This is a genomic window from Hyphobacterium marinum (assembly GCF_036330325.1).
Taxonomy (GTDB): domain Bacteria; phylum Pseudomonadota; class Alphaproteobacteria; order Caulobacterales; family Maricaulaceae; genus Hyphobacterium; species Hyphobacterium marinum.
In genome coordinates, this window is record NZ_JAZDRO010000002.1 from 1 (window position 1) to 451697 (window position 451697).

447 protein-coding genes, 4 tRNA genes, 2 other RNA genes, 1 pseudogene and 1 riboswitch (1 of these 455 running past the window's edge) are annotated in these 451697 nt (G+C 63.8%); of the genes and pseudogenes, 204 read left to right on the plus strand and 250 right to left on the minus strand.

Annotated elements, in window-relative coordinates; translation table 11 throughout:
• Positions 1-114 precede the first annotated feature (114 nt).
• The 5 genes from V0U35_RS05010 to V0U35_RS05030 all read left to right on the plus strand — a co-directional run bounded on the left by V0U35_RS05010 (position 115) and on the right by V0U35_RS05030 (position 5582).
• Positions 115-2415: an ATP-dependent helicase gene (locus V0U35_RS05010; protein ID WP_330195574.1), complete on the plus strand. Its 2301-nt coding sequence runs from the start codon at positions 115-117 to the stop codon at positions 2413-2415.
• A 643-nt stretch (positions 2416-3058) separates the two neighbouring features.
• The gene (locus V0U35_RS05015; protein ID WP_330195575.1) at positions 3059-3697 is read left to right on the plus strand and encodes a hypothetical protein; all 639 of its coding nucleotides are present in this window, start codon (positions 3059-3061) and stop codon (positions 3695-3697) included.
• A gap of 103 nt (positions 3698-3800) precedes the next feature.
• A complete protein-coding gene (locus V0U35_RS05020) occupies positions 3801-4664 on the plus strand; it encodes a 50S ribosomal protein L11 methyltransferase (protein WP_330195576.1) in 864 nt (287 codons plus the stop codon).
• 148 nt (positions 4665-4812) lie between these two features.
• On the plus strand, positions 4813-5139 hold the full coding sequence (locus V0U35_RS05025) for an ArsR/SmtB family transcription factor (RefSeq protein ID WP_330195577.1): 327 nt from the start codon (positions 4813-4815) through the stop codon (positions 5137-5139).
• Positions 5136-5582 (plus strand): ArsI/CadI family heavy metal resistance metalloenzyme, encoded by a 447-nt coding sequence (locus V0U35_RS05030; RefSeq protein WP_330195578.1) that lies wholly within the window; start codon positions 5136-5138, stop codon positions 5580-5582. Before V0U35_RS05025 ends, V0U35_RS05030 begins: the two co-directional genes overlap by 4 nt.
• Here the strand turns inward: V0U35_RS05030 and V0U35_RS05035 are convergent, their stop codons facing one another.
• Positions 5583-5744 carry a hypothetical protein gene (locus V0U35_RS05035; RefSeq protein ID WP_330195579.1) on the minus strand — a complete coding sequence of 54 codons (162 nt, stop codon included), beginning with the start codon at positions 5742-5744 and terminating at the stop codon, positions 5583-5585. It abuts the gene before it with no gap.
• A gap of 156 nt (positions 5745-5900) precedes the next feature.
• Here V0U35_RS05035 and V0U35_RS05040 point away from each other — a divergent pair, with 156 nt between their 5' ends.
• Both V0U35_RS05040 and V0U35_RS05045 read left to right on the plus strand, forming a co-directional pair.
• Entirely contained in the window at positions 5901-7724 is a 1824-nt protein-coding gene (locus tag V0U35_RS05040; RefSeq protein WP_330195580.1) for an aminopeptidase P family protein, read from the plus strand.
• Positions 7694-8266 (plus strand): hypothetical protein, encoded by a 573-nt coding sequence (locus V0U35_RS05045; protein WP_330195581.1) that lies wholly within the window; start codon positions 7694-7696, stop codon positions 8264-8266. The genes V0U35_RS05040 and V0U35_RS05045 overlap by 31 nt, the downstream gene beginning before the upstream one ends.
• Positions 8267-8540: 274 nt before the next feature.
• On the opposite strand, the gene ligA is transcribed toward V0U35_RS05045, so the two are convergent.
• Positions 8541-10643, minus strand: coding sequence for an NAD-dependent DNA ligase LigA (gene ligA, locus V0U35_RS05050; protein WP_330195582.1), 2103 nt, complete (start codon positions 10641-10643; stop codon positions 8541-8543).
• 113 nt (positions 10644-10756) lie between these two features.
• Here ligA and V0U35_RS05055 point away from each other — a divergent pair, with 113 nt between their 5' ends.
• Positions 10757-12301 carry a M20/M25/M40 family metallo-hydrolase gene (locus V0U35_RS05055; RefSeq protein WP_330195583.1) on the plus strand — a complete coding sequence of 515 codons (1545 nt, stop codon included), beginning with the start codon at positions 10757-10759 and terminating at the stop codon, positions 12299-12301.
• Here the strand turns inward: V0U35_RS05055 and recN are convergent.
• The 25 genes from recN to V0U35_RS05180 form a co-directional block, all read right to left on the minus strand.
• Positions 12298-13998, minus strand: coding sequence for a DNA repair protein RecN (gene recN, locus V0U35_RS05060; protein ID WP_330195584.1), 1701 nt, complete (start codon positions 13996-13998; stop codon positions 12298-12300). The genes V0U35_RS05055 and recN overlap by 4 nt on opposite strands.
• Before the next feature lie 23 nt (positions 13999-14021).
• Positions 14022-14861, minus strand: coding sequence for an outer membrane protein assembly factor BamD (locus V0U35_RS05065; RefSeq protein ID WP_330195585.1), 840 nt, complete (start codon positions 14859-14861; stop codon positions 14022-14024).
• A 98-nt stretch (positions 14862-14959) separates the two neighbouring features.
• Positions 14960-15865 carry a UDP-3-O-acyl-N-acetylglucosamine deacetylase gene (gene lpxC / locus V0U35_RS05070; RefSeq protein WP_330195586.1) on the minus strand — a complete coding sequence of 302 codons (906 nt, stop codon included), beginning with the start codon at positions 15863-15865 and terminating at the stop codon, positions 14960-14962.
• Between the two features lie 149 nt (positions 15866-16014).
• On the minus strand, positions 16015-17517 hold the full coding sequence (ftsZ, locus tag V0U35_RS05075; protein ID WP_330195587.1) for a cell division protein FtsZ: 1503 nt from the start codon (positions 17515-17517) through the stop codon (positions 16015-16017).
• A gap of 116 nt (positions 17518-17633) precedes the next feature.
• Positions 17634-18947 carry a cell division protein FtsA gene (ftsA, locus tag V0U35_RS05080; RefSeq protein ID WP_330195588.1) on the minus strand — a complete coding sequence of 438 codons (1314 nt, stop codon included), beginning with the start codon at positions 18945-18947 and terminating at the stop codon, positions 17634-17636.
• Positions 18944-19723, minus strand: a complete 780-nt coding sequence (locus tag V0U35_RS05085; protein ID WP_330195589.1) for a cell division protein FtsQ/DivIB — start codon at positions 19721-19723, stop codon at positions 18944-18946. Before V0U35_RS05085 ends, ftsA begins: the two co-directional genes overlap by 4 nt.
• 104 nt (positions 19724-19827) lie before the next feature.
• Positions 19828-20742: a D-alanine--D-alanine ligase gene (locus V0U35_RS05090; RefSeq protein WP_330195590.1), complete on the minus strand. Its 915-nt coding sequence runs from the start codon at positions 20740-20742 to the stop codon at positions 19828-19830.
• Positions 20739-21074, minus strand: coding sequence for a low molecular weight protein tyrosine phosphatase family protein (locus V0U35_RS05095; RefSeq protein WP_330195591.1), 336 nt, complete (start codon positions 21072-21074; stop codon positions 20739-20741). The genes V0U35_RS05090 and V0U35_RS05095 overlap by 4 nt, the downstream gene beginning before the upstream one ends.
• The gene (gene murB, locus V0U35_RS05100; protein ID WP_330195592.1) at positions 21071-21991 is read right to left on the minus strand and encodes a UDP-N-acetylmuramate dehydrogenase; all 921 of its coding nucleotides are present in this window, start codon (positions 21989-21991) and stop codon (positions 21071-21073) included. The genes V0U35_RS05095 and murB overlap by 4 nt, the downstream gene beginning before the upstream one ends.
• Positions 21992-22148: 157 nt before the next feature.
• Positions 22149-23558 (minus strand): UDP-N-acetylmuramate--L-alanine ligase, encoded by a 1410-nt coding sequence (gene murC, locus V0U35_RS05105; protein WP_330195593.1) that lies wholly within the window; start codon positions 23556-23558, stop codon positions 22149-22151.
• Complete coding sequence (gene murG / locus V0U35_RS05110) at positions 23555-24664, minus strand: undecaprenyldiphospho-muramoylpentapeptide beta-N-acetylglucosaminyltransferase (protein WP_330195594.1); 1110 nt, start codon at positions 24662-24664, stop codon at positions 23555-23557. Before murG ends, murC begins: the two co-directional genes overlap by 4 nt.
• A complete protein-coding gene (ftsW, locus tag V0U35_RS05115; protein WP_330195595.1) occupies positions 24661-25788 on the minus strand; it encodes a putative lipid II flippase FtsW in 1128 nt (375 codons plus the stop codon). Before ftsW ends, murG begins: the two co-directional genes overlap by 4 nt.
• Positions 25785-27200, minus strand: a complete 1416-nt coding sequence (murD, locus tag V0U35_RS05120; RefSeq protein WP_330195596.1) for a UDP-N-acetylmuramoyl-L-alanine--D-glutamate ligase — start codon at positions 27198-27200, stop codon at positions 25785-25787. The genes ftsW and murD overlap by 4 nt, the downstream gene beginning before the upstream one ends.
• A gap of 13 nt (positions 27201-27213) precedes the next feature.
• Entirely contained in the window at positions 27214-28320 is a 1107-nt protein-coding gene (gene mraY / locus V0U35_RS05125) for a phospho-N-acetylmuramoyl-pentapeptide-transferase (RefSeq protein ID WP_330195597.1), read from the minus strand.
• A 1-nt stretch (position 28321) separates the two neighbouring features.
• Positions 28322-29743 (minus strand): UDP-N-acetylmuramoyl-tripeptide--D-alanyl-D-alanine ligase, encoded by a 1422-nt coding sequence (locus tag V0U35_RS05130; RefSeq protein WP_330195598.1) that lies wholly within the window; start codon positions 29741-29743, stop codon positions 28322-28324.
• Complete coding sequence (locus V0U35_RS05135) at positions 29740-31191, minus strand: UDP-N-acetylmuramoyl-L-alanyl-D-glutamate--2,6-diaminopimelate ligase (RefSeq protein WP_330195599.1); 1452 nt, start codon at positions 31189-31191, stop codon at positions 29740-29742. The genes V0U35_RS05130 and V0U35_RS05135 overlap by 4 nt, the downstream gene beginning before the upstream one ends.
• On the minus strand, positions 31188-32957 hold the full coding sequence (locus V0U35_RS05140) for a peptidoglycan D,D-transpeptidase FtsI family protein (protein ID WP_330195600.1): 1770 nt from the start codon (positions 32955-32957) through the stop codon (positions 31188-31190). The genes V0U35_RS05135 and V0U35_RS05140 overlap by 4 nt, the downstream gene beginning before the upstream one ends.
• Positions 32954-33322, minus strand: a complete 369-nt coding sequence (ftsL, locus tag V0U35_RS05145) for a cell division protein FtsL (protein ID WP_330195601.1) — start codon at positions 33320-33322, stop codon at positions 32954-32956. The genes V0U35_RS05140 and ftsL overlap by 4 nt, the downstream gene beginning before the upstream one ends.
• Positions 33319-34317, minus strand: a complete 999-nt coding sequence (gene rsmH / locus V0U35_RS05150) for a 16S rRNA (cytosine(1402)-N(4))-methyltransferase RsmH (RefSeq protein ID WP_330195602.1) — start codon at positions 34315-34317, stop codon at positions 33319-33321. Before rsmH ends, ftsL begins: the two co-directional genes overlap by 4 nt.
• Positions 34314-34775 (minus strand): division/cell wall cluster transcriptional repressor MraZ, encoded by a 462-nt coding sequence (locus V0U35_RS05155; RefSeq protein WP_330195603.1) that lies wholly within the window; start codon positions 34773-34775, stop codon positions 34314-34316. The genes rsmH and V0U35_RS05155 overlap by 4 nt, the downstream gene beginning before the upstream one ends.
• 200 nt (positions 34776-34975) lie before the next feature.
• An RNA gene (gene rnpB, locus V0U35_RS05160) (RNase P RNA component class A) lies at positions 34976-35376 on the minus strand.
• Positions 35377-35394: 18 nt separating this feature from the next.
• On the minus strand, positions 35395-35919 hold the full coding sequence (locus V0U35_RS05165; protein WP_330195604.1) for a DUF2306 domain-containing protein: 525 nt from the start codon (positions 35917-35919) through the stop codon (positions 35395-35397).
• Between the two features lie 513 nt (positions 35920-36432).
• On the minus strand, positions 36433-37128 hold the full coding sequence (locus V0U35_RS05170; protein ID WP_330196105.1) for an N-acetylmuramoyl-L-alanine amidase: 696 nt from the start codon (positions 37126-37128) through the stop codon (positions 36433-36435).
• A gap of 21 nt (positions 37129-37149) precedes the next feature.
• Complete coding sequence (locus V0U35_RS05175; protein WP_330195605.1) at positions 37150-37449, minus strand: hypothetical protein; 300 nt, start codon at positions 37447-37449, stop codon at positions 37150-37152.
• 63 nt (positions 37450-37512) lie between these two features.
• A complete protein-coding gene (locus tag V0U35_RS05180) occupies positions 37513-38211 on the minus strand; it encodes a TerB family tellurite resistance protein (protein ID WP_330195606.1) in 699 nt (232 codons plus the stop codon).
• Between the two features lie 51 nt (positions 38212-38262).
• Here V0U35_RS05180 and V0U35_RS05185 point away from each other — a divergent pair, with 51 nt between their 5' ends.
• The 4 genes from V0U35_RS05185 to V0U35_RS05200 all read left to right on the plus strand — a co-directional run bounded on the left by V0U35_RS05185 (position 38263) and on the right by V0U35_RS05200 (position 44681).
• Complete coding sequence (locus tag V0U35_RS05185) at positions 38263-41853, plus strand: hydantoinase B/oxoprolinase family protein (protein ID WP_330195607.1); 3591 nt, start codon at positions 38263-38265, stop codon at positions 41851-41853.
• 179 nt (positions 41854-42032) lie between these two features.
• Positions 42033-42560 carry a fasciclin domain-containing protein gene (locus V0U35_RS05190; protein ID WP_330195609.1) on the plus strand — a complete coding sequence of 176 codons (528 nt, stop codon included), beginning with the start codon at positions 42033-42035 and terminating at the stop codon, positions 42558-42560.
• Positions 42561-42864: 304 nt separating this feature from the next.
• On the plus strand, positions 42865-43923 hold the full coding sequence (locus V0U35_RS05195; protein WP_330195610.1) for a HipA domain-containing protein: 1059 nt from the start codon (positions 42865-42867) through the stop codon (positions 43921-43923).
• On the plus strand, positions 43920-44681 hold the full coding sequence (locus V0U35_RS05200) for an HIRAN domain-containing protein (RefSeq protein ID WP_330195611.1): 762 nt from the start codon (positions 43920-43922) through the stop codon (positions 44679-44681). Before V0U35_RS05195 ends, V0U35_RS05200 begins: the two co-directional genes overlap by 4 nt.
• Before the next feature lie 29 nt (positions 44682-44710).
• Here V0U35_RS05200 and V0U35_RS05205 read toward each other — a convergent pair whose 3' ends face one another.
• Genes V0U35_RS05205 through V0U35_RS05220 form a run of 4 tightly spaced genes read right to left on the minus strand, consistent with a single transcriptional unit; the run spans position 44711 to position 47795 of the window.
• The gene (locus tag V0U35_RS05205; RefSeq protein ID WP_330195612.1) at positions 44711-45748 is read right to left on the minus strand and encodes a succinylglutamate desuccinylase/aspartoacylase family protein; all 1038 of its coding nucleotides are present in this window, start codon (positions 45746-45748) and stop codon (positions 44711-44713) included.
• A complete protein-coding gene (gene rimK / locus V0U35_RS05210) occupies positions 45745-46650 on the minus strand; it encodes a 30S ribosomal protein S6--L-glutamate ligase (protein WP_330195613.1) in 906 nt (301 codons plus the stop codon). The genes V0U35_RS05205 and rimK overlap by 4 nt, the downstream gene beginning before the upstream one ends.
• A gap of 20 nt (positions 46651-46670) precedes the next feature.
• Positions 46671-47123, minus strand: coding sequence for an ATP-dependent zinc protease family protein (locus V0U35_RS05215; protein WP_330195614.1), 453 nt, complete (start codon positions 47121-47123; stop codon positions 46671-46673).
• Positions 47124-47129: 6 nt separating this feature from the next.
• Complete coding sequence (locus V0U35_RS05220) at positions 47130-47795, minus strand: hypothetical protein (RefSeq protein ID WP_330195615.1); 666 nt, start codon at positions 47793-47795, stop codon at positions 47130-47132.
• Between the two features lie 180 nt (positions 47796-47975).
• Here V0U35_RS05220 and V0U35_RS05225 point away from each other — a divergent pair, with 180 nt between their 5' ends.
• Entirely contained in the window at positions 47976-48833 is an 858-nt protein-coding gene (locus tag V0U35_RS05225; RefSeq protein WP_330195616.1) for a pirin family protein, read from the plus strand.
• Positions 48834-48837: 4 nt separating this feature from the next.
• Here V0U35_RS05225 and metH read toward each other — a convergent pair.
• From metH to V0U35_RS05245, 3 genes and pseudogenes are all read right to left on the minus strand, one after another.
• A pseudogene (gene metH, locus V0U35_RS05230) lies at positions 48838-52553 on the minus strand (methionine synthase).
• 9 nt (positions 52554-52562) lie between these two features.
• Positions 52563-53465 carry a methylenetetrahydrofolate reductase [NAD(P)H] gene (gene metF, locus V0U35_RS05240; RefSeq protein WP_330195619.1) on the minus strand — a complete coding sequence of 301 codons (903 nt, stop codon included), beginning with the start codon at positions 53463-53465 and terminating at the stop codon, positions 52563-52565.
• Positions 53462-54451, minus strand: coding sequence for a metalloregulator ArsR/SmtB family transcription factor (locus tag V0U35_RS05245; protein ID WP_330195620.1), 990 nt, complete (start codon positions 54449-54451; stop codon positions 53462-53464). The genes metF and V0U35_RS05245 overlap by 4 nt, the downstream gene beginning before the upstream one ends.
• 136 nt (positions 54452-54587) lie before the next feature.
• On the opposite strand from V0U35_RS05245, the gene V0U35_RS05250 reads away from it, so the two are divergent.
• The gene (locus V0U35_RS05250; protein WP_330195621.1) at positions 54588-55292 is read left to right on the plus strand and encodes a hypothetical protein; all 705 of its coding nucleotides are present in this window, start codon (positions 54588-54590) and stop codon (positions 55290-55292) included.
• 16 nt (positions 55293-55308) lie between these two features.
• Here V0U35_RS05250 and ettA read toward each other — a convergent pair whose 3' ends face one another.
• Positions 55309-56976: an energy-dependent translational throttle protein EttA gene (gene ettA / locus V0U35_RS05255; protein ID WP_330195622.1), complete on the minus strand. Its 1668-nt coding sequence runs from the start codon at positions 56974-56976 to the stop codon at positions 55309-55311.
• Between the two features lie 96 nt (positions 56977-57072).
• Complete coding sequence (locus V0U35_RS05260; protein ID WP_330195623.1) at positions 57073-57495, minus strand: PH domain-containing protein; 423 nt, start codon at positions 57493-57495, stop codon at positions 57073-57075.
• Between the two features lie 212 nt (positions 57496-57707).
• Here V0U35_RS05260 and V0U35_RS05265 point away from each other — a divergent pair, with 212 nt between their 5' ends.
• A complete protein-coding gene (locus V0U35_RS05265) occupies positions 57708-57920 on the plus strand; it encodes a prolyl oligopeptidase family serine peptidase (protein ID WP_330195624.1) in 213 nt (70 codons plus the stop codon).
• On the opposite strand, the gene V0U35_RS05270 is transcribed toward V0U35_RS05265, so the two are convergent.
• Both V0U35_RS05270 and msrC read right to left on the minus strand, forming a co-directional pair.
• Positions 57917-58687 carry a M48 family metallopeptidase gene (locus tag V0U35_RS05270; RefSeq protein ID WP_330195625.1) on the minus strand — a complete coding sequence of 257 codons (771 nt, stop codon included), beginning with the start codon at positions 58685-58687 and terminating at the stop codon, positions 57917-57919. The genes V0U35_RS05265 and V0U35_RS05270 overlap by 4 nt on opposite strands.
• The gene (gene msrC, locus V0U35_RS05275) at positions 58684-59160 is read right to left on the minus strand and encodes a free L-methionine (R)-S-oxide reductase MsrC (protein ID WP_330195626.1); all 477 of its coding nucleotides are present in this window, start codon (positions 59158-59160) and stop codon (positions 58684-58686) included. Before msrC ends, V0U35_RS05270 begins: the two co-directional genes overlap by 4 nt.
• Before the next feature lie 116 nt (positions 59161-59276).
• Here msrC and V0U35_RS05280 point away from each other — a divergent pair, with 116 nt between their 5' ends.
• Together V0U35_RS05280 and V0U35_RS05285 are read left to right on the plus strand one after the other, a co-directional pair.
• The gene (locus tag V0U35_RS05280) at positions 59277-60341 is read left to right on the plus strand and encodes an AI-2E family transporter (protein WP_330195627.1); all 1065 of its coding nucleotides are present in this window, start codon (positions 59277-59279) and stop codon (positions 60339-60341) included.
• Positions 60342-60353: 12 nt separating this feature from the next.
• The gene (locus V0U35_RS05285) at positions 60354-61310 is read left to right on the plus strand and encodes a calcium/sodium antiporter (RefSeq protein WP_330195628.1); all 957 of its coding nucleotides are present in this window, start codon (positions 60354-60356) and stop codon (positions 61308-61310) included.
• Here the strand turns inward: V0U35_RS05285 and V0U35_RS05290 are convergent.
• Both V0U35_RS05290 and V0U35_RS05295 read right to left on the minus strand, forming a co-directional pair.
• Positions 61307-62623: a M28 family metallopeptidase gene (locus tag V0U35_RS05290; protein WP_373696380.1), complete on the minus strand. Its 1317-nt coding sequence runs from the start codon at positions 62621-62623 to the stop codon at positions 61307-61309. The two genes, V0U35_RS05285 and V0U35_RS05290, sit on opposite strands and share 4 nt — an antisense overlap.
• Before the next feature lie 99 nt (positions 62624-62722).
• Entirely contained in the window at positions 62723-63271 is a 549-nt protein-coding gene (locus V0U35_RS05295; protein ID WP_330195630.1) for a winged helix-turn-helix domain-containing protein, read from the minus strand.
• A 91-nt stretch (positions 63272-63362) separates the two neighbouring features.
• Here V0U35_RS05295 and V0U35_RS05300 point away from each other — a divergent pair, with 91 nt between their 5' ends.
• The 3 genes from V0U35_RS05300 (at position 63363) to V0U35_RS05310 (ending at position 67177) form a co-directional block, all read left to right on the plus strand.
• On the plus strand, positions 63363-64817 hold the full coding sequence (locus V0U35_RS05300) for a serine hydrolase domain-containing protein (RefSeq protein WP_330195631.1): 1455 nt from the start codon (positions 63363-63365) through the stop codon (positions 64815-64817).
• Between the two features lie 115 nt (positions 64818-64932).
• Positions 64933-65949: an acyltransferase family protein gene (locus tag V0U35_RS05305; RefSeq protein ID WP_330195632.1), complete on the plus strand. Its 1017-nt coding sequence runs from the start codon at positions 64933-64935 to the stop codon at positions 65947-65949.
• A 94-nt stretch (positions 65950-66043) separates the two neighbouring features.
• Complete coding sequence (locus V0U35_RS05310; protein WP_330195634.1) at positions 66044-67177, plus strand: pentapeptide repeat-containing protein; 1134 nt, start codon at positions 66044-66046, stop codon at positions 67175-67177.
• 62 nt (positions 67178-67239) lie between these two features.
• On the opposite strand, the gene V0U35_RS05315 is transcribed toward V0U35_RS05310, so the two are convergent.
• The 4 genes from V0U35_RS05315 to V0U35_RS05330 form a co-directional block, all read right to left on the minus strand.
• Complete coding sequence (locus tag V0U35_RS05315; RefSeq protein ID WP_330195635.1) at positions 67240-67539, minus strand: winged helix-turn-helix domain-containing protein; 300 nt, start codon at positions 67537-67539, stop codon at positions 67240-67242.
• 2 nt (positions 67540-67541) lie between these two features.
• Positions 67542-68165: a hypothetical protein gene (locus V0U35_RS05320; protein ID WP_330195636.1), complete on the minus strand. Its 624-nt coding sequence runs from the start codon at positions 68163-68165 to the stop codon at positions 67542-67544.
• A 12-nt stretch (positions 68166-68177) separates the two neighbouring features.
• A complete protein-coding gene (locus V0U35_RS05325) occupies positions 68178-69449 on the minus strand; it encodes an acyltransferase family protein (protein ID WP_330195637.1) in 1272 nt (423 codons plus the stop codon).
• 224 nt (positions 69450-69673) lie between these two features.
• Positions 69674-69750, minus strand: a tRNA-Ile gene (locus V0U35_RS05330).
• A 180-nt stretch (positions 69751-69930) separates the two neighbouring features.
• Between V0U35_RS05330 and V0U35_RS05335 the strand changes: the two genes are divergently transcribed.
• Complete coding sequence (locus tag V0U35_RS05335; RefSeq protein WP_330195638.1) at positions 69931-70656, plus strand: SIMPL domain-containing protein; 726 nt, start codon at positions 69931-69933, stop codon at positions 70654-70656.
• Positions 70657-70660: 4 nt separating this feature from the next.
• Here the strand turns inward: V0U35_RS05335 and panD are convergent, their stop codons facing one another.
• A complete protein-coding gene (gene panD, locus V0U35_RS05340) occupies positions 70661-71026 on the minus strand; it encodes an aspartate 1-decarboxylase (protein ID WP_330196106.1) in 366 nt (121 codons plus the stop codon).
• A 104-nt stretch (positions 71027-71130) separates the two neighbouring features.
• On the opposite strand from panD, the gene V0U35_RS05345 reads away from it, so the two are divergent.
• Positions 71131-71946, plus strand: a complete 816-nt coding sequence (locus V0U35_RS05345) for a carbon-nitrogen hydrolase family protein (protein WP_330195639.1) — start codon at positions 71131-71133, stop codon at positions 71944-71946.
• A 60-nt stretch (positions 71947-72006) separates the two neighbouring features.
• Here the strand turns inward: V0U35_RS05345 and V0U35_RS05350 are convergent, their stop codons facing one another.
• The 3 genes from V0U35_RS05350 to V0U35_RS05360 all read right to left on the minus strand — a co-directional run bounded on the left by V0U35_RS05350 (position 72007) and on the right by V0U35_RS05360 (position 73901).
• Entirely contained in the window at positions 72007-72516 is a 510-nt protein-coding gene (locus V0U35_RS05350; RefSeq protein ID WP_330195640.1) for a hypothetical protein, read from the minus strand.
• 105 nt (positions 72517-72621) lie between these two features.
• Positions 72622-72918 (minus strand): aspartate decarboxylase, encoded by a 297-nt coding sequence (locus tag V0U35_RS05355; protein WP_330195641.1) that lies wholly within the window; start codon positions 72916-72918, stop codon positions 72622-72624.
• Between the two features lie 110 nt (positions 72919-73028).
• Positions 73029-73901: a helix-turn-helix domain-containing protein gene (locus V0U35_RS05360; RefSeq protein ID WP_330195642.1), complete on the minus strand. Its 873-nt coding sequence runs from the start codon at positions 73899-73901 to the stop codon at positions 73029-73031.
• A 180-nt stretch (positions 73902-74081) separates the two neighbouring features.
• Here V0U35_RS05360 and V0U35_RS05365 point away from each other — a divergent pair, with 180 nt between their 5' ends.
• Positions 74082-74501 carry a hypothetical protein gene (locus V0U35_RS05365; protein WP_330195643.1) on the plus strand — a complete coding sequence of 140 codons (420 nt, stop codon included), beginning with the start codon at positions 74082-74084 and terminating at the stop codon, positions 74499-74501.
• A 71-nt stretch (positions 74502-74572) separates the two neighbouring features.
• The gene (locus V0U35_RS05370) at positions 74573-75904 is read left to right on the plus strand and encodes a hypothetical protein (protein WP_330195644.1); all 1332 of its coding nucleotides are present in this window, start codon (positions 74573-74575) and stop codon (positions 75902-75904) included.
• 73 nt (positions 75905-75977) lie between these two features.
• On the opposite strand, the gene V0U35_RS05375 is transcribed toward V0U35_RS05370, so the two are convergent.
• From V0U35_RS05375 to V0U35_RS05400, 6 genes are all read right to left on the minus strand, one after another.
• Positions 75978-76400 carry a secondary thiamine-phosphate synthase enzyme YjbQ gene (locus V0U35_RS05375; protein ID WP_330195645.1) on the minus strand — a complete coding sequence of 141 codons (423 nt, stop codon included), beginning with the start codon at positions 76398-76400 and terminating at the stop codon, positions 75978-75980.
• Positions 76401-76405: 5 nt separating this feature from the next.
• Entirely contained in the window at positions 76406-76855 is a 450-nt protein-coding gene (locus V0U35_RS05380) for a GNAT family N-acetyltransferase (RefSeq protein WP_330195646.1), read from the minus strand.
• A gap of 37 nt (positions 76856-76892) precedes the next feature.
• The gene (locus tag V0U35_RS05385; RefSeq protein ID WP_330195647.1) at positions 76893-78620 is read right to left on the minus strand and encodes a TPR end-of-group domain-containing protein; all 1728 of its coding nucleotides are present in this window, start codon (positions 78618-78620) and stop codon (positions 76893-76895) included.
• A 201-nt stretch (positions 78621-78821) separates the two neighbouring features.
• Positions 78822-80900, minus strand: coding sequence for an RNA polymerase sigma factor RpoD (gene rpoD, locus V0U35_RS05390; RefSeq protein WP_330195648.1), 2079 nt, complete (start codon positions 80898-80900; stop codon positions 78822-78824).
• A gap of 68 nt (positions 80901-80968) precedes the next feature.
• On the minus strand, positions 80969-82786 hold the full coding sequence (gene dnaG, locus V0U35_RS05395; protein WP_330195649.1) for a DNA primase: 1818 nt from the start codon (positions 82784-82786) through the stop codon (positions 80969-80971).
• Between the two features lie 67 nt (positions 82787-82853).
• A complete protein-coding gene (locus V0U35_RS05400) occupies positions 82854-83321 on the minus strand; it encodes a GatB/YqeY domain-containing protein (RefSeq protein ID WP_330195650.1) in 468 nt (155 codons plus the stop codon).
• 177 nt (positions 83322-83498) lie between these two features.
• Here V0U35_RS05400 and carA point away from each other — a divergent pair, with 177 nt between their 5' ends.
• The 5 genes from carA to greA all read left to right on the plus strand — a co-directional run bounded on the left by carA (position 83499) and on the right by greA (position 91790).
• Positions 83499-84686: a glutamine-hydrolyzing carbamoyl-phosphate synthase small subunit gene (carA, locus tag V0U35_RS05405; RefSeq protein WP_330195651.1), complete on the plus strand. Its 1188-nt coding sequence runs from the start codon at positions 83499-83501 to the stop codon at positions 84684-84686.
• Positions 84683-86308 carry a phytanoyl-CoA dioxygenase family protein gene (locus tag V0U35_RS05410; protein ID WP_330195652.1) on the plus strand — a complete coding sequence of 542 codons (1626 nt, stop codon included), beginning with the start codon at positions 84683-84685 and terminating at the stop codon, positions 86306-86308. Before carA ends, V0U35_RS05410 begins: the two co-directional genes overlap by 4 nt.
• A 113-nt stretch (positions 86309-86421) precedes the next feature.
• Positions 86422-87888, plus strand: a complete 1467-nt coding sequence (locus V0U35_RS05415; protein ID WP_330195653.1) for a peptide ABC transporter substrate-binding protein — start codon at positions 86422-86424, stop codon at positions 87886-87888.
• Between the two features lie 122 nt (positions 87889-88010).
• A complete protein-coding gene (gene carB, locus V0U35_RS05420; RefSeq protein ID WP_330195654.1) occupies positions 88011-91271 on the plus strand; it encodes a carbamoyl-phosphate synthase large subunit in 3261 nt (1086 codons plus the stop codon).
• A gap of 45 nt (positions 91272-91316) precedes the next feature.
• The gene (gene greA, locus V0U35_RS05425) at positions 91317-91790 is read left to right on the plus strand and encodes a transcription elongation factor GreA (RefSeq protein WP_330195655.1); all 474 of its coding nucleotides are present in this window, start codon (positions 91317-91319) and stop codon (positions 91788-91790) included.
• 80 nt (positions 91791-91870) lie between these two features.
• On the opposite strand, the gene V0U35_RS05430 is transcribed toward greA, so the two are convergent.
• Entirely contained in the window at positions 91871-93256 is a 1386-nt protein-coding gene (locus tag V0U35_RS05430; protein ID WP_330195656.1) for a peptidoglycan DD-metalloendopeptidase family protein, read from the minus strand.
• Positions 93253-93627 (minus strand): BlaI/MecI/CopY family transcriptional regulator, encoded by a 375-nt coding sequence (locus V0U35_RS05435; RefSeq protein ID WP_330195657.1) that lies wholly within the window; start codon positions 93625-93627, stop codon positions 93253-93255. Before V0U35_RS05435 ends, V0U35_RS05430 begins: the two co-directional genes overlap by 4 nt.
• A gap of 99 nt (positions 93628-93726) precedes the next feature.
• Between V0U35_RS05435 and V0U35_RS05440 the strand changes: the two genes are divergently transcribed.
• The 5 genes from V0U35_RS05440 to V0U35_RS05460 all read left to right on the plus strand — a co-directional run bounded on the left by V0U35_RS05440 (position 93727) and on the right by V0U35_RS05460 (position 98588).
• Positions 93727-94653, plus strand: coding sequence for a mitochondrial fission ELM1 family protein (locus V0U35_RS05440; RefSeq protein WP_330195658.1), 927 nt, complete (start codon positions 93727-93729; stop codon positions 94651-94653).
• Positions 94650-95177 carry a protein tyrosine phosphatase family protein gene (locus V0U35_RS05445; protein ID WP_330195659.1) on the plus strand — a complete coding sequence of 176 codons (528 nt, stop codon included), beginning with the start codon at positions 94650-94652 and terminating at the stop codon, positions 95175-95177. The genes V0U35_RS05440 and V0U35_RS05445 overlap by 4 nt, the downstream gene beginning before the upstream one ends.
• A gap of 85 nt (positions 95178-95262) precedes the next feature.
• Positions 95263-96228, plus strand: a complete 966-nt coding sequence (trxB, locus tag V0U35_RS05450; protein WP_330195660.1) for a thioredoxin-disulfide reductase — start codon at positions 95263-95265, stop codon at positions 96226-96228.
• 150 nt (positions 96229-96378) lie between these two features.
• Positions 96379-97503, plus strand: coding sequence for a DUF547 domain-containing protein (locus V0U35_RS05455; RefSeq protein WP_330195661.1), 1125 nt, complete (start codon positions 96379-96381; stop codon positions 97501-97503).
• Between the two features lie 86 nt (positions 97504-97589).
• Positions 97590-98588 (plus strand): aldo/keto reductase, encoded by a 999-nt coding sequence (locus V0U35_RS05460; protein ID WP_330195662.1) that lies wholly within the window; start codon positions 97590-97592, stop codon positions 98586-98588.
• A 55-nt stretch (positions 98589-98643) separates the two neighbouring features.
• Here the strand turns inward: V0U35_RS05460 and V0U35_RS05465 are convergent, their stop codons facing one another.
• The gene (locus V0U35_RS05465) at positions 98644-98967 is read right to left on the minus strand and encodes a hypothetical protein (RefSeq protein WP_330195663.1); all 324 of its coding nucleotides are present in this window, start codon (positions 98965-98967) and stop codon (positions 98644-98646) included.
• A gap of 218 nt (positions 98968-99185) precedes the next feature.
• Here V0U35_RS05465 and V0U35_RS05470 point away from each other — a divergent pair, with 218 nt between their 5' ends.
• Positions 99186-100079, plus strand: coding sequence for a LysR family transcriptional regulator (locus V0U35_RS05470; RefSeq protein WP_330195664.1), 894 nt, complete (start codon positions 99186-99188; stop codon positions 100077-100079).
• A gap of 299 nt (positions 100080-100378) precedes the next feature.
• Here V0U35_RS05470 and V0U35_RS05475 read toward each other — a convergent pair whose 3' ends face one another.
• On the minus strand, positions 100379-100846 hold the full coding sequence (locus tag V0U35_RS05475; protein ID WP_330195665.1) for a Dps family protein: 468 nt from the start codon (positions 100844-100846) through the stop codon (positions 100379-100381).
• A gap of 119 nt (positions 100847-100965) precedes the next feature.
• The gene (locus tag V0U35_RS05480; protein WP_330195666.1) at positions 100966-102174 is read right to left on the minus strand and encodes a pyridoxal phosphate-dependent aminotransferase; all 1209 of its coding nucleotides are present in this window, start codon (positions 102172-102174) and stop codon (positions 100966-100968) included.
• A gap of 241 nt (positions 102175-102415) precedes the next feature.
• Here V0U35_RS05480 and V0U35_RS05485 point away from each other — a divergent pair, with 241 nt between their 5' ends.
• Entirely contained in the window at positions 102416-104635 is a 2220-nt protein-coding gene (locus tag V0U35_RS05485) for a marine proteobacterial sortase target protein (protein ID WP_330195667.1), read from the plus strand.
• Positions 104632-105216, plus strand: a complete 585-nt coding sequence (locus tag V0U35_RS05490; protein WP_330195668.1) for a class GN sortase — start codon at positions 104632-104634, stop codon at positions 105214-105216. Before V0U35_RS05485 ends, V0U35_RS05490 begins: the two co-directional genes overlap by 4 nt.
• On the opposite strand, the gene V0U35_RS05495 is transcribed toward V0U35_RS05490, so the two are convergent.
• Complete coding sequence (locus V0U35_RS05495) at positions 105213-105641, minus strand: DUF3052 domain-containing protein (RefSeq protein ID WP_330195669.1); 429 nt, start codon at positions 105639-105641, stop codon at positions 105213-105215. The two genes, V0U35_RS05490 and V0U35_RS05495, sit on opposite strands and share 4 nt — an antisense overlap.
• An 88-nt stretch (positions 105642-105729) precedes the next feature.
• Here V0U35_RS05495 and V0U35_RS05500 point away from each other — a divergent pair, with 88 nt between their 5' ends.
• From V0U35_RS05500 to V0U35_RS05525, 6 genes are all read left to right on the plus strand, one after another.
• Entirely contained in the window at positions 105730-106404 is a 675-nt protein-coding gene (locus tag V0U35_RS05500; RefSeq protein ID WP_330195670.1) for a hypothetical protein, read from the plus strand.
• Between the two features lie 33 nt (positions 106405-106437).
• Positions 106438-107460, plus strand: coding sequence for a threonine aldolase family protein (locus tag V0U35_RS05505; RefSeq protein ID WP_330195671.1), 1023 nt, complete (start codon positions 106438-106440; stop codon positions 107458-107460).
• Between the two features lie 160 nt (positions 107461-107620).
• Positions 107621-108289, plus strand: coding sequence for a 50S ribosomal protein L25/general stress protein Ctc (locus V0U35_RS05510; RefSeq protein WP_330195672.1), 669 nt, complete (start codon positions 107621-107623; stop codon positions 108287-108289).
• Between the two features lie 39 nt (positions 108290-108328).
• Entirely contained in the window at positions 108329-108937 is a 609-nt protein-coding gene (pth, locus tag V0U35_RS05515; protein ID WP_330195673.1) for an aminoacyl-tRNA hydrolase, read from the plus strand.
• A 3-nt stretch (positions 108938-108940) separates the two neighbouring features.
• Complete coding sequence (gene ychF, locus V0U35_RS05520) at positions 108941-110038, plus strand: redox-regulated ATPase YchF (RefSeq protein ID WP_330195674.1); 1098 nt, start codon at positions 108941-108943, stop codon at positions 110036-110038.
• Between the two features lie 89 nt (positions 110039-110127).
• A complete protein-coding gene (locus V0U35_RS05525) occupies positions 110128-110877 on the plus strand; it encodes a LolA-like protein (protein ID WP_330195675.1) in 750 nt (249 codons plus the stop codon).
• On the opposite strand, the gene V0U35_RS05530 is transcribed toward V0U35_RS05525, so the two are convergent.
• Positions 110862-111965: an alpha/beta hydrolase family protein gene (locus tag V0U35_RS05530; protein ID WP_330195676.1), complete on the minus strand. Its 1104-nt coding sequence runs from the start codon at positions 111963-111965 to the stop codon at positions 110862-110864. The genes V0U35_RS05525 and V0U35_RS05530 overlap by 16 nt on opposite strands.
• Before the next feature lie 106 nt (positions 111966-112071).
• A complete protein-coding gene (locus tag V0U35_RS05535; protein ID WP_330195677.1) occupies positions 112072-112788 on the minus strand; it encodes a winged helix-turn-helix domain-containing protein in 717 nt (238 codons plus the stop codon).
• A gap of 142 nt (positions 112789-112930) precedes the next feature.
• Here V0U35_RS05535 and V0U35_RS05540 point away from each other — a divergent pair, with 142 nt between their 5' ends.
• Together V0U35_RS05540 and V0U35_RS05545 are read left to right on the plus strand one after the other, a co-directional pair.
• The gene (locus V0U35_RS05540; RefSeq protein ID WP_330195678.1) at positions 112931-114172 is read left to right on the plus strand and encodes a multidrug effflux MFS transporter; all 1242 of its coding nucleotides are present in this window, start codon (positions 112931-112933) and stop codon (positions 114170-114172) included.
• Positions 114173-114200: 28 nt separating this feature from the next.
• A complete protein-coding gene (locus V0U35_RS05545; RefSeq protein ID WP_330195679.1) occupies positions 114201-115073 on the plus strand; it encodes an enoyl-CoA hydratase-related protein in 873 nt (290 codons plus the stop codon).
• Between the two features lie 291 nt (positions 115074-115364).
• Here the strand turns inward: V0U35_RS05545 and V0U35_RS05550 are convergent, their stop codons facing one another.
• Positions 115365-116294, minus strand: coding sequence for a 23S rRNA (adenine(2030)-N(6))-methyltransferase RlmJ (locus tag V0U35_RS05550; protein ID WP_330195680.1), 930 nt, complete (start codon positions 116292-116294; stop codon positions 115365-115367).
• A gap of 95 nt (positions 116295-116389) precedes the next feature.
• Between V0U35_RS05550 and V0U35_RS05555 the strand changes: the two genes are divergently transcribed.
• Both V0U35_RS05555 and V0U35_RS05560 read left to right on the plus strand, forming a co-directional pair.
• On the plus strand, positions 116390-117181 hold the full coding sequence (locus tag V0U35_RS05555) for a hypothetical protein (protein ID WP_330195681.1): 792 nt from the start codon (positions 116390-116392) through the stop codon (positions 117179-117181).
• Between the two features lie 10 nt (positions 117182-117191).
• On the plus strand, positions 117192-118697 hold the full coding sequence (locus tag V0U35_RS05560) for a S10 family peptidase (RefSeq protein ID WP_330195682.1): 1506 nt from the start codon (positions 117192-117194) through the stop codon (positions 118695-118697).
• Here V0U35_RS05560 and V0U35_RS05565 read toward each other — a convergent pair.
• The 11 genes from V0U35_RS05565 to petA all read right to left on the minus strand — a co-directional run bounded on the left by V0U35_RS05565 (position 118694) and on the right by petA (position 126924).
• Complete coding sequence (locus tag V0U35_RS05565; RefSeq protein ID WP_330195683.1) at positions 118694-119353, minus strand: hypothetical protein; 660 nt, start codon at positions 119351-119353, stop codon at positions 118694-118696. The genes V0U35_RS05560 and V0U35_RS05565 overlap by 4 nt on opposite strands.
• 177 nt (positions 119354-119530) lie before the next feature.
• Positions 119531-120061 (minus strand): adenine phosphoribosyltransferase, encoded by a 531-nt coding sequence (locus V0U35_RS05570; RefSeq protein WP_330195684.1) that lies wholly within the window; start codon positions 120059-120061, stop codon positions 119531-119533.
• 24 nt (positions 120062-120085) lie between these two features.
• The gene (locus tag V0U35_RS05575; RefSeq protein ID WP_330195685.1) at positions 120086-120715 is read right to left on the minus strand and encodes a glutathione S-transferase family protein; all 630 of its coding nucleotides are present in this window, start codon (positions 120713-120715) and stop codon (positions 120086-120088) included.
• Positions 120716-120775: 60 nt separating this feature from the next.
• The gene (locus V0U35_RS05580) at positions 120776-121528 is read right to left on the minus strand and encodes a S1 family serine peptidase (RefSeq protein WP_330195686.1); all 753 of its coding nucleotides are present in this window, start codon (positions 121526-121528) and stop codon (positions 120776-120778) included.
• Between the two features lie 114 nt (positions 121529-121642).
• Positions 121643-122044 (minus strand): lysozyme inhibitor LprI family protein, encoded by a 402-nt coding sequence (locus V0U35_RS05585; RefSeq protein ID WP_330195687.1) that lies wholly within the window; start codon positions 122042-122044, stop codon positions 121643-121645.
• A 33-nt stretch (positions 122045-122077) separates the two neighbouring features.
• On the minus strand, positions 122078-122812 hold the full coding sequence (locus tag V0U35_RS05590; protein ID WP_330195688.1) for a trypsin-like peptidase domain-containing protein: 735 nt from the start codon (positions 122810-122812) through the stop codon (positions 122078-122080).
• A gap of 64 nt (positions 122813-122876) precedes the next feature.
• Positions 122877-123752 (minus strand): S-methyl-5'-thioadenosine phosphorylase, encoded by an 876-nt coding sequence (gene mtnP / locus V0U35_RS05595; RefSeq protein ID WP_330195689.1) that lies wholly within the window; start codon positions 123750-123752, stop codon positions 122877-122879.
• Positions 123753-123760: 8 nt separating this feature from the next.
• The gene (locus tag V0U35_RS05600) at positions 123761-124207 is read right to left on the minus strand and encodes a hypothetical protein (protein ID WP_330195690.1); all 447 of its coding nucleotides are present in this window, start codon (positions 124205-124207) and stop codon (positions 123761-123763) included.
• Positions 124207-125022: a cytochrome c1 gene (locus tag V0U35_RS05605; protein WP_330195691.1), complete on the minus strand. Its 816-nt coding sequence runs from the start codon at positions 125020-125022 to the stop codon at positions 124207-124209. The genes V0U35_RS05600 and V0U35_RS05605 overlap by 1 nt, the downstream gene beginning before the upstream one ends.
• Before the next feature lie 11 nt (positions 125023-125033).
• On the minus strand, positions 125034-126344 hold the full coding sequence (locus tag V0U35_RS05610; protein WP_330195692.1) for a cytochrome b: 1311 nt from the start codon (positions 126342-126344) through the stop codon (positions 125034-125036).
• A gap of 10 nt (positions 126345-126354) precedes the next feature.
• The gene (petA, locus tag V0U35_RS05615; RefSeq protein ID WP_373696381.1) at positions 126355-126924 is read right to left on the minus strand and encodes a ubiquinol-cytochrome c reductase iron-sulfur subunit; all 570 of its coding nucleotides are present in this window, start codon (positions 126922-126924) and stop codon (positions 126355-126357) included.
• A 161-nt stretch (positions 126925-127085) separates the two neighbouring features.
• Here petA and V0U35_RS05620 point away from each other — a divergent pair, with 161 nt between their 5' ends.
• A complete protein-coding gene (locus V0U35_RS05620; RefSeq protein ID WP_330195694.1) occupies positions 127086-127526 on the plus strand; it encodes a tRNA (cytidine(34)-2'-O)-methyltransferase in 441 nt (146 codons plus the stop codon).
• Here the strand turns inward: V0U35_RS05620 and V0U35_RS05625 are convergent.
• A complete protein-coding gene (locus tag V0U35_RS05625) occupies positions 127523-129007 on the minus strand; it encodes a tetratricopeptide repeat-containing sulfotransferase family protein (RefSeq protein WP_330195695.1) in 1485 nt (494 codons plus the stop codon). The genes V0U35_RS05620 and V0U35_RS05625 overlap by 4 nt on opposite strands.
• Positions 129008-129224: 217 nt before the next feature.
• On the opposite strand from V0U35_RS05625, the gene hemF reads away from it, so the two are divergent.
• Positions 129225-130097, plus strand: a complete 873-nt coding sequence (hemF, locus tag V0U35_RS05630; RefSeq protein WP_373696382.1) for an oxygen-dependent coproporphyrinogen oxidase — start codon at positions 129225-129227, stop codon at positions 130095-130097.
• A 269-nt stretch (positions 130098-130366) separates the two neighbouring features.
• Here hemF and V0U35_RS05635 read toward each other — a convergent pair whose 3' ends face one another.
• The 4 genes from V0U35_RS05635 to V0U35_RS05650 are packed head-to-tail and all read right to left on the minus strand — an operon-like array spanning position 130367 to position 133072.
• A complete protein-coding gene (locus V0U35_RS05635; RefSeq protein WP_373696383.1) occupies positions 130367-131578 on the minus strand; it encodes a CCA tRNA nucleotidyltransferase in 1212 nt (403 codons plus the stop codon).
• Positions 131547-131924 carry a DUF6111 family protein gene (locus V0U35_RS05640; RefSeq protein ID WP_330195698.1) on the minus strand — a complete coding sequence of 126 codons (378 nt, stop codon included), beginning with the start codon at positions 131922-131924 and terminating at the stop codon, positions 131547-131549. The genes V0U35_RS05635 and V0U35_RS05640 overlap by 32 nt, the downstream gene beginning before the upstream one ends.
• A gap of 3 nt (positions 131925-131927) precedes the next feature.
• Entirely contained in the window at positions 131928-132539 is a 612-nt protein-coding gene (locus V0U35_RS05645) for an NUDIX hydrolase (protein WP_330195699.1), read from the minus strand.
• The gene (locus V0U35_RS05650; protein ID WP_330195700.1) at positions 132536-133072 is read right to left on the minus strand and encodes a DUF1285 domain-containing protein; all 537 of its coding nucleotides are present in this window, start codon (positions 133070-133072) and stop codon (positions 132536-132538) included. The genes V0U35_RS05645 and V0U35_RS05650 overlap by 4 nt, the downstream gene beginning before the upstream one ends.
• 128 nt (positions 133073-133200) lie before the next feature.
• Here V0U35_RS05650 and V0U35_RS05655 point away from each other — a divergent pair, with 128 nt between their 5' ends.
• The 7 genes from V0U35_RS05655 (at position 133201) to V0U35_RS05685 (ending at position 142280) form a co-directional block, all read left to right on the plus strand.
• Entirely contained in the window at positions 133201-134205 is a 1005-nt protein-coding gene (locus V0U35_RS05655) for an AAA family ATPase (RefSeq protein ID WP_330195701.1), read from the plus strand.
• 85 nt (positions 134206-134290) lie between these two features.
• A complete protein-coding gene (locus V0U35_RS05660) occupies positions 134291-135115 on the plus strand; it encodes a DUF58 domain-containing protein (RefSeq protein ID WP_330195702.1) in 825 nt (274 codons plus the stop codon).
• A gap of 1 nt (position 135116) precedes the next feature.
• A complete protein-coding gene (locus V0U35_RS05665; protein ID WP_330195703.1) occupies positions 135117-137837 on the plus strand; it encodes a DUF4159 domain-containing protein in 2721 nt (906 codons plus the stop codon).
• Positions 137838-139892, plus strand: a complete 2055-nt coding sequence (locus tag V0U35_RS05670) for a hypothetical protein (protein WP_330195704.1) — start codon at positions 137838-137840, stop codon at positions 139890-139892. It abuts the gene before it with no gap.
• Between the two features lie 72 nt (positions 139893-139964).
• Complete coding sequence (locus V0U35_RS05675; RefSeq protein ID WP_330195705.1) at positions 139965-141317, plus strand: mechanosensitive ion channel family protein; 1353 nt, start codon at positions 139965-139967, stop codon at positions 141315-141317.
• 76 nt (positions 141318-141393) lie between these two features.
• Positions 141394-141627 carry a hypothetical protein gene (locus tag V0U35_RS05680; protein ID WP_330195706.1) on the plus strand — a complete coding sequence of 78 codons (234 nt, stop codon included), beginning with the start codon at positions 141394-141396 and terminating at the stop codon, positions 141625-141627.
• A 98-nt stretch (positions 141628-141725) separates the two neighbouring features.
• The gene (locus V0U35_RS05685) at positions 141726-142280 is read left to right on the plus strand and encodes a hypothetical protein (RefSeq protein ID WP_330195707.1); all 555 of its coding nucleotides are present in this window, start codon (positions 141726-141728) and stop codon (positions 142278-142280) included.
• A 22-nt stretch (positions 142281-142302) separates the two neighbouring features.
• Here V0U35_RS05685 and queE read toward each other — a convergent pair whose 3' ends face one another.
• Together queE and queC are read right to left on the minus strand one after the other, a co-directional pair.
• Positions 142303-142932, minus strand: a complete 630-nt coding sequence (gene queE, locus V0U35_RS05690) for a 7-carboxy-7-deazaguanine synthase (RefSeq protein ID WP_330195708.1) — start codon at positions 142930-142932, stop codon at positions 142303-142305.
• Positions 142929-143657 (minus strand): 7-cyano-7-deazaguanine synthase QueC, encoded by a 729-nt coding sequence (gene queC / locus V0U35_RS05695; RefSeq protein ID WP_330195709.1) that lies wholly within the window; start codon positions 143655-143657, stop codon positions 142929-142931. The genes queE and queC overlap by 4 nt, the downstream gene beginning before the upstream one ends.
• A 31-nt stretch (positions 143658-143688) precedes the next feature.
• Between queC and cutA the strand changes: the two genes are divergently transcribed.
• Positions 143689-144015, plus strand: a complete 327-nt coding sequence (gene cutA, locus V0U35_RS05700; RefSeq protein ID WP_330195710.1) for a divalent-cation tolerance protein CutA — start codon at positions 143689-143691, stop codon at positions 144013-144015.
• Here the strand turns inward: cutA and V0U35_RS05705 are convergent.
• A complete protein-coding gene (locus V0U35_RS05705; RefSeq protein ID WP_330196107.1) occupies positions 144012-145934 on the minus strand; it encodes a response regulator in 1923 nt (640 codons plus the stop codon). The two genes, cutA and V0U35_RS05705, sit on opposite strands and share 4 nt — an antisense overlap.
• Before the next feature lie 247 nt (positions 145935-146181).
• A tRNA-Met gene (locus V0U35_RS05710) sits at positions 146182-146258 on the minus strand.
• A gap of 127 nt (positions 146259-146385) precedes the next feature.
• On the opposite strand from V0U35_RS05710, the gene V0U35_RS05715 reads away from it, so the two are divergent.
• From V0U35_RS05715 to V0U35_RS05730, 4 genes are all read left to right on the plus strand, one after another.
• Positions 146386-147030: an NAD(P)H-dependent oxidoreductase gene (locus V0U35_RS05715; protein ID WP_330195711.1), complete on the plus strand. Its 645-nt coding sequence runs from the start codon at positions 146386-146388 to the stop codon at positions 147028-147030.
• A 5-nt stretch (positions 147031-147035) separates the two neighbouring features.
• Positions 147036-148994 carry a cation:proton antiporter domain-containing protein gene (locus V0U35_RS05720; protein ID WP_330195712.1) on the plus strand — a complete coding sequence of 653 codons (1959 nt, stop codon included), beginning with the start codon at positions 147036-147038 and terminating at the stop codon, positions 148992-148994.
• A gap of 44 nt (positions 148995-149038) precedes the next feature.
• Positions 149039-150109 carry a malate/lactate/ureidoglycolate dehydrogenase gene (locus tag V0U35_RS05725; protein ID WP_330195713.1) on the plus strand — a complete coding sequence of 357 codons (1071 nt, stop codon included), beginning with the start codon at positions 149039-149041 and terminating at the stop codon, positions 150107-150109.
• A 259-nt stretch (positions 150110-150368) separates the two neighbouring features.
• Positions 150369-151271 (plus strand): alpha/beta fold hydrolase, encoded by a 903-nt coding sequence (locus V0U35_RS05730; RefSeq protein WP_330195714.1) that lies wholly within the window; start codon positions 150369-150371, stop codon positions 151269-151271.
• Positions 151272-151531: 260 nt separating this feature from the next.
• Here V0U35_RS05730 and V0U35_RS05735 read toward each other — a convergent pair whose 3' ends face one another.
• The 6 genes from V0U35_RS05735 to V0U35_RS05760 all read right to left on the minus strand — a co-directional run bounded on the left by V0U35_RS05735 (position 151532) and on the right by V0U35_RS05760 (position 155350).
• Positions 151532-152428: a cation diffusion facilitator family transporter gene (locus tag V0U35_RS05735; protein ID WP_330195715.1), complete on the minus strand. Its 897-nt coding sequence runs from the start codon at positions 152426-152428 to the stop codon at positions 151532-151534.
• 90 nt (positions 152429-152518) lie between these two features.
• On the minus strand, positions 152519-152932 hold the full coding sequence (locus tag V0U35_RS05740) for an acyl-CoA thioesterase (protein WP_330195716.1): 414 nt from the start codon (positions 152930-152932) through the stop codon (positions 152519-152521).
• Positions 152933-152938: 6 nt separating this feature from the next.
• The gene (gene lpdA, locus V0U35_RS05745; protein ID WP_330195717.1) at positions 152939-154357 is read right to left on the minus strand and encodes a dihydrolipoyl dehydrogenase; all 1419 of its coding nucleotides are present in this window, start codon (positions 154355-154357) and stop codon (positions 152939-152941) included.
• A 110-nt stretch (positions 154358-154467) separates the two neighbouring features.
• Positions 154468-154680: a hypothetical protein gene (locus V0U35_RS05750; RefSeq protein ID WP_330195718.1), complete on the minus strand. Its 213-nt coding sequence runs from the start codon at positions 154678-154680 to the stop codon at positions 154468-154470.
• Between the two features lie 70 nt (positions 154681-154750).
• The gene (locus V0U35_RS05755; RefSeq protein ID WP_330195719.1) at positions 154751-154936 is read right to left on the minus strand and encodes a hypothetical protein; all 186 of its coding nucleotides are present in this window, start codon (positions 154934-154936) and stop codon (positions 154751-154753) included.
• A 105-nt stretch (positions 154937-155041) separates the two neighbouring features.
• Complete coding sequence (locus V0U35_RS05760) at positions 155042-155350, minus strand: hypothetical protein (protein ID WP_330195720.1); 309 nt, start codon at positions 155348-155350, stop codon at positions 155042-155044.
• A 200-nt stretch (positions 155351-155550) separates the two neighbouring features.
• On the opposite strand from V0U35_RS05760, the gene V0U35_RS05765 reads away from it, so the two are divergent.
• The gene (locus V0U35_RS05765; RefSeq protein WP_330195721.1) at positions 155551-157095 is read left to right on the plus strand and encodes a hypothetical protein; all 1545 of its coding nucleotides are present in this window, start codon (positions 155551-155553) and stop codon (positions 157093-157095) included.
• On the opposite strand, the gene V0U35_RS05770 is transcribed toward V0U35_RS05765, so the two are convergent.
• The 5 genes from V0U35_RS05770 to V0U35_RS05790 all read right to left on the minus strand — a co-directional run bounded on the left by V0U35_RS05770 (position 157092) and on the right by V0U35_RS05790 (position 164332).
• Positions 157092-158423 carry a dihydrolipoamide acetyltransferase family protein gene (locus V0U35_RS05770; protein WP_330195722.1) on the minus strand — a complete coding sequence of 444 codons (1332 nt, stop codon included), beginning with the start codon at positions 158421-158423 and terminating at the stop codon, positions 157092-157094. The genes V0U35_RS05765 and V0U35_RS05770 overlap by 4 nt on opposite strands.
• Positions 158423-159439, minus strand: coding sequence for an alpha-ketoacid dehydrogenase subunit beta (locus V0U35_RS05775; RefSeq protein ID WP_330195723.1), 1017 nt, complete (start codon positions 159437-159439; stop codon positions 158423-158425). Before V0U35_RS05775 ends, V0U35_RS05770 begins: the two co-directional genes overlap by 1 nt.
• 4 nt (positions 159440-159443) lie before the next feature.
• Positions 159444-160673, minus strand: a complete 1230-nt coding sequence (locus V0U35_RS05780) for a thiamine pyrophosphate-dependent enzyme (RefSeq protein WP_330195724.1) — start codon at positions 160671-160673, stop codon at positions 159444-159446.
• Between the two features lie 140 nt (positions 160674-160813).
• On the minus strand, positions 160814-163006 hold the full coding sequence (locus tag V0U35_RS05785; RefSeq protein WP_330195725.1) for a DUF8200 family protein: 2193 nt from the start codon (positions 163004-163006) through the stop codon (positions 160814-160816).
• A gap of 135 nt (positions 163007-163141) precedes the next feature.
• A complete protein-coding gene (locus tag V0U35_RS05790; protein WP_330195726.1) occupies positions 163142-164332 on the minus strand; it encodes a thiolase family protein in 1191 nt (396 codons plus the stop codon).
• A gap of 56 nt (positions 164333-164388) precedes the next feature.
• Between V0U35_RS05790 and V0U35_RS05795 the strand changes: the two genes are divergently transcribed.
• Positions 164389-164625: a hypothetical protein gene (locus V0U35_RS05795; RefSeq protein WP_330195727.1), complete on the plus strand. Its 237-nt coding sequence runs from the start codon at positions 164389-164391 to the stop codon at positions 164623-164625.
• Here the strand turns inward: V0U35_RS05795 and V0U35_RS05800 are convergent.
• The 5 genes from V0U35_RS05800 to flgK all read right to left on the minus strand — a co-directional run bounded on the left by V0U35_RS05800 (position 164622) and on the right by flgK (position 170178).
• On the minus strand, positions 164622-165059 hold the full coding sequence (locus V0U35_RS05800) for a nuclear transport factor 2 family protein (RefSeq protein ID WP_330195728.1): 438 nt from the start codon (positions 165057-165059) through the stop codon (positions 164622-164624). The two genes, V0U35_RS05795 and V0U35_RS05800, sit on opposite strands and share 4 nt — an antisense overlap.
• Before the next feature lie 139 nt (positions 165060-165198).
• A complete protein-coding gene (mnmA, locus tag V0U35_RS05805; RefSeq protein WP_330195729.1) occupies positions 165199-166383 on the minus strand; it encodes a tRNA 2-thiouridine(34) synthase MnmA in 1185 nt (394 codons plus the stop codon).
• A gap of 87 nt (positions 166384-166470) precedes the next feature.
• Positions 166471-167010 (minus strand): hypothetical protein, encoded by a 540-nt coding sequence (locus V0U35_RS05810; RefSeq protein ID WP_330195730.1) that lies wholly within the window; start codon positions 167008-167010, stop codon positions 166471-166473.
• Between the two features lie 95 nt (positions 167011-167105).
• Positions 167106-168020, minus strand: coding sequence for a flagellin (locus V0U35_RS05815; protein ID WP_330195731.1), 915 nt, complete (start codon positions 168018-168020; stop codon positions 167106-167108).
• A gap of 19 nt (positions 168021-168039) precedes the next feature.
• On the minus strand, positions 168040-170178 hold the full coding sequence (gene flgK, locus V0U35_RS05820; RefSeq protein WP_330195732.1) for a flagellar hook-associated protein FlgK: 2139 nt from the start codon (positions 170176-170178) through the stop codon (positions 168040-168042).
• A 394-nt stretch (positions 170179-170572) separates the two neighbouring features.
• On the opposite strand from flgK, the gene V0U35_RS05825 reads away from it, so the two are divergent.
• From V0U35_RS05825 to V0U35_RS05885, 13 genes are all read left to right on the plus strand, one after another.
• Positions 170573-172234 (plus strand): flagellar hook-length control protein FliK, encoded by a 1662-nt coding sequence (locus V0U35_RS05825; RefSeq protein WP_330195733.1) that lies wholly within the window; start codon positions 170573-170575, stop codon positions 172232-172234.
• Between the two features lie 12 nt (positions 172235-172246).
• Positions 172247-172912, plus strand: coding sequence for a flagellar hook assembly protein FlgD (locus V0U35_RS05830; protein WP_330195734.1), 666 nt, complete (start codon positions 172247-172249; stop codon positions 172910-172912).
• A 99-nt stretch (positions 172913-173011) separates the two neighbouring features.
• Positions 173012-174400 carry a flagellar hook-basal body complex protein gene (locus V0U35_RS05835; RefSeq protein ID WP_330195735.1) on the plus strand — a complete coding sequence of 463 codons (1389 nt, stop codon included), beginning with the start codon at positions 173012-173014 and terminating at the stop codon, positions 174398-174400.
• A gap of 185 nt (positions 174401-174585) precedes the next feature.
• Complete coding sequence (sciP, locus tag V0U35_RS05840; protein ID WP_330195736.1) at positions 174586-174855, plus strand: CtrA inhibitor SciP; 270 nt, start codon at positions 174586-174588, stop codon at positions 174853-174855.
• A 191-nt stretch (positions 174856-175046) separates the two neighbouring features.
• Positions 175047-176687 (plus strand): flagellar basal-body MS-ring/collar protein FliF, encoded by a 1641-nt coding sequence (fliF, locus tag V0U35_RS05845; protein ID WP_330195737.1) that lies wholly within the window; start codon positions 175047-175049, stop codon positions 176685-176687.
• Between the two features lie 2 nt (positions 176688-176689).
• Entirely contained in the window at positions 176690-177718 is a 1029-nt protein-coding gene (gene fliG / locus V0U35_RS05850; protein ID WP_330195738.1) for a flagellar motor switch protein FliG, read from the plus strand.
• A 19-nt stretch (positions 177719-177737) separates the two neighbouring features.
• Positions 177738-178430 (plus strand): FliH/SctL family protein, encoded by a 693-nt coding sequence (locus tag V0U35_RS05855; protein ID WP_330195739.1) that lies wholly within the window; start codon positions 177738-177740, stop codon positions 178428-178430.
• A gap of 9 nt (positions 178431-178439) precedes the next feature.
• Positions 178440-178826, plus strand: coding sequence for a flagellar motor switch protein FliN (gene fliN, locus V0U35_RS05860; protein WP_373696374.1), 387 nt, complete (start codon positions 178440-178442; stop codon positions 178824-178826).
• 38 nt (positions 178827-178864) lie between these two features.
• On the plus strand, positions 178865-180226 hold the full coding sequence (gene flbD / locus V0U35_RS05865; RefSeq protein WP_330195741.1) for a sigma-54-dependent transcriptional regulator FlbD: 1362 nt from the start codon (positions 178865-178867) through the stop codon (positions 180224-180226).
• 15 nt (positions 180227-180241) lie between these two features.
• Entirely contained in the window at positions 180242-182356 is a 2115-nt protein-coding gene (gene flhA, locus V0U35_RS05870; protein ID WP_330195742.1) for a flagellar biosynthesis protein FlhA, read from the plus strand.
• A gap of 3 nt (positions 182357-182359) precedes the next feature.
• Complete coding sequence (locus V0U35_RS05875; protein WP_330195743.1) at positions 182360-183355, plus strand: flagellar biosynthesis protein FlhF; 996 nt, start codon at positions 182360-182362, stop codon at positions 183353-183355.
• The gene (locus tag V0U35_RS05880; RefSeq protein WP_330195744.1) at positions 183352-184143 is read left to right on the plus strand and encodes a nucleotide-binding protein; all 792 of its coding nucleotides are present in this window, start codon (positions 183352-183354) and stop codon (positions 184141-184143) included. Before V0U35_RS05875 ends, V0U35_RS05880 begins: the two co-directional genes overlap by 4 nt.
• Positions 184144-184152: 9 nt before the next feature.
• Positions 184153-184470, plus strand: a complete 318-nt coding sequence (locus V0U35_RS05885; protein WP_330195745.1) for a hypothetical protein — start codon at positions 184153-184155, stop codon at positions 184468-184470.
• 216 nt (positions 184471-184686) lie between these two features.
• Here V0U35_RS05885 and V0U35_RS05890 read toward each other — a convergent pair whose 3' ends face one another.
• Positions 184687-185718 (minus strand): DUF6607 family protein, encoded by a 1032-nt coding sequence (locus V0U35_RS05890; RefSeq protein ID WP_330195746.1) that lies wholly within the window; start codon positions 185716-185718, stop codon positions 184687-184689.
• A gap of 144 nt (positions 185719-185862) precedes the next feature.
• Here V0U35_RS05890 and V0U35_RS05895 point away from each other — a divergent pair, with 144 nt between their 5' ends.
• Positions 185863-187977, plus strand: a complete 2115-nt coding sequence (locus tag V0U35_RS05895) for a TonB-dependent receptor domain-containing protein (RefSeq protein WP_330195747.1) — start codon at positions 185863-185865, stop codon at positions 187975-187977.
• 76 nt (positions 187978-188053) lie between these two features.
• Positions 188054-188530, plus strand: coding sequence for a hypothetical protein (locus V0U35_RS05900; protein WP_330195748.1), 477 nt, complete (start codon positions 188054-188056; stop codon positions 188528-188530).
• 9 nt (positions 188531-188539) lie between these two features.
• Here V0U35_RS05900 and fliJ read toward each other — a convergent pair whose 3' ends face one another.
• From fliJ to V0U35_RS05915, 3 genes are all read right to left on the minus strand, one after another.
• Positions 188540-188956 (minus strand): flagellar export protein FliJ, encoded by a 417-nt coding sequence (fliJ, locus tag V0U35_RS05905; protein WP_330195749.1) that lies wholly within the window; start codon positions 188954-188956, stop codon positions 188540-188542.
• Complete coding sequence (gene fliI / locus V0U35_RS05910; RefSeq protein WP_330195750.1) at positions 188953-190296, minus strand: flagellar protein export ATPase FliI; 1344 nt, start codon at positions 190294-190296, stop codon at positions 188953-188955. Before fliI ends, fliJ begins: the two co-directional genes overlap by 4 nt.
• Positions 190297-190507: 211 nt before the next feature.
• The gene (locus V0U35_RS05915; RefSeq protein ID WP_330195751.1) at positions 190508-192259 is read right to left on the minus strand and encodes a hypothetical protein; all 1752 of its coding nucleotides are present in this window, start codon (positions 192257-192259) and stop codon (positions 190508-190510) included.
• Positions 192260-192496: 237 nt separating this feature from the next.
• On the opposite strand from V0U35_RS05915, the gene ctrA reads away from it, so the two are divergent.
• Positions 192497-193198 (plus strand): response regulator transcription factor CtrA, encoded by a 702-nt coding sequence (ctrA, locus tag V0U35_RS05920; RefSeq protein WP_330195752.1) that lies wholly within the window; start codon positions 192497-192499, stop codon positions 193196-193198.
• A gap of 155 nt (positions 193199-193353) precedes the next feature.
• On the opposite strand, the gene V0U35_RS05925 is transcribed toward ctrA, so the two are convergent.
• Both V0U35_RS05925 and V0U35_RS05930 read right to left on the minus strand, forming a co-directional pair.
• Positions 193354-194190 (minus strand): CheR family methyltransferase, encoded by an 837-nt coding sequence (locus tag V0U35_RS05925; RefSeq protein WP_330195753.1) that lies wholly within the window; start codon positions 194188-194190, stop codon positions 193354-193356.
• Between the two features lie 20 nt (positions 194191-194210).
• Positions 194211-194579, minus strand: coding sequence for a response regulator (locus tag V0U35_RS05930; RefSeq protein ID WP_330195754.1), 369 nt, complete (start codon positions 194577-194579; stop codon positions 194211-194213).
• 135 nt (positions 194580-194714) lie between these two features.
• Between V0U35_RS05930 and V0U35_RS05935 the strand changes: the two genes are divergently transcribed.
• A complete protein-coding gene (locus V0U35_RS05935; RefSeq protein ID WP_373696375.1) occupies positions 194715-195146 on the plus strand; it encodes a DUF1801 domain-containing protein in 432 nt (143 codons plus the stop codon).
• Between the two features lie 19 nt (positions 195147-195165).
• Here the strand turns inward: V0U35_RS05935 and chpT are convergent, their stop codons facing one another.
• Positions 195166-195834, minus strand: a complete 669-nt coding sequence (gene chpT / locus V0U35_RS05940) for a histidine phosphotransferase ChpT (protein WP_330195756.1) — start codon at positions 195832-195834, stop codon at positions 195166-195168.
• 199 nt (positions 195835-196033) lie between these two features.
• On the opposite strand from chpT, the gene V0U35_RS05945 reads away from it, so the two are divergent.
• Positions 196034-197491: a M23 family metallopeptidase gene (locus tag V0U35_RS05945; RefSeq protein ID WP_330195757.1), complete on the plus strand. Its 1458-nt coding sequence runs from the start codon at positions 196034-196036 to the stop codon at positions 197489-197491.
• Positions 197492-197560: 69 nt separating this feature from the next.
• On the opposite strand, the gene V0U35_RS05950 is transcribed toward V0U35_RS05945, so the two are convergent.
• Positions 197561-198007: a hypothetical protein gene (locus tag V0U35_RS05950; protein WP_330195758.1), complete on the minus strand. Its 447-nt coding sequence runs from the start codon at positions 198005-198007 to the stop codon at positions 197561-197563.
• 268 nt (positions 198008-198275) lie between these two features.
• On the opposite strand from V0U35_RS05950, the gene V0U35_RS05955 reads away from it, so the two are divergent.
• The 5 genes from V0U35_RS05955 to V0U35_RS05975 all read left to right on the plus strand — a co-directional run bounded on the left by V0U35_RS05955 (position 198276) and on the right by V0U35_RS05975 (position 201168).
• Positions 198276-198923 carry a TetR/AcrR family transcriptional regulator gene (locus tag V0U35_RS05955; protein WP_330195759.1) on the plus strand — a complete coding sequence of 216 codons (648 nt, stop codon included), beginning with the start codon at positions 198276-198278 and terminating at the stop codon, positions 198921-198923.
• 102 nt (positions 198924-199025) lie between these two features.
• Positions 199026-199457: a VOC family protein gene (locus V0U35_RS05960; RefSeq protein WP_330195760.1), complete on the plus strand. Its 432-nt coding sequence runs from the start codon at positions 199026-199028 to the stop codon at positions 199455-199457.
• Positions 199454-199939: a VOC family protein gene (locus V0U35_RS05965; protein ID WP_330195761.1), complete on the plus strand. Its 486-nt coding sequence runs from the start codon at positions 199454-199456 to the stop codon at positions 199937-199939. The genes V0U35_RS05960 and V0U35_RS05965 overlap by 4 nt, the downstream gene beginning before the upstream one ends.
• A 12-nt stretch (positions 199940-199951) precedes the next feature.
• Positions 199952-200356 carry a DUF1428 domain-containing protein gene (locus V0U35_RS05970; RefSeq protein WP_330195762.1) on the plus strand — a complete coding sequence of 135 codons (405 nt, stop codon included), beginning with the start codon at positions 199952-199954 and terminating at the stop codon, positions 200354-200356.
• 365 nt (positions 200357-200721) lie between these two features.
• On the plus strand, positions 200722-201168 hold the full coding sequence (locus V0U35_RS05975; protein ID WP_330195763.1) for a glyoxalase superfamily protein: 447 nt from the start codon (positions 200722-200724) through the stop codon (positions 201166-201168).
• An 89-nt stretch (positions 201169-201257) separates the two neighbouring features.
• On the opposite strand, the gene clpB is transcribed toward V0U35_RS05975, so the two are convergent.
• The 5 genes from clpB to prfA all read right to left on the minus strand — a co-directional run bounded on the left by clpB (position 201258) and on the right by prfA (position 207571).
• On the minus strand, positions 201258-203870 hold the full coding sequence (gene clpB, locus V0U35_RS05980; RefSeq protein ID WP_330195764.1) for an ATP-dependent chaperone ClpB: 2613 nt from the start codon (positions 203868-203870) through the stop codon (positions 201258-201260).
• Positions 203871-204011: 141 nt separating this feature from the next.
• On the minus strand, positions 204012-204722 hold the full coding sequence (locus V0U35_RS05985; RefSeq protein ID WP_330195765.1) for a DUF4167 domain-containing protein: 711 nt from the start codon (positions 204720-204722) through the stop codon (positions 204012-204014).
• A gap of 220 nt (positions 204723-204942) precedes the next feature.
• A complete protein-coding gene (gene prmC, locus V0U35_RS05990; protein WP_330195766.1) occupies positions 204943-205743 on the minus strand; it encodes a peptide chain release factor N(5)-glutamine methyltransferase in 801 nt (266 codons plus the stop codon).
• Positions 205740-206501, minus strand: a complete 762-nt coding sequence (locus V0U35_RS05995) for an MOSC domain-containing protein (RefSeq protein WP_330195767.1) — start codon at positions 206499-206501, stop codon at positions 205740-205742. The genes prmC and V0U35_RS05995 overlap by 4 nt, the downstream gene beginning before the upstream one ends.
• Positions 206498-207571, minus strand: a complete 1074-nt coding sequence (gene prfA / locus V0U35_RS06000; RefSeq protein WP_330195768.1) for a peptide chain release factor 1 — start codon at positions 207569-207571, stop codon at positions 206498-206500. The genes V0U35_RS05995 and prfA overlap by 4 nt, the downstream gene beginning before the upstream one ends.
• 115 nt (positions 207572-207686) lie before the next feature.
• Here prfA and V0U35_RS06005 point away from each other — a divergent pair, with 115 nt between their 5' ends.
• On the plus strand, positions 207687-208463 hold the full coding sequence (locus V0U35_RS06005; RefSeq protein WP_330195769.1) for a tetratricopeptide repeat protein: 777 nt from the start codon (positions 207687-207689) through the stop codon (positions 208461-208463).
• Here the strand turns inward: V0U35_RS06005 and V0U35_RS06010 are convergent, their stop codons facing one another.
• The 3 genes from V0U35_RS06010 to V0U35_RS06020 form a co-directional block, all read right to left on the minus strand.
• Positions 208464-208886, minus strand: a complete 423-nt coding sequence (locus V0U35_RS06010; RefSeq protein ID WP_330195770.1) for an MAPEG family protein — start codon at positions 208884-208886, stop codon at positions 208464-208466.
• An 84-nt stretch (positions 208887-208970) separates the two neighbouring features.
• Positions 208971-209552 (minus strand): LOG family protein, encoded by a 582-nt coding sequence (locus V0U35_RS06015; protein WP_330195771.1) that lies wholly within the window; start codon positions 209550-209552, stop codon positions 208971-208973.
• Entirely contained in the window at positions 209549-210652 is a 1104-nt protein-coding gene (locus V0U35_RS06020; protein WP_330195772.1) for a threonine aldolase family protein, read from the minus strand. Before V0U35_RS06020 ends, V0U35_RS06015 begins: the two co-directional genes overlap by 4 nt.
• Before the next feature lie 225 nt (positions 210653-210877).
• Here V0U35_RS06020 and V0U35_RS06025 point away from each other — a divergent pair, with 225 nt between their 5' ends.
• Positions 210878-211969, plus strand: coding sequence for a hypothetical protein (locus tag V0U35_RS06025; RefSeq protein WP_330195773.1), 1092 nt, complete (start codon positions 210878-210880; stop codon positions 211967-211969).
• Between the two features lie 281 nt (positions 211970-212250).
• Here V0U35_RS06025 and V0U35_RS06030 read toward each other — a convergent pair whose 3' ends face one another.
• The 6 genes from V0U35_RS06030 to V0U35_RS06055 form a co-directional block, all read right to left on the minus strand.
• Entirely contained in the window at positions 212251-212592 is a 342-nt protein-coding gene (locus V0U35_RS06030) for an ArsC/Spx/MgsR family protein (protein WP_330195774.1), read from the minus strand.
• On the minus strand, positions 212589-213590 hold the full coding sequence (locus V0U35_RS06035; RefSeq protein WP_330195775.1) for a DUF2268 domain-containing putative Zn-dependent protease: 1002 nt from the start codon (positions 213588-213590) through the stop codon (positions 212589-212591). Before V0U35_RS06035 ends, V0U35_RS06030 begins: the two co-directional genes overlap by 4 nt.
• Before the next feature lie 110 nt (positions 213591-213700).
• A complete protein-coding gene (gene ispG / locus V0U35_RS06040; protein ID WP_330195776.1) occupies positions 213701-214828 on the minus strand; it encodes a flavodoxin-dependent (E)-4-hydroxy-3-methylbut-2-enyl-diphosphate synthase in 1128 nt (375 codons plus the stop codon).
• Positions 214829-214931: 103 nt separating this feature from the next.
• Complete coding sequence (locus V0U35_RS06045; protein WP_330195777.1) at positions 214932-215870, minus strand: helix-turn-helix domain-containing protein; 939 nt, start codon at positions 215868-215870, stop codon at positions 214932-214934.
• 28 nt (positions 215871-215898) lie between these two features.
• On the minus strand, positions 215899-218196 hold the full coding sequence (gene ptsP, locus V0U35_RS06050) for a phosphoenolpyruvate--protein phosphotransferase (protein ID WP_330195778.1): 2298 nt from the start codon (positions 218194-218196) through the stop codon (positions 215899-215901).
• 2 nt (positions 218197-218198) lie between these two features.
• Positions 218199-219425: an aspartate kinase gene (locus V0U35_RS06055; protein ID WP_330195779.1), complete on the minus strand. Its 1227-nt coding sequence runs from the start codon at positions 219423-219425 to the stop codon at positions 218199-218201.
• 151 nt (positions 219426-219576) lie between these two features.
• On the opposite strand from V0U35_RS06055, the gene ubiG reads away from it, so the two are divergent.
• Entirely contained in the window at positions 219577-220341 is a 765-nt protein-coding gene (ubiG, locus tag V0U35_RS06060; protein WP_330195780.1) for a bifunctional 2-polyprenyl-6-hydroxyphenol methylase/3-demethylubiquinol 3-O-methyltransferase UbiG, read from the plus strand.
• Here the strand turns inward: ubiG and V0U35_RS06065 are convergent.
• The 4 genes from V0U35_RS06065 to V0U35_RS06080 all read right to left on the minus strand — a co-directional run bounded on the left by V0U35_RS06065 (position 220338) and on the right by V0U35_RS06080 (position 222712).
• Entirely contained in the window at positions 220338-220760 is a 423-nt protein-coding gene (locus V0U35_RS06065) for a DUF1178 family protein (RefSeq protein ID WP_330195781.1), read from the minus strand. The two genes, ubiG and V0U35_RS06065, sit on opposite strands and share 4 nt — an antisense overlap.
• Positions 220757-221581 (minus strand): carbon-nitrogen hydrolase family protein, encoded by an 825-nt coding sequence (locus V0U35_RS06070; protein WP_330195782.1) that lies wholly within the window; start codon positions 221579-221581, stop codon positions 220757-220759. Before V0U35_RS06070 ends, V0U35_RS06065 begins: the two co-directional genes overlap by 4 nt.
• Positions 221582-221680: 99 nt before the next feature.
• Entirely contained in the window at positions 221681-221944 is a 264-nt protein-coding gene (gene grxC, locus V0U35_RS06075; RefSeq protein WP_330195783.1) for a glutaredoxin 3, read from the minus strand.
• Positions 221945-221995: 51 nt separating this feature from the next.
• Positions 221996-222712, minus strand: a complete 717-nt coding sequence (locus tag V0U35_RS06080; RefSeq protein WP_330195784.1) for a ComF family protein — start codon at positions 222710-222712, stop codon at positions 221996-221998.
• Between the two features lie 44 nt (positions 222713-222756).
• Between V0U35_RS06080 and V0U35_RS06085 the strand changes: the two genes are divergently transcribed.
• On the plus strand, positions 222757-223674 hold the full coding sequence (locus V0U35_RS06085; RefSeq protein ID WP_330195785.1) for a methyltransferase domain-containing protein: 918 nt from the start codon (positions 222757-222759) through the stop codon (positions 223672-223674).
• On the opposite strand, the gene V0U35_RS14000 is transcribed toward V0U35_RS06085, so the two are convergent.
• Genes V0U35_RS14000 through V0U35_RS06095 form a run of 3 tightly spaced genes read right to left on the minus strand, consistent with a single transcriptional unit; the run spans position 223671 to position 225192 of the window.
• On the minus strand, positions 223671-223907 hold the full coding sequence (locus V0U35_RS14000) for a Flp family type IVb pilin (RefSeq protein ID WP_373696376.1): 237 nt from the start codon (positions 223905-223907) through the stop codon (positions 223671-223673). The two genes, V0U35_RS06085 and V0U35_RS14000, sit on opposite strands and share 4 nt — an antisense overlap.
• Complete coding sequence (locus V0U35_RS06090; protein WP_330195786.1) at positions 223817-224230, minus strand: (deoxy)nucleoside triphosphate pyrophosphohydrolase; 414 nt, start codon at positions 224228-224230, stop codon at positions 223817-223819. The genes V0U35_RS14000 and V0U35_RS06090 overlap by 91 nt, the downstream gene beginning before the upstream one ends.
• Positions 224231-224280: 50 nt before the next feature.
• Positions 224281-225192, minus strand: a complete 912-nt coding sequence (locus V0U35_RS06095) for a peptidylprolyl isomerase (RefSeq protein ID WP_330195787.1) — start codon at positions 225190-225192, stop codon at positions 224281-224283.
• A gap of 171 nt (positions 225193-225363) precedes the next feature.
• Between V0U35_RS06095 and secA the strand changes: the two genes are divergently transcribed.
• On the plus strand, positions 225364-228123 hold the full coding sequence (gene secA / locus V0U35_RS06100) for a preprotein translocase subunit SecA (RefSeq protein ID WP_330195788.1): 2760 nt from the start codon (positions 225364-225366) through the stop codon (positions 228121-228123).
• Entirely contained in the window at positions 228101-228580 is a 480-nt protein-coding gene (locus V0U35_RS06105; protein WP_330195789.1) for a GNAT family N-acetyltransferase, read from the plus strand. The genes secA and V0U35_RS06105 overlap by 23 nt, the downstream gene beginning before the upstream one ends.
• Before the next feature lie 8 nt (positions 228581-228588).
• Here the strand turns inward: V0U35_RS06105 and V0U35_RS06110 are convergent, their stop codons facing one another.
• From V0U35_RS06110 to V0U35_RS06125, 4 genes are all read right to left on the minus strand, one after another.
• Positions 228589-229572 (minus strand): acetyl-CoA carboxylase carboxyltransferase subunit alpha, encoded by a 984-nt coding sequence (locus V0U35_RS06110; protein ID WP_330195790.1) that lies wholly within the window; start codon positions 229570-229572, stop codon positions 228589-228591.
• 90 nt (positions 229573-229662) lie between these two features.
• Positions 229663-230550, minus strand: coding sequence for a site-specific tyrosine recombinase XerD (locus V0U35_RS06115; protein WP_373696384.1), 888 nt, complete (start codon positions 230548-230550; stop codon positions 229663-229665).
• A 32-nt stretch (positions 230551-230582) separates the two neighbouring features.
• Positions 230583-232190, minus strand: a complete 1608-nt coding sequence (locus tag V0U35_RS06120) for a hypothetical protein (protein WP_330195792.1) — start codon at positions 232188-232190, stop codon at positions 230583-230585.
• Positions 232162-232302: a hypothetical protein gene (locus V0U35_RS06125; RefSeq protein WP_330195793.1), complete on the minus strand. Its 141-nt coding sequence runs from the start codon at positions 232300-232302 to the stop codon at positions 232162-232164. Before V0U35_RS06125 ends, V0U35_RS06120 begins: the two co-directional genes overlap by 29 nt.
• Positions 232303-232442: 140 nt before the next feature.
• On the opposite strand from V0U35_RS06125, the gene V0U35_RS06130 reads away from it, so the two are divergent.
• The 3 genes from V0U35_RS06130 to V0U35_RS06140 are packed head-to-tail and all read left to right on the plus strand — an operon-like array spanning position 232443 to position 235362.
• Positions 232443-233000, plus strand: coding sequence for a shikimate kinase (locus tag V0U35_RS06130; protein WP_330195794.1), 558 nt, complete (start codon positions 232443-232445; stop codon positions 232998-233000).
• On the plus strand, positions 232997-234097 hold the full coding sequence (gene aroB, locus V0U35_RS06135) for a 3-dehydroquinate synthase (protein WP_330195795.1): 1101 nt from the start codon (positions 232997-232999) through the stop codon (positions 234095-234097). Before V0U35_RS06130 ends, aroB begins: the two co-directional genes overlap by 4 nt.
• Positions 234094-235362, plus strand: a complete 1269-nt coding sequence (locus V0U35_RS06140; protein ID WP_330195796.1) for an HlyC/CorC family transporter — start codon at positions 234094-234096, stop codon at positions 235360-235362. The genes aroB and V0U35_RS06140 overlap by 4 nt, the downstream gene beginning before the upstream one ends.
• A 91-nt stretch (positions 235363-235453) precedes the next feature.
• On the opposite strand, the gene fghA is transcribed toward V0U35_RS06140, so the two are convergent.
• The 5 genes from fghA to V0U35_RS06165 all read right to left on the minus strand — a co-directional run bounded on the left by fghA (position 235454) and on the right by V0U35_RS06165 (position 238898).
• The gene (fghA, locus tag V0U35_RS06145) at positions 235454-236317 is read right to left on the minus strand and encodes an S-formylglutathione hydrolase (RefSeq protein WP_330195797.1); all 864 of its coding nucleotides are present in this window, start codon (positions 236315-236317) and stop codon (positions 235454-235456) included.
• 5 nt (positions 236318-236322) lie between these two features.
• The gene (locus tag V0U35_RS06150) at positions 236323-236775 is read right to left on the minus strand and encodes a YaiI/YqxD family protein (protein ID WP_330195798.1); all 453 of its coding nucleotides are present in this window, start codon (positions 236773-236775) and stop codon (positions 236323-236325) included.
• A gap of 179 nt (positions 236776-236954) precedes the next feature.
• On the minus strand, positions 236955-237314 hold the full coding sequence (locus tag V0U35_RS06155; protein WP_330195799.1) for an endonuclease domain-containing protein: 360 nt from the start codon (positions 237312-237314) through the stop codon (positions 236955-236957).
• A 73-nt stretch (positions 237315-237387) separates the two neighbouring features.
• Positions 237388-238494 (minus strand): S-(hydroxymethyl)glutathione dehydrogenase/class III alcohol dehydrogenase, encoded by a 1107-nt coding sequence (locus tag V0U35_RS06160; protein ID WP_330195800.1) that lies wholly within the window; start codon positions 238492-238494, stop codon positions 237388-237390.
• A gap of 140 nt (positions 238495-238634) precedes the next feature.
• Positions 238635-238898, minus strand: a complete 264-nt coding sequence (locus V0U35_RS06165; RefSeq protein WP_330195801.1) for a BolA family protein — start codon at positions 238896-238898, stop codon at positions 238635-238637.
• 53 nt (positions 238899-238951) lie between these two features.
• Here V0U35_RS06165 and V0U35_RS06170 point away from each other — a divergent pair, with 53 nt between their 5' ends.
• Together V0U35_RS06170 and cobS are read left to right on the plus strand one after the other, a co-directional pair.
• Positions 238952-239572 (plus strand): J domain-containing protein, encoded by a 621-nt coding sequence (locus V0U35_RS06170; protein ID WP_330195802.1) that lies wholly within the window; start codon positions 238952-238954, stop codon positions 239570-239572.
• Between the two features lie 130 nt (positions 239573-239702).
• Positions 239703-240704: a cobaltochelatase subunit CobS gene (cobS, locus tag V0U35_RS06175; protein ID WP_330195803.1), complete on the plus strand. Its 1002-nt coding sequence runs from the start codon at positions 239703-239705 to the stop codon at positions 240702-240704.
• Here cobS and V0U35_RS06180 read toward each other — a convergent pair.
• The gene (locus tag V0U35_RS06180) at positions 240701-241285 is read right to left on the minus strand and encodes a M23 family metallopeptidase (RefSeq protein ID WP_330195804.1); all 585 of its coding nucleotides are present in this window, start codon (positions 241283-241285) and stop codon (positions 240701-240703) included. The two genes, cobS and V0U35_RS06180, sit on opposite strands and share 4 nt — an antisense overlap.
• 176 nt (positions 241286-241461) lie before the next feature.
• Here V0U35_RS06180 and V0U35_RS06185 point away from each other — a divergent pair, with 176 nt between their 5' ends.
• Genes V0U35_RS06185 through V0U35_RS06195 form a run of 3 tightly spaced genes read left to right on the plus strand, consistent with a single transcriptional unit; the run spans position 241462 to position 245347 of the window.
• On the plus strand, positions 241462-242472 hold the full coding sequence (locus tag V0U35_RS06185; protein ID WP_330195805.1) for a hypothetical protein: 1011 nt from the start codon (positions 241462-241464) through the stop codon (positions 242470-242472).
• Positions 242469-244382, plus strand: a complete 1914-nt coding sequence (gene cobT / locus V0U35_RS06190; protein WP_330195806.1) for a cobaltochelatase subunit CobT — start codon at positions 242469-242471, stop codon at positions 244380-244382. The genes V0U35_RS06185 and cobT overlap by 4 nt, the downstream gene beginning before the upstream one ends.
• On the plus strand, positions 244379-245347 hold the full coding sequence (locus V0U35_RS06195) for an esterase-like activity of phytase family protein (protein ID WP_330195807.1): 969 nt from the start codon (positions 244379-244381) through the stop codon (positions 245345-245347). The genes cobT and V0U35_RS06195 overlap by 4 nt, the downstream gene beginning before the upstream one ends.
• A 100-nt stretch (positions 245348-245447) precedes the next feature.
• Here V0U35_RS06195 and V0U35_RS06200 read toward each other — a convergent pair whose 3' ends face one another.
• Both V0U35_RS06200 and rpmB read right to left on the minus strand, forming a co-directional pair.
• The gene (locus V0U35_RS06200) at positions 245448-247148 is read right to left on the minus strand and encodes an amidohydrolase (protein WP_330195808.1); all 1701 of its coding nucleotides are present in this window, start codon (positions 247146-247148) and stop codon (positions 245448-245450) included.
• 112 nt (positions 247149-247260) lie between these two features.
• Positions 247261-247554, minus strand: a complete 294-nt coding sequence (gene rpmB / locus V0U35_RS06205; RefSeq protein WP_330195809.1) for a 50S ribosomal protein L28 — start codon at positions 247552-247554, stop codon at positions 247261-247263.
• A 197-nt stretch (positions 247555-247751) separates the two neighbouring features.
• Between rpmB and V0U35_RS06210 the strand changes: the two genes are divergently transcribed.
• The 5 genes from V0U35_RS06210 to fdxA all read left to right on the plus strand — a co-directional run bounded on the left by V0U35_RS06210 (position 247752) and on the right by fdxA (position 252349).
• Entirely contained in the window at positions 247752-248567 is an 816-nt protein-coding gene (locus tag V0U35_RS06210; protein ID WP_330195810.1) for a DUF3108 domain-containing protein, read from the plus strand.
• 76 nt (positions 248568-248643) lie between these two features.
• Complete coding sequence (locus tag V0U35_RS06215) at positions 248644-251193, plus strand: helicase-related protein (RefSeq protein ID WP_330195811.1); 2550 nt, start codon at positions 248644-248646, stop codon at positions 251191-251193.
• The gene (locus tag V0U35_RS06220) at positions 251190-251513 is read left to right on the plus strand and encodes an RNA-binding S4 domain-containing protein (protein WP_330195812.1); all 324 of its coding nucleotides are present in this window, start codon (positions 251190-251192) and stop codon (positions 251511-251513) included. Before V0U35_RS06215 ends, V0U35_RS06220 begins: the two co-directional genes overlap by 4 nt.
• On the plus strand, positions 251486-251935 hold the full coding sequence (locus V0U35_RS06225) for a tellurite resistance TerB family protein (protein WP_330195813.1): 450 nt from the start codon (positions 251486-251488) through the stop codon (positions 251933-251935). Before V0U35_RS06220 ends, V0U35_RS06225 begins: the two co-directional genes overlap by 28 nt.
• A gap of 72 nt (positions 251936-252007) precedes the next feature.
• Entirely contained in the window at positions 252008-252349 is a 342-nt protein-coding gene (gene fdxA / locus V0U35_RS06230; RefSeq protein WP_330195814.1) for a ferredoxin FdxA, read from the plus strand.
• A gap of 3 nt (positions 252350-252352) precedes the next feature.
• Here the strand turns inward: fdxA and V0U35_RS06235 are convergent, their stop codons facing one another.
• From V0U35_RS06235 to V0U35_RS06250, 4 genes are read right to left on the minus strand one after another with little or no spacing between them, the layout of a single operon-like run.
• A complete protein-coding gene (locus V0U35_RS06235; RefSeq protein WP_330195815.1) occupies positions 252353-253531 on the minus strand; it encodes an ABC transporter permease in 1179 nt (392 codons plus the stop codon).
• Positions 253532-253542: 11 nt separating this feature from the next.
• Positions 253543-254700, minus strand: coding sequence for an ABC transporter permease (locus V0U35_RS06240; RefSeq protein ID WP_330195816.1), 1158 nt, complete (start codon positions 254698-254700; stop codon positions 253543-253545).
• The gene (locus V0U35_RS06245) at positions 254693-255394 is read right to left on the minus strand and encodes an ABC transporter ATP-binding protein (protein ID WP_330195817.1); all 702 of its coding nucleotides are present in this window, start codon (positions 255392-255394) and stop codon (positions 254693-254695) included. Before V0U35_RS06245 ends, V0U35_RS06240 begins: the two co-directional genes overlap by 8 nt.
• Positions 255395-255444: 50 nt before the next feature.
• The gene (locus V0U35_RS06250; protein WP_330195818.1) at positions 255445-256476 is read right to left on the minus strand and encodes an efflux RND transporter periplasmic adaptor subunit; all 1032 of its coding nucleotides are present in this window, start codon (positions 256474-256476) and stop codon (positions 255445-255447) included.
• A gap of 290 nt (positions 256477-256766) precedes the next feature.
• Here V0U35_RS06250 and V0U35_RS06255 point away from each other — a divergent pair, with 290 nt between their 5' ends.
• Positions 256767-257285, plus strand: coding sequence for a CarD family transcriptional regulator (locus V0U35_RS06255; RefSeq protein WP_330195819.1), 519 nt, complete (start codon positions 256767-256769; stop codon positions 257283-257285).
• Positions 257286-257389: 104 nt separating this feature from the next.
• A complete protein-coding gene (locus V0U35_RS06260) occupies positions 257390-258286 on the plus strand; it encodes an RNA polymerase factor sigma-32 (protein ID WP_330195820.1) in 897 nt (298 codons plus the stop codon).
• On the opposite strand, the gene V0U35_RS06265 is transcribed toward V0U35_RS06260, so the two are convergent.
• Positions 258283-259059 (minus strand): thermonuclease family protein, encoded by a 777-nt coding sequence (locus V0U35_RS06265; protein ID WP_330195821.1) that lies wholly within the window; start codon positions 259057-259059, stop codon positions 258283-258285. The two genes, V0U35_RS06260 and V0U35_RS06265, sit on opposite strands and share 4 nt — an antisense overlap.
• A gap of 20 nt (positions 259060-259079) precedes the next feature.
• On the opposite strand from V0U35_RS06265, the gene V0U35_RS06270 reads away from it, so the two are divergent.
• Positions 259080-259724, plus strand: coding sequence for a 2-hydroxychromene-2-carboxylate isomerase (locus tag V0U35_RS06270; protein WP_330195822.1), 645 nt, complete (start codon positions 259080-259082; stop codon positions 259722-259724).
• A gap of 30 nt (positions 259725-259754) precedes the next feature.
• On the plus strand, positions 259755-261077 hold the full coding sequence (locus V0U35_RS06275; RefSeq protein ID WP_330195823.1) for a PQQ-dependent sugar dehydrogenase: 1323 nt from the start codon (positions 259755-259757) through the stop codon (positions 261075-261077).
• On the opposite strand, the gene V0U35_RS06280 is transcribed toward V0U35_RS06275, so the two are convergent.
• From V0U35_RS06280 to V0U35_RS06290, 3 genes are all read right to left on the minus strand, one after another.
• Positions 261069-261845, minus strand: a complete 777-nt coding sequence (locus tag V0U35_RS06280; RefSeq protein ID WP_330195824.1) for an isocitrate lyase/PEP mutase family protein — start codon at positions 261843-261845, stop codon at positions 261069-261071. The two genes, V0U35_RS06275 and V0U35_RS06280, sit on opposite strands and share 9 nt — an antisense overlap.
• Positions 261842-262921 carry a bifunctional transcriptional activator/DNA repair enzyme AdaA gene (locus tag V0U35_RS06285; protein ID WP_330195825.1) on the minus strand — a complete coding sequence of 360 codons (1080 nt, stop codon included), beginning with the start codon at positions 262919-262921 and terminating at the stop codon, positions 261842-261844. Before V0U35_RS06285 ends, V0U35_RS06280 begins: the two co-directional genes overlap by 4 nt.
• A 374-nt stretch (positions 262922-263295) precedes the next feature.
• Positions 263296-264780 carry a sensor histidine kinase gene (locus tag V0U35_RS06290; RefSeq protein ID WP_330195826.1) on the minus strand — a complete coding sequence of 495 codons (1485 nt, stop codon included), beginning with the start codon at positions 264778-264780 and terminating at the stop codon, positions 263296-263298.
• A gap of 213 nt (positions 264781-264993) precedes the next feature.
• Here V0U35_RS06290 and V0U35_RS06295 point away from each other — a divergent pair.
• Positions 264994-265070 (plus strand) — tRNA-Arg (locus V0U35_RS06295).
• 17 nt (positions 265071-265087) lie between these two features.
• On the opposite strand, the gene V0U35_RS06300 is transcribed toward V0U35_RS06295, so the two are convergent.
• Complete coding sequence (locus V0U35_RS06300; protein WP_330195827.1) at positions 265088-265477, minus strand: MerR family transcriptional regulator; 390 nt, start codon at positions 265475-265477, stop codon at positions 265088-265090.
• A 112-nt stretch (positions 265478-265589) separates the two neighbouring features.
• On the opposite strand from V0U35_RS06300, the gene V0U35_RS06305 reads away from it, so the two are divergent.
• The 4 genes from V0U35_RS06305 to V0U35_RS06320 all read left to right on the plus strand — a co-directional run bounded on the left by V0U35_RS06305 (position 265590) and on the right by V0U35_RS06320 (position 268539).
• Complete coding sequence (locus tag V0U35_RS06305) at positions 265590-266240, plus strand: cation efflux transmembrane domain-containing protein (RefSeq protein WP_330195828.1); 651 nt, start codon at positions 265590-265592, stop codon at positions 266238-266240.
• Complete coding sequence (locus V0U35_RS06310) at positions 266227-266724, plus strand: methyltransferase family protein (RefSeq protein ID WP_330195829.1); 498 nt, start codon at positions 266227-266229, stop codon at positions 266722-266724. The genes V0U35_RS06305 and V0U35_RS06310 overlap by 14 nt, the downstream gene beginning before the upstream one ends.
• Positions 266725-266776: 52 nt before the next feature.
• Positions 266777-267667, plus strand: coding sequence for a hypothetical protein (locus V0U35_RS06315; protein WP_330195830.1), 891 nt, complete (start codon positions 266777-266779; stop codon positions 267665-267667).
• A 74-nt stretch (positions 267668-267741) separates the two neighbouring features.
• Positions 267742-268539 carry an SDR family NAD(P)-dependent oxidoreductase gene (locus tag V0U35_RS06320; RefSeq protein ID WP_330195831.1) on the plus strand — a complete coding sequence of 266 codons (798 nt, stop codon included), beginning with the start codon at positions 267742-267744 and terminating at the stop codon, positions 268537-268539.
• Here V0U35_RS06320 and pgeF read toward each other — a convergent pair.
• The 10 genes from pgeF to V0U35_RS06370 all read right to left on the minus strand — a co-directional run bounded on the left by pgeF (position 268536) and on the right by V0U35_RS06370 (position 278037).
• The gene (gene pgeF, locus V0U35_RS06325; protein ID WP_330195832.1) at positions 268536-269309 is read right to left on the minus strand and encodes a peptidoglycan editing factor PgeF; all 774 of its coding nucleotides are present in this window, start codon (positions 269307-269309) and stop codon (positions 268536-268538) included. The two genes, V0U35_RS06320 and pgeF, sit on opposite strands and share 4 nt — an antisense overlap.
• On the minus strand, positions 269306-270733 hold the full coding sequence (locus V0U35_RS06330; RefSeq protein WP_373696377.1) for a protein adenylyltransferase SelO family protein: 1428 nt from the start codon (positions 270731-270733) through the stop codon (positions 269306-269308). Before V0U35_RS06330 ends, pgeF begins: the two co-directional genes overlap by 4 nt.
• A 156-nt stretch (positions 270734-270889) precedes the next feature.
• The gene (locus V0U35_RS06335) at positions 270890-271813 is read right to left on the minus strand and encodes an alpha/beta hydrolase (RefSeq protein WP_330195834.1); all 924 of its coding nucleotides are present in this window, start codon (positions 271811-271813) and stop codon (positions 270890-270892) included.
• A 207-nt stretch (positions 271814-272020) separates the two neighbouring features.
• A complete protein-coding gene (locus V0U35_RS06340; RefSeq protein ID WP_330195835.1) occupies positions 272021-272536 on the minus strand; it encodes an O-acetyl-ADP-ribose deacetylase in 516 nt (171 codons plus the stop codon).
• A 12-nt stretch (positions 272537-272548) separates the two neighbouring features.
• Positions 272549-272773, minus strand: a complete 225-nt coding sequence (locus V0U35_RS06345) for a hypothetical protein (RefSeq protein ID WP_330195836.1) — start codon at positions 272771-272773, stop codon at positions 272549-272551.
• 144 nt (positions 272774-272917) lie between these two features.
• Positions 272918-273508, minus strand: coding sequence for a DUF924 family protein (locus V0U35_RS06350; RefSeq protein WP_330195837.1), 591 nt, complete (start codon positions 273506-273508; stop codon positions 272918-272920).
• The gene (locus V0U35_RS06355; protein WP_330195838.1) at positions 273505-275298 is read right to left on the minus strand and encodes a long-chain-acyl-CoA synthetase; all 1794 of its coding nucleotides are present in this window, start codon (positions 275296-275298) and stop codon (positions 273505-273507) included. Before V0U35_RS06355 ends, V0U35_RS06350 begins: the two co-directional genes overlap by 4 nt.
• Positions 275299-275417: 119 nt before the next feature.
• On the minus strand, positions 275418-277298 hold the full coding sequence (locus tag V0U35_RS06360) for a sodium:solute symporter family protein (protein ID WP_373696385.1): 1881 nt from the start codon (positions 277296-277298) through the stop codon (positions 275418-275420).
• Positions 277299-277308: 10 nt separating this feature from the next.
• Positions 277309-277590, minus strand: coding sequence for a DUF4212 domain-containing protein (locus V0U35_RS06365; RefSeq protein WP_330195840.1), 282 nt, complete (start codon positions 277588-277590; stop codon positions 277309-277311).
• Between the two features lie 33 nt (positions 277591-277623).
• Positions 277624-278037 carry a hypothetical protein gene (locus tag V0U35_RS06370; RefSeq protein ID WP_330195841.1) on the minus strand — a complete coding sequence of 138 codons (414 nt, stop codon included), beginning with the start codon at positions 278035-278037 and terminating at the stop codon, positions 277624-277626.
• 156 nt (positions 278038-278193) lie between these two features.
• On the opposite strand from V0U35_RS06370, the gene V0U35_RS06375 reads away from it, so the two are divergent.
• Positions 278194-278706 carry a hypothetical protein gene (locus V0U35_RS06375; protein ID WP_330195842.1) on the plus strand — a complete coding sequence of 171 codons (513 nt, stop codon included), beginning with the start codon at positions 278194-278196 and terminating at the stop codon, positions 278704-278706.
• Between the two features lie 46 nt (positions 278707-278752).
• Here the strand turns inward: V0U35_RS06375 and V0U35_RS06380 are convergent, their stop codons facing one another.
• Positions 278753-279868 (minus strand): Fic family protein, encoded by a 1116-nt coding sequence (locus V0U35_RS06380; RefSeq protein WP_330195843.1) that lies wholly within the window; start codon positions 279866-279868, stop codon positions 278753-278755.
• 123 nt (positions 279869-279991) lie between these two features.
• Positions 279992-280076, minus strand: a tRNA-Leu gene (locus V0U35_RS06385).
• 136 nt (positions 280077-280212) lie between these two features.
• Between V0U35_RS06385 and V0U35_RS06390 the strand changes: the two genes are divergently transcribed.
• The 8 genes from V0U35_RS06390 (at position 280213) to V0U35_RS06425 (ending at position 286254) form a co-directional block, all read left to right on the plus strand.
• Entirely contained in the window at positions 280213-280839 is a 627-nt protein-coding gene (locus V0U35_RS06390) for an exopolysaccharide biosynthesis protein (protein ID WP_330195844.1), read from the plus strand.
• 55 nt (positions 280840-280894) lie between these two features.
• The gene (locus V0U35_RS06395) at positions 280895-281410 is read left to right on the plus strand and encodes a disulfide bond formation protein B (RefSeq protein WP_330195845.1); all 516 of its coding nucleotides are present in this window, start codon (positions 280895-280897) and stop codon (positions 281408-281410) included.
• On the plus strand, positions 281403-281969 hold the full coding sequence (locus V0U35_RS06400; protein WP_330195846.1) for a demethoxyubiquinone hydroxylase family protein: 567 nt from the start codon (positions 281403-281405) through the stop codon (positions 281967-281969). Before V0U35_RS06395 ends, V0U35_RS06400 begins: the two co-directional genes overlap by 8 nt.
• A gap of 122 nt (positions 281970-282091) precedes the next feature.
• The gene (locus V0U35_RS06405) at positions 282092-282286 is read left to right on the plus strand and encodes a hypothetical protein (RefSeq protein ID WP_330195847.1); all 195 of its coding nucleotides are present in this window, start codon (positions 282092-282094) and stop codon (positions 282284-282286) included.
• Positions 282287-282333: 47 nt separating this feature from the next.
• Positions 282334-283044 (plus strand): hypothetical protein, encoded by a 711-nt coding sequence (locus V0U35_RS06410; protein WP_330195848.1) that lies wholly within the window; start codon positions 282334-282336, stop codon positions 283042-283044.
• Between the two features lie 58 nt (positions 283045-283102).
• Positions 283103-284353: an efflux RND transporter periplasmic adaptor subunit gene (locus V0U35_RS06415; RefSeq protein WP_330195849.1), complete on the plus strand. Its 1251-nt coding sequence runs from the start codon at positions 283103-283105 to the stop codon at positions 284351-284353.
• A gap of 15 nt (positions 284354-284368) precedes the next feature.
• Positions 284369-285049 carry an ABC transporter ATP-binding protein gene (locus V0U35_RS06420; RefSeq protein ID WP_330195850.1) on the plus strand — a complete coding sequence of 227 codons (681 nt, stop codon included), beginning with the start codon at positions 284369-284371 and terminating at the stop codon, positions 285047-285049.
• Positions 285046-286254: an ABC transporter permease gene (locus V0U35_RS06425; RefSeq protein ID WP_330195851.1), complete on the plus strand. Its 1209-nt coding sequence runs from the start codon at positions 285046-285048 to the stop codon at positions 286252-286254. Before V0U35_RS06420 ends, V0U35_RS06425 begins: the two co-directional genes overlap by 4 nt.
• Here the strand turns inward: V0U35_RS06425 and V0U35_RS06430 are convergent.
• A complete protein-coding gene (locus tag V0U35_RS06430; RefSeq protein ID WP_330195852.1) occupies positions 286251-286817 on the minus strand; it encodes an HNH endonuclease in 567 nt (188 codons plus the stop codon). The two genes, V0U35_RS06425 and V0U35_RS06430, sit on opposite strands and share 4 nt — an antisense overlap.
• A gap of 178 nt (positions 286818-286995) precedes the next feature.
• Complete coding sequence (locus V0U35_RS06435) at positions 286996-287655, minus strand: alpha/beta hydrolase (RefSeq protein ID WP_330196108.1); 660 nt, start codon at positions 287653-287655, stop codon at positions 286996-286998.
• Between the two features lie 124 nt (positions 287656-287779).
• Between V0U35_RS06435 and gluQRS the strand changes: the two genes are divergently transcribed.
• The 4 genes from gluQRS (at position 287780) to V0U35_RS06455 (ending at position 291037) form a co-directional block, all read left to right on the plus strand.
• Positions 287780-288661: a tRNA glutamyl-Q(34) synthetase GluQRS gene (gene gluQRS, locus V0U35_RS06440; protein WP_330195853.1), complete on the plus strand. Its 882-nt coding sequence runs from the start codon at positions 287780-287782 to the stop codon at positions 288659-288661.
• Positions 288662-288717: 56 nt separating this feature from the next.
• The gene (locus V0U35_RS06445; protein WP_330195854.1) at positions 288718-289650 is read left to right on the plus strand and encodes a DMT family transporter; all 933 of its coding nucleotides are present in this window, start codon (positions 288718-288720) and stop codon (positions 289648-289650) included.
• Between the two features lie 9 nt (positions 289651-289659).
• Positions 289660-290745: a Rieske 2Fe-2S domain-containing protein gene (locus tag V0U35_RS06450; RefSeq protein WP_330195855.1), complete on the plus strand. Its 1086-nt coding sequence runs from the start codon at positions 289660-289662 to the stop codon at positions 290743-290745.
• Positions 290746-290827: 82 nt separating this feature from the next.
• Complete coding sequence (locus V0U35_RS06455) at positions 290828-291037, plus strand: twin transmembrane helix small protein (RefSeq protein ID WP_330195856.1); 210 nt, start codon at positions 290828-290830, stop codon at positions 291035-291037.
• Here the strand turns inward: V0U35_RS06455 and V0U35_RS06460 are convergent, their stop codons facing one another.
• On the minus strand, positions 291038-292120 hold the full coding sequence (locus tag V0U35_RS06460) for a serine hydrolase domain-containing protein (RefSeq protein WP_330195857.1): 1083 nt from the start codon (positions 292118-292120) through the stop codon (positions 291038-291040). It lies immediately after the preceding gene.
• Between the two features lie 95 nt (positions 292121-292215).
• Between V0U35_RS06460 and V0U35_RS06465 the strand changes: the two genes are divergently transcribed.
• Positions 292216-292788: a cob(I)yrinic acid a,c-diamide adenosyltransferase gene (locus V0U35_RS06465; RefSeq protein WP_330195858.1), complete on the plus strand. Its 573-nt coding sequence runs from the start codon at positions 292216-292218 to the stop codon at positions 292786-292788.
• 142 nt (positions 292789-292930) lie between these two features.
• Complete coding sequence (locus tag V0U35_RS06470) at positions 292931-293536, plus strand: YceI family protein (protein ID WP_330195859.1); 606 nt, start codon at positions 292931-292933, stop codon at positions 293534-293536.
• A 71-nt stretch (positions 293537-293607) separates the two neighbouring features.
• Here the strand turns inward: V0U35_RS06470 and V0U35_RS06475 are convergent, their stop codons facing one another.
• Positions 293608-295092 carry a serine hydrolase domain-containing protein gene (locus V0U35_RS06475; RefSeq protein WP_330195860.1) on the minus strand — a complete coding sequence of 495 codons (1485 nt, stop codon included), beginning with the start codon at positions 295090-295092 and terminating at the stop codon, positions 293608-293610.
• Positions 295093-295232: 140 nt separating this feature from the next.
• Here V0U35_RS06475 and V0U35_RS06480 point away from each other — a divergent pair, with 140 nt between their 5' ends.
• The 5 genes from V0U35_RS06480 (at position 295233) to V0U35_RS06500 (ending at position 298548) form a co-directional block, all read left to right on the plus strand.
• Positions 295233-295583 (plus strand): PadR family transcriptional regulator, encoded by a 351-nt coding sequence (locus V0U35_RS06480; RefSeq protein ID WP_330195861.1) that lies wholly within the window; start codon positions 295233-295235, stop codon positions 295581-295583.
• Complete coding sequence (locus tag V0U35_RS06485; RefSeq protein ID WP_330195862.1) at positions 295580-296146, plus strand: hypothetical protein; 567 nt, start codon at positions 295580-295582, stop codon at positions 296144-296146. Before V0U35_RS06480 ends, V0U35_RS06485 begins: the two co-directional genes overlap by 4 nt.
• 104 nt (positions 296147-296250) lie before the next feature.
• Positions 296251-297000: an electron transfer flavoprotein subunit beta/FixA family protein gene (locus V0U35_RS06490; RefSeq protein ID WP_330195863.1), complete on the plus strand. Its 750-nt coding sequence runs from the start codon at positions 296251-296253 to the stop codon at positions 296998-297000.
• Positions 297001-297942 (plus strand): electron transfer flavoprotein subunit alpha/FixB family protein, encoded by a 942-nt coding sequence (locus V0U35_RS06495; protein WP_330195864.1) that lies wholly within the window; start codon positions 297001-297003, stop codon positions 297940-297942.
• 3 nt (positions 297943-297945) lie between these two features.
• Positions 297946-298548: a nucleotidyl cyclase domain-containing protein gene (locus V0U35_RS06500; protein WP_330195865.1), complete on the plus strand. Its 603-nt coding sequence runs from the start codon at positions 297946-297948 to the stop codon at positions 298546-298548.
• Here V0U35_RS06500 and V0U35_RS06505 read toward each other — a convergent pair.
• Complete coding sequence (locus V0U35_RS06505; protein ID WP_330195866.1) at positions 298545-299369, minus strand: 4-helix bundle domain-containing protein; 825 nt, start codon at positions 299367-299369, stop codon at positions 298545-298547. The genes V0U35_RS06500 and V0U35_RS06505 overlap by 4 nt on opposite strands.
• Before the next feature lie 58 nt (positions 299370-299427).
• Between V0U35_RS06505 and V0U35_RS06510 the strand changes: the two genes are divergently transcribed.
• Positions 299428-300024 (plus strand): Fe2+-dependent dioxygenase, encoded by a 597-nt coding sequence (locus V0U35_RS06510; protein WP_330195867.1) that lies wholly within the window; start codon positions 299428-299430, stop codon positions 300022-300024.
• Here V0U35_RS06510 and V0U35_RS06515 read toward each other — a convergent pair.
• Positions 300021-300605: a TlpA family protein disulfide reductase gene (locus tag V0U35_RS06515; RefSeq protein ID WP_330195868.1), complete on the minus strand. Its 585-nt coding sequence runs from the start codon at positions 300603-300605 to the stop codon at positions 300021-300023. The two genes, V0U35_RS06510 and V0U35_RS06515, sit on opposite strands and share 4 nt — an antisense overlap.
• Before the next feature lie 49 nt (positions 300606-300654).
• Here V0U35_RS06515 and argH point away from each other — a divergent pair, with 49 nt between their 5' ends.
• From argH to V0U35_RS06530, 3 genes are all read left to right on the plus strand, one after another.
• The gene (gene argH / locus V0U35_RS06520; protein ID WP_330195869.1) at positions 300655-302082 is read left to right on the plus strand and encodes an argininosuccinate lyase; all 1428 of its coding nucleotides are present in this window, start codon (positions 300655-300657) and stop codon (positions 302080-302082) included.
• Positions 302082-302231, plus strand: coding sequence for an LPS translocon maturation chaperone LptM (gene lptM / locus V0U35_RS06525; RefSeq protein WP_330195870.1), 150 nt, complete (start codon positions 302082-302084; stop codon positions 302229-302231). The genes argH and lptM overlap by 1 nt, the downstream gene beginning before the upstream one ends.
• 64 nt (positions 302232-302295) lie before the next feature.
• Positions 302296-304827, plus strand: a complete 2532-nt coding sequence (locus tag V0U35_RS06530) for a DUF4175 domain-containing protein (protein WP_330195871.1) — start codon at positions 302296-302298, stop codon at positions 304825-304827.
• Positions 304828-304841: 14 nt separating this feature from the next.
• Here the strand turns inward: V0U35_RS06530 and V0U35_RS06535 are convergent, their stop codons facing one another.
• Positions 304842-305579 carry an MJ0042-type zinc finger domain-containing protein gene (locus V0U35_RS06535; RefSeq protein WP_330195872.1) on the minus strand — a complete coding sequence of 246 codons (738 nt, stop codon included), beginning with the start codon at positions 305577-305579 and terminating at the stop codon, positions 304842-304844.
• Between the two features lie 51 nt (positions 305580-305630).
• Here V0U35_RS06535 and ftsE point away from each other — a divergent pair, with 51 nt between their 5' ends.
• The 5 genes from ftsE to V0U35_RS06560 all read left to right on the plus strand — a co-directional run bounded on the left by ftsE (position 305631) and on the right by V0U35_RS06560 (position 309697).
• Positions 305631-306350: a cell division ATP-binding protein FtsE gene (ftsE, locus tag V0U35_RS06540; RefSeq protein WP_330195873.1), complete on the plus strand. Its 720-nt coding sequence runs from the start codon at positions 305631-305633 to the stop codon at positions 306348-306350.
• Positions 306347-307252: a cell division FtsX domain-containing protein gene (locus V0U35_RS06545; RefSeq protein WP_330195874.1), complete on the plus strand. Its 906-nt coding sequence runs from the start codon at positions 306347-306349 to the stop codon at positions 307250-307252. The genes ftsE and V0U35_RS06545 overlap by 4 nt, the downstream gene beginning before the upstream one ends.
• A 72-nt stretch (positions 307253-307324) precedes the next feature.
• A complete protein-coding gene (locus V0U35_RS06550) occupies positions 307325-307927 on the plus strand; it encodes a YdcF family protein (RefSeq protein ID WP_330195875.1) in 603 nt (200 codons plus the stop codon).
• Positions 307928-307937: 10 nt separating this feature from the next.
• Positions 307938-308663 carry a lysophospholipid acyltransferase family protein gene (locus V0U35_RS06555; protein WP_330195876.1) on the plus strand — a complete coding sequence of 242 codons (726 nt, stop codon included), beginning with the start codon at positions 307938-307940 and terminating at the stop codon, positions 308661-308663.
• Positions 308660-309697: a DUF2125 domain-containing protein gene (locus V0U35_RS06560; RefSeq protein ID WP_330195877.1), complete on the plus strand. Its 1038-nt coding sequence runs from the start codon at positions 308660-308662 to the stop codon at positions 309695-309697. Before V0U35_RS06555 ends, V0U35_RS06560 begins: the two co-directional genes overlap by 4 nt.
• Here the strand turns inward: V0U35_RS06560 and hisC are convergent.
• Positions 309694-310782 (minus strand): histidinol-phosphate transaminase, encoded by a 1089-nt coding sequence (hisC, locus tag V0U35_RS06565; RefSeq protein ID WP_330195878.1) that lies wholly within the window; start codon positions 310780-310782, stop codon positions 309694-309696. The genes V0U35_RS06560 and hisC overlap by 4 nt on opposite strands.
• Positions 310779-311558, minus strand: a complete 780-nt coding sequence (locus V0U35_RS06570; protein WP_330195879.1) for a class I SAM-dependent methyltransferase — start codon at positions 311556-311558, stop codon at positions 310779-310781. The genes hisC and V0U35_RS06570 overlap by 4 nt, the downstream gene beginning before the upstream one ends.
• A 93-nt stretch (positions 311559-311651) precedes the next feature.
• Between V0U35_RS06570 and gloB the strand changes: the two genes are divergently transcribed.
• Positions 311652-312380 carry a hydroxyacylglutathione hydrolase gene (gene gloB / locus V0U35_RS06575; RefSeq protein ID WP_330195880.1) on the plus strand — a complete coding sequence of 243 codons (729 nt, stop codon included), beginning with the start codon at positions 311652-311654 and terminating at the stop codon, positions 312378-312380.
• On the plus strand, positions 312380-312802 hold the full coding sequence (locus V0U35_RS06580) for a cupin domain-containing protein (RefSeq protein ID WP_330195881.1): 423 nt from the start codon (positions 312380-312382) through the stop codon (positions 312800-312802). Before gloB ends, V0U35_RS06580 begins: the two co-directional genes overlap by 1 nt.
• A gap of 9 nt (positions 312803-312811) precedes the next feature.
• Here V0U35_RS06580 and V0U35_RS06585 read toward each other — a convergent pair whose 3' ends face one another.
• A complete protein-coding gene (locus V0U35_RS06585; protein ID WP_330195882.1) occupies positions 312812-313558 on the minus strand; it encodes a DUF4908 domain-containing protein in 747 nt (248 codons plus the stop codon).
• Positions 313559-313652: 94 nt separating this feature from the next.
• Positions 313653-314381 (minus strand): acetoacetyl-CoA reductase, encoded by a 729-nt coding sequence (gene phbB / locus V0U35_RS06590; protein ID WP_330195884.1) that lies wholly within the window; start codon positions 314379-314381, stop codon positions 313653-313655.
• A gap of 165 nt (positions 314382-314546) precedes the next feature.
• On the opposite strand from phbB, the gene phaR reads away from it, so the two are divergent.
• On the plus strand, positions 314547-315137 hold the full coding sequence (gene phaR / locus V0U35_RS06595) for a polyhydroxyalkanoate synthesis repressor PhaR (RefSeq protein ID WP_330195885.1): 591 nt from the start codon (positions 314547-314549) through the stop codon (positions 315135-315137).
• Positions 315138-315287: 150 nt separating this feature from the next.
• Positions 315288-315602 carry a hypothetical protein gene (locus V0U35_RS06600; protein WP_330195886.1) on the plus strand — a complete coding sequence of 105 codons (315 nt, stop codon included), beginning with the start codon at positions 315288-315290 and terminating at the stop codon, positions 315600-315602.
• 79 nt (positions 315603-315681) lie between these two features.
• Here V0U35_RS06600 and V0U35_RS06605 read toward each other — a convergent pair whose 3' ends face one another.
• Complete coding sequence (locus V0U35_RS06605; protein ID WP_330195887.1) at positions 315682-316191, minus strand: hypothetical protein; 510 nt, start codon at positions 316189-316191, stop codon at positions 315682-315684.
• A gap of 13 nt (positions 316192-316204) precedes the next feature.
• Positions 316205-316936 (minus strand): glycosyltransferase family 2 protein, encoded by a 732-nt coding sequence (locus V0U35_RS06610; protein WP_330195889.1) that lies wholly within the window; start codon positions 316934-316936, stop codon positions 316205-316207.
• Positions 316937-317053: 117 nt separating this feature from the next.
• On the opposite strand from V0U35_RS06610, the gene V0U35_RS06615 reads away from it, so the two are divergent.
• Both V0U35_RS06615 and V0U35_RS06620 read left to right on the plus strand, forming a co-directional pair.
• Positions 317054-318724: an ArnT family glycosyltransferase gene (locus V0U35_RS06615; RefSeq protein WP_330195890.1), complete on the plus strand. Its 1671-nt coding sequence runs from the start codon at positions 317054-317056 to the stop codon at positions 318722-318724.
• Positions 318721-319626 (plus strand): hydroxymethylglutaryl-CoA lyase, encoded by a 906-nt coding sequence (locus tag V0U35_RS06620; protein ID WP_330195891.1) that lies wholly within the window; start codon positions 318721-318723, stop codon positions 319624-319626. The genes V0U35_RS06615 and V0U35_RS06620 overlap by 4 nt, the downstream gene beginning before the upstream one ends.
• On the opposite strand, the gene V0U35_RS06625 is transcribed toward V0U35_RS06620, so the two are convergent.
• The 6 genes from V0U35_RS06625 to cysS form a co-directional block, all read right to left on the minus strand.
• Positions 319623-320501 (minus strand): glycosyltransferase family 2 protein, encoded by an 879-nt coding sequence (locus V0U35_RS06625; RefSeq protein ID WP_330195892.1) that lies wholly within the window; start codon positions 320499-320501, stop codon positions 319623-319625. The two genes, V0U35_RS06620 and V0U35_RS06625, sit on opposite strands and share 4 nt — an antisense overlap.
• Entirely contained in the window at positions 320498-321730 is a 1233-nt protein-coding gene (locus tag V0U35_RS06630; RefSeq protein ID WP_330195893.1) for an O-antigen ligase family protein, read from the minus strand. Before V0U35_RS06630 ends, V0U35_RS06625 begins: the two co-directional genes overlap by 4 nt.
• A 23-nt stretch (positions 321731-321753) precedes the next feature.
• Entirely contained in the window at positions 321754-323685 is a 1932-nt protein-coding gene (gene thrS / locus V0U35_RS06635) for a threonine--tRNA ligase (RefSeq protein WP_330195894.1), read from the minus strand.
• Complete coding sequence (gene yidD, locus V0U35_RS06640) at positions 323682-324038, minus strand: membrane protein insertion efficiency factor YidD (RefSeq protein WP_330195895.1); 357 nt, start codon at positions 324036-324038, stop codon at positions 323682-323684. Before yidD ends, thrS begins: the two co-directional genes overlap by 4 nt.
• A 156-nt stretch (positions 324039-324194) precedes the next feature.
• Complete coding sequence (locus tag V0U35_RS06645; RefSeq protein WP_330195896.1) at positions 324195-324644, minus strand: iron-sulfur cluster assembly scaffold protein; 450 nt, start codon at positions 324642-324644, stop codon at positions 324195-324197.
• 184 nt (positions 324645-324828) lie between these two features.
• Entirely contained in the window at positions 324829-326205 is a 1377-nt protein-coding gene (gene cysS / locus V0U35_RS06650; RefSeq protein ID WP_330195897.1) for a cysteine--tRNA ligase, read from the minus strand.
• Between the two features lie 267 nt (positions 326206-326472).
• Between cysS and folE the strand changes: the two genes are divergently transcribed.
• Together folE and V0U35_RS06660 are read left to right on the plus strand one after the other, a co-directional pair.
• The gene (gene folE / locus V0U35_RS06655; RefSeq protein WP_330195898.1) at positions 326473-327093 is read left to right on the plus strand and encodes a GTP cyclohydrolase I FolE; all 621 of its coding nucleotides are present in this window, start codon (positions 326473-326475) and stop codon (positions 327091-327093) included.
• A 357-nt stretch (positions 327094-327450) separates the two neighbouring features.
• Positions 327451-328443: an RluA family pseudouridine synthase gene (locus tag V0U35_RS06660; RefSeq protein ID WP_373696386.1), complete on the plus strand. Its 993-nt coding sequence runs from the start codon at positions 327451-327453 to the stop codon at positions 328441-328443.
• 9 nt (positions 328444-328452) lie between these two features.
• Here V0U35_RS06660 and V0U35_RS06665 read toward each other — a convergent pair whose 3' ends face one another.
• From V0U35_RS06665 to V0U35_RS06675, 3 genes are read right to left on the minus strand one after another with little or no spacing between them, the layout of a single operon-like run.
• Positions 328453-329583 (minus strand): 2OG-Fe(II) oxygenase, encoded by a 1131-nt coding sequence (locus V0U35_RS06665; protein WP_330195900.1) that lies wholly within the window; start codon positions 329581-329583, stop codon positions 328453-328455.
• A gap of 47 nt (positions 329584-329630) precedes the next feature.
• Positions 329631-329759 carry a cupin domain-containing protein gene (locus V0U35_RS06670; protein ID WP_330195901.1) on the minus strand — a complete coding sequence of 43 codons (129 nt, stop codon included), beginning with the start codon at positions 329757-329759 and terminating at the stop codon, positions 329631-329633.
• 23 nt (positions 329760-329782) lie between these two features.
• On the minus strand, positions 329783-330685 hold the full coding sequence (locus tag V0U35_RS06675) for a DUF3108 domain-containing protein (protein ID WP_330195902.1): 903 nt from the start codon (positions 330683-330685) through the stop codon (positions 329783-329785).
• A 169-nt stretch (positions 330686-330854) separates the two neighbouring features.
• Here V0U35_RS06675 and V0U35_RS06680 point away from each other — a divergent pair, with 169 nt between their 5' ends.
• The 3 genes from V0U35_RS06680 to V0U35_RS06690 all read left to right on the plus strand — a co-directional run bounded on the left by V0U35_RS06680 (position 330855) and on the right by V0U35_RS06690 (position 334440).
• The gene (locus V0U35_RS06680; protein ID WP_330195903.1) at positions 330855-332243 is read left to right on the plus strand and encodes a winged helix-turn-helix domain-containing protein; all 1389 of its coding nucleotides are present in this window, start codon (positions 330855-330857) and stop codon (positions 332241-332243) included.
• A gap of 213 nt (positions 332244-332456) precedes the next feature.
• On the plus strand, positions 332457-333356 hold the full coding sequence (gene rpoH / locus V0U35_RS06685) for an RNA polymerase sigma factor RpoH (protein ID WP_330195904.1): 900 nt from the start codon (positions 332457-332459) through the stop codon (positions 333354-333356).
• Between the two features lie 73 nt (positions 333357-333429).
• Positions 333430-334440 (plus strand): DUF481 domain-containing protein, encoded by a 1011-nt coding sequence (locus tag V0U35_RS06690; RefSeq protein ID WP_330195905.1) that lies wholly within the window; start codon positions 333430-333432, stop codon positions 334438-334440.
• Here the strand turns inward: V0U35_RS06690 and V0U35_RS06695 are convergent.
• The 3 genes from V0U35_RS06695 to V0U35_RS06705 form a co-directional block, all read right to left on the minus strand.
• Positions 334437-335090: a lysoplasmalogenase gene (locus tag V0U35_RS06695; protein WP_330195906.1), complete on the minus strand. Its 654-nt coding sequence runs from the start codon at positions 335088-335090 to the stop codon at positions 334437-334439. The genes V0U35_RS06690 and V0U35_RS06695 overlap by 4 nt on opposite strands.
• Before the next feature lie 10 nt (positions 335091-335100).
• Positions 335101-336414, minus strand: a complete 1314-nt coding sequence (locus V0U35_RS06700) for a trypsin-like serine peptidase (RefSeq protein WP_330195907.1) — start codon at positions 336412-336414, stop codon at positions 335101-335103.
• Positions 336415-336558: 144 nt separating this feature from the next.
• The gene (locus V0U35_RS06705) at positions 336559-337440 is read right to left on the minus strand and encodes a thioredoxin family protein (protein ID WP_330195908.1); all 882 of its coding nucleotides are present in this window, start codon (positions 337438-337440) and stop codon (positions 336559-336561) included.
• A gap of 191 nt (positions 337441-337631) precedes the next feature.
• Between V0U35_RS06705 and ypfJ the strand changes: the two genes are divergently transcribed.
• Positions 337632-338540 (plus strand): KPN_02809 family neutral zinc metallopeptidase, encoded by a 909-nt coding sequence (ypfJ, locus tag V0U35_RS06710; RefSeq protein WP_444881640.1) that lies wholly within the window; start codon positions 337632-337634, stop codon positions 338538-338540.
• A gap of 69 nt (positions 338541-338609) precedes the next feature.
• Here the strand turns inward: ypfJ and V0U35_RS06715 are convergent, their stop codons facing one another.
• Complete coding sequence (locus tag V0U35_RS06715) at positions 338610-338780, minus strand: CsbD family protein (protein WP_330195910.1); 171 nt, start codon at positions 338778-338780, stop codon at positions 338610-338612.
• 181 nt (positions 338781-338961) lie between these two features.
• On the opposite strand from V0U35_RS06715, the gene V0U35_RS06720 reads away from it, so the two are divergent.
• Both V0U35_RS06720 and V0U35_RS06725 read left to right on the plus strand, forming a co-directional pair.
• Positions 338962-339354 carry a BlaI/MecI/CopY family transcriptional regulator gene (locus V0U35_RS06720; protein WP_330195911.1) on the plus strand — a complete coding sequence of 131 codons (393 nt, stop codon included), beginning with the start codon at positions 338962-338964 and terminating at the stop codon, positions 339352-339354.
• Positions 339347-340948, plus strand: a complete 1602-nt coding sequence (locus V0U35_RS06725; RefSeq protein ID WP_330195912.1) for an ankyrin repeat domain-containing protein — start codon at positions 339347-339349, stop codon at positions 340946-340948. Before V0U35_RS06720 ends, V0U35_RS06725 begins: the two co-directional genes overlap by 8 nt.
• Positions 340949-341013: 65 nt before the next feature.
• Here the strand turns inward: V0U35_RS06725 and V0U35_RS06730 are convergent, their stop codons facing one another.
• Positions 341014-341676, minus strand: a complete 663-nt coding sequence (locus V0U35_RS06730) for a glutathione S-transferase family protein (RefSeq protein WP_330195913.1) — start codon at positions 341674-341676, stop codon at positions 341014-341016.
• A 165-nt stretch (positions 341677-341841) separates the two neighbouring features.
• Between V0U35_RS06730 and V0U35_RS06735 the strand changes: the two genes are divergently transcribed.
• From V0U35_RS06735 to V0U35_RS06745, 3 genes are all read left to right on the plus strand, one after another.
• Positions 341842-341985: a hypothetical protein gene (locus tag V0U35_RS06735; RefSeq protein ID WP_330195914.1), complete on the plus strand. Its 144-nt coding sequence runs from the start codon at positions 341842-341844 to the stop codon at positions 341983-341985.
• A gap of 127 nt (positions 341986-342112) precedes the next feature.
• The gene (locus V0U35_RS06740) at positions 342113-342436 is read left to right on the plus strand and encodes a YkgJ family cysteine cluster protein (RefSeq protein WP_330195915.1); all 324 of its coding nucleotides are present in this window, start codon (positions 342113-342115) and stop codon (positions 342434-342436) included.
• Between the two features lie 165 nt (positions 342437-342601).
• Complete coding sequence (locus tag V0U35_RS06745) at positions 342602-342895, plus strand: GIY-YIG nuclease family protein (protein ID WP_330195916.1); 294 nt, start codon at positions 342602-342604, stop codon at positions 342893-342895.
• Between the two features lie 96 nt (positions 342896-342991).
• On the opposite strand, the gene thiC is transcribed toward V0U35_RS06745, so the two are convergent.
• From thiC to V0U35_RS06765, 4 genes are all read right to left on the minus strand, one after another.
• On the minus strand, positions 342992-344956 hold the full coding sequence (thiC, locus tag V0U35_RS06750; protein WP_330195917.1) for a phosphomethylpyrimidine synthase ThiC: 1965 nt from the start codon (positions 344954-344956) through the stop codon (positions 342992-342994).
• 29 nt (positions 344957-344985) lie between these two features.
• Positions 344986-345438, minus strand: a complete 453-nt coding sequence (locus V0U35_RS06755) for a hypothetical protein (protein ID WP_330195918.1) — start codon at positions 345436-345438, stop codon at positions 344986-344988.
• Positions 345435-345815 (minus strand): MmcQ/YjbR family DNA-binding protein, encoded by a 381-nt coding sequence (locus tag V0U35_RS06760; protein WP_330195919.1) that lies wholly within the window; start codon positions 345813-345815, stop codon positions 345435-345437. The genes V0U35_RS06755 and V0U35_RS06760 overlap by 4 nt, the downstream gene beginning before the upstream one ends.
• Positions 345812-345914: riboswitch (TPP riboswitch) on the minus strand. (Overlaps the previous gene by 4 nt.)
• Positions 345915-345964: 50 nt before the next feature.
• Positions 345965-346822: an SseB family protein gene (locus V0U35_RS06765; RefSeq protein ID WP_330195920.1), complete on the minus strand. Its 858-nt coding sequence runs from the start codon at positions 346820-346822 to the stop codon at positions 345965-345967.
• 137 nt (positions 346823-346959) lie between these two features.
• Here V0U35_RS06765 and V0U35_RS06770 point away from each other — a divergent pair, with 137 nt between their 5' ends.
• Complete coding sequence (locus V0U35_RS06770) at positions 346960-347499, plus strand: hypothetical protein (protein ID WP_330195921.1); 540 nt, start codon at positions 346960-346962, stop codon at positions 347497-347499.
• Between the two features lie 66 nt (positions 347500-347565).
• Positions 347566-348681, plus strand: a complete 1116-nt coding sequence (locus V0U35_RS06775) for an acyltransferase family protein (protein ID WP_330195922.1) — start codon at positions 347566-347568, stop codon at positions 348679-348681.
• Here V0U35_RS06775 and V0U35_RS06780 read toward each other — a convergent pair.
• The 4 genes from V0U35_RS06780 to V0U35_RS06795 all read right to left on the minus strand — a co-directional run bounded on the left by V0U35_RS06780 (position 348660) and on the right by V0U35_RS06795 (position 352950).
• Positions 348660-349058: a hypothetical protein gene (locus V0U35_RS06780; protein ID WP_330195923.1), complete on the minus strand. Its 399-nt coding sequence runs from the start codon at positions 349056-349058 to the stop codon at positions 348660-348662. The genes V0U35_RS06775 and V0U35_RS06780 overlap by 22 nt on opposite strands.
• A 69-nt stretch (positions 349059-349127) precedes the next feature.
• On the minus strand, positions 349128-350708 hold the full coding sequence (locus V0U35_RS06785; RefSeq protein WP_330195924.1) for a serine hydrolase: 1581 nt from the start codon (positions 350706-350708) through the stop codon (positions 349128-349130).
• Between the two features lie 79 nt (positions 350709-350787).
• Positions 350788-351561 (minus strand): AraC family transcriptional regulator, encoded by a 774-nt coding sequence (locus V0U35_RS06790; protein WP_330195925.1) that lies wholly within the window; start codon positions 351559-351561, stop codon positions 350788-350790.
• A 99-nt stretch (positions 351562-351660) separates the two neighbouring features.
• On the minus strand, positions 351661-352950 hold the full coding sequence (locus V0U35_RS06795; RefSeq protein WP_330195926.1) for an adenylosuccinate synthase: 1290 nt from the start codon (positions 352948-352950) through the stop codon (positions 351661-351663).
• A gap of 136 nt (positions 352951-353086) precedes the next feature.
• On the opposite strand from V0U35_RS06795, the gene V0U35_RS06800 reads away from it, so the two are divergent.
• Positions 353087-353650 carry a hypothetical protein gene (locus V0U35_RS06800; RefSeq protein ID WP_330195927.1) on the plus strand — a complete coding sequence of 188 codons (564 nt, stop codon included), beginning with the start codon at positions 353087-353089 and terminating at the stop codon, positions 353648-353650.
• A gap of 95 nt (positions 353651-353745) precedes the next feature.
• On the opposite strand, the gene V0U35_RS06805 is transcribed toward V0U35_RS06800, so the two are convergent.
• Together V0U35_RS06805 and V0U35_RS06810 are read right to left on the minus strand one after the other, a co-directional pair.
• On the minus strand, positions 353746-354321 hold the full coding sequence (locus V0U35_RS06805; protein ID WP_330195928.1) for an acyloxyacyl hydrolase: 576 nt from the start codon (positions 354319-354321) through the stop codon (positions 353746-353748).
• 76 nt (positions 354322-354397) lie between these two features.
• Positions 354398-355558 (minus strand): phosphoserine transaminase, encoded by a 1161-nt coding sequence (locus V0U35_RS06810; RefSeq protein WP_330195929.1) that lies wholly within the window; start codon positions 355556-355558, stop codon positions 354398-354400.
• 115 nt (positions 355559-355673) lie between these two features.
• Between V0U35_RS06810 and V0U35_RS06815 the strand changes: the two genes are divergently transcribed.
• From V0U35_RS06815 to V0U35_RS06825, 3 genes are all read left to right on the plus strand, one after another.
• A complete protein-coding gene (locus V0U35_RS06815) occupies positions 355674-356222 on the plus strand; it encodes a hypothetical protein (RefSeq protein WP_330195930.1) in 549 nt (182 codons plus the stop codon).
• A 126-nt stretch (positions 356223-356348) separates the two neighbouring features.
• Complete coding sequence (locus V0U35_RS06820) at positions 356349-357476, plus strand: aminotransferase class V-fold PLP-dependent enzyme (RefSeq protein ID WP_330195931.1); 1128 nt, start codon at positions 356349-356351, stop codon at positions 357474-357476.
• Positions 357477-358385 carry a DMT family transporter gene (locus V0U35_RS06825; protein ID WP_330195932.1) on the plus strand — a complete coding sequence of 303 codons (909 nt, stop codon included), beginning with the start codon at positions 357477-357479 and terminating at the stop codon, positions 358383-358385.
• Here the strand turns inward: V0U35_RS06825 and V0U35_RS06830 are convergent.
• Positions 358382-359644, minus strand: a complete 1263-nt coding sequence (locus V0U35_RS06830) for a SulP family inorganic anion transporter (protein WP_330195933.1) — start codon at positions 359642-359644, stop codon at positions 358382-358384. The two genes, V0U35_RS06825 and V0U35_RS06830, sit on opposite strands and share 4 nt — an antisense overlap.
• A 93-nt stretch (positions 359645-359737) precedes the next feature.
• A complete protein-coding gene (gene thiD / locus V0U35_RS06835) occupies positions 359738-360541 on the minus strand; it encodes a bifunctional hydroxymethylpyrimidine kinase/phosphomethylpyrimidine kinase (RefSeq protein WP_330195934.1) in 804 nt (267 codons plus the stop codon).
• A gap of 318 nt (positions 360542-360859) precedes the next feature.
• On the opposite strand from thiD, the gene V0U35_RS06840 reads away from it, so the two are divergent.
• From V0U35_RS06840 to V0U35_RS06870, 7 genes are all read left to right on the plus strand, one after another.
• Positions 360860-362629, plus strand: coding sequence for an ABC transporter ATP-binding protein (locus tag V0U35_RS06840; RefSeq protein WP_330195935.1), 1770 nt, complete (start codon positions 360860-360862; stop codon positions 362627-362629).
• A 238-nt stretch (positions 362630-362867) separates the two neighbouring features.
• Complete coding sequence (locus V0U35_RS06845; protein WP_330195936.1) at positions 362868-363614, plus strand: hypothetical protein; 747 nt, start codon at positions 362868-362870, stop codon at positions 363612-363614.
• On the plus strand, positions 363611-364348 hold the full coding sequence (locus tag V0U35_RS06850) for a hypothetical protein (protein WP_330195937.1): 738 nt from the start codon (positions 363611-363613) through the stop codon (positions 364346-364348). Before V0U35_RS06845 ends, V0U35_RS06850 begins: the two co-directional genes overlap by 4 nt.
• On the plus strand, positions 364345-365088 hold the full coding sequence (locus tag V0U35_RS06855; RefSeq protein ID WP_330195938.1) for a hypothetical protein: 744 nt from the start codon (positions 364345-364347) through the stop codon (positions 365086-365088). Before V0U35_RS06850 ends, V0U35_RS06855 begins: the two co-directional genes overlap by 4 nt.
• Positions 365085-365822 (plus strand): hypothetical protein, encoded by a 738-nt coding sequence (locus tag V0U35_RS06860; RefSeq protein WP_330195939.1) that lies wholly within the window; start codon positions 365085-365087, stop codon positions 365820-365822. The genes V0U35_RS06855 and V0U35_RS06860 overlap by 4 nt, the downstream gene beginning before the upstream one ends.
• A 139-nt stretch (positions 365823-365961) precedes the next feature.
• Positions 365962-366900, plus strand: a complete 939-nt coding sequence (locus V0U35_RS06865; protein WP_330195940.1) for a nucleoside hydrolase — start codon at positions 365962-365964, stop codon at positions 366898-366900.
• A complete protein-coding gene (locus V0U35_RS06870; RefSeq protein ID WP_330195941.1) occupies positions 366897-367748 on the plus strand; it encodes a ribokinase in 852 nt (283 codons plus the stop codon). The genes V0U35_RS06865 and V0U35_RS06870 overlap by 4 nt, the downstream gene beginning before the upstream one ends.
• Here the strand turns inward: V0U35_RS06870 and V0U35_RS06875 are convergent.
• The 12 genes from V0U35_RS06875 to V0U35_RS06930 all read right to left on the minus strand — a co-directional run bounded on the left by V0U35_RS06875 (position 367740) and on the right by V0U35_RS06930 (position 381293).
• Entirely contained in the window at positions 367740-368972 is a 1233-nt protein-coding gene (locus V0U35_RS06875; protein ID WP_330195942.1) for a DUF2254 domain-containing protein, read from the minus strand. The two genes, V0U35_RS06870 and V0U35_RS06875, sit on opposite strands and share 9 nt — an antisense overlap.
• Positions 368973-369055: 83 nt before the next feature.
• Entirely contained in the window at positions 369056-369832 is a 777-nt protein-coding gene (gene folP / locus V0U35_RS06880) for a dihydropteroate synthase (RefSeq protein WP_330195943.1), read from the minus strand.
• A gap of 421 nt (positions 369833-370253) precedes the next feature.
• Positions 370254-372194 carry an ATP-dependent zinc metalloprotease FtsH gene (gene ftsH / locus V0U35_RS06885; protein ID WP_330195944.1) on the minus strand — a complete coding sequence of 647 codons (1941 nt, stop codon included), beginning with the start codon at positions 372192-372194 and terminating at the stop codon, positions 370254-370256.
• Positions 372195-372268: 74 nt separating this feature from the next.
• Positions 372269-373624 carry a tRNA lysidine(34) synthetase TilS gene (tilS, locus tag V0U35_RS06890; protein WP_330195945.1) on the minus strand — a complete coding sequence of 452 codons (1356 nt, stop codon included), beginning with the start codon at positions 373622-373624 and terminating at the stop codon, positions 372269-372271.
• The gene (gene ybgF, locus V0U35_RS06895; RefSeq protein ID WP_330195946.1) at positions 373615-374505 is read right to left on the minus strand and encodes a tol-pal system protein YbgF; all 891 of its coding nucleotides are present in this window, start codon (positions 374503-374505) and stop codon (positions 373615-373617) included. The genes tilS and ybgF overlap by 10 nt, the downstream gene beginning before the upstream one ends.
• A gap of 133 nt (positions 374506-374638) precedes the next feature.
• Positions 374639-375160 carry a peptidoglycan-associated lipoprotein Pal gene (pal, locus tag V0U35_RS06900; protein ID WP_330195947.1) on the minus strand — a complete coding sequence of 174 codons (522 nt, stop codon included), beginning with the start codon at positions 375158-375160 and terminating at the stop codon, positions 374639-374641.
• A 145-nt stretch (positions 375161-375305) separates the two neighbouring features.
• Positions 375306-376661 (minus strand): Tol-Pal system beta propeller repeat protein TolB, encoded by a 1356-nt coding sequence (gene tolB / locus V0U35_RS06905; protein WP_330195948.1) that lies wholly within the window; start codon positions 376659-376661, stop codon positions 375306-375308.
• A 37-nt stretch (positions 376662-376698) separates the two neighbouring features.
• Positions 376699-377484: a cell envelope integrity protein TolA gene (gene tolA / locus V0U35_RS06910; RefSeq protein ID WP_330195949.1), complete on the minus strand. Its 786-nt coding sequence runs from the start codon at positions 377482-377484 to the stop codon at positions 376699-376701.
• A gap of 70 nt (positions 377485-377554) precedes the next feature.
• Positions 377555-377980, minus strand: coding sequence for an ExbD/TolR family protein (locus tag V0U35_RS06915; RefSeq protein WP_330195950.1), 426 nt, complete (start codon positions 377978-377980; stop codon positions 377555-377557).
• Positions 377981-377984: 4 nt separating this feature from the next.
• Entirely contained in the window at positions 377985-378656 is a 672-nt protein-coding gene (tolQ, locus tag V0U35_RS06920; protein WP_330195951.1) for a protein TolQ, read from the minus strand.
• A 259-nt stretch (positions 378657-378915) separates the two neighbouring features.
• Positions 378916-379878 (minus strand): hypothetical protein, encoded by a 963-nt coding sequence (locus V0U35_RS06925; RefSeq protein WP_330195952.1) that lies wholly within the window; start codon positions 379876-379878, stop codon positions 378916-378918.
• 101 nt (positions 379879-379979) lie between these two features.
• Positions 379980-381293 (minus strand): S8 family serine peptidase, encoded by a 1314-nt coding sequence (locus tag V0U35_RS06930; protein WP_330195953.1) that lies wholly within the window; start codon positions 381291-381293, stop codon positions 379980-379982.
• A gap of 86 nt (positions 381294-381379) precedes the next feature.
• Here V0U35_RS06930 and V0U35_RS06935 point away from each other — a divergent pair, with 86 nt between their 5' ends.
• Together V0U35_RS06935 and V0U35_RS06940 are read left to right on the plus strand one after the other, a co-directional pair.
• Positions 381380-381889 (plus strand): RNA polymerase sigma factor, encoded by a 510-nt coding sequence (locus tag V0U35_RS06935; RefSeq protein ID WP_373696387.1) that lies wholly within the window; start codon positions 381380-381382, stop codon positions 381887-381889.
• Entirely contained in the window at positions 381889-382629 is a 741-nt protein-coding gene (locus V0U35_RS06940; protein ID WP_330195955.1) for an anti-sigma factor family protein, read from the plus strand. The genes V0U35_RS06935 and V0U35_RS06940 overlap by 1 nt, the downstream gene beginning before the upstream one ends.
• A 72-nt stretch (positions 382630-382701) precedes the next feature.
• Here the strand turns inward: V0U35_RS06940 and V0U35_RS06945 are convergent, their stop codons facing one another.
• Complete coding sequence (locus V0U35_RS06945; RefSeq protein WP_330195956.1) at positions 382702-383574, minus strand: mechanosensitive ion channel family protein; 873 nt, start codon at positions 383572-383574, stop codon at positions 382702-382704.
• A gap of 269 nt (positions 383575-383843) precedes the next feature.
• Between V0U35_RS06945 and V0U35_RS06950 the strand changes: the two genes are divergently transcribed.
• Positions 383844-384851, plus strand: coding sequence for a hypothetical protein (locus tag V0U35_RS06950; RefSeq protein WP_330195957.1), 1008 nt, complete (start codon positions 383844-383846; stop codon positions 384849-384851).
• A 21-nt stretch (positions 384852-384872) separates the two neighbouring features.
• Here the strand turns inward: V0U35_RS06950 and V0U35_RS06955 are convergent, their stop codons facing one another.
• From V0U35_RS06955 to ruvC, 5 genes are all read right to left on the minus strand, one after another.
• Positions 384873-385316, minus strand: a complete 444-nt coding sequence (locus V0U35_RS06955; protein WP_330195958.1) for a YbgC/FadM family acyl-CoA thioesterase — start codon at positions 385314-385316, stop codon at positions 384873-384875.
• Positions 385313-386344, minus strand: coding sequence for a Holliday junction branch migration DNA helicase RuvB (ruvB, locus tag V0U35_RS06960; RefSeq protein ID WP_330195959.1), 1032 nt, complete (start codon positions 386342-386344; stop codon positions 385313-385315). Before ruvB ends, V0U35_RS06955 begins: the two co-directional genes overlap by 4 nt.
• 160 nt (positions 386345-386504) lie before the next feature.
• Entirely contained in the window at positions 386505-387272 is a 768-nt protein-coding gene (locus tag V0U35_RS06965; protein WP_330195960.1) for an MBL fold metallo-hydrolase, read from the minus strand.
• A gap of 167 nt (positions 387273-387439) precedes the next feature.
• The gene (ruvA, locus tag V0U35_RS06970; RefSeq protein ID WP_330195961.1) at positions 387440-388072 is read right to left on the minus strand and encodes a Holliday junction branch migration protein RuvA; all 633 of its coding nucleotides are present in this window, start codon (positions 388070-388072) and stop codon (positions 387440-387442) included.
• 1 nt (position 388073) lies between these two features.
• Positions 388074-388574 carry a crossover junction endodeoxyribonuclease RuvC gene (ruvC, locus tag V0U35_RS06975; RefSeq protein WP_330195962.1) on the minus strand — a complete coding sequence of 167 codons (501 nt, stop codon included), beginning with the start codon at positions 388572-388574 and terminating at the stop codon, positions 388074-388076.
• Between the two features lie 264 nt (positions 388575-388838).
• Between ruvC and V0U35_RS06980 the strand changes: the two genes are divergently transcribed.
• From V0U35_RS06980 to V0U35_RS07000, 5 genes are all read left to right on the plus strand, one after another.
• Positions 388839-389171: a hypothetical protein gene (locus V0U35_RS06980; RefSeq protein WP_330195963.1), complete on the plus strand. Its 333-nt coding sequence runs from the start codon at positions 388839-388841 to the stop codon at positions 389169-389171.
• A 246-nt stretch (positions 389172-389417) separates the two neighbouring features.
• Positions 389418-390053 carry a hypothetical protein gene (locus V0U35_RS06985; protein ID WP_330195964.1) on the plus strand — a complete coding sequence of 212 codons (636 nt, stop codon included), beginning with the start codon at positions 389418-389420 and terminating at the stop codon, positions 390051-390053.
• Between the two features lie 55 nt (positions 390054-390108).
• Entirely contained in the window at positions 390109-390573 is a 465-nt protein-coding gene (locus tag V0U35_RS06990) for a hypothetical protein (RefSeq protein ID WP_330195965.1), read from the plus strand.
• Between the two features lie 134 nt (positions 390574-390707).
• Positions 390708-391892 (plus strand): cupin domain-containing protein, encoded by a 1185-nt coding sequence (locus V0U35_RS06995; RefSeq protein WP_330195966.1) that lies wholly within the window; start codon positions 390708-390710, stop codon positions 391890-391892.
• Between the two features lie 19 nt (positions 391893-391911).
• A complete protein-coding gene (locus V0U35_RS07000) occupies positions 391912-393006 on the plus strand; it encodes an SMP-30/gluconolactonase/LRE family protein (protein ID WP_330195967.1) in 1095 nt (364 codons plus the stop codon).
• Here V0U35_RS07000 and V0U35_RS07005 read toward each other — a convergent pair.
• From V0U35_RS07005 to V0U35_RS07050, 10 genes are all read right to left on the minus strand, one after another.
• Positions 393003-393878: a hypothetical protein gene (locus V0U35_RS07005; protein WP_330195968.1), complete on the minus strand. Its 876-nt coding sequence runs from the start codon at positions 393876-393878 to the stop codon at positions 393003-393005. The genes V0U35_RS07000 and V0U35_RS07005 overlap by 4 nt on opposite strands.
• Positions 393879-393882: 4 nt before the next feature.
• A complete protein-coding gene (locus V0U35_RS07010; protein ID WP_330195969.1) occupies positions 393883-394644 on the minus strand; it encodes a YebC/PmpR family DNA-binding transcriptional regulator in 762 nt (253 codons plus the stop codon).
• A 99-nt stretch (positions 394645-394743) separates the two neighbouring features.
• A complete protein-coding gene (locus V0U35_RS07015; RefSeq protein ID WP_330195970.1) occupies positions 394744-395484 on the minus strand; it encodes a hypothetical protein in 741 nt (246 codons plus the stop codon).
• Between the two features lie 79 nt (positions 395485-395563).
• Positions 395564-396382 (minus strand): TIGR00282 family metallophosphoesterase, encoded by an 819-nt coding sequence (locus tag V0U35_RS07020; protein WP_330195971.1) that lies wholly within the window; start codon positions 396380-396382, stop codon positions 395564-395566.
• A 22-nt stretch (positions 396383-396404) separates the two neighbouring features.
• On the minus strand, positions 396405-396980 hold the full coding sequence (locus V0U35_RS07025) for a 5-formyltetrahydrofolate cyclo-ligase (protein ID WP_330195972.1): 576 nt from the start codon (positions 396978-396980) through the stop codon (positions 396405-396407).
• A 2-nt stretch (positions 396981-396982) separates the two neighbouring features.
• Positions 396983-397142: non-coding RNA, 6S RNA (gene ssrS / locus V0U35_RS07030), on the minus strand.
• A 34-nt stretch (positions 397143-397176) separates the two neighbouring features.
• Entirely contained in the window at positions 397177-397533 is a 357-nt protein-coding gene (locus V0U35_RS07035; RefSeq protein WP_330195973.1) for a cell division protein ZapA, read from the minus strand.
• On the minus strand, positions 397526-397822 hold the full coding sequence (locus tag V0U35_RS07040) for a DUF4164 family protein (RefSeq protein WP_330195974.1): 297 nt from the start codon (positions 397820-397822) through the stop codon (positions 397526-397528). Before V0U35_RS07040 ends, V0U35_RS07035 begins: the two co-directional genes overlap by 8 nt.
• A 67-nt stretch (positions 397823-397889) precedes the next feature.
• Positions 397890-398978 carry a mannose-1-phosphate guanylyltransferase gene (locus V0U35_RS07045; protein WP_330195975.1) on the minus strand — a complete coding sequence of 363 codons (1089 nt, stop codon included), beginning with the start codon at positions 398976-398978 and terminating at the stop codon, positions 397890-397892.
• Complete coding sequence (locus V0U35_RS07050) at positions 398975-400156, minus strand: AGE family epimerase/isomerase (RefSeq protein ID WP_330195976.1); 1182 nt, start codon at positions 400154-400156, stop codon at positions 398975-398977. The genes V0U35_RS07045 and V0U35_RS07050 overlap by 4 nt, the downstream gene beginning before the upstream one ends.
• 143 nt (positions 400157-400299) lie before the next feature.
• Here V0U35_RS07050 and V0U35_RS07055 point away from each other — a divergent pair, with 143 nt between their 5' ends.
• Positions 400300-400521, plus strand: a complete 222-nt coding sequence (locus tag V0U35_RS07055) for a hypothetical protein (RefSeq protein WP_330195977.1) — start codon at positions 400300-400302, stop codon at positions 400519-400521.
• Between the two features lie 5 nt (positions 400522-400526).
• Here V0U35_RS07055 and galU read toward each other — a convergent pair whose 3' ends face one another.
• Complete coding sequence (gene galU, locus V0U35_RS07060) at positions 400527-401396, minus strand: UTP--glucose-1-phosphate uridylyltransferase GalU (protein ID WP_330195978.1); 870 nt, start codon at positions 401394-401396, stop codon at positions 400527-400529.
• Positions 401397-401534: 138 nt separating this feature from the next.
• Between galU and V0U35_RS07065 the strand changes: the two genes are divergently transcribed.
• The gene (locus tag V0U35_RS07065; RefSeq protein WP_330195979.1) at positions 401535-402140 is read left to right on the plus strand and encodes a hypothetical protein; all 606 of its coding nucleotides are present in this window, start codon (positions 401535-401537) and stop codon (positions 402138-402140) included.
• Positions 402141-402152: 12 nt separating this feature from the next.
• Positions 402153-403118 (plus strand): NAD-dependent epimerase/dehydratase family protein, encoded by a 966-nt coding sequence (locus V0U35_RS07070; protein ID WP_330195980.1) that lies wholly within the window; start codon positions 402153-402155, stop codon positions 403116-403118.
• On the opposite strand, the gene V0U35_RS07075 is transcribed toward V0U35_RS07070, so the two are convergent.
• The gene (locus V0U35_RS07075) at positions 403103-404098 is read right to left on the minus strand and encodes a glycosyltransferase family 2 protein (RefSeq protein WP_330195981.1); all 996 of its coding nucleotides are present in this window, start codon (positions 404096-404098) and stop codon (positions 403103-403105) included. The genes V0U35_RS07070 and V0U35_RS07075 overlap by 16 nt on opposite strands.
• Positions 404099-404236: 138 nt before the next feature.
• Here V0U35_RS07075 and cysQ point away from each other — a divergent pair, with 138 nt between their 5' ends.
• Positions 404237-405022, plus strand: a complete 786-nt coding sequence (gene cysQ, locus V0U35_RS07080; protein ID WP_330195982.1) for a 3'(2'),5'-bisphosphate nucleotidase CysQ — start codon at positions 404237-404239, stop codon at positions 405020-405022.
• Here cysQ and cysN read toward each other — a convergent pair.
• The 3 genes from cysN to tkt form a co-directional block, all read right to left on the minus strand.
• Positions 405019-406911 (minus strand): sulfate adenylyltransferase subunit CysN, encoded by a 1893-nt coding sequence (cysN, locus tag V0U35_RS07085; RefSeq protein ID WP_330195983.1) that lies wholly within the window; start codon positions 406909-406911, stop codon positions 405019-405021. The genes cysQ and cysN overlap by 4 nt on opposite strands.
• Positions 406911-407807, minus strand: a complete 897-nt coding sequence (gene cysD / locus V0U35_RS07090; RefSeq protein WP_330196109.1) for a sulfate adenylyltransferase subunit CysD — start codon at positions 407805-407807, stop codon at positions 406911-406913. The genes cysN and cysD overlap by 1 nt, the downstream gene beginning before the upstream one ends.
• Positions 407808-407912: 105 nt before the next feature.
• Positions 407913-409910 carry a transketolase gene (gene tkt, locus V0U35_RS07095; RefSeq protein WP_330195984.1) on the minus strand — a complete coding sequence of 666 codons (1998 nt, stop codon included), beginning with the start codon at positions 409908-409910 and terminating at the stop codon, positions 407913-407915.
• A gap of 181 nt (positions 409911-410091) precedes the next feature.
• Between tkt and fsa the strand changes: the two genes are divergently transcribed.
• Positions 410092-410745: a fructose-6-phosphate aldolase gene (fsa, locus tag V0U35_RS07100; RefSeq protein WP_330195985.1), complete on the plus strand. Its 654-nt coding sequence runs from the start codon at positions 410092-410094 to the stop codon at positions 410743-410745.
• Here the strand turns inward: fsa and V0U35_RS07105 are convergent.
• The 4 genes from V0U35_RS07105 to V0U35_RS07120 form a co-directional block, all read right to left on the minus strand.
• Positions 410742-411863 carry an NAD(P)/FAD-dependent oxidoreductase gene (locus V0U35_RS07105; RefSeq protein WP_330195986.1) on the minus strand — a complete coding sequence of 374 codons (1122 nt, stop codon included), beginning with the start codon at positions 411861-411863 and terminating at the stop codon, positions 410742-410744. The two genes, fsa and V0U35_RS07105, sit on opposite strands and share 4 nt — an antisense overlap.
• 33 nt (positions 411864-411896) lie before the next feature.
• A complete protein-coding gene (locus tag V0U35_RS07110; protein ID WP_330195987.1) occupies positions 411897-412499 on the minus strand; it encodes an acyltransferase in 603 nt (200 codons plus the stop codon).
• 81 nt (positions 412500-412580) lie between these two features.
• On the minus strand, positions 412581-413711 hold the full coding sequence (locus V0U35_RS07115; RefSeq protein WP_330195988.1) for an acyltransferase family protein: 1131 nt from the start codon (positions 413709-413711) through the stop codon (positions 412581-412583).
• A 20-nt stretch (positions 413712-413731) separates the two neighbouring features.
• Positions 413732-414916, minus strand: a complete 1185-nt coding sequence (locus V0U35_RS07120) for a glycosyltransferase family 4 protein (protein WP_330195989.1) — start codon at positions 414914-414916, stop codon at positions 413732-413734.
• A gap of 71 nt (positions 414917-414987) precedes the next feature.
• Between V0U35_RS07120 and asnB (V0U35_RS07125) the strand changes: the two genes are divergently transcribed.
• Positions 414988-416886: an asparagine synthase (glutamine-hydrolyzing) gene (gene asnB, locus V0U35_RS07125; protein WP_330195990.1), complete on the plus strand. Its 1899-nt coding sequence runs from the start codon at positions 414988-414990 to the stop codon at positions 416884-416886.
• Here asnB (V0U35_RS07125) and V0U35_RS07130 read toward each other — a convergent pair.
• Positions 416883-417338, minus strand: a complete 456-nt coding sequence (locus V0U35_RS07130) for a hypothetical protein (RefSeq protein ID WP_330195991.1) — start codon at positions 417336-417338, stop codon at positions 416883-416885. The genes asnB (V0U35_RS07125) and V0U35_RS07130 overlap by 4 nt on opposite strands.
• A gap of 68 nt (positions 417339-417406) precedes the next feature.
• Between V0U35_RS07130 and V0U35_RS07135 the strand changes: the two genes are divergently transcribed.
• Positions 417407-418150: a hypothetical protein gene (locus V0U35_RS07135; protein ID WP_330195992.1), complete on the plus strand. Its 744-nt coding sequence runs from the start codon at positions 417407-417409 to the stop codon at positions 418148-418150.
• Here the strand turns inward: V0U35_RS07135 and wecB are convergent.
• The 6 genes from wecB to asnB (V0U35_RS07165) all read right to left on the minus strand — a co-directional run bounded on the left by wecB (position 418093) and on the right by asnB (V0U35_RS07165) (position 425339).
• Positions 418093-419145 (minus strand): non-hydrolyzing UDP-N-acetylglucosamine 2-epimerase, encoded by a 1053-nt coding sequence (wecB, locus tag V0U35_RS07140; protein ID WP_330195993.1) that lies wholly within the window; start codon positions 419143-419145, stop codon positions 418093-418095. The two genes, V0U35_RS07135 and wecB, sit on opposite strands and share 58 nt — an antisense overlap.
• A gap of 7 nt (positions 419146-419152) precedes the next feature.
• Positions 419153-420223 (minus strand): NAD-dependent epimerase/dehydratase family protein, encoded by a 1071-nt coding sequence (locus tag V0U35_RS07145; protein ID WP_330195994.1) that lies wholly within the window; start codon positions 420221-420223, stop codon positions 419153-419155.
• Between the two features lie 164 nt (positions 420224-420387).
• Positions 420388-421392, minus strand: a complete 1005-nt coding sequence (locus tag V0U35_RS07150; protein ID WP_330195995.1) for a hypothetical protein — start codon at positions 421390-421392, stop codon at positions 420388-420390.
• 78 nt (positions 421393-421470) lie between these two features.
• Positions 421471-422415 (minus strand): NAD-dependent epimerase/dehydratase family protein, encoded by a 945-nt coding sequence (locus tag V0U35_RS07155; protein WP_330195996.1) that lies wholly within the window; start codon positions 422413-422415, stop codon positions 421471-421473.
• Between the two features lie 14 nt (positions 422416-422429).
• On the minus strand, positions 422430-423374 hold the full coding sequence (locus V0U35_RS07160; RefSeq protein WP_330195997.1) for an NAD-dependent epimerase/dehydratase family protein: 945 nt from the start codon (positions 423372-423374) through the stop codon (positions 422430-422432).
• 51 nt (positions 423375-423425) lie between these two features.
• Entirely contained in the window at positions 423426-425339 is a 1914-nt protein-coding gene (gene asnB / locus V0U35_RS07165; RefSeq protein WP_330195998.1) for an asparagine synthase (glutamine-hydrolyzing), read from the minus strand.
• A 189-nt stretch (positions 425340-425528) separates the two neighbouring features.
• Here asnB (V0U35_RS07165) and V0U35_RS07170 point away from each other — a divergent pair, with 189 nt between their 5' ends.
• The 7 genes from V0U35_RS07170 (at position 425529) to V0U35_RS07200 (ending at position 433023) form a co-directional block, all read left to right on the plus strand.
• The gene (locus tag V0U35_RS07170) at positions 425529-426821 is read left to right on the plus strand and encodes a hypothetical protein (RefSeq protein WP_330195999.1); all 1293 of its coding nucleotides are present in this window, start codon (positions 425529-425531) and stop codon (positions 426819-426821) included.
• Between the two features lie 9 nt (positions 426822-426830).
• The gene (locus V0U35_RS07175; RefSeq protein WP_330196000.1) at positions 426831-428282 is read left to right on the plus strand and encodes a glycosyltransferase; all 1452 of its coding nucleotides are present in this window, start codon (positions 426831-426833) and stop codon (positions 428280-428282) included.
• A gap of 53 nt (positions 428283-428335) precedes the next feature.
• Positions 428336-428947 carry a tetratricopeptide repeat protein gene (locus V0U35_RS07180; RefSeq protein ID WP_330196001.1) on the plus strand — a complete coding sequence of 204 codons (612 nt, stop codon included), beginning with the start codon at positions 428336-428338 and terminating at the stop codon, positions 428945-428947.
• Complete coding sequence (locus V0U35_RS07185; RefSeq protein ID WP_330196002.1) at positions 428944-430029, plus strand: transglutaminase-like domain-containing protein; 1086 nt, start codon at positions 428944-428946, stop codon at positions 430027-430029. Before V0U35_RS07180 ends, V0U35_RS07185 begins: the two co-directional genes overlap by 4 nt.
• Before the next feature lie 96 nt (positions 430030-430125).
• Complete coding sequence (locus V0U35_RS07190; RefSeq protein ID WP_330196003.1) at positions 430126-431088, plus strand: methionyl-tRNA formyltransferase; 963 nt, start codon at positions 430126-430128, stop codon at positions 431086-431088.
• The gene (locus V0U35_RS07195) at positions 431085-431804 is read left to right on the plus strand and encodes a polysaccharide deacetylase WbmS family protein (protein ID WP_330196004.1); all 720 of its coding nucleotides are present in this window, start codon (positions 431085-431087) and stop codon (positions 431802-431804) included. The genes V0U35_RS07190 and V0U35_RS07195 overlap by 4 nt, the downstream gene beginning before the upstream one ends.
• A 100-nt stretch (positions 431805-431904) precedes the next feature.
• Positions 431905-433023 (plus strand): class I SAM-dependent methyltransferase, encoded by a 1119-nt coding sequence (locus V0U35_RS07200; RefSeq protein ID WP_330196005.1) that lies wholly within the window; start codon positions 431905-431907, stop codon positions 433021-433023.
• Positions 433024-433037: 14 nt separating this feature from the next.
• Here V0U35_RS07200 and V0U35_RS07205 read toward each other — a convergent pair whose 3' ends face one another.
• Genes V0U35_RS07205 through V0U35_RS07220 form a run of 4 tightly spaced genes read right to left on the minus strand, consistent with a single transcriptional unit; the run spans position 433038 to position 436988 of the window.
• On the minus strand, positions 433038-434456 hold the full coding sequence (locus tag V0U35_RS07205) for a formyltransferase family protein (protein WP_330196006.1): 1419 nt from the start codon (positions 434454-434456) through the stop codon (positions 433038-433040).
• Positions 434453-435151 (minus strand): WbqC family protein, encoded by a 699-nt coding sequence (locus V0U35_RS07210; protein WP_330196007.1) that lies wholly within the window; start codon positions 435149-435151, stop codon positions 434453-434455. Before V0U35_RS07210 ends, V0U35_RS07205 begins: the two co-directional genes overlap by 4 nt.
• 33 nt (positions 435152-435184) lie before the next feature.
• Entirely contained in the window at positions 435185-435946 is a 762-nt protein-coding gene (locus V0U35_RS07215) for an ABC transporter ATP-binding protein (RefSeq protein WP_330196008.1), read from the minus strand.
• 4 nt (positions 435947-435950) lie between these two features.
• A complete protein-coding gene (locus V0U35_RS07220; protein ID WP_330196009.1) occupies positions 435951-436988 on the minus strand; it encodes an ABC transporter permease in 1038 nt (345 codons plus the stop codon).
• A 180-nt stretch (positions 436989-437168) separates the two neighbouring features.
• Here V0U35_RS07220 and V0U35_RS07225 point away from each other — a divergent pair, with 180 nt between their 5' ends.
• Together V0U35_RS07225 and V0U35_RS07230 are read left to right on the plus strand one after the other, a co-directional pair.
• Complete coding sequence (locus V0U35_RS07225; protein ID WP_330196010.1) at positions 437169-438455, plus strand: glycosyltransferase; 1287 nt, start codon at positions 437169-437171, stop codon at positions 438453-438455.
• A gap of 76 nt (positions 438456-438531) precedes the next feature.
• A complete protein-coding gene (locus tag V0U35_RS07230; protein WP_330196011.1) occupies positions 438532-441468 on the plus strand; it encodes a methyltransferase domain-containing protein in 2937 nt (978 codons plus the stop codon).
• Positions 441469-441498: 30 nt separating this feature from the next.
• Here the strand turns inward: V0U35_RS07230 and V0U35_RS07235 are convergent, their stop codons facing one another.
• The gene (locus V0U35_RS07235) at positions 441499-442590 is read right to left on the minus strand and encodes a tetratricopeptide repeat protein (RefSeq protein WP_330196012.1); all 1092 of its coding nucleotides are present in this window, start codon (positions 442588-442590) and stop codon (positions 441499-441501) included.
• A 133-nt stretch (positions 442591-442723) separates the two neighbouring features.
• On the opposite strand from V0U35_RS07235, the gene V0U35_RS07240 reads away from it, so the two are divergent.
• The 3 genes from V0U35_RS07240 to V0U35_RS07250 are packed head-to-tail and all read left to right on the plus strand — an operon-like array spanning position 442724 to position 446867.
• Entirely contained in the window at positions 442724-443752 is a 1029-nt protein-coding gene (locus tag V0U35_RS07240; RefSeq protein WP_330196013.1) for a hypothetical protein, read from the plus strand.
• On the plus strand, positions 443749-445347 hold the full coding sequence (locus V0U35_RS07245; protein WP_330196014.1) for a hypothetical protein: 1599 nt from the start codon (positions 443749-443751) through the stop codon (positions 445345-445347). Before V0U35_RS07240 ends, V0U35_RS07245 begins: the two co-directional genes overlap by 4 nt.
• A complete protein-coding gene (locus tag V0U35_RS07250; RefSeq protein ID WP_330196015.1) occupies positions 445344-446867 on the plus strand; it encodes a glycosyltransferase family protein in 1524 nt (507 codons plus the stop codon). Before V0U35_RS07245 ends, V0U35_RS07250 begins: the two co-directional genes overlap by 4 nt.
• A gap of 18 nt (positions 446868-446885) precedes the next feature.
• Here the strand turns inward: V0U35_RS07250 and V0U35_RS07255 are convergent, their stop codons facing one another.
• Positions 446886-447533, minus strand: coding sequence for a hypothetical protein (locus V0U35_RS07255; RefSeq protein ID WP_330196016.1), 648 nt, complete (start codon positions 447531-447533; stop codon positions 446886-446888).
• 282 nt (positions 447534-447815) lie between these two features.
• On the opposite strand from V0U35_RS07255, the gene V0U35_RS07260 reads away from it, so the two are divergent.
• The 4 genes in view from V0U35_RS07260 to V0U35_RS07275 are tightly spaced (at most 20 nt apart) and all read left to right on the plus strand, a layout consistent with a single transcriptional unit that may run on beyond the window.
• The gene (locus V0U35_RS07260; protein WP_330196017.1) at positions 447816-448811 is read left to right on the plus strand and encodes an NAD-dependent epimerase/dehydratase family protein; all 996 of its coding nucleotides are present in this window, start codon (positions 447816-447818) and stop codon (positions 448809-448811) included.
• Positions 448812-448826: 15 nt separating this feature from the next.
• Entirely contained in the window at positions 448827-450713 is a 1887-nt protein-coding gene (gene asnB / locus V0U35_RS07265) for an asparagine synthase (glutamine-hydrolyzing) (protein ID WP_330196018.1), read from the plus strand.
• Between the two features lie 20 nt (positions 450714-450733).
• Positions 450734-451594 carry an NAD-dependent epimerase/dehydratase family protein gene (locus tag V0U35_RS07270; RefSeq protein WP_330196019.1) on the plus strand — a complete coding sequence of 287 codons (861 nt, stop codon included), beginning with the start codon at positions 450734-450736 and terminating at the stop codon, positions 451592-451594.
• On the plus strand, positions 451594-451697 hold the 5' portion of the coding sequence (locus tag V0U35_RS07275) for a glycosyltransferase (protein WP_330196020.1). The gene runs 1843 nt beyond the window's last position; only the first 104 of its 1947 coding nucleotides appear in the window; its start codon is at positions 451594-451596; its stop codon lies off the right edge, out of view. Before V0U35_RS07270 ends, V0U35_RS07275 begins: the two co-directional genes overlap by 1 nt.

The window sequence follows — 451697 nt, forward strand, 5'->3', positions numbered from 1 at the left end:
GGGGTGGGGTGAAGAGGCCAATGGCATCCCTGTTCTCGACACGAGACACACACCGCCTGTACCCATTATGTTCCGATTTGGATTCCGGGCAGAACGGACTTAAGTCCTAAGACCATGACATCGCTTCCCCTCTCCCAGCAGGCCCGCCCGCAACCGCCCGGCATGCGCGGCGGCGCGACCTATCTCGACGGTCTGAACGCCGAGCAGCGCGCCGCAGTCGAGGCGATGGACGGGCCGGTTCTGGTGCTGGCGGGCGCGGGCACGGGAAAGACGCGGGTGCTGACGACGCGGCTGGGGCACATCCTGGCGACCGGGCGGGCGCGGCCCTGGGAAATCCTGTCGGTGACCTTCACCAACAAGGCTGCCCGCGAGATGAAGACCCGCGTGGGCGCGCTCATCGGGGAAGGCGTCGAGGGCCTGCCCTGGCTGGGGACGTTCCACTCCATCGCCGCGCAGATCTTGCGCCGCCATGCCGAGCTGGTGGAGCTGAAATCGAGCTACACCATTCTCGATACCGACGATCAGATCCGCCTGCTGCGTCAGTTGATCCAGGCCGAGGGCATCGACGAGAAACGCTGGACGCCGCGCTTTCTGGCCGCCCTGATCGATGGCTGGAAAAATCGCGGCCTGACGCCGGACAAGCTGCCGGAAGATGCGAAATGGTCCTTTGCCGACGGGCTGGGCCAGAAGCTGTACGAGGCGTATCAGGCGCGCCTGCAAATCCTCAACGCCTGCGATTTCGGCGATTTGCTGCTGCACAATCTGACGATTTTCCAGAACCATGCCGACGTGCTGGCGGAGTATCACAAGAAATTCCGCTACCTCCTCGTCGACGAGTACCAGGACACCAATGTCGCGCAGTATCTCTGGCTGCGCCTGCTCGCACGTGGCTCGAACAATATCTGCTGCGTAGGTGATGACGACCAGTCCATCTATGGCTGGCGCGGGGCCGAGGTCGACAACATCCTCCGCTTCGAAAAGGACTTCCCCGGCGCGACCGTGATCCGGCTGGAACGCAATTACCGCTCGACGGCGAACATTCTCGGGGCCGCATCCGGCCTCATCGCGGCGAACAAGGCACGGCTCGGCAAGACGCTGTGGACCGAGGACGATCCGGGCGAGCAGGTCCAGGTGCGCGGCATCTGGGACGGCGAGGCCGAAGCCCGTTTTGTCTCCGAGGAAATCGAAAACTGGGTGTCGAAAGGCCGCGCCTATTCCGACATCGCTGTGCTGGTGCGTGCGTCCTGGCAGATGCGGGCGTTTGAAGACCGCTTCCTGATGCTCGGCCTGCCCTACAAGGTGATCGGCGGGCCGCGCTTCTTCGAACGCCAGGAAATTCGCGACGCCCACGCCTATTTCCGCGTCGTGCGCTCGATCGATGACGATCTCGCTTTCGAACGCATCGTCAACACGCCCAAACGCGGCATCGGTCAGACCAGCGTGCAGAAGCTGATCCAGACCGCGCGCGCGGCGAATGTCTCGATGGCCGAAGCCGCGCGGATGATCGTGGAGACCGACGAGATCCGGGGCGGGGCGCGCACGGGGCTGAAAACGCTGCTGCGCGATATCGACCGCTGGGCGCACCAGGCCGAGACGATGCGCCATGACGAGCTCGCCGAGATCGTCCTCGACGAGAGCGGCTATACCGGCATGTGGCGCGAGGACAAGAGCCCGCAGGCCGCCGGCCGGCTCGACAACCTCAAGGAACTCGTGCGCTCGATGGGCGAGTTCGACACGCTCGAAGCCTATCTCGAACACGTCGCCCTCGTCTCCGATCTCGACACGGCAGGCGATGGCGAGGAAGTCTCGCTGATGACGCTGCACGCGGCGAAGGGGCTCGAATTCCCGTTCGTCTTCCTCCCGGGGTGGGAAGAGACGGTCTTCCCCTCCCAGCGTTCGCTCGACGAGGGCGGGACCAGCGCGCTCGAAGAGGAACGCCGCCTTGCTTATGTCGGCCTGACACGGGCGCGCGAGCAGGCCGTCATCACCTTTACCGCCAACCGGATGATTTTCGGCCGCTGGCAGTCGGTCCTGCCCTCGCGCTTCATCGACGAGTTGCCGCCGGCCCATGTCGAGGCGCGCTCGGAAACGGGCTATTACGATGGCGGCCCCGGATTTGAAGGCGTGCGCGAGCGCGCCGACCCGTTCAACTCCTCCTATTCCTCACCGGGCTGGAAACGCTTCCAGGACGCCCATGCGCAGGGCCGCAAGGGCTCGCAGCCGACACTGGAGGGCAAGGCCCGCCTCATCGACAGCGGATCATCGGCCTCGAAATGGAAGCCGGGCGACCGCGTGTTCCATGATAAATTCGGCTATGGCACGGTGAAAACCGCCGACGGCGCGAAACTCTCCGTTGCCTTCGACAAAGCGGGTGAAAAGAAGGTCGTGGATAGCTTTGTGAGAGGCGAGGCTTAGACCCTCCAATTGAAACCCCGGCCAAGCCGCGCCAGCGGCACGGAGCCGGGGCCTCCTCGTTTCAAAAAGGTCCCGGATCGGCTGCGCCGTCCGGGATTTCAGTGTGAAGTTTTTTCTCGTCACTCTCGAGTACCGAAGCGGTCAACAGGCCAGCTTTCCGCCTACGCAGGAAGCGCGTGACCTCTTCCCTCGCCCCTTTTAGAAGGGGAGAGGGTGGCGCGAAGCGCCGGGTGAGGGGTTGGTTCAAGGTCGAGCGCGATCCGGCCCGACCCCCTCACCTCAATCCTCTCCCCCAGAGGGGAGAGGAAGAAATTGCCCTCGAAACGGCCATAAAATTTGCCATCCCGGACGCGAAGCGATCCGGGACCCGAGGGCGCTTGACGTTCATGTTCCCGGGTCTGCGCCCGGGACTAGCCCGGGCTGGACCGGGATGACACCGTTTTCTTGGCTTCAGTTCGAAAGGAAGCCCAGGACTCTCACCGTTCCCCCGGCGGACGCCGGGGTCCAGACCGAAAAACCGGATCCTGACTTCCGTCGGGAAAACGATGTCTGTGATAATCGCGTCGCTGCACACCTCCCCCCAAAGGAACCCGCCCGCGTACTCCCGCGTTGAACCGTCAGAACGAACCGAGGAGACGAAACCATGTCCCGTTCCTTTTTACTGGCCGTATCCGGCTTTGCCCTTCTGGCCGCCTGCGCTGATCCCGACGACAGCGCGATGCGCGATAGCGATGAAGCCGTGCTGGACCAATCCAGCGTCGGGCTTCTGGAGGACAATGAAACCCTCGACGATGGCAGTGCCGAGACCGATGTCACCGACGATCTGGACTCCTACCAGAACGACATGCCCGGTTCAGACGGCGAGCTTGGCGACCCGATGGCCGATAGCGATGCCATGACAGACGACGCCATGACAGACGATGACGGCGAGCCGATCATCGACAATCCCGATGCCGAGGCCGACGTGATGGCCGACAGCCGCATGTCGGATTTCAACACCGATTTCGCCGGCATGTGGGGCACCGAACAGCAATGCGGCGGTTCGGGGTCGACCTGGGCGATCTCGGAATCCCTGATCTCCACCCCGTCGAACGTGGTCTGCACCGTGACCGGGATCGAGGAAGGTGCCGGTCAGGCCGTTGTCACCGCGACCTGCTCCGGTGAAACCGCCGATGGCGAAATAATGGAAGACAGCGAGCAGACCTTCACGCTCGCGGCCCAGGATGACGGCACCATCACGGTCAACCATCGCACCGAAGAAACGGTCGAACGCTGCATGTAACCCCTTCGTGTCAGTGACGACCCTCACAAGGCGGGCACCCGGCTATCCCCGGTGCCCGCTTTTGGTTTGGGACGCCGGCGTTTCGATTTGCTAGGCAAGGCGCATGACACTCTGGAAGCTTGCCTTTACCGGCCCGATCTCGCCGCTCTATGCCGCCGCAGAATGCCTCGACGGGGTCGAGGACAACCATCGCCTGTCCTGGTCCGTCTTCGAGGATGAGGGCGAGGAGACGGGGGCGCTGGAAATCCTCTTTGACGCTCCGCCCGATGAAGACCGCCAGCGCGCTGCGGTGTCCCTGGGAGCGGAGCATGAAGCGCGTATCCTGCCCCTGCCGGAAGAGGACTGGGTCAAGCTTTCACAGGCCGGATTGCCCCCCGTGATCGCCGGGCGGTTTGCGCTGCACGGCAGCCATGACGACGCGCCGGAGGGCAAGATCGCCATCCTGATCGAGGCCGGCCCCGCCTTCGGCACCGGCCATCACGGCACGACCAAGGGCTGCCTTCTTGCCTTTGACGCGATGCTGGAGGACGGGTTCAAACCCGCCACAATTCTCGATATCGGCACCGGCACCGGCGCGCTCGCCATTGCGGCTGCTAAGGTCCTGCCACGTGCGCGTATTGTCGCCAGCGATATTGATCCGGACGCAACCGAGGAAGCGCGCGCCAATTGCCGGACGAATGGCGTGGCCGATGCCGTCGATTGCTTCACGGCGGAAAACTTCAACCACATCAAGCTGATCGGCGCGAAGTTCGATCTTGTCTTCGCCAATATCCTCGCCGAACCGCTGGTCGATCTCGCCCCACAAATCGCTGCCGCCCTCAATCCGGGCGCACCGGCCATCCTCTCCGGCTTGCTGGTCGAGCAGGAGGCCATGGTGCGGTCCGCTTACGAGGCGCAAGGCCTGACCGTCACGGCCTGCGACCCGCTCGACGGCTGGGCGACACTGGTGGCGGTGAAAGGGGGCTGACCCCCTCACCTCAATCCTCTCCCCCAAGGGGGAGAGGACGATATCAGACCGCACATAACTCTGGCACACACTCCCGATCCGCTTCCCTAACAATCGGGCGGCCAAACCATCGCTTGACTCAATTCAATATATCGGGCTTTCTCGATATATGGATAAAATAGCTACGATCGAGGCGCTGGCGGCGCTGTCCCAGGAAACACGGTTCGACGTGTTCCGCCTGCTCGTCCGGGCCGGGCCGGAAGGCCTGCCCGCCGGTGAGATCGCCTTGCGGCTCGACACCCGCCAGAACACGATGTCGACCCATCTTGCCACGCTCGCCCGTGCCGGCCTTGTCACGGCGACCCGCGACGGCCGCTCGGTCCGCTATGCCGCAAATTTTTGCGGCATGCGGGCGGTCATCGACAATCTGATGAATGATTGTTGCTGCGGCGTGCCGGAAATCACCCAGCCCTTCCAGACAGGAGATGCCGCATGAAACGCTTTCACCTGAATTTGACGGTCCGCGATCTCGACCGCTCGGTTGCTTTCTACTCGACGCTGTTCGACCAGGAGCCGACCGTGAAGAAAGACGACTATGCCAAATGGATGCTCGATGACCCGTTCATCAACCTGTCGATTTCAACACGCGGCGACGCAGCCGGCATCAACCATGTCGGTATCCAGGCCCATGACGATGAGGAGCTCGCGCTCCTTCGCGAACGGCTGGTCAAGGCCGATGCTCCTATCCTCGACCAGGATGCCGTGACCTGCTGTTATGCGAATTCGAAGAAGGCGTGGATCAGCGATCCGGACGGCGTGTCCTGGGAGACCTTCGTGACCCACGGACACAGCACGTCCTATGGCGAAGGGACCGACGCGGTCGAGGCCGCCCTCAAGCCTGCGGCGACCAAGGCGAACAAGGCCTGCTGCGGGACCTGATCAGCGCGCTTTTCGTCCACGCAAGCCAGCACCGGCGAGGAAGGCATTGACGTCGGCGCTGGCGGCGCGGCGGCGCACGCCGGCGCGATGGCGCGCCCGGTCGAGCTGATGAGAGAAAGCCTCTCCGCCATTCAGGCGGAAGAATTCGATATGGTGGTTCATGGCGGGGCTCCATCGGTTAACGACCGGTGAAATGCGCCCGCCCGCGCCACTTCGCCAGAGCGGAAAACTCAATCCGGCCATGCGGAAATGCAGACGGCGATCGCATCTGCTGACTCCGCATTGAAAGGGCCGGGCCGCAGGCGTAGCTTGCCCGCCATGACCCAGTTCAAACCGCAATCCTTCGACGTGAAGGGCGGCCCGCAAGTCGGACGCGCCCATCTCCCCCTCCTCCGCGACGCACTGGCCGAGGCCGGTCTCGACGGCTTCGTCATCCCGCACGAGGACGAGTACAACAACGAGTACCTGCCCGACTGTAATGAGCGCCTTTCCTGGGCGACTGGCTTTACCGGCTCGGCCGGGGCCGCCGTCGTGCTGACGGGAAAGGCCGCGGTCTTCGCCGACGGACGCTATACCGTGCAGGTGCGCGAGCAGGTCGACGCGTCGATCTTCGAGATCCAGGACCTGATCGAGACGCCGCCCTATGACTGGGTTGGCAAGAATGCGCCGAAAGGCGCGAAGATCGGCTACGACCCGAAACTGCACAGCCCGGACGCGCTTGATCATTTCCATCGCGCCGCACGCAAGGCCGGTGCAGAAATGGTCGCGGTCGAGACCAATCCCATCGATACGGCGTGGCAGGACCGCCCGGCTCCGCCCGCAGCGCAGGTCCACCCCCATCCGATCGAGTTTGCCGGCGAGGACCACGCCAGCAAGCGTTCGCGCGTTGGTGAAGCCATCGCCGAAGACGGCGCAGACGCTGCGGCGATCACCGCTCCGCCTTCGCTGGCCTGGTTGTTCAATCTGCGCGGCGGCGACGTGGCACGCAGCCCGCTGGCGCTGGGTGCGGCCATTCTCAATGCGGATGGCACGGCGACGCTCTACATGGACCCCGAGAAGCTGACGGACGAAGCCCGGTCGCATCTGGGCAATGAGGTCGCAATCCGGCCCGAGGCCGAATTTGCCGCCGGTCTGGCCGAGCTGAAAGGCAAGGCTGTCAGCGTCGATCCCGCCCAGTCCTCGGCCTGGGTATTCGACCGGCTCCAGGCCGCCGGCGCGACGGTAAAGCGCCGCCGCGACCCGGTTGCGCTGCCCAAGGCGATCAAGAATTCCACCGAGATCGGCGGCGCGCGAAAGGCCCATGTCCGCGATGGTGCGGCGCTGACGCGCTTCCTGCACTGGCTCGACACCGAGGCGCAGTCGGGTGAGGTCAACGAGATTGAGGCCGCGATCAAGCTCGCCGAGTTCCGCGGCGAGCTGACCGATCTCAAAGACCTCTCCTTCGACACGATTTCCGGTTTCGGCAAGAACGGGGCTCTGCCCCATTACCGGGTTTCGGAAGCCTCGAATTTGAAACTGGCGCGCGGCTCGCTCTACCTCGTTGATTCCGGGGGCCAGTATCCGGACGGCACCACTGACGTGACCCGGACCGTGCCCATCGGCGAACCGACGGCGGAAATGCGCCGCCGCTTCACCCTGGTCCTGAAAGGCCATATCGCCCTGTCGACCGCGCGCTTCCCGCGCGGCACCAGCGGCGGTCAGCTCGACACGCTGGCGCGCCTGCCGCTGTGGATGAACGGGCTCGACTATGACCATGGCACCGGCCATGGCGTCGGCAGTTTCCTGGGGGTCCATGAAGGCCCGCAGCGTATCGCCAAGGCCGGATCGTCCGAGCCATTGAAACCCGGCATGATCGTCTCGAACGAGCCGGGCTACTACAAGGAACAGGAATACGGCATCCGGATCGAGAACCTGATTGTCGTGACTGAACTCGCTCCAGCGGGCGATGGCGACCGGGCAATGATGGGGTTTGAGAACCTCACGCTCGCGCCGATCCATCGCGGGCTCATCGATCTGGATATCCTGACCAGGGAGGAACGCGCCTGGGTCGATGCCTATCACGCCGACGTGCTGGCGAAGCTCGGGCCGAAACTCTCGGGCGAAACAGCTGAGTGGCTGAACGCCGCGTGCGCGCCCCTGTGATCCAGCTGCGGGCTGTCATTGTCGGGCTGGCAGCGTCGGTTGTCGCCGGCTGCTTTTATGCCGATGACCCGCTGATCCCGCGCCGTCATGCCCAGGAGCCGTTCGCGGAAGGGCATTACGTCCACGCGCCGGTCGATCCGGAGAATGGCGAGGAGTGGGCGGGGTCAACCTGGGAAGGCGAAATCCGCTACACGCGGGACCGGCGCTATCGCTCGAACGCGGAGAATTTCCCGCACCAGAATGCGCGCTTCCGCTCTCTCGGCGGCAATGTCTATCTCGCCGAAATCCCGGACCGGGATGGTGAGGATATCTATTCCTACGGGCTGGCATGGCTCTATGAGGGCGGTGTGATCACCTACCGCGCACCGCATTGCAGCGACCTCGCCGACGCCATGCGGACCGAACTCGGCATCGCCATGGACCAGGAAGGCCTGTGCCGTCTCGATGATCTGGAAACGGTGATGAATGCGATGACGGCCTGGCTCGAAGCCCATCAGGACGAAACCCTGCGCTTTGACGGGATTTACCGGCTGGTGGAGTAGGAGGAGCCCGGCCCATCCAGCAAATCCCTCATCCTGAGGTGCCCGCGAAGCGGGCCTCGAAGGATGGGAAGGCGCGCTCCTGCGTGCTTCGAGGCTCGCCTTCGGCTCGCACCTCAGCATGAGGAGGGTTCATCCCTCCACGCCCAACCCCTGAAACCCCGGCCAAGCCGCGCCAGCGGCGCGGAGCCGGGGCCTCCTCGTTTTAAAAAGGTCCGGGATCGCTTCGCGTCCGGGATTTCAGTTTTTTTCTCTTTCCCAAGGGGGAGAGGAAGAACTAACCCCCAATCAGGTCGAACCATTCGTCCTCGGTCAGGGTCTGGACGCCCAGTTCGGTGGCTTTCTTCAGCTTTGATCCGGCACCCGGACCGGCCACGAGAATATCCGTCTTGGCCGAGACCGACCCGGCGACCTTGGCCCCAAGGGATTGGGCTTTCGCCTTGGCCTCATCGCGTGTCATGCGCTCCAGTGACCCTGTAAAGACGACGGTCTTGCCCGCGACCGGCGTGTCGGTTGCCACCGCCTCGGCGTCTTCGACCGTGACTTCCGCGAGGAGCCGGTCGAGAACGCCCTGATTGTGCGGTTCGCCGAAGAAATCCGTCAGGGCTTCGACTGCGGCCGGGCCGACCCCATCGATATTGAGCAGTTCGGCGCGCGCGGCCTCGTCCTCAGCCCCGGCCTGGGCCGCCTTGCGCAGATCGGCGAATGCGCCATAGGCACGGGCAAAGACCCGCGAATTGGTCTCGCCGACATGACGGATACCAAGGGCGTTCAAGAAGCGCTCTGCGCCGATGGTCCGGCGCGCATCTATGGCCCCGAAGAGATTGGCGACCGACAACTCGCCGAAGCCTTCGCGCTCCTGCAGCGGCGGCTGGACGTCCCCGGCGTCATTGCGGGCCTTCAGCGTGAAAATGTCCGCCGGTTCGCGAACCAGGCCTTCCTCGTAGAAAGCCTCGATCTGTTTGGTCCCCAACCCTTCGATATCGAACGCCTTGCGCGAGACGAAATGCTTCAGGCGTTCGCGGGCCTGTGCCGCGCAGACGAGCCCGCCGGTACAGCGGCGCACCGCGTCGAGCTTGCCGGAGGCCTCGTCGTGCTCGCGCACCGCGTGACTGCCGCAGACCGGGCATTCGGTCGGGAAGTCGAAGGGCTGTGAGTCTGTCGGACGTTTGTCTTTGAGGACTTCGACGACCTGCGGGATGACATCACCGGCGCGCTGGATCACCACCGTGTCGCCGACGCGGATGTCCTTGCGCTCGATCTCGTCCTGATTGTGCAGGGTGGCGTTGGAAACCACGACGCCGCCGACGGTGACCGGCTCCAGCTTGGCGACCGGCGTGAGCGCGCCGGTTCGCCCGACCTGGATCTCGATGGCATTGAGGACCGTCGTCGCTTTTTCCGGCGAGAATTTGTGCGCGATGGCCCAGCGCGGCGCGCGGGCAACCTGTCCCAGCCGCTCCTGGTAGTCGAGCCGGTCGACCTTGTAGACGACGCCGTCAATGTCATAGCCGAGCCCGGCGCGGGCTTCCTCGATCTTGCGATAGACCGCCATCATCTCGTCGGCACCCGTAACGCGGGCCATGTCGCGATTGACCGGAAAGCCGAGCGTTTTAAGGCGGGCAACGGCTTCAAACTGGGTGTCAGCCAGCGGCTCGCTCACCTCGCCCCAGGCATAGGCAAAGAAGCGCAAGGGGCGCTGCGCGGTGATGGACGGGTCGATCTGGCGCAGCGATCCGGCTGCGGCATTGCGCGGATTCTTGTAGGCAGGCTTGCCGGCCTCGGCCTGCGCATCATTGAGCGCAGCAAAGTCGGCATGGCTCATATAGACCTCGCCGCGAACCTCCAGAACGTCCGGCGCGCCGTTGATCCGGTCGGGGATGTCGGCGAGCGTATTCAGATTGGCGGTGACGTTCTCGCCCGTTTCGCCATCGCCGCGCGTCGCGCCAGTGACGAGCACGCCCTTTTCGTAGCGCAGGCTCGCCGACAGGCCATCGATCTTGGGCTCGGCGGTAAACGCCAGCTCTTCGCCCTCACCCAGTCCCAGAAACCGCCGGACGCGGGCGACAAAGTCGGTGACATCCTCCTCGGTGAACGCATTGCCCAGCGAAAGCATGGGCCTGGCGTGACGCACCTCGCCGAACTTGCCGGACGGGGCGGCACCCAGCGTGCGGGTCGGGCTGTCGGGTGTGGCGAGTTCCGGGAAGCGCGCCTCGATCGCTTCGAGCTTCTGGCGCAGTGCATCATAGGCGGCGTCGGAGATTTTCGGCCGGTCGTCCTGATAGTAGGCCTTGTCGTGCGCGCGGATTTCTCCCGCGAGGCGGGCGTGCTCCGCACCGGCTTCCTCAAGGGTGAGATCGTCAACGTCTTTCAGCGCACTCATGGCCGGCTCGCGAAATTGTCAGAGGTCCGAATCCTATACGATCACGACTTTCTGGGGCAGCATGAACGGCAAGAAATTGCCGTGGAACTGCACCTGAAGGGGGACTTTCGGACATGACCAGACATCGCACCACCGCCGCGCTGGCGGCCGCTCTGCACATCACAGCACCGGCCGTGGGACAGGTCGATGCCGCCCGTGACGCCGCCGCCACTTACCGCGAAGCCAACGAGCGCGCGATCCTGACCGAAGCGATGGATTTGTTGCGCCTGCCGAATGTCGCGCCAAACCGCGAGGATATCCTCGCGAATGCGCACCACATCGTCGGCCTGATGGAAGCGCGCGGTATCGACGCCCGGATCCTTGAAGCCGGTGACGCCATGCCCGCCGTTTACGGTGAACTCTTCGTTCCTGGCGCGACGCGGACCGTGATGCTCTACGTCCATTATGACGGCCAGCCAGTGCAGCCGGAAAACTGGGCCAGTGACCCGTTTGACCCCGTTCTGCGTGCGGGGCGTCTGGAAGATGAAGCCGACATCGTCGACTTTGACGCGGCGGACAACTTCGACCCGGACTGGCGGATCTATGCCCGCTCCGCGAGTGACGACAAGACACCGCTGATCGCCATGCTGACCGCCATCGATGCGCTACGAGCCGCCGGACTGGGTCCGAATGTGAACATCAGATTCTTCCTCGAAGGCGAGGAGGAATACGGCTCGCCGCATCTGCGCGACTTGCTTGAAACGCATCGCGATCTCCTGGATGCCGACATCTGGCTCATTGCCGACGGCCCGATCGACCAGCGCGGCGATCCTCGCCTGATCCTCGGCGTCCGCGGCGTCACATCCATGTCGCTGACCATTCACGGTGCCGAGCGCGTTCTGCACAGCGGACACTACGGCAATGTCGCGCCCAATCCGGCGGCCCGTCTCGCCCATCTGATCACCTCGATGCGCGACGAAAATGGACGTATCCTGATCGAAGATTTCCACGACGGCATCGCGCCCATCCCAGAGGCGGCCGAGCAATTTATCGCCGATGGCGCATTCGACGAGGACAGCATCCTTGCCGAACCCGGCATTGCGCGCACCGAATATGGGCCCGGCGCGCCCTATGGCGAGGCGGTCATGGTGCCTGCACTCAACGTGTTGGGCCTCAGTTCCGGGGCGGTGGGAGACGAGACCCGCAATGCGGTGCCGGACCGGGCCGAGGCGGCCATCGGTTTCCGCATGGTGCCGGGCCAGACACTGGAGCATCTGCGCGCAGTCGTCCGCGACCATATCGAGGCGCAAGGCTATCTCGTGCTCGGCCGGGAACCGACATCCGAAGAACGCCTCGCCCACCCGATGATCGCCGAATTGCACTGGTCGTCGTCCGGGTACGAGGCTGCTGGCACGCCCGCTGACGCGCCGGAGATCACTTATCTGCATGGGCTAATGACCGAGGCGAGCGAGCGCCCGGTCCGGGTCGTCCCGCTGCTCGGGGGCAGCCTGCCGCTTGCCTATATCGCGGGCGTGACACAGACGCCGTTCGCCATCGTGCCGATCGTCAATCCCGACAATTCCCAGCACGCGCCGAACGAGAATATACGGCTGGGGAATTTCTGGGACGGGATCGAACTCTACGCCGTCCTGCTGAACGCGGACTGGGCGTTCGACTAGCCCGCCATCAGCTGACCGGCCTGTTCGCGCGCGGCGGCGGTGACTTCCGCGCCGGACAGCATGCGCGCGATCTCCTCGCGGCGCTCCTCGCCTGAAAGCGCCTTCAGCGAGGTGCGGACATGACCGTCGGTGGCCTCGTCCTTCTCGATCTTCCAGTGATGATCGGCGAGTGCGGCGACCTGCGGGCTGTGGGTGACGACCAGGGTCTGGCCTTTCGCGGCAAGCGTTTTCAACCGCTTGCCGACGGCATCGGCCACCGCCCCGCCCACGCCCTGGTCGACCTCGTCAAAGATCAGGACCAGGCCGTCATCGCCAGCGGCGAGGCAGACCTTGATGGCCAGTGCGAACCGCGACAGCTCGCCGCCTGAAGCAATCTTGTCGAGCGCGCCGAAGGGTGATCCGGGATTGGTCGCGACCTCGAAGGCCACGCGGTCGCGCCCGTTCGGACCGGCCTTCTCAGGATCGCTCGCCACAGTCACTCGGAACTTCGCCTTGTCCAGCTTCAAGGGCGGCAACTCTTTCGCCACGGCGGCCTCCAGCGCCTTGGCGGCCTTTTCGCGGGTCGTGGTCAGGACTTTCGCGGCTCGGTCGAACGCGGACTGCGCTGCCGCGAGCACTTTCTCGGCTTCCTTCAACCGGTCGTCGGCATGCTCGATCGCATCGAGCCGTTCGGCGAGGTCGCCGCGCAGTCCCGGCAATTCATCGACGGTCACGTCGTGTTTCCGGGCCGCGGCGCGCAGCGCGAACAGGCGTTCCTCGACCGCGTTGAGCCGGCCCGGCTCGACTTCGAAACTCGCGGCCGCATCCGCACACGCGTCCTCGGCTTCGGTGAATTCGATCAGGGCCCGGTCGAGTGCGCCGGTCGCCCGTTCAAGCGAGGCGCGCGCCTCGGCTGCCGGCCCTTCACTGGCCTGGCCCAGTCCGTCACGAACCCGTTCAAGGCCGCGCAAGGCTGCGCTCAAACGGTTCGCCATACCGCCATCAGCCTGCAATGCGTCGGTCGCGGTCTGAAGCTCGGCCAGCGCCTGCTCGGCGCTTTGCAGGAATTTGCGTTCCTCGGCGAGCGCCGGCTCTTCGCCCGTACGCGGATTGAGCGCATCAAGCGCTTCAAGGGCATGGCGCAGAAACTCTTCTTCTTCGGCGGCATTCACCTTGGCACGCGTCAGTTCCTCGACACGGGCCATCGCCTTTCCCAGCTCGCCCCACGCCTTGCGGACGGCGTCGCGTTCGGCCTCGTTGCGGGCAAAGGCGTCGAGCAGGCCACGATGGGATTTCGGGTCGAGCAGACCGCGGCCGTCGTGCTGGCCGTGAACCTCGATCAAGAGATCGCCAAGCGATTTCAGGAGGCCGACGCTGGCCGGCTGATCGTTGACATAGGCCTGGCTGCGCCCGTCGGCGGTCAGGCGGCGGCGCAGGATAACCGGTTCGCCCGGCTCGATGGCGAGCCCGGCATCGGTGATCACGGACCGCGCCAGATGGTCGTCGGCAATATCGAAGACCGCCGTTGCGGCCGCTTCGTCGCTGCCGGCGCGAACGAGACCCCGGTCCGCCCGTTCACCGGCGGCCAGGCCAAGAGCCCCGAGAAGTATGGATTTACCCGCCCCGGTCTCACCGGTCAGGGCGCAAAGCCCGCCTGCAAATTCCGCCTGCAAGGCTTCGATCAGAACAACATTGCGAATGGTGAGGGAGGTCAGCATGCGCGGGGCGCCCGCCCTCCGGCCTAGCTGAACAGGCGGTCGAGCGCCCGGCGCCAGTAGGACGGGTCTCTGTCGTTCAACTCGCTGTTGGGGATGGCGATGCCTTCCCGGTTCAGCAGGCGATAGCTGTCCTCATACCAGCGGCTTCCCGGAAAATTGTAGCCGAGAACCGCGGCGACCTGGCTGGCTTCCTCGTCAACGCCAAGACCGACATAGGCCTCGACGAGCCGGTGCAGCGCCTCGGGTGTGTGCGACGTGGTCTGGAAGTCCCGGACGACAGTCCGGAAGCGGTTGATCGCGGCCAGGTGATAGCCCCGGCGCAGATACCAGCGGCCGATTTCCATTTCCTTGCCGGCCAGGTGGTCACGCGTCATGTCGATTTTCAGGCGCGCATCCTGGGCATAGCGGCTTTGCGGGTAGCGGCGGACAACCTGCTGGAGCGCTTCCATCGCCTGGACCGTCATCTGCTGGTCGCGGCCTACATCCATGATGCGCTCGAAATGGCTGATCGCGATCAGGTAATAGGCATAGGGCGCACTGCGATTGCCCGGGTGGAGCGAAATGAAGCGCTCGGCGTCGGAAATCGCCTCGTCGTAATTATTGGCCTGATAGTTGGCGAAAGCCGCCATCAGCATCGACCGCCGCGCCCACTCCGAATAGGGGTGCTGGCGCTCGACCTCGTCAAACAGGTCCGCAGCCGTGGAGTACTGGCGGCGCTCCATCTGCGTCATCGCCTGCGCATAGATGGTTTCGGCCGGGCGTTCGACATAGACGGTCGAGGCTGACACCCGGTTGCGCTGAGAGCAGGAGGCTGCGGCCAGGGCCAGCAACATGACGAGGAAAATACGCGAAACGGGCGGCATGCAGGCTCCTGAAGTCCGGTGCGCCTAGATGTTGGCACGGTCAATCGGAAGAGCGTTGTAACCGATGCCTGCGCCGCGTCCAAGCGCGGCGTCAGCGGTCAGGAACGCGCGGCCGCGGACGGCGAGGACACGGCGTCGGAAAGCGACACCATCTTCCAGGCCGAAGTGTCGGCGAGCAGGGCTTTCAGGGCTGCATTGTTCAGGGCATGGCCCGGCTGGTGTGCCTGGTAGAGGCCGAGGATGGGCGCGCCCGCGAGATAGAGATCGCCCAACGCATCGAGCGCCTTGTGACGGGCGAATTCGTCCGCGAAACGCAGGCCTTCTTCGTTGATGACACCCGAATCGTCGAGCACGACGGCATTGTCCATCGACCCGCCCAGCGCCAAACCGGCGGCCCGCATGGCATCGACGTCGCGCTTGAACCCGAAGGTCCGCGCGGATGCGACATCACCGGCGAAAATCTCCGGCGAGATGTCAAAAGCGCAGTGCTGGCGGCCGACGGCCGGATGCGGGAAGGAAATCTCGACATCGATGACGGGCTTCAGCGATGGCAGGAATGCCGCCGTCCGGCCCTGGAATTCGACAGACACGGACTTGAGCACGCGAATGGCACGGCGCGGAGCGGCGCTGGCTTTCAGGCCCGCGCGGCGGATCAATTCAACAAACGGGGCCGAGGAGCCATCCATGACCGGGACTTCCGGACCGTCGATCTCGACCAGGAGGTCATCGACCCCGAGGCCGGCCAGCGCCGCCATCAGGTGTTCGACCGTCGCGACAGAAGCGCCCGCCTCGTTCGCGATCGTCGTGCCCAGGCGGATGCCGGTCACGTTAGCGGCGCGCGCCTCGATCCGATTGTCGTGACCCGTGATATCGGAGCGCTCGAATACAATACCGGCACCGGGAGCCGCAGGTTTGAGAACCATACGGACATGTTCGCCGCTGTGCAGGCCGATGCCCGCACAGACGGCCGCCGAGGCCAAGGTATGCCGATTGAACGCGCTCACAATACTTTACTCTTTCAGCCCCGCTTGGCTGGCCCGGAACGGGTCCGGCCCAGTTTTCCACAGGCCAACCTAGCGGCGTTGTGCAGCGCCGCAATTAAAGCATTGTTGCGGTTTGTTACGTCGGCGTGGAACTGCCCGGAAGCCCTGCCCTAATTGGCCTGGCGGCGCAGGAAGGCCGGGATTTCCAGATCGCCTTCCTCACCGGCATCGCCGAAGAGGTCTCCGGTTGCCCGTGCGGGTCCCTGCTGGGTTGCTGCACGGGTCTGTTGCGGTGCGGTTTTCTGAACCGGAGCCATCGGGCGCTTCTTCCGGCTGAACAGCGAGAAGGGCGAGCGGCTTTCTTCCTGTTCGGCTTCTTCGGGCGCAGCGGGCGCGGTGGTGAAGCGCGACGCTTCCGCGGCAACGCGTTCCTGGTCGCGCACGACCTGGGGACGGTCATCCACGAAGGGATCGCTGAAATCGGCTTCGGCCTCTCCTGCCACCGGGTCGAAGTCCTCGACCGGCGCGATCTCCTCGCGGGCGGCAGCTTGTTCCTCGACCGGCTCCGGCCGGACGTCCTCAGCAATTTTCGGCTCGGCGCGATCCATCATGCGGCGGACCATCGGCTCGCGCTGCGGCTGGCGATTGTTGATCGCGGCCGGCTCGACGCGGCGGCGGTTCTGGTGACGCGGATCGACGGCCTCGACTTCCGCGTCAATGCCGGTCGCGACGACCGACACGCGCATCTTACCTTCCATCGACTCGTCAAAGGTCGAACCGACGATGATGTTGGCTTCCGGGTCGACCTCGGCGCGAATCTCGTTCGCGGCCTCGTCGAGTTCGTACAGCGTCATGTCGTAGCCGCCGGTGATATTGATGAGGACGCCGGTGGCTCCCTTCATCGACACATCGTCCAGAAGCGGATTGGCAATGGCGGCATGCGCGGCCTCGATGGCGCGCTTCTCGCCGGACGCTTCGCCGGTTCCCATCATCGCCTTGCCCATCTCGTTCATCACCGCGCGAACGTCGGCGAAATCAAGATTGATCAGGCCGGGCATGACCATCAGGTCGGTAATGCCGCGAACGCCGGAATGGAGGACCTGGTCGGCCATGCCAAACGCTTCGGCAAAGGTCGTCTTCTCGGTGGCGATGCGGAAGAGGTTCTGGTTAGGGATGATGATCAACGTGTCGACATGCTGTTGCAGCTGGTCGATACCGGCATCGGCGATCTTCATCCGGCGCGAGCCTTCGAAGTGGAAGGGCTTGGTCACGACGCCGACGGTCAGGATTCCCTGTTCGCGCGCGGCGCGGGCGATGACCGGAGCCGCACCGGTTCCTGTGCCGCCGCCCATGCCGGCGGTGATGAACACCATGTGCGCGCCGGCCAGCTGTTCCATGATTTCAGGCAGGGAGTCCTCGGCCGACTGTTCACCGACTTCGGGGCGCGCCCCGGCTCCGAGGCCTTCGGTGATCTGGCCGCCCATCTGGATGCGGCGCTCGGTCTTGGACCGGGTCAGCGCTTGTGCATCGGTATTGGCGACGACAAAGTCGACCCCTTCGAGCTGTGCCTCGATCATGTTGTTGACGGCGTTTCCGCCAGCGCCCCCGACGCCAAAGACGAGGATGCGGGGACGAAGTTCCGTCGTTTCCGGCACAGATAGATTCAGGGACATGGACCACTCCGAATACGAAGCATAAAGGTTAACAGCGATTCTCTCGCTAATGTTTCCTTCACCGCTTAATCGCGCGTTAAATCCATCAGAAATTCTTCTGCGACTTACACGCTGATTCAGAAGGATTCGGCAAGCCAGCGCCAGATCGAACGGCGCTGTCCCTCTGCAGCAGCGAACTTGCGGCCACCGGGCGCGCCGACCCGCGGCGGACCTGAAATCGCCTCGGCCGCACCTTTTGATTCCCGCAGGATGACGCCTGCCGCGGCCGAGAAGCCTGGTCCGGACACGGCATCGCCCAGCCCCGCCGCGCCTTCCGGCCAGGCGATGCGGGCCTGACGCCCGAAGACACGGGCGGCGACTTCACAGGTGCCCGGCAACTGCGCCGCGCCACCCGTAAGAACCAGCCGCCGCTCCGACGCGCGCCCGGCTCCGCCCGCTTCCAGGCGGTCACGCAGCAGTTCGAACGTCTCTTCCAGCCGCGGCCGGATGATGGCGTTCAGCAGGGATCGCGGCTGCGACATCATCCGGTCGGACTCGCCGGCGACCGGCGGTGTCTCGATCATCTCCCGGTCGTCGTCCGGGCTGTCGAGGGCCGAGCCATAGAGGATCTTGATGCGTTCAGCCGACACCAGCGGTGTGGACAGGCCACGCGCGACATCCTTGGTCACGTGCGCCCCGCCCAGCGGTACCGCGTCGACATGCAATAGTGCGCCGTCGCTGAAGACGGCGGCAGAGGTCGCACCCGCACCCATGTCGATGAGCGTCGCGCCCATCTGCATCTCGTCTTCAGACAATGCGGCCAGTGCAGACGCGTACGGCGTCACCACCACGCCTTTCAGATCGAGATGCGAAGCCTCGATGCAATTGAGCAGATTGCGCAAGGGTCCGGCGGCGGCGGTAACCACGTGGACCACGACGCCCAGCTTGCGCCCGAACATCCCGCGCGGGTCATCGACCCCGGCATGGTCATCGACCGTCCAGCCCATCGGGAAGGCGTGCAGCACGACCCGGTCGGCGGCGTCGGCTTCGGCGAGCGCGGCGTCGAGCGCGCGCTTCAAGTCCCGGTCTGTGACTTCGCGGGCCGAGAGCGGCGCTTCGACCTGGACCCGTACACTCTGGATCTTGCCCGCCGTCAGGGTGACGGTCGCCGCGCTGACGGCAAGGCCGGCCATGCGTTCGGCGCGCTCCACGGCGGTGCGGATGGAGTCGCGCGCCTGGTCCATGTCAACGACCGCGCCGGCGCGGATGCCGCGCGCGGGCTGGTGGCCGACGCCGATAACGCGCGGCCTGGTTCCGGTCGCGGTTTCCTCGTTGCGCGAGATGAAACAGGTGATTTTCGACGAGCCCAGATCGAGCGCGGCGCACACGCCGGGCTTGGCCGGCTGGCCACCGGCCGAGGACTGACCTCCGAAACCGGGAAGACGGATCATGCCTCGCGGTCTCCCCGGTCGGAGCGTTCGCGCAGGATCATCTCGCCGGGCTCGCGCATGTCGATGCTTTCCGCTTCAAGGCGCAGAATGCCGCGCTCGGCGTGCATGGCGGCGAGCAGTGCCAAGGCAGCACCCGCCTCGTCCTCGGGCAATTTCACGTCCATTCCGGAATCCAGCCGGAGATTCCAGCGGCGATCTCCGACCCGGACCGCGGCGACGACCCGTTCGGCGATGGCGGGGTGATGGCCCAGAGTATCGATCAGTTCGGCGGCGGCGGCATTGGCCCCCGCATCCACGACCAGCGGCAGGTCGGGATAGGCGCTGGCATCGGCCTCGGTCAGGACAATGCCATCGCGGTCAATCAGGCTGATCCGGCCTTCATACTGCCAGAGTGCAAAGCCGGTCCGCGGCTCGACGACCACGGCAACGCGATTGGGCCACAGGCGCGCAACCTGGGCCCGGCGGACCCAGGGCAGAGCCTCGACACTGTCCCGCGAACGGGCCGCATCGAACGCGAAGATCGACTCGCCTTCCACAGCGCCTGAAGCAGCAGCGGCTTCGGTGGCGAGTTCAGCCGTAGCGCCGGTCACGTCGACGGCTTCGATGCGGAAACCGAGCGCGGCCATCTGGTCGCGCGTGGACTGGCCGATGGAGTCGGTAACGTCATCGAGCTGTCCGAACAGCGCCAGCGCCCCGATGAAGAGAAGAAGCAGGCCGGCGGCGACGCTCGCGCCCAGGCGTGCGGCATTGGCCGCGCGGTATCGCGCGCTGCGCATCTGGGCCTCTGCCCAGTTACGCAAACGCCGCGGGGTTGAAGCCGCGGCGGAACGGGGTCTGGCAGACGTGCGCCTGGAGCCGGTTCGGCTTCCTCGGGCGCGTCTTACCTGGGACATGACGCATCCTCCGCCATCCATTGAACGAGATCGTCAAACGCAATCCCGCTCCACGCCGCCTGTTCGGGGGCGAGGGAAGTCGGAGTCATGCCCGGTTGGGTGTTAATTTCGAGTAACCATACCTGTCCGCTGCCGTTTTCATCCCAGCGGAAATCAGACCGTGTCAGCCCGCGGCATCCCAGTGCTTCGTGCGCCAGGAGAGCGAGCCGGCGGCACTCTTCGGCGATCGCCTCGGGCACATCGGCCGGGACGACATGGCGCGAGCCGCCAGCGGCGTATTTCGCTTCGTAATCATAGAAGGCTGTCGTCGGGAAGATCTCGGTGACGCCCAAGGCCTTGTCGCCCATGACAGCGGTGGTCAGTTCGCGGCCCGGGATGAATGTCTCGATCAGGACTTCTTCACCCAGCGCCCAGTCCGTGGCACCGAGATCGGCGGGCGGGCGGTTCGCGCCCTCTTGCACGATGAAGACGCCGACCGATGAGCCTTGCGCATTCGGCTTGGCGACATAGGGCGGCTTCATGGCGTGGGCCTTGGCCGCCTCGAAACGGTTGACGAGCCTGCCTTCCGGGCACGGCACGCCGAAGCGCTCGAACACCGCCTTGGCGCGCTGCTTGTCCATCGCCAGCGCCGAAGCCAGCACGCCGGAATGGGTGTAAGGCGCGCCATAGTGTTCCAGAATGCCCTGGACCTTGCCGTCCTCGCCCCACTCGCCATGCAGGCCATTGAACACGACGTCCGGCGACGCCTTGGCCAGCTGCGCGGCGAGCTCGCGCGTCGGATCGATCTCGACCACGTCCCAGCCCTTGCGGCGCAGCGCATCGGCGCAGGCCTTGCCCGAGACCAGCGAGACCGGACGTTCGGCGGACAGACCGCCCAAAAGAACCGCGATGCGCTGGGTCATGTATTGGCTTGCCTCAGATAGGGGCGGACACGGGCCTTCAGGAGTTCCACGAGCTCCATATCCATTAGCGGATAGAAATCGGGAATATCCAGGCAGATCACTTTCTTGCCGTTGAGATACTTGCGGAAGCGTTTCTGCAGACGGGTCCGGTGCACCTTTTCCATGACAAAGATGGTGTCGGCCCACTCGACCTGTTCGGTTGAAAGCTGGACCTCGGCGTCATTGGCGATCCCGGCGGAATCCGTTTCCACGCCCGGCCAGTCGGCGAAAACCTGTTCGGCGGTCGGGCTGCGCTCGCGATTGGCGGTGCAGATGAAGAGCACATTCGTCATCGCGCAGGCTCGCCCAGCCGCTTGACCTCCCAGTGAAGATCGATGCCGGTGGCCTTTTTGATGTCGGCGCGTGCGCCCTCGACCACGGCTTCCAGATCAGCCGCCGTCGCCGTGCCGTCATTGATCAGGAAGTTGGCATGCATCTCGGAGAACCGGGCACCGCCGATGCGCTTGCCACGCCATCCGGCCTCGTCGATCAGCTTCCACGCCTTGCGCTGGTCCGGTGTCCCCGGCGGGTCGGGATTCTTGAAGGTCGAGCCCGAGGTGCGCTCGCGGATCGGCTGGGTGGATTCGCGGCGCTGCGAAATTTCATTCATACGCGAAGTAATATCTTCCGGATTGCCGGCCTCGCCCTCGAAGACGGCCTCGGTGAAGATCCAGTCGTCCGGCGCGTCGCTGTGGCGGTAGGCGTAGCCCAGCTCTTCCGGCTGGACGATGATCCGCCGTCCGGCGCGATCCAGCGCGACGGCCTCGACCAGCACGTCCTTGGTTTCGCGGTCATAGCAGCCGGCATTCATCCGCAGCGCGCCGCCTATCGCGCCGGGTATCCCGACAAAGAATTCCAGGCCCGCAATACCGGCTCGCGCGGCGGCTTGGGCGACTTTCTTGTCGAGCGCCGCGGCTCCGGCGCGAAGGCGCGTTTCGCTAATCGGCTCGACTTTTCCAAAGGCCGCGCTGAGGCGCACGACGACACCCCTCACCCCGCCATCGCGGACCAACACGTTCGAGCCGGCCCCCAGCACGGTCACCGGAATCTCGTCGGGTGTCTCGGCGAGGAAGCGCGCCAGATCGGCCTCGTCGGCGGGCAGGAACATCACGTCTGCCGGACCGCCGACACGCAGCCAGGTCACATCACCGAGGGGGGCGTTCTCGATATATTTCCCGCGAACGGGGGGGAGTTTGGTGAGGAGCGTCATGGGTTTCCTCCCCCGTTTACGGGGTCATTGCGCTCCTTTTTCTCCGCAAATGAGTTCGCAATGGCACCCCACCCTGACCCTCCCCTCAAGGGGAGGGAATAGGTGCGCGGACCTCCCTCCCCCTCGGGGGAGGGTTGGGGTGGGGGGAAGCTTCCCTTCACCCCAGTGCCTTCAGCTCGCCCGGCAGGGCATAGGCCCAGGCGGTGATATCCCCGGCTCCGAGACAGATGACGACATCGCCCTCTCCGGCGCGCGCCGCGACATCGCGGGCGACGCGTTCGCGGGTCGTCGGCGCGGCATCGCGGTGACCGTGCGCCTTCAGACCGGCGACGAGATGGTCGCGGTCCGCGCCCGGGATAGGTGCTTCGCCCGCCTCATAGACATCGGCGACGAGGACGCTGTCGGCCTCGTTGAAACAGGTGCAGAAATCCTCGAAGAGATCGCGCAGGCGCGTATAGCGGTGCGGCTGGACAACGGCGATCACCTTGCCGGCCGAAGCCTGGCGTGCGGCCTTCAGGACCGCGGCGATCTCAACCGGGTGATGACCGTAATCGTCGACAATCGCCGCGCCGTTCCAGTCTCCGGTACGCGTAAAGCGCCGCTTCACGCCGCCGAAACCGGCGAGTGCCGAGCGGGCGGAGTCGGCATCGGCACCAAGCTCGCGAGCCACGGCGATCGCGGCAATCGCGTTCATGACATTGTGCTCGCCCATCATCGGCAGGAAGACATTCTCCCACACCTCGTCCTCGCCCTCGCGCGAGCGGAAGACAACATCGAAACGCGAGCCGTCCGCGGCCATGGTCAGATTGCGGCAGCGCACATCAGCTTGCGCGTTGAAGCCATAGGTCACGACACGCCGGTCCTCGATCCGGCTGGCGAGCGCCTGGACTTCAGCGTGATCGGTACACAACACGGCAAAGCCGTAGAAGGGCAGGCCCTCGACGAATTGCGTGAAGGCATCGCGCAGCGCGTCAAAGTCGCCGTAATGCTCCATGTGTTCGGGGTCGATATTGGTGACGATGCCGACCGTGGCGCGCAGCTTCAGGAAGGAGCCGTCGCTCTCGTCGGCTTCGACCGCCATCCAGTCGCCCTCGCCCATCTTGGCATTCGAGCCATAGGCGGAAATGATGCCGCCATTGATGACGGTCGGGTCGAGGCCCGCCGCGTCCATCAGCGCGGACACCAGCGATGTCGTCGTGGTCTTGCCGTGCGTTCCGGCGACCGCGACGGAGTATTTCAACCGCATCAGCTCGGCGAGCATTTCCGCGCGGCGCACGACCGGGATTTTCCGCTCGCGCGCGGCAACGAGTTCGGGATTGTCCTTGCGGATCGCGGTCGACACGACCAGCGCCCCTGCCCCGTCCACATTCTCGGCCCGGTGGCCGATCATCACGCGCGCGCCTTTACCGGTCAGGCGTTCGACATTGGCATTGGCCTTGATGTCGGATCCCTGCACGTCATAGCCGAGATTGAGCATCACCTCGGCAATACCGCTCATGCCGATCCCGCCAATCCCGACGAAGTGGATAGGCCCCACGCGGACCGGGAGATTACGGCTCTGTTTCACGTCGGGGATCCTTCCTTCGGGCCGGGCATGAGGGCATTGATGGCATCGGCAAACAGGCCCGCCGCATCCGGCCGCCCGATCGCGCGCGCCGTTTCTGCCCGATGGGCAAGGTCGGAGTCATTCATCAACCGCACCTCCAGAAGCGCAGCGAGCGCTTCGGGCGTAAACTCGCGTTCGGAGAGCGCATCAGCGGCTCCAGCCTCAACCAGGCTTTCCGCATTGGCGGTCTGGTGATCATCGGCGGCAATGGCGAGCGGCACGAAGATCGCCGGACGCCCGACACAAGCGACTTCCGACACGCTGGAGGCCCCGGCCCGCGCGATGACGAAATGGGATGCCGCCAACCGTTCCCCGACATCGTCGAAGAAGGGACGGCAATCGGCGTTCACGCCCGTATCGCGGTAAATCTCCTGCGCCATGGCAAGGGATTCTTCGCGGGTCTGTTGGGCGACTTCAAGGCGATTGCGAAGCATTTCCGGGAGCATCGCGACCGCCTGGGGCACCGTCTCGGAGAGAAGCCGGGCACCCAGACTGCCGCCGAGCACAAGTAGGCGGACCGGGCCGTCCGTCGTCAGTGCCGGATATCCCGCATTGCGGGCCGCCAGGATGGGGCTACGCACCGGATTGCCGGTGATCAGGCGCTTCGTGCCCTTCGGTGCGCGATCAAGGCGTTCGAAACCGCTGGCCACAAAAGCGGCTTTGGCCGCGAACAGGCGATTGACGCGCCCCAGCACCGCGTTCTGTTCATGGATGGCGTAAGGGATGCGCGCGATCTGGGCGGCTTTCAGCGCCGGGAAGGCCGGATAGCCGCCAAAACCGGCCACCACGTCAGGCTTCCACTCGCGCACGATCCGGCGGGCCTGCCCCACACCGCGCGTCAACGCGATTGCGGCCTTGGCGAGCTTGATCGGGTTCCTCGTCGACGGGCTGGCTGCATCGACAATGTCGACCGTCTCGGCCGGAAAGTCGGCGGTATGCTTCGCACCCCGGACATCGGTGATCAGGCGGACCGACCAGCCTTGCGTGATCAGGGCATCGGCTGCGGCGCGGGCCGGAAAGACGTGACCGCCCGTTCCGCCCGCCGCGAGCAGGATACGCCGGCTCACGATTTGAAGCTCAGCGCATAGGCCCCCGGCCGCCGCCGCGTCAGGGCCAGCATCAGCCCGGCCCCCAGCGCCAGCGCGATCATCGAGGAGCCGCCATAGGAGACGAAGGGCAGGGTCATGCCCTTCGGCGGAATGAGGTTCAAGTTGACCGAGATATTGACCACGGCCTGCAGCGCAAATTGCAGCGCGAGACCGGCCACGGCCAGCTGCGCGAAGTGATCGGTCAGGCGCATGGCGTTCGTCCAGGCCCGCGCCACGAGAATGGCGAAGAGACCGATGATCGACAGCGAGGCAAGCAGGCCGAACTCCTCGGCCGCGACGGCAAAGATGAAATCGGTATGGGCGTCGGGAAGCAGGCGTTTGACCTCGCCTTCCCCCGGACCCGCCCCGGCCATGCCGCCGCGCGAGATCGCCTCGATCGCGCGGTCGATCTGGTAGGTGTCACCGGAGTCCGGATTGAGGAAGCGCTCGATACGCGAAGCGACGTGCGGCAGGAAGAACCAGGCTGCTGCCACCCCGCTGATTGCCGCTGTGCCCAGGCCCGCTATCCACGGCCAGGAGAGGCCGGCGGCGAAGAAAATCCCGCCGAAACAGAAGGTCAGCAGCACAGACTGGCCAAAGTCTGGCTGGAGCATCAATAGGATCACGCCGGTCATGTAGAGGCCGAAGGCGACAGCCCGGCCCGGAACAGGGGCACCACGGCGCGACTCGGCAAACAGCCATGCGATCACGACGATCAGGGACGGTTTGAGGAATTCGGACGGTTGCAAAGAGAACGGACCCAGGCGGAACCAGCGTGTCGCGCCGTTGACCTCGTGTCCAGCGAACAGGATCACCACCATCATCCCGAAGGACGCGATCAGGACCGCCGCTGACAGACGGCGTGCCCCACGCGGGCTGAGCGCCGACACGCCGAGCAATGTCGCAAGGCCAAGCGCCGCGAAAAAACCGTGCCGGAAGATGAAGTGGAAGGGGTTGTCGAGCCGCAGGCGCTCGGCGGCCGCAGGGCTGGCCGCCAGCGACAGGATCAAACCGACCGCAATGAGGGCGAGAACCACGAAAAGCAGGGTCCGGTCCAGCCCCCGCCACCAGTCATTGAAGGCCCGGGCGCGCGACGCGATCATGCCGCGCCCTCTCGGGCTTCGCCGATGCGTGCCTTGACGTAGATTTTGAACATGTCGCCGCGGTGCTCGTAATTTTTGAACTGGTCGAAACTCGCGCACGCAGGTGAAAGAAGAATGACCGGGTTTTTCCGGCCGCCTGCGGCCGCATCGCGCGAGGCAAGATCGACCGCGGCTTCCAGCGTGCCGGCGGTCTCGTGCGCGACCGCATCGCCCATCGTTTTGGCGAACGCGTCGGCAGCCTCGCCGATCAGATAGGCCTTGGCGATACGCGGGAAGAAGGGCGCGAGCGCACCGATCCCGTCCGATTTAGCTTGTCCGCCGACGATCCAGTAGATGTCGTCATAACAGCCGAGCGCCTGCGCCGCGGCATCGGCATTCGTCGCCTTGGAGTCGTTCACGTAGAGGATATTCCCGCGCTCCCCGGCCCGTTCGAGCCGGTGCGGCAGACCGGGGAAGCTCTTGATGGCGGCAGCAATCTGGCGCGGCTCAAGACCCAAGGCCCGGACCGCCGCATAGGCGGCAGCGGCATTCTGGCTGTTGTGGCGACCGGGCAAGGCCGGAGCCGTCGCCATGTCCATCACCGCCTCGGCGTGGCCGCTGAGGCTGTCATGCAGCTTTCCACCCACGGCATAGACGCCGCGGCTGAGCGTGCGTCCGGACGAGATCGGCACGACGCTGCGGCCATTGGCGGCCATCATCGCCGAACAGATTTTCTGGGCGTGCGGGTCATCGACGCCAACGATGGCCGTGTTGCCCTTTACCTGGTTGGCGAAAATGCGCTTCTTGGCCGCGATATAGCCGTCGAGATCGCCATGCCGGTCGAGATGGTCCGGCGCGATGTTCAGGAGCATCGCCACGTCGCAGCCCAGCGTCTCGGTCAGGTCGAGCTGATAGGACGAAAGCTCCAGCACATAGATCGCGCCGCGCCGGGGCGGCTCAAGCCCGAGTACTGCCTCACCGATATTGCCGCCGACACGGGCATCGCGTCCGCAGCGCTTCAGGATATGGCCGATCAACGCCGTCGTCGTCGACTTGCCATTCGTCCCGGTGATGCCGATGACTTTCGGGCGTTCATCATCGGCCAGCGCATTTAATTCGCGCGCAAAGAGTTCGATATCGCCAATGACCCGTGCACCGACCGCACGAGCCAGCTCGACCATGCGGTGCGGCTTGGGATGGGTCAGCGGAATGCCGGGCGAGAGCACCAGCGCGGCGACGTCGCCCCAGTCGCGGCGTCCCAGATCCTCGGTCTCGATCCCGGCGGCTTCAGCGGACTTGCGCGAGTCTTCATTCTCGTCCCAGGCGGAAACCGTCGCCCCGCCCGCCAGCAGGGCCTTCACCGTCGCGATACCGGTCCGGCCGAGGCCGAAGACCGCGACATGCTGACCGGCAAAACTGCGCACGGGGATCATGAGAAAGTCCTGATTATCTCAGCTTGAGGGTAGAAAGACCGATGAGGGCCAGAATGACGGCAATGATCCAGAAACGGATCACGATGGTCGGTTCCTGCCAGCCCAGTTTCTCGAAATGGTGGTGGATCGGGGCCATGCGGAATATCCGCTTGCCGGTCAGCTTGAAGCTGGCGACCTGAACCATAACAGACACCGCCTCGAGGACGAAAAGACCACCTATAATCGCCAGCACGACTTCATGCTTCACGGCCACCGCAATCGTGCCGAGCGCGCCGCCCAGCGAGAGCGATCCGGTATCGCCCATGAACACCATGGCGGGCGGCGCATTATACCAGAGGAAGCCCAGTGACGCTCCCAGCAGAGCACCGCAGAAGACCGCCAACTCACCGGTTCCCGGCGTGAAATTCAGCTGCAGGTAATTGGCGAACACGAAGTTTCCGACGATGTAGGCAATGAAGCCGAAGCTCGCCGCGGCGATCATCACGGGAACGATGGCGAGGCCGTCCAGCCCGTCAGTGAGGTTGACTGCGTTGGACGCGAAGGCGATCACAAGTGTCCCGAAAATAAGGAAAAACGGCCCCAGCGGGATCAGCAAATCCTTGAAGAAGGGGATGGCAACCGAGGTCGCAAAACCCGCCGGGACGTCGGGCGCATTGGCCAATAACTGCGTCATCCAGAACACGGCACCCGCTGCGATAACCAGCTGCAGCCCAAGCTTCATCCAGCTGGAAATCCCTGCCGAGGAACGCTTCGAGACCTTCTGATAGTCGTCATAAAACCCGATCGCGCCATAGCCGACGGTCACATAGAGCACGACCCAGAGATACGGGTTGGAGAGGTCACCCCAGAGCAGGGTCGCGATGACAATTCCGAGCAGGATCAGGAAGCCGCCCATGGTCGGGGTTCCGGCCTTCTCGATGATGTGGCGTTCCGGGCCGTCCTCGCGAATGGGCTGGCCCTCACGCTGTTTCGAACGCAGCCAGTTGATGAAGGGCTTGCCGAAAATGAACACCACCATCAGCGCGGTGATCAGCGCTCCGCCGGTGCGGAAGGTGATGTAATTGAAGAGGTTAAGGAGGGTAATCTCCTCGCCCAGCGGCGCAAGCAGCATGTAGAGCATGTTAGCGGTCTTCCCCCCGTTGACTGCCAGCCGGCTGAGCGGCCAGCAGGGCTTTGACGACCCGATGGACGCCCGAGGCGTTCGAGCCCTTTACCATCACAACGTCGCCCGGCCGGACGGCCTGGGTCAGGCAGGTCAGGGCCGCGTCGGCATCATTCGCGTAGTGTGTTTCGATCCCGTCCTGCAAGGCGTCCGTCAGCGGTGTCATGCGGGACCCGCTGGCGATGACCAGGTCGGCCTTTGCCCGGACCAGCGGTTCGGCCAGACCGGCATGCAGGTCGGGGCTTTTGGGGCCAAGTTCCAGCATCTCTCCCAGCACCGCGATCCGGCGTCCACCCTTGCCAGGCACGAGCCCACCGAGCGTTTCGATCGCAGCGGCCATGGAAACCGGATTGGCGTTGTAGCTTTCATCGAGCAGGCGGATGAACCCGCCGGTCGGGAGACCGACCTGGTGCACGCGTCCCCGGCCCGGCTCGGCCCCGACATCAGGCAACGCCTCGGCCACCGCTTCGGCATCGATCCCGGCGGCGATGGCGGCTGCGAAAATCGCAGCGGCGTTCCAGGCCCAGTGTGCCCCCGATGCGCCGATCCGGAAGTCGAGTGACTTGCCAAGGACCGACACCCGCCCGCGCGCGCCGTCTGGTGCCGTTTCGAACTGGCTGACATTGACGGCCGCTTCGGGCGACAGGCCGAAATCGAGAATGAAGCCAGCGGCGGACCGGCGCGCATGGTCGAGCAGCAATTCGCCGTGCTCGTCATCGCGCGGATAGATCGCGACACCATCGGTCATCAGGCCTTCGTAGATTTCCGCCTTCGCATGAGCGATGTCGGCCACCGAACGGAAGAATTCGAGGTGGGCGGGCGCGATCCGGGTCACGAGTGCGACGTGAGGCCGGACCAGACCGGTCAGATCGCGCAGTTCACCGGCATGGTTCATGCCCATTTCGAAGACGGCGCGGCGCGTTGCTTTCGGCATGCGCGCCAGCGTGAGCGGTACACCCCAGTGATTGTTGTAGGAGCGCTCCGACCAGTGAGCCGGTCCCGCCGCACGGAATACAGCGGCTAGCGCTTCCTTGACCGATGTCTTGCCGACGCTGCCGGTCACGGCCACGCGGATCGCGTCGCTGCGGTCACGGGCGGCACGCCCGAGCGCGCGCAGGCTCTCCAGTGTATCGCGTCCCACCAGCAAATTGCCGGGCATACCGTCTGAGCGCGCGACCAGGCTGCAAGCAGCACCGCGCGCGGCGGCATCGGGTACGAAGTCGTGCCCGTCACGCTGATCGGTCAGCGCCACGAAGAGATCGCGGGGCTTGAGGCTGCGCGTATCGATGGAGACACCGTCAGCCGTCCAGTCAGTCGACCCGGCCAGCTTGCCCCCCGTAGCGGCCAGGGCTTCGCGTGCTGTCCAGAGCGGTTCACTCATGCCCCGCCCTCCTGTTCCGCAACAGCCTGGCGTGCCGCTTCCCGATCGTCGAAGGGGAGGATTTTGGTGCCGATCTTCTGCCCGGTTTCGTGGCCCTTGCCAGCAAGAAGCAGCGTATCACCACTTTCAAGCTCGGCGACGGCGGCGCGGATCGCTTCCATGCGGTCGCCGATCTCGATCGCGTCCGGGCAGCCTTTCATGATGGCGGCGCGGATATCCTCGCCCCGCTCGGAGCGCGGATTGTCATCTGTGACAAAGACCCGGTCGGCGAGCTGGGCCGCGATTACGCCCATTTTCGGCCGTTTCGTCGGATCTCGGTCCCCGCCACAACCAAAGACGATGATCACCCGTCCGCGCGTGTGCGGACGTGCAGCCCGCAGAAGCTTGTCGAGCCCGTCAGGCGTATGGGCATAGTCAACGAGAACCGGGGAGCCGTCTTTGGTCCGGACCGCCAGTTCGAGCCGTCCGGCTACGCCCTTGAGGTGCCGGAGCGCCTCGATGGCGTCTTCGGTCGATACACCGCTTTTCGCGGCCATGGCCGCCGCCCCGACAGCGTTGGCCGTCTGAAACTCGCCGACCAGCGGAAGCTCGACCGTATGGCGTGCGCCCGCGACCTGCAGTTTGACCGTCTGGCTCGCCGCGCGGGGCGTGATTTCCAGAATCCGCCAGTCGGCCCCCGCCCATCCGACCGTGATGACATCGAGACCGCACTCACGCGCGATGGCCTCGACCTTGCCGCCCCAGTCGGAATCAACATTGACGATGGCCGGCGAGCCCTTGGGTGTCAGCTCCCGAAGCAATTTCATTTTGGACGCGAAATAATCGTCAAAATCCGGATGATAGTCGAGATGGTCCTGGGTCAGATTGGTGAAGGCGGCGAGGGAAATCCGGGCACCGTCCATACGTTTCTGTTTCAGGCCGTGGCTGGAGGCCTCCATCGCAAGGTGCGTCACGCCGTCTGCCGCCAAGGCATTGAGCGCCTGATGCAGCGCGACGGCGTCAGGCGTGGTGTAGCCGGTCTCGACGAGGCTCGATCCCTGCGCCACACCGAGCGTACCGAGGCTCGCTGCCTCAATCCCGCCAGAGCGCCAGATCTGGCGCAGAAAATCGACCGTTGAGCTTTTTCCGTTCGTGCCCGTCACCGCCGCGATAAATTCGGGCTGACGGGGATAGAAGCGCGCCGCCAGCCGGGACAGCGCGCCCGCCGGATCGGCGTCGAGAACGACCGGGACGGACACGTCATCCACGGGACTGTCGGTCAGGATTGCCGCCGCCCCGTTGGCGATCGCCTGCGGGATGAAATTGCGACCGTCGACGGTCAGACCTTTCAGCGCCGCAAAGAGAAAACCGGGCTTTACAGCCCGGCTGTCGAGAGTCAGTCCGGCGATCTCCACGGCCTCGTGCCCGGGCGGCGCTGCGTTGGGGCTGACGAGCTCGGCCAGCTTCATTGGGTAAACTCCGGCAAGGACTCGGCCGACGGCGACAGGGCCGCGCGCAGGAGTTCGGAGTTGGATCCCGCCTCGCCATGACGTTCGACACCCAGCATCGGGGCAATCCGGCTGATGATCTCGCCCGCAGCCGGGGCTGCCGTCCATCCGCCGGTCGCGTAGTTGTAGGTCGCAGCAGTACCGTGTGGCTCGTCCAGCATCACCAGCACCACGTATTGCGGATCGTCATAGGGGAAGACCGCCGAGAAGGACGAGATGAGCCGGTTGCGGTCATACCCGCCCCGCCCCGGTTTCTCCGCCGTCCCGGTCTTGCCCGCAACACGGTAACCTGGGGCCTCGGCGCGGCGACCCGTGCCGTCCTCGACGACCTGGCGCATCATGTCGAGCACGGATTGGGCGACGGCGGCATCCATGACGCGCTCACCGGCAACCGTCTCGCCGGGACGAACGGGCTGGAGTGTGGGCTGCACATAGACGCCGCCATTGGCGATGGCGGCAAAGGCCGAGGCGACCATGATCGGGCTGACTGCGATACCGTGACCGTAGGAGATCGTCGCGATTTCGGCCGGACCCCACTGGCGCGGCAACAGCGGCTCGGCGCTTTCGGCCAGCTCGATCGGTGACCGCTCCATCAAGCGCAGACGGGTCAGCATGTCACGCTGCGCGTCGGCACCGGCTTCAAGCGCGATGAGGGAGGAGCCGATATTCGAGGAGTGTGTGAAGACTTCTTCCAGGGTCAGCCGCCTGTTCTCAGCGTGGAAATCATTGATGGTGTGCCCGCCAACCCGGAGAGATCCCCGGGCATCGAAGGTCTCGCCCGGACTGGCAATGCCGGTTTCCAGCGCCAGCGCCACGGTGAAGGCCTTGAAGGTCGACCCCATCTCGTAAACCGACTGCGTGGCACGATTCAGGCGCTCATCGGGCCGTGCCGAGGCAGGCCTGTTGGCGTCGAAATCGGGCAGCGATACGAGACTGACGATCTCGCCGGTCCGCACATTCATGACGACGCCGACTGCGGCCAGGGCCCGGTATTCTGCCATCGTCAGGCGCAAGACCTCGTCGACGTGGAACTGCACGCCCATGTCAATGGAGAGCGGGACAGGGCGGCCATCTCCGGAATCAAGTGCGGCGTTGAAGGCGCGCTCCGCGCCCGCCAACCCGTCCATGTCCCGGTCGGTATAGCCCACGACATGCGCGGCGAGCCGGCCGCGCGGATAGACCCGGCGCGGCTCGATGCGGAAGTCGAGACCAGGCAGCCCGAGCGCGAACACGGCCTGACGCTGGCGCGGGGTAAGATTGCGCTGGATCCAGACAAAACGCCGGCGCGAGGCGAGGTCGTCGCGCAGGCGCGCCTCGTTCACATCAGGCAGAACGGTGGCCAGTGCGGCGGCCGTTTCCGCAGCGTCCCAGACCTGGGTCGGATCAGCAAAGAGCGAGTAGGTTTCCAGCGTGGTGGCCAGCACCTGACCGGTGCGGTCCACAAGATCGCCGCGCCGCAGATCCTCGGCTTCGGCCACAATCGCCGGCCCGGCATCGCCCGCAATCGCCAAACCGAAAGCCCGGACAGCCAGAGCACTGAATGCAATCACCAGAACCATGCCGATTACGACGAGCCGGCCACGCGCCGCCTCGATGGCGCTGACCTCTTCATCTTCCAGGCGGAGGAGCCGCGTCATGTCGGACGGCGCGGCCTCGGCCATGGGCGGCAGCGAAACGGACTCGGTCCGCGCCGAGACCTTCCGGCGGAAAGGCCAGAACCGCTTCACGGGCGCCCCCCGGTCTGAACCGGGACGGCCAGACGCTCGGACTCCGACGCGTAGAGCTCATTGGCCGACGTGCGGGGCCGGTCCGGCTCGATCAGCAACGGCAGATCAGCCATTTCGACTTCGCGGGCCGGGTCGAGCGGCTCAAAACCAAGGTAACGCCGCGCCAGCACCCGAAGGCGCTCCGGGTCTTCCAGGTGGGCAATCTCGACATTGAGAACGTTGATCTGGCGGCGCTCCTCGGCGAGCTGCGCCTGGATTTCCGCCAGCCTTTCCTGCGACCCCTGCGCTTCGGTCTTGGCGATATAGAGGGCCACGGCCAGCACCGCGGCGACCATCAGGGCGAGAGCATTGAGAGCACGAATCATAGAGCGGCCTCCAGGGCAGCCAGTGACGGAGCGGCAGGGATAAGCGACGCGTCCTCAGGCCAGACCGGGGCCTGGGTACGGATCGCGGCGCGCAGGCGGGCCGATCGCGCGCGCGGGTTGGCATTGAGCTCGGCCTCGCCGGCCTCAACCGCTTTGCGTTGGAGCAGGCTGAAGGACGGCGGCTGCGCGGGTTCGACCTCGGGGGCATGGCGCGACCCGCCACCTCCTGACAGGCCGGACCGGTCACGCAGGAACGCCTTGACGATCCGGTCTTCAAGCGAGTGGAAGGTGACGACGACCAGCCGGCCCATGGGAGCCAGAATGCGCTCGGCCGCGGTCAGGGCGCGTACAAGCTCACCCAACTCGTCATTGATGAAAATACGCAGGGCCTGGAACACGCGCGTGGCCGGATGGATGCGGCCCGGCTTGCCCCCAATGGCCCTTGCGACGATTTCGGCCAGCGCTTCGGTCGTCGTGATCGGCGCTTCGGCGCGGGCGCGGACGATGGCCCCGGCAACGCGGCGCGACTTTCGTTCCTCGCCATAGAGGAAGAAAATGTCGGCGAGGTCCTTTTCCGAGAGCAGCCGGACGGCATCGGCGGCGCTGGCACCCTCGCCCGACATGCGCATATCAAGCGGACCTTCCTTCGCAAACGAAAAACCCCGTTCGGCCTGGTCGATCTGCATGGAAGACACGCCGATATCCAGGACAATACCGTCAACCGTTTCACCACCGTGATCGCGGATGATGGCTTCCATCGCGGAGAACGGTGCCCGGACCAGCTGGAAGCGGCCCGGAAAGGCCCTGACCATGTCAGCGGCCAGCGGTGCAACCGTGGGGTCGCGGTCGATGCCCAGAACCCGGCAATCCGCCGAGCCGAGCAGACCGCGCGTATACCCGCCCGCACCAAAGGTGCCGTCGATGTAGAGCGCGCCGTCCCGCGGCTCCATTGCGTGCAGGACTTCAGCGAGCATGACCGGGGCGTGGTTCGTCATGACGGGCGCACCCCAACAGGCGGAAGCTTCAGAGCGCGCTTGTTTTCACGGGCATAGGCGCGGGCGGCAGCCGCCTTCTCGGCGTAAGTTTCCGGATTCCAGATCTCGAAACGCGCGCCCAAGCCGACAAAGGTCGCCTTGCCGTCAAGTCCGGCATGGTCGGCGAACGCCTTGGGCAGGGTGATGCGGCCGGTAGAGTCGAAGCCCAGCGGCTTGGCCGCCCCGAAAATCGAACGCTCCATCGCGACGCGGGCGTCGTCATATGGGGCCATGCCCTCAATGAGGGAGAGATAGCGGTCCATCAGCGTCTGACCGCCACCCTCGAGATAATCGCCGTCAAAGGACGGCCACACGTAAATCCCGTCGAAAGGTTCGCCGCGTACGACGGTACGGAAATCGGCAGGAACGGAAAGCCGCCCCTTCGCATCGATCCCGTTTGTCGTCGTGGACAAGAACACGAACGCCTCCCCTTCGCCCACAGCCCGCCACCGTGGTTAATAATGGGATAACATGGGAAATCATGGGGAACAACGCCGAAAACGGCTCTGTACCTGCTTTTTCGCGACTTCGGAAAGTATTCAAACAGGCTTCACGCCCGCCCGAAAAAGAACAGACAAAGAACAAACTGGTCCGGAAGTGCGGCGCGGCGGGGAAACAGGCGGTCAGGCGGCCTGTAAGCCGGGTTCTGTGCCATTCTTTCCGGAACGGAAAGAACGCGGCGACCATTCCTCTGCGACGTGCTTCGCAGCACGCCTGGCGCGACCTACCCGAATGGCGCGCGAAAGGCGCGCGTGATGCCGCGAAGGCATCGCCCATTCCTATTCGGTCTTGCTCCAGGTGGGGTTTGCCGTGCCCCCTTCCTTGCGGTCGGGGCGGTGCGCTCTTACCGCACCGTTTCACCCTTGCCGGACGCGAGCGCCCGGCGGTCTGTTCTCTGTGGCACTGTCCCTGGGGTCACCCCCGCCAGGCGTTACCTGGCACCTTGCCTTTCGTGGAGCCCGGACTTTCCTCCCCCGCGTCCTTTCGGAAACATGCGGGAGCGGCCGCCCGGCCGCCTGACCGGCGCGGAATGTCGTGTCAGGATGCGCCCGCGTCAAGCGCGCGGGCATAGCGGCGAATGATGAGCCGGTCGCTGAGGCGAATCCACAGGGCCGCCAGGCCGCAGATCGCCAGCGATGCGGCAACAACCGCCCACCAGAAGGTCGCCATGCCGCCCCAGGCCACCGCGATCCGTGTCGCCAGCTGGGCAGCGCCCGCGGCGACGAGGCCCGCATACGACCAGGCCATGAATTTGTAGTGGCCGAAAACGAGGCCGGCACGTGTCTTCGGATCGCGCTCGAACCGGGCCCGCCAGATCATAACCATCCCGGCCGCGATCGAGATCGCCGTGATGATGGAAAGGTAATGGAACGCCGACAGGCCGTTCTCTGCCATCGGGATCCCCGCTAGCACCAGCAGCACCATCGCGGCGGCGTAGACCCGCCCGACACTCCGGTGCCGGCCATCGCCCTTGGGACGCATCAGCACATAGGCTCCAGTGGCCAGCGCGATGACCGCTGCTGCGGTATGCATCCCGCCCCAGACGCTGTTGATGATATCCATGCCGATACTCCATACCAATTACTTTGCTTTATAAAGTTATAGGAATTGGGCCGGGAGTCAAAGGGCAAGCGTTTGAACTTTTGTGCGTCACAACAGGGCGTCAGTCCCTGTTGTCCATGGATGCCAGGGACGAAGCCCGGGCATGACGAGATGGAGTCCGTCGTAGAAAATTGTCATCCCGGCTGACCCGGAGGGGCAAGCCGGGACCTGGAACGGCGAGTGCCCGGTCTTCAGATCCCGGATCGCTGAGCGTCCGGGATAGTTCGTTCAGCGAAGCGACCTGAACTCTATGAATTCGGCCATTGGACTTGATCCATGGGCCCAGATTTTGCCCTGGAAAGCTTTCTCCGGGTTTCCTGCGGAAGCAGGAACACAGGCGGACATATCTGGATTCGAGCTTTCGCCGGGACCGTGGAAATCCGACTGATGAGAACGACTGGGTCCTTGGATCAAGTCCAAGGACCGAAAGGAAAGAAGAGCGCTTCCCCGGCGAAAGCCGGGGTCCAGGACCGCCTAGCGGGAAAGCACCGCCACGGCGTGGACGAGCCGCGCCGTTTCCTCGTCCACCTGCCCATCGACACGGGACGGGCGGAAGCGGCGCTGGAAAGCGGATACGGCATCTGCCAACGGCAGGCCGGTGTCGTACCCTATCGCGTCGAGATCGGCGGCTGGGTCGGGCGATACGTCGCCGCTGCCCTCGGGCCAGATCGCACAGCCCGCATCGGCAAGCCGTTTCCAGGGAAATTTCTCGCCCGGGTCCTGCTTGCGGTCCGGGGCGAAATCGGAATGACCGATAACGTTCTTCGCCGGAATGGCGTGGCGGGCGAGAATCTCGCGAACGAGCGCGATGACTGCCTCGATCTGGACGTCGGGAAAGTCCGGCAAGCCGAAATCATGGCCGCCATTGACGATCTCGATGCCGATGGAGGCCGAATTCATGTCGGTGATGCCCGCCCAACACCCCTTTCCGGCGTGCCAGGCGCGCTTGTCGTCGGAGACCAACCGGAAGATCCGGCCGTCTTCCTCCACCATGTAATGGGCGCTGACCTTGGCTTCGGCATCGCACAGGCGCGCGAGCGCGGCCGCGCCGGTTTCCATGCCGGTATAGTGCAGCATGATGTGGCTGACCGGGCCAGCCCGGTCGTTGAAATTCGGCGAAGGCGAGTCGATGGCGTCCACGCGCGCAGTCATGCGCACCAGGCGCAGCACACGCAAGTCAAACTCAAGGATTTAGTGTTGCGGTCGGCCTGCCGTCTCGACGGTCCAGCCATCGGGACCCCGGCGTGCGACCAGCAGGGTCGGGTCGCCGGAGCCACCCTTCTTCGGGCCGCGAATCTTACGCCAGAGCCACCACGCCCCGACGGCGAGCAGCGCCACCCCAATGACGGCGACCGCCGCAGCGGTCAGCACGGCAGCGAGGAAGAAGACGAGCCCGGCAAAGGCGATCGCGAATACCGCAGCGATCACGCCGCGCACAATCCGCCCGAAGCGGGCTGTCAGATCGGTCTGGTTTGTCCGGTCATCATCCATGACGGGTTCACTCCATTTCGCCCCTCGCGACCGCATACAATGTCGGGGCCACACAGGCGAACGTCAACGGGACTCGCCGGATCGTGATCCCCTGTCGGCCCGAATTTGGGCGTAAGCGGCATTAATCGCTGCCATTTTGGCATCGGCCAGACGCTGCAGTTGTGCCGGTGCACCGCGCGCAACCAGGGCATCGGGGTGATTCTGTGCCGCGATACGGCGATAGGCGCGCTTCAGCCCATCATCGGAAATGTCGGGATCGATACCGAGGATGACATAAGGGTCGTCATCAGGCGCGCCGATATGAGCCATGCGAATGCGCCGGAATTCACGCTCTGAAAAGCCGAAAATCTCCGAGACGGCTTCGAGATAGGACATCTCGCTGGCTGTCACCGCCCCGTCGGCCTTAGCAATGTGAAAGAGGCCGTCGAGCACGTCTTCCAGCACCGCCGGGTTGGCCCGGAAGCGGCGCGCGAGCCGGCGCGCATAACCGTCAAACCCGAGCGTCGTCTGCTGGGCGAGATCAAAGGCCTGAGCGATGGCGATCTTGCCGTCAGGCGGCGCGCGAAACACTTGCTGGAAGGCCGAGACCTCGCTGTCGGTCACGATACCGTCAGCCTTCGCCATTTTGGCACCGAGCCCGATCAGCGCCATGGCGAAATCCGCGTCATCGACGCGGTGTCCCGGTCCGCAATCCTCGCCTTCGCAATCGAAGGGGTCGGACGGGCCGGAAATGAAGTCGGTCAGCTTGCGCCAGATGGACATGAGGCTAGTCTCCGCGGCCCATGTAGCGCCTGAAAGGGGCAAGCGCGAGTCGTGAGCGGAGATTGGGAATTCTGGATCGATCGGGGAGGCACGTTTACCGACGTGATCGCCCGTGCGCCGGACGGCCGTGTCACGGCGAAAAAGCTGCTGTCGGAAAGCCCGGACTATGCCGACGCAGCCTCGGAAGGCATCCGCCGCTTCCTGGACCTGAAGCCCGGCGAGCCGATCCCGGCAGAGCGGATTGCGGCGGTGAAGATGGGCACAACAGTCGCGACCAACGCGCTGCTGGAGCGCAAGGGCGAAAAGACCCTCTTCGCGGTTACAGAAGGCTTTGCAGACCTGCTGGTCATCGGGGATCAGACCCGGCCCGATATCTTCGCGATGAAGATCGACCGGCCCGCGCCGCTGCACCACCGCGTGCTGGAGATCGACGAACGGCTCGACGCGTCGGGCAGCGTTGTCCGTCCACTCGATGAGAACGCCGCGCGTGCGGGGTTTGCAGACGCCCGCAAGGACGGCTGCGCCACCATCGCTATCGCTCTGATGCATGCCTATGCCAACCCGGCGCATGAACAGCGCCTCGCCGCACTGGCACGCGACGCCGGGTTTGAGACGATCATCCTCTCCAGTGTCGCCAGCCCGCTGGTGAAGATCGTGCCACGTGCCTCCACAACGGTCCTCGACGCCTATTTGACGCCGGTTCTGAAGGACTATGCCGGGCGTGTGGCGGCGCGACTCGATGGCGCGCCGCTCTACTTCATGCAGTCGTCCGGAGGCCTCGCCTCGGCCGATCAGTTCGCTGCGCGCGACGCCGTCCTGTCCGGCCCGGCGGGCGGCGTGGTCGGCATGGCCCGCACCGCTGCCACCGCGGGCCACCCGAAAGTCATCGGCTTTGACATGGGCGGCACGTCCACCGACGTCTCGCGCTTTGATGGCGAACAGTATGAACGGGTCAGTGAAGCGCGGATCGCAGGCCAGCGCCTGCGCGCCCCGATGATGGCGGTCCATACGGTTGCTGCGGGCGGTGGGTCGATCCTCAGCTTTGATGGTGAACGCGCCCGCGTCGGCCCGGACAGTGCCGGCGCGATGCCCGGCCCGGCGGGCTATGGCCGGGGCGGCCCGGCCGCGGTGACCGACGCCAACATCGTGCTCGGGCGGATTCAACCGGACGGCTTCCCCAAGGTCTTCGGCACGGACGGACAATCGCCCCTCGATGCGGACGCCAGCCGGAAGGCACTCGCGTCGCTAGCCGGAGACATGGGGCTTGATAGCGCGGAAGCGGCAGCCGAAGGGTTCCTCGCTGTCGCCATCGAGAACATGGCCCAGGCCATCAAGCACATCTCGACCAGCCAAGGCGTGGATCCGGGACAATATGCCTTGTCTGCCTTCGGAGGAGCCGGTGGACAACATGGCTGCCGGGTTGCCGAGGCGCTCGGCTTGAAGACCGTGCTGCTGCACCCGATGGCGGGGCTCTTGTCCGCGCTCGGGATCGGCCTCGCTGAACTGCGCGAAACGCGGGAGGCCGCGGTCGAACTGGCCTTTGGTGAGGACAACGCGGACGCTGTGCGGACGCTTGACCGACTGGAACGTGAAGCGCGCACTTCACTCACGGCGCAGGGCATTGCGGACACCGATATCCGCGTGCGGCGCGAATACCGGCTGAAGGTTGACGGTTCGGATACCGCCTTGCCCGTCGCCGAACAGGAACCGTCAGCGATGCGTGAGGCTTTCCAGGCCGCGCATGAACAACTCTTCGGCTTTCGCCCCGAGAGTGCGCGGATCATCGTTGAATCCGTCGCGGCCGAAGCGGTAGCCGACCCGCCGGGCGCGGGGAACTGGCATCTCGATCTGCCAACCCGCGAAGGTGATCCGCAGCCGGTGTCTCAGGCGCGCGTGTTCGATAAAGGTCAGTGGCGCGAGACGCCGGTCTACCGGCTCGAGGATTTCGGAACTGGCGCGAGTACGGTCGGTCCGGCGATCATTCTCGAACCGAATTCCACCATAGTCGTGGAACACGGGTGGCATGCGAAACGCCTGCCCTGCGGGACGCTGGAACTGACCCGGCAAAGCACCGGGCCTACTGAGGCGACGACGACCGAGGCCGACCCGATCCGGCTGGAGCTTTTCAACAAGCGTTTCATGGCGGTGGCCGAACAGATGGGCGCGGCGCTGGAACGCACCGCGCATTCGGTCAATATCAAGGAGCGGCTCGATTTTTCCTGCGCGGTTTTTGACGCCGAGGGCGGACTGGTCGCCAATGCGCCGCACATGCCGGTCCACCTGGGCTCGATGTCGGCAAGCGTGCGCTCGGCGGCGGCGGCCAACCCCGATCTGGGCCCCGGTGACGCGGTGGCGGTCAATGCCCCCTATGACGGCGGGACCCACCTGCCGGACATCACCATCGTAACGCCCGTCCATGACAGCGCGGGCGAGCGCCTCTTCTATGTCGCCGCGCGCGGTCACCATGCGGATGTTGGCGGCATTGCGCCCGGCTCGATGCCGCCGTTTTCGAAAACCATCGACGAGGAAGGCGTCCTCTTCCGCAACATCAAGGTGCTGGAGAACGGCCGCTTTCTCGATACCGAGGTTCGTGCGGTCTTGAATTCGGGACGCTGGCCGGCCCGCAACCCGGACCAGAATGTCGCCGACATGAAGGCCCAGCTCGCTGCCTGCGCGCGCGGGGCGGCGGAGCTGAAACGCATGGTCGCCGATCACGGGCTGGATGTCGTGCGCGCTTATATGGGCCATGTCCAGGACAATGCCGAACGCGCCGTGCGCCGGGTAATCGACGCGCTGGAGGATGGTGAGGCCGAGGTCCGGATCGATGATGGCGCCGCGGTGAAGGTCGCAATCCGCGTGGATCGGGACACAAGGTCCGCGACCGTCGATTTCACCGGGACCAATGCCCAGCGGGACAGCAATTTCAACGCACCGTCGAGCGTGGCCCGCGCCGCCGTCCTCTATGTTTTCCGCTGCCTCGTCGGCGGGGACATCCCACTCAATGAAGGTTGCCTCAAACCCATCGACCTCGTGATCCCGGAGGGATGTTTCCTCAATCCGGTGCCGCCCGCAGCCGTAGTCGCGGGCAATGTGGAAACCAGCCAGCTGGTTGTCGATGCGCTGTTCGCCGCGACCGGCCGGATGGCCCCGGCACAGGGCACGATGAATAATCTGACCTTCGGCAATGCGCGTCACCAGTATTACGAGACGATCTGCGGCGGATCGGGCGCGGGCGTCGATGCGGAGGGCCACGGTTTTGCCGGCCTCTCGGCAATCCACACCCATATGACGAATTCGCGCATGACCGACCCGGAAGTGCTCGAGCGCCGCTTCCCGGTCCGGCTGGACCATCACCGTGTGCGGCAGGAATCCGGCGGTGCGGGACGATGGCCGGGAGGGGATGGGGCAACGCGGCGGATGACTTTCCTCGAACCCATGACGGTCTCGCTCCTGTCCTCGCGCAGGCAGGAAGTCCCGTTTGGCCTTGATGGCGGCGGTGACGCCCAGTCCGGCCAGCAGCGGCGGATCGGTGCTGACGGGATGGTTGAAGACCTCCCCGGCCTGTTCTCGATTGAAGTCGAGGCGGGCGACGCCATCGAAATCGAGACTCCCGGGGGTGGCGGGTTCGGGCGCGCCTCTTAGGGCGAATTGGGTGGACGTCCAGCACCTAACCCCCAGAATTAATGATGTTTAATTCTCAAATCCGGTTTGCGGGCAGGTCCGTACTGGCCCGGTGAGATCCCATGAGGGGGTCTCGCCCTCCCCCTGTCCGGTCCACCCTCCGGTGGCCCGGGCGACAGAAACGAAACAGGAGCGTACACATGCCCCGCCTTCTTGCCACCGCCGCTATCGCCGCTGCCCTCTCCGCCCCCGCCTTCGCCGGCGATTACGTCAAGGACCATCATGGTTCATCGTCTCATGAGGCACCGATGCAGGCCGATATCGTGGATACCGCGGTTAATGCCGGATCGTTCAACACCCTGGTCGCAGCCGTTCAGGCCGCCGGTCTGGTCGAGACGCTGCGCGGCGATGGCCCCTTCACCGTCTTCGCCCCGACTGACGAAGCATTTGCCGCGCTCGGCGAAGACGCGATCAATGATCTGCTGCTGGAAGAAAACCGCGACCAGCTGATTGCGATCCTGACCTATCACGTTGTTCCGGGTGAGTATTTCGCGGCGGATCTGGCCGGTCAGTCGCTCTCCGTTGCCACGGTCAATGGCAACACGGTGGACATCGACGCGACCATGGGCGGTGTCATGGTTGATGGCGCTTCGGTCATTTCTGCGGACGTCGATGCATCCAATGGCGTCATTCACGTCATCGATAGCGTGATCATGCCGGCGATGTAGAACCGGCCAGATCAAGTTCCGGGCCCCTTCCCCAGTCCCAGGCCCGGACCTCCGAACGGGCCGCCCGCGATCCCCAATCCGCGGGCGGCCTTTATTGGAGTATATGTAATTAGCTGAACGGACGCGCCCGATTCGGTAAAACTCGAGAAGCTATTGAGAAGTTGTTCGACGGCGTTGGTGTTCTATATGCCACGCATCAGGTCAATAGGATCGAAAAACACACGCCGAAGACTACCCCGCACTCGTCGAACTCGCCGCCATCTAAATGTGGCTTCGGTTTTATGAATCGGTGTCCTACTGTTTGGTGATGAAGCAAGTCATAGCTCCCCCCGCGCTATTCGATGTCTCTGAATGGTCCGCTGATGACGAGTTTGCGGTTTATCCTGAGGGGTCTCGTGCAAAGTCTGCGCTAATCAGCCCGCCAAACCCACTTTCCGAATTGATTATTCCCGAGCACCGATATCTTTTCAAAAAATCCCGCTCATCATTTCCCGTTCAGTTCTGGGGGGAGGTGGTTGCCTTTGAAATTGGTAAGCTTATGGGCGTTGACGTGCCACCAGCCTACCCGGCTATAAACCACAAAACTGGGTCTGAAGGTGCACTTATACAATGGTTTTATGGGCCAAATCTGCGTCATGATTTTCCGACCAGCGATCGGTCGGGTGAGAGCGACAATTTGTGGAAAAGGCTCTACAGATCAGTGTTTGGCAACCCCCCAAAGGAAGTTTACGAAGAAATTCGCTACATTTCTGGCGACCAGTATATGATTAAAATCAATAAGGATTATGACCTTGATAAAGGAAAAGACCACAACATTAGAGATATATTTTTATTGACCCAATTGCTGGAGCGAAGTTTTAATTTGGTGGATGGGTACTGCCACTGGATGAAAGTCTTAGTGTTTGACGCTCTGATTGGGAATGTTGACCGTCATCAATCGAATTGGGGGGTATTATGGAAAGGGATGGACCCCGAAGTAGCTACGGCGAAGTTTTCCCCGGCCTTCGATAATGGAACGGCGCTCGTGTATGAGTATGGTGACGAGCGTTTAGGAAAATTCGACGATGCAACTTTTCGGGCACGTTATATTGATCGGGGCCGTCACCAAATGAAGCTCAACCGTCAAGATAACGAGCGAGCTGGGCACATCCAGATGATTGAGCACCTTCTCAGAAGCGATCCCAAGCTTGCGGAATGTGTACGGGGTGTCATTAACTTTTCCATGAGCGAATTAGCCACAAATCTATCACTTTTATGCTCGATAGAGACACCGACGCCGTTCTCTGAAAAGCGGTGTGCCGTCATCCTTTCGTTGGTTGGCGAAAGGCGTGACAGGATACAGAAATTGGTGACGTCGATATGAATGACATCAAAAACGTCATTGACTGGGATTCGCTGAAGCTGGTTTGGCAGTCTGCGGACCCGAAACACCGAAGCCACTATCACGTTGCGACGATTACGAGAGAAGCGGCTGGTGTAAAGCTGAAATATGAAGCTGAAAGCGACGATTTTCGTGAGGCTTCTAAACATGGGTTTATTGGATACCCCGCCTTTGATTTCAAAAAAAGCCAAGTGTATACTACAGGCGTAGTTAATACTTTTGCTCGACGGTTACCACCAAAGGAACGCGATGATTACTGGAAATATCTAGAGTCTTTCAAGCTGCCCGCTACGCGACAATACTCTACAATGACGTTACTGGGGTATTCGTCTGGACGCTTGCCAAGCGACGGGTTTTCCTTTGTGCCCGTGATACGCGCCCAAGATGCGCCATTCGAACTGATGCTCGAAGTAGTCGGCTACCGTCATTCGGCGGCAACTAATATGAGTGCTGAGCGGTTCATCGGAGCGCATATCGAATTTCGAAAAGACGACAAAAACAGATACGATCCAAATGCGGTTCGCGTTCAGGCAGCGGGTACGCATATCGGATATGTCAACCGAACAATGGCGATGATGATACGGGAGCTGATGGACAATGATCGTATACAGCTGAATGGATCAATCGTGCGAGTAAACGGCACTTCGGCGCGACCGAGGCCCTATATTTTCCTTTCCGCTAAGCGAACAATTACAGACCAAAAATTTAAAACTAATGGTGTCGATTCGAATGCAGCTTAGTTTGGCGGAGGATTTGTGAATTTCTCTCGCTACAGAATCTCGTCCTCGTCGAAGAGCGGGTCGCCTTCGGTTTCCTCACCGATACGGACCAGCGGATCGGTCTTCGGCGTCCGGCTGATTTCCGCGATATGGAAGAGCGCATCGCCCTCGTTGACGACGGGCAGGACCGTCCGGCCGATCACGAGTCCGGACATGGAGGCGCGGACCTCTTCTTCCTTCTCGCCCAGCGGGTCGGCGATGGCGGCGATGACCTCGCCCTTCTCCACGAGCCCGCCGGCAGCTTTCCAGGCGCGCAAGAGCCCGCCCATGGGCGCGCGTTCCCAACCCGAACGTTTGGACAAAAGTGGCCGGATTGTCGTGGTCAGCCCCTTGGCGCTGCCGACCATGCCGACATGGTGCAGGACACGCAGCGTCCCCTTCACGCCGAGGCGGATGGCGGCCTCGTCGAAGCGCAGTGCTTCGCCCGCCTCGTAGACGAGCACGTCCTTGCCCATTTCCCGCGCTGCGAGACGCAGCGACCCGTCGCGCAACTTCGACTGGACGATGACCGGCGGCGCGAAGGCTTCGGCCAATTCACGGACCCGCTTCGAGCCGGCGTCGATGCGCAATTGCGGGAGGTTGGTCCGGTGCTCGGCCGCCGAGTGAAGGTCGATGCCGATATCACTGCGCGAGACGATTTCCTTCATGAACAGCCGCGCCAGCCGCGCGGCCAGCGAGCCGGTCGAGGCCCCGGGGAAGCTGCGGTTCAGATCGCGGCGGTCAGGCAGATAGCGGGTGTGGTTGATGAAGCCGAACGTATTCACGATCGGAACGCAGATCAGCGTCCCGCGCACCGACTTCATCTGCGGCGTGTTGATCAGCCGCCGGATGATCTCCACGCCGATGATCTCGTCACCATGGACGGCGGCGGAGATGAAAGCGGTCGGCCCGTCCTTGCGCCCGTGGATGACGTGAGCGGACAGGGCCATCGGCGTGTGGTCAGACAGGACCGAGACCGGGATGTCGACGATACGCCGTTCACCCGGCGCGACGGCCTTGCGGGCGATAAGGAAGTCAGGCCGCGTCATCCGCGCCCTTTGGTTTTGGTCTTGCTGGTCGCGTAGTTCTTCTCGATGAAGTCGATGATCTGGCCGGCGACGTCGATGCCGGTGGTTTCTTCGATGCCTTCGAGGCCCGGCGAGGAGTTGACCTCCATCACCACCGGGCCGTGATTGGCGCGCAGCAAATCGACACCAGCGACATTGAGCCCCATCACCTTGGCCGCGCGGATCGCTGTGGAGCGTTCCTCCGGGGTGATCTTGATCTTTGTTGCCGCGCCGCCGCGATGCAGGTTGGAGCGGAATTCGCCCTCACCGCCCTGGCGCTTCATCGCAGCGATCACCTTGCCGCCCACGACGATGGTGCGGATGTCGGCTCCGCCGGCTTCCTTGATGAATTCCTGGACCAGGATATCGACCTTGGCACCCCGGAAGGCCTCGATCACGGATTTCGCTGACCGGCGGGTTTCCGACAACACCACGCCGACGCCTTGGGTGCCTTCCAGCAGCTTGATCACCACAGGCTCGCCACCGACGATGTCGAGCACGTCGTCGGTCATGCGCGTGTCGTGAGCGAAGGCCGTGACCGGCAAGCCGATCCCGGCGCGGGCCAGGAGCTGCAGCGAGCGCAGCTTGTCGCGTGACCGGCCGATGGCGACGGACTCGTTGACCGACCAGACCCCCATCATCTCGAACTGGCGCACCACCGCCATGCCATAACCGGTGATCGACGCCCCGATACGCGGGATAATCGCGTCATATCCGTCGAGGACCCGCCCCTGATAGCGAACTTCCGGCCGGTGGGAGGTGATGTTCATATACATGCGCAGCGTGTCGTAGACATCAATCTCGTGGCCGCGCTGTTCGGCGGCCTCCACCAGGCGCTGGTGCGAGTAGAGACCGGCATTGCGGGCGAGCATCAGAAGACGCATCGGGTCAGTCCTTCCGGATTTCAGTTTCGGTCAGCCCGGCCGCACAAGAAGGATTTCGCAGGATCGATCAGCACGCGGCGCTTCAGCGCGGTGCGCCCGATCAGCATGCGAAATCCCATCTGGTCGCGTCGGGCCAGTGTCAATTCGATCGGCCAGGAGCGGCCACCGAGTTTCAGGCGTGTACGTATCACGATCCGGGTCTGTGTCGCACCGTCGGAACTGCGGACCTCGCGGACATCGTGGATCGGTGCCGTACAGGCAATACGGGTGCGGTTGTCTTTCTGGACAGGATGCAGTTCGAACGACACCCAAGGCGCGCCGTCCTTCTCAAACCGGTTGATGTTCCAGGCGTGAATGGCCGAAGTCCGCGCGCCGGTATCGATCTTGGCCTTGACCGGGACATCGCAGAGCTCGGGCAAGCCGGCCCATTCCCGCCATCCGATCAGGAAGGGTTCGCGCGGTTTCCCGGCCACGGCGCGTCAATCGCCCAGCCAGCCCTGGAAGCTGACATTCTCGAATGTCTGCTCGCCGATCATGAACGTACCCGTCAGAGCACTCCGGGCATTTTCCGGATAGCCATTCTGCATTTCGGCGACCTGGGCCGCGTCGAACTCGCCCTCAAAGGAAATCTGGCCCAGCACGTCATGCTGGCCCCAAAAGGCGAGCGTCTGGTCGGTGACAGCATAGTGGCTGGGCTCGAAGACGTGGGTGACCTCGTAGTAGGTATTGCCCAATTCGCCGACGCCGGTCGGGCTCGACCGGTCCTCGAAGACCAGGATCAGCGGCGAAAACGCCCCCTCCACGCCGGCGAAATACTCCGCGAACTCGAATTCCATGCCCACAAAGACGTGGTCGAGCATGACCGGCCCCAGCCCGACTTCAGTCGCCGGGATATAATACCCCGCGAGTTCGTTCTCCGCCGCATAGGTTCGGTCTTCAAGTTCTTCGGGTTGCTCCGCAGCCGCGTCGATCGCGGGCTCGCCGCCTCCTGATTCCGTCCCGGCACTGGTCTCTTCTGTCCCGGCACTGGTCTCTGACTCGGTGGCCGTGTCCGGCGCGGACGTGTCGCCGCTGACGCCCGCATCGCATGCGGCAAGAAGGAGACCGGCCGCCAGGCCCGTCATCGTCAGATAAAACGCTTTCATGGCCCCGGCCCTTTCCCATTTCCAGAATCGGGGGTGATCTTAGCGCGGGATGCCCGTGCCGTCAGCCGGACTTCGGCCCGTCAACTCGATTATCGCCCGGGCGGAAAGACGCTTTATCGTGCCGAGTATCTGATACCGGGCGAGTCCGATCCCATATTGGCGGCAACAAAGGAGGTTCCCATGCCCAAGATCAGACCCTTGGTCCACACCACGACCGGCACCGCCGCGACCGACGGTGCGGGCGTCCGGATGCGCCGGATGATCGGCACGCACCAGCTGCCGATGATCGACCCCTTCCTGATGCTCGACCATTTCCATTCCGATAATCCGGGCGACTACATCGCCGGGTTCCCGGCCCACCCTCACCGCGGGTTCGAGACCGTGACCTACATGGTCGCGGGCCGGATGCGCCATAAGGACAACAAGGGCCATGAAGGCGTGATCGAGCCGGGTGGTGTGCAATGGATGACCGCTGCCGGCGGGATCATCCATTCGGAAATGCCTGAGCAGGAAGAAGGCCTGATGTCCGGCTTCCAGCTGTGGATCAACCTGCCGCGCGCCGAGAAGATGAAGCCTGCCGGTTACCAGGAATTCGACCCGGACGAGATCCCGGTCGATGACCGTCCGGACAGCGGCGCGAAGGCCCGCATCGTCGCGGGCAAGACGTCTCGCGGTGTGGAAGGCCCCGTGCGGAGAATCACCGTCCAGCCCTTCTTCGCCGAAGTGGCGCTGGAGCCCGGCGGTGTGTTCGAGGAGGCACTTCCGGCCGGCCACTCGGCCATTCTGGCCGTTTTCGCCGGCTCGGTTATCCTGCCCCGGACCGGTTCGGAAGAGCCCGGCACGGTCTCAAAAGGCATGCTCGGCATTCTTGGCGAGGGTGAGACCACGCGAATCGAGGCCGGTCCTGACGGCGCCTCGCTGTTGCTGATCGCCGGCAAGCAATTGCGCGAGCCGGTCGCCAAGGGCGGGCCCTTCGTCATGAATACCGAAGGCGAAGTCCGCCAGGCGATGATGGACTACCAGTCGGGCCGCTTCTGACCCGTCAGGCCGCGTCCTGCGTGCCGGTCCCCGGATCATATCCGAGGATCGGCGCGAGCGCCTTTTCTGCTTCCGCCAGCGTCCACCCCTTGCGGGCCGCATAGTCCTCGACCTGGTCGCGCGCGATGCGGCCGACCGCGAAATAGACGCTGTCCGGATGCGAGAGATAGAGGCCCGACACCGAAGACGCGGGCGTCATCGCCAGGCTCTCGGTCAGGCTGACGCCGGTATGCTTTTCGGCGTCAAGCAAAGCAAAGAGCGTGCGTTTCTCGGTATGGTCGGGCTGGGCCGGATAGCCCGGTGCCGGGCGAATGCCGCGATATTTCTCCGCGATGCGCGCTTCCTGGTCGAGCGCCTCGTCTGGCGCATAACCCCAGAATTCCCGGCGCACTTTCTCGTGCAGATACTCCGCAAAGGCTTCGGCCAGGCGGTCGGACAGCGCGGAGAACAGAATGCCCGAATAATCGTCATGAGCCGCCTTGAACCGCGCCATGAGATCGGGGTTTTCGCCCGCTGTCACACAGAAGCCGCCAATCCAGTCCGGTGCATCCGGCGCAACGAAATCAGCGAGCGCAAACTGGGCCTTGTCGTTCGTCTTCTCCATCTGCTGGCGCAGGGTGAAGAAGGTCGCAGCCTGTTCAGAGCGGTTGTCATTCTGCCAGATCGCGATGTCGTCACCGACGGCGTTGGCGGGCCAGAAACCGGCGACGCCCCTGGGGTGCAGCCAGTCCTCGGCGACGATGCGTTCCAGCATGTCCTGTGCGTCCTTGAAGAGGGCGCGTGCGGCTTCCCCGCGTGCCTCGTCCTCGAGGATCTGCGGATAGCGGCCCTTCAGCTCCCAGCTCGCAAAGAAGGGCGTCCAGTCGATATAGGGGACGAGGTCGGCGACGTTGGCCTCAACCGCCTTCGCCCCAGTGAAGGACGGGCGCGGCGGGACATAGCCGTTCCAGTCGGGCCGGAAGGCCATCTCGCGCGCGGCACTGAGGGGCACACGGGACTTGGCGGCCTGGTTGCGCGCCCGGATCTCGCGGATTTTTGTGTAGTCGTCGCGATAGCCCTGCAGGAAATCGTCGCGGCCGGTATCAGAGAGAAGTTTTGAGACAACCCCGACGGCGCGGCTGGCATCGTTCACATGCAGAACGGGGCCTTTCGAATACGCGGGCTCGATTTTCACCGCGGTATGCACCGCGCTCGTCGTTGCCCCGCCGATCAGCAGCGGGCGGTCAAAGCCGAGCCTTTCCATTTCGCTGGCGACATAGACCATCTCGTCGAGCGAGGGGGTGATCAGGCCGGAGAGGCCGATGATGTCTGCCTTTTCGTCGATGGCGGTCTTCAGGATCGTCTCGCAGGGCACCATGACGCCGAGATCGACGATTTCGTAGCCGTTACACTGCAGCACCACGCCAACGATGTTCTTGCCGATGTCGTGGACATCGCCCTTCACGGTGGCCATCACGACCTTGCCGTTGGACTTCCCGGCGATCCCCTTCTGGCGCTTCTGCTCTTCAAGGTGCGGCAGCAGCCAGGCCACGGCCTTCTTCATCACGCGGGCGGATTTTACCACCTGGGGCAGGAACATGCGGCCTGATCCGAAGAGATCGCCGACGACATTCATGCCGTCCATCAGCGGGCCTTCGATCACGCCGAGCGGATCGTCGAGTTTGGCAAGTGCGGCTTCGGTATCGGCGTCGATATGATCGGTGATGCCGTGAACCAGCGCGTGTTCGAGACGTTTCTCCACCGGCCAGCTGCGCCATTCGGCGGCGGCCTTTTCCTCGCGTTCGCCAGAGTCACGATAGCTCTCGGCGATCTCCAGCAGGCGTTCGGACGCGCCGGGCTTGCGGTTGAGGATGACGTCTTCGACCGCCTCGCGCAGCACCGGTTCGATATCGTCATAGATGTCGAGCTGGCCGGCATTGACGATGGCCATGTCCATGCCCGCCTCGATGGCGTGGTAGAGGAAGACCGAGTGCATGGCCCGGCGCACGGTCTCATTACCCCGGAAGGAGAAGGACAGGTTCGAAATGCCGCCCGAGACATGGGCACCGGGCAGTTCGGTCTTGATCCGCCGCGTTGCCTCGATAAAGGCGCGGCCATAGTCGTCGTGTTCCGCAATCCCGGTCGCGACCGCGAACACGTTCGGATCGAAGATGATGTCTTCGGGCGCGATGCCGGCCTTGGTTGTCAAAAGCTCGTAGGCGCGCTTGCAGATGGCGAATTTGCGGTCCGCCGTCTCGGCCTGGCCTTCGGTGTCGAACGCCATGACCACGACCGCCGCGCCATAACGGGCGATGCGCCGTGCCTGTTCGAGGAAGGCTTCCTCGCCTTCCTTCATGCTGATCGAATTGACGATGGCCTTGCCCTGCACGCACTTCAGCCCGGCCTCGATTACCTCCCATTTCGAGGAGTCGATCATGATCGGCACGCGCGCGATGTCCGGCTCGGTAGCGATCAGGTTAAGGAAATGGGTCATCGCCTCCACGGAATCGAGCAGGCCCTCGTCCATGTTGACGTCGATGATCTGCGCGCCGTTCTCGACCTGCTGGCGCGCAACCGAGAGCGCCTCGGCATAATCGCCAGCCATGATCAGCTTCTTGAAGCGCGCCGAACCGGTGACGTTAGTGCGCTCGCCGATATTGACGAAGGCGGAACTCGACCCGTTCATGACGCCAGCTCGAACGGTTCGAGGCCCGACAGACGCATGGAGCGCGGGCGCTGCGGGATTGTGCGTACCCGTTGCCCCTTCACAGCCGCGGCAATCGCGGCGATGTGGTTCGGCGTCGTACCGCAACAGCCGCCGACAATGTTGAACAGGCCCGATTTCGCCCATTCGCCGAGATGGCCCGACGTGGTTTCAGGCGTTTCATCATAGCCGCCGAGATCATTGGGCAGGCCGGCATTGGGATAGACATGGACCAGCGTGTCGGCGACCCGCGACAGCGCGGCGGCATAGGGCCGCATCTGTTCGGCCCCCAGCGCACAATTCAGCCCCACGCTGAGCGGATTGGCATGGCGGACCGAATTCCAGAATGCCTCGACGGTCTGCCCCGACAAATTCCGTCCCGACATGTCCACGACCGTCATCGACAGCGCCATCGGAATGGTCTCACCGGTTTCGGCCTCAAGGTCGCGGACGGCCGCAATGGCGGCCTTGGCATTGAGCGTGTCGAACACGGTCTCGATCAGCAGATAATCTGCTCCGCCATCGACGAGGCCGCGCGCGGTTTCGGTGTACATCGCCACCATCTCGTCGAATGTCGCAGCGCGGAATTCGGGCCGGTTCACATCCGGCGATAGAGATAGGGTTCGGCTGGTCGGGCCCATCGCACCGGCAACCCAGCGCGGCTTGCCTGGCTCGGAGAATTCATCGGCCACTTGCCGAGCGATTTCTGCCCCCGCCCGATTGATATCGTAAGCGTGCGCGGACAGGCCGTAGTCTTCCTGGCTGATCGCATTGGCGTTGAACGTGTTGGTGGACATGATTTCGGCACCGGCGCGCGCATAGTCGCGATGGATGTCCGCAACCGCGTCCGGCCGGGTCAGATTGAGGATGTCGTTGTCACCCTTCACGTCCTGATTGTGGGTCGCGAACCGGTCTCCCCGGAAATCGGCTTCTGACAGGTTGAGGCCCTGGATTTCAGTTCCCTTGGGACCATCGAGAATGACGATGCGGTCCCGGGCCGCCGCCCGAAGCGCCCCTATGCGTTCACTGCGTGTCATGAATGTCCCTCAGGCCGCGATAGCCGCGGCTTTGACGCCGAGCAGGCGGCAGGTCGAAATGGCCAGTCCGGCCCGATTCAGCGTGTAGAAATGAAAGTGCTCCACGCCGCCTTGCGCGAGCTTGCGGGCGAGCTTGGCCGCCACGTTTGCGGTCACGAGATCGCGGGCCTCGGCGTCGTTTTCCAGGCCGTCATAGAGATCATGCAATTCAGCCGGTATCGATGCCTTGCACAGGCCGGACATGCGCTTCAGCCCCTCGAAATTGGACTGCAGCATCAGGCCGGGAATTATCGGGATGGTAATGCCCGCCGCGACGGCCCGGTCGCGAAACCGGAAGAATACGTCGGGGTCGAAGAAGAATTGCGTGATGGCGCGCGTTGCCCCGGCATCGGCCTTGGCTTTCAGTACATCGATATCGTGGCCAAGGTCCGGGCTGTCGGGATGGCATTCGGGATAACAGCCGACCGAGACGTCGAAATCGCCCCGGCGGCGAATGGCGGCGACCAGCTCCGGTGTCGACTCATAGCCGCCCGGATGGCTGGCGTAAGGCGCGCCCGCCCCATCAGGCGAGTCGCCGCGCAGGGCGACGATATGCTTCACGCCGACGGCAGCGTACTCATCGATGACCGCGTCGAGTTCGGCCTTGGTTGCCCCGACGCAGGTCAGGTGCGCGGCGGCATTGAGCCGCGTCTCGCTTGCGATCCGGCGCACGGTCCTGTGCGTACGTTCTCGCGTCGAGCCGCCCGCGCCATAGGTCACTGACACGAAGGCCGGGCCATAGGGCTCCAGCCGCGTCACGGCATCCCACAGCCTTTCCTCCATGGCGTCGCTTTTGGGCGGGAAGAATTCGAAAGAGACGGAGGGCGAACCGTTGGCCTTCAAGGCCTCGGTTGCGGATGCATAGCGTTTCATGATGCCGCACGTGCGCCAAAGCGCCGCCCTTCTGATTTGATCGGGCGCTTGTCCTTGCGCGCCGCCCAGATTTTCACGGTAAGTTTTTCAGTCTTCTCTTCCGGGTGAAGCGCCGTACGGCGGGCAAGGCCCAGCCCGGCCTCTTCCACCCAATCGGTGATCTCGTTGTCGGAAAATCCCAGCCGCAAATGGGCATGCTCGGTCTTCAGGAATTCCAGCTGGTGCGGCGCGAAATCGACAATCAGCAGAACGCCGCCGGGCTTCAGCACGCGCGCGCACTCGGTAATGGCGGCAGCCGGGTCGTCGAGATAGTGCAGCACCTGGTGCACGGTCACGAGATCGGCCGCCCCGTCCTCGAACGGCAAAGCCGTGACGTCGGCCTGGCGGACCGAGCCATGGGACATGCCCGCGCGTTCCAGGTTAAGCCGGGCGAGATTGAGCATGGCGTGGTTGATATCAACGCCCACTCCTCGCTTCACGCGATCAGCAAAGACTTCGAGGATGCGGCCTGTGCCAACCCCGACATCGATCATCAGTTCGAACGGCCCCTCGCCCGTGGCGGCGCGCATCGCGGCCTCGACCTCGGCTTCGGAGAATTGCAGGGAGCGGATTTTTTCCCAGTCGGCCGAGGCGCGATCGAAATAGGCCTGGGCAGCGACGGCACGTGCTTCCTTGACACTCTCGAGCCGATCGACATCGCGGCGCAGGACAGGGTCTTCTGGGGGTGCCAGTTCGCCGATAACGCGCGCGAGGCGCTTGCCCGGACCGGAATCGGCCAGCCTGTAATAGACGAACGAGCCCTGCGGCAACCGCACCGCCAGTCCGGCGTCCGACAGCAGCTTCAAATGCCGGCTCACGCGCGGCTGGCTTTGTCCCAGGATCTGGACCAGTTCGGACACCGTCAGCTCGCCGCGCGACAACAGCACCGCGATGCGCAGGCGCGTCGGTTCGGCGAGGGCTTTCAGTTGGGCAACAAGCGGTTCCACGGCGGCATCCGGCGCAATCATCAGATATAAAGATATTGTTATATGATTATTTGCCTGAAAGGCAAGGCAGGCGCATGCGCAATGGGCGATCAGCCGCAGATTTGCTATCCTGCCCCTCAGAAGGGGAGGACATGCCATGCGCACCATGCTTCTGGCCGGAACGGCCATCTTTCTGCTCACCGGGCCGGCATCGGCCCAGGACGGCGAACGCCGCTGCTGTCACGTCACCGAAGGAGCCTGGATCGACGGCACCTATACACCGGCGGAATGCCGGGCACTGGGGTCAGACTATGCGCCGCAGGGCGATGCGCGGGCGGCGATGTGCCGGGGGGCAACTCATGAGGAGACCCCGCCCATGACACCCGGCGCGCCGGGCAGTCCGGGCGGTGGTCCCGGGGGTGGTGACGGCAATGGCGGTAGTGGTGCCGGCGGCGGCGATGGCGATGGTGATGGCGGCCCCCGCGTACAGCGCAGCGCCGGTGAGGGTAGCCCCCAGGCCGAAACCGCCGATCTGGCCGCGATGCGCTTCGACTACGAGATCGTGGGGCGGGCGAGCCTTTCTGAACTCGGCACGCTGAACCACCAGACGCTGGAACAGCGCGATTTCTGCGACAGCCTGCTCCAAACCGGTCTCGACAGCCGCGCGGCGGAACCGGTGAACGCGCAATGCTTCACCAATCTGCGCGGCAATGCCCACCTGGTCACCCAGAATGCCGGACGGATGCGTAATGACCGCTCACTGAGAGAAGACGAGCGTCACGAAGCCGCCCACATCATGCAACAGGCGAGCGATACCCGCGCTCATGCCGACGCGCAGCTGGACGCCGCGAACGGGAACTAGGCGCAGTGCGTGCCGACTACCGCTTGAACTTCTGGAACTTGATCCGGTGCGGGATGTCCGCGTCGTCGCCGAGACGGCGTTTCTTGTCTTCCAGATAGTCCGAGAACGAGCCCTCGAACCATTCCACATGGCTGTCGCCTTCAAAGGCGAGAATGTGGGTGGCGATCCGGTCGAGGAAGAAGCGGTCGTGCGAGATGACCACGGCGCAGCCCGGGAAATCTTCCAGCGCGGCTTCGAGCGCGGACAGGGTTTCCACGTCGAGATCGTTGGTCGGTTCGTCGAGGAGGAGGAGGTTGCCGCCCTCCTTGAGCATCTTGGCGAGGTGGACGCGGTTGCGTTCACCGCCGGAGAGGAGGCCGACCTTCTTTTGCTGGTCGCCGCCCTTGAAGTTGAACGCGCCGGTATAGGCCCGGCTCGGGACTTCCTTGCCGCCGAGATCGATCATGTCGTGACCGCCGGAGATTTCCTCCCAGACGGTTTTCTTCGGATCGAGCGCGTTGCGCGACTGGTCGACATAACCCAGCTTGACCGTCTCGCCGAGGCGCAGCGTGCCCTCGTCGGGCGTGTCCTGACCGATGATCATGCGGAACAGGGTCGACTTACCCGCCCCGTTCGGACCGATCACGCCGACAATGCCGCCCGGCGGCAATTTGAACGACAGGTCCTCGATCAGGAGCTTGTCGCCGAAGCCCTTCCTCAGGTTTTCGACTTCGAGCACCACACCGCCCAGGCGCGGGCCCGGCGGGATGCGGATCGTCGCGCCGGACACTTCACGCAGCTCGGCGGCGTCGCGCATTTCCTCGTAGGACTTGATCCGCGCTTTCGACTTGGCCTGGCGCGCCTTGGGCGAGGAGCGGATCCATTCGAGTTCGCGGGCGAGCGCGCGGTCCTTGGCGCTCTTTTCCCGGCTCTCCTGGAGCATGCGCTTCTGCTTTTGCTCCAGCCAGGACGAGTAATTGCCCTCGTAGGGGACGCCACGGCCGCGATCGAGTTCAAGCGTCCAGGTCGTGATGGTGTCGAGGAAGTAACGGTCGTGGGTCACGACCAGGATGGCACCGGGGAAATTCTCCAGATGGTGCTGGAGCCAGGCGACCGATTCCGCGTCGAGGTGGTTGGTCGGTTCGTCGAGCAGCAGCATGTGTGGCTCGGACAGGAGCAGGCGGCACAGCGCCACGCGGCGCACTTCACCGCCCGACAGCTTGGTCACGTCCCAGTCGCCCGGCGGGCAGCGTAGCGCGTCCATCGCCATCTCGATCTTGGAATCGATGTCCCAGGCGTTGGCCGCGTCGATCTCTTCCTGAAGCGTGTTCATTTTCTCCATCAGCTCGTCGGAATAATCCTCGGCGAGCTGCATGGAGACAGCGGTGTACTCGTCCATCTTCTGTTTGAGGGCCGAGCCTTCAATGACATTTTCCCAGACCGTCTTTTCGGGGTCGAGCTGGGGCTCCTGCGGCAGGTAACCGACGCGCACGCCCTTCTCCGCCCAGGCCTCGCCGGCGAAATCCTTGTCATAGCCGGCCATGATCTTCAGCAGCGTGGACTTGCCCGCGCCGTTGACACCGACGACACCGATCTTGGCGTCGGGCAGGAAGTGCAGCGAGATGTTCTCGAAGACCGGCTTGGACGCACCGGGATGCGTCTTCGAGAGCTTGTCCATGTGATAGACGTATTGATAGGCGGCCATGGCGCTAAAAATTCCGTTCGTTTTAAGGAGCGAGTGCGTTGGCGCGGCGTATAACGGAGCCAAGGCCAGTCCGGCAAGCGGTGTGTGCGGGTAAGGCTAGTCGTCGTCCCGCTCGGCGCGCTCGATGGCCTTCTTCACGTCATAGGGGTCGGGCACCATTTTCAGGTCGAGATTGGATACGCCCCGGCCCGTCACCTTGATCGTCGCATAGCCAAGGATCTGCCCCAGGAAGGATTGCTCGAACTCGACTGTTTCAACGGCGGCAAGCTGCATCTCGTCGGACGAGATGTTGAAAAAGCCCTTCTTGAACACGATGCGGTGGGTCGTGACGGCGCGCTCGATTGTGAGGATGGGTATCCACACGAAGAGCAGGAAGACGAGCGAGATGCCGAGCGTGAACGGTGCCGCCGCGACCAGCAGCACCGTCCAGAACAGGCCGCCCGCATAGTGTAGCCAGTGCAGCGGAATGTTGCGGACGACGGTTTCGTCGTCGGCACTGGAGCGTGTCACATAACCCATTGCCTGACCCTTCAAAATTATCGGCGCGCCAAACCGCCGCCCTCCCGTTAACCGGTAGTCGGCCGCAGCGTTCCACGGATGACCTGCCGCGAAATTACAGGCCAGAATTCCGGTCAGAAAATGGCGAACCGGTCACGTCCTTGATCCCGGGGTTTGACCGGCCCGGCGGCGCGGCTATCGTCACGCCAATCTGTCCCAGCGGAGCCCGACCCATGAGTCCGACCCTGATCCTGCACGGCATGGCCGACGACAATGTCGTCTTCGCTCATTCCACCCGTCTTTTCCATGAACTGCAGGGGCGCGGCGAGATGTTCGAGATGATGACCTATCCGGGCCAGCGTCACGGTATTCGCGGCGAGGAACGCCAGCGCCACCGCACGCAGACAATCATGGACTTCTTCGACCGCCATCTGAAGGACGGCTAGAAGACCGGCAGGCTGCGTCCCGCCTCGTTGAGCGCCTTGCGGCGGGCCTTCCAGTCCGGCACGAGGCGCTCGACCACGGCCCAGTACGCCGGGGAATGGTTGGCTTCGACCAGGTGCGCCGCCTCGTGGGCGCAGACATAGTCGGACAGGGCGTCGTCCATCATGATCAGCCGCCAGTTGAGACGGATGACACCCTCGCTGTCGCAACTGCCCCAGCGGCGCTTCTGGTCGCGCACCATGACCTTGCGCACGCGCTTTCCCAGCGTCTCGGCATGGACGTGAACGCGCGGAGACAGATGTGTTTCGGCCGCGCGCCGGTACCAGCGCGTGACTGCGCCTCGTACGGCCGCGGTTCGCAGGCTGCCTTCGGCCTCAGGGTCGACCGAAACGATCAGCCTGTCTGCGTCGTGGGCAATTTTGGTCCGCACCCCCTTGGTCAGATCCTGGACCTTGAGCGCCAGCTCCTGTCCGCGAAACATCAATCGGTCGCCGGTCTCGAACCGGACCACCGGCGCGCGCGGGCGATCCGCCCATTCATCCAGTTTCGCGAGTATCCAGTCCTGACGCCCCGTTATCGCCCGCTCGATACGGTCGAGGCTGGCTCGGATCGGGGCGAAGACGGTCAATCCCGTCTCGCTGACCTGGAAAGCAATGGTGCGCCGCCGCGCGCTGCGCTTCAGCGTGAAGGAAACAGGGCGGCCACAGAGGTCGATCCTGCGGGTTTCGACAGCGGGAGATACCGGGCGGGATCGGGCCGTCCAGATCACGCCGTCAGCAGGATTTCGCAGATCGCTTCGAGCCCGGCCTGGTCGTCAGTGTCGAAGGCTGCAGGCTGTTCGGAATCGACATCGAGAACCGCGACAATCGCGCCATTGGCGTCGCGGACCGGCACGACGATTTCCGAATTCGTGCGGCTGTCGCAGGCGATGTGGCCGGGAAAGGCATGGACATCGGCGACGAGCTGGGTTTCGCCGCTGGCCGCCGCCGCGCCGCATACACCCTTGCCGAACGGAATGCGCAAACACCCCAGCGTGCCCTGGTAGGGGCCGACGACCAGCTCATCGGGCTTGTTCGGATCAACTTCGTAAAATCCGGTCCAGAAAAACCGTGGCTCGAACGCCTGTGCCAGCAGGCAGGAGGCGGTCGCGAATCGGGCCGTGCGGCTGGTTTCGCCCTCGATCACCGAGGCGATCTCCTTGGCAAGCTCGGCATAGCGGGCAGTTTTTTCGGAACGGGTCATCACGAAAAGGCTTTCACGAGGAACAGGTGAAACGTGTATCGTGTCCCGCAGGACATGATTCAAGGGGCGACCGCCGGAATTGGTAGCCCCGCCATGACAATAACGGGGCCCATTCGGTGAAACTCACGCTCGATATCCGGTTTGTGCTGATCGTGCTGGTCCTGCTGGCGCTGTTCTGGCTCTTGCGGACCGCCGGAACGGTCCTCCTGCCCTTTCTGGTCGGGGCATTTCTCGCCGTGCTGCTCGAACCCCTGGTGCGCAAGACGTGTGAGTGGAACTGGCCGCGCTGGCTGGGGGCAATCCTGGCCACTGTCCTGGCCATTATCTTTATCGCCGGGCCAATCGCGGCCATTACGCCTATCCTCGTCCTGGAAGGTGCCGACCTGATCGAGCGCCTGCCGACCCTGCTCGACAATGCCGCGGCGTCAGTTGGGACGATGGCGGAAGGCTTCGGCCTGCAGCCGCCCGACATGACGCCTTCGGCGCTCCTCGGCGGCGAGGACGGCAATCTCATGGCGTCACTGACGGGCCGCATCGCGGGTTCGATTTCGGGCGTGCTTTCAGCGCTGATGTTCGCCATCCTGACACCAGTCGCGCTGTTCTTCCTGCTCAAGGACTGGCCGGGTGTCACCGAGGCTCTGAAGAAGCTGCCGCCGCGCCGCTACGCCGACCAGATCAAGGACATCGCCAGCGAGACCAATCTCCAGCTCGCCCGCTGGATGCGGGGACAGGCCGCTGTCATCGTCATCATGGCCGTCTATCACGCGGCCGGCCTGTTCCTGATCGGGCTCAACTATTCGGTTGCCATCGGCATCCTGACCGGGCTGTCAGCGATCATTCCGGTCGTCGGCAATCTGATCTTCTTCTCGCTCGCGCTGATCGTCGCGGCCAACCAGTTCGACACGATCTGGCCGATCCTCGCCGTCATCGCCATCTATGGGACGGCGCAAGTGCTGGAAACGGCCATCCTCGCGCCGCGCCTGATCGGGGACCAGTTGCGCTTGCATCCGCTGTGGATCATGGCCGGCTTGCTGGTCGGTGGCACGCTGTTTGGTATTCTGGGCGCATTGCTGGCCTTGCCTGCTGTAGCCGCAATCAGCGTGCTGGCCAAGCACGGGCTGAAAGCCTGGCGCGACAGCGAAATCTACAAGGACCCCGGCGACGCCGCGGAAACGAACTGACGGGCTGAACCCATGGATTATCTCCTTCTCGTTGGTGGTTTGATCCTGCTTGCGGTGGGCGGCGATGTCCTTGTGCGCGGTGCCTCGGGTGCGGCCTCGCGCTTGGGTGTTTCGCCGCTGCTGATCGGGCTGGTCCTGGTCGGTTTCGGAACGTCCATGCCCGAGCTGACCACCAGCGTTCAGGCCGCCCTCGCCGGGTCTCCGGGCATCGCCGCGGGCAATGTCGTCGGTTCGAATATCGCCAACATTCTCCTGATCCTGGGTGTCGCCGCCCTGATCCGGTCCATCCCGGTTTCGGCCTCAGCGCTGCGACGCGACGGCGGATTCCTCGCCGCGTCCCAGATCCTCGCCGCCGTGCTGATCCTGATGACGCCGGTCGGACGGATGTCGGGCTGTATTCTGGTCGCGGCCGTGCTGGTCTATGTGGGCCTGAGCTATTGGCTCGATCGCCGCCGCACCAGCGCCGCGGCCAAGCTTCACGCGGCTGAAGCTGAAAGCGTGCCGGATGTCCCCGGCGGGCTCGTCGCGGCACTCTTGCTGTTTGGCCTCGGCCTGGCCGGGATCATTTTCGGCGCGCGCCTGCTGGTCGACGGGGCGGTCAGCATTGCGCGGGATCTCGGCGTCTCGGAGACCGTGATCGGGCTCAGCATCGTCGCGGTCGGAACCTCCCTGCCCGAACTTGCCGCATCGGTCTCGGCGGCGCTGAAACGTCAGGGCGATATCGCGCTGGGGAATATCATCGGCTCGAACATCTTCAACGTCACCGCCATTCTCGGCGTGACCGCACTGGTCCGCCCCGTCGCCGTGCCGGACATGATCCTGCAAGTCGATCTGTGGGTGATGCTGGGGGCCGCCGCCGCGCTGCTGGCCTTCGCGTGGACGGGACGCCGCATCCAGCGGTGGGAGGGCGGCGTCTTGCTCGCCTTCTATCTCGCCTACACGGCCTGGCTTGCGACGTCGGCGCTCTAGTCACCGAAACTGCCCGCAGGTCCGGGAAAGACGACCGGACTTTCCGCGCCGTTCTCCGCCACCGACGCCACGCCAAAATAGAAATTGTCGATGACGATGTTCTCCAGCGTGTATTCGGTGACATTCCCGACCCAGCGGCTGTTCGTCCATTGCGGCGCGTCGGTCGGACGCCAATAGACCCGGTAACCGGCGAGATTTGCCGCCTGCCCGGCATCCGGGGCCGACCAGCGCAATGTCGTGCTGGGCTGGACTGCGCCCTCGATTTCAACATTCGCCGGGAAGGGCGGCGCGGAGGCGAGCAGCGCCAGCGTTGCAACATTGAGGCTGGTCAGTTTCGCCGCGTGGTCGAAATCGACGCCGTCGAGCACGTCGCCGTATTCGCGACCGTCCTCGGTGCGCAAATCCTGGTGCTGGCGGTCATAATGCTCGTGCGTCTCCATGATCCGCACGCCGGGGAAGCCGGCATCGTTGAACGGGCGGTGGTGGCCGCCACGCCCGAACCGGTCGAGCCGATAGACCATCATCACATCCAGATTGGTTAGGTACTGGTCGGCGACCCGGTCGATATAGCGCGCCAGATTGCGTGACGGGCTGTCGACTTCGCCGCCGGTGAAGCGGCGAATGCGGGCTTCTTCCGGCGTTTCCACCGCGCGGGTGCCCTCGGAAAAGACCCGTGCCGTGGTGTTGCTGATGACGCCGTCAATGCCCTCGATATTGCTGATCATGTCGTTATTGAGCACGGCCTTGATACGCCAGCTCTGCTCAAGTGCGTGGGCGGCAACGATCTGTCCGCCGAACAGGCCCTGTTCTTCGCCCGACAGCCCGGCATAGATGATCGAGCCGGCGAATTCGCGCTGCGAAAGGACGCGCGCGGCCTCGATGACACCAGCCATGCCCGACGCATTGTCATTGGCCCCGGGGGAGTCCGAAGTGCCATCCAGCGGATCGGTGACGCGGCTGTCGATATCGCCCGACATCATCACATAGCGGTCCGGGTCGAGCGTGCCGCGCTGGATCGCCAGCACGGAAACGACTTCGGTCGGTTCAGGAATACGCGTCTCGCCCGAAATCGTGTCAGAGACATAGATAACCTCCAGACAGCCGCCACAGTCGGCCGAAATCCGCTCGAATTCCTCGAAGATCCAGCGCCGAGCCGCGCCGATGCCCCGTGTGTCGCTTTCGGTTTCGGACAGGGTATGGCGTGTCCCGAATTCGGCAAGCGTACGGATGTCGGACTCAATCCGGTCAGCCGAGACCGCCGCCACCGTCTCGTAAACGAAGGGCACTTCGGTCGATGGAACAGCCTGCGCCATCACTGGCGCGGACAGGATGGCGGCAAGCGCCGTGGCGGTAGTGAAGCGGGTCATGGCAAGTTTCTCCGGTCATCTGAGCGGAGAGACTCTAGAGAGTTTTCATCTCTCCTGCGACACCTGTACCAATTCACCGCCCGGCACGGTCTCAAACGTCTCGATATTGACTTCACGCTTGATGAAAACGGCGAACAGCAGGGTCGCGACGAAAGCCATTGACGCGGCTCCTGCAGCAAAGCTGTAGACGTGGCTGGCCCGGACATGGCGGAAGGGACCACTGCGGAGTCGAGTCACATTGCGCCTCGGCAGACTGCCCGCCGGGACAGGCACGGTGGCAAGCTGATACCCGACGCGCGGCACTGTCACGATCAGGTCGGCAGGCCCCGCGATCCGGCGCAGGCGAGAAACCGCCTGGGTCAGGGCCTCGTCCGATCCTTCCTCTCCCCAGACCCGGTCGAGCAGTTCGTCGCGGGTCACAGGTGTCGTGCCATGGTCGATGAGGATCGAAAGCACGCCGGCGACTTTCGGCTCCAGGCGGATCGAGTCACCATTGGCCGCGAGCAGGCTGCGGTCGCGGTCGAAGATGACTTCGCCGATGGACACACAGCGCGAACCGCGGACGGTAGCGGAAATCGGAGCTTGGGTATTCATACCGTCACCTTTCGAAGACGTTTCGGTCAGGACTGTAACCGCGTAGTAGCGTAGCCGACGGGTCTTCTTTCACAACTGACGAGCCTGGAACATGACCATCTTTTCATCCCTTGTCCTTGCCACCGCCCTGCAGGCCGCCGCGCCACCCGCCGTGTTGGAAGCCGGCACTCCCGCAGAGGTCGCCGCGCGCCTGTCCGCTGCCTACGAACCCATCGCCGAGGCCGGATTTTCAGGCATCGTTGTGGTCACACATGATGGAGAAATCATTCACGAAGCCGCTTTTGGCGCGGCCAATTATGAAACGGACGAACCGTTTACCACCTCCACGACCGTCGACATGGCCTCCATTGTCAAGACGTATACCGGCATGATGGCGGCCCAGCTGATTGCGGATGGCCGCCTGTCGCCGGACGATACGCTGGCCGACTTCTTTCCCACGGCTCCTGCCGACAAGGCGGGAATTACCCTCCACCAATTGCTGACCCATTCGTCCGGCCTGCCCGGTGCAGTGGCCGATGACGCAGCCCAGATCGATACTGCCGAGTTGCTGGATCTGGCCTTCGGTGCCGATCTCCTGTTCGAGCCTGGCACGCGTTATCACTACTCGAACACGGCATTCTCCCTGGTCGCGGCGATCATCGAACAGATCACTGGGTCGTCGTATGAAGACTATCTGCTGGACGAATACCTGCACCCCGCCGGGATCCGCCGCACTGGCTATGGCCGGGCATATGACGCCGGCAACCCGCCTGACGACATGGCATGGACGATGGCCGGTGACCCAATCCATGACTGGACCTGGGGTGGCCCTGAAGCCGGTTGGGCTCTGATCGGCAATGGCGGCATGATGACGACAATCGACGATCTGATCGCCTGGCGGAATGCCTACAATTCCGGCGCGCTGATCAGTGAGGAGGCCCGGGGTCTCCAACAGTCGCCTCATGTTCAGGAGGGCGATGGCGCGCCGAGCCAGTACGGCTATGGCGTGGTTGTCGAAGATCACCCGCAGTTTGGCCGCATCTTCTGGCACAATGGTGGGTCCGGTGCCTTCTCCGCCCACTGGCGCGAATATGCCGATACGGGCTACGCCGTCTTTGCCGCCACCAATACGCTCCGTGTCGATGCCGATGCCGCCATGCTCGCCGCAACAGGCGGCATATTCGGTGTTGAAATCCAGATCGATAGCCGTGCCGAAACGGTAGACTGGGACGACGTTGATTTTGACCGAAACGCCGCGACCCGGCTCGCCGGTGACTTCCTTGATCTCGCACAGGGTGGCATCGAAGCCGATCGCCGAGCCTTTGTCGAAAACCGCATGATCCAGGGCCTGCAGGACGTCGCGCCAATGGAAGGCCATTTCGGAATGATGGACCAGATCGGTGAAACAGCAAGAAGCATGGCCCTGACCGGCATGACGGAAGACCCGGATGAAGGCCTCGTCCTGATCCGGCTCGAAGCCGAAGATGGCCGGGTCATGATCCTGGAGGTCAACTATGAACTGGTTGACGGAATGCCGCGGATGAGCGGCATCGGCGTTACCGACTAGGCTGACAGCCGGAACTCCGAATGGGCGGCGGCAGAAGGCGCTGCCGCCCTTTTCCGTAGCCAATCCCGCCGGATGCCCCCTATCCTGCCCGCCTGGTCAGGACGTCGGGGGAAAGATGGGATCCGCGCGGCACAATATCGACGCGCTCGACGGGCTCAGGGGACTCGCCGCCTTGATGGTGATGGTCAGCCACATGAGCGGATTCGGGCATTTCTTCGAAGCTCGCGGCACCGGCCAGAACGGCGTCATGCTGTTCTTTGTCCTCTCCGGCTTTCTCATGGCCTACCTCTATTGCGGGGACAAACGCACCGACAATGAGTGGACCGATTATGCCTTCCGCCGCGTCTTTCGCGTCTATCCGCTCTATTTTGCGGTCGTCACTGGCGTCATTCTGTTTTCATTGGCCGGATCGAGCCATTTCTTCGGGCAGATCACCCTGGCCGACTACTGGCATCTCGTGACCTTGCGGTCCGGATTTTCGGTCTTCTGGACGATCCCGGTCGAGATGAAATTCTACCTCGTCCTGCCGGTCGTCATTGTCCTCGCGCGCCTGTTCCGTCCCGGGCCGGACCGCCTATTGCTGTTCATGGCGTTCCTGGTCTTTGCTTTCGCGATTTACCGGGTGCCGGAGAACACGTCGCTACTTAGGGGCATCCCCTTCTTTGCCGCCGGCATGCTGGCCGGTGTTCTGCATCGTCACCTCGGGACCATCGCCGGGGACGCGCGTTGGCTGCGAATTCTAGCGACTGTTTTGACGCCCCTTCTGTTGCTCGCCGGCTTTTTCACCCTGCCGCCCCTCTCGGCGGTCACGGGGTGGGTCAATCCGATCTGGTACGCGCCGGTCCTGTTCGCCGGCCTCTATGCGGCGCTGACGCTTGGCGTCGCCAACGCCGCCGGGCCCGTCGCCTGGATATTTTCCAATCCGATCTCCCGGTATGTCGGGCAAATCAGCTTCGCGGTGTATCTGCTTCACATGCCGGTCCTGGCGGCTGTTTCACGACTTGACGTCGCCCCGCCCGCCGCGTTCGCACTGGACGTCGTTCTGGTGATCGGTCTGGCCAGCGCAGCCCATTTCGTCATCGAACGGCCAATGCGGAATGTCGGCTATGCACTGTCGGCAAGGTTCCGCTAGCCACCATCCGATCCAGCGGCGTTAATGCCCGTTTAGCGAGTGGTCTGGCAATCTTCCCGCCTGCACGTGGTGCTGCCTTGGATGGAGTTGCGGGTTGAACACCGAAGACACTGGACCGACCGTCAATCAGGCTGCCTACAACACGATGGCAGCCCTGCTCACAGCCCATGAAAAATATCTCCGTGGAGATGGCGGTGGACGCCGGCTGGCCATGAAATTTGCAGACCTGTCCGGTTTTACCTTCCAGAACCGGAATTTTTCACAGGCCGAACTGTCAGGCAGCACGATGACCGGTGCCAAACTCGCGGCCTCGAAATTCGTCGGCACCTCGCTGTTCTGCTGCAATCTCACGGAAGCCGATCTGCGGGCCGTTGATTTCCGCCGGGCCGACCTGCGTGGCGTGATCCTGAAAGGGGCCAATCTTTACGGTGCCAATCTCGACGAAGCGGACTTTCGGGAAGCCATGCTGGTCCGGGCCGACCAGAAAAACGCTTTCCGGGAGGCCCGGTCCTTCGGTCGCGACGCCGAACAGGGCCTGCGCAAGGTGGATTTCCGGCATTGCTCGCTGAAGCGCGCCCGCCTGGGCGATGCCAAGCTGCAAGGAGCCGACTTCTCCGGGGTCAATCTCAGCGGGGCCAATCTCAAGGGTGCGGACCTTCGCAGTGCGAAGTTCAACGGAGCCATCCTGTCGGATGTGGACCTCAAGGGCGTTCGTATCGACACAGACGCCATCAAGGACTGTATCCTGTCGCCCAATGAGGACGCGATCGCGCGGGTTCCCGAATTGATGAAGGCACTTGCGGAAGCCGAGGCCTGGGCCATCGGGAGCACGCAGCCAGGCGGCGCAGCCCATATCCGCCTTGCTGACATGCGCCCGCTCGGGTCCGCGCTGCAGAACCGGAAACTGCCCAAGAGCCGGTTTGAAGACTGCCGCTTCATTGAAAGCGATTTCAGCGGCTCGACGCTGGCGGGCAGCCAGTTTATCCGCTGCGACCTTCGGGGGGCGCAATTTGCCGGATGTGATTTGCGCGGTGCCCGATTCGAGAATTGTGTCCTGTCCTTCGCCGACTTCCGAAGCGCTCAGCTAGGCGCGATAGCGTCGGGCAGCGGTGAACGGCTGGATGTCGATTTCACCGGCTCATCAACGGTTGCCGCCCAGTTTTCAGCTGCCGACCGAGAACGGCTGAACCTGGCCGAAACACCGGGCACGAACCGCGCGGTGGGATAATCGTCTCGTTCTGGCGGTGTCGCAAAATCTGCCCCGACCAGCAAAGCCGTAATCGCCATGGATTACTGATTGCCCAGTAGATCGCCAATCGCCTTGACGTAATTGGCGAAAGCGATCTTGCCTGTCTTGGTGATCCGCGCCTGGGTGAGCGACTTGCGATCAACAAAGCTCTTCTCGATCTGGATGTAACCGGCATCTTCGAGCTTGCGCAGCTGCACGGACAGATTGCCGCGCGTGGCGTCAAGCGCCTTCGCAAGCTCGGAAAAGTCGGCCACTTCGGTATTCGACAAATAGGTCATCACACCCAGCCGCAATCGGCCATGGATGATTTCGTCAAGTTTGCCGATGCCTTGCGTGGGCATTGCTAGTCGGCGTCCTCGTCGGCGGCGGTCTTCATCATTTTCCAGCCTGGCAGGGCGAGCAGGAGGAACATCGCAAGGGAGGCGATCAAGACATAGGTCGCGGTCGAATTGGTCACCGCCAGCCCGATGGCAGCCACAAACCAGCCTGCCGCGACACTGCCCAGCCACAGCTTCCGGCTCAGACGATAGGCAATCGTCCAGGCCCCGCCCTGGAAGATGAACAATATGGGCGTGTAGTAATCCCATATCGCCACATTCGAATCCCTGATCGAGAACACGATAAACACCGTGACAAGACTCAGATTGATGAGCCCTGCGGCCATGAAGGCGGCTTCATACGCCCGGCCTATGGCCGTCCGGGTTCCCTTGTTCCGGTGGCTCCAGATTATCCAGGCCAGAACCGCGAGGAACAGGACCGTACACCCAATCACAAAGACCAGGTAGAACGGCGAAGGCAGTGGGATGAGGCCGACAGCCGCACCCCACTGCACCAGCGTTTGAAATCCATAGATCAAACCCGCAGCCAGGAAAGACTGGCCCATGGCTCTGTTCGGAGTCGTCGGGCTGTCGGCCAGCGCCCGCATGAAGGCGAGGTTTTCTCGGGCTTGATCGATGTCATTGGTCATGGCGTTCTCATTCTATTCGGGCGCAGCAATCGGCGACGGCGTCTGAGCACTTTTCGCCTGCTTTGCCGTGTTTGGCGAGTGCGCGTCCGGGGTTTTGGCCCCGTACCGGCGGCCATTCAGCCATCCGCCGAGCCAGCTGCGGCGGACCAGCAACTGATAAGAGCCGGTCGCCAGGACCATCGTGATCGACAGTATGAACGCGTATTTCGCGATCGCCGGCAGCTCGACGTCAGAGACAGCGACCTGCAAGGCCATCACAATCGGCAGGTGGACAATATAGATCCAGTAGGACGCATCAGCCGTGTACCGAGCCGTCGCACTTTCCCTGGCAAACAGCTTCATGGACAGGCCGATCAGACCGAAGGACCAGGCCCAGCCCGCTGCGCTGTAGGCCAGGGCATAGCCCAGGACCGGCAGTGTCTGCTCTCCCGCCTGAAAGCTGGGCGGGATGCCGATGTACGTCACACAGCCTGCAGTCAGGGCGATTGCAATGGCCGTGTTGAGCATCCAGAACGCCCGTAATCGCACCAGCAGATCGATCCGGCGGTGCAAGAGCCAACCGAACAGGAATGCCGCGCCATAGCCCGTCAGAGCAGCGAGGTTTGGGAAGAGGCCGGTATCGGGCGTCGGAATTCCGAACCACATCATCCAGTTCTCGGCATTCATGAACGCCGCGGTCAGCGGAAGGGCGACCAGCACCAGCCCGAGCGGGCTGAACGTGACGAGCCCGGTCAGCCGGTCGAGGAGCGAACCCAGGCGATCCTTGCGATCCACCACACGGATCATCCCGCGCCCCAGTATGGCGACCGGATAGAACAGGCAGAGCAGGTAGAGAAACCACAAATGGGTCAGCGGAAAGTTCTGGGCCGACAGCGGGGGCTGTTCCGGTGCTTCCGGCGCTTCGCCGCCATTGGCCTTGATTGCGCCCCAGATGATGACCGCAACAATCGCTGCGAACACAGGCATCCAGAAGGCGACGAGTGGAAGCGCAACCCGTTTGAACCGGTCGACAGCCAGACCGATGGCTCCGCGCTTCTGATAGGCCAGCCGCGCAAAGAACCCGGCGAGCAGGAAAAACAGTACCATGCGGAAAATGTGCGGCACATAGAAGGTGAGGCCGAACAGGCCCGTCGCCTGGCTGTCCTGGGCAATCCACACGGGAATTCCGTATGGCCCGGGCAGGAAGGACATGCCGGCATGAAGTACGACGCCGAGCAACAAGGCAAAGGCCCGCAGGGCGTCGAGACCGTGCAGGCGGGCGGTGGGGGAGGATGTGTTGGACATGACCGTCTCCGTTATTGACACGAAGCACATACCATAGACGTGTTTATGTTGTTAACGTGTCTATCCTATTTTCCTTGATACGCCCATGGGGTCAGCCGGATTCGCAGTGACGACAGGCGCAGGCGAACGCGCGAGGATCATTGACCGGCTCGTCTGGAACGCCGGATATCCGGTTCACACGACTGAACCCGCCGAGCGGAAATTGAGAGCAATCTGGTGGAGAATGGTGGGCCCGGAGGGACTCGAACCCCCAACCAAGCGGTTATGAGCCGCCGGCTCTAACCAATTGAGCTACAGGCCCCACCCCCTTGCCCCGCTTGGCAGCGGGAAGGACGCTCTTGTTACTTGAGCCTGCTGGCCGCGCCAAGCGCGGATGACGGCAAGCTGAACGACGCCGTCATTCTTTGGCCGCGCGGGGAACCGAGACTGTTGGCTGACGTTGGCGAACCAGAACGCCAGCAAACCCGCGAAAGGATTACCCATGCTGCGTACCCTTCTTCTGTCCACTGCCCTGCTCATCCCCGCCGCCCCTGCGCTGGCGCAAATGCAGGACCACTCTGCCATGCACGGCGAGCATCATCCGGGCCGCATCACCCTGTCTGCGACGGGCGAGGTCCGCGCCGCGCCGGACATGGCCACCGTGTCCGCCGGCGTCGTCGCCGAAGCCCCGACAGCGGCCGAGGCGCTGCGCGCCAACAACCGCCAGATGAATGGCGTGTTTGATGCGCTGGCGCGCGCCGGGATCGAGCGGGCCGACATCCAGACCTCGAACCTGTCGATCAACCCGGTCTGGTCAAATTTCGAGGGAAACCGCGAGCGCCGCATCACCGGTTACCAGGCAACCAACACCGTCACGGCCCGCGTCGATGATCTCGATACGCTCGGCCAGACGATCGACGCGCTGGTCGGATCCGGCGCGAACCAGATCCAGGGTGTGAACTTCATGCTGGAGGACCGCGACGCGGCAATGCGGGAAGCCCGCCTTGAAGCCGTGGCGGAGCTGCGCGAACTGGCGGACCTCTATGCCGGAGCGCTCGGCGTGGAGCTGGGCCGGATCATCGAGTTTTCCGAGAGCTCGGGCGGCGGCTATCAGCCCCCGGTCATGTATGCTGCGCGCAACATGGCGATGGACGAGTCCACGCCGATTGCCGGCGGCGAAGTCGGCATCAGCGTGAGCGTGACGGCGAGCTTCGCCATCGTGGACTAGCGCGTCAGGCTGCTTTCGGGTTGGTGACCGGCGCGTTGTGCTCGTCAAAGACCAGCACGTCGGGTGTCCAGTTTTCCGCCTCGGCGGCGTCCATTTCGGCGTAGGACACCACGATGATGCGGTCGCCAACCTGAGCCAGTCGGGCAGCGGCCCCATTGATGCCGAAGGTGCGCGAGCCGCGCGGCGCTTCAATCGCGTAGGTGGTGAAACGCGCGCCGGTAGTGATGTTCAGTACATCGACCTGCTCGAAGGGCAGGATGCCAACCGCGTCCAGCAGATCCCGGTCGATCGAGATCGAGCCTTCATAATGAAGATCGGCCTGGGTCACCGCGGCGCGGTGCAGTTTGGCTTTCATCATGGTCAGGCGCATGGCACGCTCCAGACTGCAGTGTCTCATGTTGCGCTGCGGTATAACCCGGAACGCCGGCAGGATATAGGGGCTGCGCGCACTCCGGCCAACCAGGGAAGGTACTGATGGCGCGGATAGCGGTATTGCAACACGCCATGGCCCCGGACATCGCGGTCAATCTCGAAACCGCGCAACGCATGATGGATGGGGCCGCCGCTGGCGGCGCGAGTCTCGTCGTATTTCCGGAAGTCCAGCTTTCGCCCTTCTTTCCCGTCCGGAAGGGCGGCGACGCCAGCGCCTACGCCATGCGCCGGGACGACGCCGCGATGGACGCGCTGTCCAGCCTCGCCCGTGAATCCGGTCTCGTCACGGTCGCCAACATCTATTTCGAGGACGATGACGGCACCCGCTATGACGCCTCGCCGGTGTTTGATGCCGATGGCCGCCTCCTGGGCATCTCGAAAATGGTCCACATCGCCCAGTTCGAGAAGTTCTGGGAGCAGGACTATTACGCGCCGGGGTCAGGATTTGACGTTTACGACACGGCGGCTGGACGGTTGGGTATCGTGATCTGCTATGACCGGCATTTCCCGGAGAGCTATCGCGCCTGCGCCCTGCAGGGGGCCGAGATCATCGCCACGCCGACCTGCAATCTCGCCGGAGAGCCGCTCGACCTTTTCGCCTGGGAAATCCGCACCCTCGCCTTCCAGAACTCGGTCTATGCCGCGCTCGCCAATCGCTGCGGCGTGGAGGGCGATACCGCCTATGGCGGGCATTCCGTCATCGCCGGACCGGATGGCGCACTGCTGGCTCAGGCCGGGCCACAGCCGGAAATCCTGCTGGCGGATTATGATCTCGACCACCGTCGGCAAGTTGCCGACACCTATGGCTGGACGCGCAATCTCAATCCGTGGCTGAAGCCGGGATTTTCCAGGCCCTGATCCATACGAAACCGCCCCGGCCACGAAGGCCGGGGCGGATCCTGCCCGCAGCTGGCCCGGTCAGTTGAGCCGGATGCTGAAGCTGACGCCATTGCGGTGCCCCCGATAGGGGCGATAGTGGCGGCCGCCGATGATCTGGACGGGAACCGCCCCCCAGCGGGTTTCGGCCAGATAGGTGCCGGTGCGGCGATCGAGATAGGCCCGGGTCGGGCGCAGACGGTCGCCATGGCGGCCCATGCGGGCTTCGCGCCGGCTGGGAACGTAGTCCCAAGCCCGGGCCGGGCAGTTCAGGACCTGACGGTCGCGGCGGTCTTCGCGGCGATCGGCGCGGCCGCGGTTGAAGCGGCGGTCGCGGCGGTCCTCAATCAGGTCGGGACACAGGTCTCGCCGGACGGTGAAGTAGCCTTCCGGGCCATTCCAGCCGCCACGGCGATTGTCGTAGTTCCGTTCACGGTCATACCCGTAGGCACCGCCGCGTTGCCCGTACTGGGCTTCAGCCATTGCGGGAAGTGCGGTCATGCCGACAGCGGCCAGAGCAGCTGCGGCGGTCAGCTTCGAAAACAGTTTCATGGCAAACTCCTTCGCCTTTGCTCCCGGCGGCGCTCTTCGCCGTCGTTGCAGGAGTTATGACAAAGTCTGCCTGAACGTGTTTTGGACAGCGTGTTTAGGTCGGGTTCACCTAGCTGAACGGCTATCCCGCCACTGCTCCATCGACGAGGAAATGGCAAAGGTTTCCCGGTATTTGGGGCTACCCGACGGACGCGGCGGCCGGTCGGCGGTCAGGGCCATGATCTCGGCAAGCTTGTTGTGCGCCGCGCCCGATTGCCCTGCACCGATATAGGCGTGCAGCTCGACAAGCGCATTGGAGAGCGGGTCATCGGCGCGAATGACGAAATAAGGCTCGTCCTCTGCCAGATCGGGATAGCAGTCAAACTTCGACGGGTTGGCTTTCGAGCCGACGGGCGCGGTCATGGCAGGCCTCCTGATGCCGATGGGCGAGCGGTCGCTTCCGGAGAATCAGAAACGGGATTTGGCTCCACACTAGGCACGGCGACGCAAATGCCTAGTCCGCGGCGCGGTCGTCAGCCCGCTTCGCCCGGTTCCAGCAGCGGACCACGCGCCATGGAGTGAGCGAACAACATCCGCATCAATCCGGGTGACTCCGAGGCAACCGCGCGCGACAGGTGTTCGCGCACCGTGTCGGGTACCGACCCTTCGGGAGCCAATGGAGCCTGGGCCGCGACCGCGGTTTCGAACCGCTGGACATCCTCGTCGAGGTCACCGGTGATATCGCCAATCCTGTCCAGAATCATGGCCGAACAGGCGGGCGAACCTCCGGCATCCTGCAAGGTTCCAATCGACAAACCGTCAAGGACATCCGCGCGGTTACGCGCCACACCATTGAAAATGCCGAACATGACAGCGCCGTGCTCGGTATCACAGGCCATGGAAAAGAGCTGGTGCTGGAGGAGCAGCGCCCTTCCCTCATAGCGAACGCCCTCAATACCGGAGCGGAATTCGAGAAATCCGTCCTCGCCGCACCGGACCATGGTGACATCGTGGAGGTAGCGCCCTGGAAGATCGCTCGACGCGCGGGTTGAACACCACAAGCCCTCATATGCCTTGCCACGCCGCTGCGTGCGGCGGCGGGCCTCCTCGAGAATGTGTGGGGGGAACCAGGTGCCACCAGCTTCAGAAACCGCTTCGGGGACGCCGAGCAATCGAGCGAAAGCGGCATCTTTCCTGTCCCAGTCAAGCATGGTGAATCCGTCGATGCGGGTGGCGACGAAGCGCGTCAGGTTGGCGAGATTGTGCTCGGACGGCATGACCGACCCCGACGCCCAACGGCCCACCAGCGACTTGTCGACATTCAGCGCGGCGGCGAGCCCCGTCCGGCTCATCGTCAGGGCCTTCAAAACCAGTTTGAGTTTTTCGGCAAAGGTAACCTGCGCCATGACGCGATGATCGCACGCGTTGATAAAGCGTGCAACCAAATGCAACCCGCGTGCAACTCCTGACGCGCGATGGCGGACGTCACTGCACCTATGCGCATTCACCTTCTGCCGTCAGAAGGCGGCCCGTCATCGCCGCGCCACTTTGAGGGACAGCGCGGTCCATCATCGTGGAGAACCAACATGGCAACCAACACCTCGCTTGCTTTCGCCGCCAGTGCCGCCGCGCTGGTCCTGTCCGCCCCCGCGTTCAGCCAATCGACCGAGACGCCTTCGCTCAACTATGAACGGGTTGCGTCGGCCCAGGCCGGAGTAGAACCCGACGAGGTCGATGCGCGCAACACGGCCGCCAATTCCGGCTTGGAGCCTGATGAGATCGACGTCCGCGCCACCGATGGCGGCAACCGGGCCGGACTGCTCCTGCCCGCCGTACAGGCCGTACGCGCAGCCGACACGCGCCAATCGCTCACGCCGGTTTTCATTGAGATCGACGATATCGAGGGCGAGTCCGCCAACACGACCAGTGACGGCCAGGCCGATCTCGTCACCGCACCGGGTGTCAACCAACCGCAACGGGCCCGCCGCCGTACCACGCCCAACTGATCCCATACCCCCACCCCCCGGGAGCGGTGCGACGGACAACCCGCAGCCGACCCGACTATAGGAGACTATCCATGAAATCCGCCCTTCTCGCGAGCGCCGCCCTGGCGCTCGCCGCCAGCCCGGCCGCGGCCGACACCACCGATCTGTCTTTTGCCGTTCACGACATCATCGTGACGTCGAACATTCCCACGGTAAACATTTCGGTGCGCAATATGTCGGCCTCGACGGATCCCGCCCACCGCGACCTGCGCATGGTATCGGATGACCCGGTCATCGCGGTGACCGGGCAGCTCTGGTGCAAGACCTTCAATACGGGCCAGACCGCCGCAGAACGTGCCCAAATCATGTTCGGCAATGCGAATGTCGCCGCATCCCAGAACGGGGCCGACATCCTGCCAATCGGCCCGTGGGGGCTGTCGCCTGTCGAGGCCTTCAGCGGGACGCACGCGCTGGAAAACTTTGCCATCAACGCGGTTATGGACCTGCCGGAAAGCTGGAATGGCGGCCTGACGCTCGGTGCATTCAACCCGGTCGAATATGTCGAGAGCCGACTGGAGCATTTCGTTGAGCAGGGTGCGGGCAGCGAAGCCGATTTCCTGCGCGTCGACGATGTGTTCGAGACCAGCGTCACCCTCAATGCTGTCGGCTGGTGCAGTTATGACAGCCCGAACATTTCCGGCGAGTATGCCGGTCTTCGTGCCATTCCGATGACGATAGCCATATTTTATCACGGCGATGCCGACATCCAGGACACGATCCAGACCGTCGGCGGTGCGGACGCGGTTGCCGCCCAGCAGCCCAACCGCGCGCGCGATCGCGCCTCCACCCGTGGCAATGGTGCCACCCCGCCGGCCCGGACTAGCACGCCGGCCCGTACCAGCCGTGACCGTGCCGGAAACGATGACGAGCGTGCCGGCCTGCTTCTGCCTGCGGTACAGAATACCCGTGCCCGACAAGAGGACCGAACGGCCTCACGTGAAACCGGCTACCGACTGGAAAACGTAGTCGTCTCCAGCAATCACGATCAGCCGCGCCGTGGTGGCGTGAGCGTCGGCGCAGGCGACATCAACAATGACGGACGCCCCGCACGCGGTCTGATCCTGCCAGCCGTTCAAAGTGTCCGCGCGACGGAAAGCAGTCAGTCGGATGGCCGGACGATCACCTATACCGGACTCGAAAACCGCCACGCCGGGATCGAGCCGGAAGAGATTGATAACCGGTTCGTCGAAGACACGTCAGAGAATCCCGACTGCCCAACAATCGGAAGCGTTGTGCGCCGTGAAGCGACCAACGCCCTCATCGGCGCGGTGTTCGGCACGCGGGCTGACGAGCGTAATCGCGACCGCCGGTCAACGCGCGAGCGCCTGGCCGATGATGCGATCGACCGCCTGACCCAATGCTGACGCTACTGCCCTGAACAGGGCCAGAGAACCGGGGGGCGCCAAAGTCTCCCGGTTTTTTCTTGTGCGGCGTTTGCTAGGCCGACAGGTGGAGCACGATCTCGCGCCGGTGCCTCCGCTCGCGGTGCTCGAAGAGATAGAGACCCTGCCAGGTTCCCAGTGCCAACCGGCCGTTCGCCACGGGAATGGAGAGGCTCGTGGCCGTCAGCGCCGCCTTGATATGGGCCGGCATGTCGTCCGGACCTTCAGCGGTATGGCGCAGCCACCCCATCGCCGGATCGTCGCCCGGCGGCACAAGCCGGCGGAAGAATTCGTCGAGGTCCCGGCGTACATCCGGGTCGGCATTCTCCTGGATCACCAGCGAGCAGGATGTGTGGCGGACAAAACAGGTCAGCAGGCCGTCGCCATCACCAAACTGCCTCACGAAGGCGTCCGCCTCCCGCGTGAAATCGTAGAGGCCCGGACCGTTGGTTTCGACAGTGAGCGTGGTCTGGGGCATGGGAACTAGAGCCCATTCAATTCCCAGCGGCGAACGGGTTTGGCCGAGCCACCCGAGCTTTCATAAAGGCCCTCGGCGGCATCGGTTTCCGAGCTGGTCCACATCATGAAGGTCGCCGGGCTCTCACGAACATCTTCCACAACGCCCTCGAACAGGGCACGGCCCGCCCCCTCGCCGCGCCCGGCCTTGCCAACGCAGACTTCCGCGAGCCAGGCCCCGGCCCCGCCATGACCGCTGTCATAGAAGGCGTGCCAGACGGCATAGCCGATGGCTTCGCCACCCTTTTCCGCCACGAGAACGTGAAAACTCGTGTCGTGAAAGAAGAGCGTGGCGCGGATATTTTCCGGTGTGCAGTGCTCGGTGGAATCGCCAACAACCTCGTTCAGCTCACGCGACAAGCGGGCGATGGCGGCAGCGTCCTTCGGACGCGCGGCGCGGATGGTGAGATCTGTCATGGAGTCTCCTTACAGTCGGCGGCTCTACCAAATTCGGCTACCGAATTGAAACCGCCAAATCCGTGTCGCCGGCCCGCCGATCGAATCGGGTAGGCCTGCCACCGTGCAGGACAATTTCGGATATGGCTTCAAGTGCCGGATCTCGACCATTGGCGTAAGCGTCAAATGTCATGACCACAGGAAGGTCGGGCGCAATCCAGGGCCGGTCGTCTGTTGGACCGGCATCCTGCCAATAGCGGTTTGATATTGAAAGGATCAAGCCGCTGTATGGCAGCATGACCTCTGCTTCTTCTCCCGTGAAATTGGGACTGGATGAAGACGGTTCCCCGACAAATACGGCGTTGGTCATCGCTTCGATCCGGTTGACGCAATTCTGGGCTGCTGAAAACGTCTCATGACGCGTGATCACCCAGACACGATTGCCCGGCTCGGCAAGTTCAAAACGAACAAGTTGGCGGACGAGCGACCGGCAAAGATGGTTATTGCCGCCGTTGTTCAGGCGAAGATCGATCACCAATTCGCCCGTTCCTGATGCCAGCGCCTCGTCGACCGAGCGGACCGTGAATTCAGAGAACGATTCTGTGGCATCATTTCTCATATTGTTGATCTGCGCATAGTAGATTCCGCGTTCCAACAGGACCTCCCCGCCATAGAGACGGTCAACCGTTTGCAGGAAATGCGGGACTTCCGTCTGGCCGGGCATCGGACGTAGCTTGCGTTCAAAATCGTAAAACGGCCCCGCCTGAAGAGTGCGCTCCCGGGTTTCGCCGGTGGGCAGTTCAACAGCGACGCGCACCACTCCCTGTTCTGCACTGCCGATGGCCTGATGAAGACTCAGGAAACGGAAACCGAAATGGGCACCGAGAAACTTCCAGCTTTCGGCGTTGTCGCGGTGGATATAGGTACGGGCGCGTTCGATAAACTCTTCTATCGGAATGCCGCCAAATGCCGTGACACGGCCGCCGATCAGATCCGTCCCGTCACCTGTTGCTGCAGTTACGTAAATGTCATCGGAAAACGTCCGGAAAACCAGGGGCAATGCGCGCGATTCCGGTGAAATCGGATTGACCGCATGCTCTCCAACCTGCCCGGTGGCATAAGTATGTCCGTCCCCGAGCATGACCAGCAGGCGTTGGATTTCCATGAATACTTCGTCGTCGGACAGGTCGGCTATGCGTCCTTCAAGCAACTGGACTGCGTCCAGAAAATTGGGCGTGTCGGCTGGCCGGTCAGGCGAAGCGTGCAATCTCCTGGCTTCGGAAACCAGGAAATCGAGGTCGTTTGACCACCTCTGCAGCCTATCCTCAATGGGACCGCTGGCCAGACCGGCGATGGCCCGGAATTCCGGGTCGTCCCTCAGGCTCGCAAACGCATCGTCATTGAAGATTGCGAAACGGGCCGCAAGACCCGCATCCACAGCGAGGCGAAGCGAGGCGATTGCGGCCTCGTCATTGCCACTACGCAAATAGGCTTCCGCCATTCGATAGTGTGTACGGGCCGGATTGCGAACGCCCAAAGACAATGCCCGGTCATAGGCCGCTATCGCGTCGGGCCATTGTTCCAAAGCTGTCGCCAGTCTTGCCTGCTGCTCCCATTGGTCCGGGTTCAGACCATATGCGGCGTTGAGCGCGTGAAGGCGGGTATATGCCTCGTGTAATTCGCCAGCCTCGATCAGACTCTCGACACTCTGCTGGGAGCGATAATAGGCGGCACCGTCAACGCCCTGGGTCAACGTCAGGACGAGGGCAGGAACCAGACCGATCATGAGTATATACTCCGGCTTGCTGAACGGTCCCTGAGCCGATCTAGACTCAAAACCGGCATAGAAACAAGACTGGTAAATTCAACAAGATGCGTCGCCAGCCTGGCAATGCAGAGCCGTCCGGCACGCTGGTTCAGCCCCGAGCTTCTGTTCAGCCCCGCGCCTCCCAAGCCACTGCGACATGGGTCCGACCAAGCGGATGCCCTAGTTGTCCAGGAAGCTCCGCAGCTTGCGGCTCCGGCTCGGGTGTTTGAGCTTCCTGAGGGCTTTCGCCTCGATCTGGCGGATCCGTTCACGGGTCACCGAGAATTGCTGGCCGACCTCTTCAAGCGTGTGATCGGTATTCATGCCGATACCGAAGCGCATGCGCAGCACGCGTTCCTCACGCGGTGTGAGCGAGGCGAGCACGCGCGTGGTCGTCTCCCGCAAATTGGCGTGGATCGCCGCGTCGATCGGCAGGACGGCATTCTTGTCCTCGATGAAATCACCGAGATGGCTGTCTTCCTCGTCGCCAATGGGCGTTTCGAGGCTGATCGGCTCCTTGGCGATCTTCATCACTTTGCGCACTTTCTCGAGCGGCATGGCGAGCTTTTCGGCGAGCTCCTCCGGCGTCGGCTCGCGGCCGATCTCGTGGAGGACCTGGCGCGAAGTGCGCACGATCTTGTTGATCGTCTCGATCATGTGGACCGGGATGCGGATTGTCCGGGCCTGGTCGGCGATGGAACGGGTAATGGCCTGGCGGATCCACCACGTCGCATAGGTCGAGAATTTGTAGCCACGGCGGTATTCGAACTTATCGACCGCCTTCATCAGGCCGATATTGCCTTCCTGGATCAGGTCGAGGAATTGCAGGCCGCGATTGGTGTATTTCTTGGCGATGGAGATAACGAGGCGGAGGTTGGCCTCGACCATTTCCTTCTTGGCAATGCGCGCCTCGCGCTCGCCCTTCTGTACGGTACGCACAATGCGGCGGAAATCGTCAATCGGCACGCCGGAACGTTGCGCCAGGTCGCCGATATGGCTGCGGATGACGTCGGCCTCGGCCTGCTCACGGTCGACAAAGCGGTCCCAGGCCTTGGACTTGCCTTTCAGGCCGGCAAACCAGTCCGGGTCCATCTCGTTGCCGAAATAGGCCTGCATGAATTCGGTGCGCGGCACGCCGTGCGCGTCAGCCATGCGCAACAGCTTGCCCTCGAGCGCCATCAATTCCTTGTTGATGGCGTAGAGCTGCTCGACCAGCGCCTCGATCCGTGCGTTGTTCAGGTGCAGGCTGTTCAGTTCGGTGACGATGGCCGTTTGCAGGCCCTCGTAATTTTCACGGTCCTTGTTGGACAGGTCCTTGCCGGCGATGCGGGCATTGACCAGCTTGTCCTGGAGCTTACGGAACGTATTGAAATCGTTGGCGATCGCGTCGAGCGTCTGCATGACCTCTTCGCGCAGCTCGGCTTCCATCGCGGAGATGGAGAGATTGACGCCCTCGTCGTCGTCCTCGTCCTCGTCCTCGCTCTCGCCGTCTTCCTTCTCGGTGTCCTCGCCGTCGCCGTCTTCGTCGTCTTCCTCGTCCTTGGACGGGGCTTTCGCGCCGGGCTTGCCGCCGCCGGGCTGCTGGTCGGGGCGTCCGCCTTCGGAATAGTCAGGCTGCGGGTTCTTGCCGCCATAGGTCGCGTCGAGGTCGATAATGTCGCGCAGGAGGACCTTGCCCTCGGCCAGCTCCTCGCGCCAGACCATGATGGCCTCGAAGGTGAGCGGGCTTTCGCAGAGGCCGCGGATCATCGCGTTGCGGCCAGCCTCGATACGCTTGGCGATGGCGATCTCGCCCTCGCGCGAGAGCAGTTCGACCGTGCCCATTTCACGCAGATACATGCGGACCGGGTCGTCGGTGCGGTCCGCAGAGGCCGGCGTGTTCTGGCCGGCAACAGCAGTACCGGCCTTGCCGGTTACGGCCTTGGACTTGCCGTCGTCCTCATCGTCATCGGAATCATCGTCGTCATCGGAGTCGCTGGAGGCCTTGGCCTTTTCGCCACTATCATCGTCATCGTCGGCATCTTCGGCCTCGATGACATTGACGCCCATTTCCGACAGCTTGGCGAGCACGTCCTCGATCTGTTCGGACGTGTACTCGTCCTCGGGCAGGACCTTGATGATCTCGTCATGGGTGATGTAGCCGCGCTTTTTCGCGGCCTTGATCATCGTTTTGACGTCCTTGTCAGTCAGGTCGAGGATCGGTCCGTCCTGCGGAGTCTCGTCGCCGCCCGTTCCCGCTGCCGTCGTCGTTTTGGTCATTCGTTCAAAATCCCGATCGGCGCGCGTTTCAAGCACGCCTTCCAATTCCGCTTCTGCCAGGCTGATGTTCAGGTTTCGCCGCCGCGCGCTCCGGTCCGCCTCTGCGCTTCGACCAGCCGCCGCAAACCGTCTGAATCACCCCGACCAATTTCCTCTTGCAGCCGCGTGCGCAATTCGCTGCGCTTCGCCCGCAAACCCGACCGTTCCATATAGGTGTCCGCCAGCCGCGTCCAAGCCCTGTCGCGCAGCGCGCGGGAGGCTTCCACGCCTCCCAATGCCGCGCGCATGGGGCCGAGATCGCTCCCCAGACGCCGCAAAACTTCCGTATGCCCCCGATTCATGAGCGCGGCGCGCAAGCCACCCTCATCTGCAACTTCGCCAGAAGAGCAGGCGTCTAGAACGGCGTCACGTAGCGAGTCAAGCGCGCCGAAACCCATCGAGGCCAGCGTCTCGGCGTGATCTTCGGCGATCTCGGGATACTCGATGGCCGCAAGCAGCAGAAGCCGCGCGGGTGCCGGGGCCGTACCGCCACTGGCGGCCCGTTTCAGTTCACCGGTCGGACCGGGGACCGCATCGCGCTTTTTCCAGCCGCCTGACCGGCGTGCACCACCGAACATGGCCTCCAGCCGGGCATCGAAATCGCGCTTGTATTCCTCGCGAACATCCGGATTGGCAATGCGTGACAGAAGCGCGCGCAACCGCCGCCGGAAGCCGGCGCGCCGGTCGGGATCGTCCAGGGGTTCAAGTTCGGCCTCACGGTCCCAGAGCAGCTGTGAAAGCGGCCGCGTGTCGGACGCGGCCTTGCGCAGTGCGCCCGCCCCCTCCTCACGCAACAGATCGTCCGGGTCCTTGCCTTCAGGCAGGAAGATGAAGCGTAGCGACCGGCCGGGTTCCAGCATCGGCAAGGCGCGGTCGGCGGCCGTACCTGCGGCACGGCGTCCGGCGCTGTCGCCGTCAAAGCACAGGACCGGTTCGGCCCCGGCCCGCCAGAGCAGTGTCAGCTGGTCCTCGGTCAGCGCCGTGCCCAGTGGTGCGACGGCGTGATCCAGCCCGGCCCGGGCAAAGGCAATGGCGTCGAGATAGCCTTCCGCCACGATCAGGCCGCGCGCGCCGGAGGTCGGATCGGCGGCAGCCTTTCGTGCTTCCGGATAGCGGTAGAGCGTCGAGCCCTTATGGAAGATCGGCGTCTCGGGGGAGTTGAGATACTTCGCCCGGGCATTCTTGTTCATCGCCCGCCCGCCGAAGGCGACAAGCCGCCCGCGCGGGTCGCGGATCGGGAACATGATGCGGCCCCGGAACCGGTCATAGGGCGCACCGCCATCGTCCGGCGCTATCAGAAGCCCCGTTTCAATGAGGTCGCCCGGACTGGCCCCTGAGGCGATGAGTTCATCCTTCAACGCGGCCCGGCTGTCAGGCGCATAGCCGATGCCGAACCGCCGCCAGTCATCCGGCGACAGACCACGGCTCTCGAGATAGCGCCGGGCATCCGTCCCGCTGCGGGCGCGCAGGGATTGCTCGAAAAAGGCCTGGGCGGCCTCCATCCACTCGATCAGGGACTTGCCGCGCTCGGCTTTCCGCGCCGCGTCCGGGTCGCCTTTCGGCAGCGCAAGCCCCGCCTCACCGGCCAGGCGTTCGGCGGCCTCCATGAAGGACAGGCCTTCGATCTTCATCAGCCAGTCGAAGGCATCCCCATGCTCGCCGGAGGCAAAGCAATGGTAGAATTTCTTCTCGTCATTGACGAAGAAGGACGGCGTCTTCTCTTTCTTGAAGGGCGACAGGCCGGCGAACTCGCGGCCCTGACGCTTCAGGGCGACCTTGCGCCCGATCAGGTCGGACAACCGGATCCGGGCGCGTATCTCGTCCTTGAAGTCATCGCTCAATCGCATGTCGCAAACGCTTCCGCCGCAGGCCTGACGCGCCAGCCTAATCGCTGGCGCGCGCCTGCGCCATGCGTCAGGCCACGTCGGAGAGGAGTGTTTTCACTTTCGCGCCGGCCTTGGAGAAGTCCATGCGGCCCGTGTAGCGCTCCTTAAGCGTCCCCATGCACTTGCCCATATCCTTCAGGCCGGAGGCGTTGAGTTCCTCGACCACCGATTTCGCGGCGCGTTCGATTTCGGCCTCTTCCATCGGCTGGGGGAGGTATTCGCGCACGATTTCGGCTTCCTCGCGCTCGCGCTCGGCGAGATCGAGACGGCCGGCGGACTCGTAGGTATCCGCGCTTTCGTCGCGTTGCTTGGCCAGCTTTTGCAGGATGGCCATGATTTCGCTTTCCTCGCAGCCCGTGCAGCGGTCTTCCGCGCGCGCGGCAATATCGCGGTCCTTGATGGCCGCAGAGATCAGCCGCAGGGTCGACACGCGCAGAGCATCCTTGCTCTTCATCGCGGCCTTCGTGTCGGCGAGGATTCGTTCCCGAATTGACATTGCAGTTTCAACCATTTTCCGGCAAGCGCATCTGCCAGCGCTCAAGCCATTGATTTTGTGTGATTTCTCAACGCGTCCCGTTTCTTGACGCTAACCACGGCGTTGCATAACGTCCCGGCGAATTCGAGCAGGCCTGATATAAGCCGATCCGCCCCGAATTCCAAGGAGCGCGCAGATATGACGGTATCGCCTGAAAAGCAAGCCCCCACCGCCAAGCCGACCGGGGTGATCGTCCTGGCCGATGGCAGCACATTTTTCGGAACCGGAGCCGGTGCCGCTGGCGAAGCGGTTGGAGAGCTCTGTTTCAACACGGCGATGACCGGGCACCAGGAAATCCTGGCGGACCCGTCCTATGCCGGTCAGATCGTCTGCTTCACCTTCCCTCATGTGGGCAATGTCGGCGCGAATATCCAGGACGAGGAATCAGCCAGCGAACCGGCCCGCAAGGCCGCCGTCGGCATGGTTTCGCGCGCCGTCATCACCGCGCCGGCCAACTGGCGCGCGGAAGAGAGTTTCGACAGCTGGCTTGCCGGACGCGGGATCATCGCCGTCACCGGTATCGACACGCGCGCCCTGACCCGCCGCATTCGCGAACAGGGCATGCCGATGGCCGTCACCGCACACGCGCCTGATGGTGAATTCGATCTCGATGCCCTGCGCAAGCTCGCCGCCGAAGCACCGGCCATGGAAGGCCGCGAACTGGCCGCGGCGGTTGCCCAGACCGGCAATAGCGATTGGGCCGAAAGCGCCTGGGACTGGCCGAACGGCTTCGACAAGGGCCCGTCGGACGGGCCGCGCGTCGTGGTGCTGGACTATGGCGTGAAGGCCAACATCCTGCGCCGCCTTGCCGCGGCGGGCGCGCGGGTCAGCGTCGCACCGGGCAAGGCCAGCGCGGACGATATTCTTGCCATGAAGCCCGACGGTGTCGTGGTCTCGAACGGTCCGGGCGACCCGGCCGCGACCGGTGGCTATGCGCTGGCGACATTGCGCGGCCTTATCGAGGCGGGCGTACCGATGCTCGGCATCTGCCTCGGCCACCAGATGCTGGCGCTGGCGCTGGGCGCGAAGACGCTGAAAATGGCCCAGGGCCATCACGGAGCGAACCACCCGGTGAAGAACCACGAGACCGGCCAGGTCGAGATCGTGTCGATGAACCACGGGTTTGCAGTCGATGCGGACACCCTGCCAGCCGACGCGGTGGAGACCCATGTTTCGCTGTTTGACGGAACCAATTGCGGCTTCCGGCTGAAGGACCGGCCGGTGACTGCTGTCCAGCACCACCCCGAGGCCAGCCCGGGCCCGCAGGACAGTTTCAACGTCTTTGAACGCTTCGTGGACTCACTGAAGACCCGGCAGGCTGCATGAGCGCGGACGCCCGGATCTGCCCTGCCTGCGGCGGCACGTTCGAGGTCTTCTTCGAACCTTTCAGTGTCCCGATCAACCAGACCGTTTCGGTCGAGCGGTGTGCCGCCTGCGGCCTTGCGGAACGTCAACCGGGCGTCGCCTTCGATTTCACCGATCTCGACCGCGAACATTACATGGACGACTGGAAGTCACTCGACCTGTCCAGTCTCAGCTTCAAGTACGAGCGGGTCATGGAAGCGGCCCGCGATCTGTCGCCCTGGATCGTCAAGGACGGCCCGTGGGGACGCAGCATTCTCGATGTCGGCTGCGGTGCGGGCTATTTCCTCATGCACTGCCGCGCTCATGGCTGGGGGATTCGCGGCGTCGACAAGTGGGGCGATCTCGCCGACTGGGGCCGCAAATACCTGAAGGTCGATATTGAACCGGCCACGATCGAAAACTCGGTCGTCGAGGAGAACGCCTTCGAGGCGGTGACCGCATTTGACGTGATCAGCTTTGCCGATGACCCGGTAGCCTTCCTCAAGGCCTGCCGTGGCCGTCTGAAACCCGGTGGCCTCCTGGCGATCACAACACCAAATTTTGATGCCCAGGAGCGCAAGGACCAGGGCGCGGCCTGGGACAAGCTCGGCGCGAATGTCCGGCGCTGGTTCTTCACCCCGGAAAGCCTCGAGACCGCCGCGAAAGCAGCTGGCTTCGGTGCGATGCGGACGCGGCTGGCTGGCGGCACACATCAGGACGAGGAACTCTTCCTCTTCGCGCAGAACCCGTTTAAGGCGTCGATCAGCTGGACCGACATCGCCGAGGACGCCCCCAGCGACAACATGCTGCCCCCGCTCGACCGCCGCGATGTCAACGAGACGGCGCTGTCCGATGCCCAGCGGCACTGGCGCGAGAACGGCTATCTGATCCTGCGCGATTTCATCCCGCACGACGTCATCGACCGCTATTGCAAGGTGCGCGAACGGCTCCAGGCCCCCGGCGGCTGGGACGACGAGACACCCTATATGGAGGTCAAGGAAATCCGCGACCTCTGCCTCTACGGACCGCTGGCCGAAACGCTGGAAGCCCTGATCGGCGAGCCGATGGTGATGAACCTCAACCTCACCGGCTGGCGCACCACGCAGCGCGACTGGCATCAGGACGATTACCTGAATCCCGACGAAGTGCGCGGGCGCTATGTCGCGTGCTGGTTCGCGCTCGACACGATCGGACCGGAAACCGGACCGTTCCAGTTCGTGCCCGGCTCGCACAAATGGCCGCACATCAAGAAAAGCAAAATCCTCAATTTCGTGCCCGAGGAAGTTCGCCAGACCCGCGCCTGGCCGATCCATTCCGAACGCGTGCTGACACCGTTCTTCGAGGAAATGATCGACGCCAATGATCTTGAAAAGGTCGAGTTCACTGCGGAAAAGGGCGACGTGCTGATCTGGCATGCCCGGCTTCTTCACCGCGGCACGGTCGCGAAAAAGCCCAATGCCGTGCGCAAGGCGATCATCACCCACTACACCGCGCTGGGCGCGATGAGTGCCTATGGCCCGGTGGAGCGCTGGGACACGGGCGGGCTCTACTTCGTTGAACCGTCCAAGCGCGAGCCTGATCCCGAACGCGAGGTGAAGGTCTGAACGCCGGCGCGCTCCGGATCGACCGCCGCGCACTTCTGCTCGGCGGCCTCTCGCTCGCCGGTCTGACGGCCTGCTCGCCCCAGCGGCGCGACGACAGCGAACCGATCCTGCGCGTGGCGATTGCCGGCCTGCCGGATTCACTTGACCCAGCCATTGGTCAGCTCGCGGCCTCGGCCCTTGTCTACAAGCAGATCCATGGGCCCCTCACCGATTATGGCCGCGATGGCGGGCTCGCGCCGGGCCTCGCGGAAAGCTGGGAAGCGAGCCCGGACGCAAGGACATGGACCTTCCGCCTGCGCGAGGGCTTGCTCTGGTCGGACGAAACGCCGCTCACGGCCGAAGACGTCGTGTGGTCGGCGCGCCGGATCGTCGATCCGGCGTCGACCTTTGCGGCCATTGGCGACTTCTATGCGGTCAGAAATGCCCCGGAAATCCTGCGCGGCGAAGCCGGTCCCGAGACAATGGGCGTGCGGGCCATTGACGACCGCAGGGTCGAATTCCAACTGACCGCGCCGCTCGGCTACTTTCCGCTTCTGATGCGCGAATTCTATCCCTTTCCACGACATGTCATCGAGGCGCATGGCGGGGCGTGGGTGGACCCAGAGCATTTCGTCGGCTGCGGCCCCTTCACATTGACCGAGACTGGTCCGCTGTCGCTGCGCCTCGCCCGCAATCCGCGCGCCTGGAACCCGGCGCGGATCGAAACCGTCCATATCGAGGCGGTGGAGGATGCGGCGACGCGCGCGCGGCTCTTCCGTGCCGGGGACTACGACATCGCCGAAGCGCCGCTGGCGACCCAGATCGCCATGCTGACGGAACGCCTGCCCTATCAGGTCCTCCCGTACGAAGCCCCGAAACTCACCTATCTCAAGGTCAATATGGGCCGGGCGTTGACCGGCAATGCGGATTTCCGCCGTGCACTGGACCTCGCCATCGACCGGAATTTTCTGGCCGAGAGCCTTCTGGCTGGCACGGCCACACCCACGCGCCACATCATTCCGGGTCTGTTTTACGAGGACGGCTCGGTCCGCGATAACCGGCTGGCCGCCCGCCAGCTCCTGGTCAATGCGGGCCTGACCGGAGCGAATGCTCCGCGTATCCAGCTGCGCTGCCTGCCGGGGGAGCGGGAACGCCTCGCCATCGCCATTGCCGACGACTGGAGCCAGATTGGCATCGATGTGGAGATTTTCGCCACACCGCCCGCCGATCTCTATCCGGCCATTGATGGCGGGGACTATGACGTTGCGCTCGCCCATTTTGACCGCGGGCTCAAATCCGATCCCGACTTCATGATCGAACCCTTCACGCCGGGCGGCTTTGCCGACAACACGTTCTGGTTTGGCCAGCCGGGCGAGGCCGACGATGAGTTCGCGCGGCTAATTGGAGAGGCCCGCGCGACCGTCGATGCTGACTTGCGCACCCAGGCCTACCGGGCGGCGGAACGGGTGATCCTGGAAGCCCGACCAGTCATTCCGTTCCTTCGTGAGCGGGCCTTCTGGCTGGTCGCCGAACGCGTCACCGGCCTCAGCGCCGAAATCCAGCCGGTGCTGTGGCGGGGGTTCCAGCTTGAGGGCAGCTAAGACGCTCGCCATCGCGGCGAATCCGGTCTAGGAACGTCGCCTAGCACAACAACCGAAGACGACACCCGACCGGCGGCCCCGCCGGACGTGTGTCTGCGAGCGCTAACGGGACCGGAATCTCCATGCCCAAACGGACCGACATCAACTCCATCCTGATCATCGGGGCCGGCCCCATCGTCATCGGGCAGGCCTGCGAATTCGACTATTCGGGGGTACAGGCGGTCAAGGCGCTGAAAGAGGAGGGCTACCGGGTCATCCTCGTCAATTCGAACCCGGCGACGATCATGACCGATCCGGGGCTGGCCGACGCGACCTATGTCGAGCCGATCACGCCGGACATGGTTGCCAAGGTGATCGAGAAGGAGCGCCCGGACGCCCTTCTGCCGACCATGGGCGGGCAGACGGCGCTCAATTGCGCATTGGATCTCGACCGTTCCGGCGTGCTCGACCTTTTCGGCGTGGAAATGATCGGCGCGCGGGCCGACGTGATCGACAAGGCGGAGAACCGCGAGCGCTTCCGCAAGGCGATGGATTCCATTGGCCTGGAAAGCCCGCGCTCGGGCGTGGCCCACAGCCTGGCCGAAGCCGAGGCGCTAATCGACGAGATCGGCCTGCCGACCATCATCCGGCCCTCCTTCACGATGGGCGGCACGGGCGGCGGTATCGCCTACAATATCGAGGAATTCCGCGAAATCTGCGAAGCGGGCATCGCCGCCTCCCCCGTCAATGAAATCCTCGTCGAGGAGTCCGTACTCGGGTGGAAAGAGTACGAGATGGAAGTGGTCCGCGACCGCGCGGACAACTGCATCATCATCTGCTCGATCGAAAATATCGACCCGATGGGCGTGCATACCGGCGACAGCGTCACCGTCGCTCCGGCCCTGACGTTGACCGACAAGGAATACCAGCGCATGCGGTCCGCCTCGATCGCGGTACTGCGCGAGATCGGGGTGGAGACAGGCGGATCGAACGTGCAGTTCGCCGTCGATCCCAAGACCGGGCGCATGGTCGTCATCGAGATGAATCCGCGCGTGTCGCGCTCCTCGGCGCTGGCCTCGAAAGCCACGGGCTTTCCCATCGCGCGCGTCGCGGCGAAGCTCGCCGTCGGCTACACACTCGACGAGATCGCCAACGACATCACCGGCGGCGCGACCCCGGCGAGTTTTGAACCGACGATTGATTATGTCGTCACCAAGATCCCGCGCTTCGCTTTTGAAAAATATCCCGGCGCGTCAAACATCCTGACCACGTCGATGAAATCGGTCGGCGAGGCCATGGCGATCGGGCGGACCTTCCAGGAGTCGGTCCAGAAGGCGATGCGGTCACTGGAAACCAATCTCGACGGGTTTGACGAGGTCGTCATCGAGGGCCTGGCCGATGCCGTGGACGAAGGCGGCCGGCGCGAGGCGATTACCGCCGCGCTGTCTCGCCCGACTCCGGACCGGTTGCGCTATGTCGCGCAAGCCTTCCGCGAGGGCCTCACCGTCGACGAAATCAACATGGCATGCGCCTACGAGCCCTGGTTCCTTCGTCAGATCGAGGAGCTGGTCGCGCTGGAAGAAGACATCCGCAAGAACGGGCTGCCGATAACGGCCCGCGAGATGCACGACCTGAAAGCCAAGGGGTTTTCAGACGCACGGCTGGCAAAACTCTCCGGTCAGGACGAGAACGCCGTCCGCACTGCCCGGCGCGGTCTTGGCGTACGCCCCGTTTTCAAGCGGGTCGATACCTGCGCGGCCGAGTTCGAAGCTGTCACGCCCTACATGTACTCGACCTATGAAACAGGCGGGTTCGATCAACCGGCGGATGATGAATCTCAGCCCACCGACCGGAAGAAGGCGATCATCCTCGGCGGGGGTCCGAACCGGATCGGCCAGGGGATCGAGTTCGATTATTGCTGTTGCCATGCAGCCTTCGCGTTCGCCGAGGTCGGCATCGAGTCGATCATGGTCAATTGCAACCCGGAAACCGTCTCGACCGACTATGACACCGCCGACCGGCTCTATTTCGAGCCGCTGACGACCGAGGACGTGCTTGAGCTGATCGAGACCGAGCGCCAGAACGGCGAGCTTTTGGGTGTCGTCGTCCAGTATGGCGGTCAGACACCGCTGAAGCTGGCCGGTGATCTCGAGGCCGCGGGCGTACCCATTCTCGGCACGCTGCCCGAAGCCATCGATCTGGCCGAGGACCGCGAGCGCTTCAAGGCGCTGCTTGATGACCTGGGTCTGAAACAACCTCCCAACGTCATCGCCCATTCCGAAGCCGAAGCGCAGACCGCCGTTGAGACGCTCGGCTTCCCGCTGGTCCTGCGCCCCTCCTACGTGCTGGGCGGGCGCGGCATGGAAGTGGTCCGGGAAAAGGAAAGCTTCGACCGCTATATCCGCGAAGCCGTCATCGTTTCGGGCAAGTCACCGCTCCTGATCGACCGCTATCTCGACAATGCGCAAGAGGTCGATGTCGACGCGATCTGCGACGGCAAGGATGTCTGGGTCGCAGGCGTGATGCAGCATATCGAGGAAGCCGGCGTGCATTCGGGCGATTCTGCCTGCTCGCTGCCGCCCTACTCGCTTTCTGCTGAAACCATTGACGAGTTGAAGGCGCAGGCCGCGTCCATGGCGCTCGCCATCGGCGTACGCGGCCTGATGAATGTCCAGTTCGCCATCAAGGACGGCGAGATCTACGTGCTGGAAGTCAATCCGCGCGCCTCGCGCACCGTGCCCTTCGTGGCGAAGGCCATCGGCACGCCGGTCGCGAAAATCGCGGCGAAAGTGATGGCGGGCGCGAGCCTTGCCGAATTCGGCCTCAAACCGCCTGCGCCGAAGCATGTCGCAGTCAAGGAAGCGGTGATGCCGTTTGCGCGCTTCCCGGGCGTCGATCCGGTCCTGGGCCCGGAAATGCGGTCCACCGGGGAGGTGATGGGCATTGATGCCGACTTCGAGTCCGCCTTCGCCAAGTCGCAGCTGGCCGCCGGGGTGAAGCTGCCCCGCACCGGCGCGGTCTTCATTTCGCTGAAAGAATCCGACAAGCCTCTCATGACCGGCGCGGCCAAGACACTGGTCTCGATGGGTTTCGAGATCCTGGCGACATCCGGTACCGCGACGTCACTGGAAGCCTCGGGCGTCCCGGTCACGCGGGTCAACAAGGTCTTCGAAGGCCGGCCGCATATCGTTGACGCGATCAAGAACCGCGAAGTGCAACTCATCGTGAACACGACCGAGGGCCGGCAGTCGCACAAGGACTCCTATTCCATCCGCCGCACGGCACTGGAGTTGAAAATCCCGTGCTACACGACTGCATCAGCGGCTATCGCGGCCGTGCAGTCCTTGCTTAAGATTGATGCAGGAGCGCTTGAACCGCGTTCATTGCAATCCTACTCTACGTAGTCCGCCCGGACTGCGGACTGTCTGAACTTCTGAGAAATTACCGCCATGAATAAAGTCCCCATGACCGCCGAGGGGTTCAAAGCCCTCGACGATGAATTCAAGAGATTGAAGACCGAGGAGCGCCCGGCCGTGATCCAGGCCATCGCGGAAGCCCGCGAGCACGGTGATCTGTCGGAGAACGCTGAATACCATGCCGCCAAGGAGCGCCAGGGCTGGATCGAGGGCCGGCTTGCCGAGCTGGAAGACAAGATCGCCCGGGCGCAGGTTATCGATGTGTCGAAACTGGATGGTGACACCATCAAGTTCGGCGCGACCGTGACCGTGGTCGACGAGGATACCGACGAGGAAGCTGTCTACAAGATTGTGGGCGAGGACGAGTCCGACGTGAAAGCGGGCAAGGTGTCGCTGTCCTCCCCGATCGCGCGCGCGCTGATCAACAAGGAAATCGGCGATGTCGTCGAGGTCAATGCGCCCGGTGGGCTGAAATCCTATGAAGTGCTCAAGGTCGAGTGGGTCTAGGACTGACACTCACAGCCAGACAGTAAAACGCCGGGGCGGTAACCGCCCCGGCGTTTCCGTTATCGGTGGCCGATTCGGGGTCAGCCGTCCGATGGCGTCGCCGGGGCCAGGCCCGGAATATGATCGGCCGGATCGACACGCTCGCCATCGCGGCGCACCTCGACATGGACATGAGGCCCGGTCGCGACACCGGTTGCCCCGACGCGCGCGATGGTCTGGCCGGCGCGAACTGCGTCGCCCGGAGCCACGGCATAGTCCTGGAGGTGGGCATAGACGGTCGTCCAGCCGCCGCCGTGATCGATTTCGACGACATTGCCCCAGCTTGTCTGGCCGTTATAGGCCGCGCCGGCATAGGTCACGCGCCCCGGAGCCGGTGCTGAGACCGGCGCGCCGGCCGGTGCAGCGATATCCTGGCCGCCATGATTGCGCGGGCCATTTGGTCCTGGTGCAGCCGGACCAAAACCGGACGAGGTTCGACCTTCCACGACCGGCGCGGTGAACTGGACATCCACTGCAAGACCTGCGGCATCGGCGGCCTGGTATCCAGCGATCGACAGGCAGGCGGCGGCCATCACGGCCAGCGAGACCGGACCGGTTGCCGGGCGGTATTTCGGGGTTTGAGACAGTATGGAGCGAATACGCATTTCAAGTGCCTTTTTCGGTTCCACGCCAAAACCAAGCGCCGCCTGCGGCCCCGAACCGCGTGAGGCAGCGTCCAGCAGGGTGCGGGCGTAGGAACGCGCCCTGCGGTGATCGGACGAAAAAAGCGCTGCACGGTCGCAGGCGATCTCCACCGCCAACCGCCGCTCGCGCTCCATCAGGAAGAAAAACGGGTTGAACCACAGCATGGCGCCGGCCATCCGCACGCCGACACGCCGCCAGGAATCCCGCCGCCGAATGTGAGCCAGCTCATGGGCCAGGACGAGGTCATCGGTAGCCTGCCGCGCATCGAGCACCAGGACGGGCCGCCAGAGGCCGCACACGAAGGGCGAACGCACCCGGTCGTGCCGGACGTCAATGCGCTGGCCGACCGTCAGTGCGGCAGCAACCGACTGCACTTCGGCCTCGACCGCGGCACCTGCCGGTACGGTAGATCCAAGCCGCCGGTGAAGGGCGGCGGAGCGGCAAAGCTCGACCAGCCCACGGACAAGGATACCGATACCCCAGAGCCCCAGCAGCAGGCGCGGCCATGCGATCCCCGGCATCCCGGGGTCGGAGGGCGCAGCCTGAATGGCGTCCTGACCTGAATTGATCAACGCGGCGACCGGCTCGAGCGGGTCGGCTATCGCCGGTACCGATGCTGACAGCCAGGGGGAGACCAAGAGCGTGATCAGGGGCAGGATGGCGAGCCCCATGGAGAGGCTCCAATAGGTCTCACTGCGCCCGCCCTTCTGCCCCGTTGTCCAAGCGAATGCCGCGATGAGACAGCTCGCACAGGCGGCCAGAATGATTGCGGCGGCGCTCAAGACGTCTCTCCGGCCGGTTCGGCCAGCAGTTTCTCCAGCTCCGCGACATCGTCAGGGTCCAGCAGAGGGCTGGAGGCGAAAGCCGAGGCCGGCAGCGGTTCGTCAAGGTCGAAGACCTGGGCCGAAAAGCTGCGCACCATCATGCTGAGGACCTGGGCCTTGGTCGCCCGGGGATGAAAGACCGCGAGGCCGTGGGCATCACCACGTTCAATCAGTCCCTTGTCGACCATGCGGGCGATCAGGGTCCGCGTGGTCGAGTAGGACCAGTCCCGGCTCGACCCCGCCCGTTCGTGTATTTCCCGTGCACCTAGCGGCGATTGCGTCCACAGGGCTTTCAGCACCGACATCTCGGAAGGACTGGGTTGATCCACGACACACCTCACATAGATGTGACATCTGTCGCATGCTCGCCGCTGTTGTCAAGCCTTCGGTGACTTGACGGCGGATGGCTCCCGTCGCCTACAAGGGGAATGGCCTCTGACTCGCTAAAAATCTGGGCGGTCGCGGATACGCGGCGCGGCGTTGAAAATCAGGCGATTGGCCTGGCCGAGGCCGTCGCCGCGCGGACCGACGGGCAGATGAGCCGTGTCACCATCGGACCGGACGGCTTTGCCGCCCTGCCTGACAGTGCGGCACCGGATATCTGGATAGGCTGCGGCCGGCCGGCCATTCGCCTCGCCCGGCAGCAGCGCCGGGCTTTTGCAAACAGCGTCTTCGTTTATGTGCAGGATCCAAGAACGTCCTATGAGATCTTCGACCTGATCGTGGCCCCGCGCCATGACCGGCTCGACCGGGGCAACGCCGTCGCAACGACAGGCTCACCGCACCGGGTGACCGCGGGCCGCCTCGCCGACGAGGCTGAGCGGTTTTCTGAACGGCTGAACGGTTTGCCCGGCCCACGTGCGGCCGTGCTGGTCGGCGGACCATCAAAAGCGTTCCGCATGGGCGGGGATGTAGAAGGCTATCTTGCCGGCCGGATTGACGATCTCCTGGCGCAAGACCTGACGTTGATGGTGTCGGTGTCGCGGCGCACGCCCGCCTCACTGCGCCAACGCCTCAAGGTGCGCCTGAAGGACGAGGCGCGGTGCTGGTTCCATGATGGTGACGGCGACAATCCCTATTTCGCCTTTCTGGCGTCGGCGGACTGGATTTTTGTGACCGAAGACTCCACCAACATGTTGACCGAGGCCGCCGCGACCGGGACGCCCGTGTATTCACTGCCCTTGTCCGGCAAGGCCGGAAAGTTTGCCCTGCTGCATGCCGGTCTTGAGGCGCACGGCGCGTTGCGCCCCTTTCTGGGCCGGCTCGACACCTGGACCTATCCCCCCCTTGACGAGACCACCCGGATCGCAAGGCTGATTGCCGACGTCCATGCCCGCCGAGGAGAGCTCCGATGAAACTGCTGCTGACCGTGATGAGCGCCTTCTGTCTGATGCTCCCTGCCGCAATTGCGCAGGACGCGGAACCCCTGCCGCCCCGCGTCGTGGCTATTGACGGAAATGTCTGGATCGCCGGCCAGCCGAGCGAAGCCATGTTCGCAGCCTGGGCCGAGGCCGGAGCCACAACAGTGGTCAATTTGCGCACGGCCCGCGAGAACGGCGAGGTGTCATTTGATGGCGCGGTCGCCGCGGCCGAGCACGGCCTGGCCTATTCGGCCATGGAAACGGGGTACGAGGCCGGATACTCGCCCGAAATGGTCGCGGCGCTGACTGATATTCTCGACGCGGCACAGGGACCGGTCGTGCTGCATTGCGCGTCGGGAACGCGCGCGGCCAACCTTTATACTGCCTACCGGATCGAACGCGGCGACCTGGCCCCCGAGGATGCCGCAGAGGCGCACCTCGCCCCGCACACCGACCTCAATCCCGAAATCATGCGCATGCTGTCCCCGCGCTATGCCGCGGCCTTTCCCGCCGAATAGGCACCAGATGCTTGAGCCCGCCGGGCCCGCATCCTAACTAGCCAGCCAGACCCACCGCCAACCGATTCCGTCCGGAGCCCGACCCATGTCCGATACCCGCCACAGCAAAGTCCTGATCATCGGCTCCGGCGCGGCCGGTTATACCGCCGCCATCTACGCGGCACGCGCCATGCTAAAGCCGACCCTGATTGCCGGGCTGCAGCCGGGCGGACAGCTGACCATCACAACCGATGTCGAGAATTATCCGGGCTTCGCTGACGTGATCCAGGGTCCCTGGCTGATGGAACAGATGCGCGCCCAGGCCGAACATGTCGGGACGGACATTGTTTCGGACATTATCGTGAAGGCGGACCTGGAGACGACGCCCTTCCGGCTGACCGGGGATTCCGGAACAGTCTACACCGCCGATTCCGTCATTATCGCGACCGGGGCCAGCGCGAAATGGCTGGGACTGGAGTCCGAGCAGAAATTCCAGGGTTTCGGGGTTTCCGCGTGTGCGACGTGTGACGGCTTTTTCTACCGCGACAAGGAAGTCTTCGTGATCGGCGGCGGCAATACCGCCGTGGAGGAAGCGCTGTTCCTCACCAATTTTGCCAGCAAGGTCACGCTGGTTCACCGGCGCGAGGCGCTGCGCGCGGAAAAAGTGATGCAGGACCGCCTATTCAAACACCCCAAGATCGAAGTGGTCTGGAACCACGTGCTGGAAGAGATTACCGGCGACACCAATCCGCCTGGCGTCACTGGCGTGCGGCTGAAGGATGTCGTGTCGGGCGAGATCCAGGAGCGCAAGGCCGACGGCGTGTTCATAGCCATCGGCCACGCGCCAGCGACCGAGCTCTTCACCGAAGCCCTGGAAACCAAGGATGGTGGGTATCTGGTGACCAAACCGGATTCGACGGCGACCTCCATCCCCGGCGTGTTTGCGGCCGGTGATGTCACCGACGATGTCTTCCGTCAGGCGGTCACGGCTGCAGGCATGGGATGCATGGCGGCGCTCGAAGCCGAGCGCTATCTCGCCGCCCGCGACGAACCTGCCCAGGCCGCTGAGTAGCCGCTCTTTCTTCCAAGGGGGGAATGGCACCGGGTCATTTCCGGTCGACACGCGCCTTTCTTGAATTTAAGGCCTGCGCAACGCTGCCGGAACGGCTGGCGGTTCAAAGACGCTCGCAACATTTCTGCTCCTCGTGCCAGAGAGACCGACATGATTGAACTGATCACCGCCCTTGCCCTTGCGACGTCGCCGGCCAGCGACGTGCCGCCCGCTTTCGTCCGTCCGGAAACCAGCACGTCACACCAGGGTCCCACCGTTGATTACTCGACCTGGACTGCCCTTTTGCGCGATATTGTCCTGGACGTCGGCCTGTCCGACCGTCAGGCCCCGCAGCGTGTGGTCCTGACCGGAACGCGGATCAACACCGGCAATGACAGCCGCTACCGGTTCGAAGGCAACCGGGTCGCCTATCACCTGATGTCGGACGAATACCAGGCCGCGATCAGCGAATACCGCCGCGACCTGGAAACCCTGCCTGACCGGGTGGACTTCACCCGGATGAGTTCCGATGAGCAGCTCGCCTACTGGCTGAATTTGCACAATGTCGCCGTGATCGAGCAGATCATGCTGGCTTATCCGGTCGTGCGGCTGAACCGCCTGAATGCGCCGGGTACGAATGAGCGGCTGTACGACGCGAAAATCCTGACCGTGGCCGGGCAGAACCTCAGTTTGAACGATATCCGGCTCGGCATCGTCTACAGCCAGTGGGATGACCCCCGGGTGATGTACGGCTTTCACAACGGCTCCATCGGTGGACCGAATATCCGCCGCTCGGCCTTCACCGGCAGTGATGTCTGGCGTCAGCTCGAGTCCAATGCGGCCGAATTCATCAACTCGCTGCGCGGGATCGAGATCGACCGTGACGAGCTTGAAATCTCCCACCTCTATGCCGAAGCCCGCGAGTATTTCTTCCCGGACTGGCCGAACGATATCCGCAGTCATTTGCGGGCATTCGCGGTCGACACGGCGGCCGACGAAGTCAATGACGGCGGTCCGATTGACGCCGACGTCGAGGAATGGGGCGTCGCTGACCTGATCAACGGATCGCGCCGCTGCACGGGCGGTGCCGGCGATCTCCAGCTCCAGACCTATATCGGTGACCATGTGCGGACGTCGGGGTCCTGCGCCAACATGCCCGCGAACGCCCAGATCCTGGTCAACCATGTCATCGAACGCCGCCGCGAACTGATCCGCAACGGGGCCTATGGCCGCGTCTATGTTCGCGACGTGCCGACCAATGATCCCGATGAGGCCGGCGACACGAGCGGCGAATAGGTCAACGCCTTCCGTTTACCGCTCCGGAGCGAGGGGCTAGGCTTTGGTGTTCCGCCAAAACCGATGTCTCTCGCCTGGAGCAATCCATGAAAGCACGCACGATAGCCGGCATGCCGGTAAACCCCATCGGGCTGGGATGCATGGGCCTGTCCGCCTTCTATGGCCCCCCGACCGATCATGCCGACGCGATCGCGCTGATACAGGCCGCCGTGGACATGGGCGTGGACCATTTCGACACCGCCGAAATGTACGGTATGGGTCACAATGAAAAGCTGCTGGGCGAGGCGCTGGAAGGCCGCCGCGACACGGTTCGCATCGCGACCAAGTTCGGCCCGCTGTTCCAGACCGATGCCGACGGCAAGATCACCGGGACCTATATCGACGGAAGCCCGGCCAATATGCGCCGCGCGGTCGAGAACTCCCTGAAATACCTGCGCACCGAGACCATCGACATCTACTATCTTCACCGCGTCGACCCGAATGTCCCGATCGAGGAGACAGTCGGCGCGATGTCCGAACTGGTTGCCGAAGGCAAGGTCCGGGCACTGGGCCTCTCCGAGCCCTCTGGCGAGACCCTGAAAAAGGCCCACGCCACGCACCCGATCGCAGCGGTACAGAGCGAATATTCGATCTTTTCGCGCGATATCGAACAGACGCTTTTCCCGGCCTTGCGGGAAACCGGCGCGACGCTCGTCGCCTATTCACCCCTGGGGCGGGGCATGCTGACTGGCAAGTTCACCCGCGAGAACAAGCCTGACGCCAAGAACGATTTCCGCAATCCGGAACGGATGCCGCGCTTCGCCGAAGGCGCTTTCGAGGCCAATCTCGCGCTTGTCGAGGAAGTCCAGGGTATCGGGAAGGAGATCGGGGCCAGTGCAGGCCAGGTCGCACTCGCCTGGGTGCTGGGGCGCGGTGAGGATATCGTCACCATTCCCGGTACGACAAAGCTGGCCAATCTGACCCATAATCAGGGGGCCCGTGACGTGCACCTGTCGGAGAGCCAGACTGCACGGCTCGACCGCCTGGCCGACCAGGTTGTCGGCACGCGCTATAACGAACAGGGCATGTCCGCGATCAACCGCTAAGGAAAAGGGCGGGCGGATGAACCGCCCGCCCTTTCATAATCCGGTGCGGAAAGCCTTAGTTTTCCGGCGTGGATTCGGGTTCGACTTCTTCGGTCGTTTCGGTGTGCTCGGCCGTATCGTCTTGGGCGATCGGCTCGGCATCCACCGCATCAGCGGCTTCGGTCACTTCGGCAGCGGCTTCGACCGGAGCAGTGGCGTCCTCGGAAACAACGGTTTCCTCGGTGACGGTTTCCATGCTCGCCGGCACGGCTTCGGCGGCCTGGGCCGCTTCGGCATCCTGCGCGAAGGCAGAGAACAGATTGGTGTGGTTGACGGTCAGGCTGGCGGCACCGATCACGAACATCGAGACGGCGGTGGCAATCAGAAGGCGGGTGCGCATGGCGCGTTTAGTCCTGGAAGTAGTGTTGGCCTCGCGCCCTCGGCGCGCGACCGCGACTCCCGGTTCTCGGAAAATCGCGGGCGGGACATGCGCCTCTCCGTGACGATTTGCAAGAGGCCGGAACGGCAGTAACAATATTTGATCAGTTTGCCCCGGCGGTGCGTTCACTTGACCGGCTCCGCGCCACACCCCAACAAGGGAATGGGGAGAAAATCGCGATGGATTGGGACAAGCTGAAATCCTTTCATGCGGCAGCAGAAGCCGGCTCCCTGACCGGGGCTGCCGACGCACTGCGCCTGTCGCAATCTGCAGTCAGCCGCCAGATCGCCGCGCTGGAGGACGATCTCGGCGTCAAGCTCTTCCACCGCCATGCGCGCGGACTGATTCCGACCGAGCCGGGCCGTCTCCTCTACAAGGCCGCCCACGATATTTCCGCCAAGGTGGCGCTGGCCGAAGCAATGGTGACCGACAGCCGTGACAAGCCGTCCGGTGATCTGCGCGTGACGGCGCCACTGGCGATGGGCGCAATCTGGTTGACGCCCCGTCTGGCGGCATTCAATGCGGCCTATCCCGATATCCGGATTCACCTGCTGCTCGATGACCGAGAACTCGACATTGCCGGACTGGAAGCGGACTGCGCCATCCGGCCCTGGCCATCGACCCAGAACGACCTGATCCAGCGCAAGCTGATGAGCGTCCGCCAGCACATGTATGCCAGCCGCTCCTATCTGGACCGGAAAGGGGCCCCGAAGTCTGCGGCCGACCTGTCAGACCATGCCATCATTCACTATGGCCCGCCCCATCTTGCCCCGATTCCGCATCTCGACTGGGCCGCAAAGGCGGGCCTGAAGGAGGGCGAGCCGATGCGGCCACCCGCCGTTGAAGCCAACTCCATCATGGCGATCATGAAGGCGGCGGAAGCGGGACTCGGGATTGCCGGCCTGCCGGACTATGTCACGCGCGGGAATGATCGCCTGATGCGGGTTTTGCCTGACCTGGAAGGGCCGCCTTTCGAAGTCTATTTCGTCTATCCGGCCGAGCTGCGCGGAACCAGCCGCGTGACCGCCTTCCGGGAATTCCTGCTGGCCGAAGCCCGCCGCGACGAGCCCTGATTCCAAAGGCCAACCCCGGCATTGCTGCACTGCCGCAAAAATGCATAGCGGGCTTGTCTGATTGGCTCTGGTGAATTTGCGGAAGCAGGCGCATATACCCCCTCGAACACGGGCGGCGAGCCGCTCACGTTCCCTTCGAGTTTGCATACTGTCTCCTCCCCGACACATGTATGCGAAAAGCGCCGGCCCATCCCTCCCCTTCAGGGCCCGCGCATTTTCTTTCTGGCATTGACCAGACAGAAAAGCCCCCGAGGTCTGATCCTCGGGGGCTTTATTTTTTCCAGCTCTGGTGACTGAAGTCAGCCCAGTGTCGAGCGCAGCATCCAGGCGGTTTTCTCGTGCGCATTGATGCGCGGAGCGAGGACATCGGCGGTCGCCTCGTCACCGTGCTCGTCGGCGAGTTCCAGCGCTTTGCGGATGGTCGCCACGACAGCCTCATGGCCCTTCATCAGGTCGGCGATCATGTCATCGGCCTTGGTCGCTTCGGCATCAGAATCCAGCGAGGCGGCCTTCGCCATCGCGGCGTAGGAATTCGGAGCCTTCGGGCCCAGCGCGCGAACCCGCTCGGCGATCTCGTCGGTGGCGGTCCACAACTCGTTATACTGGGTCTCGAACAGCGTGTGCAGATCGTGAAAGCGCGGTCCGGTAACATTCCAGTGATAGGCGTGCGTCTTGAAATAGAGCGCATAGGTGTCGGCCAGAACGGCGGTCACGGCATCGGCCATCGTGCCGCGCTGCTCTTCGCTCAGTCCCATATTGATGCTCATGTCGGCGTCTCCTCGGTCAGTTGTTCGGCGGGAAGGAATCTCTCTCCGTTCAACACCCATATGGGCATCGATGTTTCATAGATCAAATGATGAATATCTCTATTCATCATTGAAAATATCTATTTCGATAGCCCTGCACAGAACCGGCGGATGCGCTGACCCGCTTCAATCAGCGCGTCATCATCGGTCGCATAGGAGAGCCGGAAGGCGGGCGCTGACCCGAAGGCCGTTCCCGGCACCACGGCCACGCCCTCGGCCTCCAGCAAGGCATCACAGAATTCGATGTCGGTTTCCAACCGCTTGCCGTGGGGGGCAGTGCGGCCAATGGCTTCGGAACAGTCCACAAAGATATAGAAGGCTCCGTTCGGCGTAACAGCATGCAGGCCGTCAGCCTCCGCGATATCGGCCAACATCCGGTCACGGCGCGCCCTGAAGGCATCATTGCGTGCTTTCAGGAAGTCCATCGGGCCTTCCAGCGCAGCAACAGCCGCCCACTGGCTGATCGAGCAGGCATTCGACGTAGTTTGCGAGATGACCTTGCCCATGGCCTTGATCAGGTCTTTTGGCCCCCCCGCATAGCCGATCCGCCACCCGGTCATCGAGAAGGCCTTTGACACCCCATTGGTCGTCAGTGTGCGCTCATAAAGGCGGGGTTCGACCTGGGCCACTGTCTTCACGGTGAAACCGTCATAGACGATATGCTCATACATATCGTCGGTCATGACCATGACGTGTGGATGGCGCAGGAGCACCTCCGTCAGCGCCTTGATCTCTTCGGGTGTGTATCCGGCCCCCGTCGGATTGGAGGGCGAGTTGAAGACGAACCATTTCGTCTTCGGATTAATGGCGGCGTCGAGATCGGCCGGCGTCAGCTTGAATCCATTTTCCACTTTCGCCGGCGCGATCACCGGCGTTCCCCCGGCGAGCTTCACCATGTCGGGATAGGAGACCCAGTAGGGTGCCGGGATAACGACCTCGTCGCCCGGATTGAGGGTTGCGGTAAAGGCGTTGAAGAGAATCGGCTTGCCACCCGGTGCGACTGTGACCTGGTCGAGACCATAGTCGAGACCGTTCTCGCGCTTGAACTTCGCAGTGATGGCGGCCTTCAGCTCCGGAATGCCGTCGACAGCGGTGTAGCGTGTCTTGTTCGCGCGGATCGCCGCGATGGCGGCGTCCTTGATGTGGTCGGGCGTATCGAAGTCCGGCTCGCCTGCCCCCAGCCCGATGACATCGACACCGGCCGCTTTCAACTCGCGCGCCTTCTGGGTCACGGCCAGGGTCGCGGACGGCTGGACGCGCGACAGCGCTTCGGACGGCACGATCTTCATATGGCGGGGTCTCCGGGCAAACAGTCTCTTGGCGCGCAACCTAGCGATCCGGGTGAGAAGGTCCAATCCTACCGGCGCCCTGTCGCCTCAATTGTCCAAAGATTGCCGCAACATTCTTCACATTGCCCCGAACGTGCCCTTCGCCCGTCCGATCCGCCGTTCAGCTTCATGAACGGGAGAGAGAAAAGGACGTTCCGGGTCGCAATTGCCGCGATATCGGAACGGGACAAGGGGAAGGGACATGCCACACTCACGCCACCACACCGAGTCCGGTTTCACCAGCTGGATAGCCATTCTGTTTGCTGCCGCGATCCTCGCCGGCAGCTTTTTTTTGTTCGCAGAGGCCCAGGCCTCCGAGCCCTCGGACACGCCTGACGGGCTGGTCCGCCTCAGCGAGATCGAGGACGGCGCGCTGTTGCTGCGCACGATGGAGGCAGGGCGCTACATCCCGGCCCCGCTGGTCGCCACCAGTGTTGAGATCGACATCGCCGGGCCGGTCGTCAGGGCGACTGTAACCCAGCGCTTCGAGAACCCGTCCCAAGCCTGGGTGGAGGGCATTTACGTCTTCCCCCTGCCCGACAGTTCCGGCGTCGACCGGCTGCGCATGATGATTGGCGACCGCTTCATCGAGGGCCAGATCCACGAACGCGTCGAAGCCCGGCGTATCTATGAGGAAGCCCGCGACGCCGGTCAGCGCGCCAGCCTGATCGAGCAGGAACGCCCGAACATGTTCACGACCTCGGTCGCGAATATCGGTCCGGGTGAGACGATCATCGTCCAGATCGAATACCAGGATGTCGCGCGCATGCGCGACGGCCGGTTCGAGATGCGGTTCCCGATGGGGCTGACGCCGCGCTACATCCCGCAGGACGGCCCGCTGCAGCTGGCGAATTTCGACGGAAATCTCAATTCAACCGCCGTACCGGACGCCCACCGCATTACGCCTCCGCTCATGCTGCCGGACGACGAGCCGATGGCGGGGTTGCGCCTGCCGGTTGATATCGAGATCCGCCTGGATGCCGGTTTCGCCCTAGGCAATGTCGCCAGCCTCTATCATGCCACTACGGTTGACCGGTCGCGCGATGGCGCGGCCATCGTGCGCCTCGCCGACGGGCCGGTACCGGCCAATCGCGATTTCGTCCTGACCTGGACCGCGGCGGAACGTGCCATGCCCCAGGCCGCCCTCTTCACCGAGGAGTGGGATGGCGCGACCTATCTGCTGGCCCAGATCATCCCGCCGGCCGAGCTGGGCGACACCGCGCCGCGCCGCGACCGGGAGACGATCTTTGTTATCGACAATTCGGGGTCAATGGCTGGCGAATCGATGCGTCAGGCCCGCGATGCGCTGGTACTGGCGCTCGACCGGCTTTCCGCGACCGACCGCTTCAACGTCATCCGCTTCGACGATACGATGGAGACAGTCTTCTCTGAAGCTGTCGATGCGACACCGGACAATGTGCGCGTTGCGCGGCGTTTCGTCAGCGGGCTACAGGCTGATGGCGGGACCGAGATGCTGCCTGCGCTGCGCGCCGCCCTCATCGATCATCGCGACGATGGGCCGGAGCGCGTGCGCCAGATCGTCTTCCTGACCGACGGGGCGATCGGCAACGAAACCCAGCTTTTCGACGCCATCGCTCGCGGCCTTGGCCAGTCCCGGCTCTTCACGGTCGGTATCGGATCAGCTCCGAACACGCATTTCATGACCCGCGCCGCGCGCGTCGGCCGGGGCAGCTTCACCCATATCGGCGACGTCAATGAGGTCACATCCCGCATGGGCGAGCTGTTCGAGGCACTGGAGCGACCGGTGATGACCGACCTCGACGCGCTCTTTCCATCCGGCTCGCTCGCTGAAATCTGGCCCGCCCCGTTGCCGGACCTCTATTACGGTGAACCGGTGCTGCTGACCGCGCGGCTTGACCGTCCGGGCGGCACATTCACCGTCGAAGGCCGTCTGGCCGGGTCGCAATGGACCCAAACGCTGCCCCTGTCCGATGCCCGGCCAGCAAGCGGTGTCGCGGCCCTGTGGGCCCGCAACCGCATCACCGGCATCGAGGAAAGCCGTTTCCAGGGAGTCCCTTCAGTCGATATCGACCGCGCTGTCCTGCAGACCGCGCTCGATTTCAGCCTCGTTTCACGCCTGACGAGCCTTGTCGCGGTCGATGTGACCCCGGCCCGGGATGTGAGTGATCCGCTCGCGCGCCGAGAGGTACCGAACATGATCCCGGACGGGTGGGACTTCCGTACGGTCATGGAAACAGAGCCGGTCGAACGCCATGCCGCCCTGGACCCGGACGTCCTTGAGCGCATCCAGGCCGGGACACCGCCGGGCCAGAGCGTGGACGAGGAGGATGGCCTTCCCCTTCCGCAGACGGCGACACTGTCTCAGCTTCTGATGCTGGCCGGAGCGTTGCTGATGCTGTTCGCCGGTCTGGGCCTCGTCGCCGGGCGGAGGCTCGCATGACGCGCAAGCGGATCACCGTCCTTGCCGCCCTCACCGTGCTCACCGCCGGGGGCGGAATGTTCGGCCACGGAGCCTTCATGGCCGCCAAGGCCGAGGCCGCCCAGCTCCTCCTCGACCAGGCCTGGCAACGGGCACGGTCGGGCGAAGCGAAGGCCCGGCCCTGGCCCTGGGCCGACACCTGGGCGGTGGCCCGCATCGAGGCCCCGCGCATCGAGCGCTCGGCCATCGTGCTTGCCGAAGCCGGGGGTGAAGCCCTCGCTTTCGGTCCGGCGCACCTTGCCGCGACGCCACTGCCCGGCGAAGCTGGCACCAGCGTCATCGCCGCCCATCGTGACACACATTTTGCCTGGCTAGCGGAACTGGAAGCCGGGGACGAGATCGCGGTGGAACGCACAGACGGCACGGTTGCGCATTTCCGTCTGACCGGGTTCGAGATCGTGCGCGCTGATCGCTCAGGCATTGAGCCGCGCTCGGGAGCGGACGCCCGGATCGCGCTGGTCACCTGCTGGCCCTTTGGCGCGATCACGCCGGGACCGATGCGCTACGTCGCTTGGGGTGAGTTGGTGGAAGGTGCCGGCTAGCGCCGGTCTTTCACCGGGATGACGAATTTCAGGCCCGACCAGGTCTCATCAACTGCGCAGACCTTGATGTCGACAAGACCGGCGGCAAGCCCCAGCGAGCGTACGATATTGCCGTCGAGCGTGGTTTCCATCTTCGCGGTCTTTTTAGGCCAGGACACCCAGATCATGCCGGTCTGGGACAGTGCGACCTTCAGCGCAGGCAGAGCCGCGTCGAGCCGGGCGCGCTCAGTCTCGAAGATGTGGATATAGTCATAGGGTCCGTCGCCAACCTTGCGCGGCTTACTTACCCGGTCGAGCTTGCCCCAGTCCGGCCAGCCATGCATCGGCGTGATCGTGTCCGGTACGTTCACATAGAGCGCGGCCATACCCGGCTTCGCGCCGAGCTTCTTCATCAGGGGTGTGCCCGAATATCCGCTCTCGCTCATCACACGAACATTCTAGTCAGATGGAACGGGACTTGATAAGCGGGAGGTCCGGCGGGGGCCGATAACAGACGAAGAAGCGTTCGACATCGTGCCTTTGCCCGTCACGATTACGCCCGAGTGGCAACGCCGGCTGATTGCCGGCGCGCTGGCGTTCGGCATCAATGCCGCACTTTTGTCTTTCATTCTTTTCGGGCGGGTCGAGGCACCACCACCTCCTCTTGAGGCGCTTCAGGTCACCCTGGTGCAATTGCCCGAACCCCCTCCACCCGAGCCAGAGCCGGAACCGGTCTCCGAGCCTGAACCGGATCCCGAACCGGTCATCGAGACCCCGCCGCCTGACCCCGTCCGCGAACCGGTCGAGGACACTACACCGCCCACTTCCGCCCCCGTCAGCGCGCAAGCTGTGGATACAGCGCCCGAGGAACCGGCCTCAGGAGAGCGCGACATCTATTCGGTTTCTCCCGGCGCGCGTTCGGTACTGGCGGGCCTTCAATGTCCCGGCGATCCGGAAGGCTTTGCCCGCACCGGCGTCTGCCCCGACAGCGCGCGGCGCGGCATGAGCCTGGCGGCACGACCAGAAAGCGCTTCGGATCACTACGCCATCGACGTCACCGCGCTGCGCGCCGAATGGGGTATCGGCCCGGGCATCCTCGCGGGCGAACCGACACTGGATAATCCACAGGAACGACGAACCCTTTCCAATTCCGATCAGGTCCGCGACACGCTGCCACCCTCGATCCGCGATCCGGCGTTCGGGGATTGACGGAGCCAGCCGGACTGCCGTCATGTCACCGGTATGAACTTTCTCTCCGATACGACCGCTCCCGCTCACCCCGCACTGATCGAGGCCATCTCCAGGGCCAATGAGGGCTTTGCGCCGAGCTATGGCAATGATGCGCTGAGCGCCCGCGTCGAGGCTCGGCTGAAAGAGATATTCGAGACGGACCTGAAACTGGTCTTCACCAACTCGGGGACGGCGGCGAATGCGCTCGCCCTGTCAGTCCTCAGTCCGCCGCACGGCATGGTTCTCTGCCATGACGAGGCACACATTCACCGCGACGAGCGCGGCGCGCCGGAATTCTTCACCGGCGGGGCGAAACTCCTACCCCTGCCGGGCGATCATGCCCGAATCGATGTCGCGGCCATCGAGGATGCGCTGGCCCAGTGGCCGCAGGACTTCGTCCATGCCCCGCCGCCGCGCGTCCTGTCGCTCTCAAATCTCACCGAATCGGGCACGGCCTATTCGCCCGCCGATCTTGCTGCGCGGATCGGGCCGGCCAAGGAAAAAGGCCTCCACGTCCATATCGACGGCGCGCGCTTTGCCAACGCGCTCGTCTCGACCGGCGCGAGCCCGGCGCAGATGAGCTGGAAGGCCGGAGCCGACGCGCTGTCGCTCGGCGCGACCAAGAACGGCGCACTCGCCGCCGAGGCGGTCATTCTCTTTCCGTCCGTGATGGACCGCTTCGCCGAATTGCAGGCCCGCCAGAAGCGCGCCGGGCAGATGGCCGCCAAGATGCGCTTCGTCGCCGCGCAGTTCGAGGCCTGGCTCGCCAATGACTTCTGGCTGGACCTCGCCGCGCACGCCAATGCGATGGCACGCAGGCTCGCGGACGGGCTTGCGCACTATGATGGTGTGGACCTCGCCCACCCGGTCGAGGGCAATGAAATCTTCGTGACCTTGCCTGATGCGACAGCGCAAACCTTGCGCGACGCCGGAGCCGGTTTCTATCAGTGGCCGGACGGCAGTGCCCGATTCGTGGCCAGCTGGGCGACAACCGAAGCCGATGTCGACGCCGCGCTCGGTACCTTGGGGCAATAGGCTTTCCAGCGCACTGAATCCGGGCTGCGCCTGTGGGGCGGGAAGCGGTTGCGCCGCGCGCCGTGTTCGGCTATAGCCCGCCGCTCGAAACAACAGGGCTTCGGCCCATGGCCTGCCGCAGGCCTTGCCGCGGCTGACATGCACTTTAAGGACCGGACAGATGAGCGATATCGTTCTTTCCGTCGATGTACGTGAAAACACCGGCACGGGCCCGGCCCGCGCTGCGCGCCGCGACGGCTTTGTTCCGGGCGTCCTCTATGGCGGCAAGCTGGGTGCGGTCGCCATCGCGGTCAGCGAGAAGGACCTGAACAAGGCCATCAATACTGGCAAGTTCCTGTCCCACATGGTCACGCTGAAGCACAAGGGCGACAAGCAATCGGTCATCCCTAAGGACGTTCAGTTCGACCCGATTTCCGACAAGCCGCTGCATGTCGACCTGTTCCGCGTTGACGAAGACACCGTCATCGACGTCGAAGTCACGGTTCACTTCATCAATGAAGAGAAGGCCCCGGGCCTGAAGCGCGGTGGCGTTCTGAACGTCGTCCGCCACACGGTCGAACTGTCCTGCCCGGCCGGGTCCATCCCGGAAGAGATCGTCGTCGACCTCGATGGTTACGAAATCGGCGATGCGGTCCACATTTCCTCGATTACGCTGCCTGAAGGCGTGACGCCCACCATCACCGACCGCGATTTCACCATCGCGACGGTCCAGGGTGCCCGCGTCATGGTTGAGGAAGAAGAGGGTGACGAGGACGAAGCCGAAGCCACCGAAGGCGAAGCCGCTGAAGACGGTGACGCGGACGAGGCCGAAGAGTCCTCCGAAGACTAGGACGCTCGCCGGAACGACAGGCGTCCGGGGAGAAGTCTCATGCTGCTCGCCGTGGGTCTGGGCAATCCGGGCGCGAAATACGCGCACAACCGGCACAATCTGGGCTTCATGACGCTCGACACGATCGCGCGCACGCACGGGTTTGCGCCCTGGCGCGCGCGTTTCTCGGGCCTCGCCTCCGAGGGCAGCGTTGAAACCGCGTCGGGTCCGAAGAAGATCCTGCTCTTGAAGCCGCAGACCTTCTACAACGAGTCCGGCCGGGCTGTGTCCGAAGCGATGCGCTTCTACAAGCTGACGCCGGACGATCTTGTCGTCTTCCATGACGAGCTTGATCTTGCGCCCGGCAAATTCCGCCTGAAACCGGGAGGCGGGCATGCCGGGAATAACGGGCTGCGCTCGATCAAATCCCATCTCGACGGTGATTTCCGGCGCGGGCGCATCGGCATCGGTCATCCCGGCGACAAGGCGCGCGTGACCGGCTATGTCCTCTCCGACATTCCCAAGGCCGAACAGGGTTGGGTGGACGATCTGACTGACGCCATCGCGCGCAGTTTCGACCTCCTCGCCAGCGGCGATTTCGACGCCTTCCAGACGAAGGTCACCCATCTCGCGCCCGCACCGGGCAAGGACACAAACGAAGGCGACTGATCCATGGGTTTCAAATGCGGTATTGTCGGACTGCCCAATGTCGGCAAGTCCACCCTGTTCAACGCCCTGACCCGTACAGCGGCGGCGCAGGCGGCGAACTATCCCTTCTGCACCATTGAGCCGAATGTCGGCGATGTTGCCATGCCCGAACCGCGCCTTGACGTACTGGCGAAGATCGCCGGGTCGAAGGAGATCATCCCGACGCGGATGAATTTCGTCGACATTGCCGGTCTGGTGCGTGGTGCCTCCAAGGGCGAAGGCCTCGGCAACCAGTTCCTCGCCAATATCCGCGAAACCGACGCCATCGCCTATGTGCTGCGCTGTTTCGAGGACAGCGACGTCACCCATGTCGAGGACCGGGTCGATCCGATCGCCGATCTTGAGACGGTCGAGACCGAGCTGATGCTCGCCGACATGGAGAGTCTGGAAAAACGCCGCGCCAACCTCGAGAAGCGCGCCAAGACCGGTGACAAGGAAGCGAAAGAAGCCCTCGCCCTTATTGACCTGGCGCTTGCGGAACTGACCGAAGGCCGCCCGGCGCGACGCGCCGACGTGCCCGCCGACCAGCGCAAAGCCTGGCGGATGCTGCAATTGCTGACCTCGAAGCCGGTCCTCTATATCGCCAATGTCGACGAGGAGAGCGCGGCCGACGGCAATGCCCATTCGCAACGCGTTGTCGATTACGCAAAGGATGAAGGCTCGGTCGCCGTCGTCATCTCCGCCAAGATCGAAAGCGAGCTGGCGGTTCTCGAAGACGAGGAACGCGCCGAATATCTCGAAGCCATCGGCCTGGAAGAAGCCGGGCTCAACCGCCTCATCCATGCGGGATACAATTTGCTCGATCTCCAGACCTATTTCACGGTCGGCCCGAAGGAAGCCCGCGCCTGGACGTTCAAGAATGGCTGGACCGCGCCGCGCTGTGCGGGCGTCATCCACGGCGATTTCGAGAAGGGTTTCATCCGCGCCGAGACCATCGCCTATGACGACTATGTCGCCTGCAATGGCGAGGCTGGCGCGCGTGAAGCGGGAAAACTGCGCCAGGAAGGCAAGGACTATCTCGTGAAGGACGGCGACGTCCTTCACTTCAAGTTCAACGTCTAGCGATATCGTCTGAATTTGAATTCATGCGAGCGCCACACGCGCGCAACCCCGGCTTTGATCAAAAGGGATCGAACTCAGGGGAGACATCCATGAAACCTGCTTTTGCCGCCCTTGCGGGCCTATTCCTGTTGAGCGCCTGCAACGCCGCACCCGAAGCCGGTTCGCTGGTCGACCGGCACATCGCCGCGCTCGGCGGTGAGGCGGCCATCGAAAATGTCGGGAGCATAAGGGTCCAGGTCGAGGTCACGGAGCCGGAGTTTACCGTTCGTGGTAATTACCGGGCAGACCGGAATGGCCACATGCGGATCGACATTTTCGCCGATGACACGCGCGTCTTCACCGAAGCGATGAATGGCGAAACCGGCTGGCAGATGTTCGCCAGCGGTGAGGTCGCCGACCTCAGCCCGGAAGGGGAAGCCGCGTTGCGCCAGGGCATTACCGGCAATCTCTTCGGTCTGCACGAATATGAAGGTCTCGGTCACCAGGTCAGTGAAGGCGCGACCGTGACGATTGACGGGATCGATTATCGGACAATCGACATTGTCTTAGACAACGGGCATGAACGCCGCCTCTATCTCGACCCGCAGACATTCCTTGTCGCCCGTGAGCGCAGCGAATTTGCCCTGCATCCCGATCTCGACCCCGACGAGGAAATCTTCGAGACCCGCTATTCGGATTATCGCGAGGTCGGCGGCGTCATCCGGGCCTTCGCCAGCGAACGGATCAATTTGCGCACGGGCGAGGTCGCGCAGACGACGCGGATTGAGTCGATCCAGATCAATCCCGACCTCGACCCGGCGCAGTTCGAACGTCCCGCCTCCCCTCAATCGGAACAATAGCCGGTCTCGCCGAAGCGCCGCGTCAGGCTGTCGACCAGCACACGGGTGAGTTCCGGTGCGATCCGCACCCGGCCATAGGGGTGGCGGTCGACCCGTTCGCCCTCGAATTCGAGGAAGAAATGGTCCTGGTTCGGCAGGATATGGATTTCATGGTCGGAATTGCCTGCACGTGACAGGGCCGCTGTCAGGGCCGGAACATGACGCGCGGGCGGCGTGGCATCGTCATGCCCGCCCCAGACGGCCAGAACAGGTGTCGTCAGGCGAGACAGGTCGGCAGAAGGATCATAGCCGAAATACTCCCGGTACCAGGCCGAGCCATTGCGGTAGAAGTCCAGCAGGTCCGCATCATAGAAGGGCTCATCGAGACCGGATTGCGCGGTCATCATCGCCTCCGAAACGCGGGCAAATTCCGTATCGTCCGCGCGCGCGTCGCTGGCCACGAAGTCGGCAAAGGCCCGCAGCGCCGGACGCGTCCGCGCTGCGATGGCGGGGTCGACGCCCTCGCGCACCATGAAGTCGGCCCTCTGACGCGCGAAGACGTCACTGCCGGGCAGGGTCGAGTCGCCGAGAAGGACTACCGCAGCGATGCGGTCATCGTCGGCGGCCAGCCTTGCGGTGATCATCGCGCCCTCGCTATGGCCCAGGACGATGAGGTCGCTGACCGCGTCGCGGGCAAGAAGATCATCAATGATGTGGCGATTGTCCCGATAACGGATCGAGCTGGGGATTTGCAGCCATTGCGGTCCGTCGAGCGCCTCGCCATCGACGGTCGACTCGCCAAAGCCACGCGGGTCGGCCAGCACGGCATTGAAACCGGCCCGGACCAGGGCATCGGCAATCATGGAGAACATCGCGCTGCCGGAAATCATCTGCTGGCGCACATGGTCGCCACTGCCGGTGATCATCAGGACGGTCGGTCGGGGGCCGGCTCCCGCAGGGCGCAGGATCTCTCCCGCCAGGCCAATCTGCTGCCCGCCGTCTTCATGCGCCCATTCGAGCGGCGTGCTGGCATAGCAAGCCGTCTCCGGCACATAGTATTCACTCGGTTCGGCCTGCACCACGGCGAGGGCCAAAAGAAGAGAAATCATCAGCCTGTGTCCTGTGTCTGCGCGGGCGGACTTGCCCGTCGGGACACAAGGCTAGAAGCGGATATTTTCCGGCGGCAACAGGTGTTCGGCTGCCATCATGAAACCATCACGTGACCGCTGCACCGGCTGCAGGCGGCGGCGGTGCCGCCGGTGCCGGTTCCGGAGCCGGGGCCGGAGGTGGCGGTGGTGCGGCAGGGGCGGCAGGGGCGGCAGGCGGGGGTGGAGCCGGGTCAGGCTGCGGTGCCGTCAACAAATCGGTGTCACGATCTTGCGGAAGTGCGCTGTCCGCGCCCTCCGGCCCCTGTGCGGCGAGGCGCATCGGCTCGTCGGCGATGGCCGGCCCGCCATGGGTCGCGACGAGCCCGGACTGCCCCATCGGGATACCGTGCGACATGACCCCGGTCGAAAGGAAGAAGGCGACCAACAGCGCAGCTGCCGCGACCATGTCCCGCAGCCGCGGCCAGGCCGCATGGCGCATGAATGGGCGTCGCTGCTCGGGCTTTTGCACCGGACAGGTCAGCCGGTAACCCCGGCCCCGAACCGTTTCGATCATGTCCGGAGCTCCGCCGTCGGCGAAGGCCTTGCGAAGTTGATAGATGGCTCGGCCCAGCGCCCCGTCGACGACGTGAAGGCCTGGCCAGACCTCGGCGAGAAGTTCCGAGCGCAAGACGGTCTCGCCCTCGCGAAGCGCCAGCGCCATCAGCACGTCCATGACCTTGGGTTCGACATGGCGGACATGCCGACCGTGGCGCAAGACGTTGCGCCGCGGACAAATCTGCCAGCCATCCAGCCGGAAGTCCTGATCACCGGTCCGGTCCATCATGTCCGGCAGAGTACGGTTCCGCCGCGCATATTGAATATAAAAATTCGTAAGCTTGGCCTTGATCCCGGGGGGCGATAGGCGCAAGTGATGCGCCCGGCCCCGCACGTCTGGACCGGGTTTCCCGCCGCCGGAGTGTCTGTTCATGTCCCCGCCTTCGCCTGTCAGGCTGAAAGATGCCATGTCGAAATGGGAACTGATCGGCATTCTTGTCGTGATGACGGCGCTGGTTGCCCTGTCCATCGACATGATGTTGCCCGCCCTCCCCGACATTGCTGAAAGCCTTAATCCCGCCGAGGAGAACCACCGCCAGCTGGTGGTGACGGCCTTCCTGATCGGATTTGGCGTGGCACAGTTGCTTTACGGCCCGCTGGCCGACCGCTTCGGGCGCAAGCCGGTCATCCTGGGAGCTCTCGCCTTTTATGGCGTGGCGACGCTGGTCTGTCTTGTCGCGGCGAGTTTCGAGACGCTTTTGCTTGCCCGTTTCTTCCAGGGTGCCGCCGCGGCAGCCTGCCGGGTTATCGCCACCGCCATTGCCCGTGACCTGACGTCGGGCCGGCGCATGGCGGAAGTGATGTCGATGGCGATGACGGTGTTCATGATCGTGCCGATCATCGCCCCCGCGCTCGGTCAGCTCATCCTGATGATCGCGCCCTGGCGCTGGATATTCGTCGCGCTCCTGTTATTCGCGGCCGGGCTGGCCCTGTGGCTGATCTTCCGCCTGCCCGAGACGCTGCACCCGGAATATCGGCGGCCGCTGCGGCCCTTGGCGATTCTCGCAAGCTACCGGGAAGCGACGGGCGACCGGCTCCTGCTTGGCTATACACTCGCCGGGGCGGCCTTCTTCGGCGGGCTCTATGGCTTCCTGAACACCGCCGAGCAGATTTTCGCAGAGCATTACGGCCTGGGTGACGCCTTCCCGATTGCCTTCGCGGCCGTCGCTGGCGCGATGTCGGTGACGAGCTACGTTAACTCCCGGCTGGTGGGACGGCTGGGCCAAAGAAGGCTCTCCCATGGGGCATTGTTCGCCTTCACAGCAATCAGCTCGCTCCATGCCATCGTCATTGCGGCCGGAGTGGATTCCCTGCCGCTCTTCATCGTGATGCTGGCCGCGGCGATGATGTTGCTGGGCCTGATCGCGGCGAATTTCAGCGCGCTGGCTATGGAGAATGTCGGCCATATCGCCGGGACGGCGTCTGCGGCCTATGGCTTTGCCAGCGGCGTGATCGGGGCGATCATCGGCGCAGGGATCGGTCAGCTCTACGCGGATTCCGCCCTGCCGCTTGTTGCCGGACAGGCCGTGATGGGCCTCGTCACTATCGGTCTCGTCGTGCTGACCGAAGGCGGCCGTCTCTTTGGCGTGGGCGACGAGGCCTCCGCAGAGTAGGCTGACGTCCGCCCGAGGGAGGACAGGCATGAATTTCGACACGATCCGCTACGAGATCCACGGACCGGCGGCGGTCATCACGCTGCACCGGCCCGAGCGCATGAACGCCTTCACCCACGAGATGAAGGACGAGGTGATCGCCGCGCTCGACATTGCCGATGCCGACGATGCGGTGCGCGCGATCATCTTTACCGGCCATGGCGATGCCTTCTGTGCCGGGGCAGATCTCTCGACCGGGATGGAAACCTTCAACCTCGTCTCCCAGGCCAAGGCCGAGGGGGAACTCGACGACAGTGATCCGCGCTGGCGCGATTCCGGGGGCGTGATGAATCTGCGCATCTGGAACTGCATCAAGCCGGTGATCGGCGCGGTGCATGGTCCGGCGGTCGGGATCGGCGCGACCATGCTGTTGCCGATGGATTTCCGGCTCGCCTCAACGGCGGCGAAATTTGCCTTCCCATTTGCCAAACGCGGCATTGCCTGGGATGGCTGCGCCAGCTGGTTCCTGCCGCGCATCGTCGGCATGCCCACGGCGATGGACTGGGGCCTGACGGGCCGGACGTTCAAGGCGGACGAGGCGCTCGAGAAAGGCCTGGTCAGCGCCATGCACGCGCCTGACGCGCTGATGGGCGCCGCGCTGGCGATCGCCGATGAGTTCGCGAAGTCCACCGCACCGGTCTCGGTCGCGGTGATGCGCCAGATGGCCTGGCGGATGCTCGGCGCGGCCTCGCCCATGGAAGCCCACCGCATCGAATCGAAAGCCATTCTCCATGCCGGGATGAGCCCCGATGCCGGCGAAGGCGTCATGGCCTTCCTCGAAAAACGTCCGGCGAAGTTTCCGATGAAACCGTCTTCCGACCTGCCACCCTGGTATCCCTTCTGGGACGAGGAGGGGTATTAAGCCGTCTCCGGCTATGTTTGCGGTTCGGCCCTTGGACTTGATCCAAGGGCCCATCGGACATTCGAAGGAATGTTTTTTCGCGGTCCCAGCGAACGCTGGGATCCAGCTTTCATCGCTGGATTCCTGCTTTCGCAGGAACCCCGGGCTTGGATGACGGAATTGAATCTAGGCCCTTGGATCAAGTCCAAGGGCCTAATTTACAAGTACACCCCACCCTTCCCCTCCCCTCACAGGGGAGGGATGAGCGCCAAGACTCCCTCCCCCTTGGGGGAGGGTTGGGGTGGGGGCACTCTAAAACTCCTCGACGGACAGGCTGTCGTCGGTTACCGCACCGTCGAGCCGCCAGCCGGCACCATCGCCCTGCGCCAGCGCTTCGGCGAGCCAGGGCAGCAGCGCCAACAAATGGCCTTCGAGCGTAAAGGGCGGGTTGATGACGACGACACCGGCACCGGCGAGCTTGCCCTCGCTTTCAAGGTCGCGGACCCACAGGTCCGCGCGCAGGATTTTTTCCGGCGCGGCCAGACCTTCCTCGAACAGCCATTCGGCAAGGCCAACATCAAAGCGTTCCGATGCCCAGAGGTCTTTCAGGGGCCGCCAAAAGACGAATGTCCCCGTCGGCCACTTCGTCAGCGCCGGTTTGATCGCTTCGGCCATGTGGGCCATCTCGTCGCGATGCTCGAACGGCGGATCGACGAGGACGAGGCCCCGCTTCTCGCGCGGCGGAACCAATGCGCCAAGCGCCTTGTAGCCATCGCGGCGTTCCACCTTGATCCGCGCGTCGCGGGCATAGCGGGCATCGAGCGTCTTCGCGTCCGCCTCGTGGAGTTCACACAGATGCGCGCGGTCGTCCTGGCGCATCAGACGGGCGGCCAGCTCCGGTGAGCCGGGATAGGCCGTCAGATCGGCCCCGGTATTCATGGCCTTGACCACTTTCAGGTAAGGCGCGAGCGCGGCCTCTACGGCAGCGGGGCGTTTGGTCTCCAGCACGCGGGCGATCCCGGCCTGCCATTCCGGGCTACGTCGGGCAGCATCACCGGTGAGGTCATAAGCCCCGACCCCGGCATGACTGTCGATCACCCGGAAGGGTTTCGGCTTGGCTTTGAGGTGGTCGAGGCATTGCGCGATCACCGCGTGCTTGAGCACGTCAGCGAAGTTTCCGGCATGGAAAGCGTGGCGGTAATTCATGGTGTCGCTATAGCCGGTTCCGAAGAGGGATTCCATGGCCGCGGCCGCACCGGATTTGTGCCGTATACGGGTCGCCTCGCGGGTTTCTTTGTCCTATCGTCCGCGCCGGAGAAAGGGAGGTCGTCGAAGGCATGTTCGGCAAATTGTTCGGGTCGCGCGAAACAAGCGCAGAAGCGTCACCGCGGCGCGTCTACAAGGCGGGATGGCTGCTGAAAGCCGACAAGGCGAGCCTGATCTGGGATGCACCCAAACCGGTCAGTTTCGACAACCCGAAGCCGACGACCTCGAAATCGGCCTCGGCCTGCCCGGCGGCGATCGAATTCGACCGCCGGCATTTCGTCATCCCCTGCCCGGTCGATCTGCATCTGCGCATGGCCCCGAACGCGCAGGGCCAGCTGCAACTGACCAATGTCGAAGGACCGATGGCCTCGACCCGGCCCGCCGGCCTGCAGAACATTTTGATGCTGTCGCCGCAGAATGAGTGGCGGCACCCGAACCGGCCGATGCTGCAGATCGTGACGCCTTACATCTTTGTCTCGGACGATCCGCTCTATGTGAACCAGTTCCCGCCCTTCCTGCACTACGAGGCGATGGACCGGCCCGGCGTGATGCTGTGCGGCCGCTTCCCGGCGGACATCTGGCCGCGCCAGCACATGTGGGCGTTCGAGTGGCATGACCTGAAGAAGGACCTGATCCTGAAACGCGGCGAGCCGCTCTTCTATGTCCGCTTTGAGGGACCGGACCCGGCCGCGCCGGTGCGCCTCGTCGAGGCGGAAATGACCGAGGACCTGAAGGAGTTCATCGCCTCGATCACGGACGTGACCAATTACGTCAATCAGAGCTTCCAGCTGTTCAAGACGGCGCGCGAACGCCGCCCCGAAACCCTGCTGGTCGAGAAGAAACGCCACAACACGGCGTCATAGGGAGAGAGCCATGTTCCGCACCATCCTGACCCTTGTTTCCGGTCTGGCGCTGGCCGCCTGTTCAGCCGGTGCCCAGGAGGCGACTTCGGAGGAGACCGGCGACGGCGCGCGCGTCTACGAGACCACGGGACAGGTCACGGCCGGTGGCGAACGCGTGCGCTATCGCGTCGTCGCGGGTGAGATGATCCTCACCGGTGAGGACGGCGAACCCAATGCCGCGATTTTCTCCACCGCCTATATACGAGAGGGCGCGGGCGATCCTTCGACGCGGCCCGTCGCCTTCATCTTCAATGGCGGACCGGGGTCAGCCTCGTTGTGGCTCCATATGGGCGTGTTCGGCCCGCGCCGCGTCGTGCTTCCCGCCGATGTCAGTGACGATGGCGCACCGCCCTACCCGATCGTTGAAAACGAGCATTCCATCCTTGATGTCGCCGATCTCGTCTTCGTTGATCCGGTCGGAACGGGGTGGAGCCATCCGGTCGGTGAGTCCGATGGATCGGAATTCTGGGGCGTGCGCGAGGATGCCGCGTCACTCGGGGCCTTCATCCGCCGCTGGCTGACCGAGAACCGGCGCTGGAATAGCCCGAAATTCCTGCTCGGGGAAAGCTATGGCACGACGCGGATCGCCGCGCTGATGAACGAGCTCCAGGGCGGCTGGACGGATGTGTCGATCAATGGTGTTGCCCTGATTTCGACCGTGCTCGATTTCCGCTTCGACGACACGTCGGACGGCAATGACATCGGTTATACGGGCCTGCTCCCCGGTTTTGCCGCGACGGCCTGGTATCACGAGCGCATCGACCGCTCGGCGTGGAATGGCGATCTGGAAGCCTTCATCGATGAAGTGCGCGAGTTCACCTATTCGGACTACATGCCTGCCCTGATGCGCGGCGTGTCCCTCCCCGAGGACCAGCGGCGTGCAGTCGCGGCGCAGATGTCGCGTTATCTCGGGCTGTCCGTAGACTATCTGATGCGCGCCAATCTTCGCGTCTCGCTCAGCCGTTTCATGCGTGAACTGATGCGGGAAGACGGCCTGTCCGTCGGCCGGCTCGACAGCCGCTATACCGGCATGGAAGCCGATGGCGTGGGTGAAGGCCCGGACTATGACCCGTCCGCCTATGGCATCGACGGAGCCTATACCGCTGCGATGCTCGACTATTTCACCCGCGAGCTGGAAGTCGACATCACCGACGAATATTCGGTCATCGACATCCCGACATCACGCGGCTGGGACCGCTCGACCGGACAGGGCGCGGCCTACACCAATGTCGGCCCGTGGCTCGCCCGCGCGATGCGTCAGAATAGTGATCTCGATGTGCTGGTGGCGCAGGGCTATTACGACCTCGCCACGCCCTTCTTCGCCGCGGAGCTGATGTTCAATCAGCCGGGCTTCGACCCGGAGCGCGTCCACTTCCGCTACTACGAGTCCGGGCACATGATGTATGTGCACGAGCCGTCACTGGAAGCGCTCGCCGAACATGTCCGTGCCCTCATCCGCGACGAGTTAGAGGACTAGCGCGCCTCCCTCACCCGGTCGCAGAGCAGCCAGGCCAGGAATGCGACCAGCGTGTAGAGGATGATCGCCATCGGGCCGAATTGCTGTGCGGTTTCCGGCGGCGGGGCGAAGAAGCTGATCGAGTAGAGGCCGGCGAGCAAGGCCCCGAAAATCCACGGGCTAACCTTGCCGAACGCCCCTTTGCCGCGCGTGGCCGACACATAAAGCAGGAGCCCCACCGCGAGGACGCCAAACTCCAGCGACAGGGCAACAGGCGCGTTATTCCACAGCCCGAAGCCGACCATCGGTCCGCCCGGCCACAGGGCGAGGTCCGGTACGTGGACAAGCAGGTCCGTAAGCCAGTGAGACAATACTGCCAAACCAATGATGACCCCACCTGCGCGCTTCTGGGTCCGCGCTATCAGTGACCAGACAAGACCGGCTACAACCGACCAGAAAAGTGCCATCAACAACGAATGGGTCCAGGGCATGTGGTAAAGATCGAGGGGGCTGACGGCGGTAAAGCCGGGCTCGATCCGGACATGCTCGATGCCGAAATAAACGAATGCGCCCCAGAGATAATCCAGGAATTGGACCGCGATGCACAGCGCCCATACCGGGACCGTCTTGACGAAACGCGGCCCGGCCAGTGCCGGTCCGTAATGTCCGATGAACATCGGCGTGCCCTCCCTCTTGAGGGCAGGAAGGGTAGCCCCATGCGGACGAACAACAAAATACACGATTGGGACGCGCCCCGGTTGTGCGTCAGCAAAGACCGGGGTCCAGGAAAATGAACCGGGTCCCGGACAGGCGCTTGCGCGCCTTCCGGGAAGCGTCGGAGATACAGGCGAGCCCTACTCGCCTTCGTAGTGCACGAGGCTCGCGACCGGCACGCCCATCGCCTCGATGCGTTTCGCTCCGCCGAGATCGGGCAGGTCGATGACGAAGGCTGCGCCGACGACATCAGCTCCGGCCCGGCGCAACAGGTTGATCGCGGCTTCCGCCGTCCCGCCGGTGGCGATGAGATCATCGACGAGAAGGACCCGGTCGGTCTCCTCCACCGCGTCGACATGGATTTCGATGGCGTCGGAACCGTATTCCAGCTCGTATTCCTCGATCAGCGTGCGGTGGGGCAGCTTGCCCTGCTTACGCACCGGCGCGAAGCCGACCGAGAGCTGGTGCGCGACTGCACCGCCGAGGATGAAACCGCGCGCCTCGATGCCCGCGACCTTGTCGATTTTCGCGCCCGCCCAGGGCTGAACCAGCAGGTCGATGGCCGCCCGGAAGGCGCGCGCGTCCTTCAGCAGCGTCGTCACGTCACGGAACTGTATGCCCGGCTTGGGATAGTCGGGAATGGTGCGGATGGCGTCGCGAATGAGGTCCATGGGTCGATCCCGCCGGGCCGGAGGTCAGTGGAAGGGCGCGTTGAAACTTTCTTCGAGCGCCGCTGCGCGCCAGTCCTGATAGACCGGATCGGCGAGCAATGCATCCACATAGGCGCGCGACGCGCTGCTCAAGGGGATGTCATAGGTCTGGAACCGGGTCGCGACCGGCGTGAAGAAAGCGTCGGCAATGGACCAGTCACCAAAGAGGTACAAGCCATTGCCCGTCTTCGCCGCGGCCCACAGCGCTTCCATGCGTTCGATATCGGCCCAGCAGGCGACATCGACCGAGGTCTGGCCCACAGGGCGTTGCAAATCCATGGAGAGGGTCGAGCGCAGCGCGCCGAACCCGGAATGCATCGACGCCGTCACCGCGCGCGCCCTTGCCCGCTGAACCGGATCGGCGGGCCAGAGCGACGGCACCTGTTCAGCTGCCCATTCGCAGATGGCCAGACTGTCCCAGATCGTCAGGTCGTCTTTCTGTAACACCGGCACCGTTGCGGCCGGCGACAGGGCCAGAAGCGTCTCGCGCGTGTCGTCCTGATCGAGCGGGATCACATTCTCGGTGAAGGCGATGCCGGCTTTCTTCAGCGCCAGCCAGGGCCGCATCGACCAGCTCGACAGGCGTTTGTTGCCGATGTGAAGCGTCAGGCTCATGGCTCGTCATCTCGCAAAGTGGGAATCGGATGGGCAATGTCGCCGAGGCCGGGCGTTTGCTCAATCTCCCGCACGTGAATTTGTGACCGAGCCGATGGCCTGCTCCAGCGTGAGGCCAAGCTCGCCGCCCAGCCCAAGCGCGAGTCCCTGACTGTCGATATCGCTGCCCAGGGTCAAAACGCGGCCGATGTTCAGGGCAACAATGACGAGGCGGTCCCCGGTATCGACGGCCAGCGGCGTTCCGGACAGGCCGTGCCGCGAACGGCAATCATGTGTGAAGAGGTCCGCGATGCGATCGGAGTTCAAAACACCGTGGCTGAGGCGGCAGAACCGGTCCCGCGCCGCCGGGCCCAGCATGGCGACCGGGACGTCTCTTTGCGCAAGATCCGAAAGACGTCCGGGAGCGAGCCTCACCGTCGCCGGAGCGAAAGGTTCCTCGGTGACGATGATGGCCCAGTCATCGCCGGGCTCCGTAATCCGGTCGGGCATGGTCAGGCTTGTGATATCGACGCGGTGACCACCCGGCGCATAGAGCCAGCACTCTTCAAGCGCGGTACCGCTAACGTCACGCAGACCGTGGGACGTTGTCAGGATGACCTCACCGCGCCGTGTGTCCGCCGTCTGGATTATGCCGCCGCGCGACACTTGCAGAACGTCGCTCCCGGCCTGACGGCAGACGATGCGGACGACGCCGGGGCTGGCGGCCTCGACATGGGCCTCACTGATCGGCCGGATGTCACTCGCCCTAGCTGATGCAGGCGAATAATTCAAAATGGCCAGGGTGACAACGCCAATTAAATTTATATATTTCATGATTTTAGACTAGCGCGCACCTGGCGGCAGCGGGAGTCTATTCGGCTTTCGCTCACGCAGCCTTGATGGCCTCCCTGACGGGGTGGCCCTGGCGTTCGCGGCGATTGGGCCGGCCTAGTTGTCGAGCAGCTCGGCCGCGCGGGCACGGGTCAGGGCGATCCGGCAATCCAGCGCCAACTCCTCGCCATCCTCACCCATCAGCAGAAGGCTTGCCCGGCGCGCGCACTCGGCGTCGCGGTAGGCAAACCAGGCGGCATGGGCGGCGTTGAGCCGGTCGGTGGCGTTCGCAAACCCGGGGAAGTCCGCGTCGATCTCGGCGGCCTCGTCATGAGCCGCGGCAATCGCTGCCGCCAATCCGCCCTCGGCATTGTCGAGCAGGTCTTCCAGGCAATCCCGCCGCGCATCGTCGTCACGGACATGCTCGGCGCATTCCACAGCGGGGCGGCGCGGCGCATGGAGATCGGGCAGTGCCTCCTGCGCAGAGGCAACAGACAGGGCGGCGGCGAGGATCAGCATGAAACCAAACTCCGTGGGACAATCAGGCGAGGCTTATTGCCGGGTGCCGGCGGTGTCACGCCGGTCATGCCGCGCCTGGGCAAAATTGGTGGCAGGCTCTGCAGCATCCCGCAGCGCGCTGTCCAGCACGGCCAGAAAGCCGCCGTCCAGTCCCAGCGCCAGCGCGGATTCTCCATCCGGATCGTCGGCGTTGGTAACCCGGCCGAGATTGAGCGCGATGACCGTCACCTCGCCATTTACACGCGCGACGAGCGGCGCGCCGGACTGGCCGCGCTCCGATCCGCAATCGTGCAGGAAGACACGCTGGCCATCGCTGACCATGCGGGAGTTGAGGTTGAGACGGCAGTCGGTATTGGAAAACCGGCGGCCGAACATCGCAACCCGCAAGACGCCGCGATTGGCGCTTTCCAGCGTGATCACCGGCAGGCGCATCACCGGCTCAGCGATCGGCCGGTCGGTCATCACCACCGCCCAGTCCTGGCTGGCACCGGCCATAGAGCGCGAATTGGCGATCCGGTGAATGCGATAGCGGGTGCCATTGTCGAGCTGGACCCAGCAGTCCTGGCGTATGTCCTCGCCGTAATTGCCGACGCCGTGACCGGTCGTGACGATAACATCGCCCCGCCGGTTCTCGCCGGTCCCGGCCACCACGACACCGCTGGAGACGGTCGCGCGATTGGTATGATCAATCCGGCAATAGACCGAGACCATGGCGTCAGCGGCGATATCGAGATCAGAGGCGCGCAGGGCGAGGAATTCTGCGTCCACGGGTGCTGTCCCGGCACATAGGCCGGACACCATGAACAGAACACACGCTAACCTGCGCAAAACCCTACGCCCCCAACACCCGCCTTGCGACGGCATCCAGCTTACCCATCAACACCGTATCGCGTGCGGCTGGCGGGGTCACTATGGCGATGTCGAGAATCGACTCGATTCCGTCCGGTGAGGGTGTTCGTGGGCTCGCGGCCATGGCCTCGGCGAGGGATTCTACAAGCTTTCGGGCCTTGGCGGCATTGGCCTGCATGACTTTCAGGATGGAGGGCACGTCCACGTCCTCGCCGCCCGCGCGCCAGCTGTCATAGTCGGTGACCATGGCAACGCTCGCGTAGGGCAGTTCCGCTTCACGGGCGAGCCTGGCTTCGGGCATGTTGGTCATGCCGATTACGTCACAGCCCCACTCCCGGTAGAGGCGGGATTCCGCCCGCGTGGAGAATTGCGGGCCTTCCATTGCCAGATAGGTCCCGCCCTGGTGGACCCGCGCCCCGGCGGCCTCGCCCGCATCCGCGACCATGGACGAGAGGCGCGAACAGACCGGGTCGGCCATGGGCACATGGGCCACACAGCCCGGTCCGAAGAAGCTGGACGCCCGTCCTTTCGTGCGGTCGACATACTGGTCGACGACGACGAAGTCGCCCGGAGCCATGTGTTCGCGCAGCGATCCGCAGGCTGACAGGGACAGAATATCGGTCGCGCCCGCGCGTTTCAGCGCGTCGATATTGGCGCGGTAGTTGATCGCGTCCGGTGACAGGACATGACCGGGCCCATGACGCGGTATGAAGCAGACCGGGACGCCGGCGAGCTTGCCGGTGCGAACCGGTGCAGAGGGCTTTCCCCATGGCGTATCGGTGACCGTCTCCGGGCCATCCAGTCCTTGCAGATCATACAGGCCGGAGCCGCCGATAATGCCGAGTGTCCAGCCGGTCACAGGGCCGCTCAATCTGCCGGGACGTCGTTGCAGCGGACCAGCGAGTAGGTCGACCGGCCCGTGCCGATCCAGTCGCGGCGGATCCAGCGGAACTCATCGCGGCTGTCCATGAACAACACCCAGGCCACTGGCTCGCCCGCCTCGGTCAGGCGTTCCTCGCCTTCGTACTGGATGACGATCCAGCGCGGATCGGTGGACAGGATCGGCCCTTCGGCGCTTTCGCCGGAGCCTTCCTTTTCCGAGTAATAATAGTGCCGGTCTTCGGACAGCCAGATATGAACCGGGTCGTCCTCGCAGCTGCCGGGATTATTCTCGCCGTCCGGGACGACCCAGCCCCAATAGCCCTCGACCACGTTGAGGGCATGGAAGTCGTCCTGAGCGAGCGCTGGACCCGCGCATGAAAAAGCCGCCAGCGCGCTTGCGCCGGCGGCTTTCAGAACGGTGTCAAACCGCATCAGTGTTCCTGGTTGGACCAGACCTGACGATAGGCAAACCAGGTCAGGCCGCACAGGATCAGCATGTAGATCAGTACAATGAGGCCGGTCCGCTTGCGCTCGGTGGCATGCGGGTCGGTCGCCCAGGCCAGGAAGGCGACGACATCTTCGGCCATCTGTTCGGGCGTGGCTTCGACTTCCTCGCCGCCTTCGGGCGTCGTGTAGGACACGCGGCCTTCTGTCAGCTGCGGCCCCATGGCGAGCAGGCCGCCCGGGAAATAGGGATTGTAGTACTGACCCGGACGGACCGTGACGCCTTCGGGCGCTTCATGTCCGTATCCCAGCAGGAGCGAGCGCACATAGTTCGCGCCGTCATGGCGGGCATTGACGATGAGCGACAGATCGGGTGGCAGAGCGCCGCCATTCGAGGCACGGGCCGCTTGCGGATTGGGATAGGGGTTCGGGAAGCTGTCCGCCGGTATACCGGGACGCTCGAACATCTCGCCCAGATCGTCCGGACCATCAGTGATGACGTATTGTTCCGCGATCCAGCGCACGACTTCATTGTCGTTCGGATTGGGATACTCCGGATCGTAGAAGGGGCCACCCTCCTCGCCCAGATTGCGGAAGCTCATCATGTCGAGCCCGTGGCAGGCCGCGCAGACTTCCTGATAGACCTGAAAGCCGCGTTGCAGCTGGTCCCGGTCGAACGTCCCGAACGGGCCGGCGAACGTCCAGTCATGCTGTTCGGGGTGATGCTGTTCGCCTTCGGCGGCCAGGGCCGGGGCGCTGACCAGAAGAGCAGCGGAGACGGCGAGAATGCGTGTGATCGTCATGGGTCCGCCTCCTATTGGGCCGGCTGCGCGGCGTTGTCGCCGAGCACGGATGCTTCGATACTCGCCGGGCGTGGTTTCGGCCGTTCGGTGAAGCCGAGGACAGGCAGGATCACCAGGAAGTAGGCGAAATAATACGCCGTCAGGATCTGGGCGAATGTCAGCACGGTAAAGCCGGTTGCATGACCTTCCGCGTCGGTGCCCATGGCGATGATGATGTCGTCCGGGTTCTTGGCCCCGCACCAGCCGAGCGCCAGGCAGGCGGCGACGAAGATGAGGAAGAACCAGCGGGCGATCGGGCGATAGCGCATCGACCGGATCGGCGAGGTGTCCAGCCAGGGCAGGACGAAGAGAATGCCGATCGAACCGAACATGGCCAGCACACCGCCCAGGCGGGCATCAATCGGGCCGATATCGAAGGTGATGGCACGCAGGATCGCGTAGAAGGGCAGATAATACCATTCGGGAACGATGTGCGACGGCGTCACCAGCGAGTCCGCCGGGATGAAGTTGTCCGCATGGCCCAGCACGTTCGGCATGAAGAAAGCGAACGCCAGGAAGACGGTCAGGAAGACCAGGATCGCGAAGCCGTCCTTCACCGTGTAGTACGGGTGGAAGGGAAGCGTGTCCTTCTTGGTCTTGACCTCGATACCGGTCGGATTGCCGTTGCCCGGCACGTGCAGCGCCCAGATGTGCAGACCGACGACACCGGCGATCACGAAGGGCAGCAGGTAGTGCAGCGAGAAGAAGCGGTTCAGCGTGGCACCGCCAACCGAGAACCCGCCCCACAGCCATTCACGCAGGGCTTCACCGACAACCGGGATCGCACCGAAGAGGTTGGTGATCACGGTCGCACCCCAGAAGCTCATTTGGCCCCAGGGAAGGGTATAGCCAAGGAAGCCGGTCGCCATCATCAGGAGATAGATCACGACGCCGAGGATCCACAGGAGCTCGCGCGGGGCCTTGTATGATCCATAATAGAGACCGCGGAACATGTGGATATAGACCGCGATGAAGAAGAAGGATGCGCCGTTGGCGTGCAATGACTGGAGCAACCAGCCGAAGGGCACGTCACGGCGGATGCGCTGAACGCTTTCAAACGCGTGATCGACATGCGGCACATAGTGCATGGCGAGCACGATGCCGGTGACGATCTGGATCATCAGGAAGATGGCCAGCACGCCGCCGAACGTCCACCAGTAGTTGAGATTGCGCGGGGTCGGGAAGTCCACGAAGGAGTCCCAGCCCAGGCGCACGATGGGCAGCCGGCTGTCGAGCCAGCGCGTGAAACCGGTTTTCGGTTCGTAGGTCGAAGGTCCGCTCATCTCTTCCTCGTCAGCCGATCTGCACTTCGGTTTCACTCGTCCAGCTCAGGGGCGGAACACCGAGATTTTCAGGAGCCGGTCCCCGGCGGATACGTCCCGCCGTGTCATAGTGGGAGCCGTGGCAGGGGCAGTACCAGCCGTCATAGTCGCCGGCTTCACCGAGCGGCACGCAGCCGAGGTGGGTGCAGTTCCCCTTGACGATCAGCAGCGTGCCATTGCCAGCCGACCGGTTTTCTTCCGTTGCCGGAGCATCGGCGGAAAGATTGTCGTTGCGCGCGACCGGGTCGGGCAGCGAATCGACGTCCACCGCTTCGGCCTCGGCGATTTCGTCTTCGGTCCGCCGGCGCAGGAAGACCGGACCGCCGCGCCAGTTCACGGTGATCTGCTCACCGGTCTCGATGGCTGCGGTGTCGATCCGGATGGATGCCAGGGCGAGCGTGTCCGCCGCCGGATTCATCTGGTCGATAAAGGGCCAGAGCGTAAATGCTCCGCCCAGCGCCACTGCGCCGCCTGCTGCGATATAGATGAAATCGCGGCGGGTGGCTTCCTGCCCGTTCTGGTCCGTCACGGCCGACCTCATTCCTTGTTTCATGACCCCGTCCGCGAACGCGGATGGTGACCCCCGCTTGACGCCAAGCGTTCAAGATGAACCTGCTTAACCGTCAACATAAACCCTGTCGTCGGTCCGGCACAGCGGCAGAGCGCCGCAGGCGCGCGACCTAGACCTTAGCGGGGCTTAGAATGCGGCTCGTTTTTTTTCAACCGGATATTCCGCAAAATCTCGGTGGCGCGGTGCGCCTGTCAGCCTGTTTTGCAGCCCCGCTCGACATTATAGAGCCCTGCGGCTTTCCGCTGACCGACCGGTCTTTGAAACGCGCGGCTCTCGACTACGGCCCACTGGCGCGGCTGACACGGCATGATTCCTGGGCCCGCTATACCGCAGCCCCCCATCACGGCCGGCTGGTCCTGTTCACAACGAAAGGCGCGACGGATTTGTGGGATTTCCGATTCGAGCCGGACGACCGGCTGTTGTTCGGGCGGGAAAGCGCGGGCGTTCCGGACGACGTTGCGGCCGCTGCAGATGCGCGGGTACGCATTCCGATACAGGAGGGCGCACGGTCGCTTAATGTCACGGTGTCCGCCGGCATCGCGCTGGCCGAAGCGATTCGCCAGACGCGCTAGCGCTCGAACACCAGGCCGGCCTTGTCGAGCGCCTCGGACAGGGCCGCGATCTCCGGCATGTAGCGTTTCCACGCGCCGATAGACGCCGTGTTGATGGGCTTGCGGACCTGCGCCAGGCTCGCCGTCGCGATCGGCCGGTCCGTGGTGTGAAACTCGCGTGTACCCGGATCATCGCTTAAGCCCAGAAAGCCCAGCAGGCGTGGAATTTCCGCCTCGGGCCGGGTCACCAGGTCCTCGTACCGGACTTCCAGTACACGGTCGGGGAAGAGCGTGCTCCAATGCTCCATGATGGTGTCGTAGTCGGCCAGGAAGGCGGCCAGTCCCGCCGGGTCGTAGCTCCACAGATTACCTTCTGAAAAGCGTGTCCGGTAGGCCGACCAGGCCACGTCCATCGGGTCGCGGCGGCACCAGACGAATTTCGCCGCCGGCAGGGCGAGCGCGGCCGCACCGACGCGCAGATTGTTGTAGAGATTCTTGTCGGTCCAGCGCTTGGCATCACCGAGCCGCGCATGGACCTTCTTCACGTAGCGCTCGCCGAGCACGGCCCAATTGTCGTCGTCGCCCGGCCCTTCCAGATACGCCTGCAATTCGCCGCCGATCTGATCACCGATGGGCAGGAAGCTGAGCCAGCACAGCTTGTGCTCGCCGCCGGCTTCGGCTTCGGGGTGGGCCCCGACAATGGCTTCGACCAGGGTCGTACCCGACCGCGGCGGCCCCAGGACGAAGACAGGACGGGCATCGGCGAGCCCCTGACCGGACTGCGCTTCGACAAAATCGGGCGTGTAGAGGTCGATGAGCCGGTTGATCAGCGTGCGGTAGCCGCCCGCGTCATAGGGCGCGCGATCACGGATGATCGCCGCGCCTTCCTCTACCCGGCGCGCGGACAGGGCATGCTCGCCGAGATCGTCATAGGCCTTGGCCAGCGCATAGGCGATGTCGGCCTGCCGGTTGGCTTCGTGGCCGTCCTCGATCTGCTTGACCCGCAATTTTTCGAGATTGATGAGATCCTCATCCCCTTTGGAGAAGCGATGGACGCTCGCCAGATGCTCCCAGCCGCGCCAATGAGTCTTGTCCAGCTCGATAACGCGGCGGAAACGCGCCTCGCTCGCTTCGAATTCGCCGAGCAGTTTCAGCGTATGGCCGGCCTCGAAATTGAGTTCGATATCGTCCGGTGCACCGGCCAGCAGGCGTTTGTGGATCGCGGCGGCTTCCCGTGCCCGGCCAATCTGTTCGAGCGCGCTGGCGAGCAGGCGCCACTGGCGCGGATCGCTGCCGTCCTCGTCGCACAGGCGTGAGGCAGCGCGCGCAGCGATGTCGGCATCGCCCAGCTCATGCGCCATCATGGTCGGCACCGCCCATTCCGCGCCCAGCTTGATGCCAGACGCCAGGACCTGTTCGACCGCCCTGAGACCACCCTCGCGGTCGCCGCGCGCGCAGGCGCGTTCGGCTTCATTAAGCCAGGCCCGTCCGTCCGTTGTCATTGCACAGCCTCGCCGACTTTCCCTCGTATTGGCGCGCAAACTATCGGGGCTCCGGGCGTGAGGCCAGCCATGCTGTCAGCCGCCTGCGGCAGGGTGCCGCGCGTCAGCCCGCCTCATTCATCCACAGTGATCTTGTGGGTATTCACGCCGGTGTTTACTTCCAGGCCCGCAAGGGGGATGTGAGATGCGCGATTTGGCAGGCGACGAACGGGACAACATGACGCTGAGCACCGAAAAGACGGCCGCGAAAGACTGGTTCGAAGCCTTGCGCGATTCGATCTGCGCCGAGTTCGAGCGCCTGGAAGACGAGGCCCCGGCCGATCTCTATCCGGGCGAAGCGGGCCGTTTCGTGCGCGAGGCCTGGACCCGCGGCGACGGATCGGAGGACCTCGGCGGCGGTGTCGCGTCGATGATGCATGGCCGCCTGTTTGAAAAAGTCGGCGTGCATTGCTCGACCGTTCACGGCGAGTTCTCGCCGGACTTCGCCAAGCAGATCCCCGGAGCCGACAGCGATCCGCGCTTCTGGGCGTCGGGCATCTCGCTCATCGCCCACATGCGCAACCCGCACATTCCGGCGGTGCACATGAATACGCGCTTCATCACCACGACGCAGTGGTGGTTCGGCGGCGGCATGGACCTCAACCCGACACAGGACTATCAGCGCAGCGAGGACTTCGAGGACGCGCGCGATTTCCACGCGGCCTGCCAGACGGCCTGCGATGCGCATGGCGAGGATTACTTCCCCCGCTTCAAGGAGTGGGCGGACACGTATTTCTGGCTGAAACACCGCAATGAGCCGCGCGGCGTCGGCGGCATTTTCTACGACCGGCACAACTCAGGGAAATGGGCGGCAGATTTCGCCTTCACACAGGATGTCGGCCGGGCCTTCCTCGACATCTACCCGCAGCTGGTGCGCCGGCGCATGACGACGCCCTGGACGGCGGCGGACCGCGAAGAACAGCTGATCCGGCGCGGACGCTATGCCGAGTTCAACCTCCTTTATGACCGCGGCACCAAGTTCGGGCTGGAAACGGGCGGCAACGTCAAATCCATCCTCTCCTCCATGCCCCCGGAAGCGAAATGGCCTTAGGGCTGGACTAACCGTCCTGTTGTCATCCCGGACGCGATAGCGATCCGGGACCTGAAGCCGGGTGCCCTATGTTCGAGGTCCCGGCTTGCCCCTTCGGGTCAGCCGGGATGACGTGTTTTGAGGTATTCGCGTCATCCCCTCCTCTCCCTTGATGGGAGAGGTGCCCGCGCAGCGGGCGGAGAGGGTGAGAAGCGTATACGGGCGGAGTCACCCCCCCTTCCGGCCCTTCGGGCCACCTTCCCCATCAAGGGGAAGGAGGAAGAGAATATCTATATTCGCGCCAGCAACTCCGCCTTCGACAGGCCGAAGCGCGACGCGACCCAGTCCTCTTCAAGCCGTTTGAGCGTTTCGCCGACCTGCGGGCCATGGGCCATCCCCGCGCCGAGAAGGTCCGCGCCGGTCACAGGAAATACCGGAGCCCTGAAACTGCGGGCATGGGCGAGCGCGCCGCCCCAGCCGTCAGGCGGTGTAACGGCGCGCGCAGCCATCAGCGCGATCTGATCGGAGACCGCATCATTGCCCTGCCGGTAGACGAGGCGCTCAATTCCGGCGCGGCTCTGCCAGTGCGATGCGACTTGTTCGGCCAGGTCCGGATTGAGCGCCGCTTTCAGCCGGTCTTTTTCCGCATTGGAGACTTTCAATCGCCGGGCATAGCCGGAGGCATCGCCGCCAATCAGGGCCGCAAAACGCAACAGGGGATCGCTGGCCGGATCGAGGTCGATCAGGCGGTCGAGCGTGCCGGTCTCCCCGTCCCCACCCAGCACGGCCGGCAGCACGCCGGAGGACGCCATGGCCTCAATGGACGCGCGCGGATCGGGCGCGGCGAGGAGTTTCTTCATTTCCTTCCAGATGCGTTCGGCCGAGAGGCGCGCAATCCCGTCCGTCATCGCCGCGCAGGCGGCGAGGCCTGCCGCATCAGGTTCGGTGCCGCCATAGAAGGCGAAGAAGCGGAAGAAGCGCAGGATACGCAGGTAGTCTTCGGCGATCCGGTCCTCGGCCCGGCCGATGAAGACAATGCGGCGCGCCAGCGCGTCGGCCACCCCGCCCTGCGGGTCGAACAGTGTCCCGTCCGCGTCGGCATAGATCGCATTGAGGCGGAAATCGCGGCGCGCGGAATCCTCCTCCCAGCTGGTCGTAAAGGCGACCGTGGCGCGCCGCCCGTCAGTCGAGACATCCCGGCGCAGTGTAGTGACCTCGAAGGGCTGATGATCGGCAACAGCGGTCAGCGTGCCGTGCTCGATGCCGGTGGGATGGACGGCGATGTCCGCCTCGCGCAAAGCGTCTGCCGCCGCTTCGGGTTCGAGCACGGTCGCGATGTCGATATCATCGACCTTATGGCCGGTCAGCGCGTTGCGAACGCAACCGCCAACGAAGCGCGCTCCGCCCGGTGCCGCCTCCAGCAACGCCGCCATGACGCGCCGCGTGGGCGCGGCGGCGAGCCAGTCATGCTCAGCCGGGAGGAGTTTCGTCGTCGTCTTCATCGCCTCGCCCGTCAGAGTGATCGGACGGCTCACCGAAGGGGCGCTCATTCTCGCCAAGCTCGCCGCGCACGGTTTCCTGGTCGGTGAATTCGCCACGCTCAATACGATCGCCCTCCAGGCGGGGCGGGACGTAGCGTCGCGTCGGATCCGCGCCTTCCTGTTCGCCGAACGTCACCAGCAGGATGAATCCGGCAACCGCCAGAACCAGCCCGACAATGCTCAGAGGCAGAACCGGAGTCGGGCGCGCCTCGCCGCCGCCAATTGCACTGACACCCAGCCGCCAAAGCCCGAACAGGGCGAAGGGCAGGAGAAAGAGCGACAGCTCAATTACACTCAGTCTCAACATCACCTATCCATATAGCCGCCCGTGCAGGCTTTTGAGCATACCCGCAGTTGCGCCCCAGATATAACGGTCTTGCCATGGCATGGCGTAGAAATGCCGCATCCGGCCCTGAAACTCGCGCGAATGGCGCTGGTGATTGGCCGCATCCATCAGGAATTCAAAGGGCGTTTCGAACACATCGGCGACCTCGCCCGGCTCCGGCGTCAGGGTGAAGCCGGGTTTCAGGATGCCGACGAAGGGATTAATCGCATAGCCGGTCACCGTCTCGTAGGCATCAAACCGCCCGATCAGGTCGACATGGTCGCGGGCGACCCCGATCTCTTCCTCGGTTTCACGCAAGGCGGCCTCGGCGAGGCTTTCGCCCGCCTCGACCCGTCCGCCGGGAAAACTGATCTGCCCGGCATGGGTCGGCAGATGATCGGCACGCAACGTCAATACAAAACGCGGCGGACCGTCATGGAGAATCAGCGGAGCCAGCACCGCGGCCGGTTTCAGGATACGGCCCGTCGGCGAGGGCAGACCGTTGAGATCACCATCCCCGCGCACAGGCGTACAGTCCTCGGCATCGAGCGGATCGAGCCGGTCGCGCAACAGGTCCAGCACATGATCGGGCGTCACGCGGACGGCCCCAGCGCGAAGAATTCGCCGTTGCTGGCCACGCCGAGCTGGCCGTCCCGCTCTTCCGTCATGTTGGCCAGTTCGTAAAAGACCGGCCGCGCAATTAGGGCTTCAAGCTTGCCGCGCACCAACACGTACGGCTCCGGCTCACCCGTCTCCGGATCGATCTCGACGCGAATCGGACGATCGGGGCCAGCCTCGGTGACATCGCCCAGATTGGTGGTGAAAATCACGACCGGCACGCCGTCGCGCTCGGTGGCATCCACACGGACGGCCACAAACGGTGCCGATTCGACCGTAACCGCCTGTTTTTCGACCGGAGTCACCAGATAATGAATGCCGTCGTCATCTTTCCGTAGGATTCGCGCAAACAGCTTTACGAGACGGTCGCGCGTGATGCGCTTGCCCTCATGCCACCAGGACCCGTCGCGGCGAATGACGAGGTCCATGACACCGCAATGTTCGGGATTCCACTTCTCGACAGGCGGCAGGCCTGCGCCGGCATTTTCCGCCGCTTCAAGCAGTGACTGCATTCCACTGTCCGGATTCGCCTGCCGGGTCATAGACACTCCGCGCGCCCGCGTTCATTCTCACGATATTGTTTGCGACGGGGCGCCAGCTCGCAAAGATCACTATACACTACGCAATTAGGGAGAGCGCCGTGGCGAGAAAAGTGGTGAAAGCTGTGGAAACCGATCTGGTGAAGGCGGCCGACAACGCTGCCGAGCGCATGCAGGCGGTCAAGGCCTCCATCGGCAAGGTGATTTACGGCCTTGATGAACCGGTCGAGCTTTGCCTCGCTGCCATCCTGTCGGGCGGACACGCCCTGCTCGTCGGCGCGCCCGGTCTCGCCAAGACGCGTCTGGTCGAAACCATCGCGGTGGCGACGGGGCTCGATACCAAGCGGATCCAGTTCACGCCCGACCTGATGCCAGCCGATATTCTCGGCTCAGAGGTTTTGGAAGAAGGCGCAAAGGGCAAGCGTTCCTTCCGCTTCATTCCCGGTCCGGTCTTCGCGCGCCTTCTGATGGCGGACGAAATCAACCGTGCCAGCCCGCGTACCCAGGCCGCGCTACTGCAGGCGATGCAGGAACACCATGTCACGGTCGCGGGCGAACGCCACGACCTGCCCGAACCTTTCCACGTGCTCGCCACGCAGAACCCGATCGAGCAGGAAGGCACCTACCCGCTGCCCGAAGCCCAGCTCGACCGCTTCCTCCTGCGCGTCGATATTCCCTATCCGGAGCGTGATGCCGAGCGTGACATCCTCTTGGCCACCACTGGCGCGAGTGATGCCAAGGCCGAAGCGGTGCTCAACCCGGCTGAAGTGCTCGAACTGCAAGGCCTCGTCCGGCGCCTGCCGGTTGGCGAGAAAGTGCTCGAAGCCATTCTCGATCTGCTGCGCATGGCGCGCCCCGATGTCAGCGACGATCAGGACGTGCGCGATGGCGTCTCCTGGGGTCCCGGACCGCGTGCCGGTCAGGCGCTGATGCTGGCGTGCCGCGCCCGCGCCCTCATCCAGGGCCGTCTCGCGCCGTCGACCGAGGACGTGGCGGCGCTCGCCGAACCGGTGCTGAAACACCGCATGGCGCTCTCCTTTGCGGCCCGCGCCGAAGGCCTGACGCTGGAAAGCCTGATCGCCCGCCTCGCCGCCCAAGCAGCCTGATCCCCAACTCATGGCCACGCCCTTCACCCGTTCCGGCAAAGTCACGCACGCGGCCAGCCTCCGGCAGGCTGCGGAGCGCGTCGCCATGCCGTTTCCGGCCCTCGTGGCCGAGGCGGAACGGATTGCCGCGACCGTGGCGCAAGGCGTCCACGGCCGCCGGCAGCGGGGGACAGGCGAGACCTTCTGGGAATACCGGCACCACCGCGCCGAAGATGGTGCCGCGGCGGTCGACTGGCGCATGTCGGCCCGATCACAGAACCTGTTTGTTCGTGAAAACGAGTGGGAAGCCGCCAACACGGTCTGGATGTGGCGCGACGGCTCGGCTTCGATGGACTGGGCGTCCTCGCGCGAGATCCCGACCAAGCGCGACCGCGCGGCGGTTTGCCTCATCGCACTCGCCGCGCTGCTGACACGCGGCGGCGAACGGGTCGCGGTGCTCGGCGAGTCGGCTGCACCGCGCTCCGGCGAACTCGGGATGGAACGGGTCTCGGCACGTCTCGCCACCGGACCCGGCGGCATGGATTCAGTCGAATCCCCGCGCATGGCCAAGCATGGTCAGGCGGTCCTTGCCAGCGACTTCCTTGACCCGTTCGAGACCTGGCGCGCCCGGCTGGCGCGGTTCTCGGCGATGCAGGCCGGCGGCGTCCTGCTCAGGGTCATCGACCCGTCTGAAGAAGACTTCCCCTACAAGGGCCGCACCCGGTTTGAAGCCCCGGCGGGCGGCGAAACACTGCTGTTCGGCCGCGCCGAGGAAGCCGGATCGGCCTACCGCCAGCGTTGGGCCAGCCACGGTGACGCTATTGCAGATCTGGCCCGCCGGACCGGCTGGACGCTAGTGACCCACCGCACGGACCGGCCCGCGACACAGGCTGTGCTCGCCCTGCACCGCGCCCTGTCGAGGGACGTCTGACATGTTCGCTCTCGGCCCCCTCGCCTTTGCCGCGCCGCTGGCGCTGATCGCGCTTGCGACCTTGCCCATTCTGTGGCGGTTGTTGCGCGCGACGCCTCCGCCGCCGAAGCGGGCCGTGTTCCCGCCGCTGCGCCTTCTCAAGGACGCGCCGGACGATGCCGAAACGCCGCATCACGCGCCCTGGTGGCTGATCCTGTTCCGCCTGCTGATGGCGGCGCTGATCATCATCGCGCTGGCGCGCCCGATCTGGCAGCCCGACACGACCGAAAGCGCGCCGCGCCCGCTCCTCCTCGTCATCGACGATGGCTGGGCGTCCGCACCGGGATGGACCGCGATGAAGCGCGAAGCCGAACGCCGGCTTGATCGCGCCGAAAGCGCCGGTCAGCCCGCTGCCCTGGTTCTGACGGCTGGCGGCACCGACGCGGACGAAATCCGCCTCTCGGACGCCGGTGCAGTCGCGCGGCGTCTCGAATCCGCCGATCCGCAAGCCTGGCCGCCGGCGCGCGCTGCGGCTGCCGCCCGCGTCAGCGCGGCGCGCAGCGACGGCAGTCTCGACGGTACTCTCGACATTGTCTGGCTCACCGATGGCATCACGACCGACGGGGCTGAAGACCTGGCCCAGGCACTGTCCTCGATCGGCTCAGTCGAAGCCCTGACACCGGTTCCGGGCCGCAACGCGCTGGCGCTTGGTCCACCCGCTGTTGCCGCTGACGGTTTCACCATTCCGGTCCAGCGTGCCGATGACAGCACGGGGATCACCGTGTCCCTAGTCGCCTCGGGCGAAGATGGCCGTGCGCTTGCGCGGACCGAACTGACGCTCGATGCCGGGGTCCGTGAAGCACGGGCCGATATCGACCTGCCCCTTGATCTGCGGAATCGCGTTTCCGCGATCCGTATCGAGGAACAGGCTTCAGCTGGCGCGGTTCAGCTGACCGGTGATGGCTGGCGGCGGTCTCGCGTCGGCGTCATCGATGCAGCCAGCGAAGACGGCCAGCCCCTCCTGTCTGACCTTCACTATGTCACACGCGCCCTGGAACCCTTCGCCGAAGTCCAGCGCGACGAGCTCGATGTCCTTCTGGAAAACAGCCCCTCTGTCCTCGTCATGGTCGATGCCGCCCGCAGCGATGACGAGCGCATTTCGGCCTTCGTGGAAAATGGCGGGCTTCTGATCCGGTTCGCCGGACCGCGCATGGCGGCACGCGGTGACGATTTGCTTCCGGTTCAGCTGCGCGAAGGCGGACGCCTGTTTGGCGGAGCAATGGCCTGGGACGAGCCCCAGCGCATGGCTCCCTTCTCGGCCAACTCGCCCTTCGCCGGTCTTGCCACAAATGCCGACGCCGTGGTGTCGAGCCAGGTGCTGGCCGAACCCGGCTCAGCGACAGACGACCGGGTCTGGGCCCGCCTGGATGACGGCACGCCTCTGGTCACGGCCGCGCGCCGGGGCCAGGGCTGGATCGTGCTCTATCACGTGACGGCGGGCCCGGAATGGTCCGACCTACCCCTGACCGGTCTTTTCCCGCGCATGCTGCGCCGGACGCTGGGTCTCGCCAGTGGTGGCAGTGCGCCCCGCGCCCAGTCGGGCCGGTATGCGCTGGACTCGGCGCTGAATGGCGAAGGCCGTCTCGGGGCTGCGCCGCCCGGCGCGCAGGCCATTCCGGCCGAACTCTGGGACAATGCCCGTGCCTCGGCCGCGACGCCGCCCGGCCTCTATCGGCTGGGATCGGAAGGTGCGGCCCTGAATGTCGTCCGGGTTGGGGATGTGCTCTCACCGCTTCCCGACACGCTCGGCGGAGTCCGGTTCGCAGCCCTTGAGACCGTGCGCGAGATCCGCTTTGCGGGGCCGCTCCTGGCGCTCGCCCTCATTCTGCTGGCCGTTGACGCCGTGATCGCCCTGTTGCTCGCCGGACGGTTGCCGAAGCTGAAATTCAGCCGTGGTCCCGCCGCCGCCGCGATTGCCGCCGCCCTCGCCCTGCCGCTGACGCAGCACGCCGACGCACAGGACTATGACGACAGCTTTGCGATGGAAGCCTCGCTCGAGATGCGCTTTGCTTATGTTGAAACTGGCAACGCCGCTTTTGACGCCCGCACCGAGGCCGGCATGCGCGGCCTGACCGAAGCCGTCTCCGGACGCAGCGCCATCGAACCGGCTGCGCCCATGGGCGTGAATATCGAGGCCGATGAAATCCTCTTCTTCCCGCTCATCTACTGGCCTGTCACCAATGACGCACCACCGCTATCGCCGCATGCTGCCGCGCGCGTCAGCGCCTATCTGCAGTCAGGCGGGCTGATCGTCTTTGACACGCAGGACGCCAACCTCGCCGCGACGCGGGCCGGTGCGCCGCATCCCGGTCTTGCCCGGATTCTAGAGACTGTCGACGTCCCGGCGCTGGCGCAGCTGCCGGCCGACCACGTCCTGACCCGGACCTTCTACCTGTTACAGGATTTCCCCGGTCGCTGGACCGGCGGGCCGGTCTGGGTCGAGGCCGACCCGGACGGTGCGGCGCGTGATGGCGCGTCGGGCGTCGTCATTGGCTCGAACGACTGGGCCTCGGCCTGGGCTGTCAGCACGGATGGTGATCCGTTGAGTACGGTTGAGGGCGGCGAACCCCAGCGCGAAATGGCGCGGCGCTTCGGGGTCAATCTCGCCATGTATGCCCTGACCGGCAACTACAAGGCCGACCAGGTCCACGTACCGGCACTTCTCGAACGGCTGGGGCAGTAGATGGCGACCACGATCGACCTGGCTCCCCTGATCCCGATGGGACTGATAATCGGATTGACCCTGCTGGCGCTGGTCGCGTCAGCGGTCGGGGCTGTCCTGCGCCTGAATGGCTGGTTGTGGCGCGGCCTGGCCGCGCTGGTTATCGCCGGAGCCTTGCTCAACCCGTCGCTTGTGCGCGAGGAACGTGACCCGCTTTCGGACATTGCCGTGCTGGTCACAGACACCAGCCAGTCCATGCAGATTGGCGGCCGCGCCGACGCAGCGCGCGCTACCGCAGAAGCGATCCGCGATCAGGCGGAACGGGATTCCACGCTGGATCTGGTCGAGGTCGAGATCGGCGACACCGCCGACGGGACGATGCTGTTTGAAACCCTCAACAGCACGCTCGCCGGGGTGCCGCGTGATCGTCTTGCCGGGATTGTCGTGGCCTCCGACGGGCAGATTCACGATCTCACCGATGATGCCGAGACACCTGACTATGACGCCCCCTTCCACCATGTGCTGACCGGGGACGAGAGCGCCGGCGACCGCCGCCTCGTCATAGTCGAGGCCCCGCGCTACGGGCTCGTCGATGATCCGGCGACCTTCATCATCCGCGTTGAAGACAGCGCGATGAGCGGCACCGCGACCGTCAATTTCCGGCTTGATGGCGGGGACCCGCAACCTGCTCGCGTCACGATCGGCGAGGACACACCGGTCGAGACCGTGATCGCGCATCGCGGCGCGAATGTCATCGAGATAGAGGTCGAGCCGGGACCGGAAGAGCTTTCCCTGATCAATAACCGCGCGGCCGTGTCCGTCACCGGCGTGCGCGACCGGCTGCGCGTGCTTCTGGTCACTGGCGAGCCGCACAATGGCGCGCGGGCCTGGCGTGACCTGTTGAAATCCGACCCCAGCGTCGATCTGGTCCATTTCACCATTCTGCGTCCGCCGGAAAAGCAGGACGGTACGCCGATTGACGAGCTGGCGCTGATCGCGTTTCCGACGCGCGAGCTCTTCGCCGAGCGACTGAACGAGTTCGACCTGGTGATTTTCGACCGCTACCGGCGGCGCGGGATCATGCCGCTGCTCTATTTCGACTATGTCGCGCGCTATGTGGAACAGGGCGGCGCGCTGCTGATCACGGCGGGTCCGCCTTTCGCCTCGGGTGTCAGCCTTCAGCGAACGCCCCTCGCCGCCGTTATTCCGGCGCGCCCGACCGGCATAATTGCGACCGGCGGCTTTGCCCCGCGCGCGACCGAGCTGGGCGAACGCCACCCGGTCACTGCCGGTCTGGAACCGGGCGAAGGTGACGAGCCGTGGGGCCGCTGGTTCCGCCGCGTCGATGCTACACCGGTCGGCGGCGAAACCCTGCTTGAATCCAGCGATGGCGGGCCGCTTCTGGTCTTGTCACGTGCCGGTGAAGGCCGCGCGGCCATCGTCCTCTCCGACCAGTCCTGGCTGTGGGCGCGCGGTTTTGAGGGCGGCGGGCCCTATGGCGAGCTCTTCCGCCGCGTCGCCCACTGGCTGATGCAGGAACCCGAACTTGACGAGGAACGCCTGTCGGCCAGCGTCGCTGACGGTCAGTTGCAGATTGTGCGCCGGACCCTCGCCGAAGCCGCACCTCCGCTGGAAATCGACTGGCCAAGCGGGCGCAGCGACGTCGTCACACTGACACCGACGGAAACGGCGGGCCGCTTTACCGCCACCGCCGAAGCCGAGCAGTCCGGTCTTGTCCGGCTACGCTCTGGCGACCTGACGACGGTGGCGGCGCTTGGGCCGCTCAATCCACGCGAATATGCCGACCTGTCCCCGACCCGTTCTGTCCTGGGACGGCTGATCGAGATCAGTGACGGCGGCGTCTTTGCTGTCGGTGACGGGGCCGGAGCGAACACCCCCGACATCCGGCGTACGCGGGCGGACGCCGACCAGTCAGGCCGGTCCTGGATGGGGCTGCGCCGCAATGAGCGCTATATCGTGCGCGGCGCGGACCGCACACCGCTGGCACCGGGGCTGCTGATCGTCCTGCTCATCCTGACCCTGATCGGGCTCGGCTGGCGGCGCGAGGGCCGATAGAAAATCGGTTTCCAAACCCTCGACGTGACAGGGAAAAACACCGTAGGCTGACAGCGCAACAAGGCTGTCTGAATGACCACACTGCCGGCACCGGAAATCGAACCGCCCGATCTGGACGCGCTGCGTGATCCGGAAGTGTGGCGGTCGCGCGCCGAAGCGGTCTGGAACTGGGCCCGCGAGCAGGCGCTGAGCGCCGACTTCGCCTTCCAGGCCGGGGCCATCGTCTTTGCAGCGATCCTGGCCTTTGCGCTGCGCAAGCAGATCGCGAAATTCCTCGAACGCCTGTTCAGCTTCCCGGTTCTGGAGCGGCACAAGGTCAACGTCATCCGCATCCTGACCCCGGTCATCGGCCCGGCGCTCGCCTACGTCTTCCTCTCGGCCGTACTTTATGTCTTCATCCAGGCGGGGATTGATCATTTCTTCGTCCGGCTTGGGGCCAACCTCGTCGGGGCCTGGGCGATCATCCGCCTGCTGACAGCGCTGATTACCGAGCCTTTCTGGTCCCGAACCGCAGCCATAGTCGGCTGGACGGTCGCGGCGATGAACATACTGGGCTGGCTCGCACCTACGACAGGGTTCCTCGATTCGATTGGCGGACCGATTGGTGGCGGACGCGTGTCCGTCCTCTCGGCCATCCAGGCCGTGATCCTGCTGGTCGTCCTTTACTGGCTGGCATCCCGGCTGGCGGCCGTCCTCAGCGGACGGATCAACAAGCTGCCGAGCCTCAACCCGTCAGCCCGCCTGCTGATCGGCAAAACGGTCCAGGTCGCCCTGCTCGCAACGGCCGTCCTCCTCGCGGTTTCGAGCCTCGGCATCCCGCTGGGCGCGCTGGCCATCTTCTCCGGTGCGGTCGGTCTGGGTATCGGCTTCGGGCTGCAGAAGATCTTCTCGAACCTCGTCTCGGGCGTGATCCTGCTGCTCGACCGGTCGATCAAGCCCGGGGACGTCATCACACTTGATGAGACCTATGGCCGGGTCAATTCGCTGGGCATGCGCTTCGCCTCGGTGATTACGCGCGACGGGATGGAACACCTCATCCCGAATGAAGAATTCATCACCACCAAGGTGATCAACTGGTCCTTCTCCGACCATGCGGTTCGGATCAAGCGGGCGGTCGGGGTGTCCTATGATACCGATATCGTCAAGGCGATGGATCTGGTCGTGGAAGCCGCCGAAACCGTGCCCCGCGTGCTGTCCTCACCCAAGGTGAAATGCCTGCTGCGCGGGTTCGGGGACAATTCCATCGACCTGGAAGTCCGCTTCTGGATCGCCGACCCCGGCCAGGGCGTCAACAATGTCTCCAGCGAAGTCCTCGTCGCGATCTGGCAGAGCTTCAAGGATAACGGGGTCGAATTCCCGTTTCCGCAACGCGATGTCCATATCCGCAGCGGCGACGCGCTGGACGTTCGTATCGCCCGCGACTAGGGCGCAGCCCCGTTCACACCCCGGAAAACCTTTGCCGCCAAGGCTGGGCCAAGCTGATTCGAATGGAGCCCGACCCATGCGCACGCGCCGCCTTGCCTTTCTCCTGCTGCTACTCGCGACCCCGGCCCTGTCCGGATGCCTGGTTATTGGCGGTACCGCGCTGGTCGCCGGTACGGCGATCAGTGTGACCGGCACCGCGCTGGAAACTGCCGGCAATGCCGGGGAAGCCGTCGTGCGCGCGGCCATCCCCGGAGACGGTGAAGACGACGACGAAGACGAGGACACGGAGCGCCGCCGCGACCGCCGCTAGCCGTCGCAAATCGTGATCGGCGACACACCGGACAAGACTGGCGAAACCTGCTATGCTTACTACGTAAGCGGGAGGGACCAGCTAACAAGGAGCCCCACATGACCAAATGGCTATCCGCAATTCTCGCCGCTGCCGCGTTGTCGGCTCCGGCGATTGCCCTTCAGGATTTCGACGCCAGCTATGCGGCCGAACCCCAGGGTCCGATCATCATCGCCGATATCACTGTCGGTGCTGAATTGGCCGAGAAGGCCGACGAGTACGGCGCGCGCGAGATCGATCGTCTGACCGGCCGTCTGCATGACGACCTGTCCCGCGAACTCGCTGAAGCCGGTTGGCTGGGCACCGACACATCGGCTGCGGCCCTGCTCTACGTCACCATTGAAGATGCCACGCCGAACCGGCCGACCTTCGCCCAGATGGGCCGTCAGCCGGGCCTCGACTTCCGCAGCTTCGGCCTGGGTGGCGCGGAAGTGACCGCTGAACTGCGCACCGCTGACGGTGCGGTTCTGGCGACGTATGAATACGACTGGTCGGGCACAGATATCCGCTTCGCCCAGTATTCCAGCACGTGGACGGACACGTTCCGGACCTTTGACCGGTTCGCGATGCGCCTGTCTGACAGCCTCGCCGAAGCGGCCCGTTCGGGCATGTAACCGGCCGGACCGGCGTGACCCGTCAGGGCGCGCCGATCCATTTGTGGGTCTGAAGGCTTAAACGCCAGAGTGGATGCGCCAGACAATAGGCGTATGCCGCTCTGGCGTTTTCCATTTGCGCCGGTCCGTCCATGGGCTGGAGCGAAAACCGCTCGAAATCGAGATGCTCGAATTGCTCCGGCGCGCAATCGGCCTGCGGGTAGACGAGCTTCAATTCCTGTCCGCTGGTCTGGACGAGGGAAGCTGTGGATTTCGGGCTGACCGTGATCCAGTCAATCCCGTCCGGAGCCGCCAGGGTTCCGTTGGTCTCGATGGCGATGGAGAAGCCTTCGGCCTTCAGCGCGGCGATCAGGGGCGGGTCGAGCTGGAGGAGCGGCTCCCCGCCGGTGCAGACAACCAGTTTCCGCCCGCCGCCCGGCCAGTGTGCACTGGCCGCCGTCGCCAGGTCTTCCGGCGTGTCAAACTTGCCGCCGCCCGGCCCATCCGTACCGATAAAGTCGGTGTCGCAGAATTTGCAGACCGCCTTGTGCCGGTCCTGTTCGCGACCGGACCACAGATTACAGCCGGCAAAGCGCATGAAAACCGCCGGACAGCCGGCCTGTCCGCCCTCGCCTTGCACGGTCAGGAAGATTTCCTTCACCGAGTAGGTCATGTGTCCGCCTGCCCTTGTGCCCAGCGCGCCCAGCCCTTTTCCCGGAGATCGCAGGCCGGACAGTCGCCGCAGCCATAGCCCCAGGCGTGAAGATGGCTTCGGTCCCCGCGATAGCAGGAATGGGTTTCGGTGCGGATCAGCTCGACCAGCCGCTCTCCGCCAATCGCGTCAGCCAGGGCCCAGGTCTCGGCCTTGTCGAGATGCATGAGCGGTGTCTCGATACCGAGCGGCATGTCCAGGCCGAGCCGGAGCATGGTCTGTGTCGCGTCCAGCGTGTCCCGTCGGCAATCCGGATAGCCGGAATAGTCCGTCTCGCACATGCCACCGACAAGCGTCGTCAGCCCCCGCCGCCAGGCAATGGCTCCGGCCACGGTAAAGAACACCAGATTGCGTCCCGGTACGAAGGTCGACGGCAGGCTGCCATCACGCCACTCGATCTCGCGGTCGGCGGTGAGCGCGCTTTCTGCGATCGCGCCATAGCCCGACAGGTCGACACGGTGGTCCTGCCCCAAACGGTCACGCCAGCGCGGAAAGGCGTCCAGAAGGGCCTCGCGTACAGCCATACGTGCCGTCATCTCGACCTCGTGGCGCTGGCCATAGTCAAAACCGACCGTCTCGACGGTCTCGAACCGGTCCAGCGCCCAGGCCAGGCACACGGCGGAATCCTGTCCGCCGGAATGCAGGACCAGCGCACCGCCGCCTGTTGGTGTGGTCTTCGTCGTCATGGCGCGCCTATATAGCCCCGGAGGTGCAGCAATGGCAGAGCTACAACTGATCTACACCACATGGCCGGATGCCGCCCTCGCGGAGAATGCAGCCCATACCCTGCTGGAAGAGAGGCTGATTGCCTGTGCGAATATCTTCCCGGCGGGGCGCTCGGTCTTTCGCTGGGAAGGTGAGGTTCAGGCCGAGGCTGAAACCGTGATGATCCTGAAAACCGGGGCTGGCCGGGCCAGCGCGGTCCGGGACCGGGTCAGCGCACTGCATCCCTATGACACGCCCGCCATTGTCGGCATCCCGGCGCTGGACGGCGCGACATGCGCCAATTTCGCCGCATGGGTCGTTGCCGAGACGAGGGGCTAGGCGCGTTTTGCCGCCGGTGCAGCGGCCTCTGAGCCGCCGTTGACCGCCTGACTGATCGCACCAAACAGGCGACGTGCGTCGATGGGCTTGGAGACATAACCGTCCATGCCTGCGCCAAGGCAGGCCGCTTCGTCCTCGGGGCGCGCATTGGCCGTCAGCGCGACGATCGGTGTCATTGAGGCCGTGGTCGGCAGGTCGCGAATGGCACGGGTGGCGGCCAGGCCGTCCATGACCGGCATGCGCATGTCCATCAGGATCACGTCATAGGCCCGCGCGTGGGCCGCCTCGACGGCTTCCTGGCCGTTCTCGGCGAAGTCGACCGACCAGCCCTGGGACATCAGGAATCCTTCCAGAACCGAGCGGTTGATCGCGTTGTCCTCGGCAGCAAGTATCCGCAAGGGACGAGGCACGGCCTCGGCCGGCGCAGCGTCCTCCGTGGCACGCGCGGCCGGCGGTGACGGGCGAATGGCGGCGGCCGGCTCGGCCGGGCGCTCTGCCGCGTCCTTCGGTGCAGCCTGCTGTCCCGCGGCAGGGAGTTCGGCCTCGAACCAGAATACCGATCCGCCGCCTTCGGCGGGCATATGCCCGATGGCACCGCCCATCATCTCCATGAGCCGACGTGAAATCATCAGGCCAAGACCGGTTCCTTCCGGACGGCCCGTCCCGGCTTCAAACTGCGAGAAACCCTGGAACAGGCGGCCTTGCGCCTCGCGCGGAACTCCGGTCCCGGTATCGTGGACTTCAGCACGCAGCCGCCCGCGTCCGCCCTCTTCGGCCAGCGAAAGCTTGACGGCAATACTGCCCGTGCGCGTGAATCTGAACGCGTTGGAGATGAAGTTGAACAAAACCTGTTTCAGGCGCGCGGCATCGCCCTCAAGCAGGGTGTCCGCTGACCCGGTGCAGCTGACCGTGAAATTCAGGGATCGCGCGGTCGCGCGTTCGGCCCACATGGTCTCGACGTCGTGGGCGATTCCGCCCATTGTCATCGGGCCGGGAACCAGCGCCATTCGACCGGATTCGATCTTCGAGAAATCCATCAGGTCGCCGACCAGACGTACCAGCATGTCACCGGCCTCGCGCAGCGTGCGGACCTTGGTACGCTGGCGCTGGGACAGGCCGTCCTCGCCCTCCAGACTCATGGCCACGCTCATCATGCCATTAAGGGGGGTGCGGATTTCCTGGCTGATACTGGCAAGAAAAGAGGATTTGACCTGGGTGGCATCCTCGGCCCGGCGTGCCGCCGTTTCGTGCCGGCGGGCCAATTCCTTCAGCGCACGGGCCTGGCTTTCGACCCGCTTACGCGCGGCATCCAGGTCCTGGTTGTTCTCCAATGCCTTGACCAGGGTGGTTTCACCAGTCTTTGACAGCCGGTAGGCGGCGGCGAAGAAGATCATCACCAGCGCGCACATGACATAGCCCGTCACCCCGCCTTGAGCGGCATAGTAGAGCGCTAGCCCCGCCAGTGGCGGGAAGTTGTAGAGGATGGAGGCCATCGGCCGCGCTGCCGACGAGATCGCGCCGCCCGCGGTGATGCCGACGATGACCAGAATGATGGCCGAATTGGCCATCGTGTCCTGACCCGCTGGGATCAGGAAGATGATGGTGCCCCACAGCACGCCCGTGAGGACCGTCATCGTCAGGCAGGCCGCGTCGAGCGCACGGCCGCCCCCCAGTTTCAGCAGCGCGGTGAGTGACGCAAACCGGCCTGCGGATACCAATGTGACTGCTGCAGTCCAGGCGATCAGTGCTGCGAGCGGAATCTGGCCATACAGCGCCACAGCCAGCAGGAGCGCGGCAACAATGTTGAACAACACCGCCCCGCGGCTGCTGCGGTAATAAGCCTCGTAGCGGATCGCGCGAATCGCCGCATCCCGGTCCTCGGCCGGATCATCTCCGCCCGGTGGAGCGGCAGACGGCACCGCACGCAAGGCACTCGCGTGGCCGGACCGGGATCTGGGGGGCTGAGTATTGGCGCGCGACAGGGCGGGTCTCCATATCAAGCCCGGCCGGTTTCAGGCGCGCGGGCAGAACGTCCGGCAGGCCCTGAATCGGTCGCGGTACCGGCGAATACGCTGTCATCACCCGGTTTTGGTAGAGAGGGGGTTAACGCGCGCTGGGAAAGGGGGGGCCAATTTAGAGCGACCCAAATACCGGGAGCCGGAGAAATGGTAGCGGAGGAGAGACTTGAACTCCCGACACGCGGATTATGATTCCGCTGCTCTAACCAGCTGAGCTACTCCGCCCCAAGAGGCATCGGGTCCGCCTTGGCGCACCGCGGAGGAGCGATATACGCGCCGATGCCGTATCGCGCAAGACGGTGTAGCGGCTAGACTGCGGCTCGGGATTCGCGGGGCGCAGGAGCAAGTGGCCATGGATGATACGGACAAGGATGACGAAACACTGCCGCTGCGGCGCATCCTTGTCCTTTACGCTCACCCGGCCCAGCGCAGCTCGCACGTCAATCGCTGGCTGTTCGAGGCGGCCAGCGGACTGGCGGGCGTGACCGCGGTCGACCTCTACGCCGAGTACCCGCGCTACGAGATCGATATCGATCGCGAGCAGGAGCGTTTGCGCCGCCACGACGCCATCATCTTCCAGCACCCTTTCTACTGGTATTCGACACCGGCCCTGCTGAAGGAATGGCAAGACCTCGTGCTGGAACACGGCTTTGCCTATGGCGAAGGCGGCGATGCCTTGAACGGCAAGATCTTTTTCAATGCCGTCACCGCCGGTGCCCCGGAAGTGGCCTATCGTGCCAGGGGCTATAACCGGCGCACACTGGCCGAGCTGCTCTACCCGATGGAAGCGACCGCGCATCTGTGCGGCATGACCTGGCTGCCGCCCTTTGCGCTCTACCGGTCGCGCCATGCCGCCGAGGAAGGGCTGGCTGACACGCACCGCGCCGACTGGCTGCGCCTGTTGCGGGCCCTGCGCGATGGTACGCTCGACATCAAGGCCGCCCAGGCCCGCCCCCGTCTCAATGACGGGCTCGCCAAACTAATCCGGGAGGGCTGAGGGGCATGGACAGTTTTCTCTTCCAGGCCTTCATCTATCTGACCGCCGCGGTCATTGCCGTGCCGATCGCCAAGCGGCTCGGGCTGGGGTCGGTGCTGGGCTATCTCATCGCCGGTGTCGTCATCGGCCCGGTCGCCGGCCTTGTCGGCAGCGAGACCGAGGACCTCCAGCACTTCGCCGAGTTCGGTGTCGTGATGATGCTGTTCCTTGTCGGGCTAGAGCTCGAACCGAAAAATCTGTGGGACATGCGCCGCCGTCTCGTCGGGCTTGGCGGTCTGCAGGTCGTGTTAAGTGCGGCCCTGATCACTGGAGGCGCAATGGCGATGGGGCTGACCTGGTCCGTGGCGCTGGCCATCGGTCTGATGTTCTCGCTCTCCTCGACCGCCATCGTGCTGCAAACACTCGGCGAGAAGGACCTGACCAAGACTGAGGGCGGACAGGCGAGCTTCTCGGTCCTCCTGTTCCAGGACATCGCCGTCATCCCGATGCTCGCCTTCCTGCCGCTGCTGGCGATGCCCGAACTGATGGGCGGCGGCGCGGAAGACCTCGCCCATGCCGCAGCCGACCCCCATGGCGCAGCTTCTGATCACGGCGAAGGCGGCGGACATGGCGCGAGCCTCAGCCTCGTCGATCAACTGCCCGGCTGGGCCTATGGCCCGGTCGTGCTGGCCGCTATCGCGGCGGTTGTGCTGGGCGGGCATTTCCTCAGCCGGCCGCTCTTTGGCTTCATCGCCCGCTCGAAACTGCGCGAGATGTTCACTGCGACGGCGCTGTTTCTCGTTATCGCCATCGCCCTCCTGATGACGCTCGTCGGTCTCTCGCCCGCGCTCGGGACGTTCCTGGCAGGTGTGGTGCTGGCCAATTCGGAATACCGGCATGAGCTGGAATCCGACATCGAGCCGTTCAAGGGCCTCCTGCTCGGTCTCTTCTTCATCACCGTCGGGGCGGGGGTGAATTTCGATGTGCTCTTTGGAGATTTCGCGACTATCGCCGGGCTGACGGCGGGCCTGATCGCCATCAAGGCAGCGGTCCTGTTCGGACTGGCGATGGTGTTCGGCCTGCCCCGGCGTGACCGCTGGCTGATGACGCTGGGCCTGGCGCAGGCGGGCGAGTTCGGCTTCGTGCTCTTGAGCTTTACCATCCAGAACGGGATCATCCCGGACGATCTGCGTCAGACACTGTCGCTCGTCGTCGCGCTCTCCATGCTACTGACGCCGGTGCTGTTCATCGTTTACGATCAGCTGATCGCCAAGCGCATGGTGGCCGGCCGAGATACCGGTTCCGATACGATCGACACCCAGGGCACGACGATTATCGCCGGGCATGGCCGCTTCGGCCAGATCATCAACCGGATGCTGCGCGCGGCAGGGCGGGAGACGGTCGTCATCGAGTTGCGCAGCGATTTTGTCGAGAATGTCCGCAAGCTGGGCATCAAGACCTTCTATGGCGATGCGACGCGGCCTGACCTCTTACACGCGGCCGGGCTGATGCGTGCCAAACAGATGGTCATTGCCATCGACGACAAGGACGAGATCACCGAGCTGGTGAAATTTGTCCGCCGCGAACGGCCCGACATCCACATCGTCGCGCGCGCCAAGGACCGCCACCATGTCTACCAGCTCTATGCTGCGGGTGCGGACGACATGATCCGCGAGACGTTCGATTCCGCTGTCCGCGCCGGACGCAGCGCCCTCATCGGCCTGGGGGAACACCCGTTCGAGGCCGAAAAGGCCGCGCGGTACTTCGTCCGGCATGACCGTGAGACGCTGTTGAAGCTGGCCAATGCCTGGAAAGAGGGCGTCTCGATCTGGGAGAATGCGGAGTATCTCGACATCGCCCGCCGCCAGAACGAGCTGATGGAACAGACGATGCGCTCCGACCGCGATCCGCGCACCGACAATGCCATCGATCGCGCCTGGGCCCCGCCGCCTGTGCGTCCCGAGGAAGAAGCAAAGACCGACTGAACGCCCCCCGTGGCAGATCGACCGGCACGGCGTAAGATGACGCCATGGATTCGCACGATGTCCGCATCCCGTCCGAGACGCTGTCGGCCTTTTGCCGGGACGCGCTGATTGCCGCCGGCGCGCGCGACGGCGACGCCCGCAAGGTCGCCGCTCAACTGGTCGAGGCCAATCTCGCGGGCCATGACAGCCACGGGGCCGGGCTTCTGCCGGCCTATGTGAAGCACGCCAAAGGCGGCCTTGTGGACCTCGCCGCTGAACCAGACCTCACGGACGATACCGGCGCGATCCTGAAGATCGACGCCAAGGGCGGATGGGGCCGGCCATCCGGTGATTTCGCCATGGCCAAGGGCGCAGCGCGTGCCGAGGTACAGGGCTCGGCCATCGTCGCGCTCGCGAATGCGCATCATCTGGGGCGGATCGGGGCCTATGGCGAATTGGCGGCGCAGGCCGGGCTGATCTCCATCCACTTCGTCAATGTCACCGATCACGACCCGATGGTCGCGCCCTATCGCGGCAGCGATGCCCGCTTCGGCACCAACCCGGTCTGCATCGCCTTTCCGCCGACACCGGAGCGGGCGATGTTCCTTCTCGACATGGCGACCAGCCGCATCGCGCTCGGCAAGGCGCGGGTGGCCGCGAACCGGGGCGACCGGGTCGCCTTCGGTGCGATCATCGATGAAAACGGCATGCCGACCGACGATCCGTCCGGTTTCAAGGGGTTTGAACTGAAAGGCGCGCTCGCCCCGCTGGGCGACCACAAGGGCTATGGCCTCGCCTTCGCGGCGGAATTGCTCGCGGGCGTACTGACCGGCGGCGGCACGATCCAGCCGGCCAATGAACGCCGGGGCGGCATCCGGAACCACATGCTCTCTATTCTCCTCAAACCCGACGCCTTTGGCGACCCGGACGCGATGGAGGCCGAGATGGACGCGATGATGGCCTATGCCCTCGCCTCGCCGCCGGCTGACTGGGACAGCCCGGTGCTGATGCCGGGCGATCCCGAACGCGCCCTGCGCGCCAAGCGCGCCCAGACCGGCATTCCGTTTGATCCGGTGACGCTCGGCGAGCTGAACAAGGCAGCCGAGGGGCTGGGGCTGAAAGACCGGCTGGGATAGCTGAAATAGCGCCCTCCCTCCCCTTGATGGGGAGGGTGGCCCGTTGGCCCGGGAGGGGTGGGAAGATCTGCCGTCTGCGTTTCTCACCCCTTCCGTCTGGCGCTACGCGCCAGCCACCCCCGATCCAGTCGAGGGCAGGCCTTCCCCATCAAGGGGAAGGAGGAGAAACCATCAGTCTCGAATCATCACCCGACTCTGCCTTCCCTTGCTGGTAAACGGCGTTCACAATGCGTCCGAACATTTCCTGGAGAGTTTACAAATGAATCGACTGCTTGTTGCCGCCCTTGGCGTGATATCCCTGTCGGCAGCGGCCATTGCCCAAGACGAGCACCAGCTCACACCAGCCCGGGAGAATGTCATCTACGGCATGGTGTCAGGCGCAGCGATGCTGATGGATGTCTATGGCCCGGAGGAAAGCAACGGGCTCGGCGTGATCGTCATTCCCGGTTCGGGCTGGTACATGCCGGAAATCTACTCGGTGCCCCCACTGAAGGATCTTTCGCGCCGCGATTATATCCGCGGCACGGTCGCGGCCCTGACCGACGAAGGCTTCACGGTTTTCGTCATCAACCACCGGTCCTCGCCTGGCAACCGGTTTCCCGCGGCGGTCGAGGATACACGCCGCGCCGTGCGCTTCGTGCGCGCAGGCGCGGAAGCCTTTGGCATCGACCCGGAGCGGATCGGCATTCTGGGGCATTCCTCGGGCGGCAATCTCGCCGCCATGGCCGCTTATATTGATGATGCGCCCGGCAACGGCGTCGACCCCATCGATCAGCAATCCTCTGCGGTTCAGGCCGTCGTCACGCTCGCCGCGCCCTTCTATCTCTACGACATTGAGAACGTGGACGTGTACGGCGCGCAAACAGTTGCCAATTATGTCGGCGTGCCCTTCTATGGGCTCGACAATCACTACGAGACCAGCCCGCCCATCGCGGTCCAGGCCTCGCCGACCCATTATGTCGATGCCGGTGATCCGCCGCTCTACATGGTCTATTCCGCCGATGATCCGGTCGTGCCCGAAAGCCAGGCCGACCACATGATCGCCGCGCTCGATGAGGCGAGCGCGCCCTACACACCGGTTCGCGGGGAGACCGGCGAACACGCACCTGATTACGATCACGCCGCGATGACGGCGTGGCTGGAGCGGGTGTTGGGAGAGTAAGCGATTTCCCTCTCCCGTTCTTCAAGGGCAGAGGGTCAGGGTGAGGGGTTGCGAACCGGCAAGATGCGCGCCTCCTATCCTTCGAGGCCCGCTACGCGGGCACCTCAGGATGAGGTGGTAGTCTGCACAAACGCTCCTCATGCTGAGGTGCTTTCCGTCAGGAAAGCCTCGAAGCACGCAGCGTTATACATCCCCCTCAAGGGGAAGGAGAAAAACGCTCTTCCGTTCCCCAAAGGGGAGAGGAGAAATGCTACTCGCCCTTATTCCCTCACAACTTCGACCGTGACATGATCGACGCCGTGCGCCTCGGCCATGCGCGCCTTCAGGGCCGAGATGGCGGTGCAAGGATCGGTTCCGTCGGCAAGGACGAGATTGAGCGTCGCCACGCAGCGCTGTTCGGTGATCGACCAGACATGCATATGGCGCACGTCCGCCACGCCCGGCACGCTGGCCTGCAAATCCGCGCGAACGGCCTCACGATCAAAGCCGCTTGGCGTTGACTGCAAGAGTATGCGCCCCGAATCCCGGATCAGGAACCAGGCGGCCCGCACCAGCAGGAGTGCGATCAGGATCGAGAGGATGGCGTCAATCGGCAGCCAGCCCGTGAAGACGATAACCAGCCCGGCGATAATGGCGGCCAGCGAGCCGAGAATGTCTCCAGCGACGTGAAGCAGCGCCCCGCGCATGTTGAGGTTTTCCCGGTCACCGCCATGCAGCACGGCAAAGGCGACGATGTTCGCCGCGAGGCCGACAAGGGCGACGACCGTCATCGGCAGTCCGTCGATGGTTTGCGGGCTGGCGGTGCGCTCGATGGCCTCGATCACGATCCACAGTGTCAGGAGCGCGAGCGTCACGCCGTTGGCGAAAGCCGCAACGATCTGGAAGCGGTCGTGACCATAGGTGCGGGAGGCATCGGCCGGCTTGCGGGACAGGCGAAAGGCCCACCATGCGAGCAGGAGCGCGGCACAATCGGCGAGCATGTGCGCCGCATCGGCGAGCAGGGCCAGCGAGCCGGTAACGATCCCGCCGATAACTTCGGCGATCATCACCGTGCCGGTAATGACAGCGGCGATCAGCGCGCGGCGCTCATTCGAGGTACCGACACTATGACAGTGGGCGTGGCCCTCACCGGGCGCGTGGGCATGATGGTGTGTCATTACCCGTATCGGAGCAGATTCCGGGCGGCTTGCAAGCCATTGGATAGCGTAGCGACGGAGACTATAGCGTCCGCACTGGCCGGGCCCGGCCTACATTCCGAAAAGGGCCCGCACATCCGCTGGCAGGCGTTTCGGGCGGCGGGTTTCAGTGTCGATATAGGTCCAGGTCGTGACAACACTGGCTGACGGTTTGCCCGCCCCCGCCTTGCGGATATCGACATGACGCGGACAGCGCAGGCCTTTCACCGGCGCGACCCAGGTGCGCAATTCGACATCATCGCCCAGCTTCAACTCGCGGTGATAGTCGATCTCGTGGCGCAGCACGACCCAGAGCCCGGCGGCGCGCATGTCCTCGGTTGCGACCGCGTCCCAATGGCGGCCCGCCATGCGTGCCGCCCAGTCGAGATAAACGAGATTGTTCACATGGCCCATGAAATCGATATCAGCGTCCTGCACCGTCAGCCGGTGCAGGAAGGCCGTGTCGAAATCGCAGGCGAAGGCCACCGGCCGTTACGCCGAGATGTGGATCGGGTGGCCGAGCGCGGCGAGCGCGGATTCGGCAAAGGCTTCTGTCAGTGTCGGGTGGACGTGAACCGTGCCGGCGATGTCTTCCAGGCGCGCACCCATCTCGATGGCGAGCGCGAATTCGCCGGAAAGCTCACTGACATGCTGACCGACGGCATGGATACCGAGGATCACATGGTCGCTCTCACGCGCGGTGACACGCACGAAGCCGCCATCGGTCCCGGCCTCCATCGACAGGTAACGCCCCGATGCGGCAAGCGGGAATTTCCCGGTGATGACCGTCTCGCCCTTTTCCTTCGCCTCGTCAGGCGTCATGCCAACGCCGACGACTTCCGGCTCGGTAAAGCAGACCGCGGCGATGGCCACCGGGTCGAAGACCGTACGATGTCCCGCGATGATTTCAGCAACGCGTTCGCCCTGCGCCGTGGCGCGGTGGGCCAGCAGCGGTTCGCCGGTCAGGTCACCGATGGCGTAAACGCCCCGCATGCCGGTCTCGCAGCGCTCATTGACCTTGATGAACTTGCCGGTGAGCGGAATGCCCATCTTGTCGAGGCCCCAGCCTTCGGTCAGCGGCTTGCGGCCGACCGAGACGAGAACATTGTCGGCCTCGATGCGCTGCATATCGCCTTTCGCGTCCTCGAATTCGAGGAATGCCGTGCCGTTTTCTTCGGTGACGCCCTTGGCCTTGCAGCCGAGATGGACGTCGACCTTGTGCTCCTTCAGCCAGCGCGTGATCGGGCGGGTGATTTCCTTGTCGTAGAGCGGCAGGATGCGGTCCAGCGCCTCGACGAAGGTGACTTCAGAACCCAACTTGCGGTAGGCGATACCGAGTTCCAGCCCGATATAGCCGGCTCCGACGACGACCAGCTTTTTCGGCAGTTCGGGCAGGTCGAGCGCGCCGGTCGAGCCGATCACCTTGCCGCCGAACGGCAGGAAGGGCAGTTCGACTTCCACTGAGCCTGTCGCCAGCACGACGTTCTCTGCCGTGATACGGACCGGTTCACCGTCGACGGTCTCGACGACGCAGGTCTTGGCATCCTCGAATTTCGCCCAGCCATTGATCGCTTCGACCTTGGCGGCTTTGAGGAGTTGCGCCACCCCGCCGGTCAGTTTGGAAACGATGGAGTCCTTCCAGGCGACCAGTCCTGCCATGTCGAGTTTCGGCGCTTCGGTGATGGAAATGCCGAGCTTGCCCTCGCCGGTATGGCGGGTCATTTCCTCGAATTTCGTCGCGGCGTGGATGAAGGCCTTCGAGGGGATGCAGCCACGATTGAGGCAGGTGCCGCCCAGACCGTGGCGGTCGACGATGACCGTATCCAGCCCGAGCTGTCCGGCCCGGATCGCGGCGGGATAACCGCCCGGACCGCCACCGACGACGAGGACTTTGCAGCTGCGTTCTTTCATGGGGGACAGGCTCCGGCTCGAATTGCGCAATTCAGACGGGCCGGTTTAGACGCTGCGCGGGCAAAGAAAAAGGGGCCGTGCCTGCATGGCCGCCTTGCAAGGGGATGACGCTAGCTGCCGTCGCTGCCGCTTTCGACATTCACATTCGTGGTGTCGCTGGACTTCTTGCGGCTGAGACCCGCACCGCTGGCGATGGCGATCCCGGCGATGACCAGGATGGCCACACCGATCCAGATCGGCGGCACGCTCAAGGCATAGAGGCCGTATCCGACACCGATGACGGCGAGAATGGTCCCGACGATATAGATCCAGAATGCGCGCATGGCTTTGGCCTCTCGTGTGACGTCCAAGTGGAGGCAGAACGCGTCTTGCGCGCGCAGGGTTCCGACCCGGTCAGTCAGCCGGGCACTCCGCAGGCGTGGCATAGAGCATCACGGCATTGACCCACTCGCCGGTGTCGGCGTCACGGGACTGGCTGATGCGGGCCCATTCGCCATCCTCATAGGTCTCGAACCAGACATTGCGTTGGTCGGCTTCGGGGTAGACCTGCCAGAGATGCAGGCGGCCATCGTCGAGCACCTGCTGGCGCAGATCACGGACCTCGTTATTGGTCGTGTAGTGCCAGGCGGTCTTCCAGATGCCCTCTTCGGCATCCCAGGCGCGGATATTGATGCCGGCTCCGGCCTACGGGCGGTAGCCGAAACCGGGGTCGAACCACTCGTCGATAATGGTCCGCCCGGAAAGGCCATAGCGGCCGTTCCAGCGGGCGGTGAAGGGCTGGGGCTCGCCCCAGTCGCCGGCCGCGGCGTCCCAGTTGCGGAACTGGACGACATAATCACCGATGAGGAAAGCGAACTGGGAGAATTCTTCCGGCATGCCGTCGGCCGGCGCGCCATAGTCTCCGCACATGACCGTGCCCGGCCCGGTGACTTGTGCGACGGCGGGCGCGGCGATGGTCGCCGCGAGCAGCGCGGCGGTGATCGGATACTTCATGGTGGCTCTCCCCTCAGATTGGGAACAGCCTCGCACGGTCCGCACTCACCTGCCGGTCACAAGGGTGTGAGGGATAAAGCCCTCTCCCTTCAGGGAGAGGGTTGGGTGAGGAGGGAATTGAAGTAGATTACCTTTGATTAGTATTCACTGCTGGTTTAGATAGTGCTTACCCCAATGCGGTCATAATTTTGGAAGCCAAGATGCTAGCGACAATTGCTACCGCTTTAACATTAGCAGGCGTATTAGATCTGGTTTCACGAAGACCGATGAAAATAAAATTAGCCGCAACAGTGCGGCGTGCTGCTAGAAAAAACTTTGACGCGACCAAGTTCATCGCGAACATTTTTTCTTGGATTTTTGGAAATCATTATTTTTCAAAACGTTCATTTCTCGTATCATTTTTAATTTCTATATCTTCTGTAATTTTTATGGCTCTCTTTGTGCTTGTAGTAAACCAAGACACTTTCTATAGCACATTGGATTCTATAATTGTTCTATCGCAAGACACACAAGGAATTATATTTATTTTTATAATTGTCGTTTTTAATCTTCTTTTTGATTTTTTTTCATATTCTCAAACTCGAGCGTTGATTAATATCGCCACAACCAAGAATGCCGACGGAATTAGATTCTTGTTTTTTCCAGTTGATGCTGTCGCTTCGTTGCTTTTGTTTGTTATTGGTTACTCATTGTCGAAGTTTTTTATTATATCGCTGTTTATAGCTAGCGTAGATCAGCCTACCTTTTCTGATCCAATGCGATTTTCTCCAAATTTGGTTCGGGCTGCCTTGCCTGAATTTGATGAGCAGTACAATGAGATGTATATTCCTGCCGATCCCGAAACGGCATTTGAGATGTCTGCTTTATCAGACTATGATGTATATTTTCGTTCTTCATTATCATATTCAGACCAAAATGAGGTCATTGAAAGCATTAGACAGGGCCTTATAGATAACCGCCGCGATTCTAGCGGATCTTTACTCGTAGATTTAGAAGTTAATATTACCCATGATTGCATTCCCGATTCCGAAGTGCGCAATCCTTCTTCGTTAAATTCCCTAGATACAATTGCAAACAGCACTTTCGTTGCCTCGTCAGCCTATCGGTATGTAGATTTTATACAAGATCATACAAATTTGCTTTCCGAAAATATGTATCGGCTATTAGAAACACGCATGCTCGAGTATATTTCAAGTTTACCTCAAAGTGAGTGCCTAATACCTAGGCTGAACGTTGACAGGGTTTATTTTGCAGATTCTGTTTTAGAAAACGCGGGACCATTTAATGTATTTTATACAAATGTGATTGACACTGGGTCTTCTTTATTAACTCAAATGTCAGTGCTTTTTGTAGGTTATATCGAAGATGATATAACAGAAAATTTAAATAATTTTGCGTATCGCGCTTTTTATACTGCACATATGTTTGATGCTGATCCAAGTATTGGTCGTATAGTGGCCGGTTTAGATAATGCTCGATATGATTGGGGGAGATCCACACCTGCACCTTTCTCTACTCTTGCCGCGAGCGCATTCACGCCTACTATCGCATACTTCCTAGCTTTGATTATTATTCAAATTGCTAGATTTAGCGACTTAATTGGAACGAATGCATCAGCCATGCTAAGAAAGGTACAGCTCAGAACCCTGCCCTTCACAATCATTACTCTTACAATTGCACTTATATACATCTCGCTTCAGTTAGCTGGCTGGTTTGCCTCGGCAATTTGGTCGATGTTTTTTTAATACATAAACAATGTCGCCGGGTTTTCCAGATAGCCCTTCACCCGCTGGATCAGCAGGGCGGCGTCATAGCCGTCGACGATGCGGTGGTCGAAGCTGGAGGAGAGGTTCATCACCTTCTTCGGCACCACGCGGCCGCCACCATCAAAGCGCGGCACTTCCATCATCTTGTTGACGCCGATGATGGCGGTTTCCGGCTGATTGATGACCGGAGTGGTCACCAGGCCGCCAATCGCGCCCAGCGAGGTGATGGTGATGGTCGAACCGGAGAGCTCGTCCTTGGTTGCCTTGCCATCACGCGCTGCCTTGGCGAGACGGCCCAACTCGGCGGCGATTTCCCACACATCCAGTGCTTCCGCGTGGCGGATGACCGGCACCATCAGGCCGTTGGGCGTGGCCGCGGCGATACCGAGATGGACACCTTCATAGGTCTTCAGGACGCCGGCCTCGCCATCGTAATGGGCATTGGCCTGCGGCGTTTCGGGCAGCGCTTTCACTAGCGCAGCGGCGAGGAAGGGAATGAAGGTCAGCTTGGGCTGGTCGTCGCGCTTGGTCGCATTGAGGTGCGCGCGCAGATCTTCCAGCGCGGTGACGTCGATTTCCTCGACATAGGCGATGTGTGGAATGTCGCGCTTCGCCTTCTGCATGTTCTCCGCGATCTTGCGGCGCAGGCCGATGATTTTCTTTTCCTCCACGCCGGTCTTCGGCGCACGGAACGGGCCGGAGGTGGAACCGGCGCGGGCCGCGAGACGGCCGCCCGAGGCGATGAAATCATCAAGGTCCTGATGGGTCACCCGGCCCGCCGGACCGGAGCCCGGCACGGCGGAAAGATCGACATCGTTCTCACGCGCGCGTTGGCGCACGGCCGGGCTGGCGAGCGGTTTGCCGCCTGAGGGCACGGGGGCCAGAGCCACTGGCCTAGCCGCCGGAGTCGGCCCAGGAGCGGGCTTCTCTTCCGCCTTCGGCTCAGGCTTGGGCTCTTCCTTCGCCTCTTCCTTGGGCGCTTCGGCAGGCGCAGCTTCGGCTGGAGATTCTTCCGCCTTCGGCTCGGCTTCTTTTTCGTCCGGATCGCCGGACGGTGCATCTGCACCCGAGGTGTCGATGAAGAGAATTTCGGTGCCGACCGCGATCACGTCGCCCGGCTCGCCGACCGTCTTGGTGACGACGCCATTGACGGCGCAGGGAACTTCCACGGTCGCCTTGTCGGTCATCACGTCGAGCACGGGCTGGTCCTCGACCACCGTGTCGCCGGCTTTCACGCGCCATTCGACGATCTCAGCCTCGACCACGCCTTCGCCGACGTCGGGGAGCTTGTAGCGGTACTCGGACATCAGGCGGTCTCCGTGACTTTTTTCAACGCATTGATAAAGCGCTGCTGGCCGGGGAAGTAGGCCCATTCATGGGCGTGCGGATAGGGCGTGTCCCAACCGGTGACGCGCTCGATCGGCGCTTCGAGCGCATAGAAGCAGTCTTCCTGCAATTGCGCGCTCAGCTCGGCGGCAAAGCCCGACGTGCGCGGGGCTTCCTGACCGATCACGCAGCGCCCGGTCTTGTTCACCGAGGCAGCGAGCGTGTCGATATCGTAAGGCGTGAGGGTTTTCAGATCGATCACCTCAGCGTCGATACCGGACTTCTCCGCCGCGGCCAGCGCGACATGGACCTGGGTGCCGTAGGTGATGACGGTCACCGCCTCGCCTTCGCGGACCACTTCCGCCTTGCCGAGCGGCACGGTGTAATGGCCTTCGGGAACCTCGCCCTTGGGGTGGTTGGCCCAGGACGACAGCGCGCCATCGGCCTGGCCGTCGAACGGGCCGTTATAGATCCGCTTCGGCTCGAAGAAGATGACCGGGTCGTCGCTCTCGATGGAGGCGAGCAGCAGGCCCTTGGCGTCATAAGGGTTGGACGGGATCACCACCTTGATGCCGGGAATGTGCGTAAAGAAAGCTTCCGGGCTCATCGAGTGGGTCTGGCCGCCCCGGATGCCGCCGCCCCAGGGTGAACGCATCACGATGGGCTGGGTGAATTGCCCCGCCGAACGGTAGCGGATACGCGCCATTTCGGAGATGATCTGGTCGAAGGCTGGGAAGATGTAGTCGGCGAACTGGATTTCCGCGACAGGACGAAGCCCCTTGGCCGCCATGCCGATCGCCATCGCGGCGATCGCGCCTTCATTGATCGGCGTGTCGAACACGCGGTCGAGGCCGTATTTTTCCTGCAGCTTGGCGGTGACGCGGAAGACGCCGCCGAAATAACCGGCATCCTCGCCAAAGCAGACGACATTCGGGTCTTTTTCAAGGGCGATGTCGAGCGCGGAATTGAGCGCCTGGATCATGTTCATCTTGGCCATGGTCCTACACCCCCAGGTCTTGACGTTGACGGACAAGCCGCCAGTCGGGGTCGGCGCTGACATCCTCGAATATGGACGGGACCGGCGAGAGCGGGCCGTCATGCAGCGTGCCGTGGCTTTCGGCTTCCTTGTAGGACTTCACCACCAGTTCGTTGAGTGCGGCTTCGAGCTTTTCGTGGCGCTCCTCGTCCCATTCGCCAAGGCCGATGAGGTGGTTCTTCAGGCGCAGGATGGGGTCGCCCAGCGGCCATTTCTCGAACTCGTCCTTCGGGCGGTAGCCGGACGGATCGTCAGACGTCGAGTGCGGACCGGCGCGATAGGTGTAGTGCTCAATCACCGTCGCGCCATGACCGGCACGGGCGCGCTCGGCGGCCCATTGCGTCGCGGCATAGACGGCGAGGAAGTCATTCCCGTCCACGCGCAGCGAGGCGAGGCCATAGCCCAGACCTTTCAGCGCGAAGGTCGGCGCATCGCCCGCGGCAACGCCCTGGAAGGTGGAAATGGCCCACTGATTGTTGACCACGTTGAAGATGACCGGGGCCTGATAGGTCGAGGCCAGCGTCAGTGCAGAGTGGAAGTCGCCTTCGGCGGTCGTGCCGTCGCCAATCCAGCTCGCCGTGACCTGATCCTCGCCCTTGTAGCGCGCCCCCATCGCCCAGCCGACGGCTTGCGGGAATTGCGTGCCGAGATTGCCCGAAATGGAGAAGAAATTCCCTTCCGCCCAGGTGTAGTGAACCGGCAGCTGGCGGCCTTTCAGATTGTCGCGGCTGTTGGAAATGCAGTGGCACATCATGTCGACGATGTCGCGGCCGCGTACAAACAGGATGCCCTGCTGGCGGTAGGACGGGAACACCATGTCGGAGTTGCGCATCGCCATCGCACCGGCGACCGAGACGGCCTCTTCGCCGGTCGACTTCATGTAGAAGCTCATTTTGCCCTGGCGCTGGAGCTTCTGCATGCGCTCGTCATAGACGCGGGTCAGCACCATGTGGCGCAGGCCTTCGCGCAGCACGTCGGGCTGAAGCTGCGGATCCCATTCGCCGACCGCCTGGTGATTGTGATCGAGCGCGCGAATGAGGCCGAGTGCGAGTGGTTGGGTCTCGGCCCATCCCGCATCGATGCCGGGGCGTTTCGCCTCACCGGCGGCGGGAATGTCGAGATGGGAAAAGTCCGGCGCATCGCCGGGACGGAGCTTTGGCGCGGGAACGCGATAGCGGGGCTGAGACGCGGTCATGGGGCCTCGCGGGCTGACTTCGACAAGAACGGGCGCGGCCCGTGCGCCATGTCTAGCACACGGGAGACCGGGGCCTTAGCCCGGATCACGCCGTTTTGTCCACATTCCGCAATGGCGAACGCGCTTGCAAAAACGGGCAGCTAGCGCCGCACGATGATCGATCCCTTCTCGACATTCATCGCCGCGAGCAGCGCTTCGTACTGCAGGTCCTGACCATAGTCGAAGAGGGATTCAAACAGCGTGTAGGACCATTCGACCGGGTGGCCGTTGTCGACGATCAAAAAGGTCTCGTTGCGGGCATTATAGCCGCGCACGACGACCCAGTGTGATGTCGCTGCCGCATCGTGCGGGGAATAGATGTCGCGTGCGAACTGGCTGCCCCAGCTGATCAGCGCGATCACCGGCGCGCCGCGATCAAGATGACCCCGGATCGTGTCGAGCGCGCGCGCATTGTTGCGGGCATTGCCCAGCGGCAGGACCTCGTGGCGGAAGCCCGAGGACAAGTCATTCATCCGGTCGCGCAGCGTACCCGGCGGCGTCCCCAGCGACTGGTCGGAGACGAAATTGCCCGAGGATTGGACCCTTCGCTTGAACTGCTCGTACGTCGTCGCGACGCCATAGAAACGCAGCACACGGGATCCGGCCTGCGGCCCACAGGAATTGCCCCCCGAGAGCCGGTTAGCATAGTCGCCGGTCGGCACGTCCAGGAAAACGGTCGGTCGCAGATCTTCGGTCCGGGCACGGGCCGGATCGGCGCGCGACAGCGTCACACCCAGCGGCCTGTAAAAGGCCTGGATTCCGGTCCGGGTCCCGGCCTCGGCTCCATTGGTGTCGCCAATTGCGCGGAAAGCCGCGACATGGCTCATGGCACGACGGCGGGCCTCGGTGACGGAGTCGGCGAAATTGGTGGACGAGTCCGGCATACGCGCCGCCTCTCCCGCGCCTTCAACCAGAAAGTCCTGCTCGTGGTCGCGGTCGGTGAAGCGGACTTCGGCGCGGCGGCCAAGCGCGGTTTCCCAGGCGTCCTGCCAGGTGTCGCTCTCGTCCCACCATTCATAGTGAACGTCGACAGCGTCGATCTGCCAGCCGGGCGGTGCGGTCCAGATGACCTCGTTCGCGACTCGGCCCGAGGCGCGTGTGTCGCCGCCGGTTTCTTCCGCCGACCCGATCAGTGTCGCGAGGATTTGCGTGCGGTCGCCGCTGAGCGAAAGCGTGGAGCTTGCCGACATGCGCGGGCCGTTGCCGAAGAACTCGGCGTCCCCGGCGGTATGCGGCAGGACGAAGAAGTCCGAGTGCTGGCCGTGAACCCAGATGAATTCGCTGCCCGAGGGCGGGGTCGGTGCCGCCGGTTCAACGATCGGCACAACAAGCGAGATCGGGTTGAACTGCACCTGCACGCTGGTGCGCGAGACCGTCCGGTTGCCGTGGCGATCCAGATCGCCAACATCGCGCCCGTCATTGTCGTTGGAGACAATATCGCCATTGGTATCGCCAATGACGATAAAGGACCGGACCGGCCCGTCGACATCGGGCAGGCCCCGGCGTACGTCGATCTCGCCGCGGCCCGGCACGACCGTATCGATCTCCCAATCAGTATCGGTGTAATTCGCCGTCACGCGCGTGGGCGAGGCAATGCGCTCGATCGCGCCACCATCCGGGTTGCACCAGATGCGGCGGCGCTCATCGAGGCGGCCACGGGTGTGATCGGGACGCGTCTCGACCGCGATCATTTCGATATCGGCGTAGAGGCAGTGATCCACCGCGCTCAGCGACACCGACAGGTCAACTCGCGGACCATTGCCACCGAAGTCACCATCGCCGCCGCCATCGCGAATGGCGAAGAGGCGCTCCGTCGGACGAGGCTCGACCGTGATCGTCTGGCTTGTGATGCGCGGCGCGGTGTAGCGCATTTCGGTCACGGCGGTGACCGTCGGGCGCTCGGGAACCACGCCGGGCCGGATTTCCGGCCGGCGTATCGACGTGCTGGGTCGGAACGTCCCGGACAGATCGGGTCCTTGCACCGCAGTCACGCGCGGCGCACGATCGCTTTCATTGCAGCGTGCCAGACCGGCCGCGTCCAGCCGCGCGCCAGGATGGCCATATTCGGTGATCCGCCCGATTTGGGCGGCCAGCTGGGCGCAGGCCCCAACGCCGGGATTGGGCCACGGTCCCGATATCGTGCAGGCCGAGCCGGAGCATTGCCAGGTCAGCGTCCCGGCCTGCACCGCGCCCGTTTCCATCGCGGGCGCAGCGGTACGGGCGGTGTAGGAATAAGTCTGCGCAAGGGCCGGTGACGAAAGGGCGAACCCCAACACGATCAGAAACAGGCGCATGACGATCACTCCCCGGCTGATGAAACAATCGGGAGCGAGAATAGCAAGAATTCTGATGACGCGGGAGTGAACACGAAAACGGCCCCGGACATGCCTGTCCGGGGCCGCTTGAGTTTCAGGCTTGCGAAGACCGGTCTAGGCGACGCGTTCGACCGCCACGGCCGTGGCTTCGCCGCCGCCGATGCAGAGCGAGGCCACACCCTTGGTCTTGCCGTGCTTTTCCAGCGCGGCGATCAGCGTGACCATGATCCGCGCGCCGGACGCGCCGATCGGGTGGCCGAGGGCGCAAGCCCCGCCATTCACATTGACCTTGTCGTGGCTGAGGCCAAGTTCCTTCATCGCGATCATCGGGACGACGGCGAAGGCCTCGTTGATTTCCCAAAGATCGACATCGTCGATAGCCCATCCGGCCTTTTCCACGACCTTGCGCATGGCCGGAACCGGCGCGGTGGTGAAGTAGGCGGGCTCGTGGGCATGCGAGGACGTGGCGACGATTTTCGCCAGCGGCTTCAGGCCACGGCGCTCGGCTTCCGACGCGCGCATCAGGACCAGGGCCGCCGCACCATCAGAGATGGCCGAGGCATTTGCCGCGGTGACCGTGCCGTCCTTGGAGAAGGCGGGGCGAAGGCTCGGGATTTTCTCCGGCATTGCCTTGCGCGGCAGCTCGTCGGTGTCGACCGTCACGTCGCCCTTGCGCGTGGTGTAGGTGACCGGCGCGATTTCGCGTTTGAAATCGCCCTCTTTCGTGGCGCGTTGGGCGCGGGCGAGCGTCTCAAGCGCGTAGGCATCCTGCTGCTCGCGCGTGAACTGGTGTTCCTGCGCGATCATGTCGGCATAGACGCCCATCGCCTTGTGCTCGTAGGCATCTTCGAGGCCGTCGAGCGCCATGTGGTCGAGGATGCGGTCATGGCCGTATTTGAAACCGGCGCGATGGGACGGCATCAGGTGCGGCGCGTTGGTCATGGATTCCATGCCGCCGACCACGATCACGTCGCCTTCACCGGCGAGGATGGCATTGCGGCCCAGAATCGCGGCCTGCATGCCCGAACCGCACATCTTGTTGAGCGTCGTGGCTTCGACCGACTTGGGCAGGCCGGCCTTGATGCCCGCCTGGCGGGCCGGGGCTTGGCCCTGACCGGCCGGAAGCACATTGCCCATGTAAATCGTGTCGACATCATCGCCGGCGACACCGGCTTCTTCCAGCGCGGCCTTGACGGCCACGGCACCGAGTTCGTTGGCCGATTGTGCCGTCAGATCGCCCAGCAGGCCGCCCATCGGGGTACGGGCCATGCCGACGATGACAATCGGATCGTCTTGGGTGCTCATATGTGGTCTCCTTGGAAACGGACGGGAGGCTTGAGATGGGAATTTTCGCGTGCATCTTGAAGGCTTCTCGCTGCGCTGCGTCAAGCCTTTTCGCGGATGCAACATCCGCGCTCGGGCGCATACCGGTCATACGCGACTGGCTGGAAGCCGCTGGCCTGTTTGCGCTTTTCGTCGGTCTTGCCGCGTTCATCGCCTTGCCCGCCGGGCTGATCACAATGCCAGTGCGGGTCGACTGGGCCGGACTTTGGCCCGTCGCGCTGGTGGTTTTCTTCGTTCCCGCCCTCGGCGCTTAAGGGGCCTCGACGGTCGCCGGGAAATACCACACCGCCGCAATGACGCCGCCGCGGATGCGGTAGACGGCGAGCGCAGTCTGGCTGCGCGCCTCACCGCTGGAGGTCGTCCAGCTCGCACGTTCGCGCACGGCGAGGCGGTTGCCATCCTCGATGACCGAGAGGATTTCGGAGCGCGCACTCGGCAGGTCGGAGAAATAGCGGCGCATCGAGCGGACCATGCGGTCGGCCCCATCCACCCGGCTGTCGACACCGGCAAGCCCCAGATAGACGATCTGGACGTCCTCGGTAACGAGATCGCCCATCGCGTCGGCATCCTGCGCATTGAAGGCCGCGAAGAAGGCATCGAGTACGGCCCGGCGATCGGCCGATGTGTCCTGCGCCATCGCCGGCGTGGCTGCGAGGATAACAAACAGAAAGAGGACAGACCTTAACATGCGCACTCTCCCTCGGTCGAAACGGCAGAAGTCCCCCCACCCCGGCCCTCCCCCGAGTGGGAGGGAGTCCAGGCGCTAATCCCTCCCCTTGAGGGGAGGGTGAGGGTGGGGTGGGTAAGCCCGATTTCCATGATCGCGATCAAACCGTCCCGGTAATCCAGCCGCCGCCGAGCACACGCGAGGCGTCGCCCTGTGGCGCGTAGAAGACGGCCGCCTGACCCGGCGCGACGCCCTCTTCGGCTTCATCCAGTGCAATACCGATTTTCCCGTTTTCGACCGAGAGGGCTGCCGGAACCGGCGGGCGGGTGGAGCGCACCTTGACCAGCACCGGCTCGCCGTCGAGCGCGTCGAGATCGCCCTCGCCGATCCAATTGACGGCATGGAGCGCAATACGGCGCACGCCCAGCGCTTCGCGCGGGCCGACGATGACCTGGCGTTCGGGCGCATCGAGGCGGACCACGTAGAGCGGCTCACCGGTGGCGACCTTCAGGCCGCGGCGCTGGCCGACCGTGTAGCGGATGACGCCGTCATGGGTGCCGAGCACGCGCCCGTCGACATGGACGATCTCGCCCGCAGCCGAGGCACCGGGGCGCAGCTTCTCGACGATGTCGACATAGTTGCCATCCGGAACGAAGCAGATGTCCTGGCTGTCCGGCTTGTCGGCAACCTCCAGCCCGAAGGCTTCGGCCAGCTGGCGGGTTTGGTCCTTGGTGAGGCCACCCAGCGGAAAACGCAGATAGTCGAGTTGCTCGCGCGTCGTCGCGAACAGGAAATAGGACTGGTCCTTGCCGGGATCGGCGGCCCGGCGCAGCTCCGGCCCGTCCGGCCCGTCCACGCGGCGGATATAGTGCCCGGTCGCGAGGCAGGCCGCGCCCAGTTGCTTGGCCTGCTTCAAGAGGTCGGCAAACTTGACGCTCTGATTACAGCGCACGCAGGGGATGGGTGTCGCGCCGGAAAGATAGGTGTCGGCGAAATCCTCCATCACCGACTCGCGGAAGCGCGATTCATAGTCGAGCACGTAGTGCGGGAAACCCATCGCCTCGGCGGCCCTGCGGGCGTCGTGAATGTCCTGCCCGGCGCAGCACGCGCCTTTCTTCTTGATAGCCGCGCCGTGGTCGTAGAGCTGGAGCGTGATGCCAACGACGTCATAGCCCGCGCGGTGCAGGACGGTGGCGGTGACGGTGGAATCCACGCCGCCCGACATCGCCACGACCACACGGTGATCGGACGGATTACCGCCAAGGCCGAGCAGGTCGCCGGTCAGGCCGAAGTCTTCAAGCAGGGTATCGGCGCGCGTATCTGCGCGGCCGGTCGCGATCGTCATGGCGCATCTCCATCGGGTTCAAGGCCCGAAGCAAACGGTTATGGAAGGCGGGTATATACGCCCGGCACGCCGTGTTCGAAAGACCCCTTAGCGGCGGGTCGCTTCCAAGCGGTCGATCAGAAACCAGTCGGTCGTCTCATACTTGCGCTCGATGGTCTGGCGATACTGATCGTCCGAAACCCGTTCCAGCCGGGTGCGGCCTTCGAACGCGCCATAGCCGTCCGTCCCCGAAAAATGGGTGACGAAGCCGGTTTCGGTCAGTTCGATTTCCTGCTCGGTCAGCGACCAGCGATTGGTATTGCCGTTGAAATAGCGAACGGCCATCGTTCCCGTCGCCGGGTCGTAAGTGTTGATGACCGTCCCGAACCAGTTGCCGCTGTCAGCCGACACCCAGCGCGAATTCAGCCCCAGGCCGTCGAAGACAGACGATGTTGTGACCACAAAGGTCAGCGTCTCACTATCGTTCGGGCCACGGGCCAGCCAGTTCTCAGCGTCCCACTCACCCTGCAGGAAAGACAGATGCTCGAAGACAGCGCGCGCTTCCGGGCGCGGATCGTCGGGTTGTTCCTGGGACCAGGACGGCGTGGAGACGAGAACGAGCAGGCAGAGAACGGCAGCAAGACGCATGGGGAAGCTCCAGATTTCAAATCCGGAGCAAAACTGGACCGGGGAAGACGGCAAGAGAACTGCCACCCTGCTCACCTTTACGTGAGACGCTGCAATTACCTCAGGAACGGCAACAGCGAGACCTGGCTGAGGCTGGAGAAGGTGGCCGCTGAAACCTCGACTGCCGCCTGAGCCTGTTGCAGGCGCGACGCCGCGTCTGCCATGTCGGCGTCTTCAAGATTGCCGATCAGTTGGTCGAGATAAACCGCCTTGTCCTTCTGACTTTGCTGCAGATTCTCGACCTGCGACTGGCGTGCGCCATTCTCCCCCACGCGATCATTGAGCCGGTCGAAGGCGTTGAGGACATTGGCGATCTCGGCCTGGACATAGGCCTGCTGCGTCGCGTCGAGCGGCCCGTCGAAGGGGCCGTTCGCCCCGGCGTCAAATTCGGCGATACGCTTGAAAGCGGCAAAAAGATCACGCCCGACCTCGCCAGCCAGAAAGCCCGTCTCGACCGAAATATGGTCGTCGAGCCGGACGGCCGTGCGCCGATTGGAGGTGACGAAGACATCGTCAACACTCGCCGCCGCAACCAGATCATCCAGCGTATCAGCGGCGAAGGGATCTGTGTCGCCGCGCGTGCCGCCGAAGAGATAGGCCCCGGCGTGCTGCATCGACATGACGTTGCGTGCCTTTTCGAAGGCGACCTGGACCTGGTCCATGATGAAGGTGCCATCCGTCGTCGTCAGGGCGAGGCGCAATTCGGTCGCGGCCTCTGACAGCTTGCCCAGAGCGGTATCGGTCATTTCCAGTTTCGCGGAGGTGCGGATGGCGGCTTCCTCGTAGGACTGGGCGCGCGATTTCGCGCCATAGGCCGCCGAGAGCGATTCCGCGCGATGGCCAATGCCTTTGAGGTCCTGCGCCAGCTTGCCGGTCGAGAGCTGCTGCTGGGCATCGTGGACGGCGCGCTGAGCGCGCATCAGGTCCAGCAAGGCGGACTGGGAAGCGGCGTTGGTTGCGATCCGTGTCATGGCGTCGGTTTCCTGTCGGTCAGACGATGGACAGCAGGACGTCCGTCAGCTCCTTGGCGGCCTGGAGAAGGCGCGCCGAGGCGTTGTAGGACTGCTGGTAGAGGGTCATATTGGCGAGTTCCTCGTCGAGGGAGACGCCCTCGACATCGGCCCGCTTCTGGTCGGCTGCACTTTTCAGCGCTTCGGCCGACTGCATCGAGCGCTCTGCACGTGCCGCCCGTGATCCGATGCTGCCTGCCACGCGCGCGGCGAAGTCCTGCAGCGTCGCCGATCCCGAAGCGAGTCCGCCCGCGGTCGAGAAGCTGCGCAACTGGTTGAGTGCGTCCTGCAGGGCAAGACCGCCGCGGCTGTCGCCGGTCGCGAGCACGAAGTCCCCCGGCGCGCTCGCGCCAGTCAGGTCGAGCTTCGACAGGGCCAGCAACGCCGAGTTGGCGCGGATGTCGGTATTCACATTGATGGTTTCGCTACGTCCGGCCCGGGCCTGCAGGTCCGCGCCGAAGAGCTGGGAAAAACTCAGCCCCGTCGCGCCGCGCTGGGTCGTGTCGGCAGTCAGTTCGACATCGAAATTCTGGTAGCCGGTGACAGGTGTCTCGACGAGGCGGCCGGACGCATCCAGAGAGAAGGTCGCATAGCGCCCGAGGCCTGACACCGGATTGTTCAGCGCGCTCAGGAGGTCATTGAAACTCGTCCCCCCCACCGTCACCGAGACGGTCTGGGCCGTGCGTCCGTCCGGCGCAGCGACGCGGAAGTTGAGGACCTGACCGGCGGTAAAGCCGTGGGCGTCGGTCGCGGCGATCCCGGTTTCGAAGAAGGTCGGGGTGGAGGAATCCACCAGATCGTTGAGGCCGAAGAAGTGGGCAAAGCCACGCCCGCCCCGGGCAGAGGGCGTGGTTTCGTCCTGCAGGGTCGCGACGCCATTGGTCCCCGTCGCACTCAAGGAGAGGCGGCCAGCGGAGAAGCTGGCGCTGCCGTCTGCACCCAGCGCGGTGTTCATCGCAGTCACGAAGTCGGCGATGGTCGTGCCACCGATTGCCGCCGCCGCACCGCCATCGACGCTGATCGTTCCGGCGGTGAAGTCGACATCCACGCGCTTGACGAGATTGCCCGACGCATCGGTAACGGCAATCGTCGTCGCCCCGGTGAATCCGAGTGCGTCGGTCGCGAGCAGGCCGGTATTGCGGCCCTCCAGCACGGCGGGAGCCGGAACAGCAGACGAATTGTTGTGTGCGGCATTGAGCGCGTCGGCGGCCCCGGCCACCAGTTCGGCCAGTTCCTCCGCCATGGCGGGGAGTTCGCCGTCGCGCAGATCGAGAAGTCCGCGCAGTTCGCCAGACTGAATGTGCGAATCCAGTTCGACGGCCTGTGCGCCTGCCTGGGGCACAATCTCGATCCGGCCATAGGTGACGTCATACGCGCCTGATCCCTTTGGGGTGTATCGCAGGACGGCTGCCTCACTGTCGAGCAAGGAGACCCCATCCTGGGTCCGCACGGCAATGCGTCCGTCCGACAGTGTCTGGGTGCGGATATCGAGATAATTGGAGAGCTCGTCGAGCAATTCGGCCTGGCGGTTTGCCGCTCCGGTCGAATTGGCGGCGGTCGAGGCCAGCGACTGGACCTGCCGGTTGAGCACCTGAAGCTCGCTCAGCAATTCGTTGACGCGCTGGATGCCGGACGACAGTCGCGCATCGGTCTCCTGGCGGATGGAGCGGATTTCGCCCGACAGGCGCTTGGCCTCATCGAAGAAGGATTGCAGGTCGGACGCTGCGGACAGGCGCGCGACCGACAGGGACGGATCGACCGAGGCCGAGCTGATCGAGTTGAAGGCCTGTGTCAGACGCGAGAACAGCGAGCCTTGATCATCAAAACCGCCGACCTGCGACTGAAAGCGGTCGAGCGCGGCAGCCATGACGTTGGCTGCGGTGGAATCCGATGCCGCCCGCATGGATGCAGCCTGAAGATAGACGTCTGCGATCCGCTTGACGCCCGTGACCTCGACGCCCATCGACTGACCGCCGACGATGCGCGCCTGATAAACCGGTGTCGTGCGCGCATAGCCGGGCGTGTTGACGTTGGCGACATTGTCTGACGCAGCACGCAGGCCGGTCTGGCTGGCCTGCAGGCCGGACAGGGCGCTGCCAAGTATGGCGCTCAGCGACATGACAGACCTCCCTGATGGCGTGTTTTGCCGGGTTGCGGGCAGGAATTGCCGGACGGACGGCCAAGAGCGCAGCGCTCGGGGGCCCGAGCAATTTCTCCGTAATTATTTGTCTTAAAAGACATATTCCGGCCTTTGGTTGCGGGTGGCACGCGTGCCGCCCTGCGATCTGTGTCCCTGTTATCGCAACCGGCGGGCCATCTTCGTGCCAGGTGCCAAACCCGGCAGTTTCGGTCTGCAGGGCGGGGAGATTCTTGCCGGGGCGGCGGAATATGCCCACGGTTCGAATTCGTCTTTCTCTATATATTTCGATGGCTTATGGCTTGCCATCACATGGCACACGCCTTGCTCCCCACTGTGTTCCGGCTGTGCGTTCGGCCTGCCGGGTGACGAGGGAATGACGGTTAAAGTCATGCAGGCGGGTACTCCTTTTCCGTTTTCGATGCCGGTTGCTGATGGCGCCGGAGCCGGACGCCCGCGTCCGGGCCTCAAGGAATTCCCCGAAGACGGCGGCGGATTTGATGCGCTCCTGCCGCGCACGCCCGAACCCCGGACCGGTGGCGGAACGCCCGCCGAGACCGGCATGGGCCCTGCTCCCCAGACCGGCGGACCCGGTCAGATCAGAGATGCTGCAGGATTGTCCCCCGCCGATGGTGGCGGCACGCCTGCCGACGTGGGCGGCCAGCCCGTGACAGGCGGCGGAACCCCTGCCGAAAGAGCTGGAACAGAGACGCCGGCAACAGGCGGTGGCGGTCAGTTCGCCGAAGCACGGCTTGCGCCCCAGACCGGCGGCGGCGGGCAGTTCTCACAAGCTGGATTGTCACCGGACAATGGCGGCGGCACCCCTTCGGAAACCGCCATGCCTCAGCCCGCGACCGGCGGAGGCGCGCCGGCTGACACTATAGAGTCTCCGACAGCTCAGCCTGCCACGGGCGGCGGCGGTGAAGTATCCACGGCCAGTTTCGGGACCGGCGCACCGGCGAGCATGGCACAATCCGGTAGCCAGACCGCCCTGCAAGCTGACGGCGCGAAAGCTGCGTCCCAGCCCGTCAGCCAGACCGCCACCGCTCCTGTCCAGAACGCGCAGTCCCCGGCTCAGGCGACGGCACCCGACACGACAGCGGGCGGCACCTCCCACGCGATGGCTAATGCATCTGGTCAGGCCGCCCCCACCGCGAACTCGCAGGCGCAGGCCGCGTCGGCATCCGGCAGTGATGCCGCCGCCCTCGCCGCTGCGCGCCCGCAGGGTGATCCTGCGCTGAAGGAACTGCGCTCGGAAGGCGGGAAGCGCGCCATTCTCGACAGCGCGCCTTCCGGGAGCAATACAGCCACGTCACGAACTGCCGCGAGCGGCGCGCCGGTGCAGGCCGGACAACCCGCCCCGGCAACTCAAGCATCCGCGCAAGGCCAGCCGCAAGTCCAAGCACAGGCAACACCTGACGTTCTTGATGCGCCCAAGCCCGGCCCGGCTCAGACTCCGGTCCAGCAGGCGGCATCCGGTGTCCTGCCGCAAGGTCACGCTGACGCTGCACCCGATCCTGTGCAGGGCCAGGACGCAGTTCAGCGCACAAGCGAGGCCCAATCGACCGCCGAACGGCCCGCCCAACATGGGGCAGCGGCACGGATGACACCGCAATCCTCGGTGCATCTTGCCGCGCAGATCGCACGCCGCTTTGCCGGCGGCAGCCGCCAGTTCGATATCCGAATGGACCCGGCCGAGCTCGGGCGCGTCGATGTGCGCCTGCAGGTCGGCAATGACAATCGCGTCCAGGCCATACTCTCGGCGGAACGGCCGGAAACGCTCGCTGAACTGCAACGCTCGGCACGCGATCTTGAACGTGCGCTGGCCGACGCCGGGCTCGAATTGGGTGAATCAGGGCTCGAATTCCAGCTGTCGCAGGGCGATGCGGACCGCGAGTTCGGCACGCCGGGCCGCGGCGAGTTCGGCGTCTATGCCGAAGCCGATGGCCAGACCGCCGAACCGGCTCCGGTCCAGGCCTCGCGGCAGGTTTACGGTTTCATGCTGAATGGGCGCTCCGGCGTCGACGTCAGGATTTAGGGAGAGACGCGCATGTCAGAAGTCGACGCACTCGGCGCGAATTTCGGCCAGCAGACCGCCTCTTCCCGGGCGAGCCTGGCCGACAATTTCGAGATGTTCCTGACCCTGCTCACCGAGCAGATGAAAAACCAGGACCCGCTCAATCCGCTGGATTCGACCGAATTCGTCAACCAGCTCGTCAGCTTTTCCAGTGTCGAGCAGCAGATTTCCGCCAACCAGAATCTTGAATCGCTGCTGCTGGTCCAGTCCGCCGCCGCACAAGGGGCTGCGGTCGGTTTCATCGGCCGAGAAGCGACCATCGCCACGCCGCAGGCCGTGCTCGAGAATGGCGAGGCCAGCTGGTCATATGTCGTTCCCGAAGACGTATCCGACCTCTCCATCGTAGTGAAGGACCAGGGCGGGCGCGTGATCGGCCGCTTTGAGGGTGAGACCACGAGTGGTTCGCACGACTTCAACTGGAATGGCGAGAACGCCAATGGCACGGCCATGGATGATGGCGTCTACGAACTGGAAATCACGGCGACCCGTCCTGACGGGTCGACGGCCAATGTCGATATCTTGTCCACCTCCCGCGTGACCGGCGTTGATCTGTCCGGTTCGGAAGTGGTCGTAGAAATGGGCGCGATCCGCGCGCTCCTGTCGTCGGTTCGCGCCCTGCGCGAAGCGCCGGCTGCGTAACAACCGGGCCCGCAACGGCCCGGAACGGCGTGCACAGAATCTGCACGCGGTGGGGAAATGAAAAGCAGAAGGCTCCTTTGGAACAACCAGGAGCATGACATGAGTATCAATTCCGCTCTCTGGGCCGGTGCATCCGGCCTGCTGGCGAATTCGAGCGCACTGGCCGCGATCTCGGACAATATCGCCAACGTGAATACCGTGGGCTACAAGCGCGCTGCGACGAGCTTCTCGCCGCTGTTTGAATCCCGCAACCAGTCGACCCGCTACGCGGCGGGTGGTGTCGCATCCCAGAACCGCCTGGAAATCTCACGCGGCGGCCTTTTGACACCGGGCTCCTCCGCGACGGATCTCGCCATTTCCGGCGATGGATTCTTCGTTGTGCGCGGCACCTCGACGACCTCCTCGCCGACCGATCCGGTCTTCTTTACCCGGTCCGGGCGCTTCCAGTCAGATGCCGACGGCTATCTCCGCAACGATTCCGGTCTCTTCCTCTACGGATGGCCGGTCCAGGCAGATGGCAGCATCACGGCCAACCCCTCTGATATCAACGCGCTGGAAGCGATCAACCTCTCCTCAATCGGCGGCGCGGCGGAAGCCACGTCCAACGTATTGGTCAATGCCAATTTGCAGGCTAGCCAGACGGTCTCCGCTGACGAGGCGACCTACGCGGCCGGGGTCAGCGGGACCAACATGGCGTCCGGCAACATCACGCCGGACTTCCAGCGCTCGATCCAGATCTATGACAGCCAGGGCGGCGTGCGCACGATGACCCTCTCGCTGTTGAAGAGCTCGACCGCCAACCAGTGGCATGCCGAGCTTCACGCCACGCCGGCAACCGATGTCACGACCGGTGCGGGCCTGGTGGACGGTCAGGTCGCCGTCGGCACGATCGCCTTCGACGTCAATGGCGAGATCGATCTGGCGACGACCAGCTTCCCGACGACGCTGAACTTCCTCAGCTCGAACAATGCCGCGGCTCTTGGTGCGACGCAGGTGCAATGGGCTGCCGCGACCGGTATCGGGGCCCAGACCATTTCGCTGAATATCGGTTCGGCAACCCAGCCGGGCGGCATGACCCAGTATGACAGCCCCTCGGCGTTGATCTCGACCCAGGTCGACGGTGCCGTGTTCGGTGACTTTGCTGGCGTGGACATCGATAGCGACGGCAATGTCTTCGCCAAGCTGTCGAACGGTATCGTCCGGCGGATCTACCAGGTGCCGGTCGCGACCTTCGTCAATCCGAACGGGCTGGCCGCCGAAACCGGCGGGTCTTACTCGGTGACACCGGATTCGGGGTCTTTCACGCTTAACGGTCCGGGCGAAGGCGCATCAGGATCCATCGCCTCGGCGACACTGGAAAATTCCAATGTCGATCTGGCGACGGAATTCACCAGCCTGATCACAACGCAGCGGGCTTATTCGGCGTCGTCGAAGATCATCACGACGGCCGATGAAATGCTGGATGAAGCGATCCGGATGAAGCGGTAACGCTTTTCCCCAACACTGACAGGCTTCGGCCCTTCGCTGTCCTAGCGGGGGGCCGAAACTTTTAAGGGACTGATTAAACAGAAATTTACCTCAGCCTTTAGGCCGCCGTTAAAGCCATTGGGCTAGGGTTCACCCCAACAAAAGAACACACACAAAAACGAATTGGGTGTCTTGGGGTGTTGGATATGCAACCGCGCATTCGCAAGGAAAACTATGTCATCGGTCCGGACGGGAGCCCGCTTACGCTGGCTGATCTTCCCAAACCGGAGACGCATCGCTGGGTGATCCGGCGCAAGGCTGAAGTCGTTGCGGCAGTCCGTGGCGGTCTCCTTTCCCTGGAAGATGCCTGTGAACGCTACCGCCTTACAGTCGAGGAATTCCTCGGCTGGCAGCGCTCCATCGACAAGCACGGCCTCGCCGGCCTGCGCACGACCCGCATACAACAATACCGCTAGACGGCTTCCCTTCCCGCTTCTAGCGCGCCTCGAACCAGGCGGACCGTACCCCCGGCCCGCCTGTTTCTTATGCAGCCGAATTTCACAAATTAAACCCTCGTTTACGCGACAGGTGGGAAAAATCTGCCCAGCGGTCACCCAAGGGGGCGTGACCGCACGAAAAGGCGGGACGCCCGAACGTGAACGGATTGATGGATCAGATACGCGCCATGGGCGTGGTCCGGCTGGTCGGCCTCTTTGGCATGATCATCGGGCTGGTCATGACGCTGGCCTTTTTCGGCTTCAATCTTGGTGGCGGCAGCCAGGCCCTGCTGTATTCCAGCCTGCAGCCAGCTGATGCTGCGGCGGCCAGTGCCCAGCTGGACGAAGCCGGTATCCCCTATGAATTCCGTAATGGCGGCACGGCGATCTATGTCCCGCGCGGCCAGGTTGATGAAGCCCGCGTTCGGGTCGCCAGTGGAGGCGCGCTCGGTTTCGGTTCTGTCGGCTACGAGATTTTCGACGAATCAGACGCGCTTGGTGCGACCAGTTTCGTCCAGAACATGAATGCCAAGCGGGCGCTGGAGGGCGAACTGGCCCGCACCATCCAGTCTCTGGACGTCGTGACCAGCGCGCGGGTGCATCTCGTCCTGCCCGAACGCCGCCTGTTCCAGCGCGACACGCAGACGCCGACCGCCTCTATCGTCATCGGCACGCGCGGCGAGCTGACCTCGGCCCATGCCGGCATTATCCGCAATGTCGTCGCCAGCGCGGTGGACGGCATGTCGCCGTCCGACATCACGCTGGCTGACACCAGCGGCAGGCTGCTCGCCAGCCCGACCGAAGGCGGCGCACTTGGTGCGGCAGCCTTTGACGACCGGCGCTCGTCATTTGAAGAACAGATGCGCCGCCGGGTGCTCGACCTCGTCGAAGGCGTGGTCGGTTCCGGTGCGGTTCGGGTGCAGGTCAGCGCCGAACTCAATCGCGAATCGATGACGCAGAATTCGCAAACCCTCGACCCTGAAAGCCGTGTTGTGCTGTCTCGGCAGGCAGAGGAGTCAACCGAATCCGACCAGGAGCGCGACAATCCCAACCGGGTGTCAGCCTCTGAAAATCTGCCCGGTGAGGATCAGGCTGGCGGCGATGAGGCCGTGTCGTCCCGCAGCGCCAACCGGACCAATGAAACCACGAACTATGAGTATAGCCGGACGACCGCCACGCGCGTGATCGAGGCGGGCGGGGTCGAACGCCTGTCCGTCGCAGTCGCGGTCGACGGCGTTCTGACCACGGGCGAAGACGGTACCGTGCAGTGGCAGGCGCGCAGCGCCGAGGAAATGACCGCCATCGCTGCGCTGGTGCGCCGGGCCATCGGTTATGACGAGACCCGCGGCGATACGGTCGAGGTGTCCAACGTCCAGTTCGCCCGTGCCGACCCCAATCTCGGTACGTCCGCGCCGTCGGGCTTCTCGTTCGGCAAGGATGACATCATGCGGGTGGCCGAGATCGCGGTCATGTTCATCACCGCCATTCTCATCATTTTCATGGTGGCCCGCCCGCTCGCGAAGGGCGCGGGGGGCGGTGCTCCGGCCCTCGCGGCCGTGGGAGCGGGTGCCGGGGCGGCCAGTGCACAGTCCGGTGCCAATGCGGTCGCCGGCCCCGAACAGCAAGAAGCCATCCCACAGTCTTCCGACCGGCCGCGTGTCTCCATTCCCGCCCCGCACGATGACGGGATCGACATTTCGCAGATCGACGGACGGGTAAAGGCGTCCTCGGTCAAGAAAGTTGCCGGCATCGTCGATCAGCACCCGGAGGAAAGCATGTCGATCCTCCGCTCCTGGATGCATGAGGCCTGACGATGGCGCGCGAGATCAAACGCTCGATCGAGGATCCCAACAAGCTCGCTGGCCCGGAAAAGGCCGCGGTGATCCTGCTCGCGCTCGGCGAAGAGCAGCACAAGCTCTGGGAGATGATGGACGAGGAGGAAATCCGCGAGGTTTCCCAAGCCATGTCCAACCTGGGGAATATTTCCTCGTCCGCAGTAGAAAAACTGATCGTCGACTTCGTCAGCCAGATGTCGTCGGGCGGTTCCCTGATGGGCTCTTTTGAAGCCACCCAGCGCCTGCTCAATACCTTCCTGCCCGACAACAAGGTCGACGGCATCATGGAAGAGCTGCGCGGTCCGGCCGGACGGACGATGTGGGACAAGCTGGGGAATGTGAACGAGGTCGTCCTCGCCAACTATCTCAAGAACGAATACCCGCAGACCGTCGCCGTCGTCCTGTCCAAGGTGAAGGGCGAGCATGCCGCACGCGTGCTCGGCTCGCTGCCCGAGGACTTCGCGCTTGAAGTCGTCATGCGGATGTTGCGCATGGAACCTGTCCAGCGGGAAATCCTCGACAAGATCGAGGAGACGCTGCGCACCGAATTCATGTCGAACCTGGCGCGCACGTCCAAGCGCGACAGCCACGAGATGATGGCCGACATCTTCAACAATTTCGACCGCCAGACCGAGAACCGCTTCCTGGCGGCCCTCGAAGAGCGCAACCGGGATTCAGCCGAGAAGATCCGCGCGTTGATGTTCGTGTTCGAGGACCTCTCCAAGCTCGATCCGGGCGGCATCCAGACGCTGCTGCGCGCCGTCGACAAGGACCAGTTGGGCCTGGCGCTGAAAGGGTCTTCGGATTCGCTACGCGACCTCTTCTTCTCGAACATGTCCGAACGGGCCGCGAAAATCCTCAAAGAGGACATGGCCGCCATGGGTCCGGTGCGCCTGCGTGATGTCGACCAGGCTCAGCAGGCCATGGTTGCCGCCGCCAAGGACCTGGCCGCCAAGGGCGAAATCCTGATCGCCGACGCGGGCGGCGACGACGAGCTGATCTACTAGGGGAGCGCGAAAGACTGTCATGGCCGATCCGGCGCAAAAATTTTCCTTCGACACGGTCTTCTCGGCCGAAGGCGAAGTGCTGCGCGACGGCAAGGGCGTGAAACGCATCCTGACGCTGGACGAGGCCGAAGCGATGAAGCGCGAAGGCTTCGAAGAAGGCCAGGCGAGCGAGACCGCCCGCGCCGCACAGGCCGAGGCCGAGGCGCTGCGCGCCATTGCCGCGCAGATGCAGCTGATCATGGCGCGCCTCCATGGCGAGTCCGAGACGCTGAAAGGCGATGCGGCGGCGCTGGCCATGGCGGCAGCGCGCAAGATCGCCGGTGAAGCCATCGAGCATTATGGCACCGACACGGTTACCGCCCTCGCTGGCGAGGTGATGAAGGATTTGCGGTCCGAGCCACGCCTGTCGGTCGTCTGCGCTCCGGCGCTCGCTGCGGGCCTGTCGGTGAAACTGGAAGAGACCGCGACGAAGCTGGGCTTTGAAGGCGCGACGATGGTGCGCGGTGAAGAGGGTATGACCGGTGCCGATTGCCGCCTGGAATGGACGCAAGGCGCGGTCGGCCGTTCGGAAAGCGAAATCGAGGCGCGGATCGAGGATCTCGTGACGCGCTGGCTGCGTGTCGGTGCCGAAGACGCGGATGACGCCGCGCCGGAGCCGGATATTGATGACGATACGGGCGTATTGCCCGGCGACAACGCGAATGTCGCGTGATGGAGACGCATGATGTCTGAAGACAGTGATCTCGACCTGCCGCAATTCGACGGCAACGAGCCCGACGCCGACGCGGCCCCGGTGCCGGCGACCAAGCCGCCCGCTGGCGGCAGCGTTGCGACACTGGCCGACGAGGACGAGAAGACCGCCGGCGACCTGACGCCGGTCTTTGATGTCCCGGTCAATGTCTCGGCCGTACTCGGCAAGACCCATATCGACATCAATTCGCTGTTGAAGCTGAAGTCCGGCTCGGTCGTCGAACTCGACCGCAAGGTTGGCGAAGCCATTGATATCTATGTGAACAATCGCTTGGTCGCGCGGGGCGAAGTCGTCGTTGTCGACGAGCGCCTGGGCGTGACCATGACCGAAATCATCAAGGACGGAGACAGCCAATGACCGTCCGCCACGACCTGCCGTCAGAGGAGAAATAAGCCATGCGAGTGCTGATCGTCGGAAGCCTCGGCGGGCAACTCCACGCCGCCACCAAGATCGCGATGGACCGCGGGGCGAAAGTCGCCCAGGTCGACACGATTTCCCAGGCCACCAACCACCTTCGCGCCGGGCGCGGGGCGGATTTGATGATGGTCGATGCGGCCCTCGACATCGCCGCGCTGATCGCGTCGAACGAGGCGGAACGGATCACGGTGCCGATCGTCGCCTGCGGTGTGAACATCACGCCGGACATGGCCGCCGCCGCCATCCGGGCCGGGGCGAAGGAATTCATCCCGCTACCGCCCGACGCGGAACTGATTGCCGCCGTGCTGCAGGCCGTCGCCGACGACGAACGGCCGATGATTGCCCGCGATCCGTCGATGACCAATGTCATCGAATTGGCCGACAAGATCGCCCCGTCGGAAGCCTCGGTCCTGATCACGGGTGAGTCCGGGTCCGGTAAAGAAGTCATGGCGCGTTACGTCCATTCCAAGTCAAAGCGCGCGGCAAAACCCTTCATCTCGGTCAACTGCGCCGCGATTCCGGAAAACCTCCTGGAATCCGAGCTTTTCGGTCACGAGAAGGGCGCGTTCACCGGGGCCGTCGCGCGCCGGATCGGCAAGTTCGAGGAAGCCGATGGCGGCACGCTGCTGCTCGACGAAATTTCCGAAATGGATGCCCGTCTCCAGGCCAAGCTGCTGCGAGCCCTGCAGGAACGCGAGATCGACCGCGTCGGTGGCTCGCAGCCGGTGAAGGTCAATATCCGCGTCATCGCCACGTCCAACCGCGATCTGCGGAAGGCCGTCGCCGAAGGCAGCTTCCGTGAAGACCTCCTCTTCCGCCTCAACGTCGTCAATCTGGCGCTGCCGCCCCTGCGCGAGCGCCCGGCAGACGTTGTGGCGCTGGCCGAGCATTTTGCCCGCAAATACGCGGCGGCGAATGGTGTCGGCAACCGCCCGATCTCTGAAGCCGGACGCACCGCCCTCCTCGCCCGCTCTTGGCCGGGCAATGTGCGTGAACTGGAAAACGCCATGCACCGCGCGGTGCTGCTCGCTTCGGGCGACTCCATTGGTCCGGAAGCCATCCGCATGCCGGACGGCTCGCTGTTCGGCGCAGCGCCGGCAAGCGGTGTCGCCCAACGGGCAGCCGAAACGGCGGAAGGCGTTCAGCGCATGGTCGGCAAGACGGTGGCGGAGGTCGAACAGGGTCTGATCCTCGACACGCTCGACCATTGTCTCGGCAACCGGACGCATGCCGCGAACATCCTCGGCATCTCGATCCGGACCCTGCGCAACAAGCTGAAACTCTATACCGAGCAGGGCGTCTCCATCCCGGCTCCGGGCGAAACACGCGGCGCAGCCTGATAAGGATTCAACGGCTTGGCTGACACTCCAGCCCCCAATGCCGCCACTGGCGGCACAGGATTTGATGCACGCGGTCTCTTAAACCGGGTGATGCGCGGCGATGTCGCGCTCGCCGTCGGGATTCTCGCGATCCTTGTCATGCTGATCCTGCCGATGCCGCGCATCCTGCTCGACATGGCACTGGCCATCTCGATCTCGATTTCCGTCCTCGTGCTGATGACGGCACTCTTCATCAAGAAGCCGTTGGAGTTTTCCGCCTTCCCGTCAGTCCTTCTGATCACGACGCTATTACGATTGGGGCTCAACATCGCCTCGACGCGCCTGATCCTGTCGAACGGCGCAGAAGGTACTGACGCGGCCGGCGACATCATCGCGGCCTTCGGGGCCTTCGTGATGCAGGGCAATGTCGTCATCGGCATCATCGTCTTCATCATCCTGGTGATCGTGAATTTCGTGGTCATCACAAAGGGTTCGGGCCGGATCGCGGAAGTCGCGGCGCGCTTCACCCTCGATGCCATGCCCGGCAAGCAGATGGCGATTGATGCCGATCTCTCCTCCGGTCTCATCACCGAGGACGAGGCCCGCCAGCGCCGCAAGGACCTTGAAGGCGAGTCCAACTTCTTCGGCGCGATGGACGGTGCGTCGAAATTCGTTCGCGGCGATGCCGTCGCCGGTATCCTCATCACCGCGATCAACCTCATCGCCGGGATGATCATCGGCGTGGCGCAGTCCGGTATGGATTTCTCCACCGCCGCCAACACCTACTCGACCCTGACCATCGGCGACGGCCTCGTCTCGCAAATCCCGGCCCTGATCGTCTCAGTCGCCGCCGGTCTGCTCGTCTCCAAGGCCGGCGTGGAAGGCCAGGCCGACAAGGCCCTCGTCACACAGCTCGCCGGCAGCCCGCAGGTGCTCGGCATGGTGTCGGGCTGCGCCCTGATCATCGGTCTCCTGCCCGGAATGCCGCTTATTCCCTTCGCGTTCATGGCCGCCGGAGCGGGCGGGCTTGCCTGGGCCGCCAACAAGCGAAGTGTGGTCGAGGAAGAGGAAGCCGCCCGCGCCGCCGAAAACGAGGCTGCGGCCTCCGAACCCGCCGAAGCGCCCATCGGTGAGACGCTGGCCATGGACGAGCTGAAGATCGAACTCGGCTACGCGCTTCTGCCGCTGATCAATGATGTCGAAGGCCGCCGCCTGACCGACCAGATCCGCGCCCTGCGCCGAACCATGGCGCAGGAGACCGGTTTCGTGACGCCGTCTGTCCGTATCGTCGACAATATGCGTCTCGGCTCGAACGACTATGTGCTGCGCGTCAAAGAGATGGAGGCCGGCAAGGGCGAAGTGCGACTGAAGCACCTCCTCGTCATGGACCCGCAGGGTACGCAGATCGACCTGCCGGGCGATCATGTGAAGGAACCGGCCTTCGGCCTGCCCGCCACCTGGATCGAGGAGAACCTGCGCGAGGAAGCCGTCTTCCGTGGCTATACTGTCGTCGATCCCGCCGCCGTCCTTGTCACGCACCTGACCGAGGTGTTGCGCGAGCACATGGCCGACCTCCTCTCCTATGCCGAGGTCGAAAAACTGATCGACGGGCTGTCGAAGGAACATCGCAAGCTGGTCGACGACATCGCGCCGTCTCAGATCACCCGCGCCGGTATCCAGCGCGTGTTGCAGTCACTGCTGCGCGAGCGCGTCTCGATCCGCGACCTGCCGACAATCCTGGAAGGTATCGCCGAGGCCAGCGCGCACAGCCAGAATCTCGACGCCATCACTGAGCATGTGCGCGGCCGCCTCGCCCGCCAGATCTGCCACGCCAACAAGTCGCCGGCCGGTGACATGCCGGTCCTCGCCCTGTCCCCGCACTGGGAGCAGGCCTTCGCCGAAGCGATGATTGGCGACGGCGAGCGGCGCACACTGGCCCTGGCCCCGTCGAAACTGCATGAATTCGTCGCCGCTGTGCGGGATGCCTTTGAACGCGCGGCGCAAGAGGGGCAAAGCCCGGTCATGCTGACCAGCCCGGCGATCCGTCCCTATGTCCGTTCGCTGGTGGAGCGCTTCCGCCCCTCCACGACCGTGATGAGCCAGAACGAAATCCACCCGACCGCGCGGCTGAAAACGATGGGGCACATCTAGGTCATGCGTCTGCGCACCTATAACGCTCCCAACCTGACCGAGGCGATGGCGCTGGTGCGTCGTGATCTCGGGTCGGACGCTGTCATTGTCTCGACCGGCGATGCGCGCGGCGGCGGGGTAGAAGTGCGCGCGGCGGCCGAAGGGCCGCGTCAGGGCGATGTCCGCGAAGCGCCGCGTCTGAAATCGGCCCAGCGCCCCGTTGCTTCGGGCGAACCTGCCGAAGCCAGCGAACGGATCCTGGCCGCACTCGGCTTTCACCGCGCACCCGAACATGCCGCCGAGGCGCTGGCACGCGCCGCCGGTGCCTATGACGATGCCATGGCCCCCGCCGCGCTCGCGCAGGCGCTGGAGGCCCGTTACGGCTTCCGGCCCATTGAACCGGTTCCCGCCCTGCCCCTGCTCTTCGCCGGAGCGCCGGGTGCGGGCAAGACGTCTGCGCTGGCCAAGATCGCTGCGCGCGCCGTTGCCGAAGGCGGACAGCCGTTGCTCGTTTGCGCCGATCCGGAACGTGCCGGTGCGGAAGCCCGCCTGCGCACGCTCGCCAGTAAGCTGCAACTGCCTTGCGAGGCGGTCGATGATCCGCGCGATCTCGAACGCCTTGTCACGGCGAGCGAGACCGGTTCCATCCTGATCGACGCGCCGGCGAGCAATCCGTTCGATCTCGAAGACCTCGACATGGTCACCGCCTTCGCCGCTGCGGCGGAAGCCGAAATTCTCCCTGTCATCGAGGCGGGAATCGCGCCTGAAGACGCCGACGACGTGGCGGCCATGTTTGGCGCAATCGGCGCGCGCCGGGTGATCCTGACCAAGCTTGACACCTCGCGCCGCCAGGGCGCGATCATCGGTGTCGGGGAAGCCGGGCTCGCCTACGCCCAGATCTCGGCAAGCCCGTATATCGGTTCGGCGCTTGCCCCGGCGACGCCGCTGCGGATTTCCCGCGCGCTGCTCGACGAACGCGAACTGCCCGAAGACCTGTCGGTCATGGAGGATGAAGCATGAGCCTGTCTCCCTTCGCTCCTGCGGGCCGCATCCTGGCCGTCGCCTCCGGCAAGGGCGGGGTCGGCAAGACCGTCCTCTCCGCCGGGCTCGCCCATGCTTTCTCGATGGCGGGCGAGCGCGCCCTCCTGGTCGATGGAGATCTGGGGATGGCGAATGTTGATGTTCAGCTGGGTCTCAACCCGGACGCCGACCTCGCCGCGGTTCTTTCCGGTGAGGTGCTGCTGGAAGACGCCGCAGTGCCCGTCCTCGGCGGCGCGTTCGAGAAGGGCGGGTTTCATGTCATTTCCGGGCGTTCGGGATCGGGCAATCTCGCCAATCTGAAGCGCGATGCGGTCAACAAACTTGCGACGGGGCTGGCCGCCCTCGCCCTCTCCTATGACCGGGCCATTCTCGATCTTGCCGCCGGGGCCGACCATTCGACCATCCGCCTGGCGCTTGCCGCCGACGATGTGATCATCGTCATCAATGACGAGCCCACCTCGCTGACCGACGCCTATGCCTTCGTGAAGACGCTGCGCCGGCGCGATGACGGGGCCTCGCCGGTCGTGGTGGTCAACAATGCGCCGTCGGACGAGGCCGCGCGCAACGCCTATGCCGCCTTCCGCAAGACCTGCGAGAGTTTCCTCAGCTTCGCGCCACCGCTGGCCGGGATCATCCGGCGCGACAAACGCGTGCCGGAATCAATCCGGGCCCAGCAACTCCCATCCGCGCTTTTCCCGGACTCCATCGTGGCAACCGATCTCGTCAGCCTCGCGTCTGGCCTCGCCCAGACGAAAAAAGCGGCGTAGGGTCGGGCCATGGAGGCGCTCTTCGACAGGCTGACCGCGAGCTTCACCGGGTTCGACTGGTGGATGATCATCCTGTGGGCGATTGTCGGCGCGTTGATGATGCGCCGTATCACCCAGCTACCGGTCGTGGTGGGCCTCGCCTTCATCGCCGATACGATCTCGCCCTTCTTCTGGCGCGTCGCGACCGGAACGCCGCCCGATTTCGCTTTCGATCTGATGCTCGCCCGCCTGGATTCCAGCGGGTTGGCGGTCCTCGCCCGCATCTTCATCTACTTCCTCGCCATCGGACTTTTGTTCGCGGCGAAGGTGAGATGGGGACGGCGCTAGCATCGCCGCGTCTCATTCCTGATAAATCGGCTGTCATCCCGGCCATGCGGCGAAGCGGCATGAGCCGGGATCTTGAACGAAAGGCGCACCCGGTTTCGGATCCCGGCTCTGCCCCCGAGACAAGTCCGGGGTTGGCCGGGATGACAAAATGAGAGCTAGAATTAAGGCCCCTGGACCAAGTCCAGGGGCCGATTTTTGGCTGATTGGTACGTGCCGTTACCGGGCCGCGGTCTGGTAGGTATCCGCATCGACCGGCGCGCCATTCACCGTCACCTGCGACGCGAACAGATCTTCGGTTTCTTCCCAGGCAGCTTCGGTGTCACTGGTACCGAAGGCAATGCGCATCGAGGCATTGAGCATCGGGCCATAGAGCAGCGTGCCATCGGCATCATCCTCGACATGGAATTCGTCAGCGGTCGCTTCAAGCATGTCCCACCAGGACCGGACCTGCGTCCAGTAGTCGGCGGTGGCCGCCCAATACTCGTCCGCTGCGCTGTCATGCGCGAGGTCGGTGCGGGCATAGGTGTTCACACCGACTTCACGGACCAGCGGACGCTCGCCATTCCCGTCGATGATGATCTTGGTGTTGTCCTGCTCATGCACCCAGCCCCAGGGCGTGATGACATGGCGGTTGACCGCGGCGATCGCCTGATAATCTGACCGAGTCGTGTCATCACGGCGCGGCAGGGGGCGGCGGGAAACCGGCGGTTCCCAGGTCGAGATACCATTGTCATGGACCCAGCGACCGACCGCGCCATAGCGGGGGCTGTCATCAACCTGATAGACACTTTGCGACCACGCTCCTGCAGCGTCGGCCGCGGCGACATCACGCATCGCCCAGTCGTCATTGCCCAGGAAATCCATCACGCGGGCCGGCTCGTATTGCCAGTCCTGACGCCAGTGCTTGATCACCATCGGCTCGTCTTCATCGCCGACGAGCAGGAAATGCTGGAGCGAAATGAAATCACCCCGGTCCTCGATCACGCGGACGACTTCGTACGCCCCGGAAACTTTCGGGTCCGCCAGCTCGTATCCTTCCTGCAGCGCGAACATCTCACGGAAGTCGAAGACGACATCGTATTCCCCGGTCATCGCGAGAATCGCCTCGCGGTCGCGCTGGAATTCAGCTTCGGTATGGACCGGCTGCGCGGCCGGTACCGCACCTGCCATATCGCCCGAATTGCTCGTCGTTGCGCATGCTGCCGTCAGCGATGCCAGGGCCACCAGGCCCAAAAATACCGGTTTCATAGAAGTCTCCTGCCCAAGCCCGCCTGCTGCGGTTTCAAAATTCCTGCGTATGATTCTCACTTGCATTAGCGAAATGCAAGTGGCAAGGAGCGTATAGGGCGATTGAGAAGCATTCGCAATATCGAAACCAAGAGGGGCGGCAGGATGACGCAACGCAATGTATGGGTATGGGCCGCGAGCACATTGGTGCTGGCACAATTGGCAACGGGCCTGGCTTATGGCCAGGACGCTGACACCGAACTAGAGGAAGCGGAACGCGACGTCGTCATTGTCAGCGCGACGCGTACAGAAATCCCGGCCTTCGACTATCCGGGCATGGCCAGTGTCATCGACGCGGAAACCATCGAACTGACTGATCCCTCGACGCTCGACGAGCTGCTCCGGGAAGTGCCCGGCGTCGAGGTCTCTGGCGGACCGCGCCGCACCGGTCAGACCATCACGCTGCGCGGTCAGTCGCGCGAGAACGTGACCATCCTGCTTGATGGTGCGCGGCAGAATTTCAATTCCGCGCATGACGGCGTCGCCTTCGTTGACCCGGCTCTGATCGTCGGCGTCGACGTGGTTCGCGGCCCGGCATCAGCCCTTTACGGCTCGGGTGCGTCGGGCGGTGTCATCGCCCTGCGGACGGCCAATGCCGACGATCTCCTGTCCGACGACGCTTCGGGTGGCCTGCGCGCCACGCTCGGCGGACGCAGTGTTGACGGCGAAATCCGTGCCGGCCTGACCGTGTTCGGGCGTTCCGGTGCCCTGCAGGGCCTGGCGCACCTGTCATCCCGCGAGTCTGGCGATATCCGCCTTGGGTCCGGCAATGACCTGCCGGCTGATGACTCCTCGCTCTCCGGCCTGTTCAAGGTCGGTGCCGAGCTGTCGCCCGGCGTCACCGGCGAAGTGTCGTGGCAGACCATTCGCGCCGATGCGACCGAGCCGAACAATGGCCAGGGTAATGCTGGCGTTGGTGGCCTCAACCCGCTGGTGAACAAGGACATCACCAGCGACACGGTTCAGCTTCGGGCCCAGATTGCGCCGGCGAGCTCGCGTTGGCTTGATCTCGATATCACTCTCTTCAACACGCAATCGGGCGTCGAAGAGACCGAGACTGTCGGCGGCCGCATCGTCGACCGCCAGCTCGACAGCTGGGGCGTGCGGGCCGATCAGCGCTTTGAGTTTGCGCTCGGCGCGATGGATGCCGGCCTAACCGTCGGCGGTGAGATGTATGAAGACGAGCAGACCGGCTTTGACAGCGCGGCCGCGGGCGGTGTGCGCGGCGGTGTACCCAATGCGTCCACCAGCTTCCAGGGCGTATTCGCCCAGCTGGAGCTCACCGGAGCCGCTCCTTTCGGCCTGCCGGGCGAGTTCGTGCTTCTGCCGGGGGTCCGTTTCGACAATTACGAAAGCGAGACGACCGGTATCGCGTCGAACGAGGATTCCCAGACGTCCGGCCGTTTTGGCGTCAGCTATGCGCCGAACGACACTTTCCTGCTCTTCACCAACTGGGCGCAGGCTTTCCGCGCTCCCTCAGTCAACGAGATCTATCTGGACGGCACGCACTTCTCGCTGCCGCACCCGATCCTGGGTGCCCCGGTCTTTATTACCAACGAATTCATCGCCAATCCGAACCTTCGCCCGGAGAACACCGAGACGATCGAAGCCGGCTTTGGTCTGAATTTCCGGGACATGGCCCGTGATGGCGACAGGCTGGAAATCAAGGCCTCGGTTTTCGAGACCCAGGCCGAAGATCTGATCAACCTCTTCGTCAACTTCGCCTTTGATCCGACCTGTTTCGCACCGCCGACCTTCCTGCCTTGTTCGGCCGGAACCACGAACAGCGCGAACGTCGCCGACGCCACGCTGCAAGGATTTGAAATCCTGGCCGATTACCGGTCCGGCCCCTTCTCTTTGTCGGCTTCGCTGTCGGAAACCGATGGCTCGGATGACGCGACGGGTGCGCCGGTCGGTGCCCTGACGCCGCTGCGCCTCTTCGTGGACGCACGGTGGCGGATGGACGCCCAACGCCTGACGCTGGGTGCTCGTGGTGAATTCGCCGGAGAGTTCGACAAGACTGCCACACCGGCCCAGGAGCGTGACGGCTATACGGTCGTCGATCTCTATGCCAGCTGGCGTCCGATCGCGGATCGCGGCCTGACCCTGAATGCCGCTGTCAATAATATCTTCGACGAGGACTATGAACGCGTCTTCGCTGGCGTCAGCGAAGCCGGCCGTGGCGTCCGGGCCGACATTACCTGGTCCACCGAGTGGTAATGCAGTTCTGATGCATCCGGAAACGGGGCATGAGGCATCCTGACGGTCTCGATCAAGACCACAACAGGATTGCTTCATGCCCCTTTTCATGTCTGCTGTTGCCAGTGCCCTGGCACTCTCGACCCCCGCGTCGATCACGATTGATCCCCTGCCCTTCGGTCAGGATGTCGAGCCGAGCGCCGGCTTTATCGCCGAGCATTGCACCGCGTCCGAGGTCCGTGAGCTGGACCCGGCGACCATGCCGCTGGCCACGACCAGCTATCGCCAGGTCGACTGTGAGGGCTTTGACTATTTTGGTGGGGAACGCCGTGCGGAATTCGTCTACGCCGACGGGGCGCTGACCCATGTCTGGGTTCTGGTCGAGGCGGACGAACTCGATGCCCTTCAACGCGAATTCGAGACGGCCTACGGTTCACCCGATCACGACACGGCGGACTTCGCGGCGTTTAACGCCCGCAATACCGCGATCCGCCGCGACGTCCCCGAAGCGCTCTACTACAGCGACGCTGCCGCACCGCTGTTCCAGCAGTGGTTTGCGTCTACGGCGCAGTAATTCCGGACGTCAGTGCGCGGTCAGCGCCCGCTGTTGGGCGATCTCGTCGAGCTCGGCCTGTTCAGACGCGCGCAGCGCGTCCTCGACACGGGCGAGCCGGCGTTCTTCCAGGATCTCGTATTTCTTCAATTCCTGGAACGCCGTTTCGAGCCGGCCACGAATGCCTTCGGCCTGGGCGTCGACTTCGTCGAGTGACAGGCGGATATTTTCCTTCCGCTTGATCACCGCCTGAGCGTAGGACCCATAAGCCAGGAAGCCGTCCTTCGACTTCGTGGCCTCGGCCTGCTCTTCGGGAACCGAGGCTTCGAGGCGCTCGATCTGCCGGTTCAGGGCGGACCGGGCACGGTCGATTTCGGCCAGCTGTTTCTGCAATTCTTCAACCTTGAACCGGGCCAGCCGGATCAGAGGCGCGTGGGAACGCGTCATGACAAGTCTCCATCACCACCCAAAATCTCCCGCAGGGCCGCGAAACTGCCGGAGATGTCCGACGCCTCGTCTTTTCCCTGCGCGAGGAAAGCCTCCAACGGTTCGTTGAGGGCTATGGCCCGGTCTGTCGCCGGGTTCGATCCGCTGGCGTAGGCCCCCAGACGGATCAATTCTTCCATATCGGCATAAGCCGAGAGCGACTGGCGCGCTTCGCGCACGATCGCTTCTTCATCATTGTCATAGACTTCCGGCGCGGTCCGGCTGATGGATCGCAGCACGTCAATCGCCGGAAAGCGTCCGCGCTCGGCAATGGCGCGGCTCATCACCACGTGACCGTCGAGAATCCCGCGCACGGCGTCGGCAATCGGCTCGTTGTGATCATCCCCGTCGACGAGGACGGTGAAGAGACCAGTAATCGTGCCCTGTTTGCCGCCATCGGTGCGGGCGGGTCCCGGACCGGCGCGTTCCAGCAGGCGCGGCAGCTCGGCAAAGACGGACGGCGTATAGCCGCGCGTGGTCGGCGGTTCACCGGCGGCGAGGCCAATCTCGCGCTGGGCGAGCGCCACGCGCGTGACGGAGTCCATCAGGCAAAGCACGTCCTTGCCCTGGTCGCGGAAATATTCGGCGACGGTCAGCGTCAGCTGAGCCGCCTGACGGCGTGCCAGGGCCGGTGCATCGGAGGTCTCGGTAATGACGACGGAACGGCGGCGGCCTTCCTCGCCCAGGACATCCTCGACGAATTCGCGTGCTTCACGGCCCCGCTCACCCACCAGGCCGATGACGATGACGTCAGCATCGGAGCCGCGCGCCAGCATCGACATCAGCACTGATTTGCCGACGCCGGAGCCGGCAAAGACGCCGAGACGCTGGCCGCGGCGCATCGGCGCAAAGACATTGAGCGCCCGGACCCCGAGATCGAGGCGTGTCCCGAGGCGGGCGCGGCCATGGGCGCAGGGCGGCTGGCCCTTGATCGGATAGGCAATCCGGCCCTCAGGCAGAGGGCCTTGCCCGTCGCGCGGTTCGCAGAAGGCGTCGATGACCCGGCCGAGCCAGGCTTCGCTGGGGCGCGCGGTCGCCATCGCCGTGTCGAGACGCGCCTCCGCGCCGGGGCGTACACCTTCCAGCGGGCCGAACGGCATCATCAGGGCGGAGCGCCCCTTGAAGCCGACAATTTCGCAGGAGGCCATACCGGTTGCGGTTGCAACACTCGCGCGGGCACCGAGCGCGAAGCCGTCGCTGGGGCCTTCGGCCTCGAGCAAAAGCCCGTTGACCGCCGTCACGCGTCCTGACAGGACACGGGGGTCAAGCTCTTCCACACGACTGATCAGGCCCTTGAGCATGAATTCGAGCGCTCCGTAGTCCGGTCAAATTCTTCGACCGGTTGAACGCTGGTTTTACGCGAACGCGGTTAGGGTCCGGTAAACGGCAGTGCGAAACGACGGATCACGGGCAACGGTCAGAAGAATCGGCACCCGCAGGATCGAGGCCTGTTTTGGCCCTCAAGTCTTTCCACGCCGGCGACCTGGATCGGCAACACGCCCGTCCCCTGTACTAGCGGACACACTGGCCCTCGGCATCGTCGAAGGCGACGCCGCTGCGGGTCAGGATGCTGACACTCGCATTCCGCGTGGACGCGGTTTGCTCGTTTTCCTGAACGCCTGTCAGCATGAGCGTTGCGCAATCTATAACCGATGCCCCGCTTTCGGGGTCAGAATACCGTGACGGCACCAGAATTCCGATTGCGTCGCCATCAGCAATAGCCTGGCTGCTGTCGGGATTGCCGGGAGACGGCCCACCCGGGCGACCGCCAGAAAAAATAATCAAAGCGCCCATGATGGCGTCGGCGACATTGGTAGCCGGGTCACCGTACAGCTTTGTCAGCTCACCCATTTCCGCTTCCGATGTACCTTCGCGCCAGGCAATTTCCTCTTCAAGCTCGAGCCCGTTGATCGACGGATCGATATCGTAAATTTCAGCCAAAGCCTCGGGCGTAAACAGTCTGGGTTGACGCGGTTGGGCCGGGGCGCCGGCACACCTCAAACGTCCCTTTACTTCAAAATCGTTGGAAAAACCCGGATTGGCATTCCAGCTGATGACCAGGCTGCCATCCGCGCGGGTCTGAACGTTCACGTTCGCAACATCGTCATCCGTCTGAGCCGACCCTGGCCCCATACCGAAGACAGTCATTTGGGTGTCACCCGAATTGCCATCCGGCAATGCCAGCCGAAACGGCGTCAGGTCTTCGAACCGTGAATCGAACTGGTTTTGCGATTGGCGGAAATACCCGAGACCGGACAGATTTCCGTCCGGGTTGATCCGCTCGTCGAAAACAATGATCCCGTCCTCGCGGCTGAAAGATCCGCCTGCATCGGCAACCTGATCGTAGTTGCATTGCTGGACCGGCGTGGGGCCGGTCCCGGTCTGCCGTTCAACATCCATCGCTACGCCTGACCGGCCGAATAGCGTGATCAGCGGGGTATAGAAGTCGACTTCGTCGTCGGTAGCCCCGACATCCATGCGCAATTCATCAGGATAGAAGGGGACACCAAGCTCGACCGGTACACGGGCGCGAACGGCAAATGTGCGGATTTCATTTTCGCGCCAGAGCGCGATCTGGGCAAAACGGGCTTCGACTGCATTGCAGACCCCATCGGCATCTGTTTCGCAAATCGTCGGCGCAATGCCGTCATTCAGAGTGGAAAAACCGCTAAGGCCTGGCAGAATCCGGACATTCGTGGCGTCTTCTCCGATATTGACCGCCGCCACAGTCATCAAGGCAGCGTGCGGACCGGTCTCGCCAACCCTCGCTACCCCGTCCTGCGACAGCGTATCCGTTATCATGATGATGTCCGGCGGATTGCCGGGCGCGATCATGACATTGAAATCATTGACGAGCGGAATACGCGGGAGGTCCAGCGGCACATTATCCGGATCGGTGCAGAAAAGCGGGATAATGATCTCTCCGGCATAGGCGCGATTTGTACTCAATGAGACAACAAAATCCTGGTCCGCCCCGGCAGGGATTGCCACCGGCTGGTTGAAACTCGCGCCGGTATCGGTGCCGTCAAACGTATAAAAGCGCGCCTGGCCCGAGACACCGCCAGGCCGAACGAACAAACCGCCAAAGCGGGGCTGGCAAGTCATCTCGACATCGGACCCATTCGCAATTGTCGCGAAGAAAGTCAGATCTTCGTTCGGTGCCCCCGTGCGGACATTGGGAAGGATCGACCAGTTGACGGCACTTTGCGCGTTTGCGGCGCAGGCCGTTAACACTGCCACGAGAATTCCGAGGCCAATCCGCATGAAACCATCCTCCTGAATTCCAGCAATCTTAGCGCGCAAACGCCAATTTGCGAGTCAGGGCAGGCCAATCGGAACGAATCCGCAAAAAACCGGACTCATTGATTCCTGAAAGGAGTCAATCGGCGGTTAACTTTCATTAACGGTTTTCCCCTTACCTTCAATCAAGGTTAACCATGGGACGGCACGGCGGATCAGGTGATTCGCGAAGGGCCGGCAAGCAGGGCGGAGGCTTATTCCATGCGGGTTTTGCTGATCGAGGATGATCGCGCGACGGCGCAATCGATCGAACTGATGCTGAAGTCCGAAGGCTTCAACATCTACACAACCGATCTCGGCGAAGAGGGCGTCGATCTCGGCAAACTCTATGACTACGACATCATCTTGCTGGATCTGAACCTGCCGGACATGCCCGGCTTCGACGTCCTGAAGACGCTGCGCGTGGCCAAGGTGGAAACGCCGATCCTGATCCTCACCGGCAATGCCGACGTGGACAACAAGGTTCGCGGCCTCGGCTACGGTGCCGACGACTACATGACCAAGCCCTTCCACAAGGACGAGATGGTCGCGCGTATCCACGCCATCATCCGCCGCTCGAAGGGCCACGCCCAGTCGATCATCAAGACCGGCGACATCGCGGTCAATCTCGACGCCAAGACGGTCGAGGTCGATGGCCAGCGCGTGCATCTGACCGGCAAGGAATACCAGATGCTGGAACTGCTTTCCCTGCGCAAGGGCACGACCCTGACCAAGGAAATGTTCCTCAACCACCTCTATGGCGGCATGGACGAGCCGGAATTGAAGATTATCGACGTCTTCATCTGCAAGCTCCGCAAGAAGCTCGCCGCGGCCACCGAAGGCCAGCACCATATCGAAACCGTCTGGGGCCGGGGCTATGTCCTGCGCGACCCGGCGGAAGGCAAGGCGGCCAGCGCGGCCTGATCGGCGCTCACCCGCTTTCAGAGACGAGGAAAAGCCCGGGCCGTCCCCGGGCTTTTTCTTTGACGGTTAAAGACTGCTCAGACCATCGCGCCAGGCGGCAAACGCGAAAAGACGAATGGCACCGCTAGCGGCGCGCGGCGGCGGCCGCTGCAGCGTCAGGCGGCCTGTGCGATGTCACCTGCGGCTTTTTCGTATAGGCCCCGCTTGCCCCGGACCGAGCGAAACATGTCGACCGCGCCGGCGGCGGTCTCTCCCTCACCCAGAATGAGATAGCCGTCATCGGCCAGGTGGCGGCCGAGGCGGGTCAGGACGGTCTTGCGGGCGTCAGGCGTCATTGCGGAAATGACATTGCGGCACAGGATCATGTCGAACATGCCAAGCGCCGCGCTGGCATCGAGCAGATTGTGCTGCTGGAAGTCGACGCGGCGGCGAATGCCCGCCGAGATCCGCCAGTCCTTTCCGCTCTGTTCGAAATGATGGATCAGACGCTGGATCGAGAGCCCGCGCTGGACGTCAAACTGGGAGAAGGCCCCGGCCCGGCCGCGATCTATGGCCCGGGCGCAGAAATCGGTGGCGACGATCTCGACGGCGATGTCGCCCAGGCGCTCGGCCTCTTCTTCCAGGATCATGGCCAGTGAATAGGCTTCCTGGCCATTACCGGCCCCGGCGCACCAGATGCGGATCTTGCGCTCGGTTCCTCGGGCACGCGCCAGTACGGGCAGTATGTCCTGGCGGAAACTGTCGAAGGGTTTGCGGTCGCGGAAGAACCAGCTCTCGCGGCAGGCGAGGGATTCCACGGCGGCCTTGGCCAGTCGCGGATCGGCGTCGCGGCGGATTGACCCGAGCATGGCGGAAATGGTTTCGAAGCCTTCGGCCCGGGCCAATGGCGCGAGCCGGTGCTCGACCAGGCAGGCCTGGTTGGGACGGATAGCGAGGCCGGCAATGCGATGGGCCTCGGCGGCAACGTATTTCATGTCCTCAGGCGTCATCATGGCCGCAGGGCCCTCCGGTATCAGGCGATCAGGCCCACTTCCTCGAACTTCGACTGGATGATCTCGCTGTCGAACGGCTTCATGATGTACTCGTCCGCGCCGGCGCGCAGCGCCTCGGTGATGCGGCCCATATCGTTCTCGGTGGTACAGAAGACGACGACCGGCTGATCGCCGGACGGTTCGCTCCGCAAGGCCTGCATGAAGTCGAGCCCGTTCATGACCGGCATGTTCCAGTCGAGCAGGATGGCGTCGGGCATTGAAAGGCGGCACTTGTCGAGCGCACTCGCCCCGTCGGCCGCCTCGTCGCATTCGAACTGAAGGTCTTCGAGGATGCGTCTCGCGACTTTCCGGATCACCCGGGAATCGTCCACCACGAGGCAGGTCTTCATGCCGTCACTCCCCTTCACGCCGGGCCTGGCGCGTCGGGGAGGAAGACTGGAACGGGTTTGGTTAACGCCGGGTTTTGAAACCAGGATTTAGCTGGTTTAAGACTGACCTGCTGTGCGATGCCGGATCGGCAATTGATGGAGGCCATGATGACTCCTGGAGAAGCGGGGAATCCCAAGCTCCTGTCGGGTGGCAATCCACAGATTCCCAAGGGCGATGGGGACGGACCTGTTCAGGCCTATATCGACGCCATGCCGGGCTGGAAACAGGCAATTGGCCGGGCCATTGACCGGATTGTCGAGCGTGAGCTTCCCGACGTGAAAAAGGCCGTGAAGTGGAATACACCTTTTTACGGGCCAGACGGCACCCATTGGTATTTGAGTGTCCACTGCTTCACGAATTTCGTACGGGTGACCTTCTTCAACGGATCACGGCTGAGCCCGCCGCCAGAGAAGACGTCGAAATATCCGGACGTACGCTATTACGACGTGCCGGAAGACGGGCTGGATGAGGACCAATTCGCCGACTGGGTCCGGCAGGCGTCACACCTTCCGGGCGAAAAACTCTAGCGGCTTATACCCGCGGCTCTCAGGCGGCGGCCGCCGCCGGGGCAGCGAGCGCCACGAACTCCACCCGGTCTTCAGTAGCCGTTGCCGTAGCACGGCCACCCGCGCCATGGGCGATTAGGCCGGCATAGTAGGGCTGGATGGAGCGGCCATCGAACCCGTCTTCCGGCTTAATGCCTTCCAGGGCGGCGGCGTGTTTCGGGTCGATCTTGGCTTTCGGGCCTTCGGCGATGATGCGCAGACGCGACCCGCCGGCACTTTCGGTCGCCTCAACCGTGACTGTGCCGCCGCGCGGCGCGGACTCAATACCAAGAATGCAGAGGTTCAGGAGCAAGCGGGCAACGGATTTCTCCAGCGCCGGGGCGTCGACTTTCCAGACGAGTTCGGGCTTGACCGTGGCGAAGAGACCGGACGCCAGACGCTTGAGTTCCAGGCTGTCGATGACACCAGGGGCCGAGCCGCCCGCACCAAAGGCGAGCCGGGCGAATTCCAGCTTGGCCTGGGCCTGGCGGGAGCTTTCCCGGACCAGTTCGAGCGCGTCATCGCGCATGTCCGCCGCATCTTCGTCGTCGAGCACGCTGAGCGCCGCGCCGAGCGCGGCAACAGGGCTGACAAGATCGTGACACAATCTTGCGCAAAGTAGCGCGGCGAGTTGTTCAGGGGCCATGTCGGCGAAGCGCGTTTCAGTCATGTCCATAGCGATATCTGATTCTTTCCCGATTGGCCCTATCGCATCATTCGCCTGGTGCGAGTAAGGTCTTGGCAACCGTTATCCGTCACGTCATTGTCCCGCGTCGCTTCAGCCGACCGCATGGGGAGGGCGGAAGAAACGGCGCGAAGTTTGCTTATCGCTAGACCAACTGCGTTAGCCATCCCTTAAGGGAAATCACATGTCCGGATTCGACGTTCGCATTGCAGACGCCGCCCGAACCCGCGGGTTAGCCATTGCCGGCAGCCTGGCGCTTTCTGTCTTCCTGCTGGCCGGAATTTTCCTCACCCGCGGCGGCGGTTCGGAACCAGATACCGCGATCGAGGCGGTACGCCCCGAGCTTTCTGTCAGTCTGGCCGATACGATCGGCGCGAATGACGGGCAGATAGGCCGGACTCCGGTCACCAACATTTTCTCTGATGACACGATTTTCGCTGCGGCCTGTATCGCCTGCCCGGCGTCAGTGGAAAGCGTGGCAGCCACGGTCCCGTCCGGCGGGACACTGGCCGGTGTACTCGGCAATGCCGGGGCCGGAGCTGGCGATGTCAGCCGAGCCATTGCGTCGCTCGACGGCATTTTTGACGTGCGATATTTGCGCGCCGGGCAAAATCTGACCGTCTATCTCGGCACACCGCGCCTGATTGATACCAGGGCTGATGGCCCGCAACTCGAAGGGTTCTCCTTCCGCCCCGACCTCGACCGCTCGATTACGGTCTCCCGCGCCCGTGACGGCAATTACTATGCCCGCGAGACGGTTGCCGAATTCGACAGCGAAATCGTGCGGGCCGAAGGCGCGATCACGACCAGCCTCTATGTCGACTCCCTGGCCGCCGGGGCCACCGACCGCATCGTGGTCGAGCTGGCCGGCATTCTTGCCTACGCGGTAGACTTTCAGCGTTCCATCCGCGCCGGTGACCGGTTCGACGTGGTGTTCGAGCGCTATCTCGATGCCGATGGCGAGGTCGTGCGCACCGGCGACATTCTCTATGCGGTCTATGCCGGGCGCGGCGAGCCGCTGGAATATTTCCGCTTTGAGACCGAAGACGGCCAGGTCGCCTACTACAACAGTGAAGGCGAAAGCGCCCAGCGCCTCCTGATGATGACACCGATCAATGGCGCGCGCCTGTCCTCGCATTTTGGCATGCGCCGCCACCCGGTCCTGGGGTATTCGCGGAACCACTATGGTACGGACTTCGCTGCGCCGCGCGGTACACCGATCTACGCGGCTGGCTATGGCGTGGTCGAACGTGCCAACCGTTTCGGCAGCTTCGGCAATTTCATCCGCATCCGTCATTCCAACGGATTTGCGACCCATTATGCGCACCTGAACGGATTTGCCCGTGGCATCACGGCCGGTGCCCGCGTCCAGCAGGGCCAGGTGATCGGCTATGTGGGTACGACGGGCCGCTCGACCGGACCGCACCTGCACTATGAAGTCGAGCACAATGGCACGCGCGTGAACCCGATGTCGCTCGACCTGCCGACCGGGCGCACGCTGGAAGATGACGAGCGCGACGCCTTCTTTGCCGAGCGTGACCGGATCATCGCCATTCGCGACGGGGCCCGCCCCGCCGCCGAGATCGGCGACGTTCCGCCGGCCCGCATCGTCCAGGCTGGCGAGAGCAGCGGCGCGCAGTAACGCCCGTCAAACCAGACATGAAAGCGGTCGGGGCGATGCTCCGGCCGTTCTTCATTTGCCCAGGCCGGTTCAAATGCGCGTTGCGCGGTGGAAGCAGTAGGCGGCCGCCAGCCACCCGGCAGTGAACAGGCCTGTCGCCAGTGCAATGTCCCGCGGCCAGGCGTTGCCATCGGCCCCCCATCCGGCGAGCCAGGCGATCAGACCGATCAAAGCCTGGACGCCTGCCATGGCCAGAAGCGTCCAGGTCAGACCGCGCGCGTGAAAATGCGAGAGCAGCGCGCCCAGTGCACCGACCCCATAGACGCCGAGGAACAGGGCGTTCGCGTCATTGGCCTCGCTGCCGATGATCCCGACCGCACCATTGACCCAGAACAGGGCGATTGCGGTCAGGCCGGCAATGGCCAGTCCCGCCCTGTGCCACGCGGACCGGACCAGCACGACGACCGTCAGGGCTCCGCCTGACACAACGAGCAGGACAAGGCCGGCGACGAGAAAATCAAGGGACGTCCAGTTCATCCCGGTTCTCCCTGAGTTGTCCCGAAGAGGACATGTCTTCCAACCGATATCAACCGTCGGGTTGAATGACTGGGTAGCGAGAGTCTGGGGAAAGTCCGGCCAATGTGCAATCGGCGGTATCGGTTCGGCCGATGTCCGCGCCAGTACCGCGTGGGCTAGCTCCGGCGCATATCGCTCGGGCCGCTGATCTGGAGAATTCACCTTCCTCGCAGATTCGACTCGACTCCATACCAACTGGTTGGTATGTTTTGCTTCCTAAGGAGTTCCCATGTCCAAACCCCCGATGAAGGCAACTGCCAGAACAAAGCTGCTGGAGGCTGCGCTGACCGTCATTCGGACGAAGGGCTTCTCGGCGACCACGGTCGATGATCTGTGCGCGGCAGCCGGTGTCACCAAGGGGGCCTTCTTCCACCACTTCCAGAGCAAGGACGCGCTGGGCGTTGCTGCAGCGGAATACTGGTCAGAGATGACCGGCACGCTTTTCGCCGGCGCGCCCTATCACGCGCCTGAGGATCCGCTGGATCGCCTGCTGGCCTATCTCGCATTCCGCAAGGAGCTTCTGGCAGGCGATCTGCCAGAATTCACCTGCCTGGTCGGCACCATGGTCCAGGAAACCTATGACACGGCCCCTGCCATCCGCGACGCCTGCGCGCGCAGCATTACCGGTCACGCCGAAACGCTTGAAGCCGATATCGAGGCGGCGATCCGCGCGCGGGGCCTGACGCCCACCTGGAGCGCCAAATCGCTGGCTCTGCATACCCAGGCCGTCATCCAGGGGGCTTTCATCCTGGCCAAGTCCGGGGGCGGTGCGCAGATCGCAGCGGACACGATCGATCACCTCATCCGTTATGTGAAATTGCTGTTCGGACTGGCTGACGCCTCGGCCCCTGCCACGGCGCGGGTAGGCCCGGCATGAGAACAATTCAGATTATCGCTGAGACACCCACCTGCCACGGACCCGATGTCCCGAACCGGCTCCGGTAACCCCATTCATTATGCAACGGGAAAGACAATTCACATGGAACCGACGATCTACCTCTTCTTCAATGGCAATTGCCTGGAAGCGATGACGCACTACGCCGACATTCTTGGCGGCTCGATCAATGGCGTCTTCCGCAACGCCGATGTGCCGGACCCCGAGAGCCGCATGCCCGGCGGTGACGACCTGATCATGAACATGGCGATGTCCCTGGGGCACGCCACTGTCATGGCCTCGGACAATTCAAGCGACATGTACGACAAGCCCCAAGGTTTCCGTATCTCGATAGCGGCGGCCTCACGCGAGGATTTCGACCGAATCTACTCGGCCCTCGCTGGCGACGCACAAGCCGTCGAGATGGAACCGGGTGAAACCTTCTGGGCAGAGCGTTTTGCCATGTTCACCGACAGATACGGCACGCCGTGGATGCTCAATTTCGAAGGCAACAGGGCACAAGGAACGCCCGCATGACCGAACTGATCACCTGCCTATGGTTCGACCACGGCGAGGCCAGCAAAGCGGCCGAATTCTATGCGGCGACTTTTCCGGACAGCCATGTCGGACGCGTGAACACGGCACCTGGCGATTTTCCAGGCGGCCAGGAAGGCACCGAACTGACGGTCGAGTTCACCGTGCTTGGCCGGAAATTTCTCGGCCTGAATGGTGGTCCTGTCTTCACCCCGAATGAGGCGGTCAGCTTCGTCGCAATCACCGAAAGCCAGGAAGAAACAGACCGCTACTGGAATGCGATCATCAACAATGGCGGCGAAGCCAGTGCCTGCGGCTGGTGCAAGGACCGCTGGGGCTTTTCCTGGCAGATCACGCCGCGGCGGTTGCTGGAGCTGACGACAAGCTCCGACAAGACAACGGCGAAGCGGGCCTTCGACGCCATGATGACCATGACGAAAATCGACATTTCCGCGCTGGATGCCGCCGTGGCGGGCGCAAACTGAAGGAGACCTGACATGAGTTATATCGACGGCTTTGTGATCGCCGTACCGACGGCCAACAAGCAGAAATTCATCGACCATGCCAAGCTCGGCGACAGCGTGTTTACCGATCTGGGTGCACTGCGCGTCGTTGAATGCTGGGGTGATGATGTGCCGGACGGCACGATCACCGATTTCCGGAAGGCCGTTAAGGCTGAGGATGGCGAGAGCGTTGTCTTTTCCTGGATCGAGTGGCCCGACAAGGCGACACGCGATGCCGGCATGTCAAAAATGATGGGATGGATGAATGATCCGGAAAAAACCGACCCGCGCATGGATCCCGAGAAGAACCCCATGCCGTTTGACGGCAAGCGGCTGATCTTTGGCGGCTTTGCGCCGATTGTCGCTCTGCGGGGCGATGGCACTGTGAAGGACATCTAAACCCGCCCTGTGCCACGCGGACCGGACCGGCACGACGACCGTCAGGGCTCCGCCTGACACAACGAGCAGGACAAGGCCGGCGACGAGAAAATCAAGGGACGTCCAGTTCATCAGTTTCTCTCCAACCGTGAGTCCAACCCCGTCGGCACACCCGGCAATCCTCGCCTCCGGTCGGCTTGACTCCCTGTCATCGCGCGCTTACACGCCCGCCAAGGTCAGAAGGCACCTGCCGTTCGCACGGGTCACTCCGATGGTGAAGTCTTCGAGTTGAATCCCTGTTTCGGTTTCCTTTCCGGAGACATCCCGAAACGAAGGCAATGCGAACCCCTTTGTCTCACGCGGGATGTCCGTGGAAAGAGACTGACATGACGACGACCTCTCCCCTTCCCTCGCTGGAAGCGCTCAAGGCTCAGGCCCGCAATCTGCGCGCCTCGCTGGAGCAAGAAGGCAATTTCATCAAGCATGGTGAAGCGCTGGAATTCATTGCCGCGCAATATGGCTATCGCAACTGGAACACGCTTCACGCCGCGCTCGGCAACACGCCGCGCGGCGAACTGGCGGTCAGCTCGCGGATTAGCGGAGCCTATCTGGGCCAGCCCTTCACCGGCACGATCCTGTCCCTGTCCTCCCTGGATGGCGGCACGCACTATCGCGTTGTGCTCGACCTCGACGAAGCGGTGGATGTAGTGCGGTTCGACAGTTTTTCGGCCTTCCGGAAGCGGATCACCGGAACCGTCAGCCGCGACGGGCTTTCGCCCGCGCGGACGTCGGACGGTACGCCGCACCTCGTTCTCGAGGTTTCGGATCGGTGATAGTCACCGATGGTGTATGACTACCGGGGCGGGCGGCCATTTGGCTGCCCGCCCCGACCAGTTCGATCTGACTGTGGCCACCGGCCGGACTACTGGACCGTCGCGCCCGCCGGGCGGGCGGCGTGGCCTACCGCTTCGCCATTGATCATCAGGTGACCGGCATCGGCGGAGACCTTCACCGCGTCACCATCTTTCAGACGGCCTTCCAGCAGAAGGCGGGCCAGCGGGTCCTGGAGTTCTTTCTGGATGACACGCTTCAAGGGGCGTGCCCCATAGGCCGGATCGAACCCTTTGGTCGCCAGCCAGTCGCGGGCGGCATCGTCGAGCTCGATCGTCATGCGCCGGTCGGCCAGAAGGCTTTCGAGCCGTTTGAGCTGGATGCCGACGATCGCGCCCATGTGCTCGGCTTCAAGCCGGCGGAAGAGGATGATCTCGTCGACGCGATTGAGAAATTCCGGCCGGAAGTGCGCGCGCACGGCCCCCATCACGCCCTCGCGGGCCGTCTCGACATCGTCGGCGTTCGACAGGAATTCCGAACCGAGGTTCGAGGTCATGATGATGATGGTGTTACGGAAGTCGACTGTGCGGCCCTGACCATCGGTCAGGCGGCCATCATCGAGTACTTGCAGGAGCACGTTGAACACGTCCGGGTGCGCCTTCTCGATCTCGTCGAGGAGGACAACCTGATAGGGACGGCGACGCACCGCTTCGGTCAACGCCCCGCCCTCTTCATAGCCGACATAGCCCGGCGGCGCGCCGATCATGCGGGCAACGGAATGCTTCTCCATGTATTCGGACATGTCCATGCGCGTGACGGCATGTTCGTCGTCGAACAGGAAATCGGCGAGCGTCTTGGTCAACTCGGTCTTGCCGACACCGGTCGGTCCGAGGAAGAGGAAGGAGCCGATGGGACGGGCCGGATCCTTGAGGCCCGCACGCGCCCGGCGCACTGCGTCGGAGACAGCGGCCAGCGCCTCATCCTGCCCGATCACGCGGCCGCGCAGCGCCTCTTCCATCTGGAGGAGTTTTTCGCGCTCGCCTTCGAGCATTTTCTCGACCGGCACGCCGGTCCAGCGCGAAACGACATGGGCGATCTGTTCCTCGTCAACGACTTCCTTGACGAGATCGCCAGCCGCCCCGCCCTTGTCGGCCTCGGCGACTTTGGCTTCTAGGTCCGGAATGCGGCCGTATTTGAGTTCCGAGGCGCGCCCCAGGTCGCCGCGCCGCTCGGCATCAGCGAGTTCAGCACGCAGCCGGTCGAGCGTTTCCTTGACCTCGGTCGAGGAGGCCAGCTTGTCCTTCTCCGCGCGCCAGGCCGCCGTGATCTCGTCGGAGCGGGACTGAAGCTCGGCGAGCTCCTTGTTCAGGGTTTCAAGCCGCGTCTTCGAGGCGTCGTCCTTTTCCTTTTTGAGGGCCTCGGCCTCGATCTTCAGCTGGATGATCCGGCGGTCGATCTCGTCGAGTTCTTCCGGCTTCGAATCCACCTGCATGCGCAGCCGTGATGCGGCCTCGTCCATCAGGTCAATGGCCTTGTCGGGCAGGAAGCGGTCGGTGATGTAGCGGTTTGAGAGATTGGCCGCGGCGACAATGGCACTGTCGGCGATCCGCACCCCGTGGTGAACCTCGTACTTGTCCTTCAGACCGCGCAGGATGGAGACCGTGTCCTCCACGCTCGGCTCGGTGACCACGACCGGCTGGAAACGGCGCGCCAGTGCGGCGTCCTTTTCCACGTGTTTGCGGTACTCGTCGAGCGTCGTCGCGCCAACGCAGTGCAGCTCGCCGCGCGCGAGCGCGGGCTTGAGGAGGTTGGATGCATCCATCGCGCCGTCCGTCTTGCCGGCGCCGACCAGCGTGTGCATCTCGTCGATGAAGAGAATGATATTGCCGCCGGCGTTCTCGACCTCGGACAGGACCGATTTCAGGCGTTCCTCGAACTCGCCGCGGTATTTCGCACCGGCGATCAGAGCGCCCATGTCGAGCGCGAGCAGGCGCTTTTCCTGCAGGCTTTCGGGCACATCACCATTGACGATGCGCAGGGCGAGGCCTTCAGCGATGGCGGTCTTGCCGACGCCCGGTTCACCGATCAGGACCGGATTGTTCTTGGTCCGGCGCGAGAGCACCTGGATGGCGCGGCGGATTTCCTCGTCGCGGCCAATCACCGGGTCGAGCTTGCCGTCCCGTGCGGCCTCAGTCAGGTCGCGGGCATACTTTTTCAGGGCTTCATACGTATCTTCGGCCGACTGGCTGTCAGCGGTGCGTCCAGCGCGCATGGTCTCGATGGCCTCGTTCAGGCGTTGCGGGGTGACACCGGCGGCTTTGAGTGCATCGGCGGCTTTTGTTCCGGCGGCCAGCGCCAGGGCAAGAAGAATGCGCTCGGCGCTGACGAACTGGTCACCCGCCTTCTTTGCGGCCTCTTCAGCAGTGTCGAACAGTTTTGCCGTCGGCGTGGCGAGATAGAGCTTTTCGGCCCCCGCGCCTTCGACTTTCGGTATGGCAGAGAGCGCCTCGTCCGTCCGCGCGACAGCGATGTCCGGCTTGCCGCCGGCAGCGGCAACCAGGTTTCGCGCGAGCCCCGCATCATCGTCGAGCAGGGCTTTGAGCACGTGTTCGGGCGTGAATTGCTGGTGGCTGCTGCGGACAGCGAGGGCCTGCGCAGCCTGAATGATCGACCGCGCACGGTCGGTGTAGCGTTCAATTTCCATCGTTTCCAATCCCCTGGATCAGCAGCGAGATCATGCCCGGACAAGTCTTATGCAAGCCCCTGTCCGGTCCGTTTCACGATGGAGATAGGTGTGGCCGATAGGTCACACAAGTCTGTGAGGCGGGAAATTTCTGCTTGTCCGTCAGGCGGCTTCGCCCGGCTTGGAATCCGCCGCGTCGCTGGCGTCATCCAGGGCCTTCTGCGCAGCCCCGTCATCGGCCGATTTCGGCTTGCGGCCCCGGCGCGCCTTCGGCTTGGGCTGATCCTCGCCCATTTCTGTGGGCTGGGCGGTGTCAGGCTGTTCGCCTTCCGGATTCACGACTTCCAGCGGATCACGCTCGGGACGCGACTGGCGGCGCTGGCGGCGCTGCGGCCGCTCTTGCTCGTCAGCGGTCTCATCCCCGTTGCGCTTGCGTCCGCGGCCCGATGTCTCGAGGGTGTTGTCACCCTCATTGTCGTCGTCGCGCACCGACTCATTGCGATTGCGGCCGCGATTGTCGTTGCGATTGCCGTCATGGCGGTTGCGGCCACGGTTGTCATTGCGATTATCACCGCGCGCATCGTTGTCGCGATCACTCGAATTGTCGTCGGAATCGTCGTCGTTCGAATTGTCACGGCGCTGCGGCTGGGTGGCCTGAAGGATGCGGAAATAGTGTTCAGCATGCTGTTGCAGGTTTTCCGCCCGAACACGGTCGCCCGAAGACGTCGCATCGCGCGCCAGCTGCATGTATTTCTCGTAGATCGTCGCGGCATTGCCGCGGATCTTCACTTCCGGACCGTTGCTCTCGAACGACCGGTTACCCTGATTTCCGCCACCAGGTTTGCCCCGGCCCCGTCCACGTTGACGCTTCATGCTCGACTGTCCTTGCCGAAATGACTGATGCTCATGACCTAATTGTCTCGCGTGCCAGCGTTCTCGGCATAATGCCGGTCTTCCGCGATTTCGGGTTTCTTCTGGCCGGATCACAAGCAAGGCGGCTTTAAAATCCGGCCGCGACAGACCCCCTGTTCTGCGCGAACCGCCTGCTTGGGTATTGAACCTAGACTGCCTTTGCGCGCGATTACAAGTGCTTTTAGCGGCTCTGTGTTTCGGTCTTCTGCCCCGAGATCACGCGCGGATTGCCTGCCAGGTCGCGGCTCAGCGCGACATCCGCAAAGCCGGCAGCCGCGAAGAGCGCGTTCACTGCTTCGGCCTGATCATAGCCGATCTCGACGGCAGCATGGCCGCCGGGCCGCAAAATCCGAAAAAGCTGTGGCACCAAAAGACGATAGCAATCGAGCCCGTCCGCGCCACCGTCCAGCGCCAGGTATGGCTCGTGGTCCGTTACTTCCGGATCGAGCGTTTCCAGGACCGCGCTGGCGATATAGGGCGGGTTCGAGACGGCGAGATCAAAAGCGTTGCCCGGCAAGCCATCTGCCCAGTTTCCGGCACGGAAATCGCAGCGATCCGCCAAGTTATTTCGCCGCGCATTCTCTTCCGCGACCTGCAGCGCCGCCGCGCTCGAATCGATTCCCACGCCGGACGCATTCGGCCGTTCCGACAGAATCGCCAGCAGGATCGCCCCCGAACCCGTGCCCAGGTCCACGACCCGGCCCCCATCTGCCAAATGGCTCAACGCCCATTCGACCAGCGTTTCGGTATCGGCGCGTGGCGTCAGCACGTCCGGTGTCACTCTGAGGTCCAGCGTCCAGAAGGGTTGATTGCCCAGAATGAGGGAGAGTGGTTCGCGCGCCGCGCGGCGCTGTGCCATGTCCCGGGCCTCGGCTTCGCTGCTCGCGGCGGCCAGGATATGCCGGGCTTCCAGCGCGGCCTCGTCAATGCCCGCCGCACGAAGCCATGCCGCGATTTCCGATTTCAGGTCGTCCCGGGTCATGCCAGCCGTGCGTCGTCGCCAACCATCACAGGCCCGCCGGCGTCCACCCGGCAATAGAGACCGCAATCCATGTGGCCATAATGATCAAAGAGCGCCCTGACCAGATCGATGTCGCGCTCGGCCGAATGCGGATCGACATGCGTCGCCGCGCAGCGCGTGATCGGCTTGATCCCGGTCAGGCGCGCACCGCCGAGGGTCAGATCGCGGTCAGCCAAGTCCAGTTCCGACCAGGCAGGCCAGCCCTCGACCATGACATTGCCGCGAAAGCGGGCCGGGTCGACCGCGCGGCCTGTCTTTGCCTCGAGGTCGCGCACGCTTTCCAGATTGATGATCGAGACAAACCCCTTTGGGCTGTCCATGAAGCGGAAGCCGTCGGGCGCACTCAAGACCTTCAACGGCCCGCGCACCGCGTCGCCCAGGACAGCCGAGAGCCAGGTCGCGAAGACCGAACGGCCGGCTTCGCCGTCCAGATCGGCGGTGATCTCGCCGAAATCGGCATGCCAGGCGGTCAGCGTGCCTTCGTCCTCATTCCAGCGCGTGCGCACGGCGGCCACCTGAGGCAGGCGTGCCAGCACGGTGAAGGCGGTTTTCTTGATGTGTTCGGGCGTCTCGGGATCAAACCCGCAGGGGCCGTCCTCGACCGCGTAGAGACGGTCGCCGGGAAAATGGGCCCCTGCGGTCAGGGCCACGGATGTGAGGGGTTCGGGCGTGAAGCCCTTGACCGGATGGCGGGCGAGCGCGGCGACGCGCCCGGTCATGCGTCTTCGAGCGAGGCGAGCCGTGCGGCTTCATCCTCGGCGATCAGCGCCCCGATGACCTCGTCGAGGGAATTACCCGCAAGGATGTCCTGCAGCTTGTAGAGCGTCAGCTTGATACGGTGATCGGACACCCGGTTTTCCGGAAAGTTGTAGGTCCGGATTTTTTCCGACCGGTCACCCGAACCCACCTGCGACTTGCGGGCGTCAGCGCGGGCGGCGTCCTTCTCCTCGCGCTCTTTTTCGTAGAGCTTGGTCTTGAGGAGCTGCATGGCGCGGGCTCTATTCTGGTGCTGGGACTTTTCCTGGCAAAGAACAACGATGCCGGACGGAATGTGCGTCATGCGCACGGCAGAATCCGTCTTGTTGACGTGCTGGCCACCGGCACCGGAGGCGCGCATCGTGTCGACACGGACGTCCTCCATGTTGACGACAATGTCGATGTCTTCCGGTTCGGGCAGGATGGCGACCGTTGCCGCCGAGGTGTGCACCCGTCCCTGGCTTTCGGTCGCGGGTACACGCTGGACCCGGTGCACACCGGACTCGAATTTCAGCCGCCCGAAAACGCCGGCTCCGGAGATGGAGGCGATGACTTCCTTGTAGCCGCCGACCTCGCCCTCGCTGGCGGAAACAAGCTCGAATTTCCAGCCCTGGATCTCCGCATAGCGGCGGTACATCTCGTAAAGATCGCCAGCGAACAGCGCCGCTTCATCCCCGCCCGTCCCGGCACGGATTTCGAGCATGGCATTGGCCTCGTCATCCTTGTCCTTGGGCAGGAGGAGGAGGCTCATTTCCCGCTCGAGTTCGGGCATTTTCTTTTTCAGCGCGGCGCGCTCGTCCTGTGCCAGCGCCACCATTTCCGGGTCGCCACCCTCTTCGATCATGGCGGTCAGATCGTCGAGCTCGGCACGCGCGGCCTTCAGCGCCCGCGCCTTCTCTGCGACGGGTTTGAGCTCGGCATGTTCCTTGGACAGCTTGACGATCTCGTCGGAGTCCGCGGTCGCGCCAAGACGCGCCTCGACCTGTTCGAAGCGGTCCATCACCTGCTGGAGTCGTGTTTCGGGCGCGCGCATGGGCGGAGTGATAGCCGGAATGGCGACCTGATCAAACGGGATTTGACTGCATTTTGACCTCGCCGCGCATTCAAGGGCAAAATGCTGGCGTGAGGTTTGGGGGAGCTTCAGGCAGATGCGTTATGTGTGGGCCACGCTGGTCGCGGTATCGGCGATTGCCGGTGTCTGGCTGTGGGATTTGCGTGAAGCCGCGCTGCGGCCCATGAAGGAAGTCCGCACCCTGCCCTTTGACGCCGCGTCTCACACCGTCGTCCCCAAGACGAATACGATCCGCTACGCCGCCGGGGACTATGACGATCCGCGCCTGCACCGGGCGATGCGCTGTACGATCGACGATGTCCTCAACTCGGGCGTCATTTCCACAGAATGGTGGGCCGAATACGACCGCGCCGAATCCGAGGGGCTTGAGGCGTCAGGCGTTCTGGCCCGCGCCGAGGCCGGCGAGCACGACGCGATGCTGATCGTGGCCTTTCACTATGCCGGTGATGACAGCCAGAACGAACTGGCGCGCGACTGGCTGTTGCGGGCCGGTGAAGCCGGGATCGGCAGCGCGCAGTACGAGATCGGCTATGGATACGTCAATGGCGCGTTCGGTTTCGAGACCGATATCAAGCAGGGTCGGCAATGGCTCGAACGCGCCATCGGAAATGGTGACCAGATCGCCGGATACGGCCTGGCGCGCCTGTATCGGACGAGCCTGATTCAGCCGCCGGACGGCGAAACGCGCGGACCATTTGAACTGGCTTTCGACACCAACCTCCACTCGGCGCAGTATTGCTACGCGGCGGCTCTGGAAGACCTCGCCCGTGACTTCACGCGCGGCCATGCTGTCGAGCGTGACCTCGCTGCCGCCGGCCATTTGCGCCGGCTGGTGTCCCTGTCGGGCGGGTGATCAGGACGCGAGCAGCGCGCCGACATTCACCCCGGCCATGTAGATCAGCACCAGCGTACTCGCCACGAACACGAAGAAGCGCACCGGGATGAAATTCCACAGTGCCTGGATGAGGCTGTGCGCGATGCGGATGACGACATAGGCCCACGCCGCCCAGATCATCGTCTCCGACGCGGTACCTGCGAGATGCGAGTAGAAGACCAGCGCATAGAAGATGACCGGCTGTTCGTGGAGGTGATTGTAATTGTCCGCGATCTGCCGCACCGAGCGCGGCAGCACGTCCATCTCGGACTTTTCCTTCATTTTCGCCGCGTTGATGCGCGCCTTGCGCATGGCGGGGATGCGCGTGGCATACATCCACAGCCACATCACCAGCGACCACAGGATCAACGCCAGAACCGGCGTGAGAATACTGCCCGTCATTGTCCATCTCCCTCGACCGAGACCGGCAGGTTAGCGAGAAGCGCGGATTTTGCGACATGCGATTTTGAATGGGCGAGTGACGCTCTACGTCTGCCCGACCTTCAGCCGGATATCGGCTTCCGGCGGCTGATAGGCTGCGAAAGCATCCAGCAGGGCGTCCGGGTCGCCGCTGACCTGCAGCATGGCGCGGTGGGTGGCCGTAACGAAACCGTCGGCGGCCATGCGGTCGAGAAAGGCCACCAGGCCGTCATAATAGCCGCCCACGGCGAGGATGCCGCACGGGTTTCGATGCTGGCCAAGCTGGGCCCAGGTCCAGATCTCGAAGAGCTCTTCCATCGTGCCGATCCCGCCCGGCATGGCGATGAAGCCATCGGAGAGCTCGGCCATAACCGCCTTGCGCTCATGCATAGAGGCGACGACGCGCATCTCGGTGAGCCCGGGATGGGCGACTTCTTTCAGGGCCAGGAATTTCGGGATCACGCCGATGACCTTGCCGCCTGCCGCAAGACAGGCATCCGCAACCGTGCCCATCAGCCCGACCCGGCCGCCGCCATAGACCAGTGTCAGGCCTCGGCGGGCGATGGCTTCACCCATTGCCTTCGCGGCCTGCGCATATTCCGGCCTTTTACCCGGATTGGACCCGCAATAGACGCAGACCGATTTCATCCCTTGCCCCCGTATTCCGCCATGGCGGCGAAGGCCATTGCAATGCGTTTGACCGGGATCGCCATGATCCGTTCGCCGACACTCAGTTCCGCCGAATGGTAGTCCGGTGCCTCATAGTCCCAGAAGCGGTTGGCGAGCCAGACGCCTGTCTCGCGCGCGGCATGGTCGCGGGCCTTCGCGACGGCATCGCCGTCCAGCGGGATGCGGACATGGAACATATTGGTCAGCGGGGCGTGCGGCTCGATCTCGAATCCGGAGGCGGCCTGGATGGCGGCGGCGAGTTCCCGTGCCCGGGCCACATAGGCCGGCATACGCGCCATGCGTTCAGGCAACAGGCGCAGCGCATCGGGGACTTGCGGCCAACCGCGAATGACGAGCCCGCCGAGCCGGTGTCGCCACACCCGCGCCGCTTCGACGACGTCCGCACTCCCCGCCAGCGCCGCGCCGCCCAGCGCCCCGATATCCTTGTAGAAGGAGACATAGACACTGTCCGCACCGGCGCAGATATCGGCCAGTGCGCGGCCCTCATACGCTTCGGTGCAGGTCCAAAGCCGGGCACCGTCGATATGCAGGCGCGCGCTCCGTGCGCGGCAGGCCGCCTTGATCGCCTCCAGCTCATCCCAGGACGGCAGCAGGCCTCCGGCATGGCGCTGGGGGAGTTCAATGAAAACGGTGGCGAGGTCGCTGCCTGCCGCTTCGACATCGCGCGCCGTAACCGCCGCGCGCCAGTCCGGCGTGAATTCGGCACTCAGCTCGTGGGCTTCGCGGTAGCCGTGATCCTCATGCAGTTCGAGATGCGAGGACGGATGCAACAACAGCGTGCTCCGGCCAGTCTCTGCAGCATGAATCCGCGCCGCAGCGGCCTGCGCCATCGTGCCGGTTGGAAACCAGATCGCGGCCTCGGTCCCGAGCCATCTCGCGGTCTCTGTTTCCAGCGCCCGTGTGACCGGTCCGTCGAGATAGGTCTCCTCCGCCGCCCAGCCTTTAGCGTCCAAGAAATCGGCGACCGCGCGCAGGCGCTGTGACGGTGTGAAATCCCCGTCATGGGGAAAACCCACGGTCACGTCGCAGGCGCTTTTTAGATCATCGCGCTTGGTCATGGTCTTTCCGTCCCGCCCCGCAGAATCGCCGTCAGCGCGCAATCTAGGCGAGGCATGGCTCGCATGGGAAATGGCGGGTTGCTTCCTCTCCCCGGCCCTCTCCCCTTTTAGAAAGGGGAGAGGGTGAAGAAGCTGCAGGGCTGCGAAAGTCAAATTGCCAATCCCTCATTTGACCTCCCGGCACCGGGCCGGAACACTGCAGCAGACAACTGTGGGAGAGGTGCGATGAGGCATTGGCGGCAGGGATTGGTAGCCGTACTGACCCTGGCCTGGACGGCGAGTGCCCATGGCGATCCGATCATCGTGCCAACCGAGATGTGCCGGGGCTATTTCTTCGTGCCGGTCACCCTGCCCGCGCGCGAGGACCGTCCGGAAGACCGGACGCTCTGGTTCCTTTATGACACCGGTGCCTCCAGCAGTTTTCTCGATCCGGACTCTGTGGAACGCATTTCCGGTCAGCGTGTCGCGGTCGGCCTACGCGCGCGGATCAGCGAGGCGAGCCTGGGCAGCCTCACTGTCAGCATGTCGCCACGCGTGACCGAACTCGATCACCTGTCCATCGCACTTGGTCGCGAGATCGACGGCATTCTGGCCTTTGACGCCTTCGATGATTTCCTGACCACGCTCGACTATGTCGCCGGCGAGATCCGGGTCGAGCCCGGCGAACTGCCCCGTCCGGATAATGAGACCGTCTATTCGGCGCGCGGGCGGGACGACCGGCCCTGGCTGCGGGTTCGTTTCGAGGGTCGCACACGCCGCATGCTGATCGATTCCGGGGCGGGCGGCACGGCCTTCGCCGTCAATCATCTCGACCGCTACCGGCTTGATGGCGAGGCCCGCCCCGTCGGCGCGTCGGTCCGCTTTCGGACCATCGAGTACCGCGATGGCGGCCGGCTGGCCGACCCGGCCTATCTGGGCCGCTACCGGATCGAGGCACCGGTGGTTTCGGAGCTGCCCGAGACCGAACTGATCGGCGGGCGTGTCATGGAGCATTTCATCTGGACATTCGACCAACGCAATGAACGTGTCCGTATTGTCCCGAACCGTCCGGACGAGGCCGTGATCATTCCGGGCGAGCTCCATCACGGGCTGGCGATGCGGCCCGTTACGGACGGTTTGCGTGTCGAGCAGGTCCTGCCCGGCGGCGGCGCGGAAGGTCACGACATCCGGGAGGGCGATGTCATCACCCACATCCAGGGCCACCCGGTCCGGGATCGCGGCTGCGAAACCGGTAATTTCGACACCTGGACAGTCACGCGCCTGCGCGATGGCGAGAGTGCCGAGGTCACCTTCCCGCTGGTGGTGCTGGTGGAGTGAGGAGTGCGTGCGGGGTTTCCGCCCACTGTTTCTGACCGTGAAAAAATCTAGCTGAAATCCCGGACGGCGCAGCCGAGCCGGGACCTCCTGGCCATGGAGAGGCCCCGGATAAAGCTGCGCTTTTCCGGGGCTTCAGATTTGGTTGATGGGGGTCAGCATTGCCTGCTTCGAGGCTCGGGCAAGACCCTCGCACCTCAGCATGAGGAATGTCTGGCCATCCACCAACCTCATCCTGAGGTGGCCGCGAAGCGGGCCTCGAAGGATGGGCAGATTGATACCCGCTAAACCCCCAGCGCGGCCTGGACGTCTTTCGTCCAGCCGACGAACACCGTGTCACCGGTCTCGATGACCGGGCGTTTGACGAGGGTGGGGTGTTCGGCCAGGAGGCCCGCCGGATCAGTCTCGGCGCGGGCGCGCTCGGCTTCTGAAAGGCCCCGCCAGGTGGTCGAACGCGTATTGACCAATGAGTTCGCTCCCACCGCGGCGATCCAGCGCGGCGCGAGGGTTTTGAGGTCAGCCTCGGCGCGAATATCGACGAAGGTGTAATCCACCCCGCCGGCATCAAGCGCCTTCATGGCTTTCTTGCAGGTGTCACAGTTCTTCAGCCCGTAAAGGGTCGTCATTCATTCGCCTCCGTCAGTGTAGCCCGATCTGCGACGCCGCTCGCCTCCAGGATGGCACCGGGATCGCTGATCGAGAGCAGGCTGGCAAGGGCGGCCGGCTTGTCTGCCGCGCGGTCGTAATAGGCTTGCGCGATCTGGCGGCCGATCCAGTAACCGGCTTCGTGCGGCCAGCCCTCGGGCGCGTTCTGATAGTTCATCACCCAGTTGCGGCGTGCCGCATTGGCCGCTTCGTTCAGGTCCGGGCCGTTTTCGGTCAGCGTCGTTCCCGCCGCGACGGTGGCCCGGTCGCGGGCAAAGGCCGCCCAGACCGTGTCTTCATTCTCCCGCGCCCAGGCCTCGCGTTCCGGCGTCGGGATTTCGCCCGTCGTCAGAAACGCGATGAAGTCGGCCACACCTTCATGGAGGGAGTGGGCCAGAAGCAAATCATCCAGCCCGCCGGGCTGGTCCTGGAGCGTATGGACGGTCTCGTGAGCGAAGAAGTGCTGGAAGACGCGGCGGATTTCCGCCTCGTCACCCGCTTGGGCGCAGAGGACCTCAAGTCCCAGAACCTGCGCGCCTTCGCCCGCCGTACCCCCCGAATTTCCTGCGCCGAATACGAGATAAATCTCGGGCAGATCGCGGCCCGGCAGTAGCTCGGCCAACCGCAGATAGGTCGCGCGCAGCTCCGGCGTCATGGACTCGCCGATGGGCAGGCAAACATCAATGGCGCGGCGATAGGCCCCCGTGTTCGCCGCGATGACAGCGGCGAGGTTTTCGGCGTTCTGGATCCGGTAGGGGGTGAAAATCTCGACACCCCGCCCGGCTCCGTCGAGATAACCGGCCTGCAGGACTTCGGCGCTCGGCAAGCCGTTTGCCGCTTCATAGACGGCGACGAAGCGGTGCGCGTCTGCGGTCTGAAGCTCGACCGTTTCCGGGTCGACACCCTGGGCGCTGGCGGGATGGGAAAGGGATGCCGCGGCCAGAAGGGCGGTGGCAAGGGCAAGGCGTGTGCGGGTCATGGTTTCCGTTTCGCGGGTCTTGATCTCCGCCCCCCGGCGGCTGAGCCGTCTCTAGCCGTTTCCTTGACCAGCGGGGAGAGGGAAAAATGCGCGTGGCATCCCGGCCGGACCTACTCCGCCGCCTCGCTCGCCGCACGCAGTGAAGCCGCGCGGGCTTCAACCATGTCGACGATGTGGTCGATCATTTCCTCGTTGGTGACGTTGTGGTCGGGCTTGCCCGAGACATACATCTTGCCCGAGCCCTTGCCGCCGCCGGTAAAGCCGAGATCGGTGAACATCGCCTCGCCCGGCCCGTTGACGACGCAGCCGATGATGGACAGCGAGATCGGCTCGGAAATGTGCGCGAGGCGCTCCTCGAGTGTCTGCACCGTCTCGATCACGTTGAAGCCTTGCCGCGCGCAGGACGGGCAGGCGATGATATTGACGCCACGGGTCCGCAAGCCCAGCGATTTGAGGATATCGTAGCCGACCTTGATCTCCTCGACCGGATCGGCGGAAAGCGAGACGCGGATCGTGTCGCCGATCCCGGCCCACAGGAGATTGCCCATGCCGATGGCAGATTTGACCGAGCCGGTGCGCTTTCCGCCCGCCTCGGTAACGCCGAGATGGAGCGGCGCGTCGGTCGCTTCGGCGAGCGCCTGATAGGCCGCGACGGTCAGGAAGACGTCCGACGCCTTCACCGAAATCTTGTATTCGCGGAAGTCGAGGTCTTCGAGAATGCGCGCATGTTCCAGCGCGCTTTCCACCATCGCTTCGGGGCAAGGCTCGCCGTATTTTTCCAGCAGGTGTTTTTCCAGCGAGCCGGCATTGACGCCAATCCGCATGGAACAGCCATGATCCTTGGCGGCCTGCACGACTTCGCGCACCCGCGCCATGGAGCCGATATTGCCCGGATTGATCCGCAGGCAGGCGGCCCCGGCTTCTGCGGCCTCGATGGCGCGCTTGTAGTGAAAGTGGATGTCGGCGACGAGCGGGACCTGCGCGGCGCGGGCGATGGCCTTGAAGGCCTTGGTGGAGTCCTCGTCGGGGCATGAAACCCTGACGACGTCGGCACCTGCATCCTCAAGCGCGCGGATCTGGTCGATCGTGGCGCGCACGTCCGGGGTCGGCGTGTTGGTCATGGACTGCACGGTGATCGGCGCGCCGCCGCCCACCGGCACAGTGCCGACATGGATACGGCGGCTTTCGCGGCGTTCGATCATCCGCCAGGGACGGACTTCGCGATGCTGTTCGTGCATGGGCCGCACTCCCGCGCGCGTATTGAGGAACGGCCCTCAAGCCGGTCCTGGTGTCATGGAGGAGGATATAGACGGCTTTGCGGCACCTTGCGAGGGTGCGGTGTCAGCCTTCGACGCTGTCTTCGACGGACGCGGTTTCGATCCGGCGGGCATCAAGACCGATATTGTCGAGCGCGGCACCAGCATCGCCCAGCGTACCTTGCAGCTCGCCATCGAGGTGCAGGTTCACCGCACCGGCATCGCTGGTCGAGACGGTCAGACCCGGCTCGTCAACCGCGCGATAGGAATCCCCCGCCTGCAGGTCGCGGGAAAACAGGATACGTCCCGAAGCGTCCCGCACTTCCAGCCAGGTTGCCATGTTCGCTTCCAGCACGATTTCCGGCATACGGGCCGCCGCTTCGCCGGTACCCGGCAGATCGCCCCAGATCGCATTGCGGTCGGCAACGGAATATTCGCCGTCAAACGGTGTCAGGTCACTGGTCGCCTCGAATTCGGCGTCCGGCGGCGGCGGAATGTCGGCAAACGCGCCCTCACCCGAGGCGGTGTTGGCGTACCACCAGGCAATGCCGGACACGGCGGCGAGGATCAGCACCGCGCCGAACACGCCCTTGGGCAGGCGGATTTCGCGGCGGGTCTGGTGAGCGGTCGGCTGGGCGCGCCCGGTCTGGGTGTCGGCCTCGGCCTTGAACTGGTCAACGAGCGCCGCCTCGTCGAGTTCGAGGAAGCGCGCATAGGTGCGCAGATAGCCGATGGCGTAGGCGCGCGAGGGGAGCCCTCGCGGATCCATCGTCTCCAGCGCTTCGAGATAGTCGCGGCGAATACGGGTGCGGGCCGAGGCGGAATCGAGCGTCAGGCCCAGCTTGGCGCGGGCCTCGCGCAGACGGTCACCTGCGGACAGCTTCGCGCTGACGGCGGCACCGCCAGAAAACACGGCGTCCACCGGAACGTAACCGGACTGCGTTGTGTGCCCTTCGGCCATGTTTCCCCCGCCACCATCGCCGCGCGATGGGTCGATACTCGCGTCGTGATTCGCACGTGACATTTTTGTCGCACGGCAATTCTTAATAATGTCAGATCAAGGCCCTGTTATCAACAGCCTCAAGCTGAAGCCCCGCAGCATTACCCGCCTCTATCAACAGGGGGCGCAGCGATGCCGCGTCGCGTGACATATTCCCAGCAAGCCAGGTGCCAAGCTGGCCCGTATCGGTTCGCGCCAGCATCGCCTTGACCGGTGCCACCCCGCTCGCCGCCATGGACAATTTGCCATAGCCCAGAGCCAGCATCACGGCTGCCTCGAGCGGCTGGGACGCCACCTCTCCGCATATGGATACCGGAACATTGTGACGGGAACAGGCCTCCCGGATGGTTTTCAGCAGTTGAAGCGCAGCGGGCGATAGAATGTCGTAGCGCTCCCAGACACGGGAGTTCTGGCGATCCGCGGCAAAGAAATACTGCATCAGGTCGTTGGCCCCGACGGAAACGAAGTCGGCATGCGGCAGGGCATGTTCAATGGCCCAGGCCATGCCCGGCGTTTCGAGCATGATACCGGCCTCGACCCGTTCCGGGACAGGGTGACCTCGTCCGCGCGCGAACGCGACTTCGCGCATCAGCATGTCTTTCGCCGCCTTGAATTCCCAGGGTGTTGCGATCATCGGGAAGAGGATGGAGAGCGGCCGGCCCTCTGCCGCCTGGATCAGGGCGCGCAGCTGGTAGCGCAGCAGGCCGGGCCGGTCGAGACCCATGCGGATCGCCCGCCATCCCAGCGCCGGGTTGGGTTCGCGCATGGAGGGCGCAAAGGGCGTCACCTTGTCACCGCCGAGGTCAAGCGTACGGAAGACAACCGGCTTTGATCCGGCTGAATCCATGACCGATTTGTAGAGCTCGGCCTGTTTGGCGAGCCGCGGCAGCGTGTCGGCAACCATGAACTGGAATTCGGTCCGGAACAGGCCGATCCCGTGGGCACCGGTTTCTTCCAGACGCGTCAACTCGATCAACAGACCCGCATTAAGGTGAAGCTCGAACGGTACACCGTTGGCGGTCACAGACGGCTCGTCGCGCAGCTTCGCATAGGCGCGGGCACGCTGCGACAGCGCATCAGAGCGTTCGCGGTAGGTTTCCTCAACGTCACTCGACGGGCGGATGTGCACGAGGCCGAATTCGCCGTCGAGGATGACCGGATCGCCAGGCTCGACGCGATCAAGCGCGCCCTCGACCAGACCGACCAGGGGAATCCCGAGCGCCTTGGCAACAATGACAGCATGGCTCGAGGCCGAACCTTCTTCCAGTGCCACGCCCTTGAGTTTCGAGCGGTCGTAATCAAGCAACTCGGCCGGGCCGATACTGCGCGCAAATATGATCGCATTGTCCGGCAGTTCGCTCTGCGACGCGCCATTGGAATGCGCCAGGTGACGCAACAGCCGGTTTGCGAGGTCCTCGAGATCGTGCAACCGCTCGCGGAAATGCACGTCGCGGGCCTGCATAAGGCGGGCCCGATGCTCGTTGCGGACCCGCTCGACGGCGGCTTCCGCCGTCAGGCCCTGCCGGACAGCCTCCCGCAGCTGGTTCAGCCAGCCGCGGTCATGGGCGAACATCCGGTAGGCTTCCAGCACGTCGCGCGTGGGGCCACCAAAGGGCAGACGGCCGGAATCGAGCATGGTGTCGATGGCGCGGCGCAGTTCGCCAATCGCGGTGTCGAGCCGGTTCTCCTCCTGATCGGGGTCTTCCGCGATCAGGCGCGTAGAGGCGACATGCGGCTCGTGAACCACCGCTGTACCGATGGCGAGACCGGGTGAGAACGCCCCGCCCTGAAAACGCTCCGCGCGCGTCGGCCGCATGTCCAGGCCGGCCATTTCCTCGGCCGCGATCACATCGCCGGATGCGACGATTTCGGCCAGGATCATGGCGACAGTCTGTAATGTCTCGATCTCGTCGTCGCTGGTCTGGCGCGAGCCATGGGTCTGGCTGGTCAGGACGCCGACAAGGCGCCCGCCGCGCAGGATCGGGACGCCGACAAAGGATTTGAACGGTTCCTCGCCCGTTTCGGGCCGATAGGCGAAGGCGGGGTGAGACGGCGCGTCTGCCACGGCCAGCGGCCGGGCGCTGCGGGCGATCAACCCGACAAGGCCCTCATTGCGCTGGAGGCGGGTATTGTGGACCGCCTCGCGCTTCAGTCCGTGTGTGGCGCACAATTCCAGTGAGCCAGACCGGCGGGCGAGATAGATGGAACAGACGTCCGCGCTGGTTTCCTGCGCGATCATCTCGGTGAGGTGGTCGAGCCGCTCCTGGGCATCCTCGCGCACCGCCATGAGGGCGCGCAGGCGAGCCAGGAGCCGGCGCGGGCCGGCGGCGATGGTATCGGCTGCCGCCATGCTCAGCCGCCCTCCCCATCGAGCCCGTAGGCCGAATGCAGGGCCCGCACGGCTTGCTCGACCGCGTCATTGGCGATGAGGGCACTGATCCGGATTTCGGATGTCGCGATGACTTTCACGTCAATCCCTTTCGAGCCAAGGGCCCGGAACAGGATGCGCGCCACGTCCGCCCGGCGATTGAGACCGAGCCCGACGACAGACACCTTGGCAAGATCGGTTTCATGGATGATCTCGCGGGCGTCCCCGTGCGCATCTTCCATCACGGTCATAGCACGTCCGAGTTCCCGGCGGTCGACGGAAAATTCGATATTCACGGTGCCGGCGTCGCGCGCGCGCCCCTGCACGATCATGTCGACGCCGATATTCACGTCCGCCAGCGCGCCGAAAATCTCCGCCGCGATGGCCGGATTGTCCGACGCGCCCAGGAGGATGATCCTTGCCTGGTCGCGCGTATAGGCAACACCGGAGACGATCCGGCGCTCGGCGATGCCGCCCGCATCGAGGACAGACGTGCCGCGCGCCTCGCCGGGTTTGGCGAAGCTCGACAGCACGCGAAGCGGGACATTGCGGGCCTTGGCCATCTCGGCCGACCGGGTCTGGAGGACTTTAGCGCCCTGCGCGGCGAGTTCAAGCATTTCGTCATGGCTGATCGCGTCGATCCGGCGCGCCTTCGGCTCGATACGCGGATCAGTGGTGTAGACGCCGTCGACATCGGTGTAGATGTCGCAGCGGGCATTGAGCGCCGCAGCGATGGCGACGGCAGACAAATCGGTCCCGCCCCGGCCCAGCGTGCGCACGCGCCGCTCGGTGTCGATCCCCTGAAATCCGGCAAAGACCGGGATCACACCGGCATCGGCGCTGGCTTCGACCGCTTCGGTCAGGAAGCCGGAGATCCGGGCATCGCCAGGGGGACCATCGACGAAAATCGCGGACTGCCAGGCCTGGAAGGAGCGGGCCTTCAAGCCCCTTTCCCGCAGTGCGAGGGCCATCAGGGCGGCGCTGATCTGTTCGCCGGTCGCCAGGACGGTATCGGTCTCGTCTTCACCGAGCCCGCCACCGAACTGTTCGGCCAGAGCGATCAGCCGGTCGGTCTCGCCCGCCATCGCCGACACCACGACGGCGACGGACTGGCCGCGCGCGGCTTCGGACGCGACAAGCTCCGCCGAAGCCCGGATACGGGCGGCGTCGGCGACCGACGTGCCGCCGAATTTCATCACGATATCGACCAAGACCGCTCCCTCGCTTCGGCGGTTATGTGGTACCTGTCACGCGCCTCGCGGCAGAACGCCGCTGGACGCAGGCCTCGATAAGCCGGTCAAGCGGGGCCATATTACGGCATAATCCAGACTGCAACGCCTTTTCGGCAAGGAAATTCATACCATGGCGGTACACGCGGCTCCCGTTAAACTCTCCAGCCCCTCAATCGATCCCGAGGAAGTGGCGAAATTTTCTGCCATGGCTGCCGAGTGGTGGGACCCGGATTCCAAATTCAAGCCGCTGCACAAATTCAACCCGGCGCGCCTCACCTTTATCCGTGACCGGGTCCTGGCCCATTTCGGACGCGAGGGCGGCGACAAACCCCTCTCGGGCCTGCGCATTCTCGACATCGGCTGCGGCGGCGGTCTGATCTCCGAACCCATGGCGCGCCTCGGCGCAGACGTCACGGGAGTCGATGCCGCCGAAGCCAATATCAAGACCGCCATGGTCCATGCCGAGGAAATGGGCCTCGCCATCGACTACCGGCACGGCACTGCCGAGCAACTGATCGAGTCTGGCGAGCCGCTATTTGATGTCGTCCTCAACCTCGAAGTCGTCGAACATGTCGCCGACCCGGACGCCTTCCTGGCTGATTGTGCGCGCCTGGTGAAGCCGGGCGGGCTGATGATCGTCGGCTCGATCAACCGCACGCCGAAAGCCTTTGCGCTCGCGATCTTCGGCGCGGAATGGGTGATGGGCTGGCTGCCGCGCGGTACGCACCGCTTCTCCAAACTGGTGAAACCGGAGGAAGTGACTCGCGTCCTGCGTGACACCGGCTTTGCGACCGGCGAGGCGGTCGGGGTCAGCTACAACCCCTTAAACGACCAGTTCTCGATCACGCACGACGCCAGTGTGAACTACCTGCTGAGCGCGGCGAAGGCGGCCTAGTTCAGCTTCTTCTCCGGCACCGGGGTCAGCGCAGGCGGCAGGGGCGCGCAGGGCACGCCCTCTTCCCTCAAGGCTTCGGCTTCTTCAGGCGTCGTTTCGCCATAGATGTCGCGGTGCGGCTTCTCGCCCTCATGCATGGCGCGCGCCTGCTTTGCGAAATCATCACCGACATAGTCGAACTTGTCGCGGATATGAGCGCGAACCTTGCCGGCCAGCTCCATCATCATGGTCTGGTTGTCGGCCTTGCGCTTCTTCGGCGACGCGACATTCGGTGCCATGACAGCCTTGCGGACATCCGTGTCGCCGCAGACCGGGCATTCGACAAGACCGGCTTCGGCCTGCTCGTCATAGGTCGCCGAGTTGCGGAACCAGGCCTCAAAGCCGTGGTCACGCGAACACTGTAGCGCGTAGCGGATCATGGCCCGGTGATCTCGCGGTCGTGGGACAGCGAGGGGATGCGTTCCCGCGCGTTCGCCGACTTGCCGAGGTCGATTTCGGCCATCAGCACGCCGGGCTCGTCATGGTCCAACACAGCGGCGATGCCGCCCCACGGGTCAACGACGAGGCTATGCCCCCAGGTCTTGCGGCCGTCTTCGTGCTGCCCGCCCTGCGCGGGGGCAATCAGCCACGAGCCGGTCTCGATAGCGCGGGCGCGGATCAGCGTCTCCCAATGCGCTCTGCCGGTGGGCACGGTGAAGGCCGACGGCGCGGCAATTACGTTCGCTCCGGCTTGCGCAAGGCGGCGGTAGAGATAGGCAAAGCGCAGATCGTAGCAGATGGTCAGGCCCAACCTGGCCGGTCCGGCCTCGGTCAGAACCGCCTTCGAACCCGGTCGATAATTGGTTGATTCCGAATAGGTCTCGCCTGCGCCCAGACCGACGTCGAACATATGGATCTTGTCATAAGTGGCGGCCGTGGAGCCGTCCGGCGCGAACAGGAATGACCGGTTAACCGCGCGCCAGTCGCCGATCTTCAGCGCCAGCGATCCGATGAGCAGCCAGATACCGAGTTCTTCAGCCAATTTGGCGAACGCCGGGATCGCCGGGTCGTCTTCGGGCGTGCGGATCACGTCAAAAAGGGCGTTGGCGTCCTTCTGAACCAGATGAGTGGTTTCGGGTGTGCAAACCAACTGCGCGCCCTGCCCCGCGGCCTCGCGGATGAAGCCCGTCGCGTCGGAGAGATTGCGCGCCGGGTCTGTCCCGGAACGCATCTGTATGAGGCCTGTTTTAAGCGTTGGCATAACACATGCCCCCCACCCCGTCCCTCCCCCGAGGGGGAGGGAGAAAGATTCTCGATTCCCTCCCCTTGAGGGGAGGGTAAGGGTGGGGTGAAACGCCCATCAGGCCGAGAGCCCGAGCATGGCGTCCAGCTTGCCCTGTCGCTCCAGCGCCATGAGGTCATCCGAACCGCCAATATGGGTGTCGCCGATGAAGACCTGGGGATAGGTCGAGCCGCCATTGGAGCGCTGGATCATCTCCTTGCGCTTTTCCGCGTCAAAGCCGGCATTGATGTCCTCGAAATCGACACCCTTGGATTCCAGCAGCTTTACCGCGCGGTGGCAGTAGCCGCACATCGGACGGGTGTAGATGGTGACCTTGGCCATGGGATGCGTATTTCCTTTTTCTGGCGGGCGGGGCCGACTCGGCCGGTCCCTCTATGTAAGCGGGTTTACCGGTCTGACAACGCGCGAGAGTGCGACCGCGTTCACTTGCCGTGCACCGGCACGCAGCAGAACGCGGGCACAGGCTTCCAGTGTTGCGCCGGTCGTCATCACGTCATCCACGAGCACAAGACATTTGCCCGTGATCCGCGCCGTGTAGCGTTCCCGCACCCGAAAGGCTCCGGCGACATTGCGCTTGCGGCCCTTGGCGGACTTGCCACCTTGCGTCGTCGTGGCGCGCGACCGCCGCAGGGCATCAGCCTCGACCGGTATGCCGGTTTCGCGAGTCAACGCCGAGGCCAGCAGCGAAGACTGGTTGTAGCGGCGTGACAGGAGGCGGCGCGGATGCAGCGGAACCGGGACAAGCGCGTCCGCGCCCTCAAGCGCTTCGGCACCGGCGCGGGCCATCCAGCGGGCGAACTGGGGAAGGGTTTCAGTGCGTCCGCCATGCTTGAAGTCGAGCACCAGCTTCCGGCTGGCTTCGTTGTAGACAAAGGCCGCGCGCATGAGACCGAGGACCAGGGGCCGGGCGGCGCAGGCCCCGCAGACCACCTCCCCGGCGTCATAGGCAAAGGGATAACCGCAACTCACGCACCACGGCCGGTCAAGGAAATCAACTGCCGTCCAGCCGGCCGGGTCAAGCTGACCGGGACGCGATACCCAGCCACCGCCAAAAGGCGATTGCGGCGGCCAGACCAGACCGGCCAGCACCGCCGCGGCTTTCTTTCCCCAGCCGGGCAGGCCATATCTCGCTGATGCCTTCAGACACCCCTCCCCGCCTCTTTGATCGCGCCCTGCTCCGCCGCAGGCGTGATCGCGCGGCTGCCAGTCTGCCAGATTGCGGCTTCCTTGTGGAGCGCGCGGCCGAGGATCTGCTTGACCGGCTCCTGCCCGTGGTCCGCGATTTTCCGCTGGCGCTGGCGCTCGGTGGAGGCGGTTCCATTGGGCGGGCGCTGGCGTACCAGACCGACGCAGCCGCCAAGATCGGCACGTTGATCGAGACGGATCTGTCACCGCGCCATGCCGCTGGCGGCGGGATGACACTCGCGATGGACGAGGAAGCCTTTGCCGTCGCCGATGAAAGTCTCGACCTCGTCGTGTCGCCCCTCGCCCTGCACTGGACCAATGATCTCCCCGGCACGCTGATCCAGATCAACCGGGCCCTGAAACCGGATGGGTTCTTCGCCGCCGCGTTGATCGGGGGGGCCAGCCTGACCGAACTGCGTCAGTCGCTGATGGCCGCCGAAGCCGAGCTGTTCGATGGCGTGAATGCCCGCGTCTCTCCCTTTGCCGACGCACAGGACTTGTCAGCCCTGTTGCAGCGGGCGGGCTTTGCCCTGCCGGTCGCTGACGTCGATCGCATGACGGTGCGCTACGATACGATGTTCGACCTGATGCGCGATCTGCGCGGCATGGGCGAAACCAGTGCCCTGGTCTCGCGGCCGCGAAAGCCCGCGACGAAAGCGCTCTTCCTGCGCGCGGCGGAAATCTATGCCGAACGATTCAGCGACGCGGACGGGCGCATAAGGGCGACGTTCGAGATCATCCATGCCGCAGGATGGGCCCCACATCCGGGACAACCCAAGCCGAAACGGCCGGGCTCGGCCACGGTGCGGCTGGCGGATGCTTTGGGGGTTAGAGAACAATCGGCTGGCGAAAAGGCCGGCGGCTAGAACGCCCCGCCGGCATCATTGAACATCGCGAGGACCTGGGGCCCGATCAGCATCAAGGCCCCAATCGCGCCGATCGAGATCAGGACGGCGATGACGGAATACTCGATGCTGGTGGCTCCGGACTGGTCGGCCAGGAATCCGCCTAGCGATACATTCGGTCGCGCAGTTCGATGGCCAGCGGAATGTCGGCCTCGGGCATGGGATAGTCCTTGAGTTTCTCCGGACGCACCCATTTGAGTTCCTGACCTTCCCTCGGAGACGGAAACCCGTCCCACTGACGGCAAACAAACAGCGGCATGACGATGTGAAAGTCGGGATAGGCGTGAGAGGCGAAGGCGAAGGGATGCAGGCAGCGTTCGCATGGTTCGACTCCCAGTTCTTCGCGCAATTCGCGCATCAAGGCCCGTTCCGGCGTTTCCCCAGCTTCGACCTTGCCGCCGGGAAACTCCCACAATCCGGGCATTGGCTTGTCCGCGGGCCGGCGCGCCAGAAGCACGCGGCGGTCCGCATCCAGCAGCGCACACGCCGCCACCAGGATGACCGGTCTATCGGCCATAGTGATCGATCTCCCCTAATTTCCCGTTGAATAACAAGGTTAACGCGGTGTTATTCCGCTTCCGGACCGGGCTCCGCCGCCGTGTCTTCGGGCATTTCGGTGGCAATCTCGAAGCGCTCGATGGCTGTTTCCTCGCGCAGCGTCCGGACGAGGTTCTCGATTTGCTGGAAGGTCAGGAAGCGCACAATGCCGGGGCGCACTTCTTCCAGACCCGGTGTCTCGGTGGCCCGGCGGCTCTCGACGCGCAGCACATGCCATCCCGAGCCGGTCTCGAAGGGTTCGGAGACGGTGCCGACCGGCGTTGAAAACGCGACCCCGGCAAACTCTGGCAAGACGCTCTGGCGTGAAAAATAGCCCAGATCGCCCCCCTGCATGCGTGTCGCCGGATCCTGGCTGTAGAGAATGGCGAGTTCCTCGAAATCGCCCCCGGCATCCAGCTGGGCCCGAATTGCATCGATCTCCTCGCGCGTATCGACAAGGATGTGGCGGGCGTGAACCTCGTCGCTGCGTCCGCTCAGCGTCGCCTGCTCGTTGTAGACGCGCAGAATGGCCTCTTCGGTGACGGCCTCGTCGATCAGCGTTTCCAGCAGAACATTCCCGAGGATGCGTTCGGTCGCCACGGCGATCCGTTCCCGGGCGGCCTCGGAGTCTTCAAGACCGCGGCGGCGGCCCTCGATGGCCAGCAGGCGCTGGTCGATCAATTCCTCCACGATACGGTCGAACGCCGGGTCCGTGACGGGCAGAAAGCCGCCCTCGTCGATGACGCCCTGCGACGCGGCCTCGCGGGTGACGTCGGAGCGGTGGATTTCGGTCTCGCCCACACGCGCCACGACCGGGTCCGGCCCCTCATTGATGACCGAGACCGGGTCCTCGCCCGGCAATTCGGCTGCGGGACCGGACGGACCGCAGGCCGCGACCAATAGTAGGGCAAGACACGCCATGTAACGCGGGAGGCTCTGCATTCGGGCTCTTTCGGTTGCGGGGCACATCTGTAGCATGCCGTCCGGTCTCATTGACACGGTTTCCGCCCATCCTTAAGTCAGCCGGGCGCAATTTCATGCGGCGGCAGCAGCCGCCCAAGGTAGGCCGCGCCTTTTCCGGGGCCGTTCTACCAGCAGATTTCAGGGTCTTCCATGCTTTCCATCGTCCGCAGCGTTTTCGGCTCGTCCAACGACCGCAAGGTCGCCAAATACCGGTCCACGGTCGATCGCATCAATGCGCTGGAAGACGAGTTCGCGAAGCTGACCGACGACCAGCTGGCCGCCAAGACGCCGGAGTTGAAGACCCGCCACAGCGACGGCGAGAGCCTCGATGCGCTGCTGCCGGAAGCATTCGCGCTGGTTCGCGAAGCCTCCAAACGCACGCTCGGCCTGCGCCATTTCGACGTGCAGATGATCGGCGGCATCGTCCTTCACAACAATTCCATCGCCGAGATGAAGACCGGTGAAGGCAAGACGCTGGTCGCGACGCTTCCCGTCTATCTCAATGCGCTGTCGGGCAAGGGCGTGCATGTCGTCACGGTCAACGATTACCTCGCCCAGCGCGACGCCGACTGGATGCGCGCCGTCTATTCCAAGCTGGGCCTGACCACTGGCGTAATCGTTCATGGCCTGAACGATGACGAACGCCGCGCCGCCTATCAGTGCGACGTGACCTACGGCACGAACAACGAGTTCGGCTTCGACTATCTGCGTGACAACATGAAGTACTCGCTCGCCGACATGGTCCAGCGCGGGCACAATTTCGCAATCGTCGACGAGGTGGACTCCATCCTGATCGACGAAGCCCGGACGCCGCTGATCATTTCGGGCCGCACCGAGGACCGCACCGACTTCTACCGGACGATGGACGCCATCATCCCGCTGCTCACCGAAGATGACTACACGGTCGAGGAAAAATCCCGCTCGGTCCTGCTGACCGAAGAGGGCAACGAGCATATCGAGGACCTGCTGCGCGAGCGTGATCTGCTGGAAGAGGGTGATCTCTACGACGTCGACAATGTCATGATCGTCCACCACCTCAACCAGGCGCTGAAAGCCCACAAGATTTTCCAGCGCGACAAGGATTACATCGTCAAGGACGGCAATGTCCTGCTGATCGACGAATTCACCGGCCGGATGATGCCGGGCCGCCGGCTGTCGGACGGGCTGCACCAGGCCATCGAGGCCAAGGAAGGCACCGACATCCAGCCGGAAAACCAGACGCTGGCCTCGATCACCTTCCAGAACTATTTCCGGCTTTACACCAAGCTGGCCGGCATGACCGGTACGGCGGCGACCGAAGCGGACGAATTCCACTCGATCTACAAGCTCGACGTGGTCGAAATTCCGACCAACAAGCCCATCGCGCGGATCGACGACGAGGACGAAGTTTACCGGACCGCGAAGGAAAAATACGAAGCCATCGTCACCGAGATCAATGAGGCACTTAAAAAAGGCCAGCCGGTCCTGGTCGGCACGGTTTCGATCGAAAAATCGGAAGTCCTCTCCGAATTTCTGAACAAGAAGAAGCTGAAACACCAGGTCCTCAATGCCCGTTATCACGAGCAGGAGGCCGGCATTATTGCGCAGGCCGGCATCCCGGGCACGGTGACCATCGCCACGAACATGGCCGGCCGGGGGACCGACATCCAGCTGGGCGGCAATGCCGACTTCCAGCTGGCGGACTGGATCGCGGCGCAGACCGAAGCCGGCAAGGAACCCGACGAGAAGGCCATCGAGAAAAAGAAGGCCGAGATCGCCGCCGACGTTGCCGAAAAGAAGAAGCAGGCGCTGGACGCCGGCGGGCTCTACGTGCTCGCCACCGAGCGCCATGAAAGCCGGCGGATCGACAACCAGCTGCGTGGCCGGACGGGCCGTCAGGGCGATCCGGGCAAGTCGAAATTCTTCGTCTCTGTGGAAGACGACCTGTTGCGCATTTTCGCGCCGGAACGGCTCGACACCATCATGCGCACGCTGGGCCTGAAGGAAGGCGAAGCCATCCAGCACCCGTGGATGTCCAAGGCGCTGGAAACCTCTCAGAAGAAGGTCGAGCAACGCAATTTCGAGATCCGCAAGAACATTCTCAAATACGACGATGTGATGAACGATCAGCGCAAGGCGATCTTCGAGCAGCGCATCGAGTTTATGAATGACAGCGACGTGTCCGACGTGGTCAAGGACATGCGCCACCAGGCCGCCGAGGACATTGTCGAGGCGCACATTCCGCCCAAGGCTTTCGCCGACCAGTGGGATATCGAGGGCCTGGACGAGACCATCAAGAACACGTTCGGCATTGATCTGCCCATCGCGGACTGGGCAGCCGAGGAAGGCATCGGCGGCGAGGAAATCCGCGAACGGCTGATCGACGCCGCCGACAAGGCCTATGCCGAGAAAGTCTCCAGCGTTGGTCCTGAACTGATGCGCCGCGTGGAGAAATATGAACTGCTGCGCACCATCGACGACAACTGGCGCGAGCACCTGCAGCAGCTTGACTCGCTGCGCTCAGTGATCGGTCTGCGCGGCTATGCCCAGCGCGATCCGCTGAATGAGTTCAAGACCGAAGCCTTCTCGCTGTTCGAGCGGCTTCTGGAAAATCTGCGCGAGGAATTCACCCGCCGGATCATGTCGATCCGCCTGCAGCAGGCCCCCAAGGTCGAAGCACCGAAAATGCCGGCAGACATGCGCACCACGCATATCGATCCGCGCACCGGCCGCAACGACGCGGGTGGAGCCGATCCGGGCCCGGATCGTCCGCGCGTTGCACCGACGTTGCGCCGCACGCCGATGTCGGTCAATCCGAACAAGCCGGAAACCTGGGGCAAGGTGCAGCGCAATGCGATGTGCCCCTGCGGCTCGGGCAAGAAGTACAAGCATTGCCACGGGGCGGTAGGTGGACCGACCGTCTCGACCTGACGGGATATCCATCCGCGACGCGCGTCCCGACGAGATCGAGGCGCTCTCGGCCCTGTGCCTGCGGTCAAAGGCCCATTGGGGTTATGACGCCCCTTTCATCGCCGCCTGCGCCCCCTATCTACGCCTTGAACCGCATCTCGTCGCCGATGGCTGCGCTTTCGTCGCGGAAGACAATGCGGGCCGCATTCTCGGCGTTTGCCAGATCGACCCGGCGGGCAAGAGCGGTACGCTCGATCTACTCTTCATAGAACCGGATGCCATCGGCAGCGGCGCGGGCCGCGCCCTCTTTGGTGAAGCCGCCGCCCGCATGAAAGTGCGCGGCGAATGCGTGATGACGATCCTTTCGGACCCAGACGCACGCGGCTTCTATGAAAACATGGGCGCGCGCTTCATCGAAGACCGGCCCTCGGATGTGTTTGAAGGCCGGTTCCTGCCGTGGCTGGAGTACGAGGTTTAGGACCTGGCCTACTCTTCGCCCGCTTCAAGGCGTCCGATGGCGTAGAAGCGGTCCTTGCGGCGTTTCCGGAGTTCCTTCGCCGACAGGCCTTCAAGCGAATCGAGCGTGGTGTCGAGCGCATCACCAATGGCCTGGATGGTCCGGCCGGGCGCGCGGTGCGCCCCGCCGACCGGTTCGGGCACGATCCGGTCGACGATTTTCAGCCCGATCAGGTCCTGGGCGGTGATTTTCATTGCCGTGGCGGCATCCTTGGCCCGCGCCGAGTCGCGCCACAGGATCGAGGCGCACCCTTCCGGCGAAATCACCGAATAGATGGAATGTTCCAGCATGATCAGCGTGTTGGCGCTGGCAAGCGCGACCGCGCCGCCCGAACCGCCTTCACCGGTAATCACCGAGACGATGGGCACGCCCAGCGTCAGGCAGCGTTCGGTGGACCGCGCGATGGCTTCGGACTGGCCGCGTTCTTCCGCGCCGACGCCGGGATAGGCCCCGGCGGTATCGACGAAGGTCATCACCGGCATCTTGAAGCGTTCGGCCATGTCCATCAGGCGGATCGCCTTGCGATAGCCTTCCGGACGCGCCATGCCGAAATTGTGTTTCAGGCGGCTTTGGGTGTCGTGGCCCTTCTCGTGGCCCAGCACGACGACCGAGCGGCCGCGGAAGCGGCCGATGCCGCCGACAATGGCCGGGTCCTCGGAAAAGCGCCGGTCTCCGCACAGCTCCTCGAAATCCTCGATCAGCGCCTTGCGGTAATCGCGGAAATGGGGGCGGTCCGGGTGGCGCGCGACCTGGGTCTTCCGCCATGGATCGAGCTTGGCATAGAGCGCAGCGAGCTGGTCGGTGGATTTCTGGCGCAGCTTGCCGACTTCCTCGGCCACATCGGGACCATCCGTCCCGTTCGTCGCGGACAGGGATTCAAGCTCTTCGATCTTGGCGTCCAGTTCGGCGATCGGACGTTCGAAATCGAGATAGGTTCGCGTGGGGTCTGACATCAGCTCTCTTGTTCTACGCCGGCGGGCGCGAAAGCGCCGGGCAACCTAACCAGCCCGATTGCAAGGAACAAGCCGCCTTCTGCGCCCTTTTCAGCGCTTGGCCAGCGGGTGGGCAGTTTCCACCAGTGTGCGCAAACGCTCTTCCAGTACATGGGTGTATATCTGTGTCGTAGAGACGTCTGCATGCCCCAGCAGCGTCTGCACCGTGCGTAAATCGGCTCCATTGGCCAATAGATGCGTCGCGAAGGCATGGCGCAGCACGTGGGGCGAGACTTTCGATGTATCGAGGCCCGCCGCGCTGGCCAGATCGGTGAGAATGCGGGCGAACTGCTCCCGCGTCAGATGGCCCGAAGCCGAGGTCTTCGACGGGAAGAGAAACCGGCTCGCCTTGGCCCGTTTCGCCGGGTTGGCGGGCAGAAACCCGTCCCGCACCTCGCGCCAGGCCGCAACCGCCTCCAGTGCCGCCTCGGTCAGCGGGGCGAGGCGTTCGCGCCCGCCCTTGCCGGTGACGTGTATGCACTGTTCCGCTCTCGCGAATGCCGCCAGCGGCAGGGAAACGAGCTCGGAGACGCGTAGCCCCGCCGCGTAAAGTATCTCCATCAGCGCCCGGTCACGCAGGCCTGATGCACCCGGCCGGTCGGCCGCGGCGCGGAACAGGGCATCGACATCCGCCTCGGAGAGGATTTTGGGCAGGGGCCGGCCCTTTTTCGGGCCGGAGAGGCGCGCAGACGGATCATCCTCGCGCAAACCTTCGGAAAGCAGGAACCGGTAGAAGCGCTTCGCCGCCGACAGCCGCCGCGCCGCGGTTGCCGACGAGAGCCCGTCGCGGGCCATGCCGGTCAGCGCGGCTTCAAGGTCGGGCGTGGTGGCGTCCTGCAGATCACGCCCGCGCGGCGCGATCCGGGCGGAAAGGTCTTCGAGGTCACGCCGGTAGGCATCAAGCGTGTTGAGTGCCGCGCCGCGCTCAGCAGCCATCATGTCGAGGAATAGCGCGATGGGACCGGTGGCGGTCACGCGATCTCCAGGATGATGCGCTCCAGGACGATTTTCAGCGCCATGTCGCGGAAACCGACACGGTCGAGCATGGCGCAGACCCGCATCAGGCCTTGCGCCGAGACACTGTCCCCGCCCTCGCTGAGCGCGGCAGCGGCCAGCAGGAGCGTTTCGGCGCGCGCGCCGGCAAAGTCAGCCGCTTCCATCCCTGCGAGATAGTTGTTGGTCTCGCCGGTCGAGGCTTCCAATAGCGCAATGCGATATTCGAGCGGGGCCGGAGCGCCGAGCGCGGCGAGCGCCGCCACACTGCCGAGTGCGGGCTCGCCAGATTCCATTCGGGCACCGAGCAGGGCTTCCATGGAATCGCGCCGAATACGGTCCTCGGCCACTGCAATCGCGGTATCGAGTGCCACGAGATAGCGCGGCGACGGCGGCTGCCATTCAGGGCGGTCATCGGCGATCAGGGGCTCTTCGAAACCGCCCGGCTTGGTCGGATCGACCAGTCCGGTCGCGTAATCCGGCGCAGGCGGTCCGTCATCAAGCGCGCGGCGCCAGCGCTGCGCGGTACGGATATCACCGGCCAGCAGAGCTGCCATGGTGAAATGGCCGCCAAAACCGATCGTGCCTTCGGTCACGGGGATGGTCGAAACTTCCTCGCCATAACGCCGTGCGACCTGGAGGAAACGCCCGTCAGTGCGCGCGGCGCTCAGCCATTCCCCGAGCGCCAGCCCGGCGACCAGCCGGTCCTGACCCTGCGTGATCAGCTGGTCGTAGGCGGCACTGCGTTCCCCACCTTCAAATTCCTGGGCGGCGGACAGCGCCGCGGCCCACTCATCCGGCAGTTCAGCGGGCGGGGCCGTCAGCTCGGCGACATCGCGCAACCATTGCGGGGCGTCGTCGAGGTCAACATCGGGATGGGTGCCGTTGGCCGCGACATGGACGAGCGCCCATTCCAGCCCGCTGTCGACAGCGATGCCGGCCGGAACCGGCTGTTCGAGGGTGACGGCATAGATCAGCGTGTCGAAAGTCGGGTCGGGCTCGGCAGCGCGGGCGAGATCGACCGAAAGCTCGGCCGCCGCGTCCTCGCCATTCAGCGCATGGCAGAAGGCCCGCGCGCGCAGCCAATAGGGCTGGTCACGGCCTTCAACCAGACCGTTGGCGGTCCGGCAGCCCTCATTGCCCCGGCCCAGCGCGAAGGCGAGCTCGGCATGCAGGCGGGCGAGTTCCGGGCGGCGTTCCAGCTGCGGCGTCCGTTCCAGAAGGGCAAAGGCGGCTGGCGCGCCGGCGGCCGCCAGGGCCCGTTCGGCCCGCAGCGCAGCCAGCGCCGCATCTCCGCGCCCGCCGGCCGGTGGCTCTCCGCCCGACAACAGGACGCGCGCGGCCAGTTCGGCGAGCGCCGGTGAGCGGTATCCCGGCCCGTCTGTTGCCGGCAGGGCGGCGATGGCCGCGCGGGCCGTATCGGCCGAAGACGCGCGCCAGAGGTCAGATTCCAGCGGCGTATCCGCGATCTGGACTTCCAGCGGATCAAGCGCGCCGAGCTGGCGCACCTCAATATCCTGGGCCGAGGCGCTGCCCGCGAGCAGCAGGACGGCAAGGCTAATTCGGGAAATCATCGGGAAGCTCAACACGAATCTCCTCGCGCTCGGGTTCCATGCCGTCGGCAATGAGGACCAGCGAACCAAAGCCGACAAGCAGGATCGCCGCCACTACACCGATACCGATCAACACGCCGCGCATGCGCTTTCCCCCACGACAGGTTTTGGTCCATTGCCGAATTCACTTGTCAGGACAGCCTAGCTGCGATTGCGGCAATTTCCAGACGGCATGCCGGTGAGAGACGCTTTTAAAAGCAGGCGCATCGGCCCTAGTATCTGACCATGCCCGCCGACGATGTTCCGCCTTCGCTCCAGCTCGACCGCCCCATCGCCCTTGTCGGCCTGATGGGGGCGGGCAAGACAACCGTGGGCCGGCGTCTGGCGCGCACGCTTGGTCTCGGCTTTGTCGATGCTGACGAGGAGATCGAGAAATCTGCCGGGCGCAGCGTATCCGACATTTTTTCCGACTTCGGCGAATCCGCCTTCCGCGACGGCGAACGCAAGGTTATCGCCCGCCTGCTGGACGAAGGTCCGCGCGTCATCGCGCTCGGCGGCGGGGCGTTCGCCAATGACACGACGCGGGCGCTCGTGCGCGAAAAAGCCATCAGCATCTGGATCAAGGCCGATCTCGACACGCTGATGGAACGCGTCTCGCGCCGCGACACGCGCCCGCTTTTGAAAGCCGATGATCCGCGAAGCGTGATGGCCGGGCTGATGGAGAAGCGCGAGGCGGCCTATCGTGAAGCCGTCATCCATGTCGATGGCGCGGATGGCCCCCATTCCACGACCGTGGACAGCATACTTGCCGCGCTTCAGGACAAGGGCCTTCTGGTCCGATGAGCGGCCCCGACATCATTCCCGTCGCGACCGCGACCGGCGCTTACGATGTCATCGCCGGAGCCGGGGCGCTGGAGGCGGCGGCAACGCGCTTCCAGGAAATGTTTCCACGCGGCGAAGCCATCATCGTCACCGACACGAATGTCGCCGGACTGCATCTTGACCGCGTGCGCGGGGCCCTCCGCCAGGTCGGCATCGAGTGCGAACCGGTCATCGCCGCCCCGGGCGAGGGGCAGAAGAGCTTCTCCGGCATCGAGGCGCTGACCGACGCGCTCGCCCATGCCGGCGTGGAACGCGGCGACACGATCATCGCGCTCGGCGGCGGGGTTGTGGGCGATCTCACCGGCTTTGCCGCCGCGATCTACAAGCGCGGAATCGGCTTCGTTCAGATGCCGACGACCTTGCTGGCACAGGCGGATTCGTCTGTGGGCGGCAAGACCGGGATCAACACGCGCGCCGGCAAGAACATGGTCGGGGCTTTCCACCCGCCCCGCCTGGTGGTCGCGGATGCAGCCTTCCTCGATACCTTGCCCAAGCGCGAATTGCGCGCCGGGTATGCCGAAATCCTGAAAGCCGCCCTCATTGGCGATGCCGCCCTCTTCGACAGGCTCGAAGCAGCGGGAGACGGCATCTATACGCCCGAAACCCTGCAACCGGCGCTCACAAGCGCGATCCGGTTCAAGGCCGGGGTCGTGGCGCGCGATGAAAAGGAAGCCGGCGAGCGCGCCCTCCTCAATCTCGGCCATACGTTCGGCCATGCCTTCGAGGCCGAAGCCCCCGGGCAGATGACACATGGCGAGGCGGTGGCTGCAGGGCTGGCGCTGGCGTTCCGGTATTCGGCACAGCGCGGCGACTGCCCGCAGGCCGACGCCGACCGGGTCGCTGCGCATCTACGCACCGCAGGCCTGCCCGATGGTCCGGACGCGGTGCCTGGCGGCCCCTTCGACGCCGCCCGGCTTGTTGACCGGATGCGCCACGACAAGAAGAATTCGGGCGGTACGATCACTCTGGTCCTTGCCAGATCGATCGGGGACGCCTTTATCGCGCCTGGCATGGACGCCAACGACATCGAACGCTTTCTGAAAAGCCAAATGACATGACCGAATTCTGGCCGCTCCTGATCCCGACCGCCGGGATTTTCATTCTCCTGCTCCTGTCCGGTTTCTTTTCCGGATCCGAGACGGCGCTGACGGCCGTTTCCCGCGCGCGCATGCTGCAACTGGAGAAAGACGACAACGATGCCGCCCGCCGTGTCAACAAGCTGACCGAGGACCGGGAAAGCCTGATCGGTGCGATCCTGCTGGGCAACAATCTCGTCAACATCCTCGCCTCGACCATCGCCGCCTCGGTCCTGCTCGATCTGTTCGGACCGGCGGGTGTCGCCTATGCGACACTGGTGATGACAGCGCTGGTGCTGATCTTTTCCGAGGTCCTGCCCAAGACCTATGCGCTCTCCAATCCCGACCGGGTGGCCCTGACGGTCGCCTGGCCGATCCTGATCGTCGTTCGCCTGTTCTCGCCCATCGTCGCGGCGGTGCAGGTGATCGTACGGGGCGCGCTGCGCCTGCTGGGTGCCCAGGTGGAAGGCCCGCTCTTCTCGGCTCATGACGAGATCCGCGGTCATATCGACCTGCACCACCAGGAAGGCGGCGTCGTGAAGGACGACCGCGACATGCTGGGCGGCGTGCTCGATCTGCGTGAACTGACCGTCGATGACGTCATGGTTCACCGCAAGAACATGGTGATGATCGACGCCGGCAAACCGGCCGCGGAGATCGTGGCCGAGGCGTTGGCCAGCCCCCACACTCGACTGCCGCTTTACGAGGGCGACGCGGAAAACATTGTCGGCGTCCTGCACGCCCGTGACATGGCCCGGGCCCTGCTGGAATGCGGTGGTGATCTGACAAAACTCGATATCGGCGCGATCAAGCGCGAGGCCTGGTTTGTGCCCGAAACCACCGAGCTGCAGGACCAGCTCAATGCCTTCCGCGAAAAGCGCGAACACTTCGCACTGGTCGTCGACGAATACGGCGCACTGATGGGGCTGGTGACGCTCGAGGACATCCTCGAGGAGATCGTCGGCGAGATCGAGGACGAGCATGACATCACCGTCGAGGGGCTCGTCGCCGATGGCGATCACAGCTGGACCATCGACGGGGCGCTCGCGATCCGCGACATCAACCGCGCGCTCGACTGGAATCTGCCCGACGAGGAAGCGGTGACCGTTGCCGGTCTCGTCATCCATGAAGCCCAGACCATCCCGGAAAAGGGCCAGGTCTTCCGCTTCCACGGCGTGCGCTTCGAGATCCTAGAGAAACGCCGTAACCAGATCATCTCGATGCGGGTCGCCAAAGCGCCGGATTAGTTTAGACCACATTTCCCTCGCCCCTTTTCAAAGGGGAGAGGGTCAGGGTGAGGGGTTGGTTAAAGGTCGAGCTCAATCCGGCACGACCCCCTCACCTCAATCCTCTCCCCCTAGGTGGAGAGGAGGTCACCCCCAGATGCTTGGCGTGGAAGGCGAGGTGTTCGTCGATGAAGCTCGCGATGTAGAAATAGGAATGGTCGTATCCGGGGCGCAGGACGAGATCGATTTTCCGGCCTGACTCGATCGCGGCAGCCTTGAACAGATCGGGCTGGAGCTGTTCGGCGAGGAATTGGTCAGCCTCGCCCTGGTCGATCAGGATGGGCGGCAATTCGCCCTCCGTCGACGCGATCAGATGGCAGGCGTCATGCCTCATCCATTCGGCCTCGTCATCACCGAGATAGGCGGTGAACGCCTTCTTGCCCCACGGCACTTGCGTGGGCGCAACAATCGGAGCGAAGGCCGAGATCGAGGCGTAGCGCTTGGGGTCTTTCAGGCCCAGCGTCAGCGCGCCATGTCCGCCCATGGAATGGCCCGAGATTGCCTGCCGCGCCATGTCCACGGGGAAGAATTTCTCCGCCAGCGCGGGCAGTTCGGTCCGCAGATAGGTCTCCATGCGGTAGTGTTCGGCCCAGGGGCTCTGGCGCGCATCGACATAGAAGCCCGCGCCCTTGCCGAGGTCATAGGCCTCGTCATCGGCGACGCCGTCCCCGCGCGGTGAGGTGTCCGGGCAGAGGATCGCCATTCCCAGCTCGGCGGCCTTGCGCTGCGCACCGGCCTTGGTGACGAAATTCTCGTCAGTACAGGTGAGCCCCGAGAGCCACCACAACACCGGGAACGGCCCGGCCCCATGCGGCACGAAGAGCGACACCGTCATGTCGCATTTCAGCGTTTCGGAGGTGTGCCGGTAGCGACGCTGCTCGCCGCCAAAGCACATATGGCTGTCGATGAGGTCCATAATGCTTACCTGCCTCGCTTGATCGCCTGGAAGACGCGCTCCAGACCGTTGAGGAATTCGGAACGGTCGCGGGGGGTGAAAGGTTTCCCGCCGCCGCCCTCCATCGTGCCCGCCGACCGCAAATCGGTCATCAGATTCCGGGTCGCCAGCGTGGAGCCGATATTGTCGGGCGTAAACTCCCGCCCCTTTGGATCGATCGCCCGGCTTCCGGCCTTCAGGCAGCGGTCGGCGAGCGGTATGTCTGCAGTGACGCAGATATCGCCCGGCCCGATCCGCTCCGCGATCCAGTTGTCCGCCGCGTCGGCTCCTTCCGGCACGATGACGAGTTCGGCCCATTGGCTGTTCGGCCGGCGCAGGCCCCCGTCACAGACCAGCAGGATGCGGGTCTGGTGGCGCTCGGCCACGCGGATCGCCTCGTCCTTCACCGGACAGGCATCGGCATCAATGTAGAGGGTCATGGGAAGGACCTAATGCCGTTCGCGCCGCGGTTAAAGGTTCAATACCCCCTCACCCCGGCGGCTGAGGCCGCCGACCCTCTCCCCCAAGGGGGCGAGGGTTTTGGTTTGCGCCTTTGAATACCCGATGCACATCCCCCTCTCCCCTTTCCAAGGGGAGAGGGCCGGGGTGAGGGGTTGGTTCAAACGGGGTGGTCAATTGACTTGGCGCGCAGCCAATCCCGGATGACCTCGAACACACCCTCAGTATGGGCAAGAATGTCATTGTTCCAGAACCGCAAAACCGTCCAGCCCTTGTTCTCAAGGAAAGTCGTGCGGCGCGCATCCTTGGTCTTATCGGCTGAGTGCTGCCCGCCATCGGCTTCGATGATGAGCATCGCGTCAGGACAGGCGAAATCGGCTATATAGGGGCCAATCGGAAACTGACGTCGAAACTTCCGCCCGAGGCATTGCCGATTGCGCAGATAACGCCACAAGCACCGCTCGGCCTCGGTTGACTGGCGGCGCAACGCGCGCGCCCTGTCCCGATGGGGGTGTCTCACCCCCTCACCCTACCCTCTCCCCCAAGGGGGCGAGGGTTTCGCGTCTTCGCCCGTGGAGATGAATGCGCGCCAATCAATAAGCCACCACGCTTCTTATGCTTTCGCCCTCATGCATCAGGTGGAAGGCGTCGTTGATCTGGTCGAGCGGCATGACGTGGGTGATGAGGTCGTCGATATTGATCTTCCCGTCCATATACCAGTCGACGATTTTCGGCACGTCGGTGCGCCCTCTCGCCCCGCCAAAGGCGGTGCCACGCCAGACCCGGCCGGTGACGAGCTGAAACGGCCGCGTCGAGATTTCCTGACCCGCCCCGGCCACGCCGATGATGATGCTCTCGCCCCAGCCCTTGTGGCAGGCTTCGAGTGCCTGGCGCATCGTCGTGACATTGCCGATGCATTCGAAGGAATAGTCCGCCCCGCCCTTGGTGATGTCGACGATGGCTTCGACGATGTTGTCGACGGACTTGGGGTTGATGAAGTCGGTCATGCCGAATTTTTCGGCGATGGCGCGGCGGTCCTCATTGATATCGATGCCGACAATCTGGCTCGCGCCGACCATGCGCGCACCCTGGATGACATTCAGCCCAATCCCGCCAAGGCCGAAGACGACGACGCGGCTGCCCGGCTCCACCTTGGCGTCGAAAACGACCGCGCCGACGCCGGTCGTCACCCCGCAGCCGATATAGCAGACCTTTTCAAAGGGCGCGTCGGGGCGGATTTTCGCCACCGCGATTTCGGGCAGGACGGTGAAGTTCGCGAAAGTCGAGCAGCCCATATAGTGGTGCAGCTTTTCCCCGTTCAGCGAAATCCGGCTGGTCCCGTCGGGCATCAGGCCCTGGCCCTGTGTTCCGCGAATCTTCTGGCAGAGATTGGTTTTGGGGTGCAGGCAGTATTCGCATTCCCGGCATTCAGGCGTGTAGAGCGGGATGACGTGGTCGCCCGGCTTCACCGACGTTACGCCCGCGCCGACCTCGCGCACGATTCCCGCGCCCTCATGGCCGAGAATGGCGGGGAAGAGACCTTCCGGATCGTCCCCGGAGAGCGTGAAGGCGTCGGTATGGCAGATGCCGGTCGCCATGATCTCGACCAGCACCTCGCCGTCGCGCGGACCGTCGAGCTGGACCGTCTCGATGCTCAAAGGATCTCCGGCCTTGAAGGCCACCGCCGCGCGCACGTCCATGTCGTTTCTCCTGATTTGGGCTTTTCAGGATGCTAGCGGCGGGGCGGGAGGTTTGGAACCACCCCCTCACCCTCCCCGCAAGCGGGGCCCCACCCTCTCCCTGTCAGGGAGAGGGTGGCGCGAAGCGCCGGGTGAGGGGGCTAATCCCCCTCCACCTTCATGCGCAGGGCATGGACCGGACCGGCGAGCTCCTCGGCGAGGGCGGTATTGACTGCGCGCTGACGTTCGACGCGGCTCATCGACACAAAGGCGGGCGCGGCGATATCGACAAAGAAATGGCTTTCCCCGCCCTCGCGCACACCGGCATGACCGGCGTGCTGGGCCGATTCGTCGACCACCGAGAGGCGGACCGGATCGAAGGCCGCGCGCAGTTTGGTTTCAATCGTCCGGGCAATCTCACCCATAATTCACACCCCTCTTCATTGCCGCTTAAGCCGGGCTCCCTATACTTAGGGGCATGGACGGCGCGTTTGAATACAAGCCCCGCTTCCGTGACATCCGCATCAAACCGCCGAAAGACGAGCCTGATGCCGATGAACGCGTTTGCGAATGGCCCGGCTGCCCCAGCCGGGGCGATGCCCGTGCGCCCAAAGGGGCCGACCGCCTGAATGAATTCCACTGGTTCTGTGTCTCGCACGCAGCGGAATACAACAAGGCGTGGAATTTTTTCGAGGGCATGGACGAGGCCCAGACCGCGGCCTTCAACGCCTCGGCGCAATACGGCCACCGCCCGACCTGGAATTTCCGCTCAAATACCGGCGCGCACAAGCGTTCGGCGAAAGCCTCGGCCGATTTCACCCAAGGCTTTGCCGATCCGTTCGGCCTCTTTGGCGACCAGCCCGCGAACGACAAGGGCCAGTCTCCGCCCGAACGCCGGCGTCTGGGACGGCTGCAGGCGATGGCGCTTGAAACCCTGGGGCTGGAAGACACCGCCACAAGGGAAGAGATGAAGAAGCGCTATGCCGAACTCGTCAAACGCTTCCACCCGGACGCGAATGGCGGCGACCGGTCCAGCGAGGAACAGCTCGGGCGGGTCATCCGCGCCTACCAGATCCTGAAGAATGAGGGATTGGCGTAAGCATTCGTGATCGCGCGGCGGGTTTTGCCCGCACGCGGCCCCGTGCTATGCGCCCATCAGCCTTGTGACGCGGCCCGTTTCGCCGCAATGAATGTTCAACAGACCGATTATCCAGAACGCCGAGTTTTCGATGAGCGATTCCTTTCCCCTCGCCGCCCCCGACACCAAAGCCGATTGCAAAACGCTGTTCGGTTTCGATCCCGGCTTCGAGGTCCCGGCCTTTTCGGTGCCCGACGAGCACACGCCCAAGGTCGATGAGGCCTATGTCTTCGATCCGGCGACCACGCGCACGATCCTCGCCGGGTTCGCCTTCAACCGGCGGGTGATGGTCCAGGGCTATCACGGCACCGGCAAGTCGACGCATATCGAACAAGTCGCCGCGCGCCTGAACTGGCCGATGGTGCGGGTCAATCTCGACAGCCATGTCAGCCGTATCGACATGGTCGGCAAGGACGCCATCGTCCTGCGCGACGGCAAGCAGGTCACCGAATTCCAGGAAGGCATATTGCCCTGGGCGCTGCAGCGCCCGGTCGCGATCCTCTTTGACGAATACGATGCGGGCCGCCCCGACGTGATGTTCGTGATCCAGCGCGTGCTGGAGGCGTCGGGCTCGCTGACCCTGCTCGACCAGACCAAGGTGATCCGCCCGCACCCGTTTTTTCGTCTGTTCGCGACGACGAACACGATTGGCCTCGGGGATACGACCGGCCTCTATCATGGCACACAGCAGATCAACCAGGGCCAGATGGACCGCTGGTCGATTGTCGCGACGCTGAACTATCTGCCCGCCGAGACCGAGCAGGAAATCGTGCGCTCGCGCCTGCCGGACTTCGCCAAGACGGACGAAGGCAAGAAATCCATCGCCGACATGGTCAAGGTCGCCGACCTCTCGCGCGACGCCTTCATCAATGGCGACATTTCCACCGTGATGAGCCCGCGCACCGTGCTGACCTGGGCGGAGAACACCCAGATTTTCGGCGACATCGCGCTCGCCTTCCGGCTGACTTTCCTCAACAAGTGCGACGAGCTGGAACGCCCGACCGTGGCGGAATTCTACCAGCGCGTCTTCGGCGAGGATCTGCCCGAAGCGCCCCTGAAACCCTCCCCGGCCAAGCCGGCCAGCGCGGCCTAGGGTTCGACGCCCTCGGGCCAGTCCCACCCCTCGCGGCGCATTTCGCCCATGGCGCGCAAATCCCAACGGATTTGCAGTGGTGTTTCGTCCCGCCATGCGCCGATATGGATGTGCGGGCTGGTCGACATGCCGTTATTGCCAATCCGGGCCATATACTGACCCGCCTCGACCTCGTCGCCTTCCGACACGACAACTTCGCGAACATGGCCAATCATCACCATAACGCCGTCGGCTCGTCGCAGGATGATGAAGCTGGCCGGTGGACTGCCCAACGTCCCAGGTTCGTTGGTCACGGGATTGGTATTGGTCGCCACGACCTCACCATCGAAGGGCGCGAGCACGGGTTGCCGCCAACTGTAGTAGTCGGCATTCGAACTAGCTCCGTCACGACGGGTTCCATTGTCGCCAACCACCGCACAATCCGCCCCCAACGCGTCACCGGGATAAGGCAGCTCGCCCTCGAAGTGTTCTGAGCAAGTATATTTCTGCGGTGTAAAAGGATGGAGCACGACCGCGTCAATGGGTGCGGGTTCCGCGCCCTGTATGGCGAACATGGCCGCCAGTAGAATGCTTAAACCCATAAATCGTCCTCCGGCAGGGTCCCCTGGACACAGTCTCGTCTGCATGCGCCATAAAATGAAATTACGATCCCGTGAAATCCTGAGACAGGAAATGTCAGCGGGACGCGCCTTGTCCTGACAAGGCTTTGCGTTAGGAGTAGACTTTCAACGTACGCCCCGACCCTTGAGGCTTCTTTATGATCCGTTCTGCGCGGACAATCCCCGTTCTTAACGTCGGCATGACCAGCCTCATCGGCCTTGCCGCTGCGGCGGCCCTGACGGCAGAGGCGGAGGGGTGTTCGATCCGCTACACACGGTTTTCAAGTGAACCGGTGCTTGCAGACTTCGTCCGGTCTGCCGCTTCCATCGAATTGGCTCGCGTTGTCAGCGTTGAAGCCCTGCCTGTTGAAGAGTCGCAATACGGCAGTGTGACGCTCACGCACCGCTATACGCTGCAATCGATATCGGTTTTGTTTGGCAGTCCCGATAGCCAGTTTGAACTCTTGGGTGCTGCGCCAGTTGAAGACATTTCGAACTACACCTGCGGTGCCAGCTTGCCTGATGATGGGCAGGACCTGGAAGATCAACGGGAAATTCAGGCGCGCGTCTGTCTGGCGGAACAAGGACACGACGGATGGTCAGCTCTGCGTTTCATGACCAACCAGACTGTCCCTGATGGAATGGGTGGCATTTCGAACTACGATCCGCCCGATTCAGTCGATTCAATTCTGGTAGGATGTGGCAACCGTTCTCAAAGTTTCGCGGTCGGCGAAACCTACCTCGTATTTCGAGCCGAAGATGGAAGCGTCATAAACGGTGAAGGTCTCAATCTCAGGCTGATCCGCGCACCACGCGATCAATGGCTGGGTGCTGTTCAGTATTTCCTTTCGCAGCCGAACGCGGACCGCCTCCCTGCAATTGCGGCAGAGGACACAATCGCCATGATGGAGCGCGTTACAGCCGACTCCAAAGAATGTGATCGTGTTCGAGACGGGTTTTGTAATCGGAATTCCACGGCAATTTGGCTTCGGTATTACGATGCCCCTTGGGCAGAGAGTCTGCCGCCTTTCCCGTTCCCCCTCCCCATCCGCGACGGGATGGTCGATCTGTCCGGAATCCCGTCCCAGCACGCGATAGAACCGGCGCAAGCCCCGCTCGCCGATGTGATCGCGTGGCTGTCTGAAACACCCGCCGAGTCCCCCCAATGACCGCACACGCTGATCCCGATGCTTTCCGCCGCGCGCTGGTCATCGCCACGCGCGCCATCGCGCAGGACCGTGATCTGGAGGTGAAGTTCGGCGGCGAGATCGCCGGTTTCTCCAAGGGCCAGCTGGTCCTGCCCAATCCGGGCGAAAACGTCACCGGCGAAAGCGCTCGCGCCATTCGCGGCCGGGCCGACGCGCTGGCGCTGCGCCTCCTGCACCACAATGCGGGTCAGCATGCCGCCACCATGCCGCCGGGGTCGCAGGCGCGCGCCATACACGAAGCCGCCGAGCAGGCGCGCGTGGAGGGACTCGGCGCGCTCGCCATGCGCGGCGTCGCGGTCAATCTGGAAGAGGCGCTGAATGCCCGCGCCATCTCCAAGGGCTGGAACACGGCGACCGACCGGTCGCAGGCCCCGCTCGCCGAGGCCGTCGCCATGATGGTGCGCGAGCGCATCACCGGCCGCCCGGCCCCGGCCTCGGTCAAGGGGCTGATGAGCCTCTGGCGCGACGAGCTGGAAGAGAAGGCCGGCGACACGCTCGACGCGCTGGCGGATTCTGCGGGCGATCAGAAGACATTCGCCAAGGCGCTGCGCCAGGTGATCCGCGATCTCGACCTTGCCGATGAACTCGGCGGTGACCCCGAAGAGTCCGAGGACGAGAGCGAGGACGATGCCGGGACCGACCGCGAAGAGCGCTCCGGCGAGGACGATGGCGACGAGCCGGAAAAGGGCGACGACGCCGACAATTCCGATGCCGAGGGCACGTCCGCCGACCAGGACGAGATCGACTACATGTCGGAGGAAAAACAGGCCGAGATCGACGCTGCGGACGAAGGCGGCGAGGCGCGCCGGGCCATGCGCCCCGACATTGTGCGCCCCGACGAGGCCGGTGCCGACAACTATCGCGTCTTTACGAAGGAATTCGACGAGATCATCCGCGCCGAAGACCTCTGCGATGCGGAAGAACTCGCGCGCCTTCGCAAATATCTCGACCAGTCGCTCAAGGGCCTCGAAGGCGCGGTCGGCCGTCTCGCCAACCGTCTGCAGCGCCGCCTGATGGCCCAACAGCAGCGCTCCTGGAGTTTCGACCTTGAGGAAGGCGTGCTCGACACCGCGCGCCTGACCCGCGTCATCACCGACCCGACCCTGCCGCTCTCCTTCAAGCAGGAGCAGGAGACCGAGTTTCGCGACACGATCGTCACCCTCCTGATCGACAATTCCGGCTCGATGCGCGGCCGGCCGATCATGGTCGCGGCGGCCTGCGCCGACATTCTCGCCCGTACGCTGGAACGCTGCGGGGTGAAGACGGAAATCCTCGGCTTTACCACCCGCGCCTGGAAGGGCGGCAAGTCGAAGGAGGCCTGGCTCGCCGCCGGCAAGCCGCCGCACCCCGGACGGCTCAACGATCTGCGCCACATCATCTACAAATCCGCTGACGAGCCGTGGCGGCGCGCGCGCGAACATCTCGGCCTGATGATGCGCGAAGGGCTGTTGAAGGAAAATATCGACGGCGAGGCCCTGCAATGGGCGTGGAAACGCATCGCCGCCCGGCCCGAACAGCGCCGGATATTGATGGTGATTTCCGACGGCGCGCCGGTCGATGACGGCACGCAATCAGCCAATACCGGCTCCTATCTGGAGCGCCATCTGCGCGAGGTGATCGCGACGGTCGAGCGGCGCTCCGAGGTGGAACTTCTCGCCATCGGCATCGGCCACGACGTAACGCGCTACTACCGGCGCGCGGTGACGATCACCGATGTCGAACAACTCGGCGGTGCGATGACCGACCAGCTCGCTGCTCTTTTCGATCCTGATGCACCACAGCGTCAGACGAGCGTCACATCTTCGACACCAAGCCCGGCTACACGCGGCCTGTCGAAACTGGATTTCTCAACGCTCGGAGCCCGGATTTGAAACGTCTCGTCCTGATCGCTGCCCTTGCCCTGGCCGCCTGCGGAGGCGATCCGGGACCGGGTGCAATTGACGTGAACGCCGATCCCGTCGCCCTGCATCCTGACGCGCCGGACCGGACCGACCTTGGTTCACTGACCTGGCGTGGCGGGCTGGTCCTGACGTCCGACGATGAACGGTTTGGCGGGCTCTCCGCCATCGAAGTCTATGAAGACGGCTTCTTCATTGCTGTCTCGGACTCCGCCTACTGGATTACCGGGACGATGACGTTTGACGAGGACGGTACACTGACCGGTCTGGAAGACGTCAGCCTTGCGCCGATGCTGTCGGCACTGGGCGGGCCGCTGACCGGAACCGCCGCCGACGCGGAAGGGCTCGCCGATCTGGGTGGCGGACGCTTTGCCGTCAGCTTCGAGCGTGAACACCGGATCGAGATCTACGATATCGGTGAGCGCGGCGAGCGCATGGCCACGGCCCTGCCGGAAAATTTCGGCGGACCGCCGGGTATCGAGCGCCTGCGCAATAATGGCGGCGTCGAGGCGCTGGCGACTGTCCCGGGCGGGCTGATGGCCTTCATCGAATATCCGATCATCGACGGACGCCCGCACACGATCTGGCATTTGCCGGACGGTGGCGCCCCGGAAGCCCATGACTTCCATGCCGAGGCCGGGTTCGGTCTGACCGGTGCGGACGTGCTGCCGGACGGTTCAATCCTGCTGCTGGAGCGCTTCTGGTCCCGCGATATCGGCAACCGGATCCGCGTCGCGCAGACCGATGAGGCACGGCTGACTGCCGGCGAGCCCGCCACCATCCTCGCGGCCTGGGGCACCGAGTCGACCATCGACAATCTCGAAGGCCTCGCCGTCGCCGAGGTGAATGGCGAAACCCGGCTCTTCCTTCTGTCGGACAACAATTATTCCGGTGAGCAACGCTCGCTGCTCCTCAGCTTCACCATCGAGGGGTATTAGCCCCCTCACCCGGCCCTGACGGGCCACCCTCTCCCTCGAGGGAGAGGGAGGGGACCCGGCCTGAAGCGATAGCGAAGGTTGGGGAGGGTGAGGGGGAAAACTATTCCCGCTCCCACGCCACGACACCATCAAGGATGGTCATTACCGGTTCAACGGTGAGGATGTCGGCTTCCGGGATCGTCATGATGTCCTCAGAGAGGACCGTGAAGTCCGCACGCAGACCGACGGCGATGCGGCCCAGCTCGTCCTCGCGGAAGCTGGCATAGGCCGGCCAAGCGGTGAACATACGCAGGGCTTCCTGCCGCGTGACGGCCTGGTCCGGATTCCAGTCCTCGGTCTGTGTGCCATCAAGCCCGCGCCTTGCGACGGCCGCATAGAATTCGATACGCGGATCGCCGCGCTCGACCGGGGCGTCGGACCCGCCCGCGATGACCACACCGGAATCGATGAGCGTCCGCCAGGCATAGGCTCCGTCCAGACGGTCTGACCCCAAACGGTCGGGCGCGAAGAAAAGGTCACCGATGGCGTGGCTCGGCTGCATGGACGGGATGACGCCCAGCTCGGCAAAGCGGGGAATATCGTCCGGATCGACGATCTGGGTGTGTTCGTCGCGCCAGCGCGGATCCGCGACCGCGCGGTCTTCCGGCGGGACGGCCGCGAGCGCTTCCTCGATCCAGTCGAGCAGCATGCGGTTTCCGCGGTCACCGATGGCGTGGATGTTCAGCTGAACGCCGTTCTGCAGGGCTGACACCATGGCAGAGAGCGTCTCGTCCTCATCGCTCAACACCAGGCCGACATTGCCGCCATCGTCCGAATAGGGTTCGAGCAGCGCCGCACCGCGCGAGCCGAGTGCGCCGTCCATATACATTTTCACCGCGCGGGTGATGACGCGCCCTTCTGCGGCGATGCGCGGGGTTTGCTGCGCCAGCTCGGCCAGCCCGTCGGGATTGACCGAGATATAGGCCCGCACCGGCAAGCGGCCCTCTTCGGCCAGCCCTTCGATCATGTCGACATCGGACCAGGGCACAGACATGTCATGCGCACCGGTCCAGCCCATCGAGGCCATGACTTCGGCTCCCGTCGCATAGGCGTCAGCGCGTTGCTCGCCGGTCATGTCGCCCAGCAGCGCGTAAATCGGCCCCATCGCCGCGTCGATCAGCATGCCGGTCGGCTCGCCGTCTTCATCCCGCAGGATTTCCCCGCCGTCGGGCGGTGTCGATTCGGCGGTGATGCCGGCGGCTTCCAGAGCCGCGGAGTTCGCCACAAGCGCATGGCCGTCGGCGCGGACCAGAATGACCTGACGGTCGGGCGCAATGGCGTCGAGATCGTCCCGGTTCGGGAAGCGGCCTTCGGGCCAGTGCGTTTCGATCCAGCCGCGCCCGAAAACGACACCGCCGATATCTACGCCCTCCGCCGCGACATAGAGCCAGGCCTGCAGGTCCTGAATGGACTCGATCCCGGAAAGGTCGTGGGTCAGCTCGCGCTGGCCGACGCCGAGAACATGGACATGGGAATCGGTGAAACCGGGGTACATGGCCGCACCGTCGAGATCGATGACGCGGGTATCGGGACCGCGATAGCTGTCCACCCCCGCCATGTCGCCGGCATAGACAATCCGGTCGCCGCGAACCGCAACGGCCTCGACCATGGGCGCGGCGTCATCGGCGGTGTGGATCGGCCCTCCTGAAATGATGAGGGTCGCGGCCGGTTCGACCGTCAGCCCGTTTTCCGGTTCCGGCCCGGCTTGCGGCGAACAGGCAGCGGCAAGGCCAGCTGCGGCGGCGATCAGGATGGCGCGCATGTCATTTCCCCCAGACGTGGCATGTTACAGCCAACGTAGCGGTATCGGCGCAAAAGAAAACGCCCGCCAGTGTGGCGGGCGTCGTCAAACTCGTCGTGAAGCGGCGCGGCGTTTACGCGGCGGCTTCGGCCTGCTTCTTCTTCAGCGCGCGCTTGATCTTGGCAGCACGGGCCGAGAGGCCGGCATCGCGGGCCTTCAAGAGGTAGTTGTCCAGACCGCCGACATGGTCGACGCTGCGCAGCGTCTTGGCGGCAATGCGCAGCTTGTAGGTCTGACCCAGCGTTTCGGAGGCAAGGCTGACATCGCACAGATTCGGCAGGAACCGGCGTTTCGTCTTGTTGTTGGCGTGGGACACGTTGTTTCCAACGACCGGACCCACACCGGAAAGTTCACAGCGCCGCGACATGGCTTCACATCCTTGCAGTCAATATCGGTCGCGCCTGCTGGTGACAGCGGCGCGGGAGCGGGCGAGATACCCAAGCGCGGCCCTGCCGTCAAGCGCCGTGGGCCTTGTGCGGCGTTCATCTTGCAGTCGGGTTGGAGGGCGTATACCCGTTCCTGCCGGGCGGGCATACAGTCAGAGTGTGACGGAGCACGTGAACCATGTTGAACAAATTTGCCGGAATCCCTGCCCTGGCGTGCGCCGCGGCGCTGTCGGTGTCGGCCGCTGCCGATGATGCCGCCGCCCCGGCCCCGGTGTCCGGCGCGACCCAGTTCAGCGCCGTCTATTCGGGCTCGGTCCTGATTTTCCAGGTCGCCGACATCACCGTCTCAGGTCAGGTGTCCGCTGATACCTATTCGGCGAATGCGCGATTCCGTGCCGCCGGGCTGGCCGCCCTTTTCACCGATGCCGACATCGAGGCGGAAGTTTCCGGATACAATCGCGATGGCGGTCTGCAGCCCTGGCGCTACCGGCACCTCAACCACGCGAGTTCGAAGAACCGCGTCATCCGGATCGACTTCCCTGATGGCGTCGCGGAACCGGATATCGATCCCCCCTTCGGCTCGATGGGCGAACCACCGGCCAGCCATGCCCAGCGCACTGGCGCGATTGACCCGCTGACCGGCATGTTCTCGCTGGCGATGAGCTTCCCGTCGCAAAACGGTGAACCCTGCCAGGGGTCTATTCCCGTCTTTGACGGCAAGGCGCGATACGATCTGCGGCTGGAGTCCCATGGCACCGACCGGGTCCGCAACCGGGCCTTCCGGGGCGACGCCATTGTCTGCCACGCCTATTACGAACCGATTGCCGGTTATGATCCTGAAGATCAGCCGAGCGAGAGCGACATCGCCGATCCGGTCGTGCTATGGCTCGCGCCCTTTGCCGATGGCACGGTCTATTTCCCGGTCCGCATTCGCGCGAACGCCGGTTTTGGCGGTGTCACGGTCGAGGCCCGCTCGGTCACTATCGGGGGCTAGACCGCACGCAGCCCTCGCACAGGCGCGCCAATCACCCTAAATGGGACGGTGCGCACCCGCGCGGTGAGGGTCACCCATGACGGTCTATTCAGCGGTCACGACGGTCCTCGGACCGACCAATACCGGCAAGACCCACCTTGCCGTGGAACGCATGCTGGCGCGCGCGTCCGGGATTATCGGCTTGCCGCTGCGCCTCCTCGCCCGCGAAGTCTATGACCGCGTCGTCCGGGCCAAGGGCAGCCAAGCCGCGGCCCTCATTACCGGCGAAGAAAAGATCATACCGGCAAACGCGCGCTATTTCGTGTGCACGGTCGAATCGATGCCGACTGAAATGCGCGCGGCCTTCGTCTGTGTCGACGAGATCCAGCTGGCGGCTGACCCGGAGCGCGGCCATGTCTTCACCGATCGCCTCCTGCATGCACGCGGCACCGAGGAGACGATGCTGCTGGGGTCGGATTCCATGCGCGGGCTCGTCCGGCATCTGGTCCCGGACGCGGTTATCGAGACCCGCGAGCGGTTTTCCACGCTGCGCTATGCCGGACCGTCCAAGCTGACCAAGCTGCCGAGACGGACCGCCGCCGTCGCCTTCTCCAGCCAATCCGTCTACGCCATCGCCGAGCTCTTGCGACGCCAGAGGGGCGGCGCAGCCGTCGTCATGGGCGCGCTCAGCCCGCGCACCCGTAATGCCCAGGTCGAGCTCTACCAGTCCGGCGCGGTCGACTATCTCGTCGCTACTGACGCGATCGGCATGGGGCTGAACATGAATGTCGACCATGTCGCCTTCGCCGAGGAGACCAAGTTCGACGGCCGCCGACGGCGTCCCCTCACCCCGGCGGAGATCGGCCAGATCGCCGGTCGCGCGGGACGTTTCCGCGATGACGGGCATTTTGGCGAAACCGGCGAGACGCGTCCCTTCGACCCGCACCTGGTGACCGCTGTCGAGAATCACAACTTTGCACCCATCGAGCGCCTCTACTGGCGAAGCGAGCGGCTCGATTTCTCCAGTCTCGGATCCTTGCGGAAAACGCTGCAACAACCCTCGCGCGACCCGGCGTTGAAACGGGTGCGCAACGCGGTCGATGAGCGCACGCTCGACATTCTTTCCAACGATCCGCGCATCGCCGATACGGCCCGCACGCCCGCCGGTGTGCGCCTGCTCTGGGAGGTCTGCCGGACGCCGGATTTCCGCAAGGTGACGGTCGATGCCCACGCCCGCCTGCTGACGCGGATCCACGAGCATCTGACCGGCCCGGGCGAACGCCTGTCGTCTGATTACATGGCCGGGCAATTCAATCGGCTCGACGAGATTGGCGGCGATGTCCACGCGCTTTCCCAGAGGCTCGCCCAGGTGCGCACCTGGGCCTATGTCGCCCACCGCGGTGACTGGACCGAGGACGCGCTGACCTGGCAGGCGCGGGCCCGCGAGGTCGAGGACCGGCTCTCCGATGCGCTCCATGAAAGCCTGACCAAGCGCTTCGTCGACCAGCGCACCAGCGTCTTGATGCGGGGCCTGCGCGAAGATCGCGACATGCTCGCCGGGGTTGGCAAGGACGGGCGTGTCACGGTGGAAGGCCACCCGGTCGGCCGGCTCGAAGGTCTGAAATTCAGCCCCGACATCGAAGGTGGCCAGCTCGAGGCGCGCGCCCTGCGCAATGCCGCGGAAAAGGCGCTGCGCCCGGAAGTGAACCGGCGGCTCGGCCAGCTGGCCCGCCTCGATCACATGGACATTGATCCTGATGGCCGGCTCCTCCATGACGGCGCGCCGGTCGCCCGGCTGGCTCCGGGGCGTTCCATCCTTCGCCCGTCAGTCGTGCTGATCGGCGGCGAGCTCGGCTCCTTCGAAGCCCGCGAGCGTGCCATTGCCCGCCTTACCGAGACCGTCGCGGCGCGGATTGCGAAGGATCTCAAGCCCCTCATGGCACTGACCGAGACATCCGATCGCGGTGGTCTTCCCGGTCTCGCCGGCGGGATCGCCTGGCGCATGGCCCAGAATGGCGGTGCGCTCGCCCGGCGGGAAGTCGCCCAGGATGTGCGGGCCCTCTCTCCCGTCGAACGGCGCGCCTTGCGCGCACTTGGCGTGACGATCGGCGAGCACGCACTGTTCCTGCCGGCTCTACTGAAACCGAAGACCGCCCACCTGATTGCGACGCTACGCGCCTGCGGGCCGGGCGGCGAGGCGCGGCCGCTTCATCCCGCGCCCGGCCTTGTCACTATCCCCGTCGAAAAAGGCCGTGCAGACAGCGACTACACCGCAGCCGGTTTCCTGCCTTGCGGGCCGTTGGCGGTCCGGCTCGACATGCTGGAGCGGCTCGCAGACCAGATTCGCGATGCGGCGAAGGCCTCGAAAGACCGGAGTTTCGAACTCACCGCCGCGATGACCAACGGGCTCGGAACATCACTCAAGGATTTCCGCGCCATCCTCTCCGCGCTCGGGTATGTGCGCACCAAACGCGGCGACGACCCGCAGAAAGCCGCAGGCGAACGCTGGCGGCTGCGGCGGCGAAAGCCGGACGCGCCGCGCGAGCAAGCGCCCCCTGCCGACACGCCCTTTGCCGTCCTGTCGCAACTCAAACCCGCCCCGGCGCGTCCCGCCCGGCGCAAGCCGGCCCGGAAGCGCTCGCGATGAGCGCTGTCGAGGCCGTTCGCGCCGATGTCTGGCTGTGGCGGGCGCGCTTTTTCAAGACGCGGTCGCTGGCGACGCGCTATCTCACCGCGACCCGTGTGCGTCTGACACGGCATGGCGAGACGCGCATCATCGCCAAGCCCTCACTGACGCTTCTGCCCGGAGACCGGCTGACCCTGCCCCTGCGCCGCGGCATCGTGCAGATCGAAATCCTGGGACTCGGCGTCCGGCGCGGACCGCCTGCCGAGGCGCGGACGCTTTACGCCGACCTCGCTTCAGGCGTAGGAGAGACAGCATGTTCGACGCACTCAAACGCTGGCTAGGGTCCGAGCCTCCGGTCGCCCATGCCGAGATCGACCCGAAGATCGCGGCCGCCGCGCTTCTGGTTGAAGCCGCGCTCGCCGACGGCATCTATGCCGATGTCGAGGAAAACAGCATAAGGCAGATACTGAAGAAAGCCTTCGACCTTGACGGCGACGAGGCACGGCGGGTGCTGTCGATTGCCGAGGAGCTGGCCGAGGACGCCGCCGATCATCACCGCTTCACCAAGGTGGTTAAGGCCTGCATGCCCAAGGCGGACCGCATTGCCCTTGTCGAGAACATGTGGGCGGTCGCGCTGGCCGATGGCGAGAAATCGGACTTCGAGGAATCCTTCATCCGCCGCGTTGCGCCCCTGCTCGCCGTCGATGATCGCGAACGGGTCTTTGCCCGGTCGCGCGCAGAAGCCGCGGCCCGCAAGCGTTGACAATCGGCGGGCCTCGCCGCATGTCCCGCGTCAGACCCTTAAATCAGAGTTCGCCCGCCCGAGACCGACCCCATGACCTATATCGTCACCGACGCCTGCGTTCGCTGTAAATATACCGATTGCGTGGAAGTCTGCCCGGTGGACTGTTTCTACGAGGGCGAGAATTTCCTCGTTATCCATCCCGACGAATGCATCGATTGCGGCGTGTGCGAACCGGAATGCCCGGTCGAGGCGATCAAGCCGGACACCGAGGACGATCCCGACGGCAAGTGGCTGGAGATCAACTCCAAATACGCCGAGGTCTGGCCGAACATCACGATCAAGCGCGACGCGCCGCCTGATGCGGAGAAGTTCGAGACCGAGACCGGCAAGTACGAGAAATACTTCTCGGAAAAGCCCGGCGAAGGCGACTGAGGCCTACTCGGTGTGAACGGCCAGCAGCGGCACGCGTGCCGCACGCAGGGCCGGGATCAGTCCGCCCAGGAAACCGACGATGATGGCGAGGATGACGCCGTTGATGACCGCTTGCGGCGTCACGGCGAAGGAAAACACGATCTGTGTGAATCCGCCGCCCAGCGTTGAGGCGCTCACGCCGTTGAACAGAAGATAGCTCGCTACCGCGCCGATCAGCCCGCCAATGGCGGCGAGCACGACCGACTCGATCATCGTGCCGGCAAAGGCCGCCCCGCCGCTGAAGCCGATAGCCCTGAGGGTCGCGATCTCGCGGGTGCGGGTGTCGACCGAGGAGTACATCGTGTTCCAGGCCCCGGCGAGCGCGCCAATGGCCATCGAAATGGCCAGTGGCCATCCGAGTACCATGATGAAGTCGGACGTCTGGCCCGAGGACGAGGCGAAATATTCTCGCTCGGTCGAGACATCGAGATTGAGGCGGGGTTCGTCGGCGACATAGGCGCGCAGCGCCTCGATCGCCTCCGGGCTTTCGAGCAGGACCCGGATTGACTGCACGGTCGTACCGCGCTGGTAGAGGTTCTGCAGGACACCGATATCGGTCCAGATTTCGGAATCGAAGATGGATCCACCGGTCGAGAATGTCCCCACCACGGTCCAGGTATTCGAGCCAAGACGGATCGTGTCGCCGAGATCGAAGCCGGCGAATTCACGCTGCACGCTCTCGCCAACGACGAGTTCGGCCGCGCCGGGTTCGAACATGCGTCCTTCCGTGATGGTGAACCCGTCCCGCAGGGCCGGGGCCTGTGCGCCGACACCGCGCAGCGGCAGATTGGCCTCGGTCTGCGAGGATCGCTTGATGCCATCCACGATGACATACATCTCGCCGGACAGGACCGGATCGCCTGCGGCATTGGTCGCCAGGCCCGGCGCGATCTCGACAAGGCGGGCATCGTCCCGGCTGAGACCGGAATTCAGCTCGGCTTGGGAACCCGCCCGCAACAGGACGGCGATACTGTCGGACCCGGAGCCCGAAACCGTGGCGCGGAATCCGTTCGCCATGGCGAGAAAGCCCATCAGCACTGCGACGACAAGCGCGATGGAAAACACCGTCGCCAGCGACAAGCCCAACCGGTGCGGGATGGATTTGATATTGAGCGCTGTGACCGCAAGGGTTTGCTTGAACATGGTTGTTTCCCTCAGGTCTTGCCGAGCGCTTCGACGATACGGATGCGCGTCGCATTGATCGCCGGAACAATGCCCGTGACCAGCCCCAGGCCGATCATCAACGCGATCGCCACGAGGACGACACTCAGCGGCATGGAGAGGCCGGGCAGGAAACCGGCCAGTGCAGCGGCGGCACCCGTCACCATGAGCGTGGCCAGGCCCAACCCGATCAGCCCGCCGATGAGGCTCAGGAGGATGGATTCGCTCAACACCATTCCGAAGATGCGTCCCTCGTTGAAGCCGAGCGTCTTCATCACGGCGATTTCCTTGGTGCGCTCGTTGATCGCCATCACCATCGTTGTGCCGACAATCATCAGGATGGTGGCAAAGGCGGCTCCAATGACCAGAACGAGGATCAGCGCGATATTGCCGAACTGTTCAAGGAAGGCCTGGTTGAATGCCGCCTCGGTCGAGGTCTCGGTTTCGGCCGGCGAGTTGGCGAACAGGTTGTCGATCTCGCGCGCAACCCGGTCATTGACCGACGGATCGGTCGTGTTGATGACCATCCAGCCGATCTGGTCGTTATTGAAGGCCAGATCCTCGTTGTAATAGTCGTAATGGAACATGGCGTAATTGGCCGGAACGGTCGCCTCATTGCCGTCGAAGATTGCGCAGATATCGAAATCCCAACTGCTCGACCCGTCGCGTTTCTGCCAGATATTCGACAGCAGCGGGATACGGTCGCCGACCGACCAGCTGAACTGACCGGCGAGGTCCGCCCCAACCAGGAGACAGGTGCGGTTGGTGAGAAACGCCTGGCGCTGGTCCTCCGGCATCACCAGTTCGGGATAGGCCGCGAGATAGCTTTCCGGATCGACCGCGAAGGACTGCACGAAGTTGCGCGGTTCCTGATAATAGCCGCCGAACCAGCTGGCGTGGGTGACGTTGTCTACACCCTCGACCTGTTGCACCCGGCCCCAATAGGCGAACGGCATCGACATCGTGAAATTGATGCGGTTGACCGTCACGAGCCGGTTCGCCGCGGCGACGTCCACGCCGGCGGTGAAAACCGAATAAAACGCCCCGAGCACACCAAAGATCAGGAAGGCGATCAGGATCGACAGGATCAGCAGGACGGCCCGCATCTTCTTGCGAAACAGGCCTTTCCGAACAAGGGTGGCATCATTCATGACCCGCCCCTTTTTCGACGAAGCGGCCCTTGTCGAGGAAGAGCTCCCGCCGCGCATATTTCGCCGCAGCCGGGTCGTGGGTAACCATGATGATGGTCTTGTTCATTTCCTGGTTGAGCAGCTGGAGCGTGGCGAGGATCTCGTCGGCTGAGGCGCGATCGAGGTCGCCGGTCGGCTCGTCACAAAGCAGGACTTCGGGGTCGGCGACGATGGCCCGCGCGATGGCGACGCGCTGTTGCTGACCGCCGGAGAGCTGGCGCGGGCGGTGTCCGGCACGGTCAGCGATGCCGACGATGTCGAGCGCGGTGTGGACGCGGCGCTTTCGCTCTTTGCCGGACAGCTTGGTCAGCAGGAGCGGCAGCTCGACATTCTGCGCTGCGCTCAGCGTCGGCATCAGGTTGTAGAACTGGAAGATGAAGCCGACATGGCGTGCGCGCCAGGCCGCGAGCTTGCCCGGGCTGAGGTTGTCGACACGGCTGCCTTCGAATTCGACCTCGCCCGATGTCGGCCGGTCGATACCGCCCAGGAGGTTCAGAAGCGTCGTCTTCCCCGAGCCCGACGGGCCCATGATGGCAATGAACTCGCCATGGCTGATCGTCATGTCGAGCGCTTCGAAGATCGCGATGCGTTCCTTGCCGCGCGTATAGGTCTTCGACAAATTCTTCAGCGTGTAGAGCGGTCCGGTCTCGGTCATGATCGTCTGTCCCTCGTCGCGCCCGATGGAGCGCTGTCCTTCTTCACAGTCTATTCGACAAATGTGACGCGTGCGGCCATGTCCGGCAAAATCCGCCCGTCGCGTTCCTCGAAGGCGACACGCACCTGAATGGTGGCGCGGGCCCGGTCCGCAGTCGGGATGATCGCTTCGACCCGGGCCGGAATGCGCCAATCCGGATAGGCATCCAGAACCGCTTCGACGCGCTGGCCAGGCTCGACACGGCCGATCTGGCCTTCATTCACATCGACCTCGATTTCCAGCGAGTCCATGTCGACGAGCGTGGCCACACCGGTTCGGGTAAAACCACCGCCCGCCGAGGCCGGCGACAGTATTTCCCCGACCTGGGCATTCTTTGCGATGACCACACCGGCGAAGGGCGCGCGAACCTCATGGCGGCGGATCAGGTCTTCCTGGCTGGCGACCTGGACTTCGGCCGCCGATAGATCGGCGCGTGCCGCCGAGAGCTGGGCGATCAGGCTGTCGCGTTGGGCTTCGGCGGCGGTCACGGCAGCCTGTGAGCCGATATTGCGTTCGGCGAGGCTTTGCGCGCGCTCTGACACGACCATCGCTTCCTCGAGCTGGGCAGTGAGTGAGGCAATCCGGGACCGGGCCGAACGAACCCGGGCCTGCAGAAGATCGAGGTCGAGCCGCGCGCGCTCGTCATCCAGGCGGGCGAGAATGTCGCCGGCCTCGACCCGGGTGCCCTCTTCGACCAGGACTTCGCGGATACGGCCTGTGATCTCGGCCGACACCGTCGCCTGGCGGCGCGCCACGACATAGCCGGATGCCACCATCCCGGTTGAGCGCGGAACTGATGGCGCGGGTGTCGTGTCAGCGGCCGACTGGGCCGCGGGGGGCGGCGTTTCAGTTTGGACGGCAACCGGTTCGGGCTGGGCCGCATCGTCATCGCCACGGGTCAGCCACCACATGCCCCCGGCCCCGACCGCCAGCGAAACCAGCGCGATCATGAGAACCTGAACGAGGGATGCGCCGCTGGACACTGCACCCGCGTCCCGGTCGATGCTCAAGGAATGCAGCTGTTCACGCCGGTCGCCGGTCATTGCCCGTCCCCTTCCCGCACGGGTGTAGCAAAAAGCCGCTGGAATCCCAATTGAAATGGTGCGGTGCGGGAGAAGACTTGCCGTCGATTCCCATACGGAAGGCCTCGACTCGGCCAGCATTTGAATTTCGTCCAATTTTATGATAGGTTAACACCTACTGGACGGCGTAATACGCGCCGCCCACATCATATCGGCAACAGGTTCTCTCGTTCAGAAACGGTCTTTTTTGAAGGCTTTGTTCTGAGGCAGGGCATCTGTGTCTCTGACGCCGATCCAGACAGAGAGCTTCCATGACGAAGAAAACTGCGAACGACAACAAGTCCTTCAAAAAGGGCGATTTCATTGTGTATCCGGCCCATGGTGTCGGACGGGTGACCGGTGTGGAAAAGGACGAGGTCGCGGGTTTCGCGATCGAGGTCTATGTCGTCTCTTTCGAGCAGGACAAGATGACGCTGCGCGTGCCGACCGCGAAAGCGACGGCGTCGGGCATGCGCCCGCTGTCGAGCGACAAGATCATCAAGGACGCGCTGAAGACCCTGAAGGGCAAGGCCAAGGTCAAGCGCACCATGTGGAGCCGCCGTGCCCAGGAATACGAAGCGAAGATCAATTCGGGCGACCTGATCTCCATCGCCGAGGTCGTGCGCGACCTGCACCGCGCCGAAGACCAGCCCGAGCAGTCCTATTCCGAGCGCCAGCTTTATGAATCCGCGCTGGACCGGATGGTCCGCGAAGTGGCCGCCGTGGAAAAGATCGAACACGACGCCGCCAAGGACATGCTGGCCAAGAACCTGCTGAAGAAGGCGGCCTGATATCGCCTCTCAGCTGACGTGAAACACGCCCGGTCCGGACACGGACCGGGCGTTTTTCTTTCATGCCATTGATCCGTCCGGCGGGCGCCTGCGTATGAGCAGGCATGGAGGCTCACACACAACCCCGGGCGGCCGACACATCCGCCGATCCTGAGCGCCGCTTCATCAAGCGCGCGATGCAGGAAGACCTGCTCGAACGCGAGGAAGAGCAGGATCTCGCCTTTCGCTGGCGCGACCAGAAGGACGAACGCGCCCTGCATGCCCTGACCCAGGCCTATATGCGGCTGGTCATCGCGATGGCCGCGCGCTTCCGGAAATACGGCCTGCCCATGGCCGACCTCATCCAGGAAGGCAATGTCGGGCTGATGCTGGCCGCGGCGAAGTTCGAACCGGGCCGCGACGTCCGGTTTTCGACCTACGCCTCCTGGTGGATACGGTCCTCGATCCAGGACTATGTCCTGCGCAACTGGTCGATCGTGCGCACCGGAACGACCTCGGCGCAGAAATCCCTGTTCTTCAACCTGCGCCGCGTGCGGGCGATGATCGCAGACGCGGGCGGCGGCATGATGACCCCGGAAAACCGGGCGCGCACCGCCCGCCTGTTGAAAGTCCGCGAGGAAGACGTCGACACCATGACCGCGCGCCTGTCGGCGGCTGACCGGTCGCTGAACGCGCCAACGGCGGCAGAAGGCGAACAGGAATGGCAGGACTTGCTGGCCGACGACCGGGCCACGCCCGATGAAGACGTGATGGAACGCCATGACGCGGAACGCCGCGAGGCGTGGATCGCCGACGCCATGACGGTCCTGACCGAACGGGAACAGGCGATTATCCGCCGCCGCAAACTCGGCGAAGACACCGATACGCTCGAGGCCATCGGCAATGATCTCGGCATCTCCAAGGAGCGGGTCCGCCAGATCGAGACCCAGGCGCTGGGCAAGCTGAAAGCCGCGCTTGTCGCCCGCGTCGGCGACCCCGAAGACGCCGGGCTTATTCCTTAAGGGCCGACGATCTCCAGGCGTTCAGGATGGTCGATCACGATCATCGGCCCGTTGCGCCGGTGCAGCCAGCCGCGCACCCGTACGATCCGGTCCTGCATGTCTGCCAGATCAATCCCGGCATCCAGAAACCCGTCCGTATCGCCGACTGCAATCGACACGGTAAAGTCGGACCGGTAGTCGAAGCCGAAATTGAGATAGATGCGATCGCGTGTCTCGCCGACGCTGATGACCCGGCCTTCCACGATCTGCACGCTGTCGAGATAGAGCGCGAGCGTATTGGGATCAGCACTGCGGACGCCATAGGCCGGATCAGCCCATAATCCCAGCCCGGCGTCTCGCGCCGCCTGTTCGAGTGCCAGCAGGTTTGCCGCGCCAGACCGGGCCTCCGGCGTCGTGTAGACCATGGCCCAGCCTTCGGTGACCAATGACGTCGCGAGATCCCGCCCGCCGGGGAACGCCACAAAGGCCACCGCCCGCTCGTAACGGTCCCGGCGCAATTCGCCCTCATAGGACAGGGCCACGTCCTGACCCGCCGCGAGCCGGCGCAACGCGTCATTGGCCTCGGCATGGAGCGGTTCGCCTTCGTCCGGCTGGCGGATACCGGCGATGCGCACGTTCAGCCTTTCGCCGCCATCCGTGACCACGATCAACCCGCCCGATGCCGTGACGTCGACGACCTCGCCGCGCTCACCCGCGACACGGTCCTGCGCGAGGACCGGACCGGCAAGGATGGCGAACAGGGCCGCAAACCCGTAGAAGAGAGATCGCACCATGAGCCACATGGAGACATGGAGTGACGCTGTCTGTCGACCTTTTCTGGTCTTTCCGCAGTCCCTACAGCTATCTCGCGACGCCGCGCCTGGTCGCTCTGGAGGCCGAATACGATCTCGATATCGCCGTGCGGCCCGTACGTCCCATCGCTCTGCGCGAACCGGACTTTTTCGAAAAACGCGGCGACCGCTGGATGGGTTATACGCTGACCGATGTGGTGCGCCTGGCCGAATTTCTTGGCCTGCCCATCGCCATGCCGAACCCTGATCCGGTCGTGATCGATCCGGCAACGCGCCGCGCCGCACAGGACCAGCCCCACCTGACCCGTCTCAACCGGCTCGCCGTCGAGGCCGTCGCGCACGGATCCGGCCTCGCCTTCCTCGACCAGGTGTCACGACTGGTCTGGTCGGGTGAGCCTTGGTCGGACGGGGACCGGCTGGCCGCGGCCGTGGCCGAATCCGGGCTGGATCTCGCCGACCTCGAGGCACGGGTCGCCGGCGATCCTGATGCCCGGGATGCCGTCATCCGAGAGAATGAATCCGCCCTGGAAACGAGTGGGCACTGGGGTGTGCCGACACTGGTCTTCGAAGGAGAACCTTTCTTTGGCCAGGACCGGATCGATCTGTGTGTGTGGCGCATGAAGCAGAAAGGCCTTCAGGCGCGCTGACGCGCCAGGGCAACAGCTGGGAGACACCGAATGATCCGGATCATGTTCATTGCCGCCGTGCTCATCGTCATCGGTGGCGGGGTCTTCCTCGTCTCATGCGGGGAAACGGCCAGGTTTGCCGAGGAAGCCGGATACGGACGATCCCCGGCCTTGCCCGAACCGCGCGAAACGCTGTTACCGACGGTCAATATCGCACCGGCACGGGGCTGGCCTGATGGCGGTCTACCGGTTCCGGCCGACGGGCTTGCCGTTGCGCCCTTCGCCAGCGATCTCGATCATCCGCGCTGGATCCATGTCCTGCCCAATGGCGATGTGCTGATCGCCGAGTCCAACGCGCCGGCCAATCCGCCGATCGGCGGCATCGTCGGCTTCATCGAGCGGCGCGTGATGGAGCGCGCAGGCGCACGCACCCCCAGCGCCGACCGGATCACGCTGCTGCGGGACTCAGACGGCGACGGTGTCGTCGAAACCCGCACGGTCTTCCTGGAGAACCTGCATTCGCCCTTCGGCATGGCGCTGGTCGACGGTACGCTCTACGTCGCCAATACGAACGCCGTCGTCGCTTTCCCGTATGAGGACGGTCAGACGCGGATCGAGGCAGAAGGCACAACGCTGACCGAGCTGCCCGCCGGGCCGATTAACCGGCACTGGACGAAAAACCTGATCGCCAGCGAAGACGGCGAACACCTCTATGTCGCAATCGGGTCGAACTCGAATATCGCCGAGAACGGTCTTGAGGCTGAAGAGGGGCGAGCCGCGATCTGGGAGATCGACCGGGCGACGGGCGAGCACCGTATCTTCGCCTCGGGCCTCAGGAACCCCGTCGGCATGGACTGGGAACCGGAGAGCGGCATTCTGTGGACCGCCGTCAATGAGCGCGACGAGCTCGGCAGCGATCTGGTCCCCGACTACATGACCTCGGTCGAAGCCGGTGATTTCTATGGCTGGCCGTGGAGCTATTTCGGGACCCGTGTCGATACCCGCGTCGAACCGGCGCGGCCCGACATGGTGGAACGCGCCATGGTGCCCGACTATGCGCTCGGCGCGCACACAGCCTCGCTGGGTCTCGTCTTCGCCGATCAGTCCGGGCTTGGGCCACGCTGGCAGAGCGGCGTCTTCATCGGCCAGCACGGCTCGTGGAATCGCGTGCCGCACAGCGGCTACAAGGTGATCTATATCCCGTTTGCGGGTGGCGAACCGACGGGCGGGCCGATCGATGTGCTGACCGGCTTCCTCGACGAGGACGGGAATGCGCTCGGACGGCCTGTCGGCGTGGAGTTCGACCGGACCGGCGCGCTTCTGGTGGCAGACGATGTCGGCAACATCATCTGGCGCGTGACGCGGTCAGAGTAGTGACCTGGCCATCGCTTCCTGGCACCGGTCTTCCAGCGTTTTCATTGCTGTCCGGTAGGGGCCGGGTCCGTGACTGATCCGGGCAACGCCCAGACCGGCGAGACCGGCCCGGTCCGGCATGCCATCCAACGCCATGACATTGACCGGCAGGGACACTGTTTCACAGACATCCGCGATCAGGTCCGGATGGGTGAGGCCCGGTACAAAGAAGCCGCTCGCGCCCGCCTCGGCATAGGCTGCGGCGCGGTCCAGCGCGTCAGACAGAAGCGCAGCGTGTTTCGACCGGTCGGGTTCAGCCAGGAAGTGGTCGGTTCGCGCGTTGATGAAAAGCGGAATGCCTGCAGCGTCCGCCGCTTGGCGGATCGCGGCGATGCGGGCGGCCTGTACCTTGGTGGAGAAAAGCCCCTCTCCCGCCACGATCCTGTCCTCGAAATTGATGCCGACCGCTCCGGTCGCGATCAGGCGCGTGACGTTTGCAGCGAGCCTGTCCGGTTCGGCGGTATACCCGCCCTCGAAATCAATACTGACCGGTACATCAACGTTCGCGGCGATCCGCTCCGCGATGGTCAGGAGGAGATCGAGCGGGATGTGCTCGCCATCCTGAAACCCTTGCGCGGCGGCAACTGACCAACTGCCTGTCGCAACGGCCGGTGCACCGGCGGATACCGCCGCGCGGGCGCTGCCGGCATCCCAGATATTGTAAAGAACAAGCGGGTCGCCCGTGCGGTGGAGGTCAGCGAAACGCTGGGCTTTTTCGGCCTGGGTCATGACGCGGCACGCCTTTCTGAGGTTGCGCCAGCATAGCGGCGTTCGAGGTCAATCAGGGTCTGCTTGCGCCACAGCCCGCCGCCATAGCCGGTCAGCGTTCCGTCCGCACCGATGACGCGATGGCACGGAATGACAATGGCGATCTGGTTGGCCCCATTGGCCCGCGCGACAGCGCGCGTCGCGGTCGGTTGACCGATCGCGGCAGCAATCTCGCCATAGCTGCGCGTTGCACCGGCCGGGATGGTCATGAGTTCGGTCCAGACCCGGCGGGTAAAATCCGTGCCATGCAGGGCGAGCGGTGTTTGGAAGTCCGCGCCTTCCCCGGCGAAAAAGCGGACCAGTTCGGCCTCGATCCTGTCTGTCACGCCTGTGCGGCCAATACCCAGATCGCCATCCACAGCCTTGCGCAGGCGCGCCAGCTCACCTTTGAGTGCCTTGCGTTCGGCAAATTCGAGCAGGTGGAGCCGGTCCGCATCGCAGACCGCCAGCATCGGACCCAGCGGCGTGTTGATGACATCGGCCTTCAGGGCCTCCCTGCCGGTGAAGGCGGCCGGCGCCTCGCCGAGCAGCCGTGCGAAGGCGGCGCGGAAAGCGCTGGCGGATTCATAACCGGCCTCGAACTGGGCCTCGACCACCTTGGCCCCGTCGCCGATGGCCTTCAGGCCTGATTTGACCCGCGACAGGCGGGCGAGCTCCAGGAAGGTCATGCCGAAATGACGCCGGAAGGCGCGCCGGACTGTGGACGGGTCGTGCCCGCGTGCGGCGATATCGCTTTCGCTCCAGCGGCGGGTGGGGTCGGCCCCAAGCGCACCGAGCAAATCGGTGACAGCTGGATCTGACCCGGCGGCCGGGGCAAGCGGATGACAGCGCTTGCAGGGGCGGAAGCCTGCTTCCAGCGCAGTGGCGACAGACTCGTAGAATCGGCAATTCTCGCGCTTCGGCTTGCGGGCCGGGCAGGTCAGGCGGCAGAAAATCCCGGTGGACGTAACGCCGACGAAGACGCGACCGTCATAGGTGGGATCGCGGCGCAGGAGCGCGTCATACAGAATGTCGTCATGGGGAAGGGCGAACAGCATGCCCGCTGTCTAGCAGACTCGCGGACTGCGCGGCGTCTGTTTTCGGGCGTCTATTTCGGAAAAAGCCCCGGGACCCGGCGTAGAAGACAGCGGCGCTAGATCAACAGCCAGGCGCAGACAGCGAAAATCCCGGCGACCATGAGAAGGGAGACCGTTCCGGCCATCGGTTCGTTGCGGGGATTATGCATGGTGCAACCCTTCCTTCTGCACGGCAGTCTAGTGCGATGCCTGATTCAGAAGGGTTAACGGCGCGACGGGCCTGAAAGTTCCCGCCGCACTGCCACGGCCGGCCGGGCAGCTAAGGCCGGGCGCGGCTTCGGGTGAAACAGGCTTCGGGTCGTGACCGGCGGGGCGGAAACCACCGCGCCATAACGCTATGCCAACGGCACTTTCAGTATACAGCGATAGCCGTCGCCGGTTTCAACGCTCACGGTGCCGCCATGTTTGAATGTGACGAGTTGTTCAATCAGAACATTGCCAAAACCACTGCTGACGACGGCCGCGGGACGATCCCCAGGGGAGGCCTGATCAGACCAGCAGATTTCCAGAACCACCTTGCCGTCCGTGCGGGATATACTCCAGCTCAGATCGACGACGCCTTCGCTCTGGCTCAACGAGCCGTATTTCGCCGAGTTGGTGGCAAGTTCATGCCAGACCAGACCCAGGTCGAATGCGAGTTCGCCCCCGACGACAATATCGCGGCCAGACAGAGCGATCCGGCCTTCGAACGGTTTGAGGGTTTCTTCGGCCAGCTCCCGCAGGCTGACCTGTTCCCACCCGCCGCGGGCAATCAGCGAGCAGGACCGTGCCATGCCGCCCAGTCGGAGTGAGTACTTTTCCTTCGCCTTGTCGAGTTCGGGGGTGCTGTCGATCGTATGGCGGAAGATCGAGTCGGCAACCTGCAACAGATTGCCGGCCCGATGCGCCAGCTCTCGCAGCAGGGTTTTCTGGTTCCGGTCCGCACAATCCTGCCGCCAGCGGGAGGAAATGATATTGGCGACCGATTGCAGGAAGGTGGCATCGGCAGCGGAGAAAGTGCGGGATTTGTCAGAATGCACGCCCAGAACGCCGAACGGGCGGCTCGTATTGCCCGCGATGACAACGGACATTCCGCTTTTGACATTGTGCTGGCGCAGCAGGAGCGGGCCTGAAAACCGCGTCTCCGTAGTCAGGTCGCTGACCAGGACAGGCTCATTGGCGTTCAGCGTGTATCCGGCCTGGGAGTCCTGGTCGATGCCGACCCTGGCCTTGCCAACCAGCCCGTCCCGCCACCCGACGCCGGCCCGCAGATTGAGCAGGTCCGCCTCGTCGGCGAATTGCAGAACCTTGGTCATGGGGCAGTGGAGAATCCGCGCCAGAACCTCCGTAAGGGTCTGAAGAAAGTTGTCAAAGGACTCTTCGGACAGCGCGATTGAACCGAGCTCGGCCAGTGCCCGTTGCTGCTCCAGCCGGACCGTGATCTCGGTGATGTCGCGGGAGATGATGAGATAGCCGAGACGGCTTCCGTCATCGGACCGGATGGATGTCAGCATCTCGTCCCAGACAGACAGACGGCCGGACGGGCTGTGATACCGGCCCGTGAAGCGGCCGGATCCTGCCTCATCAGCCTGCCGGGCAGCGGCGCGGGCGGTTTCGGCATCCACACCCGACCAGAATTCGAAATAGGACTGGCCGATCGCGTTTTCGGGAGCGCAGACTTCCAGGCTGTCGCAGCCGCACTGATTGATGCGCAACAACCGGCCATCGCCCGCCACCAGCTTTACGCAATCAAGACTGTGTTCGAAGAGCGAGTCATAGGTGCGGCTGCGCGCAGACAGCTCGGTGTGCGGTTCACCGATGGGCTCGATCTTCGGCTTCATTGCACACCCTCCGGGCAAGCGATTTTGGAATGCTGCAAGGCGTTTACGAGTACCAGTCGGCAAATCCTATCACTCTACCCATTCCCGCGCGACAGGTTTCTGGTGCGGCGAAGCGGAGGTGTTGCGCGGTCCCAGGCCCTGACTGTGATCGTGCGGGCCCGCTCAAAAACTTGTATGATTGTCCTTTGTCGTTATCAGAAGTCTCTACAACGCGTCCCCGTAGCTCAGCAGGATAGAGCACCAGATTCCTAATCTGGGGGTCACAGGTTCGAATCCTGTCGGGGACGCCAGTTCATCAAACCGGCTTTCAGGTCGTCGCTTCCGCGCGATCCGCGATGGACTGCAGGACCCGGCAATCGCCGACCGTCCCGCTGCCGCATGTTTCGACCACGCGCTGCAATTCCGCCCGAAGTGCCGTCAGGCGCGCGATCCGCTCGGAAATGGCTGCGACATGGCGTTTGGCAATACTGTCAGCGGCCGAGCAAGGCCTGTCGGGATCGGCCGCCAAATCCAGCAATTCGCGGATCGCCGAAAGTTCGAAACCCAACTCGCGGGCCTGGCGGATAAAGGAGAGCCGCTCCAGAGCGGCTCCGTCATAGCGGCGGTGACCACTGGCCGCGCGGGCCGGCTCCGGCATCAAGCCGTTGTGCTCATAATAGCGGATGGTTGTGACCTTGACGCCAGTACGGCGTGACAAGTCCCCGATCGCCAATGAGTTCGTCACCTGAAAAACCCCTTGAATCTATAGCGGCTGTAGATCGTATGTGAGGAGTCAGACGGCTTCACGCAAGACCCGGAGGGCAATCCGAATGGCAGGCTCCTGCTGCAGCCAACAGCCGAAATTCAACGGCGTTTCCGCCGATTTCCGCCGCGCATTGTGGATCGTCATCGCGATCAACGCGGTGATGTTCGGTGTGGAAATGGCCGCCGGAGCGATGGCGGGTTCGCAGGCCTTGAAGGCCGACGCACTGGATTTCCTCGGCGATACGGTCACCTACGCCATCAGCCTGTTCGTCATTGGCCACTCGATACGGGTTCGCGCCTCGGCAGCGCTACTCAAGGGGCTGGGACTGGCGGCGATGGGCCTGTTCGTCTTCGGAACGACACTCTGGCAGGTGCTGGTTCTGAACCAACCGAGTGCGCCGGTCATGGGAATCGTCGGCTTTCTGGCGCTCGCGGCCAATCTCGTCAGTGTCGTCGTTCTGATGCGATTCCGCGACGGTGATTCCAATGTGCGGTCTGTCTGGGTGTGCAGCCGCAATGACGCGATCGGCAATGTCGCCGTGCTCGGCGCAGCCGGGCTGGTTGCGTTGACCGGGACCGCCTGGCCCGATCTGGCGGTGGCCGCGTTGATGGCCGGTCTGTTCTGCTGGTCCGCGGTTCAAATCATCCGGCAGGCGCTGGGCGAGATGCGCGCAGTGCCTGCCTTGGCCGAAAGCGTGGGCGATGCCGTCCGCTAAGCGGTTCTACGACCGAATTTTCGGGTCCGGCCCGGCCATCGCCGCAGCGGCAGCGCTCTGTCTGCTGGCCGGCTGGGTCACCGCGCGGCTGACGCCCGTGCTGAGCCTGGACCTCCCGTTGATGTTGCGGGCCACAGCGCTCGCTTCGGGAACGATGCTGGCGCTTGGACTCATCGGCTGGAGCGTCTGGACACTGAGGCCCGAGCATCGCGGCACCGAGTTGGTGACACGCGGCCCTTTCCGCCTTGTCCGCCATCCGCTTTATGCAGCATGCCTGTCCCTGTTCGGACCCGGCCTGATCATCGCCCTTTCGCACCCGGCCTATGCCGTCGCGCTTGTCCTGGCGTACCTGGCGGCACACCGTCTGATTGGGCGCGAGGAAGCGTTGATGGCGAACTGGTTTCCAGACAGCTATCCAGCCTATTGCACCCGGACAGGTCGGTTCTGGCCGCGTCTTGGCGGCGTCATTTTCAGAGAGACTTGAGTGGACGTGTGTGCACCATGCTAGCTTTGGCAGGCACACTCCGGAGTTCACCATGCACCCTCGTCTGACCTTAGCCGTTCTTGCCGTCGTCCTTGTTTCGGCCACTCCGGCATTCGCCCAGACCGTGACGACACGCTACGAGGCTGGCGAGAGCTTTGGCTATGTGATCGAGAGCCGCGTGACGATGGGCGAAGGCGATCTGCTCTACGCCGAGCGCGCCGTGACCCGGCACGACATCAGCGCCGGCCCCGGTGTCGGTATCGAGACGATCACGATTACGGATTTTGCTAGGACCGGGGCCGACGGAGCGGTGACGGATCTTACCGAAGCGGCGGCAAGGCTCGAACCCTGGGTGGTGTCGCTGGAGGAAATGGGCGGCGTGCCCTTCCCCTTGCAGATTCCGGCGGACCTTGCGGGCGCGCTCGGCGACATCCAGAACCTCTACCGCGCCGCGCATCCGGCTTTCGGCGCGCACCGGATCAGTGAGGTCTACGCCAGCTACGAAAACGGCGAAGCGCATAGCCGGGAATGGGCGAGCCTCGACGGGCAATCACGCGGCGGGAACTGCCTGAGCGCCAATGTCCAGCTCACCCGCCTCACTGACGAGACGGAGCTCTACCGGGTGATCCTCGGTCCGCCGGACGAGGCCTGTATCGCCATGCCGGGCGAGGCGTTCGAGGGCCACGTCACCGGCACTACGCCGGACAATGTCTTCTTCGTTTCGCCGGGCGAGACCGAAGGCCGGGTCAATGTCCTGACCGGGCGAGAGGTCAACACCATCTATGTCACGCTGGACCGGGCGACAGGCCGCATCCTCGCTGGCGAATTGCGCCAGGTCCTAACTGTCCGCGTCACGAGCGATTGCCCAGCCGATTTCGACTGTGTGCCCGGTTATCCCACCGAATTCAGCCGCGAGACGACGCTGACGCTGATTGGCGACTGACCCGATCCAGCGATTGTCTTGAACGCCCATCCGGTCCACCGTTCGACACGAACGACCGGTTGGGGAGAAGGTTCATGGACTTCAACGGCAAGATTGCCATCGTCACAGGTGGGGCGGGCGGGATCGGCGCGGCGATCGCGCGCGGTCTGCACCAGCGCGGCTGCCGCGTCGCGGTCTGTGATCTCGACGGCGCGCGCGCGGCGAAGGTCGCGGAAAGCTGTGGCGGGATCGGCAAGCGCGTCAATGTCGCTGACGAGGGCGAGATCGCGGTCTTCATCACCGAAGTCGAACGCAAGATGGGCCCGGTCGATCTCTACTTCTCCAATGCCGGGGTCGGCTATACCGATGGCCCGGTCGGCGGCGCGGCTTCGGCTCCCAATGCCAACTGGAAAAAAGACTGGCAGATCAACGTGATGGCGAGCGTCTATGCGGCGCGCCACGTCCTGCCCGGCATGGCCGCGCGCGGGTCAGGGGCCTTCGTGATCACCGCCTCTGCGGCGGGCCTGCTCGCCCAGATCGGCGATGCGGCCTATTCGGCCACCAAGGCCGCGGCCATTTCCTTTGCCGAGAGCATCGCGATCAGCCACGGGCATGAAGGCATCCAGGCGCACGCCATCTGCCCGCAATACGTCAAGACCGACATGACCAAGGATTTGCCCGAGGCGATGACCGCGGTCGACGGCATGATCACGGCGGACGAGGCGGCAGCGACGATTCTCGACGCGGTGGCGGAAAACCGCTTCCTCATCCTCACCCATCCGGTCGTCGGTGAACATTTCGCGCGCAAGGCGGGCGACCGCGACCGCTGGCTCGGCGGCATGCGCAAGCTGCGCCGCATGATCCTGGAGATGAATGGCGGCCGGATGATCTAGGGGCGAAGCCCGATAATCCCGCCCTGACCGCCGAACTGGCCGCCCCTGGCGCGGCGCGAGGAGAAGAAGCGCGGGTCGGAGAAGGTGCAGGCGGCGATGCGCTCGATCTGCGTTTCCGGGATGCCGGCGGCAATGAGCTGGCGGCGGCAGGCTTCCGAGACGTCGAGCCCGGCCCCGCCTTCGCCGTCGCGCGGACCGGCCAGCCCGTCGAGCGTGCCGAACATCGTCTCGAACTCACCCAGCACTTCCGGGCCGACGCGGTAATTCTCCGGCGTGATGGCCGGGCCGATGGCGGCACGGAGGCTTTCAGGCCGCGAGCCGTAGTCCCGGCCCAAGGCGTCGATGGTTTCTCCGGCAATGTTCTGGACCGTGCCGCGCCAGCCCGAATGGATGGCCGCGCAAGCCCGGGTGTCGGGATCGAAGAGCAAGATAGGCGTGCAATCGGCGGTCTGCGCGACAAGGCCGAGCCCCGGCACATCGGTCATCAGCGCATCGCCCTCACCCACCGACCAGACGCCAACCGGTGCGGCATCGACGCGGTGGACCGTCTTGCCGTGGACCTGGTTGGCGAAGACGAGCTTGTCGAGCCCCAGCGCGGCGGTGACGCGGGCGCGGTTCTCCTCGACATGGGCCTTGTTGTCCCCCTCCTTCCAGGAAAGATTGAGGCTGTCATACGGGCCTTCGCTGACCCCGCCCGCGCGCGTGGTGAAGGCATGGACCAGCCCATCGAAACCGAGTGTTGTCGCGCGCAGAAACTCCAGATCGCTCATGCCTTGTCCCCGGTGAGGAAGCCTGTTCGGTCTCGTCCAAGATCATATCCCGCGCGCGCTTCGGCGATGTCGTCAAGCAGGGCGTGAAGCGCGCTCCAGTCGTCCGTCTCATGGACCGGAGCCCAGGCGGCTTCCATCGTCTCGATTGTCATGTGTACGGGCGTTTCGCGCTTGAAATAGGCATGGTCGAGGCGTTCAGGCCGAACGGGGTCGTAATCCGCAAGCGCGTCGGTGAAGGCCTGATAGACCTCACCGGTATAGACGTCGCGTTCCTGCGGTTCGCGCCCGCAGAAATGGTCGAAGAAGAAGGCTTCCCACGGGGCCTGGCTCTCGCGCAGGAAGGTCAGAGCCGAGCGGACCAGTGCCTCGTCGCTGTCGGCATCCTGTTGCTCCACGCCCAGCCGCCGCAGGAAAGCGGACTGGAATTCGGTGCGATAGGCGGGCGGGAAGGCGTTGAGCGCCGCGATAAGCGCCTCCTCGCCGCAGATCAGCGACAGTGCACCAGCCAGTTGTTGCAGCGCCCAGAACACGGCTTCGGGCTGGCGGGCATAGGCATAAAGCCCCGTCTCGTCGAAATAGGCGGCGGTGAAGCCCGGCTCGTAATACGGCAGGAAACGCCAGGGGCCGTAATCGAAACTCTCGCCCGTGACGTTGAGATTGTCGGTGTTGAGGACGCCGTGAACAAAGCCTGCGGCCATCCACTCGCCGGTCAGCCGCGCGCTTGACCGGGCGATGGCTTCCAGCAGACCCGCGACCCTGTCCTCGCCCTCGCGGGCATCGAGTTCCGGGTAGAAATGCGTGATCGCATAGTCGGCGAGCGCGGCGACATTCTCCGGCTTCTGCTCGTAAGCCGCGCGCTGGAACATGCCGAAGCGCAGATGGGAATGCTGGAGCCGCGTCAGCACCGCCCCGCGCGCGGGTGATGGCTCATCATGGCGGTGCAGCGCCTCGCCGGTCTCGAACACGGCAAACGTCTTGGAGGTATAGACGCCCAGCGCCTCGAGCATTTCGGTCGCCAGGATTTCCCGCACCGCACCTTTCAGCGTCAGGCGGCCATCGGCCGTGCGCGAATACGGCGTCTGCCCCGACCCCTTGGTACCAAGATCGAGCAGGCGGTTCTTGCCGTCGCGCAGCTGGGCAAAGAGGAAGCCGCGCCCGTCGCCGATCTGCGGGTTGTACTGGCGGAATTGATGCCCGTGATAGCGCAGCGCCAGCGGTGGCTCATGCCAGCCGGGCAAGGGCTCGAAGCGGGCGAAATGGGCTTCCCTTCCCGCGTCGGTGAGATCACCCAGCCCCACCGCTTGCGCCCAACGCGTATTCCAGAAACGCAACTGCGCCTTCGGGAAATCCGCCGGATCGACGGTGTCGAAGAAATCGCCGCCGAGCGCGGGATAGGCGGGATCGAGGGTGAGGTGCATGGTCATCGCTTCGGAGCTATTGGGTTTGCGGCCATCCGTCCAGCTATCCTCGCCCGACGGTCAGTTAAGCCGCGTCATGCCCCGGTCCCGCCCGGCGGGAGTCCGGGGCATCTTTATGGAGATCACCCGAACAAGTCGGGTGATGACGCGAGGAGGTGCCGTCTACCTCTTCAGCGCTGCGCCGACCGCGGTCGCCGCCCGGTCGAACGCCTTTTCAGAGCCGGGGAGAACCCGCGTGCCATTGTAGAAACCGTGCGGCAGGCCGCGCGCGAGGTCTCGGGTCACGGTCACCCCGCTCGCCTCGAGCTTGTCGGCATAGACGCGGCCGTCATCGGTCAGCGGATCCAGCTCCGCGCTGGCGAGGAAGGTCTCCGGGCACCCGGCGAGGTCATTGGCCAACAGCGGCGAAACGCGCGGATCGTGACGCTGTTCCCGCATCGGCACATAGGTATCGCGGATCCAGTCGAGCACGCCGGCGGACAGGATATGGCCTTCGAGCAATTTCTGTTTCGCCTTGCGGGTCTCGACGACCTGAAGGAGGGGATAGATCAGGAATTGATGGCGAATGGCTTCGCGCCGGTGCTGGGCGAGCGCCGCCGCCAGCCCACCCCCTGCGGAATCGCCCGCCACGCCGAGCCGCACCGGATCGGCCCCGACTTCTGCAGCCCCCTCGCCTGCCAGCCAGTCAAACGCTGCTTCCGCGTCCTCATAGGCCGCCGGGAACGGGTGTTCGGGTGCCAGCCGGTAGTCGAGCGAGAGCACACGCACACAGGCCCGCGCGGCAATGCGCCGGCACACACCGTCATGGGTGTCGAGATCGCAGAAGGCATAGCCGCCGCCATGCAGGAAAAGGATGAGCGGACCGGTCTCCGGCGCATCGTTCGGGACGTAAAGCCGGGCCTTGCGCGGTCCGTCTGCGCCCGGGACCTCAAGATCGCGGACTTCGGCGACGGGCGGCGGAGTCTCCTCGACCAGCCGGGTCACACGACGGAACGCCGCGCGGCCATTGGCCACATTCTGCCCCGGGGTCAGGGGAGATGTGACGCCGAAGCGCGCGAAAATATCGAAGGGATCGCCGGTGCTCATGAAGGCGCAGGTAGGCGTGAATTATGGCGTGGGCAAGGTCCGTTTAGCCGTTTCCCCCTCACCCGGCCCTGCGGGCCACTCTCTCCCTCAAGGAAGAGGGTTAAGAAGCGCGACCTTACTCACTCTCCCTCCAGGGAGAGGGTCGGGGAGAGGGGTCTTGTTGGGAAGAGCCAGTATCGTCAGTACAGCGTTATACCTCAATCTAACTTACTGTTTTTCAAGCGCCCTACGGAATGCTCCCAAAGCGCGACGGCCCATACAGGCGAAATAGATGTCCTGAATGACTTTCAGGTCCGGCAATGTGTTTCGCACCGCCATGACTGCCACCTCGGCCGCCTCGTCGATTGGAAAAGAATACGCGCCCGTCGAAATTGCCGGGAAAGCAATCGACCGGCATGAATGGTTGTCCGCTAGGAAAAGTGAGTTGCGATAACACGACGCGAGCAGCGCCGCTTCGTCATTGTCTCCGCCCTGCCAGATAGGACCAACCGTGTGAATGATGTGCCTGGACTTGAGCTGATAGGCCGCTGTTATCTTGGCGTCACCCGTTTCGCATCCGCCAAGTGTCCGGCACTCTTCCAGAAGGCCGGGGCCAGCGGCACGATGAATGACACCGTCAACCCCGCCACCGCCGAGCAGGCTGCGGTTTGCAGCGTTGACGATTGCATCGACCTCAAGGTCGATAATGCTGGTTTCGATGACAATGATCGCCGGGATGGCCATGTGCCTGGGTCGTCAGTGCAGCGTTATCCCGCCATCGCGGCCAATCCGGCCGGCCAGCGCGTCCTCGACGACGGATTTGAGCGCCCGCCAGGCGTCGGCGCGCGGGGCGTCGCCCAGTTCTTCCATCTCGCCCACCGCCTGATCGGCATAGCCCAGCGCCTTGACGCCGTGCCGGTCCACCAGGGTGAAGGCGATCTGGCGGATATCTTCGGGCGTGATGCGGGTCTGGGTCTGCATGAAAGCGTGTCCTCTGTGAGAGCCGGAAAGCGGCGTGTTGCCGGGTCTCACGCAATGGCGATGCCAGCCCCAGCCCACACCAAGGCTTTGAAAATATTCGCTTTTCCTAATCATCGTTATCGGCACCCCCAGCCGGGCTTGCCGTCAGGACGAATTTGCCGGGCCTTTTGAACCGGGTGCATAGCCGCCCGAACGCAGATAATTGCGTTCCGCCGGGGTTGAGACCCGGCCCAGCGCATCATTGCGGTAAGGGAAACGGCGGAACTGCGCGATCACCTCGCGATGCTTGCGGGCGTGCTCGACCGTGTTGTTGCCGTCCGGCAGACGCTCGGCGCAGAGCGCGATACAGCGGTCCTGATCGGCCAGGTCCTCCGAATGCATGAAAGGCATGTAGACGAAGGCGCGCCGGTCCTCGTGCACAGCCCAGTCAAACCCGGCCGCGATCATCGCCTCGGCTGCCTTGCGCGCCAGCGGATCGAAGGCGAAGGCCTTGCCCGATCCGCGCCAGACATTGCGGGTGAACTGGTCAAACAGGATGATCAGTGCCAGTGCCTCGTCGGCATCGCCGAGCCAAGGGTGACCCTCCTCGCCGCAACGGCGCGCTTCGCGCTCGATGGCCGCGGCGAACAGGCGGCGCACTTTCGCATCGAAGGCAGGCGTCGAGACGAAATGGTTCTTGCGGGGCGTGTCCTCGAACCAGAATGTCAGAATGCGGTCAGGCGTGATGTCGGTCATACCCGGATAGTGCCGGAAACGAGGGCGTCATGCACCTCCCGGTCCAGCGGACGCATAGAGCCCTCCGGTTCGGCAAACCAGAGCGGGTCGGAAATGTTCGCCGGGTCGAAACCGTCGCGCACCAGGTCCAGCTTGCGGAATTTGAACGTCCCGGTCGTGTCGGTCTGCGTCTGGATCCGGTAGAAAAGCGGGCGGGCGTAGCCGGGCAGCGCTTCAGCAACATGGCTCTGCAGACCGTCGAGATCGAAACCCTCGCCGACCACCAGTGCGGCCATGCCGGCCTTGCCGTTATGGCCGGGCACCGGCACGCCATAGACATTGGCCTGCTGAACGCCGGGATAATGGCCGAGCGCCTCGGCGACCTCGTTGGTCGAGACATTTTCCGACTTCCAGCGGAAGGTGTCGCCAATCCGGTCGATGAAATAGAAATAGCCGTCCTTGTCGCGCTTCATCAGATCGCCGGTCCGGAACCAGGCATCGCCCGGCTTGAAGACATCACGCAGGATTTTCTTCTCGTTCTCGGCCTTGTTCTGATAGCCGTCGAAACGGAAGCGGGTGTCGTCGGGGTCAATCCGGCCGACCGCCTCGCCGACCTCGCCGGGTTCGGTCCTGCGGCAACGTCCGTCGGCATCGCGGATCGGGACTTCCTTTTCCAGATCGAAAGCGACCAGCTCGACATTGAAGCGCCATTTGAGCCAGGGCGGAATCCGCCCGATCGCGCCGGGCCTGGAGTCGAGATTGACGAGGCCGACATTGCCCTCGGTCGCACCGTAGAATTCCATCACGCGCGGCATTTTGAACCGGTCCACGAAACGCTCCCAGACATCGGGGCGAAGACCATTGCCGATCATGCAGCGGATGGAATGGCGCGTCTCGTTGGGCGTTTCCGGCGCGGCGAGCAGGAAGCGGCAGAGCTCGCCGACATACATGAACAACGTCGCCTCGAACGTCACGCATTCGTCCCAGAAGGCAGAAGCCGAGAATTTCTTGCGGACGATGACCGCGCCGCCTCTCGAAATGCCGAAGCCGACACCGCACAGCCCCCCGGTCGAGTGATAGAGCGGGAGCACCATCATCATCCGGTCACCCGGGCCGGCATTGGCTCCGGAGGCGAAGATGTTGAGGTAGTACATCGTCCGCGTGTGGGCGATGATCGCGGCCTTGGGCAGGCCGGTCGTACCCGACGTGTACATTTTCAGGCAGGGCTCTTTTGCCGTAATCCCCGCGCGGTGCTCGCGCGAAGGCCGTTCGGAGGGCTGCGCCGCGACCTCGGTGTCGAAATCGCGCTCGCCAGATCCGGCGGCACCGTCCATGACGTGCGGGGCCATCTCGCAATCAATCAGGTCGCACGCGCTGGCATAGGCCTCGGTCAGCTCGCCATCGATGATGGCCACGTTCGCGCCGGAAATATTGAGGCAATGGGCCAGCGAATTGCCAGTGATCTGGTTGTTCAGAAGCGCCGCGACGACACCGATTTTCGACAGCCCCACCCAGATCGGCACATATTCCCAACGATTGGTCAGGAAGACGGCGACGACATCGCCGGGTTTGAGACCCTGCTCCAGCGCCCAGTGGGCGACCTGGTTGGCATAGGCGTCATATTCGGCATAGCTGATCGTACGGTCATCGGTGATGAAGGCTGGCAGTTCCAGGTGCGCATCGACGATCTCTTCGAGATGATCCGGTGTCAGCTTTTGCGAGTCCGGCTTGATCCAGCCGACTTCGCGGGTGACGCGCAAGAGCTCCTTCAGCGTGAAAAACTCGCGTTTCAGATCGCCGAAAAAGCCCATGATGGATCGCCTGCTGCCTATGGTTTGCGCAGACTGACGATACGAGGCGGCGCGGACCGGTCAAGCAAGAGCGCTGAGAAAGGTGAACACTGTTCACAACACAGTGTTTCAGGGAGGCGTCACGCCGATGGCAGGCGGATGTCCTCAATCATCTCCTGAACTTCAGCCGGGGGCGGCGCGGTCGCCAGCGCGGTAACGACGGAGACAGCAAAGCTGATCGCCATGCCCAGCGTGCCGATCCCTTCAGGCGAAATGCCCAGCCACCACCCGGCCTCCGTCCCGGCGGCAAAGCCGGGGGTGAGGCCGAACAGACCCGCCAGCGCGACCGGAATGGCCAGCCCCGCCACGATCAGCGGCACGGGCATGCCCGGTCCTGAGGCGCGTCTTGTGCCGAAATGGATGAGGCCGGCGGCAATTACGACCAAGAGCGCGCACACGCCGATGACGACGGGCGAGAAGCCGATCTTGAAATGGACGATATAGGCGGCGGTAAAAATGAGACCCGTTAGCATGCCGGCAATCGCCCCGGCCTTGTTCATCCGCTTCCAGAAAATCCCGAGCAATATCGCCGGGAAGAAGCTCGCGGCGGCGAGGCCGAAGGCGAAGGCGACCACGGCGGCGACAAAGCCCGGCGGATTGATCCCGGCATAGATCGCAATCAGCACCGCACCCACGGCGGCCAGTCGCGCGACCAGCAATTCCTGTCGGTCACTCATGCCAGTGAAGAGGACTTTCCGGCAGAGGTCGTGTGATACCGCCGAGGAGATCACCATGAGAAGCCCGGCCGCTGTCGAGAGGGCTGCGGCCAGCCCGCCTGCCACGACGAGCCCGATCACCCAGGCCGGGAGGCGGCCAATCTCCGGGTTGGCCAGCACGAAAATGTCCCGGTCGAGCGTTGTGACTTCGTTCTCGGCCTCGTCTGCCCGGTACTGAATTCGTCCGTCGTCATTGTGGTCGGTGAAGCCGAGAAGCCCGGTCCGCTCCCAGTTGTAGAACCATTGCGGTGTGGCGTTCTCGCCTGTGGCTTCCGCCTCGCCGCGCGCGACCTCGACCGAATATTCGCTCTCATTGACGGTGTCGATGAAGTTGGCGCGCGCAAAGACCGCGACCGCGGGGGCGGTGGTGTAGAGGACGGCGATGAAGAGGAGCGCCCAGCCGGCAGACTTGCGCGCATCGGACGCCTTGGGGACGGTGAAGAAGCGGATAATGACGTGGGGCAGGCCCGCCGTGCCCGCCATCAGTGCGAGCGTGATCGCAAACACGTCGAGGGTCGATTTCTGACCTTCCGTGTAAGGCCGGAACCCGAGATCGACGAGCGTTCGATCCAGACTCTGCAACAGGGGCGTTCCGTCCTGCGCATTGCCGACAAAGCCCAGCTGCGGGATGGGTGAGCCGGTGATCTGGATCGACAGGAAGATCGCCGGAACCATGAAAGCGAAGATCAGGACGCAATACTGCGCGACCTGGGTATAGGTGATGCCCTTCATCCCGCCCAGGACCGCGTAGAACAGCACCACGATCGCCCCGACCAGCACGCCGATTTCGACCGGGACCTGCAGGAAGTTGGAAAAGGCGATGCCGACGCCGCGCATCTGCCCGGCGATATAGGTGAAGGAGATGAAGAGCGCGCAGATCACCGCGACGATGCGCGCGGCCTGGCTGTAATAGCGGTCGCCGACGAAGTCCGGGACGGTGAATTTGCCGAACTTGCGCAAATAGGGTGCCAACAGGAGCGCCAGCAGCACATACCCCCCGGTCCAGCCCATCAAATAGACCGAGCCATCATAGCCGGCGAACGCGATGATCCCGGCCATCGACAGGAAAGACGCCGCGCTCATCCAGTCGGCGGCCGTCGCCATGCCGTTGAAGACCGGGTGGACGTGATGGCCGGCCACGTAGAAATCGTCGGTCGTGGCCGCGCGTGCCCAGACGGCGATGCCGATATAGAGCGCGAAGCTGGAGAAGACGAAAACCGCCGTCCAGATCAGGGTCGGGCTCATATCCATGACGTCAGCCCTCCCCGTCCGCGCCGAAGCGACGTTCGAGCCGGTCCATCAGCACGGCATAGACGAAAATGAGGATAACGAAGACATAGATCGCGCCCTGCTGGGCGAACCAGAACCCCAGCGGTGCGCCGCCGATGGAGACCTGGTCAAGCACGTCGCGAAAGAGGATGCCGGCTCCGAAAGACACTGCGAACCAAACGGCCAGGAGGACCGCCATCAGCCGCAGATTGGCCCGCCAGTAGGCCTTGCGCCGCGCCTGCCGGTCGATCTGTTCCGCTTCCGTCATTGACCGCCCTCCCCAAGGCTCTGGCCCGAAGGGTTAGCGCGGGGTGACCCCGGTGTCACGGGGTGGGCACCCAAAGGACAGAATAACCCCCTCGGACCGGTACTCGATGCTGTCCGTCTCGTTGAAATAGGCCCGGACGCTGTCAGTCTCGTCGTACAGGAGGCAGGCCGAGCCCTCTCCCGGTGACATTTCGCAGAATGGTGCGGTGAAGCGAACCGTGCCTTCTGCCGTCAGCGGCCGGAGGACTTCGCCGCTCAACGCGTACTGGATATAGGTCCCGCGCGGATACTCCACCTCGCCGGCCTGTCGGAGGGTCGCCGTCTGCCCCAGAAAATCGTCGAGCCTTTCACCATTGGTCGTGACCGCGGTCATGACGCGGCACTCGCGGTCGTCCCCGGCATCGGGAAGACCCAACAACAACCCCGCGAACAAGGCGATCAGCGGCATCAGAACCCTTTCAGTCAACATCGTGCCAGCCCGGCCCGACCGTCCTGATACGGCTCAGCCTGCCAGCTTTTCCCCCGCCACGCGATCCGTCTTCGCAAGGTCACACGGGTCTGTTAACCTTTTTCCGTCGCGAAAGCGGACTTGAAGGGGGAAGGCATGTTCCGGCTCTACGTGTTTCTCGCCGCCATCGGCGTGCTTGCGATTTTCGGCGGGTTCTGGCTCGACCAGCGGGTCCAGCTGGCTGCGACAGTGGGCTATGGCGTGATGACCGCCGCGGCGCTGGCGATGATTTTCGCGCCGGTCCGGCATAGCCTCGCCTCCTACATCCTTGCCATTCCGCTCGCCGTCATCACCTGGTCGATGCTGACCTCGCTCGCGGCCCAGCTGAACGGCCTCTTCGGTCTCGACCTTCACCCGATGCTGGTCGCGGTCCTTGATTTCAACACGGCCGCGCAGAGCTGGCTGATGGGCCTCATCTTCGGTGAGAGCGAACCGGTCGCCAAAATGGCTGCCGAGTCGGTCGGTGAAAGCATGGGCGCACCCGAAGCGGTCGGCGGGTTCGGCGGACGCATCGCCATCGACGTGGCCGTCGCCGTACTGGCGACGCTGGTCACGGGTGTTGTGAAAAAGCTGTTCAATATCGGCGACGGAGACCGCGCGGCGGCCTGATTGTTGCCGACAACACCGCCATGCTGAATCGCCTGGCAACGAGTTTCTAGCCGATTGGCGGTATGTTCAGCTGGTAGCGAACGCTGCGTCCCCCGCCTGATGGGAGGAATGCACCGATCTCTGATAGGTATTGGAGGTCCCGCGTGGCAGTCGCTTTCGACGCGCCGGTTATAGACACATATTTACGAGCGCTCATACCGCCTTCAAAACCGTCAAATCCTTCGTCGAGCATGCGGCGAACCACTTTTGCCTGCCGCTCATTGAGCGCATCGCGATATTGATCGAAGAACTTCGCCTTCTCGATCACGAAGGACACAAGGCTTTCAGCGCGCTCCTGCGCCTCAAGGATGGTCTGAACGAAATATTCGACCCAGGCCGTCACCTCGTTCGATCGCTGCCCAGTTTTGAGTGCTTCGTAGTAGTCATGACGCTTTTGCTCGATGACTTCGGACAAGCTGAGCAGGACCGGGCGGCCGAGCCCTTGGGCGAGCGCCTTCTCGGACAGGGCCCGACCAATCCGGCCATTCCCATCCTCGAACGGATGGATACTCTCGAAATAGATATGCGCGATCGCCGAGCGTACCGGTGCCAGCTTGATCTCATTGGTGCCGCCTGGCGCGGTATCATTGAACCATTTTATGTATTCGGCCATTTGACGAGGAACGTCATTTGATGGCGGAGCTTCGTAGTGAACCTTCTCCTTGCCAAACGGTCCGGATACGATCTGCATCGGCTCGGCATGGTCTCGCCACCTTCCCACAGCGATCCGTTTGGCCCCTGCCATCAGCATGTCATGCCATTGGAACAGGTCCGCTTCTCTGAGCGGCTCCGAGAACGTATTTCTGACGTGAACCATGAGCTCCGCGACACCACGCGCCCGAGGGTCTCGTACCGTTTCGATTGCGGGGTTTAGTCCCAGCTGGTTCCGAATAGAGGAGCGAACATCTTTCCGGCTGAAAAATTCACCCTCAATCTCTGAGGTCTTGATTGCCTCAGACACCATTAACTCTACGACCAATTCGGTCTGTTCCTCCTCACGGAGTCCTTGCAGCGCCCCGCTTACGCGGCCGGTCTTTTCCGCAAACGTGTATAAATCGGCTTCAATTCCGTCAGTGCGGTATTTGAATTCTGGCCAATCGTGTTGCTGCCAGTTGTAGGTCATGAGCCGATTATCAACATTATTTGGCTCAATTTCAACCAGATTTTGAGCCGATTAGGACGCCTAATCGGCTCATGGGCCGAGCAGGCTTTGGTCCTGCCAAGCGAAATTGCCTGATTTCTGCCGTGGTGCCCCCGGTCCGACTCGAACGGACACTCCCGAAGGAAACGGATTTTGAATCCGTCGCGTCTACCAATTCCGCCACGGGGGCTTCGCCTTGCGGCCAAGGGCGCGGAAGCTGCCCCAAGCCCGAGCCGAAATCAACAGATGTCAGCGGCGGCACACCCTAGCAATTGGGAAAGAATTAAGCTGTCTACTGGTGCCTCGTTACCGGGGTCAGCAACCTCATGAGCACGACCGAAAACCGCGGCCTGATCGGGGCCTTGCAGGATATTGCCCGCGATGCGCCGGACGACGGCCTGACGCTGGGTGAATTCACCGATGCGCTCGGCGAGCGGGCTTTCGGCGTTATCCTATTCGCGCTGGCTTTGCCGGTCTGTATCCCCTTCCTCTACGTCATCCCGCAGATCGTTGCCCTGCCGATGCTGGCGCTCGCCGCGCAGATGGCGGCGGGCCGGGGCGAACCCTGGCTGCCGCGCAATTTCGCTGGCCGCCGGATCGACAAGCCGGGCCTGGAGCGCATGGCCCGCACGGGCAAGCGCTGGTTTGGCTGGCTGGAGCGACTGGCCCGGCCGCGCCTGCTCTTCCTTTCGGGGGCTTCGGGCGAACGCGTTGTCGGGTTTTTCCTGGCCGCGTTTTGCACCTCGGTGCTGGTGCCCCTGCCGCTGACCAACACCAATCCGGGGATCGCGACCGCCATCGCTTCGCTTGGGCTGCTGACCCGGGACGGCATATTGATCCTGTTCGGCCTATTGATGGGAACAGCCTGGATCCTGCTGCTCGTCATCGGCGGACCGGCCCTCCTCTACGCAATGGTGGATTTCGTTCGCGGCCTTGTGAACGGTGCGGGCTGAGCTGCGGCGCATTGCGCGCTTTCCCTTCCGCGCGCGCCCGCCTATCGTCCCACCCATGATCACGCGTTTTTACACGGCGGACCGGTGGCCCTTCCTCGCGGCGGGGGCGTCCTTTCTCATCCTCTGCGGTGCCTGGTTCTTCCAGTATGGTCTGGGTTATGAACCCTGCGCGCTCTGCTTTGACCAGCGTCATATCCATTGGACCATTATCGGCCTGGGGCTGGTAACCGGGCTGGGCATGGTCTTCGTGCCGTCGCTGCGCAAATACGCGCCCATCGCGTGCATGATCGTGCTTGGCGGCTTTCTCTACTCGGCTGGTTTTGCCGGCTGGCATGCCGGGATCGAGTATGGCTGGTGGGACGGTCCGGCGTCCTGCACGACGACCGGCGATACCGACATTTCGCTCGCGGAGATCAACGCCATGCTGAACGGCACTGGCGCGCCGCTTGTCCTGTGCGATGAAGCGGCCTGGACGCTACTGGGCATCTCGATGGCCGGGTATAACGCCATCCTCTCCGCCCTTTTGGCGATTGCCTCGGGCTTCGCGGCCTTCCGGCCACGTCATGGTTGAACGCCGAACCATTCCCCGGCCCGGGACACGCCGTGACGATGAGCGGGTCGGAGAAATGATCCGGGTCGATCATGCCGGCGAATACGGGGCCGTCGCGATTTATGAAGGTCAGCGGGCCGTGTTCTCCGGCATCGCCTCGAAAGCGCGAATCGCCAGCCAGCTAAAATCCATGGAAGCGGAAGAGCAGCACCATCTCGACGCCTTCGATCAGCTCCTGACGGACCGCAAGGTGCGCCCCACCGCGCTGATGCCGATCTGGAAGCTGGCCGGGCGCGCGCTCGGCGTGACCACTGCCCTGATGGGGGAACGCGCCGCACACGCCTGTACCGAAGCCGTCGAGAGCGTGATCGAGACCCATTATGGTGACCAGGTCGAAGAATTGACGGCGATGGACGAGCCGGACCTGGCGTCGCAATTCGCGCAGTTCCGGGAAGAGGAGATCGCCCACCGTGATCTCGCCGTGCATGAAGGCGCAAAAGACGCGCCCGGATACCCGATTCTCTCCGCTCTCATCCGTGGGGGGTGCCGCGCCGCGATCCGCCTGTCGGAAAAAATCTAAGGTTTTTCATTGACCTGTTACACCATGTGTAATTGCTTTTAACTTTCTATTTACCTTTCTTAACGGCCTCCCCTAAAATAGCCTCATCTGGACACATCCAAACCAAGGTCGAGGGGGATGACATGAAACTCTATCGTGCTGCTGTGGGCATTGTTGGTGCGCTGATGCTCAGCACATCCGTCTGGGCGGGTTGCTCGGGTTGTGTCGGGGCCTGCGCCTTTTACTGCTCGAATGGCTGGGCCGGTGACCCGGACGGCGAAGCGGCCTGCTACAATGGCTGCACTTTTGGCTGTGCCTATGCGTGCTTCCCGGAGTAAACACATCATCTGATTGTGTTTCGGGGCCGTTTGGGAAGGTCTGACTTTTGAAACGTATGTTTCTGACAGCGTTGACCATGGCCGTCGGCGTGGGTGCTTCCGCTCACGCCGACGACGTGGCTTGTGAAGCCCTTCGTGACTACGAAGCCCCGCCCGTGGGTACCGTTTTCACCTATGAAGTCCGGCATCGTGGCGAGGCGATCCCTGTGTGGATCCTGCACACGGTCTCCGACGTTGACGGGTCCCTGGTCGAATATACGCACCAGTTCGAAAGCTCTGACGGCAGCCGTCCGCCCTCGACCCCGCGCACCCAAAGCGCCGATGCCGGCATGTTTCCGGTCACCGAAGGCGTCACTGAATCCGGCGACCCGATCCGCACCCGCCGCTATGATCAGCCTGTCACAGAAATCCTGGCCGGGCTCGAACCGGGCAGCACGGCCGAGTTTGAATCGAGCGAAACCTCGTCGATGAACAACCGGACGCGGACCGTAACCGCACCGGCGCAGCTCATCTTCAACCGCTGTGACATGATCGAGGTCGACGGGACGGACGAACCGGTCCGCGTCTATGACCTGGTCTACACGGCACGGACCTATGTCGCCGGACGCCGTCCGCGCGCCGACATGACGGCCGAAAAGCAGAATACGATCTATCTCTCCGACCGGTATGGCTACCCGTTGCGGATCGACTCCGAGACCGGGCACGTTCAGGTCATCCGCGTCGAGCTTCCCGGTGCGGACGGGACGGACGATCAGTAAACCATAATCCGGCATTGGCGCTGGACTTTTCATCCCGCGAACAGGCAGCCTTCCCCTGATGCTGCGACTCACCCCTCTCCTGGCCGCGCTGTTGCTGGCAACGGCCTGCGACGGAACCGGCACGCCGCCGCCCGAAGAAGGCCGCGTCATGATCCGGGACGGGATGCGGGTGATGCAGGTCACGCGCGGTGACATTGTCGACATCGTCCCGGCTGTAGGCGAGATCCAGGCCGCCGCCGCCGTCGAGGTCGGGGCCGAGGTCAGCGGCTCCATCGCCGCGGTGGATGTCGATTTCGACGAGCCGGTCGAGGAAGGCCAGCGCCTCGCGCTCATTGACCCGGCCCCCTTCGAAGCCGCGCTCAACCAGAGCCGGGCCCAGCTGGTCATCGCCGAGGCCGAACGCGATACAGCCAGCGCCAATCTTGCATCTCTTCGTGCCCAGTTGGCGCGTGCCGAGGAGTTAGCGGGCCGCGGGGCAGGAGCCGCGTCGACGCGTGAGGACTTGCGCTACCAGGTGCAGGCGGCCCAGGCCACGGTCGCGCGCGCCACCGCCGGGGTCACGCTTGCCGAGGCCCGGGTGGCGGACGCCGAATTCGACCTGTCCCGTACCGAAATCCGTGCGCCGATAGACGGCTTCGTCCTGGAACGGCGCGTCGAGGCCGGCCAGGTCATCAACGCGGCCCAGACCGCACCAGTGCTGTTTATCATTGCTGCCAATCTCAACGAGGTCGTGATCGAGGCGCGGGTCGCCGAGAACGATGTCGGCCGGATTACCGAAGACATGGAAGTCCGCTTCACCGTGGATGCCTATCCCGGCGAGTATTTCACCGGCCGCAGCGGGCCGGTCCGCCGGGCCCCGCGCCGGGCGGGACGGTTTGTCAGCTATCCGGTGATGATTGAAGCCAGCGATCCGCAAGAACGCCTGCTGCCGGGCATGACGGCCTCGGTCGAATTCGTCCATCACGATGCCCGCAACGTCCTGCGCGCACCGGTAGAGAGCCTCTATTTCCGCCCGTCCGACTACGCGCCTGAATTGCCCGAGGATGTCGTGGCTGCCGCCGAGGCGCGCGGTGTCCTGTCGCGCTTCGACAGTCCGCAACAGCGGCGGACCATGCTCGCCAATATCGAGATCGGGCTTCTGATCGCCCGCGACCGCTCGCGCGTCTTCGTCCTGGACTCGTCCGGGCGGCCCCAGCGGCGTGAAATCGCGATCGGGATCGAGGACGCCGACTTCTTCGAAATCGCCGAAGGTGATGTCGAGGAAGGCGATCTGATCGTGATGGGACTGGATGACGGGCTGGGACCGTAGCGCGGGAGTTCGACCATGATCTCCGCACGCGGCCTCACACGCATCTATCCCCGGGAGAGCGATGCCATCGTCGCGCTCGATTCGGCTGACTTTGACGCGAAATCCGGCGAACTGGTCCTGGTCACCGGGCCTTCCGGGTCGGGCAAGTCGACCCTTTTGTCCATCGTTGGCCTGCTGGAAACCTTTACATCCGGGACGCTCTCCTTTGGCGGTACCGATGTCAGCGCGGCGAGCGAGGCCGAGCGCGCGCGACTGCGCCGGGGCCGGATCGGCTTCCTGTTCCAGGATGCCGGCCTGATCGAACGTAAGCCTATCGTCGACAACACCGCTTTACCCCTCATGTATCGGGGCGTACCGACCCGCGAGCGCACGATTCGGGCGACGTCGGCCCTGGAAGCCGTCGGGCTGGGGGATCGCATCCACCACACGCCGGGACAGCTCTCGGGCGGAGAACGTCAGCGCGCCGGACTGGCCCGCGCGCTGGTTGCCGATCCCGACCTGCTGATCTGTGACGAACCCACCGCCGCACTCGACGCCGACACCGCCTCCGACATCGCGCGGCGCATCGTTGCGGCACGGGAACGCGGCGCGGCGATCATCCTGGCGACGCACGACCGCGACCTGCACAGCCTCGCTGACCGCATTTACGAATTGAAGCGCGGCAAGATTGTCGACGTGCGGGAGAAATCCTCATGACGCCGCGCGACACCCTTTCCGAAGCCGCCTGGGGGCTGGCGAGCCGTCCCGGCCGGACGCTGGCAACAATTGTCGCACTGGCGATCTCGGTGGCGACGGTGGCGCTGGTTGCGGGTGTGCTGAGCGGATTCGAGCGCCGGATCGAGCAAATGTCCTTCGGGGCCTATGGGCGCGCGATCATCGTGCGGGAAAACTTCTTCGTGGAGGATCGCCACGGCCCGCCGCGCCTGTCTGATATCGAACGGCTGCGCGACGGCCTTCCCCGGATTGAAAGCGTGACGGCCTGGCGTACCGTGTTTGCCGCGGACACCATTGCGGGACGCGAGCGCCTGCAGATCGACGTCCACGGCGTCCAAGGCGACTACCGGCGCGAGGCGAACGCCCCGATGCTGGCAGGACGGCCCCTGACGACCGACGAGACGCTCAGCGCCCAGCGCATTTGCGTCATTGGCGACGGGGCGGCGAGCCGCCTCTTTCCCGAAGGCGGGGCTTTGCACGAAAATGTCCGCATCAACGGCATTTCCTGCCGGATCATCGGGGTTTTCGGAGAACCGGAAAACCGGATCGCCGAGCGCTATTCGAGCGCCATCATCACGCCTTTCGCGACCGCCGCCCGGTATTTCTCCAGCGACGAATTTCTGGCCCCCGATGAAGCCACGCAAATTACGCTGATATTGACCGAGGCCCGTTTCCTGGACCGGGCGCAGGGACAGGCCGACCGGATATTGCGGCGGCGCTACGGCGTGCCGCTATCGCAGGTTTCGCCCTTTATCTATACCGATCCGACGGCGTCGCTCCGGAGCCTGCGCCAGCAACGCACACTCGTCGCCCGCCTGCTGATTGTTGTCGCCGGGGTCGCCCTCATCTCCGGCCTGATCGGCTATGGCGCGGCTGTGGCCGCGGCGGCCTCGGAGCGACGGCGGGAAGTGGCGTTGCGGCGAACGCTGGGCGCGACACAGACCAATATCATTGTCCAGTTCCTGACCGAGAATGCCATCATCGGGATATTTGGCGGCGCGCTGGGCAGCGTCATCGCGATTGGCGTCGGGGCTGCCGCGTCGAGTGCCTGGGACTGGCCGGTCGACTTCCAGCCCTGGGTTTTTTCCCTCAGCGCAGCGCTCGGCCTGATGTGCGGACTGGTATTCGGGGCCATTCCGGCACGGCGGGCGGCCGCCTCGCCGCCTGCGGGCGCAGCCCGCGCCTAGGCGTCCAGTTCGACGTCCCAGTAGAGATAGTCCATCCAGCTCTGGTGGAGGTATTTCGGCGGGAAGCGCCGTCCCTGGGCCTGCAACTGGTGCATGGTTGGGCGCGCAGGCGGACGCACGGCAGTCATGCCGGCCTCGCGCGGCGTGCGGCCACCCTTCTTCAGATTGCAGGGTGAACAGGCCGCGACGATGTTTTCCCAGCTGGTTCCGCCACCGCGCGAACGCGGGATGACATGGTCGAAGGTCAGATTGTCCACCCGGTCCGCGCCGCAATAGACACAGCGGAAGCCATCACGCAGCCAGACATTATAGCGCGTGAAGGCCGGCGCGCGGTTCTGGGCGACGTATTCGCGCAACGCCACGACGGACGGCAATTGCATCTCGATGGAGGGGCTGTGCACGGTCTCGGCGTAATTCGAGACGATGTCGACACGGTCGAGGAAGACATTCTTGATGGCTTCCTGCCAGGGCCAGGTCGAAAGCGGCCAATAGGAGAGCGGCTGGTAGTCCGCATTCAGGACGAGACAGGGCCAGCCTTGGGGAGCCTTGTCGAGCACCTGCATCACACGGCCCTCCGCAGGAACGGAGCCGGCTGGCAAATCCTATGAGCGATCAGCGTCCTGAAAACGCGCCTCCCTGCCGCAGGCGACCCGGAAAACCCGGATCGGTACGACAGCCAATCTATACTCTGCTTCGCGTGACAGGCCTATGACGTTGCGCGGGGGAACGCGTATATTGCGGTCAGGCGTAGCGCCCGGACAACACCTTGTGGAGAAAACGGCCGCCCAGCTCCAGCCCGTCAGGTCCGATGCCGTGGGGGATACCGGCGGAAATATGCCATTGCGCGCTCGCACCGGCCTCGTTCAACCCTTCCGCCGCATCGAACATGAAGCCCGGTGGCAGCACATCGTCGCGGTCGCCATGGATGAGGAAGACTGGCGGCTTCGACCGGATTTCGTTTTTCAGAGCCTCGCGTCCGGCGAGCGCGCCCGAATAGGCAAGAATGCCGGCGATCTGCTGGTCGCGGCGCATCCCGGTATGCAGCGCCATCATCGTGCCCTGGCTGAAGCCGACCAGCGCGAGATCGGACGGGGCAAGCTGGTAGCGCCTCAGCTCGGCGTCGAGAAACGCGTCCAGCACCGGGGCCGCCATGCGCGCGCCGCGCTCGGTCTCCTGCGGATCGATTCGCGTCAGGGGGAACCACTGATAGCCGCTGGGATGGCCCGGCACCGGCTGGGGCGCATTGGGCGAAACGAACTGGACGTCGGGCAGGTCCCGCGCCCACTGGCCGGCGAGATTGATCAGGTCCTCGCCATTCGAGCCATAGCCGTGCAGGAAAACCACGAGCTTGCGCGGCTTGCCGCCATTGAGCGGCGGGCGGCGGGGTCCGTCGAGGGTCATCTGCACGTTGCTGATCCTTGAGGCTGACTGCGGTGCGCCGAGGCTTAGCGCGCCTGTACGCCGGGTCAACCGGTGACGCCTGCCCTCTTCACCTGCCGGACCGAAATGCTATTTTTATCGCTGCATGGATTTCGTCACACGCTTCGCTCCTTCGCCGACCGGGTATCTGCATCTCGGGCATGCGTTTTCGGCGCTGACCGCCTGGCAATCTGCCCGGCGGGCGGGCGGGCGATTCATCCTGCGGATCGAGGATATCGACACCACGCGCTGCCGCCCCGAATTCGAGGATGCCATTTACGAAGACCTCGCCTGGCTCGGCCTCGACTGGGAGAAGCCGGTCCGCCGCCAGAGCGAGCATTTCGCCGATTACGACGCCGTCCTCCAGTCACTGATTGATCGCGGTCTCGTCTATCGCTGCTTCAAGACCCGCAAGGAGATCGCAGCGGACATCGCCCGTGCACCGCACCTCGCGCCCGACGGCCCCGAAGGCGTCGTCTATTGTGGTCCCGACGAGATGATGGGCCCGGACGAGGAGGCGGAACGCCTTGCACGTGGTGAGCACTTTGCCTGGCGGCTCTCCATCCACCGGTGCCGCGATCTTCTCGGGGACCGCTTTGACCGGCTGACCTTTACCGAACACGGCGATGGCACGGTCGATCACGGTCAGGTCTATGTCCGGCCCGACCGGCTGGGCGATGTCGTGGTGGGACGCAAGGATGTCGGCACCAGCTATCACCTCGCCGTTACCCATGACGACGCCGTTCAGGGCATCACCCGCATCATCCGGGGCAAGGATTTGTTCGAGGCGACGCACCTGCACCGCCTGTTGCAGGAGCTGATGGACTGGCCTGTCCCGGACTATGTCCACCATCGCCTGTTGACCGACTCCAAGGGCAAACGCTTTGCCAAACGGGATCATGCGGTGACGCTGCGCGAATTGCGCGAGGCGGGTGAGACACCGGACTCGCTCAAACGCCGAATGAATCTGGACAGTTACGTTTCGTGATTTTCTTTCCTGTCCGGCACCGCTAACAGGGTCAGGAACAGGGAAGGACACGGGGCATGGGCGCACCGTCCGACAAATCAGTGACGCTGGGCCTCGTCGTCCTGCTGGCTGGAGCGATCTCGATCGGCCTGGCGGCACCGCTCGTCAAGCTGTCGGAGATGGGCCCGCAGGCTATCGGCTTCTGGCGCATGGCGCTGGCCGTCCCGGCCGCCCTTCTCTGGATGGTGTTCGACCGCGACCCGCCCCGGCGGGAAGGCCAGCCTTCGGGGTGGAAACGGTATCTTTTTCTCGTCCTGCCCGGCTTGCTCTTCGCGGGCGATCTCGCCTCCTGGCATGCCGGGATCAAGATCACGACAGCGGCCAATGCCACCTTCCTCGCCAATCTCCAGCCTGTCTTCGTGGTGCTGGGAGCCTGGCTCCTGTTCGGAGAAACCATCACACGGCGCTTCCTGATCGCAGCGGGACTGGCGGTTGGCGGGGCGGCGCTGATGTCCTCGGCGAATGTCACCATCGCGCCCGAACGCCTGCCCGGCGATGCGCTCTCCATGCTGACGGCGGTCTGGTACGGGGCCTATATCCTTGCCGTGCGGCAGGCGCGCGCCTTCGCCTCGACCGGAACCGTGATCGCCTGGACCTGCGCTGTGTCCGCGCCTGTCCTTCTGGTCGTCGCCCTCGGTTTCGGCGAAACGCTGCTTCCACCAACACAAGCCGACTGGTGGCCGCTGATCGCGCTGGCACTCGGTATCCAGATCATCGGCCAGGGCGGCGTCGCCTTCGGGCTGGGGCGAGTCCCCGCTCAGATCGCATCGCTGGTCATTCTCGTTCAGCCCGTCGTCGCTGCCATTGCTGGCTGGCTGATGTTCGGAGAAGCCCTCGTCGCCATCCAGTATTTCGGGGCCAGCCTGGTGCTGGCTGGGGTCTATCTCGCCCAGCGCCGCGCAAGGGCTGTGGCATCGCGTCCCTTGGCGGATGCGGGCGGGGACGGCTAGAGAAGGGCCATGACCGAGACGGCTCCCACCACCGCCCCTGCTGATGACGGCTTCCTGCGCGATCTGTGGTATTTCGGAGCGATTGGCCGCGACGTGAAGCCGGGCAAGGCAATCCACCGCGAAATCCTCGGGGAACCGGTCCTCATTGGCCGCACCCATGAGGGCAAGGCCTTTGCCCTGCGCGATATCTGCCCGCACCGCGGGATCCTCCTGTCGACCGGGCAGGTGGTGAAGCGCGACGGGGAGAGCCAGGTCGAATGCCCCTATCATGGCTGGCGCTTCCGGCCCGATGGCGGCTGCGCGGCGATCCCGTCGCTGACCGCCGATCAGGCCGCGGCGATGGATCTGTCGAAAATCCGCACAAGGTCCTACCCCGTCGCGGAACGCTACGGGATGATTTTCGTCTATTTCGGACGCGACCCAGAGGCCGAGCCCTGCGTCCCGCCGCCCGTGCTCGACATTCCGGAAAACTCGAAAATCCGCATGGTCGAGACTGACATTTTCAACTGCCATGTCGACCACGCCGTCATCGGTCTGATGGACCCGGCGCACATCCCCTATATCCACCGGCAATGGTGGTGGCGCTCAGCCAAGTCGGTTCACGAGAAGGCGAAGAATTTCGGACCCGTCGAACGCGGCTTCTCCATGCTGCCGCACAAGCCGTCGGCGAATTCCTATGTCTACCGTCTGTTTGGCGGTCAGCGGCAGACCGAGATCCGCTTTGAGCTGCCCGGCCTTCGCACCGAGTATCTGCGGCTGGGAGAGCGGCATGTGACCGGTTTCACGGCGGTGACGCCGACTAACGCCAACAAGACCACGATCACTATCGTCATGTACTGGGATGTGCCGGCGATGGCCGTCATCCCCAAGGCGCTGATCTCGAAGGGTATCCGCACCTTTGTTGGCCAGGACCGCGACGCTGTGAACGCCCAGCAGAAAGGCCTCGCCTACAACCCGCAGCTCATGCTGATCCACGACGCCGACGTTCAGGCAAAGTGGTATTACAAGCTGAAAACCGCCTGGGAGAAGCACCGCACGACCGGTGAGCCCTTCCGCAACCCGGTCAAGCCCGCCACCCTGCGCTGGACGAGCTGATGGCGGTGCTTATCTCTTCCAAGGCGCGCATGCGCGTTTTCGTGCAAGACTGCACCACCCCGGCTAAACAAGGAGCCAATTCATGATCATGGCCCTCAATATTCTTATCGGCGTCGCTGTGCTGGCCGTCGCCGCGACCCTGCTGGCCGGGCTGTTCAACCTGGCGCGCGGCGGCGAAGGCGCGGGCGAGCGCTCCAACAAGCTGATGCGCTGGCGGGTGGGGCTTCAGTTCGTGGCGATTGCGCTTCTGGTCGTTGGCTTTATCGCCAAAACGGCCATCCAGAACGGCTGATCACCGCCCGTTGGCGAGCGTACTGATGACGCGGCCGATTTCCGGCTGCACCCGCTGGGACCGCGCCTCATTGACCGCGACGACGACAAAACGGTCTGTGTCCGGCCAGACGACCGCCTGCAGATACCACATAGTATTCGACCCGGCGTGCATCAGTGCGCCGCCACTGATGCCCCAGCCCAGCGCGTAGTTGTCGCCAACCGGCGTCAGCAGGCGCTCCCAGCTTTCCGCGCTTAGATAGTTGCCGTCCCGGCCATTGGCCCCGTCGAGGACGAGGCGCAGGAAGCGCGCATAGTCCTGCATCGAGACGTGGACCCGGCCGGCCGGGCCGAGCGACGGCGGATTGTCGGACTGGCCGCTGTCCGGCACCATCGCATTGAGGCCGCCAAACAGGCCCGCACGGTGCCCGCGCGGCTGGTCGATCACGTCAGCCGTTCCGGGCGGGCCGAAACCGGCGCTCGCCATGCCCAGAGGCTCGAAGACCTCGCGCGTGATCAGGGTTTCCCAGCTCTCGCCCGTCACGGCTTCCAGCATCGCCCCGGCGACGATGTAGCCGGAGTTCGAATAAAGGAATTCGCCCGGCTCGCCCGCCGGGCTGCGCGTCAGCACAGCTTCGGCATAGACAATCCGGTCCGCGGGCGCGTCACGTGCCGCATCGGTGCCGGAGAGTGACAGGAGCGTGGTCAACCCGGCATTGGCCGGCAGTCCGGAGCGGTGGGCGAGCAGGTCGATAAAGGTCGCATTGGCATATTCGGGCCGGATGCCGTCGATCCGGTCACCCAGGTGCTGGGCAATCGTGTCATCCCAGCCCACCACGCCGTCCTCGACGAGGCGGGCGATCAGCACCGCCGTCATCGCCTTGGTGTTCGATCCCAGATGCCAGAGATCATTCAGTTCGATCGCGGCCTCCGAACCCTCTGCCCGCACGCCGGCGACCGAGATCAGCGTGTTCTCGCCCTCCCCCCACATCACCACCGCGCCGGGGGATCCGGCATCCACGAGCGATTGCGCGAGGTCGTCGGTCGAGGCCTGGGCCGCGGCAGGCGCGGTCACAAGCAACAGGGCGGCTATTAGGCGAAGCATGGCGGACACCCCTTCTTTCACGCCTTCGGTCTTGAGAGCACAGTCTGACTCATAGACAGTGACAGGATAACCGGGATTGGAAGGACACGCATTCCATGGTGCGCCTGACCAAAATCTACACGCGGACCGGCGATGGAGGCCGCACGCGGCTCGGCGACATGAGCGAGACCGGCAAGACCGATCCGCGCGTGGAAGCCTACGGCAGTGTCGACGAGGCCAATGCCGCTATTGGCGTGGCGCGCGCGGCGCTGGATGACGCCAAGGTCGATGCCGTCCTGGAGCGTGTCCAGAACGAGCTCTTCGATCTCGGCGCGGATCTGTGCGTGCCGGACCGGGGCGAGACGCTGGACTACGAACCGCTGCGCGTCACCGCGCGCCAGGTCGAACGGCTCGAAACCGACATCGACGCGTTCAACGCGCGACTTGAACCGCTTGATTCCTTCATCCTGCCCGCGGGGAGCGAGGCGTCGGCCCGCCTCCATCTTGCCCGCACCGTCGTGCGCCGGGCCGAACGCCGTACAATCGCGCTCGCCGAGACCGGCGAAAAGGTCAGCGCCGAGGTGATCCAATATCTCAACCGGTTGTCCGATCTGGTCTTCGTGCTGGCGCGCATCGCCAATGACGAGGGCCGTGCCGATGTGAAATGGGTGCCGGGCAAGGATCGATAGGGCAATGCCCGAATCCTTTCCGCTTCGGAAACACCGATTTTCACGCCGACCCCCTGAATTTTGCCGAAGACTTCCTATTTCTTCTTCGAGACGCGGCAATCGGGCCGCGATACGTGCTGTTCAGCCGGAGAGTCTTGAGCCCATGAAAAGTTTCGCCATCGCCCTGTCGGCCGCCGCCATGATCGCGCCCGCCGCCGCCATCGCCCAGCCGGTCAGCTATGATTTCGACCGCTCCCATACCGAGATCCGCGCAAGCTGGGATCACCAAGGCTATTCGCGCCAGGCCATCCAGTTCACCCAGTATGACGGTGATCTGTTGCTCGACCTCGAAGACCCGTCCAATTCGACGGTCGACATCACCTTCACCCTTGTCGACGAGGGCTTCTGGGTCGGCGCGCACCATGAGCGCTTCATTGCGCACCTGAATTCGGACGACTTCTTCCTGACCGATCAGTTCCCGACCGCACGCTTTGTCGCGACCTCGTTCGAGACCGAAGACGGTGTCACCGGCACGATGACCGGCGAACTGACCATCCGCGACCTGACCCACCCGGTGACGCTCGAGGTCACGCTTAACAAGCAGGACGAAACCCGCGACGGCCGCACCAAGCTCGGCTTTTCGGCGACCGGTACGCTCCTGCGGTCAGAATGGGGCATGGGTTTTGCCATCCCCAACGTGTCGGATGAAGTCATCCTGACCATCGAAACCGAACTGGTCGAAACGCCGGAAGCGGTTGAGGAAGAGTAGGCGATAGCCACAGCCAATCACTTTCGGGCCGGTCGTGAGACCGGCCCGTTTGCGTTGAAGGCCAGCTAGTCCTATCTGCCCCGGACCGGGCTGGACCACAGCGACAGGAACAGCACTGCGAAAGCGCTTGTAACCGACAGCGCCAGCCCTTCGATCTCATCGAGCGGAATTTCGTCGATCAGGATGGTTTCCGTCCGCCAGATCACTGAGTTGGTGTAAAAGATCCACACCGCTCCGACGCAAAGCACGGCGGCCAGAATGGCTACGAACAGACGCCCGACCAGACGGAGCCGGCTCCGGCCTGAAGGCCGCAGCGCCAGTACACGCCGGCCGCACACAATGCCGGCGGCCAGCCAGTAGACCAGCGCCAGGGCGGCAAGCGCAAAACCGGCGGCCCACCAACCCACCGACCTTGCGACTGACAGGGCGTCGGCACAGGCGCGATCAGCATCGGCTGACTCCATCATCGAGAGCCAGGCACAACTGAGATCCAGGTCCAGCTGGGCACCACCGGTCGTATTGGTCAGGAAATAGAATCCGTCTCCGGTCTCGGGCCTGACATAGATTTGCCCATGCCAGGTCGAGTTGTTCCCGCCATGCCCGAACAACCAACCGGAGGGGGTACGCCACCGGGTGTAACTCATCGCAAAAGCAGGATCGGGATTTGTCGGAGCGAAGGCCGTTTCGATCATGGCGGCGCTCAGGATCGTTTGCCCGCCCAGATGAGCCAGCAGGAAACGCTCCAGATCGTCAGCCGAGGCATATCCCCCGGCCGCCGCCAGCGCGACGTCGCGCAGCGTTTCGATCCGGTTGCCGTAATAGGCAAAGGAGTCCGACACCTCATCAAGCCGCGCGGGATCGAACCCGCTATTGGTCATGCCCAGCGGCTCCAGCACACGTACGCGCGCCAAAGCGTCGAAAGACTGCCCGGTCACGTCCTCGGCCATCATCTGCAGAAGGACATAACCGCCGCCGGAATACCGGCGCGCCGTCCCCGGCTCGCGGACGATGCCCACGCGCTCGAAATTCTCGGTCAGGTCCAAGGCATCAACGGGTTGGTGTTCATGGGCTCCGTACCCGCCATAGCCCTGAATATTCGTGCCCGCCGTATGGCGCAGAAGCCGCCGGATGGTGACGCCGGACGGGTCAAACTCACCTGCGGGAATGTCATAGCGGGTGAGGTAATCACCCACCGGCCGGTCGAGATCAATCTCGCCGTGATAGACGAGGGAGAGGATCGTCCAGACCGTCAGCGGCTTGGAAATTGATCCCAGATTGAACGCGGTATGTCCCGTCACCGGATCGCCCTCGGCTGTGCGGAAACCGCGGCGGGTCGACCAGATAATCTCAGCGTCGTGAATGGCACCGGCGACAGCCCCGGAAATCGAATAGCGGTCCATAGCCCGGGACAGAACGGCGTCGAGTTGAGCGGCCACCCTGTCCGGTGGCGCCTCCGGATCGAGTGATTCATACGCACGTCGGCCCGCGAACGTCACCACCAGAACCAGGACCGCAGCAAGACCAACGGCCAATCGAATCCAATCCAGTTTTCGCATGTCGAAACTCCCTACCGCCACAGCCGTCAGCGCAGCACACCTGCTGCTTTACCAGTTACTTTGTATTGCTATACATATAGCTAAACGACAATTCAAGCGCTAGAAGGCCACGGACCAACGGGTTTGAAGGCAGGCTGGACATGACGCCCAAGGACGACGTGCTGGAGCGCTGGATTTCGCAAGCCCGCAAGGGCTATTTCGAAATGCTCCTCCTGTCCCGGCTGCAGGCCGGGCGGGCCTATGGATACCAAATTGTGGCAAGCTTGAAACGCGCGCCCGGATTCGAAGCACTGGCCGAAGGGACCATCTATCCAGTGCTGGCACGGATGAAGAAGGACGGGCTGGTCACCGCCGAATGGGTGGCAACCGATGCCGGCGCGCCGCGCAAATACTACACGACGACCGCCTTCGGTGCCGACGTGCTGACCGAGATGCGCCGCGTCTGGAAGCGGATGGGCGATGTCCTCGACAATCAGGGAATGGACTCATGAGCGCAGAACCTGAGTTCCAGTCGCGGGAGGCAAAACGGATCTGGGCGGACTTCAGCGCCCGGCTCGAATGGACCTATCGCGACCTGCCCCGCGAGGAGCGCGACGAGGCTATTGCCGAAGCGCAGATGCATGTGCTGGAGGCATGCGCTGACGCGCAGGGAACCGGCGAGGCGGACCGGCTCAATGCCGCCATCCGCCGTTTCGGGCCTCTGGCGCGCCGCCCGTCGCGATGGCGGGTACCGGCCGCGCTCGCGTTGCAGTACGGCGCAATCCTCGCGATCGGAACGCTAGCATTTCTCACGCTCGCATTGGCCGCGATGATGATTGCGGAGATTTTCAATCCGTCCGGTGTGGGCCTGTGGGTTTTCCCTGATGGAGACTGGTCTCTCTCTTTCAACCGCCAGGCAGGCGGCGAGGAAATTCTGGGGACCTGGTTCATACCGGTCATGATGGTGGTTTGCGCTGTCCTGGCCGGGGTGATCTATGGTGTTCACCGATTGGCCCTTGGCGAACGCAATCCCCTGTCAGCATGGAAAACTGGACCCAACGACGCTGCAAGCTGACGCCGGCGTCACGTTGACTCCGCGAGGGGGCAAAGGCAGTTTCGCCGCCTGTTCTATTAAGGCTGTGCGCCCCTTCCGCGCGCATGACGAACCGGAGCCTTCGGATGAAAATTCTCGTCCCTGTCAAACGGGTCATCGACTACAACGTCAAACCGCGCGTGAAGCCCGACCAGTCGGGCGTGGACCTCGCCAATGTGAAGATGTCCATGAACCCCTTCTGCGAGATCGCCGTGGAAGAGGCGATCCGCATAAAGGAAAAGGGCGGGGCCGAAGAAATCGTCGTCGTCTCCGTCGGGCCGCAACAAGCCCAGGAGACGATCCGCACCGCGCTGGCGATGGGGGCCGACCGCGGCATCCACATCGTCACCGACGAGACGGTCGAGGCGCTGGGGGTTGCGAAACTCCTGAAAGCCGTTGTCGGCGAAGAAAACCCGGACCTCGTCATTCTCGGCAAGCAGGCCATTGATGATGACGCCAACCAGACCGGCCAGATGTTGGCCGCGCTGCTGGACTGGCCGCAGGGCACGTTCGCGTCCGAGCTCGCCATCGACGGCACGTCGATCAAGGTCACGCGCGAGATTGATGGCGGGCTGCAGACGCTCGGCATGGACCTTCCGGCCATCGTCACCACCGATCTGCGCCTGAATGAGCCGCGCTACGCCTCGCTGCCGAACATCATGAAGGCCAAGCGCAAGCCGATCGACGCGAAGACGCCCGCCGATTACGGCGTCGACATCGCCCCGCGTCTCAGCGTGGTGAAGGTCACCGAACCGCCCAAGCGCGAAGCCGGGATCAAGGTCGAAAGCGTCGCCCAACTGGTCGACAAGCTGAAGAATGAAGCGGGGGTGATCTAGATGGCTCTTCTCGTTGTTGCCGAACACGACAATGCCGCGCTGAACGACGCCACGCGCGCAGCCGTTACGGCCGCCAGCCAGATTGGCGGCGATATCGACATCCTCGTCGCCGGTTCCGGGGCCGGTGCGGTCGCCGAAGCCGCGTCCAAGATCGACGGGGTGCGCAAGGTACTCCACGCCGATGGCGACAGCCTCGCCCATCCGATCGCCGAAGCGATGGAAGCGCTGATCCTGCCGCTGATGGACGGGTATGACGGCCTGCTGGCTGTTGCCTCGACCGTGGGCAAGAATTTCGCGCCGCGTATCGCGGCCAAGCTCGACGTGATGCAGATCTCTGACATCACGGGCGTGGAAAGCGCCGACACCTTCATCCGCCCGATCTATGCGGGCAATGCAATGAAGACGGTGAAGTCGTCCGACGCCAAGAAGGTGATCACGGTCCGCCCGACCACGTTCGAGAAGGCCGGTGACGGCGGTTCGGCCAGTGTCGAGTCCATCGACGCGCCTGCCGGTCCGTTCAAGTCGCAATTCGTCTCCGAAGAGCTGACCAAGTCCGACCGTCCCGAACTCGGCGCGGCCAAGATCGTCATCTCCGGTGGCCGCGGCATGGCCTCGGGCGACAATTTCCACCTGCTCGACAAGATCGCCGACAAGCTCAACGCCGCGGTCGGGGCCTCGCGCGCCGCGGTCGATGCCGGCTTCGTCCCGAACGATTACCAGGTCGGCCAGACCGGCAAGGTCGTCGCCCCCGAGCTCTACATCGCCGTCGGGATTTCCGGCGCGATTCAGCACCTGGCGGGCATGAAGGACTCCAAGGTCATCGTCGCGATCAACAAGGACGAGGAAGCCCCGATCTTCTCCGTCGCCGATTACGGCCTCGTCGCCGATCTGTTCAAGGCACTGCCTGAACTCGACGAAGAGCTGACCAAGGCGGGCTATTGAGCCATGACGAATAGCCGCTCACCTGAAACGAGCGGCCTTTTCGACCACAGGGACGCGCTGGTGATCGTCTTCGACATCACCGGCGCGACCGCCTTTTTCGCCGACAACACCAAACGTCCGGTCTTCAACCGCGCCATCGAGCGCTGGGTGTTTGCTGGCGTTGAGGTTTGCGAAGCTGAAGGTGGTCGCCTGTCGGCCTTCACCGGTGACGGCATGATCATTTGCTGGCCGGACGCCTCGATGATGCCGCAAGCGCTCGACGCTGCTCAGACTGTCTTCGACCTCTGGAAATCGGAATGCGATGGGCTGGGCCGCCAGTTCGCTGATGCCGGCACGCTGATCCTGCGGGCCGGAATGGCACGCGGACCGACCGAAACGGTGATGGCTCCGACCTCGGACAAGGGCCCGACCGCGACTATCCAGGGCGTTGCTGTTCCGCCTGCGAAACATGTCTGCGATGCGGTGCCGGGCGGGCTGGATGCGCTGGCGGCGGCAGAGGGCCTGCCCATGCCGGATGGAGCAGAACCGCTCGATCCGGGGGCCTATACCGGCAAGACCGGACGCGCGCGCCCGGTCTGGGTGCTGCCCTTCAAGGCGGGCGGCTAGTCCGCGAAGGCCGCAAAGGCCAGCTGCACACGGGTTGAAGCGGCCCGGATCGTTGAAACCGACGCCGGAGAGTCATTCGCCACGTTTTGGTGCAGCTCCGCCAGAGCGGCCAGCGTTTCATCAAGTTGGTTCGCGGCGTCGGTATTCACGGCATTGTAGTCACCACGACGCGCATCAAAGGCGGTGCGCGTGGCAACGATGAACCCCCACGCGTCCTGGAATTCGATCGCGTTGGTTACCGCTCCGTCGGTAACGCCTTCGGCATACTCGATCCGTGCCAGCCCGATCAGCTCGGACAGGCCGGCTGCGTGGTCTGCCAGCGTGGCATCCGCAAAGACGGCATCGATCTGGGCGGTCACCGCGTCATAGCGCGCCGGCACGTCATTGCCATTGCCGCCCTCGCCCGCCGCAAGAGCCAACGCCTCGATCTCGTCTTCAAGGGCCAGGCGCTCGGCATCGGCAAACAGGTCCGGATTCCCTTCCATGACCTCGGCGATCGGATGCATGAAGTGCGGGGCGGACGCGTCCTCCGCGCCGGCCTCATAAAGCGCATGGGCGACCGCGAGATGTCCGCGCATCTGGCCGTAGACATAAACGCGCGCGGTTCCGTCGCCGAGATCGGCAACCGAAGCGCCACCCTCCCCGCCTTCTCCACCCTCGCCACCTTCGCCCCCTTCGCCGCCGTGAGACGCGCTCATGGCGTGGCCGGCTTCGCCGCCTTCGCCCGCTTCTCCGGCCTCGCCGCCTTCGCCGCTACAGGCGGCCAGGCTGGCACCAAGAAGGGCAGTGGACAGGAAGAGCCAGTTCTTGCGCTCGGACATGGGACACTCCGGACTTGTCGCGACGAGGGATTGACCGGAAGAATAGGCCATTGCCCCCATGATGAAAACGGTTCGCAACATGACACGCCAGACCGGGCTCCTCCACCGGAATATTCCCGGCCTCCTGGGTGCGGAGGAGATCGCGCTCATCGCCGAGACCTGGCCGCGCCTGACCTTTGCCGACGGACGCGACACGGCAGGCGCGGCGGCAGCCCGGGTCAAACACAATGAACAGGCCGTCCCGACCGACCGGGCCGCACGCGCGCTGAAATCCATGATTACCGAAGCGCTAAAGACTAATTCGGCATTCAATTCCTTCACCGCGCCGGAGCGGATCAGCCCGGTCATCCTGTCGCGCTATACCAAGGGCATGGCGTATGGCCGTCATGTCGACGACACGGTCATGTATCCGGATGGAAAGGCCTTGAGGATCGACTTTTCCTTCACCCTCTTCCTCGCGCCGCCAGACAACTATTCAGGGGGGGAATTGGTGATCGAAGAGGCAGACGGCGAAATCCCGGTCAAGCTGAAAGCCGGCGACGCCTTCGTCTACGCGTCTGGCCTGCCGCACCGCGTCGCGACGGTCATACGGGGTGAACGCCGCGCCGCGGTGGGCTGGGTTCAATCGCTCAATCCTCCGCGCCGGGCGGCCTAGCCCTGGTCGATGGCGGCGCGGATCAGCGCCCGGCCATCATCACTGGCCCATTCGGCATCGCGCGGCATGCGCGCCATTTCCCGGCCATGGCGGTCATAGAGAATCGTGACGGGAAGCCCCGGTGCGCCGACAGCGGTCGCACCAGCGAAGGTGTTGTCATGGAACAGGGTCAGGTGTTCGAGACCGGTCTCCTCGAAGAATTCGCGGGCATCCTCGATCGAGCGGTCATGGCTGATGGTGACGACCTGGAAGTCGTCGCTGCCAAATTCGGCCTGGATTTCGTCGAGCGCAGGCATTTCCACGACACAGGGCGCACACCACGTCGCCCAGAAATTGACCAACAGGACCTGACCGTCGAATTCCTGCAGCGTGCGCTGATTGCCGACTGCGTCATAGAATGGCGCGGCTGGGCGCGGCGGTGCCTCATCGAGAATGCGCAGCGCGCTCATCTCGCCGCGTGCATAAGAGGACAGCCCGCCGCGATCTCCCGGGTTCATCGCCGCGAAAATCACGTATAGAAAGGCGGCCAGCCCGATCACGGGCAGGACAATCAGGGCAGTCTTCAGCGGCGAGAATTTCATCGGTGTAGCGGCTTTCCGTCTCGAGACTTACTTCATAAGGACTTCCATCATGACCGGACGCGACGATCCCGACCAGCCTCGCCCCGCCGATGCCAACGCCCTGTGGGGCGGACGCTTCGAGGCTGGACCATCGGCGGTGATGGAAGCCATCAACGCCTCGGTCGACATCGACAAGCGCCTTGCCGGAGAGGACATCGCGGGATCGATGGCCCATGCAGAGATGTTGGCGCACTGCGGCGTGATTTCAAGCGAAGACGCCGCGTCGATCCTCAAGGGCTTGAAACAGGTCCGTAGCGAAATTGGCGAGGGCACGTTCGCCTGGTCACGCGCGCTCGAAGACGTGCACATGAATGTCGAATCGCGCCTGAAGGAGATTATCGGCGCGCCGGCGGGCCGGCTGCACACGGGCCGGTCACGCAATGACCAGGTCGCGACCGATTTCCGGCTATGGCTACGCACAGCCTGCGACCGGATTGATGGGGCGCTGGCCGCCTACCAGTCCGCGCTGGTCGAACAGGCTGAGCGCCATGCCGACACGGTGATGCCGGGTTTTACCCATCTCCAGACCGCCCAACCGGTGAGCCTTGGCCACCATCTCCTGTGCTATGCCGAAGCCGCCGAGCGTGACCGGGGCCGGTTCGCCGATGCGCGCAGGCGGATGAACGAATCCCCGCTCGGCGCTGCCGCGCTCGCCGGAACCGCCTTCCCCATTGATCGCGAGATGACGGCCAGGGCACTCGGTTTTGACCGGCCCATGGCCAATTCGCTCGACGCAGTCTCGGCGCGTGACTTTGCGCTGGAGGCCTTGGCAGCAGCCTCTATCGCGGCCGTGAATTTGTCCCGCTTCGCCGAGGAGATCGTGATCTGGACCTCACGGCGCTTCGCCTTCGCGCGGCTGTCGGATGCCTGGTCGACAGGCTCGTCCATCATGCCGCAGAAGCGCAATCCGGATGCGGCCGAACTCGTCCGCGCCAAGCCGGGCCGGATTGCAGGCTCACTTCATGGCCTGTTGATGGTCGTGAAGGGATTGCCGCTCGCCTATTCCAAGGACCTCCAGGAGGACAAGGCACCGGTTTTCCAGGCCATCGATGATCTGGAACTGGCGCTCGCGGCGATGGCGGGCATGGCCGCCGACCTGACATTCGACACCGCCAATCTCGAAGCTGCGGCCGGGGAAGCCTATTCCGACGCGACCGATCTTGCTGACTGGCTGGTGCGGGAACTCGGTATGCCGTTCCGCGATGCCCACCATGTTGCGGGCAGTGCAGTGAAGGCCGCCGAAGCCAAGGGCCTGCCGCTGAGCCAGCTGCCGCTTGGCGACTACCAGACCATCGAGCCGCGCATTGATGACCGGCTTTATTCAGTATTGAGCGCGCGCGCATCAATGGAAAGCCGCACCAGCTATGGCGGTACGGCCCCGGTCCGGGTTAAGGAACAGGTCGCGCGCTGGCGCAAGCGGCTGGAAGGACAAGTCTGATGAAACGTTTCGCCTGTCTCGTACTCGCGCTCGGCGCGCTGGCGCTTGCCGGTTGCGGCATGCGCGGCGACCTCGACCGCCCGCCGCCCATGTGGGGCGATCCGCCCCCGGCAGACAGCCCGGAAAGCCGCGGCGCATCAGGCGTATAACTCACCAAATAGTAATGCGCCCGGCGCTACACGGGACGCGCGGGAGCGTGCTAGCTTTGCCGTCATGAACCGGGTGTCCCTTTCTCTGGCCCGGCTGGCCCTTCTCTGGGAACGGGCCGCGCCGGTCCTGTGGCCAATCGCTTTGGCGTTGGGAAGCTATGCCGCGCTCGCGCTCTTCGGGCTGTGGGACCGGTTCGGCGATCCGTGGCGGGCACTTGGCGCGGTCGCCATTCTCGGATCGGGCGGATGGGTTGCCTGGCAGGCCCGGAAGGGGTTCCAGTGGCCCACCGAGGAAGAAGCCGCGCGACGCGTCGAGGAAGATTCCGGCATTCCCGCCCGGCCGCACGAAGCCCTCACCGATCTGCCCACGGACAGCGATGACGCTTCACTGGCGCTCTGGCAGGCGCACCGTGCGCGGATGGCCGAACGCCTGAAAGGGGCTCGCGCCCGCCAGCCGAAAGCGGCCTGGGCGCGCCTCGATGAATGGGGGGGCCGGATCGCGCTTGTCGTCGTGATCGGGCTGGGCTGGGGCGTGGCCGGTGACTTCGCTGGCGGACGCCTTGGCGATGCTTTCAGCCCGCAGCCGCTTTATCGCAGCAATGAGGATTTGCGCGTCGATGCCTGGCTCGACCCGCCCGCCTATACCCGCCGCGCGCCGATCCTGTTGCGTGACGGCGACATGCGCGCCCGCGCGCCAGAGGGTTCAGTCTTCACCGTGCGCACCGCCGGGGCACGCCGCGCGCCGATCCTGCGGCTCGACGGGGCGGACGGCGAGAATCGCGTCATCGGCGATGGCGTGTGGGAAAGCCGGGTGACGGTCGCCGCCGACGGTACCGTGACCTTGCGGGCCGGGCGCAGCCGCCTCTCGTGGACGGTCGATACGATTGAAGACACAGCCCCCGACGTTCGCCTGACCGGCGTGCCCGAAGCCCGTGCCAGCGGCGAGCTGGCGCTGACCTTCACGGTCGAGGACGATTACGGCGCTGTCAGCTACATGCTGCAATTCCGCGCGGCGGGTTCGGGTGGCGACTGGGACGAGATCGCAATAGAATCGGCATCCGCTGCGGAAACCGACTCTGGCCTGCGTGCTCTGATCGACACCTCGAAAAGCCGGCTCGCGGGTGAACGCGTGGAACTGCGCGTCGCCGCCACGGATGCCGGCGGCAATACCGGTATTTCGCCCTCCATGGACTTCACCCTACCCCAGCGGGTCTTCCTTAATCCGCTGGCGCGGGCGGTCGCGGAACAACGCCGCGAAGTGATGAGCGCCGGCACCGATTATGCCCCTCTGCCCGAACGCCCCGCGCTTACGGCCGACCAGGTCCCGACTGGCCCGGTCTTCATTGGCGAGGACCCAGTCCGCCGTATCGAACGCGCGCCGGAACGCCTGCAACGCGTGGCCCGTTCGCTGGATGCGATCACCGATGCGCCGGTCTCCTTCTTCGAGGATCCCATTGTCTATCTCGGCCTGCGCCGGGCCTTGCACGGGCTGCGGCGTGCCCATGACGGCGAGGAACTCGGTCCGCTTGATGAGAATCTCTGGGCCATTGCTTTGCGCGCCGAACTCGGCTCGCTGGCCGATGCCGAGGCTGCCTTGCGCGCCGCCGAACGGGCACTGATGGAGGCCCTGGCGCGCGGCGCGGACGAGAGCGAGCTCGCCCCGCTGTTCGAGGCCTACCAGGAGGCGATGGAGAACTACCTCGCCGCGCTCGCTCGCGAGGCCGCCGAGGAAGGCAATTTTGCCGAAAACCAGGGCGGTCAAAGTCTCGACACGCAGGGGCTGGAAGAAATGCTCCAGGCCCTGCGCGATGCCGCTGAACTCGGTGATACCGCCGACGCACGCCGCGCGCTTCAGGCTTTGGGCGAAATGCTGCGGAACATGGAGATGCAGCTCAGCCAGGGGCAGGGCGAAGCCGGTGACGACGCGATCAGCGAAGCGATGCGCGAGGCGCTCGAACAGCTCGGCGATGTGATCGGCGAACAGCGCGAATTGCAGGACCAGACGTTCGATCTCGCTCAAGGCGGCCCCGAAGGCCAGGGCGAACAGGGCCTGCCCGGATCGCCCGAAGAGGGCTCACCCGGCACCGGTTCGCCCGGTCAGGCACCGGAAGGTGCCGGCGGTGCGCAAGGCGCACCATCGCAGTCACTCGCCGATGCACAAGGACAGCTCGCCGACCAGATGGCCCAGCTTCAGCAGGGCTTTGGCGACAGTGCCGAACAGGCACTTGGCGGTGCGGCGCAGGCCATGCGCGATGCGCAGGAGGCCTTGAATGCCGGTGATGCGCAAGGGGCGCTCGACGCGCAGGAAGAGGCTCTGGAATCGCTGCGCCAGGGGGCTGAACAGATTGCCCGCAACATGCTGGAACGCATGGAAGAACAGCAGGCCGGTGAAGGCCAGGGCGAGCGCGATCCGTTGGGACGCCCCACCGAGGGTGGCGGATTTTCAGACGGGGCCGGTGTCGACATTCCTGACGAAATTGAGCGCCAGCGTGCGCGGGAAATCCTTGAAGAGTTGCGCGAGCGGGCTTCCGAACAGGGCCGTCCGCAGGACGAGATCGACTATATCGAACGCCTGCTCGAGCGGTTCGGGTCCTGAGCCAATAGCGTGACCTAGTGATGACCGGCGTCGGCGACGATAGCGTCTTCAGTCTCGCCGTGGGCGCCCGCCGGTGCGGGCGCAGGCGCGACCTCCACGCCGGCCAGTGTGACTTCGGCTTGGGCGGCCGCGTGGGGCGGATCGGCGACAACCGTGCGGAAAGCCCGGCGTTCACCGGCGGAAAGTTCACCGCCTTCGACCAGGACCGTCCATTCCAGAAGCGTCTGTGATTGCCCGTCGAGCAGGGCGGCACGCAGCGCAGGGGCGGATTGGGCATGGCGGTCGACATTTCTGACCACGCCCTCGATCACGACCGTTGGCTGACCATCGGCGTCGTGCCGGGCGACCGAGAAGTCCTCGATCGACAGGCCGTAGGGATTGGCTTCCAGCCCGACCATCGCATAAGCGCTGGAGGCTTGCGGAAACAGGTTCACGACATCGGCGCGGAACAGGACTGCGGCCACGAGTGCCCCGGCAACCGCGACGGCAAGACCGCCCCAGGCCCCGCCTGCCGCGGCCCGGCTGGCCTGCTTGCGGCGTTGCTCGGCACGTTCACGGAAGGCGCGGTGGGGCTGTTTGGGTTCGGAGTCGGGTTCGGGCGCGGGTTCGATGACCGGCAATTCGGCTGCCGGTTCTGGCTCGACGGCCCAGACATGGCTGCAGGAGGCGCAGCGGACCTTGCGGCCGCCGCTGCCGATCGCCGCAGCATCGGCGCGATATCGCGTGGAACAGTTCGGGCAGCTGAGTATCATGACGCCCTGATTCACCTTCTTTAAGCTCTGGCGGGTAACGATAGGACTACCGTGACCGAACCGCCTGCCAATCCTGCCCCGAAGGCCCTCGCCGAACCCGTCGTCCGCTTCGACTCGGTTGGCATGCGTTACGGACGCGGCCCGGAGATTCTGCGGGACATCACCTTCGATCTACCGCGAGGTAGTTTCCAATTCCTCACCGGACCCTCAGGGGCCGGTAAAACCACGCTTTTGCGGCTGATTTACATGGCCCGGAAACCGTCCCGCGGGCTGATTTCGCACTTCGGGGGTGATTCGGCGTCGCTCTCCCGGCGCGAATTACCCCATGTCCGGCGGCGAATCGGCATGGTGTTCCAGGACTTCCGGATGCTCTCCCATCTCAACGTGTTCGAGAATGTCGCCCTGCCCTTGCGCGTCGCGGGCCGCAAGCGCGCCGAATACGCCGAGGATGTGGCCGAGCTGATCTCCTGGGTCGGCCTTGGCGACAAGATGGACGCCCAGCCCGCCACGCTGTCCGGCGGCGAACAACAGCGCGTCGCGATTGCGCGGGCGATTGTCGGCCAGCCCGAACTGCTGGTCGCCGACGAACCGACCGGCAATGTCGATCCGGCCATGGGGCGGCGGCTGCTGCGCCTTTTCACTGAACTGAACAAGCTCGGGACGACAGTCCTTATTGCCACGCACGACATCACGCTGGTGCGGGCGCTCGACGTGCCAATCCTGACGCTCGCCGACGGACGGCTGAGCGTGAAGGGGACACGCGCGGCATGAGCGAAGACACATCCCGCCCCACCCCTCCACCGGGAAAGCCGGCCCGCCTGCTGCCACCGGATTCGGGGCGCGACCGGCCGCTTTTCGTGGTCGCGTCGATTCTGGTGTTTCTCGCCTGCCTGGCCGCCATCGGCGCACGCGGGGCGTGGTCTGCGTCCGAGGAATGGACCGCCGATCTGCGCGGTGCGATCACGATCCAGATCCGCCCGGTCGACGGGCGCGATGCCGCTGCAGACGCGGAAACAGCCGCCGCCATGGCCGCGGTGCTGGACGGGGTGGCGGTGGCGTCGGCCCGGTCGCGTGACCAGTCGGCTGCCCTGCTCGAACCCTGGCTGGGGGGCGATCTCCCCGCCGACATTCCGGTACCGCTGCTGGTCGATGTCCGGCTTGAAGATGGGGCAGCCCCGCCCGTCGCCGCACTCGAGGCCGCGCTGGTCGAGGCCGGGATCACCGCCGCGATTGACGACCATGCCCGCTGGATCGAGGCTGTCGCGCGCTCGACGCGGCTGGCCCGCCTACTGGCGCTCGGTCTTCTGGCCCTGATTGTCGGGGCGGCCGCCGCTGTGATCGCGTTCGCCGCACGGGCTTCGCTGGCGGCACGGCGGGACGTCGCGGACGCGCTGCACCTGGTCGGCGCGGAAGACAGCTATATCGCTGCGCTGTTCGAGCGGCGCTTCTTCCTGCTGGGCGTCAAGGCCGGAGCCGCCGGGGCCTTCTTCGCCGCGGCCGTCACGGTTCTGGTGATCTACGGGGGCGGTGGCGGCGCGGAGTATTTCCTGCCCGCCGTCGCGATCACTCCGCTGGAGATCCTCGCCCTCATCGCGGCCCCGCTCTTCGCCGGTCTGGTCGCCTCACTCTCGGCCCGCCTGGCGGTTGCGGAGGATTTGCGCAAGCGTTGGTAAAACACACAATTGCCGCCATCATGCGCAAGACGATTCACAGGTCTGCCCGAGCCGGAGTAACACTGTCCCACCATGCCGCGCCGTTCCTCGTCTCCCTCGTTACCGGGCCTGCTCGGATTGCTGCGCCTGGCCGCCTTTCTGGTGGTCTTCGCTGCGCTGGCCGGGTTCGCGATGTATGCGGGCCGGGTCGTCTCGATCGGGGTTCCCGACGCGCCGCGCGCGGACGCCATCGTGGTCCTGACCGGGGGCGACGGGCGACTGCAGAATGCGGCGACGCTTCTTGAAGACCAGCGCGGGGCCCGGCTGCTGATTTCCGGTGTTCATCCCGACGTGACTGAAGAGGAATTGCGTACCGCGATGTCGGTCGACACGGCCCGCTTTGCCTGTTGCGTCGATCTCGGCCGTGAAGCCGCCGATACGGCGGGCAATGCGCGGGAAATTGCGCAATGGGTAGAAAACCACCAGTTCGGCTCGATTATCGTGGTGACGTCGGACTACCACATTCCGCGCAGCCTTCTGGAACTCGCCGCGATACTGCCCGACACCGACCTGATCGCCTATCCGGTCCAGACGCACCGCCCCTGGGCCAGTCTTCGCTCGGCTCAGCGCTGGACGCTGGAATACCTGAAATATGTCGCCGTACTGGGCCGCGAAATCCTCGCCGGCCGGGCCTGAGGCCAGTTTGATGACCCTGATCCGCTCCCTTCTCTTCATGATCTGGATGTACGGCCTGATGGTCGTCATGGGGATTGCCGGGATCTGGCTGTTGCTGTTTCCACGCAGCTGGTCGCGGGTCTATTTCCGCATCTACCTGGCCCTGATTTTCGGTGGCCTGCGCGTGATCTGCGGACTGCGCTATGTGGTGGAAGGGCGCGAGCATCTGCCCGAAGGCGGCGCGCTGATCGCGTCGAAACACCAGTCCATGTTCGAGACACTGGCGTATTGGCAGATCCTGGACGATCCCGCGATCATCTTGAAAAAGGAGCTGGCCTGGCTGCCCTTCTTCGGCTGGTTCGCCCAGAAGCTGGGCAATATCGTTGTGGACCGCGGCGCCGCGGCCAAGGCGCTGCGCAAGATGCTGTCCGACGCCCGCAAACGGGCCGCTGAAGGCCGCCAAATCCTGATCTTCCCCGAAGGCACACGGACGAAGCCCGGTGCCCGGATCGACTACAAACCCGGCGTGGCGGGCCTCTATTCGGCGATGAAAGTGCCCTGCGTGCCGGCGGCACTCGATTCGGGCTTCTTCTGGCAGGGACGCGGCGTTTTGCGCCGTCCCGGTTGCATCACCGTGCAATTCCTGCCACCGATTGGCCCCGGCCTGCCGAGAGACGAGTTCATGAGCCTGCTTGAAGACCGTATCGAGACTGCATCTGCCGAGCTGGCGGCCCGCCATGGCACCCTTGCAGAATGAACCGGTTCAAGCGCGGCGCGATCGGAGGCCGCTTCCTTCTCCTCGCCCTCATCATTCTTGGCCTGTTCATGGCCTATACCGGCTATTGGTTCTATGCCCGCAGCCAGATCATCGCCTCGACTGAAGCCTGGATCGATGAACAGGGCGCGGCCGGCTATGTCATCACCCGCGAGCGCCTGAATGTCGGCGGCTTTCCCTACCGGTTCGAAGTCGTCATCGACCGGCCCCATATCGAGGCTCCCGATACCGAAGGTGGCTGGACGGCAGATGCCGAACGCCTGACGGCCCACGCCCTGCCCTATGACTTTTCACGCTGGATCGTCGATGTCGGGACACCGATCATGGTCGACTGGCCGACGCCGGTGCGCAGTGTTCACCGGGTCGAAGCCACACACGCCCGGATCAGCCTGTCCGGTAACGGACGGTCAACGCAACGCCTCGGGGTTGAGCTCGACGGCCTGAACATCCTGACGCTCGAGGGCGAACCCCGCCCGGTCCGTTCGGCGGAACGCATGCGCCTGGTCGCCGAAAGCAATGACGACGGAATCATGCAGGTCCGAGCCGCCTTTGGCGAGATTCGCCTGAACCCCGAATTCGGTGATGGCCGCCTGCGCGAGGCGTTTGGCGAGGATGTCGCCCTGGCGCAACTCGGCCTGTCCATCCAACACTGGCCCGAGCTTGCGCGCAATGGTGATGCCGGCGAGTGGGCCCGGGCGCGCGGGCGCATGGTCATTCTCGATACACGTCTGGACTGGGGCGATCTCGATATCTCGGCCGAGGGCGACATCACGCTGGATGGTCAGCTTCGTCCCGAAGGCCGCCTCAGCCTGTATTTTCTCGATCCCGGCCTCGTCGCCGACCGCCTGGAATCCAGCGGCGTCATTTCCGCTGATGACGCGCGCGCCTTGCGCCTGCTGTCCCAGGCAGCACCGCGGGACGAGCGCGGTTCGGCCCTGCCGCTGCTGTTGCGCAATGGGGGCATCTATCTCGGCCCGGTCCGCCTGGGCGAAACCGGTTCGCTCGCCGAAAACTAGGCTTTCAGGAATTCGGCAAGCGCGTTAACGACGGCGCGGTTCTGCACCGCTGTCCCGGCGGTCAGGCGCAGCGCGTGGGGAATGCCGTAAGCCGCAACCGGGCGCAGGATCAGCCCTCTAGACGTCAGGAAGGCATCGGCATCGGTGGCGCGTTTTCCGTCCGTGTCAGGGAAGTGCACGAGCACGAAATTGCCTACGCTCGGCGTCACGTCCAGGCCCAACCCGCCCAGCTGCTGGCGCAGGAAGGCCAGCTGTTCGCGATTGTGCTCGGCGGACCGGCGCTGAAATTCGGTATCGCGGATCGCGGCGGTTCCAGCGGCGATGGCCGGTGCATTCACGTTGAACGGTCCGCGCACGCGGTTCAGCACGTCAATGATCGACCGGTCGGCATAGGCCCAACCCAGACGCAGGGCGGCCAAGCCATGGATTTTGGAGAAGGTCCGCGTGACCACGACATTGTCATGGTTCCGGGCGAGGTCGACACCGGTCTCGTAATCGGCCTCGTCGACATATTCGGCATAGGCCTCGTCAAGGACGAGCAGCGTCGTTGACGGCAAGCCGGCATGCAGTCGGCGGATTTCATCGCCCGGAAGATAGGTGCCGGTCGGATTGTTCGGATTGGCCAGAAAAACGATCTTTGCGTCGTCGCCAGCCGCTTCGAGAATCGCATCAACGCTGGCGCGATAATCCGTTTCCGGCGCGCTGACGAGTTCGGCTCCCGACTGCATCGCGACAAGCCGGTAAACGAGGAAACCGTATTGCGACTGCACGACCTTGTCGCCGGGCCCCAGATAGGACCGGCCCAGGAGTTGAAGCAGCTCGTCTGATCCCGTGCCGCAGACAATCCGGTCAGCTTCAAGGCCGGTCATTTCGGCAATCGCGGCGCGCAGTTTTACCGCGCCGCCGTCAGGATAGAGGTTCAGCGATTTCGCGGCCGCCTCGAATGCCTCGCGCGCCTTGGGAGAGCAGCCGAGCGGATTTTCGTTCGACGACAGCTTGACCGGGTTGGCGATGCCGGGCGCGTCGGCCGCACCGGGCTTGTAGGGGCGAATGTCGAGAATGCCGGGGCGCGGTTCGAGGGTCATGGATTGTCCGTTCGGGAAGTGCGGGATGCGGGCTTGCCGCCACGAGATACAGTGCGGGCCCCGGCCCCTTCAAGACCGCGGATGCGAATCTCCTTCGCGCGCGCTGCGCGCGGTGTCAGGGCCGCAACCCGTTTGACCGCTTCAACAAGGATCAGGCCGGACAGGCGCGAGAAGAGTTTTTCGCCGGTCGCCTCCCAGAATTCACCCCGGGCCCCCTTGCAGCACCAGGTAAAGGGCGGCGCATAGAGCGCGCGCGACCAGGCCGTCGCCTCGAAGGCGGAGTCGGCGAGCACATCCTGAAGCTGGCTCTTGGAAAACGGTCGGCCATGCCCGAAGGGCGTCGCGTCGCCGCGGGCCCACAGGCCCGAGCGGTTCGGCACGATCAGCGCCACACGGCCCTGCGGGGCGGTGATGCGCCAGACTTCGCGCAGGAAGGCAGGGATCGAGTCCACTTCCTCGAGTGCATGCAGCAGGACCACGCGGTCAAAGAGCGCATCGGGGAAAGGCAGGCGGCATTCATCGCCCAGCGCGGTGCGAGACTTGGCCTCGCCGCCCGGCCAGATGATCGCGCCCTGCGGTCCCGGCATGAAGGCCACGCTGCGCCGCGGTTGATCTCCAAACCGGTCCAGAAGCGGCGGCGCAAACCCAAGGCCCAGTACATCGAGGTCCCGCATGTCGGGCCACAGGACGCTGATCCGCCGCCAGATCATGGCCTCGGCGGTCTCGCCGCGCGGCGAGTGGTAGAAGCGTTCGAGTTCAACGGCGTCGCGGCGCATGGATATTCCCGGTTCGCGGCGGTAGCAGACGGGTGTTAGGTTGGACTTTCAGCGACCAAAAGCAAGCGCTGGCCATATGCAGGACAGTACGCCATGACCGAACTCCTCATCCGCCAGTTTCCCTGTCTGCAGGACAATTACGGATTCCTGGTCCACGAGCCCGTATCCGGCGAAACCGCCTGCATCGATACGCCCGACGCCGACCGCATCCAGTACGAGGCGGAAAAGGCCGGCTGGACGATCACGCAGATCTGGAACACGCATCACCATTTCGACCATGCGGGCGGCAATCTGGCGCTGAAGGCCGCCACCGGGGCGCGCATCATCGCACCGGCCTATGACGCGCACCGGATCGACGGCATCGATGTGGAAGTGCGCGAAGGCGATACGGTGCAGCTGGGCGAAGCGAGCGCCAAGGTCCTGCACACGCCGGGGCATACGACCGGCCATGTTGTCTACTGGTTTGAAGACCAGAACACGGCCTTTGTCGGCGACACGCTGTTCGCGCTCGGTTGCGGCCGCCTCTTTGAAGGCACGCCGGCGGACATGTTCAAGAGCCTCTCGCGCCTCGCGGCGATGCCAGACAAGACAACGCTCTATTGTGCCCATGAATACACGCAGGCGAATGCGAAATTCGCGCTCAGCATCGACCCGGATAATCCCGCCCTGCAGCGCTATTCCCGCGAGGTCGACGCGCGCCGCGCACGCGGCGAAGCGACCGTACCGACGACGCTTGGCAAGGAGAAAGAGGCCAATCCCTTCCTGCTGGCGCGTACGGCCGAAGACTTCGCCGAGGCCCGCGCACAGAAGGACCGGTTCTGATGGATAGCGCCGAAGCGATCATCGCGAAGCTGGGTCTCGCGCCGCACCCCGAGGGCGGATATTTCCGCGAGACCTTCCGCGATGTGCCGGGCCCGGACGGGCGGGCGCGGTCAACCGCAATTTATTTCCTTTTGCCCGAAGGGGTGACGTCGGCCTGGCACCGCGTCGATGCGGTCGAGACCTGGCATTTCTATGCCGGTGCGCCGCTGGAGCTGGCAGTCAGTGAAGATGGCAAACGGATCGACACCCATCACCTAGGCCCTGACCTCGCCAGGGGCGAAATCCCGCAGGTCGTGCTTCCGGAGATGGCCTGGCAATCGGCGACCTCAACCGGCGCATGGACGCTGGTCGGATGCACGGTCGCGCCAGGCTTCGAGTTTTCTGGGTTCGAGATGGCGAAGGACGGCTGGTCGCCCGGCTAGCGCAACGTCCTAGGCCGGGGCCGGACCGCCCAGCAGGGTCATCGCGATGCGTTCCGAGGATGGCCGCCCGGCGTGACCGGCGAGCGGATCGATCCGGATTTCCAGGAGTTCGCCGTCAAAGCGGGCATCGGGCGCACCGGCCGAGACGATCCGCACGCGCTGCAGCCGGGCCAGCATGGCACTGTTACGGTCCTGCGCGAGCCGGATGCCGGCCACGGTCAGCTGCAAGGCTTCGGCGACCACGCCCAGCCCGTCGTGCGGCGTTGCGCCGTAATCGACCTGGACCGGGTGACTCAACAATTCCTGGAGCGTGACGGCGGTCTGTTCAGCGAGCGCGATGACGTCGTCGATCGTGCGGCGCTGCGGTCGCAGCGGACGCGCCGGCTCCCACGCGTCGGCAATGACACCGTCAGGCGCGTCCTCGGTGTAAAGGGTTGCACCGCCGACAACGCTGATCCGCAACACTTCCTGTCCCCAGTCGGTGACGAGGGACGTACCGCCACCCGCCGACCGGCGCACATCCAGCGCGAGGACCTCATCGGCGCGGTCCGGCAGGAAGAGAATGACCGGTCCGGAGCGGTCGAGCACGAATCCGCCGCCACCGTCGGTACGCTCGAATCGCGACACGGTGTTGGCTTCCGTGCGCTCTTCGGTCAGGCGCCGGCGCAGCGGATTATCCGTGTTCGGCGCGGCGCTGGATGCAATCAGCACGCAGCCGGCCACGGCCATCGCTATGGAAGAAATCCACCAGTTCATCGCGGGCCGGAATGCTGGCCTAAAGGGGCGCTTTTGAGGCGGGACAGGTGCGGTTTCCGCACGTGACCGTCCCGCCGTTGCACAAAAGCGACAGCTAGCCCGCCATGTGCTGGCCGCCATTGGCGGCAAGCGTCGCACCCGTGATGAAGCCCGCATCGTCGCCGGTCAGATAGACCACGGCGGCACCGATCTCTTCGGCTTCGCCAAGGCGGTTGACCGGGATGCCAGCAATGATCGAGTCGAGCACGTTCTGCGGCACAGCGGCGACCATGTCGGTGTTGATATAGCCGGGCGCGACGCAGTTGATCGTGATGCCCTTGCGCGCGGTTTCCTGGGCGAGCGCCTTGGTGAAACCGATCACGCCGGCCTTGGCAGCCGAATAGTTCACCTGGCCCATCTGGCCCTTCTGGCCGTTGATGGAGGAGATGTTGACGACACGGCCCCAGCCCGCTTCGCGCATGCCGTCAATGACCGGACGGGTCATGTTGAACAGCGAGGTCAGGTCGACGCGGATCACGTCGTTCCAGGCTTCCGGCGTCATCTTGTGAAACATGCCGTCGCGGGTGATGCCGGCATTGTTGACGAGAATCTCGATGGAACCACCCAGCGCCTTTTCGGCCTCACGGATGCCCGCCTCGCATGCAGCAAAATCACCGACATCCCACTTGAAGACGGCAATCCCGTGCTCGTCAGCGAAGGCCTTCGCGGCCTCGTCATTGCCCGCATAGTTGGCCGCCACGCTGTGGCCCGCCTTCTGCAGCGCGATGGAAATTGCTGCGCCGATGCCGCGCGTTCCGCCAGTGACCAGGGCTCTGCGTCCCATGCCAAAACTCCTTCTCAAATGTTGCGCCGCAGCAGGGCATTGCGCCTCGCGCTTGCAGCAAACCTAAATGATCGCGATGATCGTAATGAATGAGGCGCGCGCGATTGTCGAGGCAAACCGGTCCGGCGATCGCGCATAACGCGTATGACGACAGGGATAGCTGACATGGCCAAGAGCGACGACACCACCGACGCGATCGTCATCAAGAAATATGCGAACCGGCGTCTCTACGACACGTCGAGCAGCAAGTATGTGACGCTCGACCATTTGCGCGATCTGGTGAAGCGCGATATCGAGTTCACCGTGGTTGATGCCAAGTCCGGCGAGGATCTGACCCGCGGCGTGCTCGCCCAGATCATCTTCGAGGAGGAAGCCAAGGGCGCGAACCTTCTCCCCCTCGCCTTCCTGCGCCAGCTGATCGGCTTCTATGGCGACAGCCTGCAAACGGTCGTTCCCGGTTACCTGCAGATGTCGATGGAGAGCTTCGCCCAGCAGCAGGAAGCCATGCGCGAACGCTTCGCCGGGGCGATGTCCAATCCGGCCACCGCAATGAGCGCGATCGAGGAACAGACCAAGCGCAACATGGCGATGTTCCAGGACGCTATGAAGACCTTCATGCCGTTCGCCGCTGCTGGCGGGATGGGCACGATGCCCCAGCCCGACCCGGCGCCGGAAGAGGACGACGGCGAGATTGACGCCCTGCGTGCCGAGCTCGATGCCATGAAAGCCAAGCTCGACAAGCTGGCCGGAAGCTGAGGCCCACTCCTCACCCGTCCCAAATCGTTACGAAAGTCCTAACGCACCGTCCCGCAGTGCGCCGGAATCGCGCACCTGCAGGCCTTCTCAGCTGTCAAAAAGGGTTAACGCGCCCTTAACAACTGGCATCGCGATTGCGATGTGGGGGTCATGACGACGATCAGCGGCCTCCTCACCTATGTCCCGACCTCGAGCGACCAGCGTGTCACGCCGGTTGCTCCGGCCGCCGATCCGTCCAACCGGCAGCCGCGCCGCGACCCGGCGCGCCTCTCGCTAGTCCCGACCCGCGGTGGCGATGCTGCTGCGCGCGCCGGTCTCGACGCGGCTGCCATCTACACCCTGGCCTCGATGCCGCGCCGCCGCGGACTGAAGGCCGAGACCAGCGAGCGGAACCGCTATCACTGCGCCTATGCGCGTCCGCTGGAATCAGTCGCGCCGCCCCCCAGAGAGGAGCGGCGCGCATGAAGGCCGAAGCCCGGTTCTCGAAACGGCTGGCCTTCTGGATCGACGCGAGCGTCGCAGCCAGCCTGTTCCTGTTTCTCGCCTAGCCGTCGGCGACCGCCAGGTCGCGGCGTGCGGCCACGATGGTCACCACGAAGCCGGCAACCGTGTCGGTCAGCGTCATGAACATCAGGACGAAGAAGGTCGATGTTGCGAATTGCCCGACCAGAAGGAAAAGGGCGAGCGCAATGACAAACACGACCATGGACAGGCCGTGATTGACGATGGTCGACGTACCCGATCCGGCCGACTTCACCATTTCGATGAAGAGGAAGACCAGTCCGAGGACCAGCAGCAGGTCGCCGGTCGTCAGCGCCCAGTTGACGTTCGATACCATCGGCACTTCGAACAGTGTCGCCCGCATCGTGTCCGCCCCGCCGATAAAGGCGATGATGGCGTAGATGATGATCGGGATCACCATCTTCGGAAATATATTGAACAAGGCTCCACCCCCTGATTTCTGGCCGGCTCCGGCTGCGCCCTGCCGCTGCTCTCGCGCGCGGCGGGCGGCCATCATGCCCAGGAAGAACCCCTGATCACCGCCATTGGCCATTGTTTACTCCTTTTCACACCTCATCGGTGCCACCCGGATTGCGGGCACGCCCGTTGAGCCAGATCATTCCTATCATGTCTGCCAATGAGGCGAAAAGCCGACCGAAGTTCGTATATTTCGATTGTCCCGCCCCCCGTGGCCGATGGGAGACATCCCGGAACTCGCAGGAAAACCCTTCCCGCTTCATCAAAGCGGGCAGGAAACGGTGCTGGTGATCGAAGAAGGGCAGGAGCAAATAAGCGTCCCGGTAGAAGGCTTTAAGTCCGCAACCGGTGTCGTCGGCGTCATCGTTCAGCAGGCTTTTGCGCACGCCATTGCCGATGCGGGATGCCAGCTTTTTCCACGCCGAATCCTGGCGTTTCGCGCGCCGGCCCCCGACCAGTTTTAAATCCTCCGGCGCATCGGGGCGGGTCAGCGCATCGATCAGAAGCGGCAGATCGGCGGGCGGATTCTGGCCGTCGCCGTCCAGAGTCCCGATCACCCGGCCGCGCGCATGCAGGATTCCGGTGCGCACCGAGCGCGACTGACCGGCATTTTGCCTGTGCGACAATACGCGCAGCGCGGGAAATTCCGCCTTTGCCGCCTGAAGTTCAGCGAGCGTGGTGTCGCTCGAGCGGTCGTCGACGAAAATCATCTCATAGGCACGGCCGTCCAGCGCCGTGGCGATCTCGCGCGCCAGCTCAGTGACATTGCCCGCCTCATTATGAGCGGGAACGACGATGGAAATCTCGACGGGCTGGGGCATGGGAAAACGGCGTCTCGTGGCTTGCAGGTGGGCAGTCCCCGTTACATACCCGTTTTTGACGCGCGTGCGAGGGGTTTTCCCTCCCTCACGCCGCCAGGCCTTGCAGGGACGATGATCATGCTGCCTTCCAGCCTCCAACGCCGGCCTATGGTTTTCATCGCGCTCCTTGCCGCGCTAGCGGCGCTGGCGGGCGTTTTCACCCTGCCCCCGCTCGACCGCGATGAGTCGCGTTTTGCCCAAGCCACGGCGCAAATGCTGGAGACCGGCGATTTCGTGCAGATCCGCTTCCAGGAGGAGGCTCGCAACAAGAAGCCAGTGGGCATTCACTGGATGCAGGCGGTGACCACCGGTCTGCTGACCGGTCCGGAAGCACGGGCGATGTGGAGCTATCGCATCCCGTCAGTCCTCGGCTCGATTCTCGCTGCGCTCGCCTGCTATTGGAGCGGATCGAGACTGGTCGGGCGCGAAGCCGCGCTTGCCGGGGCCGCGTTGTTGGCCGTGACGGTCCTCCTCGGCATTGAGGGCGGGATCGCCAAGACCGATGCGATGCTTGCCGGGCTGACCACGCTCGCCATGGCTGCGCTCGCCAATCTGCGCGCCGGAGGCGGAAAGAAAACCGCCCTCCTCTTCTGGGCCGCCATCGGAGCGGGCATCCTCATCAAGGGACCCGTCACGCCCATGGTGGCCGGGCTTACCATCCTGGTCCTGGTGGTGTGGGAGCGCCGCTTTGGCTGGCTGAAACCCCTCCTCTGGTGGCCGGGGCCGCTTTTGGCCGTTGCCATCGCCCTGCCCTGGCTGGTCGCGGTCCAGCTGGCGACCGGCGGGGATTTCCTGCGCGAGGCGCTTGGCGATGACCTCGGACCCAAGCTGGTCTCCGGCCATGAACGCCATGGCGGCTGGCCGGGCTATCATCTCCTCCTCCTGCCCGTTCTCTTCGTCCCGGCGGTGTTTTTTCTGGTTCCCGGCGTGCGCCAGACTGTCGCCGCGCTGCGCGGCAAGCTGAGTGAGACCGAGGCTGGTGCCGCACGATTCCTGCTCGCCTGGGCCATTCCGGTCTGGCTGGTGTTCGAATTCCTGCCGACGAAACTCCCGCACTACGTCCTGCCCGCCTATCCGGCACTGGCCCTGATCGCCGGCTGGGGGATTCACACATTTGCGCGCAGTGGGGCGGGAATACGCGCCGCCTATGCCCTGCCCGGCCTCTTTGGCGTGGTGATCCTGACGGCGCTCATCGCTGCCGTGCCGGGAATATATGGCCCGGGCTGGGTGATGGGCGGACTCGTCGCGGCGGCCTTTGCCCTTCCCGCACTCGGGGCGCTGACCGAACTGGTGCGCGGGCGGGCCGCCAGTGCCCTGCTGCTGGCGCTGATCGCGGGCCTTGCCTGGCACATGGCGGCACGCGGGATTGCGGTCTCGGCCTCGGACGATCTGCGTCTCGCCGAGCGCGCCCGGTCAGCGATCTCGGAAATGGCTGGCGAGCGCGGTCTCGACCGCCGCGCCCTGCCGGTCGTGTCGACCTATACCGAACCCAGCCTCGTATTTTCCCTTGGCACGGAGACACGGCTAGCCGAGTGGGCGGACCTCGCCACTCTTTCGAATGCGCTTCCCGGCCCCCATATCACGATAGAGGACACCTCACGCGCCGGTGACGACATTGCCGTGCTGGAAGCGCTGGAGACCGGCGTCTGCGGCCAGCGTGAACTCGCTGGCGTCAACTATTCGCGCGGTGATGAGACCGTGCTGATCGTACGCCTGCACAACTGCCCCCAAGGACCTGAAACACCATGAGCCGCCCCATCGAAATCGTCGAAGTCGGACCGCGCGACGGGCTGCAGAACGATCCCGTTCTGATGCCGACCGAGGTGAAAGTCGAATTCGTCGAACGGCTGATCGCGGCGGGCGTGAAACGCATGGAAGCGGCGAGCTTCGTGCACCCGAAACTGGTCCCCGCCATGGCCGATTCCGATGCCGTCATGGCCGCCGTTCCGCGCCGCGACGGTGTGAAATATATCGGCCTGGCGCTCAATGAACGCGGCATGCGCCGCGCGCTTGATGCGAAATGTGACGAGGTCAATTTCGTCATGGTCGCGTCAGACGGCTTCGGACAGCGCAACCAGAACGCCTCGCCGGAGGAAACCGCCGACCTGTTCGACCGGATCGCGGTCCTCGCCCATGACGATGGTGTCCCGGTCTCGGTGACAATTTCGGTCGCCTTCGGCGATCCGTTTGATGGCGAGGTGCCCATCGACCGTGTCGCTATGCTGGCCGGACGCGCAGCGAAAGCCGGCGCGATTGAAATCGCCCTGGGTGACACGATCGGCGTCGCGAACCCGTGGGATGTTCGCGAGCGGATCGCCGCGGTTCGCGCGGCGGCACCGGACACGACGCTGCGCATGCACTTCCACAACACCCGCAATACGGCGCTGGCCAATGTCTATGCGGCCGTGGAATCCGGCATTGACGTCATCGACGCATCCTGCGGTGGGATTGGCGGATGCCCGTTTGCACCCAAGGCCACCGGCAATGTCGCGACCGAGGACGTGGTCTACATGCTCCACCGGGCGGGCTTTGAAACCGGCATAGATCTCGACGGCATGATCGAGACCGCGAAATGGCTGGAAACCGAAGGGTTGAAACACCCGATCCAGTCGATGGTCGCGAAAGCTGGCGGTTTTCCGAAAACGGGCTAGCGCCGGAACAGCGACAACAGGACGGCACGCGCCATCACGCCGCCGACGATCAGCGGGGTCAGCAAAATCGTCGTCAGACGCCCCAGTGGGCGCGGATAGAATTTCCAGAAATAGTGGACGAGGCCGCGGGCCTTTGACCATTCTACACGCAACCGGCTCGCCTCGCTGGTCGAGCCGTAGTGGAGCACCCGCGCGCGCGGCTCGAACATGACCTCGCCCCCAGCCTCGCGCACGCGCCGGCAGAGATCAATGTCCTCGACATGGAGGAAATAGCGCTCGTCGAACCCGCCAAGCGCGTTGAAATCGTCGCGCCGCATCAGCATCGCCGCCCCGGACGTGACCGGTACCGCCTCGGCCGTTTCGGGCAAGGGTTCGTGCTCGCGGTGAATGTCGCGGAACGCCTCACCGAAGACAGGCTTGAAACGTTGCAAGCCCAAGAACCCGACAAAGGCGGACCAGTGGTTCAGCTCGCCGCGCCGCGCGCCGCGCTGCTCGACACCGTCCTCCCCGGCAATCAGCGCCCCGACGAGGAAGGGCCGGTCCAGCGCCTCACCGGTCGCGACGAGGCGGCGCGTCGTTCCCGGCTGGGGAATGGCATCAGGGTTGAGAAAGAAGAGATAATCGCCGGTCGCCCGGTCCGCACCGATATTGCACCCGCGGGCGAAACCGAGATTGGCATTGGTTTCGATCAGGACCAGCTTGTCATGTGCTTCGGCAAGGGCGCGCAATTCGGCGCTCACCTCTGACGGGTTGCCGTGATTGACGAGGACGAATTCCGCGATGCCCGGTGCAGCCAGGACTGCCGCGACCGATTCCGACAGGCTGGGTCCGGTGTACCAGGACACCATGACGACGCTGACGCGGGGCGCGGTCATCGGGCCCGGGTCCTTGCTCCCAGGAAGGCCACGCCGGCCATGGCCAAGCCCAGCGCGGCCATATGCCATTCCTGCCAGACGCCGTAGCTGAAGAAGACGAACGCGAAATAGGCCGACGCCACCCAGGCGATGGAAGCAGCCTGCAGGCGCGACAGACGCGGAGCACCCGCTATTCGTCCACCGACCATTACCAGCGCAAAGGCCAGCAGCATCGCCCCGAAGGCCCCGGTCTCCAGCCAGACATGCAGGGGACCGTTGTGCGGATGCAACGGCAGAAGCTGGAAGGTGTCACCGCGAATCACACCCTCGTCATTGATCACGCGCGACGCGTCGAACCCCCAGCCTGTCCACAGCCGTTCGCGTAGCGTATCGCCAGCATAGGTCCAGATCTCCAGCCGGATATCCCAGGAAAAGGGCAGCGCGTCGCGCACGCTTTGCGGCATCAGGCTGGCCAGGCCTGGCAAGGTCAGCGGCACGACCACGAATGCACCCGCGATTGACCCGAACAGGGCCGACAGCATGCCGCGCGGCCGCCAATAGGTCAGTCCGGCCGCCACGATCGCGATCGAGACAGCGACGATATTGACTTCGGTGGAGAAGGCGAAGCTGACGATCAGCGTCACCGCGACAAGCACCATGCCGATCAGCGGGCCGCCTTCGCGCCAGGCCAGAGCGGCGGCAGGACCGGCCATCAGGATCAGCAGGAGTGCGCCATGGCCGAGGCTCTTGAACACCATGTTCTGGAAATGGCGATCCGTGGCGGCGTCAACACCAGTGGGCAAGTCTTCCAGCGCGTCCTTGACCGCCCATGTTCCGGCCCCGCCGGTGACCGCTTCCATCAGAAACAGGAAGGCCATGGCGAACGTGGCGAACAGGAAGGCACTTTCGGCCCGGGCCTTCCAGCGCCCTTCAAGCCGGGCGCAGGCAACCGCAAAGGCCGCGTAGAAGGGCACGCCAATAATGAGTTTGAGCATCTGGTCTGGGCGCTCATAGGGCGACCAGAACCAGGTCGCCGCGGCCCAGCACAGAAAGAGCGCTGCGATGAGAGCTTCCCAGGGAACGTCCTTGCGGAAATCCCGGATCGCGCTGATCGGCAGGGCCGCAAGACCACCGAGAAAGACAAGCGGAGCAACCATCAGGCCGCCCGCGGCGGCCATGATGAAGGAGAGGGCAAAGACGGTTATCGCCGCAATGCCTGCTCTCGCCCCGCCTGTCGTCGCGATTGTCATCCGGTCAGTGTCCGATCCCGCGCTCAGCCCTGCCGCAGGTCAGGCGGCGTCGCTTCGGTTCTGAGCCGGGTGGCTGCATCCTCGAGCGGAAGGACCTCCTGGCGGCGGTCCTCCGCACCGAGATAGCGCAGCGCCACGGTCCGCTCCTCGCCCTCGCGGGCCCCGACAACAGCGATCACTGGCACCTTGGCCAGCGAGTGCTCGCGGACCTTGTAGTTGATCTTCTCGTTGCGCAGGTCCGCCTTGGCCCTGAGGCCCGCGGCCTTGAGCACTTTCTCGACATGACGGGCATACTCGTCAGCCTCGGACGTGATCGTCGCGACGACGATCTGGGTCGGGGCCAGCCAGAGCGGGAATTTGCCGGCATAGTTCTCGATCAGAATGCCGACAAAGCGCTCGAATGAGCCGAGGATCGCCCGGTGGATCATCGCCGGACGGTGCTTCTCGCCATCCTCGCCGACAAAGTCCGCGCCGAGACGTTCGGGCAGGACGAAGTCGAGCTGGACCGTGCCGCACTGCCAGTCACGGCCGATGGCGTCGCGCAGCACGAACTCCAGCTTGGGACCATAGAACGCCCCCTCGCCGGGATTGTGAATGACATCGACGCCCGCGGCTTTCGTCGCGGCCAGCAGGTCGGCCTCGGCCTTGTCCCAGACGTCATCCGATCCGGCGCGGGTTTCGGGCCGGTCGGAGAATTTTACCGTCACGTCCTCAAAGCCGAGATCGGCGTAGATGACATTGATGAGGTCGATGCAGCCCTTCACCTCTTCGGCGACCTGGTCCGGCGTGCAGAAGATGTGGGCGTCGTCCTGGACGAAGCCGCGCACCCGCATCAGCCCGTGCAGCGCGCCCGACGGCTCATAGCGGTGACAGGAGCCGAACTCGGCCATGCGCAGCGGCAGGTCGCGGTAGGACGTCTGGCCGTGATTGAAGATCTGCACGTGCGCCGGGCAGTTCATCGGTTTGAGGCAATGCACGTCGCCATCCTCGGTCTGCGAGGTGAACATGTGCTCCTGGAATTTCTCCCAGTGGCCCGACTTCTCCCACAGCGACCGGTCGATCACCGTGGGCGTCTTGACCTCCTGATAGCCTGCGGCCTGGATGCGGCGGCGGACGTAATTCTCCAGCTCGCGCCAGAGCGTCCAGCCCTTGTCGTGCCAGAACACCATGCCGCGCGCCTCTTCCTGCATGTGGAAGAGGTCCATCGCCCGGCCGAGCTTGCGGTGGTCACGCTTCTCGGCTTCCTCGATGCGGTGGAGGTGTTCAGCCAGCTGGGCGTCATTGGCCCAGGCCGTGCCGTAGATGCGTTGCAGCATGGCGTTGCGGTGATCGCCCCGCCAATAGGCCCCGGCGACCTTCATCAGCTTGAATGACTTGCCGATCTTGCCCGTCGAGGGCAGGTGCGGCCCCCGGCAGAGGTCGATCCAGTCGCCCTGGCGGTAGATGGTGATGACCTCGTCTTCCGGCAGGTCGCGGATCAGCTCGGCCTTGTACTTTTCACCGATCTTCTCGAAATGGGCGATGGCGTCATTACGGTCCCAGACCTCGCGCACGAAGGGCAGGTCGCGGTCGACGATCTCGGCCATGCGTTTTTCGATCGCGTCGAAGTCTTCCGTCGAGAACGGTTCGTCGCGGGCGAAATCGTAATAGAAGCCGTCATCGATGGCCGGGCCGATCGTGACCTGGGTTCCGGGGAAAAGCTCCTGCACCGCCTGGGCGAGAATGTGCGCCGTGTCGTGGCGGATGACTTCCAACCCTTCAGCGCTGTCGCGCACGACAAGCTCGACCTTGGCATCACCGCCAATGGGGCGGGTCAGGTCCCAGTCCTGCCCGTCCACCCTGGCGATGACGACCTTTTTCGCCAGCGACTTGGAGATATTCTCCGCCAGGTCACCGGGCGTTGCGCCGTCGGGCAGTTCGCGTTGGGCTCCATCGGGGAGCGTAATCGTAATCATCTGTCTTTGTCCTTTGCCGTGCCCGGCGCCTCGTCGGTTCTAGCGCGTTCACGAAAGCGGCCTATCGCCCAAAAGGGTACATCGGTCGGAATTTCCGGTGCGGGGTCGTAGCCGTGCGTACCGCCCGGGCGGCAACGCGCGACACGTCCGGCGGCCAGCCAGCCGCCCCGCCAGGCTCCCTGCGCCCGGACCACGTCCACCGCATAGGCCGAACAGCTCGGCTCGTGACGGCAGCGCACCCCCAGCGCGTAGAAGAGCGGCGAGAGCGTATACTGATACACGCGCAGTGCGCCGATCAGCATCAGGCCCGCCGGGCCTTTTGCCCGCATCATCCTTTCCTTGTGACCGATCATGTCCGGTCTCGCGTTTTAACGCCGCGCCGCGCCCTGTCCACCAATTGCGTCGGTGTTGTTGGGCTGGCCGGGCATATTTCTGATGTTTTTGGTGGTTTCTGGGGTTTTACCGGACCGTCCGCTTGCATTCCGCCGGCTAAGCGGGAGCGGCCGGCCCTAGCCGGTCACGGTGGTGGTTTCAGTCGTATCCAGCGCCTTGAGAAAGGCCTCGGCGGCGGCTTCGAAGGCAAGACGGATCGAGGCATGGCGGGCCGGATAGGCGCGCGTGCCTTCGAGCGCGGAAAGGTCGGCGAAGCGTCCCTGCGGCACCGGTCCGCCCTTCAGCATGGCGGCCAGGCCGTCGCGGGCGGACAGAATCTCGTCAAGGCTCGCCCCGATGGCGTTCGCGCCGAGCACCGAGGCGGAGGCCTGTCCCAGCGCGCAGGCCTTCACCTCAAGACCGATATTGGCAATGCGGCCGTTCTCCACGGCGAGATCAACCTCGACCGCCGAACCGCACAGGCGCGACACACGGCGCGCGGACCCCTCCGGGCGGGCCAGCCGTCCGATGTGCGGAATCTCCGCCGCAAGGCGCAACAGCGCGCTGGAATAAAGCGCATCGTCCATGACGGTTGGGGATATAGGGGAAAAGTTGGCGATTTGCTACGGGGCATGACGCCCCTTGAGATCGCCCGGACACGCCGGGGGATGACGCCGTTTTAGATGCAAACTCCACGCGGCTCCTGCGAAGGCAGGAATCCAGAACAGGCTGGGTCCCGACTTGCGTCGGGAAAACGAAAGCCAGTGACGCTCACCCCTTCCGCCAGACGGAGCCTTCCGGGCCGTCTTCGACCGAAATGCCGAGCGCGGTGAGTTCGTCGCGGATGGCGTCGGCCTTTGCGAAGTCCTTCGTCTTGCGCGCGGCATTGCGGCCGGTGACGAGCGCGTCGATGCGCGCGCGTTCGGCGGTGTCCATGCCAGCCAGCCCGAACCACGCGTCCGGATCATCCTGCAATAGGCCCAGCGCCGCGCCGCCCGCGAGCAACGCTCCGGCCAGCCGTGAGCGCTCACCCTCATCCGTCGCACGATTGGCCTCACCGGCCAGCGCGAAGAGCGCGGAGAGCGCCTTGGGCGTATTGAGATCGTCGGCCAGCGCGGCTTCGACCGTGTCGGGCACGTCCGCCCCGGCCTCGGCCGGGATCCGGCGCAGCACACCATAGAGCCGGTCGAGACTCTTCGTCGCCTGTTCGAGCAGGGCATCGGTCCAGTCGAGCGGGGCGCGATAGTGCGCGGTCAGCATCGCATAGCGGAGCACCTCGCCCGGCCAGCGTTTTTTCAGCTCATTGACGAGTTTCACATTGCCGAGCGATTTCGACATCTTCTCGGCATCCATCGACAGGAAGCCGTTATGGAGCCAGTAGCGGGCCATCGGCGCGCCGCCATGGCTGCACACCGATTGCGCGATCTCGTTTTCATGGTGCGGGAAGACGAGGTCCTGCCCGCCGCCATGGATGTCGATCGTCTCACCCAGATGCGCCTCGGTCATGGCCGAGCATTCCAGGTGCCAGCCCGGACGCCCGCGCCCCCAAGGACTGTCCCAGCCCGGCTCGTCGTCCTTTGACGGCTTCCACAGCACGAAATCGGCGGGGTGGCGCTTGTAGCTTGCGACCTCGACGCGCGCCCCGGCGATCATCTCGTCCATGTCGCGTTTGCCGAGCGCGCCATAGTCCTCAAAGCTCTTCACCGAGAAGAGGACATGGCCTTCGGTCTCATAAGCATGGCCCGCCTCGACCAGCTTCGCCGTCATCGCGACCATTTGCGGGATGTGTTCGGTGGCTTTCGGCGACAGGTTCGGCTCCAGCACGCCGAGCGCCCCGGTGTCTTCGAGATAGATGCGGGCGAATTTCCCGGTGATGACCGAAATGTCTTCCCCGCTCTCCTTCGAGGCGGCGATGATCTTGTCGTCGATATCGGTGAAATTGCGCGCATAGATGACGGCATCCTCGCCGTAGGTACGACGGAGCAGGCGGAACAGCACGTCGAACACGACCGGCGGGCGCATGTTTCCGATATGGGCATAGTCCCACACCGTCGGACCGCAGACATACATGGTCACACGTGAGGGGTCGCCGGGCTGGAAAACCCGCTTCTTTCCGGTGAGCGTGTCATGCAGATGCAGGGCGGTCATGTCGGTCTCGTTTCATGTCCTTGGCGTGGGACCCGCGCGGGGTCTAGGATGGGCAGGTTCGCGCTGCCTAGCGATTTTCATGACGAAAGTCATGGACTCGCTGCGCTGGCGTCCTACATAGCGGGGGCGCAAGATGCGCGAAACCGGAAGGATGGCGGCCGCACGCCTCTTGAAAACAGGCGGCCCACCTTCGATCCGGAAACCGGCACTAACCGGGCGGCGTGAAATCCCGCCAACGGACCCGATAACGGAAGGATCATGGACTCCATGGACGCCAAAACACCCGCCGCGCTGCGCGACGCCGCTGCGAACACCCCTGCCCGCCCCACACAAGATGAAGCCGAGGACGCGGTTCGTACCCTGCTCGCCTGGGTTGGCGACAATCCCGACCGCGAAGGCCTGCGCGATACGCCGAAACGCGTGGTGAAAGCCTGGCGCGACTGGTGTTCGGGTTATGACGCCGATCCCGCCGAAGTGCTCTCGCGCACCTTCGAGGACGTGCAGGGCTATGACGACATCGTCATGCTGACCAATATCGATGTGGAGAGCCATTGCGAGCACCACATGGCCCCGGTGCTCGGCGTGGCGCATGTCGCCTATCTGCCGAGCGACCGCGTTGTCGGCATCTCGAAAATCGCCCGCGTGGTGGAAATCTTCGCCAAGCGCCTGCAGACGCAGGAAACGATGACCGCCCAGATCGCTGATGCGCTGATGGAAGCGATGAATGCCCGCGGCGTCGCGGTGCTGGTCGATGCCAAGCACCAATGCATGACGACGCGCGGCGTGCATCACCCGAACGTCTCGACCATCACCACGACCTTCGCCGGTGAATTCAAGACAGACGAAGAGCTCCGCGCCCGCTTCATGAAGCTGGTCGACCGGGCTTAGGGAGCCATTAGGCCCGGCAGATACCTGCCCGCGTCATGCCCCGATTCATTCGGGGCATCCCAGTCCATTTCGGAGATTCCCCGCATAAAGCGGGGAATGACGCACGCTCAATCTCCCTCTCCCTGCAGGGATTCGAGCCGAATACGAAAGGCTCCAGTGGAGCGTTTCGAGGCGAGAAGGGTGGCCCGCAGGGCCAGGTGAGGGGTCTTCAAGAAATTCAGACGCTTCCCGGAAGCGGCGAAGCCGGTGTCCGGGACCCAAAGCATCAGTTATCTGGGCCCGGTCTTCGCTTTCGCGAAACCGGGGGGCGTCGACAATTCCATTGCTCCGCTAATACTCCTCGCCTATCCCAACGCCATGCCCACCCGCACCCCTCTCACCGCCGACACGCCCGGCCTCCGCCTTGACCGCTTTCTGGCGGACGAGATCGCCGAGCTGTCGCGCTCACGGATCAAGGCGCTGATCGAGGCAGGGCATTTGACACTGGATGGCGCGGTACTGACCGATCCGTCCGCGAAGACGGTGGCGGGCGGGCGTTATGAACTCACCATCCCCGATCCCGAACCGGCGACACCAACGCCCGAAGACATCCCCCTCGATGTCCTCTTCGAGGACGAGCATCTGATCGTCATCGACAAGAAGGCGGGGATGGCCGTCCACCCGGCGGCGGGAAACTGGACGGGCACGCTCGTCCACGCCCTCCTCCATCACTGTGCGGGCAGTCTTTCGGGAATTGGCGGGGTGGAGCGGCCCGGTATTGTCCACCGGATCGACAAGGACACGTCCGGCATCCTGGTGGTCGCGAAAAGCGATTCCGCCCATCAAGGTCTTGCTGCGCAGTTTGCCGATCACTCGGCGAGCCGGCGCTATGTCGCCTTCGTGCGCGGTGCGCCGGACCCGCGTTCGGGCCGGATCGAGACGCGGCTGGCGCGGTCCAGCGGGGACCGGAAAAAGATGGCCGTGGTCCGCGATCCGGACAGCAAGACCGGCAAGCACGCCGTCACCAATTACCTCACCCTTGCCACCTATGGCCGCGACCCGGGCGGCGCGCTCGGCAGTGCAATGGCGGCCAAGGTGGAATGCCGGCTCGAAACCGGGCGGACGCACCAGATCCGTGTCCACATGGCTCATATCGGCTGCCCGCTGCTGGGCGATCCGGTCTATGGGCGCGGGCGGGCCCAGAAGCTCCACCAGATTGATGACGGGCGCGACTTTCGGGATTTCCGGCGGCAGGCGCTGCATGCCGCTGCGCTGGGCTTTGTCCATCCGGTCACGGGCGAAGCGCTATCGTTTGAAACACCCCTGCCCAAGGACATGCAGCGCCTGGAAGGCTTTCTGGAGACGCTCTAATGAGAGAGCCTACCCGCCGCGCGCTTCCTGCACCGATTGCTCGTTGTAGAAATGGCTGATGAGGTTGTAGCGCACACCCTTCGTCGTCTCCTGCACTTCGTGGAGCAGCGATGACGAGAAGACGAGCGCGGTGCCCGCCGGGCAGCGATAGCCCTGTTCGGCATATTCCCGGAAGACCAGCTCGCCGCCCTCGTAATCATCATTGAGCGCGATGGAGAGCGCGAAACGGCGATAGGCGCTCGACGCCGCGACATTGTCACGATGGCCGATCTCGATCCCGTCGCGGGGCCCGTGATAGCGCGCCACGTGCAGCGGCTCGCGCTGGGTCACACTGAAGGCGAACGCCTTCTGGATCAGCGGGATCACGCGCTGGTGCAGGCGCTGGTCGATGCGCTGCATCACCGCAGGATCGTGGATGATGTGATCAACCCGGTCCTGGCGGTTATAGTCATTGACCGGGATTTTCATCCCCTGCGGCCCCGGCGAGGCCTGTTTGGCGATGGCGAACTCGCCGCCCGCCTCGCTGTGTTCGATCAGCAGGCGGCAGTCTTCCGGGTCGAGCGCATTGGGGATGATCAGGACCGGGGCATGACCCGGTATCCAGTGACGGCGCTCTTCGGCCTCGGCGGTCAGAGCGGCCACCTGTTCGGCGGCAGCGGCGGCGGACCCGGTTTCATCCATGATGGACCTCACTTGACGGTTGGGCGTGATGACAACGGTGCGCACGGTCAGGCGGCCGGGAATGTCGGTCCCCTTGGCGAGCCCGTATTGGGCGAAGGCGGCCCCGTTGGAATCCCCGCAGACGAATGCGCCCAGGCCCGTGTCGTCGCGCAAGTCCTTGGCCTTGCCCGCGTCGGTGGTGGAGGTGACGACGATCAGCGTGGCCCGCGCGCTCGCGAAAGCGTCCCGGTGTTCGGCAAAGGGTTGAAGCGCCTTGGCCGTGGCCGCATCGTCGAGCGGACCGCAGAAGACCAGAACCAGCGGACGGCCGGCAAAGGCATCCTCGAACAGGCGCAGCGGACGTCCGTCCTGATCCATCAGGCTGACATCCGGCGCGGTATCGCCTTGTGCAATCGCCTGGACATAGGCTTTCAAGAGCGGCGCGGCGCGCTCGTGGGCGGGGCGGAGATCGGGCGTCATCGCTGGCGAGACTAGAGCGCCCCGCCAGCGATGAACAGATGGGGTGATCAGGCTCCGTCGCCAAACATGAAGAGGAAGCCCGTCGCGTCGTGATCGGCGTCCTCGGGCAACCAGAATTCATGCGCATGACCGGTCGGGATGAAATAGGCATTGCCGGCCTCGATCCGGACATCCACGCCGTTGATGCGGCACTATCGCCCTATCCCCGGCTTTCCGGAAATTGCCAGTGCGACCGGTAATCCATGCGGGTTATGCGGCGTCCCGTTCGTGCGAGCCGGTAATCCCAACCCAGAAAATAGGGCGCGTCCTCATCGATCCAGAATCGCGTCAGCGCCCCGCCTCCGATCGACATCACATCGATGGCCCAGACCTCGTGAACGGTGCCGTTGCCGTCGGTTATCTCTTCGCGCCCCACCACGTGGACCGGAAGCCCGTTCAATTCGTTCAGGGGATAGCGGTAGACCGGAACACGAAACGACAGGCCCTCTTCGAGATCGATAAACGGAAGGAAAAATTGCAGCGTTGCGAAATCGATCGTGTCAGGGGACACGTCGAGCAATTCGGTCGGTCTGGCATTTCCGTCCTCGCCGACAATGGTGTCGGTGATGCGGTCGGCCTCGAAGGCTGTAATGCGGTAGCTCCCGCCCCACCGTACTGCTCCGCCCGCGGGCGGCTGGGCCTGGATGCGATGCAAAAGGCGATGGGTTCGCCGGTCGACCACGAGCCGGTCGATGGCTCCGCTTGATGCGGTATCGCCGGCCTCCCCGGTCGACGACCACTGGATGACCAGAGCCGGCTGGCCCCTGAAATGGCTGCCGGAGACATCGAGAACCATCGTGGTGTCGATCAGCGGCCCATCAAGGCCCCCGGCTCCGGGAAACTGGGCGTCATAGTAAATGCGCAGGTCCGTCAGATCAGCACGCTCCAGATCGAGGTCGTCCGGCATCAGCATCGGCCAAGTCTCGTATCCTTCAAAGGCGCTGAGATCGACCGCGTCCTGCGCATCGGCCGGATTGGCCGCCATGACCAGACCCAGGGCCGCAAGGCCCGTGAAAAACCGGCCCGCGCCGCGGACCTCCCATTTGAAATCACTGTCCAGCATCGCCAGTCCTTTCCTCATGATGGCAGCGGACAACACCTGTCCGGAGGCCTTCACCCGCAAGCTGAAGTGCGCAGCAACCGGCCGGCAACTTGGAAAAAAATAATAAGATTGTGAAATGGGCTGCAATTGTGCTGACACCGGAACCCGTCGGTGCAAAGCTGATCGCGCTATGGTCCGCACACCTGACAATTCGCCGATTGTATATCGGTTCGGTGCCTTCCGGTTTGATGCCGCCAACCGGAGCCTCGACCATGCAGGCCTGCAAATCGAGTGCACGAGCCAGCGAATGCAGCTGCTCGAACTCCTGGTTTCGAATGCTGGCAAGCTGGTGCGGCGTGACGTTATCCGGGACCACCTTTGGCCCGATCGTCACATTGAATTCGACCCGGCCATCAATGTTTGCATTCGCGATTTGCGCCGGATTCTCGAGGCCCATGACCCGCGCACCTTCATCCGGACCATTCCCAAGCACGGATATGTGTTTGTTGCGGACGTGACGGCCGTGGCCCCGCCGGAGCCAAGGTCATTGCAGCCAGCTATCCGGAGGTTTTCCGGCCTGGCAGCGGGCCTTGTCATTTTGGTGGCCGCCGCGCTCGCTGTCATTCCGCTGCGCGGTAGTGGCGGTTCTGCGACTCCGCAAACGCCGCCCGCTGCCGCGTTGAATGCCTTCATTCAAGGCGAAGATCTGTACCAGCAGCATCAGCCGCACTTGAATACCGAGGCGGCGCGCCTTTACCGCGCCGCGATCGCTGAGGATGGCTCCTATGCTCTGGCATGGGCCGGGCTTGCAGATGTCCTGTATTTCGGCGGATCGGAATTGGCACCTGACATGGAGGCGTCCCGGCAAGCGGCCGAAACGGCCCTGATGCTGGACCCCGATCTCTCGCGGGCGACTCTTCGCCTGGCCGATATCGCCTTTACTCATGACTGGGATGCACGAACGGCCGGGCAGCTTTTTGATCGCGCGATTGTGCTCGATCCGGGAAATGTCGCAATCCGGCATTCCCATTCAGCCTTCCTCCTGGCAACGGGAGACCGGCTGGGCGCTATAGCCGAACTCAGACGCGCGCTGAGCATTGACCCGCTCTCGGCGGTGATGACCAGCGATCTTGCCTGGACATTGTCCCTCGCGGGCGACCATGACGGGGCGTTGGCGGCCTGCGCGACGCTGGCCGAACTGACCTCCGACAGCGCGCGTGCCACGGCTTGCCGGCTACGGCCGCTTCTGGCCCTCGGCCGGATTGAGGAGGCCGCCGAAATAGCTGCAACGCTCATGACGAGTGCCGGACGGCGGATTGAAGTCGTTGAACCGGACGACGTCCTGGTGGCGTTCTGGACGTGGCGGGCCGAATCCGGCCGGGACGAATTCGTCAGAGCGGTCGCGCATGCGCGGCTCGGGCATGTGGAACAAAGTCTCGCCTTGCTTGAAATGGCCCGCTCCGAGCGAAATCGCAGACTCACCTTCGCGCACATCCTGCCGGAATTCCAGGCCATGGCGCATCATCCCCGCTTTTCGGAAATCGCGCCTTACCAAGACGGAATACGCCTCCAGATCTAGCCGCTCCGGTACGCCCATAGCAGAGGCCGCACCACATACCGCGCTTCAGCGATAACTCGGGGAAGTGTGGATCAGGGAGATCTTCCGGCCACCCGTGAAACAAACGCACACAATTCGCGTTATTCATTCTGACATCACATCGCCGCGATGCCCTAGCATTGGGGAGGGCCAATACCTAATTAGTCCGCAGTCAAGGAGACCAGGGGACGGAACATGGCCAACGCACCCGCACTTTCGCTGTCGCCCGAAGGCGGCCTGAACCGGTATCTCTCCGAGATCCGCAAATTCCCCATGCTCGAAAAAGAGCAGGAATTCATGCTCGCGAAGAACTGGCGGGAGAACGAGGATACCGGTGCGGCCGAGCAGCTCGTCACCTCGCACCTGCGCCTCGTTGCGAAAATTGCCATGGGATATCGCGGCTATGGCCTGCCGATCGCGGAAGTCATTTCCGAAGGCAATGTCGGCCTGATGCAGGCGGTGAAGAAATTCGATCCGGACAAGGGCTTCCGCCTCGCCACCTATGCGATGTGGTGGATCCGCGCCTCGATCCAGGAATATATTTTGCGTTCCTGGAGCCTCGTAAAGATGGGCACGACCGCAGCGCAGAAGAAGCTGTTCTTCAACTTGCGCCGGATGAAAAGCCAGATGCAGGCGCTCGATGAGGGCGATCTGCGCCCTGACCAGGTCGAGGAAATCGCCACCAAGCTCGGCGTGACGAATGACGAGGTCATGTCGATGAATGGCCGTCTGTCCGGTCCCGACGCCTCGCTGAACGCACCCTTGCGCGGGTCCGAAGGCGGCGAGACGCAGTGGCAGGACTGGCTGGAAGACGACAAGGCCACGAACCAGGAAGAAGAGCTCGGCGAATCTGACGAGTTCGATACCCGCATGGCGCTCCTCCAGGACGCGATGGGCGAGCTCAATGAACGCGAGCGCCACATCATCCAGGAGCGCCGCCTCTCCGACGAGCCGAAAACGCTCGAGGAACTTGCCGAGGTTTACGGTGTGTCGCGCGAGCGGATCCGCCAGATCGAGGTTCGGGCGTTCGAAAAACTTCAAGCCGCGATGAAAAAGCAGGCGGCGGAAAAGGGCCTCATCGGCGAGGACGCCTGAGCCTCGAATTGGACGACCGCGCCTTGATGGCCTAGGTCCTGCGGCAGTTTCACGCCTGCAGGAGTTCCCCCCCATGGTCCGCGCCTTTTCGCTCGCCCTGGCTATCACGGCCAGCCTGTTCATCCTCCCCGCTGCCCACGCGCAGGACATGTCCGCCGACTACCGGGCCCTGATCGCCGATGCCGCAACCTATGACGACGGCGCGAATTTCGAGGCCGTCATCACCATGATCGCCCGCAATGCCGAAGACGGCAGTGATGCCGTTCTCGCCGCGGTTCGCGAGCTTGCCGCGCATCGTGAAGCGGAGGCAGCGCGCATACTCGGCGTCAGCCTGCAGACCGAAGCTGCACAAGCTGCTGCCCCGGCTCCGGCTCCGGCCCCGAGTACAGCGACCGCGGAAGTCGCTCCCGCTCCGGCTGACCTGAGCCCGGACCGGGGTTGGCTCGGCGGCTGGAGCGGGCGCGTCTCTGCGGGCCTGACCTTCGTTTCCGGCAACAGCGACCAGCAATCCTACACGCTCGGCCTTCATCTCGACCGCGAGTTCGGTGACCGGTGGCGCCTGACCAACCGGATCAACTACGGCTATGCGGAATCCTCCGGCGTCGTCTCCCAGGACCAGGTCCAGATCGAGAGCCGGGTGGAGAAGGCGATCAGCGAGCGCTGGGGCCTTTTCCTCGGTGGCCAGTATGACCGCGACCGCCTGTCCAGCTATGACTGGACGGCTTTCCTGAGTGCGGGCGTCACCTGGCAGGCCATCGCCAGCGACGACATCGACTGGTCGCTGCGCGCCGGTCCGGGTGTGCGCTACCTGACGCCGATGGCCGGGCCGAACGAGACCCAGGCCGTGCTGGACCTCGGTTCGGACTTCGAATGGACGATCACCGACACCAGTAGTTTCGGATCGGAAACGACCTTCCTCGCCGCGGAGTCCTCGAAACTGCAGCAGGTGTTCAGCTTTACCACATCGGTGACCGAGGCCTGGGCGCTCGAACTGGGCTGGCGTTACCAGTATGAATTCGAACCCCTACCCGGCTTCGAGAACAGCGATTCGACGGTGACGGTCTCGGTGGTCCGGGAGTTCTAGGCAGCCGGCTTCCGTATCAGGCCAAGGGTCAGGAAGAGCTGGGCGGCATAATACGTCACCCAGATCACCGGCCCGGACCACAGGAAGGCGTCGCGGAACTCGCGCGCGCCGATAAAGCTGTCCGACAGGACGAAGAGCAGGGCTCCGGCGAGCGCCAGCAAGGGCGCACGCGAGGCGGCGGCGCAGATCGCCATGACCAGGATAATGCCGTTGTAAATCGTGGCGGGGATGGCCAGCTCGCCCATGCCCGGCTGCAGCCAGACCAGCATGGCGACGCCATAAACGGCGATGGTCGCCGCCAGGCCATAGCCGGCCAGTCCGCGTCCACCCTCACGCATCCAGATCCGGGCGAAGATCCCGATATAGGCCAGATGCGCAATGCCAAAGGCGGCAATCCCGAGCGCCATCTGGCGGGGCTGCCAGGCGAGCATGATGTCGCCGACCGAGGACGCCAGCAGGGCGAAGGCCAGAAGCCAGGCCCCGGACCTCGCCGCGACAGCGGCGAGCAGGACGATACCGGCGGCTTTCACGATCACGTCGATGGGAAAGACAATCTCGAAGCCGAGACCGGGCAGGAGATAGGCGACACCAAAGACCGCCGAAGCCATCAGCAGGAAGCGGGACAAGCCGTCTTGAGGGATCGCCTTCATGTCCGTGAACCTATTTCGGGGAGCCTGCCGGAACGCCCGCAGGCGCGGTCGGTTGCGGTGTCATGCCCGGCTTGCCCGGGCCAGCCGGTCCGCCGGGACGAGGCCGGGCCTGACCAAGACGGCCGGCGGCGAAATCCTCATAGTATTCCAGCCATTCCTCGGACCGGACGGCGATATAGATAAATGGCCCGTCCGGGTTGGAGCGGAAGTTGGAGTCGGTCGCGACGACGAAATAGTCATTGCCCTCTCGGACCATGAAGGGCGAGCCGGAATCACCCCGCGTCGTATCGCAGTCATGGGCCATCGTGCCGTCATTGTAGATCCGGGTCATGTGACAGCCGTCATTACCGGACAGGTGCGCGCCGGTGTCCCAGGAATAACCGCCCTGGTAGAGCGCTGCGCGCAGGGCACCACGCCGGCCGGCCGTATCAACAAGGCCGCGAATTCCGACCTGACCCACGGTACGCCCGAGCGGGCGGTCGATCCTCAACAGCGCCCAGTCGGTGCCGTCAATTTCGTCGGTCCCGGAAAAGCGGACCGGATCCCATTGCGGAGACACGAAGGCATCAATCACGCGTGCGGTGACCGGTCCGTTCGGCAGGTCATATCCGGTTTCAAAGTCACCGGCGGGGAGAAGGCGGCCATTGTCATGCACACAATGCGAGGCCGTGATCAGGACGTCATCACCGATCAGGGTCGCCGTGCAGGCTCCACCGGAATCGAACGTCACCTGGCCGACCGCGACCCAGGGCATGACCGATGTATCCATGAAGATGCGGTCGTCATGTCCGAAGAAGTGGTCATTGATGGTCAGGGGCCGGTCCCGTCCGACACAGTCGGCGCGATCGGTCCGGGCTTCACAGCGGCCATTGCCGATTTCCGGCTCTTCGCAGACGCCGTTGAACGCCGTCTCGCAGCTGTCTGTGCGGAACCGCAATTCGATCACGTCACCGCAATCGGTCAGATCGGTCCCCTGGACACAGGCTCCGGTTCCGAAACCGGGCTCGTCACACTCGCCGTCATTGGCCCAGCGGCATGAATCGTCTTCGACGCCCTGCATGATGCGCCAGCAGTCGGAATGGTCAGTATTGATGGCACAGGCCCCGGTGCCAAAGCGCGGATCGTCGCATTCATTGTCATTCGCCCAGCGGCAGGAATCATTGCCGGCAGGCTGACCGCCCGGCGCACCGGTCATTCCCGGCTTGGTCTGCATTGTGCGCAGATAGGCGGAGATGTCGCGGGCGGAGAGGCGGTCGGCCTCCTGGGCCACCGCCAGCGGTGACACGAAAAACGCCGCAAGCACGGCGATCCAGACGATACGCATGAATGACAAACTCCCTTCCCTTGGGCGGAAAACTAGCCCGCACGCTGCGTATTCGTCCATGGCGGAGATGAACCTGACCCTGCCGGGTTCTGAAAGGGTGATGCGGGATCGGCGCAGGCGCGACCTGATTTGCGGGCCGGGTGTCTACTCGTCTTCCCAGGGATAAAGCGGGTCAGGGTAGGACGGGTAGTCCAGCGAGATCTCGGGCGGATTGGCGTCAAGCGCCGCGACGGTGTCGAAACCGAGCGGTTCGTCCCCGGCGAGCACCAGCAGGGCCTCGCGCACACGCTCATGCGCCTGGGCATGCAGGTCAGCCCTGTCAGCCCGCATGTTGGACCGGTGCCGGTCGATATCCTGCTCAACCGAATGAAACAGCTCGACGAGCCGCGTTGATTCCTCGTCATTGCCAGCGCGTTCAAAATGCGGGGCCAGCTCCTCGCGCCACGCCGCATGCTGTGCATAGGCGGCATTCAGGCGCACCGCTTCGCGCATCTCCCAGGCGTCGATATCGGCGATCAGCTGCTGATAGACCGCGCTGGTCGCTGTCAGGCTGGCGGCGGGGCGGGCCTCGGCCCAGACGGTGAAATACTCGACCACGGCGTCATGGCTGCGCGAATAGGCCGTGTGCCAGGAATGCATCGTGTCCGCATTCATCAGCCCCTGCGCCGGATCATAGATTAGCACAGTCGGCGTGCCGTAGATCGCCGGCGCACCAAAGCGGCGCAGGACATCGATATTGCGCTCCCGCCAGGCGATATCGATCCAGACCAGCTCGTAGTGCTCGGCGATGAGCGCGGCCATGTCGTCCTGGGCAAAATGCCCGGCGAGACCGCGGCTGTCGTGACACCAATTGGCCCCGAAGACGAGCAACAGGCGCGTGCCGCGTTCTTCGGCCCGCGCCAGAGCGGCGTCGACCTCGGCCATTGCATCGGCCTCGGCGCGGAAGGGCCGGTCACCATCGGCCGACCAGGCCGGGGCAACAGATCCGGCGAGCAGAACAAGGATGAAAACGCAGATACGAAACATGGTGTGTCCGGCCCTCCGGCTGACTGGGTCACGTGAGGTCTTCAGACTTGCAAATAAATTGGCTCCTGTCGCCTTTGGCATGCGTCCTGGCGAGCACCTCGTCGCGGCAATCGCCGTGGACCCGCGGGGGCAAGCATGGAAAAATCGGTCCATGCTGCCGCGACCGGCAGCGGTTTGGAGACACGCATATGGTGGAATGGCGAGGCCGGCGCGGCAGCCGGAATGTGATCGACCGCCGCGGACGACGCTATCGCGGCGGTGGCGGCGGCAGCGCAGGCCTGGCCTTGCTTCCGGTTATCATCCGCCTGCTGGGCTTTCGCGGCCTGTTGATCGTTGGCGTCATCGTCGCGGCGATCTTCCTGTTTGGTGGCGGCGGCGCGGTCCAGTCCGTCCTGGGTCTGCTGACCGGCGGGGGTGTCCGGCCCGTCGCCTATGACGGAGACGTGCCACCCGGCACAGAGGAGGCCGCCGCAATGGCGAGCGTGATCCTCGCCGATACCGAAGATGTCTGGACCGCCGTGTTCGCCGAGAATGGCGGCCGCTATCAGGAGCCCTCACTGGTCCTGTTCTCCGATGCCGTGGAGACCGATTGCGGGTTTGCTAGTGCGGCCATGGGCCCGTTCTACTGCCCGCCCGACCAGCGCGTTTATATCGATGTCCGCTTCTATGACGAGCTTGCGCGGATGGGTGCCGGTGATGGGGATTTCGCCCAGGCCTATGTGCTGGCCCATGAAGTCGGCCACCACGTGCAGAACCTCCTGGGCGTACTGAGCCGGGCGGACTCCCTGCAGGCACGGTCCGGACAGCGGGACTCCAATGCCATCCAGGTCCGGGTCGAACTGATGGCCGATTGCCTGGCAGGCCTGTGGACGGCGCGTGCGGACCGTCGCTTCGGGATTCTTGAAGACGGCGATATCGCGGAAGGGCTGGCCGCAGCTGCCGCGGTAGGAGATGACACGATCCAGCGGCGCTCCGGCGGCCGGGTCGTTCCTGACAGCTTCACGCATGGCTCCGCTGAACAGCGCCAGCGCTGGTTCATGCGGGGATACGAAACCGCCGACCTGGCGAGCTGTGACACGTTCGCAGCCGAGACCCTCTAGACCACGAAACAGACATGGCGCGGGAGCCTCGGGCTCGCGCGCCATGTCCGGAAAAGTGGTTGATAGCGCCTATTTCTTGGTCTTGTCGAAAGCCTTGCCGGCTTCCTTCTGCGCCTTTCCGGCGGCTTCCTGCACCTTGCCCTGCGCTTCGCGGGCCTTGTCGCCGGTCAGCTTGCCTTCGACCTTCTTGGCCTTGCCAGCCAGGTCGTTCTTCGTGCCTTCAGTCTTGAGATTACCCATGTGGTTGTCTCCGGGGGGTTGAGAGCCGGATCATTCCGGCCCTGTCGGTAATGACAGCTTGAAAACGCCGGGCCGGCTCCGGCGGTTCCCGCCCGCGCCTGTTCACGCATATATTACTATTAAATTAGTTGACTTTGCCGCGGGCGGTGCGCGAGATGAATGCAAATCCGAGGGTCCGGCCATGGCGCGCAAGAAGTCAAAAATCCTGATGGAAGCCGAGCAACGCATCATGCGTGTGCTCTGGGAACGCGGCGAATCCAGCGTCCGCGAGGTCACCGATGCGCTCAAGGACAGTCACGGTGCGGCCTACACGACAGTGCTGACACAGCTGAAAATCCTGACCGACAAGGGGTATGTCGAACCCCGACAGGAAGGCCGGGCCTTCATCTACCGACCGATTGTCAGCCGCAGCCAGGCGCGCAGCCAGGCGCTCAAGCAATTGCTCGGGCAGTTCTTTGAAGGCTCACCGGAAGCCCTTGCCCAGCACCTGATCCGCGACACCGACATGAATCTCGACGAACTCGAAGCGATCCGCCGCCGTCTCGATGATGGCGAGGAGGGGGACCATGACTAACGCCGATCTGCTCTTGGCCTTCCTGGGCAACCATCTCTGGCAAAGTGCCGCCGTCGCGCTGGTGCTGTTCCTGTCCTTCCTGGCCATCCGGTCCCTGTCGAGCCCGTCGCGGCATGCCATGGCCTATGGCGCGCTGGTCGCCGCCGCAATCCTGCCCGCCGCCATGCTGTTGCCGTTCGGCGGACTGTCATTTGGCGGCTCCGACCGTGACTCCCTGCCCGTCCTTGTCGACCCTGCCGACGAATGGGCCATCGAGGCCGGGGAAGAGGTTGCCGAAGCCTGGGCCGAAGCCGAAGCGGCGGTAACCACGGGCACCCCTGTATTGACGCTTCTCGTCGGCGGGCTGCTGGCCGTCTTCGCCGCCGGCATTGCGATCCAGCTGGTCCGTCTCGGGGTGAATGTTATCGCCGCAGAGCGCCTGCGCCGAAAGGCCCGGCCCGCTCCGCTCGCTGAACCCCTCGTCCACCGCTTTTCGGGTATCGATGTCCGGGAAAGCACGGACGTGATGGGGCCGATGGTGGTCGGCCTCCTCGGGTCATCGGTCATCCTGCCAGCCGGTTATGCTGGCGGCCGCGATGTCGAGGAACTCGCCGGATTGCTGGAGCATGAGCGCGCCCATGTCGAACGCCGCGACCCGGCACTCGCCTTCCTGCAAAAGCTGATCCTTGCCATCTATTGGTGGAGCCCGGCGATGCACTGGATCGGCCTGCAGATCGACCGCGAGCGCGAAATGGCCTGCGACGCGATTGCAGCCCAGCGCACCGGCGATGCGCGCGGCTTTGCCCGTGTACTGGCTGCCGAAGCCGAAGCGCGGATCCTGTCACCCTTCAGCCCGTCTGTGGCGGTTGGTGCGATGCGGACCCCGTCCCAGCTGCGCCAGCGCATCATCCGTCTGATCGAACCCGCCGGGAAGGCCGGGCGTGCCGCCCTCCTCGCACCGCTGATGCTGGTCGTGGTGGTCGGGGCCGCAGCCTGGACAACGCCGCGCGCCGTACCGGTCTACGACGCGCCGGAAGCGACCGTCCCGGTCGTCGGACGCCTCAGCCTGGGCGGTCTTTCTGCCACCCAGCGCGCCCTCGGAGAGGCTTTGGTGCAGGCGGCGATGCACAATGACCTGACCGAGGTCCGCCATTTCGTCGAGGCCGGCGCGCCCGTCGATTTCGCTATACCGGGAGACGGCAGCGCGCTGATCGAGGCCGCCCGCACCGGCAATATGGACATGGCGCGCTACCTGCTGTCAGCCGGGGCCGATGTTGACCTCGGTGTGGACGGCGACGGCAATCCGCTGATCATGGCCTCGGCCAACGGCAAGAAGTCGATGGCGATGCTGCTGGTCGAGCACGGTGCGGACGTCAACGCCTTCGTGCCGGGCGACGAGACACCGCTGATCAATGCCGCCCGGTCCGGCAATCTCCACCTCGTTCGGCTCCTGGTCGAATCGGGGGCCGATGTAAATCTCGCCATGTGGACCAATGTCCCGTGGGAACCCGAATGGCGCTCGCCGCTCTGGGGGGCCTGGCAATCGGGCAATTCCGAAGTCACCGACTATCTTCTCTCGCAGGGTGCCGTCCACGAACCGCCCGCCCTTCCCTGACGGGTTTGGCGCTCTGTTAGCGAGGCCGGCGGGTCTCCGGGAAAACCGGGGACCCGAAGGCCGTTCTATGCGTAGGCGTAGGGGCCACCCTTTTCGAGCGCGCGCTGATAGGCCGGGCGGGCATGAATCCGCTTCAGGAAGGCTGCGATATTCGGCTTGTCTCCGGCTCCGGCGCGCGCCGCGGCGGTTTCCAGCGGAAAGCTCATCATGATGTCGGCGAGCGTCATGTCTGACCCTGCGAACCAGCCCGTCGCGGCCAGTTCGGCCTCCCAATAGTCGATATGCTCCTGCAAGCGCGGATCGACGAAACTGGACAGCGCCTTCTTTGACACGCCCTTGACCACCGGACGGACCAGCGCCCCGGCATTGAGCGGCAGGCGGGTGAAGACCAGCTTCAGCAAGAGCGGCGTCATGGCCGAGCCTTCCGCATAGTGCAGCCAGTAGGTGACAGCCCGCCCCTCCGGCGTATCGGCGGGCGGGGTCAACCGGCCTTCGCCATACTTGCGGGCCACGTATTCCAGGATCGCGCCGGTCTCGGCGACAACGATGCCGTCATCCTCGATCACCGGGGATTTGCCCAGGGGATGGATGGCACGCAGCGAGTCCGGAGCCAGCATCGTCTTCGCATCGCGCTCATAGCGCTTGACGGTGTAGGGCACGCCCCATTCCTCGAGCAGCCAGAGCACGCGTTGCGAACGGGAATTTTCCAGATGGTGGACGGTGAGCATGGTGAGGGGCTTTCCGGCGAATTGGACAATCAGTCGCCAATCTAGGGCACGCGCGCGCCGTGTCACGCCTTGCCGGTCAACCGGTCATCCCGCTATCGCGCGGGCGTGCAAAGGCGTAGTCTCTTCCGGCCGGGGCGATTGGCCCCGCGGGGAAGGACCCACACCATGGCCAAGAGCCAGAAAAAATCGAACCGCGAGGCCAAGAAGCCGAAAGCGGAAAAGAACCAGAAGCAGAAGCACAATGCTTCCCAGCCCTCGCAGAAGACCGGCAAGGTCGGCGGGCTGGAGCACCTCAGCAACAAGAAGTAGGCAAGCGCGCCAGGCGAACGCGGACCCTGCCGAATCCATCTTGCGCGTAGCAGTGGCCCGCCCTAGATCACCGCCGCCGCCGGCCGATCGGGACGTCCCGATCCGGGCGGTGGATGCCTCAAACCCCATGTCTGCTCCGGCGTATGACTGCGTCACCTGCGGTGCGTGCTGTTTCAGCCGTAATCCGCGCTATCTCGTCCTGCTGCTGGAAGACACCGGCCGTGCCCTGCCCGCCGACTCGCTCTTCGAGGATGCCGGACGGACCTTTGTCGATTTTTCCTGCGGGCACTGCACCCACCTCACCCTCTCCGAAGACCGCGCCGAATGCGGCGTCTACGAAAACCGCCCCGAAGCCTGCCGCGCCTTCCGCGCGGGCAGTTTCGAATGCCTCAAGGCCATCCGCGCCAATGGCGTGATGGGAGAGAGGGTGCGGGAGAAGGTGGTGGCTTAGGTTTCCTGGGTCCCAGCGTGCGCTGGGACCGCGTGTTCCATATACATCGTTTCATATTTTACACGGGGTTCCAGCGAAAGCTGGAATCCAGACTTTCGTCTAAATTCAACCCGGCTCACACGAATAGATGCGACAACGTATTTCTACTTATAGTAGAAACTCGTAATGCCCGCCTATGTCTACATTCTCGCATCGAAGCGGAACGGGACGCTCTATACCGGCTCCTGCAGCAACCCGGGAGAACGAATCTACCAGCACCGGATCGGCAAGGGCTCAAAGTTTGTCTGGAAGTACAAGGTATTCACACTCGTCTATCTTGAAGTCCATGACCGCACCGATGACGCCATTATCCGTGAATGGCGCATCAAGGCCTGGAAGCGGGCGTGGAAGCTGCAACTGATCGAAAGCCGCAATCCGGACTGGCGCGACCTCTATGACGAGCTGAACAACTGGATTTGACCTCTGGGTCCCAGCGTCCGCTGGGACCGCGTATAATTTTCCCCCCAGTATCTAATTTCACACGGGGTTCCAGCGAATGCTGGAATCCAGTTACCCTCAATCAATCCCCTCCCTAACCGTCCCGTCCTCGCTCAGATAAACCTCACTCCCCTTCTCGCGGAATTCGCGGGATTTCTCCGCCATGCCTTTGGCGGCTTCCTCGGCGGTTGCGCCGGTCTTGCCCGCCGCATAGTCGCGCACGTCCTGTGAGATTTTCATCGAACAGAATTTCGGCCCGCACATCGAGCAGAAATGCGCCACCTTGTGGGCTTCCTTCGGGAGGGTCTGGTCGTGGAAATCCTGCGCGGTTTCCGGGTCGAGACCGATATTGAACTGGTCCTGCCAGCGGAATTCGAAGCGGGCCCGGCTCATCGCGTCGTCGCGCAGTTTCGCCGCCGGATGGCCCTTGGCGAGATCGGCGGCGTGGGCGGCGATCTTGTAGGTGACGACGCCCACTTTCACGTCGTCGCGGTCAGGCAGCCCTAAATGCTCCTTCGGCGTGACATAGCAGAGCATGGCGGTGCCGAACCAGCCAATCATCGCCGCCCCGATGGCCGAGGTGATATGATCATAGCCCGGCGCGATATCGGTGGTGAGCGGGCCCAGCGTGTAGAAGGGCGCTTCGCCGCACGTCTTCAACTGCTTGTCCATATTGGCCTTGATCTTGTGCATGGCGACATGGCCCGGCCCCTCGATCATGACCTGGCAGCCCTTGTCCCAGGCGATCTTGGTGAGTTCCCCCAACGTCTCCAGCTCGGCGAATTGTGCCTCGTCATTGGCGTCCGCGATGGAGCCGGGACGCAGGCCATCGCCCAGCGAGAAGGAGACGTCATAGGCGCGCATGATCTCGCAGATCTCGTCAAAGCGCTCGTAAAGGAAGCTCTCCTTGTGGTGGGCGAGGCACCACTTGGCCATGATCGAGCCGCCGCGCGACACGATGCCGGTCACGCGTTTCGCCGTCATCGGCACGAAGGGAAGCCGTACCCCGGCATGGATGGTGAAATAGTCCACCCCCTGCTCGGCCTGTTCGATCAGCGTGTCGGCGAAAATGTCGAAGGTCAGGTCCTCGGCGATGCCGCCGACCTTTTCCAGCGCCTGATAGATCGGCACGGTGCCGATCGGCACCGGCGAATTGCGCAAGATCCATTCGCGCGTGTTGTGAATGTTCTTGCCGGTGGAGAGGTCCATCACCGTGTCGCCGCCCCAGCGGATGGCCCAGACCATTTTCTCCACTTCCTCCTCGACCGAGGAGGCGACGGCGGAATTGCCGATATTGGCGTTGATCTTCACCAGGAAATTCCGGCCGATCACCATCGGCTCCAGCTCACCGTGATTGATGTTGGCCGGGATGATCGCCCGCCCGCGCGCGATCTCGTCGCGCACGAATTCCGGGGTGACGAATTCGGGAATATCGGCACCGAAATCCTCACCGTCCGCGCGGCGTTCGGCGGCCCCCTCCAGCGCCGCCTTGCGGCCGAGATTCTCGCGCTCGGCGGCGTAGATCATCTCCTTGGTGACGATGCCGGCGCGGGCGAATTCAAGCTGGGTGACGGGATGGCGCGACTTTGCCCCCTCGCCTTGAGGGGAGGGTTGGGGTGGGGTGGAACCGCCTTCCCCCCACCCTTGCCCTCCCCCGGAGGGGGAGGGAATCGCGCGCAAAGGCCGGTGGCGGACCGGGAATTCGCGGGCGAGGTATTTACCCGTCGCGCCGCCATTGTCGAGCGGGGTCGGTTCGCGGCCGTCATAGGCCTCCACCCCGCCGCGTTCGAGCACCCAGCGCGTCCGGTCGCGCGTCAGGCCGGTCTCGACATCAATGATCGCTTCGGGATCCGAATAGGGGCCGGACGGATCATAGACGCGCACCGGCGGCTCGTTCGCCGTGGGGTGCAGGTCGATCTCGCGGTGCGGGACTTTCAGGTCCGGCGCAGCCAGCGGCGAGGTATGGATTTTCCGCGAACCGGGCAGCGGGCCGGTTGTCACCTTGGGCGTCTCGAATTCGGACTGGGCGGTGGGCTTGTTCATGGTGTTGTCTTTCGGTCGAAATTTTGGGGTCAGCCGGTCACGGCCCAGCGGACGTGCGGATCTAGGAGGACCAAATCGCCGCCCTGCGGGGCCTGCACGTCGAAACGGAATTGCGCGCGCACCATCGCCCCCTCAGGCGCGTCGTCGTCCTGATTGGGCGTGCTGAGCGTCAGCGTGCAGTCATAGCCATCCGGCGTATCGGCGAGCGGGAGGCACGCGGACGTATAGGTCACGCCCGCATGGCGTTCCGGCATGTGCCAGTAGGCGAGAGACGCCTCCCCGACCGGCTCGCCGGTATTCCAGTCGGCGGGGACGAGGTTGTCCGCTTCGGTCAGCAGCAGCGCATGCAGCCCCTCCGGGTCGAGCGAGACGGTCTCAGCCTCCATCCCGGCCGCGATGCTGTCTGCCTCTTCGGTGGGCGAACACGCGACAAGGAGCGCGGTAAGGCCCGCCACAGCGGTCATTCCGGCAAAGGCTTTCATGTCCGGTTCTCCTGTTTGTCGAGGCCCAATTCGGCCTGAAGCTTCTTCGTCAGTCCCGCGCCGACGATGCGGTAGCTTTCGGCCAGGTAGGCGGCGAGGTCGTCGTCCGAGAGAGTTTCGTCGCTGGTGCGCTGAATCCATTTCATCCCGCGTGAGGCGAGATAGGGCGCGGGACGGCAGCCGGGCTGGTCTTTCAGGATGTCGAACGAAGTATCAGAGCACTTGAACGACGTGGCGAAGTCGCCGTCATTCGTGCTCCACCCCGCGACGGCGAAAATCTTGCCGCCGATCTTCCAGACATGCGCGCCGCCCCACTGCACCACGTGGGTGGTGTGCGGCAGGCCGCCACAAATCGCATTGTACTGATCGACGTCCATCACCCTCGCTCCGTCCCGACGCCGGCATGACCCGGATCCGGTTCTAAGGGTGCAATCTCAGCCCTGCCTTACCTTGGCCGGGCGCCCCTCGGAACTCATGAGCGCGCACCATGGACCAGCGCAGGCGAGTCGCGCAAGGGGCGCGGCAATCAGCGGGTATAGATCGGCGCGACGCTGGCCGGCGCGAGCGAGGCGGCGCGCGCGGCGGGAACCGGGGCAACCTGGACCCGGCGGCCATCGGTATAGCCACGGATCGCGCCATTGATCTCGCCGACCATGGCGGTCAGGGCATCCGCCTCGGGCGTCTGCGACATGGCAATGACCAGCATCATGTCGCCAGGCGCTTCGTCGGTCGCGCCGCCGGTATGAAGGAGCCATGCGGCTTCCGCCTCGGGATGGCTTTCGAGCGCAATGCTCACCACCTGGACCAGGTATTCGGGGGGCTGGCTGACGCCGAAGGGTCCCGTCGGCGCGGGCGGTTGGGGCGGCACGACCGGACGGTTCTCGACCTCGATTGTCTGCAGGCTGGAGGCGCGGCGCTGCTGGAGCATCTGCGTCTCGGCAACCGTGAACAGTTTCTGGTGCGTGGTGCCGGGATTGAGGTGGAAACGGAAGTCGCCGGAGAAGGCGTCGAGCAGGTCCCGGATCGGGACAAACAGGATGCCGTACTCACCGAACCCGTTGGCCTCGGCGAACGCATTCAGGCGCGCCTCGCTGTCAAACACCTCGATGACGGTGACACCATCGATGCGGCCGGCCAGAAAGACCGCGCGCAGATGATCGGGCCGCGCCGTTCCGGAAAAGGCGTCTTCGGCCGCGTCAGAACCGAGCGGAATGATCGCGGCATAAACCGAGGAATTGTAGAACAATTCATAGAATTCGGCGCGGCGGTCGGGATCGGCGCTGCCAGCCTGGACCGCGCGGTCCAGCGGCGTCGGACCGTCCTGGGCGAATGCCATTCCCCCGGCCAACAGGCCCAAGGCCGCCACAATCGCAATCCAGCGCATCGCATTTCCCCCTTCACGTCTGCGCCGGCCTCCCGCAAGTTACGGGCCAGAGGCCGGGTGCCCAAGAAAACCATAACAAGGCGATCCGGGCTTGTCGCGCCTGCGGGGCATCGTGCCCCGAACGAGAGGAATTCGGCATGGTCTGGCTGCTTTTTTCGACCCTGATGCTGACCGATCCGGTCAAAATCGAGCCTATGCCCCAGCGGATCGAAAACGGCCGCTGGGTCGAACGGCAGGAGGACGGATCAAGCGGGTGTCCTGATCCCCACGCACGGGATATCGATATCTACTACCTGATGGTCCCGCCGCATCCGCGATCGCCCAATACAGGGGATATACGCTTTGGACTGGGCCTGGGCAGCGGCGACTATATCCTGACCTCGGTCCCGCAACTCGCGCCGCCGGACCCGGACGGGAACCGCCGCCTAACGTTGACCGGGGGCATCGTCCATACGGTGGGCATCGAAAGGAACGGCGTGCTCAGTTCCTTTACGCGCGGCCGGATGGAGGCCACGTTCTCCTTGGCGGCGAATGGCGATCTTCACCTGAGAACGCTGTTCTTCTCCGAGCGGGGTCGTGATGCTGAACACACGGTTTCAGACGGACGGATCTTGGAAACGGGCACGGTTTTACGCGCCTTTGAGTTCTGCCCGACCCCGCATCCCGAACGCCGCTGACGCCCTCCCCTCACCGGCACGGCGCGAAACTTGCGTTGGCGGCTCCATTACAGCCGGAGTCCGCCGATGCGCGCGCCAAACTGGATCAATGCCCTGTTTTCCGGGCCGCACGGGCGGCTTGAGGATCGGCGCAATTCCTTTACCGCCATCCGGATCGGCTTTGCCTTCCTGGTCCTCTACGGCCACGCGCTGATGCTGCCGAACGGCCTGCCGATGACCGGCGACTGGCCGGTCTTCATCGACAATTCGGTCCAGTTCGCGCTCGACGGGTTTTTCATCCTGTCCGGCTACATGATCGCGGCCAGCCTGATGAACCGGCGCAACATGCTGAACTATGCCGCGTCGCGTGTGTTGCGGATTTTTCCCGGACTGATCGTTGCGGCCCTGCTGTTGTGGCTGGTCGTCGGACCGCTGTTCACAGATCTGAGCTGGGGGGCGTACTTCACCCACCCGGACTCGCTGACATTCCTCGCGCGGATCATCTTCCAGATCGAGCCACAGGCCGATTTGCCGGGCGTGTTCGCCGACCATCCGCTGACGGACATGAATGGTCCGTTGTGGACGATCCGCTATGAGCTCCTGGCCTATCTCGCCGCGGGCGTGCTCGCGGTGATGGGCCTGTTCCGGAACAAGTGGTGGATACTCGTTCTTTTCGCCGGGGCAGCGCTTCTGTCGGACATGGAAATGGTCTGGCCCTATGACGGGATCGGATCCGGCACCCTGTTCGCGGCCGCGCGCTTCGGCGGGGCTTTCATGACGGGAGCCGTCTTCTATGCCTGGCGGGACCGGATCCCGCTGGCACCTGGCTGGGCCGTGGTTCTGATCCTTGCCGCCATTGGCCTCCAGTCGACGCCTGCCTCGATGATCAGCGCCCAGATCGCCATGGCCTATGTGACACTGTGGGCCGGATTCCTCGCCATTCCGGGCAAGACCGGGCACGCCATCCGCAATGTCGAGGATGTCTCCTACGGCGTCTACATATTGCACTGGCCCATCGGGCAGATGCTGCTGGCGAGCTTTCCGGACATCGCCCCGCACGTCCTGTTGCTCGCCATGGCTCCGCTGGCGCTGCTGGCGGGCTGGCTTCTGCGCGTACTGATCGAGATCCCGGCCCTTAATGCCAAGTCTTCAATCGTCGCGGGGCTGCGGCGTTTTCGGCCTCAGGCAGCAAAGCCTGCGTAGAGATAGAGCGCCCCGAGAACCAGCGTCAGCACGCCAAACCCGCGCAGCATGCCCATGCCGAGCGGAATTTTCGCGACCAGCGCAAAGAAGCTGCGGCGAACCGCCAGCATCAGAATGCCTTCGACAAGTGCGGCCCAGCCGATCAGCGACACGATGATCTGCGGCCAGCTGCTCCACTGGTTATGAAGCGTGACCAGCGCCGCCCCGATCGTGAACACGACGACGGCGGAAATGTAGGCCAGTGCCGGATTGGCGCGGAAATTCTCCATGACGCCGTCATAGGCCTTGGGATCGATCAGCAGGCCAATACCACCCGCGAGCATGTAAAGGCCGAGGATACGGGCGAGACTTTCGGTCAGGCTTGCATCGGAAAACATGGGCAACCTCCCTTGTGACGCGAGTCATACTCGCGCCACAGGAGAAGTGCCGTCAATGCGGCAAGTCGTCTATTGTACGCGTTCCAGCCTGTCGCCATCCCAGTCCAGTGCGACAACCGAGCCATCCTCGCCCCGCAGGAAGGTAAAGTTGTCAATGCCAGAATAGGCGTTCGTCTGTCCGCCAAAAAGGTCCGGGCTGGCGGGTTCGAGCTGATAGGTCAGCGCGTCAGATCGCAGTACAAGACCCGTCTCACCGGCTTCGATCTCAACTGACCCAAGTACGAAGTCAGGGTTCGAATATGTCCCGGTATAAGTGGCCAGCTCGTCTGCCGCCGGTGCCCAGGACCAGCCGTTCCACTGTGCATCTGCACGGGCTCCGCTGACCTGATTTTGCAAATGGTCGAGATATCGCTGGTTCTGGCGGCCATAGACATCGAGTCGGCGCGCCTGCCACTGTTCGCGAGCGGGCAGGTCCAGTGCCAGCTCCAGTGCCTGCTTGGTAATCTCAAGTGAGAGGAATCCGGTCATGCTGTCGGAATTGGTAAAGACGGCGACCCCCAGACCAAGGTCGGGAGCGAGCGTCATCCCGGTTCTGTAACCGGTATAGCCTCCGCCATGCTGGAGAATCGTGCCGAAATCCGCTGCGGCGTCGCCGGGATAGAGATACTCACAAACATTCCAGCCGAAGCCGTAACCGTCACACGTGAATCCGTCGCCATCGCCTTGTTGCACGGCGATCGTGTCGTGGGTAAGCGCGATCATTGCCGGCGTAATACCGGACCGGGCCGGAGTCTCCCCCGTGAGCTGAATCTCCATCCAGCGTGCCATGTCGCTGGCACTTGTCATCAACCCTCCGGCAGATTGCATCATGCCATCAGGCTTCGGCGGAATGAGGTACCAGCCATTGGCGCGTGGCCAGTCGTCTTGATGTGCGCCCGTGCGGCGATGGCCCCAGGCTACATCTGCCGGATCGAAATCCGATGTGCGCCCGGACGTTTGGTCCAGCCCCAAGGGCGTGAACACATCCTGGTCGAGCCAGTCGCGCCAGTTGATCTCTGTGACCTGCTCGAGAGCGGCTGCATAGATATTGTAGCCCAGATTGCTGTACTGAAAGCCGGACTCCCGGGCAGTGGCATAGCGTTCGATCAGGCCGGGATATTCGGACGGTGCGACGTCGCGAACATAGGCTTCCAGATAGCCGATTTCGTCAGCAGAAATCGCAGCCTGGTGAGACAGGAGATCCCGCATTGTAATTGACATTGCGTCACGCCCTTCAGGCATCTGCAAATCAGGCCAGACCTCGGCGAGCGTGGTTGTCAGCGGGAAGACGCCCTCCGCATCAAGCCGGGCCGCGAGCAGGCCCACATAGGCCTTGGTCATGGACGCGATATAAAATTCCGACTCTGCGGTAGCGGGCGCACCGGTCTGGGCGTTCAGAACGCCGTGCATCCGGATATAGCGCCGCCCGTCGTCCGTCACGACAATCACGGCAGCCCCCGGAGGGAATTCCTGCATCTGCTCGGCCTGTTCCATGAACCCATCCAGTCCAGAAGTGATGCGGTGCCAGGTGGCATCATCCACCTGCGCGAACGCCTGTTCGGTCAGGAATGGCAGGCTGAGGGCGATAAGGGCAGCGGTATAGCGGAACATGACGGGGTCTCCAGGTGGGACAGAAGGGACGAAATTGACGTCACACTGTCGCGACATCCGGGCCGTGTATTGAACGGATTTAACCTGCAGCCAGCAGGCCGCGCAGGATTTCCGGCGTGAAGCCGGTTTCCCGTTTCAGCATACGGATGAAATGGCTCTGGTCGGCGAAACCGGCGTCGTGGGCGGCATGTGACCCGGGTGCGCCATCGGCCAGATAGCGCACACCCCGGGCCAGACGGCATCGCAGGGCATAGAGGCTTGGCGGCATGCCAAAGCAGCGCCGGAAACCGCGTGACAGGTGCGCCCGGTGCACACCGGCACTGCGGGCCGCAGCATCGAGGTCGACCGGTTCGGTTTCCTCGCGCAACTGGTCGCGCAGGCGCAGCACCCAGTCCGGATGAGAGCCAGGACGGCGAACGTCCCGGTCTTCATCGAATTCATCCATGCCCGCGGCCAGGTCAGCAGCGAAATCGAGCAGGTCGCGTGTCCCTCCCGCCGCAGTCATGGCGCGTGCGAGGCGGATCTCGTCCGCGCCGGCCGGCCGCCAGCGCCATCCTGACGCCGCGGGGGCCACAGCATCATAGCTATCGAGATTGATCGACAGAATGAGTGCGCCATTGGGTCCGTAACGGTTGGCGTGATCGCGGCCTGACGCCTTGTAGCCGAGGCTGGGTCCGGAAAGGTCGCGGCAGTCCGATCCCGATCTTTCCTCCAGCTCGCCGGCAAGGACGAGCGAGACCTGATGGGCTGCGTGGGCGTGAGTGCGCATCACCGCGCCCGGCGCATAATGACTCACTCTTACCGATACGCCCGGAGCGGCCCCGATCTGTTTGCTGCGTATGTTGCCCGCCATCCCGGCTCCGTCCGCTCATAACCGTGAGACAGTCATGATGCGGAAAGCCTGACGAATGGATCACAAGATTCTGAATTAAGTGTCAGGCGGGGTCCGGGGTCATGCCCGGAACGGGTCCGTCATCAGGATGACGTCCTCGCGCTCGGGGCTGGTCGAGAGCATGGCCACGGGCGCGCCGATCAGCTCTTCCACACGTCGGACATACTTGACCGCCTCGGCGGGAAGCTCTGCCCATGACCGGGCCCCGCGCGTCGACTGGCTCCAGCCGGCGTGTTCTTCATAGATCGGTGTGACACGGGCCTGGTCCTCGCGCGAAGCCGGGAGCCGGTCGATCGTCTCGCCGTCGAGCTGATAGCCCGTGCAGATTTTCAGGGTCTCGAAGCCGTCGAGCACGTCGAGCTTGGTGAGCGCTATGCCGGACACGCCACCCGTCATCATCGTCTGGCGGACCAGAACCGCATCGAACCAGCCGCAGCGGCGCTGGCGGCCCGTGACGACGCCGAATTCATGACCGCGCTCGCCCAGCTTGCGGCCGTCCTCGTCCTTCAGCTCGGTCGGGAAAGGCCCCTCGCCCACGCGTGTCGTATAGGCTTTCACGATCCCGAGCACATAGCCCGCATCCTTCGGCCCGACACCGGTCCCGGCGGACGCCTGCCCAGCCACAGTGTTCGACGAGGTGACATACGGGTAGGTGCCGTGATCGACATCGAGCAGCGCGCCCTGCGCGCCCTCGAAGAGGATTTTCTGGTCAGCGCGGATAGCGGTATCGAGATCGCGCCACACCGCCGACATGTAGGGCAGGATATCCGGCGCGATGTCGGTGAGGGCCTGAACCAGCTCGCCCGCATCGGCTTCGGGTTCGCCAAGACCGCGGCGGATGGCGTTGTGATGGTGGAGGAGGTCCTTCACCTTGGCCGGCAACGTGTCCGGCCGTGCGAGATCACAGACCCGGATGGCGCGGCGGCCGACCTTGTCTTCATAGGCCGGGCCGATACCGCGCCGTGTCGTACCGATGGCCATGCCGTCATCGCGATTTTCACGAAGCGCATCGAGTTCGCGATGGACCGGCAGGATCAGGGCTGCTGTCTCGGCGATCCGGACGACATCCGGGGTGATTTTCACGCCCTGCGCTTCCAGCCGGGCCTTTTCGTCGCGGAAGGCCCAGGGATCGACCACGACGCCATTGCCGATGACAGAGAGCTTGCCGCGCACCACGCCGGACGGCAGCAGGGAGAGCTTGTAGGTCTCGTTGCCGACGACGAGGGTATGACCGGCATTGTGGCCGCCCTGAAACCGCGCGACGACGTCCGCGCGCAGCGACAGCCAGTCGACGATCTTGCCCTTGCCTTCATCGCCCCACTGGGCCCCGACGACGGTTACATTCGACATGGCAAAGCTCTCTTCAGACGGACGAAGAATTCAAATCGCGGCTCACGCAGTCGTGACCTGCCGCGCGCGGTGTATCAGCCTAGAGTATGGGACGCAAAGCCGTGATTCCGCCACGGCGTAAAGCGAAAGGACGGCCATGACTTTCCGGACAATCCTGACAGCCGGCCTGGCGGCCGCTTTCGTCCCTTCCGGCTTCGCCCTCGCGCAGCAGGCCCCGCCCGGCTGCACTGATGTGCCCCATGCCAGTGATTTCGATTTCTGGGTCGGGGACTGGAATGTCTACGGTCCGAACGGGCAGTTTGCCGGGACCAACCGGATCACGAAGCGGCATTCCGATTGCCTGATCCTGGAGGAGTGGACCGGCGCATCGGGCGGCGAAGGCACGTCGATGAATTTCTATGACCCGTCGGTCCAGGCCTGGCGGCAGGTCTGGATGAGCGCGAATACTTTCATCGATTATACAGGTGGCCTTAATGAAGACGGTGCCATGTTCCTGGAGGGGGAAATCACCAATTTCGGCCCGACCGGCCAGACGTCCGCACCCTTTCGGGGCCTGTGGACACTTAACGAGGATGGGAGCGTGACCCAGCACTTCACGCAATACGATGCAGCGAACGATGTGTGGAATGTTTGGTTCACCGGTCGCTATGTGAGAATTGAAGACGATCCAAACGATCCGAACGGCGCGTCCGAGGATTAGACTCCCGGTCCCTTTGTCTGCCCGGACGCACGTGGAGCGCCGCCGGCCCCCCCGGCGGCGCTTTCCGTTTCAGACCTGAAAAAAGCGTTCAGGCCTTATCGGCCGAAGCGGTAGCCGATCCGCACACCCGCATTGTCGAGCGCCTGGTTGCGGCCGTTTCCGAGAATCTGACCGTGCGAGATGTGCTCGTAATAGACACCGATGCTGACAGTTTCGGAGATGTCATAATCCATCCCGAACGTGGTGTGGAACAGCCAGTGCTCGCCCATCAGCGAGCGGGTCGTCGCCAGCCGGATCCGGTTCGGGTCGTTTGCCGGAGCGGTCCGGTCGATGTCGCGGACACCATCATTATAGGAAATGCCGGATCCCACATTGATGTGCAGGTTCTCGGTCAGGTCGAACGTCCAGTCGAGGCCCGCCGCACCGAAATTGGTCAGGCTGTTTGAATTGAACGAGCCGTAGAGATAGGGCCGCGGTGACCAGATGAAATCAAGGAAATCCGGCGAGGCGAAATAGGCCCCGATCGTATAATTCGGCCCGTCCTCGACATGGTCGGAGAGGTCGTGCGCGGTCACGCCGAGGCGGAATTCGGTTCCCCGATTGTCATCGGCCAGGGCGGGAGCGGTGAAAGCGGCAAGCGCGGCCACGGCCGCCAGGGTACGGGTGAACACGGGGGACATTCCTTCCAGACGAGTCGAGTGTTGCGTCCTTCTATAGCCGCGCGCGCGACAAAGCGAAAGTTCGCGGCTAGCCCGCGCGGGCCTCGCCATAAGCCCAGTCGAGCCAGGGACAGAGCGCGGCGACATCATCCGCATCAATCGTGGGGCCACACCAGATGCGCAGGCCCGGCGGCGCGGCCGGGTGCGGTGTGACATCGAGCGCGGCGTTCTCCCGCTCCAGCAGTGACCCCATGCGCCTGGACAATGCCCACTGGTCTTCAGTGGAAAGCGCAGCCACATCCGGATCGGCGAATTTCAGCGTCACGCTGACCGGTGACCGGCTGGCGGCATCGGTGCACATCCAGTCGATCCAGTCCGTACGGCCCACCCAGTCCGAGAGCGCCGCAAAATTCGCGTCCACGCGGCCATGCAGCGCGGCGAGCCCGCCTTCGCGCGACGCCCATTTCAAGGCGTCGAGATAGTCCTCGATACACAGGAGCGAGGGCGTGTTGAGCGTCTTGCCCGTAAACAGGCCCTCATTGAGTCCGTCCTTGTTGTAGAGCTGGAGGAGGCGCGGCACCGGCCAGGGCGGGCGGTGGGCTTCGAGACGTTCCAGAGCGCGCGGCGAGAGGACGACCATGCCGTGCTGGGCTTCGCCGCCCATCGCCTTCTGCCAGGAGAAGGTGAGGACATCGACTTTCGGCCAGTCAATCGGCATGGCGAAGGCCGCCGAAGTGGCGTCCGCAATCGTAAGCCCGGTGCGGTCCGCCGCGATCCAGTCCGCATTCGGGACCCGCGCGCCTGCCGCCGTCGCATTCCAGGTGAAGACGATATCGCGGTCCGCGCCCGCCTTGTTAAAGTCCGGCGTCGTGCCATAGGGCGCTTCGAAAGTGCGCAAATCCTCGAGCTTCAACTCCTCGCAGGCATCGACCATCCAGCGCCGACCGAACTCGTCCCAGGTAAAGACATCAACCCCGCGCGCGCCGAGCAGCGACCACATCGCCGCTTCCATCGCGGCGGTATCCGATCCGCCCAGCATGGCGACGCGATAGTCTGCCGGGCATTCCAGCAGGGCATGGGTACGTTCCAGCGCCTCGTTGATCTTGGCGAGACCTGCCGGGGCGCGGTGGCTGCGCGACAATGCGGCACCGGACAGTCCTTCCAGCGACCAGCCGGGATGTTTTTTCGTCGGGCCGCAGGAAAAACGCGGATCAAAGGGGCGCAGATGCGGCTTGGCAGCGTCGGTCACGGGCGAGTTCCTCCCCTACTGGTCCTTCCCGCCTATTCCCTGGGATGAGTCCCGTCAAACGCCGCGCCTCGTCTTTGCCGGAATTCCCGGTCAAACCTTGTGACAGGAGGTTTCCATGCGTCTGATTGTTGTTACGACTGCCCTCGGCCTCAGCAGTGCCGCGCTGGCGCAGAACGACCCCGCTCCGACCGTCTTCGACCGGATGGCGGAAACAATCACGGCGGCCGCGCCCCGGACTGGTGATCCGGTTCCGAACGCGTGGTCCGCTGTTTCGATCCGCGCCCGCGCCGCGCGCTGGCATCTGGCCGAGCCGGATGATGGTGATGGCTGGTACCACCGGGTTGGCTGGGTCAGCGAAAACGGACGCTCGATCGGTATCGCCGCCTGCGGCCCTGAGGCCGGCGTCACAGCGCTCGGTTTCGCGTTTTCCGGCGACGACAACACGCCGCTCCTCGAGGCGCTCGACCGCGCCGGACACCTGACCGAAGAGGCCGGTGACGGCGAACCCGTCTGGCGGTTCGAGGCACAGGGGCACGTTCCGGCCCGGATCAGCTTTTCGGTCTGGTGCACGCCGGAAGGCTCGGCGGCCGCCCATTCCTGCCGTACCAGCGCGGTCATCGCCTATGCCGGTGACCCCCGTGAGGTGTCCTGTTCGGCACCGTAAAGCGATATTTCTGATGCGTGCTTCGAAGGAGGGGCGTCAGGGTTTCAAGTCCCGGATCGCCGACACGTTCGGGATGACACAGAATAAATTTGACGCTCGGCCCACACCCGGCCACAAGCCGGGACCATGAGCTTCCGCGACCATTTCGACCTTCCGCGTGATCAGATCTATCTTAATTGCGCCTATATGGGGCCGATGCCGCGCGCTGCGGTCGAGGCCGGATCGGCCAGTTATGACCGCAAGGCGCGCCCCTGGGAATTCAACGTCCAGCGCGACTTTTTCGATCTGCCGGACGCGCTGCGCGTCGAGGCGGCGACGCTGTTTTCCGCGGCCGCCGACGATATCGCACTGGTCCCGGCGGCAAGTTATGGCCTTGCGACGGCGGCGAAGAACCTGAAACCGGAAACGGGGAGCGAAATTCTCGTCCTCGACGGCCAGTTTCCGTCCAATGTCTATGTCTGGCGGGGACTGGCCCGTGAAACCGGTGCATCCGTTCGTACCGTGCGCCGTTCGGCCAATGAAAGCTGGACCGATGCGGTCCTGCCAGCGATCGGACCACAGACCGCCATTCTTGCGCTGCCCGGGGTCCACTGGGCCGATGGCGGTCGGCTGGACCTGGCCGCAATCGGCAAGAAAGGGAGGGCGCATGGTGCCGCGCTGGTCCTCGACCTGACGCAGTCACTGGGGGCTGCGCCTTTCGATCTTGCCGGGATCAAACCTGATTATGCGGTGGCGGCGGCCTATAAATGGCTACTGGGCCCCTATTCGATGGGGTTCCTCTATGTTGCGCCGGAACGGCGTAGCGACACGCCGCTGGAGGAAAACTGGATCGTGCGCGACCGCGCCGAGGACTTCGCCCGTCTCGTCGACTATGCCGATGGTTACGCCCGGGGCGCGCGCAAATTCGACATGGGCGAACGATCCGCCTTCCAGCTCGTTCCCGCGGCACTGGAATCGCTGACATTGCTCAATGGGACTGGCCTTGAGACCATTGCGGCGGGCTGTGCGGAACGGGTCACCGCACTGGAGGCCGCTGTGCAGCCGCTCGGCCTGCATACCGATACGCCGGACCGGGCCGGCCACTATCTCTGCCTGACCCTGCCCGAGGGGGCACCGACGGATCTCGCCGCAAGGCTGGGCCAGCGTAACGTCCATGTCTCGCAGCGCGGTGACCGGCTGCGCGTGACACCGCACCTCTACAATGGGGACACTGACATCGCCGCTTTCGCCGACGCTGTGAAGGCCGAACTCTAGATGAGCACGCCGGGACAAGCCAGACCCGCCGACTGGATCGGCCTTGGCATCATGGCGCTGCTGTGGGGGACGGCCTTTGCCTTCATCGCATTCAGTCTCGACGGGCTTCCGCCAGCTGGCATTACTTTCGTACGGCTGGCTCTGGCGGCCATTCTCCTGACCGTCCACGCATACTGGCGCGGCCATCGCTTGCCCCAGCTGGGTGACCCGCGCTGGCCGTGGTGGATCGCGCTGGGATTTTTCGGCAATGCCCTGCCCTTCTTCCTGATTCCCTGGGCCCAGCAGGAATTGAGTTCCGGCGTCACCGGAATTCTTCTTGCGATCATGCCACTGGCCACGGTCGGGTTGGCGCATTTCTTTGCCAACGAGCCGATGACACGGATGAAGTTCGCCGGATTCGTCACCGGGTTCGGCGGGGTCATCCTGCTGATCGGGCCGTCGGCGCTCGCTGGGTTGGGCGGCCCGGTCTTTCTCGCCAAGCTCGCCGTGCTCGCCTCTGCATTTGCCTATGCCATCAATATGATCCTGGTCCGCCGTGCTCCGGCAACGCCGCCCGCCCTCTCCGCCGCGGGCATGCTGATCACGTCCGCGGTCTGGGCCGCGCCGCTCGGTCTCTGGCAGTTGGTCCATTCCACCGCGGATTTCAGCGCCCTCGCCTGGGGCGCGGTGATCTGGCTCGGTATCGGACCGACAGCCATCGCCTCGGTCTACTACATGCGCCTGATCGGGTCGGCAGGGGCGAGCTTTGCCTCGATGGTGAATTACCTCGTCCCGGTCGTCGCCGTCATCGCCGGGCTGGCACTGGGCGAGACGATTGGCTGGACCTCGCTCGCCGGGCTTGCCGTCATCCTCGCCGGTATCGCCATCGCCCGCCGCGGTCAGCCGCGCCGACCAAAAATCGCTGGCTAACGGCGCGGCGTCCGCCAGCTTGACGGCGGCACGCCACGGCGGCTGAGCCGGATCGCGAGACCGAGCGACACGCCGACGCCGATGGCGACTGTCAGATCGACCAACACTGTCAGGACCAGCGTCAGCACCAGCAGGACGGTGTCAGAGCGGGGACCGGTGACATAGCCGCGCCATTTGTGCGGCTCGCTCATATTCCAGGCCGTCGCCAGCAGGACCGCCGCCATGGCCGGCATTGCGAGATACGCGACGAGCGGTGCGGCCAGTGCCATGACGATGAGTATCACGAGAGCGTGGATCACACCGGCGACCGGCGTCCGGCCGCCCGCCCTGACATTGGTCGCCGTCCGGGCGATCGCTCCCGTTGCGGGCATGCCACCGGCGATCGCGGAGCCGATATTGGCAAAGCCCTGCGCGGCGATCTCGGCCGTGGGCCGGTGCTTCCCGCCAATCATCCTGTCCGCGACCATCGCCGACAGCAGGGATTCCACGCCGGCGAGGAAGGCGATGATGAAGGCTGACGGTAGCAGTTCGACGATGCGCTCCGGTGTCACGGCTGGCCAGCCGGGCAGCGCGAATACGGATGGGATATCACCAAAGCGCGACCCGATGGTTTCGACGGACGGCCCGGCCCACATCGCCAGAAGCGATCCGGCAATAACAGCGACGATCAAGCCCGGAAACGCCGGCCAAAGCCGGCGCAGTCCGAAAATGAGGGCCAGCGTCGTTCCGCCGATTGCCAGGCTGAGGCCGGACAGGGTTTCGCGCGCCGACCAGAGCGCCTCGATCCGGGCAATGAATTCCGCGGGCTGTGAGGCCATGTCGAGCCCCATCAGGTCGCGCAACTGGCTGAACGCGATGACCAGGGCGATACCGAGGGTGAAGCCGTTCACGACCGCTTCCGGGACGAGCGCAATCAGCTTGCCGAGCCGCAGATACCCCGCGATCACCAGAATCACGCCTGCCATGAACGTCGCGAGGACCAGCCCGTCATACCCGTGCTCGGCGATGACGCTGAACACGATAACGATGAAGGCCCCTGTCGGCCCGCCGATCTGGACCCGGCTGCCGCCGAGCAGGGAAATCAGGAAACCCCCGACGATCGCTGTGACCAGGCCTTTCTCGGGCGGGGCACCGGACGCAATCGCGATGGCGAGGCTGAGCGGGATGGCGACCATGGCAACGGTCAGTCCGGCCACGGAATCGCGCAGGAGTTCCGCCAGGGAATAGTCCTGCAAGGTCGTGAGAATCTTCGGCTTCAACGGGCTCCCCGATCCCGAACCAATGGCGCAGACATTAGTCCGCGTTCGCGCTGCGGGGGAGTGTGTCGTCTCGTCACGCCCAGCCTGTTCCGGTCAGCCGCGCCGCAGCACCCAGCCGTGATCGACCGGGCCATGGCCGGACCCAAGGCCCGGCGCATGGAGGATGGCCTCGTGGAGATACTGCCCGGCAGTCTCGACTGCGTCCTGTAGCGCCAGCCCTTTCGCCAGCCCCGTGGCAATGGCCGAGGCGAGCGTGCACCCCGTGCCGTGGGTGCTGGTCGTGTCGAGACGCTTTGACTCGAAGACGAAGACTTCTTTTCCGGTCACCAGCACGTCGCGTACGGTCGGTCCGGACAAATGACCGCCCTTGATCAGCGCCGCCCCTGCCCCGGCATCAAGCAGCGCGCGGCCGGCTTCCACCTGCTCGTCGCAATTAGTGACGGTGAGACCCGTCAGTGTCGCGGCCTCGGGCGCGTTGGGTGTGATGATGGCTGCGCGCGGCAGCAGCCGGGTACGGATCGCCTTGACTGAATCGTCGGCGACCAGCCGGTCGCCCGATGTCGCGATCATCACCGGATCAAGGATGAGCGGAATGTCCGGCCCGGCTTCGGCCAACGCATCCGCAACCGCTTCCACGGTCGCCGCCGTGCCCAGCATGCCGGTCTTGACGGCATCGGCCCCGATATCACTCAGGACCGCGCGGACCTGCGCGCCGATCACGCCTTCCGGAACCGGATGAATGCCCGTGACGCCCCTGGTGTTCTGAACCGTGATGGCGGTGACAGCCGTCATGGCATAGCCGCCGAGCGCCGTAATCGCCTTGATATCGGCCTGGATTCCTGCCCCGCCCCCGGAATCCGATCCGGCAATGGCGAGGACACGCGCCAGTCTGTCCATGCGGATCCCCCCGAAGACCGCTTGGCCGGTGTGGCCTATTTGAGACGCAGACCGGCAGAATAGCCACAATCGGCCATTTCCGGTCTGGACCCTTCCCCGACGACAGGTGTAAGCCCTCCCGGCTCGAAGATCAAAGAGGTGCATTCGACCCATGCTACGACTCTGACCCATGTGAAAGCGGCCAGCTGATCGCTTTCCCCGGCGCGACCCGCGCTCCGTCGATGACGGACTGCCCGCCCCGGCTGCCTTGGCTGAACCCTTCACCCGTCAGATTTTCGCATTCAGCATGAGGCGGGCCGCATACGGCCCGAAGCACCAGTGACCGACTCCCGCGATACCCAAGCGCCGCAACGCGTCCTTTCCAATCTGCGTGTCATCGCCTTCCTGTTCAAACAGTGGCGGCGGCGTCCGTATTTCTTTGCCGCGCTCGTCGGCTTTACCGCTATCGCAACCGCCTTCGACGTGATGGTCCCCATCGCGGCGGGTGCGCTCATCGATGCGCTCAACAGCGAGAACGGCAGCCATTGGGGGGCCTATGCGCTGTTCATCGGGCTGGCTGCCTCGGTCAATCTCTTCCGCCAGATCGCGGTCCGGTTCGAGGTTCGCTTCTCGTCGGCCAACATGGCCGAAATGGTCACCGAAGCCTTCGCCAAGGTGCAGCGCTTCTCGCTCGACTGGCACGCCAACACGTTCGCTGGCTCGGTGGTGCGCAAGGTGACGCGCGGCATGTGGGCCTACGACACGATCACGGCGACGACCTGGTTCGGCCTGATCCCCTCCATCGCGGTGATGACGGGTCTGGGGCTATACATGCTCGCCCGCTGGCCGGTTGTGGGCCTGTTCGCGCTGACCGTGACGGTGATCTTTATCGCCCTGACCATCTGGGCCGCGACCAGCTATATCCGCCCGCAGAATATCCGCTCCAACGCGCTTGATTCCGAACTGGGCGGTGCGGTTGCCGACGCGGTCGGCGGCATCGCCACGGTGAAGAGTTTCGGGGCCGAGCCGCGCGAGGATGATCGCTTCTCCCATCTCGCCTGGCGCTGGCGCGCCGAGGTGAAGAAGACCTGGCTGCGCTTCGTCAATACCTGGCTCATCCAGATCGTTGCCATTCTCGCCCTGCAGGCGGGGCTGACCGGCCTGCTCATCTCGCTGTGGGCTGCCGACCAGGCCAGCCCGGGCGATGTCGTGTTTGCGATCACCGCCTTTCTGATGATGGCCGGCTATATGCGCCGCTTCGGAGAAGAGGTGCAGAACGTCCAGCGCGGTCTCGACGAGATCCAGGACATTGCCGGTTTCGACCGCATGGGCGTACAGATTGCGGACACGAAAGGCGCGCCGGACTTCAAGCCCGGCACCGGCGAGATCGTCTTTGATCGTGTCGGCTTTGCCTATGAGAATGCGGCCAAGCCCATCTATTCGGACTTCGACCTGACAATCGCGCCGGGCGAGAAGGTCGCACTCGTCGGTCCCACCGGCTCAGGCAAGTCGACCTTCGTGAAGCTCGTTCAGCGTCTCTACGATGTGCAGGACGGAGCCGTACGGATCGACGGGCAGGACGTGCGCACCGTGCGCCAGGACAGTCTGCGCCGGGCGATCGCGCTCGTGCCGCAGGACCCGGCGCTCTTCCACCGCTCGATTGCGGAGAACATCGCCTATGGCCGGCCCGGCGCGAGCCTGGCGGACATCCGCGAAGCGGCACGGCTCGCCCACGCAGACGGCTTCATCTCGGCCCTGCCGGACGGGTACGACACCCTCGTCGGCGAGCGCGGTGTGAAGCTGTCGGGCGGCGAGCGTCAGCGCGTCGCCATTGCGCGCGCCATCCTTGCCGATGCGCCGATCCTGATCTTCGATGAAGCCACTTCCAGCCTCGACAACGAGACCGAGCGCGACGTGCAGACCGCGATGGAAGCCGCGACGGCGGGCAAGACGACGCTCGTCATCGCACACCGCCTGTCGACCATCCGCGATGCCGACCGGATTCTCGTCTTCGAGGACGGGCGGATCGTGGAGCAGGGCCGCCATGACGACCTCATCGCCGAGGACGGCGGGCTCTATGCCCGGCTGTCGGCGGTGGCGGCGGGGTAGGCGCCTGGCTGAACAGGCGCGTCTGAACCGCACGGTGTTCACGGGTCTGACGCGCCTTCAGCCGGGCACTTTCCTTCGCCAAATCGTCATCCAACAGAGAGCCGCGCGCCCGGTCCGTGACATCGGCGCGAAAGCAGGCTGAAACTTCGCAGCAGCCTCGCGGGACAGAGGCATTTCCAATCCCTTCCCATTCGCCAGCCAAATTATGCTTAACTTTGTTCCGGGGAGGCCTCGGGACATGATTCTGAGCCGCATATCGAAAGCCATCCGCGAACAGAACTGGTTCGCCGTCGCGATCGAGTTCGTGATCGTGGTCCTCGGTGTGGTGATCGGGTTTCAGATTTCCGCGTGGAATGAGCAACGCGGTGAAGCGTCACGAGAGCAGGCCTATATCGGCTTCCTCATCGAGGATTTTGAGGCTGATCATGCCGAATTCTCCGCGATCCGGCGGACCGCGGAAGGGCGCAATGCCGTTCTGCACCTCGTGCTTACCGAAGCGACAGGGGAGCCCCCCAGTGACCGGTTTGTATCGCCGGAGGGTGAAATCCTGCTCCCCGCGGCAGGCCGGGCGGAGCTGCCCGATGACCTGTCACTGATCTATTCGATCACGTTTCTTCGCACGATCGACGGAAACCGGCACGCCTATACCAGTCTGGTCAGCACGGGCGATAACCGGATCATCGCCGACAGCGCGCTGATCCGCGACATTCAGCGCTTTTACGCGGAAGTCGATGAGTTCCGGGATCTTGAAGCGACAATCCTCAACAATCGCGACAACATGATGAACTCACTACGCGCGCTGGGCATCTCCCGCCAGACACCCATCGAGGTCGGGGCGCTGGCTGCACAAGTGCGCGAGCATCCGGCCCTGCGCGCCCAGATGCAGGATTTCTACCTCTACTCGCTCCGGCAGGGTGAGCGGGTCCGCGAATTTGAAGATCGCAGCGGTGCGCTTGTCACGCGACTCCGCGAGGCCGCGCCATGATCCTCGCCCGCCTCTCCAATGCCATCCGCGAGCAGAACTGGTTCGCCGTCGCGATCGAATTCGTGATCGTCGTGACCGGTGTGATGCTGGCTTTCCAGATCACGGCCTGGAATACCGAACGGCAGGATGCCGCGCGTGTCGATCAGGCGCTGGAACGCCTGCAGCTGGAAGCGGAACAGAATATCCGTGCGCTACGGCAGCGCATGGATGCGAATTCAGCGCGCAATGCCGATCAGGCTGTCATGGTGAGCGTGGCGATGAGTGGCGAACTCCCGGACGAGGACGTGGACCAGTTCGAACGCGCCATCGCCCAGTTGATGTATTTTTCACGTCCGCCGGTTCAGCAAAGCACCTATCACGCGCTGGAACAGTCGGGTGATCTGGCGCTGATCGCCGATCGCGAATTGATCGTCGAAATCAACCGCTATCAGGGCCGGATCGGCTGGGTCGAGAACCAGCATGGCAGTTTCCGCCGCGGCCTGACCACCTTTACCGATACGCTCGACGATTTCATCTTTCACGAACCGACCGGTGACCCGGCCGTCACCCGCGCCCGTGTCGATTTCGACCGGCTCAACGCCGATCCGGCACGGCGCAGTGCGCTCGTCCAGATCGCCCGTATGCATGCGATTTTCGCGCACTATGTGACGCAGCTCGAGGACCATACCGTCCAGTTGTGCCATCGACTCGCCGCAGAGACAGGCCGCGCTTGCGACGAGGGGGCAGAGCCATGATCCTTGCCCGTCTCTCCCGCGCCATACGCGAGCAGAACTGGTTCGCCGTCGCGATCGAATTCGTAATCGTCATCGCCGGTGTTGTAATCGGTTTCCAGATCAGCGCCTGGAATGCCGAACGGCAGGCCGATGAGGCTAGGCAGGCCACACTCGACCGGCTTCACGACGAGGCCGAACAGGCGGTCACGTATCACGCCGACTTCGTCGCGCTGCACCAACGGTTCAATGCCAGGCGCACCGAGGCGATCGAGCGCCTGATCGCGAACGACTGGTCCGACGCGGATCGCGAAGCGATGACTGAAGGGATCACGAGTATCGGTATCCTGCCGGCCTCCAACCCGCCGCGCACCGTTTATGACGAGCTGGTCAGCACCGGCCAGTTTGCCGAGATCGGCTCGCCGGAGCTTCGCAATGCGATCAGCAATTACTATTCGAGGCTGACATTTCTCCAGGGTCAGATCGATTACATGCGCACCGTCTCGTTCGATCCTGTCGACTGGCAGCGCGATGACGTGACGGTCACCTACGAACCGGGCACGGCCCGCGAGCGGCGCTATGAACTCGATTTCGAGTCACTCGCGAACGATCCGGACTTCATCGAGGGCATGCTGGTCGGCAACAACACTCAGCGGGCCCTGACGAACTGGACGGAATCGACCCTGCGTTCGGCCCAGGAAATGTGCGACGCCATCGCCGAAGTGACGGAGCGGCCCTGCACGCCGGGGGAGGAAGCCGAATGATCCTCGCCCGTATCAGTCGTGCCATCCGCGAACAGAACTGGTTCGCCGTTGCGCTGGAATTCATAATCGTTGTCGCTGGCGTCTTGCTGGCTTTTCAGATCACGGCCTGGAATGCCGCGCGTGCCGAGATCGAGCGCGAAGCCGCATATCTTCATCGATTGGAAGCCGAATTGACGGCCATCACCGGTGAACTGGACTCGATGGAAACGGCGATCAATGCCTATTTCAACTGGATAGAGATCTTCTTCGAAGGCGTGGAGACTGCAGACCCCGAAAGGGCGCAGGAAGGTTCCTGGGGCCTCAACGCCATAACGAGTGTCGAGATCGTCAACCTGGAGCCGGCGGCCTTGCGCGAGATGATCAGCGCCGGCGAACTGACCATAATCCGTAATGAGACATTACGAGCCGCGTTGTCCTCGATCCCCCAGATGCACAGCAATTCGCAAGCGTCGCTGGAGCAGATGGCCTCAGACCTGACCCCGATTGCATTCGAGATTTCCGGCCATTTCGAAGCGCGGCTGGACGATGTCAGGGATATTTCACAAGGCGGTTATGGCAATCAGACCATCCAGTTCGATTTCGAGGCGGTATCGCAGAACGAACAACTGCTTCGTCGGATCAACTACGCGGCCCTGCAAAACCGTTTTCAGGCCGCCCATTTCGTCCGGTATCGCACTGAGATCGAGTCCATCAGAGACCAGGTTGCCGCCGAAATCGACGCGAGAGGGTTTTGATGATCCTCGCCCGCCTCTCCCGCGCCATCGAAAGATCCGAGGCGCATTCATTTCGATCGTGCCAGAGGCATTCGCGCTAGGGGCCATGCAGGGCTGAGGCTATCCTGCACCCTGATCCGTTTCGCTGCGCAAGGTGCCGATGCCACTGCCCCCCCGCCCTCTCATAATCGATTGCGATCCCGGCGTGGACGATTGCTTTGCTCTGTTCGCCGCCTGTGCCTCGCCGGAGCTGGACGTACAGGCCGTCTGTACGGTGGCCGGCAATGTCCGGCTCGACACCTGCACCCGTAACGCGCTTGGCGCACTGGCATTGGCAGGGCGGCATGACATCCCGGTCTATCCGGGTAGCGACCGGCCCCTCTCGGTGGCACCGGTCTATGCAGACCACATTCATGGCGAAACGGGGCTTGGCCGGGCCGAATTGCCGCCGCCCCTGCGTCACCCCGAGCCGGTGCATGCAGTCGATCACCTCGTCGGGCTTCTCAAGAATGCGCCCGAGCGCTCGGTGACACTCGCGCCGACGGGACCGTTGACCAATCTCGCTGCTGCGCTGGAGTGCGACCCCGGCATTGCGCGTGGCATCAATGAAGTCGTGCTGATGGGCGGAGCCGACACCGAAGGCGGCAACATCTCGCCCCATGCCGAGTTCAACATCTATGCCGATCCGCATGCCGCGAAAATCGTGTTTGAAAGCGGCCTGCCACTCACCGTCCTAAGCCTCGACGTGACACTGCAATTGCGCTGCACGCCGGAGCGGATGGCGGAGCTTGATGCAGCGGACACGCCCGTGACTCGCGCGGCAAGCGCCATGATCGGGCACGTCAACGCGATCTATGGCGAGATTTACGGCAAGGCGGGCGCGGCGCTCCACGACCCGACCGTGATCCTCTATCTTTTAAGCCCTGACCTGTTCGAGACCCGGACGGTGCGCGCCGAGATCGTATGCGAACCGGAAGACTGGCGCGGGCATACGCGGGTTGTGAACGCCAGCGGCGCGGATGCCAACGCGGTCTGGGTCGATGCGATCGACGCTGAGGCGGGCTTTGCCCTGTTACTGGAAAGGATGAGACGATTATGAGCGCTGTCAGGATCACGGTCGCCGGATCGGTCAATCTCGATCTTGTTGCGCGCTGTCCGTGCCTGCCGCGCGCCGGGGAGACGGTCCTCGGCGGCTCTTTCGCCCAGCATCCCGGTGGCAAAGGGGCCAACCAGGCGCTGGCCGCGCGACGGCTCGGCGCGGACGTTGCACTGATCGCCTGCGTCGGGGCCGATGCCCATGCCGATGCCGCGCTCGCGCTCTTGAAGGCCGACGGCGTCGACCTCACCCGCTGCCGGGCCCTCCCGGACGTACCGACCGGTGTGGCGCTGATCGCGGTCAGCGAGGATGGCGAGAACCAGATCGTTGTCGCGCCCGGAGCGAATGCGCGCCTGCGGCCCGAGGACATTCCGGACCGGATCGAAAGTGCCTTGCTGGCCCAGCTTGAAGTCCCGGTCGAAACTGTCCTGCGCGCCGCTCAGGTGACGACCGGCATGGTCGCGCTCAATCTCGCGCCCGCCCTGCCCGTGCCGGATGAATTACTTTCGCGCGCCGGTCTCGTCATGGTCAACGAGACCGAGGCCGAAACCTATGGCACCGAACGTCTCTTCGCGCCGGGGCGGCTGACCGCGATCACGCTGGGCGCAGCAGGCGCGGAACTCTATCGCGGCAGCAATCGCATCGCCCGATCCGTGCCGCCGCGCGTCGAGGTCGTCGATACGACCGGGGCCGGGGACACGTCGACGGCTGCGCTACTGGTCGCTCTGGAAGAAGGCCGCGAACCCCAAGCCGCGCTCGACTTTGCCTGTGCCGCCGGGGCCCTCGCCGTCACACGCGAAGGTGCGCAAACCGCCCTGCCCCGCCGCGCCGAGGTCGATGCCCTAGGCTGAAGCCGCCGATTTCAGGGCCGCGCGATCAGACTCGCTGGTCAGTGCGGCATTGGACCGTTCCAGCGCGTCGCGCGCCATGTCCTTTGCCAGACCGGTGAAGATGTCCCCGTCTGCCGACGCCAGCATGGCCAAGGTTTTCTGCAGGCGGATTCCCACCTCGACATGCCCGGCTCCGTCGCGGGCGATAGCCCGGAATGCGTCGCGCACCAGGTCCTCTGGGTCCAGCGGTCTGGCGAGCACTCCGTCCAGTGGCGTTTCGGTCTCGCCCCGCGCTGCGGCGGCATAGCCGCAGAACAACCGTCCAATGGCCGCCAGAACCGAGATTGCCGTGCCGGGGTCATTCACGGCCGGCGACAGTGCGCGCGAGGCTATTTCCGAGAGCGCGATCAGGCCGAAGCGAGGATCGGCCTCGAAGGTCCGCCGCTGCGCCGTGACGAAGGTGTCGCGAATTTGATCGGCGAGCTCATCCGCCTTGCCGGTGACATAGGCCAGCGGCCGGCCCGGACCGACATAGCGGCCCGGCTGCGCGTCGATGAAGATCCGGACGTCATAGTCATTGGCCAGTCTCGCCAGCTTCGCAATGTCGATGGATTGCACATAGCCGGGTCGTCCGGCCGGTACCGGGGTGGAGTTCTTCGCGGGCTTCTCGGCCGGCTTCGCCCCCAGGGCGGGACGACGGGCGGCATGGTTGAGTGCTGCGCGCGTGGCGTCCTCGATCGACAGGATCGCCTCTTCAACACCACCAAATCCGGTCAGGCGCTGGATCCAGCTGATGAGCGTTGCGACGACAATCGCGACCAGCAATAGCGACAGGACGAAGAGGATCAGGATTTCCGCGTCGTTGTAGAGATTGGTGGTCAGGCCAATCAGGCCCAGAAGGCTGAACAGGAACGCCCCGACAAAGGTCGAGATTGCACCTTGCGCGGTGCGGTCCTGCGTCATTAGCGGTCGGGCGCGCGGGGTTGCAGCCTGGGCCGCAGCCTGGAAGGCGGAAAACATGGTGGCCAGCGCGAAGATCGCCACGGCCAGCATGGAGGAGGCGAGAATGTTGAGCGTGGTTTCGACGGACTCCAGGTTGACCGTTCCGGCCCAGCTTTCGGGGACCAGACCAGCCAGGACCGGTGTGAACAGGATCGCGGCCAGTGCCGCCAGTGCATAGGCAGCCGGACGAAACCAGATCGATTTGACCACCCGCATCAGGTGGAACACCAGTTGATTGCCCATAGCCTCTCGCCCGTTATCAGCCCCTTTTACGAACGCAGCAGGCGGCCACCCGTTCCCGGGATCAAGGCAATCGTTCTGACTGGTCAGCCCTCGATGGCTAATCGAAGCGCGATCGCCTGCGCCGTTTCGCGGACGTCATGGACCCGCACAATTGCTGCGCCCTGTGCTGCAGCATAAAGCGCAGCATAAATCGAGCCGCCCAGCCGGTTTCCGTCGTCCTGACAAGGGTCTGCAGCGGCTATGAAGCGCTTGCGTGACGCGCCGACGAGAACAGGAAAGCCGTGGCTGGCGAGACGGTTTGTGCCGCGCAGCAAAGCTAGATTGTGATCGAGCGTCTTGCCGAAACCGATGCCGGGATCGAGCGCGATTTTCTCCGGGGCGATGCCAGCGGCGATTGCCGCATCCGCGCGCGACAGGAGACAGGCCTCCACCTCAGCCACGACATCGTCATAGGCCGGGGCGGCCTGCATGGTTCGCGGTTCGCCCTGCATGTGCATCAGGACGACGCCGCACTCCAGTCCGGCCGCCGTTTCGAGGGCTCCGGGTACGCGCAGCGCATTGACGTCATTCCAGATATTGGCCCCTGCGCCGATGGCTGCCCGGGCGACACCGGGTTTCATCGTATCGATGGAGATGGGAATACCGGTCTCGCGCCGTAGCGCCTCGATGACGGGAAGCGTGCGGCGGATCTCTTCGGCCTCGTCGACCGGATCGGCGCCGGGCCGGGTCGACTCACCGCCGATATCGAGCATGTCGGCCCCGTCCGAAACAAGTTTCAGCCCGTGGTCAACCGCGCGCTCGCGATCATTGTACCGTCCTCCATCCGAGAAGGAATCGGGCGTCACATTGAGGATACCCATGATCAGGGGGCGGCCCGCAGGAGGGTGAAAGGCGAAGGTCATGACGTCAGGATGAAGCCCGCGCCCGGCCTTGCGTCAAGGCCCCGACCGGCCTTCGTTTTTTCTTGCCAACGCAACGGTTCAGCGTGATCGTGAGGACTGCGCCCGAGCGCTTTTCTTGTTGCAACCCGCGGGCGCAACAGAAGGAACCTTCCTTGAGAGGGAAGGTCGACGACACCCATGGACAAGAAAAAACCCGCCGCCAAATCCGCTCCCGCCAAGGGCAAGCCCGCCGCTCCCAAGGGCGGTTCGAAGGGGACTGCGGCGACCAAAGGCAAGGTCGCGCCGAAGGGCAAATAGGCCGCACGCCTGACCACAATAGAAGACGGCCGCTCCGGGGCACCGGGGCGGCCGTTTCTGTTCAGGATAGCCAGTTGGCGGATCAGGTGCCTTGCGGAGCTGCTCCACCTTTCTTGGGCCTGGACGCCGGCTTCTTGGTGTCAGCCTCGTCGTCGTCAGTGGTCGGGACGGCGCTCGCCGGCTTGCCCGAAGTGGGCGGCGAATCATCGGTTTCCCGCGTCGGCGGATTGCCTTTTAGGAGCTCGGTGATCTCCTCGCCGGACAGGGTTTCGTATTCCAGGAGCCCCTGGGCCAGCGTCTCCCAGTCCTTTTTCTTCTTCGTCAGGATATCGCGTGCGGTATCGTTGGCCTGGTCGATCAGGCGGCGAACCTCCTCCTCGATGATCCGGGCGGTGGTACCCGAGATCGACTTTGACCGGGTGATCTCCTGGCCGAGGAAGACGTTCTGACCGCTGCCGTCGGAATAGTCGATCGTGCCCAGCTTGTCGGAGAATCCCCACTGCGTGATCATCGCACGCGCCACGCGGGAGGCCTGCTGGATATCGGACGAGGCACCGGAGGTGATCCGCTCCTTGCCGAATTTCAGTTCCTCGGCGACGCGGCCGCCCATGGCAATGGCCAGGAAGGACGTCATCTGGGTGTAGTTTTCCGACAGCTTGTCAGCTTCGGGCAAGCGCATGACCATGCCCAGCGCGCGGCCGCGCGGAATGATCGTCGCCTTGTGGACCGGATCAGCTTCCGGGACATTGATCGAGACGATGGCGTGACCGGCCTCGTGATAGGCGGTCAGTTCCTTTTCCTTCTCGCTCATCACCATGGACCGGCGTTCCGGGCCCATCATGACCTTGTCCTTGGCCTCTTCGAATTCGGACATGCCGACGAGGCGCTTGTTGCGCCGCGCGGCGAGCAGAGCCGCCTCGTTGACCAGGTTGGCGAGGTCCGCACCGGAAAAGCCCGGCGTGCCGCGCGCGATCGTCTTGGGATCGACGTCAGAGGCGATCGGCACTTCGCGCATGTGGACTTTGAGGATTTTTTCCCGGCCGATGATGTCCGGATTGGGCACCACGACCTGGCGGTCGAAGCGGCCCGGGCGCAGCAGCGCCGGGTCAAGCACGTCGGGGCGGTTGGTCGCGGCGATGAGGATAATCCCCTCATTGGCCTCGAACCCGTCCATCTCGACGAGCAGCTGGTTCAGTGTCTGCTCGCGCTCGTCATTGCCGCCGCCGAGGCCGGCACCGCGCGAGCGGCCCACCGCGTCGATCTCGTCGATGAAGATGATGCAGGGCGCGTTCTTCTTGGCCTGTTCGAACATGTCGCGCACGCGGCTGGCACCGACGCCGACGAACATTTCCACGAAATCCGAACCCGAAATGGTGAAGAAGGGCACGTTGGCTTCGCCCGCGACGGCGCGCGCGATCAGCGTTTTACCCGTTCCCGGGGGACCCACGAGCAGCGCGCCTTTGGGGATCTTGCCGCCCAGGCGCTGGAATTTCGACGGATCTTTCAGGAATTCGACGATTTCCTGGAGCTCTTCCTTGGCCTCATCGACACCGGCGACATCGTCAAAGGTGACGCGGCCATGGCGTTCGGTCAGCAGGCGCGCCTTGGACTTGCCAAAGCCCATCGCGCCGCGTCCGCCGCCCTGCATCTGGCGCATGAAGAAAATCCACACCGCGATCAGCAGCAGCATCGGGAACCAGCCGAGCAGAATGCTCCAGATGGAATTGCCCGAGCGCGGGCGGGCCGCGATCTGGACTTCGTTGGCGGTCAGGATGTCCTGCGTGCGCGTGTCGTTCGGCGGCAGGATGGCATAGACTTCCGACCCATCGGACTGGTTCTGACCGACTATACGGTCATCGTGATAGGTCGCGGTATTGATGGAGTCGTTTTCAACGAGATTGATGAAGCTCGAATAGGAAATCTCGCGCGCGGCATTGCCCTGCTGGGGGCCCTGCAAAAGGTTGAACAGGGCCAGGAGCAGCAGGAGCACGATGCCCCAGATCAGGAGATTGCGGATATTCATCGTGTCTCGTCCATCCTCGAAAATCGGGCGTTCTGCGGATCAATATGGGGAGTTATCCCCGCATTTGCGAGCCTCTAACCCGCTTTAACCTGCAGTCCGTCATCAAACCACGCCGGAGCCCGCCCTGAAAAGAGGGAACGCCGCACCGCCACATCCCCGCAATGGGTCATCGTGACCCCCGTGCCGGACACCACGCCCGGGATCGCAAGAACAGTGCCGCCGTCGTGAGCGACGGGCAGCGTCCGGCGGGCCAGCGGCGGAATGGCCGACAGGTCGATTCCGGTCCGATCAACGCTTTCGGGGAGCTGATCCCAGGCACAGACTGAAACCGGCCTGTCTGTCGAGATCTGAAACCGCCGGTCCCAGAACGCCGGCTGGTTCGGCTCCACATTGAGTGGCGGAAAACCGGCCTCACCGGCGCGGCCCAGAACGGCACCGGGATCGCGGATCAGCCACGCCGTCCCGACGGTCTGGTGCAGCACAACCCCGGCTCCGGTGGCGGATCGGCCGGATTTCAATCCAGCGAGCAGAGCCTCCAGCCCTTGCGCGCGATGCGGGCCCGGAGCACCGGTCACCGTTGTAATAGCGGCCTCCAACAGCCGTCGGAGAACCGGGTCTGCTTGCCGGACAAGTGCGTCCGGCTTGAGACAGGCTACGCCCCAATCGGTGACCCTGACGGTGTCCTCGAAGACGCGGGCCGATTCCTCGTCAATTGCCTTACCCAGCGCCCGGCAGGACGCCGCCAGCGTTCGAAGGCTGGAAGGAGAAAAGCCCGAAGCCTCGAGATGCCCCAGCGACTGGCGGATACGTACACGTGTGAAACGCCGATCAGCGTTCGAATTATCCTCGACCCAGCGTTCGCCCTTTTGCGCCAGCCAGTCGCGCAGGGCCTGCCGGCGCGTGTCGAGCAAGGGCCGCAGCACCCGCAAATCTGCCGGCGCGGTGTCGCCGGGAAAGGCGTCATCTTCGCCCATGGCCGCCAGTCCGCGCCATCCGGCCCCGGCCAGCAGGCGCATCCAGACGGTCTCGGCTTGATCATCGGCTGTGTGGGCAAGCAGAAGGGCCGTCGCTCCGGTTTCCAAAGCATGCTTGCCGAAGGCGCGATAGCGGTGCGTGCGAGCCCAGTCCTGCAGGCCTGTACCCTGTCCCTGATAAGGCGGGCAGGTGAGGATGCGGGCCAGACACTGCGCCTTGTTTGCCGCAGCCAGCGCCTGTTCGGCCTCGGCGCGGCTTTCAGCGCGCAGGCCGTGATCGACGATAAGCGCTTCGAGCGTCCGATTACGCTGGCGTGCCCAATCCGATGCGATCAGCATCAGGGCATGGGAATCCCCGCCTCCGGAATAGCCGATCAGGACCGGGCCCGTAGCCGGAACGAGTCGGTCGAGCCGGTCCCGGACGGAACCGGGATTAAAGTGAGGGGTCAGCGGCACCCGGCGCGCAGGGATTCACGGGATGCGCGCGAGCGCGCTTCCGGACCCGCATTGGGGAATTGCCGCCCGAAGCGGGCTAGTGTCTCGCAGGCGTCGTCGGTCCGCCCGAGTGCACCCAGCGACGAGGCCAGCCGGACCATGGCGTCCGGTGCCTTCGCACCCTGCGGCGCGGCGCGCAGCGAGGCGATGTAGGCGTCCGCCGCGTCGGCATAGGCACCATCCACGAAATAGGTTTCACCCAGCCAGTATTGGGCTTCGCCGGTCAGGCTGTCGTCGGGATAGGCCTCGACGAAATTGAGGAAGCCTTCCTGCGCACCGGCATAATCGCCTTCGGCGAGACGCGCCCGCGCGCGGCCAAAGACCTGGTCAGAGGAAATCGCAGGCGCGACATCGGCCCCGGCTGCGGCGCGGGTCGCCCCGAGCGGACGCGTCGCGGCTTCGCGGGCATCGCCATAGGGGTCATCCGGGTCAGAGGTCGCATAGCCGCCGGTGAGGTCCGCCGGGCCGTCGCCGCGGCCGGTCCGGCCGGTCATGGCGCTGTCGGCGTCGCGAGCCGACAGGCTGGCCCCGTCGGACGTGCCCGGCTGCGGCGTGCGGCGCGCGACCTGGCGGGTCAGTTCTTCCAGCGACTGGCGCAGCTGGCGATTCTCGAAATTCAGGCGCTCGACCTCGCCGGTCAGCTCACCCAGTTCACGCTCCAGCGCATCGACACGCGTCAGAAGCCGGTCGGCGACAGGATCGCCGGCCATGAATCGGCTTTCCATCTCGGCGATCCGGGCTTCGGCGGCGTCCAGTCTTTGCGCCATTTCGCGGCGCGACTGGGCGTCGGCGGGTGTGGCGATGAGGAGGATGGCGGACAGGAGGAGGAGCGTGCGTGTCATGGTCGTTTCCCTAGCCGGCGAGCGCGGCAAAAATGCGGCGTGAACGCGCCGCCCTCAAGCAGAAACGCCCGCACGTCGCTGTAACGCGGCGTACGGGCGTTGCCATGGATGCATTCCGTTGGCACGGCCGGCGTCAGCCGACGGCACCATCGGTGATCATCGTGATCGCATTCCGGTTCAGCGACCAGCACTGCTCGTTCGACTGCATGCAGGTCGGCCGTTCCTTGCCGTAGGAGACGGTCCGGATCCGCGACGGCGACACGCCGAGGCTGACCAGATAGTCCCGCGCGGCATTGGCGCGGCGCGCACCGAGCGCGAGGTTGTACTCGCGCGTGCCCCGTTCGTCGGCATTGCCGGCGATCAGGACGCTGACGCCCGGATAGGCGTTCAGCCAGTCGGCCTGACGGCGCAGCGTTTCACGCGCCGGCGACGTCAGTTCGTGACGGGCAAGGTCGAAGAAAACCCGGTCACCGGCGACGGCAACAAAGTGTTCTTCGGAACCCTCGATCGGGCCGCGCGGCGTGGAATCGATGCTGGGCGGCGTCGTGGTTTCAGTGGTCCGCGGAGGCTCGGTGGTCTGAGTTTCCGGCGGCGTCGAGGCACAGGCCGCCGCAAGCGCGGCAAGTCCGGCGACGGCGATAAGACGAATATTCATGCGTGCGTTATCCCTTCCTCCCGCACCCGATTTCGGCATGCGGATAAAGCTCCATGACGCTCATTTGCGGCGTTTTCGAGACAGCGGCACGCCCTTCACCGCCAGCATCATGTATTTCAAGCTCCGAACGTTAGCGCCGCAAGCTTCAGTCAATCAAGGGCGACCAGGCCGGATCGGACGCCGCGCCGCGGATCGGTGCGGGCCGCAGATTGAAGCCAGCAAGGTCGACATTCCAGATCGCATACTGGGTTCCCTGGCTCGTGCGGTCACCGCGCGTGAACAACAACACACGTCCATTGGGCGACCAGGCCGGGGTGTCGACAAAGTAACCCTCGTAGAGAATCCGCTCCTGTCCGGAGCCGTCAGCGCGCACGACGCCGAGCGCGAATTGCGCCCCATCCTGCTTGACGAAGGCGATGAGATCGCCGCGCGGCGACCAGACCGGCGCGGTGTAGCGTCCGCCGCCAAAGCTGACCCGCTGCACATTCGAACCGTCCGCATTCATCGTGTAGAGCTGCGAACCACCACCGCGCCCTGACGAGAAGACGATCTGGCGTCCATCGGGTGAGAAGGACGGCTCCACGTCATCGGACGGGTGGTCGGTCAGGCGCGAAAGCTGGCGCGTACGCAGATCGAAGACGTGGATGTCATGGCCGCCCTGACGCTGGATCGAGGCGACGATGCGCTCGCCATCCGGCGAGAAACGCGCCGACAGCGACTGGCCTTCGGCGTCGACACGGGCAAGGCCGCGCGTGCCAGGAGCGAACAGGGCTTCCTGGCGGCCGGTTTCAAGATCGTAGAGATAGGTCGTCGCCTGTCCGTCGAGGAAGGAGACATAGGTGATCTGCTGGGCGCTCGGCGAATAATTCGGGAGCAGCGCCATGTAGGAGCGATCCGTCAGGAAAGAGGGGTTGGCCCCGTCCTGATCCATAATGGCAAGGCGGCGCGTCGGCACGCCGTTCGGGCCCACGCCTTCAGAGACATAGACCACGCGTGTGTCGAAATACCCGGTCTCACCGGTCAGGCGTTGATAAACGGCATCGGCGACCTTGTGGGCCACACGGCGCCAGTTTTCCGGCGCGGTGACGAATTGCAGGCCGAGAAGCTGGTCTTCCAGGCGTGTATCCCAGAGCCTGAACGCGACCAGCAGCCGGCCATCGGACTGGACCGTGACCCGGCCCGCCAGCAGCGCGTCGGCATTGATCACCCGCCAGTCCTGGAAGCGCGGGCGCAGGTCGATGTCGGTCACCTGTTCGATGAAGGCATTGCGGTCGACCGAACGGAACAGCGCCGAGCTTTCCAGGTCCGCGCGCACGACTTCGGCGATGTCCGCGCCATGGGTGTCGGCCCGGCCCTGGTCAAGGAAATCGGGAATGGCGATCGGCAGCGGTTCGAGGTGGCCACGATTGATGTCGACCTGCAGCGGCTGCTGGGCCAGCGCCACGCCCGGCAGGGCGATCAGCAGAACGGCGAGGAAGGCTAGAAACGGCGTTCGGGACATGGGGTGCGGGCTCCGGTGATGGGTCGCGGGGTTTCGGTCAGAATATATCGTTGTGGAAAGTGACATCGATAAGGCGCCATTGCGAATACTGGTCGGCCGGCAGCCGGAACGGCGAGCAGTCGATAATGGCCGCCAGGGCACGCTCTTCAGCCACCAGCCAGAACGGATCACCCGAGGCGCGGATACGGCCTGAATTGGTTGAAACAGGCGGCTCGGCCAGCGATCCGTCGCGGTTGAGACGGACCCGTACCGTCACATTCAGGCGCTCCGGGTTGGGAGCATCAATGGATGAGCGAAAGCAGGGCTGGGCCTGCGAAATCACCAGATCAGCCAGGGTCGCGGTCATCGCGGTTCCGGCCCCCGCGCCTTCGCGGCGCTCACCGGTCTCGGCATTACCGCGGTCACGCGGCTGGGACTCGCGGGCCTGATCCACGAGGCCCGAGAGATAATCGAGATCGACAGACGCCTGTTCCTGCTGGCGCTCGGTCTGTTGCTGACGCGGCTGTTCAGGCCGTTCGCGCGGTGTCGGCGGCGTCGGGGTCTCCTCGACGACTTCCGGCTCGGGCTCCGCCTCGTCAGGTGCGCCATCATCGATCACCTCGACCGGGCGCTCTTCTTCCACCGGCGGCGAGGTCGCCGCAGGGGGGTCGGCCACCGCATCGGCCTCTTCCTCGACCGCCGGTTCGGGCTCGGGCGGAATTTCCTCGACCACCGGGTCTGGCGCAGCAGCACGCACATTCGTGGTGTCAGCCAGCGTGACGAGATCAACCGGCACGATGACGCCGGCGGAGAATTGCCGTGCTGCCTGGGGCAGGTAGATCATCCCCCCGGCGATCAAGGCACCGTGGAGGACAAGAGAGAGGGGAACACCGGCACGCAAGTCGTCGGTCCGCCTATTGGCTCAGAGGGTCGGTCACCAGCCCCAGATTGGCGTAGCCCGCCGCATTGACCCGGGCCATGACGCGCATGACCGAGCCATAGTCCGCCGCCTCGTCGGCGCGGATATAGATGCGGCTGTCAAACCCGGTACCGGCAATGGCCTGCAGGCGCGGAACCAGTTCGTCCATGCCGACCTCGGTTTCCTGGATGAAAATCTGGCCTTCGGCCGCGATCGTGATGGTCAGCGGCTCCTCGCCAGCGGGCAGGGTACGGGCCTCGGTTTCGGGCAGATCGACCGGCACGCCGACGGTCAGGAGCGGCGCGGTGATCATGAAAACGATCAGCAGCACCAGCATGACGTCGACAAAGGGCGTGACGTTGATTTCCGCCTTGGGCGACCAGCGCGCCCCGGCCTTGCGGTGGGTGACGGATCCGGCCATCGGATCAGTTCCCGCCTTCGCGGTCGGCCAGCGCGGAAAGCTCGTCGGCGAAGCCTTCCAGCTTGGCGGCATAACCGCCGAGATTGGCCGAGAGTGCGTTGAAGAAGATCACCGCCGGCACGGCGGCCAGCAAGCCCAGCGCGGTGGCGAAGAGGGCTTCGGCAATACCCGGCGCAACGACGGCGAGATTGGTGTCGCGCGTTGCGGCGATGGAGCGGAAGGAGTTCATGATCCCCCACACCGTCCCGAACAGGCCAATGAAGGGCGCGGACGAGGCGATCGTCGCCAGCATCCCGAGCCCGCTTTCCAGCCGGTTGAGCTCACGGCCCGCCTCGGCCCCGGCGGCGCGAGAGACGCGCTCACCGGCATTTCGCCCTTCCCACTCGCGCAAGGCGGCGGCGAACACGCGGCTGAACGGGTCTTTCGGGCGGCGGGCGAATTCCTCGGTCAGGGAGTCCATTGAGCGGCCCGACCAGAATTCGGATTCGAAATTGCTCGCCTTGGCGCGGGCCGAGCGCAGCGCCAGCCACTTGTCGATGGCAATGGCCCAGGACCAGATCGACATGATGGCGAGTACGGCCATGACGGCCTTGACGACCCAGTCGGCGCGCCAGAACAGTTCGAGAAATCCGAAATCCTGCGCAGCCGGCGCGAGTTCGACAATCGTGGCGTCCATGTCCGAGACGTCCCTTCCAAGCAAATGTTGACGCAATGCAGCCTGATACATGGCCGCAGACCGGTTAACCTCGCGCTACCTGCCCGTGTGAGGCGATCAGCGTCAAGGCCGCGCGGACTGCGTCCTGCCTGCGTCAATGGCGCGCGATTGCGGCAATTTTTTGTGGAAACGGGCCAAGTCGGCCGTGGAAGAGGGGCAGATTCACATCATGCAAACCTGCCCCCCTCTTTTTTCCGGGAGTCGGATCCCGTCGGCGTTTTTAGGCGGTTGCCTTGTGGCGCGAGACCCGGCGTGCCGCGCAAAGCAGTAGCAGGACCAACAGCGTTCCGATGATTACCGGCAACCAGTCAAAATGGCCGCGGCCGCCTGTTGCACCGGAGGTGGATCGACCGGAGTCAGCAGAAGGTCGGGCTTGGGGGGCGCTGGTCACAGTATCGCCGCGGGCCGGTACGGCTGGCTGAATTGACGCCGGCCGGTCGACCGTCTCGTAGACGACGACTTCGGACCGCGCCGGAGCGATATATCCAGGCGAACCAGGCGCAATCACCGTGGTGCGTGAGCCCGGTGCAATCACAGCTGTACCAACCGAGGGCGTATCAACGGAGGGCGTCTCAATCACGATTTCTGTTGGCACACTGGCCGCGGGTACCGTCTCGCGGGCCGTGACTATGACATCGCGCGGTCGGGGGGCTTCGAGCGTACTTTGGAGTACCGGCCGGACCGGCGGTGTCCGAACATCAAGCTGGGCCACAGTACTGGCGGCATTGGCAACATCCACGCCGGGCCCTTCCAAGGAGTGGGTGACCTGGCCAGCGGATTCGGAAGATGGTTCGCCAGCGCCGGAAGCACGGCGTGTTGCGATGCTGGCGTCACTGGCGGCGCGATATTGCAGCGCCATGTCGACTGTTTGTCCGACAGGTTCGGCTTGACCTTCGGACAGCGTGGACACCGCGATAGCCGAATTTCCATCAGCTCGCGCTTCGCGGGCTGCCCGTCGCTCCGCGCGCCGAGCACGCTGTTCCGCAATACGGTCGAGCCGCGAAGCACCGCGTGGCAGCAGATCGCGACCGCTTGAATTCAATGTTCCGGGGACATTTTGCCGGAGCATGCCGACATCTTCATCGACTGTGCCGGTCGCCGAACCGACAACGCCACCTACCTGAGCATCGGCACTGCTCAAAAAAACCGCGGCGCTGGCCAACAATACAGCGATGGTGCGCATCGAAAGTCTCCTGTTGTCTACGTCCATTGACGCCCTTGCTTGGCAGGGTCGTCACACAGGAGAACGACCGGTTGACCGGGTTTCTTCCAAAATCCTGAAATCTAATTCTCTGAAGGTCGGGATTGGGCCGTCATCGTGATGGCGTTGAAACGATAGGCTTCGGCCATTATGCCCACACCATATACCTGGTCACGCCCATGCCGGCCGGCGTCGCGGGCCTCTGCTTCCATGTATCGGATGGCCGCGCTAGCGCTCACTGGGTCCGGCAAGCTCAGCTGGTGCGCCAATAGCCCGCTGACCAACGGCGCGGCAAAGGATGTTCCGCGGATTTCGGCGAAGCTGCCATCGAGCGACGCTGCGACCATCGCCGCACCGGGGGCCGCCACGTCGACCTGGTCCCCGCGTGCCGCTTCGGGAATAACACGGCCAGACATCCCCACGGCCGTGACCCCGATGACGCCGTCATAAGCCGCTGGATAAAGCGGCGGGGCCGTCGGGCCGTCATTCCCGACCGCGGCCACAATGATGTGGCCGCGATCTGTCATCTGGCGCACGACCGCTTCCAGTATCCGGTTGGGCGGGCCGACGACGCTGATATTGATAACGGCGACGTTTTCTTCCGCCATCCATCCGAGCGCGCGCGCCAAAGCTTCGGCGTTGCCACCGGTGACAGCGTCACCATAGACATCTGCTGAAAAAATCTCTGCGCCGGCGGCGGGTGCCCGGAAATCGCCGGCATGCCCCACAGCAAGCGAAGCCACCTGTGTACCGTGTTGCGCCGGCACATAGCCAAGGCCACCAAAGGCGCGCGTCGTCAGCCGCGATGCCTGCAATGCAGGATGGGCTTGCGCAATACCGGTATCGATTATCCCGAGCCTCAGCCGACTTCCCACGAACGCTTCTTGGACGGCTGGAGGCCGCATAGCCAGCCTGCCCTGCCCGGATGCCGAGTAGATGTGGTTGAAGTCAAACACACCATTGCCGTCAAGGCTTTGGAGCCGACGCAGGGCCCGGCGTGTTGACCATCGCTCCGGCGGCTCGAACACCACGATCGGTGTCCCCAATCCTGGCAGCATGTCCTGGCGCAGAACCCGGAATCCGAGGGCTTCGGCCGCACCAACAAGTGATTCGGACGGGGCAAACGCGATGATCTCTCGGCGGACAATAACGCTCTGGCGAGGGCCGCGCTCCAGAACGTCTCGATTTTGTCGAAGCAGATCGCGCAAATCGGCCGCGCGGACGTCCTCCAGCGTTCGGTTTGTCTGGTCAAGCGTGTCCCGGGTCATGTCCTGGACGGTGTCGACCGGCAGGCGCGGCGGCGTGACAGGAAGCGGTAGCTGACCATGCGCCAAACCCGGCCCGGTCGCGAAAAGAACCAACAGGATCAAACCGATTTGGCGAAGGCGGCCAAACATGGACAACGGTCTCCGCTGCAAATTCCGTCCTGTCAGTATAACGTATGGAAGAAATCATTTCTTCCGAACGTTGTTTCGAGGAACACATGCCTGAAGCCAGTCGGGAGATCCGTGAGGCGATTGTTGCGCTGTTGCCGAGGCTGCGTCGTTTTGCCGTGACGCTGACCCGCAATCAGGCTGATGGCGATGATCTGGTTCAGATCACTGTCGAACGAGCGATTGCGCGCATTGATCGCTGGCAGGACGGCACACGTTTGGACAGCTGGATGTATCGCATCATGAAGAACGCCTGGATTGATGAAGTTCGCAGCCGGCAGCGCCAGAACAAAGTCTTTGCTCCCGACGAGGCGGGTGCAACCGTTGGATTTGAAGACGAAACCATCGATTTGCGCCTGCGGGCCATGTCGGTTGAAAAAGCCATGGCCACCTTGCCCGATGAACAACGCCTGGCGGTGGCACTGGTCCTTGTCGAGGGCCAGTCCTATCGCGAGGCAGCTGACATTATGGGTGTTCCCATCGGTACGCTGACCAGCCGCCTGGCCCGCGGCCGCGATGCCCTGGAAGCGATTCTGAACCCCGCAAAGGGAGCGCCATGATGACAATCAGCAAGGACGACCTGGCCGCCTATGCCGATGGCGAGCTGACCGGGCAGGCGCGTTTAGAGGTCCAGTCAGCGCTAGAAGCCGACCCCAAATTGCGCGTAGAACTGGACCGGCTGATGACACTCAAACGGCAATTGTCGGATCGATTCGACCCTATTCTGGACGAGACCGTTCCCGAGCGCCTGATCGCGGCGGCCATGGATACGCCCGCGAGGACCGCTTCAGTTGCGGACCTATCCGCCTACCGCTTCCCGAAAGCGCCGGCATTGACCAGCTTCTGGCCGCAAGCCGCGGCCATGGCCGCCAGTGTGGCATTTGGCCTGGTGATGGGCGGGTTGTTCCTGAGCGATTCCAGCCAAACCGGGCTGATCGACTTTTCCGGTGAATACCCGGTTGCACACGGTGCGCTCGCCGCGGCCCTGACCGAACAACTTGGCAGTGAAACCGGACCGGATGCGATTGCTGTCCCAATCAGTTTTCAGGATGAATCCGGTGTTTACTGCCGGGCTTTTTCAGCCCGCCGCAATAATCTGGCCGGCATCGCCTGCCGAAGTGAAGGCGACTGGCAAGTCCGCATGACTGTCGACACGGTTCATGCGGACACGCCCTATCGGACGGCCGCCTCCCCCCTGCCCCTTCCGGTTCTTGAACAACTCGATCGGTGGATGGCCGGAGAAGCCTTCGATCTGGATGCTGAAAGCGCCGCGTTAGCTCGCGGTTGGTCGGACAACTGACATCCGTCCACCTCCAAGCGTCAAGGATTGCCGGTCACCTGAGCCGTCAGTAGGCCCCGGCAAGACCCTTGGTCACGCCACCTCATTTCCGCTTGCCCGCGCGAGAGGCAACGGTTCCTTGAAAGTGAGCGTGCGGTAGGGGAAGGGAATCTCGATACCCGCCTCGTCCAGCGCCGCCTTGATGGCAATGACGATGTCGGAACGGGTCTCGTGCATGTCGCGTGGCTTGGAGCCGGCCCACCAACGCACCGTGAAATCGATGGAGGATGCCCCAAATTCGCGGGCGAAGACGTCGACCCCCTTGTCCGCATCGATACTGGCCACGCCTTTTACAGCCTTTTCTATGACTTCACGGGCCTTGGCCGCGTCCTCGTCATAGGCCACGCCGACGACGAGATCGTAGCGGCGCTGCGCCCTGTCGGTCTTGATCTCGACCGGGTTGGTGAAGAGGTAGGCATTGGGCAGGAGGATCAGCTCGCCTGACATCTCGCGCACATAGGTGTCGCGGATGGTGATTTCCTCGACCTTGCCCTCCACGTCCTCGACCTCGATCACATCACCAATGCGCATGGGCTTGCGGATCATGATCATGATCCCGGCCATGAAATTCTCGAAAATGTCCTTAAAGGCGAGCCCGATGGCGATGCCCCCAATCCCCAGCGCGCCGATCAGCTGGGCGGGGGTCACCGACGGGAAGAGGATGGTCGCAGCGATGAGGATGCCGACGATCCAGACCACGATGCCGGTCAGGGTCTCGAAGAGGTCGACGAGCGCCCGGCGCATATTGGACTTGCGCCCTGCACCGCCGACGGCCTTGCGCAAGAGTTGCGCGACGCCCCAGGTCGCGGCAAGGACGATGAGGGCCAGTCCGATTTGCGGTAGGGAACGGACAAAGCCCTCCCAGATGGTCTGGAGCTGGTCGGTCAGCGGCGAAAAGAATTCCATGGCTCAGTCAGCCTCCCTTGGGCCGGGACAGGCCGCCCACGCGTGAAGGCGCAGGCGGTTCGTCCGCTTGCGCGCGTTAGTCCGGTTCGGGTCGAAACGGGATCACGGAAGACCTAACCGCTGGAGACGGAAAAGGTTCCGCTACCGCCGAGACCCGACATCATCCTGATCGGGAAGTGGTTTTCCACAGGCGCAGCGACCGGTCCGTTTTGATTTCTACATCCTGGCCTTGTTATTCTGCCAGAAAGACGGGGGGAGTTCTCAGCATCATGTTCGGTAAAATCGTGCTGGCGGTGCTCATAGTCATCGTGCTGCCGGCCTTTCTCTATGCCTTCGGGGCCACCAATCCGGGGGTCTTCACCATTGTCTTTGCGGTGATCGCGATAGCCTGCATCGGCCTGATGTTCCGGCCGTTGCCGGTGCCGCTTCTGCGCGCGCGCTGGTCGCTCGCCAGTCTCGTCCTGGCGTTCTCTTTCGCAGCTATCGCCGTCAGCACAGTGATGAGCGATGAAGACCTCGCGGAATTGCGCGCCGAGGACCCGGAAGCCTATCTGGCCTACATCCAGACACGGCGCGGTGATGACGCCTGGCTCGCGGAACTGGAAACGCTCGACCCGGACGCCTTTGCCGCCGAAACCGAGCGGCGGGCGGCCGAGGAAGCGGCCGAGACCGCACGGCGGGAAGAAGCCGCGCGCGCGCGCCGGGAAGCCCGCGACGCGGCCCGCGCCGCCCTGGCGGCTGAATCCCTCGCCGACTATGTTGAGCAGCTGGAGACCGAACTCGCTTCCCTGCAGGACTTCGACGCGACGGATTGGACCAGCGATTACGACCGGATTGTTCTGGGTGCCGGCCTGTTCGCCATCTGGGGTGAACTCTATCGCGAAGGCCGGGACTACGAGCTGACAGCAGAACAGGCCGAGCTGCGCCAGCGTTTCCGCCGCGAACTGATCCGGGAACAGCGCGAATCCCTGCCCACAATGCGGGACCGTTTCGGGCCGGCAGCACGCCAGCGCCTGTGGATCGCCGACGCCTCGGCCCGCACGATCGGAAACGGTTTCCGCACCGTGGAATTCGTGTCCGGGGCCTTTGCCGCCAACCGGAACATCCAGGAATTCCAGGTCGAAATGGGCGACATCTTCTCCCTTCTACGGTTCAAGCAGAGCCGGTACAAATGGTATGAAGAGGCCGACCGATATACCTATTACGACCTGATAACGCCCGATGATGACGACATCGTCTATCTGGCGGGTGGCCGGGCACAGACTTATCGCGAATAGACTGCGCCGGGGGGTGGGGGGCTACATCTCCCGCACGACGGGTTGCCAGGCTGCAATCATGGCCTTGGTCGGGCGTTTGGGGCGGCCGGACGGGTTGATGATGACCGCCTCGATTTTCGCGGTGCAAATGGTCTCGCCATTCCGCGTCAGGGACTGGTCCATGCGAAGGCGCGGGCCCTTGTTGGGCCGGTAGATCGTCTCGACCACCAGCGCCTCGTCGACCCGGGCGGCCTTCACATACTCGATAGAGAGACTGCGTACCGCGAAGGCTATCGGGTCATCGCTGTTGATCAGTTCGGAATGGTGAATACCGAGCGCACGCAGGCTCTCCGTCCGTCCGCGCTCGAAGAAATGCAGGTAGCGGGCGTGATAGACCACGCCGGAAAAATCCGTGTCCTCGTAATAGACCCGCACCGGCAAGCGGTGAACGTTGTCCGCATCCCACTGGCCGCAGGTTGGGGTCATTTCTCACCCCCGAACAGCGCACCCTGCCCGTCGCGGGGCGGGTTGAGGCCCAGATGGGTCCAGGCGCGGGCCGCGGCCACACGGCCACGCGGGGTGCGCTGGATAAAGCCCTGCTGGATGAGGAAGGGTTCGACCACGTCTTCCAGCGCATCGCGCGCCTCGGCGAGCGCGGCCGCCATCGTGTCGAGCCCCACCGGCCCGCCCGAGAAATGCTGCGTCAGGGCGGTCAGATACCGCCGGTCGAGCGAGTCCAGCCCGATCGCGTCGACCTCCAGCCGTTGCAGGGCGGCGTCAGCGGCTTTTGCGTCGAGTGAGATCGTGCCGTCGGCCTCGGCAAAGTCACGGACCCGGCGCAACAGGCGCCCGGCAACGCGCGGCGTGCCGCGGGCGCGCTTGGCGATTTCCGCGCAGCCGTCTTCAGTAACGGTCATGCCCATTTTCGCCGCACCACGCGCGACGATCTTGGAAAGCTCCCCGACATCATAGAATTCGAGCCGGACCGGTACACCGAACCGGTCACGCAAGGGCGTCGCCAGCAGGCCAGCCCGTGTTGTCGCACCCACCAGCGTGAAGGGCGGCAGATCGATCCGCACCGTGCGCGCCGACGGCCCCTCACCAATCACCAGATCGAGGCAGAAATCCTCCATCGCCGGGTAGAGGATTTCCTCCACGGCCGGGGCAAGACGGTGAATTTCGTCGATGAACAGGACATCCCGCGGTTCGAGATTGGTGAGGATCGCGGCGAGATCACCCGCCTTGGCGATGACCGGGCCGGACGTGGCGCGGAAATTGACGCCCAGCTCGCGTGCGACGATCTGGGCGAGCGTGGTCTTGCCCAGCCCCGGCGGGCCGGAGAGCAGGACATGGTCCAGCGCCTCACCGCGCCGTCCGGCGGCCTCGACGAAGACTTTCAGATTGGCGATGGCGGCGGGCTGACCGACAAACTCCCCAAAGGAGAGCGGGCGCAGCGCCTTGTCGCGCCCGTCCTCGGGCTGGGCCTCAGCGGATATGGGGCGGTCGGTGGTCATGGGCATTTGCCCTGCATCTCACCCCACCCCAACCCTGAAACCGACGCGAGGCTCCACTGGAGCCTCTCTCCCGGCTTCAGCCTCAAGGGGAGGGAGACAGCAAGCGCACTAACCCTCCCCCCACGGGGGAGGGCCAGGGTGGGGGGAAATATCCCGTGTCTCACTCTCCCCCCTCGCGCAGGACAATCGTTTCGCCTTCCGTGTGGAGATATTCCGCGTCGCCCAGGGCCTGACGGATCTGCTGCTCGGTCGTGGCGGCGGGAATATGGAAGGCGATGGCGCGCGCTTCGGGCCGGGACGCGAGGAAGGCTTGCCCGCGCGGCATCAGCGCGAACCAGTACGGATAGAGGATGACATCGAACTCGGTCTCGGCCCATGCGGAGAAGTCTGCCTGCTGCGGCTGGGTATCGCCGAGATGGAGGATGGAGACGCCGCCGATATCGACATGCCACGTGATGTTGTCGACGCCTTCGCGATGGAAAAGCCACGCGCCTTCGACCGAAGGTGTCTGGAGAATGCCTTCCGGCCCCACGCGGTCAGATGTCAGCGGCACCGTGATAATGCGCTCGGCGATGTCGGCATCGCTGCCGCCCGGCTCGGCCGTCATGGCTGCGGTGATCTGGACCGAGGCGGCCACGACCGCATCGCTGTTTGCCGCCAGGAACTGGACCGCGCCTTCGGCGTGGGAATGGTCGCCATGAAGGTGGGTGAAGAGGAGCGCATCGACACCGTCAAACGGCGCTTCACCATTGATCATGGCCTGCGTGGCGGCCTCGGACGGCAGCGCATACGTGCCGTCATAGGAATTCCAGGTCAGCGTGTCGATCATCACGGCGGTCTCGGCCTGCCGGATGAGCACGCCTTCATTGGCCACGAAGGTGAGTTCGACCGGTTCATCGGCGAGTGCGGGGGCGGTAGAAAATAACAAGGCAGCAGCCAGCGCACCCCACCCCGGCCCTGAAACCGACGCGAGGCTCCACTGGAGCCTCTCTCCCGGCTTCAGCCTCAAGGGGAGGGAGAATGTGTGCGCGGACTCCCTCCCCCGCCGGGGGAGGGTCGGGGTGGGGGGAAGCCTTCTTACCTTCGACCGTGAAATCATCGGGCCAGTTCCTTCAGGGCCAGCTTGATCAGGGCACCGGAATCCGCGTCCGCTCCGGCGGAGCGGGAGGCGGAAGCGGCGGCGCGGCGCGCATCGCTTTCACCATAACCAAGATTGACCAGCGCCGAGACGGCGTCCTCGCGTGCCATGTTCTGTGTTTCCCCGGCGATGACCGGTGTCGCGCCGATGGCCGGCGTGGGCTGAAAGTCTGCGGCGAAGGTCCGGCCCAGTGGCGGGGGCTTGTCCTTCAGTTCCGTGGCCAGCCGGGCGGCGAGTTTCGGTCCGACGCCCTTGGCCCGGCCAAAGGCGGAGGCATCGCCCAGCGCGGCGGCATTCTCCAGTTCGCCCGGTCCCAGCGCATCGAGAATGGCCAGCGCGGCCTTGGCCCCGACCCCTTGCACGATCTGGAGGCGGGCGAACCAGGCGCGTTCCTTCTCGCTGAGGAAACCGAAGAGCTTGATCGCGTCCTCGCGGACATGGGTCTCGATATGGATCTCGGCGTCCGCGCCGGGCGAGAGCCGGGCGAGTGACTGGCTGCCCATGCCAACAAGATACCCGACCCCGTGGACGTCAATCAGCGCTTCCTCGGATCCAACCGCGTCGATGCGGCCTTTCAGCTTGCCAATCATGTCAGGCCGCTCCTTTCAGGCCGTTGGCGCGGCGATGATGCGCGTGGGTGATCGCGACCGCCAGCGCGTCGGCGGCGTCGGCCTCGGCTTTTGAGCCGGGCAGGAGAATTTCGATCATCGCCGCGATCTGGGCCTTGTCGGCACTTCCCGTCCCGACGATGGATTTTTTCACGAGGCGCGCCGCATATTCACTGACCGGAAGACCGGCACGTGCCGGAGCCAGGATCGCCGCCGCCCGGGCATGACCGAGTTTCAACGCGCTGGCGGCATTCGACGCCATGAAGACTTCCTCGGCGGCGGCTTCATCCGGGCCGTGCTCGGTGATGACCGCTTCGATGCCTTCGCAGACAGCCAGCAGGCGTTCGGGCAGCGGTGCGGTGACCGGCGGGGCGATTACGCCATGGGCAACACGGATCAGCCGGCTTCCCTCGGCTGCGATCACGCCCCAGCCCGTGCGCCGCAAGCCGGGGTCGATACCCAAAATCCGAATCGTGTCCGCCATGGACCGCACTTAACCGTGCTTTTCCCGGCCACGCCAAGGCACGGGTGTGAAATGCAGGCCTCGCGCGCTCGCCGAACGTGTGGATTGTCGAAAAACCCGTGGAATTTCTGCAACTAAGTCTCAAGTGCCAATAAAACTCCGAAAATCCGTGAGAATAGGTCGCAAACTCACAATCTTTGTTTGACCTGACCTGCCCCGGTGGCCATTTTGTCGCACACGAGGGGAGCGCGGCCACCGCGCACAGTTATGTAAAGGGCTAATTCAATGGCGAAAAAAGGCAAACTCAGCCGCCGTTCGTTCATGATGCGCGTCGCGGGCGGTGTTGCCGCCACGGGTGCAATCGCTTCGGTCGCTGGCGCGGCAGTTTATCGCGGCCGCTCCGATGCGGACCCGCGCGACCCGGCCGGCAATGGCCGTACCGGCATTACCGATTCCGATCCGCGTGACTCGGTTGGCCGCGGCACCGGCTACACCGGCCTGACCGACTCCGACGGCGGCGCGTGCGCCGATGCGGGCGGCCACGGTCGCGGCAATACCGGCTTCACCGACTCCGACACGTCGGGCTGTGTTGACCCGGCGGGACGCGGCCGCGGCTAACCGCACCGTTTCCAGACCCAGCATTCCGAAAGGGGATGGTGCCTGGCACCGTCCCCTTTTTCGTGTCCGGTGCTCGACTTGGTGTCTGACAGTCTGACTCCATGACATTTCAAATAAATATTATGAGAATAATTCGCATTTACACGGTCTTTGTTTGACCCTCCCCCGACCCCTCCCCTAGGCTTGATGACGACGAGGGAGTCCGCGCCCCGGGACGGCGCAGGTCTGATTTGAAGGGAGGCCGTCATGGCCAAGAAAGGGAAACTCAGCCGCCGCTCTTTCCTCAACCGCGTTGCCGGGACCGCCATCGCGGCGGGTGCAACCGGTGTCGTCACCGGGGGAGCCGAGGCCCAGAATTATACCGGGCGCACCGATTCCGACAGCGGCCGCTATGCCGACGCCGCCGGTTATGGCCGGACGGGCCGGACCGATTCCGATTCCGGCTATAATGCCGACCGCGCCGGATATGGCCGCGGCAGGAATAGCGGCATCACCGACTCCGATCCCAATGACCCGGTCGGCAATGGACGCGGAGGCCGCCGCACAGGTCTGACTGATTCCGATAGCGGCCCGAACCGGGATCCGGCCGGAAATGGCCGGGGCCGTAGCGGCATTACCGATTCCGATTCCGGGGCCTATCGCGATCCGGCGGGCAATGGCCGCGGCGGACGCCGGACGGGCATCACCGATTCCGACCCGAGCGATCCAGTGGGTAACGGGCGCGGACGCCGGTCCGGTTTCACCGACGCCGACAGCGGCAGCTTGGCCGACCCGGCTGGAAACGGCCGGGGTGGCCGCCGCTCGCGCCGGACCGGTCTGACCGATGCGGACAGTGGTTCGATGTCCGACCCGGCGGGCTATGGACGCGGCACGGACCGCTAGACCCACGCGCCGGCCTGTCCGGTGCCGTACTGACGTAGAGTAAGAGGAGGCCATCATGGCCAAGAAAGGCAAGCTGAGCCGCCGTTCCTTCCTGACACGTGTCGGGGGAGCCGCCATCGTGACCGGAGCGGCAGGTGTCGTCACCGGGTGTGCATCGACGGGCTATTATACCGGTATCACCGACAGCGATGTCGGGGCCTATGCCGACGCCGCCGGATACGGTCGAGGCGGCGGCATCACCGATGCCGACAGCGGCCGCTACGCCGACCCGGCCGGACAGGGTCGCGGCGGACGCGGACGCGGTGGTTCGGGCATCACCGACGCCGATACCGGACGCTACGCCGATCCGGCCGGAAATGGCCGTGGCGGACGCGGGCGAGGCAATACCGGAATTACCGACTCCGATACCGGTTCCTATGCCGACCCGGTGGGTAACGGACGTGGCGGTCGCCGCCGCAACTGCACCGATTCCGATGTCGGCCGTTATGCCGACCCGGCAGGGCGCGGGCGGCACTGCTGACCGGACCATCAGACTGACATCATGAGAACAGCCGCACTGCCCCTCGGGCGGTGCGGCGATTCGGCCTATGCGGACGCGGCGGGATGCCGTTAGACTTTCGCGGCATACCAAGGGGAATCGGGAGACATCACGGCATGAGTAACGCACCCTGGCGGGACGACCCGCTCGGCTACATGATCGGCGCGGACGCGGCGAAGACCTTTTTCGACGACACCTATGAGAAAAAGGCCGTTGTCATCCGGCACAAGGGTGCGGATCGCTTCGCGTCGCTCCTGTCCATTGCCCGGATCGATGAGCTGGTGTCCGGCAACGACTTCCCCGGGGAGTCCGTCGACATGGCGCGATCCGATCCGCCGGTGTCACGCGACCAGTTCATTTTCCCCAGCGGCCTGGCGGACAAGGGAGCGATATCCGACCTTTACCGGCATGGCGCGACGCTGATCCTGCCGCAGCTGCACCAGTTCGACGCGACTCTGAAAGACTTCACGCGGTCGGTCGAGACGGTCCTGTCCTGCCATGTACAGACCAATATCTATCTGACCCCGCCCAATTCGCAGGGTTTCCGGACCCATTACGATGATCACGACGTCTTCGTTCTGCAGATCGCGGGTGAAAAGACCTGGCGGCTCTACGACACGCCGATCGACACGCCCTATCGGGGCGAGGGCTTTGAAGCCGGCGTCCACGAAATTGGCGACCCGGTCGAGGAATTCGTCCTGAAGGCCGGTGAGGCCGCCTATGTCCCGCGCGGCCTGCTGCACGATGCCTCGACCGCCGGGGATACGGACTCGCTCCACATCACGGTCGGTTTGATCGTGAAAACCTGGGCCGATCTGATCCTGGAAGCGGTGTCCGAAGTCGCGCTGCGCGAGCCGGGGTTCCGGAATTCTCTGCCTCCAGGCTATGCCCGTCCCGATTTCGACCGGACGGAATCCGCCGCACAGTTCCGCAAACTCATCGATGCGATCAGCCGCGAGGCCGATCTCGATGGCGCGTACGATCTCTTTATCGACAATTATATCCGCTCGCGGATGCCGGACACCTCCGGGACAATTACCGGACGCGGAATACCCGACGACAAGACGGCCAAATTCCGTCTGCGCCGCGCCATTCCCTGGCGCTTTGCCGGAGACGAGGAGAGCGCCGTTGTCATCACCGCTGGCGGCGAGCTGACTTTCCCGGTCGCGGCCGAGCCGGCGCTCAATGCCCTGCTCGACGGCGGCACGATCAGCCGGGCCGATTTGTCGTCCTTGTCGGATGAAGACGCGCTGCAGGTGATCGAGAAGCTGTTCAGCTACGGCGTGGTGGAGCCCTGCTGACGCAGGGCCGGACACCGGCATGATCCGCGCCGTCCTCGTCACGCTGGGCTTTCTCGCCGCGCTGTTCCTCCTCTGGCTCAGCTGGCCATCGCGGCTGTCGCCCGCCTATTGGGATGAACCCGAACCGCCTGTTCTGACGGGTGTCCTCGAACCGCGCGGCCGTTTGAGTACGGCCGAACGGTTCGCCCAAGGCCTGATCGACAGCAGCGAGGACATCGCGATTGGTCCGGATGGGGCGATTTATACCGGTCAGCGCGACGGGCGGCTGGTCCGCATCGACACGGGCGTGACACCGGCCCGGGTCGAAACGGTCGCGCAGGTCACTGACAAGCCGGTGCTCGGCCTGCAGTGGATGCAGGACGGACGCCTGGCCGCCGCGGCGTCAGATGGTCTCTATGGAATTGACGTAAACACCAGCGAGGTCGAGCTTTTCACCAGTGGCCCGGCCGACCGGCCCTTCGGCTTTGCCAATGACCTGGATGTCGCCGAAGATGGCCTGATCTTTTTCACCGAATCCAGCTGGCGCTGGCCCAACGCCACGGACGAGCCAAGCTTCCAGCTCGACATGGCCGAGAACCGCCCATACGGGGCGCTTTACTGCTACCATCCGGGCACGGGTGAAACGACATTGCTGACCGATGGTCTCTACTACGCCAATGGCGTTGCGATGGCTGCGGACGGGCAGTCGGTGTTCTTCCTGGAAACCTTCCGCTACCGCCTGAACCGGTACTGGATTGCCGGGCCGCGCGCCGGGGAACGCGACATCGTCGCCGACAATCTGCCCGGCATTCCCGACGGGCTGATGGGGGACGGAAATGGACGGCTCTTTATCGCCATGGACACACAGCGTGTGCCGCTGCTGCGCTTCCTGCACCGCAACCCGTTCTGGACGCGCATGCTGACGAAGCTACCGGAATTCGTCTGGCTGCGGTCCGGCACGCCGAAAGCCTTCATCCTGATGCTGGACGAGGATGGCAATTATCTCGACAGCTGGCATGACGGGACCGGCGAGATGGGCTTCATCGCCAATGTCGTCCCGGATGCGGACGGATCGCTCTGGATCGGCCATCTCGACCGGCCCTTCCTGTCGCGGTTCACTCCGCCCACCCCCTAGTCCACACGCAGCAGAAGCGCGCAGGCGTCGTCACTGGTTTTCAGCCGGCCAATGCGGACATCGTCTTCCGGATTGATTTCCTGCGCGCGCAGCTCACCGACGAGGTCGAGCAGTGCGTCCTCTTCCAGGGCGGCGTCCATCAACCGGGTTGCGTCATAGCGGCGATAAGGTTCGACGAGGCGGAAGAAGCCGTCGCTCATCAGGAGGAGATGGCTCTCACCGGAAATCCGGACCCGCTCGACCGTGGCGCGGGCGGCGGCTTCGGGGTGGATGGAGAAGACCCAGTGCGCGCCCTCGGTGTTGATCCGGTTGCGGTCGTCCCGTGCGCTCGCATAGCCGCCGGCCTTGCCTTCGGGACGGGCGAGCTGTTCGCGATTGGTGGCGTGCTCGGCCTTTACGGCGTCGAGATTACCGATGACGCGGGTCTGTCCGCCGGTGCGCAATATGCCGATACAATCGCCCAGCATGGCGAACTCGACCGCATCACCGTCGCGCCTTGCCCAGATCCCGCCTGCGCTCGGCAAATTGTGGCGCGGCTCTTCTGACAGGGGCGTCAGCGCCGCAGCTTCGGCGCGTGCGGCGACATCGCTTATCACCCGTTCGAGATAGGCTTTGGCGGACTCGCCCGCCTCGGATGCCCGCATGAAGCGTTCCGACAGAGCCTCGGCATACCAGGCCGCATCGCTTTCATACTGGACGAAGCCCTGCGCTTCTTCGGCCTCGGCGGGCAGGACGCGCCGCGTACCGACATCGGTCGCGCCATCAACGACCCAGGCCGTTCCGGCGCTCTCGTCAAAGCCATAGCGGTCATCTCCGGTGCGCCCGGTAGCCGGAAAATTCACCGCGTCGATGAAGGAGAAGCCGGACTGCATACCCCTAGCCGACGGCGGCCATGTCTTCGTCGGAAATCTCCGAGTTGTCGAAGACGGTCTGGACGTCGTCGAGGTCTTCAAGCGCTTCCAAGAGCTTGAACAGCGAGGCGACCTTTTCACCTTCCAGCGGCGTCGACGTGGTCGGACGCCAGATGATGTTGGCCGATTTCGCTTCGCCGATGGAGGCTTCAAGCGCCTTGGACACGTCGCCGAGGTCTTCGCGAGCGCAATAGACGACGTGCTCGCCCGGCTCGTCCTCGCCGCCCTCTTCCTGCTGGACGTCCTCGGCTCCGGCCTCGATGGCGGCCTCGAATATCTTTTCCTCGTCGGCGACGGTCTGGTCGTAGCGGATTTCGCCGACCTGCTCGAACATGAAGGAGACCGCGCCGGTCTCACCCATGTTTCCGCCATTCTTGGTGAAGGCCGCGCGTACGTCGGAGGCGGCGCGATTGCGGTTGTCGGTGGAGACTTCAACAATGATGCCGACGCCGCCCGGGCCAAAGCCCTCGTAGCGGATTTCCTCATAGGCCTCGACATCGCCGCCCGTCGCCTTGTCGATGGCGCGCTGGATATTGTCCTTCGGCATGGACTGGCCCTTGGCGTTGGCGACGGCCAGGCGCAGGCGCGGATTCATGTCGGGGTCGGGGCCACCCATCTTGGCGGCGATGGTGACTTCCTTGGAGAGTTTGGAGAACAGCTTGGCCCGCGCCTTGTCCTGACGGCCCTTGCGGTGCTGGATGTTCGCCCATTTTGAATGCCCGGCCATGAACCGAAACTCCTGCGGTCTGGGGTGAATTTCAAGGCGCGCGGTTAACGCGCAACAGGGCGCGTTGTCTAGCCTATTGCGCGCGTCGCGTCCAAGCCCTCACACCGCCGGAATATGGAACTGGGTCATGTCCATGACCGCATGGACCGGGAAGAACCACCAGATATTGCGCGTGGCGAGAATCGCCCCGAGCGCCGCGACCGCCAGTCCAGCGTCGAGAACCAGCGTTATCAGTCCGGCCAGATCGGCTCCGCCAGCCAGCAGGGCGGGGATATGCGCCGCCGCGAACAGAGCGCCAGCCAGCGTAATCGCCGTGCGGGGACCGGACACGCCAATGATCCGCGTGACCAGTGCAACGATGGCGACATCTTCCATCAGGACCTGCGCGAAATGATGCGCTCTGCCGAGGTGAAAGACGGTCGCCAGGACAGCATCAAATTCGCCAAGCCAGCCACGCGCCGCCGCGTGGGCGGCAAGAGCAATGCCCGCCAGCACGATACCGATTACAAGCCCGCTTAGCATCCGGTTCGGGGCGAGAAATCCGGTCCGCAGCGGGAAGGGCCGTAGCGCGATAATCAGGAGGACCGGCAGGAAAATCAGAACCTGATTGGCGAACCCCGCCAGAAAGCCCGGCTCGGGCAACAGCCAGCCTCGTACATAAGCCTGCCCCACGGCCAGGACTCCAACGATCCCCAGGATAAAGATGGCCAGCTCGACCCAGGGCCGTCGGAACTCCGGCAAGTCTGGCCCGGCCAGCAGCGCCGGTCGTGCAACGATCAGAACCCAGGCGGCGGCGAGCGCCAGCCCGTACCCGGCGGCATATCCCCAATAGGCGTCCATTACCCCTCTCCGAGTGAAGCGGTGAGGTTGGCAGGATCAACCTTGAACAGAGATGACGTCTTCCTGACGTAAAAATCTGTCAGAGTGCGGGCACGGCCTCGGCCAGCCTGCCGCCGATACGGATCGGGTCGATGCGTTTGGCGAGCCCGGTCTTGTCGTCGGTCTCGACATAGACGCCGCACAGCGTGGCTTCACCGTCTGCGGGCTGGAACCGTCCGGAGCGCATCTTGGTGGTGAAGCGCCGCATCGGCTCTTCGGGGTCCATGCCAATGATCGAATTGTAATCGCCGGTCATCCCCAGATCAGTGATGTAGCCTGTTCCGCCCGGCAGGACGCGGGCGTCAGCCGTCGGGACATGGGTGTGCGTGCCGACAACGAGGCTCGCCCGCCCGTCGCAGAAATAGCCCATCGCCGTTTTCTCGCTGGTCGCCTCGCCATGAAAGTCCACCAGGATGGCATCGGCCACCTGGCCCAGCGGGGCGCTGGAAATCTGCTCGTCGACGGCGGCAAACGGGTCTTCCAGCGGATCCATGAAGAGGCGGCCCATGACATTCATCACCAGGACCGAGCGTCCGTCCTTCGTCTGGTAGAGATTGGCACCTTTACCCGGCGCGGTGTTGGGCGGGTAGTTGACCGGGCGCAACAGGCGCGGCTCGCGCTCGATATAGGTCAGGGCCTCGGACTGGTCCCAAGCATGATTGCCGAGGGTGAGCACATCGGCCCCGGCATCGAACAAGTCTTCTGCCGTGCCGCGCGTGATGCCGAATCCGCCCGCGGCGTTTTCCGCATTCACCGCCACGAAGTCGAGCGACAGGCGCTCGCGCAGACCGGGCAGGTGTGCGGCTGCAGCCTTTCGGCCCGACTTGCCGAGAATGTCGCCGAAAAAGGCGATGCGCATCGTTAAAAACTCCTGTCGTGGGCTATTGGCCGGCGCGGTATGCCGTCTTTTCGGTGACGGTCCAATCCACGCTGACATCATGACGGCCGGTGGGCACAGACCGGACGATCTGGTCGTCATAGCACAGACCCACGGCCGTGACCGGTCCGGCCTTTCGCAGGCCCGCGAGCGTGCGGTCGTAATACCCCGCGCCATAGCCCAGCCGGTGTCCCCGCCGGTCGATGGCGAGCGCCGGGACCAGCACGAGCGACGGGCGCGCTTTCTCGGCGTCTTGCGAGGGTTCCTCGACACCCAATTGGCCCTTTTCGAGGGTTTCGCCAGGAGCCCATGCCCGAAAATCGAGGGGCTGGCCCCGGCCCACCACGCGCGGCAGCGCCAGACGGACCTGCTCGCAATGGAACGTTTCCAGAAGGGCGGAGGGATCGATCTCGGTGCCGATGGCCCGGTAGCCTGAAACGACCGAGCCGATGGCCGGCCAGATCTCATCGGGGAAATTGGCGACAAGCGCGTGGGCGGCATTGCCGCCGTCGCGATGCGCCATCAGGCGCCGCTTCTGGGCGGCCTTGCGGGCTTGCGACTTGCGCCAGTTCAAAAACATGTGGCGGCTCCACACACGCCGTCGGGGCCATACAACCCCCATCGACCCGACAAGTCAGGTGGGCACCGCGTGAATGGGACCTCGATCCCGGCCAGAGGCAGTTCCCTTGAGGAGATGTACGGTCGCCGGGATGAAGGCCCCTGACGAACGGCGCAGATACCGCCAGGGTCATATGTGGGGTATCGCGCGCCCGTGCTCAAGCGCCCGCCTCGGTGGCGAGCTGTTCAAGGCGCGCCGCGGCTTCGTTGATCGCCTTGGCTGCACGCTCGCGGCCGGCATTCTCACGCTGGTTCTGGCCCATCCCGTCGGATTTCAACCGGTCGACCTGGGCCTCCAGTGCTTCGGTTTTCTTTTCGGCCTCGCGCAATTCGTCGGCCACGACCAGCGAGGCCATCAGCAACAGGCGTAAATCACCGATTTGCCCCACCTGTCCGGAGAGATTCTGGATATGCCCGTCGAGATGGCGCGCCAGCTCACGCAGATACGGCTCCTGCCCGTCTTCGCAGCCGATTGTGAAGGCGCGGCCATTCAACGAAACCGAGACCTTACCCATCGGCGTCGCGCTCCGTATCGGCAGCGTCATCGGCGGCCTGGGCCGCTTCGCGCAGATCGGCGATGGCGAGCGCCAGCGCTTTGGACGCGTCGTTGGCGGCCTCGGTCAGTGCCTCTTCGCGAGCGCGGGCCTCGTCGAGTTCCTCGGCAAGACGGGCACGGTCGCTGTCGGAATGCCCGGCGGATGTCACGCGGTCCCGCAAACGACCGACGGCAATCTCGACACGCGAGAGGGCGCGGTTCAGCCGTTCAGTGGCTTCGGCGACGGGATCGGCGGTGGACTCGGTCATGCAGGCGCTAAAATCGGCCTGAACGGGCGAAAGTTCAAGTAGTGCGTGAAGTGGCGGCCGTCAGGGCCTAGAGCGGGCCGGTCAGACCCTGCTCGCGTAGTTCCGCGAGAAGCGTCTTGATGTCAGCCGCGCGGTTCGAATCCGCGACCAGCACAGCGTCCGGCGTCGCCACCACGGTCAGACCTGAGACGCCGAGCGCGGCAACGGTGACGCCTTCGCCGCGCAGATAGCTGTCGGCGCAATCGATCGCGACCGCATCACCCTGGCGTTTCACGCCGCGCGCATCGCCTTCAGCCAGATCAGCCAGCGATTGCCACGCGCCGATATCGCTCCAGCCGAACTCCGCCGGAACCATGGCCGCGCGGTCGGTGCGCTCCATGACCGCGATATCGAGCGGCAGTGAGGGTGCCGCCAGGAAGCCATCGCGGCCGGGACGGACCACGCCGTCTGCGGTCTCTACAAAAGCCAGCGCGGCGTCGACACATTCGAGAATCTGCGGCTCGAACCGGGCCATTTCCGCGATCAAAACGTCCGCCCGGAAGGCAAAAAGCCCGGCATTCCAGTAACGGTCCCCGGCGTCGAGATAGCGCTGAGCCGCTGCCGCGTCCGGCTTTTCCTCGAACGCCTCCAAGATGAAACCACCCGCGAGCGTTTCGCCCGCACGGATATAGCCATAACCCGTCTCGGCCCGGGTTGGAGCAATGCCGAAGACGACGATGCGTCCCTCGGCCGCGAGCCTGGCCGCTTTCGCCACGCTGCGCCTGAAAGCGTCGAGCGGGCCGATATGGTGGTCGCTCGGCGCGAGGAGGACGAGTGCGTCCTCTCCATCGGACTGCTGCGCCAGCCGCGCAGCCAGCAGGGCAGCAGCGGCCGTGTTTCGGCCGGCAGGCTCCAGCGCGATGGCTTCGGCTTTCACCCCGGCTGAGGCCAGCCCCTTGGTGACGGGATCGAGAATGGCTTCGCCCGCCACGATCAGAGGCGCGGAGAATGCAACACCGTCGCCCTCGCCCGCCGAACGCAGCAGCGTGTCTTCAAACAAGGTCCGGCCCGTGACCAGCTTGTGGAAGGGTTTGGGGTTATCCTTGCGCGATAGCGGCCAGAGCCGTTCGCCCGAACCGCCACACAGGATCGCCGGACGGATCGTCATCGCGCTCATTGCGAAGCGGCCTTCGTCGCGGAATTCCGCGAGCCGAGAATGCGCTTGGTCTCAACCGCCGCAACAAAGAGGTGGTAGAGCGTGCTCGCCGTGATGCCGGTCACATCCGGCTTGCCCTGCCCGTCATAGGCGTCGATCCAGCACCCCGCCGGAGCCGGTGCCAGGAAGCGGGCGAACAGGCGGTGCAGTGCATCGCCGGCGGCGTCCCACGCCCCGGATCGTCCCGCCGCGCCCTGAATGAGCGAGGCCTTCAGGTGTTCGGTTTGCTGCCAGGTGCGGGCGCTGGTATCGAGCGGCGCGCCATCATCTCCCACGGCCGACATGATGAGGCCGGTCTTCGGATTGCGGCCATAGGTGCGCGCAAAGGCGTAGAGCCCGGCAATCTCGGCGGAAACGTCCTCGCCACTGCGTTCGCGGAAATGGTCGAGCAGCCAGACCCACTCGTACTGGTGACCAGGCTCGGTCCGGCGTCCGCCCTTGCCGCTAAAGCGCTCCCAGTCACTCTCGAAAAGTTCAAGCAGGGCACCGGATTCCGCGATCCAGTGCCGGCGCATCAAGGCGAGAATGGATCCGGCCCGATCCAGATAGGCCTGGTCCTTGGTCGCATCGAACAGGGCCAGCGAGGCCTCGAACATGTGCATGTGGGGGTTCTGGCGGCGCGGCGGTGCCCGGTCCGGCACCGACTCCAGCCATCCGCCAGCCGGGTGGGCCATCTCGGTGTCGATATAGGCAAGGGTCTTGTTGGCAAGCTCCAGCGCGCCGGTATCACCGGTTGCGCGATAGACCCAGGCCAGCGCCAGAAGGGCGAAGGCCTGTTCATAGAGATCGCGGGTCGGGTCGGCGACGCTGCCATCCGGGTTCAACTTCATTACCCAGCCCGGATTGCCGTCCGGAGCCCAGGCCCGGGCTTCCAGCCAGTCGAGGCCGCGGCGGGCAATGTCCGCCCCGCCCGGATACCAGCCGAGATGCTCGCCATGGGCAAAGACATAGATCTGGCGGGCCTGCGACCGGACACGGCGCACGGCGTCCCGGTCGGGCTGACCGGCCAGATCGAAGCGCTCGTGGAAACCGCCCTGTTCCGCATCCCAGCCGCGGTCGGCCCAGACCGGCAGCGCCGCATCGCGTATCCAGGCGCGAAAGCGGCCGGCGGCGTCAAGAAGGGCGGGCGGTGCCGTCATCGTGTCCCGGTCCTGTATCCATTTCCATCCACCTGCACCCTAGCGCAGCTTGATGAGCGAAACGTAAGCGCGACGCCGTTTAGCCCGATCCTTGCAATCAGACCGGACGGGAGTCACAATCGTTAACGGGGTGGGCCACAACGATGATCGTGTCGAAATACGTGTATCCGGATCTGGACGGCGTTCTGTCCGCGGAACGGGAATTGCGCGCAGCGCTCGGTCAGATCGCTGCCTCGACACAGGAATGCATTTTCATCAACGTCCTGCATGAACCCGAGCAGGCACTGGTCGTGCGTTCAGAGTCCGAAGCCACACGGCAGCTCGTCAATGACGCCCTCGCCTGCGTTGAAGCCGAAAGCGCCTGAGACGCCTATTTCTCCAACAGTTTCATAAGGATGGACCGGCACGCCTGACCATGTGTGGGGTCCGCGAGGGCGTGCGCGACGAAAGCCTCGAAATAGCCCGGCTTGTTGCCGCAATCGAAGCTGCGCCCTGAATATTCCACCGCGAAGAAGTCCTGGGTGTCCATCAGGCGGGCCATCGGATCGGTCAGCTGCAGCTCGCCGCCATGACCGGCCTCCTGGTTTTCGATCAGGTCGAAAATCTCCGGCTGCAGGATATAGCGCCCAGTGATCGCCAGATTGGACGGAGCGTCTTCGGGCTTGGGTTTTTCCACCATAGCGCGGATTTTTGGTGCCCCGGAACCGGACACGTCGACATCGACAATGCCGTATTTGGAGATGTCCTCGCGTGCGACCTGTTCCACCGCGAGAATGTTTCCGCCCCGCGCCTCATAGACATCGACCATTTCGCGCAGACAGCCCGGCTCACCGGTAACGATCACATCGGGGAGAATGATGGCGAAAGGCTCATTGCCGACGAAATTGCGCGCACAGCCGATCGCGTGGCCCAGACCAAGAGCGGCCTGCTGGCGGACAAAGGCGGCCGCCCCGGCCTTGGGCAGGCGCGCGCGCAAATCCGCGAGAATATCCGTTTTTCCCTGCTGTTCGAGCGTGGTCTCGAGCTCGTAGGCCTTGTCGAAATAGTCCTCGATCGCGCCCTTGCCGCGCGCAGTGACGAAAATGAACTCCTCGATTCCGGCAGCCTTCGCTTCGGCGACGACCCAGTCGATTGCGGGCCGGTCGAAGACCGGGAGCAACTCTTTCGGGATCGCCTTACTGGCAGGCAAGACGCGCGTGCCGAAACCGGCCACCGGGATCACCGCTTTACGTATCGTCACGTGCTTTTCCTCCCGCAGTCCTGATAATTCGCCGAATTAGCGCTTTCCACACCCCCCTCCCAATAGGTAAAGACGACCCGAACCGCAATGGCCGGACAGCGCCCGGCCGGACGCCCGCAAAGGAAGCAAAGCGAAGCGATGATCCTGCGCGTCAATGATACGTTCTTCTATCTGCTTACAGCGCTGGTCGTTGCGGCGATGATCGCGCCGCAGTTGATCATTGCCTCATCGCGGTGGGAGTCGCTCTCCGATGACGTTCGCGACAATGGCGTTCTGATCGAGGGCAATCGCCTGGCCGGCATGGCGGCGGGATCGGGCCTCAGCTTTGAAATGGTCCGGGATTCCCGCGGACGCCTTGTTGCGCGGATTACCGCTGATCGCGAGCTGGGCGACCCGACCAATATTGCGTCGGCAGGGGTGTTTGATGCCCTGCAGGCCCATGAGCTGGAAGCCATGGCCGGCTTCGTGCTGCGGGTGACCTTCACGATCAATTCCACCGATCTGAACGGTGCGGCCACTACCCATGTGGGGGGGTTCCAGCTGGGAATCGGCCAGAGCGGCTGGAGCGAACACACGCTGACCGCGGATGCCCAGGAAATCGAGGTGATGGTCTATCCGCCCAACTGCGACCCGGGCTATGCCTTCTTCGGGGTCTGGCCCTCAGCCCTTGCTGGAGCCAACAGCGTTGATTTGCACAGCATTCGCGTCGAGGCCGTCGAACCCTATGCGTGCAGTCAGGAATAGGCGGGTACGGCGATGAAGATATTCCTGACCGGAGCCGCCGGCTTTATCGGCTCGCATGCCACCCGCGCCCTGCTTGACCGGGGTCATGAAGTTCTGGGCGTCGACAATCTCAACGCCTACTACGACCCGGCCCTGAAACGCGCCCGGCTGGACCGGCTTGAAGGACAGGACGGGTTCCGCTTTGCCGAGCAGGATATCGCTGACGCCGACGCCATACGGACGATGGTGGCGGAGTTTCGACCCCAGCGCATCGTGCACCTCGCAGCCCAGGCCGGTGTGCGCTACTCGCTGGAAAATCCCATGGCCTATGTCCAGTCCAACCTGGTCGGCCATGTCAGCGTGCTCGAGGCGGCGCGACATTGTGACAGCGTCGAACACCTCGTTTATGCCTCTTCCAGTTCCGTCTATGGCGAGCGCGATGACGCCCCGTTCGGCGAGGACGATCCGGTCAATGCGCCGGTCTCGCTCTATGCGGCGACCAAACGCGCCGACGAGCTGATCAGCGCGACCTATTCCCGGCTCTATGACATCCCGCAGACGGGTCTGCGCTTCTTTACTGTCTATGGACCCTGGGGCCGTCCGGACATGGCGTATTGGAGCTTTACCGACGCCATTCTGCGCGGCCAGCCGATCCGGCTGTTCAACGAAGGCCGGATGGAACGCGACTTCACCTTTATCGACGACGTGATCGAAACGGCCATGCGGATCGTCGACGACACGCCCTCAGCCGGCTCCCATCGCGTCTACAATATCGGTGGTTCGGACCCGCGCCCGCTGGCCGAATTCATCACCGCGCTGGAAGCTGCCTGTGGCCGCAAGGCGATCACGGAACTGGCTCCGATGCAGGCCGGAGACGTCACGCGGACCGCGGCCGATGTGACCCGTATCAAGGCCGATTATGGTTATGCGCCATCAACCCGAATCGAAGACGGGCTGTCCCGTTTCGTGTCCTGGTACCGGAATTATTCCGGACTCTGACCGGGCAGCGGCCGGACATCGGGGTCCCGGCGCAGCAGCTTGATCGGCGACCAGGTCATTGCCTTGCCGATACCCGCACTTGTCACGACCCGGGTTTTCTGAACCTCACGGCGCCACGCCATGACTTCGGGCCAGGCCGCCAACGCATCGCGGATGGCGCGCCACGTGGGGCCATTGCGCTGGTGCGCGAAACTGCGCACCAGGAAAGCGAAATTGACCAGCAGGTGCGGCACCAGCATCGCCGCGAACATCAGGGGTGGTGTGTTCTTCAGGAAAGTCCAGATCCGGTTGCGGGTACCATAGTATACGACGAAGGGTGACGCCCGACCCGCGATCGCTGAACCGACATGTTTGACGACGGCTTCCCGGCACTGAACGGCCTGGTGCCCGGCCAGCCGCATCCGGAACGCCAGGTCGACGTCTTCCATGTAACAAAAGAAGTTCTCGTCAAACCCGTCCATCGCTTCAAACACGTCGCGGCGGTAGAGTGCCGCCGCTGCGCACGGGCCAAAGCAGACACCGGTCGGCGGAGCCGAAGAAACCGGTGCGCCAAAGCCACCGCGCCAGGCCACCCCGACGGGCGAATACACGTCCCCGGCCCCGTCGAGCAGACCCCGGTCCTCGGTTGATATCTGGGTAGAGCCGAGAGCCGCTGCCCCGGTCTCCTCGGCGCAGGCCAGCAGGGTTTCCAGCCAGTCCGCATTGGGAACGGCGTCGGGATTGAGCATGGCAATCCAGGGCGATTTGCTGACCGCGGCTCCCTGGTTGCACGCGGCAGCAAACCCCGTGTTTTCCCGGTTGGCGATCAGCGTGAATCGGTCATCGAGCGGGCCGAGCGATGCGATGGACCCGTCCTCGGACGCATTGTCGACGATGATGGCCCGGAAATCTGACAGGCCCTGCCGTTTCAAGCCCTCGATGCAGGCCTTGAGATAGGCCCCGGCATTGTAGTTGACGATAATGACGTCCACGCGCGCCATGAGGGCCCCAGATGCCAGCTGCCCGCGAGGATGCGGGTGGGCCTGCGATACACGGTTTTGTCCGTCATCAAAAGGCGACAACGCCGGCATCGGCGTCTATAGGTAATGACCGGTCGGGGAAGACGGGAAATCCAGACAATGAAACGGCATGACCGGGATTCCCTGGCATTCGAATTTGCCCGGATCTGTTCGCGGGCGTCCGTCGCGGTCATGGACATTTACGGCACGGAATTCACCGCCTCACAGAAAGCCGACCGGTCTCCGGTGACGGCAGCAGATCATGCCGCTGAAGCCATCATCCTGGAGGAATTGGCCGCCCTGTTGCCGGGCGTTCCGATCCTCGCCGAGGAAGCGTTCGAGGGCGGCAATCGGCCGGAAATCGGCGGTGAATTCCTGCTGGTCGATCCCGTCGACGGCACCAAGGAATTCATCTCGCGCAATGGCCAGTTCACGATCAATATTGCCCTGATCAGTGGACGCACACCGATGGCGGGTTGTGTCCAGGCCCCGGCGCTCGGTGCGATATTCGCGGGCGGAAAGTCGGCCTTCTCATGCCAAGGTGCGCCGGGTGCCGCACGGTTCGACTGGTCCGGCATCGCCGCTCGCCCTCGCCCAACTGAAAACCTGACGGCGGTGATGAGCCGGTCGCATCGTGACCCGGAAACCGAAGCGCTGGCCCGGGCCGAAGGGGTAACCGAGACGATCAGTGCGGGCTCATCGCTGAAATTCTGCATGCTGGCCGAAGGCAAGGCCGACATCTATCCGCGCTTCGGGCCAACGATGGAGTGGGATACCGCCGCCGGACACGCCGTGCTGGCGGCCGCCGGGGGGCGGGTGGAAAACCCGGATGGCACGCCCTTCCGCTATGGCAAGGTCGAGACCGGCTTTCTGAACGGGCCTTTCATCGCCCGCGGGCGCGCCTAGCCGAGACGGCCCAGCTTGCGTAGCGCCTCGATCACACGCGCCGCGGCGTCTTCAGGCGACAGGTCGGCGGTCTCAAGGTGAATATCGGGATTGTCCGGGGCCTCGTACGGGCTGTCGAAACCGGTGAAATTCTTGATCTCGCCTGCCTTCGCCTTCTCGTAGAGGCCTTTCGGGTCGCGTTCCATGCAGACCTCGATGGGCGCATCGACGAAGACTTCGAGGAATTCGCCCTGCTCCAGCAGGTCTCGAACCGCCTGGCGTTCGGACCGGAAAGGCGAGATGAAAGCGGTGGTCACGATCAGACCGGCATCGACGAAGAGTTTCGCGACCTCGCCCACGCGGCGGATATTCTCCACCCGGTCAGCCTCGGTGAAACCGAGATCGCGGTTGAGCCCATGCCGGACATTGTCGCCATCGAGCGTGTAGGTGTGATGCCCGGCCCGGGCGAGCTGTTGCTCGACTAGGTTGGCGACCGTCGACTTGCCGGCACCGGAGAGGCCGGTGAACCAGAGAAGCGTCGGCTTCTGCGCCTTGATCCGCGCCCGGTCAGTCTTGGTCACGTCAAAGGCCTGGCGGTGGATGTTCTGGGCGCGGCGAAGGCCAAATTCGATCATGCCGGCACCGACCGTCTGGTTGGTGAAACGGTCGATCAGGATGAAACTGCCGGTCTCCCTGACCGCATCATAGGCATCGGTTGCGATCGGATAGCTGAGAGAGAGGTTGGCGAGGCCGATCTCGTTCAACTCGAGCTTGGTAGCCGGAACAGGCTGATAGGTATTGATGTCGATCCGGTGTTTGAGTGCGCTGACCGAGGCGGGAACGGTCGCCGTGCCTGACTTCAGGAGGTAGGAGCGGCCCGGCATCAGCGCGTCCTCGCCCATCCACAGGAGTTTCGCCGCGAACTGGTCAGTGACTTCCGGGCGGTCCCTCGCGCCGGAAATGACATCCCCGCGCGCGATGTCGGTTTCCCGGTCGAGCACAAGCGTCACGGCTTCACCGGCGCGTGCGGCTTCGCGGTCGCCATCGGCGGTGACGATCCGTGCCAGCACAGCCGACGCGCCGCTGCCCGCGACCGTGACGCTGTCACCAACCCGCACCGACCCCGATACGACTGTGCCGGAAAACCCGCGGAAATCCTGATCGGGGCGGTTCACCCACTGCACGGGGAATCGGAACGGGCCGTCTACGTCGCGCACGGTGGCAGGCAAGGTTTCGAGATGAGCGAGCAGCGCCGGACCGTTGTACCAGGGCATGGCGGGACTGGCAGCGATGACGTTATCGCCTTCGCGCGCCGAGATCGGGATCGCCGTCACGCTGTCAAAGTCGAGGCTGGCAATGGCGGCCATGAATTCAGCGTGCAGCGCATCGAAACGGCCCTGTGCCCACTCGACACTGTCCATCTTGTTGACCGCCAGGATGATGTGGCGAACGCCCATCATGTGAACGATGAAGGCGTGCCGGCGCGTCTGTTCGCGGATACCCTTGCGGGCATCGACCAGCAGGATGGCCGCGGCCGCAGTCGACGCGCCCGTCGCCATGTTGCGGGTGTACTGCTCATGGCCGGGCGTATCGGCGACGATGAATTTGCGCTTCGCCGTCGCGAAATAGCGGTAGGCAACGTCAATCGTGATGCCCTGTTCGCGCTCGGCCTCGAGCCCGTCGAGCAACAGCGCGTAATCGATCCCGCCGCCGGCCTTGCCGTGGCGTTTCGACTCGGCGGCCAGCGTCGTGATCTGGTCTTCGAACAGAAGCTGACTGTCATGAAGCAGCCGGCCGATCAGCGTGGACTTGCCGTCATCCACCGAACCGCAGGTGACAAAGCGCAACACCCCGCCCTCCCCGGCATGGGAAAGACGGTCGATGGCCTCGGCGCGCGCCTGCCCGGCCATCAGAAATAGCCCTCGCGCTTCTTCTTCTCCATCGAACCCTGCTCGTCCTTGTCGATCAGGCGTCCGGAGCGTTCCGAGGTCCGCGCGGCCAACATTTCCAGCGCGACGGCTTCAATCGTGTCGGCTTCGGACTCGATCGCGCCGGTCAGCGGGTAGCAGCCGAGCGTGCGAAAGCGGACCTTGCGGGTCTGCGGTGTCTCACCATCGTGCAGCGGGAAGCGGTTATCATCGACCATCAGCAGCGTCCCGTCGCGTTCGACCACCGGGCGCGGCGCAGCGAGATAGAGCGGCACGACGGGAATGTCCTCGACCAGCAGATACCGCCAGATGTCGAGCTCGGTCCAGTTCGAGAGCGGGAAGACACGGATCGATTCGCCCTTGTGAATCCGGGTGTTGTAAAGCGACCAGAGTTCCGGGCGCTGGTTGCGCGGATCCCAGCCATGGTGGCGGTCGCGGAAAGAGAAGATGCGCTCCTTGGCGCGGGATTTCTCCTCGTCGCGGCGGGCACCACCGAAGGCCGCATCAAAGCGGTTTGCGTCGAGCGCCTGGCGCAGGGCCTCGGTCTTCATCACCTGGGTGTGCAGGGCCGAACCGGACGCAAACGGATTGATGCCGCGCGCCAGCCCGTCCGGATTGACATGAACACGCAAATCGAAACCGAACGCGTCTGCGAGGCCGTCGCGCCATTTGATCATGTCGGTGAACTTCCACGTCGTGTCGACATGGAGAAGCGGAAACGGCAAGGGCGAGGGGTAGAAGGCCTTCAGCGCCAGATGCAGCATCACCGCTGAATCCTTGCCGATGGAGTAGAGCATCACCGGATTGGCGAAATTCGCCGCCACTTCGCGCATGATGTGAAGGCTCTCGGCCTCCAGCGCGGCGAGGTCGGCGGGCATGGCCTGGACACGCGTACCACCGTCGCGCGCCCGAGCGGCATAGGCGTTCAGCGTGTCGGCAAAAGCGCTCATGGGGGCGTTCCTAGCCCGGCCCCGTCCCCGCGCCTAGACGCGGGCGAGCATTTCTTCGGCCACCGCGTCCGCGGTGATCCCGAAATGCGTGTAGAGATCATTGATCGGTGCCGACGCTCCGAATCCGGTCATGCCGACAAACCCGCCGTCGACGCCGATGAAGGCATCCCAGCCATAGCGGGCGGCGGCCTCGACCGCGACCCTGGGCAAGTCCTGCGGCAGCACGCTGTCGCGATAGGCCTTGTTCTGCGCCGCGAAGAGTTCCAGCGATGGCGCGGAGACCACGTTTACCGGCACGCCTTTGCTGGCAAGCGCTTCCGCGGCTTTGACCGCGATGGCGACTTCCGATCCGGTCGCGATGATCACGCCTTTCGGCGAGTCGGCGCTTTTGAGGACATAGGCTCCGCGCGCACTCAGGTTTTCGCTGCCGTCGTCGGTGCGCTGGAACGGCAGGGTCTGACGCGACAGGGCGAGGATGGACGGGCCGGTATCGTTTTTCAGCGCCAGTTCCCAGCACTCGGCGGTTTCCATGGCGTCGGCCGGACGGAAGACTTTCACGTTCGGCATGGCCCGCAGCGAGGCCAGATGCTCGACCGGCTGGTGGGTCGGACCGTCTTCGCCAAGGCCGATGGAATCGTGTGTGAAGACATAGACGACGGGCTGTTCCATCAGCGCGCCAAGGCGGATGGCCGGGCGGCAATAGTCCGCGAAGACCAGGAAGGTCCCGACATAGGGCCGGACACCGCCATGCAGCGCCATGCCGTTGGCGCAGGCCGCCATACCGTGCTCGCGCACGCCGAAATGGATATAGGAGCCGGAGTAGTCGGTCGCCGTGACCAGCGGTTGTTCCTTCACCTTGGTCAGGTTCGATCCGGTCAGGTCCGCCGAACCGCCGGCCAGCGACGGCATGGCCGGGACCATCACTTCAAGCGTCTTGCCCGAGGCCGCGCGGCTGGCGAGGTTGGGTTTTTCCGTCGCCAGAGCCTTGCGATAAGCGGCGAGCGCCTCGAACACGGAGGCCGGAGCGCTGCGGCTCAGGGCCCGTTCAAAGTCGCGCTTGTGCTCGGACTGGTTCAGACGGGCCAGCCACTCGCCGCGCTCACGTTCCCCGCGCAGTGCGGCCGCCGCCCAGTCCGCACGGATGGCGGCGGGAATGTCGAAAGGCACGTGGTCCCATGCCAGGGCCTCGCGGGTGCCGATGATCTCGTCCGCGCCCAGCGGCGCGCCGTGACTGGACGACTTGCCTGCCTTGGTCGGGGCCCCGAAGCCGATCGTGGTGCGGCAGGCGATGAGGACAGGCTTGTCCGACGTCTTGGCGGCTTCCAGCGCGGCATCAACCGCCGCCATGTCATGGCCGTTCACGCGGGAGGTCGCCCAACCGGCCGCCTCGAAGCGTTTCATCACGTCCGTGGATTCCGAAAGCTCGGTCGAACCGTCGATGGAAATCTCGTTATCGTCCCACAGGACAACCAGACGGTTGAGCTTCAGATGCCCGGCGAGCGAGATGGCCTCGTGGCTGATGCCTTCCTGGAGGTCGCCATCCGAGGCGATGACCCAGGTGCGGTGATCGACCAGTTCGTCGCCGAACCGCGCATTGGCCATGCGTTCGGCGAGCGCCATGCCGACAGCGGTCGAAATCCCCTGGCCCAGCGGACCGGTCGTGGTTTCCACACCCGTGGTGTGACCGAATTCAGGGTGGCCCGGTGTCTTCGATCCGAGCTGGCGGAAATTGCGGATCTCGTCGAGCGTGACATCGGCAAAGCCGGTCAGGTGCAAAAGCGCGTAGATCAGCATCGAGCCGTGGCCGGCAGACAGGACAAAGCGGTCGCGGTCCGGCCAGTTCGGGTCGGCAGGGTCGAATTTGAGGTGTTTCGCCCACAACACCGTTGCCGCATCGGCCATACCCATCGGCATGCCCGGATGGCCCGATTTCGCCTGTTCGACGGCATCCATGGCCAGGGCGCGGATGGCGTTCGCCATGGGTTTGAGACGCGCGGATTCGGTGTCCGTGCTGGGGGCGGTGTTCGACATCACGGGTCCGGGCCTCTTCCTGATAATTGCAGGCTGCGTAAATTCCATAAGGGGATTCGCCCGCGCAACCGACTCATGCCTGCGCGCGAAACCACCCGTCCGCCCCATGTCACGCTTTATTCACCGGGCAGGATTAGGAGGGGCGTCTAACACAGCTTGGTCACCAAGGAAGAGGCCTGACGTGCAGATATTCCTCGATAGCGCAGAACCCGGCCTGATCGCCGAACATGCCCGCACCGGGCTGGTAGACGGGGTCACGACCAACCCCTCGCTGGTCGCCAAGGCCGGCGGTGACTTTTTCGAGGGGCTGAAAGCCATCTGTGCCGCGGTGGACGGCCCAGTCAGCGCCGAAGTGGTTGCGATCGATGCGGCCACCATGGTCAGCGAAGGCAAGAAGCTGCGCGCCATTGCCGACAATATCGTGGTCAAACTGCCCCTGACTTTTGATGGGCTGAAAGCCTGCGCCGAACTGGCCGACGAAGGCCATCCGGCCAACGTCACGCTGTGCTTCTCGGTCAACCAGGCGCTGCTGGCGGCCAAGGCCGGCGCCGCCTTTGTCTCGCCCTTCATCGGGCGTCTCGATGATCGTGGAGAAGACGGCCTGGGCCTGATCCAGCGTATCAGGCAGGTCTATGACGAGTACGGGGTCGAGACCCGCATTCTCGCCGCCTCGATCCGCTCGCTCGAACATATCGAGGGCTCGGCGCTGGCCGGGGCTGACTGCGCAACCATCCCGCCAAATCTCTTCGACGCCATGGTTCGCCACGAGCTGACCGACAAGGGGCTGGAGGCGTTTCTGGCCGACTGGAAAGCCTCGGGCCGCGAAGGCCTTTAAAACGTCCCTGCCGGGGCCGGATGCGGGCTGATCCGGTCCGCCACCCGGTCGGCGAGATCCATCGAAGACGTCAGGCCGGGCGATTCAATTCCGAACATGTGGACGACGCCGGCCACACCGTGGATTTCCGGGCCGTCGATACGGAAATCCGCGGCCGGTTCGTCCGGTCCGCTGATCTTGGGACGGATGCCGGAATAGTCCGGCAGGAGCGCGCCCTCTGACAGGCCGGGCCAGTAGTCGCGTATGCGATCATAGAAGGCATCCGCTCGCGCCGGATCGACGGCATAGTCGAGCGTGTCGACCCATTCGACATCAGGACCGAAGCGCGCCCGGCCATTGAGATCGATGGTGATATGCACGCCCAGCCCGCCCGGTTCGGGCAGCGGGTAGACCAGCCGCGAAAACGGAGCCTTGGCGTTGAGCGAGAAATAACTGCCCTTGGCATACCAGGCTTTCGGCGCGGTCTTCGCGAACGGCCCACCCAGCCCCCGGGCGAAGTCCGGCGCGTGCAGGCCCAGCGCGTTGACCAGCAGTCTCGCGCCGATTTGCTCTCCGTCCGCCAACGTCAGAACGACGCCCTCCTCCGTCAATTCTCCGCCTGAGACACGCGTGTTGAGGATAGTCATCGCGCCATGGGCTTCGGCTTCGCCCTGCAGGGCGAGCATGAAGGCGTGGCTGTCGACGATGCCGGTCGACGGAGAGAGGAGCGCTGCTGAACAGGCCAGCTCCGGTTCCAGAGCCTGTGCTTCGGCGCGGCTCAGTAGACGAAGGTCAGCGACGCCATTGGCGGCCGCCTTGGCCTGGATCGCTTTCAGCCGGTCTTCCTCATTGTCCCCTGTCGCGACAATCAGCTTTTCACACCGCCGGTGCGGGACACCCCGTTCGGCACAGAATCGGTAAAGGCGTTGTTTCCCGGCGACGCAGGCCAGCGCCTTTAGACTGCCCTGAGGGTAGTAGATACCGGCGTGAATGACTTCACTGTTCCGCGAGCTGGTCTCCGACCCGATGATCGGACCGGCATCGAGGATCATGACCTCATGGCCCCGCAGCGCCAGCGCCCGGGCCGCCGCCAGTCCGGCAATGCCTGCGCCAAGTACGATGCACTCTACCTGGTCCATGCGGCCCCCGGCTGGCGGGCGGACAGTATCGCCTCAGAGATGCGGGCTGTCCTGGTCCTTTTCCTCGATGATGACGAGCTTGCCATCGCGTTCAGCGTAGCGTTCGCCGGTGCGCGGGCAGACGAGATCGGATTTCAGCACCTCACCGGCCCGGCTGACCCAGCCGATGCGCTTGGCCGGAACGCCCGCCATCAGCGCATGCGGCGGAACATCCTTCACCACAACCGCACCGGCGGCGATGAAGCAGTACTCGCCCAGCTCGGTTTTTCCGTTGGGATCACCGCAGACGATGGTCGAGTTGGCGCCGATCGTGGCACCGCGGCGCACGATGGTCTCGCCGAACTCGGCCTTGCGCTCGACGAAGCCGCGCGGCGTCAGGACGTTAGTGAAGACGCAGGACGGGCCGCAGAAGACGCCGTCTTCCAGAGTGACACCCTTGTAGAGCGAGACATTGTTCTGGACCTTGACCTTGTCGCCGATCGTCACGCCGGGACCGGCCATGACGTTCTGGCCCAGCGAGCAGTTGCGCCCGACCGTCGTGTTGGGAAGCACGTGGGCGAAGTGCCAGATTTTCGTGCCTTCGCCGATTTCCGCGCCGTCATCGACGACCGCGGTTTCATGTGCCCAGTAACCCATGGATTTTGCCCCCTCGGTATGAAATCGGCTGCGTTTATCCCGCGCCCGCCCCCGCCCCGCAAGCGTGATTTCACGGCCCGGTCAGACCGGCCGGCCTTCAATGAATTCGAAGCGGGTTTTCAGCTTCAGAAAGGGCTTCTCCAGAAACTGATAGGACAGGGCCGCGAACACGACGGTCACCGCGAAGACCAGCACAAACCCCTGTATCCAGACCCAGGGGTCATCCACGACCCAGCCGTTCGCCGAAACGGCGTCCCGGTCGTAGATCTGCGGTACCAGCCAGTCAGCCAGATACATGGCGAGGCGGTGAAAGACGTAGAGGCCGAAGGATATGCGTCCCAGATAGGCAATGGGCCGCCAGCCCAGCGGGGCTGACAGGATTGGTGTGGACAACACCGCCCACAGCATGGCGGCAGCGAGACCTGCCGAACCGAAATAGAGAAAGGCCTGATGCCAGCCCGGCTCCCACAGGAGGCCGGTGAAAAAGAGTATCCACACCGAGACGGCGGTCAGCGCAGCGATCGCCAGCCACTTCCAGCGCCAAACCAGCATCTGTCGCTCGAACACGGCCATGACGACGCCGGCCAGCAAGGCTTCGGGCTTGGCCGGTGTGAACACCCAGATCGCCGGATAGGGCACGTCTTCGAGGATGAAGACGAAGCGGAAGACGAGGGCGACGATCAGCCAGGCCGCTGCTACGCCGAGGAAAGCCCGGCGCGAGACGACTGCCAGCCCCGCCAGGAACGGCAGGACCAGGTAGAATTGTTCCTCGCTGGAGATCGTCCAGAGCGGGGAAATGACCGGTGCATTCGGCCAGCCGGAAAAGGCGGAATGGATATTGTTGGTGAAGGTGATGAAGCTGAGGAAGTGCGGCCAGTAATTGTCTTCGAAATTGAACCAGCCGGTCGCCGAAAAGACGAGTATCATCGCGAAATAGAGCGGCCAGATCCGCAAGATGCGGCGCAGGCCATAGCGCTTCCAGGAAATCCGTCCGGTCTCGCGCCGCTCGACCAGCAGCAGACGGGTGATCAGGAAACCGCTCAACAGGAAAAAGAGCTCGACCCCGAACCACATGTTTCCCTGGAAATAGGACAACCCGTCGAGCGGCGTGTAAAAACTGTGGTGCAGAAAAACGAGGAAGAAGGCGACAAAGCGCAGCCCGTCGAGTGCCGGGATATAGCCGCTGGACGGAACCGAACTGCCTGCCGTCATGTCCCCGCCCCTGACCCGGTCTAGCCGCGCGACGTTTGGGCGAGTTGGCGCACGAGGTCAACAAAGGGCTCGACTTCGCGGCTCCAGCTGTTTTTCTCGGCGAAGCGCCTTGCGGCGGCCGAGGCCTGGGTCAACCAGTCCGGATCAAGATCGCCCAGGCGGCGGGCGATATCAGCCGGAGCCTCGCCGTCGCTGACCAGAATCCCCATGCCGGCGGACCGAATGGCGGCCGCGAGTTCTGGAAGATCCCGAGCCAGCATGGGGACGCCGGCAGCAGCGTACTCCCAAAGCTTGTTGGGGGTCGCGTTACGCTGGTTCTCGCCGCGGCCCTCATAGAGGATCACGCCCAGCGTTGCGCTTGCGATCCAGAGCGGCAGTTCGGCATGAGGTACGGAGGGCAGGAAGCGCAGGCGCTGGGGATGACCCGCCCTTTCCATTTCCTCGCGCAGCGCCCCTTCGCCCATCACGGCGATGGTCCAGCCCTGCGGCAGATGCCAAGACATTTCGGCGAGCTGAATCAATCCGCGCATCGGACGCAACGCGCCGTGATAAAGCAGGATGTTCTCGCTCTCCGGCACGCCAAGTGCCGGACGCAAGCGATCCACACCGTCATGGGACGGATAGGGATCGACCGCATTACGGACGACAAGCGGCGAGCGCTTGATCCGCGCATCCCGCACGTAGAGGTCCGCAATCGACTGGTTGACGGTGACGAAACCATCGAGATGGGGATCGAGCCGGGTCTCAAGCCGCGCCACCCAGCGCCCACGCAGGGGATGATCGGGGTCTTCCTCGCTGTGGTATTCGTGCGCGTCGAAGACAAAGCGCGCGCCAGTCCGCCGCTTGGCCTCAATGGCGGCCGGCATGGCTTCCGGGTCAAACCCGATTATCACGTCTGGTTCAGAACGGACTGCGGCCTTCGCCAGTCCAGACTTGCGCTTGCGCGCCAGCCAGGCGTTGGCCAGCGTGCCGATTCCCGGCAAGGGCCGGAGCGCATAAGCCAGCCGTGTCAGAGGGCCGGGCTGGACTGCGGTGACACCGGGCGCGACCTTGATCCCGGGCATTTGGGGCACGATGGCGGAAACCTCGAACCCTTCAGCGGCGAGCCGATCCCGCAGTTTCAGGAAACGTGCATCATTGGGCACGAGATACATGGCGATGAAGAGAATTCGCGCCCGAGCGCTGTCTGCATTGCCATCGCTCATGGAAGGTGTTCCAAACTCTCATTGCCCGATATGAACACACTAAATGGCCCCGGAGCGGATAGAAACACGCCATGTGTAGCATCTGGACATCGGTGGGTTTCATCCCCCCGGAGCGCGCGCTCGACGCGGCGCGCCACCGCGGCCCGGACGGGTCGGGCGAGGTCCGTCGCGACACGGCGGCGGGTCTGCTGGTCATGGGCCACAAACGCCTATCGATCTACGATCTCAGCGATGCCGGACATCAGCCCATGGTGTCCTCTGACGAGCGCTACTCGCTGGTCTTCAATGGCGCGATCTACAATTTCGAGACCCTGCGGAGCGAACTCGAAGCCCTTGGCCACATGTTTTCGACCCAGTCTGATACCGAGGTCCTGATCGCTGCCTGGGCGCAATGGGGCATAGCGGCCCTTGCCCGGTTCAATGGCATGTTCGCCTTTGCTCTCCACGACGCCCGCGAGAACCGGCTGACACTCGCCCGCGACCGGTTCGGCGAGAAGCCGCTTCACGTTACGGCCTGGCGCGAAGATGGCGGAACGCGGTTCGCCTGCGCCTCCGAGATCGGCCAGCTGCTTGAAGCCCTGCCCGAACGGCCAAAGCTGAACCGCCGCGTTGCCGCCGACTTCATCAATGCCGGGGCGACTGACTGGGGCGACGAGACCTTTTTCGACGACATCACCCGTTTGCCCGCCGGGCATTTCGCCGAGATTGACCTGTCAAACCCCCTGCCCACACCAGGGGAGGTTATTCAATCCGAACGCTGGTGGACACAACCCGCGATGGACCCGTCGCTGGCACGGCCGGAAACCGCCGCCGAGGCCCTGCGGCCCGCGCTGGAACGCGCGGTGAAGCTGCGCATGCGCGCGGACGTCCAGGTCGGGTCCTGCCTCTCCGGCGGGCTTGATTCCAGCGGGATTGTCCTGCTCGCCGACCGCGACCGTGGCGAAGCCCCGATCCTGTGCGTTTCTGCCATTTTCGACGAAGAACTGCCGGGCGGCGGATCGATTTCCGAACGGCCCTATGTCGACATGGTCGCCGACGCGGCCCGGATTGAGCGGATCAGTGTGACCCCGGACGACGATGCGGTCCGCGAGACATTCGACTCCGCGATCACCGCGCAGGGCGAACCCTTCGCGTCCAGTTCAATCCTCATCCAGAACCTCGTTTTCAAGGCCGCACATCAGGCAGGCCTGAAAGCCATGCTCGATGGTCAGGGGGCGGACGAGCTCTTCGGCGGCTATCCCGGAATGGCTGGACCACATCTCGCCGATCTCGCGCTGTCGGCCGATTTCGGGGCGTGGAAGCGCACCGTCGATGCGCTGTGCGCGGACGAGAGCGATTTTTCGCCCTTCGAACTTTTCAGAGCGACCTATTCGAACATCCTGCCCTTCCCGGTGCGCAAGACGGTGGCGCGCTTCAAGGACGGTTGGCCGCCGCGCCCCTGGCCCGCCGGTCCGGCGGCACTCTATCCACCACCGCTTCCGGTCAAGACGCGCGGAGCCAACCGGTTCGACCGTTTGATCCGGGCGATGACCGGCGCGGTCTCGCTGCCATCGCTCTTGCGCTATGAGGACCGCAATTCGATGCGGTTCGGCATCGAGACGCGCCTGCCCTATCTCGACGCCGAGGTCTCCGACATCGCCTTCCGCGCGCCCGGCAGCGCCAAGATCGCTGATGGTGAGACGAAGCGCATGCTGAGACTGGCCCTCGATGGCGTTGTGCCGGAGCCAATCCTCCGCCGCCGCCGCAAGCTGGGCTTTTCGACGCCGGAGCAGCGCTGGCTGAATGGCCCGCTCGCGGATGTGGTCGAGGACGCGTTCGCGATGCTCGAGCGCGACTGGACAGGATTTATCGACATGCACGAGGCGCGGCTCGCGCGTACGGCAATGGGCCATGACACCAAGGCGGCGGGCATGGTCTTCCGACTCACCGCCTTCGCGCACTGGGCAAAGGCGAACGGGATATCCGGCTAATCAGCTCGCTGGACGCGAACAGCCAGCATCCTGACCATGCCAGTCGGATTATAATTGCGGATTGCAAACCGCGCGGTGTCTTCCACTGCGACAAAATTGGCCGTGGAAACGGTTCGCGCCTCGGTCAGTGCAATGCGGCTTGTTCCGCCATAAAAGGCGGAGCGGCCCATCGGCGAAATTTGGACAACCTGCCCCTCGTTGCCAAATAGCAGCAGTGTCAGCTCATAGGATTGGCCAGGCTCGACGCCCGCGACTGAAACAGTCGTGATCCGCTCAGCCTGATCGTTGGACAGTTCGTGACTGACATAGGAGACGTCATTGGCCAGGTCATCATCCAGGAGAATGGCGTTGGTTTGCTCCAGCCAGATCGTTTGAGCCGACGCGACGTCTTCCGCATCGAAATCCCCGATCTCGGCCAGGCCGCCATTGATTGCGAGGGGAATGTCCAACATGACCAGGTCGCGACGTCGAGACGGGTTCTGGCTTCTGAAAGCTGATAGTTTTCGAGGGACATGTAGGCATGATCGAACGTCTCGGAGAACAAGGTGTCCAGCGGCTCGGTGAGGAATTCCGCAGCGTCCTTTTTGGCTTGCTGAACGTGGTCCGCGAGTTCTTCGGCAGAATAAGAAGCCGCAATGTCATGAAGCGGCAGGACCGGACCATCCGCTTCACCGTCACGGGTAAAATAGGTTCCAAAAGTCGGATCGTAGAAACCCCAGCGCCCGTCGATGAGAACCTCAACCGCGGTATGATTTCCCTGGTTGGGAATGTTGTAGAGATTGACGTACCGGGTCCGTGCTCCCGTCAATTCCAGCAGGCCGCGCAAGACGTAGGAATAGCCGCCGCAGGCCGCGACGCACTCCTCAAAGAGCGCATTGAGATCCGGATCCGTGCGGTTCCCCTGATCACAAAAGGCGTAGACCGCCTGGGTCAGCCGCCGCGCGCGTTCATCGACAGGAATTTCGGCGAGCACGCGCGGATCAACACCCGCCGACTCATACCATCCCCGCGCAGCCGCCAGAGCGTCCGACGACAGGGGCGGAGTCCGGTCCGCCACAGGCTGTGCTGTGTTTTCCCCGCATCCGGCCAGGAGAGCCATGGACGCAAGGATGAGAGGCAGGCGAAAATGCAAGAACACGGTGGCAGCAGGCGAACTCAACTAATAGAACCGCGCAATCTAACCCTGCAGAGAAAACTCGCGCAATATCAAGAGGCGAGAAAGGCCTCAATGGCGTCGACCGTGCGCTCACCCGCGTCGCCCTGACCGTAGTCGGAAATGTCGTGGCGCGGGGCCTTCCAGTCATCCATGGTCCACAGCCGGTTCCAGCCCGCTTCGACGGTTTCAACCCACTCGGTCTCGTCGCGCAGCGTAATCGCCGGTTTGCGGTGGAAATAGGCTTCCTTCTGCAAGCCGCCGGAATCGGTCAGAACCAGCGACGAATCCGCCATCAGCCGATGCAGGTCAAAATACCCGAGGGGTTCGATCTGCATCACGCCCTTCGGGGTGATACCCCGCTCGGCCATGACTTTTTTCGTACGCGGATGGACCGGGAAGACGATCAGGCGGTCCTTGGCCTGCGCTTCCAGAAAGGCGATGACGCGGGCGAACCGTTCCGTGTCGTCGGTGTTTTCCGCGCGGTGCAATGTACAGACGGCATAGTCCTTCCCGGCGAGGTCTAGCCGGTCGACGATGTCGGACTTCGTTTTCGATTGTTCGATGGCATAGAGCGTCGCGTCGTGCATGACGTCGCCGACCGCGTGGACACCTCTGGTGATACCTTCGGCCTTCAGATTGTCGATGCCGGTCTGGGTCGGACAGAGCAGGAGCGCGCTCAAATGGTCGGCCATGACCCGGTTGATCTCTTCGGGCATGCGCCGGTTGAAGGAGCGCAAACCCGCTTCGACATGGATGACCGGGATGTGCAGTTTGGCCGCGGCCAGCGCGCCGGCCAGCGTCGAATTGGTGTCGCCATAGACGAGGACGGCGTCGGGCTTGTCCTCCATCAGCGCGTCCTCGATGGCGGCGAGCATCTTGCCGGTCATTGCGCCATGGGTGCCGCCACCGAATTCATATCGGCGCGCCGGGGCAGGAATGCCCAGCTCGTCGAAGAAAACGTCCGACATGCCCGGATCATAGTGCTGACCGGTATGGACGATCTTCTCGTCCAGGTTCGGGCGATCCGCGATCACGCGGCTGACCGCCGCCGCCTTGATGAATTGCGGGCGGGCACCGACGACGGTGAAAATGGTCCGGGTCACGGGCGGGTCAGTCCTTCAGGTATGTCTTGATTTCCGGCACGAAGTGAACGTGCTGGGCCATGCAGCGCTTGATCTCGCCCATGTTGGCCTTGGTCCAATCCACGGTACGTTTCAGACCCTCGTCGATCGAGACCTGGGCTTCGAAGCCGAGCTTTTCGCGCGACTTGGTCGGATCGCCAAAGCGCTTGCCCGACGTGTCCCAGTCCCGTTTCGGCTTGAGATCATACGGCGTCGGGTTTTCGGTCAGCGCGTTGATCTTGGCGGCCAGGTCGAGAATCGTCGTCTCGACACCCGACGCGAGATTGTAGGTCTCGCCGGCATCGCCCTTCAGGGCGCAGGCCATCAGGCCGCGTGCCATGTCTTCGACAAAGATGAAGTCGCGGCTGGCATCCCCGCCATTGTCGAGCGGGAGTGCTTCGTGATGCAGCGAGCGGAAGATAAAAGTCGGTGTCACATTGCGCCAGACCGAATGGTGCGTCCCGCGCCAGCGGCCGGCACCCAGGATTTCACCCGGGCCGTAGACATTTTGGAAGCGCGCCTTGACGAAGGGCAGATCGTACTGCTTCCAGAAATAGTTGCCGTAGAACTCACCGATCAGCTTCGAGATGGAATACGGGCTGTCGTGGTAGAGCGAGACCGGCGCGTCTTCCTTCGTCGCGGCGGCTTCGCCAAACGTCTTCTCGGCCACGGCGCATCCGGCGGCGGCATAGACAACCCGGTCGAGCGACTTGATGTCCTTCAAACGATTGAACAGCTTCAGACTGGGCAACGTGTTGTTGTCGTGATCAAGCATCGGATCGGCGATGGACGACTGATTGCCATGCAGGCAGTAGAGCGCCCAGGCAAAGTCGAGATCGTCCGGAATGCGATCAAGGACGTCGTCCTCGGTGACCGAGCGCGGAATGAAGGTGACGCGATCATCGTCAGGCACGTTGACCGGATCGGACGACAAAAGATTGTCGACGATGATCAATTCCTTCAGATCGGTCTTGAGAAGCTGGCGGGCCAAATTCGAGCCGACGAAACCAGCCCCGCCTGCGATCATCAGCTTCTTTCCGTCAAACGTCTTCTCGGCCATGCTCATCATTCCTCTTAACCCCGGCAGCAATTACCGGCCCAAAATTCGCGCGGAACCTAGTGGGACTGCGATCAGCGGTCAAAGGATGATTTGCTGCAAACACAGCCGTTCATTCAAGGGTTGTGCGAAGGGATTCTCCAACCCTGCCTGATCAAATACCTACGCTAGACGGTCTGGACGCTGCTGATTTCAACGTAATTGAGATAAACATTCTTGTAGTCCTCTACGCCTGAAAACAACGTCTTTATTTTGCCCCTTTCTTTGTTCTTATACATTACCTCTATATTATCGACATTTGCCAGTGAATGCGACAGTACAAATTGGTTTTTTACTCTCAGTGCAGTTATAAGATCTTCGGTCGATAGGAACCGTCCGTCCGCGTAAAAAATCCTGTTTCCCCAAAGGTCGAGAAGAACCGGACCGTCTTCGGTATCCAGTTCGACCACGGCGTGGCTTTTCGAAACAAGGTCAGGAAATCGGGGGCCGTAACTGTAAAGTCCCACGAATCGGAATGTCAGGCCGTGGTTGTGCGCGACGGCCGCCCAAATCCAGCACAGGTCACCACACTGGATCGAATCCTGCGCGTCACGAACCGCTGCCATTTCTTCCGTGACGGTCGGGTAGCTGGATGACTTCCGCGGACCGATGCAAATCTGGCCATCGAAAATCCATGACAGAATCTGAGACGCCGTATTTAGCTCGGGCGATTTGAAGACCGGACAGCTAAAGGGGGCGATGTCGACACCTTTTCCCCGTTCGGCCTTGAGGGATACGTCCCTTCGGAGCGGGCCGTCGCCGACGATAAAATTGTTTCGCCCCGCAATCGTGTAGCCTTCGGGTTTTTCTATATTGAACCGCTCTTTCAGGATCGCCGGGTTCTGTCGTTTCAGCTGGAGGAGTGCGACATCACCGTCTTCGTAGCGAACCTGGAGTTCGTAGTTCTTCTCAACCTCGCTGGCGAATTCCTCGTCCAGTGCGGGGAAGGGAATAGCGATCTCTCCGGACGGAGATGAATCCAGAGGCCGCGACGTTCCGCCCTCCGGGACAAGGATTGCTGACACGATCCCGCCCGTCTTGGTCATTGTGAGCCGTGCCGCGCCTTCATCGTCATAATGAAAATCGGCGATCTGGTTTTCGATCAGGTCGAACCAGTTTGTTGAGTATGCCATTTCGACCCCGGCAAAATAAATCCGACTGACTGGCCACCCTACGGCAAACCGGTTTCTGACCGTGTCAGCGCTATTAGTCTAGCCCGTCTTAGGTGGCACGCGGACGTGGGAATAGATCGCGGTCACGCCGTGCGCGTCATACCATTCCAGCATCTTGCGGATCGTGTCCTCGAACGAGACTTTCGCCTTCCAGTCGAATGCCTTTTCGGTCTCGGCCGGATTGAGCACGACGGCCGGAACGTCATCATCGCCGACCGGCACGATCGGGACCTCTTCGTCGAGCTGGATGCCGAGATAGGCGACGACTTGGTCGAACACGTCCTTGATCGATTTGCCCTCACCGGTCGAGACGTTGAAAACGCCTTTCGGACCGTTTTCGTCGAGCGCCTTGTCGAGAATGGCGATGAAATCGTCCATGTGCATGAAATCGCGAACGGTATCAGAGCAGAAGCAGGACTTTCCGGCCTTCAGACGCGTGTAGAAGGTCGGGATCGGCCCGATGGCCAGGCGCGGACCGGTGATATTGGCCAGCCGCAGCGAGACCGTGTTGAGGTCTGCCATCAGCATGACCTGCTCGCCGGCGGTCTTGGAAATGCCATAGCTGGTAAATGGTGCGGACGGCGCATCGTTCGGAATCGGCACCGTCTTGGGCCGGCCGAAATTGAGCGCCGTCTGGAAGTTCACCAGCCGCTTCACGCCCGCCGCCTCGGCAGCTTTCGCGACGTAAATCGAACCCAGAATGTTGGTCTGCGCATCCTCTTCCCAGTCGTCCGGGTCCTTGTAGGCCGCGGCGGAATGGATGACGTGGGTCGGCTTGAAGTCGGCGAAGCACTTTTCGACCAGTGCCTTGTCGGCAACCGAGCCCTCGACCACCGTCAGGCGCTCATGGCCTTCAGGCAGCGACTGGCGATTGCCGGTCGCGAAATTGTCGAGAACGAATATCTCGTAGCCGTCGCGCGGCAGGAGATGGTCGATAATGTTTGCACCGAGGCTTCCCGCCCCGCCAGTGATGAGGATGCGCATGACCGGTGTCCGCCTTACTGCTTCTTGTCCTGCAGACGCAGGTGCGTGTACTCGCCCAGCGTGCCGTGCTCATTATAGTAGTCGACGGCGCGCTTCACGAAGTCCTTCAGCGGCGTAAACTCGATATCGCCAAAATCGGCAAAGGTCCGTGACGGGTCGAGCAGGATCGACGCGGCATCATCCGGTCCAAGCGGCTGAACATCCGGCTCGGGATATTCGTTGATCTGGAGGGCTTCCACGACCGCATCGTAGAGTTCCTTGATCGCGATATCGGTGCCCGACGAGAAGTGATAGGCCCCGTTGCCCGTGCCATCGACCGCCTTGACGACATTGCGCGCCAGGTCGCCGACATAAACGAAGTCGCGGCGGGCCGGTGTGATGAAACACTTTTTCCCGTCGCGCAGGCGCTGGAAGAAGATCGGCAGCGGACCGGACACGTTGCGCGGGCCGATGACATTGGCCAGGCGGAAGGTCACGAAGTCGATGCCGGAATATTCCAGGAAGTCTTCCGCCGCCGTCTTGGTGATGGCGTAGGAGGAATTGCCCGGATTTTTCGGGTGGTTCAGCGTGATCGGGCTTTCAGTCGGCTTGGTACCGTAGCACAGCGCCGTCTGGAAATAGATGAAGCGCTTGGTGTCGTGGACCTTGGCAGCCTTGACCAAATTCGCGCCGCCGACTGCGTTGGTCACGGTGTCGGTATACCAGTCATCCGGGTCCTTGTAAGAGGCCGCGGTGTGGACGACGACGTCCGGCTTGTGCTCTTCGAACAGGCTGTCGATCAGCGCCTTGTCGGCGATATCGCCCTCGACATAGGTGAGGTTCGGGTGCGACGCGGGCAGGTGTTCGCGCCGGCCGGTTTCCAGATTGTCGATCGCGATGACGTGGTCGCCACGCTCCATGAGCATTTCAGCGACGTGCGAACCGACCTGGCCGGCCCCCCCGGTAACGAGCACTTTCATTGGGTCATTCTCCTTGGCGAACTATTGGTTTGGCGGGATTGGCCGTCCCGGTCAGGCGGCCATCTTTCTGAATGCGTGAGCCTTGTCGGCAAACTGCTGGTGCCAGAGCTCCAGGCTCAAAAGACCCCAGGTCTTGCGCGAGAAGCGGCTGTCCTTGTCGAAGTTGGCCAGAACCGCTTCGGAGTTCATGAAATGGCGGTCCTTTGCCGACTGGCTGTGGAAGATGTCCTTCACGAAGGTATTGAGCTCACCTGCATACCACTCCTTGAGCGGGACCGGGAAACCCATCTTGTCGCGCCGCTCGAAAATGCTCGACGGCAGCGTATCGGCATAAGTGGTCCGTAGAAGCTCCTTCAGGCGACCGCCTTCATACTTCACTTCCGGCGGAATGGTCGCGGCGTATTCGACCAGCGGATGGTCAAGCAGCGGCACGCGGGATTCCAGCCCGTGAGCCATGCTCATGCGGTCCTCGACCTGAAGCAGGGCCGGCAGAAGCCGCTTGAAGTCGAACCGGCTCATGGAATCGAGATGCGCATTCTCGGCAATGACCGAACGGTCATTGAAGACCCCCAGATAGCTTTCCAGGGCGTGGTCGCCATCGAGAGCGGTCCAGTCGATCTCGTCAGCCATATCGGTCGAGCGGTCGATCAACCGGTAGAAGCGCCGGTCGAGCGTTTCGAACATGCCTTTGGAGAAGAATTGCTGCATCAGCGGCTTGTACTCGCGCAGCAAGCCCAGATTGGGGATGACGGACTCAAACGTCACCGAATAGGAGCCGTCGTCGAGATTGCCATCGAGCGCGCCGAGGATCAGGCGTTCGAGATAGCCCACCATATAGCGGGCATAGCCGCCGAAAATCTCGTCACCGCCCTGACCACCGAGGACCACTTTCAGGTGCTCGCTGGCGAGCTTGGAGACCATGTATTGCGGGAAGGATCCCGGACCGGCGACCGGGTAGTCGAGGTGATAGATGACCTTGGCGAGATTGTTCTCGAAATCCATCGCATCGATATCGACCTGATGGAGGGTCATGCCCGCATTCTGGGCAACCACTTCGGCGTGGTGGCTTTCGTCATAGCCGGGATAGGCGGTGAACTTGCCGTGGAAGGCGAGATTGTTGTCCGGGCTGTGTTCGGCGGCAAGCAGGGCGATCAGGCTGGAATCGACCCCGCCCGACAGATAGGCCCCGATGGGCACGTCGGCGCGCAGGTGCACATCGACGGAGTCGCTCAGCAATTCACGGATGCGGGTACGCGCGGCGTCGGCCGTGATCGAGTGGTCGTGCTCGTAGCGGACATCCCAGTATTTGCGGATCGAGACCTTGCCGTCCCGAATGGTCAGGGCATGACCCGGATGAAGCTGGTGGACGCCCTTGAACAGGGTGCGCTCGGTAATCGGGTACTGGAAGGTCAGGTATTCGGTCAAGGCCTTCTGGTCAATTTCGACCTCCGGCAGAACCGGGACGAGCGCCTTCACTTCCGAGGCGAAATAGAACACCCCGTCAGCGATTGTGTAATAAAAGGGCTTGATACCGAAGCGGTCGCGCGCGCACTCGAGAACGCCGCGCTTCGCGTCCCAGATCGCGTAGGCAAACATCCCGCGCAAATGATCAACGCAGTCCGCCCCGTACTTGTCATAGGCCGCGAGAATGGTCTCGGTGTCCGAGTGGGAATGGAAGTCCCACCCCCCGGAGAGCCGGTCGCGCAACTCCACGTAATTGTAGACTTCGCCGTTATAGGTCAGCACCGTTCCGTTCGGAGCCACCATGGGCTGGGCCCCGTCAGGCGTCAGGTCGATAATGGCCAGTCGCCGGTGAACGAAACCGACCGTTTTGGCGTCACTGGACCAGCTGCCATGGCCGTCGGGACCGCGGTGCTCGATCAGGTCGCTCATTGCTGACAGGCGGCGGTCCAGCCGGCCGATTGCCTGACCGTCGAGACTTACCGCTCCGGCTATTCCACACATGCGAACACCTCGGCCGCCGAACCGTTGCCAAACCCGCAAAAAGCGATGGGAAATCCATGCGTCGGGAACTCGCGGGCGGTATGAGCAGGGAAGCGTGACAAGTCAAGCCGGTAAGCCGGGCCGGCTCGCTGGACAAACGCGCGCAGCTCACCTTATTACACCCCGCAGTCTAAGGGGGCAGCGCGCGCGATGACACGCCGTAAGACCATCGCGATTCTCTATCATGCACGCGGCACTTACCCGTTGCGCACTGCGGTCGAAACCCATTTACATGCCTGGCTCCGGCACAGCCGGCACCACACTGCGCACGTCAATGCCGCACTGTGCGACCCGGTCGCGGCCCTCAACGCTCTGGATCCGGACGTTGTTGTCATTCACACCAGTTTTTGCGGGTTACGCTGGAATCGCAGCGAGTTCTCGAGGCTGGAACCGGCGTTCGACCGGATCGGCCGAATGCGGGCCCTGAAGATCGCCTTGCCGCAGGACGAGTATTATCTTGTCAATGCGTTGCGCAGCATGCTGAGCCGGATGCAGGCGGGCGTCATCCTCAGTTGCGCTGAGCCGGAGAACTGGGCTCGGCTTTATGGCGGCCTGGTCGATACAGCCCAATTCCGGACGGTTCTGACCGGCTATCTCGACGAGCGGGTCGTGGAAAAAGCCCGCCTATGGGGCAAACCCCTGAAAGATCGTGATATTTTCGTATCATACCGGGCCTGGGATACGGGCTTCTGGCTCGGCGAGCATGGCGCGCACAAGGTCCGGGTCGGCGAGGCCATGCGTTCGGCGCTGGAACACCGGAATATTCCAAGCAACATTTCCATGATCGCGTCGGACACGATTGCTGGCGAGCGCTGGCTGAAATTCCTGGGCAACAGCCGTGCGACGATTGGCGTCGAGGGCGGAGCCTCCCTCATCGACGCAGACGGATCAATCAAGGCGTGCGTCGACGGTTTCATCGATGAAAACCCGGACGCGACACTTGAGGACGTGCGCACGGCCTGCTTCCCCGAAGGTGAAGGAGATTTCAAGCTGGCCTGCTTGTCACCGCGCCATCTCGAAGCCATCGCAACCGGCACAGCCCAGGCGCTGGTCCGGGGCCAGTACAATGGCATCCTGGAAGCTGGCCGGCACTACGTCGCGATAGAGCCCGACTATTCCAATCTCGACAGTGTCATCGATACGCTGAAGGATGATGCGGCCATATCGGAAATGATTGATGCAGCTCGGCGCGATATCGTCGAGAGTGGACGGTACACCTATCGCGCCTTTGTTGGTGAGATCGACACGGCCTATGTCGACCCGTTGCCTGATCCTGATTCCTCTCGCGGCTTCGCCCGCCTCAAGGCGGCAATCAGGGACTGGATCAACTGGCGCATCATCCAGGGCGAGTGCTTCTATCTTGAACACCCCGGCCTGTTCCGTCCGTTTGCATGGCTCCTGAGGCCCATTTATTGCAGGCTCGTGCCTTCCAGCCGCGCCTGACGGACCTTGATGAGCAAAACCTGCCCCAATTCGCGCCTGCATGTTTTGTGCGCGCACGAACCGGACGCTGACCCGCGGATCGGATGGACGGCAGAATCGGCGGTTCGCCACGGCTACGATGTCACCGTGACCGGCTGGCTTGCCGAGCGTTCGCCCGGCGAGACCCGCCCTGCGGAGCACCGGGTCGTCAGACTCGGTCACAGTGCGCCGGGCAAGCGCACGATCTGGCTGTATTTCCAGATTTTTGCCCGGCTGGCTTGGCCGCTGCTTCCGGTACTTGGCCTGTTCGCAGCCCTGCTTTTCCCGCTCTGGGTCGTGATGACACTGGTGCTCCTGCCCTGGCGCATCCTGGACTACGGGGCTGAACGGCTCGGTCAACACGAACGGACAACGCGGCGAATTGAACGGCTGGTGCTGGGGGTCCGCGCCTGGCTGTTCTGGCGGGTGGACGGGCTTTTCAGGGGGCGGGTTGTCAAACTGATCAACGGGCTCAACGCCTATCGATGGTATTTCTTCACCCACGCCGGCGCACTAGCCCGCCGATATGTGTACTGGCTGGAAACCGAGCCGGACGCCCGTCCCGACGTGATCCATGCCAATGATCCCGACGCGCTGATGGCTGCGGTCTTGGCGAAGATGGCCTTCGGTTGCCGGGTTATCTACGACGCCCATGAGTATGGGCCGGACGCCTATATCCTTCATACTTGGCCGCGCAGCCTGTTCTATGTCTATGAGCGGCTGTTGATGCGTCACGTCGACGGTGCCGTAACGGTCTCGCCGCCGATCGCGGACAAGTTCAATCGCGCGTATGGCGGGCGGCCTCACTTTGATGTCGTACCCAATGCTTCGCCGCTGACCGAAGATCTTGATCACGATCCGCAGTTCGCGCTGGACGAGCTGGCGCGGGGCAGGATGCGGGTCCTCTATCAGGGCGGGTTTGCCGCGCGCCGGGGCCTTGAGGAAATCATCAGCGGCTGGGTGGACGTCAACGACAGCAGAGCGGCGCTGTTCCTGCGCGGCCCGAACAACGCGTATCGCGACGTTCTCGTCCGGCTTGCTGCCAAAACGGGCCGGCTGGACAAGTCGATATTCTTCCTACCGAGTGTATCTGAGGACAAACTCGCCATCGCGGCGCTGGATGCCGATATCGGGCTCGTGCCCTATCTGTCTCACGTCGAGAATCACGAAGGAGCCTGCCCCAACAAGGTCGGCCAGTACATGCAGGCCGGGTTGGCGATTCTGTCGGCCAGGCTGCCCTTTGTGGCGAGCCTGTTGGCCGAGGGACAATGCGGGCGCATCTATGACGACCAGAAAAGCGGTGCGTTCGCCGCCAGCCTTTCGGCCATGATCTGCGCACCGGCAGAGGTAGCGGCCATGGGCGAAGCCGGGCGCGCCTTCGCCCGCGAACGCTACAATTTTGACGCATATTTCCCGGTGCTGGACGCTCTCTATCGCGGCTAAATTTTCTGCGCCGGGCATGGTCGACAGCACAGCAAAATGATAGCTAGCCCCCCATGATCAGTCAGAAAAAACTAGCCGCAATCGAATCACGCGCCGCACAGGGCGACACCGAGGCGATGTACGACATCGCGCAGCGGGCCCTGGGTGGTCATGGAGTTGAGCAGAATCCGTCCCGCGCGCGCGAACTGATCGAACGGGCCGCAGCCGAAGGACACGCGAAATCACTCTACCTCCTTGGCGTATGGCAGCAGACCGGCGAGTTCGGTCCAGAAAACCCTGCCAAAGCCGCAGACCTGTACCGCCGGGCCGGCGAAGCCGGGCACGGGCGGGCCTGGCTCAATCTCGGCATTCTCCACCAGGTCGGGCTGGGCATTGAAGCGGACATGCAGGCTGCGGCGGATGCCTACCGGAAAGGCGCGGAAGCCGGCTCCGGACATGCGGGGGCCAATCTAGGAAATCTGTACGAGACCGGTGCTCTCAATGACGGTGATCCGGACTATGCCAAGGCCGCTGACTGGTACAAGACGGCCATTCGCCTTGGCTACGCCGAAGCGCGCAGCGCTCTCGACAACCTGCATGCTGCGACCGGGATACCCGCCGTCATGACCGACGTACCGCGCGCCAAGTCCGGCGTGCTCTGGAAAAGACTACTGGGACTTCGATGAACCGTCCGACCAAGTCCGGTTTCGATGCGGCCGCTGCCGCTGACGACACACCCATTATCGCCCATCATGTCGGCAAGGCGCTGGCTGGTCTTCCAGACAATGCCTCTCGTTACGACAAAGCCGCCGCGCTTAACGCCTATGTTCACCTGACGTTGAAACGCACAGACGGCTCGATTGCCCAGACTGCCGACGAGGTCCTCGTCGCAGGCGAAGCCGTGTGCGGCGGGATGTCCCTCGTCCTCATCAAGATGCTCGATCATATCGGATTAAGGGCCGAGTACGCCTTCACCCATGGCGGTCTCGCGGCTCACTCGATGGTGGAAGTCATTTTCACCGAGATCGTGCATGGGCTGTTTGACCCTTATCATGGCGTGGCATTCTACAGCTCTTCGCGCGGACGACCGTTGTCGATCCTCGAAATGGACGACTTTGTTCATGCCGATCCCGCACCGGTTTTCTATGTGCGTCGCTCGCTCGACCGGTCATTGCCGCTGAGCCGGGAAAATGCCTATTCGGAAACCGATGAAGACGGGCGACGCGACTTTGCCTTCCCCGGCCTGTTCACAGACGCTGACGGCGTCGGCCTGGGCAATAGCGGTTTTGTCAGTTTCATTCATGCCGAGCTGGCACCCGGCACCACGCTCGGCGATGCCACCTGGTCGCCAGGCAAGCCCGAAGCCACTCGCCCGTGGTCGGCACTGTCGCAATTGCAAAGGCCAAATGGCGGCTATGTATCGTGGGCCTATCTCCTGGGACAAACCTCGCTCGGTTACCGCATTGGGCACATCTACACGATACGCGACCTGGTACCCGGAAGCCGCTACGAACTGGTTCTGAAAATCGCCAATGCCTACGTGAACGCAAACAGCATCACGCCCGACCCCGCGATCACGATCCATCCTGCATTGCCAGCGGGAAGGAGCGGTTTTGTGTCGCTCGATGTTCGCGGTTTTCGTGAAGGCGAAGACTATTATCCGCAAACCGCGCGAAAAACCTTCACCGCAGAAACCGCCGAGATGACATTCATTGCTGCGGCAACCGGCGATATCGTTCTGCAAAGTATTGCGCTCCTGCAGAAGTAGCGCTTGATGGCACATGCGGGCCGAAATGCCGGGCTGCACATTGTATCAATCGACGTCTTCGTCTAGACGGGCCGCGTGGCGCGTGGGGACCCCGGCATGCATGCGAAAGTTCTGATCCTCGGCAACCGTCTGCTGGGCGGTCTCTGCCTTGATTTTCTGGCCCGCCAGGATGGTGTCGAAATCCTCGTCGTTCTCAATCCCGATGACGATGGGAGCGACGGCCCGGGCGGTATCTCGCTCAAGCGCCGGGCGGCCGCGCTCGGCGTAAGGACGATCCAGCCGAGCGGAATTCGCGACGCGGAAAACCAGCGCATTCTGCGCGATTTCGAACCGGATCTGGGCCTGTCCTTTTCCTATGCACGGATCATCCCGCAGGAGGTGATCGACCTGCCGAAGTCCGGCTTCCTGAACGTCCATTTCGCCGATCTGCCGAAAAACCGTGGCTGCCTGCCGGTGATCTGGACGATAGCGACCGGGGCCGACCATTACGCCGCGACGTTACACGAGGTGACGATCGATCTTGATCAGGGCGCGATCCTGTCCCAGGCCCGCGCACCGCTGACCGAGGGACTGACGGCCGGTGAAGTCTACGCGGCCTGCGCCCATCTCGGCTTTGGCCTCTTCCGTGATTTCTGGGCAGAGTGGTCGAAGACTCGGACGTTTGCGTCTGTGCCGCAGGACGAAAGCGCGGTGACCTATCACAAGATGCGCTTCCCGCATGATCGCTGGATCCAGTGGGATCAGCCCGCTCATCGTGTGGCCCGACTGATCAACGCCCTGACCTATTTTCCGCACCCGTGCGCCCGGACGGCGCTGATGGATGGCGAAGACGAAATCGGCTTGACCGGCCCGGCGATATCGCTTTCCCGCGAAGAGGGTGGCCAGCCGGGCGACGTGATATCAACCGAGTGCGGCCCGGCCGTGCGGTGCGGTGAAGGTGCGGTTCTGGTCCATCAGATCCGCATGGGTGACACGCTGACCGGTTTTGCCGAGTTCCTGGATTCCCGTCCGGCCCGACCGCGTTTCCATAGTCCCGAAACCCCGGAGTATTCCGAATGATCTGCCTGACCCACGATACCGACTACATGACGCCGGACGGGATGGAGCGGTTTCTCGATGAATTCACGGGTCCGGGGACCGATACGTTCTTTTTGTGGAAGCCCTATCCGGGCATGGACTGGCGCGGGCATGAGGCCCAGCCCCACCCCTTCTATGACGACCTGACCGATGCCGAAGGCAAGCTGCGCAAATTCATTGATGAATTGGGGATTCCGGCGACCGGCATGCGCACGCATTCCTGCGTCTATTCGCATATCGTCTCGGGCGCGGCGCATCGCTGCGGCCTGCGCTATGTGTCGGTGACGTCCCAACTCTTCCGCCAGGACATCAAGCCCTACAAGGAAGCCTGGGGGGTGTGGGAAGTTCCGATCTACTACATGGACAACATGGATCTTTGCTGGCCGGACAACTGGCCGAACGACGACCACAAGCCGCTGAGCAAGGACACGATCAAGCGCGCCTTCGATGGCGACGGGCTGAAAGTGTTCGACATCCACCCGCTCCATGTCGCGCTGAACACGACGTCCTACGAAGACTACAAGACCGTTCGCGTAAAGCTTCAGGACGGAGCCTCGCCCTGGGACGTTGCGCTGCCCGGATATGGCGTTCGGTCCTTCTACGAAGACTTGCGGACCGCGATGAGCGACGCCGGCGTGAAGAGCAAGAGCCTGACCGAGGTCGTCGACCTGGCCGAAGCCGGACATTTCGACCGGTAGCGCGCCGATTGCCGACGGCACAGTTGCCGCTCCAACGGGGAGCGCCTAAAGAACGCCGCAACTGACCAACTATTGACCCTTCTGGACCGGAAACACTGACATGCTGAAGTCGACCGCCGCCCTGCTGGCCGAACCCGAAACGGGTGCCCCGCTCACACTCGAAGTCTTCAGCGAGGAAAACGGCCATGTCGTGGATGGACGCCTCGTCGCTCCGGGCGGCCGCTGGTATCCGATTATCGGCGGGTTGCCGAAATTCCCCAGCGAAGCGCTGAAGATTGACCTGACGGAGTTTTGTGCCCGGCACGGGCTCGACGTCCCGCCCGGCGGCGAGGGCGATGATCGCGGTCAGGCCCAGACGAACGTCACCTTCTCTGACAAATGGCGGCGGTTCCGGAATTATGGACTGGAACCGTCCCACCAGGTGCTATTGCAGAACTGGTTCGTGAAAAAGTTCGGTCTGAAGGACCGCGAGGAGCTGAAAGCCTTCTATAAGGATTTCGGCATGATCCTCGAAGCCGGTCCGGGTTCGGGTTTCAACGCGCGCTTCATGGCCGAGAACAGCCAGGCCCAGGTCTTTACGGTCGACATTTCCGAGGCCGCGCAAACCGCGATGGAAAATTTCGCCGACATGGACCGGTGCCAGTCCATCCATGCCGACCTGTTCAAGACCCCGTTTGCCGACGAGACATTCGATTTCGTCATCGCTGACGGTGTCCTGCACCACACGCCCGACACCTATGCCGCCGTGAAGGCGCTCTATCGCAAGGTGAAGCCGGGCGGGACCTATTTCTTCTATGTCTACAAGAAGATGGGTGCGGCGCGGTATTTCGTGGACCAGCATATCCGCGAAGAGTTCAAGAAAATGACGCCGGAAGAATGCTATGCGGCGTGCGAAGGTCTCACCGAAATGGGCCGCGAGCTGCAGAAGCTCAACGCCCAGGTGACGCTCGAAAAGCCGGTCGACGTGCTTGGCATTCCGGCCGGCACACACGACGTCCAGCGGCTGCTCTACTACAATTTCGTCAAGTGCTACTGGAATGATGCCTTCGACTACGAGACCAACAACATGGTCAATTACGACTGGTATCACCCGCACCACGCCTGGCAGCACACCGAACCGGAAGTGCGTGGCTGGCTGGCCGAAATGGGCGTGAAGGATTTCGCCATCCACGACGCCAATCCGAACGGGATTTCGGTGCTCTTGAACAAGCCCGCCTGACGGCCGGTCTCACGCTAGTCGAGATTGGTGCGCCCCGACCGCGCCAGATGGTCGTCATATTCGGCCATGGTCGCACGCGCGCGGCCGAGGACAGCCCGCTCGATCTTCTCGCGCGGGGCCATGATATCCTCGGTCCACCACGCCGGGTGGGTGAGGACCTGAAGCTTCTTGTGTTCGCCCGAACGGATCACGTCCGGGATCGGCTTGAACCGCCAGTAGCCGTTCGAGTCCGAACAATACCCATAGTCGCGCTTGAACCGGGCGGCATAGGCGTTCACCAGTCCGCCTATCCGTTCGGCGTCGAAGCTTAGAAGGCCGCCATTTTCGGGGTCGTGAAAGCTGACAACGCCAATCTCGGTATTGAATTCCTCACCCAGGAAATCGGCTTCGCGGCGAATGCGTGCGTCGAGCTTCTCGTAGCTCCATTCGGTATCGCCATAGCCCTGGATATCGAAATGGAGTCCGATGCGGTGGCCCATCTCCAAAAGGCGTGCGGCACAGGCCTTAATCGACGGCTCGAGAACATTGTAGTAAGGCGCGCGGATCCAAAAGAAATAGGTCGCGACGAGGCCGCGTTCGGCCTCCAGCTCGCCCAACCGGACACCGCGGTGCACCGAATAGTCGATGTCGTGCCGCCACAGCACGTGGTCGTCATCGACCAGCGCATCATAGGTCGTGAAGCGGTAGCGTTCCTTCGCGGCGTCGAGAATGTCGCAATAGGCTTTCTCGGTGAAGTCTTCCCAGCCCTTCGACGCCTTCACCCGCACCGGCGTGTAGTCCTCGCCCGTGTCGCGGAAAACGCGACCATGCATGTTGACGAAGGCGTTCTTGTATTTGGGATTGGCCGTTGCACGCATCTTGCGGTCAAACTCGTCCGCGTGGGCGATCGCCGAGATGCGGCACAACCGCTTGAAATCGTTGCGGGAGGTCTTTCGCTCGCCCCAGGTCACGCCATTGGGCTCCAACGCTTCTCCGCGTCCCAGCCGGTCGAAAATGCGGTCCGCCAGCCGCAGTCCCGCCTCGTCAGCAAGGGCCATGATCTCGTGGGGAGCCGCACCTTTCGGGATGTCGAACATTTCCACGTCATAGATCGGCCCGGCATCGACCTTCTCGGTGATCAGGTGAGCCGTCGCGCCATACTGTGTCTCGCCATTCAGGACGGCAAAGTGATGGGGATCGCGGCCGGGATAGTTCGGCGCGGCGGGGTGAATATTGATGGCGCGCGGCCCCAGCGTAGCGATCACATCGGCCGGCACGATGACGCTGGTGCAGAATGACAAGAGGAAATCATCCGGCGACAGGTCCGCCATTGCGGCCTCGAAGCCGGCCTTGTCAAAGACTGTTACTGGCTCGAGTTCGGGAAGGTGGGCCCTTGCCGACGCGACCAGATCTTTGGCGACGTGCGGGGCGGTGAGGAGAACAATCCGGCTCATGCGTCACCTTCGGGAAATCGTGACCAGTCCGTCACGTGCATCAGATAGTCGATAATCGACAGGCCCGGTATGAAGTCATTTTCCGGGCGGTAGGCGATGGGCTTGAAGTTCTGATAGCGCAGTTCCAGCCCCGACGCGGCGAACTTTTCGTCTTCCTGGTACCCCCCGGCTCCACCGCCCGCGAGATAGACATCGGCCCCGGTCTTCTTCGTGATCTCGATGAGCAGATCGGTGCTCGCAGCCTCGGTCCCGAGTTCGGACTGGAGGACAATCTCGCTGTCCAGGCCCATCGCCTCGGCGATCACCCGGATCGCATGGACATTGTAGTGCGAAATATTCTGTTCCGGATTGAGGATCAACGGCTCGACGAGGTCGAAAGCCGTCTTGAAATTCGGGGCCTTGGCATAGGCCTGCTGCATTGATCGCAACGCCTTGTTGCGCCATTTGGGATCGCCCGCAATCCAGCTGTCATTGATGGGGGTCGGCTGGGTCTGTTTAACCATCGGAGCCCCCCACCAGCGCGCCTCGCCGTTGATAGCGAGCTTCACGCGGTTGCTCCAGGAGCCCATTCCACCGGAACCGGCGCGCGGATAATCGACCGCATCGAGGATGACGAACACGTCGGCGCGGCGGATCTTGTCGAAATAGCCGCTCCACGGAAAAAAGTTCGGCTGATGTATCGCACAGACACGCATGCGCTTCCCCCTCACTGCCCTATGGCAGACGGGTCAGACTGCCTGCTGACCCTGCATGATCCATTTGTGGTAGATTTCGAGCGCCTCGTCGACGTCTCCGTAAAAGACTTCCCGGCCGCCCATCATGAACAGGCCCTTGTTGCAGAAAGTCTTGATAGTATCGCTGGAGTGCGAGGCCAGGACCAATGTACTGGCCTTCGTCATCAGCTTTTCGATCCGGTCGGCCGCTCGCGAGGAAAACCGCGCATCGCCGGCCCCGATGACTTCATCAATCAGCAGGACGTCGGGCTCAATGGCGGTGGCGATGGCAAAAGACAACCGCACCATCATGCCGGTCGAATAGGTCCGCATTGGCATGTGGATATAATCGCCGAGATCGCAGAACTCGATGATGTCGTCGCGTTGGGCCTCGATATTTTCCTTGCTGAGACCCAGCAGGAGACCGCAGGTCATGATGTTGTCGTAGCCGGTATCATCGAAATCCATGCCGACACCGGTCGTCAGCAGGGTCGAGATGCGGCCGACAACCTCCACATGTCCCTGGCTCGGCAGATAAACGCCCGCAAGCGTACGCAGCAGGGTGGACTTGCCTGCGCCGTTCGGTCCGACAAGGCCGAGCCGGTCGCCGTCCTGGAGCCGGAAGGACAGGTTCTGGATGGCCCGCACCGCCGGCTTTTCGCCCTCGCGGCGGGTCAGGATTTCGCCGAACGTATTGACGACTTCCTTGCGGAAGCTCCGGTTCATGTCGATGACCGGATATTCGATCCGAAGATTGTCGACGATCACGCGGTCCATGACGCTACACCCAATACGCGATGCGGCCGCGCGAACGGCCCAGAATGAACAGCGCGAAGCCGAGACCGATCACCGCAGCCGAAAGCGTGACGATATAGGTGATGGGTTCGGGGACATGACCGATCAACGGCCCGCGGACGACTTCCACCAGATGATAGAACGGGTTGCAGTTGGCCAGGATCAAGTCCGCCAGCCCGCGCTCCGCCTCGATATTGTCGCCGTTGAGGTCCTGCAGCAGTTCGGTCCGGTACCAGAAGATCGGCGTTATGAAGAAGGCGATCTGCAACACCGAGATGACGACCTGGATGAAATCCCGGAAGCGCGAGCACAACACCGCCAGGACGATGCCGATCCAGAGAAGGTTGGCACTGAGGATCACCAGCCCGACAGGAGCCAGCAACAGGGCCAGCGGCTGTTCGAGCTGGTATCGCAGGGCCAGTGCCGCGACCACGTAGACGGTCAGGGCGTGGAAGAATATCAGGATGTTCTTGAACAGCGGCCGCACGATATGAAGCGTCACCGGCAGGGTCATCGACCGGATGATGTTGGCACCGGCGATAAAACTGCCCGCATGTTCGTTCATGACGCTGGTGATGAACACCCACGTCACGTAACCGGCCGCGAAATACGGCAGATAGGTCTCGTACGGAACTTTCCAGAGCAACGCGTAGACGAAGCCGAGTGCCACGACCAGGATCGCGACGCTTAACACGCTCCAGAATGGGCCGATGACCGTCCGGCGGTAGCGGCTGCGGATATCGAGCAGGGACAGCCGCCACCAGAGCGTCCAGTTGCTCAGTGCGGCCCACAAGTCGTTCGAGGCCCGCGAAAATGCGCTTCGGCGTGGTGCGTCAGCGTCGCGAACCATGTGCGCGGGAATGTCAGGGTCTGTCGACACCGGCACAGCGGTTTCAACCCCGGTCATGCTGATTTCAGGAGCGGCCTCAGCGGATGGCTGGGATGATGCAGCGGGCTCCGGATTTTCACCGGCGGTCTTGCCGGTCTTGCCCCCGAAGGAAAAATCCTCGTCTTCATCAGCCACGGCCAATGCTCCGATACAGCCCAAGCCCCCGGCGCACGTAATGGCGCGGAATGCGGGGCCTCCATTGCCAAATTGGCAAGGCAACGGCAAGACATATATCTGTAGACGTGTGGTTTCGTCGACACCGCCCGACCGGGATACGGGACCCGCTTCCGTACGCGCCAATCTGGATCAGAGACGATGAGCTCCACCATACCGGCACCTTCCTGGAAACCTGGAAAACGTACCGCGCGGCCCGGAAAGGCGGACACGTTTCTTTTCGTCGTCTATTTCGACCCGGATGGCTTGGCGACGATTCCGGACAATATCGCAGGATGGGTTTCGGCGAGCGCGCTCGACTATGAAATTCTCAATCTCTGGGACTATGGCCCCGCGCCTCTGAAACTCCCTGAAGCGTTACGTCTTGACGACTATGCGGGCGTAGTCATTCATCCCGCCGTTTGTTACTTCCCGCATAATCTGATTGGTCTCGACGAGAAATTGTCGACCCGATTCACACGCTACAGGGGCGTGAAAGTACTCGCCAAACAGGACGAGCACTACATGTCCTACAGCTTTGCCCGCTTTATTCAGGACAACGCCTTCGACATTCTCGTCACCTGTGTCCCAGACGACCAGCTCGACCTCGCTTATCCGGCACCGGCCCTTGAAGGCGTTCAGGTCGTCCACCAATTGACCGCCTATGTATCCGACGCGGTCAGGGCCCTGCCAAACAAACCCTATGATCAGCGCAGTGTTGATATTGGCTACCGCGGTTCCATACAGCCGCTGATCTGTGGCCGATTGGGATATGAGAAGTACCAGATCGGACAGGCCGTCGAGCCTGCGGCACGTGCTGCTGGACTTCTCACGGACATCGCTTCGGGCTGGGAAAGCCGCATTCATGGAGCCGCCTGGGGCCAGTTCCTTGCAAATTGCAAGTCAGTTTTAGGTGTCGAAAGCGGTTCAAATCTGTTTGATTTGGATGGAAAGGTATCTCAACGCTGCGACGTCTTCGCGAAACAGCACCCCGAATTGGCAGATCGACACCATGAACTCTATCAACTCGCCGACGCGGAATTCCTGGGCCAGTACGAAGGCAATGTCGCCTATGGCCAGATCTCGCCGCGCCATTTCGAGGCCGCGGCTGCGGGCAGTCTGCAAATCCTCTACGACGGGCGCTATTCTGATATCCTGTTACCGTTCCAGCACTTTTTCCCGCTCAAACGCGACCTGTCCAACCTTGCCGAAGCCTTTGATCTCATCGCGAACGCGGACCGGTGGACCGAAATCACACGAAAGGCGCGCCGCGAGCTCATTGAACCGGACACCTATACCTATGCCGGTTTTGCCGCGCGCTTCGATCACGCCGTCGAACGCGCACTTTACTCGAAACCCCGGCGCACGGGCGCATCACCTGGACGAGCAGTGTTTCGCGCTGCTGCGGGCCGGCTGCGCCAACTTGCCGGGCTCAAGAAGCCTCATTAATCATCCCGACCGATCGTGACCGGACCCGGATTTGCATCGGGTCCGCGCCGCATTTTGAGCAGGATTGGAGACATCCTTGCGTTCTGACAAAAGCAAGCCGCAAAACGCCGCGCAGGGCAGTGTCGACGAGGACATGCTGCTCCAGCATATCGCCGCGCTGAATGCCAAGCTGACAGTCACGTTCGAGAAGAAAATCGAACCGTTGGGCAACCAGATCATCGCCTATCGCGAGGTCGTCGCCCCGCTGTCCCAGGACCTCAAGAGAAACCTGGCGATCCTGACGCCGCTGCTGCAGCAGATTCAGACACTTGAAACGGCTGTTGCGTCGGCACGTGAATCCTTTGGCCAGAATTCAGAGTCGATTTCGCAAGAATTGACGGCGGCCCGTTCAGAGATCAGTGCGGCACTCAATGCGATCGAAACGGCCGCCCAATCGCTCAGCACCACGGCAGAGGGACCTATTGAGCAACTGCGCCAGGACCTCGGCAACCGGCTGTCAGAGACGGCTGCGGGTATCGAATCCGCCGTTGAACGAATTCTATCGGAGAAAGGCGGCGAAGACCGGGCCGCAGCGCTGGAGGAGGCCGTGTCCCGGCTGGAGGCCTTCCAGACAGAGCGGACCGGAGAGCTGTCCGACCGGCTGCAGGCGGCCAACGGTCTTCTTGAAAGCCTTGGTGCGCAGGTGTCGTCGCTCGAGTCCCGGAGCGATGCGGCCGAGCTCAAGTCCCAAATGGAGCAACTCCAGTCTGCGATCGAAACCAAGCTGGCGGCGCTGGGTGACTCCGGTGACCTGAAATCCCAACTCGAACAAGTCCAGTCCGCGATCGAAGCCAAGCTGGCCGCGCTGGGTGACGGTGGAGACCTGAAATCCCAGCTCGAACAAGTCCAGACCGCTATTGACGACAGGCTATCGTCCCTGGTCGATTCCGCGGCCGCGCGGCTGGAATCCCATCAGGCGGACAGTGCCGGACAGGTGGTCCAGTATCTGGGGTCGCTGTCGCAGCGGATCGACGCCGCTGCCGCCCTCCTGGAATCGGGCCAGTCCAGCCAGGCAGCCCAGACAGGACAAACCACGCAATCCCTTGCGGCCGTTGAAGAAAAGCTCGGCACTCTCGAAGAGAGGCTTGGGTCCCTCTTCGGTGATTCGATCGATGCGCAGCTGACAACGCTGAAGGGCGAGCTGGAGACTTTCCGGTCTGAGGCCTCCAGCTCACTTGAAGCGGCTGCCCAATCGATCCGGGATTCCGATTCCGCCGAACTGCTTCGCGCAACATTATCGGCCGAGATTTCGCGGGTCGAGCTCGCGCTTGAACAGAAGACCAGCCAGTTCACCGAAAGCGTGGAGGCGGTCAAATATGCGCTGCAGACTGACATGTCGGCAGCCTACAAGAGCTGGAATGCCTCACTTGCCCAGCTGCACGGTGCCATTGAAAGCCTGTCATCCCGTGTCGACTCAATGGCGGAAGCAGCTACGGCATCACCGGTTGTTGAGCCCGAGGAAACGGTCTACCAGCCGGTTGCCGACAGCAATCTTCCGGACATTATCCGCGATCGCGTGGACGAGGTTCACACGCGCCTGACGAATTCGGACTGGGCGATCCAGGCCATTGGCAAGAACATGACATCGCTGATGCACGAGGTCGCGTCGATGCGCGATGACGTGCTGAGCGCTTCCATGGCCCGGCGAACCTACAATGCTGTCGAAGACATTCGCGTCCTTATTGAGGATTTGCCCAAACGGGGGGGCTCTGGAGCGCAATCAGAGGACCTGGCAGCGAAGCTGGAAGATACCATCGAGAGCGTGCGCACAGCGATTTCCGCACGTCCCGACGATGTCATTCACACGCTCGAGGCGGCCAAGGCCGAGATTCTGGACACCCTCAACCAGACGTCCGGCGGTCTCAATGGCCCGCTCGAGGAATCCCGGCGTGAGATCGTCGCCGCGATCAATGCCCTCCAGTCCATCAACAACGAAATCGGCAGCCAGATCGGGCAGAGCATCGCTTCGCATTCCCGTGACATCATGCGCCAGTTGGAACAGCACTTGTCGCCCAAGCCCGCCGAGCCGGTCGCGGGACCTGAACAACCCACAGCGCTTGCCGCAATCGAGGCGGCCGCGCTTCAGAAAATGGCCTGGACGAAACCGTTCACTGGCAAATCGCCCGCCCCTCTCGAAGGATATGACGGTGACATGGCGCTCGACATGCTCAAGGAGCATGACCCGGTCACGTTCAATCACTGGCATACCGCCTTCGAGGCTGGCAGCAAGGCCTACGCCCAGTCACGGACGGACAACTGCTCGACCTGGGAACGTCAACTGACGCGACGGTTTCGGGATTATCTGTCTCTGTTTGCCAATGGCCCCATCCTTGACATTGGCTGCGGCCCCCACGCCACACCGGCCTATCTCGATGGCTATCCCAGTGCTCAGGTAACCGGCCTTGAGCCACTTCCCCTGCTTGAAGAGCCCCGGTTTCCGGTCGTGCGCGGTGTCAGTGAATTCCTGCCGTGGCCGGATGCGAGCTTCGGTACCGTCGTGAATGCCACCGCTATCGACCATGTCATGGATCTCGAGAAAGCTCTTGAAGAAACCCATCGCGTCCTGAAAGCCGATGGCCTCTTCGTGCTTTGGTATGCCGATGTTGCCGGCACCGAGGACTATACGGCCAAGGCACCGAAAGACCGCGCGCCAGTCGACGACTTTCACCTGTTCCATGTGTCGAGCGACTGGTTCGATCCGGTTATTGCGAGATGGTTCGATGTCGTCGATCTTCGCCGCTTCCAGGCCGACGACCGGGTCAGTGACGTATTTGCCGTCTATCGTCCCCGCGAGTCCGTCCGGCAGACAAGCAATCGGCCGGTCGGGGCATCAGACGGCGCTGCGAAGCGGTCGAACCGCACGCCTTCCCCGTCCAGGACCGGACAAAAAAGGTCTGCCGCAAGTGGCAAGAAGACCAAAGCCACGAGCACGAAACGCAAGACGGGCGGACGCAAGACGGCGAAGAACGCCTAGCTCAGCCTGGCGCGGATATAGCTGAAGAGTTTAAATCCGAATTAGGGCTGCGACCGGCTGTCGATACTGTTCGAGAGCCGGGATCATGGCGCTGGTATTGCCGGCTTTTGCTGCACGAAGGCGAAGTTCGATTGCCGAACAATAGCTGACGGATCCCTGCGCACTTATCCAGTAGCAGGCACACAGATTGTCGAGAGCAGGCAGGAAGTCCTGGTCCGCCGAGCGCTTGTACCAGTAGGCGGCAGCGCGAATATCGACATCCCCACCCAGGCCCATCTGCAACAGCGCACCGTAATAGTGCTGGGCCACCTTATGGTTCTGACGGCTGGCATAGAGGTAATATTCGCGCGCCTTCACCATGTCGATTTCGCAGCCGATGCCGCACTGGTAAAAGGTGCCGATCATGAACTGGCTTTCGACCGATCCCAGATCGGCGGCCTCGAGATATTTTGCGAAGGCCGTGTCGTGTTCGCCGGCTTGATAGCTCTTCGATGCAACGGCCTCAATTTCGGCGATACGTTCGGCTTCGAGCTTGGCTGTCCGAATGAACTTGGCGGTCAACTCTGAGCCATCGGTACCGATTTCCGTTTCCGGCACGTCGAAAACAAGACGGTTGTTATACCAGTAATCCAGGTCGAGCATGCGCTCGCGCATGACCGCGATGGCCTCATCAAGATGACCAAAGTCGACCAGCACCTGCGCCAGCGCCGCATGCTGGGCTTGCACCTGGTCTGACCGGACACCGAACTCTGCTTCTGCATCTGCGATGGCGGAAACAAACGAAGCCGTCATCTTGCCGGTACCGTCGGTTATGTACCGGAACCGGGCTTCCGCTGCCTGGAGCGTGGTACTATGAGGCGATTTCGGGTCAGTGTCCTCGCGCGCCTGTGCAGCAGCATCAGCAGCCTGACGGGCTTCGGAATCGAGCTGACGATCAAAATAGGCCATCGCAACGGCATGCAGGGACTTGCTCGCCGCCTCTCCATTTTCAAAGGGGTGACGCAAAGTATCGATGGCGACATCCACAGCTCGCCGGAAATGGGGCAGCGCCGCATCGATATCGCCAAGCTTATGATTAACCTCGGCAAGATTCGATTGAATGAACAGCTCTGTCGCGCGCATTGGGGGCCTCCTGAACCGCGTCGTATCCCAAAGCCGGAGCACCTGCAACCAGCGCCAACAAAGCGGTTGCTTCGCCGGTTGGGGCCACTGTAGAACCCATTCGCGCACGTTCGCACATGCGGGAAAGGCAGACATGACCGGGCAACAATCTTCAGTCCGCGGGGCCAAGTCCGCACGACGAAAGTCGGCGGCGCAAGGCGCACAGATGGCGCGGCGTGCCAAGCCCAAAGCCGCGGCCGATATTGCTCCGATTGCCTATAAAGACAGCCTCGGGGCCTTGGCCATGCGCGACACGGCGTGGAATGTCGCCGAGCGAAATCACTACAATTATGTCGATCCGGAATTGCGCGGCCCGGCTTTCGCGGAACTGGACCCGAAAGAACACGTCTCCCTGAAACATCATTCTGCGATGCTACTTTACGGTATGCGGGTCTGGGCCCAGCTTGCCGAGTTGCACCAGGAATCCGCAGCGCTGCTCCGCGCCACGGAAAACCCTTACGACCATCCGCTGTGGAAGAGCATCTTCCGCCACGCGCGAAACGCCAACGAGCGCAGCGACGGGGACAATTTCCTGGCCGCCTGCCTGGGATGCGAAAGCGGCCTCTCCAATTTCGACTGGATGAGCACGCCTGAACATATCCGCGCGGAATGGACGCTTTACAGCTGGCGCGGTACAGGCGGGATCGCCCCCCAGGCTGCGGACGCGGACACACTGGGACGCTGGTTCAGCGACAATGTGTACCAGAGAATGTGTCTCTTTGGTCTTGCCACGGAGGCCATCACGGCTTCCGATTTTTCCGCGCTTGGGCACTACCTGACTTTGCTGAAGACCATCGCGCCGGACGTCCATTCTATTTCAGGCGATGTCTCGACCCCTGACGCTTTTCTGGTCGCCCGACTCCGGGAAGCCCATATCCGTCATTTCGAAGGAGTCGATCAGGCGGAAGCCTATCTGGCCTCCGTCTGGGGCGTACTCAGCGCCACTGGCCAGAACACGCGCAGCCCAATGGCTCATCTTCACCGCATGAGGACCGTTTACAACCGCAGACTCGCCAATGCCGAAGCCATGGCGGATGCCCAGCGGATCGTGTCCGTCCAGGAGGACTGGCGAACGCTACTCAAGGAAGCCCTTGCCTCCTATGAAGGCGGACTTATGCGATGAAACGGATCCTCGTGCTTCACGACATGGCAAAAGGGTCGCGGCGGACCAATCGCGACCACGTTTACAATTATGCGAAATACCGTCCGGGAAACCTGTATGTCTTCCACAACATCAAGGCCCCGATCACGGAAGCCTTGAAAACGTTCCCCTTCGACGGAATCATTCTCAACTACTGCTTCCTGAGCAATCGTGCATCGATATACGATTTGCAAAAGGAACGCTGGTCCTTCCTGGCCGACAGTAGCGCCGTGAAGATCGCCATCTGCCAGGATGACTACACCGATCACATTAGTCTTGACGAATGGATCCGCGATATTCGCGCGGACGTCATCTTTTCGCCGATCCAGGACAATCTGGATGTCCTGTATCCCACGAACTGGGGCAAGGCCCAGTTCCGGGAAGGGCTGACGGGATATACCGATCATGCCCAGATCGAAGAACTTGAAAGCTATTCGAAGCCCTTCCGCGACCGGACGATCGATGTCGGAACCCGTGTCCGCTATCTGCCGCCTGTCTTCGGCCGCTATGGCCAGCAGAAGGGCCAGTCTGCGGAGCGTTTTGCCAAGCTGGCAGCAGAGGCAGGCTTCAACGTCGACATCTCCACCCGCTCTGAAGACGTCATCTTCGGCAGCCGGTGGCTGCAATTCCTCGGCAATTGCAAATTTACACTTGGCTCGAAGGGTGGCGCGAGCCTTGCCGATCCGCGCGGCGAGATCCGCGTCAAGGTTGCCGAGTTCATGGCTGACAATCCCAACGCCAGTTTCGAAACCGTTGAGCGAGAGTGTTTTGAAGGGCTCGACGGAAAATATATCTTCGCGGGTGTCAGCCCCCGGTTGTTTGAATCTGCAGCATTGCGGACCTGCCAAATCCTGACCCGCGATACCTATGTCGGCGGGATGGAACCCTATGTGGACTATATTCCGCTCGACGAGGATTTTTCCAACCTCGACGAGGTCTTCGACCTGATGCGCAACGAAAGCGCATGCTTGTCGATGATCGACAGTTGTTACGAAAAGCTGATTGCGTCAAAAGCCTTCGATTATTCGGCTTTCGTGGATGAAGTCCTTGATTTCATTCCTGAAGCTACAGACATGGGCGAACGCGGCGAAGCGCAGTTGCTCGACGAGCATTTCGGGATCATCAATCCCTTCAGACGGACAAGAGAGCGTTTCGGCGGCACGATGGAAACCGCCCTGAAGACGGTGATTTCCCTCCTCAAGACAGAGTTCTTCGTTCCCGCAGAATCACTCGACTGGCCACGCCCCTACGCGCTGTCGCCCCAGTTCGCACCGCTCGCAGGCGGGATCGAGGGACAGCGCCGTTCGGTCTACGCCATGCTTCCTGAGCTAATGGCCTATGCCGAGGATGATCCGGAAGCCCGCAAGGACCTCGAACGTGTTTTCGAGGAATTCGCGTACGGCAGTCTCGCGCCCGAACGGTATTTTACCAATACCGGCTCCCTGTCCTGGTGGGACATGTGCGAATACATCTTCGAACCCGCCGGATCCGACGCCACGGCAAGAACCGCGACTACTTCCCGGCGGAAACGCAAGACCCCGTCCCCAAAGAACCAGGCTGACAAGGCCACGACATGACAGATTCGTCCGACGCTCTCCCGCCGCGCCGTCCCGAAGACCTCAAGATGATGGAAGCGGGGCTGAAGGAGCCCTGGCGACTGCCTGCGCTGGCTCTGGAATACTCCAAGCTTTACAGCGATGGTATCCGTCCTGTGCCCTACGACCTCCTGCCGCAGGAAATGTCCTCCCGCGAGCTGATGGGATGGTGGGCCCGCACGCATGACGGTCTTCAGGCAACGCTCAATCGGCCGATCACGAAAGCCGTGCAGGAGCGCCCTGCCCCCAATTACAGTTCACCCCTGAAAGGGCGCATTGCCGAGCTTCTGGGCGGAGAGGCCGACGACAGGCGGTCGGTGGTCTTTATTCACCACGCCTATTATCACTTTTATTATCTGGCACGGGCGCTGCGCGAGCGCGGCTGGCGGGCCTACTCGGTGTCCATCGAAAATCCCCGCAGCCCCAACAATGCCTTCTATCACGGCGAAGACCTGCTCCTGTGGGACGACGATCCATGGGTCCGGCGGGAGTTGCAACGTGAGCTTTTCGAGGCCGTGAAGACCAATTTCGACATGGTCCATTTCCATGGCGACAACGCCATGACGTTGTTCGAAAAAGGGCTTTGCAACAACAATATGCGCAATGGCGTGCCCTGGGACTTCCTCGAATTGAAATCCCATGGCGTGAAAATCGGACAATCGATCAGCGGATGCCTGACGGGACAACGCCAGAGCGTCTTCAATGCCGGAACGGGCGGAGTCTGCAACCATTGCGTCTGGCAGAACAATCCTTCGGTCTGTTCTGACGAAAAGAATGGTTTCGTCAACGACAAGTACAAACTCATGCTCGATCTCAACGCACTCGAGATCGACTGGCCTTTGGACACGTCGCGGCAGACCCCGAATACGTTTTACGATCCGCTCACCTACTGTCTGGACATGAATGTATGGCGTCCGGATCTGGAAATCCCTGATCGGATCGAGCGCCTGCCTCGGGAACCGGGGGAAATCCTCGTTTTCCACGCTGTCGGCAACTATTCGGAGCGCGACTCGAGGAAGGAACAACGCAACATCAAGGGCACGCCCGCCGTCGTTGAGGCCATTGACCGGCTGCGGTCTGAAGGCCTGCCGGTGAAACTCGTCTTCAAGACCGGCGTGCCGTCCAAAGACATGCGTTTTTACCAGATTCAGGCCGACATCATTGTTGACCAGCTGATATACGGTCGGTGGGGAGCCACAGCCCGTGAAACCATGGCGCTCGGCCTGCCGACGATCTGCCACATCGAGCGCAAGCAACCGGACGGCGTACCGCCTTCAAAAGCGCTTGCCGATTGCCCGCTTGTGGAAGCAACACCGGATACGGTTTACGACGCCATCAAGATGCTGGCGACCGATGCGGAGAAGCGGCGCACCATCGGCGAAGCAAGCCGGGCCTTTGCTGAAAAATGGTTCGGCGCGGAGGCCTGCGCGGAACGGTTCGAGACGGTTTACGACCGGCTCCAGGCCGGAAAATTTCCGCTCTACCGCCCCGCGAAGGCTTAGAAAAGGCGACCTGACCGGCTAGCGTTCGATGATCCCGACCTCTGCCATCATGATGTCGGCACCGCCAGGTTCGACATTAGTGATGCGCAACAGGACACAGTCGTGTTCACCTGAAAACGTGTGATTTACGGTAAACGTTTCAGGTACTTCGCCCACGGTGACGGTCTCGCCAGATACATCCGGTCCGTTGGCCGAACAGAAATCCGCAAGCTGCAACACCACCTGGGCCGTCGTACCGCGCTGTGTCCACAGCGTGGCCTGTCCAGTAAACCGCGCCCCGGATTCTATCCGTGCGTCCTGGCGGTAAAGCGCGACGAAGGAATTATAATCCATCGACACGCGGTCTGCGTTCAGCACTTCGCCATCGGCTGAATCCACATTGCGTTCGACGGAGACACCTTCGCCGGACATCAGGAAATTCTCGGCGTCGCTTCTCAACCCGCTGCCGGTGGCCAGCCCGCGGTTGAGGCCGTACCCCACCTCGTCTTCAGCATCGGGGCCAGGCTGGAGTTCGGCAGTCGAGCGAGCGGAATTGTCGGCAATGTCCGCTTCAGTGACCGAATCCGGAATCGCCGAGGAGGCCCGGGACTGACCATCGCCGCCACTCTCCTGTCCGCAACCCGCAAGCAGGCCACCCGCCAAAACCGCGCCTAGAAGCAATCTCATATCAGTCCTTCACTCTATCTATGAACGGGAAACGCTGCCGATCATCTTCCAGATACGGCGCGGTCAATCAATGGGGACATGGTGACCTATTTATGGCAATTTTGCCCGTACTGTACGGCTGTTCCGAGATTTGCGGAATCGGTTGCGTGTACCGCCTTGGGGCGATATGTCCTGAGCCGCGTTAGCGGCAGGGTCTACAAACACATTCCGCTTCAAATTCAGTCACTCGACCCTGCCGGCCGCTGAAACCGGCCATTTCATCCAAACTCGGGAGCATTCAGCATGGATATCCGCGGCAAACGCCTCGTTGTGATCGGCGGTGCCGGCCTCATCGGCTCGCACGTGGTCGACGAACTCGTCAAAGAGGATGTCGGCGAAGTCGTGATCTACGACAATTTCGTCCGCGGCACCCACGAGAATCTCGCCGACGCTCTGAAAGACCCGCGCGTAAAGATCTACGAAGTTGGCGGCGACATCCTGCACACCGACATTCTCGACAGCGCGTTGAAGAATGCCGATGGCGTCTTCCACCTGGCCGCGCTGTGGCTGCTGCAATGTCACGACTATCCCCGCTCGGCATTCGAAGTGAATGTCAAAGGCACGTTCAACGTGCTCGATTCCTGCGTGCGCAACGGCGTGTCGCGCCTGGTCTGGTCGTCCTCGGCCTCGGTCTATGGCGATGCGGTCAGCGAGCCGATGACTGAAGACCACCCGTTCAACAATCAGAATTTCTATGGCGCGACCAAGATATGCGGCGAAGCGATGGCCCGGGCCTATCACCACCGCTACGGCCTGAATTACACCGGCATGCGCTACATGAACGTCTATGGCCCGCGCCAGGATTATCGCGGGGCCTATATCGCCGTAATCATGAAAATGCTCGACGCGATCGACCGCGGTGAAGGCCCGACCATTCTCGGCGACGGCAGCGAGGCGTTCGACTTCGTCGCCGTGCGCGATTGCGGCCGCGCGAATGTCTGCGCCATGAAGGCGGACGCAACCGACCAATTCTACAATGTCGGCACCGGCAAGCGCACGACGCTGAAGGAACTGGCCGAGATGCTGCTAAACCTGACCGGCTCGAACCAGGAGATCCAGTACAAGGAGCGCAGCCAGGCCACGCTCGTGCGCAACCGCATTGGCTGCCCGAAGAAAGCGTCCGAAGAGATTGGTTTCACAGCCGAGGTTTCGCTGCAAGACGGCCTGCGCCATCTCATCGAGTGGCGGGCGTCCCACATCGAGGAAGTCCAGGCCCGCCAGCGCAAGGCCCAGATCTAGCGTCGGTTATTCACCATGTGCGGGATTGCGGGCTACATAAATTATAGCGGAGAGGGCGCGGACAAGGCCGTCCTCAAAGCCATGTCCGATGCGATCGCGCACCGTGGCCCGGATGGCGAAGGCCAGGTCGTGGAAGGGGCGTGTGGGCTCGCGCACCGGCGTCTTGCCATTCTCGATCTAAGCGATGCATCCCTGCAGCCCATCGTGTCGGCTGATGGCCGGCATGTGATGGTCTATAACGGCGAACTCTACAATTTCGCCGAGATCCGAGCGGAACTTGAAGCGAAAGGCCATGTCTTTCGTACCACGGGCGACACTGAAGTCGTCCTCGAAGCCATTGCGGAATGGGGACTGGCCGGTGCCGTGCCGCGCTTCAACGGCATGTTCGCCATCGCAGCCTGGGACCGGAAGGAGAACGTCCTCCATCTCGCGCGTGACCGCTATGGCATCAAGCCGCTCTATTATGTGAACAATGACCGCCTCTTCGCCTTCGGCTCGGAGATCAAGGCCATCCTCGCGGGTGGTCATCTGAAGGGGGACCTGTGCGCCGAAGGCCTCGTCGAATACCTGACCTTCCAGAATTTCTTTACCGACCGGACCATCTTCCGCGATGTCCGCATGCTGCCAGCCGGTTCGGTGATGACAGTTCGCGCCGGTGGCGGCAAACCATCGGTCAGGCGCTATTGGGACTATTGCTTCGAAGAACCTGAAACAGCACGCAGCGAAGACGACTATCTCGAAGAACTCGATCATCTCTTCCGGCAGGCGGTAACCCGCCAGCTCGTTGCCGATGTCGATGTCGGATCCTACCTCTCCGGCGGCATGGATTCGGGATCCATCACGGCGATCGCGGCGAAAACTCTGCCCTATATGCGGACCTTTACGGTCGGCTTTGACCTGCATTCGGCCTCGGGCGTCGAGCTTGCCTTCGACGAACGCCGCGCCGCCGAGCTGATGTCCTACAAGTTCAAGACCGAACACTACGAGATGGTCCTGAAAGCCGGCGACATGGAGCGGGCCATGCCGCGCCTGGCGCGGCATCTGGAAGAGCCGCGCGTCGGCCAAAGCTATCCGAATTTCTATGCCGCCCAGCTCGCCAGCAAGTTCGTCAAGGTCGTGCTGTCAGGCGCGGGCGGCGACGAAATCTTTGCGGGATATCCGTGGCGCTATTACCGCGCGGTCGTGAATTCCGATTTCGACGACTATGTCGGTAAATATTACGGTTTCTGGCAGCGCTTGCTCGACAAGGACCAGCTGCGCGGCGTCCTCGATCCGGTCTGGGACGATGTCAAACATGTTTCTCCGGTCGACATCTTCCGCGATGTTTTCGCCAACCGCCCGAACGAACTCGACAGTCCCGAGGACTATATCAACCAGTCCCTCTACTTCGAGGCGCGGACCTTCCTGCACGGTCTCCTCGTGGTCGAGGACAAGCTGTCCATGGCCCACTCGCTGGAAACACGTGTGCCCTTCCTCGACAACGACCTCGTCGATTTTGCCATGCGGCTGCCGACACACATGAAGCTGGGCAATCTGACCGAAGTCGTGCGCGAGGACGAAAACCAGCTCGGCAAGGCCCGCAAGCACTTCCAGAAGACCAAGGACGGCAAGCTGATTCTCAGGAAACTGATGAGCCGCTACATTCCGGACGAGGTCGCAAATGCGGTCAAACAGGGCTTTTCCGCGCCGGATGCCAGCTGGTTCAAGGGCGAGAGCATCGACTACGTCAACCGCGTGGTAGACGATCCGAAAAGCCGCATTTACGAGTTTATGGACGCAAAGTCCGTACACGCGCTCGTGGATGCCCACATGAGCGGCGCAGAGAACAAGCGCCTCCTGATCTGGTCACTTCTCAGCCTTGAAAGCTGGATGGACGAATTCGTCCATCCACCGGCGGGCTGACAGGCAGGAAGGGGGCACGAATGCGCATTCTTCTGACCGGAGCGACCGGGTATCTTGGCGGCTGGATACGCGCGGCCCTGGCCCGCGACCACGACGTCGTCTGTACCGTGCGTCCAGGAAGCCAGTTGCCAGACGGCGGACCTTCCGTGACCTGGGACCTTGCCGGTCCGCTGCCAGCGGACATGCCGGAGGTCGATGCCATCGTTCACGCCGCACAGTCGCGTCACTATACGGCTTTTCCGGATGGTGCGGCTGACGCGTTCGCGGTCAATGTCGCCTCGACAGCGTCACTCCTGGACCATGCCGCCGAAAACCGGGTCCAGCGGTTCTGTTTCATATCGAGCGGCTCGGTTTACGAGCCTTATGAGGGCAAACTTGGCGAGGATGCCGCCCTCGCACCGACCAGCCTGAACGGGACGACCAAACTCGCCGCAGAAATTCTGACCCGGGCCTATGAAACCCTATTTGCCGTCAGCCGCTTGCGGCTCTTCTTCCCCTATGGGCCCGGCCAGACGGGACGCATGGTCCCGGGGCTGATTGACCGAGTCCAGACTGGCCAACCGGTCACGCTCGCAGGCGAAAACGGGCTGGAGTTTGCCCCGCTCTATGCGGGCGACATTGCGAACATTGTCACCAGCGCCGTGGCTGAGGACTGGCGAGGCACGTTCAATGTCGAAGGGCCCGAAGCCACAAATCTGCGAACATTCGCCGAAGCCATCGGGACACTCACCGGTCGCGATGTTGCGTTCGAGATCAACCCCGTCGCGAGCCCACGAATACTGGCATCATCAGACCGGTTGAAATCACGATTTGACGTTGAGACAATGACGAAAGTCCGGGACGGACTGAAGCAGACCCTTGGGGGGCAAGGGACAGTGTGATGAGCCGGGGTGGCCAACTCGATATTCTGGTTTTCAATTCGATCGGGAATTCCGGCGTTCCGTCGTTTCTCGATCACATCGGCATGTTCGGCCGATACTCCAG

Bases quoted from the DNA above. Each gene is read 5' to 3' on its own strand.
- V0U35_RS05010 (WP_330195574.1), top strand. From the start codon at position 115: ATGACATCGCTTCCCCTCTCCCAGCAGGCCCGCCCGCAACCGCCCGGC.
- V0U35_RS05015 (WP_330195575.1), top strand. From the start codon at position 3,059: ATGTCCCGTTCCTTTTTACTGGCCGTATCCGGCTTTGCCCTTCTGGCC.
- V0U35_RS05020 (WP_330195576.1), top strand. From the start codon at position 3,801: ATGACACTCTGGAAGCTTGCCTTTACCGGCCCGATCTCGCCGCTCTAT.
- V0U35_RS05025 (WP_330195577.1), top strand. From the start codon at position 4,813: ATGGATAAAATAGCTACGATCGAGGCGCTGGCGGCGCTGTCCCAGGAA.
- V0U35_RS05030 (WP_330195578.1), top strand. From the start codon at position 5,136: ATGAAACGCTTTCACCTGAATTTGACGGTCCGCGATCTCGACCGCTCG.
- V0U35_RS05035 (WP_330195579.1), bottom strand. From the start codon at position 5,744: ATGAACCACCATATCGAATTCTTCCGCCTGAATGGCGGAGAGGCTTTC.
- V0U35_RS05040 (WP_330195580.1), top strand. From the start codon at position 5,901: ATGACCCAGTTCAAACCGCAATCCTTCGACGTGAAGGGCGGCCCGCAA.
- ligA (WP_330195582.1), bottom strand. From the start codon at position 10,643: ATGAGTGCGCTGAAAGACGTTGACGATCTCACCCTTGAGGAAGCCGGT.
- V0U35_RS05055 (WP_330195583.1), top strand. From the start codon at position 10,757: ATGACCAGACATCGCACCACCGCCGCGCTGGCGGCCGCTCTGCACATC.
- recN (WP_330195584.1), bottom strand. From the start codon at position 13,998: ATGCTGACCTCCCTCACCATTCGCAATGTTGTTCTGATCGAAGCCTTG.
- V0U35_RS05065 (WP_330195585.1), bottom strand. From the start codon at position 14,861: ATGCCGCCCGTTTCGCGTATTTTCCTCGTCATGTTGCTGGCCCTGGCC.
- ftsZ (WP_330195587.1), bottom strand. From the start codon at position 17,517: ATGTCCCTGAATCTATCTGTGCCGGAAACGACGGAACTTCGTCCCCGC.
- ftsA (WP_330195588.1), bottom strand. From the start codon at position 18,947: ATGATCCGTCTTCCCGGTTTCGGAGGTCAGTCCTCGGCCGGTGGCCAG.
- V0U35_RS05085 (WP_330195589.1), bottom strand. From the start codon at position 19,723: ATGCGCAGCGCGCGATACCGCGCGGCCAATGCCGCACGCCTGGGCGCG.
- V0U35_RS05090 (WP_330195590.1), bottom strand. From the start codon at position 20,742: ATGACCCAGCGCATCGCGGTTCTTTTGGGCGGTCTGTCCGCCGAACGT.
- V0U35_RS05095 (WP_330195591.1), bottom strand. From the start codon at position 21,074: ATGACGAATGTGCTCTTCATCTGCACCGCCAATCGCGAGCGCAGCCCG.
- murB (WP_330195592.1), bottom strand. From the start codon at position 21,991: ATGACGCTCCTCACCAAACTCCCCCCCGTTCGCGGGAAATATATCGAG.
- ftsW (WP_330195595.1), bottom strand. From the start codon at position 25,788: ATGATCGCGTCGCGCGCCCGGGCCTTCAATGACTGGTGGCGGGGGCTG.
- murD (WP_330195596.1), bottom strand. From the start codon at position 27,200: ATGATCCCCGTGCGCAGTTTTGCCGGTCAGCATGTCGCGGTCTTCGGC.
- mraY (WP_330195597.1), bottom strand. From the start codon at position 28,320: ATGCTCTACATGCTGCTTGCGCCGCTGGGCGAGGAGATTACCCTCCTT.
- V0U35_RS05130 (WP_330195598.1), bottom strand. From the start codon at position 29,743: ATGAGTGAACCGCTCTGGACAGCACGCGAAGCCCTGGCCGCTACGGGG.
- V0U35_RS05135 (WP_330195599.1), bottom strand. From the start codon at position 31,191: ATGAAGCTGGCCGAGCTCGTCAGCCCCAACGCAGCGCCGCCCGGGCAC.
- ftsL (WP_330195601.1), bottom strand. From the start codon at position 33,322: ATGATTCGTGCTCTCAATGCTCTCGCCCTGATGGTCGCCGCGGTGCTG.
- rsmH (WP_330195602.1), bottom strand. From the start codon at position 34,317: ATGACGAACCACGCCCCGGTCATGCTCGCTGAAGTCCTGCACGCAATG.
- V0U35_RS05165 (WP_330195604.1), bottom strand. From the start codon at position 35,919: ATGGATATCATCAACAGCGTCTGGGGCGGGATGCATACCGCAGCAGCG.
- V0U35_RS05175 (WP_330195605.1), bottom strand. From the start codon at position 37,449: ATGGATGATGACCGGACAAACCAGACCGATCTGACAGCCCGCTTCGGG.
- V0U35_RS05180 (WP_330195606.1), bottom strand. From the start codon at position 38,211: ATGTCCATCTGGCGCAAGCTGACCGACTTCATTTCCGGCCCGTCCGAC.
- V0U35_RS05190 (WP_330195609.1), top strand. From the start codon at position 42,033: ATGCCCCGCCTTCTTGCCACCGCCGCTATCGCCGCTGCCCTCTCCGCC.
- V0U35_RS05200 (WP_330195611.1), top strand. From the start codon at position 43,920: ATGAATGACATCAAAAACGTCATTGACTGGGATTCGCTGAAGCTGGTT.
- V0U35_RS05205 (WP_330195612.1), bottom strand. From the start codon at position 45,748: ATGACGCGGCCTGACTTCCTTATCGCCCGCAAGGCCGTCGCGCCGGGT.
- rimK (WP_330195613.1), bottom strand. From the start codon at position 46,650: ATGCGTCTTCTGATGCTCGCCCGCAATGCCGGTCTCTACTCGCACCAG.
- V0U35_RS05220 (WP_330195615.1), bottom strand. From the start codon at position 47,795: ATGAAAGCGTTTTATCTGACGATGACGGGCCTGGCGGCCGGTCTCCTT.
- V0U35_RS05225 (WP_330195616.1), top strand. From the start codon at position 47,976: ATGCCCAAGATCAGACCCTTGGTCCACACCACGACCGGCACCGCCGCG.
- metF (WP_330195619.1), bottom strand. From the start codon at position 53,465: ATGAAACGCTATGCATCCGCAACCGAGGCCTTGAAGGCCAACGGTTCG.
- V0U35_RS05250 (WP_330195621.1), top strand. From the start codon at position 54,588: ATGCGCACCATGCTTCTGGCCGGAACGGCCATCTTTCTGCTCACCGGG.
- ettA (WP_330195622.1), bottom strand. From the start codon at position 56,976: ATGGCCGCCTATCAATACGTCTATCACATGGACAAGCTCTCGAAGACG.
- V0U35_RS05260 (WP_330195623.1), bottom strand. From the start codon at position 57,495: ATGGGTTATGTGACACGCTCCAGTGCCGACGACGAAACCGTCGTCCGC.
- V0U35_RS05265 (WP_330195624.1), top strand. From the start codon at position 57,708: ATGAGTCCGACCCTGATCCTGCACGGCATGGCCGACGACAATGTCGTC.
- msrC (WP_330195626.1), bottom strand. From the start codon at position 59,160: ATGACCCGTTCCGAAAAAACTGCCCGCTATGCCGAGCTTGCCAAGGAG.
- V0U35_RS05285 (WP_330195628.1), top strand. From the start codon at position 60,354: ATGGATTATCTCCTTCTCGTTGGTGGTTTGATCCTGCTTGCGGTGGGC.
- V0U35_RS05290 (WP_373696380.1), bottom strand. From the start codon at position 62,623: ATGGCGCAGGCTGTTCCATCGACCGAAGTGCCCTTCGTTTACGAGACG.
- V0U35_RS05295 (WP_330195630.1), bottom strand. From the start codon at position 63,271: ATGAATACCCAAGCTCCGATTTCCGCTACCGTCCGCGGTTCGCGCTGT.
- V0U35_RS05300 (WP_330195631.1), top strand. From the start codon at position 63,363: ATGACCATCTTTTCATCCCTTGTCCTTGCCACCGCCCTGCAGGCCGCC.
- V0U35_RS05305 (WP_330195632.1), top strand. From the start codon at position 64,933: ATGGGATCCGCGCGGCACAATATCGACGCGCTCGACGGGCTCAGGGGA.
- V0U35_RS05315 (WP_330195635.1), bottom strand. From the start codon at position 67,539: ATGCCCACGCAAGGCATCGGCAAACTTGACGAAATCATCCATGGCCGA.
- V0U35_RS05320 (WP_330195636.1), bottom strand. From the start codon at position 68,165: ATGACCAATGACATCGATCAAGCCCGAGAAAACCTCGCCTTCATGCGG.
- V0U35_RS05325 (WP_330195637.1), bottom strand. From the start codon at position 69,449: ATGTCCAACACATCCTCCCCCACCGCCCGCCTGCACGGTCTCGACGCC.
- V0U35_RS05335 (WP_330195638.1), top strand. From the start codon at position 69,931: ATGCTGCGTACCCTTCTTCTGTCCACTGCCCTGCTCATCCCCGCCGCC.
- panD (WP_330196106.1), bottom strand. From the start codon at position 71,026: ATGCGCCTGACCATGATGAAAGCCAAACTGCACCGCGCCGCGGTGACC.
- V0U35_RS05345 (WP_330195639.1), top strand. From the start codon at position 71,131: ATGGCGCGGATAGCGGTATTGCAACACGCCATGGCCCCGGACATCGCG.
- V0U35_RS05350 (WP_330195640.1), bottom strand. From the start codon at position 72,516: ATGAAACTGTTTTCGAAGCTGACCGCCGCAGCTGCTCTGGCCGCTGTC.
- V0U35_RS05355 (WP_330195641.1), bottom strand. From the start codon at position 72,918: ATGACCGCGCCCGTCGGCTCGAAAGCCAACCCGTCGAAGTTTGACTGC.
- V0U35_RS05360 (WP_330195642.1), bottom strand. From the start codon at position 73,901: ATGGCGCAGGTTACCTTTGCCGAAAAACTCAAACTGGTTTTGAAGGCC.
- V0U35_RS05365 (WP_330195643.1), top strand. From the start codon at position 74,082: ATGGCAACCAACACCTCGCTTGCTTTCGCCGCCAGTGCCGCCGCGCTG.
- V0U35_RS05370 (WP_330195644.1), top strand. From the start codon at position 74,573: ATGAAATCCGCCCTTCTCGCGAGCGCCGCCCTGGCGCTCGCCGCCAGC.
- V0U35_RS05375 (WP_330195645.1), bottom strand. From the start codon at position 76,400: ATGCCCCAGACCACGCTCACTGTCGAAACCAACGGTCCGGGCCTCTAC.
- V0U35_RS05380 (WP_330195646.1), bottom strand. From the start codon at position 76,855: ATGACAGATCTCACCATCCGCGCCGCGCGTCCGAAGGACGCTGCCGCC.
- V0U35_RS05385 (WP_330195647.1), bottom strand. From the start codon at position 78,620: ATGATCGGTCTGGTTCCTGCCCTCGTCCTGACGTTGACCCAGGGCGTT.
- rpoD (WP_330195648.1), bottom strand. From the start codon at position 80,900: ATGACCAAAACGACGACGGCAGCGGGAACGGGCGGCGACGAGACTCCG.
- dnaG (WP_330195649.1), bottom strand. From the start codon at position 82,786: ATGCGATTGAGCGATGACTTCAAGGACGAGATACGCGCCCGGATCCGG.
- V0U35_RS05400 (WP_330195650.1), bottom strand. From the start codon at position 83,321: ATGTCAATTCGGGAACGAATCCTCGCCGACACGAAGGCCGCGATGAAG.
- carA (WP_330195651.1), top strand. From the start codon at position 83,499: ATGACGGTATCGCCTGAAAAGCAAGCCCCCACCGCCAAGCCGACCGGG.
- V0U35_RS05410 (WP_330195652.1), top strand. From the start codon at position 84,683: ATGAGCGCGGACGCCCGGATCTGCCCTGCCTGCGGCGGCACGTTCGAG.
- carB (WP_330195654.1), top strand. From the start codon at position 88,011: ATGCCCAAACGGACCGACATCAACTCCATCCTGATCATCGGGGCCGGC.
- greA (WP_330195655.1), top strand. From the start codon at position 91,317: ATGAATAAAGTCCCCATGACCGCCGAGGGGTTCAAAGCCCTCGACGAT.
- V0U35_RS05440 (WP_330195658.1), top strand. From the start codon at position 93,727: ATGGCCTCTGACTCGCTAAAAATCTGGGCGGTCGCGGATACGCGGCGC.
- V0U35_RS05445 (WP_330195659.1), top strand. From the start codon at position 94,650: ATGAAACTGCTGCTGACCGTGATGAGCGCCTTCTGTCTGATGCTCCCT.
- trxB (WP_330195660.1), top strand. From the start codon at position 95,263: ATGTCCGATACCCGCCACAGCAAAGTCCTGATCATCGGCTCCGGCGCG.
- V0U35_RS05455 (WP_330195661.1), top strand. From the start codon at position 96,379: ATGATTGAACTGATCACCGCCCTTGCCCTTGCGACGTCGCCGGCCAGC.
- V0U35_RS05460 (WP_330195662.1), top strand. From the start codon at position 97,590: ATGAAAGCACGCACGATAGCCGGCATGCCGGTAAACCCCATCGGGCTG.
- V0U35_RS05465 (WP_330195663.1), bottom strand. From the start codon at position 98,967: ATGCGCACCCGCCTTCTGATTGCCACCGCCGTCTCGATGTTCGTGATC.
- V0U35_RS05470 (WP_330195664.1), top strand. From the start codon at position 99,186: ATGGATTGGGACAAGCTGAAATCCTTTCATGCGGCAGCAGAAGCCGGC.
- V0U35_RS05475 (WP_330195665.1), bottom strand. From the start codon at position 100,846: ATGAGCATCAATATGGGACTGAGCGAAGAGCAGCGCGGCACGATGGCC.
- V0U35_RS05480 (WP_330195666.1), bottom strand. From the start codon at position 102,174: ATGAAGATCGTGCCGTCCGAAGCGCTGTCGCGCGTCCAGCCGTCCGCG.
- V0U35_RS05485 (WP_330195667.1), top strand. From the start codon at position 102,416: ATGCCACACTCACGCCACCACACCGAGTCCGGTTTCACCAGCTGGATA.
- V0U35_RS05490 (WP_330195668.1), top strand. From the start codon at position 104,632: ATGACGCGCAAGCGGATCACCGTCCTTGCCGCCCTCACCGTGCTCACC.
- V0U35_RS05495 (WP_330195669.1), bottom strand. From the start codon at position 105,641: ATGAGCGAGAGCGGATATTCGGGCACACCCCTGATGAAGAAGCTCGGC.
- V0U35_RS05505 (WP_330195671.1), top strand. From the start codon at position 106,438: ATGAACTTTCTCTCCGATACGACCGCTCCCGCTCACCCCGCACTGATC.
- V0U35_RS05510 (WP_330195672.1), top strand. From the start codon at position 107,621: ATGAGCGATATCGTTCTTTCCGTCGATGTACGTGAAAACACCGGCACG.
- pth (WP_330195673.1), top strand. From the start codon at position 108,329: ATGCTGCTCGCCGTGGGTCTGGGCAATCCGGGCGCGAAATACGCGCAC.
- ychF (WP_330195674.1), top strand. From the start codon at position 108,941: ATGGGTTTCAAATGCGGTATTGTCGGACTGCCCAATGTCGGCAAGTCC.
- V0U35_RS05525 (WP_330195675.1), top strand. From the start codon at position 110,128: ATGAAACCTGCTTTTGCCGCCCTTGCGGGCCTATTCCTGTTGAGCGCC.
- V0U35_RS05530 (WP_330195676.1), bottom strand. From the start codon at position 111,965: ATGATTTCTCTTCTTTTGGCCCTCGCCGTGGTGCAGGCCGAACCGAGT.
- V0U35_RS05535 (WP_330195677.1), bottom strand. From the start codon at position 112,788: ATGATGGACCGGACCGGTGATCAGGACTTCCGGCTGGATGGCTGGCAG.
- V0U35_RS05540 (WP_330195678.1), top strand. From the start codon at position 112,931: ATGTCCCCGCCTTCGCCTGTCAGGCTGAAAGATGCCATGTCGAAATGG.
- V0U35_RS05545 (WP_330195679.1), top strand. From the start codon at position 114,201: ATGAATTTCGACACGATCCGCTACGAGATCCACGGACCGGCGGCGGTC.
- V0U35_RS05550 (WP_330195680.1), bottom strand. From the start codon at position 116,294: ATGGAATCCCTCTTCGGAACCGGCTATAGCGACACCATGAATTACCGC.
- V0U35_RS05555 (WP_330195681.1), top strand. From the start codon at position 116,390: ATGTTCGGCAAATTGTTCGGGTCGCGCGAAACAAGCGCAGAAGCGTCA.
- V0U35_RS05560 (WP_330195682.1), top strand. From the start codon at position 117,192: ATGTTCCGCACCATCCTGACCCTTGTTTCCGGTCTGGCGCTGGCCGCC.
- V0U35_RS05565 (WP_330195683.1), bottom strand. From the start codon at position 119,353: ATGTTCATCGGACATTACGGACCGGCACTGGCCGGGCCGCGTTTCGTC.
- V0U35_RS05570 (WP_330195684.1), bottom strand. From the start codon at position 120,061: ATGGACCTCATTCGCGACGCCATCCGCACCATTCCCGACTATCCCAAG.
- V0U35_RS05575 (WP_330195685.1), bottom strand. From the start codon at position 120,715: ATGAGCCTGACGCTTCACATCGGCAACAAACGCCTGTCGAGCTGGTCG.
- V0U35_RS05580 (WP_330195686.1), bottom strand. From the start codon at position 121,528: ATGAAATATATAAATTTAATTGGCGTTGTCACCCTGGCCATTTTGAAT.
- V0U35_RS05585 (WP_330195687.1), bottom strand. From the start codon at position 122,044: ATGCTGATCCTCGCCGCCGCCCTGTCTGTTGCCTCTGCGCAGGAGGCA.
- V0U35_RS05600 (WP_330195690.1), bottom strand. From the start codon at position 124,207: ATGCGGTTTGACACCGTTCTGAAAGCCGCCGGCGCAAGCGCGCTGGCG.
- V0U35_RS05605 (WP_330195691.1), bottom strand. From the start codon at position 125,022: ATGACGATCACACGCATTCTCGCCGTCTCCGCTGCTCTTCTGGTCAGC.
- V0U35_RS05610 (WP_330195692.1), bottom strand. From the start codon at position 126,344: ATGAGCGGACCTTCGACCTACGAACCGAAAACCGGTTTCACGCGCTGG.
- petA (WP_373696381.1), bottom strand. From the start codon at position 126,924: ATGAGGTCGGCCGTGACGGACCAGAACGGGCAGGAAGCCACCCGCCGC.
- V0U35_RS05620 (WP_330195694.1), top strand. From the start codon at position 127,086: ATGCGGCTCGTTTTTTTTCAACCGGATATTCCGCAAAATCTCGGTGGC.
- V0U35_RS05625 (WP_330195695.1), bottom strand. From the start codon at position 129,007: ATGACAACGGACGGACGGGCCTGGCTTAATGAAGCCGAACGCGCCTGC.
- hemF (WP_373696382.1), top strand. From the start codon at position 129,225: ATGACGCTGAGCACCGAAAAGACGGCCGCGAAAGACTGGTTCGAAGCC.
- V0U35_RS05635 (WP_373696383.1), bottom strand. From the start codon at position 131,578: ATGAAGACGACGACGAAACTCCTCCCGGCTGAGCATGACTGGCTCGCC.
- V0U35_RS05640 (WP_330195698.1), bottom strand. From the start codon at position 131,924: ATGTTGAGACTGAGTGTAATTGAGCTGTCGCTCTTTCTCCTGCCCTTC.
- V0U35_RS05650 (WP_330195700.1), bottom strand. From the start codon at position 133,072: ATGCAGTCACTGCTTGAAGCGGCGGAAAATGCCGGCGCAGGCCTGCCG.
- V0U35_RS05660 (WP_330195702.1), top strand. From the start codon at position 134,291: ATGCCGTTTCCGGCCCTCGTGGCCGAGGCGGAACGGATTGCCGCGACC.
- V0U35_RS05665 (WP_330195703.1), top strand. From the start codon at position 135,117: ATGTTCGCTCTCGGCCCCCTCGCCTTTGCCGCGCCGCTGGCGCTGATC.
- V0U35_RS05670 (WP_330195704.1), top strand. From the start codon at position 137,838: ATGGCGACCACGATCGACCTGGCTCCCCTGATCCCGATGGGACTGATA.
- V0U35_RS05675 (WP_330195705.1), top strand. From the start codon at position 139,965: ATGACCACACTGCCGGCACCGGAAATCGAACCGCCCGATCTGGACGCG.
- V0U35_RS05680 (WP_330195706.1), top strand. From the start codon at position 141,394: ATGCGCACGCGCCGCCTTGCCTTTCTCCTGCTGCTACTCGCGACCCCG.
- V0U35_RS05685 (WP_330195707.1), top strand. From the start codon at position 141,726: ATGACCAAATGGCTATCCGCAATTCTCGCCGCTGCCGCGTTGTCGGCT.
- queE (WP_330195708.1), bottom strand. From the start codon at position 142,932: ATGACCTACTCGGTGAAGGAAATCTTCCTGACCGTGCAAGGCGAGGGC.
- queC (WP_330195709.1), bottom strand. From the start codon at position 143,657: ATGACGACGAAGACCACACCAACAGGCGGCGGTGCGCTGGTCCTGCAT.
- cutA (WP_330195710.1), top strand. From the start codon at position 143,689: ATGGCAGAGCTACAACTGATCTACACCACATGGCCGGATGCCGCCCTC.
- V0U35_RS05715 (WP_330195711.1), top strand. From the start codon at position 146,386: ATGGATGATACGGACAAGGATGACGAAACACTGCCGCTGCGGCGCATC.
- V0U35_RS05720 (WP_330195712.1), top strand. From the start codon at position 147,036: ATGGACAGTTTTCTCTTCCAGGCCTTCATCTATCTGACCGCCGCGGTC.
- V0U35_RS05725 (WP_330195713.1), top strand. From the start codon at position 149,039: ATGGATTCGCACGATGTCCGCATCCCGTCCGAGACGCTGTCGGCCTTT.
- V0U35_RS05730 (WP_330195714.1), top strand. From the start codon at position 150,369: ATGAATCGACTGCTTGTTGCCGCCCTTGGCGTGATATCCCTGTCGGCA.
- V0U35_RS05735 (WP_330195715.1), bottom strand. From the start codon at position 152,428: ATGACACACCATCATGCCCACGCGCCCGGTGAGGGCCACGCCCACTGT.
- lpdA (WP_330195717.1), bottom strand. From the start codon at position 154,357: ATGAAAGAACGCAGCTGCAAAGTCCTCGTCGTCGGTGGCGGTCCGGGC.
- V0U35_RS05750 (WP_330195718.1), bottom strand. From the start codon at position 154,680: ATGCGCGCATTCTGGATCTATATCGTCGGGACCATTCTCGCCGTCATC.
- V0U35_RS05760 (WP_330195720.1), bottom strand. From the start codon at position 155,350: ATGAAGTATCCGATCACCGCCGCGCTGCTCGCGGCGACCATCGCCGCG.
- V0U35_RS05765 (WP_330195721.1), top strand. From the start codon at position 155,551: ATGCTAGCGACAATTGCTACCGCTTTAACATTAGCAGGCGTATTAGAT.
- V0U35_RS05770 (WP_330195722.1), bottom strand. From the start codon at position 158,423: ATGTCCGAGTACCGCTACAAGCTCCCCGACGTCGGCGAAGGCGTGGTC.
- V0U35_RS05775 (WP_330195723.1), bottom strand. From the start codon at position 159,439: ATGGCCAAGATGAACATGATCCAGGCGCTCAATTCCGCGCTCGACATC.
- V0U35_RS05780 (WP_330195724.1), bottom strand. From the start codon at position 160,673: ATGACCGCGTCTCAGCCCCGCTATCGCGTTCCCGCGCCAAAGCTCCGT.
- V0U35_RS05785 (WP_330195725.1), bottom strand. From the start codon at position 163,006: ATGCGCCTGTTTCTGATCGTGTTGGGGTTCGCCCTTTCGTCACCGGCC.
- V0U35_RS05790 (WP_330195726.1), bottom strand. From the start codon at position 164,332: ATGAGCACCCAAGACGATCCGATTGTCATCGTCGGCATGGCCCGTACC.
- V0U35_RS05800 (WP_330195728.1), bottom strand. From the start codon at position 165,059: ATGTTAAGGTCTGTCCTCTTTCTGTTTGTTATCCTCGCAGCCACGCCG.
- mnmA (WP_330195729.1), bottom strand. From the start codon at position 166,383: ATGACGATCGCGACCGGCCGCGCAGATACGCGCGCCGATACCCTGCTT.
- V0U35_RS05810 (WP_330195730.1), bottom strand. From the start codon at position 167,010: ATGCGTCTTGCTGCCGTTCTCTGCCTGCTCGTTCTCGTCTCCACGCCG.
- V0U35_RS05815 (WP_330195731.1), bottom strand. From the start codon at position 168,020: ATGACACGGATCGCAACCAACGCCGCTTCCCAGTCCGCCTTGCTGGAC.
- flgK (WP_330195732.1), bottom strand. From the start codon at position 170,178: ATGTCGCTGAGCGCCATACTTGGCAGCGCCCTGTCCGGCCTGCAGGCC.
- V0U35_RS05825 (WP_330195733.1), top strand. From the start codon at position 170,573: ATGACGGTTAAAGTCATGCAGGCGGGTACTCCTTTTCCGTTTTCGATG.
- V0U35_RS05830 (WP_330195734.1), top strand. From the start codon at position 172,247: ATGTCAGAAGTCGACGCACTCGGCGCGAATTTCGGCCAGCAGACCGCC.
- V0U35_RS05835 (WP_330195735.1), top strand. From the start codon at position 173,012: ATGAGTATCAATTCCGCTCTCTGGGCCGGTGCATCCGGCCTGCTGGCG.
- sciP (WP_330195736.1), top strand. From the start codon at position 174,586: ATGCAACCGCGCATTCGCAAGGAAAACTATGTCATCGGTCCGGACGGG.
- fliF (WP_330195737.1), top strand. From the start codon at position 175,047: ATGGATCAGATACGCGCCATGGGCGTGGTCCGGCTGGTCGGCCTCTTT.
- fliG (WP_330195738.1), top strand. From the start codon at position 176,690: ATGGCGCGCGAGATCAAACGCTCGATCGAGGATCCCAACAAGCTCGCT.
- V0U35_RS05855 (WP_330195739.1), top strand. From the start codon at position 177,738: ATGGCCGATCCGGCGCAAAAATTTTCCTTCGACACGGTCTTCTCGGCC.
- fliN (WP_373696374.1), top strand. From the start codon at position 178,440: ATGATGTCTGAAGACAGTGATCTCGACCTGCCGCAATTCGACGGCAAC.
- flbD (WP_330195741.1), top strand. From the start codon at position 178,865: ATGCGAGTGCTGATCGTCGGAAGCCTCGGCGGGCAACTCCACGCCGCC.
- V0U35_RS05875 (WP_330195743.1), top strand. From the start codon at position 182,360: ATGCGTCTGCGCACCTATAACGCTCCCAACCTGACCGAGGCGATGGCG.
- V0U35_RS05880 (WP_330195744.1), top strand. From the start codon at position 183,352: ATGAGCCTGTCTCCCTTCGCTCCTGCGGGCCGCATCCTGGCCGTCGCC.
- V0U35_RS05885 (WP_330195745.1), top strand. From the start codon at position 184,153: ATGGAGGCGCTCTTCGACAGGCTGACCGCGAGCTTCACCGGGTTCGAC.
- V0U35_RS05890 (WP_330195746.1), bottom strand. From the start codon at position 185,718: ATGAAACCGGTATTTTTGGGCCTGGTGGCCCTGGCATCGCTGACGGCA.
- V0U35_RS05895 (WP_330195747.1), top strand. From the start codon at position 185,863: ATGACGCAACGCAATGTATGGGTATGGGCCGCGAGCACATTGGTGCTG.
- V0U35_RS05900 (WP_330195748.1), top strand. From the start codon at position 188,054: ATGCCCCTTTTCATGTCTGCTGTTGCCAGTGCCCTGGCACTCTCGACC.
- fliJ (WP_330195749.1), bottom strand. From the start codon at position 188,956: ATGACGCGTTCCCACGCGCCTCTGATCCGGCTGGCCCGGTTCAAGGTT.
- fliI (WP_330195750.1), bottom strand. From the start codon at position 190,296: ATGCTCAAGGGCCTGATCAGTCGTGTGGAAGAGCTTGACCCCCGTGTC.
- V0U35_RS05915 (WP_330195751.1), bottom strand. From the start codon at position 192,259: ATGCGGATTGGCCTCGGAATTCTCGTGGCAGTGTTAACGGCCTGCGCC.
- ctrA (WP_330195752.1), top strand. From the start codon at position 192,497: ATGCGGGTTTTGCTGATCGAGGATGATCGCGCGACGGCGCAATCGATC.
- V0U35_RS05925 (WP_330195753.1), bottom strand. From the start codon at position 194,190: ATGATGACGCCTGAGGACATGAAATACGTTGCCGCCGAGGCCCATCGC.
- V0U35_RS05930 (WP_330195754.1), bottom strand. From the start codon at position 194,579: ATGAAGACCTGCCTCGTGGTGGACGATTCCCGGGTGATCCGGAAAGTC.
- V0U35_RS05935 (WP_373696375.1), top strand. From the start codon at position 194,715: ATGGAGGCCATGATGACTCCTGGAGAAGCGGGGAATCCCAAGCTCCTG.
- chpT (WP_330195756.1), bottom strand. From the start codon at position 195,834: ATGACTGAAACGCGCTTCGCCGACATGGCCCCTGAACAACTCGCCGCG.
- V0U35_RS05945 (WP_330195757.1), top strand. From the start codon at position 196,034: ATGTCCGGATTCGACGTTCGCATTGCAGACGCCGCCCGAACCCGCGGG.
- V0U35_RS05950 (WP_330195758.1), bottom strand. From the start codon at position 198,007: ATGAACTGGACGTCCCTTGATTTTCTCGTCGCCGGCCTTGTCCTGCTC.
- V0U35_RS05955 (WP_330195759.1), top strand. From the start codon at position 198,276: ATGTCCAAACCCCCGATGAAGGCAACTGCCAGAACAAAGCTGCTGGAG.
- V0U35_RS05960 (WP_330195760.1), top strand. From the start codon at position 199,026: ATGGAACCGACGATCTACCTCTTCTTCAATGGCAATTGCCTGGAAGCG.
- V0U35_RS05965 (WP_330195761.1), top strand. From the start codon at position 199,454: ATGACCGAACTGATCACCTGCCTATGGTTCGACCACGGCGAGGCCAGC.
- V0U35_RS05970 (WP_330195762.1), top strand. From the start codon at position 199,952: ATGAGTTATATCGACGGCTTTGTGATCGCCGTACCGACGGCCAACAAG.
- V0U35_RS05975 (WP_330195763.1), top strand. From the start codon at position 200,722: ATGACGACGACCTCTCCCCTTCCCTCGCTGGAAGCGCTCAAGGCTCAG.
- clpB (WP_330195764.1), bottom strand. From the start codon at position 203,870: ATGGAAATTGAACGCTACACCGACCGTGCGCGGTCGATCATTCAGGCT.
- V0U35_RS05985 (WP_330195765.1), bottom strand. From the start codon at position 204,722: ATGAAGCGTCAACGTGGACGGGGCCGGGGCAAACCTGGTGGCGGAAAT.
- prmC (WP_330195766.1), bottom strand. From the start codon at position 205,743: ATGACCCGGGACGACCTGAAATCGGAAATCGCGGCATGGCTTCGTGCG.
- V0U35_RS05995 (WP_330195767.1), bottom strand. From the start codon at position 206,501: ATGACCGGGCGCGTCGCCGCGCTCGCCCGCCATCCGGTCAAGGGCTTC.
- prfA (WP_330195768.1), bottom strand. From the start codon at position 207,571: ATGCGCGCGCCCGAAACACGACTCCAGCAGGTGATGGACCGCTTCGAA.
- V0U35_RS06005 (WP_330195769.1), top strand. From the start codon at position 207,687: ATGCGTTATGTGTGGGCCACGCTGGTCGCGGTATCGGCGATTGCCGGT.
- V0U35_RS06010 (WP_330195770.1), bottom strand. From the start codon at position 208,886: ATGACGGGCAGTATTCTCACGCCGGTTCTGGCGTTGATCCTGTGGTCG.
- V0U35_RS06015 (WP_330195771.1), bottom strand. From the start codon at position 209,552: ATGAAATCGGTCTGCGTCTATTGCGGGTCCAATCCGGGTAAAAGGCCG.
- V0U35_RS06020 (WP_330195772.1), bottom strand. From the start codon at position 210,652: ATGACCAAGCGCGATGATCTAAAAAGCGCCTGCGACGTGACCGTGGGT.
- V0U35_RS06025 (WP_330195773.1), top strand. From the start codon at position 210,878: ATGAGGCATTGGCGGCAGGGATTGGTAGCCGTACTGACCCTGGCCTGG.
- V0U35_RS06030 (WP_330195774.1), bottom strand. From the start codon at position 212,592: ATGACGACCCTTTACGGGCTGAAGAACTGTGACACCTGCAAGAAAGCC.
- V0U35_RS06035 (WP_330195775.1), bottom strand. From the start codon at position 213,590: ATGACCCGCACACGCCTTGCCCTTGCCACCGCCCTTCTGGCCGCGGCA.
- ispG (WP_330195776.1), bottom strand. From the start codon at position 214,828: ATGCACGAACAGCATCGCGAAGTCCGTCCCTGGCGGATGATCGAACGC.
- V0U35_RS06045 (WP_330195777.1), bottom strand. From the start codon at position 215,870: ATGTCACGTGCGAATCACGACGCGAGTATCGACCCATCGCGCGGCGAT.
- ptsP (WP_330195778.1), bottom strand. From the start codon at position 218,196: ATGGCGGCAGCCGATACCATCGCCGCCGGCCCGCGCCGGCTCCTGGCT.
- ubiG (WP_330195780.1), top strand. From the start codon at position 219,577: ATGGCGGTACACGCGGCTCCCGTTAAACTCTCCAGCCCCTCAATCGAT.
- V0U35_RS06065 (WP_330195781.1), bottom strand. From the start codon at position 220,760: ATGATCCGCTACGCGCTACAGTGTTCGCGTGACCACGGCTTTGAGGCC.
- V0U35_RS06070 (WP_330195782.1), bottom strand. From the start codon at position 221,581: ATGCCAACGCTTAAAACAGGCCTCATACAGATGCGTTCCGGGACAGAC.
- grxC (WP_330195783.1), bottom strand. From the start codon at position 221,944: ATGGCCAAGGTCACCATCTACACCCGTCCGATGTGCGGCTACTGCCAC.
- V0U35_RS06085 (WP_330195785.1), top strand. From the start codon at position 222,757: ATGCCTTCAGACACCCCTCCCCGCCTCTTTGATCGCGCCCTGCTCCGC.
- V0U35_RS14000 (WP_373696376.1), bottom strand. From the start codon at position 223,907: ATGGGTGCGTCCGGAGAAACTCAAGGACTATCCCATGCCCGAGGCCGA.
- V0U35_RS06090 (WP_330195786.1), bottom strand. From the start codon at position 224,230: ATGGCCGATAGACCGGTCATCCTGGTGGCGGCGTGTGCGCTGCTGGAT.
- V0U35_RS06095 (WP_330195787.1), bottom strand. From the start codon at position 225,192: ATGCAGAGCCTCCCGCGTTACATGGCGTGTCTTGCCCTACTATTGGTC.
- secA (WP_330195788.1), top strand. From the start codon at position 225,364: ATGCTTTCCATCGTCCGCAGCGTTTTCGGCTCGTCCAACGACCGCAAG.
- V0U35_RS06110 (WP_330195790.1), bottom strand. From the start codon at position 229,572: ATGTCAGACCCCACGCGAACCTATCTCGATTTCGAACGTCCGATCGCC.
- V0U35_RS06115 (WP_373696384.1), bottom strand. From the start codon at position 230,550: ATGATGGCTGCTGAGCGCGGCGCGGCACTCAACACGCTTGATGCCTAC.
- V0U35_RS06125 (WP_330195793.1), bottom strand. From the start codon at position 232,302: ATGCGCGGCGTGTTGATCGGTATCGGTGTAGTGGCGGCGATCCTGCTT.
- V0U35_RS06130 (WP_330195794.1), top strand. From the start codon at position 232,443: ATGCCCGCCGACGATGTTCCGCCTTCGCTCCAGCTCGACCGCCCCATC.
- aroB (WP_330195795.1), top strand. From the start codon at position 232,997: ATGAGCGGCCCCGACATCATTCCCGTCGCGACCGCGACCGGCGCTTAC.
- V0U35_RS06140 (WP_330195796.1), top strand. From the start codon at position 234,094: ATGACCGAATTCTGGCCGCTCCTGATCCCGACCGCCGGGATTTTCATT.
- fghA (WP_330195797.1), bottom strand. From the start codon at position 236,317: ATGGACCTCATCGACAGCCATATGTGCTTTGGCGGCGAGCAGCGTCGC.
- V0U35_RS06150 (WP_330195798.1), bottom strand. From the start codon at position 236,775: ATGACCCTCTACATTGATGCCGATGCCTGTCCGGTGAAGGACGAGGCG.
- V0U35_RS06160 (WP_330195800.1), bottom strand. From the start codon at position 238,494: ATGGACGTGCGCGCGGCGGTGGCCTTCAAGGCCGGAGATCCTTTGAGC.
- V0U35_RS06165 (WP_330195801.1), bottom strand. From the start codon at position 238,898: ATGGGTGAGATTGCCCGGACGATTGAAACCAAACTGCGCGCGGCCTTC.
- V0U35_RS06170 (WP_330195802.1), top strand. From the start codon at position 238,952: ATGGACGGCGCGTTTGAATACAAGCCCCGCTTCCGTGACATCCGCATC.
- cobS (WP_330195803.1), top strand. From the start codon at position 239,703: ATGAGCGATTCCTTTCCCCTCGCCGCCCCCGACACCAAAGCCGATTGC.
- V0U35_RS06180 (WP_330195804.1), bottom strand. From the start codon at position 241,285: ATGGGTTTAAGCATTCTACTGGCGGCCATGTTCGCCATACAGGGCGCG.
- V0U35_RS06185 (WP_330195805.1), top strand. From the start codon at position 241,462: ATGATCCGTTCTGCGCGGACAATCCCCGTTCTTAACGTCGGCATGACC.
- cobT (WP_330195806.1), top strand. From the start codon at position 242,469: ATGACCGCACACGCTGATCCCGATGCTTTCCGCCGCGCGCTGGTCATC.
- V0U35_RS06200 (WP_330195808.1), bottom strand. From the start codon at position 247,148: ATGCGCGCCATCCTGATCGCCGCCGCAGCTGGCCTTGCCGCTGCCTGT.
- rpmB (WP_330195809.1), bottom strand. From the start codon at position 247,554: ATGTCGCGGCGCTGTGAACTTTCCGGTGTGGGTCCGGTCGTTGGAAAC.
- V0U35_RS06210 (WP_330195810.1), top strand. From the start codon at position 247,752: ATGTTGAACAAATTTGCCGGAATCCCTGCCCTGGCGTGCGCCGCGGCG.
- V0U35_RS06215 (WP_330195811.1), top strand. From the start codon at position 248,644: ATGACGGTCTATTCAGCGGTCACGACGGTCCTCGGACCGACCAATACC.
- V0U35_RS06220 (WP_330195812.1), top strand. From the start codon at position 251,190: ATGAGCGCTGTCGAGGCCGTTCGCGCCGATGTCTGGCTGTGGCGGGCG.
- V0U35_RS06225 (WP_330195813.1), top strand. From the start codon at position 251,486: ATGTTCGACGCACTCAAACGCTGGCTAGGGTCCGAGCCTCCGGTCGCC.
- fdxA (WP_330195814.1), top strand. From the start codon at position 252,008: ATGACCTATATCGTCACCGACGCCTGCGTTCGCTGTAAATATACCGAT.
- V0U35_RS06235 (WP_330195815.1), bottom strand. From the start codon at position 253,531: ATGTTCAAGCAAACCCTTGCGGTCACAGCGCTCAATATCAAATCCATC.
- V0U35_RS06240 (WP_330195816.1), bottom strand. From the start codon at position 254,700: ATGAATGATGCCACCCTTGTTCGGAAAGGCCTGTTTCGCAAGAAGATG.
- V0U35_RS06245 (WP_330195817.1), bottom strand. From the start codon at position 255,394: ATGACCGAGACCGGACCGCTCTACACGCTGAAGAATTTGTCGAAGACC.
- V0U35_RS06250 (WP_330195818.1), bottom strand. From the start codon at position 256,476: ATGACCGGCGACCGGCGTGAACAGCTGCATTCCTTGAGCATCGACCGG.
- V0U35_RS06255 (WP_330195819.1), top strand. From the start codon at position 256,767: ATGACGAAGAAAACTGCGAACGACAACAAGTCCTTCAAAAAGGGCGAT.
- V0U35_RS06260 (WP_330195820.1), top strand. From the start codon at position 257,390: ATGGAGGCTCACACACAACCCCGGGCGGCCGACACATCCGCCGATCCT.
- V0U35_RS06265 (WP_330195821.1), bottom strand. From the start codon at position 259,059: ATGGTGCGATCTCTCTTCTACGGGTTTGCGGCCCTGTTCGCCATCCTT.
- V0U35_RS06275 (WP_330195823.1), top strand. From the start codon at position 259,755: ATGATCCGGATCATGTTCATTGCCGCCGTGCTCATCGTCATCGGTGGC.
- V0U35_RS06280 (WP_330195824.1), bottom strand. From the start codon at position 261,845: ATGACCCAGGCCGAAAAAGCCCAGCGTTTCGCTGACCTCCACCGCACG.
- V0U35_RS06285 (WP_330195825.1), bottom strand. From the start codon at position 262,921: ATGCTGTTCGCCCTTCCCCATGACGACATTCTGTATGACGCGCTCCTG.
- V0U35_RS06290 (WP_330195826.1), bottom strand. From the start codon at position 264,780: ATGAAGCCGAAGATCGAGCCCATCGGTGAACCGCACACCGAGCTGTCT.
- V0U35_RS06305 (WP_330195828.1), top strand. From the start codon at position 265,590: ATGGCAGGCTCCTGCTGCAGCCAACAGCCGAAATTCAACGGCGTTTCC.
- V0U35_RS06310 (WP_330195829.1), top strand. From the start codon at position 266,227: ATGCCGTCCGCTAAGCGGTTCTACGACCGAATTTTCGGGTCCGGCCCG.
- V0U35_RS06315 (WP_330195830.1), top strand. From the start codon at position 266,777: ATGCACCCTCGTCTGACCTTAGCCGTTCTTGCCGTCGTCCTTGTTTCG.
- V0U35_RS06320 (WP_330195831.1), top strand. From the start codon at position 267,742: ATGGACTTCAACGGCAAGATTGCCATCGTCACAGGTGGGGCGGGCGGG.
- pgeF (WP_330195832.1), bottom strand. From the start codon at position 269,309: ATGAGCGATCTGGAGTTTCTGCGCGCGACAACACTCGGTTTCGATGGG.
- V0U35_RS06330 (WP_373696377.1), bottom strand. From the start codon at position 270,733: ATGACCATGCACCTCACCCTCGATCCCGCCTATCCCGCGCTCGGCGGC.
- V0U35_RS06335 (WP_330195834.1), bottom strand. From the start codon at position 271,813: ATGAGCACCGGCGATCCCTTCGATATTTTCGCGCGCTTCGGCGTCACA.
- V0U35_RS06340 (WP_330195835.1), bottom strand. From the start codon at position 272,536: ATGGCCATCCCGGCGATCATTGTCATCGAAACCAGCATTATCGACCTT.
- V0U35_RS06345 (WP_330195836.1), bottom strand. From the start codon at position 272,773: ATGCAGACCCAGACCCGCATCACGCCCGAAGATATCCGCCAGATCGCC.
- V0U35_RS06350 (WP_330195837.1), bottom strand. From the start codon at position 273,508: ATGACCGACATCACGCCTGACCGCATTCTGACATTCTGGTTCGAGGAC.
- V0U35_RS06355 (WP_330195838.1), bottom strand. From the start codon at position 275,298: ATGGGCTTTTTCGGCGATCTGAAACGCGAGTTTTTCACGCTGAAGGAG.
- V0U35_RS06360 (WP_373696385.1), bottom strand. From the start codon at position 277,298: ATGAGCCCGACCCTGATCTGGACGGCGGTTTTCGTCTTCTCCAGCTTC.
- V0U35_RS06365 (WP_330195840.1), bottom strand. From the start codon at position 277,590: ATGACGGAAGCGGAACAGATCGACCGGCAGGCGCGGCGCAAGGCCTAC.
- V0U35_RS06370 (WP_330195841.1), bottom strand. From the start codon at position 278,037: ATGCCGCTGATCGCCTTGTTCGCGGGGTTGTTGTTGGGTCTTCCCGAT.
- V0U35_RS06375 (WP_330195842.1), top strand. From the start codon at position 278,194: ATGTTCCGGCTCTACGTGTTTCTCGCCGCCATCGGCGTGCTTGCGATT.
- V0U35_RS06380 (WP_330195843.1), bottom strand. From the start codon at position 279,868: ATGACCTACAACTGGCAGCAACACGATTGGCCAGAATTCAAATACCGC.
- V0U35_RS06390 (WP_330195844.1), top strand. From the start codon at position 280,213: ATGAGCACGACCGAAAACCGCGGCCTGATCGGGGCCTTGCAGGATATT.
- V0U35_RS06395 (WP_330195845.1), top strand. From the start codon at position 280,895: ATGATCACGCGTTTTTACACGGCGGACCGGTGGCCCTTCCTCGCGGCG.
- V0U35_RS06400 (WP_330195846.1), top strand. From the start codon at position 281,403: ATGGTTGAACGCCGAACCATTCCCCGGCCCGGGACACGCCGTGACGAT.
- V0U35_RS06405 (WP_330195847.1), top strand. From the start codon at position 282,092: ATGAAACTCTATCGTGCTGCTGTGGGCATTGTTGGTGCGCTGATGCTC.
- V0U35_RS06415 (WP_330195849.1), top strand. From the start codon at position 283,103: ATGCTGCGACTCACCCCTCTCCTGGCCGCGCTGTTGCTGGCAACGGCC.
- V0U35_RS06420 (WP_330195850.1), top strand. From the start codon at position 284,369: ATGATCTCCGCACGCGGCCTCACACGCATCTATCCCCGGGAGAGCGAT.
- V0U35_RS06425 (WP_330195851.1), top strand. From the start codon at position 285,046: ATGACGCCGCGCGACACCCTTTCCGAAGCCGCCTGGGGGCTGGCGAGC.
- V0U35_RS06430 (WP_330195852.1), bottom strand. From the start codon at position 286,817: ATGCAGGTGCTCGACAAGGCTCCCCAAGGCTGGCCCTGTCTCGTCCTG.
- V0U35_RS06435 (WP_330196108.1), bottom strand. From the start codon at position 287,655: ATGACCCTCGACGGACCCCGCCGCCCGCCGCTCAATGGCGGCAAGCCG.
- gluQRS (WP_330195853.1), top strand. From the start codon at position 287,780: ATGGATTTCGTCACACGCTTCGCTCCTTCGCCGACCGGGTATCTGCAT.
- V0U35_RS06445 (WP_330195854.1), top strand. From the start codon at position 288,718: ATGGGCGCACCGTCCGACAAATCAGTGACGCTGGGCCTCGTCGTCCTG.
- V0U35_RS06450 (WP_330195855.1), top strand. From the start codon at position 289,660: ATGACCGAGACGGCTCCCACCACCGCCCCTGCTGATGACGGCTTCCTG.
- V0U35_RS06455 (WP_330195856.1), top strand. From the start codon at position 290,828: ATGATCATGGCCCTCAATATTCTTATCGGCGTCGCTGTGCTGGCCGTC.
- V0U35_RS06460 (WP_330195857.1), bottom strand. From the start codon at position 292,120: ATGCTTCGCCTAATAGCCGCCCTGTTGCTTGTGACCGCGCCTGCCGCG.
- V0U35_RS06465 (WP_330195858.1), top strand. From the start codon at position 292,216: ATGGTGCGCCTGACCAAAATCTACACGCGGACCGGCGATGGAGGCCGC.
- V0U35_RS06470 (WP_330195859.1), top strand. From the start codon at position 292,931: ATGAAAAGTTTCGCCATCGCCCTGTCGGCCGCCGCCATGATCGCGCCC.
- V0U35_RS06475 (WP_330195860.1), bottom strand. From the start codon at position 295,092: ATGCGAAAACTGGATTGGATTCGATTGGCCGTTGGTCTTGCTGCGGTC.
- V0U35_RS06480 (WP_330195861.1), top strand. From the start codon at position 295,233: ATGACGCCCAAGGACGACGTGCTGGAGCGCTGGATTTCGCAAGCCCGC.
- V0U35_RS06485 (WP_330195862.1), top strand. From the start codon at position 295,580: ATGAGCGCAGAACCTGAGTTCCAGTCGCGGGAGGCAAAACGGATCTGG.
- V0U35_RS06490 (WP_330195863.1), top strand. From the start codon at position 296,251: ATGAAAATTCTCGTCCCTGTCAAACGGGTCATCGACTACAACGTCAAA.
- V0U35_RS06495 (WP_330195864.1), top strand. From the start codon at position 297,001: ATGGCTCTTCTCGTTGTTGCCGAACACGACAATGCCGCGCTGAACGAC.
- V0U35_RS06500 (WP_330195865.1), top strand. From the start codon at position 297,946: ATGACGAATAGCCGCTCACCTGAAACGAGCGGCCTTTTCGACCACAGG.
- V0U35_RS06505 (WP_330195866.1), bottom strand. From the start codon at position 299,369: ATGTCCGAGCGCAAGAACTGGCTCTTCCTGTCCACTGCCCTTCTTGGT.
- V0U35_RS06510 (WP_330195867.1), top strand. From the start codon at position 299,428: ATGATGAAAACGGTTCGCAACATGACACGCCAGACCGGGCTCCTCCAC.
- V0U35_RS06515 (WP_330195868.1), bottom strand. From the start codon at position 300,605: ATGAAATTCTCGCCGCTGAAGACTGCCCTGATTGTCCTGCCCGTGATC.
- argH (WP_330195869.1), top strand. From the start codon at position 300,655: ATGACCGGACGCGACGATCCCGACCAGCCTCGCCCCGCCGATGCCAAC.
- lptM (WP_330195870.1), top strand. From the start codon at position 302,082: ATGAAACGTTTCGCCTGTCTCGTACTCGCGCTCGGCGCGCTGGCGCTT.
- V0U35_RS06530 (WP_330195871.1), top strand. From the start codon at position 302,296: ATGAACCGGGTGTCCCTTTCTCTGGCCCGGCTGGCCCTTCTCTGGGAA.
- V0U35_RS06535 (WP_330195872.1), bottom strand. From the start codon at position 305,579: ATGATACTCAGCTGCCCGAACTGTTCCACGCGATATCGCGCCGATGCT.
- V0U35_RS06545 (WP_330195874.1), top strand. From the start codon at position 306,347: ATGAGCGAAGACACATCCCGCCCCACCCCTCCACCGGGAAAGCCGGCC.
- V0U35_RS06550 (WP_330195875.1), top strand. From the start codon at position 307,325: ATGCCGCGCCGTTCCTCGTCTCCCTCGTTACCGGGCCTGCTCGGATTG.
- V0U35_RS06555 (WP_330195876.1), top strand. From the start codon at position 307,938: ATGACCCTGATCCGCTCCCTTCTCTTCATGATCTGGATGTACGGCCTG.
- V0U35_RS06560 (WP_330195877.1), top strand. From the start codon at position 308,660: ATGAACCGGTTCAAGCGCGGCGCGATCGGAGGCCGCTTCCTTCTCCTC.
- hisC (WP_330195878.1), bottom strand. From the start codon at position 310,782: ATGACCCTCGAACCGCGCCCCGGCATTCTCGACATTCGCCCCTACAAG.
- V0U35_RS06570 (WP_330195879.1), bottom strand. From the start codon at position 311,558: ATGCGCCGCGACGCCGTTGAACTCGAACGCTTCTACCACTCGCCGCGC.
- gloB (WP_330195880.1), top strand. From the start codon at position 311,652: ATGACCGAACTCCTCATCCGCCAGTTTCCCTGTCTGCAGGACAATTAC.
- V0U35_RS06580 (WP_330195881.1), top strand. From the start codon at position 312,380: ATGGATAGCGCCGAAGCGATCATCGCGAAGCTGGGTCTCGCGCCGCAC.
- V0U35_RS06585 (WP_330195882.1), bottom strand. From the start codon at position 313,558: ATGAACTGGTGGATTTCTTCCATAGCGATGGCCGTGGCCGGCTGCGTG.
- phbB (WP_330195884.1), bottom strand. From the start codon at position 314,381: ATGGGACGCAGAGCCCTGGTCACTGGCGGAACGCGCGGCATCGGCGCA.
- phaR (WP_330195885.1), top strand. From the start codon at position 314,547: ATGGCCAAGAGCGACGACACCACCGACGCGATCGTCATCAAGAAATAT.
- V0U35_RS06600 (WP_330195886.1), top strand. From the start codon at position 315,288: ATGACGACGATCAGCGGCCTCCTCACCTATGTCCCGACCTCGAGCGAC.
- V0U35_RS06605 (WP_330195887.1), bottom strand. From the start codon at position 316,191: ATGGCCAATGGCGGTGATCAGGGGTTCTTCCTGGGCATGATGGCCGCC.
- V0U35_RS06610 (WP_330195889.1), bottom strand. From the start codon at position 316,936: ATGCCCCAGCCCGTCGAGATTTCCATCGTCGTTCCCGCTCATAATGAG.
- V0U35_RS06615 (WP_330195890.1), top strand. From the start codon at position 317,054: ATGCTGCCTTCCAGCCTCCAACGCCGGCCTATGGTTTTCATCGCGCTC.
- V0U35_RS06620 (WP_330195891.1), top strand. From the start codon at position 318,721: ATGAGCCGCCCCATCGAAATCGTCGAAGTCGGACCGCGCGACGGGCTG.
- V0U35_RS06625 (WP_330195892.1), bottom strand. From the start codon at position 320,501: ATGACCGCGCCCCGCGTCAGCGTCGTCATGGTGTCCTGGTACACCGGA.
- V0U35_RS06630 (WP_330195893.1), bottom strand. From the start codon at position 321,730: ATGACAATCGCGACGACAGGCGGGGCGAGAGCAGGCATTGCGGCGATA.
- thrS (WP_330195894.1), bottom strand. From the start codon at position 323,685: ATGATTACGATTACGCTCCCCGATGGAGCCCAACGCGAACTGCCCGAC.
- yidD (WP_330195895.1), bottom strand. From the start codon at position 324,038: ATGATCGGTCACAAGGAAAGGATGATGCGGGCAAAAGGCCCGGCGGGC.
- V0U35_RS06645 (WP_330195896.1), bottom strand. From the start codon at position 324,644: ATGGACGATGCGCTTTATTCCAGCGCGCTGTTGCGCCTTGCGGCGGAG.
- cysS (WP_330195897.1), bottom strand. From the start codon at position 326,205: ATGACCGCCCTGCATCTGCATGACACGCTCACCGGAAAGAAGCGGGTT.
- folE (WP_330195898.1), top strand. From the start codon at position 326,473: ATGGACGCCAAAACACCCGCCGCGCTGCGCGACGCCGCTGCGAACACC.
- V0U35_RS06660 (WP_373696386.1), top strand. From the start codon at position 327,451: ATGCCCACCCGCACCCCTCTCACCGCCGACACGCCCGGCCTCCGCCTT.
- V0U35_RS06665 (WP_330195900.1), bottom strand. From the start codon at position 329,583: ATGACGCCCGATCTCCGCCCCGCCCACGAGCGCGCCGCGCCGCTCTTG.
- V0U35_RS06675 (WP_330195902.1), bottom strand. From the start codon at position 330,685: ATGCTGGACAGTGATTTCAAATGGGAGGTCCGCGGCGCGGGCCGGTTT.
- V0U35_RS06680 (WP_330195903.1), top strand. From the start codon at position 330,855: ATGGTCCGCACACCTGACAATTCGCCGATTGTATATCGGTTCGGTGCC.
- rpoH (WP_330195904.1), top strand. From the start codon at position 332,457: ATGGCCAACGCACCCGCACTTTCGCTGTCGCCCGAAGGCGGCCTGAAC.
- V0U35_RS06690 (WP_330195905.1), top strand. From the start codon at position 333,430: ATGGTCCGCGCCTTTTCGCTCGCCCTGGCTATCACGGCCAGCCTGTTC.
- V0U35_RS06695 (WP_330195906.1), bottom strand. From the start codon at position 335,090: ATGAAGGCGATCCCTCAAGACGGCTTGTCCCGCTTCCTGCTGATGGCT.
- V0U35_RS06700 (WP_330195907.1), bottom strand. From the start codon at position 336,414: ATGCGTATCGTCTGGATCGCCGTGCTTGCGGCGTTTTTCGTGTCACCG.
- V0U35_RS06705 (WP_330195908.1), bottom strand. From the start codon at position 337,440: ATGTTTCGTATCTGCGTTTTCATCCTTGTTCTGCTCGCCGGATCTGTT.
- V0U35_RS06715 (WP_330195910.1), bottom strand. From the start codon at position 338,780: ATGGGTAATCTCAAGACTGAAGGCACGAAGAACGACCTGGCTGGCAAG.
- V0U35_RS06720 (WP_330195911.1), top strand. From the start codon at position 338,962: ATGGCGCGCAAGAAGTCAAAAATCCTGATGGAAGCCGAGCAACGCATC.
- V0U35_RS06725 (WP_330195912.1), top strand. From the start codon at position 339,347: ATGACTAACGCCGATCTGCTCTTGGCCTTCCTGGGCAACCATCTCTGG.
- V0U35_RS06730 (WP_330195913.1), bottom strand. From the start codon at position 341,676: ATGCTCACCGTCCACCATCTGGAAAATTCCCGTTCGCAACGCGTGCTC.
- V0U35_RS06735 (WP_330195914.1), top strand. From the start codon at position 341,842: ATGGCCAAGAGCCAGAAAAAATCGAACCGCGAGGCCAAGAAGCCGAAA.
- V0U35_RS06740 (WP_330195915.1), top strand. From the start codon at position 342,113: ATGTCTGCTCCGGCGTATGACTGCGTCACCTGCGGTGCGTGCTGTTTC.
- V0U35_RS06745 (WP_330195916.1), top strand. From the start codon at position 342,602: ATGCCCGCCTATGTCTACATTCTCGCATCGAAGCGGAACGGGACGCTC.
- thiC (WP_330195917.1), bottom strand. From the start codon at position 344,956: ATGAACAAGCCCACCGCCCAGTCCGAATTCGAGACGCCCAAGGTGACA.
- V0U35_RS06755 (WP_330195918.1), bottom strand. From the start codon at position 345,438: ATGAAAGCCTTTGCCGGAATGACCGCTGTGGCGGGCCTTACCGCGCTC.
- V0U35_RS06760 (WP_330195919.1), bottom strand. From the start codon at position 345,815: ATGGACGTCGATCAGTACAATGCGATTTGTGGCGGCCTGCCGCACACC.
- V0U35_RS06765 (WP_330195920.1), bottom strand. From the start codon at position 346,822: ATGCGCTGGATTGCGATTGTGGCGGCCTTGGGCCTGTTGGCCGGGGGA.
- V0U35_RS06770 (WP_330195921.1), top strand. From the start codon at position 346,960: ATGGTCTGGCTGCTTTTTTCGACCCTGATGCTGACCGATCCGGTCAAA.
- V0U35_RS06775 (WP_330195922.1), top strand. From the start codon at position 347,566: ATGCGCGCGCCAAACTGGATCAATGCCCTGTTTTCCGGGCCGCACGGG.
- V0U35_RS06780 (WP_330195923.1), bottom strand. From the start codon at position 349,058: ATGTTTTCCGATGCAAGCCTGACCGAAAGTCTCGCCCGTATCCTCGGC.
- V0U35_RS06785 (WP_330195924.1), bottom strand. From the start codon at position 350,708: ATGTTCCGCTATACCGCTGCCCTTATCGCCCTCAGCCTGCCATTCCTG.
- V0U35_RS06790 (WP_330195925.1), bottom strand. From the start codon at position 351,561: ATGGCGGGCAACATACGCAGCAAACAGATCGGGGCCGCTCCGGGCGTA.
- V0U35_RS06795 (WP_330195926.1), bottom strand. From the start codon at position 352,950: ATGTCGAATGTAACCGTCGTCGGGGCCCAGTGGGGCGATGAAGGCAAG.
- V0U35_RS06800 (WP_330195927.1), top strand. From the start codon at position 353,087: ATGACTTTCCGGACAATCCTGACAGCCGGCCTGGCGGCCGCTTTCGTC.
- V0U35_RS06815 (WP_330195930.1), top strand. From the start codon at position 355,674: ATGCGTCTGATTGTTGTTACGACTGCCCTCGGCCTCAGCAGTGCCGCG.
- V0U35_RS06820 (WP_330195931.1), top strand. From the start codon at position 356,349: ATGAGCTTCCGCGACCATTTCGACCTTCCGCGTGATCAGATCTATCTT.
- V0U35_RS06825 (WP_330195932.1), top strand. From the start codon at position 357,477: ATGAGCACGCCGGGACAAGCCAGACCCGCCGACTGGATCGGCCTTGGC.
- thiD (WP_330195934.1), bottom strand. From the start codon at position 360,541: ATGGACAGACTGGCGCGTGTCCTCGCCATTGCCGGATCGGATTCCGGG.
- V0U35_RS06845 (WP_330195936.1), top strand. From the start codon at position 362,868: ATGATTCTGAGCCGCATATCGAAAGCCATCCGCGAACAGAACTGGTTC.
- V0U35_RS06850 (WP_330195937.1), top strand. From the start codon at position 363,611: ATGATCCTCGCCCGCCTCTCCAATGCCATCCGCGAGCAGAACTGGTTC.
- V0U35_RS06855 (WP_330195938.1), top strand. From the start codon at position 364,345: ATGATCCTTGCCCGTCTCTCCCGCGCCATACGCGAGCAGAACTGGTTC.
- V0U35_RS06860 (WP_330195939.1), top strand. From the start codon at position 365,085: ATGATCCTCGCCCGTATCAGTCGTGCCATCCGCGAACAGAACTGGTTC.
- V0U35_RS06865 (WP_330195940.1), top strand. From the start codon at position 365,962: ATGCCACTGCCCCCCCGCCCTCTCATAATCGATTGCGATCCCGGCGTG.
- V0U35_RS06870 (WP_330195941.1), top strand. From the start codon at position 366,897: ATGAGCGCTGTCAGGATCACGGTCGCCGGATCGGTCAATCTCGATCTT.
- V0U35_RS06875 (WP_330195942.1), bottom strand. From the start codon at position 368,972: ATGGGCAATCAACTGGTGTTCCACCTGATGCGGGTGGTCAAATCGATC.
- folP (WP_330195943.1), bottom strand. From the start codon at position 369,832: ATGGGTATCCTCAATGTGACGCCCGATTCCTTCTCGGATGGAGGACGG.
- ftsH (WP_330195944.1), bottom strand. From the start codon at position 372,194: ATGAATATCCGCAATCTCCTGATCTGGGGCATCGTGCTCCTGCTGCTC.
- ybgF (WP_330195946.1), bottom strand. From the start codon at position 374,505: ATGACACGCACGCTCCTCCTCCTGTCCGCCATCCTCCTCATCGCCACA.
- pal (WP_330195947.1), bottom strand. From the start codon at position 375,160: ATGAATATTCGTCTTATCGCCGTCGCCGGACTTGCCGCGCTTGCGGCG.
- tolB (WP_330195948.1), bottom strand. From the start codon at position 376,661: ATGTCCCGAACGCCGTTTCTAGCCTTCCTCGCCGTTCTGCTGATCGCC.
- tolA (WP_330195949.1), bottom strand. From the start codon at position 377,484: ATGATCTACCTGCCCCAGGCAGCACGGCAATTCTCCGCCGGCGTCATC.
- V0U35_RS06915 (WP_330195950.1), bottom strand. From the start codon at position 377,980: ATGGCCGGATCCGTCACCCACCGCAAGGCCGGGGCGCGCTGGTCGCCC.
- tolQ (WP_330195951.1), bottom strand. From the start codon at position 378,656: ATGGACGCCACGATTGTCGAACTCGCGCCGGCTGCGCAGGATTTCGGA.
- V0U35_RS06925 (WP_330195952.1), bottom strand. From the start codon at position 379,878: ATGCGCACCATCGCTGTATTGTTGGCCAGCGCCGCGGTTTTTTTGAGC.
- V0U35_RS06930 (WP_330195953.1), bottom strand. From the start codon at position 381,293: ATGTTTGGCCGCCTTCGCCAAATCGGTTTGATCCTGTTGGTTCTTTTC.
- V0U35_RS06935 (WP_373696387.1), top strand. From the start codon at position 381,380: ATGCCTGAAGCCAGTCGGGAGATCCGTGAGGCGATTGTTGCGCTGTTG.
- V0U35_RS06940 (WP_330195955.1), top strand. From the start codon at position 381,889: ATGACAATCAGCAAGGACGACCTGGCCGCCTATGCCGATGGCGAGCTG.
- V0U35_RS06945 (WP_330195956.1), bottom strand. From the start codon at position 383,574: ATGGAATTCTTTTCGCCGCTGACCGACCAGCTCCAGACCATCTGGGAG.
- V0U35_RS06950 (WP_330195957.1), top strand. From the start codon at position 383,844: ATGTTCGGTAAAATCGTGCTGGCGGTGCTCATAGTCATCGTGCTGCCG.
- V0U35_RS06955 (WP_330195958.1), bottom strand. From the start codon at position 385,316: ATGACCCCAACCTGCGGCCAGTGGGATGCGGACAACGTTCACCGCTTG.
- ruvB (WP_330195959.1), bottom strand. From the start codon at position 386,344: ATGACCACCGACCGCCCCATATCCGCTGAGGCCCAGCCCGAGGACGGG.
- ruvA (WP_330195961.1), bottom strand. From the start codon at position 388,072: ATGATTGGCAAGCTGAAAGGCCGCATCGACGCGGTTGGATCCGAGGAA.
- ruvC (WP_330195962.1), bottom strand. From the start codon at position 388,574: ATGGCGGACACGATTCGGATTTTGGGTATCGACCCCGGCTTGCGGCGC.
- V0U35_RS06980 (WP_330195963.1), top strand. From the start codon at position 388,839: ATGGCGAAAAAAGGCAAACTCAGCCGCCGTTCGTTCATGATGCGCGTC.
- V0U35_RS06985 (WP_330195964.1), top strand. From the start codon at position 389,418: ATGGCCAAGAAAGGGAAACTCAGCCGCCGCTCTTTCCTCAACCGCGTT.
- V0U35_RS06990 (WP_330195965.1), top strand. From the start codon at position 390,109: ATGGCCAAGAAAGGCAAGCTGAGCCGCCGTTCCTTCCTGACACGTGTC.
- V0U35_RS06995 (WP_330195966.1), top strand. From the start codon at position 390,708: ATGAGTAACGCACCCTGGCGGGACGACCCGCTCGGCTACATGATCGGC.
- V0U35_RS07000 (WP_330195967.1), top strand. From the start codon at position 391,912: ATGATCCGCGCCGTCCTCGTCACGCTGGGCTTTCTCGCCGCGCTGTTC.
- V0U35_RS07005 (WP_330195968.1), bottom strand. From the start codon at position 393,878: ATGCAGTCCGGCTTCTCCTTCATCGACGCGGTGAATTTTCCGGCTACC.
- V0U35_RS07010 (WP_330195969.1), bottom strand. From the start codon at position 394,644: ATGGCCGGGCATTCAAAATGGGCGAACATCCAGCACCGCAAGGGCCGT.
- V0U35_RS07015 (WP_330195970.1), bottom strand. From the start codon at position 395,484: ATGGACGCCTATTGGGGATATGCCGCCGGGTACGGGCTGGCGCTCGCC.
- V0U35_RS07020 (WP_330195971.1), bottom strand. From the start codon at position 396,382: ATGCGCATCGCCTTTTTCGGCGACATTCTCGGCAAGTCGGGCCGAAAG.
- V0U35_RS07025 (WP_330195972.1), bottom strand. From the start codon at position 396,980: ATGTTTTTGAACTGGCGCAAGTCGCAAGCCCGCAAGGCCGCCCAGAAG.
- V0U35_RS07035 (WP_330195973.1), bottom strand. From the start codon at position 397,533: ATGGGTAAGGTCTCGGTTTCGTTGAATGGCCGCGCCTTCACAATCGGC.
- V0U35_RS07040 (WP_330195974.1), bottom strand. From the start codon at position 397,822: ATGACCGAGTCCACCGCCGATCCCGTCGCCGAAGCCACTGAACGGCTG.
- V0U35_RS07045 (WP_330195975.1), bottom strand. From the start codon at position 398,978: ATGAGCGCGATGACGATCCGTCCGGCGATCCTGTGTGGCGGTTCGGGC.
- V0U35_RS07050 (WP_330195976.1), bottom strand. From the start codon at position 400,156: ATGACGGCACCGCCCGCCCTTCTTGACGCCGCCGGCCGCTTTCGCGCC.
- V0U35_RS07055 (WP_330195977.1), top strand. From the start codon at position 400,300: ATGATCGTGTCGAAATACGTGTATCCGGATCTGGACGGCGTTCTGTCC.
- V0U35_RS07065 (WP_330195979.1), top strand. From the start codon at position 401,535: ATGATCCTGCGCGTCAATGATACGTTCTTCTATCTGCTTACAGCGCTG.
- V0U35_RS07070 (WP_330195980.1), top strand. From the start codon at position 402,153: ATGAAGATATTCCTGACCGGAGCCGCCGGCTTTATCGGCTCGCATGCC.
- V0U35_RS07075 (WP_330195981.1), bottom strand. From the start codon at position 404,098: ATGGCGCGCGTGGACGTCATTATCGTCAACTACAATGCCGGGGCCTAT.
- cysQ (WP_330195982.1), top strand. From the start codon at position 404,237: ATGAAACGGCATGACCGGGATTCCCTGGCATTCGAATTTGCCCGGATC.
- cysN (WP_330195983.1), bottom strand. From the start codon at position 406,911: ATGGCCGGGCAGGCGCGCGCCGAGGCCATCGACCGTCTTTCCCATGCC.
- cysD (WP_330196109.1), bottom strand. From the start codon at position 407,807: ATGCCCGCCGACCTCGCCGCGCTGGAGGCCGAGAGCCTTCACATCATG.
- tkt (WP_330195984.1), bottom strand. From the start codon at position 409,910: ATGTCGAACACCGCCCCCAGCACGGACACCGAATCCGCGCGTCTCAAA.
- V0U35_RS07105 (WP_330195986.1), bottom strand. From the start codon at position 411,863: ATGGACCAGGTAGAGTGCATCGTACTTGGCGCAGGCATTGCCGGACTG.
- V0U35_RS07110 (WP_330195987.1), bottom strand. From the start codon at position 412,499: ATGGGTTACTGGGCACATGAAACCGCGGTCGTCGATGACGGCGCGGAA.
- V0U35_RS07115 (WP_330195988.1), bottom strand. From the start codon at position 413,711: ATGACGGCAGGCAGTTCGGTTCCGTCCAGCGGCTATATCCCGGCACTC.
- V0U35_RS07120 (WP_330195989.1), bottom strand. From the start codon at position 414,916: ATGAGCGATGGCAATGCAGACAGCGCTCGGGCGCGAATTCTCTTCATC.
- asnB (WP_330195990.1), top strand. From the start codon at position 414,988: ATGTGTAGCATCTGGACATCGGTGGGTTTCATCCCCCCGGAGCGCGCG.
- V0U35_RS07130 (WP_330195991.1), bottom strand. From the start codon at position 417,338: ATGTTGGACATTCCCCTCGCAATCAATGGCGGCCTGGCCGAGATCGGG.
- V0U35_RS07135 (WP_330195992.1), top strand. From the start codon at position 417,407: ATGATCGAACGTCTCGGAGAACAAGGTGTCCAGCGGCTCGGTGAGGAA.
- V0U35_RS07145 (WP_330195994.1), bottom strand. From the start codon at position 420,223: ATGGCCGAGAAGACGTTTGACGGAAAGAAGCTGATGATCGCAGGCGGG.
- V0U35_RS07150 (WP_330195995.1), bottom strand. From the start codon at position 421,392: ATGGCATACTCAACAAACTGGTTCGACCTGATCGAAAACCAGATCGCC.
- V0U35_RS07155 (WP_330195996.1), bottom strand. From the start codon at position 422,415: ATGCGCATCCTCATCACTGGCGGGGCGGGAAGCCTCGGTGCAAACATT.
- V0U35_RS07160 (WP_330195997.1), bottom strand. From the start codon at position 423,374: ATGAAAGTGCTCGTTACCGGGGGGGCCGGCCAGGTCGGTTCGCACGTC.
- asnB (WP_330195998.1), bottom strand. From the start codon at position 425,339: ATGTGTGGAATAGCCGGAGCGGTAAGTCTCGACGGTCAGGCAATCGGC.
- V0U35_RS07170 (WP_330195999.1), top strand. From the start codon at position 425,529: ATGACACGCCGTAAGACCATCGCGATTCTCTATCATGCACGCGGCACT.
- V0U35_RS07175 (WP_330196000.1), top strand. From the start codon at position 426,831: ATGAGCAAAACCTGCCCCAATTCGCGCCTGCATGTTTTGTGCGCGCAC.
- V0U35_RS07180 (WP_330196001.1), top strand. From the start codon at position 428,336: ATGATCAGTCAGAAAAAACTAGCCGCAATCGAATCACGCGCCGCACAG.
- V0U35_RS07185 (WP_330196002.1), top strand. From the start codon at position 428,944: ATGAACCGTCCGACCAAGTCCGGTTTCGATGCGGCCGCTGCCGCTGAC.
- V0U35_RS07190 (WP_330196003.1), top strand. From the start codon at position 430,126: ATGCATGCGAAAGTTCTGATCCTCGGCAACCGTCTGCTGGGCGGTCTC.
- V0U35_RS07195 (WP_330196004.1), top strand. From the start codon at position 431,085: ATGATCTGCCTGACCCACGATACCGACTACATGACGCCGGACGGGATG.
- V0U35_RS07200 (WP_330196005.1), top strand. From the start codon at position 431,905: ATGCTGAAGTCGACCGCCGCCCTGCTGGCCGAACCCGAAACGGGTGCC.
- V0U35_RS07205 (WP_330196006.1), bottom strand. From the start codon at position 434,456: ATGAGCCGGATTGTTCTCCTCACCGCCCCGCACGTCGCCAAAGATCTG.
- V0U35_RS07210 (WP_330196007.1), bottom strand. From the start codon at position 435,151: ATGCGTGTCTGTGCGATACATCAGCCGAACTTTTTTCCGTGGAGCGGC.
- V0U35_RS07215 (WP_330196008.1), bottom strand. From the start codon at position 435,946: ATGGACCGCGTGATCGTCGACAATCTTCGGATCGAATATCCGGTCATC.
- V0U35_RS07225 (WP_330196010.1), top strand. From the start codon at position 437,169: ATGAGCTCCACCATACCGGCACCTTCCTGGAAACCTGGAAAACGTACC.
- V0U35_RS07235 (WP_330196012.1), bottom strand. From the start codon at position 442,590: ATGCGCGCGACAGAGCTGTTCATTCAATCGAATCTTGCCGAGGTTAAT.
- V0U35_RS07240 (WP_330196013.1), top strand. From the start codon at position 442,724: ATGACCGGGCAACAATCTTCAGTCCGCGGGGCCAAGTCCGCACGACGA.
- V0U35_RS07245 (WP_330196014.1), top strand. From the start codon at position 443,749: ATGAAACGGATCCTCGTGCTTCACGACATGGCAAAAGGGTCGCGGCGG.
- V0U35_RS07250 (WP_330196015.1), top strand. From the start codon at position 445,344: ATGACAGATTCGTCCGACGCTCTCCCGCCGCGCCGTCCCGAAGACCTC.
- V0U35_RS07255 (WP_330196016.1), bottom strand. From the start codon at position 447,533: ATGAGATTGCTTCTAGGCGCGGTTTTGGCGGGTGGCCTGCTTGCGGGT.
- V0U35_RS07260 (WP_330196017.1), top strand. From the start codon at position 447,816: ATGGATATCCGCGGCAAACGCCTCGTTGTGATCGGCGGTGCCGGCCTC.
- asnB (WP_330196018.1), top strand. From the start codon at position 448,827: ATGTGCGGGATTGCGGGCTACATAAATTATAGCGGAGAGGGCGCGGAC.
- V0U35_RS07270 (WP_330196019.1), top strand. From the start codon at position 450,734: ATGCGCATTCTTCTGACCGGAGCGACCGGGTATCTTGGCGGCTGGATA.